At 61.4% G+C, this 445,338-nt stretch carries 441 protein-coding genes, 3 tRNA genes, 1 pseudogene and 3 riboswitches (2 of these 448 running past the window's edge); of the genes and pseudogenes, 239 read left to right on the top strand and 206 right to left on the bottom strand.

Annotated features, from left to right (window positions below; all coding sequences use genetic code 11):
- The 3 genes from ACQ4MS_RS02475 to ACQ4MS_RS02465 all read right to left on the bottom strand — a co-directional run.
- Window positions 1-110: the beginning of a thymidylate synthase gene (locus ACQ4MS_RS02475; RefSeq protein ID WP_431097514.1), read on the bottom strand. The gene continues 721 nt to the left of window position 1, outside the view; 110 of the gene's 831 nt are visible here — the first part of the coding sequence; its start codon is at window positions 108-110; its stop codon lies off the left edge, out of view.
- 71 nt (window positions 111-181) lie between these two features.
- Complete coding sequence (locus tag ACQ4MS_RS02470; RefSeq protein ID WP_431097513.1) at window positions 182-1,603, bottom strand: FAD-binding oxidoreductase; 1,422 nt, start codon at window positions 1,601-1,603, stop codon at window positions 182-184.
- A gap of 15 nt (window positions 1,604-1,618) precedes the next feature.
- Window positions 1,619-2,002: a DUF2069 domain-containing protein gene (locus tag ACQ4MS_RS02465; RefSeq protein WP_431097512.1), complete on the bottom strand. Its 384-nt coding sequence runs from the start codon at window positions 2,000-2,002 to the stop codon at window positions 1,619-1,621.
- A gap of 63 nt (window positions 2,003-2,065) precedes the next feature.
- Here ACQ4MS_RS02465 and ACQ4MS_RS02460 point away from each other — a divergent pair, with 63 nt between their 5' ends.
- From ACQ4MS_RS02460 to ACQ4MS_RS02440, 5 genes are all read left to right on the top strand, one after another.
- Window positions 2,066-3,280 (top strand): YihY family inner membrane protein, encoded by a 1,215-nt coding sequence (locus ACQ4MS_RS02460; protein WP_431097510.1) that lies wholly within the window; start codon window positions 2,066-2,068, stop codon window positions 3,278-3,280.
- Between the two features lie 129 nt (window positions 3,281-3,409).
- A complete protein-coding gene (locus ACQ4MS_RS02455) occupies window positions 3,410-3,646 on the top strand; it encodes a hypothetical protein (RefSeq protein ID WP_431097509.1) in 237 nt (78 codons plus the stop codon).
- A 162-nt stretch (window positions 3,647-3,808) separates the two neighbouring features.
- Window positions 3,809-3,964 (top strand): hypothetical protein, encoded by a 156-nt coding sequence (locus ACQ4MS_RS02450; protein ID WP_431097508.1) that lies wholly within the window; start codon window positions 3,809-3,811, stop codon window positions 3,962-3,964.
- Window positions 3,965-4,183: 219 nt separating this feature from the next.
- Window positions 4,184-4,372 (top strand): DUF3606 domain-containing protein, encoded by a 189-nt coding sequence (locus tag ACQ4MS_RS02445; protein WP_431097506.1) that lies wholly within the window; start codon window positions 4,184-4,186, stop codon window positions 4,370-4,372.
- A complete protein-coding gene (locus ACQ4MS_RS02440) occupies window positions 4,369-4,599 on the top strand; it encodes a hypothetical protein (RefSeq protein ID WP_431097504.1) in 231 nt (76 codons plus the stop codon). Before ACQ4MS_RS02445 ends, ACQ4MS_RS02440 begins: the two co-directional genes overlap by 4 nt.
- 64 nt (window positions 4,600-4,663) lie before the next feature.
- On the opposite strand, the gene ACQ4MS_RS02435 is transcribed toward ACQ4MS_RS02440, so the two are convergent.
- Entirely contained in the window at window positions 4,664-5,032 is a 369-nt protein-coding gene (locus ACQ4MS_RS02435; protein WP_431097503.1) for an Mpo1-like protein, read from the bottom strand.
- Between the two features lie 103 nt (window positions 5,033-5,135).
- On the opposite strand from ACQ4MS_RS02435, the gene ACQ4MS_RS02430 reads away from it, so the two are divergent.
- The gene (locus ACQ4MS_RS02430; protein WP_431097502.1) at window positions 5,136-5,546 is read left to right on the top strand and encodes a thioredoxin family protein; all 411 of its coding nucleotides are present in this window, start codon (window positions 5,136-5,138) and stop codon (window positions 5,544-5,546) included.
- Window positions 5,547-5,553: 7 nt separating this feature from the next.
- Here ACQ4MS_RS02430 and ACQ4MS_RS02425 read toward each other — a convergent pair whose 3' ends face one another.
- Genes ACQ4MS_RS02425 through ACQ4MS_RS02415 form a run of 3 tightly spaced genes read right to left on the bottom strand, consistent with a single transcriptional unit; the run spans window position 5,554 to window position 8,966 of the window.
- A complete protein-coding gene (locus ACQ4MS_RS02425) occupies window positions 5,554-6,846 on the bottom strand; it encodes a cytochrome P450 (protein ID WP_431097501.1) in 1,293 nt (430 codons plus the stop codon).
- Window positions 6,843-7,649, bottom strand: a complete 807-nt coding sequence (locus tag ACQ4MS_RS02420; protein WP_431097500.1) for an alpha/beta fold hydrolase — start codon at window positions 7,647-7,649, stop codon at window positions 6,843-6,845. The genes ACQ4MS_RS02425 and ACQ4MS_RS02420 overlap by 4 nt, the downstream gene beginning before the upstream one ends.
- A gap of 3 nt (window positions 7,650-7,652) precedes the next feature.
- A complete protein-coding gene (locus ACQ4MS_RS02415; RefSeq protein ID WP_431097499.1) occupies window positions 7,653-8,966 on the bottom strand; it encodes an O-acetylhomoserine aminocarboxypropyltransferase in 1,314 nt (437 codons plus the stop codon).
- 170 nt (window positions 8,967-9,136) lie between these two features.
- Between ACQ4MS_RS02415 and ACQ4MS_RS02410 the strand changes: the two genes are divergently transcribed.
- The 6 genes from ACQ4MS_RS02410 to ACQ4MS_RS02385 all read left to right on the top strand — a co-directional run bounded on the left by ACQ4MS_RS02410 (window position 9,137) and on the right by ACQ4MS_RS02385 (window position 13,004).
- Complete coding sequence (locus ACQ4MS_RS02410) at window positions 9,137-9,592, top strand: CBS domain-containing protein (RefSeq protein ID WP_431097498.1); 456 nt, start codon at window positions 9,137-9,139, stop codon at window positions 9,590-9,592.
- Window positions 9,593-9,766: 174 nt separating this feature from the next.
- Window positions 9,767-10,963 (top strand): MFS transporter, encoded by a 1,197-nt coding sequence (locus tag ACQ4MS_RS02405; RefSeq protein ID WP_431099517.1) that lies wholly within the window; start codon window positions 9,767-9,769, stop codon window positions 10,961-10,963.
- A gap of 10 nt (window positions 10,964-10,973) precedes the next feature.
- Window positions 10,974-11,351 (top strand): hypothetical protein, encoded by a 378-nt coding sequence (locus ACQ4MS_RS02400; protein WP_431097496.1) that lies wholly within the window; start codon window positions 10,974-10,976, stop codon window positions 11,349-11,351.
- Between the two features lie 14 nt (window positions 11,352-11,365).
- Window positions 11,366-12,133: a hypothetical protein gene (locus ACQ4MS_RS02395; protein ID WP_431097494.1), complete on the top strand. Its 768-nt coding sequence runs from the start codon at window positions 11,366-11,368 to the stop codon at window positions 12,131-12,133.
- 39 nt (window positions 12,134-12,172) lie between these two features.
- Window positions 12,173-12,562: a hypothetical protein gene (locus ACQ4MS_RS02390; RefSeq protein ID WP_431097493.1), complete on the top strand. Its 390-nt coding sequence runs from the start codon at window positions 12,173-12,175 to the stop codon at window positions 12,560-12,562.
- A gap of 31 nt (window positions 12,563-12,593) precedes the next feature.
- A complete protein-coding gene (locus tag ACQ4MS_RS02385) occupies window positions 12,594-13,004 on the top strand; it encodes a hypothetical protein (RefSeq protein ID WP_431097492.1) in 411 nt (136 codons plus the stop codon).
- 152 nt (window positions 13,005-13,156) lie between these two features.
- On the opposite strand, the gene ACQ4MS_RS02380 is transcribed toward ACQ4MS_RS02385, so the two are convergent.
- A complete protein-coding gene (locus ACQ4MS_RS02380; protein WP_431097491.1) occupies window positions 13,157-14,377 on the bottom strand; it encodes a polyhydroxyalkanoate depolymerase in 1,221 nt (406 codons plus the stop codon).
- A gap of 168 nt (window positions 14,378-14,545) precedes the next feature.
- Between ACQ4MS_RS02380 and ACQ4MS_RS02375 the strand changes: the two genes are divergently transcribed.
- On the top strand, window positions 14,546-15,202 hold the full coding sequence (locus tag ACQ4MS_RS02375) for a glutathione S-transferase (RefSeq protein ID WP_431097490.1): 657 nt from the start codon (window positions 14,546-14,548) through the stop codon (window positions 15,200-15,202).
- Window positions 15,203-15,442: 240 nt separating this feature from the next.
- On the opposite strand, the gene ACQ4MS_RS02370 is transcribed toward ACQ4MS_RS02375, so the two are convergent.
- The gene (locus ACQ4MS_RS02370; protein ID WP_092130677.1) at window positions 15,443-15,865 is read right to left on the bottom strand and encodes a cupin domain-containing protein; all 423 of its coding nucleotides are present in this window, start codon (window positions 15,863-15,865) and stop codon (window positions 15,443-15,445) included.
- 183 nt (window positions 15,866-16,048) lie between these two features.
- On the opposite strand from ACQ4MS_RS02370, the gene ACQ4MS_RS02365 reads away from it, so the two are divergent.
- The 3 genes from ACQ4MS_RS02365 to aroC all read left to right on the top strand — a co-directional run bounded on the left by ACQ4MS_RS02365 (window position 16,049) and on the right by aroC (window position 18,441).
- Window positions 16,049-16,603, top strand: coding sequence for a hypothetical protein (locus ACQ4MS_RS02365; protein ID WP_431097489.1), 555 nt, complete (start codon window positions 16,049-16,051; stop codon window positions 16,601-16,603).
- Between the two features lie 33 nt (window positions 16,604-16,636).
- Window positions 16,637-17,239, top strand: coding sequence for a hypothetical protein (locus tag ACQ4MS_RS02360; protein WP_431097488.1), 603 nt, complete (start codon window positions 16,637-16,639; stop codon window positions 17,237-17,239).
- Window positions 17,240-17,343: 104 nt separating this feature from the next.
- Window positions 17,344-18,441, top strand: coding sequence for a chorismate synthase (gene aroC, locus ACQ4MS_RS02355; RefSeq protein WP_431097486.1), 1,098 nt, complete (start codon window positions 17,344-17,346; stop codon window positions 18,439-18,441).
- A 129-nt stretch (window positions 18,442-18,570) separates the two neighbouring features.
- Here the strand turns inward: aroC and ACQ4MS_RS02350 are convergent, their stop codons facing one another.
- Entirely contained in the window at window positions 18,571-19,455 is an 885-nt protein-coding gene (locus tag ACQ4MS_RS02350) for a DMT family transporter (RefSeq protein ID WP_431097485.1), read from the bottom strand.
- A gap of 179 nt (window positions 19,456-19,634) precedes the next feature.
- Here ACQ4MS_RS02350 and ACQ4MS_RS02345 point away from each other — a divergent pair, with 179 nt between their 5' ends.
- Window positions 19,635-20,681 (top strand): SDR family oxidoreductase, encoded by a 1,047-nt coding sequence (locus tag ACQ4MS_RS02345; RefSeq protein WP_431097484.1) that lies wholly within the window; start codon window positions 19,635-19,637, stop codon window positions 20,679-20,681.
- 757 nt (window positions 20,682-21,438) lie between these two features.
- Here the strand turns inward: ACQ4MS_RS02345 and ACQ4MS_RS02340 are convergent.
- The gene (locus tag ACQ4MS_RS02340) at window positions 21,439-22,251 is read right to left on the bottom strand and encodes an IclR family transcriptional regulator domain-containing protein (RefSeq protein ID WP_431097482.1); all 813 of its coding nucleotides are present in this window, start codon (window positions 22,249-22,251) and stop codon (window positions 21,439-21,441) included.
- A 192-nt stretch (window positions 22,252-22,443) separates the two neighbouring features.
- On the opposite strand from ACQ4MS_RS02340, the gene ACQ4MS_RS02335 reads away from it, so the two are divergent.
- The 13 genes from ACQ4MS_RS02335 to ACQ4MS_RS02275 all read left to right on the top strand — a co-directional run bounded on the left by ACQ4MS_RS02335 (window position 22,444) and on the right by ACQ4MS_RS02275 (window position 33,810).
- Complete coding sequence (locus ACQ4MS_RS02335; protein ID WP_431097481.1) at window positions 22,444-23,406, top strand: shikimate dehydrogenase family protein; 963 nt, start codon at window positions 22,444-22,446, stop codon at window positions 23,404-23,406.
- Window positions 23,407-23,432: 26 nt separating this feature from the next.
- Window positions 23,433-24,644 (top strand): ABC transporter substrate-binding protein, encoded by a 1,212-nt coding sequence (locus ACQ4MS_RS02330; protein WP_431097480.1) that lies wholly within the window; start codon window positions 23,433-23,435, stop codon window positions 24,642-24,644.
- A 108-nt stretch (window positions 24,645-24,752) separates the two neighbouring features.
- Window positions 24,753-25,628: a branched-chain amino acid ABC transporter permease gene (locus tag ACQ4MS_RS02325; RefSeq protein WP_431097479.1), complete on the top strand. Its 876-nt coding sequence runs from the start codon at window positions 24,753-24,755 to the stop codon at window positions 25,626-25,628.
- The gene (locus tag ACQ4MS_RS02320; protein WP_431097478.1) at window positions 25,625-26,632 is read left to right on the top strand and encodes a branched-chain amino acid ABC transporter permease; all 1,008 of its coding nucleotides are present in this window, start codon (window positions 25,625-25,627) and stop codon (window positions 26,630-26,632) included. The genes ACQ4MS_RS02325 and ACQ4MS_RS02320 overlap by 4 nt, the downstream gene beginning before the upstream one ends.
- On the top strand, window positions 26,629-27,387 hold the full coding sequence (locus ACQ4MS_RS02315; protein WP_431097476.1) for an ABC transporter ATP-binding protein: 759 nt from the start codon (window positions 26,629-26,631) through the stop codon (window positions 27,385-27,387). Before ACQ4MS_RS02320 ends, ACQ4MS_RS02315 begins: the two co-directional genes overlap by 4 nt.
- A gap of 125 nt (window positions 27,388-27,512) precedes the next feature.
- The gene (locus tag ACQ4MS_RS02310) at window positions 27,513-28,274 is read left to right on the top strand and encodes an ABC transporter ATP-binding protein (protein WP_431097475.1); all 762 of its coding nucleotides are present in this window, start codon (window positions 27,513-27,515) and stop codon (window positions 28,272-28,274) included.
- A gap of 31 nt (window positions 28,275-28,305) precedes the next feature.
- Entirely contained in the window at window positions 28,306-29,208 is a 903-nt protein-coding gene (locus ACQ4MS_RS02305; protein WP_431097473.1) for a VOC family protein, read from the top strand.
- Window positions 29,209-29,224: 16 nt separating this feature from the next.
- Entirely contained in the window at window positions 29,225-30,118 is an 894-nt protein-coding gene (locus tag ACQ4MS_RS02300; RefSeq protein WP_431099516.1) for a sugar phosphate isomerase/epimerase family protein, read from the top strand.
- A 128-nt stretch (window positions 30,119-30,246) separates the two neighbouring features.
- On the top strand, window positions 30,247-31,449 hold the full coding sequence (pcaB, locus tag ACQ4MS_RS02295) for a 3-carboxy-cis,cis-muconate cycloisomerase (protein ID WP_431097471.1): 1,203 nt from the start codon (window positions 30,247-30,249) through the stop codon (window positions 31,447-31,449).
- 36 nt (window positions 31,450-31,485) lie between these two features.
- The gene (locus tag ACQ4MS_RS02290; protein ID WP_431097470.1) at window positions 31,486-31,878 is read left to right on the top strand and encodes a carboxymuconolactone decarboxylase family protein; all 393 of its coding nucleotides are present in this window, start codon (window positions 31,486-31,488) and stop codon (window positions 31,876-31,878) included.
- Window positions 31,879-31,926: 48 nt separating this feature from the next.
- The gene (locus ACQ4MS_RS02285; protein WP_431097469.1) at window positions 31,927-32,709 is read left to right on the top strand and encodes an alpha/beta fold hydrolase; all 783 of its coding nucleotides are present in this window, start codon (window positions 31,927-31,929) and stop codon (window positions 32,707-32,709) included.
- A 143-nt stretch (window positions 32,710-32,852) separates the two neighbouring features.
- Complete coding sequence (gene aroQ, locus ACQ4MS_RS02280) at window positions 32,853-33,302, top strand: type II 3-dehydroquinate dehydratase (RefSeq protein WP_431097468.1); 450 nt, start codon at window positions 32,853-32,855, stop codon at window positions 33,300-33,302.
- Between the two features lie 19 nt (window positions 33,303-33,321).
- Window positions 33,322-33,810: an aminoacyl-tRNA hydrolase gene (locus tag ACQ4MS_RS02275; RefSeq protein ID WP_431097467.1), complete on the top strand. Its 489-nt coding sequence runs from the start codon at window positions 33,322-33,324 to the stop codon at window positions 33,808-33,810.
- 36 nt (window positions 33,811-33,846) lie between these two features.
- On the opposite strand, the gene ACQ4MS_RS02270 is transcribed toward ACQ4MS_RS02275, so the two are convergent.
- Together ACQ4MS_RS02270 and ACQ4MS_RS02265 are read right to left on the bottom strand one after the other, a co-directional pair.
- Window positions 33,847-34,458, bottom strand: a complete 612-nt coding sequence (locus ACQ4MS_RS02270) for a YitT family protein (RefSeq protein ID WP_431097466.1) — start codon at window positions 34,456-34,458, stop codon at window positions 33,847-33,849.
- 207 nt (window positions 34,459-34,665) lie between these two features.
- On the bottom strand, window positions 34,666-35,679 hold the full coding sequence (locus tag ACQ4MS_RS02265; protein WP_431097465.1) for an LLM class flavin-dependent oxidoreductase: 1,014 nt from the start codon (window positions 35,677-35,679) through the stop codon (window positions 34,666-34,668).
- A 108-nt stretch (window positions 35,680-35,787) separates the two neighbouring features.
- Between ACQ4MS_RS02265 and ACQ4MS_RS02260 the strand changes: the two genes are divergently transcribed.
- Complete coding sequence (locus ACQ4MS_RS02260) at window positions 35,788-36,663, top strand: alpha/beta fold hydrolase (RefSeq protein WP_431097464.1); 876 nt, start codon at window positions 35,788-35,790, stop codon at window positions 36,661-36,663.
- Between the two features lie 3 nt (window positions 36,664-36,666).
- Here ACQ4MS_RS02260 and ACQ4MS_RS02255 read toward each other — a convergent pair whose 3' ends face one another.
- The gene (locus ACQ4MS_RS02255; RefSeq protein ID WP_431097462.1) at window positions 36,667-37,077 is read right to left on the bottom strand and encodes an FKBP-type peptidyl-prolyl cis-trans isomerase; all 411 of its coding nucleotides are present in this window, start codon (window positions 37,075-37,077) and stop codon (window positions 36,667-36,669) included.
- A 283-nt stretch (window positions 37,078-37,360) separates the two neighbouring features.
- Between ACQ4MS_RS02255 and ACQ4MS_RS02250 the strand changes: the two genes are divergently transcribed.
- The 7 genes from ACQ4MS_RS02250 (at window position 37,361) to ACQ4MS_RS02220 (ending at window position 45,117) form a co-directional block, all read left to right on the top strand.
- Window positions 37,361-38,068 (top strand): FadR/GntR family transcriptional regulator, encoded by a 708-nt coding sequence (locus tag ACQ4MS_RS02250; protein ID WP_431097461.1) that lies wholly within the window; start codon window positions 37,361-37,363, stop codon window positions 38,066-38,068.
- Window positions 38,069-38,281: 213 nt separating this feature from the next.
- Window positions 38,282-39,841 (top strand): sugar ABC transporter ATP-binding protein, encoded by a 1,560-nt coding sequence (locus ACQ4MS_RS02245; RefSeq protein WP_431097459.1) that lies wholly within the window; start codon window positions 38,282-38,284, stop codon window positions 39,839-39,841.
- 30 nt (window positions 39,842-39,871) lie between these two features.
- A complete protein-coding gene (locus tag ACQ4MS_RS02240; protein ID WP_431097457.1) occupies window positions 39,872-40,855 on the top strand; it encodes an ABC transporter permease in 984 nt (327 codons plus the stop codon).
- A 69-nt stretch (window positions 40,856-40,924) separates the two neighbouring features.
- Window positions 40,925-41,869 (top strand): ABC transporter substrate-binding protein, encoded by a 945-nt coding sequence (locus ACQ4MS_RS02235; protein ID WP_431097456.1) that lies wholly within the window; start codon window positions 40,925-40,927, stop codon window positions 41,867-41,869.
- A gap of 114 nt (window positions 41,870-41,983) precedes the next feature.
- Window positions 41,984-42,994, top strand: coding sequence for a zinc-binding alcohol dehydrogenase family protein (locus ACQ4MS_RS02230; protein ID WP_431097455.1), 1,011 nt, complete (start codon window positions 41,984-41,986; stop codon window positions 42,992-42,994).
- Between the two features lie 13 nt (window positions 42,995-43,007).
- Window positions 43,008-44,126 (top strand): mannitol dehydrogenase family protein, encoded by a 1,119-nt coding sequence (locus ACQ4MS_RS02225; RefSeq protein WP_431097454.1) that lies wholly within the window; start codon window positions 43,008-43,010, stop codon window positions 44,124-44,126.
- Window positions 44,127-44,346: 220 nt separating this feature from the next.
- A complete protein-coding gene (locus tag ACQ4MS_RS02220; RefSeq protein WP_431097453.1) occupies window positions 44,347-45,117 on the top strand; it encodes a transglutaminase domain-containing protein in 771 nt (256 codons plus the stop codon).
- Window positions 45,118-45,131: 14 nt separating this feature from the next.
- Here the strand turns inward: ACQ4MS_RS02220 and ACQ4MS_RS02215 are convergent, their stop codons facing one another.
- The 10 genes from ACQ4MS_RS02215 to ACQ4MS_RS02170 all read right to left on the bottom strand — a co-directional run bounded on the left by ACQ4MS_RS02215 (window position 45,132) and on the right by ACQ4MS_RS02170 (window position 56,822).
- Complete coding sequence (locus ACQ4MS_RS02215; protein WP_431097451.1) at window positions 45,132-45,896, bottom strand: sulfite exporter TauE/SafE family protein; 765 nt, start codon at window positions 45,894-45,896, stop codon at window positions 45,132-45,134.
- A 254-nt stretch (window positions 45,897-46,150) separates the two neighbouring features.
- The gene (gcvP, locus tag ACQ4MS_RS02210; RefSeq protein ID WP_431097450.1) at window positions 46,151-49,045 is read right to left on the bottom strand and encodes an aminomethyl-transferring glycine dehydrogenase; all 2,895 of its coding nucleotides are present in this window, start codon (window positions 49,043-49,045) and stop codon (window positions 46,151-46,153) included.
- A 63-nt stretch (window positions 49,046-49,108) separates the two neighbouring features.
- Window positions 49,109-49,474 (bottom strand): glycine cleavage system protein GcvH, encoded by a 366-nt coding sequence (gene gcvH, locus ACQ4MS_RS02205; RefSeq protein WP_431097449.1) that lies wholly within the window; start codon window positions 49,472-49,474, stop codon window positions 49,109-49,111.
- A 38-nt stretch (window positions 49,475-49,512) separates the two neighbouring features.
- Window positions 49,513-50,586: a glycine cleavage system aminomethyltransferase GcvT gene (gcvT, locus tag ACQ4MS_RS02200; protein WP_431099515.1), complete on the bottom strand. Its 1,074-nt coding sequence runs from the start codon at window positions 50,584-50,586 to the stop codon at window positions 49,513-49,515.
- Between the two features lie 158 nt (window positions 50,587-50,744).
- Window positions 50,745-50,846: riboswitch (glycine riboswitch) on the bottom strand.
- A gap of 21 nt (window positions 50,847-50,867) precedes the next feature.
- Window positions 50,868-50,981: riboswitch (glycine riboswitch) on the bottom strand.
- A 28-nt stretch (window positions 50,982-51,009) separates the two neighbouring features.
- Window positions 51,010-51,567 carry a hypothetical protein gene (locus ACQ4MS_RS02195; RefSeq protein ID WP_431097448.1) on the bottom strand — a complete coding sequence of 186 codons (558 nt, stop codon included), beginning with the start codon at window positions 51,565-51,567 and terminating at the stop codon, window positions 51,010-51,012.
- Between the two features lie 75 nt (window positions 51,568-51,642).
- Window positions 51,643-52,920: a TRAP transporter large permease gene (locus ACQ4MS_RS02190; protein ID WP_431097447.1), complete on the bottom strand. Its 1,278-nt coding sequence runs from the start codon at window positions 52,918-52,920 to the stop codon at window positions 51,643-51,645.
- Window positions 52,917-53,411, bottom strand: coding sequence for a TRAP transporter small permease (locus tag ACQ4MS_RS02185; protein WP_431097446.1), 495 nt, complete (start codon window positions 53,409-53,411; stop codon window positions 52,917-52,919). The genes ACQ4MS_RS02190 and ACQ4MS_RS02185 overlap by 4 nt, the downstream gene beginning before the upstream one ends.
- Window positions 53,412-53,516: 105 nt before the next feature.
- Window positions 53,517-54,488 (bottom strand): TRAP transporter substrate-binding protein, encoded by a 972-nt coding sequence (locus ACQ4MS_RS02180; protein ID WP_431097445.1) that lies wholly within the window; start codon window positions 54,486-54,488, stop codon window positions 53,517-53,519.
- 65 nt (window positions 54,489-54,553) lie between these two features.
- Window positions 54,554-55,579 (bottom strand): D-erythronate dehydrogenase, encoded by a 1,026-nt coding sequence (denD, locus tag ACQ4MS_RS02175; RefSeq protein WP_431097444.1) that lies wholly within the window; start codon window positions 55,577-55,579, stop codon window positions 54,554-54,556.
- Window positions 55,580-55,811: 232 nt separating this feature from the next.
- On the bottom strand, window positions 55,812-56,822 hold the full coding sequence (locus ACQ4MS_RS02170) for an acyltransferase family protein (protein WP_431097443.1): 1,011 nt from the start codon (window positions 56,820-56,822) through the stop codon (window positions 55,812-55,814).
- A 361-nt stretch (window positions 56,823-57,183) separates the two neighbouring features.
- On the opposite strand from ACQ4MS_RS02170, the gene epsA reads away from it, so the two are divergent.
- The 6 genes from epsA (at window position 57,184) to epsG (ending at window position 63,894) form a co-directional block, all read left to right on the top strand.
- Window positions 57,184-57,966 carry an XrtB/PEP-CTERM-associated transcriptional regulator EpsA gene (gene epsA / locus ACQ4MS_RS02165; RefSeq protein WP_431097442.1) on the top strand — a complete coding sequence of 261 codons (783 nt, stop codon included), beginning with the start codon at window positions 57,184-57,186 and terminating at the stop codon, window positions 57,964-57,966.
- Complete coding sequence (locus tag ACQ4MS_RS02160; protein WP_431097441.1) at window positions 57,959-59,386, top strand: undecaprenyl-phosphate glucose phosphotransferase; 1,428 nt, start codon at window positions 57,959-57,961, stop codon at window positions 59,384-59,386. Before epsA ends, ACQ4MS_RS02160 begins: the two co-directional genes overlap by 8 nt.
- Before the next feature lie 19 nt (window positions 59,387-59,405).
- A complete protein-coding gene (gene epsL / locus ACQ4MS_RS02155; RefSeq protein WP_431097440.1) occupies window positions 59,406-60,605 on the top strand; it encodes an XrtB/PEP-CTERM-associated polysaccharide biosynthesis outer membrane protein EpsL in 1,200 nt (399 codons plus the stop codon).
- Window positions 60,606-60,700: 95 nt separating this feature from the next.
- Complete coding sequence (gene epsE / locus ACQ4MS_RS02150) at window positions 60,701-61,594, top strand: polysaccharide export protein EpsE (RefSeq protein ID WP_431097439.1); 894 nt, start codon at window positions 60,701-60,703, stop codon at window positions 61,592-61,594.
- 6 nt (window positions 61,595-61,600) lie between these two features.
- Window positions 61,601-62,998: a chain length determinant protein EpsF gene (gene epsF, locus ACQ4MS_RS02145; RefSeq protein ID WP_431097438.1), complete on the top strand. Its 1,398-nt coding sequence runs from the start codon at window positions 61,601-61,603 to the stop codon at window positions 62,996-62,998.
- Window positions 62,995-63,894, top strand: a complete 900-nt coding sequence (gene epsG, locus ACQ4MS_RS02140) for a chain length determinant protein tyrosine kinase EpsG (protein ID WP_431097437.1) — start codon at window positions 62,995-62,997, stop codon at window positions 63,892-63,894. Before epsF ends, epsG begins: the two co-directional genes overlap by 4 nt.
- Here the strand turns inward: epsG and ACQ4MS_RS02135 are convergent.
- A complete protein-coding gene (locus ACQ4MS_RS02135; RefSeq protein WP_431097435.1) occupies window positions 63,881-64,282 on the bottom strand; it encodes a VanZ family protein in 402 nt (133 codons plus the stop codon). The two genes, epsG and ACQ4MS_RS02135, sit on opposite strands and share 14 nt — an antisense overlap.
- Window positions 64,283-64,323: 41 nt before the next feature.
- Here ACQ4MS_RS02135 and ACQ4MS_RS02130 point away from each other — a divergent pair, with 41 nt between their 5' ends.
- A complete protein-coding gene (locus ACQ4MS_RS02130) occupies window positions 64,324-65,091 on the top strand; it encodes a WecB/TagA/CpsF family glycosyltransferase (protein WP_431097433.1) in 768 nt (255 codons plus the stop codon).
- A 9-nt stretch (window positions 65,092-65,100) separates the two neighbouring features.
- Here the strand turns inward: ACQ4MS_RS02130 and ACQ4MS_RS02125 are convergent, their stop codons facing one another.
- From ACQ4MS_RS02125 to ACQ4MS_RS02070, 12 genes are all read right to left on the bottom strand, one after another.
- Complete coding sequence (locus ACQ4MS_RS02125) at window positions 65,101-65,730, bottom strand: serine O-acetyltransferase (RefSeq protein ID WP_431097432.1); 630 nt, start codon at window positions 65,728-65,730, stop codon at window positions 65,101-65,103.
- The gene (locus ACQ4MS_RS02120; protein WP_431097430.1) at window positions 65,711-66,745 is read right to left on the bottom strand and encodes an NAD-dependent epimerase/dehydratase family protein; all 1,035 of its coding nucleotides are present in this window, start codon (window positions 66,743-66,745) and stop codon (window positions 65,711-65,713) included. Before ACQ4MS_RS02120 ends, ACQ4MS_RS02125 begins: the two co-directional genes overlap by 20 nt.
- The gene (locus ACQ4MS_RS02115; protein ID WP_431097428.1) at window positions 66,742-68,433 is read right to left on the bottom strand and encodes an FAD-dependent oxidoreductase; all 1,692 of its coding nucleotides are present in this window, start codon (window positions 68,431-68,433) and stop codon (window positions 66,742-66,744) included. Before ACQ4MS_RS02115 ends, ACQ4MS_RS02120 begins: the two co-directional genes overlap by 4 nt.
- Complete coding sequence (locus ACQ4MS_RS02110) at window positions 68,430-69,605, bottom strand: glycosyltransferase family 4 protein (RefSeq protein WP_431097427.1); 1,176 nt, start codon at window positions 69,603-69,605, stop codon at window positions 68,430-68,432. Before ACQ4MS_RS02110 ends, ACQ4MS_RS02115 begins: the two co-directional genes overlap by 4 nt.
- A gap of 2 nt (window positions 69,606-69,607) precedes the next feature.
- Window positions 69,608-70,708: an acyltransferase family protein gene (locus tag ACQ4MS_RS02105; RefSeq protein WP_431097426.1), complete on the bottom strand. Its 1,101-nt coding sequence runs from the start codon at window positions 70,706-70,708 to the stop codon at window positions 69,608-69,610.
- Complete coding sequence (locus ACQ4MS_RS02100; RefSeq protein ID WP_431097425.1) at window positions 70,708-71,787, bottom strand: glycosyltransferase family 2 protein; 1,080 nt, start codon at window positions 71,785-71,787, stop codon at window positions 70,708-70,710. The genes ACQ4MS_RS02105 and ACQ4MS_RS02100 overlap by 1 nt, the downstream gene beginning before the upstream one ends.
- 3 nt (window positions 71,788-71,790) lie before the next feature.
- A complete protein-coding gene (locus ACQ4MS_RS02095; protein ID WP_431097424.1) occupies window positions 71,791-72,759 on the bottom strand; it encodes a glycosyltransferase family 2 protein in 969 nt (322 codons plus the stop codon).
- Window positions 72,756-74,240, bottom strand: coding sequence for an O-antigen ligase family protein (locus ACQ4MS_RS02090; protein WP_431097423.1), 1,485 nt, complete (start codon window positions 74,238-74,240; stop codon window positions 72,756-72,758). The genes ACQ4MS_RS02095 and ACQ4MS_RS02090 overlap by 4 nt, the downstream gene beginning before the upstream one ends.
- A gap of 9 nt (window positions 74,241-74,249) precedes the next feature.
- On the bottom strand, window positions 74,250-75,773 hold the full coding sequence (locus ACQ4MS_RS02085) for a lipopolysaccharide biosynthesis protein (protein ID WP_431097422.1): 1,524 nt from the start codon (window positions 75,771-75,773) through the stop codon (window positions 74,250-74,252).
- Window positions 75,774-75,775: 2 nt separating this feature from the next.
- The gene (locus ACQ4MS_RS02080) at window positions 75,776-76,108 is read right to left on the bottom strand and encodes a hypothetical protein (protein ID WP_431097420.1); all 333 of its coding nucleotides are present in this window, start codon (window positions 76,106-76,108) and stop codon (window positions 75,776-75,778) included.
- Window positions 76,109-76,260: 152 nt separating this feature from the next.
- A complete protein-coding gene (gene galE / locus ACQ4MS_RS02075) occupies window positions 76,261-77,376 on the bottom strand; it encodes a UDP-glucose 4-epimerase GalE (protein WP_431097419.1) in 1,116 nt (371 codons plus the stop codon).
- Window positions 77,377-77,855: 479 nt separating this feature from the next.
- Window positions 77,856-79,541, bottom strand: a complete 1,686-nt coding sequence (locus ACQ4MS_RS02070) for an electron transfer flavoprotein-ubiquinone oxidoreductase (RefSeq protein ID WP_431097418.1) — start codon at window positions 79,539-79,541, stop codon at window positions 77,856-77,858.
- Between the two features lie 123 nt (window positions 79,542-79,664).
- Here ACQ4MS_RS02070 and ACQ4MS_RS02065 point away from each other — a divergent pair, with 123 nt between their 5' ends.
- From ACQ4MS_RS02065 to ACQ4MS_RS02050, 4 genes are all read left to right on the top strand, one after another.
- On the top strand, window positions 79,665-80,447 hold the full coding sequence (locus tag ACQ4MS_RS02065) for an SDR family oxidoreductase (protein WP_431097417.1): 783 nt from the start codon (window positions 79,665-79,667) through the stop codon (window positions 80,445-80,447).
- Between the two features lie 133 nt (window positions 80,448-80,580).
- Complete coding sequence (locus tag ACQ4MS_RS02060; RefSeq protein WP_431097416.1) at window positions 80,581-81,231, top strand: LysE family translocator; 651 nt, start codon at window positions 80,581-80,583, stop codon at window positions 81,229-81,231.
- 3 nt (window positions 81,232-81,234) lie between these two features.
- Window positions 81,235-82,137 carry a DMT family transporter gene (locus ACQ4MS_RS02055; protein ID WP_431097415.1) on the top strand — a complete coding sequence of 301 codons (903 nt, stop codon included), beginning with the start codon at window positions 81,235-81,237 and terminating at the stop codon, window positions 82,135-82,137.
- A 14-nt stretch (window positions 82,138-82,151) separates the two neighbouring features.
- Window positions 82,152-82,574 (top strand): acyl-CoA thioesterase, encoded by a 423-nt coding sequence (locus tag ACQ4MS_RS02050; RefSeq protein ID WP_431097414.1) that lies wholly within the window; start codon window positions 82,152-82,154, stop codon window positions 82,572-82,574.
- 99 nt (window positions 82,575-82,673) lie between these two features.
- On the opposite strand, the gene ACQ4MS_RS02045 is transcribed toward ACQ4MS_RS02050, so the two are convergent.
- Together ACQ4MS_RS02045 and ACQ4MS_RS02040 are read right to left on the bottom strand one after the other, a co-directional pair.
- Entirely contained in the window at window positions 82,674-83,585 is a 912-nt protein-coding gene (locus ACQ4MS_RS02045; RefSeq protein WP_431097412.1) for a metal-dependent hydrolase, read from the bottom strand.
- A gap of 39 nt (window positions 83,586-83,624) precedes the next feature.
- Complete coding sequence (locus ACQ4MS_RS02040; protein WP_431097410.1) at window positions 83,625-84,248, bottom strand: peroxidase-related enzyme; 624 nt, start codon at window positions 84,246-84,248, stop codon at window positions 83,625-83,627.
- Between the two features lie 272 nt (window positions 84,249-84,520).
- Here ACQ4MS_RS02040 and katG point away from each other — a divergent pair, with 272 nt between their 5' ends.
- The 3 genes from katG to ACQ4MS_RS02025 all read left to right on the top strand — a co-directional run bounded on the left by katG (window position 84,521) and on the right by ACQ4MS_RS02025 (window position 87,718).
- On the top strand, window positions 84,521-86,731 hold the full coding sequence (katG, locus tag ACQ4MS_RS02035; RefSeq protein WP_431097408.1) for a catalase/peroxidase HPI: 2,211 nt from the start codon (window positions 84,521-84,523) through the stop codon (window positions 86,729-86,731).
- A gap of 103 nt (window positions 86,732-86,834) precedes the next feature.
- Window positions 86,835-87,221 (top strand): carboxymuconolactone decarboxylase family protein, encoded by a 387-nt coding sequence (locus tag ACQ4MS_RS02030; protein WP_431097406.1) that lies wholly within the window; start codon window positions 86,835-86,837, stop codon window positions 87,219-87,221.
- The gene (locus ACQ4MS_RS02025) at window positions 87,218-87,718 is read left to right on the top strand and encodes a GNAT family N-acetyltransferase (protein WP_431097404.1); all 501 of its coding nucleotides are present in this window, start codon (window positions 87,218-87,220) and stop codon (window positions 87,716-87,718) included. Before ACQ4MS_RS02030 ends, ACQ4MS_RS02025 begins: the two co-directional genes overlap by 4 nt.
- Window positions 87,719-87,828: 110 nt before the next feature.
- Here ACQ4MS_RS02025 and ACQ4MS_RS02020 read toward each other — a convergent pair whose 3' ends face one another.
- Complete coding sequence (locus tag ACQ4MS_RS02020) at window positions 87,829-88,008, bottom strand: hypothetical protein (protein ID WP_431097402.1); 180 nt, start codon at window positions 88,006-88,008, stop codon at window positions 87,829-87,831.
- A gap of 301 nt (window positions 88,009-88,309) precedes the next feature.
- Between ACQ4MS_RS02020 and ACQ4MS_RS02015 the strand changes: the two genes are divergently transcribed.
- Window positions 88,310-88,645, top strand: coding sequence for a DUF883 family protein (locus ACQ4MS_RS02015; protein WP_431097400.1), 336 nt, complete (start codon window positions 88,310-88,312; stop codon window positions 88,643-88,645).
- A gap of 161 nt (window positions 88,646-88,806) precedes the next feature.
- A complete protein-coding gene (locus ACQ4MS_RS02010) occupies window positions 88,807-89,748 on the top strand; it encodes a DUF808 domain-containing protein (RefSeq protein ID WP_431097398.1) in 942 nt (313 codons plus the stop codon).
- Between the two features lie 9 nt (window positions 89,749-89,757).
- On the opposite strand, the gene ACQ4MS_RS02005 is transcribed toward ACQ4MS_RS02010, so the two are convergent.
- Together ACQ4MS_RS02005 and ACQ4MS_RS02000 are read right to left on the bottom strand one after the other, a co-directional pair.
- Window positions 89,758-89,961, bottom strand: a complete 204-nt coding sequence (locus ACQ4MS_RS02005) for a hypothetical protein (protein ID WP_431097396.1) — start codon at window positions 89,959-89,961, stop codon at window positions 89,758-89,760.
- Window positions 89,962-90,161: 200 nt separating this feature from the next.
- On the bottom strand, window positions 90,162-91,124 hold the full coding sequence (locus ACQ4MS_RS02000) for a LysR substrate-binding domain-containing protein (protein WP_431097394.1): 963 nt from the start codon (window positions 91,122-91,124) through the stop codon (window positions 90,162-90,164).
- A 459-nt stretch (window positions 91,125-91,583) separates the two neighbouring features.
- Here ACQ4MS_RS02000 and ACQ4MS_RS01995 point away from each other — a divergent pair, with 459 nt between their 5' ends.
- From ACQ4MS_RS01995 to ACQ4MS_RS01980, 4 genes are read left to right on the top strand one after another with little or no spacing between them, the layout of a single operon-like run.
- On the top strand, window positions 91,584-92,468 hold the full coding sequence (locus tag ACQ4MS_RS01995; RefSeq protein WP_431097392.1) for an alpha/beta hydrolase: 885 nt from the start codon (window positions 91,584-91,586) through the stop codon (window positions 92,466-92,468).
- 53 nt (window positions 92,469-92,521) lie between these two features.
- Complete coding sequence (locus ACQ4MS_RS01990; RefSeq protein WP_431097390.1) at window positions 92,522-93,760, top strand: efflux RND transporter periplasmic adaptor subunit; 1,239 nt, start codon at window positions 92,522-92,524, stop codon at window positions 93,758-93,760.
- A gap of 35 nt (window positions 93,761-93,795) precedes the next feature.
- A complete protein-coding gene (locus ACQ4MS_RS01985; RefSeq protein WP_431097389.1) occupies window positions 93,796-97,029 on the top strand; it encodes an efflux RND transporter permease subunit in 3,234 nt (1,077 codons plus the stop codon).
- A 30-nt stretch (window positions 97,030-97,059) separates the two neighbouring features.
- On the top strand, window positions 97,060-98,463 hold the full coding sequence (locus tag ACQ4MS_RS01980; protein WP_431097387.1) for an efflux transporter outer membrane subunit: 1,404 nt from the start codon (window positions 97,060-97,062) through the stop codon (window positions 98,461-98,463).
- Between the two features lie 167 nt (window positions 98,464-98,630).
- Here ACQ4MS_RS01980 and ACQ4MS_RS01975 read toward each other — a convergent pair whose 3' ends face one another.
- The 6 genes from ACQ4MS_RS01975 to ACQ4MS_RS01950 all read right to left on the bottom strand — a co-directional run bounded on the left by ACQ4MS_RS01975 (window position 98,631) and on the right by ACQ4MS_RS01950 (window position 104,335).
- Window positions 98,631-99,455 (bottom strand): SDR family NAD(P)-dependent oxidoreductase, encoded by an 825-nt coding sequence (locus tag ACQ4MS_RS01975; protein ID WP_431097386.1) that lies wholly within the window; start codon window positions 99,453-99,455, stop codon window positions 98,631-98,633.
- A gap of 19 nt (window positions 99,456-99,474) precedes the next feature.
- Window positions 99,475-100,464, bottom strand: a complete 990-nt coding sequence (locus tag ACQ4MS_RS01970) for an alpha/beta fold hydrolase (protein WP_431097385.1) — start codon at window positions 100,462-100,464, stop codon at window positions 99,475-99,477.
- Between the two features lie 40 nt (window positions 100,465-100,504).
- A complete protein-coding gene (locus tag ACQ4MS_RS01965) occupies window positions 100,505-101,209 on the bottom strand; it encodes an SDR family oxidoreductase (protein ID WP_431097383.1) in 705 nt (234 codons plus the stop codon).
- A 95-nt stretch (window positions 101,210-101,304) separates the two neighbouring features.
- Entirely contained in the window at window positions 101,305-102,306 is a 1,002-nt protein-coding gene (locus tag ACQ4MS_RS01960; protein ID WP_431097382.1) for an NADP-dependent oxidoreductase, read from the bottom strand.
- Between the two features lie 50 nt (window positions 102,307-102,356).
- Complete coding sequence (locus tag ACQ4MS_RS01955) at window positions 102,357-103,433, bottom strand: alkene reductase (protein WP_431097381.1); 1,077 nt, start codon at window positions 103,431-103,433, stop codon at window positions 102,357-102,359.
- Between the two features lie 101 nt (window positions 103,434-103,534).
- A complete protein-coding gene (locus ACQ4MS_RS01950) occupies window positions 103,535-104,335 on the bottom strand; it encodes an SDR family NAD(P)-dependent oxidoreductase (RefSeq protein ID WP_431097379.1) in 801 nt (266 codons plus the stop codon).
- 110 nt (window positions 104,336-104,445) lie between these two features.
- Here ACQ4MS_RS01950 and ACQ4MS_RS01945 point away from each other — a divergent pair, with 110 nt between their 5' ends.
- The 4 genes from ACQ4MS_RS01945 (at window position 104,446) to ACQ4MS_RS01930 (ending at window position 108,343) form a co-directional block, all read left to right on the top strand.
- Entirely contained in the window at window positions 104,446-105,033 is a 588-nt protein-coding gene (locus tag ACQ4MS_RS01945; protein WP_431097377.1) for a MarR family winged helix-turn-helix transcriptional regulator, read from the top strand.
- A 391-nt stretch (window positions 105,034-105,424) separates the two neighbouring features.
- Window positions 105,425-106,693, top strand: coding sequence for a methyltransferase (locus tag ACQ4MS_RS01940; RefSeq protein ID WP_431097376.1), 1,269 nt, complete (start codon window positions 105,425-105,427; stop codon window positions 106,691-106,693).
- A 12-nt stretch (window positions 106,694-106,705) separates the two neighbouring features.
- Complete coding sequence (locus ACQ4MS_RS01935) at window positions 106,706-107,740, top strand: tRNA dihydrouridine synthase (RefSeq protein ID WP_431097374.1); 1,035 nt, start codon at window positions 106,706-106,708, stop codon at window positions 107,738-107,740.
- 135 nt (window positions 107,741-107,875) lie between these two features.
- Window positions 107,876-108,343 (top strand): RcnB family protein, encoded by a 468-nt coding sequence (locus ACQ4MS_RS01930; RefSeq protein WP_431097372.1) that lies wholly within the window; start codon window positions 107,876-107,878, stop codon window positions 108,341-108,343.
- A 126-nt stretch (window positions 108,344-108,469) separates the two neighbouring features.
- Here the strand turns inward: ACQ4MS_RS01930 and ACQ4MS_RS01925 are convergent.
- A pseudogene (locus ACQ4MS_RS01925) lies at window positions 108,470-109,171 on the bottom strand (GNAT family N-acetyltransferase); the annotation flags it as partial.
- Window positions 109,172-109,302: 131 nt separating this feature from the next.
- Between ACQ4MS_RS01925 and ACQ4MS_RS01920 the strand changes: the two are divergent.
- Both ACQ4MS_RS01920 and ACQ4MS_RS01915 read left to right on the top strand, forming a co-directional pair.
- Window positions 109,303-110,784, top strand: coding sequence for a PLP-dependent aminotransferase family protein (locus tag ACQ4MS_RS01920; RefSeq protein ID WP_431097371.1), 1,482 nt, complete (start codon window positions 109,303-109,305; stop codon window positions 110,782-110,784).
- A 20-nt stretch (window positions 110,785-110,804) separates the two neighbouring features.
- Window positions 110,805-111,659: a PA4780 family RIO1-like protein kinase gene (locus ACQ4MS_RS01915; protein ID WP_431097369.1), complete on the top strand. Its 855-nt coding sequence runs from the start codon at window positions 110,805-110,807 to the stop codon at window positions 111,657-111,659.
- Window positions 111,660-111,666: 7 nt separating this feature from the next.
- On the opposite strand, the gene ACQ4MS_RS01910 is transcribed toward ACQ4MS_RS01915, so the two are convergent.
- Complete coding sequence (locus ACQ4MS_RS01910; RefSeq protein WP_431097368.1) at window positions 111,667-112,866, bottom strand: multidrug effflux MFS transporter; 1,200 nt, start codon at window positions 112,864-112,866, stop codon at window positions 111,667-111,669.
- Between the two features lie 302 nt (window positions 112,867-113,168).
- Between ACQ4MS_RS01910 and ACQ4MS_RS01905 the strand changes: the two genes are divergently transcribed.
- Window positions 113,169-115,598: a cellulase family glycosylhydrolase gene (locus ACQ4MS_RS01905; RefSeq protein ID WP_431097366.1), complete on the top strand. Its 2,430-nt coding sequence runs from the start codon at window positions 113,169-113,171 to the stop codon at window positions 115,596-115,598.
- Window positions 115,599-115,618: 20 nt separating this feature from the next.
- Here ACQ4MS_RS01905 and ACQ4MS_RS01900 read toward each other — a convergent pair whose 3' ends face one another.
- Both ACQ4MS_RS01900 and argE read right to left on the bottom strand, forming a co-directional pair.
- Window positions 115,619-116,578 carry a tripartite tricarboxylate transporter substrate binding protein gene (locus tag ACQ4MS_RS01900; protein ID WP_431097365.1) on the bottom strand — a complete coding sequence of 320 codons (960 nt, stop codon included), beginning with the start codon at window positions 116,576-116,578 and terminating at the stop codon, window positions 115,619-115,621.
- Window positions 116,579-116,636: 58 nt separating this feature from the next.
- Entirely contained in the window at window positions 116,637-117,863 is a 1,227-nt protein-coding gene (gene argE, locus ACQ4MS_RS01895; protein ID WP_431097364.1) for an acetylornithine deacetylase, read from the bottom strand.
- A 261-nt stretch (window positions 117,864-118,124) separates the two neighbouring features.
- On the opposite strand from argE, the gene ACQ4MS_RS01890 reads away from it, so the two are divergent.
- Window positions 118,125-118,634, top strand: a complete 510-nt coding sequence (locus ACQ4MS_RS01890) for a DUF1993 domain-containing protein (RefSeq protein WP_431097363.1) — start codon at window positions 118,125-118,127, stop codon at window positions 118,632-118,634.
- Between the two features lie 44 nt (window positions 118,635-118,678).
- On the opposite strand, the gene ACQ4MS_RS01885 is transcribed toward ACQ4MS_RS01890, so the two are convergent.
- The 7 genes from ACQ4MS_RS01885 to ACQ4MS_RS01855 all read right to left on the bottom strand — a co-directional run bounded on the left by ACQ4MS_RS01885 (window position 118,679) and on the right by ACQ4MS_RS01855 (window position 124,456).
- Window positions 118,679-119,182 carry a hypothetical protein gene (locus ACQ4MS_RS01885; protein ID WP_431097362.1) on the bottom strand — a complete coding sequence of 168 codons (504 nt, stop codon included), beginning with the start codon at window positions 119,180-119,182 and terminating at the stop codon, window positions 118,679-118,681.
- Window positions 119,183-119,902: 720 nt separating this feature from the next.
- Window positions 119,903-120,613, bottom strand: coding sequence for a hypothetical protein (locus tag ACQ4MS_RS01880; RefSeq protein WP_431097360.1), 711 nt, complete (start codon window positions 120,611-120,613; stop codon window positions 119,903-119,905).
- Window positions 120,614-120,758: 145 nt separating this feature from the next.
- Window positions 120,759-121,625, bottom strand: a complete 867-nt coding sequence (locus ACQ4MS_RS01875) for a class I SAM-dependent methyltransferase (protein WP_431097358.1) — start codon at window positions 121,623-121,625, stop codon at window positions 120,759-120,761.
- Window positions 121,626-122,023: 398 nt separating this feature from the next.
- Complete coding sequence (locus ACQ4MS_RS01870) at window positions 122,024-122,503, bottom strand: DUF4864 domain-containing protein (RefSeq protein WP_431097357.1); 480 nt, start codon at window positions 122,501-122,503, stop codon at window positions 122,024-122,026.
- Between the two features lie 30 nt (window positions 122,504-122,533).
- The gene (locus tag ACQ4MS_RS01865) at window positions 122,534-123,424 is read right to left on the bottom strand and encodes a PhzF family phenazine biosynthesis protein (RefSeq protein ID WP_431097355.1); all 891 of its coding nucleotides are present in this window, start codon (window positions 123,422-123,424) and stop codon (window positions 122,534-122,536) included.
- 120 nt (window positions 123,425-123,544) lie between these two features.
- The gene (locus ACQ4MS_RS01860) at window positions 123,545-123,781 is read right to left on the bottom strand and encodes a hypothetical protein (RefSeq protein WP_431097354.1); all 237 of its coding nucleotides are present in this window, start codon (window positions 123,779-123,781) and stop codon (window positions 123,545-123,547) included.
- A 222-nt stretch (window positions 123,782-124,003) separates the two neighbouring features.
- Window positions 124,004-124,456, bottom strand: coding sequence for a carboxypeptidase regulatory-like domain-containing protein (locus ACQ4MS_RS01855; protein WP_431097352.1), 453 nt, complete (start codon window positions 124,454-124,456; stop codon window positions 124,004-124,006).
- Window positions 124,457-124,715: 259 nt separating this feature from the next.
- Between ACQ4MS_RS01855 and ACQ4MS_RS01850 the strand changes: the two genes are divergently transcribed.
- Window positions 124,716-125,378 carry an alpha/beta hydrolase gene (locus ACQ4MS_RS01850; protein WP_431097351.1) on the top strand — a complete coding sequence of 221 codons (663 nt, stop codon included), beginning with the start codon at window positions 124,716-124,718 and terminating at the stop codon, window positions 125,376-125,378.
- 85 nt (window positions 125,379-125,463) lie between these two features.
- Here the strand turns inward: ACQ4MS_RS01850 and ACQ4MS_RS01845 are convergent, their stop codons facing one another.
- Window positions 125,464-126,753 carry an MFS transporter gene (locus ACQ4MS_RS01845; RefSeq protein WP_431097350.1) on the bottom strand — a complete coding sequence of 430 codons (1,290 nt, stop codon included), beginning with the start codon at window positions 126,751-126,753 and terminating at the stop codon, window positions 125,464-125,466.
- Between the two features lie 62 nt (window positions 126,754-126,815).
- On the bottom strand, window positions 126,816-127,541 hold the full coding sequence (locus ACQ4MS_RS01840) for a hypothetical protein (protein ID WP_431097349.1): 726 nt from the start codon (window positions 127,539-127,541) through the stop codon (window positions 126,816-126,818).
- A gap of 358 nt (window positions 127,542-127,899) precedes the next feature.
- On the opposite strand from ACQ4MS_RS01840, the gene gshA reads away from it, so the two are divergent.
- Window positions 127,900-129,492, top strand: coding sequence for a glutamate--cysteine ligase (gene gshA, locus ACQ4MS_RS01835; protein WP_431097348.1), 1,593 nt, complete (start codon window positions 127,900-127,902; stop codon window positions 129,490-129,492).
- A 242-nt stretch (window positions 129,493-129,734) separates the two neighbouring features.
- On the opposite strand, the gene ACQ4MS_RS01830 is transcribed toward gshA, so the two are convergent.
- Together ACQ4MS_RS01830 and ACQ4MS_RS01825 are read right to left on the bottom strand one after the other, a co-directional pair.
- Window positions 129,735-129,959, bottom strand: coding sequence for an oxidoreductase-like domain-containing protein (locus ACQ4MS_RS01830; RefSeq protein ID WP_431097347.1), 225 nt, complete (start codon window positions 129,957-129,959; stop codon window positions 129,735-129,737).
- A 23-nt stretch (window positions 129,960-129,982) separates the two neighbouring features.
- On the bottom strand, window positions 129,983-130,258 hold the full coding sequence (locus ACQ4MS_RS01825; protein ID WP_431097346.1) for a hypothetical protein: 276 nt from the start codon (window positions 130,256-130,258) through the stop codon (window positions 129,983-129,985).
- A gap of 419 nt (window positions 130,259-130,677) precedes the next feature.
- Between ACQ4MS_RS01825 and ACQ4MS_RS01820 the strand changes: the two genes are divergently transcribed.
- Genes ACQ4MS_RS01820 through ACQ4MS_RS01810 form a run of 3 tightly spaced genes read left to right on the top strand, consistent with a single transcriptional unit; the run spans window position 130,678 to window position 132,837 of the window.
- Window positions 130,678-131,556 carry a MipA/OmpV family protein gene (locus tag ACQ4MS_RS01820; protein ID WP_431097345.1) on the top strand — a complete coding sequence of 293 codons (879 nt, stop codon included), beginning with the start codon at window positions 130,678-130,680 and terminating at the stop codon, window positions 131,554-131,556.
- The gene (locus ACQ4MS_RS01815) at window positions 131,556-132,713 is read left to right on the top strand and encodes an alpha/beta fold hydrolase (RefSeq protein ID WP_431097344.1); all 1,158 of its coding nucleotides are present in this window, start codon (window positions 131,556-131,558) and stop codon (window positions 132,711-132,713) included. Before ACQ4MS_RS01820 ends, ACQ4MS_RS01815 begins: the two co-directional genes overlap by 1 nt.
- Window positions 132,694-132,837 carry a hypothetical protein gene (locus ACQ4MS_RS01810; protein WP_431097343.1) on the top strand — a complete coding sequence of 48 codons (144 nt, stop codon included), beginning with the start codon at window positions 132,694-132,696 and terminating at the stop codon, window positions 132,835-132,837. The genes ACQ4MS_RS01815 and ACQ4MS_RS01810 overlap by 20 nt, the downstream gene beginning before the upstream one ends.
- On the opposite strand, the gene ACQ4MS_RS01805 is transcribed toward ACQ4MS_RS01810, so the two are convergent.
- Window positions 132,802-134,262, bottom strand: coding sequence for an ATP-binding protein (locus ACQ4MS_RS01805; RefSeq protein WP_431097342.1), 1,461 nt, complete (start codon window positions 134,260-134,262; stop codon window positions 132,802-132,804). The genes ACQ4MS_RS01810 and ACQ4MS_RS01805 overlap by 36 nt on opposite strands.
- Window positions 134,259-134,924 carry a response regulator transcription factor gene (locus ACQ4MS_RS01800; RefSeq protein WP_431097341.1) on the bottom strand — a complete coding sequence of 222 codons (666 nt, stop codon included), beginning with the start codon at window positions 134,922-134,924 and terminating at the stop codon, window positions 134,259-134,261. The genes ACQ4MS_RS01805 and ACQ4MS_RS01800 overlap by 4 nt, the downstream gene beginning before the upstream one ends.
- A 238-nt stretch (window positions 134,925-135,162) precedes the next feature.
- Here ACQ4MS_RS01800 and ylqF point away from each other — a divergent pair, with 238 nt between their 5' ends.
- Together ylqF and ACQ4MS_RS01790 are read left to right on the top strand one after the other, a co-directional pair.
- Window positions 135,163-136,110: a ribosome biogenesis GTPase YlqF gene (gene ylqF / locus ACQ4MS_RS01795; protein WP_431097340.1), complete on the top strand. Its 948-nt coding sequence runs from the start codon at window positions 135,163-135,165 to the stop codon at window positions 136,108-136,110.
- Window positions 136,111-136,274: 164 nt separating this feature from the next.
- Entirely contained in the window at window positions 136,275-136,967 is a 693-nt protein-coding gene (locus ACQ4MS_RS01790) for a response regulator transcription factor (RefSeq protein ID WP_431097338.1), read from the top strand.
- A 176-nt stretch (window positions 136,968-137,143) separates the two neighbouring features.
- Here ACQ4MS_RS01790 and ACQ4MS_RS01785 read toward each other — a convergent pair whose 3' ends face one another.
- On the bottom strand, window positions 137,144-137,410 hold the full coding sequence (locus ACQ4MS_RS01785) for a KGG domain-containing protein (RefSeq protein ID WP_431097337.1): 267 nt from the start codon (window positions 137,408-137,410) through the stop codon (window positions 137,144-137,146).
- 483 nt (window positions 137,411-137,893) lie between these two features.
- Here ACQ4MS_RS01785 and ACQ4MS_RS01780 point away from each other — a divergent pair, with 483 nt between their 5' ends.
- The gene (locus ACQ4MS_RS01780) at window positions 137,894-138,640 is read left to right on the top strand and encodes a DUF2243 domain-containing protein (RefSeq protein WP_431097336.1); all 747 of its coding nucleotides are present in this window, start codon (window positions 137,894-137,896) and stop codon (window positions 138,638-138,640) included.
- Between the two features lie 134 nt (window positions 138,641-138,774).
- Window positions 138,775-139,404 carry a hemerythrin domain-containing protein gene (locus ACQ4MS_RS01775; RefSeq protein WP_431099514.1) on the top strand — a complete coding sequence of 210 codons (630 nt, stop codon included), beginning with the start codon at window positions 138,775-138,777 and terminating at the stop codon, window positions 139,402-139,404.
- Window positions 139,405-139,433: 29 nt separating this feature from the next.
- Here the strand turns inward: ACQ4MS_RS01775 and ACQ4MS_RS01770 are convergent, their stop codons facing one another.
- Both ACQ4MS_RS01770 and ACQ4MS_RS01765 read right to left on the bottom strand, forming a co-directional pair.
- Entirely contained in the window at window positions 139,434-139,901 is a 468-nt protein-coding gene (locus tag ACQ4MS_RS01770) for a TerB family tellurite resistance protein (RefSeq protein ID WP_431097335.1), read from the bottom strand.
- Between the two features lie 15 nt (window positions 139,902-139,916).
- Window positions 139,917-140,573 carry a GDSL-type esterase/lipase family protein gene (locus ACQ4MS_RS01765; RefSeq protein WP_431097334.1) on the bottom strand — a complete coding sequence of 219 codons (657 nt, stop codon included), beginning with the start codon at window positions 140,571-140,573 and terminating at the stop codon, window positions 139,917-139,919.
- A gap of 435 nt (window positions 140,574-141,008) precedes the next feature.
- Between ACQ4MS_RS01765 and ACQ4MS_RS01760 the strand changes: the two genes are divergently transcribed.
- From ACQ4MS_RS01760 to ACQ4MS_RS01745, 4 genes are all read left to right on the top strand, one after another.
- Entirely contained in the window at window positions 141,009-141,614 is a 606-nt protein-coding gene (locus tag ACQ4MS_RS01760; RefSeq protein WP_431097333.1) for a hypothetical protein, read from the top strand.
- Window positions 141,615-141,813: 199 nt separating this feature from the next.
- Window positions 141,814-142,608, top strand: coding sequence for an MBL fold metallo-hydrolase (locus tag ACQ4MS_RS01755; protein ID WP_431097332.1), 795 nt, complete (start codon window positions 141,814-141,816; stop codon window positions 142,606-142,608).
- Window positions 142,609-142,701: 93 nt separating this feature from the next.
- Window positions 142,702-143,268, top strand: a complete 567-nt coding sequence (locus tag ACQ4MS_RS01750) for a hypothetical protein (RefSeq protein WP_431097331.1) — start codon at window positions 142,702-142,704, stop codon at window positions 143,266-143,268.
- A 251-nt stretch (window positions 143,269-143,519) separates the two neighbouring features.
- Complete coding sequence (locus tag ACQ4MS_RS01745) at window positions 143,520-144,008, top strand: DUF2242 domain-containing protein (RefSeq protein WP_431099513.1); 489 nt, start codon at window positions 143,520-143,522, stop codon at window positions 144,006-144,008.
- Between the two features lie 187 nt (window positions 144,009-144,195).
- Here ACQ4MS_RS01745 and trxC read toward each other — a convergent pair whose 3' ends face one another.
- The 4 genes from trxC to ACQ4MS_RS01725 form a co-directional block, all read right to left on the bottom strand.
- The gene (gene trxC, locus ACQ4MS_RS01740) at window positions 144,196-144,633 is read right to left on the bottom strand and encodes a thioredoxin TrxC (RefSeq protein ID WP_431097330.1); all 438 of its coding nucleotides are present in this window, start codon (window positions 144,631-144,633) and stop codon (window positions 144,196-144,198) included.
- A 241-nt stretch (window positions 144,634-144,874) separates the two neighbouring features.
- Window positions 144,875-145,396, bottom strand: a complete 522-nt coding sequence (locus ACQ4MS_RS01735) for a hypothetical protein (RefSeq protein WP_431097329.1) — start codon at window positions 145,394-145,396, stop codon at window positions 144,875-144,877.
- 216 nt (window positions 145,397-145,612) lie between these two features.
- Window positions 145,613-146,521 (bottom strand): peptidoglycan DD-metalloendopeptidase family protein, encoded by a 909-nt coding sequence (locus tag ACQ4MS_RS01730; RefSeq protein ID WP_431097328.1) that lies wholly within the window; start codon window positions 146,519-146,521, stop codon window positions 145,613-145,615.
- 29 nt (window positions 146,522-146,550) lie between these two features.
- Entirely contained in the window at window positions 146,551-146,778 is a 228-nt protein-coding gene (locus ACQ4MS_RS01725; RefSeq protein WP_431097327.1) for a hypothetical protein, read from the bottom strand.
- A gap of 306 nt (window positions 146,779-147,084) precedes the next feature.
- Here ACQ4MS_RS01725 and ACQ4MS_RS01720 point away from each other — a divergent pair, with 306 nt between their 5' ends.
- From ACQ4MS_RS01720 to ACQ4MS_RS01710, 3 genes are read left to right on the top strand one after another with little or no spacing between them, the layout of a single operon-like run.
- Window positions 147,085-147,576, top strand: coding sequence for an SRPBCC family protein (locus ACQ4MS_RS01720; RefSeq protein ID WP_431097326.1), 492 nt, complete (start codon window positions 147,085-147,087; stop codon window positions 147,574-147,576).
- 37 nt (window positions 147,577-147,613) lie between these two features.
- Window positions 147,614-147,946, top strand: coding sequence for an ArsR/SmtB family transcription factor (locus ACQ4MS_RS01715; RefSeq protein WP_431097325.1), 333 nt, complete (start codon window positions 147,614-147,616; stop codon window positions 147,944-147,946).
- A gap of 54 nt (window positions 147,947-148,000) precedes the next feature.
- The gene (locus ACQ4MS_RS01710; RefSeq protein WP_431097324.1) at window positions 148,001-148,327 is read left to right on the top strand and encodes a DUF2200 domain-containing protein; all 327 of its coding nucleotides are present in this window, start codon (window positions 148,001-148,003) and stop codon (window positions 148,325-148,327) included.
- Between the two features lie 35 nt (window positions 148,328-148,362).
- On the opposite strand, the gene ACQ4MS_RS01705 is transcribed toward ACQ4MS_RS01710, so the two are convergent.
- From ACQ4MS_RS01705 to ACQ4MS_RS01680, 6 genes are all read right to left on the bottom strand, one after another.
- Window positions 148,363-148,956, bottom strand: coding sequence for a pseudouridine synthase (locus ACQ4MS_RS01705; RefSeq protein ID WP_431097322.1), 594 nt, complete (start codon window positions 148,954-148,956; stop codon window positions 148,363-148,365).
- A gap of 32 nt (window positions 148,957-148,988) precedes the next feature.
- A complete protein-coding gene (locus ACQ4MS_RS01700) occupies window positions 148,989-149,612 on the bottom strand; it encodes a DUF938 domain-containing protein (protein WP_431097321.1) in 624 nt (207 codons plus the stop codon).
- 18 nt (window positions 149,613-149,630) lie between these two features.
- A complete protein-coding gene (locus ACQ4MS_RS01695) occupies window positions 149,631-150,152 on the bottom strand; it encodes a DUF3592 domain-containing protein (RefSeq protein WP_431097320.1) in 522 nt (173 codons plus the stop codon).
- On the bottom strand, window positions 150,149-151,135 hold the full coding sequence (locus tag ACQ4MS_RS01690) for an alpha/beta hydrolase family protein (protein WP_431097319.1): 987 nt from the start codon (window positions 151,133-151,135) through the stop codon (window positions 150,149-150,151). The genes ACQ4MS_RS01695 and ACQ4MS_RS01690 overlap by 4 nt, the downstream gene beginning before the upstream one ends.
- 37 nt (window positions 151,136-151,172) lie before the next feature.
- Complete coding sequence (locus ACQ4MS_RS01685) at window positions 151,173-151,766, bottom strand: hypothetical protein (protein ID WP_431097318.1); 594 nt, start codon at window positions 151,764-151,766, stop codon at window positions 151,173-151,175.
- 79 nt (window positions 151,767-151,845) lie between these two features.
- Window positions 151,846-153,711, bottom strand: coding sequence for a glutamine--tRNA ligase/YqeY domain fusion protein (locus ACQ4MS_RS01680; RefSeq protein WP_431097316.1), 1,866 nt, complete (start codon window positions 153,709-153,711; stop codon window positions 151,846-151,848).
- 128 nt (window positions 153,712-153,839) lie between these two features.
- Between ACQ4MS_RS01680 and ACQ4MS_RS01675 the strand changes: the two genes are divergently transcribed.
- Window positions 153,840-154,238 carry a hypothetical protein gene (locus ACQ4MS_RS01675; protein WP_431097315.1) on the top strand — a complete coding sequence of 133 codons (399 nt, stop codon included), beginning with the start codon at window positions 153,840-153,842 and terminating at the stop codon, window positions 154,236-154,238.
- A gap of 158 nt (window positions 154,239-154,396) precedes the next feature.
- Here the strand turns inward: ACQ4MS_RS01675 and ACQ4MS_RS01670 are convergent, their stop codons facing one another.
- The 6 genes from ACQ4MS_RS01670 to ACQ4MS_RS01645 form a co-directional block, all read right to left on the bottom strand.
- Entirely contained in the window at window positions 154,397-154,972 is a 576-nt protein-coding gene (locus ACQ4MS_RS01670) for a DUF3455 domain-containing protein (protein ID WP_431097314.1), read from the bottom strand.
- A gap of 186 nt (window positions 154,973-155,158) precedes the next feature.
- Window positions 155,159-155,749, bottom strand: a complete 591-nt coding sequence (locus ACQ4MS_RS01665) for a DUF3455 domain-containing protein (protein ID WP_431097313.1) — start codon at window positions 155,747-155,749, stop codon at window positions 155,159-155,161.
- A gap of 321 nt (window positions 155,750-156,070) precedes the next feature.
- Window positions 156,071-156,625, bottom strand: a complete 555-nt coding sequence (locus tag ACQ4MS_RS01660) for a DUF3455 domain-containing protein (protein ID WP_431097312.1) — start codon at window positions 156,623-156,625, stop codon at window positions 156,071-156,073.
- Between the two features lie 429 nt (window positions 156,626-157,054).
- The gene (locus tag ACQ4MS_RS01655) at window positions 157,055-157,726 is read right to left on the bottom strand and encodes a DUF924 family protein (RefSeq protein ID WP_431097311.1); all 672 of its coding nucleotides are present in this window, start codon (window positions 157,724-157,726) and stop codon (window positions 157,055-157,057) included.
- 18 nt (window positions 157,727-157,744) lie between these two features.
- Window positions 157,745-158,905 (bottom strand): branched-chain amino acid ABC transporter substrate-binding protein, encoded by a 1,161-nt coding sequence (locus tag ACQ4MS_RS01650; RefSeq protein WP_431097309.1) that lies wholly within the window; start codon window positions 158,903-158,905, stop codon window positions 157,745-157,747.
- A gap of 231 nt (window positions 158,906-159,136) precedes the next feature.
- Window positions 159,137-160,162 (bottom strand): alpha/beta hydrolase family protein, encoded by a 1,026-nt coding sequence (locus ACQ4MS_RS01645; protein WP_431097308.1) that lies wholly within the window; start codon window positions 160,160-160,162, stop codon window positions 159,137-159,139.
- A 257-nt stretch (window positions 160,163-160,419) separates the two neighbouring features.
- Between ACQ4MS_RS01645 and ACQ4MS_RS01640 the strand changes: the two genes are divergently transcribed.
- The 3 genes from ACQ4MS_RS01640 (at window position 160,420) to ACQ4MS_RS01630 (ending at window position 162,975) form a co-directional block, all read left to right on the top strand.
- Window positions 160,420-161,253: an undecaprenyl-diphosphate phosphatase gene (locus tag ACQ4MS_RS01640; protein WP_431097307.1), complete on the top strand. Its 834-nt coding sequence runs from the start codon at window positions 160,420-160,422 to the stop codon at window positions 161,251-161,253.
- A gap of 34 nt (window positions 161,254-161,287) precedes the next feature.
- Window positions 161,288-162,493: a dienelactone hydrolase family protein gene (locus ACQ4MS_RS01635; protein ID WP_431097305.1), complete on the top strand. Its 1,206-nt coding sequence runs from the start codon at window positions 161,288-161,290 to the stop codon at window positions 162,491-162,493.
- A gap of 98 nt (window positions 162,494-162,591) precedes the next feature.
- Complete coding sequence (locus ACQ4MS_RS01630; protein WP_431099512.1) at window positions 162,592-162,975, top strand: DUF3597 domain-containing protein; 384 nt, start codon at window positions 162,592-162,594, stop codon at window positions 162,973-162,975.
- An 815-nt stretch (window positions 162,976-163,790) separates the two neighbouring features.
- Here the strand turns inward: ACQ4MS_RS01630 and ACQ4MS_RS01625 are convergent.
- The 4 genes from ACQ4MS_RS01625 to ACQ4MS_RS01610 all read right to left on the bottom strand — a co-directional run bounded on the left by ACQ4MS_RS01625 (window position 163,791) and on the right by ACQ4MS_RS01610 (window position 169,252).
- On the bottom strand, window positions 163,791-164,633 hold the full coding sequence (locus tag ACQ4MS_RS01625; RefSeq protein WP_431097304.1) for an alpha/beta hydrolase: 843 nt from the start codon (window positions 164,631-164,633) through the stop codon (window positions 163,791-163,793).
- A gap of 17 nt (window positions 164,634-164,650) precedes the next feature.
- The gene (locus ACQ4MS_RS01620) at window positions 164,651-165,478 is read right to left on the bottom strand and encodes a peptidase (RefSeq protein ID WP_431097302.1); all 828 of its coding nucleotides are present in this window, start codon (window positions 165,476-165,478) and stop codon (window positions 164,651-164,653) included.
- A gap of 59 nt (window positions 165,479-165,537) precedes the next feature.
- On the bottom strand, window positions 165,538-168,117 hold the full coding sequence (gene mutS, locus ACQ4MS_RS01615; protein ID WP_431099511.1) for a DNA mismatch repair protein MutS: 2,580 nt from the start codon (window positions 168,115-168,117) through the stop codon (window positions 165,538-165,540).
- A 145-nt stretch (window positions 168,118-168,262) separates the two neighbouring features.
- Window positions 168,263-169,252: an inositol monophosphatase family protein gene (locus ACQ4MS_RS01610; RefSeq protein WP_431097301.1), complete on the bottom strand. Its 990-nt coding sequence runs from the start codon at window positions 169,250-169,252 to the stop codon at window positions 168,263-168,265.
- Between the two features lie 138 nt (window positions 169,253-169,390).
- Here ACQ4MS_RS01610 and ACQ4MS_RS01605 point away from each other — a divergent pair, with 138 nt between their 5' ends.
- Both ACQ4MS_RS01605 and cysE read left to right on the top strand, forming a co-directional pair.
- Window positions 169,391-170,206, top strand: a complete 816-nt coding sequence (locus ACQ4MS_RS01605) for an RNA methyltransferase (protein ID WP_431097300.1) — start codon at window positions 169,391-169,393, stop codon at window positions 170,204-170,206.
- 9 nt (window positions 170,207-170,215) lie between these two features.
- Complete coding sequence (cysE, locus tag ACQ4MS_RS01600) at window positions 170,216-170,992, top strand: serine O-acetyltransferase (RefSeq protein ID WP_431097299.1); 777 nt, start codon at window positions 170,216-170,218, stop codon at window positions 170,990-170,992.
- Between the two features lie 88 nt (window positions 170,993-171,080).
- Here the strand turns inward: cysE and ACQ4MS_RS01595 are convergent, their stop codons facing one another.
- The 3 genes from ACQ4MS_RS01595 to yjgA all read right to left on the bottom strand — a co-directional run bounded on the left by ACQ4MS_RS01595 (window position 171,081) and on the right by yjgA (window position 172,719).
- Window positions 171,081-171,419, bottom strand: coding sequence for a DUF4870 domain-containing protein (locus ACQ4MS_RS01595; protein ID WP_431097298.1), 339 nt, complete (start codon window positions 171,417-171,419; stop codon window positions 171,081-171,083).
- Window positions 171,420-171,490: 71 nt separating this feature from the next.
- On the bottom strand, window positions 171,491-172,093 hold the full coding sequence (gene mog, locus ACQ4MS_RS01590) for a molybdopterin adenylyltransferase (protein WP_431097296.1): 603 nt from the start codon (window positions 172,091-172,093) through the stop codon (window positions 171,491-171,493).
- Window positions 172,090-172,719 (bottom strand): ribosome biogenesis factor YjgA, encoded by a 630-nt coding sequence (gene yjgA / locus ACQ4MS_RS01585; protein ID WP_431097295.1) that lies wholly within the window; start codon window positions 172,717-172,719, stop codon window positions 172,090-172,092. Before yjgA ends, mog begins: the two co-directional genes overlap by 4 nt.
- Before the next feature lie 25 nt (window positions 172,720-172,744).
- Between yjgA and pmbA the strand changes: the two genes are divergently transcribed.
- A complete protein-coding gene (gene pmbA, locus ACQ4MS_RS01580; RefSeq protein WP_431097294.1) occupies window positions 172,745-174,160 on the top strand; it encodes a metalloprotease PmbA in 1,416 nt (471 codons plus the stop codon).
- Between the two features lie 86 nt (window positions 174,161-174,246).
- On the opposite strand, the gene ACQ4MS_RS01575 is transcribed toward pmbA, so the two are convergent.
- Complete coding sequence (locus ACQ4MS_RS01575) at window positions 174,247-174,696, bottom strand: GatB/YqeY domain-containing protein (RefSeq protein WP_431097292.1); 450 nt, start codon at window positions 174,694-174,696, stop codon at window positions 174,247-174,249.
- On the opposite strand from ACQ4MS_RS01575, the gene ACQ4MS_RS01570 reads away from it, so the two are divergent.
- Window positions 174,687-174,875: a hypothetical protein gene (locus ACQ4MS_RS01570; protein WP_431097290.1), complete on the top strand. Its 189-nt coding sequence runs from the start codon at window positions 174,687-174,689 to the stop codon at window positions 174,873-174,875. The genes ACQ4MS_RS01575 and ACQ4MS_RS01570 overlap by 10 nt on opposite strands.
- Here the strand turns inward: ACQ4MS_RS01570 and rpsU are convergent.
- Complete coding sequence (rpsU, locus tag ACQ4MS_RS01565; RefSeq protein ID WP_007872347.1) at window positions 174,820-175,032, bottom strand: 30S ribosomal protein S21; 213 nt, start codon at window positions 175,030-175,032, stop codon at window positions 174,820-174,822. The genes ACQ4MS_RS01570 and rpsU overlap by 56 nt on opposite strands.
- A 325-nt stretch (window positions 175,033-175,357) precedes the next feature.
- Complete coding sequence (locus tag ACQ4MS_RS01560; RefSeq protein ID WP_431097288.1) at window positions 175,358-176,305, bottom strand: alpha/beta fold hydrolase; 948 nt, start codon at window positions 176,303-176,305, stop codon at window positions 175,358-175,360.
- Between the two features lie 112 nt (window positions 176,306-176,417).
- Between ACQ4MS_RS01560 and ACQ4MS_RS01555 the strand changes: the two genes are divergently transcribed.
- Entirely contained in the window at window positions 176,418-177,254 is an 837-nt protein-coding gene (locus ACQ4MS_RS01555; RefSeq protein ID WP_431097286.1) for a cupin domain-containing protein, read from the top strand.
- On the opposite strand, the gene ACQ4MS_RS01550 is transcribed toward ACQ4MS_RS01555, so the two are convergent.
- From ACQ4MS_RS01550 to nirB, 7 genes are all read right to left on the bottom strand, one after another.
- Window positions 177,251-178,540 (bottom strand): NAD(P)/FAD-dependent oxidoreductase, encoded by a 1,290-nt coding sequence (locus tag ACQ4MS_RS01550; RefSeq protein WP_431097285.1) that lies wholly within the window; start codon window positions 178,538-178,540, stop codon window positions 177,251-177,253. The genes ACQ4MS_RS01555 and ACQ4MS_RS01550 overlap by 4 nt on opposite strands.
- A gap of 92 nt (window positions 178,541-178,632) precedes the next feature.
- Entirely contained in the window at window positions 178,633-179,757 is a 1,125-nt protein-coding gene (locus ACQ4MS_RS01545; protein WP_431097284.1) for a sterol desaturase family protein, read from the bottom strand.
- Window positions 179,758-179,843: 86 nt separating this feature from the next.
- Complete coding sequence (gene cobA / locus ACQ4MS_RS01540; protein WP_431097283.1) at window positions 179,844-180,611, bottom strand: uroporphyrinogen-III C-methyltransferase; 768 nt, start codon at window positions 180,609-180,611, stop codon at window positions 179,844-179,846.
- Complete coding sequence (gene ybiB / locus ACQ4MS_RS01535) at window positions 180,608-181,525, bottom strand: DNA-binding protein YbiB (RefSeq protein ID WP_431097282.1); 918 nt, start codon at window positions 181,523-181,525, stop codon at window positions 180,608-180,610. The genes cobA and ybiB overlap by 4 nt, the downstream gene beginning before the upstream one ends.
- 163 nt (window positions 181,526-181,688) lie before the next feature.
- The gene (locus ACQ4MS_RS01530) at window positions 181,689-184,577 is read right to left on the bottom strand and encodes a molybdopterin-dependent oxidoreductase (protein ID WP_431097281.1); all 2,889 of its coding nucleotides are present in this window, start codon (window positions 184,575-184,577) and stop codon (window positions 181,689-181,691) included.
- A gap of 156 nt (window positions 184,578-184,733) precedes the next feature.
- Complete coding sequence (gene nirD, locus ACQ4MS_RS01525) at window positions 184,734-185,156, bottom strand: nitrite reductase small subunit NirD (RefSeq protein ID WP_431097280.1); 423 nt, start codon at window positions 185,154-185,156, stop codon at window positions 184,734-184,736.
- A 23-nt stretch (window positions 185,157-185,179) separates the two neighbouring features.
- Window positions 185,180-187,615, bottom strand: coding sequence for a nitrite reductase large subunit NirB (gene nirB / locus ACQ4MS_RS01520; protein ID WP_431097279.1), 2,436 nt, complete (start codon window positions 187,613-187,615; stop codon window positions 185,180-185,182).
- Window positions 187,616-188,065: 450 nt separating this feature from the next.
- On the opposite strand from nirB, the gene ACQ4MS_RS01515 reads away from it, so the two are divergent.
- A complete protein-coding gene (locus ACQ4MS_RS01515) occupies window positions 188,066-189,352 on the top strand; it encodes a type IV pili methyl-accepting chemotaxis transducer N-terminal domain-containing protein (RefSeq protein WP_431097278.1) in 1,287 nt (428 codons plus the stop codon).
- A gap of 72 nt (window positions 189,353-189,424) precedes the next feature.
- Window positions 189,425-191,173, top strand: coding sequence for a protein kinase domain-containing protein (locus ACQ4MS_RS01510; protein WP_431097277.1), 1,749 nt, complete (start codon window positions 189,425-189,427; stop codon window positions 191,171-191,173).
- A 747-nt stretch (window positions 191,174-191,920) separates the two neighbouring features.
- Here the strand turns inward: ACQ4MS_RS01510 and ACQ4MS_RS01505 are convergent.
- From ACQ4MS_RS01505 to ACQ4MS_RS01470, 8 genes are all read right to left on the bottom strand, one after another.
- Complete coding sequence (locus ACQ4MS_RS01505; RefSeq protein WP_431097275.1) at window positions 191,921-193,135, bottom strand: MFS transporter; 1,215 nt, start codon at window positions 193,133-193,135, stop codon at window positions 191,921-191,923.
- A gap of 198 nt (window positions 193,136-193,333) precedes the next feature.
- Complete coding sequence (locus ACQ4MS_RS01500) at window positions 193,334-193,792, bottom strand: chemotaxis protein CheX (RefSeq protein WP_431097274.1); 459 nt, start codon at window positions 193,790-193,792, stop codon at window positions 193,334-193,336.
- An 8-nt stretch (window positions 193,793-193,800) separates the two neighbouring features.
- Entirely contained in the window at window positions 193,801-194,172 is a 372-nt protein-coding gene (locus ACQ4MS_RS01495) for a response regulator (protein WP_431097273.1), read from the bottom strand.
- Between the two features lie 56 nt (window positions 194,173-194,228).
- Complete coding sequence (locus ACQ4MS_RS01490; RefSeq protein WP_431097271.1) at window positions 194,229-196,370, bottom strand: ATP-binding protein; 2,142 nt, start codon at window positions 196,368-196,370, stop codon at window positions 194,229-194,231.
- Window positions 196,371-196,491: 121 nt separating this feature from the next.
- A complete protein-coding gene (locus tag ACQ4MS_RS01485) occupies window positions 196,492-197,301 on the bottom strand; it encodes an ABC transporter ATP-binding protein (RefSeq protein WP_431097269.1) in 810 nt (269 codons plus the stop codon).
- A gap of 16 nt (window positions 197,302-197,317) precedes the next feature.
- Window positions 197,318-198,283, bottom strand: coding sequence for a nitrate ABC transporter permease (gene ntrB / locus ACQ4MS_RS01480; protein WP_431097267.1), 966 nt, complete (start codon window positions 198,281-198,283; stop codon window positions 197,318-197,320).
- A 59-nt stretch (window positions 198,284-198,342) separates the two neighbouring features.
- Window positions 198,343-199,587, bottom strand: a complete 1,245-nt coding sequence (locus ACQ4MS_RS01475) for an ABC transporter substrate-binding protein (protein ID WP_431097265.1) — start codon at window positions 199,585-199,587, stop codon at window positions 198,343-198,345.
- A gap of 373 nt (window positions 199,588-199,960) precedes the next feature.
- On the bottom strand, window positions 199,961-200,593 hold the full coding sequence (locus ACQ4MS_RS01470; protein WP_431097263.1) for an ANTAR domain-containing response regulator: 633 nt from the start codon (window positions 200,591-200,593) through the stop codon (window positions 199,961-199,963).
- Between the two features lie 194 nt (window positions 200,594-200,787).
- Between ACQ4MS_RS01470 and tsaD the strand changes: the two genes are divergently transcribed.
- A complete protein-coding gene (tsaD, locus tag ACQ4MS_RS01465; RefSeq protein WP_431097261.1) occupies window positions 200,788-201,831 on the top strand; it encodes a tRNA (adenosine(37)-N6)-threonylcarbamoyltransferase complex transferase subunit TsaD in 1,044 nt (347 codons plus the stop codon).
- Between the two features lie 30 nt (window positions 201,832-201,861).
- On the opposite strand, the gene ACQ4MS_RS01460 is transcribed toward tsaD, so the two are convergent.
- A complete protein-coding gene (locus ACQ4MS_RS01460) occupies window positions 201,862-202,263 on the bottom strand; it encodes an Hsp20/alpha crystallin family protein (RefSeq protein WP_431097260.1) in 402 nt (133 codons plus the stop codon).
- A 167-nt stretch (window positions 202,264-202,430) separates the two neighbouring features.
- On the opposite strand from ACQ4MS_RS01460, the gene ACQ4MS_RS01455 reads away from it, so the two are divergent.
- The 25 genes from ACQ4MS_RS01455 to ACQ4MS_RS01335 all read left to right on the top strand — a co-directional run bounded on the left by ACQ4MS_RS01455 (window position 202,431) and on the right by ACQ4MS_RS01335 (window position 226,528).
- Window positions 202,431-203,669 (top strand): branched-chain amino acid ABC transporter substrate-binding protein, encoded by a 1,239-nt coding sequence (locus ACQ4MS_RS01455; RefSeq protein ID WP_431097259.1) that lies wholly within the window; start codon window positions 202,431-202,433, stop codon window positions 203,667-203,669.
- Window positions 203,670-203,729: 60 nt separating this feature from the next.
- Complete coding sequence (locus ACQ4MS_RS01450) at window positions 203,730-204,917, top strand: pyridoxal phosphate-dependent aminotransferase (RefSeq protein WP_431097258.1); 1,188 nt, start codon at window positions 203,730-203,732, stop codon at window positions 204,915-204,917.
- Window positions 204,918-205,081: 164 nt separating this feature from the next.
- A complete protein-coding gene (gene rpsO, locus ACQ4MS_RS01445; RefSeq protein WP_431097257.1) occupies window positions 205,082-205,348 on the top strand; it encodes a 30S ribosomal protein S15 in 267 nt (88 codons plus the stop codon).
- Between the two features lie 219 nt (window positions 205,349-205,567).
- Complete coding sequence (gene pnp / locus ACQ4MS_RS01440; protein ID WP_431097255.1) at window positions 205,568-207,685, top strand: polyribonucleotide nucleotidyltransferase; 2,118 nt, start codon at window positions 205,568-205,570, stop codon at window positions 207,683-207,685.
- A 74-nt stretch (window positions 207,686-207,759) separates the two neighbouring features.
- The gene (locus tag ACQ4MS_RS01435; RefSeq protein WP_431097254.1) at window positions 207,760-208,746 is read left to right on the top strand and encodes an NAD(P)H-quinone oxidoreductase; all 987 of its coding nucleotides are present in this window, start codon (window positions 207,760-207,762) and stop codon (window positions 208,744-208,746) included.
- Window positions 208,747-208,769: 23 nt separating this feature from the next.
- The gene (gene tpiA / locus ACQ4MS_RS01430) at window positions 208,770-209,528 is read left to right on the top strand and encodes a triose-phosphate isomerase (protein ID WP_431097252.1); all 759 of its coding nucleotides are present in this window, start codon (window positions 208,770-208,772) and stop codon (window positions 209,526-209,528) included.
- A 33-nt stretch (window positions 209,529-209,561) separates the two neighbouring features.
- Window positions 209,562-209,978, top strand: coding sequence for a preprotein translocase subunit SecG (gene secG, locus ACQ4MS_RS01425; RefSeq protein ID WP_431097251.1), 417 nt, complete (start codon window positions 209,562-209,564; stop codon window positions 209,976-209,978).
- Window positions 209,979-210,093: 115 nt separating this feature from the next.
- Window positions 210,094-210,178, top strand: a tRNA-Leu gene (locus ACQ4MS_RS01420).
- A 96-nt stretch (window positions 210,179-210,274) separates the two neighbouring features.
- The gene (locus tag ACQ4MS_RS01415) at window positions 210,275-210,634 is read left to right on the top strand and encodes an NADH-quinone oxidoreductase subunit A (protein ID WP_431097250.1); all 360 of its coding nucleotides are present in this window, start codon (window positions 210,275-210,277) and stop codon (window positions 210,632-210,634) included.
- A gap of 54 nt (window positions 210,635-210,688) precedes the next feature.
- Window positions 210,689-211,168, top strand: a complete 480-nt coding sequence (locus ACQ4MS_RS01410) for a NuoB/complex I 20 kDa subunit family protein (protein WP_007864469.1) — start codon at window positions 210,689-210,691, stop codon at window positions 211,166-211,168.
- Window positions 211,169-211,171: 3 nt separating this feature from the next.
- Window positions 211,172-211,780 carry an NADH-quinone oxidoreductase subunit C gene (locus tag ACQ4MS_RS01405; RefSeq protein WP_431097248.1) on the top strand — a complete coding sequence of 203 codons (609 nt, stop codon included), beginning with the start codon at window positions 211,172-211,174 and terminating at the stop codon, window positions 211,778-211,780.
- Between the two features lie 25 nt (window positions 211,781-211,805).
- Window positions 211,806-213,059, top strand: coding sequence for an NADH-quinone oxidoreductase subunit D (locus ACQ4MS_RS01400; RefSeq protein ID WP_431097247.1), 1,254 nt, complete (start codon window positions 211,806-211,808; stop codon window positions 213,057-213,059).
- A 5-nt stretch (window positions 213,060-213,064) separates the two neighbouring features.
- Entirely contained in the window at window positions 213,065-213,553 is a 489-nt protein-coding gene (gene nuoE / locus ACQ4MS_RS01395) for an NADH-quinone oxidoreductase subunit NuoE (RefSeq protein WP_431097245.1), read from the top strand.
- 2 nt (window positions 213,554-213,555) lie between these two features.
- On the top strand, window positions 213,556-214,959 hold the full coding sequence (gene nuoF / locus ACQ4MS_RS01390; protein WP_431097243.1) for an NADH-quinone oxidoreductase subunit NuoF: 1,404 nt from the start codon (window positions 213,556-213,558) through the stop codon (window positions 214,957-214,959).
- An 18-nt stretch (window positions 214,960-214,977) separates the two neighbouring features.
- On the top strand, window positions 214,978-217,134 hold the full coding sequence (gene nuoG, locus ACQ4MS_RS01385; protein WP_431097241.1) for an NADH-quinone oxidoreductase subunit NuoG: 2,157 nt from the start codon (window positions 214,978-214,980) through the stop codon (window positions 217,132-217,134).
- Window positions 217,131-218,204 (top strand): NADH-quinone oxidoreductase subunit NuoH, encoded by a 1,074-nt coding sequence (gene nuoH, locus ACQ4MS_RS01380; RefSeq protein ID WP_431097240.1) that lies wholly within the window; start codon window positions 217,131-217,133, stop codon window positions 218,202-218,204. Before nuoG ends, nuoH begins: the two co-directional genes overlap by 4 nt.
- Before the next feature lie 145 nt (window positions 218,205-218,349).
- Window positions 218,350-218,847 (top strand): NADH-quinone oxidoreductase subunit NuoI, encoded by a 498-nt coding sequence (gene nuoI / locus ACQ4MS_RS01375; RefSeq protein WP_431097238.1) that lies wholly within the window; start codon window positions 218,350-218,352, stop codon window positions 218,845-218,847.
- Between the two features lie 49 nt (window positions 218,848-218,896).
- Window positions 218,897-219,550: an NADH-quinone oxidoreductase subunit J gene (locus tag ACQ4MS_RS01370; protein ID WP_431097237.1), complete on the top strand. Its 654-nt coding sequence runs from the start codon at window positions 218,897-218,899 to the stop codon at window positions 219,548-219,550.
- The gene (nuoK, locus tag ACQ4MS_RS01365) at window positions 219,547-219,855 is read left to right on the top strand and encodes an NADH-quinone oxidoreductase subunit NuoK (RefSeq protein ID WP_007864437.1); all 309 of its coding nucleotides are present in this window, start codon (window positions 219,547-219,549) and stop codon (window positions 219,853-219,855) included. Before ACQ4MS_RS01370 ends, nuoK begins: the two co-directional genes overlap by 4 nt.
- Before the next feature lie 144 nt (window positions 219,856-219,999).
- Window positions 220,000-222,024: an NADH-quinone oxidoreductase subunit L gene (nuoL, locus tag ACQ4MS_RS01360; RefSeq protein ID WP_431097236.1), complete on the top strand. Its 2,025-nt coding sequence runs from the start codon at window positions 220,000-220,002 to the stop codon at window positions 222,022-222,024.
- Between the two features lie 30 nt (window positions 222,025-222,054).
- Complete coding sequence (locus tag ACQ4MS_RS01355; RefSeq protein WP_431097235.1) at window positions 222,055-223,530, top strand: NADH-quinone oxidoreductase subunit M; 1,476 nt, start codon at window positions 222,055-222,057, stop codon at window positions 223,528-223,530.
- A 30-nt stretch (window positions 223,531-223,560) separates the two neighbouring features.
- Entirely contained in the window at window positions 223,561-225,063 is a 1,503-nt protein-coding gene (gene nuoN / locus ACQ4MS_RS01350) for an NADH-quinone oxidoreductase subunit NuoN (protein WP_431097234.1), read from the top strand.
- Between the two features lie 8 nt (window positions 225,064-225,071).
- Window positions 225,072-225,374 carry a DUF2818 family protein gene (locus ACQ4MS_RS01345; RefSeq protein WP_431097233.1) on the top strand — a complete coding sequence of 101 codons (303 nt, stop codon included), beginning with the start codon at window positions 225,072-225,074 and terminating at the stop codon, window positions 225,372-225,374.
- Complete coding sequence (locus tag ACQ4MS_RS01340; protein ID WP_431097231.1) at window positions 225,371-225,985, top strand: NUDIX domain-containing protein; 615 nt, start codon at window positions 225,371-225,373, stop codon at window positions 225,983-225,985. The genes ACQ4MS_RS01345 and ACQ4MS_RS01340 overlap by 4 nt, the downstream gene beginning before the upstream one ends.
- A 21-nt stretch (window positions 225,986-226,006) precedes the next feature.
- Window positions 226,007-226,528: a DUF1178 family protein gene (locus ACQ4MS_RS01335; protein WP_431097229.1), complete on the top strand. Its 522-nt coding sequence runs from the start codon at window positions 226,007-226,009 to the stop codon at window positions 226,526-226,528.
- 19 nt (window positions 226,529-226,547) lie between these two features.
- Here ACQ4MS_RS01335 and ACQ4MS_RS01330 read toward each other — a convergent pair whose 3' ends face one another.
- The 3 genes from ACQ4MS_RS01330 to ACQ4MS_RS01320 all read right to left on the bottom strand — a co-directional run bounded on the left by ACQ4MS_RS01330 (window position 226,548) and on the right by ACQ4MS_RS01320 (window position 230,422).
- Entirely contained in the window at window positions 226,548-226,874 is a 327-nt protein-coding gene (locus tag ACQ4MS_RS01330; RefSeq protein ID WP_431097228.1) for a hypothetical protein, read from the bottom strand.
- 192 nt (window positions 226,875-227,066) lie between these two features.
- Window positions 227,067-228,377, bottom strand: a complete 1,311-nt coding sequence (locus tag ACQ4MS_RS01325; RefSeq protein WP_431097227.1) for a Glu/Leu/Phe/Val family dehydrogenase — start codon at window positions 228,375-228,377, stop codon at window positions 227,067-227,069.
- 188 nt (window positions 228,378-228,565) lie between these two features.
- A complete protein-coding gene (locus ACQ4MS_RS01320) occupies window positions 228,566-230,422 on the bottom strand; it encodes an ABC transporter transmembrane domain-containing protein (protein ID WP_431097226.1) in 1,857 nt (618 codons plus the stop codon).
- A gap of 120 nt (window positions 230,423-230,542) precedes the next feature.
- On the opposite strand from ACQ4MS_RS01320, the gene ACQ4MS_RS01315 reads away from it, so the two are divergent.
- The 5 genes from ACQ4MS_RS01315 to ACQ4MS_RS01295 all read left to right on the top strand — a co-directional run bounded on the left by ACQ4MS_RS01315 (window position 230,543) and on the right by ACQ4MS_RS01295 (window position 236,533).
- Window positions 230,543-231,097 (top strand): MarR family winged helix-turn-helix transcriptional regulator, encoded by a 555-nt coding sequence (locus ACQ4MS_RS01315; protein WP_431097225.1) that lies wholly within the window; start codon window positions 230,543-230,545, stop codon window positions 231,095-231,097.
- A 100-nt stretch (window positions 231,098-231,197) separates the two neighbouring features.
- Entirely contained in the window at window positions 231,198-232,739 is a 1,542-nt protein-coding gene (locus ACQ4MS_RS01310; protein WP_431099510.1) for an efflux transporter outer membrane subunit, read from the top strand.
- An 86-nt stretch (window positions 232,740-232,825) separates the two neighbouring features.
- Window positions 232,826-234,208 (top strand): HlyD family efflux transporter periplasmic adaptor subunit, encoded by a 1,383-nt coding sequence (locus ACQ4MS_RS01305; protein ID WP_431097224.1) that lies wholly within the window; start codon window positions 232,826-232,828, stop codon window positions 234,206-234,208.
- 129 nt (window positions 234,209-234,337) lie between these two features.
- Window positions 234,338-235,912, top strand: coding sequence for a DHA2 family efflux MFS transporter permease subunit (locus ACQ4MS_RS01300; protein ID WP_431097223.1), 1,575 nt, complete (start codon window positions 234,338-234,340; stop codon window positions 235,910-235,912).
- A gap of 102 nt (window positions 235,913-236,014) precedes the next feature.
- A complete protein-coding gene (locus tag ACQ4MS_RS01295; RefSeq protein ID WP_431097222.1) occupies window positions 236,015-236,533 on the top strand; it encodes a hypothetical protein in 519 nt (172 codons plus the stop codon).
- Window positions 236,534-236,664: 131 nt separating this feature from the next.
- On the opposite strand, the gene ACQ4MS_RS01290 is transcribed toward ACQ4MS_RS01295, so the two are convergent.
- Complete coding sequence (locus ACQ4MS_RS01290; protein ID WP_431097221.1) at window positions 236,665-236,850, bottom strand: phage integrase N-terminal SAM-like domain-containing protein; 186 nt, start codon at window positions 236,848-236,850, stop codon at window positions 236,665-236,667.
- Between the two features lie 1,866 nt (window positions 236,851-238,716).
- Between ACQ4MS_RS01290 and ACQ4MS_RS01285 the strand changes: the two genes are divergently transcribed.
- The 5 genes from ACQ4MS_RS01285 to ACQ4MS_RS01265 all read left to right on the top strand — a co-directional run bounded on the left by ACQ4MS_RS01285 (window position 238,717) and on the right by ACQ4MS_RS01265 (window position 241,097).
- Window positions 238,717-239,100, top strand: coding sequence for a hypothetical protein (locus ACQ4MS_RS01285; protein WP_431097219.1), 384 nt, complete (start codon window positions 238,717-238,719; stop codon window positions 239,098-239,100).
- 95 nt (window positions 239,101-239,195) lie between these two features.
- The gene (locus ACQ4MS_RS01280; RefSeq protein WP_431097218.1) at window positions 239,196-239,645 is read left to right on the top strand and encodes a hypothetical protein; all 450 of its coding nucleotides are present in this window, start codon (window positions 239,196-239,198) and stop codon (window positions 239,643-239,645) included.
- 109 nt (window positions 239,646-239,754) lie between these two features.
- Window positions 239,755-240,168 carry an ankyrin repeat domain-containing protein gene (locus ACQ4MS_RS01275; RefSeq protein ID WP_431097216.1) on the top strand — a complete coding sequence of 138 codons (414 nt, stop codon included), beginning with the start codon at window positions 239,755-239,757 and terminating at the stop codon, window positions 240,166-240,168.
- A 222-nt stretch (window positions 240,169-240,390) separates the two neighbouring features.
- Entirely contained in the window at window positions 240,391-240,639 is a 249-nt protein-coding gene (locus ACQ4MS_RS01270; protein ID WP_431097214.1) for a hypothetical protein, read from the top strand.
- Between the two features lie 125 nt (window positions 240,640-240,764).
- Window positions 240,765-241,097 carry a hypothetical protein gene (locus tag ACQ4MS_RS01265; protein WP_431097212.1) on the top strand — a complete coding sequence of 111 codons (333 nt, stop codon included), beginning with the start codon at window positions 240,765-240,767 and terminating at the stop codon, window positions 241,095-241,097.
- Between the two features lie 224 nt (window positions 241,098-241,321).
- Here ACQ4MS_RS01265 and ACQ4MS_RS01260 read toward each other — a convergent pair whose 3' ends face one another.
- Window positions 241,322-241,468: a hypothetical protein gene (locus ACQ4MS_RS01260; RefSeq protein ID WP_431097211.1), complete on the bottom strand. Its 147-nt coding sequence runs from the start codon at window positions 241,466-241,468 to the stop codon at window positions 241,322-241,324.
- A gap of 517 nt (window positions 241,469-241,985) precedes the next feature.
- Between ACQ4MS_RS01260 and ACQ4MS_RS01255 the strand changes: the two genes are divergently transcribed.
- The 13 genes from ACQ4MS_RS01255 to ACQ4MS_RS01195 all read left to right on the top strand — a co-directional run bounded on the left by ACQ4MS_RS01255 (window position 241,986) and on the right by ACQ4MS_RS01195 (window position 250,894).
- The gene (locus ACQ4MS_RS01255) at window positions 241,986-242,267 is read left to right on the top strand and encodes a hypothetical protein (RefSeq protein WP_431097210.1); all 282 of its coding nucleotides are present in this window, start codon (window positions 241,986-241,988) and stop codon (window positions 242,265-242,267) included.
- Window positions 242,268-243,201: 934 nt separating this feature from the next.
- A complete protein-coding gene (locus ACQ4MS_RS01250; protein ID WP_431097208.1) occupies window positions 243,202-243,678 on the top strand; it encodes a hypothetical protein in 477 nt (158 codons plus the stop codon).
- Window positions 243,679-243,749: 71 nt separating this feature from the next.
- Entirely contained in the window at window positions 243,750-244,274 is a 525-nt protein-coding gene (locus ACQ4MS_RS01245) for an Imm26 family immunity protein (protein ID WP_431097207.1), read from the top strand.
- A 127-nt stretch (window positions 244,275-244,401) separates the two neighbouring features.
- Complete coding sequence (locus tag ACQ4MS_RS01240; RefSeq protein ID WP_431097205.1) at window positions 244,402-244,629, top strand: hypothetical protein; 228 nt, start codon at window positions 244,402-244,404, stop codon at window positions 244,627-244,629.
- Window positions 244,630-244,981: 352 nt separating this feature from the next.
- Window positions 244,982-245,410 carry an ACT domain-containing protein gene (locus tag ACQ4MS_RS01235; RefSeq protein WP_431097203.1) on the top strand — a complete coding sequence of 143 codons (429 nt, stop codon included), beginning with the start codon at window positions 244,982-244,984 and terminating at the stop codon, window positions 245,408-245,410.
- A gap of 101 nt (window positions 245,411-245,511) precedes the next feature.
- Window positions 245,512-245,946, top strand: a complete 435-nt coding sequence (locus ACQ4MS_RS01230; RefSeq protein WP_431097201.1) for a GNAT family N-acetyltransferase — start codon at window positions 245,512-245,514, stop codon at window positions 245,944-245,946.
- A gap of 91 nt (window positions 245,947-246,037) precedes the next feature.
- Window positions 246,038-246,565 carry a hypothetical protein gene (locus tag ACQ4MS_RS01225; RefSeq protein WP_431097199.1) on the top strand — a complete coding sequence of 176 codons (528 nt, stop codon included), beginning with the start codon at window positions 246,038-246,040 and terminating at the stop codon, window positions 246,563-246,565.
- A 987-nt stretch (window positions 246,566-247,552) separates the two neighbouring features.
- Window positions 247,553-248,011: an SMI1/KNR4 family protein gene (locus ACQ4MS_RS01220; RefSeq protein ID WP_431097197.1), complete on the top strand. Its 459-nt coding sequence runs from the start codon at window positions 247,553-247,555 to the stop codon at window positions 248,009-248,011.
- A 111-nt stretch (window positions 248,012-248,122) separates the two neighbouring features.
- On the top strand, window positions 248,123-248,890 hold the full coding sequence (locus tag ACQ4MS_RS01215) for a transglycosylase domain-containing protein (protein ID WP_431097195.1): 768 nt from the start codon (window positions 248,123-248,125) through the stop codon (window positions 248,888-248,890).
- A 103-nt stretch (window positions 248,891-248,993) separates the two neighbouring features.
- Entirely contained in the window at window positions 248,994-249,341 is a 348-nt protein-coding gene (locus ACQ4MS_RS01210) for an iron chaperone (protein WP_431097193.1), read from the top strand.
- Between the two features lie 251 nt (window positions 249,342-249,592).
- On the top strand, window positions 249,593-249,901 hold the full coding sequence (locus tag ACQ4MS_RS01205; RefSeq protein ID WP_431097191.1) for a putative quinol monooxygenase: 309 nt from the start codon (window positions 249,593-249,595) through the stop codon (window positions 249,899-249,901).
- A 128-nt stretch (window positions 249,902-250,029) separates the two neighbouring features.
- Window positions 250,030-250,431: a hypothetical protein gene (locus ACQ4MS_RS01200; RefSeq protein ID WP_431097190.1), complete on the top strand. Its 402-nt coding sequence runs from the start codon at window positions 250,030-250,032 to the stop codon at window positions 250,429-250,431.
- A gap of 85 nt (window positions 250,432-250,516) precedes the next feature.
- Window positions 250,517-250,894: a hypothetical protein gene (locus ACQ4MS_RS01195; RefSeq protein ID WP_431097188.1), complete on the top strand. Its 378-nt coding sequence runs from the start codon at window positions 250,517-250,519 to the stop codon at window positions 250,892-250,894.
- Between the two features lie 200 nt (window positions 250,895-251,094).
- Here ACQ4MS_RS01195 and ACQ4MS_RS01190 read toward each other — a convergent pair whose 3' ends face one another.
- Window positions 251,095-251,706: a hypothetical protein gene (locus ACQ4MS_RS01190; protein ID WP_431097186.1), complete on the bottom strand. Its 612-nt coding sequence runs from the start codon at window positions 251,704-251,706 to the stop codon at window positions 251,095-251,097.
- Window positions 251,707-251,894: 188 nt separating this feature from the next.
- Window positions 251,895-252,794 carry a LysR family transcriptional regulator gene (locus ACQ4MS_RS01185; protein ID WP_431097185.1) on the bottom strand — a complete coding sequence of 300 codons (900 nt, stop codon included), beginning with the start codon at window positions 252,792-252,794 and terminating at the stop codon, window positions 251,895-251,897.
- 168 nt (window positions 252,795-252,962) lie between these two features.
- On the opposite strand from ACQ4MS_RS01185, the gene ACQ4MS_RS01180 reads away from it, so the two are divergent.
- Window positions 252,963-253,202: a hypothetical protein gene (locus ACQ4MS_RS01180; protein WP_431097184.1), complete on the top strand. Its 240-nt coding sequence runs from the start codon at window positions 252,963-252,965 to the stop codon at window positions 253,200-253,202.
- Window positions 253,203-253,267: 65 nt separating this feature from the next.
- Here the strand turns inward: ACQ4MS_RS01180 and ACQ4MS_RS01175 are convergent, their stop codons facing one another.
- Genes ACQ4MS_RS01175 through ACQ4MS_RS01165 form a run of 3 tightly spaced genes read right to left on the bottom strand, consistent with a single transcriptional unit; the run spans window position 253,268 to window position 255,798 of the window.
- Entirely contained in the window at window positions 253,268-254,392 is a 1,125-nt protein-coding gene (locus tag ACQ4MS_RS01175) for a lipocalin-like domain-containing protein (RefSeq protein ID WP_431097183.1), read from the bottom strand.
- 17 nt (window positions 254,393-254,409) lie between these two features.
- Window positions 254,410-255,489 (bottom strand): PLP-dependent cysteine synthase family protein, encoded by a 1,080-nt coding sequence (locus ACQ4MS_RS01170; RefSeq protein WP_431097182.1) that lies wholly within the window; start codon window positions 255,487-255,489, stop codon window positions 254,410-254,412.
- 42 nt (window positions 255,490-255,531) lie between these two features.
- Window positions 255,532-255,798: a DUF1127 domain-containing protein gene (locus ACQ4MS_RS01165; RefSeq protein ID WP_431097181.1), complete on the bottom strand. Its 267-nt coding sequence runs from the start codon at window positions 255,796-255,798 to the stop codon at window positions 255,532-255,534.
- 156 nt (window positions 255,799-255,954) lie between these two features.
- Between ACQ4MS_RS01165 and ACQ4MS_RS01160 the strand changes: the two genes are divergently transcribed.
- Window positions 255,955-256,848 carry a LysR family transcriptional regulator gene (locus ACQ4MS_RS01160; RefSeq protein WP_431097180.1) on the top strand — a complete coding sequence of 298 codons (894 nt, stop codon included), beginning with the start codon at window positions 255,955-255,957 and terminating at the stop codon, window positions 256,846-256,848.
- Window positions 256,849-256,869: 21 nt separating this feature from the next.
- Here the strand turns inward: ACQ4MS_RS01160 and ACQ4MS_RS01155 are convergent, their stop codons facing one another.
- Window positions 256,870-258,129: an alpha-hydroxy acid oxidase gene (locus ACQ4MS_RS01155; protein WP_431097179.1), complete on the bottom strand. Its 1,260-nt coding sequence runs from the start codon at window positions 258,127-258,129 to the stop codon at window positions 256,870-256,872.
- Between the two features lie 7 nt (window positions 258,130-258,136).
- On the bottom strand, window positions 258,137-258,943 hold the full coding sequence (locus ACQ4MS_RS01150) for a Bug family tripartite tricarboxylate transporter substrate binding protein (protein WP_431097178.1): 807 nt from the start codon (window positions 258,941-258,943) through the stop codon (window positions 258,137-258,139).
- Between the two features lie 271 nt (window positions 258,944-259,214).
- On the opposite strand from ACQ4MS_RS01150, the gene ACQ4MS_RS01145 reads away from it, so the two are divergent.
- Both ACQ4MS_RS01145 and ACQ4MS_RS01140 read left to right on the top strand, forming a co-directional pair.
- Entirely contained in the window at window positions 259,215-260,015 is an 801-nt protein-coding gene (locus ACQ4MS_RS01145; protein WP_431097177.1) for an IclR family transcriptional regulator, read from the top strand.
- A 225-nt stretch (window positions 260,016-260,240) separates the two neighbouring features.
- The gene (locus ACQ4MS_RS01140; protein ID WP_431097176.1) at window positions 260,241-260,897 is read left to right on the top strand and encodes a glutathione S-transferase family protein; all 657 of its coding nucleotides are present in this window, start codon (window positions 260,241-260,243) and stop codon (window positions 260,895-260,897) included.
- Window positions 260,898-260,940: 43 nt separating this feature from the next.
- Here the strand turns inward: ACQ4MS_RS01140 and ACQ4MS_RS01135 are convergent, their stop codons facing one another.
- From ACQ4MS_RS01135 to ACQ4MS_RS01125, 3 genes are all read right to left on the bottom strand, one after another.
- Complete coding sequence (locus ACQ4MS_RS01135) at window positions 260,941-261,837, bottom strand: tetratricopeptide repeat protein (protein WP_431097175.1); 897 nt, start codon at window positions 261,835-261,837, stop codon at window positions 260,941-260,943.
- A gap of 131 nt (window positions 261,838-261,968) precedes the next feature.
- Window positions 261,969-262,664 (bottom strand): glutathione S-transferase family protein, encoded by a 696-nt coding sequence (locus ACQ4MS_RS01130; RefSeq protein WP_431097173.1) that lies wholly within the window; start codon window positions 262,662-262,664, stop codon window positions 261,969-261,971.
- A 19-nt stretch (window positions 262,665-262,683) separates the two neighbouring features.
- Entirely contained in the window at window positions 262,684-263,106 is a 423-nt protein-coding gene (locus ACQ4MS_RS01125; protein WP_431097172.1) for a DoxX family protein, read from the bottom strand.
- Window positions 263,107-263,186: 80 nt separating this feature from the next.
- Between ACQ4MS_RS01125 and ACQ4MS_RS01120 the strand changes: the two genes are divergently transcribed.
- Complete coding sequence (locus ACQ4MS_RS01120; RefSeq protein WP_431097170.1) at window positions 263,187-264,095, top strand: LysR family transcriptional regulator; 909 nt, start codon at window positions 263,187-263,189, stop codon at window positions 264,093-264,095.
- 17 nt (window positions 264,096-264,112) lie between these two features.
- Here ACQ4MS_RS01120 and ACQ4MS_RS01115 read toward each other — a convergent pair whose 3' ends face one another.
- The 3 genes from ACQ4MS_RS01115 to ACQ4MS_RS01105 all read right to left on the bottom strand — a co-directional run bounded on the left by ACQ4MS_RS01115 (window position 264,113) and on the right by ACQ4MS_RS01105 (window position 267,855).
- Entirely contained in the window at window positions 264,113-264,328 is a 216-nt protein-coding gene (locus ACQ4MS_RS01115; RefSeq protein WP_431097169.1) for a hypothetical protein, read from the bottom strand.
- Window positions 264,329-264,616: 288 nt separating this feature from the next.
- A complete protein-coding gene (locus ACQ4MS_RS01110) occupies window positions 264,617-265,066 on the bottom strand; it encodes a hypothetical protein (protein ID WP_431097168.1) in 450 nt (149 codons plus the stop codon).
- A gap of 188 nt (window positions 265,067-265,254) precedes the next feature.
- Window positions 265,255-267,855, bottom strand: coding sequence for an ABC transporter permease (locus ACQ4MS_RS01105; RefSeq protein WP_431099509.1), 2,601 nt, complete (start codon window positions 267,853-267,855; stop codon window positions 265,255-265,257).
- Between the two features lie 184 nt (window positions 267,856-268,039).
- Between ACQ4MS_RS01105 and ACQ4MS_RS01100 the strand changes: the two genes are divergently transcribed.
- Window positions 268,040-269,011 (top strand): threo-3-hydroxy-L-aspartate ammonia-lyase, encoded by a 972-nt coding sequence (locus tag ACQ4MS_RS01100; RefSeq protein WP_431097167.1) that lies wholly within the window; start codon window positions 268,040-268,042, stop codon window positions 269,009-269,011.
- Between the two features lie 14 nt (window positions 269,012-269,025).
- Here ACQ4MS_RS01100 and ACQ4MS_RS01095 read toward each other — a convergent pair whose 3' ends face one another.
- The 4 genes from ACQ4MS_RS01095 to nudK all read right to left on the bottom strand — a co-directional run bounded on the left by ACQ4MS_RS01095 (window position 269,026) and on the right by nudK (window position 272,572).
- Window positions 269,026-269,673: an ABC transporter ATP-binding protein gene (locus ACQ4MS_RS01095; protein ID WP_431097166.1), complete on the bottom strand. Its 648-nt coding sequence runs from the start codon at window positions 269,671-269,673 to the stop codon at window positions 269,026-269,028.
- Complete coding sequence (miaA, locus tag ACQ4MS_RS01090; RefSeq protein ID WP_431097164.1) at window positions 269,670-270,644, bottom strand: tRNA (adenosine(37)-N6)-dimethylallyltransferase MiaA; 975 nt, start codon at window positions 270,642-270,644, stop codon at window positions 269,670-269,672. Before miaA ends, ACQ4MS_RS01095 begins: the two co-directional genes overlap by 4 nt.
- Window positions 270,622-271,863, bottom strand: a complete 1,242-nt coding sequence (locus ACQ4MS_RS01085; protein ID WP_431097163.1) for a multidrug effflux MFS transporter — start codon at window positions 271,861-271,863, stop codon at window positions 270,622-270,624. The genes miaA and ACQ4MS_RS01085 overlap by 23 nt, the downstream gene beginning before the upstream one ends.
- Window positions 271,864-271,924: 61 nt before the next feature.
- On the bottom strand, window positions 271,925-272,572 hold the full coding sequence (gene nudK / locus ACQ4MS_RS01080) for a GDP-mannose pyrophosphatase NudK (protein WP_431097161.1): 648 nt from the start codon (window positions 272,570-272,572) through the stop codon (window positions 271,925-271,927).
- Between the two features lie 96 nt (window positions 272,573-272,668).
- Here nudK and ACQ4MS_RS01075 point away from each other — a divergent pair, with 96 nt between their 5' ends.
- Entirely contained in the window at window positions 272,669-273,427 is a 759-nt protein-coding gene (locus ACQ4MS_RS01075; protein WP_431097160.1) for a DeoR/GlpR family DNA-binding transcription regulator, read from the top strand.
- 79 nt (window positions 273,428-273,506) lie between these two features.
- Here the strand turns inward: ACQ4MS_RS01075 and ACQ4MS_RS01070 are convergent, their stop codons facing one another.
- From ACQ4MS_RS01070 to mutL, 4 genes are all read right to left on the bottom strand, one after another.
- The gene (locus ACQ4MS_RS01070) at window positions 273,507-273,860 is read right to left on the bottom strand and encodes a hypothetical protein (protein WP_431097158.1); all 354 of its coding nucleotides are present in this window, start codon (window positions 273,858-273,860) and stop codon (window positions 273,507-273,509) included.
- Window positions 273,861-273,890: 30 nt separating this feature from the next.
- Window positions 273,891-275,222 (bottom strand): ammonium transporter, encoded by a 1,332-nt coding sequence (locus ACQ4MS_RS01065; RefSeq protein ID WP_431097157.1) that lies wholly within the window; start codon window positions 275,220-275,222, stop codon window positions 273,891-273,893.
- Window positions 275,223-275,412: 190 nt separating this feature from the next.
- The gene (locus tag ACQ4MS_RS01060) at window positions 275,413-276,261 is read right to left on the bottom strand and encodes an alpha/beta hydrolase (protein WP_431097156.1); all 849 of its coding nucleotides are present in this window, start codon (window positions 276,259-276,261) and stop codon (window positions 275,413-275,415) included.
- A gap of 171 nt (window positions 276,262-276,432) precedes the next feature.
- Window positions 276,433-278,367 (bottom strand): DNA mismatch repair endonuclease MutL, encoded by a 1,935-nt coding sequence (mutL, locus tag ACQ4MS_RS01055; RefSeq protein WP_431097154.1) that lies wholly within the window; start codon window positions 278,365-278,367, stop codon window positions 276,433-276,435.
- 163 nt (window positions 278,368-278,530) lie between these two features.
- Between mutL and ACQ4MS_RS01050 the strand changes: the two genes are divergently transcribed.
- The 3 genes from ACQ4MS_RS01050 (at window position 278,531) to ACQ4MS_RS01040 (ending at window position 280,608) form a co-directional block, all read left to right on the top strand.
- Window positions 278,531-279,169 carry a hypothetical protein gene (locus ACQ4MS_RS01050; RefSeq protein WP_431097153.1) on the top strand — a complete coding sequence of 213 codons (639 nt, stop codon included), beginning with the start codon at window positions 278,531-278,533 and terminating at the stop codon, window positions 279,167-279,169.
- A gap of 28 nt (window positions 279,170-279,197) precedes the next feature.
- The gene (locus tag ACQ4MS_RS01045) at window positions 279,198-279,866 is read left to right on the top strand and encodes a hypothetical protein (RefSeq protein WP_431097152.1); all 669 of its coding nucleotides are present in this window, start codon (window positions 279,198-279,200) and stop codon (window positions 279,864-279,866) included.
- Window positions 279,867-279,936: 70 nt separating this feature from the next.
- The gene (locus ACQ4MS_RS01040) at window positions 279,937-280,608 is read left to right on the top strand and encodes a DedA family protein (protein ID WP_431097150.1); all 672 of its coding nucleotides are present in this window, start codon (window positions 279,937-279,939) and stop codon (window positions 280,606-280,608) included.
- Here ACQ4MS_RS01040 and ACQ4MS_RS01035 read toward each other — a convergent pair.
- From ACQ4MS_RS01035 to ACQ4MS_RS01015, 5 genes are all read right to left on the bottom strand, one after another.
- The gene (locus tag ACQ4MS_RS01035) at window positions 280,592-281,848 is read right to left on the bottom strand and encodes an ROK family protein (RefSeq protein WP_431097148.1); all 1,257 of its coding nucleotides are present in this window, start codon (window positions 281,846-281,848) and stop codon (window positions 280,592-280,594) included. The two genes, ACQ4MS_RS01040 and ACQ4MS_RS01035, sit on opposite strands and share 17 nt — an antisense overlap.
- Window positions 281,845-282,297 (bottom strand): RbsD/FucU family protein, encoded by a 453-nt coding sequence (locus ACQ4MS_RS01030; protein ID WP_431097147.1) that lies wholly within the window; start codon window positions 282,295-282,297, stop codon window positions 281,845-281,847. The genes ACQ4MS_RS01035 and ACQ4MS_RS01030 overlap by 4 nt, the downstream gene beginning before the upstream one ends.
- 211 nt (window positions 282,298-282,508) lie before the next feature.
- Window positions 282,509-283,318 (bottom strand): ATP-binding cassette domain-containing protein, encoded by an 810-nt coding sequence (locus tag ACQ4MS_RS01025; RefSeq protein ID WP_431097146.1) that lies wholly within the window; start codon window positions 283,316-283,318, stop codon window positions 282,509-282,511.
- Window positions 283,318-284,274 carry an ABC transporter permease gene (locus ACQ4MS_RS01020; protein ID WP_431097144.1) on the bottom strand — a complete coding sequence of 319 codons (957 nt, stop codon included), beginning with the start codon at window positions 284,272-284,274 and terminating at the stop codon, window positions 283,318-283,320. Before ACQ4MS_RS01020 ends, ACQ4MS_RS01025 begins: the two co-directional genes overlap by 1 nt.
- A 91-nt stretch (window positions 284,275-284,365) precedes the next feature.
- Window positions 284,366-285,355, bottom strand: a complete 990-nt coding sequence (locus ACQ4MS_RS01015; RefSeq protein WP_431097143.1) for a substrate-binding domain-containing protein — start codon at window positions 285,353-285,355, stop codon at window positions 284,366-284,368.
- A 171-nt stretch (window positions 285,356-285,526) separates the two neighbouring features.
- On the opposite strand from ACQ4MS_RS01015, the gene ACQ4MS_RS01010 reads away from it, so the two are divergent.
- From ACQ4MS_RS01010 to ACQ4MS_RS01000, 3 genes are all read left to right on the top strand, one after another.
- Entirely contained in the window at window positions 285,527-286,507 is a 981-nt protein-coding gene (locus ACQ4MS_RS01010) for a PfkB family carbohydrate kinase (protein WP_431097142.1), read from the top strand.
- A 115-nt stretch (window positions 286,508-286,622) separates the two neighbouring features.
- Entirely contained in the window at window positions 286,623-287,945 is a 1,323-nt protein-coding gene (locus ACQ4MS_RS01005) for an aromatic ring-hydroxylating dioxygenase subunit alpha (RefSeq protein ID WP_431097141.1), read from the top strand.
- A gap of 29 nt (window positions 287,946-287,974) precedes the next feature.
- Window positions 287,975-288,448: an aromatic-ring-hydroxylating dioxygenase subunit beta gene (locus tag ACQ4MS_RS01000; RefSeq protein ID WP_431099508.1), complete on the top strand. Its 474-nt coding sequence runs from the start codon at window positions 287,975-287,977 to the stop codon at window positions 288,446-288,448.
- A 26-nt stretch (window positions 288,449-288,474) separates the two neighbouring features.
- On the opposite strand, the gene ACQ4MS_RS00995 is transcribed toward ACQ4MS_RS01000, so the two are convergent.
- From ACQ4MS_RS00995 to tsaE, 3 genes are all read right to left on the bottom strand, one after another.
- The gene (locus tag ACQ4MS_RS00995) at window positions 288,475-288,693 is read right to left on the bottom strand and encodes a glycine zipper 2TM domain-containing protein (RefSeq protein ID WP_431097140.1); all 219 of its coding nucleotides are present in this window, start codon (window positions 288,691-288,693) and stop codon (window positions 288,475-288,477) included.
- Between the two features lie 203 nt (window positions 288,694-288,896).
- Window positions 288,897-290,288: an N-acetylmuramoyl-L-alanine amidase gene (locus ACQ4MS_RS00990; RefSeq protein ID WP_431097139.1), complete on the bottom strand. Its 1,392-nt coding sequence runs from the start codon at window positions 290,286-290,288 to the stop codon at window positions 288,897-288,899.
- Window positions 290,285-290,788 (bottom strand): tRNA (adenosine(37)-N6)-threonylcarbamoyltransferase complex ATPase subunit type 1 TsaE, encoded by a 504-nt coding sequence (gene tsaE / locus ACQ4MS_RS00985; RefSeq protein WP_431097137.1) that lies wholly within the window; start codon window positions 290,786-290,788, stop codon window positions 290,285-290,287. Before tsaE ends, ACQ4MS_RS00990 begins: the two co-directional genes overlap by 4 nt.
- Before the next feature lie 15 nt (window positions 290,789-290,803).
- On the opposite strand from tsaE, the gene queG reads away from it, so the two are divergent.
- Window positions 290,804-291,856, top strand: coding sequence for a tRNA epoxyqueuosine(34) reductase QueG (queG, locus tag ACQ4MS_RS00980; RefSeq protein ID WP_431099507.1), 1,053 nt, complete (start codon window positions 290,804-290,806; stop codon window positions 291,854-291,856).
- Between the two features lie 112 nt (window positions 291,857-291,968).
- On the opposite strand, the gene ACQ4MS_RS00975 is transcribed toward queG, so the two are convergent.
- Window positions 291,969-292,874 (bottom strand): AEC family transporter, encoded by a 906-nt coding sequence (locus ACQ4MS_RS00975; RefSeq protein WP_431099506.1) that lies wholly within the window; start codon window positions 292,872-292,874, stop codon window positions 291,969-291,971.
- 111 nt (window positions 292,875-292,985) lie between these two features.
- Between ACQ4MS_RS00975 and ACQ4MS_RS00970 the strand changes: the two genes are divergently transcribed.
- Both ACQ4MS_RS00970 and xerD read left to right on the top strand, forming a co-directional pair.
- Window positions 292,986-293,966, top strand: a complete 981-nt coding sequence (locus tag ACQ4MS_RS00970; RefSeq protein WP_431097136.1) for a tripartite tricarboxylate transporter substrate binding protein BugE — start codon at window positions 292,986-292,988, stop codon at window positions 293,964-293,966.
- An 88-nt stretch (window positions 293,967-294,054) separates the two neighbouring features.
- A complete protein-coding gene (gene xerD / locus ACQ4MS_RS00965) occupies window positions 294,055-294,957 on the top strand; it encodes a site-specific tyrosine recombinase XerD (RefSeq protein ID WP_431097135.1) in 903 nt (300 codons plus the stop codon).
- A 205-nt stretch (window positions 294,958-295,162) separates the two neighbouring features.
- On the opposite strand, the gene ACQ4MS_RS00960 is transcribed toward xerD, so the two are convergent.
- Window positions 295,163-296,443, bottom strand: coding sequence for a class I SAM-dependent methyltransferase (locus ACQ4MS_RS00960; protein ID WP_431097133.1), 1,281 nt, complete (start codon window positions 296,441-296,443; stop codon window positions 295,163-295,165).
- Window positions 296,444-296,541: 98 nt separating this feature from the next.
- On the bottom strand, window positions 296,542-297,357 hold the full coding sequence (locus ACQ4MS_RS00955) for a ferritin-like domain-containing protein (protein WP_431099505.1): 816 nt from the start codon (window positions 297,355-297,357) through the stop codon (window positions 296,542-296,544).
- A 128-nt stretch (window positions 297,358-297,485) separates the two neighbouring features.
- Between ACQ4MS_RS00955 and ACQ4MS_RS00950 the strand changes: the two genes are divergently transcribed.
- Window positions 297,486-298,010: a gamma carbonic anhydrase family protein gene (locus ACQ4MS_RS00950; RefSeq protein WP_431097131.1), complete on the top strand. Its 525-nt coding sequence runs from the start codon at window positions 297,486-297,488 to the stop codon at window positions 298,008-298,010.
- Between the two features lie 157 nt (window positions 298,011-298,167).
- Window positions 298,168-299,136, top strand: a complete 969-nt coding sequence (locus ACQ4MS_RS00945; protein WP_431097129.1) for an Hsp33 family molecular chaperone HslO — start codon at window positions 298,168-298,170, stop codon at window positions 299,134-299,136.
- Window positions 299,137-299,180: 44 nt separating this feature from the next.
- Here ACQ4MS_RS00945 and ACQ4MS_RS00940 read toward each other — a convergent pair whose 3' ends face one another.
- The 6 genes from ACQ4MS_RS00940 to ACQ4MS_RS00915 all read right to left on the bottom strand — a co-directional run bounded on the left by ACQ4MS_RS00940 (window position 299,181) and on the right by ACQ4MS_RS00915 (window position 304,485).
- On the bottom strand, window positions 299,181-299,690 hold the full coding sequence (locus ACQ4MS_RS00940) for a hypothetical protein (protein WP_431097128.1): 510 nt from the start codon (window positions 299,688-299,690) through the stop codon (window positions 299,181-299,183).
- 35 nt (window positions 299,691-299,725) lie between these two features.
- Window positions 299,726-300,001: a septum formation initiator family protein gene (locus tag ACQ4MS_RS00935; RefSeq protein ID WP_431097126.1), complete on the bottom strand. Its 276-nt coding sequence runs from the start codon at window positions 299,999-300,001 to the stop codon at window positions 299,726-299,728.
- Between the two features lie 284 nt (window positions 300,002-300,285).
- On the bottom strand, window positions 300,286-301,569 hold the full coding sequence (eno, locus tag ACQ4MS_RS00930) for a phosphopyruvate hydratase (RefSeq protein ID WP_431097124.1): 1,284 nt from the start codon (window positions 301,567-301,569) through the stop codon (window positions 300,286-300,288).
- Window positions 301,570-301,595: 26 nt separating this feature from the next.
- A complete protein-coding gene (locus ACQ4MS_RS00925) occupies window positions 301,596-301,901 on the bottom strand; it encodes a DUF1330 domain-containing protein (protein WP_431097123.1) in 306 nt (101 codons plus the stop codon).
- Between the two features lie 32 nt (window positions 301,902-301,933).
- Complete coding sequence (gene kdsA, locus ACQ4MS_RS00920) at window positions 301,934-302,791, bottom strand: 3-deoxy-8-phosphooctulonate synthase (RefSeq protein WP_431097122.1); 858 nt, start codon at window positions 302,789-302,791, stop codon at window positions 301,934-301,936.
- 2 nt (window positions 302,792-302,793) lie between these two features.
- Window positions 302,794-304,485 (bottom strand): CTP synthase, encoded by a 1,692-nt coding sequence (locus ACQ4MS_RS00915; RefSeq protein ID WP_431097120.1) that lies wholly within the window; start codon window positions 304,483-304,485, stop codon window positions 302,794-302,796.
- A 270-nt stretch (window positions 304,486-304,755) separates the two neighbouring features.
- On the opposite strand from ACQ4MS_RS00915, the gene coaBC reads away from it, so the two are divergent.
- The 4 genes from coaBC (at window position 304,756) to ACQ4MS_RS00895 (ending at window position 307,669) form a co-directional block, all read left to right on the top strand.
- Complete coding sequence (coaBC, locus tag ACQ4MS_RS00910) at window positions 304,756-306,048, top strand: bifunctional phosphopantothenoylcysteine decarboxylase/phosphopantothenate--cysteine ligase CoaBC (protein WP_431097119.1); 1,293 nt, start codon at window positions 304,756-304,758, stop codon at window positions 306,046-306,048.
- Window positions 306,045-306,488: a hypothetical protein gene (locus tag ACQ4MS_RS00905; protein WP_431097117.1), complete on the top strand. Its 444-nt coding sequence runs from the start codon at window positions 306,045-306,047 to the stop codon at window positions 306,486-306,488. Before coaBC ends, ACQ4MS_RS00905 begins: the two co-directional genes overlap by 4 nt.
- Window positions 306,489-306,491: 3 nt before the next feature.
- The gene (gene dut / locus ACQ4MS_RS00900) at window positions 306,492-306,938 is read left to right on the top strand and encodes a dUTP diphosphatase (RefSeq protein ID WP_431097116.1); all 447 of its coding nucleotides are present in this window, start codon (window positions 306,492-306,494) and stop codon (window positions 306,936-306,938) included.
- Between the two features lie 221 nt (window positions 306,939-307,159).
- Entirely contained in the window at window positions 307,160-307,669 is a 510-nt protein-coding gene (locus ACQ4MS_RS00895; protein ID WP_431097115.1) for a glycine zipper 2TM domain-containing protein, read from the top strand.
- Window positions 307,670-307,749: 80 nt separating this feature from the next.
- Here ACQ4MS_RS00895 and ACQ4MS_RS00890 read toward each other — a convergent pair whose 3' ends face one another.
- Window positions 307,750-308,274 (bottom strand): FKBP-type peptidyl-prolyl cis-trans isomerase, encoded by a 525-nt coding sequence (locus ACQ4MS_RS00890; protein ID WP_431097113.1) that lies wholly within the window; start codon window positions 308,272-308,274, stop codon window positions 307,750-307,752.
- A gap of 14 nt (window positions 308,275-308,288) precedes the next feature.
- Between ACQ4MS_RS00890 and ACQ4MS_RS00885 the strand changes: the two genes are divergently transcribed.
- The 3 genes from ACQ4MS_RS00885 (at window position 308,289) to ACQ4MS_RS00875 (ending at window position 310,525) form a co-directional block, all read left to right on the top strand.
- Window positions 308,289-309,533 carry a JmjC domain-containing protein gene (locus tag ACQ4MS_RS00885; RefSeq protein ID WP_431097111.1) on the top strand — a complete coding sequence of 415 codons (1,245 nt, stop codon included), beginning with the start codon at window positions 308,289-308,291 and terminating at the stop codon, window positions 309,531-309,533.
- Window positions 309,534-309,562: 29 nt separating this feature from the next.
- Window positions 309,563-310,075 carry a hypothetical protein gene (locus ACQ4MS_RS00880; RefSeq protein ID WP_431097109.1) on the top strand — a complete coding sequence of 171 codons (513 nt, stop codon included), beginning with the start codon at window positions 309,563-309,565 and terminating at the stop codon, window positions 310,073-310,075.
- A 204-nt stretch (window positions 310,076-310,279) separates the two neighbouring features.
- Window positions 310,280-310,525 (top strand): hypothetical protein, encoded by a 246-nt coding sequence (locus ACQ4MS_RS00875; protein WP_431097107.1) that lies wholly within the window; start codon window positions 310,280-310,282, stop codon window positions 310,523-310,525.
- A 98-nt stretch (window positions 310,526-310,623) separates the two neighbouring features.
- On the opposite strand, the gene ACQ4MS_RS00870 is transcribed toward ACQ4MS_RS00875, so the two are convergent.
- The 6 genes from ACQ4MS_RS00870 to ACQ4MS_RS00845 form a co-directional block, all read right to left on the bottom strand.
- Window positions 310,624-311,397 carry an MBL fold metallo-hydrolase gene (locus tag ACQ4MS_RS00870; RefSeq protein ID WP_431097105.1) on the bottom strand — a complete coding sequence of 258 codons (774 nt, stop codon included), beginning with the start codon at window positions 311,395-311,397 and terminating at the stop codon, window positions 310,624-310,626.
- Window positions 311,398-311,446: 49 nt separating this feature from the next.
- Window positions 311,447-312,541, bottom strand: a complete 1,095-nt coding sequence (gene bamC, locus ACQ4MS_RS00865; protein ID WP_431097104.1) for an outer membrane protein assembly factor BamC — start codon at window positions 312,539-312,541, stop codon at window positions 311,447-311,449.
- Between the two features lie 84 nt (window positions 312,542-312,625).
- Complete coding sequence (gene dapA, locus ACQ4MS_RS00860; RefSeq protein ID WP_431097102.1) at window positions 312,626-313,510, bottom strand: 4-hydroxy-tetrahydrodipicolinate synthase; 885 nt, start codon at window positions 313,508-313,510, stop codon at window positions 312,626-312,628.
- Window positions 313,511-313,603: 93 nt separating this feature from the next.
- Window positions 313,604-314,191, bottom strand: a complete 588-nt coding sequence (locus tag ACQ4MS_RS00855; RefSeq protein ID WP_431097101.1) for a class I SAM-dependent methyltransferase — start codon at window positions 314,189-314,191, stop codon at window positions 313,604-313,606.
- Entirely contained in the window at window positions 314,188-315,000 is an 813-nt protein-coding gene (locus ACQ4MS_RS00850) for an SDR family oxidoreductase (RefSeq protein WP_431097099.1), read from the bottom strand. Before ACQ4MS_RS00850 ends, ACQ4MS_RS00855 begins: the two co-directional genes overlap by 4 nt.
- A 209-nt stretch (window positions 315,001-315,209) precedes the next feature.
- Entirely contained in the window at window positions 315,210-316,439 is a 1,230-nt protein-coding gene (locus ACQ4MS_RS00845) for an MFS transporter (RefSeq protein WP_431097098.1), read from the bottom strand.
- Between the two features lie 190 nt (window positions 316,440-316,629).
- On the opposite strand from ACQ4MS_RS00845, the gene ACQ4MS_RS00840 reads away from it, so the two are divergent.
- From ACQ4MS_RS00840 to parC, 4 genes are all read left to right on the top strand, one after another.
- Window positions 316,630-318,600 (top strand): DNA topoisomerase IV subunit B, encoded by a 1,971-nt coding sequence (locus tag ACQ4MS_RS00840; RefSeq protein ID WP_431097097.1) that lies wholly within the window; start codon window positions 316,630-316,632, stop codon window positions 318,598-318,600.
- A complete protein-coding gene (locus ACQ4MS_RS00835) occupies window positions 318,597-319,706 on the top strand; it encodes a hypothetical protein (protein WP_431097095.1) in 1,110 nt (369 codons plus the stop codon). The genes ACQ4MS_RS00840 and ACQ4MS_RS00835 overlap by 4 nt, the downstream gene beginning before the upstream one ends.
- 116 nt (window positions 319,707-319,822) lie before the next feature.
- Window positions 319,823-320,668: a lytic transglycosylase domain-containing protein gene (locus ACQ4MS_RS00830; RefSeq protein WP_431097094.1), complete on the top strand. Its 846-nt coding sequence runs from the start codon at window positions 319,823-319,825 to the stop codon at window positions 320,666-320,668.
- 134 nt (window positions 320,669-320,802) lie between these two features.
- Complete coding sequence (gene parC, locus ACQ4MS_RS00825; protein ID WP_431097093.1) at window positions 320,803-323,163, top strand: DNA topoisomerase IV subunit A; 2,361 nt, start codon at window positions 320,803-320,805, stop codon at window positions 323,161-323,163.
- Between the two features lie 86 nt (window positions 323,164-323,249).
- Here the strand turns inward: parC and ACQ4MS_RS00820 are convergent, their stop codons facing one another.
- From ACQ4MS_RS00820 to ACQ4MS_RS00805, 4 genes are all read right to left on the bottom strand, one after another.
- The gene (locus ACQ4MS_RS00820) at window positions 323,250-323,762 is read right to left on the bottom strand and encodes a 6,7-dimethyl-8-ribityllumazine synthase (protein ID WP_431097092.1); all 513 of its coding nucleotides are present in this window, start codon (window positions 323,760-323,762) and stop codon (window positions 323,250-323,252) included.
- A gap of 125 nt (window positions 323,763-323,887) precedes the next feature.
- A riboswitch (FMN riboswitch) is annotated at window positions 323,888-324,044 on the bottom strand.
- Window positions 324,045-324,155: 111 nt separating this feature from the next.
- The gene (locus tag ACQ4MS_RS00815) at window positions 324,156-324,608 is read right to left on the bottom strand and encodes a RidA family protein (RefSeq protein ID WP_431097090.1); all 453 of its coding nucleotides are present in this window, start codon (window positions 324,606-324,608) and stop codon (window positions 324,156-324,158) included.
- 211 nt (window positions 324,609-324,819) lie between these two features.
- Entirely contained in the window at window positions 324,820-325,797 is a 978-nt protein-coding gene (locus ACQ4MS_RS00810) for a Bug family tripartite tricarboxylate transporter substrate binding protein (RefSeq protein WP_431097089.1), read from the bottom strand.
- A 36-nt stretch (window positions 325,798-325,833) separates the two neighbouring features.
- A complete protein-coding gene (locus tag ACQ4MS_RS00805; protein ID WP_431097087.1) occupies window positions 325,834-327,021 on the bottom strand; it encodes a pyridoxal-phosphate dependent enzyme in 1,188 nt (395 codons plus the stop codon).
- 81 nt (window positions 327,022-327,102) lie between these two features.
- Here ACQ4MS_RS00805 and ACQ4MS_RS00800 point away from each other — a divergent pair, with 81 nt between their 5' ends.
- Window positions 327,103-328,035, top strand: coding sequence for a LysR substrate-binding domain-containing protein (locus ACQ4MS_RS00800; RefSeq protein WP_431097085.1), 933 nt, complete (start codon window positions 327,103-327,105; stop codon window positions 328,033-328,035).
- Here ACQ4MS_RS00800 and ACQ4MS_RS00795 read toward each other — a convergent pair.
- From ACQ4MS_RS00795 to ACQ4MS_RS00785, 3 genes are all read right to left on the bottom strand, one after another.
- Window positions 328,025-328,951, bottom strand: coding sequence for a transglutaminase family protein (locus tag ACQ4MS_RS00795; protein ID WP_431097084.1), 927 nt, complete (start codon window positions 328,949-328,951; stop codon window positions 328,025-328,027). The genes ACQ4MS_RS00800 and ACQ4MS_RS00795 overlap by 11 nt on opposite strands.
- A gap of 23 nt (window positions 328,952-328,974) precedes the next feature.
- The gene (locus ACQ4MS_RS00790; RefSeq protein ID WP_431097082.1) at window positions 328,975-331,770 is read right to left on the bottom strand and encodes a circularly permuted type 2 ATP-grasp protein; all 2,796 of its coding nucleotides are present in this window, start codon (window positions 331,768-331,770) and stop codon (window positions 328,975-328,977) included.
- A 185-nt stretch (window positions 331,771-331,955) separates the two neighbouring features.
- On the bottom strand, window positions 331,956-335,564 hold the full coding sequence (locus ACQ4MS_RS00785) for a DUF2126 domain-containing protein (RefSeq protein WP_431097080.1): 3,609 nt from the start codon (window positions 335,562-335,564) through the stop codon (window positions 331,956-331,958).
- A 289-nt stretch (window positions 335,565-335,853) separates the two neighbouring features.
- Here ACQ4MS_RS00785 and ACQ4MS_RS00780 point away from each other — a divergent pair, with 289 nt between their 5' ends.
- From ACQ4MS_RS00780 to ACQ4MS_RS00725, 12 genes are all read left to right on the top strand, one after another.
- Window positions 335,854-338,385, top strand: coding sequence for a DNA internalization-related competence protein ComEC/Rec2 (locus ACQ4MS_RS00780; RefSeq protein ID WP_431099650.1), 2,532 nt, complete (start codon window positions 335,854-335,856; stop codon window positions 338,383-338,385).
- 90 nt (window positions 338,386-338,475) lie between these two features.
- A complete protein-coding gene (locus ACQ4MS_RS00775) occupies window positions 338,476-339,981 on the top strand; it encodes a circularly permuted type 2 ATP-grasp protein (protein ID WP_431097079.1) in 1,506 nt (501 codons plus the stop codon).
- A gap of 2 nt (window positions 339,982-339,983) precedes the next feature.
- Window positions 339,984-340,946 carry an alpha-E domain-containing protein gene (locus ACQ4MS_RS00770; RefSeq protein WP_431097077.1) on the top strand — a complete coding sequence of 321 codons (963 nt, stop codon included), beginning with the start codon at window positions 339,984-339,986 and terminating at the stop codon, window positions 340,944-340,946.
- A gap of 58 nt (window positions 340,947-341,004) precedes the next feature.
- Window positions 341,005-341,823 carry a transglutaminase family protein gene (locus ACQ4MS_RS00765; protein ID WP_431097075.1) on the top strand — a complete coding sequence of 273 codons (819 nt, stop codon included), beginning with the start codon at window positions 341,005-341,007 and terminating at the stop codon, window positions 341,821-341,823.
- A 507-nt stretch (window positions 341,824-342,330) separates the two neighbouring features.
- On the top strand, window positions 342,331-342,786 hold the full coding sequence (locus ACQ4MS_RS00760) for an SRPBCC domain-containing protein (protein ID WP_431097074.1): 456 nt from the start codon (window positions 342,331-342,333) through the stop codon (window positions 342,784-342,786).
- Window positions 342,787-342,814: 28 nt separating this feature from the next.
- Entirely contained in the window at window positions 342,815-343,339 is a 525-nt protein-coding gene (locus tag ACQ4MS_RS00755) for a GNAT family N-acetyltransferase (protein ID WP_431097072.1), read from the top strand.
- Window positions 343,340-343,413: 74 nt separating this feature from the next.
- The gene (locus ACQ4MS_RS00750) at window positions 343,414-343,776 is read left to right on the top strand and encodes a hypothetical protein (protein ID WP_431097070.1); all 363 of its coding nucleotides are present in this window, start codon (window positions 343,414-343,416) and stop codon (window positions 343,774-343,776) included.
- A gap of 211 nt (window positions 343,777-343,987) precedes the next feature.
- Window positions 343,988-344,392, top strand: coding sequence for a hypothetical protein (locus ACQ4MS_RS00745; RefSeq protein WP_431097069.1), 405 nt, complete (start codon window positions 343,988-343,990; stop codon window positions 344,390-344,392).
- A gap of 45 nt (window positions 344,393-344,437) precedes the next feature.
- Window positions 344,438-344,836, top strand: a complete 399-nt coding sequence (locus tag ACQ4MS_RS00740) for a hypothetical protein (protein ID WP_431097068.1) — start codon at window positions 344,438-344,440, stop codon at window positions 344,834-344,836.
- 19 nt (window positions 344,837-344,855) lie between these two features.
- Complete coding sequence (locus ACQ4MS_RS00735) at window positions 344,856-345,383, top strand: GFA family protein (RefSeq protein ID WP_431097067.1); 528 nt, start codon at window positions 344,856-344,858, stop codon at window positions 345,381-345,383.
- Window positions 345,384-345,426: 43 nt separating this feature from the next.
- Window positions 345,427-345,969, top strand: a complete 543-nt coding sequence (locus ACQ4MS_RS00730; protein WP_431097066.1) for a cysteine hydrolase family protein — start codon at window positions 345,427-345,429, stop codon at window positions 345,967-345,969.
- 16 nt (window positions 345,970-345,985) lie between these two features.
- Window positions 345,986-346,426: a TIGR02594 family protein gene (locus tag ACQ4MS_RS00725; RefSeq protein WP_431097065.1), complete on the top strand. Its 441-nt coding sequence runs from the start codon at window positions 345,986-345,988 to the stop codon at window positions 346,424-346,426.
- Window positions 346,427-346,465: 39 nt separating this feature from the next.
- Here the strand turns inward: ACQ4MS_RS00725 and mltB are convergent, their stop codons facing one another.
- The 4 genes from mltB to ACQ4MS_RS00705 form a co-directional block, all read right to left on the bottom strand.
- Window positions 346,466-347,542 carry a lytic murein transglycosylase B gene (mltB, locus tag ACQ4MS_RS00720; RefSeq protein ID WP_431097063.1) on the bottom strand — a complete coding sequence of 359 codons (1,077 nt, stop codon included), beginning with the start codon at window positions 347,540-347,542 and terminating at the stop codon, window positions 346,466-346,468.
- A gap of 57 nt (window positions 347,543-347,599) precedes the next feature.
- Window positions 347,600-349,609: a transglutaminaseTgpA domain-containing protein gene (locus ACQ4MS_RS00715; RefSeq protein ID WP_431097061.1), complete on the bottom strand. Its 2,010-nt coding sequence runs from the start codon at window positions 349,607-349,609 to the stop codon at window positions 347,600-347,602.
- Between the two features lie 643 nt (window positions 349,610-350,252).
- A complete protein-coding gene (locus tag ACQ4MS_RS00710; protein ID WP_431097059.1) occupies window positions 350,253-351,278 on the bottom strand; it encodes a DUF58 domain-containing protein in 1,026 nt (341 codons plus the stop codon).
- A 29-nt stretch (window positions 351,279-351,307) separates the two neighbouring features.
- Window positions 351,308-352,228 carry an AAA family ATPase gene (locus ACQ4MS_RS00705; protein WP_431097057.1) on the bottom strand — a complete coding sequence of 307 codons (921 nt, stop codon included), beginning with the start codon at window positions 352,226-352,228 and terminating at the stop codon, window positions 351,308-351,310.
- 40 nt (window positions 352,229-352,268) lie between these two features.
- Between ACQ4MS_RS00705 and ACQ4MS_RS00700 the strand changes: the two genes are divergently transcribed.
- The 9 genes from ACQ4MS_RS00700 to ACQ4MS_RS00660 all read left to right on the top strand — a co-directional run bounded on the left by ACQ4MS_RS00700 (window position 352,269) and on the right by ACQ4MS_RS00660 (window position 362,189).
- A complete protein-coding gene (locus ACQ4MS_RS00700) occupies window positions 352,269-353,222 on the top strand; it encodes a histone deacetylase family protein (RefSeq protein ID WP_431097055.1) in 954 nt (317 codons plus the stop codon).
- An 8-nt stretch (window positions 353,223-353,230) separates the two neighbouring features.
- Window positions 353,231-354,034, top strand: a complete 804-nt coding sequence (locus tag ACQ4MS_RS00695) for an enoyl-CoA hydratase (RefSeq protein WP_431097054.1) — start codon at window positions 353,231-353,233, stop codon at window positions 354,032-354,034.
- On the top strand, window positions 354,016-355,377 hold the full coding sequence (locus ACQ4MS_RS00690; RefSeq protein WP_431097052.1) for a mechanosensitive ion channel family protein: 1,362 nt from the start codon (window positions 354,016-354,018) through the stop codon (window positions 355,375-355,377). The genes ACQ4MS_RS00695 and ACQ4MS_RS00690 overlap by 19 nt, the downstream gene beginning before the upstream one ends.
- Before the next feature lie 330 nt (window positions 355,378-355,707).
- Window positions 355,708-356,457 carry an electron transfer flavoprotein subunit beta/FixA family protein gene (locus ACQ4MS_RS00685; protein ID WP_431097051.1) on the top strand — a complete coding sequence of 250 codons (750 nt, stop codon included), beginning with the start codon at window positions 355,708-355,710 and terminating at the stop codon, window positions 356,455-356,457.
- Between the two features lie 11 nt (window positions 356,458-356,468).
- Window positions 356,469-357,401 carry an electron transfer flavoprotein subunit alpha/FixB family protein gene (locus tag ACQ4MS_RS00680; protein ID WP_431097050.1) on the top strand — a complete coding sequence of 311 codons (933 nt, stop codon included), beginning with the start codon at window positions 356,469-356,471 and terminating at the stop codon, window positions 357,399-357,401.
- A 31-nt stretch (window positions 357,402-357,432) separates the two neighbouring features.
- The gene (locus ACQ4MS_RS00675; RefSeq protein WP_431097049.1) at window positions 357,433-358,071 is read left to right on the top strand and encodes a hypothetical protein; all 639 of its coding nucleotides are present in this window, start codon (window positions 357,433-357,435) and stop codon (window positions 358,069-358,071) included.
- A gap of 127 nt (window positions 358,072-358,198) precedes the next feature.
- A complete protein-coding gene (locus ACQ4MS_RS00670; protein WP_431097047.1) occupies window positions 358,199-359,989 on the top strand; it encodes an acyl-CoA dehydrogenase in 1,791 nt (596 codons plus the stop codon).
- 98 nt (window positions 359,990-360,087) lie between these two features.
- On the top strand, window positions 360,088-361,050 hold the full coding sequence (locus ACQ4MS_RS00665; protein ID WP_431097046.1) for an NAD(P)H-dependent flavin oxidoreductase: 963 nt from the start codon (window positions 360,088-360,090) through the stop codon (window positions 361,048-361,050).
- Between the two features lie 11 nt (window positions 361,051-361,061).
- Window positions 361,062-362,189: an acyltransferase family protein gene (locus ACQ4MS_RS00660; RefSeq protein ID WP_431097044.1), complete on the top strand. Its 1,128-nt coding sequence runs from the start codon at window positions 361,062-361,064 to the stop codon at window positions 362,187-362,189.
- A gap of 80 nt (window positions 362,190-362,269) precedes the next feature.
- Here the strand turns inward: ACQ4MS_RS00660 and ACQ4MS_RS00655 are convergent, their stop codons facing one another.
- Window positions 362,270-362,617: a DOPA 4,5-dioxygenase family protein gene (locus ACQ4MS_RS00655; RefSeq protein ID WP_431097042.1), complete on the bottom strand. Its 348-nt coding sequence runs from the start codon at window positions 362,615-362,617 to the stop codon at window positions 362,270-362,272.
- Window positions 362,618-362,812: 195 nt separating this feature from the next.
- Between ACQ4MS_RS00655 and ACQ4MS_RS00650 the strand changes: the two genes are divergently transcribed.
- Together ACQ4MS_RS00650 and ACQ4MS_RS00645 are read left to right on the top strand one after the other, a co-directional pair.
- Window positions 362,813-363,901, top strand: a complete 1,089-nt coding sequence (locus ACQ4MS_RS00650; protein ID WP_431097040.1) for a PA0069 family radical SAM protein — start codon at window positions 362,813-362,815, stop codon at window positions 363,899-363,901.
- 126 nt (window positions 363,902-364,027) lie between these two features.
- Window positions 364,028-364,468: a GNAT family N-acetyltransferase gene (locus ACQ4MS_RS00645; protein WP_431097038.1), complete on the top strand. Its 441-nt coding sequence runs from the start codon at window positions 364,028-364,030 to the stop codon at window positions 364,466-364,468.
- Between the two features lie 28 nt (window positions 364,469-364,496).
- Here ACQ4MS_RS00645 and ACQ4MS_RS00640 read toward each other — a convergent pair whose 3' ends face one another.
- From ACQ4MS_RS00640 to ACQ4MS_RS00615, 6 genes are all read right to left on the bottom strand, one after another.
- Window positions 364,497-365,165: an amino acid ABC transporter permease gene (locus ACQ4MS_RS00640; protein WP_431097036.1), complete on the bottom strand. Its 669-nt coding sequence runs from the start codon at window positions 365,163-365,165 to the stop codon at window positions 364,497-364,499.
- A gap of 85 nt (window positions 365,166-365,250) precedes the next feature.
- The gene (locus ACQ4MS_RS00635; RefSeq protein WP_431097035.1) at window positions 365,251-366,045 is read right to left on the bottom strand and encodes a transporter substrate-binding domain-containing protein; all 795 of its coding nucleotides are present in this window, start codon (window positions 366,043-366,045) and stop codon (window positions 365,251-365,253) included.
- 287 nt (window positions 366,046-366,332) lie between these two features.
- Entirely contained in the window at window positions 366,333-367,205 is an 873-nt protein-coding gene (fghA, locus tag ACQ4MS_RS00630) for an S-formylglutathione hydrolase (protein WP_431097033.1), read from the bottom strand.
- The gene (locus tag ACQ4MS_RS00625) at window positions 367,202-368,116 is read right to left on the bottom strand and encodes an alpha/beta fold hydrolase (RefSeq protein ID WP_431097031.1); all 915 of its coding nucleotides are present in this window, start codon (window positions 368,114-368,116) and stop codon (window positions 367,202-367,204) included. Before ACQ4MS_RS00625 ends, fghA begins: the two co-directional genes overlap by 4 nt.
- Before the next feature lie 11 nt (window positions 368,117-368,127).
- On the bottom strand, window positions 368,128-369,234 hold the full coding sequence (locus tag ACQ4MS_RS00620) for an S-(hydroxymethyl)glutathione dehydrogenase/class III alcohol dehydrogenase (protein ID WP_431097029.1): 1,107 nt from the start codon (window positions 369,232-369,234) through the stop codon (window positions 368,128-368,130).
- Between the two features lie 270 nt (window positions 369,235-369,504).
- Window positions 369,505-370,728: a glycerophosphodiester phosphodiesterase gene (locus tag ACQ4MS_RS00615; RefSeq protein ID WP_431097027.1), complete on the bottom strand. Its 1,224-nt coding sequence runs from the start codon at window positions 370,726-370,728 to the stop codon at window positions 369,505-369,507.
- A 136-nt stretch (window positions 370,729-370,864) separates the two neighbouring features.
- Here ACQ4MS_RS00615 and ACQ4MS_RS00610 point away from each other — a divergent pair, with 136 nt between their 5' ends.
- Window positions 370,865-371,260, top strand: coding sequence for a YkvA family protein (locus ACQ4MS_RS00610; RefSeq protein ID WP_431097025.1), 396 nt, complete (start codon window positions 370,865-370,867; stop codon window positions 371,258-371,260).
- A gap of 68 nt (window positions 371,261-371,328) precedes the next feature.
- Here the strand turns inward: ACQ4MS_RS00610 and dnaJ are convergent, their stop codons facing one another.
- From dnaJ to grpE, 3 genes are all read right to left on the bottom strand, one after another.
- Complete coding sequence (gene dnaJ / locus ACQ4MS_RS00605) at window positions 371,329-372,471, bottom strand: molecular chaperone DnaJ (protein ID WP_431097023.1); 1,143 nt, start codon at window positions 372,469-372,471, stop codon at window positions 371,329-371,331.
- A gap of 183 nt (window positions 372,472-372,654) precedes the next feature.
- Complete coding sequence (dnaK, locus tag ACQ4MS_RS00600) at window positions 372,655-374,598, bottom strand: molecular chaperone DnaK (RefSeq protein ID WP_431097022.1); 1,944 nt, start codon at window positions 374,596-374,598, stop codon at window positions 372,655-372,657.
- 152 nt (window positions 374,599-374,750) lie between these two features.
- Window positions 374,751-375,311: a nucleotide exchange factor GrpE gene (gene grpE, locus ACQ4MS_RS00595; protein ID WP_431097021.1), complete on the bottom strand. Its 561-nt coding sequence runs from the start codon at window positions 375,309-375,311 to the stop codon at window positions 374,751-374,753.
- 549 nt (window positions 375,312-375,860) lie between these two features.
- Between grpE and ACQ4MS_RS00590 the strand changes: the two genes are divergently transcribed.
- On the top strand, window positions 375,861-376,877 hold the full coding sequence (locus ACQ4MS_RS00590; protein WP_431097020.1) for a Bug family tripartite tricarboxylate transporter substrate binding protein: 1,017 nt from the start codon (window positions 375,861-375,863) through the stop codon (window positions 376,875-376,877).
- 103 nt (window positions 376,878-376,980) lie between these two features.
- Here the strand turns inward: ACQ4MS_RS00590 and ACQ4MS_RS00585 are convergent, their stop codons facing one another.
- The 6 genes from ACQ4MS_RS00585 to ACQ4MS_RS00560 all read right to left on the bottom strand — a co-directional run bounded on the left by ACQ4MS_RS00585 (window position 376,981) and on the right by ACQ4MS_RS00560 (window position 382,451).
- Window positions 376,981-377,289, bottom strand: a complete 309-nt coding sequence (locus ACQ4MS_RS00585; RefSeq protein WP_431097018.1) for a winged helix-turn-helix transcriptional regulator — start codon at window positions 377,287-377,289, stop codon at window positions 376,981-376,983.
- A 465-nt stretch (window positions 377,290-377,754) separates the two neighbouring features.
- Window positions 377,755-378,816, bottom strand: coding sequence for a Gfo/Idh/MocA family protein (locus ACQ4MS_RS00580; RefSeq protein WP_431097017.1), 1,062 nt, complete (start codon window positions 378,814-378,816; stop codon window positions 377,755-377,757).
- Window positions 378,817-378,819: 3 nt separating this feature from the next.
- Complete coding sequence (locus ACQ4MS_RS00575; protein WP_431097016.1) at window positions 378,820-379,800, bottom strand: Bug family tripartite tricarboxylate transporter substrate binding protein; 981 nt, start codon at window positions 379,798-379,800, stop codon at window positions 378,820-378,822.
- A 58-nt stretch (window positions 379,801-379,858) separates the two neighbouring features.
- Window positions 379,859-380,020, bottom strand: a complete 162-nt coding sequence (locus tag ACQ4MS_RS00570) for a hypothetical protein (protein WP_431097015.1) — start codon at window positions 380,018-380,020, stop codon at window positions 379,859-379,861.
- 154 nt (window positions 380,021-380,174) lie between these two features.
- Entirely contained in the window at window positions 380,175-381,542 is a 1,368-nt protein-coding gene (gene gudD, locus ACQ4MS_RS00565; RefSeq protein WP_431097014.1) for a glucarate dehydratase, read from the bottom strand.
- Window positions 381,543-381,605: 63 nt separating this feature from the next.
- A complete protein-coding gene (locus ACQ4MS_RS00560; protein WP_431097013.1) occupies window positions 381,606-382,451 on the bottom strand; it encodes a FadR/GntR family transcriptional regulator in 846 nt (281 codons plus the stop codon).
- A gap of 143 nt (window positions 382,452-382,594) precedes the next feature.
- Between ACQ4MS_RS00560 and ACQ4MS_RS00555 the strand changes: the two genes are divergently transcribed.
- The 11 genes from ACQ4MS_RS00555 to ACQ4MS_RS00505 all read left to right on the top strand — a co-directional run bounded on the left by ACQ4MS_RS00555 (window position 382,595) and on the right by ACQ4MS_RS00505 (window position 394,237).
- Window positions 382,595-383,404: an NAD-dependent epimerase/dehydratase family protein gene (locus ACQ4MS_RS00555; protein ID WP_431097012.1), complete on the top strand. Its 810-nt coding sequence runs from the start codon at window positions 382,595-382,597 to the stop codon at window positions 383,402-383,404.
- Between the two features lie 88 nt (window positions 383,405-383,492).
- Window positions 383,493-384,476, top strand: a complete 984-nt coding sequence (locus tag ACQ4MS_RS00550) for a TRAP transporter substrate-binding protein (protein ID WP_431097011.1) — start codon at window positions 383,493-383,495, stop codon at window positions 384,474-384,476.
- Window positions 384,477-384,547: 71 nt separating this feature from the next.
- On the top strand, window positions 384,548-385,075 hold the full coding sequence (locus tag ACQ4MS_RS00545; protein ID WP_431097010.1) for a TRAP transporter small permease: 528 nt from the start codon (window positions 384,548-384,550) through the stop codon (window positions 385,073-385,075).
- The gene (locus ACQ4MS_RS00540) at window positions 385,075-386,358 is read left to right on the top strand and encodes a TRAP transporter large permease (protein ID WP_431097009.1); all 1,284 of its coding nucleotides are present in this window, start codon (window positions 385,075-385,077) and stop codon (window positions 386,356-386,358) included. The genes ACQ4MS_RS00545 and ACQ4MS_RS00540 overlap by 1 nt, the downstream gene beginning before the upstream one ends.
- Window positions 386,359-386,435: 77 nt before the next feature.
- Window positions 386,436-387,527, top strand: a complete 1,092-nt coding sequence (locus ACQ4MS_RS00535; RefSeq protein ID WP_431097007.1) for a lactonase family protein — start codon at window positions 386,436-386,438, stop codon at window positions 387,525-387,527.
- Entirely contained in the window at window positions 387,527-389,137 is a 1,611-nt protein-coding gene (garD, locus tag ACQ4MS_RS00530; protein ID WP_431097005.1) for a galactarate dehydratase, read from the top strand. The genes ACQ4MS_RS00535 and garD overlap by 1 nt, the downstream gene beginning before the upstream one ends.
- A gap of 67 nt (window positions 389,138-389,204) precedes the next feature.
- Window positions 389,205-389,987 carry a 2-dehydro-3-deoxyglucarate aldolase gene (gene garL, locus ACQ4MS_RS00525; protein ID WP_431097004.1) on the top strand — a complete coding sequence of 261 codons (783 nt, stop codon included), beginning with the start codon at window positions 389,205-389,207 and terminating at the stop codon, window positions 389,985-389,987.
- 98 nt (window positions 389,988-390,085) lie between these two features.
- Window positions 390,086-390,976 carry a 2-hydroxy-3-oxopropionate reductase gene (glxR, locus tag ACQ4MS_RS00520; RefSeq protein WP_431097003.1) on the top strand — a complete coding sequence of 297 codons (891 nt, stop codon included), beginning with the start codon at window positions 390,086-390,088 and terminating at the stop codon, window positions 390,974-390,976.
- A 79-nt stretch (window positions 390,977-391,055) separates the two neighbouring features.
- On the top strand, window positions 391,056-392,021 hold the full coding sequence (locus tag ACQ4MS_RS00515) for a Bug family tripartite tricarboxylate transporter substrate binding protein (RefSeq protein ID WP_431097002.1): 966 nt from the start codon (window positions 391,056-391,058) through the stop codon (window positions 392,019-392,021).
- Window positions 392,022-392,171: 150 nt separating this feature from the next.
- Complete coding sequence (locus tag ACQ4MS_RS00510; protein WP_431097001.1) at window positions 392,172-393,140, top strand: TRAP transporter substrate-binding protein; 969 nt, start codon at window positions 392,172-392,174, stop codon at window positions 393,138-393,140.
- A complete protein-coding gene (locus tag ACQ4MS_RS00505; protein ID WP_431097000.1) occupies window positions 393,137-394,237 on the top strand; it encodes an aldose epimerase family protein in 1,101 nt (366 codons plus the stop codon). Before ACQ4MS_RS00510 ends, ACQ4MS_RS00505 begins: the two co-directional genes overlap by 4 nt.
- A gap of 84 nt (window positions 394,238-394,321) precedes the next feature.
- Here ACQ4MS_RS00505 and rpoD read toward each other — a convergent pair whose 3' ends face one another.
- The gene (rpoD, locus tag ACQ4MS_RS00500; RefSeq protein WP_431096998.1) at window positions 394,322-396,535 is read right to left on the bottom strand and encodes an RNA polymerase sigma factor RpoD; all 2,214 of its coding nucleotides are present in this window, start codon (window positions 396,533-396,535) and stop codon (window positions 394,322-394,324) included.
- A gap of 16 nt (window positions 396,536-396,551) precedes the next feature.
- On the opposite strand from rpoD, the gene ACQ4MS_RS00495 reads away from it, so the two are divergent.
- Window positions 396,552-397,025, top strand: a complete 474-nt coding sequence (locus tag ACQ4MS_RS00495; protein ID WP_431096996.1) for a hypothetical protein — start codon at window positions 396,552-396,554, stop codon at window positions 397,023-397,025.
- 241 nt (window positions 397,026-397,266) lie between these two features.
- Here the strand turns inward: ACQ4MS_RS00495 and dnaG are convergent, their stop codons facing one another.
- The gene (gene dnaG / locus ACQ4MS_RS00490) at window positions 397,267-399,258 is read right to left on the bottom strand and encodes a DNA primase (RefSeq protein ID WP_431096995.1); all 1,992 of its coding nucleotides are present in this window, start codon (window positions 399,256-399,258) and stop codon (window positions 397,267-397,269) included.
- Between the two features lie 179 nt (window positions 399,259-399,437).
- On the opposite strand from dnaG, the gene ACQ4MS_RS00485 reads away from it, so the two are divergent.
- The 4 genes from ACQ4MS_RS00485 (at window position 399,438) to ACQ4MS_RS00470 (ending at window position 403,324) form a co-directional block, all read left to right on the top strand.
- On the top strand, window positions 399,438-400,334 hold the full coding sequence (locus tag ACQ4MS_RS00485; RefSeq protein WP_431096994.1) for a YihY/virulence factor BrkB family protein: 897 nt from the start codon (window positions 399,438-399,440) through the stop codon (window positions 400,332-400,334).
- A gap of 91 nt (window positions 400,335-400,425) precedes the next feature.
- Entirely contained in the window at window positions 400,426-400,761 is a 336-nt protein-coding gene (locus ACQ4MS_RS00480) for a hypothetical protein (RefSeq protein WP_431096993.1), read from the top strand.
- Between the two features lie 632 nt (window positions 400,762-401,393).
- Complete coding sequence (locus ACQ4MS_RS00475; protein WP_431096992.1) at window positions 401,394-402,482, top strand: class I SAM-dependent methyltransferase; 1,089 nt, start codon at window positions 401,394-401,396, stop codon at window positions 402,480-402,482.
- On the top strand, window positions 402,479-403,324 hold the full coding sequence (locus ACQ4MS_RS00470) for a carotenoid biosynthesis protein (RefSeq protein WP_431096991.1): 846 nt from the start codon (window positions 402,479-402,481) through the stop codon (window positions 403,322-403,324). The genes ACQ4MS_RS00475 and ACQ4MS_RS00470 overlap by 4 nt, the downstream gene beginning before the upstream one ends.
- Window positions 403,325-403,791: 467 nt before the next feature.
- Here the strand turns inward: ACQ4MS_RS00470 and ggt are convergent, their stop codons facing one another.
- From ggt to ACQ4MS_RS00455, 3 genes are all read right to left on the bottom strand, one after another.
- Window positions 403,792-405,657: a gamma-glutamyltransferase gene (ggt, locus tag ACQ4MS_RS00465; RefSeq protein WP_431096989.1), complete on the bottom strand. Its 1,866-nt coding sequence runs from the start codon at window positions 405,655-405,657 to the stop codon at window positions 403,792-403,794.
- A gap of 215 nt (window positions 405,658-405,872) precedes the next feature.
- The gene (locus ACQ4MS_RS00460) at window positions 405,873-406,640 is read right to left on the bottom strand and encodes a 3-hydroxyacyl-CoA dehydrogenase (RefSeq protein ID WP_431096987.1); all 768 of its coding nucleotides are present in this window, start codon (window positions 406,638-406,640) and stop codon (window positions 405,873-405,875) included.
- 278 nt (window positions 406,641-406,918) lie between these two features.
- Window positions 406,919-407,962, bottom strand: coding sequence for an extracellular solute-binding protein (locus tag ACQ4MS_RS00455; RefSeq protein ID WP_431096984.1), 1,044 nt, complete (start codon window positions 407,960-407,962; stop codon window positions 406,919-406,921).
- A 132-nt stretch (window positions 407,963-408,094) separates the two neighbouring features.
- On the opposite strand from ACQ4MS_RS00455, the gene ACQ4MS_RS00450 reads away from it, so the two are divergent.
- On the top strand, window positions 408,095-408,976 hold the full coding sequence (locus tag ACQ4MS_RS00450; RefSeq protein ID WP_431096981.1) for a patatin-like phospholipase family protein: 882 nt from the start codon (window positions 408,095-408,097) through the stop codon (window positions 408,974-408,976).
- A gap of 247 nt (window positions 408,977-409,223) precedes the next feature.
- Here the strand turns inward: ACQ4MS_RS00450 and ACQ4MS_RS00445 are convergent, their stop codons facing one another.
- Window positions 409,224-409,769, bottom strand: a complete 546-nt coding sequence (locus ACQ4MS_RS00445) for a phasin family protein (protein WP_431099649.1) — start codon at window positions 409,767-409,769, stop codon at window positions 409,224-409,226.
- 278 nt (window positions 409,770-410,047) lie between these two features.
- Here ACQ4MS_RS00445 and ACQ4MS_RS00440 point away from each other — a divergent pair, with 278 nt between their 5' ends.
- The 10 genes from ACQ4MS_RS00440 to ACQ4MS_RS00395 all read left to right on the top strand — a co-directional run bounded on the left by ACQ4MS_RS00440 (window position 410,048) and on the right by ACQ4MS_RS00395 (window position 420,316).
- Complete coding sequence (locus ACQ4MS_RS00440) at window positions 410,048-410,995, top strand: histone deacetylase family protein (RefSeq protein ID WP_431096979.1); 948 nt, start codon at window positions 410,048-410,050, stop codon at window positions 410,993-410,995.
- An 83-nt stretch (window positions 410,996-411,078) separates the two neighbouring features.
- The gene (locus ACQ4MS_RS00435; protein ID WP_431096978.1) at window positions 411,079-412,095 is read left to right on the top strand and encodes an NAD(P)H-binding protein; all 1,017 of its coding nucleotides are present in this window, start codon (window positions 411,079-411,081) and stop codon (window positions 412,093-412,095) included.
- Window positions 412,067-412,519 carry an acyl-CoA thioesterase gene (locus ACQ4MS_RS00430; RefSeq protein WP_431096976.1) on the top strand — a complete coding sequence of 151 codons (453 nt, stop codon included), beginning with the start codon at window positions 412,067-412,069 and terminating at the stop codon, window positions 412,517-412,519. The genes ACQ4MS_RS00435 and ACQ4MS_RS00430 overlap by 29 nt, the downstream gene beginning before the upstream one ends.
- Window positions 412,516-413,262 (top strand): nitroreductase, encoded by a 747-nt coding sequence (locus ACQ4MS_RS00425; protein WP_431096974.1) that lies wholly within the window; start codon window positions 412,516-412,518, stop codon window positions 413,260-413,262. The genes ACQ4MS_RS00430 and ACQ4MS_RS00425 overlap by 4 nt, the downstream gene beginning before the upstream one ends.
- 161 nt (window positions 413,263-413,423) lie before the next feature.
- Window positions 413,424-413,777 carry an FKBP-type peptidyl-prolyl cis-trans isomerase gene (locus ACQ4MS_RS00420; RefSeq protein ID WP_431096973.1) on the top strand — a complete coding sequence of 118 codons (354 nt, stop codon included), beginning with the start codon at window positions 413,424-413,426 and terminating at the stop codon, window positions 413,775-413,777.
- A 166-nt stretch (window positions 413,778-413,943) separates the two neighbouring features.
- Window positions 413,944-415,131 (top strand): nicotinate phosphoribosyltransferase, encoded by a 1,188-nt coding sequence (gene pncB, locus ACQ4MS_RS00415; RefSeq protein WP_431096972.1) that lies wholly within the window; start codon window positions 413,944-413,946, stop codon window positions 415,129-415,131.
- A 93-nt stretch (window positions 415,132-415,224) separates the two neighbouring features.
- Entirely contained in the window at window positions 415,225-416,637 is a 1,413-nt protein-coding gene (locus ACQ4MS_RS00410) for a sodium:proton antiporter (protein ID WP_431096971.1), read from the top strand.
- 43 nt (window positions 416,638-416,680) lie between these two features.
- The gene (locus ACQ4MS_RS00405; protein WP_431096969.1) at window positions 416,681-417,667 is read left to right on the top strand and encodes a 2-hydroxyacid dehydrogenase; all 987 of its coding nucleotides are present in this window, start codon (window positions 416,681-416,683) and stop codon (window positions 417,665-417,667) included.
- 75 nt (window positions 417,668-417,742) lie between these two features.
- The gene (rmuC, locus tag ACQ4MS_RS00400) at window positions 417,743-419,104 is read left to right on the top strand and encodes a DNA recombination protein RmuC (RefSeq protein ID WP_431096968.1); all 1,362 of its coding nucleotides are present in this window, start codon (window positions 417,743-417,745) and stop codon (window positions 419,102-419,104) included.
- Between the two features lie 24 nt (window positions 419,105-419,128).
- Window positions 419,129-420,316, top strand: coding sequence for an MFS transporter (locus tag ACQ4MS_RS00395; RefSeq protein ID WP_431096965.1), 1,188 nt, complete (start codon window positions 419,129-419,131; stop codon window positions 420,314-420,316).
- A gap of 29 nt (window positions 420,317-420,345) precedes the next feature.
- Here ACQ4MS_RS00395 and ACQ4MS_RS00390 read toward each other — a convergent pair whose 3' ends face one another.
- The 3 genes from ACQ4MS_RS00390 to earP form a co-directional block, all read right to left on the bottom strand.
- The gene (locus ACQ4MS_RS00390; RefSeq protein ID WP_431096964.1) at window positions 420,346-421,209 is read right to left on the bottom strand and encodes a TIGR00730 family Rossman fold protein; all 864 of its coding nucleotides are present in this window, start codon (window positions 421,207-421,209) and stop codon (window positions 420,346-420,348) included.
- A 107-nt stretch (window positions 421,210-421,316) separates the two neighbouring features.
- Window positions 421,317-421,871 (bottom strand): elongation factor P, encoded by a 555-nt coding sequence (efp, locus tag ACQ4MS_RS00385; RefSeq protein ID WP_411883615.1) that lies wholly within the window; start codon window positions 421,869-421,871, stop codon window positions 421,317-421,319.
- A 117-nt stretch (window positions 421,872-421,988) separates the two neighbouring features.
- Complete coding sequence (gene earP, locus ACQ4MS_RS00380; protein WP_431096962.1) at window positions 421,989-423,131, bottom strand: elongation factor P maturation arginine rhamnosyltransferase EarP; 1,143 nt, start codon at window positions 423,129-423,131, stop codon at window positions 421,989-421,991.
- Between the two features lie 139 nt (window positions 423,132-423,270).
- Here earP and ACQ4MS_RS00375 point away from each other — a divergent pair, with 139 nt between their 5' ends.
- From ACQ4MS_RS00375 to ACQ4MS_RS00360, 4 genes are all read left to right on the top strand, one after another.
- The gene (locus tag ACQ4MS_RS00375; RefSeq protein ID WP_431096961.1) at window positions 423,271-424,812 is read left to right on the top strand and encodes an esterase-like activity of phytase family protein; all 1,542 of its coding nucleotides are present in this window, start codon (window positions 423,271-423,273) and stop codon (window positions 424,810-424,812) included.
- Window positions 424,813-424,896: 84 nt separating this feature from the next.
- Window positions 424,897-426,912, top strand: coding sequence for an excinuclease ABC subunit UvrC (gene uvrC / locus ACQ4MS_RS00370; RefSeq protein WP_431096960.1), 2,016 nt, complete (start codon window positions 424,897-424,899; stop codon window positions 426,910-426,912).
- Between the two features lie 127 nt (window positions 426,913-427,039).
- The gene (pgsA, locus tag ACQ4MS_RS00365) at window positions 427,040-427,606 is read left to right on the top strand and encodes a CDP-diacylglycerol--glycerol-3-phosphate 3-phosphatidyltransferase (protein ID WP_431096958.1); all 567 of its coding nucleotides are present in this window, start codon (window positions 427,040-427,042) and stop codon (window positions 427,604-427,606) included.
- Between the two features lie 61 nt (window positions 427,607-427,667).
- Entirely contained in the window at window positions 427,668-428,543 is an 876-nt protein-coding gene (locus ACQ4MS_RS00360) for a DMT family transporter (RefSeq protein ID WP_431099648.1), read from the top strand.
- On the opposite strand, the gene ACQ4MS_RS00355 is transcribed toward ACQ4MS_RS00360, so the two are convergent.
- Entirely contained in the window at window positions 428,488-429,465 is a 978-nt protein-coding gene (locus ACQ4MS_RS00355) for a LysR family transcriptional regulator (protein ID WP_431096957.1), read from the bottom strand. The genes ACQ4MS_RS00360 and ACQ4MS_RS00355 overlap by 56 nt on opposite strands.
- 149 nt (window positions 429,466-429,614) lie before the next feature.
- Here ACQ4MS_RS00355 and ACQ4MS_RS00350 point away from each other — a divergent pair, with 149 nt between their 5' ends.
- From ACQ4MS_RS00350 to ACQ4MS_RS00325, 6 genes are all read left to right on the top strand, one after another.
- Window positions 429,615-430,493: an alpha/beta fold hydrolase gene (locus ACQ4MS_RS00350; RefSeq protein WP_431099647.1), complete on the top strand. Its 879-nt coding sequence runs from the start codon at window positions 429,615-429,617 to the stop codon at window positions 430,491-430,493.
- A gap of 23 nt (window positions 430,494-430,516) precedes the next feature.
- Complete coding sequence (locus ACQ4MS_RS00345; RefSeq protein ID WP_431096956.1) at window positions 430,517-431,623, top strand: tartrate dehydrogenase; 1,107 nt, start codon at window positions 430,517-430,519, stop codon at window positions 431,621-431,623.
- A gap of 268 nt (window positions 431,624-431,891) precedes the next feature.
- Window positions 431,892-432,164, top strand: coding sequence for an HU family DNA-binding protein (locus ACQ4MS_RS00340; RefSeq protein WP_007874140.1), 273 nt, complete (start codon window positions 431,892-431,894; stop codon window positions 432,162-432,164).
- 17 nt (window positions 432,165-432,181) lie between these two features.
- A tRNA-Val gene (locus ACQ4MS_RS00335) sits at window positions 432,182-432,257 on the top strand.
- An 87-nt stretch (window positions 432,258-432,344) separates the two neighbouring features.
- The gene (locus ACQ4MS_RS00330; RefSeq protein WP_431096954.1) at window positions 432,345-434,270 is read left to right on the top strand and encodes a SurA N-terminal domain-containing protein; all 1,926 of its coding nucleotides are present in this window, start codon (window positions 432,345-432,347) and stop codon (window positions 434,268-434,270) included.
- Between the two features lie 36 nt (window positions 434,271-434,306).
- Window positions 434,307-434,382, top strand: a tRNA-His gene (locus ACQ4MS_RS00325).
- 146 nt (window positions 434,383-434,528) lie between these two features.
- Here the strand turns inward: ACQ4MS_RS00325 and ACQ4MS_RS00320 are convergent.
- Window positions 434,529-435,503 carry an NADPH:quinone oxidoreductase family protein gene (locus ACQ4MS_RS00320; protein WP_431096952.1) on the bottom strand — a complete coding sequence of 325 codons (975 nt, stop codon included), beginning with the start codon at window positions 435,501-435,503 and terminating at the stop codon, window positions 434,529-434,531.
- 152 nt (window positions 435,504-435,655) lie between these two features.
- Here ACQ4MS_RS00320 and surE point away from each other — a divergent pair, with 152 nt between their 5' ends.
- From surE to ACQ4MS_RS00305, 3 genes are all read left to right on the top strand, one after another.
- Window positions 435,656-436,441 (top strand): 5'/3'-nucleotidase SurE, encoded by a 786-nt coding sequence (surE, locus tag ACQ4MS_RS00315; RefSeq protein ID WP_431096951.1) that lies wholly within the window; start codon window positions 435,656-435,658, stop codon window positions 436,439-436,441.
- 10 nt (window positions 436,442-436,451) lie between these two features.
- Window positions 436,452-437,309 carry a protein-L-isoaspartate(D-aspartate) O-methyltransferase gene (locus tag ACQ4MS_RS00310; RefSeq protein WP_431096949.1) on the top strand — a complete coding sequence of 286 codons (858 nt, stop codon included), beginning with the start codon at window positions 436,452-436,454 and terminating at the stop codon, window positions 437,307-437,309.
- Between the two features lie 81 nt (window positions 437,310-437,390).
- Window positions 437,391-438,308, top strand: coding sequence for a peptidoglycan DD-metalloendopeptidase family protein (locus ACQ4MS_RS00305; RefSeq protein ID WP_431096947.1), 918 nt, complete (start codon window positions 437,391-437,393; stop codon window positions 438,306-438,308).
- A gap of 196 nt (window positions 438,309-438,504) precedes the next feature.
- On the opposite strand, the gene ACQ4MS_RS00300 is transcribed toward ACQ4MS_RS00305, so the two are convergent.
- Window positions 438,505-438,924 (bottom strand): VOC family protein, encoded by a 420-nt coding sequence (locus ACQ4MS_RS00300; protein ID WP_431096946.1) that lies wholly within the window; start codon window positions 438,922-438,924, stop codon window positions 438,505-438,507.
- 58 nt (window positions 438,925-438,982) lie between these two features.
- On the opposite strand from ACQ4MS_RS00300, the gene rlmD reads away from it, so the two are divergent.
- The gene (gene rlmD / locus ACQ4MS_RS00295; RefSeq protein WP_431096945.1) at window positions 438,983-440,464 is read left to right on the top strand and encodes a 23S rRNA (uracil(1939)-C(5))-methyltransferase RlmD; all 1,482 of its coding nucleotides are present in this window, start codon (window positions 438,983-438,985) and stop codon (window positions 440,462-440,464) included.
- Window positions 440,465-440,626: 162 nt separating this feature from the next.
- On the opposite strand, the gene ACQ4MS_RS00290 is transcribed toward rlmD, so the two are convergent.
- Entirely contained in the window at window positions 440,627-441,316 is a 690-nt protein-coding gene (locus ACQ4MS_RS00290; RefSeq protein WP_431096944.1) for a Bax inhibitor-1/YccA family protein, read from the bottom strand.
- A gap of 193 nt (window positions 441,317-441,509) precedes the next feature.
- On the opposite strand from ACQ4MS_RS00290, the gene ACQ4MS_RS00285 reads away from it, so the two are divergent.
- Window positions 441,510-441,917, top strand: a complete 408-nt coding sequence (locus tag ACQ4MS_RS00285; RefSeq protein ID WP_431096943.1) for a GlcG/HbpS family heme-binding protein — start codon at window positions 441,510-441,512, stop codon at window positions 441,915-441,917.
- A 197-nt stretch (window positions 441,918-442,114) separates the two neighbouring features.
- Here the strand turns inward: ACQ4MS_RS00285 and hemP are convergent, their stop codons facing one another.
- From hemP to ACQ4MS_RS00255, 6 genes are all read right to left on the bottom strand, one after another.
- Window positions 442,115-442,333, bottom strand: coding sequence for a hemin uptake protein HemP (hemP, locus tag ACQ4MS_RS00280; protein WP_431096941.1), 219 nt, complete (start codon window positions 442,331-442,333; stop codon window positions 442,115-442,117).
- A gap of 144 nt (window positions 442,334-442,477) precedes the next feature.
- The gene (locus ACQ4MS_RS00275; RefSeq protein WP_431096940.1) at window positions 442,478-442,888 is read right to left on the bottom strand and encodes an ExbD/TolR family protein; all 411 of its coding nucleotides are present in this window, start codon (window positions 442,886-442,888) and stop codon (window positions 442,478-442,480) included.
- A 67-nt stretch (window positions 442,889-442,955) separates the two neighbouring features.
- Complete coding sequence (locus ACQ4MS_RS00270) at window positions 442,956-443,672, bottom strand: MotA/TolQ/ExbB proton channel family protein (RefSeq protein WP_431096939.1); 717 nt, start codon at window positions 443,670-443,672, stop codon at window positions 442,956-442,958.
- Window positions 443,673-443,692: 20 nt separating this feature from the next.
- On the bottom strand, window positions 443,693-444,394 hold the full coding sequence (locus ACQ4MS_RS00265) for an energy transducer TonB (RefSeq protein ID WP_431096938.1): 702 nt from the start codon (window positions 444,392-444,394) through the stop codon (window positions 443,693-443,695).
- Window positions 444,395-444,531: 137 nt separating this feature from the next.
- Window positions 444,532-444,777, bottom strand: a complete 246-nt coding sequence (locus tag ACQ4MS_RS00260) for a (2Fe-2S)-binding protein (protein WP_431096936.1) — start codon at window positions 444,775-444,777, stop codon at window positions 444,532-444,534.
- A gap of 275 nt (window positions 444,778-445,052) precedes the next feature.
- Window positions 445,053-445,338 carry the end of a Fe2+-dependent dioxygenase gene (locus ACQ4MS_RS00255; RefSeq protein ID WP_431096934.1) on the bottom strand. Its footprint extends 422 nt past the window's final position, so only the last 286 of its 708 coding nucleotides appear in the window; its start codon lies beyond the right edge, outside the window — the gene reads right to left on this strand; it ends in the stop codon at window positions 445,053-445,055.

Raw genomic sequence — 445,338 nt, 5'->3', positions numbered from 1 at the left:
TAGCCGAACACGCTTTTGGTGCCGGTTCCGGTGCGGTCAGCCTTGAAGGCGCCGTGGGTGTCCACATGGCGCATGAAATCTTCGTATTGGGAGCGGATGGGGCGGTTCATGGACAACCAGTCGGCTTGGGTTCAAGAGGGGAGTGCTGCAGGCCCGCAAGGCGGCCCCGGCAAGGGGTTAATTATGCCTTCAGCACCCGTCCCGGGTTCATCAGGTTATGGGGATCCAGCCCCTGCTTGATGGCCCGCATCATGCCCAGCGCCACAGGCGATTTGTGTTTGGGCAGCGTGTCGACCTTGACGCTTCCCACACCGTGTTCGGCCGAGATCGAACCCCGGTAGCGGTCCACCGCTTCATAGACCAGGGCGTTCATGGGCACCTCTTTTTCGTTGAGAAAAAGCGCCTGGTCTTCGTTCTCCGGCGCCTGCACGTTGTAGTGCAGGTTGCCGTCGCCCAGGTGGCCGTAGACGACCATGCGCGCACCGGGAAATTGAGCGAGTAGCAGTGCGTTCGTTTCAGCCACGAACTCGGGAATGCGCGAGACATTGATCGAGATGTCATGCTTGATGTTCAGGCCTTCTTCAGCCTGCGCCATTGGGATGCTTTCACGGATGTGCCAGAGCGCGTGGGCCTGCGCCATGCTCTCGGCAACCACGGCATCGGCGACGCAGCCGGCTTCCATGGCGGCTTCCAGCAAGCGTTCAAAGCATTCACGCGCATGGGCTTCTGATTCGTTGTCCGAGTTCTCCAGCACCACGCACCACTCAGACTCCTGCCAGAACGGCACGCGTTGTTGCGGAAAATGTTTGGCGACCAAGCCCAGTGCGAACTGGCCCATGACTTCGAAACCAGTCAGGCCCGAACCCAGGTGCTGATGCGCCAGGCCCAGCAGTTGCACGGCGGCCTCAAGCGAAGGCACGGCGGCAAAGGCGGTGAGCTGGGACTTTGGCATGGGATACAGCTTCATGATGGCGCCGGTGATCACGCCCAGCGTGCCTTCGCTGCCGATGAACAGGTGGCGCAGGTCGTAGCCGGTATTGTCTTTTCGCAAACCCGACAGGCCGTCCCAGATTTCACCCTGCGGGGTCACGACTTCCAGCCCCAGGCAGAGGTCACGTGTGTTCCCGTAGCGCACAACCTGCGTGCCGCCGGCGTTCGTGCCGAGGTTGCCACCGATGGTGCAGCTGCCCTCCGAGGCGAGGCTCAGGGGAAACAGGAAACCGGCTTTTTCGCAGGCTTCCTGCAGGTTTTGCAGCACGCAGCCGGCATCGACCGTAATCGTCAGGTTGCCGGCATCGAGCGTGCGCACCTTGTTCATGCGCGTCAGGCTCAGCACAACCTGCGTGCCGCTGGCATCCGGTGTGGAGCCGACCACCATGCCGGTATTGCCGCCTTGCGGCACGATGCTCACGCGGGCTGCGGCGCAGGCTTTGACCACGGCCGCGACTTCTGCTGTGGAGCCGGGGCGCACCACGGCCAGGGCCTTGCCGGTTTCGCGCTTACGCCAGTCCTGCACCCAGGGGGTGAGGTCGCCGTCGGTCAGGACGTTGCCTGCGCCGACGATCTGGCGCAAAGATTCGATCAATGGGTTGTACGTGCTCACGATGTTCGGCTCGGTTTAGGGGGTGGATGGGGTAACGGGGGCCTTGGCGTTCTTCAGGCGCACACGCACATGCATTGCGCAGGCTGCAAAGAGCGTGAGGCATAAGAGCACTTCGATCAGGGCCAGGTAGTTGCCGGGCGCGCGGTCGCTCCAGGCCCGCACCACGCCTTCGGTGAAATACAGCCACACCAGGAGGCTGACCCATCGGTAGGTGTACATGCGGTTTTTCATGATGCCGGCCAGCGGGATGCACAGCGGCAAAACCTTGAGCGCCAGCAGCGAGCCGCCCGGACGAATGGGCGCCAGCCACATTTCCCAGGCCAGGCCCAGCACGATGAGGCCCAGCAGGCTGGCCAGTGCGAGCCGGCGGGTGAAGTCGATTTGATGTGTTTTGTTCATGTTGATAAGAACCCGCCTGGATCAGGGCCAGGTTCCGAGGGTGTCGGTGGCATGATACCGGGGATGAAATTTGAGCAATACCTGCAGGACCTCCTGGAAGGCCTGTCCCGTTTTCCGTGGCGCCACACCGCGCTTACGCTGCGCGACCGTTTTCGCGAAGACCACATGGGCCTGACCGCCAGCAGCCTGACCTTCACCACCTCGATCGCGCTGGTGCCTTTTTTCACCGTGGCGCTGGCCATTTTTACGGCCTTCCCAATGTTCTCGAAACTCCAGGGCGCGCTCCAGGCCTGGCTGATCCAGAGCCTCATACCCGACAACATCGCCCGGCAGGTGCTGGGTTACCTCACGCAGTTCAGCCGCCAGGCCAACAAGCTGGGCATTGCGGGCCTGGCCGTGCTGCTGGTCACGGCCATAGCGCTGATCCTCACCATTGACCGCACCTTGAATGGCATCTGGCGCGTCAGGAAAGCACGGCCGCTCACGCAGCGCGTGCTGATCTACTGGGCCGCCATCACCCTGGGGCCGCTGTTGCTGGCGGCCAGCCTGGCGGTCACCTCCTATGTGCTGTCGGCCTCAGGGGGGCTGGTGGGTGCCCTGCCTGTCAGCCTGCGGTTCCTGCTCAGCATCCTGCAGTTTTCCATGGTGGCGGGTGGTATGGCAGCGCTGTACCGGTATGTGCCCAACACCTATGTGAAATGGTCGCATGCCTGGGTGGGTGGTTTGTTCGTGGCCGCGGGTATCGAGGTGGCCAAACGCCTGCTGAGCCTTTATCTGGGCGCCGTGCCGACGTACTCCCTTGTGTATGGCGCATTTGCCACCTTGCCGATTTTGCTGGTGTGGATTTATGTGTCGTGGGTCATCGTACTGATGGGGGCCGTGATCGCCGCCTACCTGCCCAGCCTGCTGGCTGGGGTCGCGCGACGGGGGAGTGCGCACGGCTGGCACTTCCAGCTGGCCATTGAAGTACTGCAGAAATTGCATCAGGCGCTGGCCTCCCCGCGCAGGGGCATGAGCGCTTCGCAGCTTGCCGAATTGCTCCAGGTGGACGGGCTGCAGCTGGAGCCGGTACTGGAAACATTGGTGGCGCTGGACTGGGTGGGCCAGCTCAACGAGGCTGAAGGCGAGGTGGAAGCCCGTTATCTGTTGCTGGCGGACCCTGACGCGACGCCGCTGGAGCCGCTGATGCAGCAGCTCCTGCTGGACAAGGCCGAGGCGGTGCAGAACTTGTGGGAAAAAGCCCGCTGGCCCGCCATACGCCTGCGGGATGCCCTCTGAAAAGAAGAGCTTCCCCGGAATCGGGGTGACGGGTCAGGCGCAAAAAAACCGGCATCGCCTTAGGGATATTTTTTCTCGCCCGGGCTTTATAACAAAATCAAGGTTTTCATTTTTTTCCAACGCACAGCAATGTCATCAAAAACACCAGCCAGGGAAAAGTTGGATGGCGCCATTGCCAGTGAAAGGCGGGCGCACCTCGAAGCCAGGAAAATTTACGATGAGCTGACAGCCAAAATGTGGGCCTACCAGACCGGCAAGGGCCCGGCGCCCACGAATGAAGACTTCGAAATGTGGAGTCAGGCTGTTGAGCAGCGTGTCAAGGTGAAGCAACTGGGAATTCGGGTCGAGGGCGAACCAGGCCTTTAGCAGCCGGTGCCATCCCCGAGCCACGGGTAAGAAAATCCGTACAGCCTTCAGCGGAGCTGGCGCACGCCAGCACCATTTCTCTCTCCCTACGATTGATTTGCAGGCCACAGCAAGCCGTCTGGTTTTGCGCAGGCCGCTCCAAATCAACCCAAGGAGATTCTCATGCTGAAAAAATTGCTGGTGTTTGCCATCACTTCTGGTCTTGCTGCAAAGCTGTACAAATCCCATGTGAGTAAACAGAAGACGGATAAACCGGCTGCTGCCGCCGGCAAGCAAGACCCTGTTTCGCGCAACCCCCCGGTAAGCAAGCCGTCCTGAGGCCTGTTGGCAGTCTTTCGCGTCCCTTGAGCGTCTGCACACGGAAATCCGCACAGGGCGTAACGCTTGTAAGGATTTTTATGGTGCACCGCACAAATTTTCACCCGTTAGGCCTTCAGGCGTGCGGGAGAAATTCTTACAAGACCGCCTTTACGCTTACGCCACGATTCTCCTCGTCTGCTGCAATCACCTCAGTTCATAACCAAGCTGGAGAAAATCGTGACATCACCCTCGAACCTGATCGCTGACCCGGCCCTTCAAAACGAACCCATCAACATCAACGAGGAAGCCTCCCTGCAATACTGGGTCAGCGCACTCGACTGCAGTGAGCTGGAACTGCGCGTTGCCATCGCGGAAGTGGGCCCCACCGCCAAAGATGTGTGCACCGAGCTCGGGCGGTCCTTATGAGTGCCGTGTTTCCGGAGGTTCCCGGCCCGTTGGCTGTACGGGTGAAAGAGCCTTCTGCCGGCCTTTTTTACTGGGTCGTCACGCAGCTGTCGGCCGAGGAGCACACCGCAGACCTGCGCATCGACGGCTCGGATCACCCCTATCCCACCCATGAAGCTGCACTGCAGGCTGGCGCTGCATGTCTGAAGGCTTTGAGAACGGATCCCCTGAAGTCTCTTGAGTCCTGACGATGGCGACCGGGTAAGAGGCTGAACAGCCCGGATGTCGCCAGACCCGTGCGAGCCTGGGGGTTTAGTCGCCTTTGAGGCGCCGGAATGCCTGGACCCACATGTCCCGGTACATCACCCAGTCTCCCATGAAGCTGTAAAGCGGGCGCTTGAAGGATGCCGGCCGGTTCTTCTCAAACACAAAGTGCCCCACCCATGCAAATCCGTAGCCGCACAGCAGGCCGGCCAGCAGCCACCATGGGTTTCGCGTGGCCAGCAAGGCTGCCAGGCACAGCAGCGTGAGGCTTGATCCTGCAAAATGCAGGCGGCGGCAGGTCGCATTGCGATGTTCGCCGAGGTAGAAGGGGTAAAAATCCGCGAAAGACGCAAAGCTGCGGGGATCAACGGGCGTTGTGACGCCGGTTTCCGCCGCCTCGGGGCTGATCGCACTCATGGTTTGTCTCCTGCGCCGGATGTCCGGTGGCGCTCTTTATTTTGAGCCGCTGGCCATAATAGTCAACTCCGCGCTCAGCCGCCTTCATATCCTTTCCATCTGCATGCCAGGCGCTTCACTTCCAGAAACTCCCCAAAATGCCCTGCGGGCGGTGTCTGCAGGTACACGCTGGGTGATCTGCCTTTGCGCCGACTGGTGCGGCCTTTGCCGGGATTACAGCCTTGTGTTCAGGGAACTGGCATTGCGCTATCCGGACAGCCGGTTTGTCTGGCTGGACATTGAAGATGAAGCTGACCTGGTCGGAGACCTGGAAGTGGAGACCTTTCCCACACTGCTGATTGCTGATGTGGCCGGTACGCGATTCTTCGGTCCCTTGACGCCGCATGCGCAAACCCTCTCGCGCCTGCTTGATTCCCTGGAGCATTCCGACACCATGACCGTGCCCCATTTGCCTTCAACGCGGGCGCTGCTGAGAGCCCTGGAGGCTGCACCCCAGCATCGTGCCGGCGCGTAACGCCAGGTCAGTTAGCCGTTATTGAGAACGGTGCCTTGAGAAAACCCCTGAAACGCGCGCGGCCGCCCCGTGTGGGGCTGGTGGTCAAGCGGTAATGCGGAAAGCGCTGCAGAAAGCGACTGATGGCGATGCGCCCTTCGAGCCGCGCCAGGCTAAGCCCCGCGCACTGGTGAATGCCGAAGCCGAACGCCAGGTGGCGGTTGTCCTGCCGTGTCAGGTCCAGCTGCTCCGGATGGGGAAACTGCGCCGGGTCCCGGTTTGCCGCGCCAATGCACAACGTCAGCAACGCGCCTTCGGGCAAGTCGACGCCGCTGATCCGGCAGGCCTTGGGCGTGCGCCGGTTGCCGAGCTGGTTGGACGATTCAAAACGCAGAAATTCATCGATTTCAAGTGCCAAATCGGCCTCTAGCCCTTTATTTTTCTGCGCGAGTAGCTCTAATTTTGATAGCAACTGCTGCTTCGCCTGTGGCCATTCCTGCAACAGAACCAGCGCGTTGCCGATGAGGTTGGTCGTGGTTTCGTGGCCGGCATTGAGGATGAACACGCAGTTTTGCAGCAGCTCGGTTTCGCTCAGCGTGTCGCCCGCTGCCTCATGGCCGATCAGGCGCGTGAGCACGTCGTGCTCCGGGTCACCGGGGTGCTTGCGCCGGTCGGCCACCAGGTCCTTGAGGTAGGCGGTGAACTCCCGCACACTGCTGTTGCCCAAGGCCTCCTGTTCAGGCGTCAACCTGGGCTCCAGCGCCCCGAGTATCGCCAGCGACCAGCCGCGAAGCGGCGCCCGGCCGGCATGCGGCACGCCCAGCAGGTTGCCGATGATCTCCACGGGGATCGCCGAAGCAAAATCCTCAATCAAATCACCGCCGCCCCGGCGCTCGATGGCGTCCAGCAAGCCATCGACCAGCGTGATGAGACCAGGCTCCATGTCGGCGATGGCGCGCCGTGTAAGGGCGCCCATGATCAGCTTGCGAACGCGCGTGTGCAGCGGCGGGTCGTTGAACACCAGGCGGGTGGTGTGGTGTTCAAACAGGGCCGAGGCCGCTCCGTATTTGGGCTCGAACTCCACCTTCTTGTCCGAGCTGAAGGTCTGCGCGTCACGGTACACCGCCACCAGGTCGGCATAGCGCGTGAGAAACCAGGAGCCGTCCGGCATGCGTTTGACCGGCTCGGTTTCGCGCAGCAGCGCATACACCGGATAGGGGTTGGCGTAAAAATCCGGCGGCAGCGCCCGCAGGTCGAAGCTGGCGGCGATTTCCTGCGCACGCTCCCGCGTCATCGCCGGCGTAGCCGTCAGCACGCTCATGGCTTGATGAAGTCCTTCAGCGCAAACAAAACCCCTTCGGGTGCTTCGGTCATCATCTGGTGGCCGGCCTGCAGCATGACCGTCCTGGCATTTTTGGCTTTGGCCTGCAGGGGCGCCGCCATTTTGGGCAAGGTCATGGAATCGTTCCTGCCCAGGATGAACAGCACCGGGCACGACACTTTTTCGATGGCCGCTTCGCCGCCGGTGTAGTCGTCGCAGGCCTTGAAGCCCCGGTGAAACAGGTTGATTTTGGTATTGCTGGCCAGCACCCGTTTCATCAGCGCCTTCGACCCTCCATACAGCCAGGTGCCCGGGCCCACCGACGAGGGTGGCGGCGCCAGCATGGAGTGTGAGAAGGTGTTGACCATGTCGATGGCCTTCATGGGCTGGTTCAGTGCGTTGTCCAGCAGTGCGGGCGACACCTTCATCGGTGCGGCGGTTCCCAGCAGCGCCAGGTGCGTCACCCGCTGCGGTGCGATGGACGCCGCGTGCAGCGCCGTGAGGGAGCCGAAGCTGTGGCCCACCAGCGCGGCAGTTTTGACGCCGGCCGCATCGAGCAGCGCGATGATGAACCCGGCAGCCTCTTCGACCGATTGCGGCGGCTCGCCTTCGCTTTTGCAGTGGCCCGGCAAGTCCGGCGCCAGCACGTTGAAGCCGTGGTGTGCGAAGTAGCGCGTCTGCAAAATCCAGATGCTGTGGTCGTTGAGCACGCCATGAACAAACACGACAGTGGGTTTGGCCGCATCAAAAGGCTTGCCGCCGGTGTAGCAATACGTTTTATGGCCGTTGACGTCGAGGTACATGCTTCAGGCCCCCGCTTTCACGCCGGCTTTTTCTGCCGCCTTGAGGGCGCGCTTGAGGTCGTCCAGCAGGTCGTCCGGATCCTCCAGGCCGATGGACAGCCGGATCGTGCCCTGCGTGATGCCGCCGGCTGCCAGCGCTTCGTCGCTCATGCGGAAATGCGTGGTGCTGGCCGGGTGAATCACCAGGCTGCGGCAGTCACCCACATTGGCCAGGTGGCTGAAGACCTTGAGCGCCTCGATGAAGGCCTTGCCCTGCTCACGGTTGCCCTTGATGTCAAAGCTGAAGACAGAGCCGGCGCCGCGCGGCAGCAGTTTTTTGGCGAGCGCATGGCTGGTGTGCGATTCGAGCATCGGATGGCCTACGCGCGACACCAGCGGGTGGCTGGCGAGAAACTGCACCACCTTTTCGGTGTTGCCCATGTGCCGCGCCATGCGCAGCGGCAGGGTTTCAATGCCCTGCAAAATCAGCCAGGCCGTGTGCGGGCTCATGCAGGCGCCGAAGTCGCGCAGGCCTTCGCGCCGCGCGCGCAGCAAAAAGGCGCCCACGGTGCTTTCCTCACTGAACACCATGTTGTGAAAGCCCTCGTAGGCCTCTGTCAGCCCGGCAAATTTGCCGGACTTCTCCCAGTCAAAGCTGCCGCCGTCCACCACGATCCCGCCGATGACAGTGCCGTGGCCGCTCAGGAACTTGGTCGCCGAGTGGTAGATCAGGTCCGCGCCGTGCTCAAAAGGCTTGATCAGCCAGGGCGAGGTCAGCGTGGAGTCCACCAGTAGCGGCACACCGGCTTCATGGGCAATGCCGGACACCGCTTCGATGTCCAGCACGTCCAGTCCCGGGTTGCCCACGGTTTCACCGAAAAACAGTTTGGTGTTGGGCCGTACGGCGGCGCGCCAACCGTCCAGGTCGCCGGGCTTGACGAAGGTGGTGTCAATGCCGAAGCGGCGCAAGGTGTAGTGCAGCAGGTTCTGGCTGCCGCCGTAAAGCGCGGTGCTCGCCACGATATGGGAGCCGGCACCCATCAAGGTGGCAATCGCCAGGTGCAGTGCGGCCTGTCCGCTGGCGGTGGCAATCGCTCCTATCCCGCCTTCCAGGGCCGACACGCGCTGCTCCAGCACCGCATTGGTCGGGTTGCTGATGCGTGAATAGACGTGGCCCGCGCGTTCGAGGTTGAAGAGGCTGGCGGCGTGGTCGCTGGATTCAAAGACAAAAGAAGTGGTCAGGTGGATCGGCACGGCGCGCGCGCCGGTGGTTGGGTCGGGCGCGGCACCTGCGTGCAGCGCCAGGGTGTCGAAGCCGGGGTCTGAGTAACCGGGCATGGGTTTGTCTCCAGTCAGAAAAAAGTAGCGGTGCATTCGAATCGCCTGCACCTGAACAGATTCTTGCAACCTGCCGTTTGATTGTGGGCTATATTTAAACTGAATTCCCTGTTGCCGCGCCGCGGTGGGACAATGAGGGGCAAGCTGGCAGCACAACCGAGGAGACGGCCATGAAGGTTCTAGACATACTGCGCGTGAAGGGCAACACGCTTTACACCGTCCAGCCTGACGAACCCCTTGCCAAGGCGGCCCAGATCATGGCCGAAAAAGACATCGGCTCGCTGGTTGTCATGGAGCACGGCGACCTGGTCGGCATGCTGACCTTCCGCGAAGTGCTCGTCTGCATCGTCAAGAATGGTGGCGAGATCGGCAGCACGCTGGTGCGCACCGCCATGGACGACCACCCGCTCACCTGCACCTCTGAAACCGAGCTCGACGAAGTCCGCCGCATGATGCTGGAACGCCACGCGCGCTACATGCCCGTGATGAACCAGAAAGTCATGATGGGTGTCATCAGCCTTTACGACGTGGCCAAAGCCGTGGTGGACAGCCAGAACTTCGAAAACAAGATGCTCAAGGCCTACATCCGAGACTGGCCGGAAGAAGACGCGGCTGATCGCGGTTGAAGAGGGTATTCCGGCTGGCTGGTGGGGTTTATGCATAAAAACGGCCGGTAGCCCAGGCAAGACATGCGCAAGCAGCTATCAAAAAGGTAGCGTCCAGAATAATAGTCAGGTGCGCGATACACCTGCCCCGCCTACAGACGGGACGCCATGGGAGCAGGGGTGAGCGATCAGGACATGGGCAGCGACAACATCAACGCCAGTGCCAGGGGCCAGCTGTTTTACGCCTCCCTGTTTTTCTCCAGGCTTGCCGACCAGATCCTTTTGTTCCTGGTGCCCCTGGTGGTGTTTGAAACCACCGGAAGCGTCGCCTGGTCGGGCATCGCCTTCACGCTGGAGACACTTCCGCGCTTTTTGTCTTTTCCCATCTGCGGCGCGCTGTGCGACAGGGTATCCCCACTCAAGCTGCTGCGCATCAGCCAGCTTTTCCGCGCGCTGGTGTGCCTTGCCGGTGTGGTGGCCTTTCAGTGGGCGGGTGGCGTCGGCTGGCTGATTGCGCTGTCGGCCGTGTGCGGTGTGCTGACGACGCAGGGACTGATGGCCCGCGAAGTCATGTTGCCGCAGATCTTCAGGCAGCACCGCTTTGAAAAAGTACTGGCCCATGCGCAGATTGCCGACCAGCTCGGCATGGTGCTCGGCCCCTTGCTGGCTTCGCTGCTGCTGCGCTGGATGCCCTGGCCCATGGTTGTGGGTGCGACGGCGGGCCTCTTTCTGATTGCCGACGGGGCAATCACTCTGTGGCAACGGCAGAACGTCGTCATCCTGGCGGCGCCCGAGCCGGCGTCCGGCCACTGGACCGCGCCCGTTCGCATCGCATTTGCGCAGGTGCTGCACCTGCCGGGTCTGAAACAGGTGATTGCGCTGGCAGCCGGCGTCAACCTCGTCATCGGTGTCACGCTGGCCACCTCGGCCGCCATGGTGACCGGCCTGCTGCAGCGCACGGCGGGCGACTACGCCATGCTGCAAACTGCCGGCGCCATCGCCACAGTCGTCATCCTGCTGTTTATCGCCCGCACGGTGTTGTCGCTGCGCACCTTGGGCTTGGTGTCTTACAGCGTGATGCTGGCCGGCGGGCTGCTCACCGGGCTGGCTGGCAGCTTCTGGGTCTACACCGTCGGGTTTTTGCTGGTGATCGGCTTTGACAAGATGTTTAACGTTTACATCCGCAGCCTGCGCCAAAAACTGATTCCGCCACGTGATTTAGGCAAGACCACTGGTGTGATCGTGATGCTGAACAATTTGTCGCAACCGCTGGCGGGGATGCTGGTGGGGGTGTTTGCGGGGGTGATGGAAGGGCGCGGGGTGATTTTGGGTTTGGTGGGTGTGATGGGCGTGATTGGAGTGGTGGTGGCCTGGATAGGCCGAAGCGATTAAATTGGAGCCCATGCGCAAATTCTGGCCCTACGCCGCACTTGTTCCTCCAGTGATTGCTTTACTGGCAGGCTATTATTTTTATTCCCAAACACCTGGAGGCATGCTGCTCTATACGCCTGCAGCTAATGCGCCGGCACATTACACACCCTCGTTCCAGGTCGGGTTCTTTGCGGCTGCATTGGCTCAAATGGCTCTATACGTATTGGTCAGCCTGATTGCATGGCTGCTTCGCAAGCGTGAAGTGATGTACAAGGGACTTTCTCTCTTGGCTGCTTCCGGTGTTTTGCTGGGTTTCTCGGCATTGCCGCAAAGCTGGTGGGCTTTCGCATCGCCTCATGGACAACCGCCAAAAGCCGCGCTTTTGACGTCCGCCGCCGTCAAAGGTTAAGTATGGGCAGCACCATGCGCATTGTTGTCACCATCATCGCCTTCGCAGGTATTGCGTTGTTCGGGACCGCCTTCGTCGCCTCTTATGTCAACCCAGGCCTTGTCGAGACCGTGGCGCGCGATGCCATCCGGCTGGAGGTGGAGCGCAGGGTGGGTGAGCGAATCGAAGCACTGGATGGCGGCAGGCTCGCGGAGATCGCAAAAGGCCTTTCTGGCAAGAATTCATCGGAGCTCGCTGAGCTCAAGCGCAAGCTCGCGGAAGGTCTTCCTCAGAAGGTCGCCGCCGTGGCCGCGCAAATGAGAAATATCGATTGCGAGTGCCGCAAGGCGATTGAAAAGTCCATGACCGGGATTCTTGAACGCAGAACCGCCGATCTGTCGCGTGTCAATGAGCGGCTCGAACTTCTCATTCGCACCCAATACATGGGTGTGGCGGAATCATTGACACGAGAATTCCGGATTTTTACCGGGGCAAACGCGCTTGTCTTTTTGTTGCTCGCCTTTGCCGCAGCTCTTCGCAAGCGCGCCGGACTGCAACTGGTATTGCCAGCGATGGTGCTTCTCGGCGCCGCAGGATTGGTTGGGTATCTGTATCTCTTCCAGCAAAACTGGCTGCACACAGTCCTTTTCTCGGACTATGTGGGTTTTGGGTACTTTATCTACCTGGGGCTTGCAATCGCGTTGCTTACGGACATTGTCTTCAACAGGGCTCGCCTCACGACCCGGTTGCTCAATGCTGCGTTCAGTGCCGCCGGGTCTTCATTGCAGGCCATGCCATGCTGAGTTACCTGCCTCAAGCGTCAGGTGTCAGGCGCCGTTGACATGGTGGAGAAATACTACGTCTGGGAAATCATCTCGTATGCATGGACCGAGATCGGCATCGAAGACGACGAATGCCGGCAACTTGTACAGAAGGGCAATATTTCGGTGCATGACCTCAAGCTCGTGGACCGTATCATCTTCAGGGATGTCTGCGCCTCGTTTGCCTTCGACACATTCCTGATTTTCCCGCTCATGTTGTGGATGATCATGCCGGACTGGGGGTATGACGAAAGCTATCTCAAGAAGCGAATGGAGCGTTGGTACGCCCGTCCGTATTGGCTTCACTTTCTGAACCCGATGCGATGCCTGGCTTATCCGCTGGCTGTTCTCATGGCACTCAAATACCGATCGATGCTACGCAGAGTTGTGCTCGGTAGCGCCGAAACTTAGGATATGCCTTTCCTCTTTCGGTACCAGCTCAATGTTTCACCGATTCTTCATACCGGCTGATCTCTACTCGCCGCATATTCCTTTAGGCAGCCCACTGACGGAAGGTCTCAGCCTTCTTCGCGCCACCGGGCTTGAGGTTGTTGAAGTCAAGTCTGAAGAGCATTCGTTCAGGATAGACGGCGCCAAATACCGCGCTGCGGTCTACACAGATGGCGACCGCGTCAAGTCGGCTTGGTACGACGACCCGGCCGGGCGCGGAACGGCCCGTGGGCGGGCGAGAAAGATTGAGCTTTACCTGTCGCGATACGGCCAGCTCTCGAACTGGGAGCAAAGAATGGAGAACGGCTGGATGCGCTACTGGTACAACCCGGTCGAAGGCGTTTCAATGAAGTATGGAATCCACATGGATGTGATCAGGTTCAATGAATACCACGGTGCCTAGGCCAACATGGGCATCGGCTCCGGCTGGCAAACCTTTTCCGGAGAATCGGTTTTAACGAGTCGGTTGAACGAACCGGCAAAAAGTAACTGCTACAAATTCAGGAGCTGCTTGCGCCCGTATTCATTGGGATAGAGGGCGATCTCTTATGAATTTCACCCCATGCTCGCATGGATCATCTCCCGAACCCGTGGATAAATCTGCTGATTCCACTTGCGCCCGCTGAATACCCCATAGTGGCCCACACCCGTCTGCACGTGATGGGTTTTCATGTAAGGCCGTATGCCAGTGCACAGATCCTGCGCCGCTACGGTTTGCCCTACGGCGCAGATGTCGTCGCGCTCTCCTTCTACAGTCATGAGCGCCGTACGGCGAATGGCGGCAGGTTTGACGAGGCGGCCGCGATAGCTGAGTTTGCCGAGCGGCAGGTCGTAGGTCTGGAAGACTTTTTCAACTGTCTCCAGGTAAAACTCGGCGGGCAAGTCGTTCACGGCCAGGTACTCGTCATAAAACACGCGGATGATGTTGGCTTTTTCCACATCGCCGTCCACCAGATGCTGATACATGTCCTGGAAGGATTTTTTGTGCCGGTCCAGGTTCATGCTCAGAAATGCGCTGAGCTGCACAAAGCCCGGGTACACGCGGCGCATGTAGCCGGCATGCGGCAGCGGGACATGGCTGATCAGGTTTTTCTCAAACCACTCAATCGGTTTGCTCGTGGCCAGCGTGTTGACGCCTGTAGGGTTCACGCGGCAGTCTACGGGGCCGGCCATCAAGGTCAGGCTGCGTGGCTGGGCCGGGTCGCCGTCTTCGGCCATGATGGCGGTGGCTGCCAGTGCCGCCACGCAAGGTTGGCACACGGCCACCACATGTGTGCCCGGGCCAATGGCCTGGGTGAAGCGGATCATGTGGTCGATATAGTCGTCCAGCGCAAACGGGCCGTGGCTTAGGGACACATCGCGCGCGTTGTGCCAGTCGGTGATGTACACGTCGTGGTCCTGCAGCAAGGTACGCACGGTTTCGCGCAGCAGCGTGGCAAAGTGGCCCGACAGCGGCGCCACCAGCAGCACCGGCGGCTGGAAAGGCAGGCCAGCAGGCGTTTCCTTGCGAAAGCGCAGCAGGGTGCCAAAGGGCATGGACAGAACGGTTTCTTCCGTCACGGCAAGTTCGCGCTCGCCCACCTTCACTGAGCTGATGCCATAGGCCGGCCGTGTATGCGTCAGCCGCAGGCGTGAAAACACCTCCATGGACGCCGAAATCTTGCGCAGCAGGCTGCCTTCGGTTTTACCCAGCCAGAATGCCGCGCTACCGCTTTGGGCGAACAGGCGAAACGGCGACAGCAGGTCGGACTGGGTTTGGTAGGCCTGGTAAAGCATGGTTGTCCTGACATGAATCGGAATTCGTTGTCCCTTTGTCCCTGGTACTTCATGCAGGCAAGTTACGGGCCAGTCGGAGCCGAAAAGCGCAGGCTGGCATAAGCCTTGCGGGAGTTCATGCATCCATCCTGCCGCCAGCGGGACCTTTCCGGTTCAAGGAGCATGAGCATGGCCAAAGCCATCCTGACAATCAGCAGCAAGAACTACGGAGCGTGGGCCCTGCGCGGCTGGCTGCTGGCGAAGTTCGCGGGGCTGGAATTCACCGAGAAAGTGATTTCGCCAGATGACCCGGCGATGAAGGCCGAAATGCTGCTGCTCTCGTCCAGCATGCTGGTGCCGTCGCTGCAGCACGGCAACGTCAAGGTGTGGGACACCCTGGCGATTGCGGAATACCTCAATGAAATCAAGCCCAAAGCCCAGTTGCTGCCCGCGGACGTCAAGGTGCGGGCGCATTGCCGCGCGGTGTGCGGCGAAATGCATTCAGGCTTTGCCTCCATGCGCGCTGCGCTGCCGATGAACATCAAGGCGCATTTTTCGGGCTTCAAGATCTGGTCCCGCGCGCAGGCCGACATTGACCGCGTGCTGGAAATCTGGAAGGAGTGCCTGGCCACCTATGGCGGCCCCTACCTGTTCGGCAAGCAACTGTCGGTGGCCGACGCCATGTACGCGCCGGTGGTCACCCGGTTTTTGACTTACGACGTGCCGCTGGACAAGGCTTGTACGGCGTATTGCAAACGCGTCATGGAGCTGCCGGCGATGAAGGAGTGGGTGGCTGAGGCGAAGAAGGAGCCGGATGATATCGATGAGCTCGACGCGGAGTTTTGAACATCCCCGTCCAGCCTCACTGCAGAAATAGGCCCACCCCCTTTCAGACTCACTTCGTGTAGCCTGCTCCCCCCACGGGGCAGCGCCTGGGGCCGGCGAAGCCGGACCCGCGGCCCCTGCTGATAGTGCCCAAAGAATTCTTCAACCAAGCAGGAGCCGTGGAACCGGCTTTGCCGGGCCACAGGCGGGCGGCCCCCTCGGGGGGCAGGGAGCTACACGAAGTGAGCGACCGTGGGGGCGCTATTTCCAGGGTGTCGGTGGCGGGATTTCGCAAACGGGGTCCACGTCAATCGACTTGAAGTCCGCTGGCCCGACGATTTCCAGGTATTCCATGTCGGGGGAGTAGTCGAACAGGAAATGCTTGATGCCTGGTCGCTGGTGCACCACGTCACCGGCCTCGACCAGGGTTTCCTTGTCTTCATACATAAAGCGGGCCCAGCCCTTGGTCATGATGACGATCTGGAAATCCGCCTCATGACGGTGCCATCCCGTGCCTGTTTCTGGTGCCATATTGGCCTTCACGAGGTGCGCGATGACTTTGCCGTTGGTCGCGTCGGCAATGCCGAGGTCGCGGTACAGGAAAAAGTCACGCAAACCACCGGAGACAAACTGCGTGTCGCCAGGCTTGACGTGGGAAAACTTGGTCGCGGTGCGGTCCAGCATGGGGTGCTCCTGTTCAATCAAGACATCCAATTGAGGATTGGTGCGGTGCAGCAAGCATGAAGTGTTCCAGAGTGGGGGTGGCATGCGCTACAACGTTGGCTGCACAGCCAGGGCGACAAAACAGGGGCCGGTGCAACGCTATAGTTCAGGAACGTTTAAACCACCGCTCAAGGTGTTTGACATGTGGCTCAAGCTCATCCGTTCCCCAAGGCGAGCAGAGGCCTGACCCTTGTTCAAGCGGGTGCCGGCTTGGTTGGTTTTGTTGACACTTTCCCTTGGAAGACACTGTCCATGCGTCCATCGTTGAAGACCCGAAAGCCCATTGACGAACTCAAGCCGGCAGACCTCATTGCTTTTCCCATCTGGGAGTTCGCAGACGACGAGGAAGGGGATGAAGAGCAGGACGAAACCTGGGTTCGTCCTCATCCTGCGAAGATGATGGGTCCTGACCTTTATGCCTTGTCTGTTGCTGCCGATTTCCTGGCTTCCTCAGGCCAGACGTTCACCGGCTTTGTTGGCGTGACCACGGCTGGCGATCTCGAGTTTGGGCATGGGGTGCTGCTGCATGAAAACGAGCATGTCTTCGTCCCGTCGGCCGAGTACCCGCAAGCAAAAAAGGACCGCAAGGCGGTTGCGGCCGCGCTGCGCATGAAAGAGTCCCAGGTTTTCCCGCTCAGGTTCACATTACGTGTTCTTTTGCAGGGCGAAGTTGCTCTGCGCCACGGAGAGTTCGCGTAGTCGCAATGCCGGCAAGCAACAAACGTTCGCACCATGTCTGTTCTGGATCGACCGTTCTTCAATCTGTCTGTGATCAAGGCACCGGTGGCCGAGGTTGCTCAGGCGTTTGACCGCTATCCGCCAATGCGGGTCCATAGCAGCCCAACCTCGTTTGTCTTGCCAGAACAGCCGTACACGGAAGAGCAAGGCGCGCCGCCGCTCATTCTCTGGTCACCGGTTAACGCACCTGGGTTAACAGTTTTTATGCCTCACTTGTCTGCGGGAGAGGGTTACGTGCCAACCTATGCGCAGTCGACGTTTCGCTTCGATGTAATTTCAATTCGAAGTACTGCTGATGATTGCAAGAAGGACTCACTCAATGAATTTTCCGCTTATTCCCAAGGCGCTTTGTTGCGCTTTGTACGCGTAATGAGTGACAACCCAGGTTGGGATTTCTATCAGAAAGGAGATCCGTTGTTTTTCGAAAACCTGGAAAAGTATCAGTTGCGATTAAAGCGAAAACGATTGCAGCGAGGCGATGTGCTTGCCTACGCTGAATCATGGGGCGCTCCAATAACATCGGCGATGTTCTGGCGCAGCGATTTTCCCGCTGTTACCTTCCTGCCGAAAGGATCGGCCTCTTCGGCATCAGTTTGATATAGCCCCGAGAACCAGCGCTACCTGCACTCTGGGGTTTTTTGTCAACGTGAGGCCTGAATCAGCCTGTCCGTGACCCTCAGCCCCTCTGGGATAATCCCTCCATGAGCGGAAATACCTTCGGAACCCTATTCGCAGTCACCAACTTCGGTGAATCCCACGGCCCGGCCATTGGCTGCGTGATTGACGGTTGCCCGCCCGGCATGGATTTGAGTGAGGCCGACATCCAGGGCGACCTGGATCGCCGCCGGCCCGGCACCAGCCGGCATGTGACCCAGCGCAACGAGCCCGATGCCGTCGAGATCCTTTCTGGGGTGTATGAAGGCAAGACCACGGGTACTCCCATCTGCCTCCTGATCAAAAATACCGACCAGCGCAGCAAGGACTACGGCAACATCCTTGAAACCTTCCGCCCAGGCCATGCCGACTACACCTACCTGCACAAATACGGCCGGCGCGACCCGCGTGGCGGCGGCCGTGCCTCTGCCCGCCTGACGGCGCCCATGGTGGCGGCAGGTGCTGTGGCCAAGAAATGGCTGGCCGAAAAATACGGCACGACGTTTCGCGGTTGCATGACGCAGATCGGCGACATCGCGATTCCGTTTGAGTCGTGGGAGCACGTGCCGGCCAACCCGTTCTTCGCGCCGGTCGCCGATGTCTCGAAACTGGAAGACTACATGGACGCGCTGCGCAAGGCGGGTGACTCCTGCGGCGCGCGCATTCGTGTTACGGCGTCGAACGTGCCGGTGGGCCTGGGTGATCCACTGTTTGACAAGCTGGACGCTGACATCGCTTTTGCCATGATGGGCATCAACGCTGTCAAGGGCGTGGAAATCGGCGCCGGCTTTGCCAGCGTGACGCAGCGCGGCACCACCCATGGCGATGGTCTCTCGCCCGAGGGTTTTCAATCAAACAACGCCGGGGGTGTGCTGGGCGGCATCAGCACCGGCCAGGACCTGGAAGTGTCCATTGCCATCAAGCCGACGAGTTCGATCATCACGCCGCGCCAGTCGATCGACACCGCGGGCAAGCCCGCCGAGGTGGTAACCAAGGGCCGCCACGACCCATGTGTCGGCATTCGCGCCACACCGATTGCCGAGGCCATGCTGGCCCTGGTGGTGATGGAGCATGCGCTGCGCCAGCGTGCGCAGAATGCGGATGTGGTGGTCGCCACTCCCGACATCATGCGAAGCCGCAAATAAATCTACTGCGCAGCCCGATCTCGCATCTGCGGTACTCACCGTACGGGTGTACGGTTCCGGTCCTCGACGCGACCTCGGGCCGCTCGCTACGATTTCTTTACGACTTCGCGCCGGTGTGTGCCTTAAGCTTTATGGCTCGGGCGGCGCACCGCGAAACGGGTTAAAGCCCGTAACCAGTGCAGTGGCTGCCAGCACCAGCAAGCAACCCGGCAGCATGCTGACCGTGACCGGCTCGCCCAGAAAGAGCCCTCCCCAAGTCACACCGAAGAGGGGAATCATGAAGGCGGCGGAGGTCGCAGCGCTTGCGGGGATCTCGCGCATCAGCCGCATGCTGATCCAGTACATGAAACCCGAAGTCACCATGCCCAAAACCGTGACGGCTACCAGGGCTGCTGGTGTGACATTCATCGCCGGTACCGCTACCGCAGTGGGTACGAGCAGGATGAAGGCTGCCGCAATATGCACCGCAGCGGAAGCGGGCAGGGGTGAATGGGTCATCGTGGCCCGCTTCATCAAAATGGCGCCTACTCCGTAGCTGGCGGAGGCCGCGACGCAGGCCAGGGCGGCCAACACCACCCGTGGCGTGACGGCCACAGGACCTAGTTGCACCAGCAAGGCCACGCCCGCAAAGCCCACGGCACAACCCAGGAGGCGGCGGGAAGTAAGCTTTTCCTCACCCATCACGGCAGCCGCGAGCACGCCGAAAAGCGGCACCGTGGCATTCAGCACGGCGGAATAACCCGAGGGAATTACCAGCGCAGCCCAGTTGAACAGCATGAAAGGGACCACCACGGTCAACGTGCTGAGCAGGGCAAGACTGGGCCAGGCTCGGCGGGCCGGCCAGCGTTCACGCAGCCCGTACATCAGTGCCGATAACACCATGGCCGCCAGCACGCAGCGTACGCCGGCAACGACCGAAGGGCCCAGCGCGGGGCTGGCGATGCGTAAAAGGGGAAATGATGCGCCCCAGAGGGCGGACATCGCGATGAGTTGAAAGAAGTGTCGGTTATGCATGAAGCGCGCGTCAGGGCGGCAATGAAAAGCGGCGGTGAATGGTGGCGTTGATTGTGCAAGATTCCGGCGCAGGCGTCCTCGCAGGGCGAGGCTGGGTTGAAACCGGGAATATTTCCTACAACACGCGGGCAAGGTCACGCCTAGATTGGGGTTTCCACGCCATTATCCAGGAGCCACCCATGCCTAAAGCCAAAGCCTCTTCAAGGCCGTCTGCCTCGTCTTCCCGCCCCGCTGCACGCGCAGATGTGAGTTCAGTGAGCGGCAAGCAGCAAAAAATCCAGCGTGAACAGGACAGCAAGGACCAGGAAAAAAAAGCCGGGCGGCAGGCCTCGGCTACCCAGGGGAAAAAGGCAGTGCAGGCCGGCAAGCGGGATTACCCCGAGCCACCGCTGCCCACGCAGCATTTGCGCAAACCGGGGCTGGAAGCCGAGATGGAACTCAAGCCCCAGTTCCTGGCCCCCGACTACAAGGGCAGCGGCAAGCTGGAGGGGCTGACGGCATTGATCACGGGCGGGGATTCCGGCATTGGCCGCGCCGTTGCCGTGCTGTTTGCACGTGAAGGCGCAGATGTGGCGGTCGCGTATCTTGACTCCGAGGAGGATGCGAAAGAGACAAAACGCTGCGTTGAAGGAGAAGGCCGACGCTGTGTGTTGATCGCCGGTGATGTGAAAGATGCCGGGTTTTGCCGTGAGGCCGTGAAGAAAACGGTCAAGTCGCTGGGCAAGCTCGACATCCTGGTGAACAACGCTGCTTTCCAGGAGCATGCCGATTCGCTCGAAGACCTCACGGAAGAGCGTTTTGATGAGACCCTGCGCACCAATGTATACGGTTACTTTCACATGGCCAAGGCAGCGTTGCCGTATCTGAAAGAGGGCTCCTGCATCATCAATACCGGCTCGGTGACCGGGCTGGAAGGCAGTGCCAGGCTACTGGACTACTCAGCGACCAAAGGGGCCATCCACGCCTTCACCAAGGCGCTGGCCAGCAACCTCCTGGACAAGGGCATACGCGTGAATGCCGTGGCGCCCGGCCCCGTGTGGACGCCGCTCAATCCGGCCGATTCACCGCCTGATGTCATCAAGGACTTCGGCAAGAAGACCGACATGAGGCGGCCGGCGCAACCGGAGGAGCTGTCCCCTGCCTATGTATTTCTGGCTTCTCCTGTCTGTTCGGGGTATGTCACGGGGATTGTTTTACCGGTGACCGGGAGTGTGGGAGCGATGTAATTTTGGTTTAAAAGTGATCTTTGGCCAATAAAAACGGGCGCAGGCAGCTATTGAATTGATAGCGTTTCTTTGCGCCGGTTTTTATTCCGGCTTGGGAATTTTCTGCGGAGGGCTGCTGGCCGGGGGTTGCCCGGCGGCCACTCACTTTTCTTTGCTTCGCCAAAGAAAAGTAAGCAAAAGAAAGGTGACCCTGCTGTCTGCGTCCCTTCGCTTCGCTACGGGCAACCTGCGGTGCTCAGTCCAGCCGGGGTCAAAAACAACTCGCCTGCGGCTCAAACAAGTTTTTGCCCTGATCCGTCTGGCCCTCCGCTCCTCGGCGCATACAGAAGGGGGTGGGGAAGGACCAAAAGCCAAAGACAAAACTCCGCACACCTGAAGAAACAAGGACACGCCACGGCGTGTCCTTGTTGGTATTGGTTTTCGGTATTCGAATTCGGACTTCCCCGTCCTGGCTGGGCCGAGCAGCACAGACGGAGGCGGAAGGTCGGGCCGCAGTTGTTTGAGCGAAGTGCAACGTAGCGAGTTCTGCGGAACGCCGCCGTAGTCGAGCAGCGCAGGTTGCCTGAAGCGAAGCGTAAGGACCCAGACTGCGGGTCGCCTTTGGGTATTCGCATAACTTCGCTTCGCGAAGTGAGCGAATCCCCACTACGTGACCTTTGGTGACTTTCTTTTGGCGAAGCAAAAGAAAGTCACTTGCCGCCGGACAACCCCCGGCCAGCAATTCTTAGAGGGGTGCAACCCTTTCGAAGCAATAACCTCAAATCAGGTTCTTCATCGCCTGCGCAGTCTCCCGCAAAACAGACAAAACCCTCCCCGCCGCATCCTCACTCGACTCATGCCCCATCGGCATGGTCACACTTAACGCCCCGGCTACCTTCCCATGCCGGTCACGCAGGGGTACCGCGATACCGCGGTAATTGAGTTCCAGCTGCTGCTCAGAAATTGCCCAGCCTTGCGCGCGCACGCGTGCCAGTTCGATCCGCAGGCGGTCCTTGCTGGCGATGGTGTAGGAGGTGTACGCCTTGAGCTCATGATTGGCCAGCCACGTTTCGAGCCAGGCCGGGTCGCGCATCGACAGCATCAGAAGGCCCGCGGCCGTCACCTGTGCCTGTACGCGTGAGCCCAGCACATAGCCGGTGTTCATGGCGCGGCTGGAGCCATTGCGGGCGATGTAGACGATGTCGTCACCGTCCATTACGCTGACATACGCGCTTTCCTGCGTTCCCGCAGTGACGCGCTGCAAAAAAGGCTGCACGATACGCGGCAGCCGTGCCGATTCAAGATAGGACTGCCCCAGCCGCAGCACCCGCGGCGTCAGCCAGAAGAGCTTGCCGTCGCTGGCGATGTATCCCAGGTGTTCCAGTGTCAGCAAATAGCGCCGGGCAGCAGTGCGTGTCATGCCGCAGCGCACACCGGCCTGGCTGGCGGTCAGGCGCGGATTGGCGTCGTCAAAGCACTCGATGATGGACAGGCCTTTTTCCAGCCCTGCGATCCAGTCGCGCTTGTCCAGGGTGGGTGTGCTGGGGGCCTGCAATACGGCGGCGGCGTGGGTGGGGGCAGGCGTTTTCATGGCCAAAGTATTGACACCGGGGAGGGGGTGTAGACGTAGGTCAAACCCTCGTTTCGTTCGATCATCGATCTTTAATGCGCGATCAACGATCAATTCGGGGAATAAACCTGTTGGGCTTCCCGGGGCTAGCTACTAAAGTTCACACCGAATCTTCCAGTTTCAACCGATTATCGAACGTTTTGGCAATTCAGCATGATTTCCACCATTCAGGGCAACACCGACGTTTATCTGATCCCCGGCGATCCGGTCGGACAGGTACGTGCACCGGAAGTGTTCAACCTGATTTTCAAGGTACTGGGCATAGACGCCGTCCTTGTCCCCGTGCATGTGGTTGCCGCAAACGTCCGGGCGTTTGTGGAAGCTGCCTTTCTTGCCAGGAACATCAAGGGTATGCTGCTGACCATTCCGCACAAAGCCGGGGTGGTGAGTCTGCTTTCGCACTGCAACGACGCGGGCCGGGTAGCCGGTGCAGTGAACGGCATACGCCGTACTGCCGGGGGTGAACTCGAGGGCGCCCTGTTTGACGGCAAGGGTTTTGTCCTGTCGCTGGATTATTTCGGCGTAGCCTACGCGGGCAAGCGCGTGTTGATACTTGGCGCCGGCGGCGCCGCTGCCGCGATCACCGCTTCGCTCGCGATGGCGGGCATTTTGTCGCCAGCCACGATTTCCCTTTATGACCCGGCACCCGGGAAAGCGCAAATGCTGGCGGACCAGATTACCGTCGCGGCGGCACTGACCACCGAAAGCATCATGGCTGTTGGCAGCAGTGACCCTTCGAACTATGACGTGGTCGTGAATGCTTCACCGCTGGGACTCAGGGCCGATGACCCCCTGCCGTGCGATGTATCCCGCATGGAGCCGCATGCGGCCGTCATGGACATCCTCATGAAGAACCAGCCGACACCGCTGGTTCGGGCCGCTCGCGCTCGTGGCCTGGTCGCGCAGCCCGGGTTTGAAATGCTGATCCAGCAGTTGCCGGACTACCTGGATTTTTTTGGCCATGCCGCGGCGGCGCAAGCTGTTCGCCGTGATGCCACATTTATCCGCGAGCATCTGTATCCCGCCGCTATGGCGGGTGAAATCAGGCGCTCCTTTCAGAGCACCGCCAATGTTCCCATCCCAGGAGTCGGGGAAGCACGACTTGCATCACCTTGATTTTTTAACCCCAAGAGGAGACAACCATGAAAAAACGATTCGCTCTTAAATTGATAGCTGCCTGTACCCTTGCAGTAAGCGCCAGCGCCGGCTTCGCGCAAGACGTCATCAAGATCGCCAACATTGTCGAGCTGTCTGGCGGTGGTGCCACGGCAGGCACCAACTTCAAGAACGGCGTCGAGCTGGCCGTCAGGGAAATCAACGCCAACGGCGGCATCCTGGGGAAAAAGATCCAGACCACCACGGCCGATACGCAGAGCAATGCCGGTGTGGCAAAGGGATTGACGCAAAAAGCTATCGATGACAATGTGTTTGCCATCTTTGGCCCGGTATTCTCCGGCTCAATCATGGTGAGCATGGCCGAATCGCGGCGTGCCGAAGTGCCCAACTTCACCGGCGGTGAAGCGGCCAGCATCACCGAACAGGGCAACCCCTACGTATTTCGCACCAGCTTCACACAGGCCACCGCCATGCCAAAAGTGGCGCGTTACATCAGTGACCAGGCCAAGCTCAAGAGCATTGTTGTCATTTACGTAAACAACGATTTCGGCAAGGGCGGTCTGGATTCGATCAGGAAGGCGCTGGCCAATTCGCCGACCAAAATCCTGAGCGAAATTTCCACCGAACCCGGCCAGGTCGACTTCTCGGCCGCGGTGCTGCGCGCCAAGCAAAGCAATGCGGATGGCGTGTTCGCCTATTCAAACGAAGAAGAATCGGCACGCTTGCTGCGCGAGTTGCGCAAGCAGGGCTGGACCAAACCCATCATTGGTGAAACCACCCTGACCGGCCAGAAAGTCATTGAGCTGGCCGGCGAGGCTTCCAACGGCGCGATTGCCCATGTGGGTTTGACGGTGGACGCCCCGGTGCCCGCCATCCGCGCCTTCAAGGCCAAGTTTGAAAAGGACTACAAGTACATCTCCGACCACAACGGCATGAAGGGCTACTCCGGCGTCTACGTGCTCAAGGCCGCGATCGAAAAGGCTGGCAAGCTGGACCGCAAAGCCGTGGCTGCGGCCATGAAGGGCCTGAAAGTCAACACCGACAAATACCCCGGCGCGCTGATGTATACCGAGTTCGACAACAAGGGCGACCTCGACCGGATGAGCTTCATGGTGGAAGTCAAGAACGGCAAGCAGGAAGTCATTGACATGGTTCCTCCGCTGGGCCTGGCTACCCGCGATGTGAGCAAGGCCATTCCCGCGGCGCCTGCCGCTGCCAAGCCGGCCGCGAAGAAGTAAAGCAACTTCGGCCGGCCATGCGGGGCCGGCCGCTCATGGGAAAGGGCGCAAGCCCTTCCCAGTGAAAACTCCGCTGAATGCAACCGACTTTCTCCATCGGACCTTCCCATGACAGACTTTCTCCAACTTTTTTTCTCGGGCCTGGCCACCGGCAGCATTTATGCGCTGGCAGCCCTGGGCTTCACCTTGCTGTGGCAGGCCTCGGGAACGATCAACTTTGCGCAGGGTGAATTTGTCATGCTGCCGGCCTTCATGATGCTGGCCTTCATCTCGCTGGGCGCGCCCATGCTGGTGAGCTTTGTGCTGACGGTGCTGCTGGCCGTGCTGCTGCTGGGCTGGATCTTCAAACGCGGTGTGGTGGACCCACTCTTCAAATACGGCATGATGCCCATCGTCGTGGCGACCATCGGGCTTTCCATCGCCATGCGCAACGGCGTGCGCGCTGGCTACAGTGCCGAAGCCCATCCTTTCCCGAGCCTGTTTGCCGACAAGCTGTTCAACATTGCCGGCGTCACCATAACGCTTCAGGATATTGGTACTTTTGCGCTGGCCATGGCCATCGTGATGGCGACGCAGGCCTTCCTGGCCAAAACCGTGACGGGCCGTGCCATGCAGGCGGTGGCGCAGAACACCGAAAGTGCTTCAGTGCTGGGCATCAACGTGCCACGCATGATTTTCTACACCTTCGCCATCAATGCCGTGCTGGCGGTGGCGGCGGCCCTGCTCGTCACGCCAACCTACCTCGCCAAGTTCGACATGGGTGAAGGCTTGGGTACCAAGGCTTTTTTCGCCGCCATCATCGGCGGTTTCAACAACTCGCGCGGCGCGTTGCTGGGCGGGTTGATCGTGGGTGTATGCGAAAACCTGGCCGCCGCCTACATTTCCCCTGCCTACAAGGACGCCGTGGCGCTGGTTATTTTTATGGTCGTGATTCTCTTCAAGCCGCAGGGCCTGCTGGGTAAAAAAGAGGAGCGCAAGGTATGAAGCTCGCCAACAACAAACTTGCCCTGGCATTGACGGTCCTGACAGCTTTGCTGGTGCTGGTAGTGCCGCAATTCCTGAAGAACTACGGTATTTACCTGCTGACTTACTGGCTGGTTTTTATCATCGCCACCATGGGCTTGAACCTCACCATCGGCTATGCGGGCCAGAAGTCGCTGGGTCATGCGGCTTTCTTCGGTATTGGCGCCTACACAGTCGCCATCCTGATGAAAGCGGGCGTCAGCTTCTGGCTCGGGTTGCCGGCTGCCGCACTGATCTGTTTTGCTGTCGGGTTGATCCTGGGTTTTCCGGCGTTGCGCGTGCAGGCCATTTACCTGGCGTTCGCCACGCTGGGCTTCAATACCGCCATCTGGCTGGTCATGCGCAACGAGGAGTGGCTCACCGGAGGAACCTTCGGTATCAACAACATTGCACGGCCATCCCTCTTTGGCTATTCGCTCGACGGCAACCTGCCTTACTACTACTTTGTGCTGGCGATGACAGTCATCCTTTCGGGACTGCTGTGGGGCCTGCTGCGCTCGCCCTGGGGAAAGGCCTTCACGGCCTTGCGCGACAACCCGATACGGGCTGAAAGCCTGGGTGTGAATATCCGCAACTACACGCTGCTGAGTTTTGCCATCGGTGCGGCTTACGCCGGTATCGCCGGAGCGTTGTTTGCCTCGCTGGTGCAATTCATCGAGCCGGGACCCTTCACCGTGGCCGCGTCCATCATGATGTATCTGATGGTGGTGGTCGGCGGCGCGGGCTATTTCCTGGGCCCCATCGTGGGCGCCGCCGTAGGTGTGGTGCTGCCGGAATGGCTGCGCGATGTGCCGCTGGTGTCCAACTGGTATCTGCCAATGTTCGGCACAGCGGTGGTGGTGCTTATGGTATGGCTGCCCGATGGACTGCTCAGTATTCCCGACCGTATACGGGCCAAACGCGCAGCGCGCGAGGCATCGCAGGCGCGGGCGGCTGCCGCGGGCCGGATCGGAGCGACATCATGACAAACGCATTGCTGAAAGTCACGGGGCTCAAAAAGGCCTACGGCGCCATCCAGGCCGTGGGCGGTGTCTCCTTCGACGTCATGCCCGGGGAAATCTTCGGTGTCATTGGCCCCAATGGCTCGGGTAAAACCACCATGTTCAACAGCGTCCTGGGGCAGATCAGCCCGGATGCCGGATCCATCGAACTCAATGGGAAAACCATCACTGGTTTGTCCCCGCTGGAGCTCAGCCGCCGCGGCGTAGGCCGTACCTTCCAGACGCTGCAGGTGTTTGGAAAAATGACGGTGCGGGACAACCTGATCGTCGCGGCGCAAGAGCACAAGGGCAGCATGTTGGGCCGCATGTTCGCACCCAGCGATTCCGGGCTTGGTGAAAAAGCCGATGCGCTCATCGACCAGTTCCGCATTCGTCATGTGGCCGACAAGCTCGCCGGTACCTTGAGTTATGGCCAGCAAAAACTGGTGGATATCGCCATGGCTTTCATGGCCGAGCCGGATCTTGTACTGCTTGATGAACCGTGTGCGGGCGTCAATCCCAGCCTGGTGGGCGGAATTTCGTCGCTGCTGAAAGATCTGAACCAGAATCCCAAATTTGGCCGCAAGGCTTCGTTTGTGGTGATTGAACACAACATGGATTTTGTGATGGGCCTGTGCCACCGCATCATGGTGATGGTGGAAGGAAAGGTGCTGGCCATTGGCACCCCTGCGGAAATCCGGGCCAATAAAGAGGTGCTGGACGCGTATCTTGGGAATTAGAGCCCCCTGGCTCGGCTCACTTCGTGTAGCCGGACTCCCCCTCAGGGGGACAACCGCTGCGGCCCGGCGAAGCCGGTTCCGCGCCGTTGCTTGGAAACAGGTCGATTGAGGCCATGGAGATTGATATGACAAGTGATATCTGTATTGAATTTGACGATGTGGTGGCGGGTTACAAGGACTTCATGATCCTGAACAACCTGTCGTTCAAGGTCAGGGCTGGTTCCATCACGCTGCTGCTGGGCCCCAATGGCGCGGGCAAGTCCACCGTGTTGAAGGCATTGTTTGGGCTGCTCAAGCCGCGCCAGGGCCGCATCCTGTTGAATGGTGAAGACATTTCGGGTGCGAGCCAGAAAGAACTGCTGGCCAAAGGCATTGTGTTTGTGCCCCAGGGGCGCAACCTGTTTGGCCAGCTTACCGTGTGGCAGAACCTGGAACTGGGCGGCATCACGCTGGGCAGCAAAACCACGCACGAGCGTATTCCCGAGGTTCTGGAGTTCTTCCCGCGCGTCAAGGAACGCCTGCACTCCCAGGCCTCCGCGCTGTCGGGTGGCGAGCAGAAGCAGCTTGAAATTGGCCGGGCGCTGTTGCTGCGCCCCAAGGTTATTCTGATTGACGAGCCTTCAATCGGCCTTTCGCCCATGGTGGTGCAGGATGTGTTCAAGCTGCTGCAGAAGCTCGCGGCGCAAGGCACGACGGTATTGATGGTGGAGCAAAACGTCAAAAGCGCCTTGAAAATTTCCGACGATGCCATCGCGCTTGAATCGGGCCAGCTGGTGCTGCACAAACCAGCGGCGGAACTGCTGGCGGATCCCAACATCGAACGCCTTTTCCTCGGCGGCGGTCATGTGCCGGGCGCAACCGTGGCGCCGGCCATGGCAACTTCCTGAATCTGCTGCACCTCTCACCGGAGACTTCACCATGAGTACCTTTGCACAGGCACCAGCCGCAACCCGGGAAGCCATTCCCGAAGTTGCCAACCCCTTGGGGCTGGATGGCATTGAGTTCATTGAATACACCACCTCCAAGCCGCAGGCACTGGGCCAGGTGCTGGAAACGATGGGTTTCCGTCCGGTCGCCCGGCATCGTTCGCGCGAGGTGCTGCTCTACCGGCAGGGCGGCATGAATGTGATCGTCAATGCCCATATTCCCGCCATGCCCGATGGTGCTGCACCGACCGACAAGCCGGTGATTGCCGCTGTGGCCCTGCGCGTGCGGGACGCTGCCGATGCTTACCACCGGGCGCTGGAGCGTGGGGCCTGGGCCGTGCCGTCACGCGTCGAAGTAATGGAGCTGAACATCCCGGCCATCCATGGCGTTGGAAAAAGCCGCATTTACTTTGTAGACCGTTACGACAAGTTCTCTATCTACGATGTGGACTTCGTGCCCATTCCCACGGTGGACCAGCACCCGCCGGCGGTAGCTGGCTTGCACTTCTTTGGCGTCGTGCAATACATCGGGAATGACCGCACTGAAGACTGGGCGGAGTTTTATCGCGAGTTGTTTGGATTTACCGACCTGCCGGACGAACAGCGCTTCGGCATCCTGCCCAAGGGGCGCATCCTTCGCAGTCCGTGCCCGCCGTCTTCGCGCTTTTACCTCCAGCTGATTGAACCCGAAGCCAGCGTGCTCGATGTGGAGGGGGATGAAAGCCTGCAGCGCATCGGCCTGGGCAGTGCGGACGTGCTGGCCACTGTCGGTGAGTTGCGCAAGCGCGGCGTGGAATTTCTCGAATCGCCCGGGGTCCATACCGAAGACCGTGGTGCGCTGACCAGGAGCTGGATGGGCAGCGTGAGTTTTGAGTTGGTCCATGACGTACGCTAAACAAGCGCCAGACATCATGAGCCACTACAGCGGCAACATCGACGATTTCGGGATGGATACCATCTCGCTGGCAGGCCCGCTGGAGGCCAAGCTCAAGGCCGTGCGTGAGGCCGGTTTCACCCAGATCATGCTCGCCGCCAAGGACCTGGTGGGCCATCCCGACGGCATGGAAGCCGCCGTCGCTGCAGTGCGTGCCAGCGGTTTGCGTGTCACCGGTTTCCAGGTACTGCGTGATTTTGAAGGGCTGTCCGGGCACCTGCATGACTACAAGATGGACATCGCCAAATCGATGCTGGAGATGTGCCATGCGCTGGGCTGCCGCCTGCTGCTGATCTGTTCGTCCACCTCGGTGCATGCCACGGGAGAGACCCAGGCGCTTGTGAAGGACTTGCGCAAGCTGGCCATGCTGGCGATTCCGATGAACATCAAGATTGCCTACGAAGCCTTGTCATGGGGGCGCACCGTCAACGAGTTCCCCCAGGCCTGGGACATTATTTGTGAAGCCGACATGCCCAACCTGGGTTTGGGCTTTGACTCTTTTCACATGTTCGCGACCAAGACCTCGCTGGATGAGCTTGACATCCTGGATCCGGACAAAATTTTCCTGGTGCAGCTGGCCGATTTCATGTGGACCGAAATCAAGTCCGTCGAAGAGCGCATTGCCACTGCCCGGCATTTCCGTGTGTTTCCGGGAGAGGGCGTGCACAGCGAAGCACTGGCCACGCTGGTGACCAAGCTGCACGGCCTGGGCTATCGCGGCGACTACAGCTTTGAAGTGTTTAACGACGACTACCAGCAAATGCCTTTGCCGACAGTAGCCCAGCGGGCCTGGCGCTCGGCCTTGTGGCTGGGGGAGGATGTGCTGCGGCGTTCTGTACCGCTGCCTAACCAGATCCGCTTGAAAAAATGAAGCCGCGCTCGCCGCTTCATGGGAATTGCTGGCCCCGAAAGGGTGCGCATTTCCCCATCGGGGCGGTTCGGCAAAAAGCAGTGTCTTTGAGAAATACGGGTCTTTGATTTTTCGGGAAAATTCGCCACATGAGCAGCATTTTTGAAGGGTTTTTGTCTACGCCGGAAATTCTGGAAGCCTTCAGTGAGCGTAATTTCCTGGATGCCATGCTGCGCTTTGAGGCTTCGCTGGCACAGGCGCAGGCAGACGCCGGCCTGATCCCGGAGGCGGCGGCACGCTCCATCGTGGGCACCTGCAAGATCGATTTGTTCGATGTGGCAAAGATTGTTCGTGAAAGCGGCCGCGCCGGCAGCATCGCCATTCCACTGGTGAAGGCGCTGAGGGAAACCGTGGGCCTTTTCAACAAGGAAGCCGCCGGTTTTGTCCATTTCGGCTCGACCTCCCAGGACGTGATCGATACCGCGCTGTCCCTGGTGACCCGCAAAGCGCTTAATTTCATTGAGGCTGACATCCGCAAGGCAGTAACCGCATTGCTGGCATTGTCCCGACAGCATGCTGCCGTTCCGGTGTTGGCGCGAACGCTCATGCAGCCGGCTTCGGTCACCAGTTTTGGCTTCAAGTGCGCGGGTTGGGCCGCGCCGTTGGCGCGCAGCCTGCAACGCCTGCAGGCGGCCGGCAACAATGCGCTGGCGGTGCAACTGGGCGGCGCCGTGGGGACACTTGCACAGATGAATGGCAAGGGCCCGCAGATCATGGCGCGCATGGCAGCGGACCTGAAGCTCAGACCTTCCGCATTTGCGTGGCACACCCAGCGTGACGAGTGGGTGGCGCTGGGCTGCGAGCTGGGCCTGCTGGTGGGTAGCCTCGGGAAAATCGCCAAGGACATCTCCTTGATGGGTCAGTACGAAGTGGGCGAACTGGCGGAGCCGGCTGAGCCAGGCCGCGGCGGTTCATCCGCCATGCCGCACAAGCGCAACCCTGTCGCCTGCATGGTGGCACTGGCTGCGGCGCAGCGCGCACCGCAGCGTGTAGCCGCCTTGCTGTCCACCATGGCACAGGAACATGAGCGCGCCCTGGGAAGCTGGCAAGCCGAATTGGCTGAATGGCCGGGGCTGCTGATGTCCGCGCATGGGTCCGTCCGATCCATGGCCCAGGCGCTGCCGGGATTGCAGGTAGATACCTCCCGGATGCATGCCAACCTGGAGGCGTTGCGTTCCGTGTTGCCCGCTGACGCCGCCGACGAATGGTTTAATCCGGCGCTGGCTCAGCACGCCTCGGCACTCGCACATGCCCAGGCCGATGTTGTTGAAGCGCTGCTGGGGCAAACCTGACGGATGTCGCACCAAGACCGGAAAAAGGGATAAACCATGAACGACCATGACAAGGGGATGATCAACCGCCGCCGCGTGCTCGGTGATGCGTGGGTTGACCGCTCAATCGCCAAAAGCAATGCTTTCAATGGCGAGTTTCAGGACTTGATCACGCGCTATGCGTGGAATGAGGTCTGGGGCCGGCCGGCGTTCGGGGACAAAACACGCCGCCTGATGGTGCTGTCGACCATGATTGCGCTGAAGGCGTACGAGGAATTTGCCATGCATGTGCGCGCCGCACTCGACGGTCCACCGGAATCGCGTCTTACGCCGGACGATATCAAGGAAGTGATCCTGCAGGCTGCCATTTACTGCGGCGTTCCTGCTGCCAACCATGCGTTCTCGGTGGCGGGCGATATCCTGCGCGAAAAAGGCCTGCTCGTTGACTGACAGGGTTTGTATCTGCGGCCTCCCAAGCACCTCATCATTAAAAGAAGCATGAAAAAACCTCACTTGCATTGCATCAGTGAAGGCCAGGGGCCTGTCGTGGTGCTCAGCCATGCGCTGGGCTGTGACCTGACGATGTGGGACGGCGTGACGGCCATCCTGAAGAACCGCTACACCGTGCTGCGCTACGACCATCGCGGCCATGGCCAGTCGGAAGCGTTGCCGGGCCCTTACACACTCGACTTGCTGGCCGGTGATGTGGCGGGCATTATCAACGGGCAGGGCGAAGGCCCGGTGCATTTTGTCGGGCTCAGCATGGGCGGCATGACGGCCCAGGCGCTGGCGGCGCGGTATCCGCAACTGCTCAAGAGCATTGTCATTGCCAACTCCGCCATGTTTTACGACGATGCTGCGCGTGCCATGTGGCAGGCGCGTGTCCGGACTGTGCAGGCCCAGGGCGTGGCGGCGATATCGGAGGGGGCGATGCAGCGGTGGTTTACGCCGGAATTCAGGGCAGACGAGGCGGATGGTGGCGCGCGCAAGGTAGCGGCGCTGCGCAGGGTGCTTGAGTCCACTGATGCCGCAGCTTATGCCGCCAGCTGCGAAGCGGTTTCCCGTATCGATTTCCGCACCAGCAACGGCGCAGTTCAGTGCCCGGCCCTGGTGATTGCCGGGGCGCGTGACGAGGCGACGCCCGTCGCCATGTCCGAAGCCATTTGCGCCAGCATCAAGGGCGCGCAACTGCGCACCTTGCCAGCGGCCCATTTAAGCGCGGTGGAGCAGCCAGATTCATTTGCCGATCTGCTGGAACGCTTTTTTGAAAGCCTGCGCTAGGGCGCTATCGCCGGACTGATTGGGCAAGTGCGGGAGCATGGTACAGGGTGCTTCGGTGATGGGATGGCGGCGGCAGCGTCGATAATCGGGCCCTGGCCAATCGCCAAAACCCACCCACCCGAACATCCGGAAAGCCCCGCTCCATGAAAACAGTCCTTGTCCTGAATGGCCCCAACCTCAACCTGCTGGGAACGCGTGAGCCGGCGGTGTACGGCTCACAGACCCTGGCCGATGTGGAGGCACTGTGCACCAAGGCCTGCGCGGCCCACGGTTTCAAGCTCGACTTTCGCCAGAGCAACCACGAAGGCGTGATGATTGACGCGATCCATGAAGCCGGGCGCGCACAGGCCGCGGGCGCGTTGGCGGGTATCGTGCTGAATGCCGGCGCCTATACCCACACCAGCGTCGCCTTGCACGATGCCATCAAGGGCACGGGCGTCACGGTGATCGAGCTGCACATCAGCAACGTGCATGCGCGCGAGGCTTTCCGCCATCATTCCTATATTTCGCCGGCTGCCAAGGCGGTGATGGCCGGCTTCGGCGTCAAGGGTTACGCCTTTGCCATCGCGGGCCTGGCCGAGCTGGCAGCCTGACCCGCCTGCGGCGCCTACCATGGCTGCGCCACCGAAATTTCCGGTTGACGAGCGCGAGGTGGAGTTCAGCGCCATCCGCGCGCAAGGCGCTGGTGGGCAAAACGTCAACAAGGTGTCGAGTGCGATTCACCTGCGGTTTGACATTGCGGCTTCGTCACTACCGGACGAAATCAAAGCCCGCCTGCTTGCCCGCCGGGCCGCCCCAAGGGTAAGCGACCCCCTCGGGGGGCAGCGTAGTACGCAAAGCGACAAGCGTGGGGGCTCATCAGACAGTCGCATCACGCAGGACGGCGTCCTGGTGCTCAAAGCCCAGCAACACCGCACCCAGGAGATGAACCGCAGCGATGCCATGGCACGCCTGCAGGAGATTGTTGACAGCGTCTCCACGCCGCCCCGGGCGCGGCGTGCCACCAAACCCACCTACGGCTCGAAACAGCGCCGCCTGGCCGGCAAAAGCCAGCGCTCGGAAATCAAGTCATCACGGGGCAAGGTGGGCGGCGGCGACTAAGACCCGTTCCAGGCCCTGCCGGCATCTGGATGTCCTTCAGGTCACCGTGTAGCGTCCCGGTTTGTGGTTGACCCAGAGGAAAAGGCTCATCAGCACGGCGGCCATGACGGAATACGCCACGCGCTCAGGGGGCACGACGGCCAGCGCCATCAACACCACAACCGAATCAATGGCCATCTGTATCTTGCCGGCGCGCCAGCCGTGCTTTTCCTGAAGATAGAGCGTCACGATGGTGGCGCCGCCCAGGCTGGCCCGGTGCCGGGCCAGGAAAAGGCAGCCGGTTCCCAGCAGCAGGCCACCCACCAGTGCGGCGTACAAGGGATGGATGTCTGCGATGTCAAACACCTTGGGCGACCAGTCTGCCAGCAGCGACAGCAAGGCAATGGACAGAAATGTCTTGATGGTGAACTCGCGCCCCATGCGGGTCCAGGAGAACCAGTAAAAGGGCAGGTTGACCAGAAAAAACAGCTTGCCGAAACTCACGCCCGTGGCGTAGTGCAGCACAAAGGCCACGCCGGCCGTACCGCCCGTCAACAGGCCTGCCTGATTGAAGATCACCATCGCCAGTGACACAAACAGCGTGCCGGTGAAGATGCCTTGTGCGTCGTCAAAAAGGGTGTGGCGCTCGGGCGGTGTAAGTTGAGCCATGGGACGCTGGAGTGTTGCCAGGAGGCGGGTCCTTCAGCTTTGCATGATCTGTGCCAGGGGTGCCTGCGTTTCAGCGGCTACAGGATCCGCGTGGCGCTGGTACCGGCGCAGCTGATTTCGCGTGGGCAGGAAAGGTTGGCAAAAAAGAAGTCATTTAAGGCCTGAGCCCAATCAAATTGGGCGCATTATGCTATCAAATTAATAGCGTCAGACGCGATGTTGATTTCTTTCCTTCAACCTGTCTCGCACCTCTGCAGTGATCTCCAGGGAGCGCCTGGCGATGGCTGGGTCGTAAATGTGGGTGGTCACCATCAGCTCATCGGCGCGGGTGTCCTCGATGAAGCGCTGAAGCTGGCCTTCAACCGTCGTGGGCGAACCCGCCACGGCGTATCGCAGCATGCGCTGGGCGCCGGCTTTCTCGGCTGGTGACCAATAGCTTTCCATGTCGTCGATCGGCGGCGGCATGAGCCCAGGCGTGCCACGCAACAGGTTGGTCATCGCTTGTTGCACAGACGTGAGTTGATAACGTGCGGCTTCATCGGTCTCCGCGGCGACGACATTGGCCACCACCATGGCGTAAGGTTTGGCGAGCTGCGCAGAAGGCCTGAAGCCGCTGCGGTACAGGTCCAGCGCCTGCATCAGCATGTCGGGTGCGAAATGCGATGCGAAGGCGAAGGGCAGGCCCAGCACGGCAGCGAGCTGGGCGCCAAAGAGGCTGGAGCCCAGCAGCCACAGCGGCACCTTGAGACCTGCGCCTGGAACCGCCCTGATCTTCTGGCCGGGTTCCACCGGTTCAAAGTAGGCCTGCAGTTCTTCAACGTCCCGGGGGAAGGTGTCGGCATTGTTGGCTCCATCGCGACGCAGCGCGCGGGCTGTCAACTGGTCGGTGCCAGGTGCGCGACCCAGCCCGAGGTCTATGCGGCCGGGATACAGCGAAGCCAGCGTGCCGAACTGCTCGGCGATCACCAGCGGTGAGTGGTTGGGCAGCATGACGCCGCCGGAGCCCACACGAATGGTCTGGGTGCCGCCTGCCACATGGCCAATGACCACCGCGGTAGCGGCGCTGGCGATGCCGGGGTTGTTGTGATGCTCGGCCAGCCAGAAGCGGTGGTAGCCCAGTTGCTCCGCATGACGTGCCAGCGCGAGGGTGTTTCGAAAGGCATCAGCAGCGGTTGCACCCTTGACGATGGGAGACAAGTCGAGGACGGAAAAAGGAATCATGGAAGGTAGGGTGTAGGAGGCTGGTGCCTCCGGTGCGCTCCGGCATGGGCAGCGGACCAGTTTAGGAGCTTCCCGATGGCCGCACGGAGGGCAGGGTATAAATCCTCCATGACAGATTTGGCAAACATTGAGCTGCCTCCCGAAGCGCTCGCGATGCTGCACACGGCCAGCCGTGTTGACACGCCTTGCGGCGACGGCGCCATGCTCTGGCACACCTGGGGCCAGGCCACGCGCAGGCCCGGACTCGCGCCGCTTGTGCTGCTGCATGGCGGCAGCGGCAGCTGGATGCACTGGCTGCGCAACATCCCCGCGCTGGCCGCGTCGGGCCGCTGGGTGCTGGTGCCCGATCTTCCGGGTTTTGGCGATTCGGCCGCACCCTTGCGGGGAACCGATGCTGATGTGCTGCCCGAACCGGTCGAGCAGGGGCTGGCCCTGCTGGTGGGCGAGGCGGCCTGCGACCTCGTGGGATTTTCCTTTGGCGGCATGGTGGCCGGCTTCCTGGCGGAGCGTTTCCCCGCCCGCGCGGCGCGTGTGGTGTTGGTGGGTGCGCCCGGCCTGGGTGTGGCGCCCGAAAAAGCGATACGGTTGCGCGCCTGGCGGCATATCACCGATGCGGCCCAGCGTGATGACATTCATCGTCACAACCTTGCTGCGCTGATGCTCTACCGCGAGGATGCGATCGACGAACTGGCCCTGCGCCTGCACGTCGCCAATGTGCTGCGCGACCGCATGAAGGGCCGCAGCCTGGCGCGCACCGGTGCGCTGGCGCAGTCATTGGCGCGGCTTCGTTGCCCGGTGTGGGCGATTTACGGGAAGGAAGATGCGCTGTACCGCGGCAAGCTTGATGGGCTTCGGACCGCCTTGGCGCAGGCTGTGCATTTCAGGGGCCTCGCCCTGGTCGAGGGCGCCGGCCACTGGCTGCAGTTCGAACGCGCGGAGGCCTTTGACGAAGCCCTCCTCACGGCGCTCGAAGCGGCTCTCTAGCGTTTACTTCTCAATCGCGAGCAGTTCGATGTCGAAGGTCAACGTGGCATTGGGCGGCACCACGCCGCCGGCGCCGCGGTCGCCATAGGCCGTGGCGGGGGGGCAGGTCAGTGTGGCTTTGCCGCCGACCTTGATCTTTTGTACGCCTTCGGTCCAGCAGGGCACCACGCGGTTCAGCGGGAAAGTGGCGGGCGCGCCGCGCTTGTAGGAGCTGTCAAATTCCTTGCCGTCGGCCAGCGTGCCGCGGTAGTGCACCTTGACAGTGTCCGTCGCTTTCGGCTGCGGGCCGGTTCCGTCGGTGCTGTGCACGACCTTCACGCCGCTGGGCAGGGTCTCGGCCGGGGCGGCGGCAAGGGCGGTGCTGGAGAGGGCAAGGGAGGCCAGGGCGGTAAGGGCGGCGGTCAATGTCTTCATGGAGGTCATGCTTTCATGGCAAGGGTAATCGGAAAGGCTGGCCTGGATTATCGCCCCGGCTCTCGCCTTGCCCTGCGGCGCCGGCTCGCCTGTCTCACGCTGTCAAGGTCGCTGAGCTGGATCATGAGGGGAGGGAGGGTATGAGTAACTCCAGATAATCAGAACTGGCTCCAAAATTGATAAGACCTGCGTAAAAAGGTCTTGAATTGGCCTTACCTTTTTCAAGTCATAAGCCAATAGCAAAACCCGCCCTCGCATAAACTGCACTTCACGCGGAGGACTCATGCTGGACCAAGTCAAACAGGTCGACAACCGTCGGCTCTACCAACAAATTGCCGAGCAGATTCGTGCCTTCATTGACAAGGGCAACTACACCGCGGGTGCACGGTTGCCACCGGAGCGCGATCTGGCCTTGCAACTGGGCGTCTCACGACCCTCGGTGCGCGAGGCGCTGATTGCACTGGAAATTGAGGGCAGCGTGGAAGTGCGCATGGGCGCTGGGGTGTATGCCTGCAGCGCGGCCCAACGCAAGCCGCAGGCCCTGGCCACCATGGGCGAAAGCCCGATCGAATTGATGCAGGCACGCGCCGCTATCGAGGGTACCGTCGTGCTGCAGGCCTGCGCCAAAGCCACACCCGAAGCACTGTTGGCGCTGCGCCAGATTCTGAAGAATATGCAGTCCGCCATGACACAGAACCGCTCGCCCCTGGCCTTTGACCGGCAGTTTCACCAAACGATTGCAGCCATGACAGGCAACTCCGTGCTGGAGCGGGTGGTGGGCGAGCTGTTTGATGAGCGCCACAGCCCGATTGCCGCGCGCCTGAGCGCGCATTCCGAATCCGGCCAAACCTGGGCCACTGCGCTGCAGGAGCACGAAGCCATCTTGCGGGCCCTCGAGAACCGGGACGTCCTGGGTGCACAAAGCGCCATGCGCATGCATCTGCAAGCCTCCGAACAGCGCTGGGTCGAGAACCGCCACGAGTGGTCATGAGCTGAGTTCCGCGCCGTGGTCAGGCCTGTGCAATTGCACAGGCCTTTCTTTCGTCTTTCAGACGGGTTTGATCCCGGATCACGGGTAAGCACTAATACACACGCACTTTTTGGTAAGGCCAAATATGCGAAATTGTGTCAGGTGGCCTTACCAATTTGCAAACAGCAAATTCACCCCTCCACGGTCCCCCTGACCCACCAAGAGGAGTTCGCATTGCTGTCATCCGTGTCTGATCCCGTCCGTCCCGACGCGTCCAGCCCTGCCGGGGATGGCGCACTGTTGCGCCTGGAAGGGATTACCAAACGCTTTCCGGGGGTGCTGGCACTGGATGGTGTGAGCTTTGAGGTGCGAAGTGGCGAGGTGCACGCGGTGTGCGGCGAAAACGGCGCGGGCAAATCGACGCTGATGAAGGTGATCAGCGGTCAGTACCAGCCTGATGCGGGGGCCCTGTACTACCGCGGCGAGGTTTGCCAGTTCCAATCCACCGCCGAATCCGAGGCTGTTGGCATTGCCATCATTCACCAGGAGCTGAACCTGGCTCCGCACCTGACGGTGGCCGAAAACATTTACCTGGCCCGCGAGCCATGCAAAGGCTGGCTGATTGACCGGGCGGCGCTACGCCGCCAGGCACGGCAATGCCTGGACCGGTTGGGGCTCGACATTGCGCCGGACGCTCTGGTCAAAACCCTGTCCGTAGCCCAGCAGCAGATGGTGGAAATTGCCAAGGCGCTGTCGCTCAACGCCCAGGTGCTCATCATGGACGAACCCACCTCGTCCCTCACGGAGTCGGAGACCGAGAGGCTGTTTGCCATCATCCACGAGCTCAAGCGTACGGGGGTGGGCATTGTCTACATCTCCCACCGCCTCGACGAACTGGCGCTCATCGTGGACCGGGTCACTGTCTTGCGCGACGGACGCTACGTGTCCACTGAACGCCTGGCCGACACCAGTGTGGAGGAGATCGTGGCCAGGATGGTGGGGCGCTCGCTGGACGATGTATTCCCCAAGAGAACCTCCGTGCCCACCACCGACGTGTTGTTGCGCGTGCAGGGCCTGACACGCCAGGGCGTGTTTCACGACGTGAACTTTGAGTTGCGTCGTGGCGAAATCCTGGGCTTTGCGGGGCTCATGGGGGCTGGTCGCACCGAAGTGGCCCGCGGCATTTTTGGTGCCGACCCCATCGACGCCGGCGAGGTGTTCCTGGCCGGGCAGCGCCTCACCATTCACTCGCCGCGAGATGCCGTGCGCCAGGGGCTGGCTTACCTGTCAGAAGACCGCAAGCACGACGGGCTGGCATTGAAGATGAATGTGGCAGAGAACATCACGCTGGCCAACATGGAAGCCGTGTCCAACTGTGCGGGAATGATCCAGTTTGCCAAAGAGCAGGATGCCGCACGCCACTACATCGGCGCACTCGACATCCGTACGCCCAGCAGCAGCCAGATCGTGCGTCTGCTTTCGGGCGGCAACCAGCAGAAACTCGTGATCAGCAAATGGCTGTTCCGTGAATCACGCGTACTGTTTTTTGACGAACCCACGCGCGGCATTGATGTGGGCGCCAAGTACGCGATCTACCAGTTGCTGGACCAGCTCGCAGGGCAGGGAATCGGCGTCGTGATGATCAGTTCGGAGCTGCCCGAAATCATGGGGATGACCGACCGCGTCGCTGTCTTCCATGAAGGCCGCCTGGTCACCATCCTTCCTACTCGCGAGACCCATCAGGAGGAGGTCATGCACTACGCCTCCGGCCGCAACGTTCCGCCCGCTAGCTGAGCCCTCCAGGATCCTTTCCCCGAACCAACCATGACCGAACACCAACAAGACCTGTTCCAAAAATTTGCCGCGCTGGCCAGCCTGCTGGGACTCATCGCCATCTTCTCATTCACCAGCAACGCCTTTTTCAGCGTGGGCAATGGCATGACCGTGGCGCTCCAGGTGACGTCCATTGCCTACCTGGGCATCGCAGCGACCTGCGTGATCATCACGGGCGGTATTGACCTCTCGGTAGGCGCCATCCTGGCACTGGCCGGCGTTGTGGCAGCCATGCTGGTCAAGGCGGGCGCGCCCGTGCCGCTGGGCATGTTTGCCGGCCTGCTGGTCGGTGCCCTGTGCGGGCTGATCAACGGCCTGTGCGTGACGGTGCTCAAACTGCCGCCCTTTATTGCCACCCTGGGCATGATGCTGGTGGCGCGCGGCGTGGCCCTGCAGCTGACCGATGCCCGCGCCATCAGCGGCCTGGGCGACAGCTTTGCGGAACTGGGCAACGGATCCTTGTTCCGCATCGTCAATATCGGTGCGGACGGCTTCCCCGATGTGGTGTTCGTCGGCATCCCCTATCCCGTGGTGCTCATGGTCGTGCTGGCGCTGGCCGTCTCCATCCTGCTGAACCGTGCCACGCTGGGGCGCCATCTCTATGCCATTGGCTCCAACCTGGAAGCTGCCCGGCTCTCGGGCGTGAACGTCAACGGCGTGACGTTGTTTGCCTATGTGCTTTCCGGTCTGCTGGCCGGGCTGACCGGCTGCGTGCTGATGTCCCGCCTGGTCACGGCCCAGCCCAGTGAGGGCCTGATGTACGAACTGGATGCCATTGCCGCCGCGGTGATAGGCGGCACCTCGCTCACGGGCGGCGTGGGCACGGTGTCGGGCACCATCATTGGCGCGTTCGTGATTGGCATCCTGCGCAACGGTTTGAACATGAGCGGCGTGTCCGCTTTCACCCAACAAATTCTGATCGGCGTCGTCATCCTGCTGGCCGTATGGATCGACCAGATGCGCCATCGCAAGTGATCCCTACCGGCAGGGCTTACCGGGACTTCGAGAGACAACCTCTACCACCACTCACCCATGAGGAAAGAAATGAAAAAATTTGTCCACACCCTGATCGCAGCCGCCCTGGTGGCTGCGTCGTCAATGGCTATGGCCGCCGACAAGGAAATTGCCGTCATCGTGAAGACCGCCAATTCGGACTTCTGGCAAAACGTGAAGAAAGGCGCCAACGCTGCCGTGGGCGGTCTCAAGGGCTACACCGCCACCTTCCAGGGCGCGGCATCCGACACCGACCTGGCCGGACAGGTGGCCCTGGTGGAAAACGCCGTGAACCGCAAAGTCGCCGGCATCGTGCTGGCCCCTTCGGATCCGGATGCCCTGATCCCCGCCATCAAAAAGGCCTGGGAAGCCAAGATTCCTGTGGTGCTGATTGACTCCGCCGCATCGGATTCCGGCAAGGCTTATTACCAATCCTTCCTGGCCACCGACAACAAGGCTGCCGGGGAAATGTCCGCCAAGACGCTGATCGACAAGATCGGTACCACCGGCAAGATCGCCATCATGTCTTACACCGCGGGCTCGGGCTCGGAAATCGGCCGCGTGGGAGGTTTCACCGACTACATCAAGAAGCATTCCAAGCTGCAGATCGTAGGCCCCTTCTACTCCAACTCGCAGATGGGTACCGCCCTGAACCAGACCACCGACGTGCTGGCTGCCAATCCCGACCTCAAGGGCATCTTCGGCGCCAACGAACCCACCGCCATCGGCATGGGCCGCGCACTGGTTCAGTCGGGCAAAGCCGGCAAAGTGGTCGCCATTGGCTTTGACGGCAACTCCGACCTGCAAGGCTTCGTGAAAGACGGCACCATCGAGGCGATTGCCGTGCAAAGCGCCTTCGAGATGGGCAACCTGGGCGTGAAGACCGTGGCGGAAATCGTGGGAGGCAAGAAAGTTCCGGCCTTCCGTGATACCGGTGTGTTGATGGTGACCAAGAAAAACATCGACACGCCCGCTGCCAAAAACGTTCTCTACTAAATCGCTCCGACCCCAAGGACCCTCCGGCACCAGTTGCCGGAGGAGGGGCCTATGCACACCGCGGATTTAAAACTCCTTCCCCGCGTGGACTAACCGCTCCACTCAAGGATATCTATGCTGACAGTCATTTGCGAAACCCCCGGCGTGCTGCGCATGGTCGAAGGGGTCATGCCCATCCGCAATGAAGGCGATGTGCTGCTGCGCATCCGCCGCGTGGGGGTATGCGGCACCGATCTGCACATCTTCACCGGCAAACAACCCTTCCTGGCCTATCCACGTGTCATGGGCCACGAGATCGCGGGTACCGTCGAGGAAGCGCCAGCGGACAGCTCCCTTCAGCCCGGCGACGCCGTCTTTGTCATGCCCTACCTGTCGTGCGGCCGGTGTGTAGCCTGCCGTCAGGGCAAGACCAACTGCTGCGTCAACATCCAGGTGCTGGGCGTGCACCGCGACGGCGCCTTCACCGAGTATCTCAACGTACCTGCGCAGTTTGTGCGCAGGGCAGACGGTGTTTCACTGGACCAGGCCGCCATGCTGGAATTTCTGGCGATTGGTGCCCACGCCGTACGCCGTGCCGACGTGCAGCCAGGCCAACGCGTACTGGTGGTGGGGACGGGCCCCATCGGCATGGCCGCCTTGCTGTTCGCCGGGCTGCGTGGTGGTCAGGTCACAGCCCTGGACACGCGAAAGGAGCGGGTGGAGTTCTGCAGGCAACACCTGGGTGCGCACGCGGGTGTTGTGATAGGTAGCGGCGACCTGGACGAGCTGCGCGCGCTGACCGGTGGCGATTTTTACGATGTCGTTTTTGACGCCACGGGCAATGCAAAGGCCATGGAGCGCGGCTTCCAGTTCATTGCCCATGGCGGCAAGTATGTGCTGGTGTCGATCGTGCTGGACAACATTACCTTCGCCGATCCGGAGTTTCACAAACGCGAGGCGACGCTGCTGGGTAGCCGCAATGCCACCATGGAAGACTTCGAAACGGTGCTTGAGGCGATGCGGGGCGGCAAAATCCCCACCGCGGCACTCAACACCCATCGCATGGCCCTGGCCGACGTACCAGCCCAGTTCGCAACCCTGCTGGACCCCACGCAGGGCGTGGTCAAGGCGCTGATCGAATGCTGACAGGAGCCTCCACGTGAGCACGCCCATCCTCCAGTTCGGCACCGGGCGCTTTCTGCAGGCGCATGCAGACCTGTTTGTGTCCGAGGCCCTAGCCCTGGCCCAAGGCCAGGCACTGGGCGGCATTACCGTCGTGCAAAGCACAGACAGCCCGCAGAGCAGTGCACGCGCCGCGGCATTGGCACATGGCTACCGCGTCGAATTGCGCGGCATGCAACATGGCCAGCGTATCGAGGAAACTGTGCACGTGAACGCAGTACAGGCCGTCTGGCATGCCCGCCGCGACTGGACACAATTGCGCGATGCTATGGCCACCACCGTGCAGGTCATCATCTCCAACACCGCGGACATGGGCTATGTGCTGGACGACGCCGACACCGCGGCGCTGCTGGATAACCCGACGACGACGCCGCGCAGCTACCCTGCCAAGCTGGTGGCGCTTCTGCACCACCGCTGGCAGCAGCAGCCGGAGGCGTCCCTGACGCTGTACCCCTGCGAACTGGTCAGCCGCAACGGCGACACACTGCGCGACCTGGTATCCACACTGGCGCAAAGCTGGGGCGCTACGCCTGCCTTCCTTCGTTATGTGCGGGAGCACTGCGTGTGGGTCAATTCACTGGTGGACCGCATCGTGTCATCTCCGCTGGAACCTGCCGGCGCGGTGGCCGAGCCCTATGCGTTGTGGGCTATCGAACGCCAGCCGGGCATGGTGCTTCCTTGCAGCCACCCGGCCATGGTGGTGACGGATGCACTGGCCCCCTTCGAGCAACGCAAGCTCTGGCTGCTGAACCTGGGGCACACGGTATTGGCCGAACGCTGGCAGCTGCAGGGCGGTGCTGCGGACATGACCGTGGTGCAGGCCATGCACACCCCGGCGCTGCGCACCGCACTGGAGGCCGCATGGGCCGACGAGGTGCTGCCGGTATTTGACGCCGAGGGCGCAGGCGCCGAGGCCCGCGCCTATCTGGTGGAATTGCGCGATCGTCTGCTCAACCCGTTTCTGGAACACCGCCTGGCTGATATCGCCAAGGACCACGCGCAGAAGAAGCTGCGCCGCCTGGCACCCGTGGTGGAGCGCGCTGTGGCGCTGCGACTGCCCATCGCACAGACCCAGCTGCGCAATGCGTTAGCCTGAGATGTTGTTGCTTCTTCCCCCTCTGGGAGAAGGTTGAGGTGATGGTCAGCGGCTTTTGAATGCATGCTGCAGTGCAGCATTCAACGCTGTAAACCCTACTGCCTGCTTCTGCAGAAGAATTGGGGGCCAGTTCCTCCGCGCCCGAATGTGGGGCCAAAATTCGCCACAACTGCGCCTCCGGAGTTACGATGCGTGAACCATTCACTCCGTTGGTGGTTCCATGGTGGCACTTGCACTACAACTCGATTCGCCCCGCCGGCTGCCTAAAAGAGTCAGTGACCGGCCGCAGGACTGGCTAGGCTCAACGCCCCTGCTGGACCTGGACGACTCCAAGCTGCGCTTGAAGGCCCGCGCGTTGGTACAGCTGTGCCGTACTGACCGGGACAAGGCCCTGGCCGTCTATCGCTTCGTCAAGCGCATGCCTTATACCAAGCGGATCAAGCTGCACTACCCGACGGCCCGCGACGTGCTCGAGGCGCGTGGAGGTGACGGCGACGACAAGGCGACCTTGCTGATCGCACTGATGCGCTCCGTCGGCATCCCGGCGCGGTTGCGCTACATGGAGATGCGCGGCGAGATGCTGCGCGGCCTGATCCCGAGGGCCACGCCGGCGGCGCGCCCGCTGGCAGAGTTCTGGCTGGGCCATTGGGTACGCACCGATACCTATATTTTTGATGCCGAATACGTGGCTGCCGCCCTCGAACGCCTGAAAGCGAACGGCTGGGCATGCGGCTGGGGCATCCACATCAATGCCCAGCTTCTGTGGGATGGAAAGAACGACGCCTTTCTCGGCGGTGTGCCTACCGACCAGGACCCCATGCTCACGCGGCTTCTCTGCGTGGTGAGTGACCCCCTGGAACTGGTCGCGGCGTCGCTGCGGGCCAATGGGATGCGTTACCGCCGATCGCTGCGGGCGTTGCAATGGAATATGCTGGCGCCGACCATGATGCAGGCCATCCGCGAGCTAAGGGCTGGCTCCCGTTTCTATTGAAATGCACTTCGCCTCTACCCCATCCGTCCCAATAATTCCGGCACCGAAGAGGCCAGCAGGGCTACTCCGGTACATGTCAGCAAACCCAGCACCAGCTTGCGGAAAGTTGCCTCGCTGATGCCGATGTACAGCCGCGCGCCTAACAGGGAAGGAATCAGCAGCGCTGGTGCGACGATGGCGAGATAGGGCAAGGTAGCGGTGGTGATGATGCCGGTGGCGAGGTAGCTGCCGAAGGTGACCAGCAGCATGGACAGGTTGAAGTTTTGCACGATGGCGCGTTGGGCGTCTTTGTCCATGCCTCGCAGTGTGCACCACAGCGTGGGCAGCACGCCGGTGAATCCGCCCAGGCCGCCCATCACCCCGCCTGCTGCGCCTATCAGGCCATCGGCGATGGGGCCTGCGCGCGTGATGCGTGGCAGTTGTGCGCTGAGCAACATGACAGGGCACCAGATCACCAGCAGCGTGCCCAGAAACGCCTTGAACACGATCACGTCCAGCCGGGGCAACAGCAGCAGTCCGAGCGGCAAGCCCAGCAGGCCGCCGACAACAAAAGGTGCGAGTGTCTTCAGATGAAAGCCGCGCCGCATGGTGACGGCTGCAATGATCTGGCCCACCAGGGCGCCAAACACCGCCATCGCCGCCGCCAGCCGTGGGTCAATCGACCACGCCCAGAAGGACATGGCCACCAGGCCGAAACCAAAACCTGTGAGGCCCTGTACAAAGCCCGCGGCAACGGCGCCGGCGATGATCAGGACGATTTGAGCGTCAGGACCTGCCAACACTGTGTTTGCAAATGCGAATGGGGTGAAAACAGCACCAATCAAGGCGCGCGACGACGCCCAGACCGGGCGTCTGCGCTAGGAGCGCAACGCGGAGTGGGGCTGTTTTCACCCCATTCCCTCCGGGTTGCGATCACAAAGGCCTTGCGCGGCGTTGCAAAGCCTTGACGGAGGCCTACCTCGCCTGCGTTTTGCGCCTTGCTCAAGGCCTTTTTGACTCGCAACGCATCTTGCAAACACAGTGTTGACAGGTCCTAGGCGTAGTCGCTCACCGGCACGCAGCTGCAGAACAGGTTGCGGTCGCCGTAGACGTTGTCGACCCGGCCCACGGGCGGCCAGTATTTCACCAGCTTGAGCGAAGCCAGTGGGAAGGCGCCGGTCTCGCGCGAGTAAGGCCTGTCCCAGTCGGCGCCCAGCAGGCTGGCCGCGGTGTGCGGGGCGTGCTTGAGCGGGTTGTTGTCCTGCGGCCACTCGCCGGCTTCGATCTTGCGGATCTCGTCGCGTATGGCAATCATCGCGTCGATGAAACGGTCCAACTCGGCCAGGGTCTCGCTTTCGGTGGGTTCGACCATCAGCGTGCCCGGCACTGGAAAGCTCAGCGTGGGTGCATGGAAACCGTAATCCATCAGGCGCTTGGCCACGTCCTCGGCGCTGACGCCGCTGGTTTCCTTGAGCGGGCGCAAATCGAGAATGCACTCGTGGGCCACATGGCCGTTTTCGCTGGCGTAGAGCGTCGGGTAGTGGTCCTTCAGGCGGGAGCTGATGTAGTTGGCACTCAGGATGGCAACTTCGGTGGCTTGTGTCAGACCCTCGGGGCCCATCATGCGGCAGTACATCCAGCTGATAGGCAAAACAGCCGCATTGCCCAAGGGTGCCGCAGAAACCGCACCCACGCCATTGACAGGAATACCTGCCGTGGCATGGCCGGGCAGGTAAGGCACCAGGTCGGCCACCACACACACCGGGCCCACGCCCGGGCCGCCGCCGCCGTGCGGAATGCAGAAAGTCTTGTGCAGGTTCAGGTGACTGACGTCGCCGCCAAACTCGCCCGGCGCGGCCACGCCCACCAGTGCGTTCATGTTGGCGCCGTCCACGTAGACGCGGCCGCCGTGGCTGTGCACCATCGCGCAAAGTTCCTTGACCTGCGTTTCAAACACGCCGTGCGTGCTGGGGTAGGTGATCATCACGCAGGCCAGGTTGGCGCTGTGCTTTTCGCACTTGGCCTTGAGGTCGGTCATGTCGACGTTGCCCTGCGCGTCGCAGGCGGTCACGACAACGGTCATGCCGACCATCTGCGCGCTGGCCGGGTTGGTGCCGTGGGCCGAGGAAGGGATCAGGCAAATATTGCGGTGGCCCTGGCCTTTGGCTTCGTGGAAGGCCTTGATGACCAGCAGGCCGGCGTACTCACCTTGCGAGCCGGCGTTGGGCTGCAGGCTGATGCCCGCATAACCGGTGGCCTGGCACAGCCAGTCGCGTAGCTGCTTGTCGAGTTCGGCATAGCCCTGCAGTTGCTCGGCGGGCGCAAACGGGTGGATGTTGGCGAATTCGGGCCAGGTGATGGGGATCATCTCGCTGGTCGCGTTGAGTTTCATGGTGCAACTGCCCAGCGGGATCATGCTGCGGTCCAGTGCCAGGTCCTTGTCGCTGAGCATGCGGATGTAGCGCAGCATGCCGGTTTCTGAATGGTGGGTGTTGAACACCGGGTGCGTGAGGAAAGCCGTGGTGCGGCGCAGGTCGGCGGGAATCAGCGACTCCACGCCCTTTTCGAAGGCGCTGACCACCGGCACCGTCTGGCCGGGCTTGGCGAAGAAGGACCAGAGCAGTTCGATGTCCTTGCGGCTGGTGGTTTCGTCCAGCGACACGCCCAGATGATTATTCAGGCGAAATCGCAGGTTAGCCCCTGCCGAACGGGCGCGTTCAGCTATCAAATTGGTAGCATCCCCGGTTTTCACCGTGACGGAATCAAAAGCACCGGTGTTGGTGATCTCATAGCCGAGTTCCTGAAGGCCGCGCACAAAGACGGCCGTGTAGGCCGCCACGCGTTCGGCGATGCGCTTGAGGCCTTGCGGGCCGTGGTAGACCGCGTACATGCTGGCGATGACGGCCGGCAGCACCTGCGCGGTGCAGATGTTGGAGGTGGCTTTTTCGCGGCGTATGTGCTGCTCGCGTGTCTGCAGCGCGAGGCGGTAGGTCGGGTTGCCGTGGCTGTCAACGCTGACGCCGACCAGGCGGCCCGGCAGCGAGCGCTTGAACTCGTCGCGGCAGGCGAGGTAGGCCGCGTGCGGCCCGCCATTGCCCATGGGCATGCCGAAGCGCTGGGTGTTGCCCAGCACGATGTCGGCGTCCCATTCGCCGGGCGGGGCCAGCAGCGTGAGCGCCAGCAGGTCGGCCGCGACGCACAGGGCCGCACCGTCGACGTGGGCCTGGCCCGCGAGCGGGCGCAGGTCGTGGATGCTGCCGGTGGTGGCCGGGTACTGGGCCAGCACGCCGAAGTAGTCGCCCTCGGCCATGAGCAGGGGCAGGGTGGCCGAGGCCGTGCTGACCTTGACTTCAATGCCCAGCGGTTTGGCGCGGGTCTGGATCACTTCGATAGTCTGAGGATGGCAGTCGCCCGCCACGATGAAGACGTTGCTTTTGCTTTTCACGCTGCGCTTGGCCAGGGTCATGGCTTCGGCGGCGGCGGTGGCTTCGTCGAGCATGGAGGCATTGGCGATCGGCATGCCGGTCAGGTCGCAGACCATGGTCTGGAAGTTGATCAGCGCCTCCATGCGGCCCTGCGAAATCTCGGCCTGGTAGGGCGTGTAGGCCGTGTACCAGGCGGGGTTCTCGAGGATATTGCGCAGGATCACGCCCGGCGTGCAGGTGCCGTAGTAGCCCTGGCCGATGAAGTTCTTGAACACCTGGTTCTTGGCCGCGATGGCCTTGAGCTGCTTCAGCGCGGCGGCTTCCGTGACCGGGGCCGGGATGGCCATGGGCGTGCTGCGCGCGATCGAGCGCGGAACGATGCCTTCTACCAGCTCGCGGCGCGAGGCCGAGCCCACGACGCCGAGCATGTGGACTTCGTCGGTCTCGTCAATGCCGATGTGGCGCGCGATGAATTCGGAAGGGTTTTCAAGGTCGCCCAAGGGCTTGGCGGTTTGCATCAACATGTCGGGTCCCGTGTCAGGCTTGGCAGCCAGGAGTCAGAAAACAGAAAAAAAATCGGAAAAAAATCAGGCCGAGAAAGCCGTGTAGCGGGTCTCGTCCATCAGCGCGTTGAGCTGCGAAGGGTCAGACAGCTTGATCTTGAAGAACCAGCCGGCACCCATGGGGTCGCTGTTGGCCAGGGACGGGTCGTCCTTCAGGGCTTCATTGATGGCGGTCACTTCGCCGCTTACCGGCATGTAGACGTCGGCGGCGGCTTTCACCGACTCGACGACACCGGCGGTTTCCTTCTGCGCGAAGGTCGTGCCCACGGCGGGCAAGTCCACAAACACCACGTCGCCCAACGCATCTTGCGCATGCACGGTGATGCCGACGGTGGCCACGTCGCCTTCAATCTTGAGCCATTCGTGGTCTTCGGTGTATTTGACAGTCATGAGAATCTCCAGGGGTTAAGGGGTGGGGACGGCAGGGTTCAGCCGCGGAAGTAACGGTTAGGGACAAAAGGCATGGCCGCGACTTCCATGGGCACGGGCTTGCCGCGCACGATGGCGTTGACGCGCGTGCCCAGGGCGGCGAATTCGGGTTTCACATAGCCCATGGCGACCGGTTGGTTGATCGTGGGACCCAGCAAGCCGCTGGTGACTTCGCCGATCACCGTGCCGTCGACGGCTTGCAGTTCGGTGTGGTCGCGCACGGGCACGCGCTCCAGCGCCACCAGGCCCACACGTTTGCGGGCCAGCGCGGCGGGGTCGGCCAGTTGCGCCAGGATTTTGTCCGCGCCCGGAAAACCGCCGGCGCGCGCGCCGCCTGTGCGCCGCACTTTTTGCATGGCCCAGTTGAGGTTGGCTTCGACCGGCGTAGTCGTTGTGTCGATGTCGTTGCCGTAGAGGCAGAGGCCGGCTTCCAGGCGCAGCGAGTTGCGCGCGCCCAGGCCTATGGGCTTGACCTCGGGCTGCGCCAGCAGGGCGCGCGCCAGCGTCTCGGCCTGCGACGCATGCACGGAAATTTCAAAGCCGTCTTCGCCGGTGTAGCCGCTGCGCGTGAGAAAGCAGTCGCAGCCGGCGACGCTGAAGCGCCCGCCAGTCATGAACACGAGTTTTTCAACACCGGGGGCCAGGCGCTGCAGCGCGTTGACGGCCTGCGGGCCTTGCAACGCCAGCAGTGCCATCTCGGGCATGGGGATGACGTCGCAACGCGAACCGATTTTGCCCTGGATATGTGCGATGTCGCCCACCTTGCACGCGCCGTTAACGATGACGAAGAGGTCGCCGCCGTTGGCGTAGTCGCGGTTGAAGAACATCAGGTCGTCGATGACGCCGCCTTCGTCATTGAGCAACAGGCCGTAGCGCTGCTTGCCGGCGGGCAGGTCGATCACGTCGACCGGAATCAGCGATTCGAGCGCCGCTGCGGCATCGGCGCCCACCAGGCGCAACTGGCCCATGTGGGACACGTCGAAGAGGCCGGCGGCCTGGCGCGTGTGGTGGTGTTCGGCCATCAGGCCCGCAGGGTATTGCACCGGCATGGAATAGCCCGCGAAAGGCACCATGCGCGCGCCGAGTTCCACATGCAGGTCGTGCAGCGGCGTTTTCAGCAGGGTTTCCGGGGCAGCAGAAGAAGCGGAAGAGGTGGACGAATCGGACAAGGCATTCTCCGGGGGGCAAACAGGTTCATGGACCGAGAACCTGAACAGGTTCCAAACCATGGGCTGCCCCTGCTGTCCACTTTACCTGAGAGATTCACCCGGCGATGCAGGTTTGCTCCTTCGGTGGACCGTCTTGAAAACGGCCTCTCTCCAGTAGGGAACGCCTTGCCGCGTGGTGCGCCGCAGGGCGGTTGCCAGTCCTTTTGCCTGAGCGTTCAGTGCACCAAAAAGGGTTGCCCCGGGGTGTACGTGCGCCTTCGGCGGTTTTCGCTGGGAAAACTCTCTCCTGACCCCGTCGAGTGTAACGGATGCCGCCGTCAGCCCGGCTCAAGCCCCCTGGTACTGCGGCAGCAGCATGGCGATGCGCTCGCTGATGGAATCGGCGCGTTCATGGCCCGCGATCTTTTCGATTTCTTCGATCATTTCGCGCGAGGCCGCCAGCATGGTGTCGCGATCCTTGGCATTGCGCAGCGCTTCGCGAAAGCGTTCGGCCATCACCGGGTCGCGGCGGGCGAACATGCGCTCGCAGATGTCGAACAGGAACATGCGGGTGGTGGCCAGCGAGCGCTTTCCTTCAAACTGGTCGGCTGAAACCTGGATGGCCTGCGTCGTTTCGGGGCTCGGGAAGTTCTGCAACTGGGCCGGCGTGGGTTTGGATGCTGGCGCCGATGCGGGCGCTGACGTTTTTCCCGGATGCGCTTCCAGAAAACCATCGCGCAAAAGGCGCAGGGCGATGGCCTCGCCGTCGCCGTCAAACAGCGGGCGGAAGTCCTGGGCCGACTTGCTGCCGTCGGCCATCAACAGCAGGGTGCGCTCGCGCTGGCCTAGCGTTCTCACGCCGGGCTTGAGCTCGGCGCGGGCACGGTCGGTTTTGTGGAGCTGCATGGGATTTCATCCTGAAATTAATGCCGAGCATTACCTGTCCAGATGACAACGGCGTGAAACCCCGACTGGAAAAAGCTATTTGGCGTAGACCAGGTCGCGCAGGCCCAGCGAAAGTTGCGGTACGTAAGTGATCACCATCAGGCAGGCCAGTATGACCAGTACAAAAGGGATCAGGTGGGTGACGATGCGGTCCAGCGATATCCTGGCGACGGTGCAGGCCGCGAACAGGTTCACGCCGAAAGGCGGTGTGATCATGCCGAGCGCGAGGTTCACCACCATCACCAGACCGAAGTGCACCGGGTCTATGCCGAAATGCACCGCCACCGGCGCCAGGATGGGCGCCAGCACGATGATGGCGGCGCTGGTCTCGATGAACATCCCGATGATGAACAGCGCCGCGTTGACACCCAGCAGGAAGAGGGCAGGTGATTGCAGCACCGCCTCCAGCCAGCGGCCTATGGCGTCCGGCACGCCGGCGCGGGTGATCAGGAAGGCGAACAGCCCGGCGTTGGCGATGATGAACATGATCACTGCGCTGGAAATCACCGACTTGCGCAGGATGACGTAGAGGTCGGCGAGCTTGATCTCGCGGTAGATCACGATGCCGACGACCAGCGCGTAGAACACCGCCACTGCCGAGGCCTCCGTTGGCGTGAAAATTCCGCCGTAAATGCCGCCCAGGATGATCACCGGCATCAGCAGCGCCCAGCCGGCTTGCCAGATCGCCTTGCCGAAACCCAGGCGACCGTCGCCGTCCTGTTTGCCCCAACCCTTCCAGCGGCAGTACAGGTGCACGAACAGCATCAGCGCGCAGCCGATCAGGAGTCCTGGGCCGAAGCCGGCGATGAAAAGTTCGCCGATCGAGACCTCGGCGCTCACGCCGTAGAGAATCATGGGAATCGACGGCGGGATAATCACGCCCAGCTCTGCGCTGGTGGCCTGCAGGGCCGCGGCGTAAGCCGTGGGGTAGCCGTGCTTGATGAGCGCCGGTATCAGGATGGCGCCTATGGCAAAGGTGGTGGCCACCGACGATCCGGACACTGCCGCGAAGATCATGCAGGTCAGCACACAGGTCATGGGCAGGCCGCCCTGGACGCCGCCCACGATGCTTTTGGCGAATTCGACCAGCCGGCGCGAAATGCCGCCGGTTTCCATCAGGTTGCCCGCCAGGATAAAGAAGGGGATCGCGGCCAGCGGAAACTTGTTGATCGAGGAAAACATCTCCTTGACGGAGATCAGCATGTTGGCGTTGGATGCCTGGATGCCGAAGATGGAGGCCAGCCCGATGGATACAGCCACCGAGACGGTGAGGGCAAAGCACAGCACCATGGTGGAGATCATCACTGCAGTCATTGCGCCGTCTCCAGTTCGTTGCGCTGGGGATCCAGCAGGTTACCGATGATGCCGATCACGCAGAACATGCCGCCCACAGGCATGGCCACATAGCCCCAGAACATTGAGACCGATTCCAGTCCTGCCATCGACTGCACCTGGCCGCGCAGCGAATAGTCCCAGCCCCACCACACGATGACGGCGATCAGCGCCAGGGCGGCCAGGCAAACCAGCCAGTCCAGCACGCGCCGGATGCGCGGCGGGCTCCAGCGGTAGAGCACGTCCACGCTGACCATGGCGCCCTGCCGGAAGGCCATGGGGATGCCCATGAACACCATCCAGATCAGGCTCAGGCGGATCAGGATTTCGGTCCATTCGGCGGGCTGCTCAAGGATGAAGCGCGTGACGATCTGGAACATGCCGAGCGCCGATGCGATGACCAGCATCAGGCAGGCCACCCCCATGGAGAACCCGGTGGTCCATTGTTCAAGTTTGAGGAAGGCTTGTTTCATGGCGTATCCCGGTGGTCCAGGAGAAATTGCAAAGAAAACGCCCGCAAGCCCAGTGTTTGCGGGCGCAAGTAGCTATAAAAAGTGTAGCTACTACAGATGGCTTGCTTACTTGTAGTTCCGGATCGCGTCGATATTCGCCTTGCCGAACTGCTTCTCGAACTCGGCATTGACGGGTGCCAGCGTGGCTACGAACTTCGCCTTGTCGACGTTTTCGATCACTGTCATGCCTTTACCACGCAGCTCGGCCACACCATTCGCATCATCCTGGTCGACGCGCGCGCGGTTGGCCTTGGTGGCCTCCTTGGCCGCATCGACGAAGGCCGTCTTGTCGGCGGCGCTGAGCTTGTCGAAGGCCGCTTTGTTCATCAAGAAAATGCAAGGCGAGTAAACGTGACCGGTCAGCGACAGGTGTTTTTGCACCTGGTCGAACTTGGCGGACATGATGACGGACAGCGGGTTTTCCTGGCCGTCGACCGTGCCCTGCTGCAGCGCGGTGAACACCTCAGGAAACGCCATCGGCGTGGTGATGATGCCCAGGCCCTTGTAGGCCGCGATGTGCACCGGGTTTTCCATGGTGCGCATCTTCAGGCCCTTGAGGTCCTCCGGCGCCTTCACGTCACGCTTGCTGTTGGTCATATGGCGAAACCCGTTTTCAGCCCAGGCCAGTGCCTTGAAGCCCTTGGCGTCGAACTTGGTCAGCAAGTTCTGACCGATAGGGCCGTCGAGCACTGCGCGTGCATGCGCCTTGTCGCGAAACAGGAAAGGCACGTCGAGGATTTTGGTCTCTGGCACGAAGTTGGGTACCGGGCCGGTGGAAGAAAAGGCCAGCTCCTGGGTGCCCAGCTGCACGGCCTCTATCGATTCGCGCTCGCCGCCCAGTGCGCCGTTGTAGAAGGCCTGGACCTTGTAGCGACCGGCCGTGCGTTTTTCGACCTCCTTGGCGAAGGTGTCGATGGCAACGCCCTGGTGCGAGTTCTGGGCCGTGGAGATGCTGATCCGCATGGTGGTCTGCGCGCTCGACGCAGCGATGAAACCCAGGCCCAAGGCCATGCCGGCCAGCAGTTTTGAAATTTTCATGGTGTCTCCAGAATAATCGTTGTTCAGAAATCCGCGACTACGGCATGCGGCCGTGTGCACACCTATTATTGCGTCCCCGCCCCAGGCGCAGTGCGCGGGTTTTCGTTTAAATAGGCCGCAATAATGCTGTCAAAGTCGGGGTCGGGCAAGAGTCCCAGGCCCCGGGCGCGGGCGGCGTCGATGACCGCCGGCCAACTGGTCACGATGTTGGCAATCGCCGGATCAGGCGTCCAGTCGATGAGGCGAATAGCCTCCTTGCCGGCCACGCGCTCCAGTGCCGCCGCCATCTCGCCCACGGTGGTTTTTAATGCCGGCAGGTTGACCGCCGTGCGTGCGCCCCATTCGGCATCGCCGGCTTCGGCTGCGCGTATCAACCCTTCAATCGTTCGCGCGGGGGAGGACAAAGCCACGGCCGTTTCGCGCGGCACAGGGCAGGTGCCGCGCAGGCCCGTCAGCGGCTCGCGGATCATGCCGCTTAAAAAGCTGGAGGCCGCGCCGTTGGGCTTGCCGGGCCGCACGCTGACGGTCATCAGCCGTACGTTGCGCCCACGTATGAAACCCTTGCGCGCGTAGTCGGCCACCAGCTGTTCCCCGATGAACTTCTGGATGCCGTAGCTGTTCTGCGGCGTCGGCAGCGTCCTGTCGTTGATCACCGGGGGCAAGGGCTGCGCGGGTGAATTGCCGAACACCGCGAGCGAGCTGGCGAACACCACGGTGGGCGAGCTGCCCAGCGTGCGGCAGCTCTGCAGAAGCGCGCGCGTGGCGTCGACATTGCTGCGCATACCAAGGTCGAAATCCGCTTCGCATTCGCCGCTGACGGCCGCTGCCAGGTGAAAGACCAGCGTGTTTTTCTCCGTCACCACCGGCGTCGTTGGATGGCGCTCCTCCAGCAACTCGTTCAAGTCGCCGGTGATTGCTCTTATGCGATTGTCTGCGGTCAGCGTTGCCGGGGGCGCCATCCTGTCAATCAGCGTTATCGTCCGGATCGTTTGCGGTGTGCCGCCCGCGAGCGCCAACTGTCCAGCATCCAGAAGTTGCCGTGCCAGTCTCGCCCCTAGAAACCCGGCGCCGCCGGTAATGACGATATCCATGGGCATGTCTCTCCATTTTTTGTGAACTGTCCGCTTGTGCGTTCGCACCGTTCCGGCTGCTTTCGCTACGTGAGGCAGTTTAGTTCGAACGAGGCAGCCACGGCACAATGCACGGCCCGACAGCCGAGCCTTTCGTAATTCGCTATGGGCGTGGCCGGCTGGGACGCCGGAACCCATCATGGATGGCTGGCGTAGCGCGGCGTGGACTGCCGGGTCAGTCCAAACTCGGGTATTAGGCCGTTACTGGCTTTGGAGCTGTCTTGGGTTTACCCGACACCGTGCCAAGGAGCCACAAGTTAAGGCCTGCGTGCCGGCTGATGAGCAGTGCGGATACAACCGGACCGGCAATGCCGGCGGCGAGTCCCAGTGTCATCAAGGCATAAGTATCGGTGATACCCAGTTCTCTGAAAATGATGCGGCTCGCGGCTGTAAAAAAGACATGCAGCAGGTAAATCGCAAATGAAAAAGAGCCAATATAGGCAAGCGGTGAAAAACTCCAGCCGCTCCGCAAAAGAAGAAAAGCGCTTGAAACACCGAGTGCCAGCGCGACGATAGAGCTTCCTTGATCGGAATACTGCGGAAAAAGCATGGCCGCGGTGGCTGCACAAATGAACACTGCCACAGCGAAAAACCGGGCTTTTGGTGTTTCGATGTCAAATCGTTTACAGGCGAGCCCTGCCAGGAAAAATGGCAAAAGGTACACAGCACCACGGGCGGCAAAGTAGTTGGGTGGGTTGAAGTAATCGAACAGCACGGCGCTGAATGCCCAGGCAAGTGCAAACCCGGTCGGTGTAGAGATCGCCTTGAAATGCTCCAGTAACAAGACAACCAGAAAAACGATAAAAAGCGCCTCAAGAAACCAGAAATGACCCACAGGCTCAATGTGCAGCAACCACCATTCGTTTACCGATGAGTTGGAGCCGGGCGTAACTGCCTGCACTACTGCAAACAGGGTCCCGACCGTGATGAGCGGCAGCAGCAGCCGACGCACTTTTCCTTTTATGAATTCCGGGGCATCTCCCTGGTAGGGACGGAATCCATACACATAGCCCGAGAGGAAAGAGAAGAGCGGCATGCGTACATAAGCAAGCACTTCATTGAACATCTGCAGCCAGTGTCCCTCCGGAACTTTCAGGCCCACTGCAGGCGTGTCTCCAACGACGTGAAAAAGAACCAGCAAGATGCATGCGATGCCCCTTACCGTATCCACCCCCAAATTGCGCTTCATTTTCTTGCCGGTCATCAGCCTTGGGTCCTCTTCTGCTCTTGTTCATCGCATCGTCACATGCACAAATTGAGAGCACAGCGTAATCAATCGATGGGGCAATTGCGCACCAAAAAAAAGCAACCTGTTGCAAGCCGTATCGTTTCGCGATGCTATCCAAAGGAACTGCACAGCTGTTACTTAGTTGCAACGAATCAGGGCATGCCGTGTCTTATGAATTAAACCGGACGAACCTACACTGAGTCGTCTTACTCCTACAGCAAGTGTGCCTTCTTTGGCATTGCTACTTTCCCCGAGTTGTTTGATTCTCTATGGGCCGTTGCTGTTGTGTCGCATACAGACGACCCCGGCACGCAAACACAGGAAGTGATCTCCAGGCATGAAATTTCAAGCGCCGCTTTTCAGCGAAGATTCCACGCCGTATGCAGGGCTGATAGGGCAAGCCACGGCCATTGCACGGCACTCCGATCTGCTCGAATGGCTACGCGGTGATGTTCAGCGCTACCTCCCTCATGACATCCTCATGGCGGGTTGGGGCGATTTTCAGGAGGGAATCATCCAGCACGACATCCTGTCCGAACTGCCAGGGGCGCGTTCCTACGGTGATGGTACGGATGGTGTTCCGTTTCTATTGGGCAGGTTCCATGACCATTGGGTTGCCGGCGGGCGGCAGCCATGCCTGCTTAAGTTCAGCCAGTTTGAGTATCTGCTGGGCAGTACACGCCTGCCTGGCTCTTTTAATTGCACTCTGGGCGGTATGCACTCCGTGCTGGTCCATGCAATGTATGACGAGAGGGCGCGCCAGGATTGCATGTACGCGTTCCTGAGTGCGGGTGAATTTCCGGTCGAGCCTGCACAGACGGCTATCCGGATGCTGATGCCATGTATCGACAACGTATTGAGGCAGATAGCGCCCCTGCCGCAGCAGCAATCCGTACCCGCCCAGCGCCAGATACCTGAGGATACGTGCGGTCTGAGCGAACGGGAAGCCCAGATCATGGCGTGGGTGGCTATGGGGAAAACCAACTCTGAAATTGGAACCATCTTGAATATCAGCGGGTACACCGTGAAAAATCACATGCAACGCATATTCCAGAAGCTCAATGTATTTAACCGCGCTCAGGCGGTCTCCAGGATTACGCGGGTGAGCTTGCATGGCTGATGTCAACCAGCTCAATTCGGCATCCGCCTGGCTCAATCGGCGCGAACCCCGGTCCATGGGGCTGGGCCGTAGCCACCTTTTTACCGCTGTCGAAGCCGGGCTTGACCCGTTGGTGCTGGTGTTCTCGCTCTGGGCGCTGGCGTTTTACTTCGAAGGGTCGGTACGTCCCGCTTACCTGATCCTGTCTGTCATCGTGTTTTCACTGACATTTCCGGGAACGTCCCAATTGCGCTTGCCTGTATGGAAAGTGATATCGAAAATTGCTTTTCATTGGCTCTGGATTGCAGGCCTGCTGTTGCTGACGGGTTTTGCGACGGAGTATTTCTATAAATTCTCCATGACCGTATTGGGTCACTGGCTTTGGGTCGCTCCGGTTGCTCAAGCGGGTGCTCACCTGGCGCTGCGGGCTGCCGCGCCTCAATTGTTAAAACTGCAGGGCCCTGCGCGCGGAGCGGTGATCGTCGGCATGAACGAACAGGGCGTTTCCCTTGCCAGGCACATCACGGGGTCTGCCTACTCGGGCATTGATCTGCGGGGCTTCTTTGACGATCGGGGTGAAGAGCGCAGGGAAACCCAGGGCGAATACAAGCTGGTGGGAAAAATTGATGACCTCCCCGCATACGTGAAGCAACATCGGATCCAGTTCATTTACTTATCTTTGCCTATGGCGTCGCGGCCGCGCATATTGCAGGTTCTTGACGGGCTCAAAGACACCACCGCCTCTATTTACTTCGTTCCCGACATGTTTATTACCGACCTGATTCAGGGGCGCAGTGACTCGGTTTGTGGGGTCACCGTGATTTCGGTTTGCGACACGCCTTTCCGCGGTGTCAACGGTGTGCTGAAGCGGGCGAGCGACATTGTGCTGTCGCTGTTCATTCTGTTGTTGATCTTCCCGGTCATGGCCGTGATCGCCTTGATGGTGAAGCTCGACTCTCCCGGTCCGATCATCTTCAAGCAGCGGCGTTACGGACTGGATGGCGAACAGATCCTGGTCTACAAGTTCCGGTCCATGGCTGTGACTGAAGACGGTGGAACGATCCAGCAGGCTCGCAAGAACGATATGCGGATTACGCGTTTGGGCGCGTTCCTGCGCAAGACCTCGCTGGACGAATTGCCCCAATTTATCAATGTGTTGCAAGGGCGCATGAGCATTGTCGGCCCGCGTCCTCACGCCGTGGCGCATAACGAAATGTATCGTTCGCTTATCAAGGGTTATATGGTTCGCCACAAGGTCAGGCCCGGCATCACCGGGTGGGCCCAGGTCAACGGGCAGCGCGGCGAAACCGACACGCTCGACAAGATGCAGTCGCGAATCGATTGCGATCTGGATTACCTGCGCAACTGGTCGCTGCAGCTGGATTTTTTCATCATTTTTAAAACGATCCGCCTGGTCTTCAAGGACAGCGCGGCTTACTAAAAACAAAAAAGGACAGCTGATGCCCCATCGCGATCTTCTTCCCATTCCGCTCCTGCTGCTGGGCCTGTTCCCCTTGGCAACACATGCCGACGAGCTTGATACCCTTCAGTTCAAAGCGGGGCAGTCTGTAACGCACGACAGCAACATCTTCCGGTTGTCGGATACGGCGAATACCCAGGCGCTGTTAGGGACACCGGACCGCGCGGACACAGTTTCGGTGACGACAGCAGGTTTCAAGATAAACAAGCCTTTGGGGCTTCAGAGATTTGAATTCGACGCTGCAATCGAAGATCACCATTACAGTCGCTTTTCCAATCTTGATTTCACCGCGGTGAACTACGCGGCTGCGTGGCGCTGGAGTTTTACGCCGGCCCTGCACGGCAACCTGACTACCGACCGGCGGGAGTACGTGGATAACACGGCGGACGTGCAAGGCGCAGGGCAGCTCAACCGCCGGACCAACCGTTCGACCGTGTTTGACGCGGAATACGAGCTCGATGGGGCGTGGAGACTGGTCGGTGGGCTTTTTGAGCGCACCAGCACCAGCAGCCAGCCTTTCACCTTTGAAGGTGACTCAAGAATTCGTGGCGCCGAAGGTGGTGTCCGTTACGTCTTCCCGTCGGCTACTTCTATGGCTTATCGCTACAAGCGGGGTGATGGCGACTATCCAGGCAGGGTGCCATCCCCGACATTTGCGGGCAGCTTCACCGATACTGAACATGAGTTCAGGTTGGACTGGGCACCGACGGCAAAAACCACCCTGCGGGCGCGCGTATCTCACCTTGACCGCGAACACGATGGACTGGCCGCACGGGATTTTTCAGGTTTTACCGGCCAGCTCGACGCGAATTGGGCCATCACGGCAAAGACAAGCCTTGCCGGAGGCGTGGTGCGTGAGCTGGGCAGCTATCAGACATCCGTAGCCAGCTATTACCAGGGCTACCGCTTCTTTGTCGCGCCGACCTGGAAGCCCAGCGAGAAAACTGCCGTGCGCCTGCGCTACGACCACGGCGAACGCAGTTTCAAGGGGCCTTTGCCGGGTTTTGCCGCAACCGGGCGCCGCGACACCACCAATCTCGTTTCCCTGGCGCTTGAGTGGCAGGCGCTGCGAGCCCTCAAGTTAATCGCATCAGTGCAGCGTGACAGGCGCAAGTCCACTGAGCCGGGTTTTGACTACAGCAGCAATGCCGTTGGTCTTTCAGCGCTAGCGAGCTTTTGATGAAATCCTTCACCCACCCCCGCTCCTAGGCGTCGTTAAGGCCTCGGCCTGAGGTGTATTTGGCAGATATTTGCTTTCCGAAAAGGCGATAACAGATGAAATTCATGATTCCTAACCTTCCCATAGTTTTATGGGCCTTGTTTTTAGCGATGGCGACTCCCGCGTTCGCCCAGCCCGCAGCATCGGGCCAGCCGCAGGCGGTAGCAGCCCCGGTTGGGGCCGTCGCGTCGGCCGTAGCAGGGGCCCCGGCTGTGCCAACCAACCAGGACTATCGTCTGGGTGCCGGTGATTCGATTGGCGTGCAGGTTTATCAAAGTCCGGACCTCTCGGTCGACGCGCGGGTATCTGAAAGTGGTGTCATCAGCTATCCGTTGGTGGGGAGTGTTCAGCTTGGCGGACTGACGATCGCTGAGGCAGAGAAGAAGATTGCCGATGCTTTGCGCACTGGCGGTTTTGTCAAGGTGCCGCAGGTCAATATCGTCTTGCGGCAGGTGCGGGGCAATCAGGTCGCGGTGTTGGGGCAGGTAAGCCGTCCAGGCCGCTTCCCCCTCGAAACCTTCAACACCCGCGTCAGTGACATGCTTGCGGCAGCCGGCGGCGTCACGCCTACGGGTGATGACGTGCTGATCGTGACGGGTCAGCGTGATGGCAAGCCATTTCGCAAGGTGATTGATATTCCGGCACTTTTTCTGAACGAAAAATCAGAGGAAGATATTGTGTTGGCGGGTGGAGACACTCTGTATGTGAACAAGGCACCGGTCTTCTATATCTACGGCGAGGCACAGCGCCCCGGGCCGTACCGTATCGAACGGGGCATGACGGTGATGCAGGCGCTTGCCCAAGGCGGCGGGCCGACAGTGCGCGGCAGTGAAAACCGCCTGCGGTTGCACCGCCGTGATGCCTCCGGGAAAGTTGTTGAAACAACCCCGCGGCTGACTGATCAGGTTCGCCCCGAGGACGTGCTCTACGTTCGTGAAAGCCTCTTTTAAATCACCATGACACTTCACCAATTTCTGTTGATTCTGCGCGCCCGGTATGGCGTCGCCGTCTTGATCATCCTGCTGTCGATCCTTGCGGCGCTGACGGTCAGCCTGATGCTACCGAAAAAATACACGGCCCAAACCGCCGTGCTCGTCGATGTGCGCTCGCCCGACCCGGTGGCCGGCGGCGCCCCCCTCCAGGGCTTGGTGGCCCCAAGTTATATGGCGACGCAAGTTGACATCATTGGCGGAGACCGGGTGGCCCAACGCGTTGTGAAAATGCTCAAACTCGATGAGAACCCGAACACCAAAGCCCGCTGGCTGGAAGCAACGGAAGGCCGGGGAGCCCTTGACTCATGGCTTGCCGACTCTTTGCAAAAGGGCCTGGACGTGCGGCCCGCACGCGAAAGTAATGTGATCAACATCACCTACAAAGGCAGTGACCCGGACGCCGCTGCGAATATTGCCAACGCCTTTGCCCAGGCCTATCTGGATATCAATCTGGCGCTGAAAACGGAGCCTGCCCGCATCTACGCGGAATGGTTTGATGACCAAACCAAGACATCGCGCGCCAAGCTTGAAGAAGCCCAGGCTCGCTTGTCGGAGTATCAGCAGAAGGCCGGCATCGTCAGCAGCGATGAACGCGTGGACTATGAGACCGCGAAGCTTGGGGAAATATCATCCCAGCTCACGGCAGTACAGGGGGAGACCACCGACAGCCAGAGTAAACGAAGCTCTCGCGGTGATACTGTCGCGGAGGTCATGCAAAGCCCGCTGATCAACGGCCTGAAAGCCGATGTTTCCCGGCTGGAGGCAAAAGCGCAGGAACTCAGCGTGCGGCTTGGGGACAATCACCCAGAACGGCAGCGTGCCGAATCTGAGCTGGCTTCTGTCAAGCGCAGGCTCGCAACCGAAACGTCGCGCATTACTGCCTCTATCGAAACAACGTACCGGGTCGGCAAAGACCGGGAGCGTGAACTGCAGGCTGCAGTGAGCGCACAAAAAGCTCGGGTTCTTGAGCTGAACAAGCAGCGGGACGAACTCAACGTCTATCGCCGGGATGTTGAGTCGGCCCAGCGTGCCTATGAGGCCGTCAGCCAGAGTGCATCGCAAACACGTTTGCAGAGCCTGAGTAACCAGACCAATGTTGTGCGGTTGAACACGGCCACAGCCCCGGTGAGCCCTTCAAGTCCGAAACTCCTGGTGAACCTGCTGGTCGCCGCTTTTGGCGGGACTTTGCTAGGCATCGCATGCGCGTTGCTGCTGGAGCTGACCAACCGTCGTGTGCGCTCCGCAGAAGATCTGGTACAGCTACTGGGCCTGCCTGTATTGGCAAGCATTTCTTCAGATGGAGGACGCGCCAGGCTTCCTGGTCCGCGCCGCCTGATGCTAGGCAATGGAGGGACAGCATGAATAGAAATAGCGCTCCGACGATACGGTCGGTTCCCCTGACACTTCCCAGTAAACCGGCCACAGGTGCCGGCCGTTCCATGGGAACAATCCTGGTGGACGCCGGTCGGCTGTCGCCTCCCGATGCCGAGCGCATTTTGCATTTCCAGCGGGACCGCGGTTTGCGCTTCGGTGATTCCGGAAAGGCCTTGGGCCTGCTGACCGATGACGATGTGCGTTTTGCCCTTTCGGTTCAGTTTGATTATCCGTACCTGGCTCATGAAACCAAACTCAGCCGGGAGCTCGTAGCTGCTTACCAGCCGGGCAGCCAGCCGGTTGAGCAATTGCGTGCCCTGCGCAGCCAGTTGATGCTGCGCTGGTTCGACACCGGGGCTGACCGCCGGGGTCTTGCTGTTGTCAGTGCCGGGGCCAAGGAAGGGCGTAGTTATATTGCGGCGAATCTGGCCATCGTATTCTCACAGCTCGGTGAACGTACCTTGCTGATCGATGCAGACATGCGAACACCCCGGCAACATCAGCTTTTCAACCTTGGTGCAACCGCAGGGCTGTCTGACATGCTTGCCGGCCGGGCCGGGCCGGAAGCGGTTATCAGCATTGCGGCCCTGCAGGATCTGTCGGTATTGCCTGCGGGTGTTATTCCTCCGAATCCGCAAGAGTTGCTTGGCCGGCAGGAGTTTTCGAAGCTGCTGCAATCGCTTGGCGAAGAATTCGACGTCATCATCATTGACACCCCCCCCGCCAGCGAATGTGCGGATGCCCACACGGTGGCCGTCCGGGCAGGAGCGGCGCTGGTGGTGGCGAGGCAAAATATAAGTTCAATGCCGCAAATGACTCGTTTCACCCATAGCCTGCGGGAATTTGGCGTGGCTCTGGTGGGCTCTGTGCTTAACGATGCTTGACGCGATTGCCTGCAAACCGGTGGACGGCATGGACTGCCCCGGCTCCCAGGAGGCCGCCTATCAGGTCGGCAGCGAGGTCAGACCAGCTCGCTGCCCGGCCAGGCAGGAACGCTTGATGCAATTCATCCATCGTGCCCACCATCGTGGCTCCCGCCACGCAGTAAAGCGCCATGCGCCATCCGCGCTTGCCGCTCGCCACACCGGCAGCTGCGCCAACCATGCCAAAGACGAGCAGGTGCGCCAGCTTGTCCCACGGCGAAGGAATCAGCCCGACGGCAACTGGCTGGGCACCGAGAATGTAGAGCGCCCCCGCAGCCAGGGCGACACTCAGCGCAGCCAGAATGCGCAGGGCGCGCTGGAAATTTTCTGGAGTTGCAGTGTTCACCATGGCTGCGATTTTGTCATGCTTCGGACTCCAGGGGCTGGATCATGTTAAGTGCCTCTTTCGACAGCCCTGCTGACTGGCGCCAGCGCTGGTCACTGGTGGTGGAAAAAATTGAGCGAGTGCAGAGCCCGGTCGACAGCCAGGCACTATTGGCATCACTCAGCCATCCCGTGCGCCCATTCGTGCTGGCTTTTGCGAATGCCCATGCGATGAATTCCATGGTGAGGTCTGTTTCATTTTTCGAGGCAATGCGCTCGGCCGATCTGGTGCTCAGGGATGGCTCCGGCATGGCAACACTTTTTAAATTACTGCGGATGCAACCCGGCCTCAATCTCAACGGGACAGACTTCATCCCGCAACTGATCCGGGCGTTCGATGGCCGCAGGATTGCCTTGTTTGGCACGCGTGATCCTTACCTGAGCAGGGGCAAGTTGCGCGTCCAGCAGGAGCTGGCCCCTCACAGCCAGCTCATCGTCGCCGATGGTTTCCTGGCGGTTGAGGCGTATGCCTTGCTGGCAGTTGAGCATCAGCCGCCGTTGATTGTGCTTGGCATGGGAATGCCCCGCCAGGAAGAAGTTGCGGCCCAATTGCGGGCATTGCTGGACTTTCCCTGCCTGATCGTTTGCGGCGGGGCGATCATTGATTTTCTCGGTGGAAAAACACCGCGCGCGCCGCTGTGGATGCAGAAGTCCGGTCTTGAGTGGCTGTTTCGCCTGGCATTGGAGCCGCGCCGGCTGTTTCAGCGGTACGTCATAGGCAACCCGCTATTTTTAACGAGGGCCCTGCGTCTGGCCTCGCTGAGCCGACGTTGAATCCGGCATTCACCGCGGGCATGAACGTTGCGGTTGCATGTGCTGGTTTTCTGCATCCTGCGATGCCGGCACGTAGCGGTTGTCCACATCCGGCACGCAGTTGGTTTTCACAATCTGCCCGGGGTTTCCCATCACGACGCAGTAGGGAGGAACGTTTTGGTAGACATAGGCTCCGCCGGCAATCCTGCTGCCTTGTCCCACTGTCACACCGCCCACCACAATCGCATGAGGGCCGATCCACACGTCGTCTTCAATTACCGGGTACTCGGTACTCCGCCGTCCGTCACCGTCAATGTAATCCCTCTGCCCGATCGTGACGCCATGAAATAGGGTGACGTTGCTGCCGATACGGGCACCCACGTTAACGACACTGCCGCGACCATGGGTGAGTGCGAGCCCGGGGGCAATGGTGACTCGCGAGGGTATTTCGATCCCTGCCAGCTGGCTCGCCAGGCGGTGCAGCAACTTTGCGGGAATCACCGCCAGCCATCGCCATGCCGGTGAAAGTCGCTGGACTGCCTGGCAAAGACGCAAGGTGATCACGACACGGAAAGCCGGGTCCAGAAGAGCGCCTTGCAGCGCGAGATGCCCGTCAGACCGTCCAAATTTTCGGTGAATATCAGCTGTCAGGAAACGCATATATTTTTTCCATGGTGGGGTTGCTGGCTGAAGCTCCGGTGCAAAACCATCGGGCCGAGTCATGCAAACCTCTGGTATAGGGTGTCCAGGTCAGTCCCAGTTTTTCTGTCGCTGCCTGCGAATCGAGTCGAATGTGCTGCGCCCATAGACGGAGCAATCCAGGTGGTAGCGCATCGGGAATCCGTCTGCTGCTGCTACCCAGATATTTCAGCGCCCGTTCGGCAGCTTTCAGCGGCGGGCCTCCCACCCAGGAATCCACTTGTAATTGCCGCCGGCTGATGCGCCGCACTGGCGTTGCCTTGAGCTCAAGGGCCAGATCAACAAAGTAGCCATTCCAGCGAGGGCTGTCCGGTGCCGCCAGATTGAAAACGGGCAACTCGCCCGGAGCCACCGGCAACTGCAGCGCAACCAGCAGCGCCTGGCAAACGTCATCCACGTGAACAAGATTGGACCAGCCGTCGCCTGCAACACCAAGGTCGCCCAGACGCCCGGACCGAAGCCATCGGCCGATACGGCCGACCCAGAGCTCGCTTCCAGGGCCAAAAACACAGCCCGGCCGCAGCATCACGGCCTCTCCGCCGCGGCGTACAAATTCCTGCAGGCTGGCTTCCGCCTCGCACTTGGCACGGCCGTACCAGCCCAGACCAGGGTCACGCGGCGCATCCTCGTTGATCAGGCCTTCTGCCGGTCCGTAGACCGACATGGTGCTCAGGTGAACAATGCGTGGACAATTTGCCTTGAGCGCGGCATCGACCAGTGCGTGCATGCCTTCGGAAATCGAAGCCCCGTCACCGGCCACACAATTAACGACCGCATCGAAGTTCTTCAATGCACTTGCAAGCTGTCCGGCGTCGCGGGAGTCGAGTTCCAGCCAGCCAGTCTGCAGGGCTTCTTCGTCCTTCGCATGCCTTTTTCGCCTGGAGGCGCCTGTAGCAACCGCCCACGACGTGTTGTGCAACATTTTCAGCAGGTGGCCGCCGATATGGCCAGAACCTCCTAAAACCAGTACTCTCATGCGGCCTCCTTGAGCTCTACGGGCGCCCGCTCTGCACGCAGCCGGCGCGACAGCGTGTCAGCCAGCCGGAGGGACATTGCAATCAGGGTCAAGGTCGGATTGGCCTGGCTCGACGTGGGGAAAACAGCGCTCCCGGCGACAAACAGGTTGCGCACCGAGTGAACCTGGCAGTCGGCGTTGACCACGCTGGTACGCACGTCCTTGCCCATCCGCGCAGTGCCGATGTGATGCCCTCCGTAGGCGCCAAAGCGTACAAGGTCGTCCTCCAGGGTCTGGCGGTTGTACTCGAGGCGGGCTTTTCCACTGCGAGCGAATTCCTCCGCCATCACGTCCAGGGTTCCGCGGACGGAGTCGATATCAGCCTGGCTGTAGCGCCAGTCCACCCTCAGGCGAGGCATACCCAGCGCATCGACAGTCCCGGCAAGCGTGACCCGGCTATGGGCTTGGGGAATTTGTTCACCGTGAACTTCAAGGCTGAAGCGGTTGGTGCGGTTGCGCAGGATGACCGACGGGAACTTGCGTTCCGCGAAAGAGCGCCTGGCCAGCCAATGTGTCAGAAAAGCCGTGGTGTCGAGGGGGTCGGTCACCACATTGAGGAGATGGCGGGCGTAAGTGCCTGCACCGGCGTTGCTGCCGTCGTTGAGTCGCTTGCCGTATTCATAGCTGATCAGCTTGCGGGCCAGGAACAGTCCCGACAGCACTCCATTGCGGTGCGTAGGGTCGGTAATGCGCGGGAAGTGCAGCCGGGCAACCGCATTGGCAAGGCCCAGGCGCTTCTGCTCGTGCGCAGCCACGGACAACCTGCGCCTGCAGTAGATGCCTTCCGGTGAAATTTCGTAACCGTGCCGCACATTGCCGACGGGCCCATGAACTGTCAGGGTGCCAACGTTCCCGGCAATGTGGCACATGTAATAGCGCCCCACCACATCGTGCTGGTTGCCGACGCCCTGCGCAATGACGTCCTGTGATGCCAATAGCAAACGGGCCGTTTCGAGCCCTCCCATGGCCAGCACCGTGGTATTCGGCGTCACACGGAAGTGTGTTCCTGCCAGTGTGCGTACCTCGAGCTCGCGTACGGCTCTCCCGTCAGCCTGCAGCCGCACCGCGGTGCAATTGGCTCCCAGCAGTACCTGGACGTTGGGTGCAATTTCAAGCTGCCGTGCATAGCGATTGCCGAAATGCGTGGGGCAGGAAAACCGTTCCAGCCCATTCGTCAGAACGCGCGAACTGTCGAATCCCGCAATCATCGGACCGGCTTCCGGAGCCAGCGCGTCACTGGCGTCATACATGAACCGTCCGGCCTCTGCCAGGGAATTGGCGCGAGGGTAGTAGGGAAGCAGATCTTCATAGGACAGCGGCCACCCGCTGTACGGAATGTAGCTGCGGGTTTCGAAGTCAATCGGATCGAACGGCATGCAGCGACCGCCCCAGATCGCGGTGGAGCCACCCAGGCGCCTCTGGCGGTATTTTCCGGGCGGGCTGTGCAGCCGCTCATCCGCGACTTCTCCTTCGCAGAGCGCCTGGGTAGGTGCATGCGCCTGAAGCTGCCCCGACTCCAGCAGGAGCACGGAATGCCCCTGCTCCGACAAGGTAAGAGCCAATGCAATACCCGCTGGGCCTCCGCCAACGATGCATACGTCGGCCTGAAGGCGGCTGCCTCCCTGGATGTCGTCGGCCTGCGAGATCATGCGGACGAACCCTGGATGGATTTGACGGCGCGCAGCGGCTGGGCTGCTACACCGAAATTGCGCTGGTGGATACGCGCAACGCTGGTAAAAAAGCGTGCAAGAGAAAAATGCTGCTCATAAAGCGCCCGCCCGTTGCGTTCCAGCGAGGTTCGAAAGGCTGGCTCGTTGAGTACACGCTGCAAACCCTGGGCAATGCCGGCCGCGTCACCGGCCTGCACAAAACAGGCATTGACGCCATCGGTTAACACCGAAGGAATTTCGCCAACGGGGCTGCAGACCACCGCAACCCCGTTGGCCATGGCTTCCAGGATGACCAGCGGCAAGCCTTCGTCATAGGAAGGCAAGACCAGTACATCTGCGCGCGCCATCAGGCGCGCGACTTGCTGCTGGTCGGACCAGCCCGCAAAATCAAGCAGCTCTTCAACGCCCAGCTGCCTTGCTTTGAGCCGGTAGGCCTCGATATCGCCGCCACCTGCGAGGATCACCTCGGTTCGTGAGACATCAAATCCAGGGAGCGCGAGTGCCTGCAAAAGATCAGATACCCCTTTGCGCTCCGAAAGGTTTCCCAGAAAGAGGACGCGCTGCACGGCTTGTTCCGAGGCGATGCGCCTGGCATGCGTGGGTTCGGGAACACCGTTGATAACGATCTCCACGCGATTGGGCTGCACACCAAGCTCTTCGATCACAAAGCGCCGTGCCGAGGATCCCAGCACCACACAACTGGAGGGTAATGAAAATACCCAGCGCGTCAGCATCTGCAGTGGACGGGGCAGCGACCTGTAGAAATGGTGCAACTGTGCGGCGTGCAAGTGGAGCACCACCGGGATACCGAGGGCGCGGCAGGCAATGATGATGGTGCTCTTACGAAAGAGGCTCAGGCGCTCGGCCATATTGACGTGGACACCTGCGAGCCGGCCGTTGAGTTTTCCGCGCACAACGCGGGCCAGGGCGGTTGCCAGCACCCAGAATGAATACAAGGCGTTGGACCCGCCGCGTGTATCGAGGGGACGAAGCTCCGCTGCATCGGCAGGGGCTGAAAACACCTGGGCCTGGATCAGGTAATCGGCTACCTTGAACATGCCTCCGCCCTTGGGTGTCCAGGGACAGGCAAGGTAGATATAGCGCCCTTCACGCGCTTGTGCGGCCGAATGCGGCAGCGATTCACTTCTCATGACTATTTTCCTGTACCTTGATAAGAAAGACCCGGATTTTTAAAGAATGCGCGTTTGAAGAAGGCGGTCATGGGCCGTTCCAGCCACACATACGAGATGCAGCCGGCAACCACCACGGCCATGCCTACGGCAAGCACGATGGCGAGGCTGTCCTGCATGCCCATCTTTTTGAGCGCCAGTACCCCTGCGGGCACCACGAAGGTGTGTGAGAGGTAGATGGAATAGGACGCATCACCGAGAAAAGACAGACGGGAAGCCAGCGGCGCACGCGAGGTCCACGGCTCCAGCCAGAGTGACCCCAGGACGACCAGCGCAGCACCGCAGCCCCATGTGGCAAAACGGTCAGCGGAGCGTCCCCAATCGGGGACAAACATGAACGCTACGCCAATCACCATGACGATCAAGCCGACTCCAGGCGACACATGCCGGAGACGCAAAAAAGCGTAGGCAACGCAAATGCCAAGAATGAACTCAAACACAATGGTCTGGGCATAAAAATCCAGTACGACCGAGCCCGGTATATAACGCCCTGCCGTGTAAATGAGCAAAAAGATCAACAGGCAAAACCGGATGCGCGGTGCCCCCAAGGCAATAGCCGCTGCAAAAATCGCATAAAAAAGCATTTCGAAATTCAATGTCCAGCCGACGGGAAGGGTGGGTAATACAAGGCCCCACGGGCTCACGGCCGGGATGAATAAAAGAGACGCTGTCAGGTGTCCAGGCTCCACGGACGCGCGGGATGCGAGGGTAGGCAAGGCCAGCAGGAGGGCGACCTTCAACAACGTGTAGAACCAGTAGAGCGGAGCGATCCGCAGCAGGCGCCTTCGCATGAAAATCCAGGCGGCACCCATTCGGGCCGCAGCGTCTGAAGGCAACGCGGAGGTCGACATGGCCATGACAAAACCGCTGATGACAAAGAAGATGTCCACCCCTGCAGAGCCGTCTGTCCAATAGCGGGTGGGACCGGTTCCGCTCACATGGATGGAAATAGCCTGGGTGATATGCATGACCACGACAAGCATGGCTGCGGCAAACCTCAGGATCTGTACGCCGGTAAATTGCTGGGTCGCCTGCTGCCTTTGCAGGCCTCCATCGGAACTCATCAATTGGCGGCCCCCTGGATTGCATGGTGATATGTCATTGCCGAGTCCTTGACAATCCGGCTTGCGATGGCCTCGCGAGCCGGCCGTTGCCGGCGAAGCAGGCCGCGTATGAGACCTGCGGCGTTGAAGCACCAGGAAATCACCGAGTAAAGCGCCTTGGTTGCGGACCGTTTTCGCCAGGTCATCAGCAACACCGGTGCCGTGGCGATGATGCAGAAGAATGCCAGGCGCAGGGATGCAGAAACCGGCCAGAACACCAGGCTCGCCATGACAGCCCACCAGCCGAGCACTGCCATATACAGGCGCAATTCCCGCAATCCCTCCAAAGCCAGATGCAGGCGCGGCTTGCCCGCTGCCGCGCGGACAAGTTCACCCAGTCCGCAGATATACCGGGTGCGCCAGCGCCGCATCAAAAGGCGATAGGGTGGTGCGTCGTGCCCGAAGTGATTGACAGCATCCACCGGCAAGCGCCAGAGGCGCCAGCCGAGGGCGCGCAGCCTTATGGCCAGGTCAAATTCTTCGTAGCTGTGAAGGTTTCGGTCGGAAAGATAGCCTGCCGCCTCGATGGCGCTGCGGCGGTAAAGCCCACCGCCGTCGAGTCTGTCCACTTTGCCCGGCCGCAGGTGCGGGGAGTCCCGTTCTCCACGCGCCATGTACTCGAGGCTCTCGGTGTTTTGCTCCACTACGCGTCCGCCCACGCCTGCAACATCCTCATGCGCCTCCAGGAAGGCTAGCGCTTTCTCAAGAAAGCCCTCCTGCATCTGCATGTCGCCATCGAGGATATAGATGAAGTCGCCATGCGAATGCTGGTAGCCGAGCTGCGGACCGACGCCGCAGCAGCGCTCATTGGGATTAGCCAGCTGGACGATGCGTATGGGATACGTGCAGGCCAGTTCCACCGTGCGGTCCGTCGAGCAGGAGTCGGCCAGGATGACTTCTCCGCCAACGGCTGAGACGGCGCGCAGTGCGCTCTCGATGGTCGCCCGAATGCGTTGCTCCTCGTTCAGGGCCTTGATGACCACGGAGACCCGGCACGAATGCCAGAGGGGTGTAATTTTGCGGGGTAATTTCTGGTTCATTTTTTATCCTGCTTCAACCGGACTGCCGGCGTGAATGGTCCGGCGCGTACGCCAGAGTTGCCAGTTTTTTACCCACTGGCCAGGCATGAAAAGCATGGCCGCGGTAAGCCACCAGCGTCTCCCGGTTGCCGCGCGATGCGCGCGAACAAGCCAGCCGAAACCTTCATGGCGGTTTCCGGATGCCAGTGCCTGCCGTGCGAGCGTCAACTCGCATTGCGCCACCAGCCACAATGCGGACCGGCGTTGCCTGATGGTCATGGTCCCTGAAAGCGCGCGGGCGCGCATGCGTTCCAGAAACGGCGGCATGGCAAGCTTGGGATGATGTGCGGTCAGGCCGCCTTCCACGGCCAGCCGATAGGCCATCAGGGGAGACCGCACCAGCGCAACAGGCGTTTTCTCTGCAAGGCGAAACCACAGATCCAGGTCTTCGCCGTGCGATTCTCCCGGGGGAAAGCAGGGCTGCATCTGCCGCAGGCGCGCGCTTCGTACGGACACCGCGCTGGTGCACAGGGACGGCGCAACCATCCAGCGCCGCGGAAGGTCGGTGATGAGTTCAACCTCCGGCTGGTCTGGCAGCACCGGCCAGCGTGGCGGCCACATGGTGGGAGTGTCGGGAACGGGCAGGAAGTCGGTAGCGACCGTATCCACGTGCGGGAAATTCGCTTGCGTTGCCAGGAGGGCTGCCAGGTATTGCGGGTGATGCCAGTCATCGGCATCGAGAAAAACCACCCATTCGCCCTGTGCCAGTGAAATCCCCAGATTCCGCGCTGCAGAAACGCCCGCATTGGCTTGGCGTACCAGGCGCAGCCGCGGGTCGGGTATGAACGTCACAAGTTCCGCACCACCATCAGTGGAGCCGTCGTCCACCACAATGATTTCGAAATCAGGAAAGGTTTGCGCCAGCACCGACGCGATGGTGTCGTTGATGTATGGCGCCTTGTTATAAAGCGGGATGACGACAGAAAATTTCATGGTCGGACTCGAGAGGTAACCGGCGAGGGATGGAAATTCCCGGCAAAGCGGGGTTCAGCACTTTCCGAAAAACTTGCCGGCTGCTTTTTTCGGGCATGCGCTTCATGCGCTGCAGCTGCCAGCGTCATCAGCAAAAGCACATGGGTGGTGAGCTCCGGGCCATAACCGAACAGCAGCAGCGGCACTTCACTGATGGAACGCAACGCGAGCGCCACAAACAGCGCCAGTGAAAGGCCGCCACTGGCACGTGCATAGCGGATGGAAAGGACCAGCAGGACCAACGCATACAACACCAGTGCAGCCGCACCCACCGCCCCGGAGCGGGACAGTGTGTCCATAAACTGGTTATGCGCATGGGTCGCGTTGGGCATGCCGATGCTGTCGCGGAAGCTGACATCCCACAGGGTGGGACCGTAGCCGAACACCGGGTTGCGCTGCCATTCGTCATAGGCAATTGCCCAAATCTGGTCCCGACCCGTCATGGATGCAAGCTGCGCGCCCTGGGCGCTGTCAAAGAAGCTGGACAAACGTGCATCGATGTCACCAAACATCAGTGCCAGCGCGATGCCAGCCACGGCAACCATGAATCCCAATAGTGAAACGATGCCAAATTCAGGCCTCACGGGGTCGCTGGCGCGGCGCAAAAATGCGGGGCCCCGGCGTACGACAAGAATGCAGGCGGAGCACAGCGTAAATGAAATCCAGGCTGTCTTGGATTGCGCCAGGAAAAGCACGACCAACCCCATTCCCCAAGCCAGGCGGTTAAGCCAGATGTTCCGCAGAGGGCGTGCGAGAAGGCACAGCAAGCCCAACTGGGCCAGCATGCCAAGTGAAACCGCATGCGCTGCGAGCCCGGACAGCCGGGGTAGGCCGGGCAACAGGCCTTGTGTATAGGAAAGGTCCAGTACCAGCGTCGGCTTGAAGGGAATCAGCAGCAACCCCGCCGCCATGAAGAGCAGCAAGGCATTGCGTGCAGCCTTGAATGCGAGGTCCCGTTCGATGCTGGTCGCCAGCACTGCCGCGGTACCGATGAGCAACGGGTATACGTAGTCGTGCGACACATGCGGATGCTGGCCCAGAAGTGCCGGGGCTGCGACCGTACCCGCCCAAAAAAGAATGAAGGCCATCAACATCGCCGATGGCGCTTGTGCCGTCTTGTCGCGCTGTAGCCAGTGCGTGATGATTCGCTCCCCTGCAAGCGTGAGCAGCAAGAGGGAAACCAGGGGCTGTGCCAAGGCGACCAGCGGATGGCGAACCACCACGGCGGCTTCCTCAAGTTTCACCGCGCTGCTGGAGATATCGCGTCCCGAGAGAAAATTGTTCATGGCCACTATCACCAAAATGGCGTAGAAAATGAGATGCATGTAGCCGTGAGCCCGGCGCGACGTAACATGAACCGCACCCGCCATACCCAGCGTGGCCAAAAGCGCCGCCAAAATTGCGCCGGCAACCAGAACGGAAATAACAACGGTTTGTTCCAAGATGGTTCCTCAGAGGGGCTGCTCGAGGGTTTGAGGAAGATCGGTATGCGGCGCTGAAACACCACGGCGCAGGAACTTCGCCAAAGCAGGGACAAACCGGATCACCATCTCGGATGCTTCCCGCCCCAATATCTGCGGTCTCAGTGCCAGTAGTAGCGCGGGCAATGCGGCCGCTGAAAAGCTGCCGGCGATCAGGGACAACAGGGGAATATCAAATCGTTCCACTGCGTGCTGTCCTGCCATCGCACCCAAAACGCAGGCAACGCACAGCAGCAGGCCGCGCAGCAGGTCGGGCAACAAGGCCGTCCAGCCGATCTTCAATGCGCGGAATGCTGCAGCACCGACAACGGCCGCGCGCAATACCAGCAACAGGCCTGCAACGGCAGCAGCCATGTGAATGCCCTCACCTGCGAACAGGTAAAACCCGAGCACTCCCAAAAAGACAAGCGGAAGCTGCAAAGCGAATTCGTAGTGCTTGCGTCCGGTGTTCCACAGCACGGGCGTCGATAGTCCCCAGATGACATATGCCGGCATGCAGAGGAAGAGGATGGCGAGCACCCACGCTGCACCGCTCCAGGCCGGGCCATACAGTACATGCACGATGTCCGGCGACAAAAAAGCAAGTGTCGCAAAGGCAGGAAACCCCAGCACCACAACGGTTGCCAGCATCTGGAGGTATGCGCGGCCCAACCGTGGATGATCGTCCTGCAGGCGGGCACCTGCCGCCAAAAATGCGGGTTGCAACGCGCCAAGCAGCAAGGTGTTGGGCATGGTGGCCAGGTTGTATGCCACGTTATAAAGACCCAGGGACTGCGCGTTAAGCAAGCGGCCTATCAATACCCGGTCAAGATTGTTAAGCAACCAGTTGACGATGTTGGTGAAGAACACCGTGCGTCCGGTGCCAACAGCGGACTTCGCGTCGGCATACCAAAAAAGGGGGCGCAGCGCATGCGGCTTGAGGACATAACTTGCAATAAACACCACCGCCGCTTGTACCAGCCATGCCGCCACCAGTGAGGCCTCACCCTGACCAAGCAATGCCATCGGTACACCGACGGCCACATACCCTGCGGCGTAGCTGCCGACCTGGATCAGGCCCACTGCACGGAAGTTCAGGTCACGTTGCAGCAGGTAGGTGGCGGGTGCAGCGGCAGCACCCAGGAGGCATGCCAACGACAACCATTCAATGACGAATTGCGCGCGCGGTTCCCTGAAATACGCCGACAGTAACGGCGCCAGGAAATATAAAGCGAGCATGGTGAGGATGCCAACGATCAATTGCCAGGTCCAGGCAAATCGGACATCCTCCTCGCACAGGTTCGTGCGCTGCAACAGGCTCCAGCTGAAGCCGAAGCCGGAGACAAAGGTAGCGAAAGTCAGCACCACCATGCCGATGGCAAAGACGCCAAAAATATCGGGTCCCAGCGTGCGGGCCAGCACCACCTGAGCCACCAACTGCAGCGCAAAGCGGGCCGCGGTGGAAACTGCGCTCCATTTGACTGCTGTCACACCCGGCCGGCCGAGTCCGCCCATGTTCAGGGCCTTCCTGCCTTGTAGCGCCGCACGGCGATCACACCCATGAGCACCAGTGTGGCCAGCAGCATGCCATAGGAACGCCAACCGGACTCGCCGGCGTTGGGCTCATTGATGGAAGTGGAAGAGTTGGGTCGGACATCGGGACTGTAGACGGCGCGGACCTTGACGGTGTCGGCGTCGGTGTCGGCGTGCAGTTTCGTGCGCGTGTTCTTTTCGGCAAGCACCGATTTCGCGGCGGGGACCGGCCGCGGATGATCAGAAGAGTCGGAATAGGCAAATGCCGAGGCCATCCAGGCAGCAGCTAAAGCAGCGGTAACGAGGGCTTTAAGCATGAATTTCTCCTCTGTCAAAGCAGGAGACAAGTTTGTTGTGCAGTGCAGCAATTGACAATAGTCCAAACGGCTCATGGCACATTTCATGCTCTTATTTATGTTGAAAATAAGAACGTGCTTTCATCTGTGGGACTAACGACCATCAGGGCTGGCTAAATGCCGATTGGAGACAGTAAGGGGTCGTTTGGCTTCGGTTGCGCAAGATCCCCGGACTGCTGATTCAAGGAAATTCCGGAGGAATTTCTGTAGCCGTCAGGATTGCGCTGCTGCCAATGCCATGAATCACGGCACATGTCGTCAATGTTGCATGTAGCGCGCCAGCCCAGCAGGCTGTCAGCGAGGGAAACATCGGCAAAATACTGCGCCACGTCGCCGGCTCGCCGGGGGCCAAATTCAAACGGGATGGTCCGACCGCTTGCCCGTTCAAAAGCCCGCACAACGCCCAGTACGCTGGTTCCTTCGCCGGTTCCAAGATTCACGGTAAAGCTCTGGGCATTGGCCAGCAAAGCGTCCACCGCGGCCACATGGCCCGCGGCCAGATCGGTCACATGCAGATAGTCCCGCACGCCGGTTCCATCCGGTGTTGGGTAGTCATTGCCGAACACATTCAGGCTGGATCGCTTGCCCACGGCTACCTGGGTGACGTACGGCATCAGATTGTTGGGGATTCCGCTAGGGTCTTCGCCGATCAGGCCGCTCGGATGTGCCCCCACCGGATTGAAATAGCGCAGGACGCCGACACGCCAGGAGGGATCCGATGTGCGCAGGGAAGCCAGAATGTTTTCACACATCAGCTTGGTGTGTGCGTAAGGGCTTTCCGGTGCACATGGGAACTGTTCAGTGATGGGGACGGTGGCCGGGTCGCCGTAGACCGTCGCACTTGAAGAGAAAACCACTGTCCGGCAGTCCGTTGTTTCCATGGCCTGCAGCAAACTCAAGAGGCCGCCCACGTTGTTGCTGTAGTACATGAGGGGGCGCTGAACGCTTTCCCCAACCGCCTTGAATCCGGCAAAGTGAATAGCGGCAACGCAGCGGTGTCGCCGCAGCACCCCGGCTACAAAGCTTGTGTCCAATACATTGCCTCGCTCACACAGGACGTCGCGGTCCGTCAACTGCTGCAGCCGTTGCAGGACCACCGGGTGACTGTTGGAAAAGTCATCCAGGATCACCGGCTGGTAGCCGGCCTCAACCAGCGCCACAAAGGTGTGGCTGCCGATATATCCGGCACCACCAGTTAAGAGCACGCCAGGTTCGATTTTTTTGGTCATTGTATGAGGTTGCATTGCAGCAGATTGGTTCGATATAGGTCACGACGCCGACATGGACGTTTCTCGAATACTACCCATATCACAAGAGGACCATACGATGGACGAGACAGCATCCTGACACATCCGCATTCTGCCGAATTGCACCCGTTGTTATCGGTTAGTCATGAGTGTCTTCAGTGTGTGAAGAAAGGATGTCAGCGTAAGCCGCGTGTATGCGTCGGAAGGTGTCACGCGGGGGGCAAAGCGTTTCGAATCGTTCGGTAAGCAGTTGTGAATGGAACGCCGAGCCCGCGTATTCGTGCGCTGATTTGCCGCGCACTCACTGTCAGTGTTCAAACCGGGGGCGACAAAAAGTCACAAAGATTCAAGGCAGTCGTAACCATATGCTTGTTTCTTTAGGTGCCTTCCGGCGACATTGCTCATGCAGGCAAAAAAAAGCCCGGAACGAAATCCAGGCTTTTTTGCGAAAGAAGAGCGCCTTACATGCTGCTGTAGTTGGGCCCACCGCCGCCTTCAGGTGTGACCCACACAATGTTCTGAGTCGGATCCTTGATATCGCAGGTTTTGCAATGCACGCAGTTCTGCGCATTGATCTGCAGGCGGTCTGAATTGTCGGGGCTCTTCACGAACTCATAGACGCCGGCTGGGCAGTAGCGGCTTTCGGGGCCGGCGTATTTGGCCAGGTTGATGTTGACCGGCACGCTTGCGTCCTTGAGCGTCAGGTGTGCGGGCTGGTGCTCTTCATGGTTGGTGTTGGAGACAAACACCGAACTCAGGCGGTCGAAGGTGATCTTGTTGTCAGGCTTGGGATAAACAATCGGCGCGCATTCGGCCGCCGGCTTGAGTTTGGCGTAATCGGGCGTGCTGTTGTGAATCGTCCAGGGCGGCGACTTGAAGCCCAGCTTGGGCAACAGCCAGTGTTCGATGCCGGTCATGAAGGCGCCAACATACAGGCCCTTCTTGAACCAGGACTTGAAGTTGCGCGACTGATTCAATTCTGCGGCCAGCCAGCTCTTTGCATAAGCCTCGGGGTAGGCGGCCAGCTCGTCGTGCTGGCGGCCGGCGGTGACGGCGTCATACGCGGCCCCAGCGGCCAGCATGCCGCTCTTGATGGCTGCATGGCTGCCCTTGATGCGTGCGGCATTGAGGTAGCCGGCTTCGCAGCCGATCAGCGCGCCGCCCGGGAAGACTGTCTTGGGCAGGCTGAGCGCGCCGCCGGCGGTGATGGCGCGCGCGCCATAGCTGATGCGTTTGCCGCCTTCGAGGTAAGCCTTGATGCTGGGGTGCGTCTTCCAGTGCTGCATTTCTTCAAACGGGCTGAGGTAGGGATTGCTGTAGTCCAGTCCGGTGACCATGCCCAGCGTGACCTTGTTGTCTTCCAGGTGGTACATGAAGCCGCCGCCATAGGTTTGGGTGTCCATGGGCCAGCCGGCGGTGTGGATGACAAGGCCCGGCTTGTGTTTGGCGGGGTCGATTTCCCAGAGCTCTTTCACGCCCAGCGCATAACCTTGCGGGTCGCGGCCTTCGTCGAGCTTGAAGCGGTTGATCAGTTGTCGGCCCAGGTGGCCGCGCGCGCCTTCGGCAAACACGGTGTACTTGCCGTGCAGCTCCATGCCCAGCTGGAAGTTGTCGGTGGGCTGGCCGTCTTTGCCGATGCCGAGGTTGCCGGTGGCCACGCCTTTGACCGAGCCGTCGTCGTTGTAGAGCACTTCGGCCGCCGCGAAACCAGGGAAGATTTCAACGCCGATGTTTTCGGCCTGCTGCGCCAACCAGCGCACCACATTGCCCAGGCTGATAACGTAGTTGCCTTCGTTGTGAAAGCAGTCAGGCACAAAAAAGCCCGGTGTCTTGACGGCGCCTTTCTCGGTCAGGAAAAGCACTTCATCGGCGGTGACGGGTTGATTTAACGGCGCGCCTTGGGCTTTCCAGTCGGGCAGCAGTTCGGTTAATGCCTTCGGGTCCATCACAGCGCCCGAAAGAATATGCGCGCCGGGCTCGGAGCCTTTTTCAAGAACCACGACAGAAATGTCCGTGCCCTTTTCGGCGGCGAGTTGCTTCAAGCGAATGGCGGTGGCCAAGCCACCCGGGCCTCCACCCACTACGACCACGTCATATTCCATCGCTTCGCGGGGGCCGAACTGGGCCAGAATCTCTTGGGTATTCATCGGGGGACTCGCTGATAATGATTTTCAGGAAGGATTGCTGTCTCGCGCTGGATTTTATGCCGCGAATGCAGCGATGCGAACGGTCGTTCTCTTTTGTGCAGCTTTAATTGAGAGGAGCCTCTAATGGCTTACAGCATTGATCTGTCGGGGCGTGTCGCCCTGGTGACCGGCGCATCGGGCGGGTTAGGTGCGCAGTTTGCCAAAACGCTGAGCAGCGCGGGTGCTGCTGTGGTGCTGGCCAGCCGCAGGCTCGACAAGCTCAAGGATTTGCGCGCGCAGATTGAAGCGGCCGGCGGCGATGCGCATGTGGTGGAACTCGACGTGACCGACCACGCGAGCATCAAGGCCGGCGTGGCCCATGCCGAAACCGAAGTCGGCCCCATCGACATCCTGGTCAACAACTCGGGCGTGAGCACCACGCAGCGTATCCAGGATGTGGGCGAAGAAGATTACGACTTCATCTTCAACACCAATGTGAAGGGTGCCTTCTTTGTCGCGCAGGAAGTCGGTAAGCGCATGCTGGCCCGTTCGCGCGGTGCCGGGCTCGCCAACTATGCCGGCGGGCGCATCATCAACATCGCCTCCATGGCCGGGCTGCGTGTGCTGCCGCAGATCGGCGTGTACTGCATGAGCAAGGCCGCCGTGGTGCAAATGACCAAGGCCATGGCGCTGGAGTGGGGCAAGTTCGGCATCAACGTCAACGCGATCTGCCCCGGCTACATCGACACCGAGATCAATCACCATCATTGGGAGACCGAGCAAGGCAAGAAGCTTGTGCAGATGCTGCCGCGCAAGCGCATCGGCAAGCCGGAAGACCTGGATGCGCTGCTGGTCATGCTGGCCAGCGGTGAAAGCCACTTTGTCAATGGCGCGGTGATTGCAGCCGACGACGGCTTTGGCGCCTGAATAGATTCACTGCCTGCAAAAAAGCAGGGCGCGTGGCAAAGTGGACCTTCGCGTCTTTTCCGGTTTTCCAAGCTCTCAAGCTCTCAAGCTCTCAATCTCGTCAATTTAACTTCCTGATCTCTGGAGCCTGCGCATGTTCGACTCTGTATTGCCCTACCTCGGCCCGATAGGCCTGATTTTCCTGGCGCTGCTTGCCGGAGTTGTGAGCCCCGGCCCCAGTTTTGTGCAGGTGGCGCGCATTGCCGTGTCACGCTCGCGTGCCGATGGTTTGGCCGCCGCGGTCGGCATGGGCCTGGGGGCTCTTGTGTTTGCTGCGCTGGCGCTGGCCGGCTTGCAGGCTTTGCTGGCCGCGTTGCCGGGCGTTTACATGGCACTGAAGGTGGTGGGTGGGCTCTATTTGATGTGGATTGCTTTGAACATCTGGCGCGGCGCCCGCCAGCCGCTGGAGATGGCGGGCGCTGAAAGTGCCGTCTCGCGCCGTACGGTGATCCAGTCCTTTCGCCAGGGGCTGGTCACGCAGCTGAGCAATCCCAAAATCGTGGTTGTCTACAGCAGCGTGTTTGCCGCCTTGCTGCCTGCGCAGTTTCCGCTACCGGCGGCCGTGCTGGTGCTGGTGGGCGTGTTGATCATGGAAACCGGTTGGTATGCGGTGGTGGCGCTAGTGCTGTCGTCCACTATGCCGCGCGCGGCCTACCTGCGCAGCAAGGCTTTGGTAGACCGCGTGGCCGCGGGCGCCATGGGCCTGCTTGGCTTGCGCCTGGTGGCTACTGCGCATGTTGCCTGACGCATGCTGACTGGCATTCTGGCCGGGCTCGCGGCGGGAGCGCTGTGGGGCCTGGTGTTTGTCGCGCCGCGCATGGTCGCGATGGGCACGGGCGGTTATTCGTCGATTGACCTCACTGCGGGACGCTTTGCCGTCTATGGCGTACTGGCTGCGCTGGTAATGCTGATCGGCATGCGCAGCCGCCGCTTGCCGACGCTGCGCCAAGCTTGGGCTGCGCTGGTGATGAGCGTCCTGGGCTTCAGCGGCTACTACCTGTTGCTGGTGCTGGCTATACGCGACGCGGGCACCGAAGTGCCTTCACTCGTCATCGGCACCATCCCGATCTGGGTCATGCTGCTGGGCAAGCCGCAAGGCCTGCGCTGGGCCTCACTGCTGCCGGGGCTGGCGCTGACGCTGGCGGGGCTGGCGCTCATGATGGGCTCCACGCACGAAGGACCCGCGGGCACTGCCACCCATTTCTGGCGCGGCATGCTGTTTGTGTCGGCCTCGCTGGTGTGCTGGACGGCCTTTGCGATCCTTAACTCCGCCTGGCTCAAGCGCCACCCGGAAGTCAACGCCACCGACTGGGCCAACTGGCTGGGGGTGGCCACTGGCTTGGGCGCACTGCTGATGTGGCTGGTCGCCGGTTCCGACATCAACGTACTGGCAGGCCGTGAAGACCGCTGGATGTTTGTGCTGCTCTGTGTGATCGCAGGCGTGGGTTCGACCTGGCTGGCCACCATCTTGTGGAACGTGGCCAGCCAGCGGCTCAGCGCCAGCCTGTGCGGGCAGCTCATCGTCAGTGAAACGATTTTTGCGCTGCTGTATTCCTTTGCGTGGGACGGCCGCTGGCCCACCCTGGTTCAGCTCACCGCCTGCGTGCTGTTCACGCTGGGCATTCTTGCTTCCATACGGGCGCACCGCTAGGTGTGATGGCCACCATGAAGATTGAAATCCCCGAAAAGAAAAAACTGGTCCGTGAAATGATCATCCCCATCCGCTGGGGCGACATGGACGCGATGGGCCACCTCAACAACGGCAGCTACTTCCGTTTCCTGGAAACCATACGGATAGACTGGATGTACGCGATTGGCTGCCGGCCCGACCCGCGGGGCGAAGGCCCGGTCATCGTCAATGCCTTCTGCAACTTCTACAAGCAGCTCGAATACCCGGGCGACGTGCTGATGAAGATGTATGTGAGTGACCCGGGCCGCAGCACCTTTGAAAGCTGGGCCACCATGGAGCGCACCGATGCACCGGGCGTAATCTGCGCCGCGGGCGGCGCCACCACCATCTGGGTGGATTTTCCGGCGCAAAAATCCCGGCAGCTGCCCGACTGGATGCGCAAGCTGATTGAGGATTGATTTTTAAGAGAAATAGGACTCTGGTCCAGGTGATTACTTGGCTATTAGCTATTAAATACATAGCAAATAGCGGAGAGCGAAACAAACCAGGCCGCAGCCTTAGCGCACCGTGCGAAAGCTTTTCTCGTTGTCCTTGAGCCAGCGCTGCGCAAGGGCGCGTGTGTGTTCTTCAGCCACCGCAGAGGCTTCCTGGTCCGGATGGAAGTCGCGCCTGAAGTACGCCAGCAGCGGCCCGGCGGTGTGCCAGATGGCGCCGTTGCGCCCCCAGAAGAATTTCGCAGCGCTCCACCAGGTGCCGGGCTTGAACAGAGTGCCGTCGTGCCACAGGTTGAGCGCCGTCTGCCGCCCTGAATCGAAGCAGAACAGCAGGACCGCGTAGATGTACCAGCGTATGCGCCAGCCATAGTTGCCCTGCAGCGCCTGGTAAAGGTCGTAGGCGACGGCGCGGTGCTCGGTTTCCTCGGCTGCATGCCAGCGCCAGAGGGTCTGCATTTTCGGGTCGGCACTGTCGAGCGTGGTGTCGTGGCGCAGCATGAAATCCGCCAGCACGGCCGTGAGGTGTTCATACGCTGCCGTCACCGCAAGGAAGTGGCGCGGTTCCACGCCTCTTTTTTTCGCGAAGTCGATGCGCGCCGTGGCCCAGTGTTGCCAGCGATTTACAAGGCCCTGCGTTTCCAGGTGCGCGTTGTAGAGCGCGTGGATATGGCGGTGCGTGGCTTCCTGGCCTATGAACTGCGCCGTAGCTTCGTGCAGCAGGGCATACTCGGGCGTCTCGGGCAACTGCTTCGCGCAGTCGCGCACTGCATCGATGAAGGACTGCTCGCCCACCGGAAAACTCATCGACAAGGCATTGTGGTACTGGCTCAGGAAGGCGTCGCCGCCATACCAGTGGCGGTCAAAGCCCTGGTCGAGGTCGATTTCGAGCTTGCGCACGGTCAGGCCGGAGGGGTTGGCCGATGCGGGGTTGGGCGCGGCCGGCGCGACGAGGGAAGCGGTGGTGGTCGAAGTCATGAATTCCTTGTTCCAGATCAAACCCTGCACAAATAATTCTCAGGCCGGCTTGGGCGGCTTGGGCACGCGGCCCATCAAGTAGAACTCGGGATTGGGCTGCATGTCGCTGAAGCTTGCCATGCGGTTCGAGAGGCCGAAGAAGGCCGTAATCGCCGCGATGTCCCAGGCATCTTCGTCATCAAAGCCGTGGCCGTACAGCGCCTCGAAGTCGGCGTCTTCAATCCGGTCGGCCTGCAGGCAGACATTCATCGCGAAATCCAGCATGGCGCGTTGGCGCGGCGTGATGTCGGCCTTGCGGTAGTTGACCGCCACCTGGTCGGCCACCAGCGGTTTCTTTTCATAAATCCGCAGGATGGCGCCGTGCGCGACCACGCAGTACAGGCAGTTGTTGGCCGCGCTGGTGGCGGTGACGATCATCTCGCGCTCGCCCTTGGTCAGCGTGCCATTGGGATTGGACCCTTCTTCCTTGAGCATCAGAGCATCGTGGTACGCGAAGAAAGCGCGCCATTCGGCGGGGCGGCGCGCCAGCGCGAGGAAAACATTGGGCACAAAACCGGCCTTTTGCTGGACTTCGAGGATTTTGGCCTGTATGTCTTGCGGCAGGTCTTTCAGTTCGGGCGCGGGATAGCGGGGTGCCGCGCCGGAAGTTTTGGGACTGGTCATAAGGGTTTCCTCAACGGACTTTATAAGCGACTCGGTTCAAGCGTAAAGCGTAAAGCAAAGAGGGCCGCCCCGATCACGCGGGAGCTTGGTGAAAGATACGTGCAATTAATAAAAACTATTAGATAAATACTTTTTATTGGCTTTGCTTATTTTGCCGTGAAACCTAGACTGTGCTTCACAGGCCAAGAGCCTGGCAAGTCCAGGCCTCCAAGCCCTCCAAGCCCTCCAAGCCCTTACACGGCACCACTTATTCATCAAAGGTAAACCACATCATGGCTGATCACAACACGCAAGGCGAAGCCTCCTGCCCATTCTCGGGCGGCGCCCGCAAACACGCACTGGCTGGCGTCGCAACGAATGCCGCCTGGTGGCCCAATCAGCTCAACCTCAAGATTCTTCACCAGAATTCCCCGCTGTCCGATCCCATGGGCCTGGCATTCAACTATGCCGAGGAATTCAAGACCCTGGACCTGCATGCCGTCGTCAAGGACCTCCATGCGCTGATGACGGACTCGCAGGACTGGTGGCCAGCGGACTACGGCCACTACGGCCCATTCTTCATCCGCATGGCCTGGCACAGCGCGGGCACTTACCGCATCGCCGACGGCCGCGGCGGCGCGGGCTCCGGAACGCAGCGCTTCGCGCCGCTGAACAGCTGGCCCGACAACGGAAACCTCGACAAGGCGCGGCGCCTCTTGTGGCCGGTCAAGCAGAAGTACGGCCGGAAAATCTCCTGGGCCGACCTGATGGTCCTGGCCGGCACCGTGGCCATGGAGTCGATGGGATTGAAGACTTTCGGTTTTGCCGGCGGGCGTCCCGACGTCTGGGAGCCGGAAGAAATTTACTGGGGACCCGAGTCCGAATGGATGGGCGACAAGCGTTACAGCGGCGACCGCGAGCTCGAAAATCCTCTCGGCGCAGTCCAGATGGGCCTGATCTACGTGAACCCCGAAGGCCCGAGCGGCAAGCCGGACCCGCTGGCCTCGGCACGCGACATCCGCGAGACCTTTGCCCGCATGGCCATGAACGACGAGGAAACCGTTGCGCTGACCGCCGGCGGGCACACTTTCGGAAAATCCCATGGTGCTGCCAATCCGGGTGAGCATGTCGGCCCCGAGCCCGAGGGCGGCAGCATCGAGGACCAGGGCTTCGGCTGGGTCAACAAGTTCGGCGGCGGCCATGGCGTCCATACGATTACCAGCGGTATCGAAGGGGCCTGGACCAAGAACCCGACCAGGTGGGATAACGGCTATTTCGAGAACCTGTTCGGCTATGAGTGGGAGCTGACGAAAAGCCCGGCCGGCGCGCACCAGTGGACGCCGAAGGATCCGGCAGCCGCAAGCACCGTGCCGGATGCCCATGATCCCGCGCTGCGCCATGCCCCGATGATGACCACGGCCGACATGGCCCTGCGCATGGACCCGGCCTATGAAAAGATCTCGCGGCGTTTCATGGCCAACCCGCAGGAATTCGCGGATGCCTTCGCACGCGCCTGGTACAAGCTGACGCACCGCGACATGGGTCCGGCCGCGCGCTACCTGGGCCCGCTGGTGCCGAAGGAAGCGCTGATCTGGCAGGATCCGGTTCCCGCCATCGACCATCCGCTGATCGATGAGCAGGATATTGCCGGCCTCAAAGCCAGGATCCTGGCCTCTGAGCTTTCCATTTCGCAGCTTGTCACAACGGCATGGGCATCTGCATCAACCTTCCGTGGCAGCGACAAGCGCGGCGGCGCGAACGGTGCGCGCATCCGTCTTGCGCCGCAAAAGGATTGGGAAGTCAATCAGCCGGCGGAACTGGCGAAGGTTCTGAAAGTGCTGGAAGCAATCCAGGGTGAATTCAATGGTGCGCAGCCTGGCCGCAAGAAGGTCTCGCTGGCGGACCTGATCGTTCTTGGCGGCTGTGCGGCCGTCGAGGCCGCCGCCAAGAAGGCGGGTCATGACGTGAAGGTGCCGTTCTCGGCGGGCCGTACGGACGCTTCGCAGGAGCAGACTGACGTGGAATCGTTCGCCGTTCTCGAGCCTGCCGCGGATGGTTTTCGTAACTACACCCGCAAAGGCCAAGACCAGCGGGCGGCGGAGCAGCTGGTGGATCGCGCGAACCTGATGACGCTGAGCGCTCCCGAGATGACCGTGCTGCTTGGCGGTATGCGCGCCCTGAATGCCAACGTCGGGCAGGCCAGGCACGGCATTTTCACCAAGCGACCCGGGACATTGAGCAACGACTTTTTTGTAAACCTGCTGGACATGCGCACGAAGTGGCAGAAATCTGCCGCCAGTGAGGGTGTGCTGGAGGGGCGTGACCGCAAGACGGGCGAGCTCAAGTGGACGGGTACGGTGGCCGATCTGGTCTTCGGGTCGAACTCCCAGCTGCGGGCCCTTGCAGAAGTTTATGCGTGCAGCGATTCGCAGCAGGTCTTCGTGCGTGACTTTGTGGCCGCCTGGAACAAGGTGATGAACCTGGATCGCTATGACCTTGCCTGATCAGGCAGACCCTCACAGGCCCTGATGGAGGCCAAGCCCGCTCCGGCGAAAACCGGAGCGGGCTTTTTTCCTTTCTATTACGCTTCGTCTTTTAGGAGCCTCCATGAAGCAGCCCACAGACAAGGATTTCGACAAAGGCCTCGCCACCCGCAAGCAGGTGATGGGTGAGGACTTTGTGGCCAACGCCTTCGACAAGGCCACTGATTTTTCCCTGCCGATCCAGCACTTCATCACCCGCAATGCCTGGGGCGATGTATGGCAGCGGCCGGGACTCGACCTCAAAACGCGCAGCCTGGTCACCGTGGCCATGCTGACCGCCCTGGGCAAACAACATGAACTTAAAGGTCATGTGCGCGGCGCACTCAACAACGGCGTGACGCCGGAGCAATTGCAGGAGGTGTTGCTGCACGCCAGCATTTACTGCGGCTTGCCCGCCGCCGTAGAGGCTTTCAGGACGGCGGCTGAAGTCGTGGATGCTTCCACATCATGACGGTGATCCGCCTCTGCGAAGAAACCGACTGGCCGGCCGTGTGGCCCTTGCTGCGCGCGACCTTTGAAACGGGCGATACCTACGCTTTTTCGCCACAAAGCACCGAAGCCGAAATTCATGCGGCCTGGATGGAGGCGCCGCGGGCCACTTATGTCGTGCGTGAAGGTGGCACGGACGACGGACGTGTGCTTGGAACCTATTTCATCAAACCCAACCAGCCCGGCCTGGGCTCGCATGTCTGCAACTGTGGTTACGTGGTGGCCCCCGAAGCGCAAGGCCAGGGACTGGCCTCCGCCATGTGCGAGCACTCACAGCGCGAAGCAATAACCATGGGTTTTCTGGCGATGCAGTTCAATCTCGTGGTGTCGACGAATGAGCGGGCGGTGAGGCTCTGGAAAAAGCTGGGGTTTGAAGTGGTGGCTACTTTGCCCGGGGCTTTTCGCCACCAGCGGTTGGGGTTGGTGGATGCGTTTGTGATGTTCAAGACGCTGGGTTAAGAGAGGTATTTGCTTCTGAGCCCAAAAGGGATGAGCGCAACCTGCTATTTAATTAATAGCGGATGGATTGAATTCGCTTGAAGGCAGCTCTCAGCAGAGCTCGGGCAATCTCAAGACGGCACATTCACCACACGCTCATCGTCATCTGGGATTAGCGGCATTCCTTCGTCGGGCTCTACCGGCAATTCCAGTGCATCGTCTTCATCCAAACCCTCCTCAGGTGGGCCGTTGCGTGGCTGGCCGTTGTCGGCGGCGCCGGTTTTGAGGGCGGGTCGTCCGGTCCTGGGCATCTTGCTTCTCCTTGGGTTTAAGCGTATTAACAAAACGCAAAAGCGTTACGGCTTCAGGATGAATGATGCGGGCGCATTCGTCCTGACCGGCAAGCCAAGTGGCTCTTTTCCTGTCAGAGCGGGCCGACAAACACGCGCCCGCATAAACACTCTCTTGTCCTACACATTGCATGTATGGCTGCGCACAGGGTACTCGCCTGCCGCTGTTTAGAGTCATCAAACCCGAATGCGCCCCTCGGCCCCGACGCCGCTGGGGTGGTCAGGTATTTTGATTGTGCGGAATTTTTTTGAAAGAAGCATCATGGACAAAACCACAGCATCTCCCGGGACCGACAACCCCATCCAGCACGGCGTCCAATCCGCCGAAGCAGCGCTTCACAGCGGCATTGACAAGGTGGCTGACCCGGCGCGGAGCGCGGTGGACCGGGTGTCTTCCGTAGCCCACGAAAGCGTCGACAAGCTGGCCAGCGGAGCCAGCAGCGTGGCGGACCGTTTTGCGGACCAGACCCGCCGGGTGAGCGAGGCACCGGCACGGGCTCTGGGTGTTTCGAAATCGTGGGTCCAGGAAAATCCTTTGGAGGCCGTGGGCGCAGCCCTCGCCTTGGGGTTCATCTTTGGGCGGTTGACGGCGCGTTGAGCGCTTGCGTCCGCACTTTGCCAAAGCCGCCTGCGGGCGGCTTTTTGCTGCGCTGAATCCGGGTGCCGCTGAATTGGGTACAGTAGGCCGCCAGCCCTAGCCCGCGTTGTCATTCTTTTCTACAAACATTCCGGCCTTGCGCCGTCACACGGAACTTCTTTATGGCCAGCAGTCTGCTTGCATTGATTGACGATATCGCCACCGTCCTCGACGACGTTGCCCTGCTTTCCAAGGTAGCGGCCAAAAAAACCGCCGGTGTGCTGGGTGATGACCTGGCGCTCAATGCCCAGCAGGTATCCGGTGTCAAGGCGGAGCGCGAGCTACCCGTTGTCTGGGCTGTGGCGAAAGGTTCCTTCATCAACAAAGCCATCCTGGTGCCGGCGGCGCTGGCCATCAGCGCGTTCGCGCCATGGGCGGTGACGCCGTTGCTGATGGTGGGTGGTGCTTTCCTCTGTTACGAAGGGTTCGAAAAGCTGGTGCACAAGTTCATGCACAGCGAGAGCGAACAGGCTGCCGAACACGAGGCGCTGACGGCTGCGCTGGTCAATCCCGCTGTGGACCTGGTGGCGCTGGAGAAAGACAAGATCAAGGGCGCGGTGCGCACCGATTTCATCCTGTCGGCCGAGATCATCGCGATCACGCTGGGTACCGTGCAAGCCAGCCCCTTTGGGACGCAGGTCGCGGTGCTCTGCGGCATCGCCCTGCTCATGACGGTGGGGGTCTACGGCCTGGTGGCCGGCATCGTCAAACTGGACGACGGCGGGCTTTATTTGAGCCGCCGCGCCGGCACGGGCACCGGGCAGCGCCTGCAGCGAAGCGTCGGACAGGCCATTCTGTGGGCCGCGCCGTGGCTCATGAAGGGCCTGTCGGTAGCGGGCACCATCGCAATGTTCCTGGTGGGCGGCGGCATCCTCACGCACGGCTTTGCGCCGCTGCACCACGTCATTGAAACGCTCACGCAGCAGGCAGCGGCGGTAGGCGGTGTGGGCGGCGTGCTGGGAGCTTTCACGCCGCTATTGATGGATGCCATCACCGGACTGGTTGCCGGCGCGCTGGTGCTGCTGGCCGTTACGCTGATCAAGCGGGCGGTGCCGCGCCGCTAGACGGTCGATCTAACTGCCGGCTTTTGCAGGACGCGTGGGTTTGCCTGGGTCTTCACTGTTGTCCTCGGCCTTGCTGGAGGGCTGATCATCGGTGACGGGAAATGGCCAACGGGCTTTTTCCCGGGGCTTGGCAGGCATGGTCGCCTCCCGCGCGCGCTGCTCCAGAGCCTTTCGGCTTTCTGCATCGGGCGCGGGTGCTTTAAGTCTTGGCATCGGTGGTTCTTTCGCAGGAAAGGTGGCATGGGGCGGGAGGCGGAGCGTGTGTGGCTGTGTGCAACCATGCAACGCAAAGGGCAAACTCCACAAACTCCACAAACGCCGTACAGGAATAACCTTAATCCTCCACGCTGCCATGCGATGTAGGCTGGTGATGACGCAGGGTGTAGGAAAGCCCGGGAGAGGGCGCTCGTGCGTTACACCTGCTCGGCTCGTGCGCTGCTTGCCGCCGTTACCCGCAAGGTGCTCTTGCGCTGTATCAGGTCATGCTTGGCGAACAGGTCGGCGATCCAGTCGACAAACACACGCACCTTGTTGCTCAGGTGGCGGTTGGGCGGGTAGACCACATGGATGGGCTTGGCTTCAGAGCACCAGCCGTTGAACAAGGGCTCAAGTGCGCCGCTGCTGATGTGGTGCTGCACCAGGAAAGTAAGTGTCTGCAGGATGCCCAGACCGGCCAGCGCCGCCGCCACACCCGCATTCGAATCATTGACCGACAGCTGGTGATAGCCATCGAGTTCCACCTTCTCTCCATCCTTGTGCAGCGTGACGGTGTAGAGCTTGCCGTCACGGGGCGAAAAATAGCGGATCAGCTTGTGCGATTGCTCCAGTTCGCGCGGGTGTTCGGGCACACCGTGGCGCTTCAGATATGCAGGCGAAGCGCAGGACATCAGGTAAAACTCGCCGATGCGTCGCGCAACCAGTGACTGGTCAGTGATCTCGCCGCCGCGGATCACGCAGTCCACATTTTCGGCAAGAATGTCGATCGGCCGGTCGCTCACGCCAAGCTCCAGCTGGATGTCCGGGTAGCGCGCATAAAAGTCCGGCAGGGCCGGGATCACCACCGCCAGACCAAGGGAGGAGGGGATGTCCACCTTGAGCCTGCCCCGCGGGCTTGCCTTGGCACGTGACATGCTCGACTCCAGTTCTTCCATTTCACCCAGAAGGCGGCCGGCGCGCTCGTAATAGGCAGCGCCGTCGGCTGTCACCGTAACCTTGCGCGTGGTGCGGTTCAGCAGTTTGGTCTCCAGCGATTGTTCCAGTGTCTGGATCAGGCGTGTCACCGTAGGCTTGGGCATGCCCATTGAGTCCGCCGCTTTGGTGAAGGTGCCTGCCTCCACTACCCGTACAAAGGCCTGCATTGCGGAAAATTTATCCATGAAAGAGTCCTGTTCTGGTAAAGGCCGTCAGCGTGCGGTTTGCCTGGCGGGACGGGTAAACAACCGACCGGCACGGAAAAAGGAAGACGGATCGGCTTTAGGAAGGGATGAAAAGAGGAGGGCGGTTACCGGGTAGAGGACACCTCCCGGCAAAAGCCCATCGGCAAGACAGCGAGGGGCGATTGTGACCATCCCAGCCGGTTCAGGTGCCGAATGCGAAATAGCCCTGAAAATTTTCCGGAATTGTCCACTCCCGGTTGACCTTGCCACGGAGGAAAGGATGAAACTCCGCGCTCGTATGGTCATGGGAGGATTCATGGGGCAGCGTGATTTTCAGAGGAGAGAGCGGTTTGCCACCCCTCATTGTTGCACTGGTGAAATAAAGTATAAACAAAACGGCTATTTATTAAGCGGCTTGCCGCGCGTATCTTCTGCTGCATCGCAACAAAGAGGAGCCGCGTGCGGCTCGCCATGATGAACAGCCCACAGCCCGTCCCCGCAGGCGCCGACAAAACCGCTCCCCCCTGGGTGGAAAAGCAGATCCAGCTGGCACTGAAAAAGCCGCTGGACGTGCGCTTTTACGGCCGCCGCGGCAGCACGGGCGTTTCTCCCCTGGTAGTGCATTTCCATGCCGGCGCGTTTGTGGGCGGATCCCTGGAAGGTGGCTCCTGCGTAGCCGGGCTGCTGGCTCAGGCTGGCGCAGTGGTGATGTCACTGGATTACCCGCTGGCACCCGAGCACCCTTTCCCCAATGCTGTCGAAATAGGTTATGCCGCGCTGGTCTGGGCCGCCAAGGCTCGCCACAAACTGGCCGGCGCCGGTGCCCCGGTTTTTGTAGCGGGCGAGGAGGCCGGCGGCAATATCGCCGCCGCGGTGGCGCTGATGGCGCGCGACCAGCACGAGCCGGCACTGGCAGGCCAGATTTTGATGTCGCCTATGCTGGACCCGTGCCTTGCCACCGCGTCGCTGCGCGACGCCGAGGCCGGTCCCGTAGGTTGCACTTGGGCCGATGGCTGGCACAAGTACCTGCCTCGCGCTGAAGACGCAAGCCATCCCTATGCCGCACCAGGCGCGGCGTTTCGCCTGACTGGCCTTTCTCCCACGCTACTCATCACCGCGCAGGACGATCCGCTGCGCGATGAAACCCTGGCCTATGCGGCGCGACTGCGCGCCGCAGGCCTGGTGGCACACGACACCGTATTGCCGGTGCCTACCGGCTGGCCCTGCAGTTATCTGCAGCCTTGCGACTACAAGACCGCCTGGGCGCCCATCTTGCACGAACAGTACACCCGCTTTTTCGCGGAAGCGCTGGCCGCCCGGGCTGCACCCGTCGCCCATTCCTGACCACCCGTTTCTGAGTTTCACAGTTCTTTTTTTCTTTTTTTGAGGAAGTTCACATGTCATCGATTCATCTGCAAACCAACAAGCGCCGTCTGCTGGCAACCGTCGTGGCCGTGCTGGCGTTGACAGGCGTGACCGCCGTCATCTTTGGCGTATCGGGCACCCGTGCTCAATCAGGCGCACCCGCCGACCCACAGGCAACCCCCGTATCCGTTGCCACCGTCGTGCAAAGTGACGTATCCGCCTGGGACGAGTTTTCAGGCCGGCTGGAGGCCGTCGAGCGCGTGGATATCCGCTCGCGCGTGGCCGGCACCATCCAGGCCGTGCATTTCCGTGAAGGCGCGCTGGTCAAAAAGGGCGACCTGCTGCTGACGATTGACCCGGCGCCGTATGCCGCCGAGGTGGCACGCGCTGAAGCCCAGGTAGCCGCAGCGCAGGCCCGTGTGGCCCAGGCCAAGGGTGAGCATGAGCGTTCACAGCGGCTGTGGGGCGAGCAGGCCATTTCCAAACGCGAATTTGACGAGCGCACCAACGGCAAGGGTGAGGCCGAGGCCAACCTGCGCGCCGCGCAGGCAGCGCTTCAAACGGCGCAGCTGAGCCTGGGGTATTCGCAGGTCCGCGCGCCGGTGGCCGGGCGCGTCGGCAAGCTTGAGGTGACGGTGGGCAACCTGGTGGCCGCAGGCCCGGGCGCACCTGTGCTGACCACGCTGGTGTCCGTGAGCCCGATTTATGCGAGTTTCGATGCCGACGAGCAAGTCGTGCTCAAGGCGCTCAAGGACGTGCAAGGTACCAATCCCGGCATCGCGGGTGGCCGTAACCTGGACCGCATTCCGGTGCAGATGGGCACCGCCGCCAGCGCCGACACGCCGTTTGAAGGCAAGCTGCAACTGGTCGACAACCAGGTGGACGCCCGAAGCGGCACCGTGCGCGCACGCGCTGTCTTCGACAACAAGGACGGCCAGCTGATTCCCGGCCAGTTCGCGCGCATCCGCATGGGCCAGGCCACCAAAGGCAAGGCATTGCTGATCAACGAACGCGCCGTCGGCACCGACCAGAACAAGAAGTTTGTGCTGGTGGTGGGCGCCGACAACAAGGCGATGTACCGCGAAGTCACGCTGGGCGCTTCGGTCGATGGCCTGCGTGTCGTCAAAAGCGGCCTGGCTGCCAACGAACGCATCGTCGTCAACGGCCTGCAGCGCATCCGTCCCGGTGCGCTGATCACACCGCAGCCGGTCGAGATGACCGCCAAGTCGGAACTCACCGCCAAGCCCGTCCAGGTCGCGGCCAAGTCATAAGCCTGGCCCCTGACATTTGAACCAGAAGAATTGCCATGAATCTTTCCAAATTTTTTATTGACAGGCCGATCTTTGCCGGCGTGCTGTCGCTGCTGATGTTCATTGCCGGACTGATCGCGCTGCGCTCGCTGCCGATCGCCGAATACCCGGACGTCGTGCCGCCTACCGTGGTGGTGCGCGCCAACTACCCCGGCGCCAATCCCAAGGTGATTGCCGAAACCGTCGCCACGCCGCTGGAGGAATCCATCAACGGCGTGGACGGCATGCTCTACATGAGCAGCCAGGCCACGACCGACGGCATCATGACGCTGAACGTCACCTTCAAGCTGGGCACTGATCCCGACAAGGCGCAGCAACTCGTGCAAAACCGCGTCTCGCAAGCCGAACCGCGCCTGCCCGAAGAAGTGCGCCGCCTCGGCATCACCACCATCAAGAGCTCACCCGACCTCACGATGGTGGTGCATTTGCTCTCCCCCAATGACCGCTACGACATGACCTACCTGCGCAATTACGCGGTGCTTAATGTCAAGGACCGCCTCGCGCGTATCAACGGCGTGGGCCAGGTGCAGCTGTTCGGCTCGGGCGACTATTCGATGCGCGTCTGGCTTGATCCGCAAAAAGTGGCCGAACGCGGCTTGTCCGCCGGCGACGTGGTGCGCGCCATTCGCGAGCAGAACATCCAGGCCGCCGCCGGCGTCGTGGGCGCATCCCCCGGCCTGCCCGGCGTGGACATGCAACTGTCCATCAATGCCCAAGGGCGCTTGCAAAGCGAAGAAGAGTTCGGCGACATCATCGTCAAGACCGACAAGGGCGGCGCCGTGACGCGCCTGCGCGACATCTCGCGCCTGGAGCTCGGTGCTTCTGACTACGCCCTGCGCTCGCTGCTGGACAACAAGCAGGCTGTGGCCGTGCCGGTGTTTGCCGCACCGGGCTCCAACGCCATCCAGATCTCCGACGACGTGCAGGCCGTGATGAAGGACCTGAAAAAGAGCATGCCTGAAGGCGTGGACTACGAAATCGTCTATGACACCACGCAGTTTGTGCGCTCGTCCATCGAGGCCGTGGTGCACACGTTGCTCGAAGCCGTGGCACTGGTCGTGCTGGTCGTGATCATCTTCCTGCAGACGTGGCGTGCTTCCATCATCCCATTGCTGGCTGTGCCTATTTCCGTCATCGGCACGTTTGCGGTGATGCACCTGTTCGGCTTTTCGATCAACGCGCTCAGCCTGTTCGGGCTGGTGCTGGCCATCGGCATTGTGGTGGACGACGCCATCGTGGTGGTGGAGAACGTCGAACGCAACATCGAGGCGGGACTGAGTCCGCGCGACGCCACTTACCGCGCCATGCGAGAGGTGTCGGGGCCCATCATCGCCATTGCGCTGGTGCTGATCGCCGTGTTTGTGCCGCTGGCTTTCATCACCGGCCTCTCGGGGCAGTTCTACAAGCAGTTTGCGCTGACCATCGCGATCTCGACCGTGATCTCCGCTATCAACTCGCTGACCCTGTCGCCGGCGCTCGCCGCCTTGCTGCTCAAGAGCCATGACGCACCGAAAGACGCGCTGACCCGCGGCATGGACAAGGTGTTCGGCCGCTTCTTCGCGGGCTTTAACCGCCTGTTCAGCCGCGGTTCCGAAAACTACAGCCGTGGTGTGAAGGGTGCGATCTCGCGCAAGGCCATCATGCTGGGTGTGTACCTGGTGCTGGTGCTGGCCACGGCCGGCCTCTTCAAGGCAGTGCCCAGCGGATTTGTACCCGGACAGGACAAGCAATACCTGATCGGTTTTGCCCAGTTGCCCGACGGCGCCACGCTGGACCGTACTGAAGACGTGATCCGCAAGATCAGCGACATCGCCATGAAACAACCCGGCGTGGAACACGCGATTGCTTTCCCCGGCCTGTCGATCAACGGCTTTACCAACAGCTCCAATTCGGGCATTGTGTTTCTTTCGCTCAAGCCGTTTGACCAGCGCACCACCGCCGACCTGAGCGCAGGCGCCATCGCCGGCCAGCTCAACGGCAAGTTCGGCGGCATCCAGGAGGCGTTCATTGCGATGTTCCCGCCGCCTCCGGTGCAAGGTTTAGGCACCACCGGCGGCTTCAAGCTGCAGCTGGAAGACCGCGGCTCGCTCGGTTATGCCGCGCTGGACGCCGCAACAAAGGCCTTCATGGCCAAGGCGTACCAGACGCCCGAGCTGGCCGGCATGTTCTCGAGCTTCCAGGTCAACGTGCCGCAGCTGTATGCCGACATCGACCGCACCAAGGCGCGCCAGCTCGGCGTACCGGTGACTGACGTGTTCGACACCATGCAGATCTACCTGGGGAGCCTGTACGCCAACGACTTCAACAAGTTCGGCCGCACGTATTCCGTGCGGGTGCAGGCTGATGCACCTTACCGCGCGCGCGCTGAGGACATCGGCCTCTTGAAGGTACGCTCGGCCACAGGTGAAATGGTGCCGCTGTCGGCGCTGATGAAAGTCACGCCGAGCTTTGGCCCCGAACGTGCCATGCGCTACAACGGCTTCCTGTCGGCCGACATCAACGGCGGCGCCGCACCCGGTTATTCGTCGGGCCAGGCGCAGGATGCGGTCGCCCGCATTGCGGCCGAGACGCTGCCGCCCGGCATCAGCTACGAGTGGACCGACCTCACGTACCAGGAAATCATTGCCGGCAATTCGGCCATGTGGGTGTTCCCGCTGGCGCTGCTGCTGGTCTTCCTGGTGCTCGCCGCGCAGTATGAAAGCCTGACCCTGCCGATCGCCATTGTGCTGATCGTTCCCATGGGCCTGCTGGCCGCCATGCTGGGCGTGAAGCTGACCGGCGGCGACAACAACATCTTCACGCAGATCGGCTTGATCGTGCTGGTGGGGCTGTCGGCGAAGAACGCCATTTTGATTGTGGAGTTTGCACGCGAGCTGGAGTTTGCCGGGCGCACGCCGCTGCAGGCCGCGATTGAAGCGAGCCGCCTGCGTCTGCGCCCCATCCTGATGACTTCGCTGGCTTTCATCATGGGCGTGCTGCCCCTGGTGCTGTCCTCCGGTGCCGGTGCCGAAATGCGCCACGCCATGGGTGTGGCCGTGTTCTCGGGAATGATTGGTGTGACGGCTTTCGGTCTCTTCCTCACGCCGGTGTTCTATGTCACGCTGCGTGCCCTCACGGGCAACCGCCCGCTCAAGCTGCACGGTGAAGTGCCGCACATCGAGGCCTTTGCAGGCGCCGGTGGTGCAGGAACGCACGCACAACCCGCAGCGCCCCTCAAGCTTCACGAATAACAACAAGCATCAAAGGTACAGGAGTTCATCATGAACCACACAACGTCCAAACTGCGCACCGCGCTGCTGCCTTTGCTGGCCGCCCTGGTGCTGGCCGGTTGCGCCACCAGCGCATCGGTTGATCCGGCCAGCATTCCCGCCACGCCTGCGGCTTACAAGGAAAATGCAGGGGCCGCCGTGGTTGCGGCAACAGCCCCGCAGTCGCAAGGCACCTGGTGGAAAGTGTTTGCCGATCCGGTGCTCGACCAATTGGTCGAACAAGCCGGCAATAACAACAACAGCGTCAAGGTGGCCGCGGGCCGGCTGGCCCAGGCACGTGCCATCCTGCGCACCACCGATGCGGATCGCCTGCCGCAAGTTGGGTTGAGCGGCGGCGCGGTTCGCCAGAGGAACATCACGACCAACCGCGTGGCGCAGACCACGGTCACGGCCGCCGCCAATTTTTCATATGAGGTTGATTTGATCGGCAAGCTGTCGCTCAACTCGGACGCCGCGTCGCTGGATGCGAGATCACGCGAGGCCCTGCTGCGCAGCACCCAGCTGCTCGTGCAGGCCGACGTGGCGCAGACCTACCTCAACCTGCGCTCACTCGACACCGAACGCACGCTGGTGCGCGATACGCTGCAGGCTTACCGCAACACACTGCGCCTGACGGAAATCCGCTTCAAGGAAGGCGATGTGGCCGAGCTGGACGTGGCCCGTGTGCGTACTGAAGTCGCTGCAACCGAATCGGAAGCGCTGGCGCTGGACCGCCGCCGCGCTGAGCTCGAACATGCGCTGGCCGTGCTGGTTGGCGAGGTAGCTTCCGGCTTTGCCGTGGCGCCCACCGAATGGTCGACGGCGCTGCCTGTTATCCCGGCCGGTGTACCCAGCACCGTGCTGGAGCGCCGCCCCGACGTGTCGGCTGCGCAAAGCACCATGCAGGCCGCGCAGGCCCGTGTGGGTGTCGCCGATGCGGCCTGGTTCCCGACCTTTTCGTTGACGGGCAACGCCGGTTATGCCGCGCCCGAGATCAGTGACCTGTTCAAGGCGTCAACCCGGGCCTGGGGCGTGGGCGCCTTGCTGTCGCTGCCGATCTTTGACGGCGGCCGCCGCCGCGCCGGTGTGCAGAACGCCAATGCCGAACTCGATATCGCCCTGGCCAACTACCGCGAGCAGATCCTCGTCGCCTTCAAGGACGTGGAAGACCAGCTTTCAGCCCTGCGCCTTTTAGCAGAGCAGTCGGAAGCGCAGTCGCGCTCGGTGGCTTCAGCTACGCGCGCCACGGTGCTGTCGGACTCACGCTACCGCAACGGCTTTGTCAGCCAGCTTGAACTGCTGGATGCACAGCGCAGCGAGCTGCGCAACCGCCGTCAGGCATTGCAGGTGAAGACCGCGCAGTATCTGGCGACGGTGGGGCTGATCCGGGCGTTGGGTGGCGGCTGGAACACTTGAACACCCCTGTCGGCGTTCACTGTTGTACGCCATCTCCCCTTGCAGGGAAAGCCGGCCCACAGGCCCTGCTGGTGAAGAAAGGCACATCTGAGTCCGTCGGATGAGGTGAGTGGCAAAGCCGGCCAGCCCGGCAATGTCAAAGGCTTCCTTTGCCTGCTCAAACGAGTTTAAGTCACTCTTCGCGCTGGCAGCGTCAACCGCGGTTTTCCGAGCACTTGAGTCGCCACCCGTGACGCGAACCGCCGCGTCAGGAAGCGCACGCCAAAGCATGTCAGCTTGTTGAACAGGCCGGGCACCACCGTGCGCTTGCCAGCCAGCATCGCACGAATCGCGGCGTGCGCCACGAACTCCGCGCTTTTCGTCGACGCGTTCGCGATCCACGAGTAATCGCCCCCGCCGGACGTGGCGTGGAACGCAGTTTCTGTCCCGCCAGGGCAGATACAGGTCACTGAGAGTGGGGTTCCGCGGTGCTCGTCATGGAGACCCTCGCTGAAGTTGCGCACGAACGCCTTCGACGCAGCGTACAGCGCCATGTTTGGCACGGACTGGTAGGCGCCGGTCGAAGCGATGTTCACCATGTGCGCGGGTCCGGTGCTGGCCTTGTGCGCGTCAACGAAGCACCGTGCGAGCGCGACGAGCGAGGTCATGTTGAGTTGGACCAACTCCGCATCGCGCGACCAGTCAACCTCGTCGAAGCGGCGAAGATAGCCGAACCCGGCGTTGTTGATCAGGATGTCGATCGTGCCGACGGCAGTGGCGGCGGCCCACAGCTCGCGCGCGGCATCGGGCTTGCCAAGATCTGCCGTGACGATCTCGACCTTCACACCCTTGCAGGTCGCGGCGACTGCGTCGAGTGCATCGCGGCGCCGCGCCGTCAACACGAGATCAACACCAAGGGCCGCGAGCTCGCACGCGATGGCCGCGCCAATGCCGCTGGATGCGCCGGTCACCAGTGCGCGCTTGCCAATGAGGTCCGCTGCGTATGTACTCATATTGTTCTCCTTATTCTGTTCAGCGGGCAAGGAACTCAAGCGTGCTGGCCACGAAATCAGCATGGAACTGGAATATGCCGCCATGACCGGCATCGGGATAGATGATCAAGGTGCTGTTCGGAAGCCGTCGCGCCAAGTCGTGCGTGTTCGGCGTGGGAACCATGCGGTCCGCATCGCCGTTGACCACGAGCGCTGGCTGCTTCACGACGGAGAGGTCGGCGGGTGTCTTCTGGCCCCAGGCGCGCAGGGCCTGCAACTGGGCCAGGAAGGCGCTCACGGAGATGTCCTTGTCACGATTTTCAGTGCGCTCCTTCAGCCTCTCCAGGAATGCCTTGCCTGCCTCGATGCCATTGGGTGTGCGGGTGAAGAACAGGTACTGTTTTGCATCCTGGCCCGTCAAGAAACCCCGGAGCATGTCGTAGAAGGTCACGCCTGCCACTGAACTGATGCCTTTGCCGCCGGCCGGGCCGGTGCCCGCGAGGACCATCTTGCGCACGAGTTGCGGCTCCTTCAGAACCATTTCCTGGGCAATCATGCCGCCCATCGAAAACCCCAGAAGATCAACCTGCCTGAATTCCATCGCCTTGACGAAGGTGATGGCATCGTCGGCCATCTGCTCCATCGAATTCGACGGCGAGCCACTGGAAGACCCGATGCCGCGGTTGTCAAAGGCGATCACATGGTGCTTCGCTGCAATGCCGTCCATGATCCGGGAATCCCAGTTGTCCAGAACAGCGGCCAAGTGGACGAGGAACACGACGGGCGTGCCGCCATGGTTTTCCCCAAGCTCCCGGTACGCAAAGTCAACGCCGCCAGCCGTGATGGTTTTTGTTGGCACATCCTTCCAGGAAGTCGTCAACGCCGGGCCAGTCACCTTCGAGCTTGGGATAGCCTCCGTCGCCTCCACGGCGGTGGAATGTAGGCTTGCGGCCAGGGTGAGTCCGAAGGTGGCAGTTTTTAGCAAATGACGCATTGGGTTGATCTGGACTGCGGGCGTTTTAAGCAACATGTTTGTGCCTCTCAGGTTGAGCGAGCTGAATGCTCCGCGCTCAGTTGGTCTGGGGCAGGTAAACCGGGCGCGGCGCTGCCAGCCCTTGCCTGACCTGCTGGGTCAGCGTGTCGGCCAACACTTCGTCGGCGCCTGCCTCCAGCCCGTCAAGCGCGCGCTTGACGATTTCTTCGGCGCTGCTTTTCTGTACATCGAAACCCCGCGTGAGGTCGGTGTCAACATAGCCCATGTGCAGGCCCAGCACCTGGGTTTTTTGCCCTGCCAGCTCATGGCGCAGTGCGTTGGTCAGCGACCACGCGGCCGACTTGCTGGCGGAATAAGCCGCCAACTCGCCACCGTTGATCCACGACGCGGCTGAGAGCACATTGAGCAACGCACCGCCGCCATTGGTTTTGAGCACCGTCGCAAAGGCCTTGCTCATGTTCAGAACGCCGAAAAAGTTGGTTTCAAAAATGCGGCGTGCAAGCGCTTCGCTGTCCTGCGCCAGAAAGCCGCCGGGTTGGGCGATGCCCGCGTTGTTGATAAGCAGGGTCACGTCCGTAGCCTGTGCGGCGGCGGCTGCGATTTCTTCGGGTTTGGTCACATCAAGCTGCAAAGGCTCAACGCCTGGCAAAGTGACAGTCGAAGGATCTCGCGCGGCAGCGTAGACCTTGCGGGCGCCACGGGCCAGCAGCTCGCGCGCAAAAGCCAGGCCGATTCCGCGGTTGGCACCAGTGACGAGGACTACAGCGTTTTCAATTTTCATTTGAGGCTCCAGAGGAGAAAAGTGAGAGAGAAATATGATTTCCACCGTATGGGTGGACGGGTGTGCATTAAGGATCTGGCGTTGAATACGATGACTCACCGCACCTTGATGACAACTTTTCCTTTGGCTCGCCCGCCTTCGACATAAGCCAATGCTTCGTTGGTTGACGCGAATGGAAAGACCTTGTCTACCACCGGGCGTATGGCCCCCGATTCGATCAGCGGTGTGATTTGTCGCAACTGGCTTCCACTGGCTTTCATGAAGAGGAATGAGAAGCCGACGCTCAGGCGCTTCGCTTGTCTTCGGGCTCCGAAGCTCAGCAGGCGCATGACCTGTTTCACAAACCAGGGGGTCTTGATTTCTTCTGCAAACTCGGGGTCAGGCGGCCCGGAGATGGAGATGAGCGTGCCGCCGGGCTTGAGGATGCGAAGGGACTTTTCCAACGTCTTGCCGTCCTGGCTGTTCAGGACCATGTCGTAGCCCCGCAGGGCGTCTTCAAAATCCTGCGTCTTGTAGTCGACGACGACATCTGCGCCCAGACTCTTCACGAGCGCAACATTGCCTGCGCTCGTTGTCGTGGCGACGGTTGCGCCCAGGTGTTTGGCCAGCTGGATGGCAAATGTGCCCACACCACCGGAGCCGGCCTGGATGAAGACCTTTTGCCCTTTTTTCAGTTTTGCTTTTTCGACCAGCGCCTGCCAGGCCGTCAGGCCAACCAGGGGCAGGGAGGAGGCTTCTTCCATGGTGATGTTTTTGGGCTTGATCGCCAGCGAGCCCTCTTTGACGGCAACAAATTCCGCGAACGTGCCGATCCGGAAATCATCGGGCCTGGAATAGACCTCATCGCCCAGCTTGAACTGACGCACGCGTGGGCCGACTTTGACGACCACCCCTGCTACGTCATGGCCCAGGATGAGCGGCATCTGATAAGGCAGGATGAGCTTGAACTCTCCGCTCCGGATCTTGGCGTCCAGCAGGTTCACGCCGGCGGCGTGGACCTGGACCAGAACTTCATCGTCGCGCAGCTCCGGCGTCGGCATGTCTGCCAAGCGCAACGCGCGCTTTTTCCCATATCGCTCAAGAACAAATGCTTTCATGTTTTTTCCTTATTCCTGTGCTTTACGCGCGTACGTCCCCACTGCCAAGCTCAGCCGGCGAGCGCCGGATAGTCCGTGTAGCCTTTGGCGCCGGGTGTGTAAAACGTCTCTGGGGAAGGCGCGTTCAAGGGGGCGTCCTTGCGCAGGCGCTCGACCAGGTCAGGGTTGGCGATGAAGGGCCTGCCCATGGCAATCAGGTCCGCGCGGCCTTCGCTCAGCGCCTGTTGTGCGCTGGCTTTGTCCTGTCCGCCGGCGAGGATAAAGGGGCCGTCGAACGCAGCCCTCAAATCGGTCTTCAGCTTGGCGGGTACGGGCGGGGCGCCCATAGCCGAGTGGTCCAGGACGTGAACGTACATGAGGCCGAGCGCGGAGAGTCCCTTCACCAGCGCCAGGTACTGTTCGTCCACGCCTTCGAATGCGCCGGCGGCATTGAACACGCCGTAGGGCGACAGGCGGATGCCGACGCGCTCAGCGCCGATCTCCTTCACGGCAGCACGGGCGACCTCGAGCACCAGCCGGTTGCGCCCCTGGGGTGTGCCGCCGTAGCTATCCGTGCGGCGGTTGATGTTGGCGTTCAGGAACTGCTCGAGCAAGTAACCGTTGGCCGCGTGCAGCTCGATGCCGTCAAAGCCGGCCTGGACGGCAAGGCGCGCGGCCGTCGCATATTCGCCGATCACAGTCTGGATGTCGGCCTCGGTCATGGCGCGTGGCGGCGTGTGCGGCTGGCTGCCTTGCGTATCGGTCCACATCTCGCCAGGGCAGGTCTCGGGTGAAGGCCCCAGCACTTCGGCGCCCGCCGGCAGGTTGGCCTGGTGGCTCACGCGTCCGGTATGCATCAGCTGCACGACGATCTTGCCGCCTTTGGCATGGACGGCGTCGGTCACCAGCTTCCAGCCTTGCACCTGGGCATCGTTGAACAGCCCCGGAATCCGGGCGTAACCCAGGCCGTTGGGCGACGGCGAGGTTCCTTCCGTGATGATGAGGCCGGCGCTTGCACGCTGGGCGTAGTAGGTGGCCATCAGACTGTTGGGCGTGTTGTTGTTGCTGGCACGGCTGCGTGTGAGTGGCGACATCACAGCGCGGTTGCTGAGCTGGGTGGCACGCAGGGAAAAAGCGTCGAAAAGCATGGACTGTCCTTGGGGAAATGGGAAATGGGAAATGGGAAATGAGAGAGGTAAGAGTCGAAAGAGAGCGAAAGGGAAGGGCAGCAGCGGTCGGTTAGCTGGAGTCAACCGATCTTGTAACGGGGGGCCGGCATTCCAGCCTGGGTGCCCGCGAATAGTTCGGAGCGGGCTGCCTCGTACTTTTCCCACAGGCTTGCATCGGCGACTGAGGGCCATGTGATCGTTTCGCCCTGGTCCAGGCCCGCGAGCGCTGCATCGACCATGTGCTCTGTCGTCATCAAGGTCTCCTGGTTGAGGGCCGCCAACGGAACGCCCGACAAGTCCCAGATCTCCGTGGCAGTCGATGCTGGCAGGACCAGCTGAACCTTCACGCCAGTTTCAGCGAGTTCTTGCTGCAGGCCTCTGGTGAACTGCAAAACGAAAGCTTTAGTCCCGCTATAGATGGCGCTGATTGGCAGCGAGTGAACGGCCAGGGCGGATGCGATGTTGATGATCAGGCCCTGGTTCCTCGCCACGAAGGTGGGCACCGCAGCTTGCGTCAGGCGCGTCAGTGCTGTGATGTTCAGGGTGATCTGGGTGACCACGTCGTTCACAGGCATCTGGGCAGCCGGTGCCAGGCGCGCAAGACCGGCATTGTTCACCAGGACGCGCACATCCTTGTTGGTGGACAGGACCGTCTCGATCCGTGCCACATCCTGGTCTTTGGTCAGATCGGCCATGATCGGCTCGGCTTTGATTCCGTGCGCTTTTGAGAGCTGTGCGCAGAGGGCTTCGAGGCGGTCAGCGCGCCGGGCGACAAGGATAAGATCGTATCCACGCGCGGCCAGGCGAGCCGCATAGACGGCGCCGATGCCGGAAGAAGCCCCTGTGATGAGCGCGACTTTCCTGGAACTGTTGTTGGTCATGGCTGATTTTCCAATAAAATTGAGGGCTCAACTAAAACAGTTGAGGGCTCAAATATAAGGCCTATCGTGCGAATGCCGCCGATAGTTCAGTACTCAACCATTCTGAAAGTATGGGAATTACCGCGAATCCTGTTGATGTGAACGGCAGCCCTGATGACTCCATCGCCTCTGTGATGGCCATCCTGGGGGAGCGGGCCTGCACGATCACACCGCTGCGCCTTGCGACTCGCAGACTTGAGCAGTTGTATGACGAAGCGCTGGCGCCGCTGAACCTCAAGGCCACGCAGCTCGCGCTCATCGCAGGAATACACCGGCTCACGGGCGCCGACCAACAAGGACCGGCGCTACAGGACCTGGCAGCCTTGCTCGCCATTCAACTTTCTGCCTTGACCCATGCGCTAAGGCCTCTGGTGCGCGACGGCATTGTTGAGTTGCGTCAGGACGCCCAGGACCGCCGGACCAAGCACAGCGTTCTCACTTCGCTCGGCAAGACCCGGCTTTCAGAAGGCGTGGTGCGCTGGGCGGCAACAAACGATCAAGTGGAAGTCGTGCTGGGCCCTGACGCAGCTGCGACCTTGAGGACTCTGGCCGGTCAGGTGGCTTCCGACGGGTTTCTGGTTGCCTTTAGGGGGGGAGACCAACCGCCGGCCGCTGGTACTGAGCACAAAGAAGAAAGTTCTGATCACCGCGGAGAATGAGCCCAGCTCAGCGTACCGGCTCATCTCATCCCGTGGGACGGTCGGTTTCGGCGGACCCATTTCTCTATCGCTCCTTCCGTGATTGTGCTATCTAATTGATAGCTGGTGGCGCTGGTTCTTATTGGGCTAGAGGCCTGAATCGTTCCAAAAACGGCCTGAAAAATGCTCCGGAAGCCGTTTTGGCGCTTGCCGGGCACCCATCACAGCCGTCCAATCCTCGAAAATGGCTCTTTTTAACGGCCAAAAGTGCCTCAGAGGCAATCAGGTCGGCGCAGGCAGCTATTAAATTGATAGTGATTAGGTAGCACTTGCAGCCGGTTGGAGCTGCCCATCTGTTAAAACACTTGGCCTTCTTCTTTGTTTTCTTTGTCCTTCTTAGTGTCTGCCCCTGATGCCCGCTTCACCTGCTGTTCCCGTTATTTCTTCCGCCGCCTCCGCTACTGAGCCCGCCACCATCCACTGGACGGAGGGCGGCGAGGCGCGTTCTGCGCGCTGGCGTTCCGAGCGCGGCGCGCCGCCGCCCAAGCGCGTGGTGATCGCCGACGACACCCTCGCGGCCGACGCTGCTTACCGCCTGGCATGCGAAGGCACGGGGCTGCTCTGGCGCGGGGACTTCCAGAATGCCCGGCTGCTGCTGCAGGCGCTGGCGCGCCGTGTCGACAAACCGGCCAAACCCAAACGTGAGAAACGCGTGAAGGACCGGAAGGCTGGAGAGGCTGGTAGTGCCGGCGCCCCGGTTGCATCACCGGCGCCGGTGTTCCCGGAGGCGTTTCACCTGCACCGCCAGGCGCAGGCGCAGCGTGCCCGCGTGCTGGGCATGGTGTTGATCCCGTTTGACGCGGACTACAGCATCCCTTTACGCCGTGCGCCCGATGCGAAGAAGGCTTGCGCCGAGGCCTGGGGGCCATCCAGGGATGGCGCGGTGCCCTCCGTGGCATCGCTGCGTGAGCTGATGGGTTTCATCAGCTCCCACGAATGGCGCCGAAAAGGCGTACCCATTCCCGCCCTGGGTGAAGAGGGGCCGCATAACCGCATCCACCCGCACTACGGCGTTTTCTCGCCAGTGCGCGGTGAATACATCGACCTGGTGGCCCAAGCGCCCGTGCCTGAAGGCACCGAAGACCTGCTGGGCTTTGACATCGGGACTGGCACCGGTGTGCTGGCCGCCGTGCTGGCCCTGCGCAGCGGTGTGCAGCGCGTGATTGCGACGGACCAGGACCCGCGTGCATTGGCGTGTGCGCGTGACAACCTCAAACGGTTGGGCTTCCCGCAAGTCGAAGTACGCGAGGCCAATCTCTTTCCCGAAGGGAAGGCTCACATCATTGTGTGCAACCCACCCTGGTTACCGGCGCGCCCGGGTTCGCCAATTGAGCACGCGGTGTATGACGAGGACAGCCGCATGTTGCTGGGTTTCCTCAATGGCTTGGCCGCGCACCTGGAGCCCAAGGGCGAGGGCTGGCTGATCCTGTCGGACTTTGCTGAGCACCTGGGCCTGCGCTCTCGTGCCTGGTTGCTGGCGGCAATTGATGCGGCGGGCCTCAAAGTGGTGGACCGGCTGGACGCGCAGCCGCATCACCCCAAAGCCTCGGATGCCAGCGATGCGCTGCATGCGGCGCGCGCGGCGGAAGTCACGTCGCTGTGGCGGTTGGCCGCCAAATAAAAGCCGCATGCGATGAAAGCGCAAGCGCACGCTACCGTCCTGTTGGCCCCGATGGAGGGTCTGCTGGACTTTGTGTTGCGCGACATCCTCACGCGGGTGGGCGGCATTGACCGCTGCGTTTCTGAATTCATCCGCATCACCGACCAGTTACTGCCTGAGCGAGTGTTCTATCGCATCGTGCCTGAGCTGCACAACGGCGGCCGTACGCTGGCCGGCGTTCCGGTGCGCGCGCAGTTGCTGGGCTCTGACCCAGGCTGCATGGGCGAGAACGCCGCGCGGCTCGCAAGCCTCGGGCCGGCAGGCATAGATCTCAACTTCGGCTGCCCGGCCGCAGTCGTGAATCGCCACGGCGGTGGGGCATCCCTGCTGAGAGAACCCGAAACGCTCACGGCCGTTGTTGGCGCGGTGCGCCGCGCCGTGCCAGCGGACATGCCGGTGTCGGCCAAAATGCGGCTGGGTTATAACGATGATGCGCTTGCCGTCGAATGTGCGCTGGCGATCGAGGCGGGCGGGGCGGGTGAGCTGGTGGTACATGCGCGCACCAAGGCGCAGGCTTACAAACCACCCGCCTTCTGGGAACGCATCGCCGACATCCGTGCGGCCGTCAGGATTCCTGTCGTCGCCAACGGCGAGATATGGACAGTGGAAGATGCGCGGCGCTGCCGGGAGGCTTCGGGTTGCGACGTGCTGATGATTGGCCGCGGCGCGGTCCGTGATCCTGGCCTGGGCCTGGCGATCCAGGCGGACGGATCGGGCATGCAAACGGCCGCCGGCATTGTGGATGCCGTGAGCTGGCCGGACCTGCTGCCGTTGATTGCCGAGTTCTGGCGCATTGTCTGCTCGCGGCTTGAGACACGTGCCAGGGCGGGGCGGCTCAAGCAGTGGCTCAACTTTTTGCGCCGGCGCTTTCCGGAGGCCGAGATCGCCTACCAGTCCATCAAGACGATCAACGATCCGGTACTGATCGACGAATGGCTGGCACAGCTGCTGCAAGGCTCCGGGAGCGCGCAGCCTTCCGTGCGCTTGCTTCTGCCCGCGGCGGTTTGACCTGCGCAAGCCTGGGCTCCCTGGCCTGAGTGCCGCACAGATTGCAACCAGGCTTTACACAATCACTCCAGCGGCTTTGCTCTGCCGACACGTCGGCAAAACATCATGAAGACTCACCAACCAAAGGAGTCGATGATGAAATCAAAAGCCATTGTGTGTGCCGTTGCCGCAGCGTCGCTGGGCTTTGCCTCGCTGTCGTTCGCACAGGACTACGAACGTCGTGGCTCGCGGGGTGAGCCTTCGCATGCTGAACAACACCGCTCCTTTGGCGGCCCTGGCTATGCGCCAGGATATGCGCCAGGATATGTCCGGATTGATGGCCGGGGTGACGCACGGGGCGGCGGGCGAATGTATGGCCCAGGCCCGCGCAGCTTCCATCACCGCGACGTCCGGAACGACCGCCATTTCGATAGACACGGACGCCAGCTTCACCGCGGCGGCCATATCCCGAACGAATACCGCGGCCGGCAGTATGTGGTGAATGACTGGCGCGGCCGTCACCTTCATGCACCGCAGCGCGGGCAGCAATGGGTGCAGGTGGGTACTGATTACGCCCTGATCGCCATCGCCACCGGTGTGATCGCGCAGCTGGTGCTGAACTGATTTATGGGGCGGCGACGGGGAAACGGGTTCCGGCGCCGACCCTGAAGCCCGTTGCAAAAGGAGACTCCTTGTCTGGCGCCGCCGCTATGCCACCGTCGTTGCCGGTACATCGTGCATCAGGCGGCGGCGGATTTCGGCCAGCGGCAGGACCTGCGCACCCTGCACATCAAAGTTATCCGGTGAGAGCCAGCTGTCGAAGGCTTTCTTCAGGAGCGGCCATTCACCGTCGATGATGGAAAACCAGGCGGTGTCACGGGTCCTGTTCTTGTAGACAAGCAACTGCCGGAAAATGCCTTCAAAACTGAAGCCGAGCCTGGCGGCCGCACTGCGCGACGGCGCATTGAGGCTGTCGCATTTCCATTCATAGCGCCGGTAGCCGAGCGTCTCGAACACCAGCTTCATCAGCAGGTACTGGGCTTCGGTGGAAGCGCGGGTGCGCTGCAGCAGCGGCGAGTAGATGACGTGCCCGACCTCGATGACGCCGTTGGAGGTGTCCATGCGCATCAAGGCCAGCGTTCCGACCGCGCGCTGGGTGTCCGTATCCACGACCGTGTAATGCAAAGGGTCGGGACTGGCCGCATTGCGTTCGAGGTAGGTGTCGAAGTCGCTGCGCGCTGTAAACGGCTCAGGGCCGAGGTAGGTCCAGGCCCGCCCGTCGCGTGCGCAGGCGTAGGCGGCGAACAGGTCGTCGCCGTGCTGCCTGGCATCCAGTGGCTCGAGGCGGCAGTACCGGCCTTCGAGTGTGATGCGCGGCGGTCTTTGCCTTTCCGACCAGCCCTGAATAGGTTGACCAATCGGTTGGCCGTAGGAATTTGTGCGTGGGGTCATCGGTCTTCCTGTGAGTGTTGAAGGCCGAGGTTAAGATCCTCGTGGCACTTCATAAAGTGCCATTGACTTATCATTTAATGGTGCCACGATCTTTCGACGAAGTTCGAAGATTCATACAACCCGCTCGCGCGATGTCCTTCACCCAGTCCGTTTCAACGCATTCCGCCCGGCAGGATTTCCTCGAAGCCCCGCTGGACAGGGCCCATGCCGAGTCTCTGCAGCGCCAGCTTTACCAAAGGCTCAAGGAGGGAATCCTCAAAGGTCAGCTTGCCGCGGGCAGCCGCCTGCCTGGTTCGCGTGCGCTGGCGGAAACACTGTCGGTCTCACGGAACACCGTGACGATTGCCTATGAACACCTGATTTCCGAGGGCTATGTCCGCGCCGACCGGAAGGGAAGCACCGTAGCCGCCCTGATGCGTCCGGTCCAGCGGGAGGCGCAGGCCGAAAACAACGCGCCGTCCCGCGTGGCATTGCGCCTTTCCCGCATTCGCTCGAGCCCTGCGCGCTCGGACACCAGCACTGCCTTGCGGCCAGGTGTGCCGTCCCTGTCCCACTTTCCGTTGGCCGTCTGGCGCAGGATGCTGGATCGTGCGGTGCGAGAGGCCTCGCCGGCGGAACTCAACTACGGTGACCCCTTCGGTCAGGCCGAACTGCGCGCCGCCATTGCGGCCCATGTGGCACGCACACGCGGTGTGCACTGCGAGCCGTCGCAGGTCATCGTGACGGAAGGTGCGCAGGAGGCCTTGATGCTGTGCGTACGCCTGTTGACCAACCCGGGCGACACGGCCTGGGTGGAAGACCCGGGTTACCGCGGCGCCAAGGCGGCCATGCATGCGGGGGACCTGCGCATCGTGCCGAAACGCATGGACGAAGAGGGCCTGCACGTTGGTGCAGCGGACTGGCGTTCGCGCACACCGCGGCTCATCTACACCACGCCTTCGCACCAGTACCCCACCGGCGCGGTGATGTCGGTGGCGCGGCGCCTGGCGCTGATTTCTGACGCACGCAAGCACGGCACCTGGATCATTGAGGACGATTACGACAGCGAATTCCGTCACTCCGGTGAACCCATAGGCGCGATGCAGGGCCTGGTGGCCGATGCGCCGGTGCTCTACGTCGGCACATTTTCCAAGACCATGTTTGCTTCGCTGCGGTTGGGCTTCCTGGTGATGCCCCCGCGCCTGCTGGTCTCGGCACAGGATGCCTTGCGCGAGATGCTTCGCGGTGGCCACAGCCATGAGCAGCTCGCCATGGCCGGCTTCATCGAGTCCGGGCAGTTTGCACGGCACCTGGGCCGGATGCGACGGCTGTACCGTGAGCGCCAGCACGCCCTGCGGGGCGCGCTGACGCGGCACCTGCGCGTTCCCCACATCATCGAAGGTGGGCAGGGCGGCCTTCACCTGGCTGTGCGGTTGCCGCGAGACTTCCCGGACGCACGCATTGCGGAAGCTGCCCGGCAGTACGGGATGGCGCCCATGCCGCTTTCCTCGTTTGCCATGGCGCCGGCGCTTGAGGACAACGGCCTTGTGCTGGGCTACGGCAACACTGCGACGGAGCTGCTGGATCCACTTGTCAAACGCCTGTCGCAGCTGGTGCTGACGGCGGGAGGCTGAACCCGGCGCACAATGGCAGCATGAAAACACCCAAGAGGCTGCAATCGCTGCTTGAAGAAGGCCTGATCGATACCGTGGTTCGGCAACTGATGAGCGGCAAGGAAGCCATGGTGTACGTGGTGCGCTGCGGCGACGAAACCCGTTGCGCCAAGGTTTACAAGGATGCCACCGAACGCAGCTTTCGCCAGGCAGTTGATTACACCGAGAACCGCAAGGTCAAGAACTCACGTCAGGCGCGCGCCATGGCCAAGGGCACGCGGTTCGGCCGGCAAGCAACCGAAGCGGCCTGGCAGAGCGCCGAGGTGGATGCGTTGTACCGGCTGGCTGCAGCTGGCGTACGCGTGCCCACACCGCATAACTTCTGCGATGGTGTGCTGCTGATGGAGCTGGTGACCGACGAGCACGGTGACGCCGCACCGCGCTTGAATGACGTGGAATTCACGCCCGAAGATGCGCGCCTGCACCACGCCACGCTGCTCACGGAAGTGGTGCGCATGCTGTGCGCCGGCGTTGTGCACGGCGATTTGTCCGAATTCAATATCCTGCTTGGCCTGACGGATGGCCGGCCCGGTCCGGTCATCATCGACCTTCCGCAGGCGGTGGACGCCGCCGGCAACAACCACGCGGGCCGCATGCTGTTGCGCGACGTAGGCAACCTGCGCGGCTTCTTCGGCCGTTTCGCGCCGGAGTTGCTGCAAACCGACTACGGGAGCGAGATCTGGGACCTGTACCAGCGCGGTGTGCTGCAGCCGGAGTCGGTGCTGACCGGCCGCTTTGCCCACAAGACCGGGCCGGTCAACCTCGGCGCCGTGATGGGCGAAATCGACGATGCCCGGGCCGAGGAATCAGCCCGGCGGCTGCGCATGCAGGGTTAGAGCGCTCTTAGTGTGCCGGAGCGGCGACGTGCTTGCCGCCCAGGGTGCCACGTGCCGTGACATAAGCCAGCAAGGCGCATCCAGCGATGCCGGCCACCATGGGTCGGGCGCTGCCGTCCACGAAAAGGCCCACCACGGCCATCACCACCGCTCCGGTGACAAACTGCAGGGTGCCCATGAGGGCAGAGGCCGTGCCGGCAATGGCGCCATGTTCTTCCAGTGCCAGTACGGCGGTTGTGGGCACCACCAGGCCCAGAAATCCATAGCCCACCAGCATCAGCGCGATCATCACGTCCAGCCGTTCGATGCCCGCCATGTTGAGCACCAGCAGCAGGGTCATCACGGCGGCATAGCCCGTCACGGCCACCTTGACGATGGGCACGAGCCCGAAACGTGCCGCCAGCTTTCCGGTGAACTGCGAGACCCCGATGAAGGACGCCGCGTTGACGGCAAAGGCGATGCTGTATTGCCGTGGCGTGAGGCCGTAATGGTTGATCAGTACGAAGGACGAGTTGGCAAGGTAGGCAAAAAAGCTTGAGATGCCGAAAGCGCCGATGAACACCAGGCCCATGAAATGGCGGTCGCGCAGCAGCACGCCGTAAGCCGACAATGCGCTGCCAAAGCTGCTGTCCACGCGTTGCTCTGGCGGCCGCGTTTCCGGCAGGGTGCAGGCTACCAGCACCAGCCCCGCAGCGGCGGCCACCGTGACAGCCCAGAACACGCTGCGCCAGCCAAAGGCCTCAATGAGGAAGCTGCCCACCAGCGGCGCCAGGATGGGCGAGACGCTGAAGACCAGCATCAGCAGGGACATGAGGCGCGCGGCGTCATGGCCGGTATGCAGGTCGCGTACCACCGCGCGGGGCACCACCATGCCGGCGCAGGCGCCCAGGCCCTGGATGAAGCGCAGCACGACCAGCGTCTCGACGTCCGGGGCCAGCGCACAGCCAATGCTGCCGGCGGCAAATAGCAGCAGGCCGAAGTACAGCGGCGGCTTGCGGCCCACCATGTCGGAGATGGGGCCGTAAATGATCTGCCCGATGCCGAGAGAGATGAAAAACGCCATCAGGCTGGCCTGCACCGCACCCATGGAGGCACTCAGGCTTTGCCCGATGGACGGCAACGCGGGAAGGTACATGTCGATGGCGAAAGGGCCGATGGCGGACAGCAAACCCAGTACCAGGGCTGCCTGGAAGAAACTTTTTGTCATGAATGAAATGAAATAGAACCGCTTGTGTATTGGTAACAAGGAGAAGGGCCTTGCACCAAACGGCACTGTTAAAAACGCCATTGCAAACGCACCATGACGGAGCGCAGTGGTGGAGCGCAATGACGGTAGGGAATTACTTGCGATTGTCGCTGACCTCGCCGCCTTTTGCTTGAACGTCGCCAACAACCTGTCAGGACTTACAGGCGTGAAATGTAAGCGGGGCGCTGTGTTGATTCAAACTGTAATGAAGCCGCGATACGGGGTTTAACCTGAGGTCTTTGCACGAACAGGAGCCCATTCCGATGCATAGACGTGAATTTTCCCAAGCCGCTGTGGCGGCGGGCGCACTGGCCGCCTTTGGCCCTTTCATGGCGGCCCGGCTTGCCGGCGCCGCGACGCCTCTCGCAGCGGCCGGTACACCTGCGATGGGGACCAACCTTTCCGGTATGGAATGGGCCAAGCCAGGCCTGCGTCGCAACACGAGTTCTGCCCCCAACATCCATTTCACCGTACCGCGCAAAGTCGATGTGGCTTATCTGGCGTCCTGCGGCTTCACCAAAAACAGGCTGCCCATTCAATGGGAACTGCTGCAGCCCATGCTGCATGACACGGTCGCCAACACTGCGGTCAAGGCGGCAATCGGCAATCCGGGCGTTTTCCATGCCGCGTATGAGAGCTATATCACCGGTGTGCTCGATGCCCATGCAGCGGTGGGCATGAAGTGCATCATCGACAATCACAATTACGGACGCTACCAGGACTTCAGGTTTCAGGCTGACGGCTCCGTGCTCGGCTTGGTTGTGCCGTCAGACCCGCTGGTGCGGCCCTACACCAGCGATGCCAGCCAGGTGCAGGTGAGGATCTTTTCACTGGCACCGGGCGCTACGCTCAAGCAATCCCAGTTTGCGGATTTCTGGGCGCGTGCCGCCACAAAATGGAAGAGCCACCCCGGCTTCGGGGGCTATGGCCTCATGAACGAGCCGCACGATTTACCCAAGCCGGGCGGCCTGATCGCCTCGAATGAAGAAACCGTGACGGGCGGCGAAGACCTGGCGATCGTGGCGGCGTATTCGCAGGCCGCCATTAACGCGATCCGGGCCATCGACCCCGTCAACCCCATTTATGTGGGCGGTAACCAGTACAGCGCGGCCATATCGCTCGGCACCAAGAACCCGGGCTTTCCACTGACGGGCGCCAACCTGGTGTATGAAGTGCATGTCTACCTTGATGCTTTCGGCAGCGGTGCCTCCTTCGATTACGACACGGAAGTCGCCAAAAACTACAGCGCAGGTTTCGGTGTTGGGCCCATCAAGGCGTCGACGGGCATGGACCGCCTCAAGATTGCGGCTGACTGGGTACAGGCCAGGGGCGCGAAGCTGGCGCTCACCGAGATCGGCATGCCGATTGACGACCTGCGGTGGCAGGTGATGTTTACCCAGGCCGTCAACTATGCGCGCCAGGTCAACTGCGAGGTTTATAGCTGGATGGGCGGCAACCACTGGCCCATCCACAACTACGCCATCAACCATGTGCCGGGCTGGCACCAGAACCGCACGCTCGAGCCGCTGGTGTCGGGGCCGATGAAGGCTGCAGTGGGAATTGTGCAGGCCACTCTTTACGACGACGGACCCGGCTATTCGCCCGCCGGCGCGCCGCTGACGTTCACGGTCTATGCCCGTGGCAACCTGGCGCAATCCGTGAGGCTCACGGTGGCTTCAAACAATGGCGGCACGCTGAGCAAGACCAGCCTTGTCATTCCCGCGGGGGCCAACGGCCAGGACACCTTCACCTTCACACCGGCAGCCAATCGCGTGACGACACTTACCTATACCAGCGACGGGCAACTGTCTGGCCAGGTACCGCCTCCACGCAAGGTGTTCTCGCTCACCGATCCGGTGGCCCACGCCGCCTCCAACCTGGCCGACGCGGCCCTCGCCATCATCGCGAAATACAGCGCCTGCAAGTGGGACATGACCCAAGGCTACACCGACTACATGCTCGGCACGGTTGCGGCCGCTGGGCAGGCGGTGCGAGCGGTGTCGGACTCGGGCTACGGCTCCAGCGCAGGCAATGCCATGGAGATGATCAACTGGATCAACCGAGACGGTCCTAACATGGGCACGATGGCGCCGCCAGTCATGCGTATCAACGCCGGCGGCAAAAAGTATTCGGACCACAGTGTTTATGACACGGCTGGCTTCTGGTGCAAAAAGTCAACGCCCATGGCTGGAATCCAGCCCAATCCGAAAAACCGCGTGCCCTACAACATCGAGGATCCTCATTTCGCCCTTGCCGCGGTGAGTATCCCGGGGACAACCAACACCGGCGTGGTGTTCCAGGCTTCGAAGACCGAGGAGTTGTACACCTCGGACCTGGGTTTCACCAACAGCCAGCCGCACGCCAAATGGGTGGATTCCAGGGGGCAGACCGTACAGCTGATCAGCGCCGCGAAACTGGCGGCGGGTGTTCCAGCCGTCATGGCACTCACGTCCGCGCCGGGTGCCCAGAGGCTGCGGGTCAATTCAGTGCAGGTGGGTGCGGCCAGCGCCACGCTGGCGCCGGGTGTGTGCAGCCAGATGCTGATCGGCTGGGGTTACCTCAGCTACTATCCGCGCGGCAGCTTCAGGGGACATATTTATGCTGTCATCGCAGGCAAGGGCGCCCCTACCGTGGCCGAGCTCGCCGTGCTGGAAAAATACCTGGCCTCTGTGGCAGGCGTCACCCTGACATAGACCGGCAGGAGGCGCGGTACCTATTCGACCCTGGCGCCCGATGCCTTCACCACCTCGGCCATGCGCTTGTAGTCTACGGCCAGCAGTTTGGTGAAGTCGGCATTGTTCAGGGCCAGGGGCTCGATGCCCTGCTTGTCCAGGCGCTCAAGGATGACGGGGTCCTTGAGCAATCTGGCCATGGCGGCGTTGACGCGGCTGACTTCTGCTGACGGTGTGCCCGCAGGGCCCAGCAGGCCAAACCACGAGTCAAACTGGTAGCCCGGCAAACCGCTTTCGGCAATGGTGGGTATCTCCGGCAGGTATCTGGAACGCTTGGGTGAAGTGACCCCGATCAACCGGATGCGGCTGTCCCTGGCAAAAGCCAGAGCGCCTATGCTGGCAGCAATCACGGCTTGCGCGCGGCCCGAGATTACTTCATTGATGGCTTCTCCCGTGGCCTTCAGCGGCACGTGCACCACATCGATGCCTGCCAGGCCGTTGAAATAAGCCATGGACAAATGTGTGGCGCTGCCGACACCGGCGGTGGCGTAGTTGAGCTTGCCCGGGTTAGCTTTGGCGTAGCGGATGTATTCGGCCGCGGTTTTGGCGGGCACATCGGGGTGGATCATCAGCACGTAATCGGCTGTGCCGATATGTGCCATGGGGGCGAAGTCTTTTTGCGGGTCGTAGGCAAGCCTGGTGTAGAGCGTGCCGGCAATGTTGTGGCTGGCGGCGGCCAGGACCATGGCGCCGCTGTCAGGCGGCAACTTGGCGACATAGCCGGTGCCCACTGTGCCGCCTGCGCCGGGCCGGTTTTCAACAATCACCGTTTGTCCCAGTGCCACACCCAGTTCGGCGGACATCGAGCGGGCCAGAATGTCCTGTACCCCACCCGGTGCAAACGGCACTACGATGCGCGCAATTTTGGGATTGGCCTGTGCGAAAACGCTGCCCGCCGTAACTGCCAAGCCGGTGCCCAGGAAATCTCTGCGTTGCATCATGTTTGTTCTTTCGGGTGAGCTGAAGTGGTTTCGGTTGCGGTTTCGGTTCAGTGCGGGTTCACGATGGATTTACGCAGAGTTCATCGGCCAGGCGGCGCATGAAGCGCTCGCACCAGGCAAGTTGTTCGAGTGTGACCCATTCGTTCGGCTGGTGTGCCTGCGCAATATGGCCGGGGCCGCACACGATGGTTGGCACACCGGCCTGGTGGAACAATGCAGCTTCCGTGCCAAAGGAAACCTTGCCCGCTCCGGAACTGGCATCCACGTCCGCGCACTTGAAGCACAGCTGTGCGATTTCGCTGTCTGCTTCAGTCGCAAAGCCGGGCAGCACGGAATTGAGCTTGTGGGTGATGCCAGTATCGGCTGCCACGGCTTGCATGGCCGGTACCAGGCTGTCGGCAAAGGATTTGGCTTCATTGAATAGATCCACCGGTGAATTCATGTGGTGGTGGCGGATCTCCCAGGTCACGTCGCAGTCGCGCGGAATGATGTTGAGCGCGGTGCCGCCGGCAATCACTCCGGTGTGAATGGTGGTGTGGGGCACGTCGTAAATGGGATCGAACGGACCTTCTTTCGCCAGCCTGCGGTGCATGGTCTTGAGGTGGGCGACGAACTCGCAGGCGATCTCCACCGCATTCACGCCCAGCGGCGTGAGCGATGAATGTGCTTCAAAGCCGCGCACCGAGGTTTTGTAGGCATGCTTGCCTTTGTGTGCAATCACCACCTGCATGCCGGTCGGCTCGCCGACGATGCATCCCGCGGGCTTGTTGCCCTGGTCCACCATGTCGGCGATCAGCCGGCGCACGCCGATGCAGCCGACTTCCTCGTCATAGCTGAAGGCCAGGTGAACCGGTCGCTTGAGTTTGCGCTTGAGTAGCTCGGGCACCATCATCAGCGCCGTGGCGCCATAGCTTTTCATGTCGGTCACGCCGCGGCCATAGAGCTTGTCGCCAATGACTTGCGCGGCGAAAGGGTCAGTGTTCCAGGGCTGGCCGTCCACCGGCACCACATCGGTATGACCCGACAGCACGATGCCGCCCAGTCTGGTTTCGCCATCCTCAGCCGGCAAGGTCGCCCACAGGTTGGCCTTCTTGCCACTGTCGTCGTAGGTGCGCCGGCATTCAATGCCGAGCGCTTCCAGCCGCGCCTGCGTCCAGTCGAGCAGGGGCAGGTTGCTGTCACGTGAGACGGAAGCAAAGGAGATCCATTTTTCGATGAGGGGCAGGGCGGTGAGGTCGGCGGCCTGGACGGCACTGTGGGTGGCGTTGGGGAGAGGGGCATTCATGGAGGGCCTTTGTGGGACACGATACCGGCTTTCGAACGGAGCCGGGCCGGGCAAAGCGGCAGACGGGGGCGAAAATTGTATGACAGCTTACTATTTTTTCGCCCGCGGCGCGGCGCGTGGCTTGACGGGCCATTGGCAGGTTACCAAACGTTCTGGCGGCAACCCGGCGAGAATGCACCCGGGCCGCGTGCGCGGCACCGCAACCGGCATCCTGGTTTGCGTATGGCACTTTCCCTTTGACTCCTTCACCCGAAAGCACTTATGAGCAGCAGCATTTACACCACGTCCATCCCCGTTTTCAAGCAGATGCTGGGCGGCCTCAAGGGCGTCCTGGCCAAGGCTGAAGCCCACGTGGCTGCCAAAAACATTGACCCCAATGCCTTGCTGCAGGCGCGCCTCTTTCCCGATATGTTCCCTCTGTTGCGCCAGGTGCAGGTAGCCAGCGACTTCGCCAAGAGCGTGTCGGCCAGGTTGGCCGGCGTGGAAGTACCGAAAATGGAAGACAAGGAAGCGACGTTTGCCGAACTGCAGTCGCGTATTGATACCGTGCTGGCATTTATCGGCGGGCTGGATGCCGCAAAGTTTGATGAGGCGGCTACCCGTGAAATCATCACGCAGGCTGGGACGCCCAAGGAAAAGCGCTTCACCGGTCAGTCCTATTTGCTGAACTACGGTTTGCCGCATTTCTTTTTCCATACCACCACGGCGTATGCCATCCTGCGCCACAACGGCGTGGAGGTCGGTAAAAAAGATTACATCGGCACGTACTGAGCCCGTCAGCAGGCGCTTGCTGTTCCCGCTAGTGGCGTGCCGGACTATGCCTGCGCAAGCGCGGGCGTAGCCGGTCCGGCGGGAGCGCGTGGCGCATAGCCGCTGCGCGGCCGTGTGGCGCTTTGCATCCAGATGGTCGGGTCCGGCAGATCCTGGTGAGGGCAACTGTCGCCGCCATCAAGCTGCCAGGAAATGCCGTGGAGCCATTCATTGGCACGCGGCTCAAAACGCATGATGTCCGCCATCAATACTTTCTGGAATGCCGCCGCATAGGTCAACAGGCGCAAGTCCCAGTGTTTCATGATGATCCGCAGATACATGCCTTCACCATGTGTGGGGTTGGCGGTCAGCAACATCTGGCAGTCGAGCCAGTGCGACGGAATGCCCGCCCGGCGGGCGGTATCCCGTAACAACACCTGAATGAGCTGCTGACGCACCGCGATGGTGGATTGCTCATCGCCGGGGACAGAGATACCTGATTCATGAGAGGTGGCGCCTGACGCCGTTTTAGCCTGGTTTTTCAATCCAAAGAGCTGGTGAAGTTTCATGAGGTGCCTGCTATCGCGTTGCGGCGCCAGCCGTTTTGGGAAGACGCATTTTTCGCCTTGGCCCTTGACTGACACCGTGTGTTACAAAGTGTTAACACTGTCGACGACTGGAGCTTACAAGTCAAGTACCCGGCTTTTTAAAACCGGAAATTTTTCATGAAAATGTGGCCAGAATGCCTTCTGCTGTGGGCTTCGGGTGGTGGCTTTACAGGCGGAAACCCACTTTAGACGGGCTTTTTTGACCACATGGTAGTTGGGGCAGCCTCGAAAACCCACAACAGCTCGCGCTTGAGACGATCAGGATATAAATGTTTTTTTGTGTAACTTTTTGATGATTTTTTTGACCAGAAAACGACGCGCCGGCCTCGTGCAAACGGTTGGGATATTGGGGGCAGGCCAGCCGTTCAGTGCGTGTACGCGCCAGATGGCATACAGCGCTGAAGCCCGCCGGCTGATGATGGAGGTGGTATTACCCGCCTCTACGCCGACGTGAGGGGCAGCCGGGCCGTCGGCACAACGAGGCCCGGCTGTTCAAAACCAGGCAGCGCCCGGTCGGTTCACTCGCCTGTTTGGCGGAGGCCATTTTTATGTGAAAAGAGCCCTTCGGCCGGTAAAAACGGGCGCAATCAGCTATTAAATCGATAGCGATTTTTGCTGCCGTACGCCGCCGTTCAGCATGGAATGAAGGGCGAATGGCAGGCGCTGGTATGAACGCTGGCGTTATTTTCCGTTGCCGCCGCCGCCGCCATTGCCACCACCATTACCGCCGCCATTGCCACCACCGTTTCCGCCGCCGTTCCCGCCGCCATTGCCGTTGTTGTTATTCTGGCTGCCACTGCCGCTCTTGCCCGATTCTTTTCCGGAACCCAAGGCTTTACCGGAGGCATGGGCCGTGGCAACTTTGTTGGCGTGAATACCGTCATTGGCTTTCTTGTCGTTCTTTGCGGTGTGGGAAGCGCTCACGACGGAGCCCAGCTTCACGCCCATGCCTTGGGCGATCTGGCCCCAGCCAAGCCCTTCAGCCCTTTGCGAGAGCACGCCGCCCAGTGCGGCTGAGAGCTGGGAGGGCGTAGGGTTGGTAATGCCTTGTTGGGCCAGGGAAGTTTTGGACAGCGCAAGTGCGATGTTGATGTTGCCGTAGCCCATTTTTCCGGTCGCCGGTGAAAGGCTTGCCGCCGGTGCGGTGGGGTTGGCGGGGCTGGGGCTCAGTGAAATCGTTTTGCCCGTGCGCAATCCCTCTACCAGCGCCGCGGCATTTTGGGGTGAGCCGGCAAATGCGCTGTAGCTACTCGCCAGCCTGTCGCCCTGTGGATTGCCTGTCGTGGTGCTGACACTGGTGCCGGTTGTTTGCGCGGCGACAAGTCCGCCGGCCAGAAGCATGGCGGTGGCCGTTGCGGCGATGGTCATGGTGGTAATTTTTTTGATCAGCATGGGGTGTCTCTCTTTCTGAATAACCTGAAGCCGGCCGGACCGCGACATGCGGAGCGACCTTTTGTGATCTTAAGGGCTGCGCGGCGCTGCCCGGCGGGTTTCCGGCGTTGTCCTACGGCAAGGCCCGCCAAATGAACCTTGAGCACTAGGCGCGCACAAAATAGATGAAAGTGGTGCCCGGAAAAATATGCCGGTAAACAGGCCGGGTAACCACCCTGGCCAGGTTTTTGGGCTGGAGCAGGCCCGAGGCGCTGTTGTACAGCCGATAGAGATTGGGGCGCAACGGCTTCAGGCCGAACTCTTTCCCGAAAGCGACCAGCGATTCGTGGCTGAACGCGTTGATGTGCTCAAGCGGGGCGATGGGCATCTGGTCTTCCGGCGAAAGGGCGCCGAAGTTTTTTGACTGGCTGATCTTTTTCAATGCGGCGGCCGCATTGGGAACACTGATCTTGATAACCCCATCGCCGGACAACGCGTCCCGCAGTTTTTCAAGGACAACCCTGGGGTCCGTCAGGTGTTCAAAGACCTGCTCCGTGTTGATGAACCTGAATCTCCTGGCCGGCAAGTCGGCCAGGCTGACAACCCGAATTCCCACCGACCGGCCGTGCCGGGCGCGTTCTTCAGAGAGTTCCACACCCCAGACATTGCAGCCAAATCCCATGGCCATTTTTGACCAGTGCGCCCAGCCGAACCCGAAGTCCAGGGCATCCAGCTCGGCGGGCGGAAGCCCGAAATACTGAATGATGAACTGGACCTGCTCGGCCAGATAACGGTATTCGTCCAGGCTGTAGTTGCGGTGTTCGCGGTCCAGTTCGGTGCCGGGAACCCAGCCGTTGTAGATCTCGCCCAGCAACGGGTCACCAGGGACTTGTTGTTGAAAGACCAGGCTGCACCTGTTGCAGCGGGCAAGTGTATAGACGCCTTCATCCGCTGTATGGGACGCGTGGCCTTCGTAGTGCCTTGAGAGGTAGGCCTGTATGCCTTTGCCGGAGTACGGCTCTTCATAGACCACGGACAGTGAATCCGAAAGGCAACCCGGACAGTGCGTCCTGAACTTCAGGGCCGATTCGTGTGGGGTGGTGCGCTGGGGTGGTTGTCTCCGGGGTGGCGTCAGAATGTCTTCCCCCGGATGTCTGGACCCAGTAGGGAGGTGCAGGAATTCAAGCGAGCTGGCAGGCATATTCATGGAGTGGATCCGCAATGCCACAAATGCAGCAGTAGCTGGCCACCTTAGCCGTCAGCGGGAGGGGCCGGGTAACCCTCTGTAAATCGCGTATCGGCGCTGTTGCCTTTAACGGGACTGCCTGTGGCAGGAATTTCCGGTGCATGTGACAGCGCTTCACCCGCCCTGGCACAAACTTCTGCCCTCTGGAGGCGGGCTTGCCTGCCTTTAAAAGAGGGGCTGGTGTGTCATGCCATCCGGCCCTTGTTTTCGACCACCACGCAGCCGGTAATACGCCACGCTTTGTTTCTTTGCCGTTCCAGGCTGTAGACCGCCAGCCATGATGTGCCGCTGGTATCGGCCATCTGCACGCGCTGGATCACCTGGTCATCCTTGCCGTCGGATTTGAGGAATGCCACCGATGCCGGCCGGTACACCACAGGGTAGTCACGCCGCACCATCGCCATGAACGCCTGGGCTGACCCAACCGCCTTGCGCACATTGGGTGCCGCAAAAGAAAACGCCTTGTCGGCGTCGTCTTTTGCGAAGGCAGCCAGCTGGGCTTGCACGACGGCGCGCACGTTCCTTTCGTCTGCCGCGGTAAAGGGCGCCGCGCCTGCCGGTATTGCCATGCAGAGCATTGCCAGCATCGCGCCAATGGCAGCGACCCGCCGTGCATGCCGGGTCAGGAAGGCCGGGAGAGTCAAGCGTGTCAGGCAGATTTTCATGATCTATCTCCTTGAGCCAGCGGATGCAACCTAGAGGAGCTGGCCGCGCGCCAGCACTACGACGCCACCGCTGACCAGCATCTCACCGGCCGCATTGGCTTGCACCGTGATGCGGCTGGGGCGTCCGGCAAACCGCCCCTGCCTGAGAGTGATGACCTCGTTCGCCTTTGCCGCGCCATGATGCAGCAGGTAGGCGCCTGCCGGCCCGGCCGCGCTTCCCGTGGCAATGTCTTCTACCAGGCCGGCGTTGTCCCAGGTACGGCCTTCGCGCGCCGACACGTCCAGAACATAGGCAAATTTGGCGCCTGCCGTGGCGAGCAGGGTCTCAAAGTCGGGGTGCACAATTTTTGCGCGCTCCAGGCCGCCGACCACGGGCACCAGCAGATAGGGAAGGCCGGTGGATACCACCTGCAGTGGAAAACGCACGTCAAGCTGCGCAGCGCCCAGCCCGAGTGCCGCAAGAAAAGGCAAGCTGTCGGCATGGCCGAGTGCGGCCCCGACGCTGGCCACACCCTGGTTCATGCTGGCGTTGTAAGTGCCCTGCGGGCCCTCCTTGCGCGTGGTATTGATGGCCACTGCCCGCGTGCCCAGCATCAGTGTCCAGTCGGCAGCAGGCTGGTCGGCCGCATGCAGGTGATGCAGCAAGCCCGCCGCGCCCAGCAGGGGATGGCCTGCGAAGTCGAGCTCCTCATCCATCGTGAAGATGCGCGCTTCAAACCGGTTCCCGGGTCCGTCGGGCGTGATGAAGATGCTTTCGAATTGCCGCATCTCGATCGCCAGCCGCTGCATCAGGCGCGCCGGCAAAGGGCTCTCTGGCAGGAACACGGACAAGCCATTGCCGGCCATGGCTTCGTGGGTGAAAACGTCCACCTGGTAGTACTGCAACCCTGTCACGGGCGGCATGGTTGTCATCGCTGTCATGGGGCGATTGTCCTGCAGGAAATTATGGGTTGCAGGTGATTGCGGCGGCACCCGGCGATGCGGGCTACCGCTTCTTGGGCGCCTTGTTCAACGGTCTTGCACCGTCAGGCCGTCAGCGGCTTAAATCCCGAGCAGCTTCTTGGCGCCGCCCAGAGCCTTCATGGAGTCGTCGTGCTTGCCTTCTTTGTGAAACTTTTCGCCGTCGGCGCGAAGTTCTTTTACCTTGGACAGGTCGGCGGGCGAGAGCTTGGGGCTGGTTGCGAGCTTGGCGTCAATCGCCTTCATCTCGTTGGGGCAGTTGTGGGCAAACGCCAGGGACGAACTGGCCAGGGCGATGGCGGCAATGATGAGCTTCATGTGAATCTCCAACCTGCGTCAGAAAATGCTGACGCCAGATGCTAGCAAAGCCTCCGGGATGGCACAAGCTGCAGGCAAGGCCGGCTCAGACTGCCTGGCCGATCTGCAGCCTGTCCGCATCGATGAAGCGTCCGGAAGGGTGCCCTCGTCTATTGCGTGAATCAGTTCGGCGACGGTGCGCATGGTGGATGGGCCTGGTGGAGGCAGGCGGGCCCGGTGTGGTCAGGATCCAGTCTTGTCTGCGCTCGTGGCCCAGAGGAACACCGCCCTGGAGGATTTTCCTGCCTTCACGTCAACCCTTCTGTGCAGGGTCTGCCCGGCCAGCGTCGCGTCCACCGCATAGCTGCCTGGCGCCAGCCGGGCCAGCAGGAAGGGACCTTCCGACACGGCTTGAAGAACTTCATTCCCCCGGGCATCGCGTATACGTACTGTCACGTCGGCAGCGAAGCTGGCGCGCTGCTTGTCCTTGATGGCGAATTCCAGCGCCAGCGGCCACTGCCCGGTAGCCTTGCGGATCGCTGCGGATTCGTCGGCGCCGATGCCGCCGCTCAGGTATTGAACTTGACCGCTGGTGCGCACTGCGGGCAAGGGCGCGTCAGCCTGGGCCAGTGCGCCGCCTGCCAGCAGCGCGCTCCCTACGGCCACCCAGGCGGTCTTGCGGATCAGGGTTTTCATTTCAACATGCTCCTTTCTGGTCGATGGCCTGTCGATATCCGCCAAGGCCCGGCCAGGTGGCCTTGTCGTCACACCGTATCAGCCTTGCGCGCCAGGTGTACGGTGCGCCTGCAAAGCATTGTTCGCGGGTCGGCTTAGGCCGGTCTTAAGCCAGGGAAATGGACGCAAGACACCGCCTAAAATCCCTGACGGTCCGCCTTGCAGCTGCAAGCCCGCAGCATTCGACCTTGCCTTGCCACTCCAACCATCGGATTCCTCCATGTCCCTCGAAGTTATTGAAGCCCAGACGGGCGACAAGCCCGTCGCCACCGTTCTCATCATGCATGGCCTGGGAGCCGACGGCCGGGACTTCCTCCCCATTGCAGAGCAGATGAATCTATCCAGTGTGGGTGATGTGCGCTTCCTGTTTCCGAGCGCGCCCAGCATTCCGGTCACCATCAATGGAGGCTATGTCATGCCGGCCTGGTATGACCTGCTGGGGGCCGATCTGGTCAGCCGGCAGGATGAAGCCGGTTTGCGCAAGTCCCAGGGCGCCATCGAAGCATTGATCGCCCGGGAAAAGTCGCGTGGCATTCCCGCCAGCCGCATCGTGGTGGCGGGCTTTTCCCAAGGCTGTGCCATGGCGCTGATGACGGGCCTGCGCCACGGCGAACGGCTGGCCGGTATTGCGGGCCTGTCGGGTTATTTGCCACTGGCTGACAAAACCGCCGCCGAGCGCAGCGCCGCGAACCAGGATGTGCCTGTGTTTTTGGCGCACGGCACGCGCGACGGCGTGGTGGTGCTGCCGCGCGCCACCGCCACACGCGACGCGCTCACGGCCATGGGCTATCCCGTCGAGTGGCATGAGTACATGATGGAGCACTCGGTATGCCCGCAGGAAATCACAGACCTGGAACGGTGGTTGTGCCGGGTTTTGGCCTGATTTTTACCGAAACTTCAAGCGAAAACCGGCTGTAGCCCTTGCAATATGGGCGCAGTAAGCTATCAAAAATATAGCAATCTGCCGCTCAAACCTGTCCCGCCAACGGCGTTGTCCCGGCGGCCCGCGCCATCTGCCGTATCCGCCACAGCAGGAAGAACGCAATACTGAAGTTCAGCAGGTTCCACGCAATGCCGTTGAGGAAGGCCGCCTGGTAAGACCCAGTCAGGTCAAACACCTTGCCCGACATCCAGCCGCCCAGCGCCATGCCCAGCAGCGTCGCCATGATGACTGTGCCTACGCGTGCGCCGGCTTCAGCGGGCTCAAAGTATTCCCGCACGATGATGGCGTAAGACGGCACGATGCCGCCCTGGAACAGGCCGAACAGCGCGGCAATGACATACAGCGACACCAATCCGTCGAACGGCAGGAACAGCAGCAATGCGACGCCCTGCAATATGGAGCCGAGCATCAGCGTGCGCAGCCCGCCGATGCGGTCGCAGATCACGCCTGAAACCAGGCGGCTCACCACACCGCAGGCCAGCATCAGCGACAGCATTTCAGCGCCGCGCGCCGCACCGTAGCCCAGGTCGGTGCAGTACGACACGATATGCACCTGCGGCATGGCCATGGCCACGCAGCAAGCAACGCCGGCAATGCACAACAGCAGCTGCGCCTTGCCGACGGGCAGGCCAAAGGGCGTGCTGCTGGTGGTCGCCGTGATGCCGCTGCTGCCCACCGTGGACGCGACGGCCACCGGCGGGCGCCTTCGCATCAACAGCGCCAGCGCCGTCATGGTGACAAAGCTGAAAAGGCCCAGCCACAGGTAGGTCTGGCGCCAGCCCACCGCCTCGACAAAGTGCTGCACGATGGGTGGCCAGATCGCGCCGCCCACGTAATTGCCGCTGGCGCACACCGCCACGGCAAAGCCCCGCCGGCGTACAAACCAGAGCGAGGTGTCAGCCAGCAACGGTGCAAAGGTGGCGGCAGAGCCCAGAAACCCGACCAACAGGCCGTGCGCCAGTGAGAACACCCAGATGTTGCCGGCCATGGCGGCCAGCGCAAAACCCAGGCCCAAGGCGGCCGCGCCAATCAGCAGCGGCACCATGACACCAAAACGATCGGCCAGCCGGCCCATCAGCACGCCGCCGATGCCAAAACCGATCATCAGGAAGGTGTAGGGCAGGGACGCGTCCGCCCGCGACACGCCGAATTCAGCCTGCACCGCGGGCAGCACCACGGCCACTACATACATGCCGCAGGCTCCCACAGTCATCAGGGCCAGCGTCACCATCAGGCGCATCACGGCGTAGCGCGAATCAACGAGAAGGGCGGAATCTTGCGCGGCCGCTGCCGCAGGAGTGAGGGGAGGGCTCATCGGGCGAGCGTACACCAGCGTCCGCCGCGCTGCAGGCCGCCCTGGGGCTTTTAAGCACGCATTTACAGGGGGGAAGGGCGCGTAGGTTCGTAACCCGCAGCGGGGCTGTCAGCCTGCTGACCCAGTTCCCGGTCGCGGATGCGGAAAAGGCGTTCCAGGTCTTTCATGGCCTCTGCGTCGGGCGCATTGGCCGGGAGCTCTGCCTGCGCATGCGATGCTGCCGGCTGTACCCCGGGGTTGGGTGCGATGGGGGCGGTTGGCTGCGGCGCAACAGCGGCCGCCGCCGTGGCGGGAAGCGGGGCCAGGGGTGCACTACGGGAAGGCCGGCCCGTGGAGGCAGGGGTCTGCCGGGCTGGTTCGGCCCAGTAGGACTTGTCGGGCATGGCCTGGTCGGGGCAGGTATCTCCCACGTCCAGCTGCCATGAAATGCCGTGCAGCCATTGGGCAGCCTGGGGCTCGAAGTGCGTGATCTCAACCATCAGGGCATTCTGGAAGGCAAAGGCGTACTTCATCAGCCGGTCATCCCATTGCCGCACGACCAGCCGCACCAACATGCCCGGCCCGCGGCTGCGGCTGGACACCAGCAGCATCTGGCAGTCAATCCAGCGCGGCGGAATGCCGTACTTGCGCATTGCGTCGCGCAGGAGCACCTGCACCAGGTGGCGGCGTGTGGCGTTATCCGAGCCGTCCTCAATGGTGAGCGGGTTGTCACGGCTGGGCGGGCCCCCGCTTTTGGATGGCGCCGTACGGGCAGATCCCCCGAACATGCTGGCTATCAGTTTTTTCATTTTGGGTAAGGCTAAATAGCCCTTCAGGCTGCAACCCGCTAAAACAAAGGGCTTACAGGGAGGGAAGGCAGGAGAGGGGGTGTGTTACGGAGTGTTTTTCATCGTCGTTCAGCTTGTCCTGCAAGTCAAGGGGAAGTTCAGCAAGTTGATATTCCGGCGTCGCTCGCTTTCCACACCCGATTCGCCCATGGGGGTGATTTTTGCCGGAAACGGTGATGCATGGCCCAAATCGTGCCAACGTGCACAGTCCCCGTGTCAGACCCCACCCGGGTTGTGCTGGCAAGCCCGAATGCGCCAGCGCAAAGCGCCGTGCTGTGATAACTTCCACGCCAATTCAAGATTCTGGGGGAATGACGATATGACCAAGTTGCTGGCGCCTGCGGGCGCGCTACAGGACCGCCTGAAAGCGCTGACCCCGGCCCGGCTCAAGGGCATGCGCCGCGGTATCGAAAAGGAAAGCCTGCGCGCCAAGCCCGGCGGCGGCCTGGCCTTGACTCCGCACCCCGCAGCCTTGGGATCGGCCCTCACCCATCCGGGTATCACCACGGACTTCAGTGAATCACAGGTGGAGCTTGTCACGGGCGCGCACGCCAGCCCTGAAGCCACCCTGCAGGAGCTGACGGAACTGCACCAGTTCACCTACCGCACCATGAAAGAGCTGGGCGACGAAATGCTCTGGGTGTCCAGCATGCCCTGCGGCCTGCCAACTGACGAAACCATTCCCATCGCGCGTTTTGGTTCGTCCAACGTGGGGCGTGCCAAGAGCGTTTACCGCATGGGCTTGTCCCACCGTTACGGCCGGCGCATGCAAACCATCTCGGGCATCCACTACAACTGGTCCCTGCCCGGAGTGAGCAGCGAGGAATATTTCGCGCTGATCCGCAACTTCCGCCGCCACGCGTTTTTGCTGCTGTATCTGTTTGGCGCCTCGCCGGCCGTCTGCTCCACATTTGTGGAGGGCCGCCAGCATGAACTGCAAACCCTGAGCGGCAGCACCATGTACATGCCTTACGGCACATCGCTGCGCATGGGGCGGCTGGGCTACCAGAGCGATGCGCAGGCATCACTGGCCGTGAGCTACAACAGCCTGGATGGTTACGGCGCGTCACTGCAGGATGCGCTCACCCGGCCTTATCCAGCCTACGAAGCGGTGGGCATCCGCAACCCTGGCGGCGACTACAACCAGCTGGCCACCACCTTGCTGCAGATTGAAAACGAGTTCTACGGCACCATCCGGCCCAAGCGCGTGATTTACCCCGGCGAGCGGCCTTTGCATGCGCTGCGCGAACGCGGCGTCGAATACATCGAAGTACGACTGATGGACCTGGATCCTTTCGAGCCCGTCGGCATCAACGCACAGACGATGCGCTTCCTCGATGTGTTCCTGCTGCATTGCCTGCTGTCGGACAGCCCCAACGACACGCCCCAGGAAATCGCCGAGCTCAAGCACAACCAGCACCAGACGGCGGCACGTGGGCGCGAGCCGGGCCTGAAGCTCAAGCGTGGGGGTCGTGAGATCGCGCTGACGGCCTGGGGCGCCGAAGTGGTGGCGCAGTGCGCGCCTATCGCTGCCGTGCTGGACGCAGCGCATGGCGGCACGCCCTACAGTGACGCCCTGACCATGGCCAGCGCCGCGCTGCTGGACGCCAGCACCTTGCCCTCGGCCCGAGTGCTGGCCGCGATGGCTGGCAGCCACGACAACTCCTTCATCAAATTCATCCGCGCGCAGTCCGAGAAGACCCAAGGCATTCTGCAGGCCCAGTTGCTGTCGCCTGACCAGCTTGCCCGCTTCGCGGCATTGACCGAGGCATCCCTTCAGGAACAGAAGAAAATCGAAGCCACTGACACCATGCCGTTTGAGCTGTACCGGCAACAGTATGTCTCGGCTGAACGCCTGGGCATGCCCGGCCGCCAATCTCGGCACACCCCTGTTGGGGCTCACTTCGTGTAGCCCCCTCTCCCCTTGCAGGGGACAGGCGCCTCGGGGCCGGCGAAGCCGGACCCCGGCCCCCACTGGTGAATTGGTATCCCCTATCGGCATTCACTTCGTGTAATGCCTTTTCCCCTTGCAGGGGACGGCGCCTGCGGCCTGGCAAAGCCAGTTCCGCGGCCCCTACTGGTGAGTAGGCGCACCCCATCGACACTACTTGGGCACTATCAATTCAGTAGCTGGCGGCGCAGAGTTCTATTGGGCTATAGCCCGATTTGGTGCTTGAAAATCGCTTCTTCGGCGTCTTCCCGCCAGTACGCTGCGGCTGCGTACCAGCCTTCCCACACGCAGCCGTTGCAGCCGCGCCCGCAGCAGCTGTCGGGCTCAGGTGGCGGCGCGCGCAGGGTGATGCCAGTGGCGGCAGCGCGTTGTTGCAATCCGCTGAACATCACCAGCGCGGCGTCTCGGTCACTTGGGCTTTCTGGCATGGGCCTTGGGGGAAAAGCCGGCGTCAGGGTTTGGCGGGTGCCGTCATGCGCCGGCGGGCATAGAGGCCGACGAATGCACAGCCCAGGACCAGCGCAAACCAGCCCACCAGTGACGATTTGGCGACGATGTTCTGCATGCCTGGCGAGGTGATGAAGTAAGGCGACACCAGCACGCCTAGCCCGATCAGCACGCACAGGATGCCTTTGATCAGCAGTTCGTTGTTGGCCTTCAGGAGTGACGCGGCCAGTCGCCTGGCGGGAACGTTGGGTTTGCGGTCGGGAGCGGCGGGTAGTGGCATGAGGGTCTCGGTGGTTGGGGGCGCGGGCAGCCGGCGGGGCCGTTCTGTTGCCGCGCCGCGGGTTTGTGGCGGGCATGGGGCCGCTGTGACCCCGCCGTGCCCTCGTCCTGAAGGTGGACGGGGCGGTGAGGCCATTACCCCTGATTGTCCTACATCACAGTCCTGCCGCTTGCCGCCTGAAAACGGCTGTTCCGGGCGCGCACTGCAGGCGCTTGCAGAGGTGGCGGACGCGGGCTTAATGATTTCTTAATACCGCTAAAAACTCCTTAAATTCGCGCCGGCACCATTGGCTGCAATCCATGGCGAATGTCTTCGCCATGCAAGCCGCGAAAGGGCCCTCATGCCGGACCGGAAAAAACGCCAGGCTATTCCCCAGCGTCTTTCGCGCTTGCCCATTTTTTAACCTGGAGAACCTGAAGATGACACATCCGCAACCGCGCCGCACTGCCAAGCCGAATGCGCGCGTCACCACACGCGCCACACAACCAGCGACAAACCCCGGGGAAAAGCCTGCTGAAAAAACTCCCGGCCGCGCATCGCTTCCGCTCTTTTCGCTTTTCCTGCTGGCGGCTTTTTCGCAGCAACCGGCCCGTGCGCAAGCACAGGAGCCCATGCCCGTGGAGGGAACGTCGCAGTGGGGACTGGGACTGGCTGCGGGTGTTGACCGCAAGCCCTACCGCGATTTCGACAACAAGACGAGGTTGCTCCCGCTCGTCACCTATGAAAACAAATGGGTGAGTGTTTTCGGCCCAGGCATCGACCTGAAGTTGCCGTCGGCCGGACCAGTGTCCTTCCGTTTGCGTGCCCGGTATGCGGACGACGGCTACGACGCATCCGATTCACCCTTCCTTGCCGGCATGGAAGAGCGCAAGGACGGCTTCTGGCTGGGCGGCGCAGCCATCTGGCGCAACAGCATTGCCAATGTGTCGGCCGAGTTGCTGGGTGACGCATCAAGCAACAGCGGGGGTACCAAGTTCAGGCTGACGGTGGACCGCCGCTTCCAGGCGGGCAACTTCGACATCACACCGCGCCTCGCCGCCATCCGGCTGGACGACAAATACGTGTCTTACTACTACGGCGTGAACGCTTCGGAAGTGCGCGCCGGCCGTGCCGCGTACCAGGGTGGCTCCGCCGTCAACATGGAAGCCGGGGTGCGCGTGGGTTATGCGCTGGCGCCGCGGCAAAGTGTCTTTCTTGACCTGAGTACCACCCGGTTGGGCAGCAGCATCAAGGACAGCCCGCTGGTGGACCGTTCCAGCCAGAGCGCTGTGCGCGTCGGTTATCTCTACCGCTTCTGATGCGTGCCTATCCCGCAATGATGATGTTGGCGCTGCTGGCCGGTTGCTCCGCACCCGCACCCCTGCGCTACCCCATGGGGCAGACGAGTTTTGAGGACTACCAGCGTGAAACCCGCCAGTGGCTGTCGCAGAGGCGGGCCTTCCAGACCAGCGACCACGACAGTGAACTGGCGTGGAATTCCCCTGCCGAATGGCGTCCCGCCAAGCCGCCGGTCAAAGGCATTTTGCTGTTTCACGGGCTGGGCGACTCGCCCTGGTCGTTTGCCGATATCGGGAAGTCGCTGGCAGCCCAGGGTTACCTGGTGCGCACCGCGCTGTTGCCCGGCCACGGCACGCAACCTGCGGACCTGCTGGGTGTGGATGTGGATGACTGGCGGCAACTGGTGCGCGAACAGGTTGCCGTGATGAGCCGTGAAGTGCCGCAAGTGATGCTGGGCGGGTTTTCAACGGGCGCCAACCTGGCGCTGGAGTACGCGCTTGACCACCCCGAGGTGGCTGGCTTGATGCTGTTTTCGCCGGCCTTGAAAGCCAGCGTCCCCGGTGACTGGACACTTCCCCTGCTGGCACAGTTCAAGCCCTGGCTGCGCCAGCCCGGCAGCAGCCAGTCCCAGCAGACGCCGGTGCGCTACCTCAATGTGCCCACCAATGGCTTTGCCCAGTTCTACCGAGGCAGTGCGGCGGTGCGCAGCAAGATCAGCGGAAAGACATTTGACAGGCCCGCACTGCTGGTGGTGGCGCAGCACGACTCGGTGGTGGACGTGGACTATGTGCTGCGCATCTTCAAGCAGCGTTTCACGCACCCCGCCAGCCGCATGGTCTGGTATGGCGACTTGCCCGGCGGAAAGGCCGCACCACCGCGCGTGCTCGTTCGAACCGACCGCATTCCTGATGCACGCATCAGCCAGTTTTCCCACATGGGCGTGCTGTTTTCACCCGGCAACCCGCTGTACGGAAACGAAGGCAGCCAGCGTTACTGCTGGAACGGGCAAAGCGACATCGACCAGCGCAAATGCACGGAGGGTGCTCCCGTCTGGTACTCGGACTGGGGCTATACCGAGCCCGGGAAAATCCACGCCCGGCTGACCTTCAACCCCTACTTTGAGTGGCAGGCCGGCATCATGAAGGAGGTCATGGACCATGCACCAGAGAACCCATGATCGCGCCAGCGATCCAACTCACGCGGCCCACCCGGCCGATCCGATCTACCTGGTGAAGAAAATTGCCTGGCGCAGCTGGATCCGCTTTTTAAGCTGGCGCCGCCGCAACGCCATCCGCACCTGAGCCGCGGCCTGAATCCGGGCCTGCAGGCGGCGCAGGCAGCGGGAACAGGACGCGTACGCTGAACCCCTTGCCGTCCAGCCCGCCTCCGGTCTTGATGGCGGCCTCATGCAGCTGCGCAATGCCCGCCACCAGGGAAAGCCCGATGCCGCTGCCACGCCCGCCGTTGCCCGGGATGCGGTGAAAGCGCCGGAAGATGGCTTCATGCTCGGCCTCAGGCACGCCCGGCCCGTCGTCGGCCACCTCCAGGCAGACGCGGCGCTGGTTGCCTTCTTCGGCGGCTTCTTTGCTGGCTTCTTCGTGGTAGCCGCAACTGATTTTGACGCGGCCACCCTCCGGCGTATAGCGCAGCGCGTTGTCCAGCAGGTTGCGCAGCAGGATGCCGATTTCGTCAACGTCGCATTCGATGGGGCAGGGCGTGAGCGCCAGGATGATGCTGCGGCGCTGCTGCTGCGCCTGCATGTCGAACTCCTGGCTCACATGCATGATGAGCTCGCTCAGGTCGGCCAGGCTTTTTTGCGGCGCATGCACGCCCGCGTCCATGCGCGCCAGGTCGAGCAACTGGTCGGACAGCCGCGTGCTGCGCTCCACAACCGCCAGCAACTTGACGAGGGCGGCGTCCTTGTCAGCGACCGTGGTAGCGCGCAAAGCTACCTGGGCCTGGGCCTGCAAGGCCGACAAGGGCGTGCGCAGCTCGTGGGCCGCGTCGCCGATGAAGCGCCGCTCGCCCTGCATGGCTTGGTCCAGCTGCTCCAGCAGGTGGTTGAAGGACTCGACCAGCGGCCGGATTTCCGTGGGCAATTGCACAACCGGCAGCGGTGTGAGGTCGAACTTGCGGCGGCTGCGCACGGTGGCCTCCAGCGTTGTCAGCGGCCGCAAAGACCTGCCCACCGCAAACCACATCAGCAGCCCTGCCACGAGCAGCAGCGTCGTTGTCAGGCCCAGCGCGACGAAGGTTTTTTGCCGGACTTCCTGGTCAATTACGCCGTGCCGCATGGCCACCTGCACGCTGACCTCGCCGGTGCTGTCGGACACCGCGAAAACACGCCAGCGCTCGCCGTGGATGGTGGAATCGGTAAAACCGTCGTTGAAGGCCGGCAGCAGCGGCGTGGCCGGCGAATCCGGTGCGCGCACGACCAGGTTTTTGCGTTCGGTCCACACCTGGAAGGTCAGGTTGACGTCGCGCGGAATGTTTGCGTCACGCAATTGCAGGCTGTGGCCGAAGGAGGGCTTCAGTGTCGCGCCGCTGGGGATGGCCATCAGGATCTTGGTGCCGATGGCCTGCAGCTTGCTATCCCAATGGCTGCTCTGGCCGCGCAAGGTGTACACCGTCAGCACAGCGAGCGCGCCCGCCCAGCACAGCGTGATCGCGATGCCCAGCACCAGCAGCACACGCCCTTTGAGCGATCTGATGGGCAGGCACGTCACGCCTGCGCCTCACCGATCATGTAGCCTTGGCCGTGCACGGTGGTGATCAGGTGGTCGCCGAGCTTTCGGCGCAGCTGGTGGATGAACACGGCAATCGTGTTGCTTTCGATTGCCGTGGTGTTGCCGTACACCACGTCTTCGAGGTGATCGCGCGTCACCACATGGCCGGGGCGCTCTAGCAAGGCCAGCAGCGTGCGGTATTCGTGCGCGCTCAGCGCCACCCGTACACCGCCGCGCGTGACCGCGCGTTTGCTGCGGTCCAGGCTGATGTCGCCATAGGTGTGCACCGGCACCACCTTGCCCTTGCTGCGGCGTATGACGGCGCGCACACGCGCCCAGAGTTCATCCAGCTGGAAGGGCTTGACGAGGTAGTCGTCCGCACCGGCGTCCAGGCCCGTGATGCGTTCACTCAGCTGGCCGCGCGCGGTCAGTATGAGCACCGGTGTGACGTCATAGCGGTTGCGCAGCGTGCGCAGCACAGCCAGTCCCGAATCACCGGGCAGGCCCAGATCCAGCAGCACAGCTTCATAGACGTGGTCGATCAGCGCGAGCTTGGCGGCCGCGGCATCGCCGACATGGTCCACCGTCCAGGCGATCTGGCGCGCGGCATCGCACACCGCTTCGGCCAGCATGGCGTCGTCTTCTACCAGGAGCAGATGCACGGATTTGTCTCTTTCGGGTCGCTGTGGGGAAGACTGATCGTGCCCTGGGCCGATTAATCATTTATTAATACAAACCAGAGGCAATGCCATGTATTTTGCGGCATGGCGGCCAGGCAGAACCCCAAAAGGCTGCCCCGCATTCCCCCTTGGAGCCAGGTCGTCCGCAGCGGCGACAATTGGGGTATCGCGGGGTTTTCGCCCTTGCCCCAGTACCCGAACCCAGAAAGAAAAGATCCAGATGGCCATCCAGTGGTTTCCCGGTCACATGCACCTGACCAAAAAAGCCATCAGCGAGCGCATCAAGGAAATTGATGTCGTCATTGAGCTGCTTGACGCGCGCCTGCCCGGCTCCAGCGCCAATCCCATGCTGGCCGAGCTCACCAGCGGCAAGCCCGCGCTGAAGGTCCTGAACAAGCGCGACCTGGCCGACCCCACGCGCACGCCGCTCTGGCTCGACCACTACAACAGCCTGCCTGCCACCCGCGCCATCGAGCTCGACGCCAGCGAGACCGCGCCCGCGCGCCGCCTCATCGACGCCTGCCATGCGCTGGCGCCCACACGCGGCACCATGGTCAAGCCCATGCGCGTACTGATCTGCGGCATTCCCAACGTCGGCAAATCCACCCTCATCAACACCCTTACCGGCAAGCGCGCCACCAAAACCGGCGATGAAGCGGGCATCACCAAGGTCGAGCAGCGGCTGGTACTGGCCGACGGTTTTTATTTGTGGGACACGCCGGGCATGCTGTGGCCGCGCATCATCGTGGCCAAGAGCGGCTACAACCTGGCCGCCAGCGGTGCGATAGGCCGCAATGCCTTCAATGAAGAAGAAGTCGCGCTCGAGCTGCTGGACTACCTCATCAAGCACTACCCCGGGCTGCTGCAAGCGCGCTACAAGGTGGATGTCACGCCCGGCATCACCGACGAGCAGTTGCTTGAAGAAATCGGACGCAAGCGCGGTGCGGTGTTAGCCAAAGGCCGGGTGAACCTGCAAAAGGCCGCCGAGATCGTTATCTATGAATTCCGCTCGGCCACGCTGGGCCGCGTGACGCTGGAAACCCCCGAAGAGTTTGCCGAATGGCTATCCGCCGGCCGGCTGATGGACGCGGAACGGCAAGTCAAGAAAGACAAGATCGAGACCAACCGCTTGATCAAGTTCAAGAAGATTCCGCGGCCACCCGCCTGAGCTGCGCGCCGGGCGAATCAGCCCATCGGTGCCTGCGTTACACATTCCGGACGCGTCCTACGCCGGTGCAGGCACGCTGCTGATGAGCATGCCCTGTGAACATCCCAAGATGGAAGCATGAGGTGCGGGCCATTGATTTTTGGGCCCGGTTTTCATGGACGGGTATGCAGAAATCGGCTGAACAATACCAGGAGACCCACGGCGCATTGGCCGCCGAAGCTTCCGCGCGCAAGAGGATCGCCATCGTCGACGACCACAGCATGGTCCGGGCCGGAATGGAGGCGCTGTTTCTGGGCTGCCCGGACCTGTGCGTGGTGGCCACAGGCGGCAACCCGCATGATGCGCTGGCCCTGGCCAGCTCCCAAGAGCTCGATGTCATGGTGCTGGACATCGTCATGCGGCAGGAAAGCGCTGTCGATGTGCTCGGGAAAATAGCCTCCGCGGCACCGCACATGGGCACTGTCATCTACAGCGGTTATCCCGAGCAGCAGTTTGCCTTGCCGCTGATCCGGCTGGGCGCGCGTGCTTATGTTGACAAGTCCGCACCGCTGCATGAGCTGGTGGACGCGGTTCGCGCTGTCGCCTATGGGTCGACCTATTTCTCAAAGCGCGTGCAGTCCATGCTGTGGGCGGCCCTCGACACGGCAACCCCATCGGGAACTGCAGGCCTCACCCCCCGGGAGTTCCAGATATTCCTGCGGCTTGCCAGTGGGCAGACCGTCACGGAAATCGCAGCTGCCCTGCGGCTGACCGATGTCACCGTGAGTTCACACCGTGCGCGCGTCCTGCAAAAACTCAAGCTCAGCAGCAATTCGCACCTCACCCGCTACGCGATGGATCACCATTTCCTCAACTGACGCGGCATGTCGTACGCACAGTTCCTCAGTGCTTTCCTACGCGCGGAAAGGTGAACGGCCCCATGAGGCGGGTACGACCATTGCAAATACCAGCCATATTTCTCCATATCTCTTGCGGCCATGAAGGCCATAAAAAAAGGGCAGATGACACTGCCCTTTTTTTTTAAGCGGCGATCTCAACGATTGCCGCCGGAGCCGCCCTGGTTACCGCCCTGGTTTCCACCGCTGGCCTGGCCACCTTTGCGGCCTGCTTCGCGCGCTTCTTCCGAGGTGAACTCATTGGCATTGCCGCTCTGATGAGCTGCCTTGCCACCCTCGCTGGCGATTTCACGCTGGCGGTCTTTGTCCATGGATGCGAAACCGCGGTTGGAGGTGTCACCCTGGTTGCCCCGCTGGTTTCCACTTTGATTGCCGCCCTGGTTTCCGCCTTGATTGTTTGCCATCTGATATCTCCTTGGTTGAAAAAGCCCCATGCGGGGCCGGTTGGACAGTGGGAGCAGAATTGCCCGCCACACCTTCATGATGCGCAAACACTTTTGTTCCGGATGTCGGTTGCAAATTTAAGCGCCTGTAGGAAAAGTTAAAGCCTGGCGTTGCATCGTGTGGCGGTCTTCGTACTTGTTGCGCAAGTTGTTCACAGCCGTGAGGCATGCCTGGAGCAGACGATAAAAAACCGCTAATCGCATTGCGCACTGGAGCCTGTGCCTCTGCCTCAACCAGGCCATGACAAGCGCAGGCGGTGCCTGGCTATTCACAAAATAATCCACAGCACCCACGGCCGATGTGTCGCCGCCGAAGCTGCGGGCCCTGTACGAATTGTCTGACGCGTAGCTACGGTGCTGCTTTGCATGCGGTGTAAAACGCACGCCGTATCGTGGGTTCGACATTTAAAAAAATCGCAACGAAATACAAGACCAAAACTTCTTATGACTTCCGCCATCAACCAGCCCGACGTGGATCGCCAGCAAAGCGCGTCCAACGCTATACCGCCACGCTTTCCGCTTGGCGCCGGCATTTTGCTGGGCCTGGGCCTGGGCGGTTTTTTTGACGGCATCGTGTTGCACCAGATCCTGCAATGGCACCACATGCTCTCCAGCGCGGGTTTCCCCGCCAACAATGTGCGCGACCTGCAAATCAACACATTGGCAGATGGCCTGTTTCACGCCAGCACCTACATCTTCGTGGTGTGGGGCTTGTTCTGGCTGTGGCGCGCGGCACGCCGGCCACACTTTTTGTGGTCCGCCCCATTGCTGCTTGCCGGCATGTTGATGGGCTTCGGGATTTTTAATGTGGTGGAAGGCCTGGTCAATCACCAGTTGCTCGGCATCCATCATGTGAACGAGACAGTCCCGCAAGACCAGTGGATTTACTGGGATGTCGGCTTTCTTGTGTGGGGCCTCGCAATGCTGGCGGGCGGCTGGTTCTGGGTGCACCGCCTGCGCGCCGTCGTGCCCTTGCCTCCGGCTACGACCTCGGCCATCCGGGCGCGGGGCGCACAGCCGGTCGCCACCCAGGGTACGGTGCTGGAGCCTGGGGATGAGGCACCCGAGGGCACGGCAGGCACCGGTGAAGCAATCTGCCGTGAATGCGGCGGCACAGGCCGCAACGCGGCAGGCCTTTGTCCTTCCTGCGGCGGTGATGGCAGGGTCACCGTAGCGCTGGCTGGTGGCTGATACTTTCTTTCGGCTCTTTCGGCTCTTTCGCCTTTTTCTGGCCATCAGCCGGGCACCAAGAAAAACAGGACGAAACATGCAAGGCGGATGCGCTCCGCTTGATCTTCATCAAAGCCGGCGGCGGTGTTTGCGGCATGCTTGGCGCAACCAAACACCGACAACCGCCGGAGGCCGCCATTCACAAACATGCCAGCGTGCAGATCATCCTCGATGAGCACGCCTCCCTTTCCGCCATGTTGCGGTCCATGCTGCTCATGGTGGCGCGTGGTCCGGGTGACCATGCACAGCGTTTCTTTGATGTCTTTCGGGCCATGCTGTTTTATATCGATGAGTTTCCCGAGCGCTTGCACCACCCGAAGGAATCGGACCTGCTGTTTCCGCGTGTGGTGCGCTCCGTGCCGTCGGTGATGGCCACGGTGCAGCAGCTGGAGCGTGACCACATGAGCGGCGAGAAGGCCGTGCGTGAACTGCAGCACCTGTTGTTGGCCTGGGAGCTGCTGGGCGAGCAGCGAAAGCCCGAGTTTGAGGCGCAGTGCAAACGTTATGTCACGTTCTACCTGGAGCACATGCGGCTGGAAGAAACGGTCATCCTGCCGGAGGCTGAAAAAGTGCTCACCGAAGCCGACTGGAAAGAGCTGGACGAGGCCTTCCAGCAAAACCGCGATCCGCTCACGGGCAAGCACCCGGCCGACCCTGTGTATGACCGCCTCTTCACACGCATCGTGATGGAGGCGCCGGCGCCTATAGGGCTGGGCGACGCCTGACACCAGCGCCTGGCGCGGGCCGCGGCGGTCTATGCCTGCCCGGCAGCCTCTTTGGCCCGCATCTTGGCTGCGATGTATTCCCCATGCGTGACGTGCAGGAGGCCGGCCACCTTGCTGATCAAGTGGTTCTCGTGCGCATCAAGGTGGGCGTCCGAATACGCCACCTGCCACATGTATTCAACGATGCGGATTTTCTGCGCCTGCGAAAAATGCGTGTTGAGGTCCGAGGTGAAGCGGTGGTAGTCATAAAGATTTTGGGCTTCCTGCTCGGCCAGGCTCACCAGTTGCTGCAACTCGTCTTCACCGAGGCTGAACTTTTCGCGCAGGGCTGCCAGCATCGCGCTGCGTTCAGCGGGGGCCATCGCCGGGTCGGCGCGCATCACTTCCACCAGCAACACTGCCGTGGCCAGTTGCAGCGTGTGCTCGAGCTGGCCCGCTGACGGCGCGCCAACAGGCGCCGTGAAACTGTCAAACAGGTCTTTGAGGGTTTTCAGCATGAGAGGCCTCCAGACTTAGCCAACAAACTTCATGTCGCGCAGCCAGGCGGCCAAGCGTTCGGCAAACACCTTGTAGCCTTCCGCATTGGCGTGGATCTGGTCCGACCGCAGTTCGCTGCGTGACAGTACATAAGACCATCCGCCTGGGAACAGCGGTGTGCTGGTTTCAGCGGCCACGTCGGCATACACCTCATGGTCGTTCAGGGAGCCCATGGCCGCTGACAGCATCACGGGTTTGGGCTGCGCGATCAGCACCACCTGCGTACTGGCAGCGGCGGTTTGCACAATGCTTTTGAGCGCGGCGCGTGTCTGGTCCAGCGGCATGTTGCGCAGGAAGTCATTGCCGCCGATGGACGCCAGCACCAGGCCGGGCGTGTTTTCCTGCAGCAGTGCGGGCAGCCGCGCCAGGGCGCCGGCGGCCGTGTCGCCGTTGATGCCTGCGTTCTGCGTGACGTGGCCCGTCAGCAGCTCCAGCTGCTGCGGGTAGCTTGTGCCCGGCGCGGCACCATAGCCAAAGGTCAGCGAATCCCCCAGGCACAACAGCGTGGCCTCCTTGGGCAGTGTCCTGCCTTTGGGTTTGGCTGAGCGGGAGCAGCCCGCAGCCACCAGCAGCGTAGAGGCGGCACCGCCCAGCAACAGTCGGCGGCGAAATGGTTGGGTGGGCGGGTTCACGTGTTGGTGCCTGAGTGTGCAGGATGGTGGATGGAGATTGCAAAGAAGATTGCAAAGAGACTGCCCGACACTTTACCCGCCGGAAAAAGCGCGCGTGAAGAGTCCAGGTGAAAGCCCGGTGGCGCAGGCCGGATTTAACCCCAGACGACGCATTGCGAGCCAAAGCGCATCTCGACACCATTGCAAGCGCGAGGTAATGCTGGGTAATGCCTGGGTAAGCAACGGGTAATGACGGGGTAAAGCTTCGTTTGCCTTACACAGCGTTCACACAGCCGGGCCAACAATGGTTTCACTGAAGCGCACAGGGCTTTTGAAAAGCAGCGCTTCAGGAGCAGCCCCAACAGTTGCTTGCCGAACCGGAGACTTATCTCCGCCACCGCAAGTTGCCCACCGGGTTGCTGGCAATCCAACGCACAAGCACTCCAGGAGAACCTCATGAAATCGAAATTCTTGACTGTCTCGTTGTTGGCCTCGGCACTGTTTGCCGGCTTGGGGCTGGCCCCCGCCATGGCGCAGAGCACTTACACCCCCGGCATTGACCAGGCGCAGCAAGCCATCAGCGCGCGCATCCAGCAGGGCCTCGCATCGGGCCACATCACTCCGTCTGAAGCGCAGGTGCTGTACCGCCGTGACCGGGAGATCGCGGTGCGCGAGGCGCGCTTCAAATCCAACGGCGTCGCTACACCGCAGGAGCGCCAGCAACTGCGCGCCGACCTGGACGGCCTCGGTGCCGAAGTGGAGCGCATGATGGCCAACCGCGATGTGGCGGGCCGCCCCGGTTACAACGCCGGCTACACGTCCGGCATCGACCACCGTGAGCGGGAGATCAGCCAGCGCATTGACGAAGGCATCCGCACAGGCCGCATCACACGGGACGAAGCCGCCAGGCTGCGCCAGCATGAGCGCCGCATTGACCGCCAGGAGGCGCAATTCAGGTCAGACGGCGTGGTGACCCAGCAAGAGCGCCGCCAGCTGCGCTATGAGCTGGCAGCACTGCGCGACGAGGTCGAGCGCATGATGCACAATCGCCGCCGCGGTTAAGCAGGCGCGAAGAGGCACGAGAAGGCGCGCCAGGCTCATTGAAGAGCGCTGGCGCGTTTTTTTGTTCGCAGGCGTATTCCGCTTCACCGGCATGGATGGCGCACAGGTAGCAAGCCTGTCGTTGACCTGTATCAATACGCCAAGGGCCGGCCGCTTATAAAGTTGCCTTTTTTTCATGCGTCGCCCACGCACTCCAGCCATGCCCATTGAACTTTACCGTGACGACAGGCATGCCTGCCTGATGTTCACCGACCTGATCGAAGAAGACGGCCAGGCCGTCCAGTCCAACCAGTTCCTGATCGTTGACAGCGGTACCGGCGCCGTCATTGATCCGGGCGGCAACCTTGCGTTCAACGAACTGTTCCTGGGGATGTCGCAGCACTTCAGCCCGCAAAAACTGTCTTACATCATTGCGTCCCACGCCGACCCGGACATCATCGCCTCGCTGGACCGCTGGCTCACATCCACCCCGGCACAACTGGTGATCTCGCGCGTGTGGGAGCGTTTCGTGCCGCACTTCACCAAGGTCGGGAAAACCGAGCAGCGCCTGATTGGTGTGCCCGACGGCGGCGGGCGGCTGCCCTTGGGGCGCAGCGAGCTGTGGTTGCTGCCCGCGCACTTTTTGCACTCGGAAGGCAACTTCCATTTTTACGATCCCGTCAGCCGCATCCTTTTTACCGGCGACCTCGGCGTGTCGATGATGTCCGGCCGTACGGCGCAGGTGCCCGTCACCGACCTGAAACCCCACCTGCCGCTGATGGAGGGCTTCCACAAACGCTACATGGTGTCGAACAAGGTCCTGCGCCTTTGGGTGGCCATGGCGCGCCAGCTTGATATTTCCATGCTGGTGCCGCAGCACGGCGCGCCGCTCAAAGGCCCCGCCATTGGCCAGTTTTTCGACTGGGCGGAATCGCTGAAGTGCGGCATCGACCTGTTCGACGACCGCAACTACCAGGTGCCCACGGTGCAGATCAATGGGCGGACCATGGTCTGAACCGAGAGAGTGGATTTGCGATAGCCGGATGCGCCCCCGGCCGCCGTATATGCTCCGCAGTGAAAGATCAGAAATACACAACGGAGGCAGATCATGGGCGCAGTCGAAGAGAAGTGGGAGAAGTGGGCCAAGTGGGGAGTACTCGCCGTGCTGTGCCTGGCCGCTGTGGTGGGAATCCTGAACCGCGATCGCCTGCCGGTCTATATCGATTACCTGCGCGACCCCTTGCCGGAGGTGACGATGCGCTACGCACAGCTGTCAGGCCAGATGGACGAGGCCGCCGTGCACAAACATTTTCAGGGTATTGCGCTGAACTGCCGTACCCATCCAGGCGGGCCTGCGGGAACCGACCGGTTTTGCCATTCAGGCCTGAGCAAGGCTGACGGGGAAGCTGCGCTGACGCTTGTGGCTTTTTTCAGTAAGGGCCGTTTGACGTCCGTCGTCGTGCATGTTCCCTGGTGGGTGCACGGCAGGTCGCTTGACCGCCTGGTAGCGCAATATGGAAAAGCTGAACGCGCAGGCGTTGTTTCACTGATAGGCGGGCCGGTTATGCGCTGGAACTTGCCCAATGGCACGCTGGAGCACAACCGTGATCGCAGCCTCAACCCGCTGGAATGGAGCGCCATCTTCTGGTCGGCGGGCCAGGACCAGAAAAAATAACCGGCTGGCGGAGCAACGGCCGCGTGTGGCGCCGGCATCCGCCGCGTAAACGATTTGCTACAACTGCGATCCACCCGAGGCGTGAGCCTGTGTCCTGAAAGGATGTATGGTGGCGGCTTGTGCATGGGGCATTTTTCCTTGTTCCTCGTGCTTGCCCCGTGCTTATCCGTGGAGATGCGCCTTTGATGCTGTTATGGAAATCCTGCCGGCTCAGCGCCGCACTGCTGGCCGTTTGCAGCCTGTCGCCCCTGATGACCGGCTGTGCCACCGGAGCCAAAGCCTTCCCCCTGCAGGAAAACTTTGGGTCCACCCAAACCTATTCACGCCTGTTTGACGCCCCGCCCGCCCGAACCTGTGAGGCTTCGCGGCGTGCGCTGCTGAGCCAGGGCTACATCATCAACATGGCCACAGCCGACCTGGTGGAAGGGCAAAAGGCTTTCCAGCCGGAGCCGGACGCACACCTGCAAATGGTGATTCGTGTGGTCTGCGCACCCGAGACGCCCGACGGCAAGGTGAGCCTGGGATTTGTCACGGCCCTGCAGGACAGCTACGCCATGAAGAAAAGCAACAACTCCGCCAGCCTGGGCGTGGGTGCCATTGGTTCTGTGTCGTTGCCCTTCTCGTCGGGCAATGAGTCCATGGTCAAGGTGGGCAGCGAGACCATCACCTCCGATGCGTTTTACGACCGTTTTTTTGACCTGGTGCGGCGCTACCTGGTGGCGGACGCTGCACTCGACTGATGTGCGGAATTGCTTGCCTGGACGGGTAGCTTTGAGCGTGTTTTCAAGAAAAAAATGCCTGTAGCCCAGGTATAACGAGCGCGAGCAGCTATTAAAATCATAGCGGTTGCGATGTGCCTGAGTCCACACAGGGCGCGCAGGCCCGCCGCGGTGAGGACACCAAGCCAACGGAGCCGGGTGGCCGCTTTCAGCGCAGGTTGGCCTGCACCCAGCGCACGATGTCCGCCGCCCCCATGGCACCGGCCTGGCGCGCCACTTCACGGCCGCCCTTGAACAGCGCCAGCGTGGGAATGCTGCGGATGTTAAAACGCGCGCCCAGGTTGGGCACCGCTTCGGTATCTACCTTGGCCACACGCACTTGCGGCTCCAGCTGCGCTGCGGCCTGCTCATAGGCTGGCGCCATCTGCCGGCAAGGCCCGCACCACGGCGCCCAGAAGTCCACCAGCACCGGGATCTGGTTGCGGGTGATGTGTTTGTCAAAAGCCGCTTCGTCCAGCGCGGTGGAATGGGCGGCAAACAGCGCCTTCTTGCAGCTGCCGCAGGTCGGCTCGCTGCCAAGCTGGTCGGCGCGTACGCGGTTGGTGGTATGGCAGTGCGGGCAGACGATGTGGAGCGGGTCAGTCATCACGCGCAGCTGGGGGCCGGCGCCGGTATTTCAAGCGCAAGGGTGGCCGGGCTGCGGTGCCGGAACAGCAAATTGGTGGAGTGCGCTCGTGAAAAAGCCGCCTCAAAGGGCGGCTTTTCCTTTGGACGCTTGGGTAGCTTGTGCTGCAGGCGCAATGCGTCAGGTCAGATGGCTACCAATTTGATAGCGGCTTGCGCCCGTCAGACAAGGGCTAAGGCCCTGTTTTCTTCAAGAACCTGGATCAGGCTGCCTTGGCGGTGCGGCGCTGGCTGAAAGCCGTCTTGCGCTTGGCGGCGGTCGCCTGGTCACCGGCAATCTTGCTGGCCAGCTCAGCCGTCTTCTGTTCAATCTGTGCGGCCAGCTTGCTCAGGGCCAATGCGCCGGGTGCGGTGGCCTGGGCCAGCGTGTTCAGCGTGGTCACGCCGGTTTTTTCTTCAAACAGGCTGGCGTTGGCGGAGGCGCGTTCCACGCCGGCTTCAGCCACCTTGACCAGCTGGCTCACCACGTGCTGTGCACCGTTGGTCGTGAGCATCAGGCCCTTGGTGTAGTACACGCTGAAAGCCACTTGCGCTGCCGATGCGTTTTTGGCGGTTTCAGCCGTCAGCTCGGTGCGTGACTGCTTCAGGGCGCGGTTCCAGCGCTGCTCCAGCAGGCTGACCACACGTTCGCCGCCGGCGCGGTAAGCGTTGATGACGTGTTTTGCGGTGTTGCCGTAAGACTCGATCAGGTCAGTGGCGACGGTGGAGAGGTTTTTGGCGCTCATGGCGTGTCTTTCAGTGTTGGTTAAACAGTGGATTCATCATCAAGGTTTTCCCTAGTGAGGGCGACCTACTGGGCTAGAGGGGCATGTCCAGATTTGTCTGGGGCCCGCCGGCACTGGGTAAGTTGCTATTTTTTTAATAGCTGGTAGTCCATGCTTTTATTGGGCTAGGGCCGTTTTTCATGCTGAAAACGGTTGTTAAACGCGCCTTGCGCCTGCTCAGGCCGCCAAAAACAGTGCCGGGTCCACCATCGTGCGGTTCAGCATCACCCCCCAGTGCAGGTGCGGGCCCGTCACCCGGCCCGTGGCACCCACGGCGCCCAGGCGCTCACCGGTCTTCAGCATGTCGCCGGGCTGCACGTTGGTGGCGCTCAGGTGGCAATACATGCTGAGCAGTCCGCCACCGTGGTCCAGCCACACCGTGTTGCCGTTAAAGAAATAGTCGCCCGTGTCTATGACCCGGCCGGGCAGCGGCGCCACCACCGGCGTGCCTGTGGCCGCGGCGATGTCCATGCCGCTGTGCGGGTTGCGCGCCTGCCCGTTGAACACGCGGCGCAGCCCGAAGGAGCTGGAGCGCCGCCCCGGCACCGGCACCTGCATGCGCAGCGGCGCCTCGGGCACCGGCTGGCTGAAGGTGGCCATCACCACCGCCTGGTGTGCGCGCTCGCGCTCGTAGCGCGCCTGGTCTTCGGGCGACAAATCCACCGTGCGCGGTTCTACCTTCAGGTGTTGCTCGCGGTACTGCTTGGCGGCTACTGTGTAGGCCAGCTGCCGTTGTGTGCCGTCAGCGGCCTGCACGGTAATGCTGGCTTCGCCGGGCTCGGCAGACAGTGCAATGCCCAGCAGCGCCGTCCACTCTGCCGCATCACCCAGCACCAGCACAGGCACATCGCCCGCAAAGGCCACGGGCCGCTCCGCCGCAGGGCCCAGCGGCAGCCGGGCAATGCCACCGGGCACCTCCAGCGCTTTGGGCCAGACACCCGAGGGCGCCGTTGCCGCCGCAAGGTGTGAGGCAGGAAAGGTCAGCAAGCTCATGCCCGCCAGCAGGGCCGAGCGGCGAGTAACGACCGGAGAAACGGAAGAGGGTGGAGGCGAAAGCGGCGTAGGGTGTGAAAAGCTGGCAGGCATGGCGCCAATTATTGCGGCACGGCGGGTTGCTATGACGCTGCAGACGGTGTCATGGTGATTTTGCCTTCCTGCACATAGTCATCAAACTGGGTCCGTGGAATGGCCGTCACGGCGGCAACGCCGTCTCCGGCATCCCAGCTGAGTGTGGCGCTGTCGGGCTCCAGCGCAACTTCCACACGCACGCGGGGGATTTGAATGGGCGCACCGTCACCCGGTGTGTAAGTCACGTCACCGGTAATCATGGCGAACTGGGGCATGGCTGTCTCCTGCAGGGTTGGACGAGGTGGGCGGTAAAGGGCGGTAAACCCGTACCGCCTTATTTGACACGCTGCCCCAGGGAAACCGTGTAGGCGAACACCACTTTGAAGAGTGTTTCGGGTCGTGCGGGTGAGGCATGGCACTTGAAGCTTTCACCATACGGTTGAGAGGGACTTGCACCTGCAGGGCTCGCGGCCCGCTTGCAATTGATTGCCCGGAATTTCAAACGGTTTCAAATTCATGCAACCAAAATGTTGCATGAGAGAACTGGCCGGTGCATAATTCATGCAACAAGGAGATTGCATATGACTTCATCGTCCACTTCGTCCATTTCATCAACCTCATCCACAGACCGCATTGAACGCAGCACCTTGATCAACGCGCCCGTATCGCGGGTCTGGCGCGCGCTGGCCAATGCCGAAGAATTCGGCGGCTGGTTTGGCGTGGCGCTCAAGGGCAAATCCTTTGTCGCCGGCCAGCAGGTGCAGGGCCGCATCACCATTCCGGGCTATGAGCATGTGGTGTTCGACGTGTTCATTGAACGCGTCGAGCCCGAGAAACTGTTTTCCTACCGCTGGCATCCGTATGCGGTAGACCCGGCCGTCGACTATTCAAAAGAGCCGACCACGCTGGTCGAGTTCACGCTCAAGGACACCGGCAAGGGCACGCTGCTGAGCGTGGTGGAATCAGGGTTTGACAAAATCCCCGTGGCCCGGCGCTCAGAAGCCATCCGCATGAACACCGGCGGCTGGGAAGGCCAGATGGAAAATATCAAGAAATATGTCACCACGCAGTAATTCCTCCAGACCCTCCAAGTCCTCCAAGCCCTCCGAAATGCCAGCACCCCAGCCCGGCCCCGCGGGCGTCTTCGCCGCCCTGGGCGACGAAACCCGCCTGCGCCTGGTGGCTGTGCTGTGCGTGGGCGGTGCCGTATCAATAGCGCAGCTCACTTCCACCACCGACATCACCCGCCAGGCCGTGACCAGGCACCTGCAGGTGCTGGCCGAAGCGGGGCTGGTGCATGACATCAAGGTAGGGCGGGAGCGGCTGTGGCAATTTGACCCGCAGCAACTCGACGAAGCCCGCCGCTCGCTGGATTTGATTGCCCAGCAGTGGGACCAGGCGCTGGGCCGGTTGAAGGCTTCGCTGGAGGCGGAGCAAAGTTAGCGCGCTGACGACAAGCTGCAAGGAATGACCATGGCCCAGCACAAGATTTTCACGATGGCGTTTGCCAAGGTCTACCCGATGCTGGTTCAAAAAGCCGAACGCAAAGGCCGCACCAAAGAAGAAGTCGACCAGATCATCCGCTGGCTGACGGGCTACGACCAAAAGGGGCTGGACAAACAAATCAGGCAGCAAACCGATTTCGAAACATTCTTCGCCCAGGCGCCCGCAATGCATCCGAACGCGCCGCTGATCAAAGGCGTCGTCTGCGGCATCCGTGTAGAAGAAGTCGAAGACCCGCTGATGCAAAAAATCCGCTGGCTGGACAAGCTGGTCGATGAGCTTGCCAAAGGAAAAGCGATGGAGAAGATTCTGCGGGCATGACTCCGTGGCAGTGCACGAGAAGGTTTGTTGCTTGCTTACGCTTCCGCCTTTTCTTCCGCTTCACGCCAGACGCCCTGCGCCAGGCCTTGCAGCGAATAGGGGCCGATGGAAGCGCGAATCAGGCGCAAGGTCGGGTAACCCACCGCCGCCGTCATGCGGCGCACCTGCCGGTTGCGCCCCTCACGAATGCCCAGTTCCAGCCACGTGGTGGGGATGGCTTTGCGCACGCGCACGGGCGGTTCGCGCTCCCACAGGTCCGGCGGTGTGTCGATCAGCCGCGCGTTGGCAGGGCGCGTCATGCCATCGTTGAGCTGCACGCCCTGGCGCAGTGCAGCCAGCGCAGCTTCGTCGGGTACACCTTCAACCTGCACCCAGTAGATTTTTTCCATCTTGAAGCGCGGGTCACTGATGCGTGCCTGCAGCGCGCCGTCGCTCGTCAGCAGCAGCAAGCCCTCGCTGTCCGCATCTAGCCGGCCGGCCACATACACATCCGGCACGGCGATGAAGTCCTTGAGCCCGCGCCAGCGGCCTTCGGGCGTGAACTGGCTCAGCACGCCGTAGGGCTTGTTGAAGCAGATCAGGCGCGGCGGCATGCCGGTTAAGGGCTGGTTGGAATCGGCAAGAGGCATGGGCCGATGGTACCGGCCCACGAACTGCGCCGTTAATGGTTTGACGGCTGCTGTGACCGGCCCCAGACCAGCAGCAGGTTGTTGGCAGGCATGGCATGCCGTGCTTGCAGCTGCAGGCCGGCGCGTGCGGCTTGCTGCTCTACATCTACCCTGCGCCTGATGCCCCAGCCGGGGTCTTGCGCACGCAGGCTTTGGTCAAAGCTGAGGTTGCCTTCCGAAGTGGGTACGCCGTCTTCCAGATACGGCCCGTAAGTCACCAGCATTCCGCCCGGCGCCAGATGGCGTGCGCTGCCCTGCATCAACGCCGCGCAAGTCGCCCAGGGAGAGATGTGCAGCATGTTGGCGCAGTAGATCAGGTCGAATTGTTCGATGCCTGGCAGCCATTCGGCCGCCATCACGTCGAGCACAAGGGGTGGGCGCACATTGCGCAAGCCCTGTTCAGCTACCCAGGCAGAGATGGAGTCCATCGCAACAGGCATCGTATCGGTGGGCTGCCATGTCCATTGGGGGAGGGCGGCGGCAAACCAGGCGACGTGTTGGCCTGTGCCTGAGGCGATTTCTAACGCGTTGCCGCGTTCCGGCAAAACCTCGCGCAGGGCATCAAGGATGGGTTGCTTGTTGCGGTCTGCTGCTGGACTGAAGTTGGAGTAAGACATGATGGTTTGGACAGGGGATCAAGGGATTTTTTTTGATGTGCCCGCACGCGGCCATATCACACTGGCGCAGTAAAGTACAAACACAGAAACGGCAGAACACAACAGGAACACCATCCAGGTACTGCCCGACAGGCGATCCGGCCACTGAACGATCCGGGCCTTTTCCGGCTGGTCCGGCAAATAAACTACTGCAACTTTTTGACCGATCAGCTCCCGCTGCTGGTGCTCTGCGAATGGCGAGCCTGCACTGGCCTTTAGCGTTACCGGACCAGTGGGGGTGGTGAACAAAACGTCAGGGTAAAAACCGGTAAATCGCTCCGCGCCCTTCCCGGTTGTCTGGAAGTGTCGAAAGCTGATGATCACACCTTCCACATGAATGCCTTCGCGCTCGTACCGCTTGTCCAGCCAGTATTCCTCAAAAAGGATGCTTCCGAAGATATATGCCAGGAACAGAATGACACATGCTCCTGAGGCCATGAACGCGGCATACCCTTTACGAGCCAAAGGACTGAGTTTGGCGATGGCATCTTTATTAATCATCCCTTAAGCCCCTTACCCGCCCGCGCCACCATCTCCTCAGTCCCTAAATCCCTCGCACACCACCCCGCCACAATGCGCGAAGAGTTGGACAAGCCATGCGCATCCGGCCCGGTACCTTCGCCATGCAGCACCTGAACCGGAATCTGCGCTTTTTGCAGGGCATCGGCCATCACAGTTTGTGAGGCCCAGAAGACGTTTTTGTCATTCGGATTGCCCAGTACAAACACGCGCAGCTTGGGGTTAACTTTTTCCTTGGTGACAAACTTCCACGGCTCGTAGGAGTCGGCGGAGTTGGTGGTGTCTTTGGTGCGGCCCATCATTTCCCAGCGGATGCGGGGCGAGGAGGGCGCTGAGGTGGGGATGGCGCAGATGATGTCTGCGCGTTGGGTGATGAGTGCTGAGGTGACGTGGCCGCCGCCGCTTTGTCCGGCGATGACCCACTCTTCAATGCCGTGGCGTTTTTTGATTTCGTCGAGTGCGGCCGAGATGATGACGGACTCATCAATGCGCCTGCGCTGCATGTGGTTGCCTGATGAGCCGTGGGTGCCGGGGCGGCCGACGAAGATGTAGGGCATGCCTAGCCATCGGGCCCAGTCTTCGGCATTCTTTTGCAGCCGGGCATTGCTCAGGTCAAGATAGGTCTGGCTGGTCTTGCTCACGCCTACAAAGATGTCGCCGTGAAAGAACACGATGGCGCGTTTGACGGGCTGGTCGCCAAAACCGGCCTTCCAGTATTTGATGCATTCGGCGCCCGAGCTGGCTGTGGCGGCCCAGGCGGTGTTGGCGGCGGCCGCGCATTGCGCCTGTGTGGCCGTGACGCCGCGCATGATGGCTGATTCTGAGAAATCGCCGGCGTCGCTGAACTCGGCGCGGCCGAATTGCGCGTGGCTGGCGGCCGGTGTGAATAGTGCGCCCGCCATACCCCACATGACCCCCTTCATCAGAACTTTGTTGAAACCCTTGGGGTAAAGGATCTGATGCATGTGCGGGGCTTCGCCGGGCTTGACTGCAACCTGCTTACTACTGCTTCAAGCCCGACTTTTGCCACTGCCTCACTACAGTGCCAACGTAGTTCTGTTGACATTCGTCCTTGTTGGGAAATGTATTTGGCATGAAGCATCGCGGGCCATCTGCTTCATATTCCGATCGGAAGACCGCCTTGAACTTTTCCGCCGCCGGTGCCGTTGGCCGCCACTGGATGATGGTGGCTTTCCATATGCGACCTGAGACGGATGAGCCGGCGCTACTCGTCGTGTGGACAAATCTGTCGAGCTTCTGAATCCAGACGTGTGAATAGCCTACGGGGATCACAAGCGTCGCGTTTGTCGTGTGCAGCTGATAGTCAGCGTCGGCTCCCGATTTTTTTACTTCGGCGGTCATTGCCTGACCCAAGGGGTCATACATTTTTTTTGCGTTGTCTGCCTTTGAGAATGCAAAGCCGCTGGGCAATTTGTCATATTCCAGGCCGATATCGATGACGACCAGTACCTTCTTCACAGGCTCAGGCGTAAAGGTTTCTTTTTTCTCTGAAAATATTGTCGGATCTTTGATGGTTGCACACCCACTCAGTCCGGCAACTAACGTGATGAGCAGCGTCTTGATGATGGTTTCCATGCTTTTTCCTCCCTCGATATTGTTTGTATTTGGCGCGCTATAGGGTCTTTAGCTCCGGGCTTTTAGAAATGGCCCGGCTTCACTTGGCCCAACTGTCTTTCATACCTGTCACCCGGTTGAACACGACTTTGCCGGTTGCGTGATCAACAATGTCTGTGACAAAGTACCCATGCCGCTCAAACTGAAAGCGCGTACCGCCGGGTACATTCGTCAGCGATGGCTCGACATACGCGGTCACGGTCTTCAGGCTGTCAACATTCAACTCATCCAGGAAGTCCTTGTCACCGGTGCCGGGGTGCTCGACGCTGAACAGGCGGTCATAGAGGCGCACTTCAGCCTCAACTGCGTCATTCACACCGACCCAGGTGATCACGCCCTTGACCTTGATGGCGTCGGAACCAGGGGTGCCGCTCTTGGTGTCGGGAATCAGGATGGCGTGCACTTCGGTGACCTTGCCGTTGGCGTCTTTCACTGCGCCTGTGCATTCGATGACGTGGCCGTACTTGAGGCGCACCTTGCTGCCGGCAATGGCTTGTTTGCTGGCGTTGATGTGCGGCGGGAACAGGCGGAAGAAACCTTTGGGGGGCGTCTCTTCGTAGTCGGTGCGTTCAATCCAGACTTCCTTGCCGATCTTGAACTGGCGTTTGCCCATGTCTTCGTGGTGCGGGTGTACGGGTGCGGAGCAGTCGTCGAGTTTGCCTGCGCCCATGAGCTCGTCCCAGTTGGTCAGCACCAGCTTGACGGGGTCAAGCACGGCCATCGCGCGTGGAGCGATCGGGTCGAGTGTGTCGCGCAGCGAGCCTTCGAGCGTGCTGTAGTCGATCCAGCTGTCGCTCTTGGTGACACCAATGCGTTCGGCAAAGAGTTGAATGGCTTCGGGCGTGTAGCCGCGGCGGCGCAGGCCGACGATGGTGGGCATGCGCGGGTCGTCCCAGCCGCTGACGCGCTGCTCCGTCACCAGCTGGGCCAGCTTGCGTTTGCTGGTAAGCACGTAGGTGAGGTTCAGGCGCGCAAACTCATACTGGCGCGGGTGCGGTGTGGCGATCAGCTTGCCTTCGGCCAAGCGGTCGAGCAGCCAGTCGTAAAACGGGCGCTGGTCTTCAAACTCCAGCGTGCAGATGCTGTGGGTGATTTGCTCGAGTGCGTCTTCCACCGGATGGGCGAAGGTGTACATCGGGTAGATGCACCATTTGTCGCCGGTGTTGTGGTGATGGGCGCGGCGTATGCGGTAGATGGCCGGGTCGCGCATGTTGATGTTGGGCGAGGCCATGTCAATTTTTGCGCGCAGCACGGCGGCGCCGTCGGCGAGTTTGCCGTCACGCATTTCACGAAAGCGCGCCAGGTTTTCGGCGGGCGTGCGGCCGCGGAAGGGGCTATTGGTGCCGGGGTGGCCGAAGTCACCGCGGTTGTGGCGCATTTCTTCAGCGCTTTGTTCATCGACGTAGGCGTTGCCGCTTTCGATCAGGTACTCGGCTGCGCGGTACATGAAGTCGAAGTAGTCGCTGGCCTGGTAAGGTTTGTCACCGCCTTTTGGGTTGCCGATTTGTGCCCAGTCAAAGCCCAGCCACTTGACGGCTTCGATGATGCTGTCGACGTATTCGGTGTCTTCTTTTTCGGGGTTGGTGTCGTCAAAGCGCAGGTGGCACACGCCGCCGTAGTCGCGCGCCAGGCCGAAGTTGAGGCAAATGCTTTTGGCATGACCCACATGTAAGTAACCGTTGGGCTCGGGCGGAAAGCGCAAGCGCACCTTTGCCGGGTCGGGCTGGCCGGCGGCGTGGTGGGCGGCGTCCCCGGGGCTGCCACCCCAGCGGCGGCTGGCATACGTGCCCTCGGCCAGGTCTTTCTCGATGATCTGGCGCAGGAAGTTGCTGGGCTTGTGGATTTCTTTGTCGGCAGGGGCGGAAACAGCAGACGGGGCAGCTTTGGAGGGAACGGGGGTGGTCATTGGCTGATTTTAGGGGGTTACGTTTGGCTACGCTCTTCACTGTGCGTGCGGTATGCCGTTACGAGGGTGCCGCGTTTAATAAGCACATGGGCATTTCCTGCCCGCCCTCTACCTCACAAGGAGATCATATGAAGACAGCAATCAAGGCAAACCGCTCCGTCGCCATGGCTGGCGCCGCAGCCGCGCTGGCTCTGGCCGCCTTCGGCTTTGCCGGTGCTGCCCAGGCCCGCGACAACGTGACTTTCTCTGTGGGCATTGCCACCCCCGGTGTGCACGTAGGCGTGACCAACGCCTACCCGGTGTACCAGCAGCCGGTGTACGTGCAACCTGCACCCGTGTATTACCAGCCTGCGCCGGTGTACTACGCGCCGCGCCCCGTGTATGTCAGGCCTGCGCCTGTGTACTATGCGCCAGCACCGGTGTATTACGGCCCAAGGCACGGCTACTACGGCCCGCGCCCGGTGTATTACGAGCGGCATGGCCATGGGCACGGCCGCGGTCATGGCCATGGTCACGGACATCGCTAGGAACGGTTAAGGGGGTGAAAGGCTCTTGCCAATCATTCCCCAAAATCACTCCCAAAAAATCATTCCCGAAAGTCCCCAGCAAAAAGCCCGCTTCGTGCGGGCTTTTTCTTTCTCTTTCTCTTTCTCTTTCTCTTTTTTCCTTGGCGATGAGAGGTGTCTCAAGCAGCCGGCCGCCAGAACACATGGGCTGCTTCATAAGGCACGGACACCCGCATGCCCAGGCTTGCGGATGTGCAGGGGGTGGGGACTACCCCGCCCACGGTTCTGCGGGCCTGGATGTAGCTGATGGTGGCCAGCGCCCCTTTGGTGTCTGAAGGGGCAACCATCGCGCGCAGCAATGGCATGTTCTGCTTGCCACCGGAGATTTCAACCAGTTCCCGTGCGGTGGCCCTGGAGCCGTCGCTGTGTTCCCAGCGTGAACGCGTGTCGGGGTAATACACGATGGTGTTGCCACTGCCGTCTTGCAGCCTCAAACCGGCGGACCGAAGCAGCCAGGCGTATTCGTAGGGTGCGCGCTTGATGGCCTGGCATTCGTAAAGCAGGTCACCGCGGCCCTGTGCTTCGAACACGGCAACGTGGCCCGCAGGCACGCGCACGGACTCCGGCAATATCTGCTGAGCCTGGTGGAGGATAGGCTGGCGCAGGCTGCAGGCCCCGAGTGCACCCACCGCGCCGGCGACCAGGAGCACACGCCCGAGCAAGCCGGCGGAAAAACGGAAGGCGTTGAGGTTCACGATGGTTTCCAGGTAAGGAACAGGAGGCTAGCCTTCAGTAGACCAGCTTGCTCCATCGCCGTCTGTAGGTAACCGCAGGGACCTGATGCGGGGAAACACCTGTATGAAAGTCGGCGGCGGGCTGAAACGGAAAAGCCCGATGGGACACGCCGTGAGAGCGCCGCGTGAACAGCCGCCTTGCCCGCGTCAAGCAGCTTTCCAGAAAATATAGTCAGCCTGGTAGGACGTTGTCAGCTTGTCGCCAATGTCGGCCTGTGTGCAGCTCTTGCTCAGGTCCTGGCCGCCTTTGGTCTTGACGCGCTGGATGTAGGTGACGTTTTGCAGGACACCAGGTGTGGCACCCGGTGCGCCGGTAGAAAGCTGCTGCGGCAGGTTGGTGGCGCCTACGCGGGGCGCCAGCGCCACTTGCGTGCCGACGACGCTGGAGCCATCAATATGCGTCCAGGTCGCGGGTGGGCCTGAATATTTCGCGACGGTTTTGCCGGTGCGGTCCAGCAGGTCGGCTTCGGGACGCACCAGGACCCAGCCTATGGTGCCGGCCGTGTCGGCGTTGGCCTTGCACTCGTAGTGAAGAAGGCCGCTGGCGGTGGTTTCAAGCACTACAACATGGCCGGACGGCACCATGACCGAAGCATCCAGCTGGTCCTGTGTGTATTCCCTGGGAAGCGGCGCGACGCCCGCGCAGGCTGTTATCAGCGCGGCGGTGCCGGTGACCATGGCCAGCGTGACGGCAGCGCTCTTGCTGTACGCCCAGAGGATGTTATGCGTGCTTTTCATGAAGGCTCCTCGCTTTTTTTGCTTGATTGTTTTTTGTCCCTTTTGCAGTAAATCCTGGCGGACATCAAACATCTGTAGGACGCCGCGCAGGCCGGCTGCCAGCGCGTTTCCGTACCGGTTGCGGGTAAAAACGGGGGGTACAGCCATTTCCAGGCGCCTGCGCCGGGTGCCCGCAAAAAAGCCCGCCGGGCCTGCCCAGAAGCAAGCCTTGCGGGCCGGAAAACAGCCCCGCCTGGTTTCAGAGCTGGCAGCGCATCCTGGCGCAAAAAGCGTTGGGGTCGCGCCGAAACGCGGCGGGCAAGGGCGCCGTCTTGGCTGGCCTTACATCGCCTTGTAGAAGATGTAGTCGGCCTGGTACTTCACGATTTGTTTGGCGCCCATGGTGGCTGCGGCACAAGGCATGGCTGGTGCAACGCCGCCTTTGGTGTCCACGCGCTGGATGAAGGTCACACCGCTCATGGCGCCGCTGCCCGTGGCCGGGTTCGCCTTCACGAGTTGCGAGGGAATGTTGCCTGTCCCGTTGGGAGCGACGGCGATCTGCGTGGCGGTCAGCCTGGAGCCGTCCATGCTTTCCCAGGTGGCGGGCGGGCCGTAGTATTTGCCGACCTGCATGCCGCTGCGGTTGTTGAGCTTTGCGTCGGGGCCGACGAAGACCCATTCAAACTGGCCGGCCATGTCTTTTTTGGCGCTGCACTGGTAGGTGATTTCGCCCACGCCTACCGTCTCCATCGCAACCTTGTTGCCGGCCGGAACCTGGATGGCGGCGGGCAGCCCGGCCTGCGAATACATCGGCTGCATGGGCGTCATGCTGCCGCAGGCGGCGAGCAGGGATACGAACAGAACTGAAGCTGAGGCGGTGGCAGTACGTAGCATCATTTTTAAACTCCTGGGTTTTATGAACCGGCCAGGCAGGCCGGCGTAGGCTGGCGGCCGCTCGTTTTATTGCGCGTGGCGCGGCCGTCCGCTACTGATACGCCGCAGGATGGATGCTGGATTCGAAAAGGCCCCTGTGCTTTCCGTTTTGTGCAGATCGCTCGCCTGTGGTTGGCAAAGCCGGTTCCACGGTTCATGCTGGCCCTGGTACGGCTCGCTTCGCATCGTGTTCTATGCCGATTGCTATCAAATTGGTAGCTGCTCGCGCCCGTTTTGCAAGGACTCGAGGTCGATTTGATGCATAACTTCCGCAGCGCCGGCTCCACGGGGTATTCACCAGTGGGTGCCGCGGGACTGGCTTTGCCAGACCGCAGGCGCCGCCCCCTGAGGGGGAGCAGGCTACACGAAGTGAGACTGAAAGGGGGTGGGCTCTCACTGCCCGAAGCGCGGACCCTTTAGCAGGAAGTCGGCTTCTTCCGCCGTATCCGTCCGTCCCAGTGACGCGTTGCGGTAGGGAAAGCGGCCAAACCGGGCAATGATGTCCCGGTGCTGGTGAGCGAAGTCAAGGTTGCCCTGAAAGCGTTGCTTGAGTGAGGCTGGCGCATCGGCCTGCAAACGAGTAAAGCGCGCGACGCATTCATCCTGCAGCGTCAGGTTTTCGGCATGCATCAGCGGCATGTACATAAAGATCCGGCCGGCCCAGGGCAGCCGCAGGTCGTCACCCGCGGCCAGCGCCTCCAGTACCAGCTGTTGCGCCCGTGCATCCCCGGCGAAGGCCTTGCCCTGGCCGCGAAAGACGTTGCGGGTGAACTGGTCCAGCAGGATGACGAGCGCCAGGCGATGCAGGGGAGGTTGGTCCCAGTCTTGCAGGCCGCCGTTGACGGCTGTTGTGACCTCGTTGCCAAAACGCGCCCGGATGTCCGCGTCGAGTTCGGCGCCGCCGCCAAACCAGCGTTTGCCGAGGTCTTGTGTCGGCCATTCCTTTTCCACGCCGTCGCCCAGCCAGAAGTCCAGGACTTCGGCGGGCGCGGCGTGTTGCCGGGAAGGCGATGCGCTGGAGAGCGCGGAGGGAGCGGCTGTTGGTGGGAGTGTGGGCTCGGTCATGGCGACCGAAAGCTTAGCCTACCAGCGGTCGGAGCGCAGCTGCAGATCCCAAACACCCTTGCGGACTGAGTACACACCCACGACGCCGTAGCGCTGCTCACCCACGGCATCCCATTTCATGGAGCCGGTGATGGGCGCGTAGCCGTCAAAGGTGCGCAGGGTTTCGGTGATTTTCTCGGGCTTGACCGAGTTGGCGCGCTTCATGGCGCCGGCCAGGATGTACATGGCGTCATAGGTGTAGTGGCCGCCGTAGGCCGGCTCCATCTTGTAGGTGTCCTGGTACTTGCTGAGGAAGGCCTTGCCGTTGACGAACTCCTTGGCGTCAAGAATGGGAGAGGTGGCGTACAGGCCCTTGACGATGTCGCTGCCCTTGAGCATGGCGGTGGTCTTGATGGTGTCGCCGCCCAGGATGCTGACCTGCTGCGTGTAGTCGATTTTCTTGAGCGCTTCCATCAGGGCGAGGACCTGGAAGTCGCCTTGCGTGGACACGATCACTTCGACGTTGCCAGCCTTGATCTTGGCGGCCAGGTCGTCGAATGCGGTGGTCTTGTCGTCCGATGAATGGGCGACAACCACTTCCTTGCCGGCCTTCTTCAATTCTGCAGTCGCGCCTGCGGCCAGGCCCTTGCCGTAGGTGGTGCCGTCGTCGACTACCGCAAACTTGCCGGCGCTGAGCTGGTTGGCGGCAAAAGAGCCAATGGCACGGGCCTGCAGGTTGTCGTTGGCGACCAGGCGGAAGGTGGTGGCCAGGCCGAGCTCGGTGAACTTTGGGTTGGTCGAAATGGCCAGCTGGGCGACATTCTTTGCGGCATAGACCGGTGCGGCCGGAATGCTGACGCCTGAATTGAGGTTGCCGATGACGGCGACCACGCCAGCGTCTACAAGCTGCTGGGCGACTTCGACACCGGCTTTGGGATCGGAACGGTCGTCCATGGCCACGATCTCGATCTTGACGGTCTTGCCCTTGATCTGGAAGCCTTCCTTGTTGAGCTCGTCCACGGCGAGCTTCACGCCGTTGTGCAAGTCCTGGCCGAGCGCGGCAAGGTTGCCCGAAAGGGGCTGTGCAACGCCGATCTTGATCGTGTCAGGCGGGTTGTCACACCCTGCAAGCAGGGCGGCTGTGACAACAGTGGCGGTGAGGGCAACCAGAGAATGGCGGCGGGAAGCGAGGCTGTTCATCGTGAGAACCTTGGTGTTAATAGTGATGTAACCGAATGTATATTTCACTTTCACGAAGCGGTAGTAGGGTTCGCCCATCCGGGAACGAATGTACGAGGAGATAAGTTTTACTAATGCTTCGAATTGGTTCGTTATGAAGGCAAAAATTGCACCGAAAGGGCTCATTTCCGTCCGTTTTGACGCGATTTCGCCTGGGAGCGTATTACCCCTGCTTCCGGCCGTTGCGGAAGGTCAGGGGATCAAGTGCTTGCGCAGGAAGGCGCTGATTTTGCGGTCCACGGCAGGGAGCTGACTGCGGTCGAAGCCGGGTGGGTCCAGCAGCAGATCCTTGGCGAGGGCCGACATCGCATTGCCTGGCGGAGGGGGCGACAGCAGCGCACCATGCCCACCGCCAGGCAGGTCGGCCACGTGTTCGCAGCTCTTGCAGGCTTGGAGAACCGCGCCGCTGTGAAAACGCGGCACCAGCCATTGGTCTTGCTGGGCGGTCACCAGCCCAAGCGGCACGGGCGGTGAGGCCAGCGACGCCAGATCGAAATCCGCTGCCAGCGGCACGCCCGCGACAACCGCCCGGATACGGGGATCGGCATGGGTTTGCCAGGCCGCATCGTTGAATCTCTGGCGGATCACTGCCAGGGCCACCGTTTTTTTGACGCCATCGAGCATGCCGCCTGTCAGCCGGGTGGTCAGCCCGACGCAGGTGTGAAAGTCCTCGGCGATGTGTGCCTCGCAATGGCGGCCAAGCATGGCTGGCGACCAGCGGCCGCCGGCCAGTGTCAGGGCGGTGTGGCCGCCAGCCGACATGCCGTACATGCCCACCTTGTCCAGCGACAGCAGCGGTGCGAAGCGCGGGTCATGCGCGACGGCATCAATGGCACGGGATACCTCGGCAGGGCGCTGCTTCCAGCTGTCGGGCCCGGGCTTGGAAGGATCCATGGTGTTGTCGCCCCGGTGCTGTGGAAATGCGACGATGAAGCCGTCTTCGACCAGGCGGCGGGACAGGTCGGTGTACGTCCAGGGCAAACCACCGGACCCATGCGAAATGACAACCAGGCGCGTATTGCCGCGCACCGGTTGGCCGCCACGGTCCAGCTTGAGCGAGTACGGCCCGAACTGGGCCTGCTGCTCTTCACCGGCAGAAGGGTAAAACACCCTGACAGGACCGTCGCCCTGCAGGCCCGGCAGCTCTATAAAACCCATGCCGGCTTGGGCGCAGGTGGCGGCGAGCAGCAACAGGCAGCTCAGGACATAACGGTGCATGGTGTTTCCTCTTCTTTTGGGCGCTCGGGCTACCGCCCGATCGGGGCATTGTGTGGTTTGAAGGATTTTCACCGAACGTGCACGGTGCGGCGGCTGACGCTGAGGCTCTTAAACCCAGCATGAGCCGCGGGACTGGCTTTGCCAGACCGCAGGCGGGCGGCCCCTTTCTCTGTGCAAGGGGCAGGGAGCTACACGCAGTGAGCGACCGTGGGGGGCGACGTCGGCGGCGATAATCTCCGCTACTTTTTGGAGACCGCGTGGATATTGCACTGTTGATCAAAGCCGCCATCATGGGCATCGTCGAAGGACTGACCGAATTCCTCCCGATCTCCTCGACAGGACACCTCATATTGGCCGGCGCCCTGCTGGGATTTGACGATGAAAAGGCCAAGGTATTCGACATCGCGATCCAGACCGGCGCCATCTTTGCAGTGATCCTTGTGTACTGGCAGAAGATCCGCGCCACGGTTGTGGCCCTGCCGACGGAGAAAAAAGCGCAACAGTTTGTGATCAATGTGCTCGTCGCATTTGTGCCGGCGGTGCTGCTGGGTCTGCTGTTCGGCAAGGCGATCAAGGAGAATCTTTTTACGCCGGTGGTGGTGGCCAGCACTTTTATCATTGGCGGCTTCATCATCTTGTGGGCTGAAAAGCGCCAGCAAAACAATCCGGCGGTTGCGCGTATTCAAGAGGTCGACGACATGAGCGTGGTCGACGCTATCAAGGTCGGCCTGGTGCAATGCCTTGCCATGATTCCCGGCACCAGCCGCAGCGGCGCCACCATCATTGGCGGCATGCTGCTCGGGTTGTCCCGCAAGGCCGCAACTGACTTTTCGTTCTTCCTGGCCATGCCCACGCTGATCGGCGCCGGTGCATACAGCCTTTACAAGGAGCGCGCGTTGCTGTCGATGGCGGACGCACCCATGTTTGCGGTGGGGCTGGTGTTTTCTTTCATCAGTGCCTGGCTGTGTGTGCGCTGGCTGCTGCGCTATATCTCGACCAATAGTTTTGTACCCTTCGCCTGGTACCGCATCGCCTTTGGCATTGTGGTGCTGGCAACGGCATGGAGCGGCCTGGTGGTCTGGGCAGAATAGGAAACCGCGCATCCACAAAGAAGGGAAGGTAGCCATGACCTGGTTGCGGCATTTTTTTGCGCTTCTTTTCATCCTGTTGCCGGTGCCGCCGTCATACGCGAGCGGCCCGGTGTCCATCCCGTCGCAGGATGGCAAGCTGCAGATTCCCGGTTACTGGTTCGACGCTGGGGGCAAGTCCCCGCAGCCGGTTGTCATTGGCCTGCACGGCTGCGGCGGCGGGCTCGACAGCAAAGGCAATTTTGCCGACCGCCTTTTCCGGTATGGCGGGTACTTCAATGCGGAGCGTATGCATTTCCTGGCGCTGGACAGTTTCACGCCGCGCGGGCAAAAGTCGATCTGCGAAATTCCCAACAGGCTCCGGACGATCAATGAAAGCGACCGCCGCGAAGATGTGTTTGCTGCCATCGACTGGCTGGTGAAGCAGCCGTCTGTTGACGCGTCGCGCATTGTGGTGCTGGGTTGGTCGCATGGCGCGCAGACGGTACTGCGCACCATCGACGCCACAGACAAATATGTGCAGGCGCAGAAGGTGCAGCCGCGCGCCGCCGTCGCTTTTTACCCCGGTTGCCTGCTGAGCAACAAGATGTGGAGTTATGAAGTTCATATGCCGCTGCTCATCATGAGTGGCGAACTCGATGACTGGACGCCGGCCAGGGAATGTGTCTCCCTGCAGCAGCGCCTGCAAAAGGACAAAGCCAATGCGCCGGTGGACCTGGTCGTCTACCCCGGCAGTTACCATGGTTTCGACGGCCCAGGTCCCGTCAGGCAAATGGAAGGGCTGGGCAACACCAAAACCGGCAAGGCCATGGTGGGTGGCAACCCCGCGGCACGGGAGGCCTCCCATGCGCGCATGTTTGAGTTTTTGTCTGCGCAGCTTGGACAACCCTTGCTGCTTTCGCATGCCCAGCGCTTCAAGGGCCATCACTATGAAGTGCCGCCCGCATCAGGTTTCGCGGCCGTCGATGACACGGCGGCAGTGCCCCTCAGTGATGCCGGCAAGGCGCGTTATGCCCACTTTCGCACCTTGCCAAATCCCAAAGCCTTTGCCGTGACCGAAAAAGGCGGCTGGTACTTCAATGCCGGCGAACCTGAAGCGATGGCGACGACCTTCCGGTTGTGTGCCAAAGCGAAGTCCAGGTGCTGGTTGTATGCGGTGGACGACCAGGTGGTGTGGCAGGTGGATGTGACGGCCAGGGCGGGTGAGGGCGGTTTGCGGCGCGTGGGTGCGGCATCGCAATGAGCTGAGGTGTCACGGTGCCTGCGGTTGGCGTGACGTCTGACAGGAAACGTCACATGGTGGTGTTAGGCTGGATTTTTAACTTCACCCTGAGGCGCACCATGAGCATTCTTGGCAAGATTTTCGGCAAGATTTTTCCCTCGCTGCGTGATGACGAGGCGCCAACGTCGGCACAGGCGCCTGCAACAACCCCTGCAGCGACGGCTCCCGCACCGGCACTCCTGCAGCAGGTCGATGTGGCAGCTCTGCTCAATGACCTCGCAAGCAAGAATTCCCAAAAACTCAACTGGAAAACTTCGATCGTCGACCTCATGAAACTGCTGGACCTGGACAGCAGCCTGGCCGAGCGCAAGGAACTGGCCAAGGAACTGGGCTACACCGGCGACATGAACGACAGCGCTTCGATGAATATCTGGCTGCACAAGCAGGTCATGAACAAACTTGCGGCCAATGGCGGCAAGGTGCCGGCCGAACTCAGGGACTGAGTTCGGGGGCCTCACAAACTACCTTGGCCGGATGGGGACTTACCCTTGCTGGCGGCTTGCCGGGTTGGCTGGGCGGGTTGTGGAGATGCCTTCGTTGTGCAGCGGAGGTTTTTTAGGTGATTTTGGCCTTTTGGCCAAGGAATGCTGGGGTAATATGCTATTGAATTGATAGCATCTTCGTTGAGGCTGCCGTTGATTTGATGGGCGCGCTCTTTGCTGGTACAGCTGGCCGGGGGTTGCCCGGCGGCAAGTAACTTTCTTTTGCTTCGCCAAAAGAAAGTCACCAAAGAAAAGGCGACCCGCAGTCTGGGTCCTTACGCTTCGCTCCAGGCAACCTGCGGTGCTCGAGGCAAGCGGGGTCTCGCTCGAACTCGCCTTCGGCTCAGACAATCGCGATCCCTGATCCGCTTGCCTCTGCGCTCCTCGGCCCAGCCAGGACGGGGAAGTCCGAAGAGAAGCAAACCAATACCAAGACAAACAAGGACACGCCTTGGCGTGTCCTTGTTTCTTCAGGTGTTCGGTTTTGGCATTCGGCTGTTGGATTTCTTCCCCCACCCCCTTCTGTATGCGCCGAGGAGCGCAGGGCCAGACGGATCAGGGCAAAAACTTGTCTGAGCCGCAGGCGAGTTGTTTTTGACCCCGGCTGGACCGAGCACCGCAGGTTTCCCCGGAGCGCAGCGCAGGGGACGCAGACAGCAGGGTCGCCTTTTCTTTGCTTACTTTCTTTTGGCGAAGCAAAAGAAAGTGAGTTGCATGCCGGGCAACCCCGGCCAACAAGCCTCAGCAGAGCGAGCGTCCGCCGGAACCACACCAAGCTAGTCGAGGAAATTCCTCAAAGCCGCTTCAATCGCAGCCGCCGCTGCCAAAGGCTTCTCCATGGGAAACAAATGACTCCCATCGAGCATCATGATTCGTCCCTTGGTCACCTTCTCGGTCATCGCCATCCCGACCTGCTTCATCTCCACAGACTGCCGCCCGCCGATAAAGGTGACGGGGCATTTCAGCGGATGGCGTTTAAGCAGGCCCTCCAGGTTGTGGGGCAGGGTGTTGTAGATCGCGGTTTCAACGTCGCGATCGAAGCTCAGCAACCGCTGGCCTTCGCCTTCATCGGCGCCGTCGTGCGTGCCGTGCTCGATGTAGTCGCGCAGCACCTGTTCGTCCCAGGCGGCAAAGGCCTTTTTGCTGCGAAAGTGTTCGAACACCTCCTCTTTGCCCAGCCACTGGTTCTTGCGCTTGCGGCTGATGGCGCCGGGTGAAATGGAGCCGACCAGCTGTGCGCGCTTGGCCACGCTCAGCGCTGCGGCGCGCCAGCCGCCCAGGATGGGCGAATCGACCAGTACCACGCCCTTGACGGACTGGCCACCCAGCACCGGATTGCGAGCGGCGCACATCAGGCTTAAAAACCCGCCCAGTGAGTGGCCGACGAGGAAGGCCGGCTGGCCGGACTTTTCAACTTCGCGGGCTGTGAAGTCGGCGAGCTGCTGAACCAGATGCGGCCAGTTGCTGGTAACGGGGTAGCGCGGATCGTGGCCGAATTTTTCAATCGCCTTGAGCTGGAAGCCGCGCGCCTTCAGGCTCTGGAATACCGCGCTGTAGGTGCTCGCCGGGAAGCTGTTGCCGTGGGAAAAGATGACCAGCGGTTTTGCGGAATTGGGCACGGTAACGTTTACCGGGCCTAGATCAGTTTCTCGTCGGGCGTGCTGATTTTTTTCAATGGCTCGTGGCGCGTGGCCGGCATCTTCAGCGGGATGTCGGTGTGCGCGTCGTCCCACACCGGATCTTCAATGCTGTCGAACACCTGGCGCAGCTTTTGGCCCCAGCTGCTGTGCATCATGCGGTAGTAGGGATTGTCGTTGTCGATGCAGACGATCTTGTCGCTCTTGTAGGTGTCGGCTTCATAGACCACCAGGTCCAGCGGCAGGCCGACGGAGAGGTTGGATTTCATGGTCGAGTCCATGGACACCAGCACGCACTTCGCGGCCTCGGCCAGCGGGGTGGCCGGGGTGAGCACGCGGTCCAGCACGGGTTTGCCGTATTTGGACTCGCCGACCTGGAAGTAGGGTGTCTCGTCGGTGGCTTCAATGAAGTTGCCGGCTGAGTACATCTGGAAGAGGCGCATGTTCTCGCCGCGGATCTGCCCGCCGAAGACCAGCGACACGTTGAAGTCCACATCGGCGTTTTTCAGCGCTTCGGCGTCGCGGTTGTAAACGCGGCGGATCGCCGAACCCAGCACGCGCGCGGCGTCAAACATGCTTTTGGCGTTCCAGATCGTGATGGGCTCGCCGCCTTCGTGGTCCTTGAGCTGCTCGACCTGCAAAATCTCCCGGACGGATTGGGAGATCGACAGGTTCCCTGCTGACAGCAGCACCATGAAACGGTCGTCCGGCTTTTCATAGACGATCATCTTGCGGAAGGTACTGATATGGTCCAGGCCGGCGTTGGTACGCGAATCGGACAGGAACACCAGCCCGGCGTTGAGTTTGGCGGCGACGCAGTAAGTCATGAGGTGGTCTGGGGTTTGTGGGGTCGTAGAAGGCGTGGGGGGTGTCGGGCTGCGCTGGATCACGGTGTGACGGAAATCTTCTTCAGGCGGTACAGGGCATCGAGCGCTTCCCGCGGGCTCAGTGCATCAGGGTCTATGGTACCCAATGCCTTTTCCACGGCGCTTTGCTCGGGTGCGGCCGCTTCGGGCGGGGCGGCAAACAGGTCCACCTGGGCGCGGGTTTCGGTCTGCTGGGTTTCCAGCGCAGTGAGGGCGTGGCGGGCGTGGTTGACGACCGCGGCAGGCACGCCCGCCAGCTTGGCCACGGCGATACCGTAGCTCTTGCTGGCGGGGCCAGGCTCGATGTGGTGCATGAACACAATGTCGGCGCCGGACTCAACCGCGCTTACGTGCACATTGATCGCGCCGTGGTGTTGCGCCGGGAATTCGGTGAGTTCAAAGTAATGGGTGGCAAACAGCGTGAAGGCCTGCGTCTTGTTGTGCAGGTAGGCCGCGATGCCGCCGGCCAGCGCCAGGCCATCGAAGGTCGAGGTGCCTCGGCCGATTTCGTCCATCAGCACCAGGGAATGCGGCGTGGCGGCGTGCAGGATCTGCGCGGCCTCGGTCATTTCGAGCATGAAGGTCGATTGCGCATTGGCCACGTCGTCGGCCGCGCCTATGCGGGTATGGATGGCATCGATGGGCCCGAGCTTGCAGCCGGCCGCCGGCACGTAAGAGCCGACGCTGGCCAGCAGCACGATGAGCGCCACCTGGCGCATGTAAGTCGATTTACCGCCCATGTTGGGGCCGGTAATGACCTGCATGCGGTGCTTGCCGCTCATGCGCGTGTCGTTGGCGATGAAGGAGCCGCCGCCTGTTTCGGCCAGGCGCGCTTCGACCACCGGGTGGCGGCCTTGCGCAATGTCGATGCAGGGCTCCCGCACAAACACGGGCGCGGCCCAGTTGAGCGTGAGCGAGCGCTCAGCCAGCGCGCACAGCGCGTCAAGCGATGCAAGGGCGCGCGCCAGGCGGCACAGCGCGGGGATGAAGTCCTGCAATTGGTCGAGCAACTGTTCGTACAGCCATTTTTCGCGTGCCAGCGCGCGCTCCTGCGCCGACAGCGCTTTGTCTTCAAACGCTTTCAGCTCCGGCGTGATGTAGCGTTCGGCGTTCTTCAGCGTCTGGCGGCGGCGATAGTCGTCGGGCACCTTGTCGAGTTGGCCCTGCGTCACTTCGATGTAGAAACCGTGCACCTTGTTGAACTGCACGCGCAGGTTAGCGATGCCGGTGCGGGCTTTTTCGCGGACTTCGAGATCCAGCAAAAAGCCATCGCAGTTGGTCTGGATGGCGCGCAGCTCGTCAAGGTCGGCGTCGCAGCCGTGGTTGATGACGCCACCGTCGCGGACCAGCGCGGCGGGCTCGTCCAGCACATAACGGCCCAGCAGAGCGCTGCAACCTGCGGGCGGTTGCAAGTCTTCGAAAATGTTGACCAAAAGTGCCGGGAGCCCGCTATCGACGGGCGCCACCAGCTCCGCTTTTTGTAGCGTGTCTTTCAGCGCCACGAGCTCACGCGGGCGCACCTGGCGCAGCGCGATGCGGGCGGTGATGCGTTCGACGTCGCTGCAGCCCTTGAGCCTGGCACGCAGCGTTTGCTGGGCACCGCCGCGCAGATGCGTGATGGCTTCGAGCCGCGCGGCGGCTTGGGCGCGGTCACGGCGCGGGGTGAGCAGCCAGCTCTTGAGCGCGCGGCTGCCCATGCCGGTGGTGCAGGTGTCCAGCAGTGAAAACAGCGTGGGGGAGTCTTCGCCGCGCAGTGTCTGCGTGAGCTCCAGGTTGCGGCGTGTGGTTTGCGGCAACTCGATCAGCTCGCCCGAGCGCACCACCTGCAGGCCCTGTACATGCGAGAGCGCGCGGCCCTGTGTGTGCTCGGCATAGCCCAGCAGGGCGGATGCGGCCGCATGTGCTTCGTTCAATGCCTCGGCGTTCCACGAGGCGAGCGAGGCGACCTTGAGCTGGTCGAGCAGCCGGCGCGCGCCGAGCGCCGCATCGAACTGCCAGGCAGGGCGGGCAGACGATGCGCAACGCTGGCTTTTCAGGCGCTGTTCAAAGGCCGGCGTCACATCGACGTTGTAGAGCAGCTCGCTGGGCGCCACGCGCGCCAGCCAGGCTTCGAGTTCGTCGTTGGCGCAATGCGCCAGGTGGATTTCGCCCTGTGTCACGCTGAGCCAGGCCAAGCCGCAGGTGTTGCGCGCGCCCTGGTGCACGGCGAGCAAGATGGATTCGTTTTTGTCGTTCAGCAGCTCGGTGTCAGTCAGCGTGCCGGGCGTGACGACGCGCACAACCTTGCGCTCGACCGGGCCCTTGCTGGTGGCGACGTCACCGACCTGCTCGGCGATGGCCACGGATTCACCGAGCTTGATGAGCTTGGCCAGATAGCCTTCCAGCGCATGAAAGGGCACACCTGCCATCACCACAGGCTCGCCGGCCGACTGGCCACGCCGTGTCAGCGTGATGTCGAGCAGGCGCGCGGCTTTTTCGGCATCGGCAAAAAAGACTTCATAAAAGTCGCCCATGCGGTAGAAAACCAGCGTGTCGGGGTACTCGGCCTTGATGCCGAGGTACTGGGCCATCATCGGCGTGTGGGCTGCCAGTGGCGGCATGGTGGTGCCGGCGGGCGTGATGGGGCTGGCGTTGTCGGGTCTCACCTGGGCGTTCTCACTCATGCGGGTTGGGGGCTGGGACGGCGCGCGTGGCGCCATGTCATTTCCGCATTATCAGCGTGCGGCGACCTGCACCGCAGTGTGCCTAAAAGGGAGCGTCGGGCGCCTTGGCGGCGGAGTTGTCGCCGGCCTTGATGCGCTTGGCCTTCAGCGTGGGCTTTTCAGCCGCAGCTGGGGCCGGGGCAGGTTCTGCGCCGTCTTCAGCTTCAGCCGGCTCGGCAGGAATGTCCTTGAGCGCCTGGCGCACCGCGGCTTTGTCGCCGGCGCCGGCGAACTTGCTGTATTTGCCCAGCGTTGCCACCAGCTGGCCATAAATGCGCGGGTTGCCGGCCACGCATTCGCCGAGATCCATGAAGTCGGCTTCCCCGGTGAAGTTGCCGATCAGGCCGCCGGCTTCGGTCACCAGCAGCGAGCCGGCCGCCACGTCCCAGGGCTTGAGGTTGGCCTCAAAAAAGCCGTCGCTGAAACCGGCGGCCACATAGGCCAGGTCCAGCGCGGCGGCGCCCGGGCGGCGCACACCGGCGCACTGGCTCATCACTTCGCCGAGCATGTTGAGGTAAGTCTTGAGCTTGTCGCCGGGGCGGTAGGGGAAACCGGTGGAGATCAGGCCCTCCTGCAGGCGGGTGCGCTTGGCCACGCGGATGCGGCGGTCGTTCAGGTAGGCGCCGCGGCCTTTGGTGGCGCAAAAAATGTCGTTACGGGTGGGGTCGTAAACCACGGCCTGCTCGACCTTGCCTTTGACGGCCAGCGCAATGCTGACGCAATAGACCGGGAAGCCGTGAATGAAGTTGGTGGTGCCGTCCAGCGGATCGATGATCCAGACGAAATCGGAGTCTTTGGCGCCATGCTCGCTGCCGGATTCTTCGGCCAGGATGCCGTGGCCGGGGTAGGCGGTCAGAAGGGTTTCGATGATCGCGGCTTCGGCCGCCTGGTCGATCTCGGTGACGAAATCGTTGGTCTGCTTGACCGAGACGCGGACCGCTTCGACGTCAAGCGCGGCGCGGTTGATGATGGCGCCGGCAGCGCGCGCAGCCTTGATGGCCACGTTGAGCATGGGATGGAGGTTGCTGGACATAATTTGTAGGGAAGAACGGGAAAAACCGGCGCTGACGATGCGGGCGGCGGGCAATGGGGGTATTTTCCCATAAACGGGATTCGCCCTCGTTTTTGGCCGCCGAGCCACCCGGAATGCGGTTCTAGGACAATCCAGCCCATGCGAACCCGATTTGTCCTGATCAACACGAGCCATGCCGGTAATGTGGGCGCCACCGCCCGTGCCATGAAAACCATGGGTTTTGACGACCTGGTGCTGGTGGCACCGCGCTGGGCCAATGTGCTCAACCGCGAGGAAACCATCCAGCGGGCCAGCGGCGCACTCGACGTGCTCAAAAACGCCCGCATCGTCGCCACCCTGGACGAGGCGCTGGACGGTATGGCCCACCTTTGCGCCACCGCCATGACGCCGCGCGACTTCGGCCCGCCCACGCGGGCACCGCGCGAGCACTTTGCCGGTTTGCTGGGGCAAGCTGGTTTGCTATCAAAAGAGGAGCTGGTAGCGCCCGTTTCTGCTGGGCAGAAGCCCGATTCGGTTGCTTTTTTATTCGGTTCCGAACGGTTTGGCATGCAAAACGAAGATGTCTACCGCTGCCATGTGGCGCTGAGCATTCCGACCGATCCAAAGTTTGGCTCGCTCAACCTGGGCGCCGCCGTGCAGCTGATCGCTTATGACTGGCGCCAGGCGTTGGGCGGCTTCAGCGTCCAGCCGGCCACGGCCGAGCCTGTGCTGGCCGATGCAGCGGCGGTGGCCGGCATGCTCAAACACTGGGAAGAGGCCCTGACCGGCATTGGCTTTCTGGACCCGGCTTCGCCCAAAAAGCTGATGCCGCGGTTGAACCAGCTGTTCAACCGCGCCCAGCTCAGCCCCGAGGAAATCCACATCCTGCGGGGGGTTGCCAAGGCCATGTTGTCCAAAACCACCCAAATGCCACCCAAAGACAGCACGCCAGCGCAGTCTGCGGGCGGCCACTAAACTCCCACCATGTTTTCCCGACTCCGCTCCGACATCCAGTGCATCCTCGACCGCGACCCTGCCGCCCGCACGGCCTGGGAAGCGTTGACCTGCTACCCCGGCCTGCATGCCCTTGTCCTGCATCGCCGCGCGCACTGGTGCTGGAACCACGGCTTCAAGTGGCTGGGCCGGTTTATCTCGCATGTTTCGCGCTGGGCAACAGGCATTGAGATCCACCCCGGCGCCAAAATTGGCGAACGGGTGTTCTTTGACCATGCCATGGGTGTCGTCGTCGGCGAAACCGCCGAGATCGGCGACGGCTGCACGATTTACCAGGGTGTGACGCTGGGCGGCACCTCGCTTTACAAGGGCGCCAAACGCCACCCGACGTTGGGGCGCGACGTGGTGGTGAGCGCCGGGGCCAAGGTGCTGGGCGGTTTTGTCGTCGGTGACGGCGCCAAGATCGGCAGCAATGCGGTGGTGATCAAGCCGGTGCCGGCGGGGGCCACGGCAGTGGGCATTCCGGCCCGCATCATCCCGTCCAAGATGGGCGAAAGCGCCGACGTCACCACATCGCCCAAGTTCTCTGCCTACGGCATTACCCTGGACGACGACCCGATCGGGCAGGCCATGAAGGGACTGATCGACAACGCGTCGTCCCAGGAGCACCAGATTGCCCTGCTGTGGCAGGCGATTGAAAAGCTTTCGGGCTCGCAAACTGCCATGAACAAGGACTGCGTGCCCAAAGATGCGGCGCTGACGGAAACGTTTGAGGCCGACAAGCTCAACCAACTGGTCGGAAAATAACACCGGCAAGGGCTGCTGAAGGTAAAAAAAAGGAAGGGCGAACCCTTCCTGTGCCATTTTGCCTTTGGGCGATCAGCTGATCAGCTGATCAATTGATCAATCGAAGCGCGAACGGCACGCGAAAGGCCTTGCCGTTCGATGCGCCCATCGCGCCCATGACGCAGAACACCAGATGGCAGATGCCCAGGGCCGCGAACGCCAGAAAGCCGATCAGCACAAAGGTGAGGATGATCGCCGCTACATAGCCGATGGCAGCCGTGATGGACCAGTTCAATGCTTCCTTGGACTGGTCCAGGATATAGGGGTCATCCTTTTTCACCAGATAAACGATCAGGCTTGGGATAAACCCCAGGAACAGGGTCCCAATCCAGATCAGCACCGCGGTATTTTTTGATTCCTTGCCTGGTGTTTCGATCAGCTCATCCATCTCGGCTCCTCAAGGTTGAAAGCCCAGATACTACGTGAGAAAACAAGGCGGCCGCACGGTGGCGGCAAGGCTCAGCGAGGCGGGCGTTGGGCGCTCTTGGGCCTGAACACCTGGCACAGCGCCGCATCGGTTTCCAGATAGGGGCCACCGATCAGGTCGATGCAATACGGGACAGCTGCGAAGATGCCCGCCACGGCCTGCGAACCGTCGGGATTCTTCAGCCCTTCGAGCGTTTCGGCGATCGACTTGGGCTGGCCGGGCAGGTTGAGGATCAGGCTTTTGTCGCGAATGACCGCGCACTGGCGTGACAAAATCGCCGTGGGCACAAATTTCAGGCTGATCTGCCGCATCTGCTCGCCAAAGCCGGGCATTTCCTTGTGGGCCACAGCCAGCGTGGCTTCGGGCGTCACGTCGCGCAGCGCCGGGCCGGTGCCGCCGGTGGTCAGAACCAGCGAGCAGCCGGCGTCGACCAGCTCGATCAGCGTGGTGCTGATGTGTGCCTGCTCGTCGGGAATCAGGCGTTCTTCAAAGGTGATGGGGTTGCGCAGGGCACGTGTGAGCCAGTCTTTCAGGGCCGGCAGGCCTTTGTCGACGTACACACCAGCCGAGGCGCGGTCGCTGACGGAGACGATTCCGATCTTGACGGCTTCGAACGCTTCCGGGGCTTCGCTCATTCCTCAGGTTCCTCGGGTTCTTCACCGCCGTCAGGGCCCTTGGCCAGAGCCTGCCGCACCAGCTGGAAAATCTCGCGATAAGACTTGCCGTGGCGCGCGGCTTCGCCGGGTTTTTCGGGCTTGGCGTCTTTGCGGGCCTGGCGGATCAGCGCGCGCAGTTGCTGCGAATCGGTATCAGGATGTTCGCTGAGCCAGGTACCCAGGGCGGCGTCGTCGGCAATCAGCTTGTCGCGCCACTGCTCGGCCACGTGCAGCGCCAACGTCAGGTCGGCCGAGCCGTTGAGCTGTTCGTTGATCGCTTCGCGGATGGGTTCCGGGTCCAGGGGGCGCATCAGCTTGCCGATGAATTGCATCTGGCGGCGTTTGCCCTCGAAATTGGTGATCTTTTTGGCGTCGGCGATCGCGTCGCGCAGCTTGTCGGGCAGGTCCAGGCGCGCCATCAGGTCGGCGCGCAGGGTCAGCAGCGCTTCACCGAGGGCCTGCTTCTCGTCGGCCTCGGCCTTGAGCTGGGTTTTGCTGGGCGGGCCGACTTCCTCCAGCGCGATTTCCTCGGGCTTGACGAAGCGGCCGTTGGACCAGTAGCCCTTGATGGCTTTGGGAATCGCCTTGGTAGTCTTGGTATTCATAGCAGTCAGTATCATAGCTACCCATATGACCCAAAAAGCTTCCTCACGCGCCGGCGGCGCAACCCGCAGCGCTTCACGTCCCGCTAATTCGCCCGAAAGCGGCTTCAGCTATCACCGCGATTTTTTCGAGGAACTTGTCGACACCTCGCTGGCTCATGCCAAGAAACTGGGCGCCACGGATGCCGCGGCCGAGGCTTCCGAAGGCTGCGGCCTGTCGGTCAGCGTGCGCAAGGGCGAGCTGGAAAACGTGGAGCGCAACCGGGACAAGTCGCTGGGCATCACCGTCTATATCGGCAAAAAGCGCGGCAATGCCGCCACCAGCGATTTCTCCAAAGCCGCCATCGAGCAGACCGTGAAAGCGGCCTACGACATCGCACGCTTCACGGCAGAAGATGAAACTTCGGGCCTGCCCGACGACCGCGACATCGCGCGCCAGCACCCGACGCTGGATCTCTTTCATCCCTGGTCCATTGACTCGGAGCAGGCCGCTCAACTCGCCTTGCGGTGCGAGGCCGCAGCCCTCGCTACCTCCCGCCTCATTACCAATAGCGAAGGCGCCGGTGTGTCGGCGCAGCAGAGTCATTTTTTCAGTGCCCATACCCGGGGCTTTCGCGGTGGCTATGCCAGCTCGCGCCACAGCATTTCGGTGGCGCCGATTGCCGGCAAGGGCGACCAGATGCAGCGCGATGCCTGGTACAGCTCCATGCGCGACGCGAGCGAACTGGCCGCGCCCGAGGCCGTGGGCCGCTACGCCGCCGAGCGCGCGCTGGCGCGCCTCAAAGCCCGCAAGATTCCGACCACACAGTGCCCGGTGCTTTTTGAGTCACCATTGGCCGCAGGCTTGTTGGGCGGCTTTGTGCAAGCCGTGAGCGGCGGCGCGCTGTACCGCAAAAGCACCTTCCTGGCCGACAGCCTGGGCAAGCCGGCTTTCCCCAAACACATTGACATCGCCGAAGACCCGCACCTGCGCAAAGGCAAAGGCAGCGCGCCGTTTGATGAAGAGGGTGTGAAAACCAAGGCGCGCCAGGTGGTGGAAGGCGGCCGCGTCGAGGGCTATTTTCTGAGCACCTACTCGGCACGCAAGCTGGGCATGCGCACCACTGGCAACGCCGGCGGCTCGCACAACCTCACACTCACCAGCCGCCACACCCGTCCGGGCGACGACCTGGACGCCATGCTGCGCAAGCTGGGCCGCGGCCTCTTCGTGACCGAACTGATGGGCCAGGGCGTGAATTACGTGACGGGCGACTACTCGCGCGGCGCCTCGGGCTTCTGGGTTGAAAACGGCCGCATCGCGTTTCCGGTCGAAGAAATCACCATCGCCGGCAACCTGCGCGACATGCTCATGGGTATTGACGCCGTGGGTGCCGACACCTACAACTACGGCGCCAAAACGGTCGGCTCCATCCTCGTCAACCGGATGAAGGTCGCCGGGAGCTGAAGCCCCCACGGTCGCTCACTTCGTGTAGCTCCCTGCCCTCCGAGGGGGCCGCCCGCCTGTGGCCCGGCAAAGCCGGTTCCGCGGCTTCAGCCGGCTAGCGCTGCCTTCACTGCGGCAGACACTTGGCCCATGTCGGCCTTGCCGGCGAGCTTGGCCTTGACCGCGCCCATGACCTTGCCCATGTCGCCGGGGCCGCTGGCGCCCAGTTCGGCCACGATGGCTTTGATGGCGGCGGCGACTTCGTCGGCGCTGAGGCGTGCGGGCAGGTAGGCCTGCAGCACCACCAGCTCGGCAGCTTCCTTGTCGGCCAGGTCCTTGCGCTCGGCTTTGATGAAGGCTTCGAGCGAGTCCTTGCGTTGCTTGATCAGCTTGTCGACGATGGCGATGACGGCCGCGTCGTCCAGCACCACGCGTTCATCGACCTCTTTTTGCTTCAGGGCGGCCAGCAGCAGGCGGATGGTGCCCAGGCGCTCGCTGTCCTTGGCGCGCATGGCGGTCTTCATGTCTTCGGTGATCTGGTCTTTGAGTGCTGACATTGGTGAGGCTCCTGAAGCGAATGGGGTGGGCGGAATCAACTGGATTGGGGAGGCGCCAAAAACACAAAAGCCCGCAGAGCGTCCTCGTGCGGGCTTTTATTTGCCGTGAGGCGGTACTAAAAATTAGTACAACTTTTTCGGCAGTTGCATCGAGCGGATACGCTTGTAGTTGCGCTTGACGGCGGCTGCCTTCTTGCGCTTGCGTTCAGCCGTTGGCTTTTCGTAAAACTCGCGGGCGCGCAGGTCGGTCAGCAGGCCGAGTTTTTCAATGGTGCGCTTGAAACGGCGCAGAGCCACGTCGAAGGGCTCATTGTCTTTTACACGGATGGTGGTCATTGTTCAGTTGATCCAAAAGGTGCGCCCTAATTGATCTGATCAGGATCAGGCCAGGCGCGGGTTTGCTAGCAAAGCCTTGGATTATATACCACCCCCACGGTCGTTCACTTCGTGTAACTCCCTGCCCCCAGAGGGGGCCGCCCGCCTGCGGCCCGGCAAGCCGGTTCCGCGGCTCATGCTGGCCTTTGGCGGCTCGCTTCGCATCGCCATGGGGCTGTCGGCTGTCCACCCAGTGGGGGCCGCGGGACTGGCTCTGCCAGACCGCAGGCGCCGCCCCCTTGAGGGGGGAACAGGCTACACGCAGTGAGCCTGGACGGGGGTGGACTCACTCTCTGATGAAAGTCAGCAAATCCTGGTTGAGCCGCTCTTTGTGGGTATCGGCCAGGCCGTGCGGCGCACCGGGGTAGACAACCAGCCTGGCGTTTTTCACGAGTTTCGCGGCGGCGCGGCCGGAGGCGTCGATGGGCACGATCTGGTCGTCGTCGCTGTGGATCACCAGGGTCGGCACATTAAAGCGCTTGAGGTCCTCTGTGAAGTCGGTGGCCGAGAAAGCCGCGATCGAATCATAGGTGTTCTTGTGCCCCGCCTGCATGCCCTGCACCCAGAACGACTGGATCGAGCCCTGCGAGACCTTGGCGCCGGGGCGGTTGAAGCCGAAAAACGGGCCCGAGGCGATGTCCAGGTAAAGCTGCGAACGGTTGGCCAGTTCGCCCTGGCGAATGCCGTCAAACACTTCGATCGGCAGGCCGCCCGGGTTGGCCGCCGTCTTCAGCATCAGGGGCGGCACGGCGCTGACCAGCACGGCTTTTTTGACCTTCGCGGTGCCGTAACGGCCGATGTAACGCGCCACCTCACCGCCGCCGGTCGAAAAACCCACCAGCGTCACGTCTTTCACGCCCAGCGTGTCGATTACCGCGGCGAGGTCAGCGGCGTAGTGGTCCATGTCATTGCCATCCCAGGGCTGGCTGGAGCGGCCGTGACCGCGCCGGTCATGGGCGATGACGCGGTAACCTTTTGAGGCCAGGAAGATCATCTGCGATTCCCAGCTGTCCGAGTTGAGCGGCCAGCCGTGGCTGAAGCTCACCACGGGGCCATTTTTCGGGCCCCAGTCCTTGTAATAGATTTGCACGCCGTCCGGGGTGGTGACGTAGCTGGCGCTGCGTACGGCGGAAGCCACTGGTTGCGGCGCGGCGGCGTTTGCGGCCATCGCGGGGCTGGTGGCGGCTGCGGCGGCCAGTGCGGTGGCGGCGGCGATACGGGTAAGAGCGTTCATGGCTGTTTCCTTTGAGAGGGTTGCAACAAGTCGGAATCGACAGAACGAACTTTACGCTTCACAAAATACGATAAGTATTCAATAATCCTGAAAAATTGATCTGGAGTATTTTATGGGCGACCGGCTTGAAGCGCTGCTGCGGCATTTCTCGGTGAGCGCGAATGTGTTCCATTCGGGCGCACTGTGCGGGGTGAACGAGCTGGACGAGGAGGCGGGCACCGGCCAGCTTCACCTTGTGCGCAGCGGCGAAGTCGGCATCAGCCATGGCGGCGCCGAAGTGATGCGTGTCAGTGGCCCCTGCCTGCTGCTTTATCCAAGGCCTATGGCGCACCGCTTCATCACCGACACCCGGCGTGGCGCCGACTTTGTGTGTGCGCACCTGCGCTTTGAGGGCGGCGCGGCCAACCCGATCGCCGCGGCGCTGCCGTCCTTTGTGTGCCTGCCCTTGGCGAAGGTCGAGGGCGCCGCCGGTGTCCTGCAGCTGTTGTTCGAAGAGGCTTTTGAGCAGCGCTGCGGCCGGCAGGCGCTGCTGGACCGTCTTTTTGATGTGGTGCTGATCCAGGTGCTGCGGCACCTGATGGAAAGCGGCGAAACCCGTTCCGGCATGTTGGCGGGGCTGTCGCACCCGCGCCTGCGCCATGCGGTGGTCGCGATGCACCAGAGCCCCGGGCAAGAGTGGAGCCTTGAAGCGCTCGCCGATCATGCGGGCATGTCGCGCAGTGTGTTCGCCAACCAGTTCCGCGATACGGTCGGTTGCACGCCCGGCGTGTACTTGCAGCGCTGGCGGGTGGGTCTGGCGCAGCAGGCGCTGCGTCGTGGGCGGCCGCTCAAGCTGATTGCCGCTGAGGTTGGTTATGGCAGCGAGGCGGCACTGTCGCGCGCTTTCAGGGCGCAAAGCGGCCAGTCACCGCGCGAGTGGAAGCTGGCCCGGCAGGCCCAGCAGGCTTAGACCGCCGGGGTCAGCGCTTGCGCGCAGGCGTGCGCAGAGGCCCAGGCCCACTGGAAGTTGTACCCGCCCAGCCAGCCCGTCACATCCACCACTTCACCGATGAAGTACAGCCCCGGCTGCTTCGATTCCATGGTTTGCGACGACAAGTCGCGCGTGTCCACACCGCCAACGGTTACCTCGGCCTTGCGGTAACCCTCGGAGCCGTTCGGCGTCAGTTGCCAGTCTGACAGGCGCGCGGCCAGGCCCAGCAGCGCTTTATCGGTCGCCTCGCTGATGGGTTTTTGCAGTGCCGGGTCGGTGCTGGCCCAGGCGTCGGCCAGGCGGCTGGGCACCAGGCTGGCGAGTTCGTTGGCGATGAGTTTTTTGGAGCTGGCCTTGGCGCGCAGCAGCAGGGCGGGCAAATCAATGCCGGGGGCCAGGTTGATGCGGATGGGCTGGCCTTCTCGCCAGAAGCTGGAGATTTGCAGCACAGCCGGGCCGCTCAGGCCGCGGTGGGTGAAGAGCAGGTCTTCCGAAAACACCACGGCTTTCTTGCGCTGTTTGGGGCTGGCGTCTGCGGGGCTGGTTTCGATCAGCACCGGCAGCGCCAGGCCCGCCAGCTGGGCATAGGGCGCCCACCCTTCGCCGTCAAAGGTCAGCGGCACCAGTGCGGCGCGGGGCTCGACCAGGCGCAGGCCGAACTGTTTGGCAATGCGGTAGCCGAAATCGGTTGCGCCTATCTTCGGGATCGACAGCCCGCCGGTGGCGATGACGACCTGCGGCGCTTCGATCAGCCCGCGGTCGCTCTCAATTTGATAGCTTCTGACGCCCAGATCATCTGGGTTGGAGGCATATCTGATGCTTTTTATGGCGCAAGGCTGCCAGCGCGTCACCTGACCAGCATCGCACTCTGCCAACAGCATGTTGATGATGTCTTCGGCCGAGCGGTCGCAGAACAGCTGGCCTTTGTGCTTTTCGTGAAACGGGATGTTGTGGCGCTGCAGCAGTTCGATGAAGTCTTGCGGGGTGTAGCGCGACAGGGCCGAGCGGCAGAAGTGCGGGTTCTCGCCCAGGAACTGCGCAGGCGTTGCGTCGCGGTTGGTGAAGTTGCAGCGGCCGCCGCCCGATATGCGGATTTTCTCGGCGACTTTTTCGCTGTGGTCGACTAGCAGCACCTTCAGGCCGCGCTGGCCTGCCTGGGCGGCGCAAAACAGGCCGGCAGCACCTGCGCCTATCACCACGACGTCGAATGGATGGGTGGGCACGCTCAAATCGCCGCTCGCCTTTCTGCGAGTTTTAGCCAGCATGAGCCGCGGAACCGGCTTTGCCGGGCCGCAGGGCGGGCGGCCCCCTCGGGGGGCAGCGCATTACGCGAAGCGAAAAGCGTGGGGGCCAAGTCCTAGCCTTTCCAGGTAAACGGAAACTTCAGCTGCTTGAGGAAGCCGTTGGGTACGTAGTCGCCCAGCACGCCATAACGTTCAGGCCAGAGCTTCGTGCTTTTCACGGCGGTGCCGAAGAGGTAGTCGATAAAGGCGTAATGCGCCGAGTAGTTGCGGTCCAGCGCTTCCTGGTCCTGGCTGTGGTGCCAGTGGTGGAAGTTGGGCGTGACGATGACATAACGCAGCGGGCCAAGGCGCACGCTCACGTTCGAATGATTGAACACGGCCTGGAAGCCGACGATCACGATGTAGGCGTCGATCACTTCCTTGGAAAAGCCCAGCACATAGATGGGCGCAAGAATCAGCGTGCGCGTGATCAGCAGTTCAAGAATGTGCTGGCGCGAGCCGGCCAGCCAGTCCATGCTTTTGGCGCTGTGGTGCACCGCGTGCAGGCGCCACAGCACCGGCACCTCGTGGTAGGCCCGGTGCGTCCAGTACTGCACCAGGTCGGCCACCAGCACGATCAGCAGCACGCCGCCCCAGAAAGGCAGGCCCTGCACCCAGCCGCGAATGCCGTCGTTGGCGGCCCAGCCGAAGAACTTGTGCACCAGCAGGTTGGTTGCCAGCAGAACAAAACCCACGATCATGTGGTTGACGATGAAATGATGGAGGTCGGTCTGCCATTCGGCGCGAAAGACGGGTTGCTCCTTGCGCAGCGCAAACAGCTTTTCAATGAAGATGAAGATGAGCGACGAGCCCAGCAGGTCGAGGATGAACCAGTCGAGGCCGATGTAGGGTGTGTTGTCGGCGAAGTCGTTGACTGGCACCTTGTGACCGCCCAGCAGCGCGGTGGCGACCACCAGCAAAAAGGCGGCGCCGGCCAGCCAGCGCGAACGGTTGAAGATGATGTTGACCAGTGAGATGCCGCCGGCAATGACCAGCGATACGAACATCACGATGCGGATCACGTCGACGTTATAGCTCTTGCGCAGCTCGGGCGTGGTGAGGTATTCGGGAAAGTGAAAAGCCAGCACCCCCAGAAAACACAGGATGCCCAGGCTGAGGGCGATCACGCCGCTCATGATGCCCTTGCCGCGGCGCAGCTCGCCGTGGCTTTCCGTCAGTTCATTGAGTTTTTCAAGCATCGTGTCGTTCCCTGTGCTGTTGTTTTTGACTTCGGGAGTGTAGCTGCGGCAGGCCGGTTAAAAGGCCTGCGCAGACATGGCGCGGGTCAGGCTACCCGCACAGCGTCTGGATGCGCGGCGGCCAGCGCTACGCCGCTGATCACGTCGCCCACCACGATCACGGCCGGGCTCGCCAGGCCGGCTTTGCGGATGGCACCGGCCATTTGGCCCAGCGTGGTGGTGATATGGCGCTGCGCGGGCAGCGAAGCACTCTGGATCACGGCCACCGGTGTGGCAGCCGGCAGGCCCGACAGCAGCTCGTCCTGGATGCGCTCTGAGCCGCTGACGCCCATGTAGATCACCAGTGTCAGCCGCGCGCTGTGCGCCGTGGCGGCCAGCGTTTTCCAGTCGGTGCCGGTATCGCCCGGCTTGGCGTGGCCGGTGACAAACACCACGCCGTGCGCATGCTCGCGGTGTGTGAGCGGCACGCCCAATGAGGTAACAGCGGCCAGCCCGGCGGTGATGCCGTTGATGATGTCTACCTCGATGCCCGCTGCGCGCAAGTGCTCGACCTCTTCACCGCCGCGGCCAAAAATAAATGGGTCACCGCCCTTGAGGCGCACCACGTCTTCGCCTTCGCGGGCGGCCATCAGCATGAGCTTTTCGATGAAGGCCTGCGGTGTGGATTTGCAACCGCCGCGTTTGCCCACGTAGACGATGCGCGCCTCGGGCCGCGCGAAAGCCACGATCTCGTCGCTGACCAGGTCGTCCACCAGCAGCACGGTGGCGCGCTGGATAGCCTTCAGGGCCTTGAGGGTCAGCAGTTCCGGATCGCCGGGGCCTGCGCCTACGAGAGTGACTTTTCCGTTGTTCATGGTCGTGAGGTGATTAGAGGTAGCAAACGCAAGATATGTTCCACCTGCCGCGCAATCGAAGGCGGCACGGGAATATTGCCTGCGAGCACGGCGCGAATGTAGTCCGCCGTAGCGGCTGCGTCCACTGTTTTGGGAAAGTCGGGGATGGAAGCCAGCGTGCCGGCCTGGGTTTCCTGCAAAAGTGAGCGCTGCCCGCCGATAAAGGCTTCCATTTGCGGCATGCGGCGCGCGTCAGCCACCACTTCGCCTTCGGTGCCGCGCAGCAGCAGCGCATTGGCACCCGTCAGCTCAAACGTTTGCGCCATTGACACCGCGTATTCGGGGTGCGTGTAGCTGCTCACCACCAGGCTCTTGCCCAGGCAGGGGCTCATGATCTTGACCAGGCTGTGCGCCGGGTTGCGTAAGCCTACGGCGCGGCGTACGTCCAGCAGGCGCTTCAGTGCCGGCAACAGCAACTCGGTCGGGGCAAACGCCACTTCGCCGTTTGCTATCTTTTTAATAGCTATTTGCGCCGGTATATCAAGGGCCAGAAGCACTTCTGATGCAAAAACCCGGCTTGACTCAGTGGGCGTGCCGTGTACCAGCACCGGAACGCCTTCACGTGCCAGCAGCAGCGCCAGCAGCGGTGTGAGCACCGGCAGCTTGCGCGCCCCGTTGTAGCTTGGCAGCACCACCGTGGCGCTGTCGCTGGCTGGCAGGTGATTGAGGCGCTGGTGCACGGCATCGAGGAAACCCGCCATCTCTTCGGGCGTCTCGCCCTTGATGCGCATGGCCAGGCAAAAGCCACCAATCTCCAGGTCGGTCACGGTACCGTCGAGCACCTGGCCCATAAGGTCGGCGGCCTGCTCGCGTGACAAGGGGCGTGCGCCGTCCTTGCCGCGGCCGATCTCCTTGATGTACTGGCTAATACCCATAAACCTGATTGTCCGCCAATGCAGATAACTTCTTGTTATGAGCTTAATTAAATGACCCCCACGCTTTTTACTGCGTGTAAGGCGCTGCCCCCGATGGGGCCGTTTTTTTCCTTGGGGAGGCCCGACGGAAAAATGATTTGCTTTTTGCAGAAACCGCGTGTCATCACGCCACCTGACGTATTGGAATCACGGTGCGCGGCGCCGAAGCCACAGCGTCATTGCGCGCCGAGCGCACTCTGCGTTTGAGTTCTGGAACACAGGAACCGCAGTTGGTGCCGCATTTGAGCGTACCCTGCAATGAAGCCAGTCGTTCTTCATCCGTGCCCAGGTGACCGTTCGCGCCACCGCCAGCCGCCAGCAGCGACAGGTGTTCATCAATCGCCATGTCGCTCACGTTAAAGCAGGTGCATACCGGCTTGCCGCGTGATTGCACCGCCACCGGCGGCTTGGCGCCCGGGAGCAGCAACAGGCGGCCGTAAGACTGCGCGGCCAGCTCGTCCTGCAGCAGGGTTTTGATCCAGGCCTGGGCGCTGGTGTCGCCCGCCAGCACAAAGCCCACGAGTTGGGCATCGCTTCCGTTGCGTACCAGCCGCACCGTGCGGCGCTGGCCTTTTTTGCGATCAGCGTAGCGCAGCACATCGGCGGCATCCAGGCCCAGGATGCGCTCAAGCAAGGCCAGTGTTTCGTCAGGCGGCGCTTCGTGGCTGGCAGCGCGAAACAGCACGCCGGTGCGTTCCCGGCCGCGGTCGGCCAGCGGCGTGTTGTTGGAAAAGGGCACGCAGCTGGTGAAAGGAAGCTGCGCCATCAGGGGCTTGAGCTGTTCGCGCGCCGCCAGCGCGTCGCCTTCTGGCAACCAGGCCATGGCCAGCAGTGTCCACGGCATTTCGGCCTTGAGAATCTTGACCGCCGCGTGCTTGAGTTCGGGCTGCTTGGAGCTGGGGCAATAGGCTGAGGTGGTCAGTGCATTTACGCCGGCCAGCGGCGTGCCGCCGGTGGACTGGCCGCTCAAATACTCTTCACCCCAATGCATGGCGATAAAGGCCTGACTTACCGCCACTTCAGGGGAGGCTTGCAGCGGCACCACGATGGAGCCGCGTTTGGAAGTGACGTGCACCAGGTCGCCGTCTTTCAGCAGGCGACGCGCCATGTCCTGTGCGTTCATCTGCACAGAAGGCTCGGCCACGTGGCCAAACAAGCGCCCGAGCGTGCCGGTACGGCTCATGCCGTGCCAGTGGTCGCGCAGCCGGCCGGTGGTCAGGGAAAAAGGGTAGCGTGACTCGCGCGGCTCGGCCACCGGCTTGTAGACGGTGTTGACGAAGCGGGCCTTGCCGTCGGCGGTGGGGAACACGCCGTCTTCATACAACCGCACTTTGCCGGCCGTGTCGCCAGTCCTGAAGGGCCACTGCTGTGGGCTTTCGTCGAGCAAGGCATAGCTCAGGCCTGTGATGTCGAGGTCGCGGCCCCTGGTGGATTCGCGGTGCTCGTTCCAGATGGTTTCTGCGCCCGATGCTTCGTCAGCCATCGGGTAGGGAAAGAGGGTGGAACCCACCGCCGCACGGCTGGGCAGCAGCTTCTCAAGCCGCTGCGCAAAGTCCACCGCAATCGACCAGTCATGCCGCGTCTGTCCGGGCGCCGCCACGGCCGGCCGCACGCGGCTGATGCGGCGTTCGCTGTTGGTGACAGTACCGATCTTTTCGCCCCAGGTGGTGGCCGGCAGCAGCAGGTCGGCATAGTCGCAACTCGATGTGGTGGAAAAAGCCTCTTGCACGATCACCAGTTCGGCGCGCTCCATCGCGCGCCGCACGGTGGCCTGGTCGGGCATGGACTGGGCCGGGTTGGTGCAGGCAATCCACAGTGCCTTGATCTCGCCGTCGGCCGCGGCCTGGAACATCTCGACAGCGGTCTTGCCCGGTGTCTCCGGCACAGAGGGGATGCCCCACAGCGCTGCGACCTCGGCGCGGTGATCGGCGTTGGCCAGGTCGCGGTGCGCGCTCAGGAGGTTGGCCAGGCCGCCCACTTCGCGACCGCCCATGGCATTGGGCTGGCCGGTCAATGAAAAGGGCCCTGCACCGGCTTTGCCGATCTGGCCGGTGGCCAGGTGCAGGTTGATGAGCGCGGCGTTCTTGGCGGTGCCGCTGCTCGACTGGTTCAGGCCCTGGCAATAAAGGCTCAGCGTGGCGGCTGAGGTGGCGAATAGTTTGGCCGCGGCCAGCAAGTCTTCTTTTTTGATGCCGCAGGTTTCGGCCACGAGGTCGGGCGTGTAGTCGCGCACCGTGGCCTTAAGCGCGTCAAAGCCCGTGGTGTGCGCCGCGATGTAAGCCGCGTCTGTCCAGCCTTCCCACAGCATGATGTGCAGCATGCCGTTAAAGAGCGACACATCGGTGCCCGGCTGTATGCCCAGGTAGAGGTCGGCGATCTCGGCCGTGTCGGTGCGGCGTGGGTCGCAAAAAATGATCTTCATCGCCGGGTTGGCGGCCCTGGCGTCTTCAATGCGGCGAAAGAGGATGGGATGTGCGTACGCCGTATTGCTGCCGACGATGAAAATGCACTGCGCATGGTTCACGTCGTCGTAGCAGGCAGGTGGTGCGTCGGCGCCCAGCGTCTGCTTGTAGCCCGCCACCGCGCTGCTCATGCACAGGCGCGAGTTGGTGTCGACGTTGTTGGTGCCGATCAGGCCCTTGGCCAGCTTGTTGAAGACGTAATAGTCTTCCGTCAGCAACTGGCCTGAAATGTAGAAACCCACCGCATCGGGCCCATGCTCGCGAATGATCTGCGCGAAGCTTTCGCTGGCAAAACCCAGCGCCTCATCCCATGACACAGGCCTGGGCGCCTCATGCCGGTGCTCGCGCCGCATCGGCTGCAAGAGGCGTGTCTGCCGCGTGACAGATGCCGTCGCAGTGAGCGCCAGCGTCGAGCCCTTGGTGCACAGCCGGCCGAAGTTGGCCGGGTGCTCCGGGTCTCCGCGAACGCCCGTGATTTCATTGCCTTGCGACTCGATGATGACACCGCAGCCGACACCGCAATACGGGCAAGTTGACCGCGTTTCAACCATGGTGAACAAAGCTGCGGCTGCGGTATTCACAGTTCATCGCAAAGCGATCAACAGCGCAAGCTGTTAGATCGCAGCCGACACCGCAGCAGGGACACGTTGATCGGGTATCAGTCATGAATGTTCAAGGAGCCTTCGCGTCTATTGCGTTGATGTCGCTTACGCCGTATGAGGCGCCTGCACGCCGAAGCTTTCATCGCCCAATGCGCCGCTGGTGGCGCCCGGGCCGGCGCGTGGCGGCTGCAAATCCAGCGCCAGCGTGGCCAGCTCGGTGGCGTCCAGAAACACCTCGCCCGTTTCCACCTTGCAGCTGAACTTCGGCGTGCAACCTTCGTCGGGTTGTCTGGCGCAGCCATCGGTCAGGCCAATGGTCCAGTTGTGCAGAGGGCAGGCCACGCTCGTGCCGAACACAATGCCCTGCGACAGAGGGCCGCCTTTGTGCGGGCAGCGGTCGAGCAGCGCAAACACCTGGTCCTGGTCGTTGCGGAACACCGCCACATCAATACCTTTCGCGCGCGAAACGCGCCGCGAGCCGAGCACCGGAATGTCGGTGACCAGGCAGATTTTTTTCCATTCAGACATAGTGATCTCTCAATTCGGGCCGGTCAGGCGGGTGTGAGTTTTTCGAACTGGCGGGCATCCACAGAGGCTTCTTTCAGGTCAAACCAGGGATCCGGCTCGCCGTCCAGCGCAAACTGCAGTTGCTCCCACAGGGCCTTGCGGCCTTCGTGGTCTTCCAGGATTTTTTTCTTCACATAGTCCAGGCCGACGCGGTTGACGTAATGCACCGTGCGCTCCAGATACCAGCCTTCCTGGCGGTAGAGCTCGCAGAAGGCGCCGGTGTATTCGAGCACTTCCGCGGCCGTCTTGAGCTTGGTGAAGAAGTGGGCCACTTCCGTCTTGATGCCGCCGTTGCCGGCGATGTACATCTCCCAGCCTGAATCGACGCCGATGATGCCGACGTCCTTGATGCCGGACTCGGCGCAGTTGCGGGGACAGCCGCTCACGGCAAACTTGACCTTGTGCGGCGCATACATGCGCCACATCGCGCGCTCCAGGTCCTTGCCCATCTGCGTGCTGTCTTGCGTGCCCATGCGGCACCATTCGCTGCCCACGCAGGTCTTCACCGTGCGCAAGGCCTTGGCGTAGGCGTGGCCTGATGGCATGCCGATGTCTTTCCAGACGTTCTGCAGGTCTTCTTTCTTCACGCCCAGCAAGTCGATGCGCTGCCCGCCGGTGACTTTCACGGTCGGGATCTTGTATTTATCGACTGCATCGGCGATGCGGCGCAACTCGCTCGCGGTGGTCTCTCCACCCCACATGCGCGGAATGACGCTGTAGGTTCCGTCTTTCTGGATGTTGGCGTGGCTGCGTTCGTTGATGAAGCGGCTTTGCGGGTCGTCTTTCGCCTGCTTGGGCCAGGTGCTGATCAGGTAATAGTTGACGGCAGGGCGGCAGGTGGCGCAGCCGTTGGGCGTCTTCCAGTCCATGAACTTGAAGGTGTCCGAAATGCTGAGCAGCTTATTGGCGCGGATGGCGTCGCGCACGGCCTGGTGGCCGTGGTCGGTACAGGCGCACATGGCCTTGAGCTTGGGCGTGGCCGAGTAGTCGCCCCCGGCGGTGAACATGAGGATCTGCTCGACCAGCCCGGTGCAGGAACCGCACGAGGCACTGGCCTTGGTGTGCTTGCGCACTTCGTCCAGCGTGAACAGGCCTTTTTCCTTGATAGCCTTGCAGATGGTGCCCTTGTTGACGCCGTTGCAGCCGCAGACTTCGGCGTCGTCGGCCATCAGCGCGGCCTTGTTCTGGCCTTCGTGTCCGGCGTCGCCGAGGTTGGACTCGCCGAAGATCAGCTTGTCGCGGATGTCGGCCACGCTGCGGCCGTCGCGCAGCAGTTTGAAGTAATAGCTGCCGTCCACGGTGTCGCCGTAAAGGCAGGCGCCGATGAGTTTGTCGTCCTTGATGACAAGCTTTTTGTAGACGCCGCCGAAGGGGTCGCTCATCACGATTTCTTCGGCGCCGTTGCCGCCCATGAATTCGCCGGCGCTGAAGAGGTCGATGCCGGTGACTTTCAATTTGGTGGACGTGAGCGAGCCGGAGTAACGGCCTATGCCGAATTGCGCCAGGTGGTTGGCCGCCACCTTGGCTTGTTCGAATAGCGGAGCCACCAACCCGTAGGCAATGCCGCGATGCGCCGCGCACTCGCCGACCGAGTAGATGCGCGCATCGGTGACGGTCTGCATGGTGTCGTTGACCACAATGCCTTTGTTGCAATGCAGGCGCATGGACTCCGCGAGCTGTGTATTCGGCCGGATGCCGACAGCCATCACCACGAGGTCAGTGGCCACTTCCGTGCCGTCCTTGAATTTGATCGCGGTCACGCGGCCGTCTTCGCCGCCCACCAGTTCCTGTGTCTGCGCACCGATCATGAACTTCAGGCCACGGTCTTCCAGCGATTTTTGCAGGAGCTTGCCTGCCACGTCGTCAAGCTGGCGCTCCATCAGCCATGGCATGACGTGGATCACCGTGACTTCCATGCCGCGCAGCATCAGGCCGTTGGCTGCTTCCAGGCCCAACAGCCCGCCGCCGATGACCACGGCTTTTTTGTACTTCTGTGCCGTAGCGATCATCTCGTTCGTATCGGCGATGTCGCGGTAGGCGATCACGCCCTTCAGATCCTTGCCAGGTACAGGCAGGATGAAGGGATTGGACCCGGTGCACATCAGCAGGCGGTCGTATTCTTCCTCGGTGCCGTCGTCGGCGCGCACCACGCGCTTGATGCGGTCCACTTCAACCACTTTTTTGCCGGCATGCAGCGTGATGTGGTTGTCCTTGTACCAGTCCCACGAGTTCAGGACGATCTCGTCCAGCGTCTGCTCGCCGGCCAGCACGGGGCTGAGCAGGATGCGGTTGTAGTTAGGGTGCGGCTCGGCGCCGAAGACGGTAATGTCGTACAGGTCGGGCGCGACCTTGAGCAGCTCCTCAAGGGTGCGCACGCCGGCCATGCCATTGCCGACCATCACCAGTTTTGATTTTTTCATGGGGCTACTCCAGATTGATTCGGTGTCATGTTCAAGGTCCAATGTGCAAGCGTCATGCCACGGCGGACGTGGCATGCAATGGTTGGCAGACGGGCAGGGCGGGCGTGAGCGGCCTCAGCGCCGGGATGATGCGCAGCAATGGGGTGGCAGTTCGACAGGGCCAGGGACCCGTATGATTTGTCAAAAATTGAGTGGAAATCATGATGCTCTCTCCCAAAAACAGGGATCCGGGCTGTCAACCCGGTATGAGGCACACCATTACGTACGTCGTTGTACGCAGGACCCGCAGTGCATTCGCTAAGGTCGGGCGCGTCGTTACGCCCGCTGCAAATGACGCAAGACTTGTGCCATATCATTGAGACTGCGGCTTGCCTGGGCCTCCATGAGGGTGGCCATGGTCCGCGACTTGCGGTCTGAGCAGCTGTTTACCGCCTTAACTCCTTGATTTGTATGACCTCCGCATTGGTAAATCTGAATGGCCCCGGTGGCGCACATCCCCTGGTTTCCGACCTGGAGGCCGCCGGCATCCAGGTGCTGGGGCCTGTCGGTGAGCGCAGCAAACTGGTGCAGGAGGTGCTTAGGCAAGCACCCGATGTGGTGATTTGCCAGGATCCGCTTCCTGGTGATGAGCTCTTCAAGGCGCTGCAACTGGTAACCGAAACCGCGCCATGCCCCATCATTGTTTTCACCAGCGACACGGACGCGGGGAAAATCACGCGGGCCACGGAGGTAGGGGTGCATGCCTACGTGGTCAACGGCTATGGCGCGCAGCGCCTGCGGCCCCTCATCCACCTCGCGCAAGCACGGTTTGTCCGTGAGCAGTCCTTGCGCGCCCAGGTGCAGGAGGCCTCCAGCCGGCTTGAAGAGCGCAAGGTGGTTGACCGGGCCAAAGGCATCCTGATGCGGGCCCGGCAGATGTCGGACGATGACGCTTTCCATATCTTGCGGACCGCGTCCATGCATACCAACCAGCGCTTGGGGCAGGTCTCGCAGCACATCATCCATTCGGCGCGCTTCGCGGAAGACGTTAACCGCTCAGGCCAGTTGCGCATGCTGTCGCAGCGACTGGTCAAGCTGGCCCTTCTGCAACTGGCCGGGGTGCAGGCCGCGCGCGCCAAAGACCTGCTGAAGGAGTCGGTGCTGCGCATCGACACCAACCTGGTTTCGTTGGGGAAAAGCCTTTCCCAGCCTACATTTGGGGATCTGCTGGGGCAAGTTTCCATCAGTTGGGGCCGGCTCAAACTCGCCCTGCAGGACTCCCCGGATGCAGGTGATATGGCCCACCTTGATGAGCTGGCCGAGCTGTTTTTGCAGGATGCCGAGCGCATGACCAGCAGCCTGGAGAGCGCCGGTGCAATGCCGCCCTTGCAGATGCTGAACCTGGCGGGGCGGCAGCGCATGCTGAGCCAGCGTTTTGCCAAATACGCCTTGCTCCATGCCATGGGTGGAACCGCCACCTCGCAGCGCAGCGAGTCGGGCATGGCCGAGTCACAGGCCGCATTTGAAAAAGCGCTGCAGTACCTCAACGAGATTCCGCTGAGCAGCAAAGAGATCCGCGCCTCCCTGGACAAGGCCGCTGTCGGCTGGGCACAGATGTGCGCCGGGGTTTCAGGTATTTCCAAAGGCAAAGACCCCAAGCGTCTGGAAGGCCTGGCCACCGCCAGCGAAGAGCTGCTAGATGTCTTTGAGCAACTTTCCGTGCAGTACGAACGCAGCATGCAAATGCTGGTGGGCTGACTTCTCACGCCTGTCTTCCTGGTAATGTTGCAATGCACCAATATCGGGCATTGAACTTGCGTACATTGGTGCATGGCATTTGACCTGGACATTGGCTTTGCAACGCTTGCAGGCCGCAAACACACCAACGAAGATTTCTGCGCCGCGATGTTGCCCGAGCCCGGGCGCGAGGGCATGGGCTCCATCGTGGCGATTGCCGATGGCGTGAGCACGGGCGGCATGGGCCGTGAAGCGGCCCAGACTACCGTCACCAGCCTGGTTCGCGACTACTACGGCACGCCCGAAACCTGGGACACCACGGTCGCGCTGGACCGCATCATCGGCGCGCAAAACGCCTGGCTGTCAGGCATCAACCGCAGGCGGCAGCCCGCCGTGGGCCTGACCACGCTGACGGCATTGGTGCTGCGCGGGCAGTCCTATACCCTGGCGCATGTGGGCGATTCACGGGCTTATTTGCTGCGCGCGGCCAAGCTCCAGCAGCTCACACACGACCATGCGGTCAATCACCCCGACTTCCGGCACCAGCTGCTGCGCTCGGTGGGCGCGGAAGACCACGTGGTGGTCGATTACATGCAGGGTGACCTGCAGGTCGGTGATGTGTTCGTGCTTGTCACCGACGGCGTGCACGGTGTGCTGCGCGATGCACAGCTGCAGGGTTTTGCCGGTCTCCAGGATGCCGGCGACGCCCAGGCCGCAAGCCAGGGCCTGGTGGACGCGGCACTTGCCGCCGGCAGCAACGACAACGTGACGGCCGTGGTAGTGCGCGTGCGCGGCTTGCTCGACGCGACCCTGCAGGACGTGACCCGCATCGCGCAGACCCTGCCCATCCCGCCTCGCCTGAAGGTCGGCGACGTGATCGACGGCCTGAGCGTGACGGCGCCGGTGGCTGATAACGGGATCAATGTGCTCTACCAGGTGCGCGACCCTGCCACACGCGTGCTGTATGCCCTCAAGACGCTGAACCCCGCCCGGTCGCACGACGAAGAAGAGCGCGCCATGCTGGCCCACGAAGCCTGGCTGGCCCTGCGCATGCAGTCGGGCAGGGCGGCGGCGCATCTGGTCAATCTCCATGAGCGCCTGCCCAGCGGCCATGAGCGCAGCGCGTTTTACCTGCTGTATGACTGGCATAGCGGTGAGACGCTGCAGCAGCAACTGGACCGCCGCCACAAACACAGCGTCGAACAAGTGCTGGGCGTGGCCACTCAGGCCGCGCGCGCGCTGGGTCGGCTGCACCGCCAGTGTGTGATCCATCGCGACATCAAGCCCGCCAACCTGCATCAGGGTGAAGACGGCGTGCTGCGGCTGCTGGACCTGGGCGTGGCATTGAGTGGGAGGGAACCGGAGGCCATGCGCAAACTGCACGCCGGCACGCCCAGCTTCATCAACCCGGAGCAGTGGGGCTTCAGCACAGGCAGCGCAGACGGCCCTGAGGAACTGCCCGATGCCCAAAGTGACTTGTTCGCGCTGGGAGTGACGATGTACCAGCTACTGACTGCCCGGCTCCCATACGGCGAAGTCCTGCCTTACCAGGCCGGCCGCTATTACCGCGACCCGACGGCGCCCAGCCGCATCAACCCCGAAGTGCCGATCTGGCTGGATCACATCGTGCTTAAGGCGGTGGCACGCGACAAGCGCAGGCGCTTTGAAACCGCTGAAGAGCTGCTGCTGGCGCTGGAACGCGGCGCCTCCCGGCCGCTGACTGCGCCACAGGCCACGCCACTGATCCAACGGGATCCTGTGGTGTTGTGGAAGCTGCTGCTGGGTGTGAGTGTGCTGGTCAATGTGTTGTTGATTTACTGGTTGCTGTTTTTGCCTCGGTAGGGTGGTTGGGTATCGAATTGGGCTCTGGGGCAATGGGGATGAGCGCGGGCAGCTATTGAATTGATAGCGATTCTCTTGGGGTCGTTGTTGATTTGATGGGGGCGCTCTTTGCTGAGGGTTGCCGGCCGGGGGGTGCCCGGCGGCAAGTAACTTTCTTTTGCTTCGCCAAAAGAAAGTCACCAAAGAAAAGGCGACCCGCAGTCTGGGTCCCTGCGCTGCGCTTCGGGCAACCTGCGGTGCTCGAGGCAAGCGGGGTCTCGCTCGAACTCGCCTTCGGCTCAGACAATCGCGATCCCTGATCCGCTTGCCTCTGCGCTCCTCGGCCCAGCCAGGACGGGGAAGTCCGAAGAGAAGCAAACCAATACCAAGACAAACAAGGACACGCCACGGCGTGTCCTTGTTTCTTTGGTGTTCGGGTTTTGTCTTCGGCTGTTGGCGGTCCGGTATTCCTCCCCCACCCCTTCTGTATGCGCCGAGGAGCACAGGGCCAGACGGATCAGGGCAAAAACTTGTTTGAGCGAAGCGAGTTGTTTTTGACCCCGGCTGGACCGAGCACCGCAGGTTGCCCGCAGCGAAGCGGAGGGACGCAGACAGCAGGGTCGCCTTTTCTTTGCTTACTTTCTTTTGGCGAAGCAAAAGAAAGTGAGTTGCATGCCGGGCAACCCCCGGCCAGCAGCTCTTCGAGGTACGCACCTAGACTGGAGCAAGACCAGATTCAGCACGACCGGCAGGCCCGCGTCCGGCTCCTTACGCGCTTCGTGCGCGACCACCCTTTTCAGCCCAGGTCCGCGTCCACCGAATCTGCATAACCCGCAGCATCACCAACATCCCCAGGGACATGGCGGCAAAAAAGAAGAACCCCCACATATAGGTGCCAGCGTATTGCTTGGACAAGCCCATGGCATTGGGCACCAGACCGCCGCCCAGTGCGCCGATCTCCCCAATCATGGAGCCAGCCACCGCAGTTGCCAGGGGCCAGCGCAGGGGCACCAGCTGAAAGAGCGCACCGTTCCCTGCGCCCAGAGCGGCAAAGCACAGCATCACCAGCAGTGTGGTGGCGACCAGAGATCCGCCGGCCAGTCCGCAGGCAACGAGAGTGAGGGAGATGGTGAGCAGTACCACGCTCAGGGTGTTGACACCGCCCCAGCGGTCGGAAATCCAGCCGCCGAAGATGCGCAGCGCAGCGCCCATGAAAGCCGCCAGCATGGACAACTGGCCGGCTTCGACCTTGCTGACGCCGAACTGGTCGTAGTAGTAGGAAGGCAAAAAGGTCGCCAGGCCGATGAAGCCTCCGAAACTCACGGCGTAAATCAGGCTGAAGGCCCAGCCGTCTTTTTCAAACAGGCAGGCGACGTGCTCGCGCAAGGTGGCGTGGCTGTCCACGTCGTCGGGCTCTTTGGCAAACAGGATCATGGCGATCAGGGGCAGCAGCATGGCGATGGCGGCAATGCCGTACACCGATTGCCAGCCGAAGCGCTGGGCCAGCGCGGGTGCGATCAGCACCGAAACTGCGGTGCCTACGTTACCAGCGCCGACCAGGCCCATGGCCAGGCCTTTGTAACGGGGCGGGAAGGAGCCCGAGCCCAGGCTGAGCGCCACGCCGAAGCTGGCGCCGGCAATACCCAGCAGCACGCCCATGGCCAGCAGGCTGCTGTAGGAGTCGACCACGAAGTAGCCGAACAGCAGGGCGACCATGATCAGGCCCATTTCGACCAGCGTGGCATTTTTGCGGCCGATGTACTGGGCCAGTACCCCCAGCGGAAAGCGCATCAGCGCGCCGGCAAAAATGGGCACCGAGAGCATCACGCCTTTTTGTGTGGGCGACAGGTTGTAGGTTTCGGAGATGAACGGTGCCATGGCGCCGTTCATGACCCAGATGCAGCAGGAAAAAGCGAAGTAGAAAAACGCCGCACCCAGTGTGGGCGCGTGACCAGCCTTGAGAAAATTACGGAACCCCGCCATGGTGCAAGCTCTTTCTGTGAAGATGGTTGATTCACAGAATCAGTGCAAAAAAGGTGCCACCTTGGGGCATGCGAAACGCACCCTTGCAGCGCAATTCCGGACCGGTGGCCTGATTATTTTGGTGCGCCGCACAAATAGCGTGCACGCCGCCTCAGGGCATTGTGTTCAGCCCTTCAGTACGCAGCCCGGTACGCAGCTTTAGTTTTTGCGGTCCATATCGACGCAGACCATGGCCGCATAGTGGTTCCAGCGCAGGGTGATGACGTAGGGGCGTTTGCGCACCCGGGCTTTCATGCCTTGCGCGCCTTGCAGCTTGATCGGCACAGAAATCTGCAGTTCGGAGCCCAAGGCTTTGCGCGCATTGCCAGCCAGCGTGTTGGCGATTTCGCCCACGGCGTCGAGCAGGTTGCCGTCACTCAGGTCGGTTTCATGCTGGAGCAGCAAGATCTCACGCACCAGTTTCCCCGGCATGGAGACCACCACATGTCCGTTATGGCTTCCGGAAAAGGTGACGATGCCGTTGAACTCAAAGGCTTCGATATCTCCGGTACCCAGATAGGCCGAGGTGATCTGCGGTTCCTGCCGGGTGGTGATCTTGAGGTAATGCCGGATGGAGTCGACAAAAAGCTTGAGGTCGTTTTCGTTCAGTGTGGCCATAGCAATCCTTAGCGCACGTCTGCAACGTCGAGCAGCGCAATCTGCAGCTCTTCGTCGGTGAAGGGTTTGGCGACGAAGCCACGGGCGCCCAGCTTGAGTGCCTGGATGGCTGTTGACTTGTCGCTGAGGGCGCTGACCACCAGTATCTTGATGGACGGGTCGAACTTCAGCAATGCGGTGATGCATTCGATGCCATCCATCTCGGGCATGGTCAGGTCCATGGTGACGACTTCGGGGCGGGTTGCCCGGGCCAGCCGTACGGCTTCAACGCCGTTTTTGGCCAGGCCCGCAAGCACCACGCCCTTGATGCCGCCGTTTTGCACCACACGCGAAATCCGGGTCCGGATCATGTTGGAGTCGTCAACAATCAGCAGTCGCATGGAGAGGCTCCTGTGTGAGGTATGTGATGGCCATTGCGGGATCGCTTCAGAAAAATTCAGGAAAAAGAAACCTTGAATTCGGTGTGCTGGCCGGGCGTGCTGGAGAGCAGCAGGCGCGCGCCGAGACTCCGCACGTTGGACTGCACCAGGTCCAGGCCTACGCCGCGGCCCGCATGCCGGGATGTGTTACCGGCCGTGGAGAAACCCGGCTTGAAAATATGCGAAACGATCTGCTGCTCGTTGAAGCTTTGCAGCTGTTCTGCCGTGTACCAACCCAGCTCCAGCAGCCGGCGGCGAACGTCGGAGGCGTTAAGGCCTGCTCCGTCATCGCGAACGCTGAGCTGCCACTGGCCCTCCTCATTGCGGTTGAGGTTGACGGCGATTCGCCCGGCCTCCGCCTTGCCCGCGGCGAGCCGTACGGCGGGAGTCTCCACGCCATGCACCACGGCGTTGCGCAACAACTGGATGGCGATTTCACGCAGCAGGTTCATTTTGTCGGCCGGCATGTCCTGGGCACTGCCCATACGTACCTCAGCATTCACGCGTTTGCCGCAGTCGGTGCTGACCTCGTTCGCCAGCTGGGTCAGCGCCGCGTTCAGTCCTTGTGCTGCGGAGCCCTCGGGGGTGGGTGATGTGTCGCCACCTGTGCGCTTCTGGCCCAGTGCCTTGAAGGCCCCGACCTTGGCCAGCAGGTCTTCGAGCGGCAGGGGCAGGGCCAGCAGGGCGTCACCGGTGGCGGCGCCGTTGTCCTTGAGCTTTTGCAGTTCGCTTTCGAATTGATGGGCCAGCGTGGCCAGGATTTCCAGGCCCAGCGATGCTGCGTCGCCCTTGAAGGCGTGAATGCGGCGGTAGGCGCCGTCAACGGCTTTGAACACCTGGACTTCCGAGGCAGCCGATGAAGTGCTTCGCAACAGGTCATTGACTTCCAGCAGAGACGCTTCGGCGCGCTCGACGAAGGCGCGCATCATGGCCGGTTCCGTCTCGAAGGCCTTGAGCATCATGGACAGCTCTTTTTGCGAGCGCTGGCGTTCGCCGGTCAGCCGGGCCTGCAGTTCCACCTTTTGCGTGATGTCCTGCACAGTGACCAGCAGGTGCCGCACGGTGGCGCCGTCCTGCACCCGGTTGAAATGGAAAGAAAGGTAGCGCTTGGTGTCTTGGCCCAGCCGGTTCCTGACGGTGAGTTCCACCTCCGACAGCGGGTTGATGCCCTGGATGAGTTGTTCCTTCACGTGCGGGGAGAACAGCAACTCGACATAGTCCCGTGCATCGGTCAATGCCTTGTCGGATACCAGGGTGGACAGCTGGTAGAAGAAATTTTGTCCTGGTGCCAGTGTCTTGCCGAACAGCGCGTGGGTTGAGCGGGACAACTGGGAGCCGAGCTGGTGTTGGGGCGTCAGCAGGAACAGGCCTTCGCGTACGCTGGCGAGAATCTCGCGGTTTTCTTCGGTAGCTGCCTCAATGGCCGCGTCCGAGGTTTTGAGGCGGCGCAGGAACTTGAACAGGATGAAGGCGAAATTCAGCAATGCCAGCACGATGCCGCCGGTTTGCACCATGCGCAGCACACTGGCGCGCGAGGCACCGATCTGCTGCGTTTCAGTCACGAAGTCGTTGGCCGCGCCCAGCAGCTGGATGTTGTGGGCCTGGCTGTAGGCCAGTGCGGTGGCCAGTTCCTGTTGCGTGAAGTTGTCGCTTGCCAGCAGCGGCTGGAGCAGGGCGAAGTAGGGCTTCCAGATTTGCTCCACCTTTTCCTCGAGTTCACGGCCGCGGCTGGACACTACGGGCTCCAGGTAGACCGGCTTGCCGTCGCCGCCGGGAATGGTGCCGCCCTCGCGAAACGCCAGCTGTGACACCTGGAAGATTTTTGCGCCCGCGCGCAATTCCGCGAGGGTGTCGGCCCTGTAGGGCACGCCCGAGACGCGCATGGCGTCAAGCTCCAGCAGGGTGCGCGCGACGCGTTGCGAGACGACGCGCTGGCGTCCCGAGAGATTGATGGCCACGGTGTCCTGGTCGATCTTGAACGAGGTGTAGAAGTTCAGGACCAGCACCCCCAGGTCGAACAGCAGAAAGAGTGCCACCGCGATGATGATTTCACGGTACTTGCCGAGTGAGGAGAGGCCGCGCAATGCCGGCGGCCGTGTGCCGACCGGTGCGCCACGGGCGATTCTGTCGGCACCGGAAACGGGCAGAACTGCAGACATTAAAAAAACCTCCTGCTTGGTTGTTTAGTCGCGGGCCACCATAGAACCGGCTTTGCCGGGCTGCTGGTGGCGCCCCCTCGAGGGGGCGACGCCGAAGGCGCTCCGGGGGCGAGCCATTACTTCAGGCTGCTTTTTCGACGTGGCCCTGGCGGGTGTAAAGGAAATCGATCACGGCCTTGCGGTAACCCAGGTAGCGGATGTCCTCGGCCAGCGCCACGCGGGAACGCGGGCGGGAAAGTTCCACTGGCAATACCTCGCCAATAGTGGCGGCAGGACCGTTGGTCATCATCACAATGCGGTCACTCAGGAGCACCGCCTCGTCCACATCGTGGGTCACCATGACCACCGTGCTTTGTGTGGTGGCGACGATTTGCAGCAGCTCGTCCTGCAGCTTGGCGCGGGTCAGTGCGTCGAGGGCGCCGAACGGCTCGTCCAGCAGCAACACCTTGGGCTCCATCGACAGTGCGCGTGCAATGCCGACGCGCTGCTTCATGCCGCCTGAAATCTCACCGGGGCGTTTTTGCGCCGCGGGCGTCAGTCCGACCATGGCCAGTGCGGCGTCGGTGCGGGCTTTCAGCTGGGCTTTGTTTTCCGTGGCTGAAAAAACCCGCTCAACCGCAAGGTAGACGTTCTCAAAGCAGGTGAGCCATGGCAATAGTGAATGGTTCTGGAACACGACGGCCCGCTCGGGGCCGGGTCCGGCAATCTCGCGGTTGGCGCACAGCAGGCTGCCCTGGGTTGGTGTGGTCAACCCGGCAATCAGGTTAAGCAGCGTGGATTTGCCGCACCCCGAGTGGCCGATGAGTGTGACGAACTCGCCTTTGGCAACCGTGAGGTTGATGTTTTGCAGTGCGCAGAACGGCCCCTTTTTGGTCTTGAAGGTTTGCTCGACGCCCTGGATCTCGATGTACTTGGTGGTGAAAGAGGTCATGGTGGGTTCCTCGTGTTCAGTTCTTGACTTCTTCAAACGTGAAGGCCGTGGCCAGCTTGATCAGGGCGAACTCCAGCACCAGGCCGACGATGCCGATGACAAAAATTGCAATGATGATGTTCTTGACGTTGAGGTTGTTCCACTCGTCCCAGACCCAGAAGCCGATGCCGACGCCGCCGGTCAGCATCTCTGCCGCGACGATCACCAGCCAGGCGGTGCCGACGGCCAGACGCACGCCGGTCAGCATGTAGGGCAGCACCGCGGGGAAGAGGATCTTGGTGACGATCTTCCATTCGCTGAGGTTGAGTACGCGGGCGACATTCATGTAGTCCTGCGGAACGCGTTGCACGCCGACGGCGGTGTTGATGATCATGGGCCAGATTGAGCAGATGAAGATGGTCCAGATGGCGGCCGGGTTGGCGCCCTTGAAGACCAGCAGGCCGATGGGCAGCCAGGCCAGCGGCGAGACTGGGCGCAAGAGGCTTATCAGCGGGTTGAACATGCGGCTCAAAAAGTTGAAGCGACCGATCATGAAGCCGACCGGGATGCCGACGACCGCCGCCATGCCGAAGCCCATGGCCACGCGCTTGAGGGAGGACAGCACGTTCCAGCCCACGCCCTGGTCGTTGGGGCCCTTGCTGTAGAAAGGATCGCTGAAGATCTGCACCGCCTGCACAAAGGTGTCTTTGGGCGAGGGGATGCTGCCGGCCGTGCCCATAAAAACAAGCTCCCAGATCAGCACCAGCAAACCCAGGCCCAACACAGGGGGCAGGATGGTGAGCCAGAGCCAGGAGGCGTCGCCGGATGGCTTGGTGGTTGGGGCGGGTTTTGTTGAAACGTTCATGCTGTTTTGGGCTGCGGCGCCAGTTGAATCAGCGCCACCAGCTATCGAATTGATAGCGGTGGCCTCCCTGGGCCTTTCGCTGCCGCGGCTTGCCGGTGCGGCCGCCTCCAGCGGGTTGTGAAATACGGCACTGACCATGGCGTCACCTCTTTACGTGGAAGGTTGAGTGGGGTGTGGCGTGGAGATAGCGTGGGTGTTCAGGCGCGAACCTTGAAGCTGTCGGCGTACTTTTTCGGGTCCTTGCCGTCCCACACCGTGCCGTCCAACAGCTTGCTGCTGCGCATGACGTCCTTGGGGACACTGGCCTTGGCGGCTGTGGCCGCCTGCTTGTAGACGTCGATGTGGTTGATCTGCTTGGCGATGCCCAGGTAGTCCGGGTGGTCCTTGATCAGTCCCCAGCGCTTGTGCTGCGTGAGGAACCACATGCCGTCGGAGAGGTAAGGGAAGCTCACCGCGCCGTCGTTGTAGAACTTCATGTAGTTGGGGTCGTCCCAGGTCTTGCCCATGCCGTTCTGGTAGCGGCCCAGGATGCGCTGGTTGATGGCGTCCACGCTGGTGTTGACGTAGCTCTTGTCGGCCACGGTCTCGGCCATCTTGTTCTTGTTGGAGAGGCTGGCGTCAATCCATTTGCCGGCCTCGATGATGGCGGCGGTCACGGCGCGCGCTGTATTGGGATATTTTTTGACGAAGTCGGCCGTGGTGCCCAGCACTTTTTCGGGGTGGTCCTTCCAGACGTCCTGGGTGGTCACGGCGGTCACGCCGATGCCGTCGATGATGGCGCGGTGGCCCCAGGGCTCGCCTACGCAGAAGCCGTCCATGTTGCCCACGCGCATGTTGGCCACCATTTGCGGAGGCGGCACGGTGATGACCTTGGCGTCCTTCATCGGGTTGATGCCGTTGGCGGCCAGCCAGTAGTAGAGCCACATGGCGTGCGTGCCGGTGGGGAAGGTCTGGGCGAAGGTGTATTCGCGCTTTTCGCCGGCCATGAGTTTGGCAAGACCCGCACCGTCCACCGCGCCCTTGTCGGCGAGCTTCTTGGACAGCGTAATGGCCTGCCCGTTATTGTTGAGCGTCATCAGCACGGCCATGTCCTTCTTGGGGCCGGCCGTGCCCATGTGTACGCCGTAGACCAGGCCATAGAGCACGTGGGCGAAGTCCAGCTCGCCGTTCACCAGCTTGTCGCGCACGCCTGCCCAGCTGGCTTCCTTGGTCGGGATGATCTTGACGCCGTATTTCTGGTCGATGCCTAGCACCGAGGCCATCACCACCGAGGCGCAGTCGGTCAGGGGGATGAAGCCGATCTTGACTTCCTTTTTCTCTGGTGCGTCGGAGCCTTGTGCGTATACGGCGGCGCGCAGGGCAGGGTTGATGCCCACGGCGCCTACGGCCGCGGCCTGCAGCACGGTGCGGCGTGTCAGCGAAGATTTCAGCAGTTCAGTCATGTGTCGGCTCCTGGTAAATAAAAGCAAAAGACAAAAACAAAAAAGGCGCTCGACCCGGGCAATCACGTTGAACGTGGTGCAGGGTGCGAACGCCTTTGTTCCTTGGGGCACTACACACTTCGCCGTTGAAGTGCTGTGCCGGATGGCCATCTTTGACCAGTGCCTAGGGCATTGCAAAAGCTGTGCCAGTGTTAGCGAATGTCACCAAAGAAGACGTCCTTCAGAGGGAAGGGCGGGCCAAATGCTCCGTTTGTGCGACGGGGTTTTTGGCTTGACGAGGTGCTCGCAGAGACAGGAGTTCCGCGTAGGTATGGCTGGTACTGCACCTTATTTGTGCGCCGCACCAATTGAGTGTCCTGCGTTGCTGGTGCGATTAGCCCAGCAGGTCCAAGGCATCCAGCATGCGTTGGGCCACATCGCCCAGCCGCAGGCCCTTGTCCATGGCGGCCTTGCGCAGCTTTTCATAAGCGGCTTGCTCGGTCAGGCCTTGGCGCTGCATGAGCATGCCTTTAGCCCTGTCAATGACCTTGCGGTCATGCAACTCTGTTTTGGCGTGCGCCAGTTCCTTACGCAGGCCCTGCTCGTGTTCAAAGCGCGCCATCGCCACGTCCAGGATCGGGCGAATACGGTCCGGGGAGAGGCCCGCCACCACATAGGCGGAGACGCCAGCCGCAACGGCGTCCTTGACGTGGCTGGTGTCGTTGTCGTTCGTGAACAGCACGATGGGCCGCCGGGCGTCCCGCGTTGCCATCACCACATGCTCCAGCGAGTCGCGCGCTTCGCTTTCAGCGTCCACGATGATCATGTCGGGCTGCAACTGCGCCAGGCGTTCGTCCAGGAAGGTGTCCGCCGGCAGCACCGCGACGATGTTGTAACCGTTTTCCAGCAGGCCGATGCGCAGCTGGCGCGAACGCTCGGCCAGTTCCCGCGCATGGGCGTCATCGGACACGGACTCCAGCAGGTCCGGGGCGATGATGACAAGGCGCAGGGATTGGGACGGTGTCATGGAGCCGTAAGTGCAAGAAACGTGCCCCCACGGTCGTTCACTTCGTGTAACTCCCTGCCCCCCGAGGGGGCCGCCCGCTTGCGGTCTGGCGCAGCCAGTCCCGCGGCTCATGCTTGGTTGAAGAGTTCCCACGAACCACAAGCTGTGAGGGCTAAGTATCCGGGGGCGCGCTGCCTAAACCTTACACTTGGACGATGCTAGTTCTTGGAATCGAATCGAGTTGTGATGAAACCGGTGTGGCGCTGGTGGATGCCAGTGGCAGCGGTGTGCCGCGTCTGCTGTCGCACGCGCTGTTCAGCCAGATCGACATGCATCAGGCTTATGGCGGCGTGGTGCCGGAGCTGGCGAGCCGGGACCATATCCGGCGCGTCTTGCCTCTGACGCACCAGGTCATGGCGGAGGCGGGCAGCAGCCTCGCACAGGTCGACGTGGTGGCTTATACGCGCGGCCCCGGGCTGGCTGGAGCGCTGCTGGTAGGCGCCGGCGTGGCTTGTTCGCTGGCTGCCGCGCTGGGCAAGCCGGCCATGGGCGTGCATCACCTTGAAGGGCACTTGCTATCGCCTTTCCTGAGTGCCGATCCGCCTGAGTTTCCCTTTGTGGCGCTGCTGGTATCTGGTGGCCACACGCAGCTGATGCGGGTGGACCGTGTGGGCAGTTACGAATTGCTCGGCGAAACCATTGATGACGCGGCCGGCGAGGCCTTTGACAAGTCGGCCAAGCTCATGGGCCTGCCTTATCCAGGTGGGCCGCATCTGTCGAAACTCGCGGATGGCGGCGACGGGGCGGCTTTTAAACTGCCGCGGCCCCTGCTGCACAGCGGTGACCTGGATTTTTCCTTTGCCGGGCTCAAGACCGCTGTGCTGACGCAGGCCAAAAAACTGGGGCCGGACCTGGAAAGCCGCAAGGCCGACCTGGCGGCCGCGACGCAGGCGGCCATCGTTGAAGTGCTGGTAAAAAAATCCCTTGCCGCGATGAAGCAAGCCGGCTTGAAGCGCCTGGTGGTGGCCGGTGGCGTGGGTGCCAATGCCTTGCTACGCGACCAGCTCAATGCCGAATGCAAGCAGCGCGGCATTCGCGTGCATTACCCCGAACTGCATTTGTGTACTGACAACGGCGCCATGATCGCCTTGGCCGCCGGTATGCGGCTGCAAGCAGGGCTGGAAATACTGCAACGCGGCTACACCTTTGATGTGAAGCCGCGCTGGAACCTGGCCGAATTACAGGCGGAACCGGCCTGAGCCGTTCCGCCTGAGCTTCGAACGATCCAGTTACTGAATATCGAGATGCGTCACGTTGCTGACAGGGACCTTTTTGCCCAAAGTCAGGGTCAGTACGCCGTTTTCAAGCTTGGCTGTGCTGTTGGCGGTATCGATTTCGAGAGGGAAGCGCCATGCGGCCTTGACTTGACGGGCCGCACCTTCCTTGCTGGATACGCGGACCACGTCGCCTTCGATGCCGATGTCCAGTTGTTCGCGGGCCAGGCCGGGAACGTCAAGCTGCAGGCTGTAGGCTTTCTCAAGGTCTTCCACGCTGGCGGCTTTGGCGGCGCTGGTGTCGGAGAGCGAGCTGAAGGTATCGTTGAGGAATTTTTCGAGGGCGCCGTTGCTCACGACAGGCGCATAGTGACGATGAAGGGCGCGAGCGGGGCGATTGGCGAGAGAGTAAAACATGGCTGTTCCTTGATGGGTTGACAAGGGGCGTTTCCCCTTACACTGCGCGGCGTTCACCGTGATTGCCGCATGCACATCAGTTAGGTGTGCAGCCGGTTTATTCAAGCTAAAGCAAACAAAAGGCAAGGGTCTATTTTTTTATGCGTCAACACTTGAAACGCCTCCTCATGGCCCTATGTCTCGGCGCCTCGTTGGCCGCGTCCGCGCAGACCACGAGCCAGCCTCCGGTGCGCATCGCACTGATCGAAAGCCTGTCGGGCGCATTCGCCAACACTGGCGAAGCGGTGTTCCGAAACCTGGTTTGGGCCACCGAGCGCGTCAACGCGCGCGGCGGCGTCAACCTGGCCGGAGGCCCGCGCAACCTCGTGGTCGAGCGCTATGACAACAAGGGCCAGAACGAAGAGGCATTGGCGGCCTTACGCTCGGCGATCGACGACGGCGTGACCATCATTGCGCAGGGCAACTCCTCCGCGATTGCGGCTGTGCTCATCGACGCCATCAACAAGCACAACGAACGCGAACCGAACAAACGCGTGCTGTTTCTCAACTATTCGGCAGTCGACCCGATCCTGACGAATGAAAAATGCAGCTATTGGCATTTCCGCTTTGATGCCCATGCCGACATGCGCATGGCTGCGCTCATGGATGTGCTCAGGGACGACAAGGCACTTAAAAGCATTTACCTGATTGGGCAGGACTACAGCTTCGGCCAAGCGGTGCTGCGCGAGGCGCGCAAGCAGCTGGGCGCGCAACGGCCTGACGTGCAGATCGTGGGTGACGAATTGCATGCGCTGGGCCGCGTCAAGGACTTCATTCCCTATGCGGCGAAGATCAAGGCCAGTGGTGCGCAAGCGGTGCTCACGGGCAATTGGGGCAATGACTTGACGCTGCTGATCAAGGCGGCCAAAGAGGTCGGCTACGAAGGCAAGTTCTACACCTTCTACGGCAATGCGCTGGGCGTGCCGGGTGCGCTGGGCGACGCCGGCGTGGGCAAGGTGATCGCGGTGGCTGACTGGTTTCCGAACGAAGCGGGCGCGCAGTCCGAGGCCTTTTACCAGTCCTTCCGCCAGCGTTTCCCCAAGCCGCAGGACGACTATGTGCACATGCGCATGCAACTCATGGTCGAAGCCCTGGCCCAAGGCATTGACAAGGCGGGCAGCGCTGACGCAGGCGCCGTGGCGGCGCAACTGGAGCGAAGTGCTGTCACCTTTGCGGGTCACAAAGGCGTGATGCGTTCAGCTGATCACCAGTTTCAGCAGCCGCTGCTGGTGGCGCTGATGGGCAAGCAGGGATCGCCGGGTGTGAAGTTCGATGTGGAAGGCTCGGGCTACGGCTTTCGTGTCATCAAGACGATTTCACCCGAAAAGGCCGAGCAGCCCAGCAGCTGCAAGATGGTCCGGCCCTGAGTTCCAGGCCCTTTTATTTCCCCCATTGACCGACGCCGGCAGGCAGATCGAAACATTCCCATGAGACAGGCTGTTTTAAACCTTGAAGAATCCATGATCCGCCAGGTCGCCAATGCCGGTATGGGGCACAGCGACGTGCTCAAGTTCTGGTTTGGCGAGAGCGACGAGGTTACGCCGGCTTTTATCCGCGACGCGGCGGCTGCATCGCTACAGCAGGGCGAGACTTTTTATGCGCAAAACCTGGGCTTGCCCGAGCTGCGGGAGGCCATTGCCGCTTACGCGACGGGCCTGCGTTGTGCAGGCGCCGCGCCGGTCACGGCCGAGCGCATCGCGGTCACTTCGGGCGGCGTCAATGCCCTGATGCTGGCGGTGCAGGCGTTGGTGGACGCGGGCGACGAGGTGGTGGTTGTGACGCCGGTTTGGCCCAATTTGACGGCCCAGCCGGCCATTATGGGAGCGCATGTGAAATGCATCAGCCTCAAGCCTGTGGCGGGTGAGTGGCGGCTTGATGTGGATGGGTTGCTGGCGGCCATCACGCCGAAAACCAAACTTCTGATCGTCAACGCGCCAAACAACCCCACGGGCTGGACCCTCTCGCGTGCCGAGCAGGAAGCCATCCTGGCGCACTGCCGGAAAACCGGGACGTGGATACTGGCCGACGAAGTCTATGAGCGGCTGTATTACGAGCCCACCCCGAATGGCTGCGCGCCCAGTTTTCTCGATATCGCGGCGCCTGAAGATCGTCTGGTGGTAGTTCACAGTTTTTCCAAGAGCTTTTTGATGACAGGCTGGCGCCTGGGCTGGCTGGTGATGCCGGCCGCCATGACGCCGCACATGGGCAAGCTGGTGGAGTTCAATACCTCCTGTGCGCCTGTGTTCGTGCAGCGTGCCGGCCTGGTAGCCATTAAACGCACGGCTGAAATCACGCCGCGCGTGGTGGCACACCTCAAAACCTGCCGCGACACCCTGGTGCCGCTGCTGCAGGCCGTGCCCGGCTTACAACTGGCCCCGGCCAAGGGCGGCATGTACGCGTTTTTCCGGCTGGAAGACCAGGCGCGCTTTAGCGACTCACTGGAGACGGCCAAACGGTTGGTCGTAGAGGCCGGGTTGGGCCTGGCGCCCGGCAACGCCTTCATGGTCAACCCGGGGCCTGAGGCTCAGGGCTGGCTGCGCTGGTGTTTCGCCAGCCAGGACACCGCCCGGCTGGGGCAGGGCGTGGATCGGCTGAGGCGCTGGCTTGGAACCTGAACAGGTTCTCAGGCTATAATCCAAGGCTCTGTGCGGTTTGAGGCCTTAAATACAGGTTTTTGGCCTTTTTCATGCCGGAACACGACGAAAGCGGTTTATTCAAGTCCCATGTCGGGGCCGCTGCTTCGCTCGCAAGCGCACCTCGGTGCAAGAAAGAGAAAACCATGATTGCAAAATCAGTCAAGGCCGAAATCGTACAGGCCAACGCACGTGCCGCCGGTGACACCGGTAGCCCTGAAGTTCAAGTGGCGCTGCTGACCGGCCGCATCAACGAGCTGACGCCCCATTTCAAGGCTAACGCCAAGGATCACCACGGCCGCCGCGGCCTGCTGCGCATGGTGAGCCGCCGCCGCAAGCTGCTGGACTACCTGAAGTCCAAAGATGCCGAACGTTACACCGCGCTGATCGCCAAGCTTGGCCTGCGCAAGTAATCGGTAAAAACGATTTGAAAGCGCCTGAGTTAGTTCACTAGCTCAGGCGCTTTTTACTTCGGAGCAAGGCAAAACGAGCACGCGCTGTGTCATTCCACAAGAAAGCCCTGGTCAAGCCATGGATTTCAGGCGTTTTGTGGAATGGCATCGTGTTCAGCCAGCCGCCCCTCCGGGCCTCCCGCACTGCCTCAAGTGCGTGAATTTAGTGGAGAAAAGAACATGAGCATTTTTAACAAAGTCACCAAATCCTTCCAATGGGGCCAGCACAAGGTCACGATGGAAACCGGCGAAGTCGCACGCCAGTCCAGCGGCGCCGTCATCGTTGACATGGACGGCACCGTCGTGCTGGCCACCGTGGTCGCCAAGACCGATGCCAAGCCCGGCCAGGACTTCTTCCCCCTGACCGTCGACTACCTCGAGAAAACCTACGCCGCCGGCCGCATTCCCGGCAGCTTCTTCAAGCGTGAAGGCCGTCCCAGCGAATTCGAAACGCTGACGTCCCGTCTGATCGACCGCCCGATCCGTCCGCTGTTCCCCGAAGGCTTCTTCAACGAAGTGCAGGTCGTGATCCACGTGCTGTCGCTGAACCCTGAAGTCGAAGGCGACATCCCCGCGCTGATTGCCTCGAGCGCAGCCCTGTCGATCTCCGGCATCCCGTTCAACGGCCCCATCGGCGCCGCACGCGTGGCCTACATCGACGGCCAGTACGTACTGAACCCCGGCAAGACCCAGCTCAAGGATTCGAAGATGGACCTGGTTGTGGCCGGCACCGAAGCCGCTGTGCTGATGGTCGAGTCCGAAGCCCAGCAGCTGTCCGAAGAAATCATGCTCGGTGCCGTGGTGTTCGGCCATGAGCAGGGCAACATCGCCATCAACGCGATCCATGAACTCGTGCGCGATGCCGGCAAGCCGGTCTGGGACTGGAAAGCTCCCGCCAAGAACGAGCCGTTGATCGCCAAGGTCAACGAACTCGCTGCCGCCAAGCTGCAAGCTGCTTACCAGATCCGCGCCAAGCAAGCCCGTACGCAAGCCTGCCGCGTTGTGACCTCTGAAGTCATGGCGTCGCTCAAGGCCGACGGCGTGGAATTCGACGGCGTGGCCGTTGAAGGCATGCTGTTCGACATCGAAGCCAAGATCGTCCGCAGCCAGATCCTGGCCGGCGAGCCGCGCATCGACGGCCGCGACACGCGCACCGTTCGCGCCATTGAAATCCGCAACAGCGTGCTGCCCCGTACCCACGGCTCGGCGCTGTTCACGCGTGGCGAAACCCAGGCGCTGGTCGTGACCACGCTGGGCACCGAGCGTGACGCGCAGCGCATCGACGCACTGTCGGGCGACTACGAAGACCGCTTCATGCTGCACTACAACATGCCTCCGTTCGCCACCGGCGAAACCGGCCGTGTTGGCTCGCCAAAGCGCCGCGAGATTGGTCATGGGCGGCTCGCGAAGCGCGCGCTGATCGCCGTTCTGCCTACGAAGGAAGAATTCCCGTACACGATGCGCGTGGTGTCTGAAATCACCGAGTCCAACGGTTCTTCGTCGATGGCTTCGGTCTGCGGCGGCTGCCTGTCGCTGATGGACGCCGGCGTGCCGATGAAAGCCCACGTGGCCGGTATCGCCATGGGCCTGATCAAGGAAGACAACCGCTTCGCCGTGCTGACCGACATCCTGGGTGACGAAGATCATCTGGGCGACATGGACTTCAAGGTTGCGGGTACCACCTTCGGTATCACCGCGCTGCAGATGGACATCAAGATTCAGGGCATCACCAAGGAAATCATGCAGGTCGCGCTGGCCCAAGCCAAGGAAGCCCGCATGCACATCCTGGGCAAGATGCAGGAAGCCATGGGCGAAGCCAAGGCTGAAGTGTCCGACTTCGCACCGCGCCTCTATGTCATGAAGATCAACCCTGAGAAGATCCGCGACGTGATCGGCAAGGGCGGCGCTGTCATCCGTGCGCTGACCGAAGAGACCGGCACGCAGATCAACATCGAGGAAGACGGCACCATCACGATCGCGTCGAACGACAGCGCCAAGGCTGACGAAGCCAAGCGCCGCATCGCCGAGATCACCGCTGAAGTCGAAATCGGCAAGGTCTATGAAGGCCCGGTCACCAAGATCCTGGACTTCGGCGCACTGATCAACCTGCTGCCTGGCAAGGACGGTCTGCTGCACATCAGCCAGATCGCCCACGAGCGAGTCGAGAAGGTCACCGACTACCTGAGCGAAGGCCAGATCGTCAAGGTCAAGGTACTCGAGACCGACGAGAAGGGTCGCGTCAAGCTGTCCATGAAGGCCTTGCTGGACCGTCCAGCCCAGGACCAGGACCGCGGCTGATCGATCTGCTATTGATTTTGTAGCTGCTAGCGCCCGAATACCGGGTGCTGGCGGCGCAGATGATCTGATTATTCATGAACGCTGTTGAAATTACGTCCTACGGTGCCCCCGAGGTATTGCGCATGGGCACGCGCCCAGCGGCCGTTGAGGGAGCTGGTGAGGTCCTGATCCGTGTGAATGCCAGCGGAGTGAACCGCCCTGATGTGTTGCAGCGCATGGGCCACTACCCGGTGCCACCGGGTGCATCGGACATTCCGGGGCTTGAAGTGGCGGGTGTCGTCGTGTCCGGCGATGCCCAGGCCATGGCCGATGCCGGTTTGAAAATCGGCGACCGTGTCTGCGCGCTGGTAGCGGGCGGTGGCTACGCCGAGTTGTGCGTTGCTCCCGTCGCGCAGTGTCTGCCTGTGCCTGCCGGCCTCAGCGATCTCGAAGCGGCTTCGCTCCCCGAGACCTTTTTTACGGTTTGGAGCAATGTGTTTGAACGCGCTCATTTGCGGCCGGGCGAAACCCTGTTGATCCAGGGCGGCTCCAGCGGCATCGGTGTGACGGCCATCCAGATTGCCAAGGCGCTCGGTGCCACGGTGCTGGTCACGGCCGGCAACGCCGATAAATGCGCCGCTTGCGTGGCTTTGGGCGCCGACCATGCCATCAACTACAAAACCAATGACTTTGCCGAAGAGGCCAAGAGGCTGACCAACGGGAAGGGCGTCGACGTCATTCTTGATATGGTCGCCGGCGGCTATGTGGCGCGTGAAGTCGACTGCATGGCCGAAGACGGCCGTCTGGTCATCATCGCGCTGCAAGGCGGCACCAAGGCTGAATTCAATGCCGGGCTCGTGCTGCGCAAACGCCTGACCATCACTGGCTCGACCTTGCGCCCGCGCTCCGTTGAGTTCAAGGCTGGCATCGCAAAGGCGCTGAAAGAAAAAGTCTGGCCTTTGATCGCCAGCGGCGCCGTCAAGCCGGTGATTCACAGCACGTTTGCCGCGGCGGATGCGGCCAAGGCGCACGCGTTGATGGAGTCCAATCAGCATGTCGGCAAGATCGTTTTAACCTGGTAGGCCTGCAAGCGGGCCAGAGCAACATGAAAAAGCTGATCGCAGGAAACTGGAAGATGAACGGCAGCCTAGCGTCCAATGCTGCCCTGTTGGACGCACTGGCGCAAGGCCTGGCCACCCCCTGCGCGTGTGAGGTGGCAGTCTGTGTGCCCGCACCTTACCTGGCGCAGGTGCGGACCCTGCGTTCCGAGCAAGCCGGCCTTGCTGCCGTCGACTTGGGCGCGCAAGATGTTTCGGCGCATGCTTCTGGTGCCTATACGGGCGAAATGAGTGCTGCCATGCTCAAGGAGTTTGGCTGCCGTTTTGCCATCGTCGGTCATTCGGAGCGGCGTCAGTACCATGGTGAAACAGATCAACTGGTAGCCGACAAGGCGAAGGCCGCGCTCGCCGCCGGCATCACGCCCATCGTCTGTATCGGTGAAACGTTGGCTGAGCGCGAAGCCGGACATACGGAAGAAGTCGTCAAGCGCCAATTGGCCGCAGTGATCCACACCAACGGCCATTGCATCAGCGAAATCGTGATCGCCTACGAACCCGTGTGGGCTATCGGCACTGGCAAGACCGCTTCGCCGCAAGAAGCCCAAGCGGTGCATGCGGTGCTGCGGAGTCAATTGAAGGCGGCCACCGACCAGTTTGCACGCGTGAAAATTCTCTACGGCGGCAGCATGAACGCGGCCAATGCGGCATCGCTGCTGGCCCAGCCCGACATTGATGGGGGGTTGATTGGCGGCGCCTCTCTGAAAGCCCCGGATTTTTTAACAATTGTTGCCGCAGCCAACAACTGACGTGCGCAAAACGCTATTAATTTAGGAGTAGATATGAACGTTGTATTGACCATTGTCCTCGCCGTGCAAATGCTTTCGGCAGTCGGCATGATCGGCCTGATTCTGGTGCAGCATGGCAAGGGTGCCGACATGGGAGCGGCATTTGGCAGCGGCGGCTCGGGCAGCCTGTTCGGTGCCAGCGGTAGTGCCAACTTTCTGTCACGTACCACCGGTGTCCTGGCCGCGCTGTTCTTTGCCTGCACCTTGCTGCTCGCTTACTTCGGCAACACGCAGTCGCGTACCGGTTCCAGCGTTCTTGAAGGTGCTGCAGTCACCGCTCCGGCCCCTGCGCCGGCAGCTTCTGGCGCTGCTCAGATCCCTGGAACCACGGTGCCAGCAAATACAGGTACAGCAGTCCCTGCGAGCCCCGCCCCAGCGGCATCGGGCGCTGCGCAAATCCCGACGAAATAAAGAGTTTTGCTGTCGCTTCCTCATGGGAGAGGCAGAATTTCGGGGTAAACTCTAAGACTGTCTGGAAAGCCCAAAACCGCAAGGTTTCCTCATGCCATCCAGGCAGTTAAATACCGCGGACGTGGTGAAATTGGTAGACACGCTATCTTGAGGGGGTAGTGCCGAAAGGTGTGCGAGTTCGAGTCTCGCCGTCCGCACCAGTACAAGCATCGGCAGCAGCGCTCCGGCGATGCTGTCGCCTCAAATGGCAAGCTGAAACAAACCGCGCTGGTGGCTTTTCAGAAGTTGAATCCACGATGAACCTCGATCAATACCTTCCTGTTCTCCTGTTCATTCTGGTCGGTGTGGGTGTCGGCGTGGTGCCCCAGGTCCTGGGGCGGTTGTTGGGCCCCGTGCGCCCCGACAGCGAAAAAAATTCCCCTTACGAATGCGGCTTCGAGGCTTTCGAAGATGCCCGCATGAAATTCGATGTGCGCTACTACCTGGTCGCCATCCTCTTCATTCTGTTTGACCTCGAAATCGCCTTCCTTTTTCCATGGGCCGTGGCGCTCAAGGAAATCGGCCCCATCGGTTTCTGGTCGGTCATGATTTTCCTGGGCATTCTGGTCGTGGGTTTCGTCTACGAGTGGAAAAAGGGTGCGCTGGACTGGGAATAAGAAGCTAAGAATCCCGAGGGTTCTCTAGGCGGATCTCGCCACAAAGGTACGGGTATGTCACTTGAAGGTGTTTTCAACGAAGGCTTCATGACCACGAGTTACGACTCGGTGGTGAACTGGGCCAAGACGGGTTCGCTCTGGCCCATGACATTCGGCCTGGCCTGCTGCGCCGTCGAAATGATGCATGCCGGTGCTGCCCGTTACGACCTCGACCGCTTCGGCATGTTGTTCCGTCCCAGCCCGCGCCAGTCCGACCTGATGATCGTGGCCGGCACGCTGTGCAACAAGATGGGCCCGGCATTGCGCAAGGTGTACGACCAGATGTCCGAGCCGCGCTGGGTGCTGTCCATGGGCTCCTGTGCCAACGGCGGCGGTTATTACCACTACAGTTATTCCGTGGTTCGCGGCTGCGACCGCATCGTGCCGGTCGACGTCTATGTGCCCGGCTGCCCGCCCACGGCGGAAGCGCTGATGTACGGCATCATCCAGTTGCAGCAGAAAATCCGCCGCACCAACACGATTGCGAGGGCATAAGGCATGTCCTCTTCTCCCGTGTCCATGGAGCAACTCGCCGAAACGATTCATGCCGTCCTCGGCGACAAGGTCAAAAGCCTGGTGACCGCGCTTGGTGAAATCACCCTCACGGTTTCCGCCGCCGATTACCTTGCGGCCGCCACCGCGCTGCGCGACGCACCCGGTTGCCGCTTCGAGCAACTCATCGACCTCTGCGGTGTTGATTATTCCGAATACCGGGACGGCCAGTACGATGGCCTGCGCTACTGCGTGGTCTCGCACCTGCTGTCGGTCAGCCTCAACCAGCGCGTGCGCCTCAAGGTGTTCTGCCCCGACGATGATTTCCCCGTGGTGGATTCGCTCAATGGCATCTGGAATTCTGCCAACTGGTTTGAGCGCGAGGCCTTCGACCTTTACGGCATCATCTTCGAGGGCCACAACGACTTGCGCCGCATCCTGACAGACTACGGTTTTATCGGCCATCCGTTCCGCAAGGACTTCCCGACCTCGGGCCACGTCGAGATGCGTTACGACCCCGAGCAGAAGCGCGTGATTTACCAGCCGGTCACGATAGAGCCGCGTGAAATCATTCCCCGTGTGATTCGCGAAGACAACTACGGCGGCCTGCAGTAAGCGGCGCTTGCAAGAGATACCCCACATGGCTGAAATCAAAAACTACACGCTTAACTTTGGACCGCAGCATCCGGCGGCGCACGGCGTGCTGCGCCTGGTACTGGAGCTTGATGGCGAAGTGATCCAGCGCGCCGACCCGCACATCGGCCTGCTGCACCGTGCCACCGAAAAACTCGCCGAAAGCAGGACCTACATCCAGTCGCTGCCCTACATGGACCGGCTGGACTACGTCTCCATGATGTCCAACGAGCAGGCCTACTGCCTGGCCATCGAGAAGCTGCTCGGCGTCGACGTGCCAGTGCGCGCGCAATACATCCGCGTGATGTACGCCGAAATCACGCGCCTGCTCAACCACTTGTTGTGGCTGGGCGCGCACGGTTTCGACTGCGGTGCGATGAACATCCTGATTTACTGCTTCCGCGAGCGCGAGGCGCTGTTCGACATGTACGAGGCTGTCTCCGGCGCGCGCATGCACGCGGCCTACTTCCGTCCGGGCGGCGTCTACCGCGACCTGCCCGACAGCATGCCGCAATACCGCGTCAGTAAGGTCAAGAACGCCAAGGCCATTGCCGCGCTCAATGAAAACCGCCAGGGCTCGCTGCTCGACTTCATCGAAGACTTCACCAACAGGTTCCCCGGCTACGTCGACGAATACGAAACCCTGCTGACCGACAACCGCATCTGGAAGCAGCGCACAGTCGGCGTCGGTGTCGTCTCGCCCGAGCGGGCCCTGAACCTCGGCTTCACCGGTCCCATGCTTCGTGGTTCGGGCTTCGCCTGGGACCTGCGCAAGCAGCAGCCCTACGACGTCTACGACAAGATGGACTTCGACATCCCGGTCGGCAAGACCGGTGACTGCTACGACCGCTACCTGGTCCGCGTCGAGGAAATGCGCCAGTCCAACCGCATCATCAAGCAGTGCGTCGACTGGCTGCGCGTGAACCCCGGCCCTGTGATCACCAGCAACCACAAGGTCGCCGCGCCGGACCGCGAATCCATGAAGTCCAACATGGAAGAGCTGATCCACCACTTCAAGCTCTTCACTGAAGGCTTCCATGTGCCCGAAGGCGAAGCCTATGCGGCGGTCGAGCACCCCAAGGGGGAGTTCGGCATCTACATCGTCAGCGACGGCGCCAACAAGCCCTATCGCCTGAAGATCCGTCCGCCGGGTTTTCCGCACCTCGCGGCCATGGATGAAATGTCGCGCGGCCACATGATTGCCGATGCCGTCGCCGTGATCGGCACCATGGATATTGTGTTCGGTGAAATTGACCGGTAGTCCCCATGATTTCTGAACAAACCAGAGCGCGTTTCGACCGCGAAGTCGCCAAATATCCCGCGGACCAGAAGCAGTCGGCCGTCATGGCCTGCCTGACCATCCTGCAGGAAGAGCACGGCTATGTCAGCGCCGAGAGCGAGAGGGTCGTGGCCGAATACCTCGGCATGGCGCCGATCGCCGTGCATGAAGTCACCACCTTCTACAACATGTACAACCAGCGCCCCGTTGGCAAGTACAAACTCAACGTCTGTACCAACCTGCCTTGCCAGTTGCGCGACGGCGCCAAGGCGCTCAAGCACCTGGAGCACAAGCTCGGCATCGCCATGGGCGAGACCAGCGCCGACGGCCTTTTCACGCTGCAGCAGTCCGAATGCCTGGGCGCCTGCGCGGATTCGCCGGTGATGCTTGTCAACGACCTCACCATGTGCAGTTTTATGAGCAACGAGAAGCTGGACCAGCTGATCGAGGGTCTCAAATCCGCCGAGGCAAAGTAATCATGACGCTCGCATCCTCGTCTCCCACCAGCGCGGCAGCGCAAAGCGTGTTGTCGCAGTTCGCTGCCACCGGCGTGCAGACCTGCTTCCACGGCCGGCACATCAGTCCGCAAATCCTGGCCGATCTCGACGGCAGCAACTGGCGCATCAAGGACTACGAAGCGCGCGGCGGCTACCAGGCCTTGCGCAAGATTCTCAAGCAGGACGGCGGAGAGGGCATGACGCCTGACCAGGTGATTGCTGAAGTCAAGGCCGGCAGCCTGCGCGGCCGCGGCGGCGCGGGTTTCCCGACCGGGCTCAAGTGGAGTTTCATGCCGCGCCAGTTCCCGGGCCAGAAATACCTGGTCTGCAACTCGGATGAGGGCGAGCCGGGCACCTGCAAAGACCGCGACATCATGCAGTACAACCCGCACAGCGTGATCGAGGGCATGGCGATTGCCGCCTACGCCATGGGCATCAGTGTGGGCTACAACTACATCCACGGCGAAATCTTCGCGACCTACCAGCGTTTTGAAGAAGCGCTCGAAGAGGCGCGCGCCGCCGGTCTGCTCGGCAACAATATTCTCGGCAGCGGCTTCAGCTTCCAGCTCCATGCCTCGCACGGCTTCGGTGCCTACATCTGCGGCGAAGAAACCGCGCTGCTCGAATCGCTCGAAGGCAAAAAAGGCCAGCCGCGCTTCAAGCCGCCATTCCCGGCCAGCTTCGGCCTCTACGGCAAGCCCACCACCATCAACAACACCGAGACCTTCGCGGCCGTGCCCTGGATCATCCGCAACGGCGGCCAGGCCTACCTCGAATGCGGCAAGCCCAACAACGGCGGCACCAAGATCTATTCGGTCTCGGGCGACGTCGAACTGCCCGGCAACTATGAAGTGCCCATGGGCACGCCGTTTTCCAAGCTGCTGGAACTCGCCGGTGGCGTGCGCAAGGGCCGCACGCTCAAGGCTGTGATTCCCGGCGGGTCTTCGGCGCCCGTGCTGCCGGCTGCCATCATGATGGAATGCACCATGGACTACGACTCCATTGCCAAGGCCGGATCCATGCTGGGTTCCGGCGCGGTGATCGTCATGGACGACAGCCGCTGCATGGTCGAGTCGCTCAAGCGTCTGTCCTACTTTTACATGCACGAATCCTGCGGGCAATGCACGCCTTGCCGCGAAGGCACGGGCTGGCTCTGGCGCGTCGTGGACCGCATCCACAACGGTCACGGCAAGCAGACCGACATGGACCTGCTCAACTCGGTGGCCGACAACATCCAGGGCCGCACCATCTGTGCACTCGGCGATGCCGCGGCCATGCCGGTGCGGGCCATGATCAAGCATTTCCGCCATGAGTTTGAAGCCATGATCAAGACGCCAGCCCTCCAGGCTCCCGCATCCCAGGCTTCGGCCGCCGCGCAAGCCTGAGCCCCGGAAAGAAAAAATATGGTTGAAATAGAACTCGACGGCCAGAAGGTGGAAGTGCTCGAAGGCAGCACGGTGATGCATGCGGCTGAAAAGGCCGGCACCTACATTCCGCACTTCTGCTATCACAAGAAGCTCAGTATTGCTGCCAACTGCCGCATGTGCCTGGTCGACGTGGAGAAGGCACCCAAGCCCATGCCGGCCTGCGCCACGCCCGTCACCCAGGGCATGATCGTGCGCACCAAGAACGACAAAGCCATCAAGGCCCAGAAGGGCGTGATGGAGTTCCTGCTGATCAACCACCCGCTGGACTGCCCGATCTGTGACCAGGGCGGCGAGTGCCAGCTGCAGGACCTGGCCGTCGGCTATGGCGGCAGCGAATCGCGCTACGAAGAAGAAAAGCGCGTGGTCTTCCACAAGGACGTCGGCCCGCTGATCTCCATGCAGGAAATGAGTCGCTGCATCCATTGCACTCGCTGCGTGCGTTTCGGCCAGGAAGTGGCCGGCGTGATGGAGCTCGGCATGTCGCATCGCGGCGAGCACGCCGAAATCGAAACCTTCGTCGGCATGTCGGTGGACTCCGAACTGTCCGGCAACATGATCGACATCTGCCCGGTCGGCGCGCTGACCAGCAAGCCTTTCCGCTATAGCGCCCGCACCTGGGAGCTCTCGCGCCGCAAGTCGGTCAGCCCGCACGATTCGACCGGTGCCAACCTGATCGTCCAGGTCAAGAGCAACAAGGTCATGCGTGTCGTGCCTCTGGAGAACGAAGACGTCAACGAATGCTGGATCGCCGACCGCGACCGCTTCTCGTATGAAGCCCTCAACGGCGACGAGCGCCTGACCAGCCCCATGCTCAAGCAGGGTGGTGAGTGGAAGGCCGTCGATTGGCAGACCGCGCTCGAATATGTGGCCAACGGCCTCAAGCAGATCAAGGCCGACCACGGCGCCGGCAGCATAGGCACGCTGGCGAGCCCGCACAGCACGCTCGAAGAGATCTACCTGGCCGCCTCATTGATGCGCGGCCTGGGAAGCGAGAACGTCGATTACCGCCTGCGCAACGCCGAATTCACCGCGCCGTCGGCCATCCGCTGGCTGGGCACTTCCATCGCTTCGCTGTCGCAGCTGCAGCGCGTGCTGGTGGTCGGCTCCAACCTGCGCAAGGATCATCCGCTGTTCGCGCAGCGCATACGCCAGGCGATTCGAAAGGGTGGGGCGCTGAGCACCGTCAATTCCACCGCCGAGCTGGCAGGCGCCGAGGCCTGGGCCATGCCCATCGCCAACGCGCTGCTGGCCGCGCCTGAAGCCTGGGCCCAGGCCCTGGCCGATGTTGCTGCCGCGATTGCCGCCGACAAGGGCGTCACCGCGCCGGCAGCCGGCCAGGCAACCGACGCGGCCAAGGCGATCGCCAAGTCCCTGCTGGGTGGTGAGCGCAAAGCCATCCTGCTGGGCAATGCCGCGGCGCACCATGCCAAGGCCTCTAGCCTGCTGGCGCTTGCCAACTGGATCGGCGCGCAGACTGGTGCTACCGTGGGTTACCTGACGGAAGCCGCCAATACCGTGGGCGCCCAGCTGGCCGGCGCCTTGCCGGCAGGCAAGGGCCTCAACGCCAGCCAGATGCTGGATGGCCAACTCAAGGCGGTGATCCTGCTCAACAACGAACCCGAGTTTGACTCGGCCGCGGGCGTCAGGGCCAGGTCCGCGCTCAACGCCGCGCAAATGGTTGTGACGCTGAGCCCGTTCAAGGCCAACATGGGCTTCAGCGACGTGCTGCTGCCGATCGCGCCTTTCACCGAAACCCCCGGCACCTTTGTGAATGCCGAAGGCCGCGTGCAAGGTTTCCATGCCGTCGTCAAACCGCTGGGCGATACCCGTCCGGCCTGGAAGGTGCTGCGCGTGCTCGCTAACCTGCTGGGCTTGCCCGGTTTTGATTTTGAATCCTCGCAGGACGTGCTCAAGCAGGTCGCAGGCACCGACGCGGCGCAGCTTCCCGCGGCCAAGCTCGGCAATGGCACCGCGGCCGCTGTCGATTTGTCGGTCGCACCTGCCCACGTACCAGCCGTGGCCAGTATTTACCAGCTCGACGGGCTGGTCAGGCGCGCCACATCGCTGCAGCTGACGGTGGATGCTCGCCAGGCCGCCGGCCTCGAAGCCAGGCCCGAAGGAGTGACGGCATGATTGATGGAATCTTCACCTTCGGCCAGGGTTTGATGGGTGGCGTCTGGCCGGCCACGGTATGGCCTGTGCTGTGGACACTCATCAAGATCGTCTGTGTCCTGCTACCGCTGATGGGCCTTGTGGCCTACCTTACCTTGTGGGAACGCAAGGCCATCGGCTTCACCCAGATCCGCCTCGGCCCCAACCGCGTCGGCCCTTTCGGCCTGCTGCAGCCGATCGCTGATGCGCTCAAGCTGCTGACCAAGGAAATCATCATCCCCACGGCGGCCAGCAAGGGCCTGTTTGTGCTCGGCCCCATCATGACCATCATGCCTGCTCTGGCCGCCTGGGCCGTGATTCCCTTCGGGCCCGAGGTCGCGCTGGCCAACATCAATGCCGGCCTGCTGTTCCTGATGGCTATCACCTCGCTGGAGGTCTACGGCGTAATCATCGCGGGCTGGGCTTCCAACTCCAAATACGCCTTCCTGGGCGCCATGCGCGCCTCGGCGCAAATGGTCAGCTATGAAATCGCCATGGGCTTCTGCCTGGTGGTGGTGCTCATGGTGTCCGGCAGCCTCAACATGACCGACATCGTGATGAGCCAGGGCAAGGGCATGCTGGCAAGCAATGGCTGGACTTTCCTGTCCTGGAACTGGCTCCCGCTGCTGCCGATTTTTGTCGTGTACTTCATCTCCGGCCTTGCCGAGACCAACCGCCACCCCTTCGATGTCGTTGAAGGCGAGTCTGAAATCGTGGCCGGCCACATGGTCGAGTACTCGGGCATGGCCTTCGCGATGTTCTTCCTCGCTGAATACGCCAACATGTGGCTGGTCGCCATCCTGGCCGTGCTGCTGTTCCTGGGCGGCTGGTTGCCTCCGGTCGAAGCGTTGAGCTTCATCCCGGGCTGGATATGGCTGGGCGCCAAGACCTTTGTGGTGGTCACCATGTTCCTGTGGGTGCGCGCCACCTTCCCGCGTTTTCGTTATGACCAGATTATGCGTTTGGGCTGGAAGATTTTCATTCCCGTGACCCTGGTCTGGCTGGTGGTCGTGGGCGCCTGGATGCAGACTCCGTACAACATCTGGAAGTGACATGCGCCCCCACGTTCGCTCACTTCGTGTAGCTCTCTGCCCCCCGAGGGGGCCGCTGCGCCTGCGGCCCGGCAAAGCCGGTTCCGCGGCCCCTGTTGGCTTGAAGAGCATTTGTGCACGCCTTATTTCTGCAGGAATCTGACTTATGTCCGCCGTAGCTTCCATCAAAGACTTTGCGTCAAGCTTCATGCTCACCGAGCTGTTCAAGGGCATGGCCCTGACCGGCAAGTACATGTTCAGCCGCAAGATCACGGTCCAGTTTCCCGAGGAAAAAACCCCCCTGAGCCCGCGTTTTCGCGGCCTGCACGCGCTGCGCCGTTATGAGAACGGCGAAGAGCGCTGCATCGCCTGCAAGCTCTGCGAAGCGGTGTGCCCGGCGCTGGCGATCACCATCGAGTCCGATGTGCGTGAAGACGGCAGCCGCCGCACCTCACGCTACGACATCGACCTGACCAAATGCATCTTCTGCGGTTTCTGCGAAGAAAGTTGTCCGGTCGACTCCATCGTCGAGACCCACATCTTTGAATACCACGGCGAAAAGCGCGGTGACCTGTACTTCACCAAAGACATGCTGCTGGCAGTGGGCGATCGGTATGAATCCGAAATTGCCGCGAACCGCGCGGCAGACGCCAAGTACCGTTAAACCCGGCTGAACTTCCCCTCAGCTGGCTCAAGAAAGAATCCACAACAACATGGACGCTAAAACAGGTCTTTTTTATGTTTTCGCCGCGGTGCTGCTGTTTGCTGCGTTCAAGGTGATTACCGCGCGCAACCCGGTGCATGCGGCGCTCTACCTCGTGTTGGCGTTCTTCCAGGCGTCCGCAGTTTGGATCCTGCTCAAGGCCGAATTCCTGGCCATCACGCTGGTGCTTGTCTATGTGGGCGCCGTGATGGTGCTGTTCCTGTTCGTCGTGATGATGCTGGACATCAACATCGACAGTGTCCGCAAGGGCTTCTGGAAGCATTTCCCGCTGGCCGGTTCCGTCGGCGCCATCATCGCGCTGGAAATGTCTTACGTGCTGATGGGTGGTTTCCGTGAGCCACCCAAGGTGGCGACGGCGGCGGGCCAGATAGGCGCGCAGGTTTCCAACACCAAGGAGCTCGGCAAGCTGCTGTACTCCGAATACATCTATCCGCTGGAAGTCGCCGCAGTGATCCTGCTGGTGGCCATCATTGCCGCCATCGCGCTAACGCTTCGCGCGCGCAAGGACTCCAAGTACCAGAACCCTTCAGAGCAGATCCGGGTCAAGCGCGCGGACCGCGTGAGCCTCGTCAAGATGAAATCCGTCGTGGCTGCACCGGTGGTTGCCGCGGCCCCTGCAGCAGCCGAGGAGAAGAAGGCATGACGCTCACCCTGGGACATTTTCTTTCACTGGGCGCGATGCTGTTCGCGCTGTCGGTCATCGGCATCTTCCTGAACCGCAAAAACCTCATCGTCCTGCTGATGGCCATCGAGCTCATGCTGCTGGCCGTCAACATGAATTTTGTGGCCTTCTCCTATTACCTGAACGACATGGCCGGCCAGGTGTTCGTGTTCTTCATCCTGACTGTCGCCGCGGCCGAATCTGCCATAGGCCTAGCCATCCTGGTGCTGCTGTTCCGCAACAAGTCCAGCATCAACGTAGACGAACTCAACACGCTCCAGGGCTAAAGATGACGCTCCCCCCCGAAGCGGCCTCCGGCCGCCTCCCCCTCAAGGGGTCGCCGCTGACGGCCCGGCAAAGCCGGTTCCGTGGCGGCCCTGACATGGCTCCCCTGTTTGCCTGCGTAATTTGCATGGCGGAAAAAAACTGATATGGCATCCACCCTCAACGCTTCAACCCTGCTGGCCGTTCCGTTGGCACCCCTGGCCGGCGCCTTGGCGGCCGGTATCCTCGGCACTTCTTTCGGCGGCAACTGGATAGGCCGCCGCCTGTCGCACAGCCTGACTATCCTCGGCGTGCTGGTGGCCTTCATCATTTCGGCGATGACGCTCAAGAGCGTGGCCGTTGACGGGGCGCGTTTTAATGAGACGCTCTACACCTGGATGAACGTCGGCGGCCTGAAGATGGAGATCGGCTTCCTGGTCGACGGCCTTACCGCCATGATGATGTGCGTGGTGACCTTTGTGTCGCTCATGGTGCACATCTACACCATAGGCTATATGGAAGAAGACGAGGGCTACAACCGCTTCTTCGCCTACATCTCGTTGTTCACCTTCTCCATGCTGATGCTGGTGATGAGCAACAACATGCTGCAGCTGTTCTTCGGCTGGGAGGCTGTGGGCCTGGTGTCCTACCTGCTGATCGGCTTCTGGTTTAACAAGCCGACCGCCATCTTCGCGAACATGAAGGCCTTCCTGGTCAACCGCGTGGGTGACTTCGGTTTTATTCTCGGCATCGGCCTTATTGCCGCTTATGCGGGGACGCTCAATTACGGCGAAGCATTTGCCAAAGCCGATGAGCTCTCCAAACTGACCCTCCCGGGAACGGGCTGGATGCTGGTAACTGTGATCTGCATCTGCCTCTTCATCGGCGCCATGGGCAAGTCGGCGCAGTTTCCGTTGCACGTCTGGCTGCCAGATTCCATGGAAGGCCCGACCCCGATTTCCGCGCTGATCCATGCGGCGACCATGGTGACGGCTGGCATCTTCATGGTGGCGCGCATGTCGCCGCTGTTTGAACTCAGCGACACCGCGCTCAGTTTCATCATGGTGATTGGTGCCATCACGGCCTTGTTCATGGGCTTTCTCGGCATCATCCAGAACGACATCAAGCGCGTGGTCGCGTATTCCACGCTGTCGCAGCTCGGTTATATGACGGTGGCGCTGGGCGCCTCGGCCTATTCCGTCGCGGTGTTCCACCTGATGACGCACGCCTTCTTCAAGGCGCTGCTGTTCCTGGCCGCGGGTTCGGTCATCATCGGCATGCACCACAACCAGGACATCCGCTGGATGGGCGGCGTGCGCAAGTACATGCCCATCACCTGGATCACCTCGCTGCTGGGCACGCTGGCATTGATTGGTACGCCTCTGTTCTCCGGGTTTTATTCCAAAGACAGCATCATTGAGGCTGTGCATGAAAGCCACCTGGCGGGTGCCGGCTTCGCGTACTTCGCTGTGCTGGCAGGCGTCTTCGTGACGGCCTTTTACTCCTTCCGCCTGTACTTCCTGGTGTTCCACGGCAAGGAGCGCTACGACCAGAACCCCGACGCGCATCACCATGGCCACGACGACCATGGCCACCATGGCGAGCACCACGATCCGCACGAATCCCCGTGGGTGGTGACGGTGCCGCTGATCCTGCTGGCGATTCCGTCCGTGGTCATTGGCTTCATGACGATTGAACCGATGCTGTATGGCGAGTTCTTCAAGGATTCCATCCTGGTGAACCTCGAAAAACATCACGCCATGGCAGAGCTCAAGCAGCTGTTCCACGGTCCGGCCCAGATGGCCTTGCATGGGCTGATGACGCCGCCGTTCTGGCTGGCCCTGGGTGGCTCAGTAGCGGCCTGGTATATGTACATGATCAACCCGGCGCTGCCTGCCGCGATCAAACGCATGTTCATGCCAGTCTTCACGCTGCTCGAAAACAAGTACTACCTCGACTGGTTCAATGAAAACGTTCTGGCGCGCGGCACACGGCTGCTCGGCACCGCCCTCTGGAAGGGCGGCGACCAGAAGCTGATCGACGGCGCGCTGGTCAACGGTTCGTGGAAGGTGATCGGCTGGGTCTCCGGCATGGTCCGCCGGTTGCAGTCCGGCTATATCTACCACTATGCCTTCGGCATGATCATTGGCGTGTTTGTGTTGATGACGTATTTCGTCTGGCTCAATCGCTGATCAGTTCAACAAAATCAAGGAAGAACAAGAATGGGTTTGTTGAGTCTTGCGATCTGGACACCGATTGTTTTCGGTGTGGTGCTGCTGGCGCTGGGCCGTGACGAGCAGGCGCGCAGCGTTCGCTGGATCGCGCTGATAGGCGCGGTCGTCAGTTTCCTGGTGACGTTGCCTTTGTACAGTGGCTTTGCGCTCGATACGTCGGCCATGCAATTCGTGGAGAAAGGCAGCTGGATCCAGCGCTTCAATGTCAATTACCACCTGGGCGTAGACGGTATCTCGTTGTGGTTTGTATTGCTGACGGCCTTCATCAATGTTGTCGTCATCATCGCCAGCTGGGAAGCCATCACGACGCGCGTGAACCAGTACATGGCCTCGTTCCTGATTTTGAGTGGGTTGATGATCGGCGTTTTCACCGCGCTCGACGGAATTCTGTTTTACGTCTTCTTTGAAGCCACGCTGATCCCGATGTACCTGATCATCGGCATCTGGGGTGGTCCCAACAAGATTTATGCGGCGTTCAAGTTCTTCCTGTACACGCTGCTTGGATCGCTGTTGATGCTGGTGGCGCTCGTCTTTCTATACAACAAGTCGGGCGGTAGCTTCGATATCCTGACCTGGCACAAGTTGCCTCTGGGCAGCACGGTGCAAACGCTGTTGTTCTTCGCTTTCTTTGCCGCCTTCGCGGTGAAGGTGCCGATGTGGCCGGTGCACACGTGGTTGCCCGATGTGCACGTCGAAGCACCTACCGGTGGTTCCGCCGTCCTGGCAGCCATCATGCTCAAGCTGGGTGCATACGGTTTCCTGCGTTTCTCGATGCCGATTGCGCCCGACGCCTCGCATGAGTGGGCATGGTTGATGATCTCCCTGTCCCTGATTGCCGTCGTCTACGTGGGCCTGGTGGCCCTTGTGCAGCAGGACATGAAAAAGCTGGTGGCTTATTCGTCCGTGGCGCACATGGGTTTTGTCACCCTCGGCTTCTTTATTTTCAATGACCTTGGCGTTTCTGGCGGTCTTGTGCAGATGATTGCCCACGGTTTTGTTTCGGGTGCCATGTTCCTTTGTATCGGCGTACTGTATGACCGCGTTCATTCGCGTGAGATTGCCAGTTACGGCGGCGTGGTGAACACCATGCCCAAGTTCGCCGCTTTTGCACTGCTGTTTGCCATGGCCAACTGCGGCCTGCCGGCCACGGCCGGTTTCGTCGGTGAATGGATGGTGATTCTGGGTGCCGTCAAATACAACTTCTGGATTGGCGGTGCGGCGGCGACTGCGCTTATTTTCGGCGCGGCCTACACCTTGTGGATGTACAAGCGTGTTTACCTTGGTCCGGTGGCCAACGAGGATGTGAAGGGGCTCACCGATATCAACAGCCGCGAGTTCCTGATGCTCGCGCTGCTGGCCATTGCCGTACTGTATATGGGCATCTATCCCAAACCGTTCACGGACGTGATGAACACTTCAGTGGCAGACCTGCTCAAGCATGTCGCAACCTCCAAACTGAACTGAAGCTGAACTGCGCAACTACAAAGAATTCAGATGATTGACAAACTCTCCTGGATCACGGTTTATCCCGAAATCGTTCTCCTTACCATGGCTTGCGTGATCGCGTTGGTGGACCTGGGCGTCAAGACGCCGCAGCGTACCCTGACCTACGTGCTGACCCTGCTGACGCTGGCCGTGGTGGCTGGGCTGGAAGCGGCTTACGCCATGGGCGGGCAAACCTTCTACGGTTTCGGCAACATGGTGGTCAGCGACCCCATGGGTGGCTGGCTCAAGTGCTTTGCCTGCGTCGCGGTGATGATCACGCTGGTGTACGGTCGGCCTTACGCGGCGGAACGAGACATGCTGCGCGGCGGTGAGTTTTTCACGCTCAGCCTGTTCGCCCTGCTCGGCATGTTTGTGATGATCTCGGGCCACAACTTCCTGGTGATCTACATGGGCCTGGAGCTGCTGACGTTGTCCAGCTATGCGCTGGTGGCCCTGCGCCGCGACAATGCCATCGCCACCGAAGCGGCCATGAAGTATTTTGTGCTGGGCGCGCTGGCCTCGGGCTTCCTGCTTTACGGTTTGTCGATGTTGTACGGCGCGACAGGTTCCCTGGATCTGAACGAAGTGTTCAACGCCATCGCCAGCCGGCAGGTCAAGCATCAGGTGCTGGTTTTCGGTCTGGTGTTTATTGTGGCTGGCCTGGCCTTCAAGCTGGGTGCCGTGCCTTTCCACATGTGGCTGCCTGACGTTTACCAGGGCGCGCCTACGGCCGTGACCCTGCTGATCGGTGGTGCACCCCAGCTTGCGGCATTTGCCATCTGTATCCGCCTGCTGGTGGAGGGCTTGCTGCCACTGGCGATCGACTGGCAGCAAATGCTGGGCTTGATGGCCATAGGCTCCTTGCTGGTCGGCAACCTGGCGGCTATCGCCCAGTCCAACCTCAAGCGCATGCTGGCGTTCTCGACCATTTCGCAGATGGGTTTTCTGCTGCTCGGCCTGCTGGCGGGTGTGGTCAACGGCAACCAGCTCAACACCGAGTCCGCCTACAGCGCTGCGATGTTCTATGCCGTGACCTATGTGCTCACCACCTTGGGCGCTTTCGGCATCATCATGCTGCTGGCTCGTGCGGGGCACGAGTCTGAAGAAATTGTCGACCTGGCCGGCCTGAACCAGCGCAGTCCGCTGTACGCTGGCGTGATGGCCATCAGCATGTTCTCGCTGGCAGGTCTGCCGCCGCTAGTGGGTTTTTACGCGAAGCTGTCCGTCTTGCAGGCCCTGATCTCGTCGCAGCACACCAGCTATGTCGTGCTCGCGGTTTTTGCCGTGCTCATGTCGCTGGTGGGTGCGTTTTATTACCTGCGCGTAGTCAAGGTCATGTACTTTGACGCGCCCCTTGCCCACAACGCGCAGCCGGTCTCCGCACCGACGGATGCCAAGGTGGTGCTGGCGATTAATGGTGCAATGATCCTGATCCTGGGCATGCTCCCGGGTGGCTTGATGACTCTCTGTGCGCAATCGATCAACGGCATCATCAAGTCCTTGGGTAGCTGATCCTCTTCATGACTCAAACCGCTTCCGTCTGGCTGGTTGTGCTGCTGGCCATACTGGCAGCCAATTTACCCTTCATCAGCAACCGCCTGTTCGCGGTCTATGCGCTCAAAGCACCAAAGAACCTGGCCGTCAGGTTGGGCGAGCTGGTTGTCTGGTACTTTCTCGTTGGCGCCCTGGGTCTTTATCTTGAGCAGCGGGCGGGTCAGATCGCGCCGCAGGGCTGGGAGTTTTACGCCATCACGGGCACACTCTTCATCACCTTTGCGTTTCCCGGGTTTACCTGGCGCTACCTCTTCAAGCACCGCACATGAAAGCGGATTCCGATCCGGATCAAGCAGGTGCGGTACCTGCCGGGCACCTTGTCGAAACCCTGGTTGATTCGGTCGAGATTTTGAAGGGGAGATTCCTGCATGCCATGCGCGACACCGTCAGGTTGCCCGACGGCACCCGGGCGACGCGTGAGTATGTGATCCACCCCGGTGCAGTGATGATCGTGGCGTTGCTCGATGACGGGCGCCTCGTGCTGGAACGCCAATACCGTTACCCGGTGCAGGCCGTCATGCTGGAATTCCCCGCAGGCAAACTTGATCCTGGTGAGGCGTCTCTTGCATGCGCGCAGCGTGAACTACTGGAAGAAACCGGTTACACCGCGAGAGAGTGGGCCCGTGCCGGAGTGCTGCACCCGGTGATCTCCTACTCGACGGAATTCATCGACATCTGGTTTGCACGCGGGCTGACCCCTGGGCAGCGCAAGCTGGATGCCGGGGAGTTCCTGGATGTGTTCACGGCCACGCCCGGTGAACTGTTGGCCTGGTGCGCAAGCGGCAAGGTCACCGATGCAAAAACATTGACCGGCGCGCTCTGGTTGCAAAACGTGCTGTCCGGCGCGTGGGCTTTGGACTGGCAAGCTGCGGCGCCCTAAGCCCGCGGCGATAATCCGGCCATGAAGGTCCTGAATCTCCAATGTACGCACCAGCATTCATTTGAAGGCTGGTTTGCATCCGAAGACGATTTTCAGAATCAGCTGTCGCGCGGCATGATTGAATGCCCCATGTGCGCAGACAAAAGCGTCCAGAAATTACCCAGCGCACCACGCCTGAATCTGGGTGGCCACCCGTCTGGCCAGGATTTGGCCGATCAAGGCAAGCAGGCCTCCTCTTCTCGGGCAGTCGCTTTGAGTTCCGCACAGGGTTCCCACGATGTGGCTGCTGTAACAGGTGCCCCATCGGGAAGAAGCCCTGCTGAGCAGGCGGCATTCCTGAAGGCCTTGCGCCACGTGATGGCGCATACCGAAGATGTCGGAGGGCGTTTTGCCGAAGAGGCCCGCCGCATGCACTATGGTGAGCAGGAAGCGCGCAGCATTCGCGGTCAGACCAGCGCGCGCGAAGCCGTGGAATTGATCGAGGAGGGCATAGACGTGATGCCTTTGCCTTTGCCGGCGGCAGTCAAGGACACACTTCAATAAAGCAATTTCCAGCGGCGTGTCAGGGATTCAACTCTTCAACAGAGATTTCTCCATGCAGGCTCAGAAGTCGCTGATCGCCCAGAATGTAGTCACGCATACGCTGTACGGCCAGGCTTTTCCACTCCGCAAACCATGGGATGGTTGTCACGCCTTTAAATTCATTGGGTAGCAAAGCCTTATAAGTGAGGCGGCCATTTTCACCGGCTTGCTCCTTAACGTAGAAGTACGTTTCTCTCTTGAAATAGACATCGGCTCCAGCTTCTTTGTAAATGAGGCAGAAGTCATTCGAGTCGTTTCGTATCATTCCTGGTGAAGCGTACTCGATGGAGAATTCGGTGCTTTGCATGGATTACCTGATTCATGAACGGGTGAGCCGAGCTTCCTGGCGCCGGCCAGGCGCTGGAAGGTCATGGTGTGCGGGTCATGGCAACTGAGGTCACCTAAACGCGTGGCCGCTTGGAAAAAAAGCAGCGGCACTCGGGAGTACCGCCGCTTCATGACCCTCGTTGCTTCTGACGGCTCCCGGGGCAGCACCAGATCAGGGGTACAGACCGCGCAGCTCGCGCGTGTGCAGGATGCGTTTGCAGGCCACGATGAAGGTGGCGGTGCGCAAGCTGACTTTTTGGTCCTGTGAGACGGCCCATACTGCGGCAAAAGCATCTTTCATGATCTTGACCAGGCGCTTGTTGATCTCTTCTTCGTCCCAGAAGAAGCTTGAGAAATCCTGCACCCATTCGAAGTAGCTCACCGTCACGCCTCCAGCGTTGGCGATCACGTCCGGCAGCACCAGCACATTGCGATCGTGCAGGATGTCGTCTGCCGCCGGGGTGGTCGGGCCGTTCGCGCCTTCGATGATCATGCGTGCCTTGATGCGGCCGGCGTTAGCTTCGGTGATCTGCTGCTCCAGCGCGGCCGGGATCAGGATGTCGCACTCCACGTCCCAGAATTTGTCATTGGCGATGACTTCCGCCTGGGCAAACCCGCCCACGCTGCCGGTGGCTTCCACATGCTTGAGGAGCGCCGGCACATCCAGGCCTGCTTCGCGGTAAATCGTGCCGCCGTGGTCCTGTACAGCCACCACGCGCGCGCCGGCCTCGGCAAACAATTTGCCCGCCACGCCGCCCACATTGCCAAAACCCTGTACGGCCACCCGCGCGGTACTGATGTCCAGGCCAGTATGCTTGGCCGCTTCCACGCCCACGGTGAACACGCCGCGTCCCGTGGCTTCACGACGGCCCAGTGAGCCGCCCAGGTCAACGGGTTTGCCGGTGACCACGCCTGTCGACGTGGAGCCTGTATTCATCGAATACGTGTCCATCATCCACGCCATGATCTGGTCGTTGGTATTGACGTCCGGTGCAGGGATGTCCTTGTTGGGGCCGATGATGATGCCGATCTCGCTGGTGTAGCGGCGTGTCATGCGCTCAAGTTCGCCACGCGACAGCTTCTTCGGGTCGACACGGATGCCGCCCTTGGCGCCGCCGTACGGGACGTTCACCGCCGCGTTTTTTACCGACATCCAGGCCGACAAGGCCATGACTTCAGACAGGGTGACGTCCTGGTGAAAACGCACGCCGCCCTTGCCGGGACCGCGAGAGACGTTGTGCTGCACGCGGTAGCCTTCAAAGTGCGCCACCGTGCCGTCGTCCATATGAATCGGCACATCCACAATCAGCACGCGCTTGGGCCGCTTCAATGTTTCAGCCCAGCGCGCCAGGCTGCCCAGGTGCGGAATGACACGATCAACCTGCTGCAGGTAGTTGCCCCAAGGACCGAGGTTGTCTGCCTGAAGATAGGAGGGGAGTGGATGTGCTCCTGCGGGAATGGAGGGCGCTGCTGGGTGTGACATTAAAAGCTCCTTGTGGGATTTCTTGAGGGAAAGGTCAATGCACGGAGCTTAAAAGCCTGCCTCCAAATAGTCCAAGGCATTGTGTATCAATACTTATGCAAATAATGCATAGTCACCGATTTTGATCGGCAGCAAATTGCCAGGGCAGTGGCGAAAAGCAAATCACCGCCTGAACGTTGTCCACAGCATCACACCGTGAATTGCAGAGCCGCCAGCCGCGCGTAAACACCGCCGCGGTTCACCAGCTCGGCGTGCGTGCCTTGCTCCACCAGCCGGCCATGGTCCAGCACCAGGATGCGATCAGCCTGCTGCACGGTGGCCAGGCGGTGGGCAATCACCAGTGTGGTGCGGTCTTTCATCGCAGATTCGAGTGCGGCCTGAACCATCCGCTCGCTTTCGGCATCCAGCGCGCTGGTGGCTTCGTCCAGAAGCAGCAGCGGAGAATTTTTCAGCATCGCGCGCGCAATCGCAATCCGCTGCCGCTGGCCACCCGAAAGCCGCACGCCTCGCTCGCCCAGGAAGGTGTCATAACCCTCCGGCAGCGCAGTGATGAACTCATGTGCAAAGGCTGCCTTTGCCGCGGCTTTGGTTTCGTCATCTGTGGCTTCGGGTTTGCCGTAGCGGATGTTCTCCAGCGCGCTGGTCGAGAAGATGACCGCATCCTGCGGCACGATGCCGATGCGCTGCCGCAAATCGTGCAGCGCCATATCGGCGGTGCGCACGCCATCCAGCTCAATGCGGCCCGAAAGCGGATCGTAAAACCGCAGCAGCAACTGGAACACCGTGCTTTTGCCGGCACCACTCGGCCCCACGATGGCCACAGTCTCCCCAGGCGCCACGCTCAGGCTGAAATCACTCAAGGAGGCTTGCGCCGGACGCGACGGGTAATGAAAGGTCACTGCTTCAAATTTCATAGCGCTTCCGCCTTGTTTTTCCTGGGCTGGAAGCGGATTTGATGGTGAAGTAACGGGCGAACGCGACGTCAGCAGCTCCATCAGCCGTTCGGTGGCGCCGGCCGCGCGCAGCAGGTCGCCATAGACCTCGCCCAGCACCGCCGTGGCGCTGGCCAGGATGATCACATACACCACGGTTTGGCCCAGGTGGCCCGCCGTAATGTCGCCCCGCATCACCGCCTGAGTCCCCTGGTACAGGCCCCACAGCAGCGCTGCGGACGTGGCGATGATGATGAAGGCCACCAGCACCGACCGCGCCCTGGTGCGGCGAATCGCGGTGTTGAAGGCATTGGTGGTGGATGCATCAAAACGCGCGGATTCGCGGCCTTCAGCGGTGTAGCTTTGCACCACCGGAATCGCATTAAGTACCTCGGCCGCGATCGCGCTGGAGTCGGCCACGCGGTCCTGGCTGGCGCGAGACAGCTTGCGCACGCGCCGCCCAAACCAGACCGAGGGCGCCACGATCAGCACCAGCACCATCAGCACCTGCACCATGAGGTAGGGGTTGGTATAGACCAGCATGCCTAGCGCACCCACGCCCATCACCGCGTTGCGCAGGCCCATGCTGAGTGACGACCCCACGACGGTTTGCACCAGCGTTGTGTCACCTGTCAGGCGCGACAGCACTTCGCCGGTTTGGGTCGTTTCAAAAAACTCCGGGCTTTGCCGAACCACATGCGCATAGACCGCATTGCGCAGGTCAGCGGTGACGCGCTCGCCCAGCCAGCTCACCATGTAAAAGCGGCCCGCTGAAAAAAAGCCCAGCGCGGCAGCGACACCAAACAGTTCAAAGAAATGCGTACGCAAGGCCATCAGCTGCTGGCCTTTGTCGGCCGCGCTCAGACCGCCGTCGATCAGGCTGCGCAAAGCCAACGGGAACACCAAGGTGGCGACCGCGGCCATGACCAGGAAGAACATGGCCAGCGCAATGCGGCCCCGGTAAGGCCGCAAAAACGGCAACAGCCCGGATAGCGAACGGGGCGAGCCCTTGGCGCCCGGGGCGCTGGCAGGGGCGAGGACAGGAGCGATGGAAGAAGAAGTCGAAGGGGGAGGGGGAGGAGTCACAGAGGGGGAAACATAGGAGGTAGCCATGCCGCAAGTTTAGTCACAAAGCCAGGCAACCCATTGCCTCAACAAAGGTATTCAGGGCAAAGGAAGCCCAAACAAACACAGCCTTGACATTAATTGTCTAGACATGTATTATCTGCGGCCATGAAATCCAAAACCACCAGCGCGCAACCCGGCTCAAAAATGCCAAAAAGTCCGGCGACCCCTCTGTGCGGGTTGCCGGCCGAGTTCTATTGCGCGGCTGATTACGACGCAGGTCAAAGCACCGGTTACCTGATGCGGCAGATCCTCAACAGCGTCTCCCAGCAAGTCACACGCGAACTGGAGCCCCAAGGCCTGACGAACGCGCAATGGGTTCCCATGCTCAAGCTCTTCCTGGGAAAAGCTTCCACCGTGGCCGAGCTGGCCCGTGAATGCCAGCTCGACGCCGGCTCCATGACTCGCCTGCTGGACCGTCTCGAAGCCAAGGGCTTTTGCCGCCGTATCCGCTCCAGCGACGACAGGCGCGTCGTCAACATCGAACTGACACCCGAAGGCCGCAAGGCCGCGAAAGAAATTCCCGCCGTGCTCAGCCGTGTGCAGAACGCCCACCTGGCCGGCTTCACAGTGGATGAGTGGCAGAACCTCAAAGGCTATCTCCGCCGCATTCTCGAAACAGCGCAAGGCCTGCAGGCCGCGTATGAAAAAGATGACAAATAACAGCAACTCCCTCTGCACCGCCAGCGCCTCCGGTTGCGCTGCCGCAAACCAGCCAGAACAGGTGGGGCAGCAGCTACCGGTATGGCGCGCGTCCTTTCGCATGGCGCTTGTGGCAGCCGCCAGCGTGGCGGCGGTCGCACTGATGGCGACCGGCCTCACCGGTTGTGCCGACATGTCCGGCATCGCGCCGCAGGCCAGGCTGCGCGACGCACCTTCGCTGGGCCTGAATGATGTTCAAGGCGCTGAAGCTACAGCCGCCCAGGCGCCGGTAGCGACCGAGTGGTGGCGCGAGTTTGGCGACGAGCAGCTCAACACCCTGGTGGCCCAGGCCCTGCAGACCAGCCCGACACTCAAGCTCGCGCAGGCCCGTTTAGCACGCGCGCAAGCCGTCACGGAAGTGGCCGACGCCGCCACCCTGCCGCAACTCACCGGCCAGCTTGACGCGACACGCCAGCGCTACAGCGCCAATGGCGCGGTGCCGCCGCCGCTGGCAGGTTCCATCCGCGAAAGCGGCACGGCCCAGCTCAATGCCAGCTGGGAGCTGGACTTTTTCGGCAAAAACCGTGCGGCACTCGACGCCGCACTGGGTAGCGCCAACGCCGCCGAAGCGGACGCCCAGGCCGCACGCGTGCTGTTGGCCAGCAATGTCGCCCGCACCTACTTTCAGCTGGTGCGCCTGAACGAGCAAACCAATGTGGCGCGCCGCACACTGGCCCAGCGTGAAGAAACACTCAAGCTGGTGCGCGACCGCGTCGACGCCGGCCTGGATACTCGCCTTGAACTGCGCCAGAGCGAAGGTGGCCTGCCCGAAGCGCGGCTGCAGCTCGAAACCCTGCAAGAACAGATGGCGCTCACACGCAATGCGATGGATGCCCTCATTGGTAAGCAAAATGGTACTGCAGCCCTTTCACTGCCGGCGCAAGCAGCTATCAAAAACGTAGCAGCTGCAGCCACCATTCCGGCCGACTTGCTGGGCCGCCGCGCCGACATTGCCGCCGCGCGCTGGCGTGTCGAGGCCTCGTCCAAAGACGTGGTCAACGCCAAGACCCAGTTCTATCCCAATATCAACCTCGTCGCCTTTGCCGGCTTTTCCAGTATCGGCCTGGGCCAACTGACGGATTCGGGCAGCCGGCAGTGGGGCGTGGGCCCCGCGCTGCGCCTGCCGATTTTTGACGCCGGCCGGCTGCGCGCCAACCTGCGCAGCAAGACGGCCGATCTCGATGCCGCGGTGGAAAGTTACAACGCCGCCGTGATCGATGCGGTGCGCGACGTGGCCGACCAGATCGCCTCGTCGCAAGCTATTGTTCGCCAGCAAACCGAGCAACGCGCCGCGCAGGAAGCCGCAGAAGGCGCGTATGAAATCGCCGTGCAGCGCTACAAGGCCGGGCTGGGGAATTACCTCAATGTACTCACCGCCGAAAGCAGCGTGCTCGCACAGCGGCGACAAGCCGTGGACCTGGCCGCCCGCGCGCTGGACACGCAGGTTGCGCTGATCCGCGCGCTTGGCGGCGGCTACACAACTGCCCAAGCGCCCGCGTCAACACCGGTTTCAAATGCCACGCCGGATGCCTTGCACGGTGCTACAAAAAACGTAGCAAACTATACGGATAAAAGTTGGGCTAGAGGCACATTTCATCAATAAATTTCTGCAAACCTGCCGCACCATCAGACAGCCATTACGCAGACAGGCAACGCACAACAAACACGTCACAACGGATTGCAAACATCATGAGCACACCTGAACCCTCCAACGCATCCAATGCAATAGCCCAGCCGGCAGGTAACCCCAAACGCAAAAAAGCACTCACAGCGCTCGCCGCCGTGGTGGTCGTGGCCGGCCTGGGTTGGTCCGCGTATGAATATCTCGTGGCCAGCCACTATGAGTCCACCGACAACGCGTACGTGCAAGGCAACGTGATCCAGATCACGCCGCAAATCAGCGGCACCGTGATGGCCATCATGGCCGATGACACCGACTTCGTGAAAGCCGGCCAGACGCTGGTACAGCTCGACCCGGCCGACGGCAGGGTGGCATTGGAGCAGGCCGAAGCCGCACTGGCCCAGGCGGTGCGCCAGGTGCGCACGCTCTACGCCAACAATGGCACGCTGGCGGCGCAGATCGCGCTGCGTGATGCTGACGTGGCCAAGGCGCAGAGCGACATCGCCCGCGCCAGCGACGACCTGAACCGCCGCCAGTCGCTCACCGGCAACGGCGCGGTGTCCAAAGAAGAGCTCAACCACGCACAGACGCAACTGGCCAACGCCAAAAGCGCGCTGGCCGCAGCGCAGGCCGGTGTGGTCGCTGCACGGGAGCAACTCACCAGCAACCAGGCCCTGACCGAAGGCACCAGCATCGAACAGCACCCCAGCGTGCAGGTGGCGGCTGCCAGAGTGCGCGAAGCCTACCTGGCAACGCAGCGCGCCGGCCTGCTCGCGCCGGTCGACGGCTATGTCGCCAAGCGCACCGTACAGCTCGGCCAGCGCGTGGCCGCCGGCACACCGATGATGTCCATCATCCCGCTCAACCAGGTCTGGGTCGACGCCAACTTCAAGGAAGTCCAGCTGCGCAACATCCGCATTGGCCAGCCCGTGACGCTGGTGGCCGACCTCTATGGCAAGAAGGTTGAATACAAAGGCAAGGTAGCCGGCCTGGGCGTCGGCACCGGCGCGGCGTTCTCACTGCTGCCTGCACAGAACGCCACCGGCAACTGGATCAAGGTGGTGCAGCGTGTGCCTGTGCGCATCGCACTGGATGCCAAACAGCTGGCCGACAATCCGCTGCGCGTGGGTTTGTCGATGGACGCCGAAGTTGACGTGAGCAACAAGGACGGCAAGACCCTGGCCGACGCGCCGCGCGACGCCGTCCTGGCCCACACCCAGACTTACGGCACGCAGGACGACGCTGCTGACAGGGACGTGCAGCGCGTCATCGCCGCCAACACCGGCAAGCTGGCGGGCAAACTGGTGAACAAGCCGATAAAGGCTGCCAGCGCTGCACCGCGTGCCCCCGCGCCGGGCGGCGCTGCATTGCCGGCCAAGGCCGGCAGCGAGCCGCAGCACCTGGCGTTCAGCCACACCTTGTCGCTGGCGGGCAGCCGTGCTGCGCAGTAATGACGCAAAGCCCGTGGCGGCCAGCAGTGGCTGCATCGCGGCGCAGCGCTGCATGGGCGGCATGTAGCGGCCTGGCGTTTATAGCGGCCAATACATTCCCTTTTTTGTACCTGATTCCCCAAGGCTTTCATGGCTTCCGCACCTGCTCCTGCCTCCGCCTATGTCCAGCCGCCCCCGCTGACGGGCTCCGCCCGCCTGTGGGGCACGCTGGCCCTGTCGGCCGCGACCTTCATGAATGTGCTCGACACGTCCATCGCCAACGTATCGCTGCCCGCGATCGCCGGCGACCTGGGTGTCAGCCCGAACCAGGGTACCTGGGTCATCACCAGCTTTGGCGTGGCCAACGCGATCGCCGTGCCGCTCACCGGCTGGCTGTCGCAGCGCTTCGGCCAGGTTCGGCTTTTCACCACCAGCGTCATCCTGTTTGTCATCACCTCGTGGCTGTGCGGCCTGGCGCCCAACATGACCACGCTGATTTTTCTGCGTGTGCTGCAGGGCCTGGTGGCTGGGCCCATGATCCCGCTGTCGCAGGCGCTGCTGCTGTCGAGCTACCCGAAAGCACTGGCGGGGCTGGCCATGGCGCTGTGGTCCATGACCACGCTGATCGCGCCCGTCATGGGGCCGCTGCTGGGCGGCTGGATTACCGACAACATCTCCTGGCCCTGGATTTTTTACATCAACATCCCGGTCGGCTTTGCTGCCGCCTTCATCACCTGGAGCATCTTCAGGAAGCGTGAAAGCGTCACCCGAAAACTCCCCATCGACTCGGTGGGGCTGGCGCTGCTGGTCATCTGGGTCGGTGCGCTGCAGATCATGCTCGACAAAGGCCAGGAGCTCGACTGGTTCCATTCCGGTGAAGTCATCGCGCTGGGCATCATCGCCCTGGTCGGCCTGATCGCCTTCGTGATCTGGGAACTGACCGAAGAACATCCGGTGGTTGACCTCACGCTTTTCAAAAAACGCAACTTCTGGGCAGGCGCGCTCGCGCTGTCGGTGGGCTACGGCCTTTTCTTCGGCAACGTGGTGCTGTTGCCGCTGTGGCTGCAGCAATACATGGGCTACACCGCCACCCAGGCCGGCATGGTGCTGGCGCCTGTCGGCATTTTTGCCTTGCTGCTGTCGCCTGTGGTCGGCAAGAACATCGCGAAAGTGGATCCGCGCCGCTTCGCCGCGTTTGCCTTCATGGTGTTTGCGCTGGTGCTGTGGATGCGGTCCAACTTCAATACCCAGGCCGACTTCCGCACCATCATGATCCCGACCATCATCCAGGGCGTGGCCATGGCCTTCTTCTTCATCCCGCTGGTCACCATCACGCTGTCGGGCATCTCGCCCGACAAGATCCCCGCAGCATCAGGCCTGTCGAACTTCGTGCGCATCACGGCAGGCTCCTTCGGCACGTCGATTGCCACCACCATCTGGCAAGACCGCGCCGCCATGCACCACGCACAAATCAGCGAATACGTGAACCAGGGCAGCACCGCCACCAACAGCACCCTCACAGGCCTGGCCGGCGCCGGCCTCACGCCCGACCAGGCGCTGGGCACCATCAACCGCCTGGTCGACCAGCAGGCCTACATGCTGGCTGCCAACGACGTGTTCTATGTGTCGGCGCTGATCTTTCTGCTGCTGATTCCGCTGGTGTTCCTGACGCGGCATACCAGGGCGGGGGCGGGGAGTGCGGATGCCGCGGCTGGGGCGCACTGAGGCGGCTGTGGGCTGGTGAAAAAAAACGGCGCCATATCGGGTGCTGTTTACACTTGTTCCGATTGACTTTCCGGTCAATTATTTCCCCAATCTGACAAGAACATGAACAAAAAACTCATCACAGCCCTGCTGTTTGCCCCAATCATTCTTTTGGGGTGTGCCAGTTACAACTACACAGACGCTCCGCCCACGCTGGGCATGATGTACTCAAAATATGCCTACCTTGGCTATGAGGGCGAACCAAAATCCATCGAGGATGTGGGCATCGTGACAACAGACGGGTTGATCAAAATCAGTTCAGTGGATGGTTATCCGGTCTCCGGCTACAAAGTACTCAAGACTTCGGGCATGTACTCCGGCGGGCGTTACCAACTGCATTTACTTCCTGGTGTACACACGCTGACCATGGGGTTCAGGGATGACCGTGGTGGTGGCTCGCGCTCCTGGTCGACTTCCGACATTACCAAAACCATTTCATTGCGCAAAGGGCAGGTTATCCACTTGTCCCTGTATGGCGATGGAAAATTATGGACAGCGAAAGAGTCTGACGGGAGCAGCGCGTTGGCAGTGATCACCAGTGATTTCAAAGAGCTGGCTGAGAAAGCAGTGACGCCAAAGTGAGGTATTGAATTGCCGGCGATGGACAGGCGCCCGGAGCGGCTGAACCTGCTCATGGTTCTAGCGGGATCTTTCGAATCAAATTCCGATAGCCTTTTATCAATCACGCGCATTGATCGGCATAGTGAGGAGACCTACCTTGCGTGCCCCATGTCGCGAGGATGCGTCATGTGGCCGTTGCGGCCATGCCATCGGACAAAAAAACGGACCCAATACAAGTAAGTTTTCTCAGTGCTAAGGCTATAGTGCAAATACCGAACCCGCTCCCGGACCTGATCCAGCAAGCGGGCAGACTGCAAGGGAGGGTTGCGGGGTTTCACGGAATTTTTATACCTGTATAAATATACGGTACATTGCCTTGAAACTCAGCAAGCAAGCGGTTTACAGGAGTTTTTGATGTCCAGATTAGATTGCAAGCGCCAGGTTATACCGCAGGTTTTGCGGCATACATTACGTTAGGACTCAGAAATGGGGTTCGAATACTCGCTGAGATTCGCTGGTCCAAACCGTGACTCGGTCGAAGAGGTACTCGCGAAGTTTCCTGGGTCGATAAAGACGTCTTTCGAAGGGCAAACCCGCTTCGAATTCCGCGAGGCTTCGAACCATAGCGACATGCCCAATGCGACAACGTTCGCCGAAGAAGGTGGCGTGTACTTCTGTGACCACGGTGGCGGTAAGGCGTTCCTCGGCTCAGTAGTTGCCCGACTGGTAGAGCAACTCGGCCCACTGATGGTCGCCGAAAGGGAGTAGCCTTGAGTCCTAACAGGTTCGTCAACACGGACGCCCACGCGCGTCCGCGCCTACGGCGCATCTTTCCCGTGGTCGCCGGTTACGGCCAACGTTAGGCCTCATGAATCGCTGCCCAGACCCGTCAGACCTCGGATCCTTCTTTGGCGCCGCCGGCGTGCCTGAAGATGGGGCAGGCGGAGACTGGTTCTACGACCGACTCCGCTTTATTCACGTCGGAAGCGATGGCAAGACAACATGCACAATCTTGGCGGGTGAGGGTCAGTTTGCGGTTGAGCGTGTTCAAGGCGGAATCGTTCAATTGCATATAACTCTTCGCCACGTCGCGTCCCTCGATCTAGAGTGGAGCGCAGGCACTCAAGTGCTCGTTGGCCATGTCGCGGGTGGAGGAGTCGAGCAGTTGTTCAAGTTGCGGCTAACGCCGGAGTTTTCCTTTTCGCTCACAACGGCTCTCGAGGGCTAGGCATTCTGATGAGGCCTAACCCTTCCTTCGAGCGGACGCCTGATGGCGCCGCTCAAGTCAAACGTTAAATCGCATGAAGCGGCTGATCGTTTCATTGGCAGCGGCAGCGATTCTTCCAGTTGGAAGCGACCGTGCTTGGGCGTTGTCATATGGGATGACCCAAGCTATCGACGTTACCTTCTCCTGGTCCGGGGAGACACTTCCCGCGGAAGAACGAGAGAGGCTGCTTCACTTTGCTGGCAAGGTCATAAGCTCGGGCCACTGCATTACGCACGCAGCTGCTGTTGGCAGCGCAGACGCCCGCGAGGGAAGTGAGGCCGTGACCGAGGCATTGGCGCGCCGAAGGGCGCAGTACGTGGCGGGATTGTTGAGCAACGCGGGTCTCAATGACGTAATTCCAACCACGCCTCCACGTGCAGTTCTGCCAAATTGCGGCAGCGCATTCAATGCATGCGTCGTAGTCGAAGTGTTCATGATGCGGAGAGGAGCTCCAAGTTGTACCTAAAGAACGAAAAGCGACTTAACATGTCAATCGACACGGACCCACAACAGCAGGCTGCGACTTCGCCGCAAGTGTTGGTGGGCCGGTAATTTTCACGTTAAACCATGCGGAAAGACGGTCTGCCTCTACTCTCACTCCTTGCGAGTGTCGTTTTCCTCACGGTGCCATTGTGGGCGTTCTCAATGCTGGTATTCGTTCGAGATTACGCGGAGCTTTCCTTTCTTGGGGACAAAGGTTGGGAATGGGTTTTTCTTGCGCTTCCGGCATTCGGTTGCCTCGGGTTCCTCTTTCTTGCGCGTCTATCTGTTCTTTCCATGGTGTTCCTCGCGGCGGGCTACTATCCTGTCGCGCTTCTCGCGGAGCTTCTATGCGGTTTGATGCTATTGCCTGCGTTCAGCTGAGCAGGTTTAACAGGTCGGCCCAGAGGCGACGACCTGCGGCCGCGCCTGGCCTCCAACGTTAGGGCTCATCGAGATGACACCGATTGAACAAGTGATTCAGCTAGCGCGCGACGCCGATGCAAAGCTCAGCGTCTCGTTCGATGCACCAGATGTCCTTCCCTTCACGTCCGCGGCCATTGCAATCATTGAGAAAAATCCCTTGCTCCAACCGGAGTTCGAGGCAGCCTTTCTTGACATGCCGGGGTATGCGCCGCCAGAGTTCGTCGAGGTATGCATGCATGCTTTTCGTTGGCCGAACGTCAAGCACGAGTTCGAGGCGAGGTGTCGTGCTGCTGTAGCGAAGAATGACTGGCGTGCGGAGCCTGTTTACCGTCACTACCTCGAAGCCTTCGAACCGGAGTGGGAAGATGCAAAGGACTTCTATGCCAGCTATTTCAGCGCTCGGAATGAGCCCTAACAGGTCAGCCAACTCGGACACGCAGCAGCAGGAAGCCGCTTCGCGGCAGTTGCTGCGCGACGGTTACTTCCGACGTTAAACGGTCCCATTTCTCAATGCGAATCATCATTGACGGCCTAGACCCTAGCGACGAAAAACGCATCGGCTTTACGTCAATGCCGAGTTACACCGCTTCTTTCAGTAGTTCATTGGTTTCCGGTACCGCACGTTTTGTTCCCGCGTCAGACACGCCGATGCTTTGTGTTGGCGAAGTCTTTGATGTTGAAGTCAGTCAGGAAATGATTTCCGAGTTTGAAGTCCTTCAAAGTAGCGCTATCTTGGAGTCCGTGGCCATGAGACCGCAGGCAAACGGGTTCATGGTTCATGGCGTTGTTTCGTCCATTGAGCCGATTAGCGAACCTCCAGGTCAGCAGTGCATCGTTGTTGTTGCCGGTGAAGCGCATTTCCTTCTCAGTAGGACAGAAATTGGCGATATCGACCTATTGGTCGGAGACGCTGTGCGGTTCATCGCGCATGATGTGGCCCTGTGGGACGAAGCCATATGACGACGCTGGCGAACAACCCGTTTAACAGGTCGGCCCACGCGGACACACAGCCGCAGATTGCCGCTGCGCGGCAGTTGCTGCGTGCCGGTGGCCTCCAACGTTATCCCTCATGAAGTCGGGCGCTCTCACCGCGAACGATGGAGCGCCGGAATCAGCGCTCCACGCTGCGGCATGGGCAGGCGACCTCGCAGAAGCGAAGAAGCTGATTGCCGCCGGAGCGGAAGTGGATTGGACTGACTCTATTGGCGAGACGGCCCTTTTTGGGGCCGCGGCATGGGGCCACGCTGAAATAGTCGCCTTCCTTCTTTCCTGCGGCGCCGAGTGTAACCGGCGGGAGCGCAACGGCTACACGCCCCTGCACTGGGCGGCCAGCCACGGCAATGTCAGAACTATCGAGGTCCTTCTTGCTGCTGGTGCCGATCCAGACGCAGTAGATGCGCGTGGCAGACGCCCCATCGATGCAGCAAGCACGAGGGGTAAGGGCGAGCACGTGGTACTCCTCAAGGTGAAGGGTGGAGCATGAGGGATAACATGGCAAGCATGAGGGATAACATGGCAATCGACACCGACGTCCTATCGGCCGGCTTTCGCCAGCCTACTGTCCGCCGGTCATCTCTACGTTATGCCTCATAGAAGTGTGCCGGTCTGGCGACAGCTGAGCGCTTCTGGCAGGCGGCGACGAAGCGCGCCGGCGTCGCTGCAGATCTACAACCCTCTCAATCGCCGGCGTGCATATTGGAACGCTTTGGCGAAAGCCGAGTTGGCGTTGCTGATGCACGGGCTTGCCGATTGGGAAGAGCGTTCGCGAGGTGCTGTGAAGGCGCGGATCCGACGCAAGCGCCTGGAGGCCGTGGCGTTCTATTCTGAGAAGTTCGGCGGGGTCTCTGCCATGGGGTATGGGGTTGGCAAGCGAATGCACAAAAGCATCTACCAGCACGGCCAGCACAAGCCCAACAACGAGCATGTATGGGGGGTGTTGTGGCATGAGGCATAACATGTCAATCGACACGGACCCACAACAGAAGGCTGCGGCTTCGCCGCCCATGTTGGTGGTCCGGTCATTTTTACGTTAGACGGCACAGTAACATCGCGATTTCAAGCAGGGAAGGGAGGCAGAAAATGGAAGCTCAAGATCTTCAAAAGCGCGCCACGCTGATCAAGTGGTACATCGTTCTTGCATTGGTTCCACTAGCCGTCTTGATCGTGGGCTCCGTCCCGGTGATAGTCGCGGCGACGGGTCATCTCGTGCCGCAGTGGTTGTTGGACAAAGCACTATTCACGACCATGTTCTTCGTTCCCCTGATCGCCATTTTCTTGATGGCGCCTGTCATCAAATCTCTCGGCCGATCCCTGTTGCTGTGGGGCTTGGGCATAGTTCTTCTCCCGCTCGGGACCTACATTCTTGGCATCCGCCTCGTCTACTTGGTCCGCGGAGCCCGTGATGCCGTCTAACAGGTTGGTCAACACGGACGCGCAAGCGTGTCCGCGCCGCAAGCAGCGCTCTTATTGCTTGCGTGCCGGTTACCCCCGACGTTAGACCGCATCTCATGTTTCGCCCGGCCACTATCGCGGAAGTCACTGAACTTTTCGAGGACAGCCTTCGCAGGTTGCATCCGGAGCATCGGGCGGCTATAGAAAGTGCCCGTGTAGCACCGCGTGAGCTGCCGGTCGCGGATTCACCTGGTGAGTACGTGGTTGCAGTCGCTGCCTTTGGCGATATGCTGCTGTACTGGTCGGACGTAGAGGAAGGGTGGGAGCTCGAACGCCCAGACCACGAGGGCGGCATTGGGTCGCGTGGCTGCAACCAGTTTGAGCTGACTCATCTCATGTACCAAATGCTGGGAGATCCCAATGCTGTCTAACTGGTCGGTCAACTCGGACCCGCGACTGCAGGAAGCGCCTCCGCCGCAAATGTTGCGGTCCGGTCACCTTCAACGTTAGACCGCAAAGCTATGCCCGGTTACGCCGTCTACGTTCTCCTTGTCTGCGCTGGCTTCGGCGTGTGGGCACTGCTGTTCTGGTTTATGCGGACAAGCTCCGGGCCGAAGCGTACGGCGCTGGGTTGGAGCCTTGTTGGGCCGTTTCACGCGTACTTGGAGAAACGCGGGTACCGGCTGCGCCGGCGAGAGTTGTTCGGGTGGGCGCTGGTCGGCGCCGTCATGCTCCTTGCCCCTGTGCTGTCGTGGCTGCTTGAGCGATGATTGCGTGTATGCTGTCTAACAGGTCGTTCGACGCGGACACGCAGCGGCATTGCACTGCGAGCCGTGCGCGGGAGCATACGTCTCGCGGCGCAATGCCGTTGCGTGTCGGTCAACTCCAACGTTAGACGGCACTTACAGCATGCGTTACTTCAAGCGTAACTGGGGTGAGTCAAGAGGCGACGCACACGACGAGTGGGGCACTTCCACTTGGTACTTTGAAACTGCCGCTGACTTATGGCCAACGCGGCAGATGGAGGTCTATGCCAACGGCACAGTGCTTCAATACGACGCTGATCATGTCGAGGATGAGTATGGTGGACTATCAGAAGCAGCACTTGAAGTCGACGACTTCGCGCCATATGCCATCACACAGGCCGACTTTGAGCGCGCCTGGACATCTCATGTCCCGACCAACAAGTAGCGGCATGTGCCGTCTAACAAATCGCTGGAGCGGATGCGTGAAGGATAAAGTGCCAAGCTCAGACGTTGGCGTGCGCGCCGCTCAGCTCAACCGTTAGGCATCGCGAAATGACACTGTGGCGTGGCGTCCCTCTAGAAATGCAATCCCAGTGGCAAGCGGCCTTCGCTACTGCCAGCGATGGAATTGCCCTGCAGTGTCCATGTCCGATTTGCGGCAATCGCAGTCTTCGCCGTTTCTATGGAAGGAGCTCCCCTTCTCCAATAGTCCGAGAGGGCTTTGTAGGCCGTGGAGCGAGTTGGGAATGGTGTTCAGAATGCAAAGCCTATGAACACTCTTCGTGTCTCGTATCCTCTTGGTGGAAGCCAATAGAAATCCGGTCCGAAGCTGCCCTAACTGCCGAACCAGAGCAACTAGAGAAGCAGTTAAAGGAGGCCGGCTATGCCTAACCCTTCCATCGCGAGGGACGTCCAAGGGCTATCGCCCTCGGCCGCCCCTCATGTCAAACGTTAGACCTTATGAACTCAATCCTTGCGAGAGGCGAATTGCGAGCAGTGTTCGACGTCGCACGCCAGTACCCTACCTTGCGGGCGCTTCCTCCGTTCAAGAGCTGAATGGCGCAGTGAGCAATGCGCAGGATTGGGCGAGGAGCGCCAAGGTAAACCCTGCAATCTGCGAAGTAATGAACGACTGGAGTCACATGGTAAATCGACGCTGGAATGAGTGGGGAACAGAAAGATCGCCTCTGTCAGAGGCGGAGTTCCTTGCGTGGCTTCGGGAGCAGCTTGTGAATGCTGGTCATGAGGTCTAACAAGTCGTTCGACGCAGACAGGCAGCGGTATTACGCCGCTAACCCTGCGCGGGAGCATACGTCTTGCGGCGTAATACCGCTGCATACCGGTCAACTCCGACGTTAGGCGTCAACAAGGCTATCTCGATGACTCACTCGGTTACCGCAATCCTCGGTGAACACAAGGCTCTCTCGGCTTTTGCTGAGCGCGAATCCCTCCGTCCACCAGTCGAGTCAAAAGCTGGCGTCTGGGTGCTGGCGCTCGATGAACGCGCTCTTGACTCCGTGGCAGGCATTTCGGTTGGCGATCCAGTTGCCGGTTTCACCTATCTATTCCCGCGCCTTCTCTCAAAGCTCACGGAATTCTCATTGGAGGGGTGGTTCGTCTATGTTGAAACTGACTACTTCGGCGGAATCGGGGATCAAGGGGCGGTCGCGCTAAAGGAAGGAAAGGTTGCCTACGGTCCTGCACGAAGCCCGATTGGCAGCATCAACGCCGCTCTTGCAAGTGTCGGAATTAAGAAGGCCTCAGCAGCTACTGATGAGTTTGAGACAGTTGGTCTTGATACTAGGCGTCGCACCAGCGATTGGCTGCCGTATGACGAGGACGACGATGACGCCTAACCCTTCCATCGAGCTGACGTCCAACGGGCTACGCCCGCTGGCCGCAGCTCATGTCAAACGTTAGGCATCACATGCACAAGAAGTCTGCATTCAAACGATCTCGCTGGACACCGGGAATGGTTTACGCCGTGCCACTGAGTGACGGAACTTTCGGATATGTGCAGGCAATTTCCGAAGCAATGGTCAACGTCATTGACGTTGCAATCTCTAGCCATCGATCTGCGAATCTCGCAGCAACGCCCCCCAAGCTGGAGAAAGCGCAAGTCATTTCGCTCGATGCAACCTGGCGTCAAGATCTAAATTCCGGCCGCTGGGCTGCTTTGGGCGTGGTAGATCTAGTTATAGATCCGAGCGCGATGCCGAACCAAGTAATCATCGGTACCGGAACGACTGTGGGGGTAAAGCATTGCAACGCTGGAGGAATTGCTGGCCTTCTTGAAGCCTGGCATGGGCTAGCCCCTTGGAACGCAATGTTTGACGAAAGCTACTTCGACCTAAAACTTGCTCCTAATATCAGCCGCCCATCTACCGCCTTGGTACTAAACTCGGCTGAGCGAGAGGCGTACCGTACAAAAGAAGCCGCCAGTGACGCCTAACCTTCAATCGAGAGGACGGCACCCGGCAAGCCGGAGGCCGCTCATCTCAAACGTTAGAGCCTTTGGCAGACCCTCTCGGCTTCTTGTGTGATACCGCCAGTTTCACAACTTTTCTGTAGAAGGAATTATGAGAAATCAGATCGCCGGTGGAGGCGCAGTCCTAATTGGCATTGCTATCGTACTTGTCGTCCTGCTCGGTGACGGACCTGTACCGGTTAAACCTCTATTGGGAGGGCTTGCATTCATCGGTGTTGGAGCCTACTACCTCTTAGTGGGAAAAAAAGCCGCATCGCTGAAGGAGTTCGTAGTGGACGGAAAGATGGTGACCGATGAAGCCGACAGCAAGAAGGTCTAACTGGTCGCTCGACACGGAAACGCACCTGCAGAAGGCGGCTTCGCCGCAACGGTTGCGGTCCGGTCAGCTCCAACGTTAAACCTCACCGATGCGCTTCGCCTTTCCGCTTCAACGTCCTGCTACTGGGGAGGGGCGCTTTATCCGTCAACAGGGGTCACCTGGTCGATATGGACACGTTTTGCTGCTCGTGGAGCCAACGGAGGAGAGAGATCTTTCCACGCAAGCGCGTCATGCAGCGGAGAGCGGCATTGGCAGGGGGCGCGATGCGACTTAACTGGTCGATGGACGCGGACGTCCTATCGGCCGACTTTCGCCGGCCTACTGTCCGTCGGTGAACTTTACGTTAGCCATCATGAGCAACCCCGTCACCAATCTCGCTGAGCTTCTTCAGTCAATGCAGCCCACGCTGAACGAGGGGGTTTATGTTTTCGCCTCTATCTCACCGAGCACTGATATCAGCTCGCTTGAACCGATTGCCACGTTTCGAGAAGCAGAAGGCCTCACGCTCATCGTCGAGAAACAACGGGCCCGAAAGGCAGAGCTTCCGGTCTTGTTCCGCGCGGCATGGATCACACTCACCGTGCATTCCGATCTCCAGGCCGTGGGCCTCACTGCCGCATTCGCCGCCGCGTTGGCTCAAGCCAACATAAGCTGCAATGTCGTTGCCGCGGCGTTTCATGACCACATCTTTGTACCCGTCGAGTCCGCCAACGAAGCACTTGTCGTCCTACAGCAGCTTCAACACCGTAGCAGCCAGAGCATCGAGCCTTCGGTCAAATGACGCCCAACTCTTCAATCGAGAGAACCTGCCCCGGCAAGCCGGGTCATTCCTCTCATCTCAAACGTTAGAGATCACCAAGCTCAGTCCAGCTATTTGCACGCATGAAATACACACTCACAGTCACCGATGTCGCCGACGAAGAGATTCGCAAGTCAATCCTCGCACCGCTTGTTGCCTACAACGAAAGCCAGGCCGGCCCGAGCCAAGGTCGACCGCTTGTAATTCAGGTGAAAGACAACGCCGATTCAATCATTGGTGGCCTTTGGGGCTACACAGGCTACGGCTGGCTTTTTACGCAACTACTGGTCGTACCCGCCGGCTTGCGAGGCCAAGGAGTCGGCACAAAGCTGATGCAGCTTGCAGAGAATGAATCAATGGCTCGTGGATGTCATGGTGCGTGGCTTGATACTTTTGAGTTCCAAGCCCGGGCCTTCTATGAACGCATCGGCTACGTATGCTTTGGGGAAATTCCAAACTACCCCACAGGGTTCTCACGTTTCTTCATGAAGAAGGAATTCGGAGGGTCGGCACATTGAACCCTAACCCTTCCGTCGAGCTGACGTGCCCCGGCAGGCCGGGTCTCGCAGCTCATGTCAAACGTTAGACGGCTTTTTTGGAGGAATGAGAATGTTTGGCATATTCAAGAAGAAAGAACCGCCGAAGGAGCCACCGAAGCGCTTCCCTCCTGTACCCGATTGGCAACCGGGCGTGGTGCAACCCATAGATCGAATCTGCGAGCGTATTCGCTACTACACAGATGGGTCAAAAGACTTTGCGGTCTTTACACATGGCACTTGTGTACTGCTTGAAGATGGCCTCTCGGAAGAGCAAGCGGAACGATTTGCCAAAGATGTTTTGCACAAGATATTTCATGCCCATCCAGACATGAACCCGTTGAACATGGATGACGGGAACATTCTTGTTCGCTATAACCACCGTGCCGTGAATGTTGTGCTCAACGACATAGCTCAAGAAAACTGGCTGGAAATCGACAACCGGCATCAGCAAGCTCTTGCGACCGATGAAGTACTCATTACGCGACTTGGCAACAATCGATTCGATGAGTTCGGAAAGAAAGCCCTGTTTGGTCGGTGCTTCATGTTCATGGATGCTCAAAGTCCAAAGGTAGTTCGTGTTGAGCGACGGGCTGTCTAACCCTTCAAGAGGATATGCCTCGGCAAGCCGGGTCATGCCTCTCCTGTCAAACGTTATGCCGCAGGGCGGGCATCTTTGCCTTTTGAGGTAGTGCAATGAGCAATGACAAGGCGGACATTTATTGCCCGAAATGCGAATGGCGACCGGGTCCCCACGACGTCTGGAATTGCGTTCCCTCATGCGGCACCACCTGGAACACCTTTTGGACGCGTGGCGTCTGTCCCGGCTGTGGCGTGAAGTGGCCCAGTACTCAGTGTTATGGATGTGAGAAATTCTCTCCGCACGAGGCGTGGTACCACTATCGCGAGCCCGGCGAGCCAACCTGCAACGAGCACGATCTTGAGAAGCATGCGGTATAAAAGGGTGTGGCGCGCTATAACATGTCAATTGACACGGACCCCACAAAAGCAGAAGGTGGCTCCGCCGCAAAGTATTGTGGCCCGGTCATTTTCAGATTAGGACTCATGCGAAACGCCGCTGTTGGTATAGCTCTCGCCATCTTTGCCCTAAATGCGGCTGCGGGTGAATGCACGGCATCACGGGAAATCTCATACGAACCCACCGTCGTGGAATTGACGGGAAAGGTCAGGATGGCGCGAGGGCGTCATCCCAACGGCACGTGGATGACCTATCCGGTCATGCGCCTCACCCGACCAGTGTCGGTCAAAGCCGACGGCGTGAATTCAATCAATTCAACGGAACCTTGCATCTCTGAGGTGCAACTCATAACCAGCGATCCCAGCCTCAATAGGCGCCTGTCAGCAAGTCGGAAAGTGCGCATGGTTGTCCGCGGAACGGTCTTTCATGAGCACACTGCCTGGCACATGCGAAAACTAGTCATGACCGTTACCGAGGTCCGAACATGAGTTCGAACAAGGTGGTCGAGACTGACACACACCGGCTTGGCGCTACAAGCCGCGTCGAGAATGTTGCGCCTCGTGGTGTCTTGCCGTTGTGTGCGGCTCAACTCAAACGTTAGCCAGCAGAATGCGTGACCTCGTAGAACGCCTCCTCTCTGCGCGTCGTAAGGCTTGGTTCCGGTCTCGGCCGGTGTTCGAGGGGTGCGCTGCTGCATCGGATGCTGAGGTCGCGGCTATAGAAGCCCAGGTTGGGCGCCGGCTTTCTGAGGACATGCGGATTTGGCTCGTTACCGCGGGCTTCGGAGATATCGACGGGACCTTGAGCATCCGGAGGGAATGGTTTCAGCTGGTCGAAGAGGGCGAGTTGAAGGGCGGTTTTCGCTTCGCCCAAGACGAACTTGGAAATTTCTACGCGTGTGCCCCAGACGGACATCGTGTTGTCTTTTTCTCCCGATCAGAGCCAGCCTATGCAGTTATCGCCCCCTCATTCTGCTCGTTCGTGGAGGAACTGGAGCGGCGCGACTATAAGGTCATTGAGTGGATGGCGTCGATGAAGCTTGCTCCTTATTCGTGGGATGCTATCTGACATGGCAATCGATGCGGACGCACACCTGCACAAGACAGCTTCGCCGTAAAGGATGGTGGTTCGGCCATTGCTGCGTTGGGCATCACCAATTTCCCTCTCACATCGCTCCCTGTGATCAACCACGATATGAAAATCGGTCAAGCAATCATTCGCACGATGTTATGGCTCTCAGGTGCTGTTGCACTTGCCCTGGTTGTCGCTGCCGGCTATTACGCCAACGAAGTGCGGGCCGCCAGGGGCGCGACGCCATCCCTGGTTTCCGAAGCCGGGAAGCGCTTTGGGGCGCAGCTGAAACTCACCGACTTGTCCAAGGAGCGGCAAGCCATATTGTTGGCGGTCGAAGATCCGGCGTTCACCAGGCATCACGGCGTCGATCTTGAAACTTCCGGCGCAGGAATGACGACGATCACGCAAGCTCTGGTCAAGCTCATTTACTTCCCGGAGGGATTCAAGCAAGGCATTGCCAAAATCCGCCAAACGCTGATTGCACAGTACGCCCTGGATTCGCTGCTTTCCAAGAACGATCAAATGCAGCTGTTCCTGAATATCTGCTACCTTGGTAGCAAGAATGGTCAGCCTGTTCACGGTTATGCGGCCGGCGCGCAGGCATATTTTGGCAAGAACTTTGCGGAACTTACTGACGAAGAATTCCTGTCGCTCGTCGCAATGCACATAGCCCCTGATAGCCTGAAGCCTGGGACGCCTGAAAATACTCAACGCGTCCAGCGCATTCATGCATACCTCTCTGGCAAATACCAGCCTGCGAGCCTCCTGGATGTCGACTACAACGGAAAGCAACGCGGAACACTGGCAGAAGAAGCGCTGATGTCATTCTTGCGACTTATCACTGACGCGAGGCCTGGACACGCCGGCGGCTAACTCACTCGACATATCGTGACACTCAACCCTTCAATCGACAGGACGTTTCCCGCCAAGCGGGTCACGCCTCGCATCTCAAACGTCAGACATCAGGAAATACATCGTGGCTTTCGCTTCACATGAAGAATACTTCGCCAGCGTACCTGCTGATTCGCGCCTTCAGCTTCAATCTATTCAGGAAAAAGTTGAGGCGCAGGTTTCCGGTGCCTCGCGTTGCATAAGCTACAACATGCCCGCGTTCAAGCGGGACCGGGTTTTCTTCTACTTCGCAGCATTCAAGAAGCACATTGGCATCTATCCGCCGGTTACGCAAGATGCACGACTCATGCAGGAACTCGCGCCATATCGTGGCGAAAAGGGAAATTTGTCCTTTCCGCTGAAGGAGGCACTTCCAATCGAACTCATTGGCCGGGTTGCTCTGGCGTTGTCGCAAGAGTACGGTTGCAAGTGAGCGGTGAGCGCGGAGCAGCAACGAGACGTAGTTCGCGCCCCGCTCGCCCGAATCAATGTTCACGGCGAGCCGACGGAAGACGGATTCAGGATTTTTGGATACATTGAAGAGGGGCAACAGTTGAGTTCGTGCAAGCCGGCTAGCAGGCCTCGGCTGAAGGCCTATCCGGTCTTCTTTCCACAGCAAGGGGCTAACCTCTCCTGTCAAACATTAGGCCGTAGAAGGCATTCATTAGGGTAAAAGGAAAAATAATGAGTACAGCAGTAGCAGTATTGGGAATACTCCGGTTTTCGCCGGAAAAGATCACCGGGGTTCTGCCGCACCTGAAGGTGCTTGTGGAGGCCACGCGCAAGAACGATGGCTGTATCGCCTATGACGTGGCCGAAGATCCGTTTGATCCTGGTCTTATCCGGTTCTCGGAGCTATGGCCGGATCAGGAGAGTTTGGATCGGCATCTTCAGGCACCGCATATCGAACCATGGCGAGTTGCGGCCCAGAAGATTGGGATACTTGAGAAAAGCTTCACCGCTTACGACATCACGGAGTCACGCAAGATTTAACTGTGGCTGCGAGCTGACGGGGAAAACACAGTGCCTGGTCGTGGCCTGATCTTTTAGTCAACAGGACATGCTTCCGCAGGTCGGGTTGCGGCGACTGTCCCAAACCTGGACGCCCGTCCTCCCTTGCCATGAAAAAGACTCTCACCGCATTTTTATTTGGCATCTGTGCCATGGCTCAAGGCGCGGAGCCCGCGCCAAAATCATGGGATGGCAACTATCTATCGACCTTCGAGCTTGCGAAGGAGATGCGCGTTGAGTCTTTCGAGACACTTCTTGGGAGCTTCGTTCCATCACGGTTGATCGCGGAAGAGATGGCCCTGCAATACTGGTTTAAAAATCACGGGCTTCTCGCGGAAGAAGGCGTTGGTGCTACCGGCTTGTTTCGTATCGGGAGAGACATCCATGATTTCGCGGCGCGAGGAGAGTGGGTCTGGGAAATCCGCGTCATTCACCACGGTTTGAGTCTCGACGGGGTTATCTGGATTAACGCGCACACCAGGAAAATTCGTGCCCTTGGCCCCAAGTCGTAAGCCAAATTTCCTGTACGACTTCGTTCAAATTTTTTTATCCCGCGTGCAGTGGAAGTCTCACGTTTAGCTTCACAGGAAGTATTCAATGACGTCAACTTTTCAGCCGTTCTACATCTTTGAACATCCAAACTTCCAGGATGTCCAGGACGCCCAACGTCAGAGCCGGCTGTATGGCTTCCGGTATCGGGCTGCGCATGAAAAGTTCGAGGCCCTGAGCTTGAAATTAACGCAATCCCTGCCAGCCGGAATACTGGAGAGTGCACTTGCCAAGCCATTGGAGAAGGTGCCTGATAACACTGCGCTGTACATACTGAATATCACCCCGGAGGGACGCCAGTCGTTCCTTCCGGCCCTGCTGGCGGAAGCCCTGGCGCTTGGATTTTCCGTACTTGATGATTCCCTGGGCCAGTGTCATTGCCCCGAAGGACTGTGGACTCTGGAAGGACTCCAGCCACATGCGTAGCGAGGTTGGAGTAACCTTGCACGCCATCATGCGGTGGTGCTTCGAACCGCCGCTACGCGGGGGGCAAGCCCGGGAGGCCTCTGTTGAGCGGGCCTTTTTCCTTCGAGCTCAATTGACGGTCGCTTTGAAGTCGCCGTTCGTAAAGCGCCGCACGCGCTGAGGGGTAAGCATGCGCCGGGAGTCCGGAGCACCTCTGGTATTTATCTGCTGCTGCTTATCAACGCGCTGTATGCCTCACGCGTTTCAGGCGACACAGACTCTACCAATTGCGCATACGGTGTCTGGTGCCGCACCAACACACGGGCCGAAGCAACTGCCTTTGATTTGCAGAACCAGTGGCAGGTGTGCTGCATCAAAAAGAGTTCGGCGGACATCGTGAAAGCCTTGGCCTTGGGGCTGAGGCCGGCGGAATTTTGGGCCACGCGTGCGATGCCGGCTGCGTGAATCGTCAGGGCCTTGCGCATGTCAAAGCTCATGGCCGGCAGAGCCTGGGTGGCAAAGGGCAAGCCGATGGGCAGCCTGCTTATGCGGGCCTCGGGTTCGGGCACCTTGGCGAACTCTGCCGCGAATTTGCTGAACTGAGCGGCCAGCTGTGCCTCTGAGTTGGCGAGTTGCTGCCAGACTTGCTCGCGCCGCTCCGTCTCCTTTTCGCCCAGCGCCCGCAGGTAACCGTCGGCCAGGGTCTCCATGAGCTTTTCAATCTGGTAATTGCCCAGGTGGCTGCCCAGTAACACAATTCGCTTGCGCTCTTCCCTGGCCTTCAGGAGGTAGGTGCCGATGGCGACGAAAGCCACCAGAAGAAAAAAATCCATGTCAGTTCCGGTTGCGTCAGTGAAAAGGAGGCTGCCAAAATTTTGGCACCATCGGTCGAGTGTAGTCACGCAACCCTTGTCCGCGCTGACTGCCGTGAAGCACCCTTTGCAATCGATGCCCCTATTTGGGGGAACGGTGAGGTTGGTGCAACGATTCGTGGGAACCGCTTACCAAGTCATGGCAAAGGTTACCGGCTCTTGTCGAGTACTTTGGAGGGCTTGCTCGCGCGGGCCCTGCTGCCCTGGCTCCCCGCTGCGGATTGCCTGAACCCTGCCAGGGCGGGGTCCAACACTTTCATGTCTGCGTTGGCTGCATAGACGGCATAGGCGGGGTACAAAAACTCCGGCTTGCCGGGCACCCGGAACAGGCGGCCTTCCTTGATGTGGCTGCGGACCACGTTTTGCCGGAAGTAGCCGGCGCCTCCGACCGCCAGCAGGTATTCCAGCCCGAGCGGCCCCAAGCTCGATGAGACTCCTACGCTGGAAAGCTCGGGGAACGCCAGGCTGTGCTGTGCGGAGAATTCCCGCCCCCAGTCCACGTACACGTAATCGGCGGGCTTGGGCATTTCAAGCTTGGGAGAGGTGGTGACCAGCACCAGCTTTTCTTCGATGAGCAGTTCGACCCTGAGGCCGGGACGTTGCCGCGGGGCATAAGCAATGACGATGTCGAGTGTTCCGTGGGCCACACGTTCCAGCAGGTCTTCCGCAACGCCCACTTCCGTCCGCAGGGCGAGGTCGGGCGCGCTTTTTCGCATCCAGAACAGCCATTCGAGCATCAGTGGCTGCCACAGGCTGATTTCACAGCCCACGGTCACCAGCGCGCGGCGGCCGGGCGGCACCGCCATCTGGTGGCGGGCCCGCTCCCAGACCTGCACCAATGTCATCGCGTGGCGCACAAACTGCTCGCCCGCCGGCGTAAGCGATGCGCCGGCCTTGTTCCGGACGAAAAGCGTGCGCCCCAGCAGGTCCTCCAGGGTTTTTACACGGGCGCTGACCGCTGTCTGGGTGACGTGCAGCCTTTCGGCAGCCTGGACAAAGCTGTGGCAGGAGACGATTTCGAGAAAGGTGCGGGCGAGGTTGATATCCATGGCTTGTCTCCCATTTTTCGACTTTGGAGGCGATTCTCTAAATGCAATTTTTTTGCATTCAAACGCAATATAAGTCGTTTTACTTTTATACTCGTAAACCCTATATTTCTCGACATGACCTCTGTTTTGGCAACCGTTGCCACCCAAGTCACTTCGAAAGGACCTACCATGACACGCACCGCTTTTTTCACTGAGCCTGCACCCGCCAATGCATCCGTCGGCGGGCGCTCATTGCCTGCTTCCCCTGCTTCGTCGTCTTTTCTGAGCCGGGTGAAGAACACCGCGCAATTTCTGCTGGCACCATCCGCCGCTGCGGCAGCGGCTGACCAGCCTTACCCCTGGTTGCCGGCCCGCATCCGCCGCAACATGAGCCCGCGTGCCCAGCGCCTGATTCGCGCCGACTACTGATTCCCTGAGGCGTCAGGCCGCAGTTGCGGCCGGCGCCAGCCTTGCGCCAGCGCCATCCTTCGGCGCTATATCTTCAGGCGCTGGGCATAGCCCGTCATTTCCAGGTACCCCATCCCGACGCGCTTGCCGTTGCTGTCGATCAGCTCGCTCAAGCCTTCCCAGTAAATTGCGCCTGTTGACTGGCGGCTGTCCAGCTCCTGGTTGTCGATAACGGCCCTGACCGTATAAAAGTCAGCGGGCGTACGGACGATCCACTCGACCGGGTAAGTGGCTTGCGTGAGCGGGCTTTTCCAGTGGCGCACGGGCTTGAAAATCACCTCACCGCGGCTGAAGGTGTAAAGCCCTCCCTTGGCAGAGCGGAACGAGCCGCCATCCCACAACGTGCTGCCGTCCCTGGCGCGCAGCCTGAACGCGGTGAGAGCGCTGCCGTCCAGCAGGTTCATGCCGATCCAGTCCCAGCCCATGGCATCAGGGTGCAATATTTCTTCGCTCCATTCGTGGTCCAGCCAGGCTGTTCCGGTGACGGCAAAGTTTTTGCCCTCGACTTGCAGGCTGCCGCGCGTGGCAAGCTGCGGCTGGCTGTAGTAGTAGCTGGCCTGCTTTTCGTCAGGCCCTTTGCGTGACAGGCCCTTGTTGCCCTGCAACAGCACGCCCTGCGTTTCATCAAACTGCAGTTTCAGTCCAAAGTCGCCAGCCGGCAGGTCAGCGCTGTACCTTGTGCCTTCAGCTGTCAGCGACCAGTCGCGCAGCTTGACGGCCATGTCCTGCTCGCTCGCAGCGGCAATGCCGAAACCTTCACGTGCAATGCGCTGGTCGTGCCAGAGTTTGTTGCCCTGTACGTCCGTGATAGCGGCATGCGCAAAAATCAGCTGCCGGGCGGCGAACTTTGACGACATGTCCTGCGTTTCGTCCACGCGTGAACGAAAAAAAGTCAGCTGAAATCCAAACAGGCGGCTCCCCGCTGCACCATCCGCTGTGCCGGCCGTTGCGTAGCCGGTGATGTACCACCACTCGGTGCGAAAGCCGGGATGCGCGCCGCGGTCGCGCGGAAACACCAGGGCTTTGGCGGGCAGGGCATGGGCTTCATTCGGGCTTGTCAAGCCTGCCAGGCCAGCAAGGCTTGCCAGACCGGTAGCTCCACCCAGCAACAGCCGACGCCTTGGCAAGCCGAACAACGGGAGCGGGCGCATGCAGGCTCCGGCTTTCTTCAGGCCTGTGCAGGCCGCATCAGCCGATTCATCTGCCGGGTTGCTGCTGTGCAGTCACCCATCTTTGCATGGACCCAATCGGCGTTGTGGTACGTGGGCAGATAGCGTTCGCCGGAGTCGCACAGCAGTGACAGGATGGAGCCCTGTTCGCCGCGCGCCAGCATCTCGTGCGCCAGCGTGAGCATGCCCACCAGATTGGTACCGGTCGAAGGCCCGACCTTGCGACCCAGCAACTGCGACAAGGCCTGCATGGCGGCCAGTGAATCCACGTCGGCCACGTCCACCATGCGGTCTATCACGGTGCGGATAAAACTGGCTTCCACGCGTGGGCGGCCAATGCCTTCGATGCGCGAGCCTGCGCCCGTGAGGCTGACGTCGCCGGTGCGGTGATAGGCGCTGAAAACGGAACCGACCGGGTCAGCCACGCACAGCTGGCTGTTGTGGCGTTGGTAGCGTACGTAGCGCCCGATGGTGGCGCTGGTGCCGCCCGTGCCGGCGCCCACCACAATCCAGCGCGGCACGGGGTGCCGCTCGCGGGCCATCTGGCTGAACATGCTTTCGGCGATGTTGTTGTTGCCGCGCCAGTCGGTAGCCCGTTCCGCGTAAGTGAACTGGTCCATGTAGTGACCACCGGTTTCAAGCGCCACCTTGCGCGCTTCGTCGTATACCTGCACGGCGCTTTCCACCCAGTGGCAGCGCCCGCCGTAAAACTCGATCTGGGCCACTTTCTCGGGCGAAGTGCTGCGCGGCATCACCGCGACGAATGGCAGGCCCAGCAGCCGTGCAAAGTAGGCTTCGCTAACCGCGGTGGAGCCGCTGGAAGCCTCGACGATGGTGGAGCTTTCGTGGATAAGCCCGTTGCACAGTGCGTACAAAAACAATGAGCGTGCCAGACGGTGCTTGAGGCTGCCGGTGGGGTGGGTTGATTCATCCTTGAGGTAGAAGTCGATGCCGTGCGCCGCGAACTCCGGCAGCGGCAGCGGGATAAGGTGTGTATCGGCGCTACGCAGGTAGTCGGCTTCAATGCGGGCGATGGCGGTGCTGAGCCAGGGGCTGCTGGAGATTTGAAGGGCGGTCATAGCCCCGATTCTCGCAGCAAGCAAGCCCCTGGGAGCCGGCCGTCAATACCGGCTGGCGTTCCAGGAGGAGGGCTCACCAAACAGCGCCGGAATTTCGCTGCGGCCAATGCCCAGGTCCCTCAACTCATGCGTGCTCATGGACATCAGTTCGTCCCGCTGCAGGCGCGTAGGCTGCTGTTGCCCTGACTGCTCGCGAGGGTTCTTGAACCAGGCATTACCCAGTTTTCGGCCCAGCCGGTGCAGTGCCGCCATTGAGCCAGTGAATAGCCTGATGCCCGGTGTGACGGTGGGAATGGCGGCGGAAGGCATGCGGTGCTCCTTGGGTAATGTGAATGCCCTGAAGGCAATGAATGAAGCCAGGCGCCCATGGTGCAATTTATTCTGGTATTGTGGAAGTTGAGTTTCCTGATAAAAGTTATCAGAATTCCTGATGGCTAATCTTTCACGTCTTCTAAAGACATCACCATGCGCGAACTGAACCTGGACCAGCTACGCACCCTGGTCGCCATCACCGACCTGGGCACTTTCTCCGCCGCGGCCCAAGGCCTGCACCTGGCGCAACCTACCGTGAGCCTGCACGTGAGCGAGCTTGAAAGCCGGCTGGGTACGCCGCTGGTGGTGCGTGGCGGCCGGCGCGTAGAGCCCACGCCGGCGGGCGCCATGCTGGTCGAGCGGGCCCGCCGCCTGCTGCGCGATGCCGATGACGCGGTCGATGCGGTGAAGCGCCACGTTGAGGGACGCACCGGGCGCGTGCGCCTGGGCACGACTACCGGTGTGCTGGTGTATTTTTTGCCGCAAGTGCTCAAGGCCATGGAACAAGCCCATCCCGACATCGATGTCGAGGTCAGCATCCTGGGTTCTGCCGACACCATGCAGCGGCTGATGGACGGCACGCTCGATATCGGCCTGGTCGCCACACCCCCGCCCGCACAGCGCGGCATGGTGATCACCCACTGGCGCAGCGACCCGATGATGGCGTTTGTGCCCAAGCGCTGGAAGGCGCCCAAGCATGCTACCCCCGCATGGCTGGCCACGCGCCCGCTGATCTTCAATGAAACGCCGACCCACATGTACCGCATGACCATGGCCTGGTTTGCCGACGCGGGTTTCACACCGCGCGCGCGTATCGAGCTCAACTACTCCGAGGCCATCAAGAGCCTGGTTGCCGCCGGTTACGGCGCTGCGGTATTGCCGAGGGAGCAGTCGCTGGAAGAATCCAACGTGCGGCATGACGTGCAGCTGGTTCCGCTGAAGCCCGCGCTGACACGCCACACGGCCATGGTCCACAGGCCGCTGGATGCGCTCGACGGCGCTACCCGCAACCTGCTCAAGACGCTGGCGAAGTTTCGCCAGGCCTGAAGCCCGGAAGGATTTCTTCGTTCATGTCTGGAGGTGTGCTGGATGGTTGCGGCAGGCCAGGTCGCGCAGCTGAGTACGCTGCACCTCCGGGATGGATGTCAGGCCGAGCAGGCCCAGGTCGCGCTGGATCTCGTCGGCAAGGATGCGGATCGCATGCCGCACACCCTCTTCGCCGGCCACGGCGGCTGCATAGTTGAACGGACGCCCCACGAAGACGAACTTGGCACCGAGGGCGAGCGCCTTCAGGACGTCCGTCCCGCGCCGGATGCCGCTGTCCATCATCACCGGGAAGTCGGCGCCGACGGCCCGGACGATCTCGGGCAACACCCGCAGCGGCGACACCGTGCCATCGAGCTGCCGGCCGCCGTGGTTCGACACGACGAGGCCGTCAGCGTCCATGTCCCGCACCTTGCGAGCATCCTCGTAGTTCATGATGCCCTTGACCACCAGGGTGTGCTTCCACTGGCGGCGGATGAGGGCCAGGTGCTCCCAGTCCAGGTGGTCCTTGGCGCCGAAGTCACGCGCCACCCGCGACGACAGGATCGGAGCGCCACGACTCGCATACGAGTTCTCGAAGTGCGGCATCCCATGCGTTGCGAACGTCCGCAGCAAGGTACTGAGCGCCCAGCGCGGGTGGGTCAGCCCTTCCCAGGCAAGGCGCATGCCCGGTCGCAGCGGGGTTGAAAAGCCTGCGCGGACATTGTTCTCGCGGTTGGCGAGCACGGCGGTGTCCACGGTCAGCACGAGCGTCTTGACGCCCGCGCGGTCGACGCGGTCGATCAAGGCCTCGATCCTGGCGGTTTCGCCCGGCAGGTAAGCCTGGAACCATGTCTCCGGGGCCGCGGCCATCACTTCTTCGAGCGGAATGAGCGAGGAGCCGCTCATGATCATCGGCACGCCCTCGGCCGCCGCTGCGCGGGCCTGCACCAGATCGCCGCGGTACGCACTCAGCGCGCTGATGCCCATGGGGGCGATACCGAAGGGCGACGCGTAGCGCCGCCCGAGGAGGTCGACCGCCTGGCTGCGGCCCGACACGTTGCGCAGCACCCGCGTGACAAAGCCGAACTCGGAGAATGCGGCGCGATTGTCGTGCAGCGAGGCCGAGTCTTCCGCTCCACCAGAGATGTAGGCAAAGAGCGGCCGCGGCAAGTGACGGCGAGCGCCCCGCTCGAAATCCTGCAGCGACAGGTAATTCCGCAAGCCGGGTGGTGCGGCGGGGCGGGCACCTGGGGGCGGAAACGTGCCCATCAGGCTTGCCACGGAGGAAGTGAGTTGCGGCATGCGTCGCTCAGTTGACGTGGATGTTCGCTTCGCGGACGACCTTGTCCCACATCGCGGTCTCCTTGCGGATCATGTCGGTGAGCTCGGCGGTGTCCGCCAGTTCGATGTCGACGCCCTGCTCCTCGAAGCGCCTGGCCATCCCTGGGTCCACGGACGCCTGCTTCATTGCCGCGTAGAGCCGTGTGACGACCGGCGCGGGCGTACCGGCGGGCGCGAAGATCGCATTCCAGCTCTTGTAGCCGAAGCCCCGCACGGTGTTGGAGATCAGGGGAATCCCTTTGAGAGGGGCTGCGGCGCTTGGGGCCGTCAAGCCAATGACGTGGATGGCACCGCTCTGGGCCATGCTCGTGAACGACGGCATGGTGCCGAACATGGCATGAATCTGGCCCGCAGCAAGGTCGGTCGTGGCTGGCGAAGCCCCGCGGTACGGCACATGCTTGATGTCGATTTGTGCGGCGCGCGCAAAAAGCTCCGTGCCCAGGTGCGCCAGGCCCCCGACACCTGCGGACCCGAAGTTCAGCTGGCCCGGATGGGCCTTGGCGTAAGCGACCAGCTCCGCGACGGTCCTGAACGGCATCTTCCCCGTCACCACCAGCACGTGCGGCGCCGTGGCGATCATGCCGACCGGCGTCACCTGCGTGAGGATGTCCACCCGAGGCTTCTGCAGCAGGGGCTGGGCCGTGATGTTGCCGGAGGCGGCGAACAGCAGCGTGGTGCCATCCGCCCTGGCGCCAGTCACCTTGTTCATGGCCGGCACGCCGCCGCCGCCGCCCGCGTTCTCGATGACGAAAATCTGCCCCAGGGTCGCACTCATGGCCCTGGCCAGATCGCGGCCGAGGACGTCCGTCGCGCCTCCGGCGGCGAATGGAATCACCATTCGGGTCGGCGCTGAGGATGCGCCCTGGGCTCGGGCGCCGAACGCGGCGATCGCCGCCGCCGAAGCAAGAAAGGTACGGCGGCTGGTCTGCATATGTGTCATGGAACGTGTCTCCTGTAATTAGGCCCGCATGATCGGAAGAATGGCCTCGGCCGGCAATGCGTTACGCCTGACGTAACGGTGCGGTCGCCTGGAATATGATCGCCCCATGCCGCAGGAGTCCAGGACAGCGCCGCCGTTTGCCACGCCCAAGCGACTGCTCACGGATGAGCCGCCGGGGGAATTGGCACGCCCGGCCGACGAGAACGTCACGGCCGTCATGCGTGCCTTGTCCATCCTTACGGCCTTCGAAGGCGGCGAGCTCTACCTGCCGCTGGCGGAGCTGGCCCGCCGAACCAGCATGCATAAACCAACGGTGTTGCGGCTTGCGCGCACGCTTGCCGCAGCCCGATTCCTCGTCAGGCGCGAAGACGGGGCGTGGCGGCTCGGCCCTGCGGTCGGCTGGATGGGCTCCCGCTATCAGGCGCAGTTCGACCTCGACTCCGCCATTGAGCCGATCCTGCGGCAGCTCAGTGTTGCCACGGGAGAAAGCGCGTCGCTCTTCGTTTTCGAAGGCAACCTGCGCAGCTGCCTGATGCGTTGTGAGGGGAGGGCTGGTGTGCAGAGCCAGATTCGCTCCGGCGAGGTCTTCCCCCTGGACCGCGGATCCGCCGGCCGGGTGATCCTGGCCGCCCTGGGCGAACCGGGAGATCTCAATGAGCGAATCCGCCGGCGCGGTTTCCACATCACCCGCGGCGAACGGAACTCGAAGATCGCCAGCGTCTCCGCTGCCGTGCGAGGGCGGCACGGTGCCGTGCTGGGCTCTGTCAGCACGGCGGGGCCGGTAGAACGGCTGACGGCTGCGGTACTCGCGCGTTACGCGCCCGCCACGGTGATTGCTGCGAAGCAGCTCGGAGAGTTGCTCGGCGCCATGCCGTCAACGGCACTGCGGGCAACCTGGCATCCGTGATCCCGGCTGCAACCGCCAGTCCTGGCTGATCCGGGGGGGCGGGACGCGATGCCTCGGGGGTACCGATTTGCCCGATTTCGAGAGGCAGCAAAAAAACAGTTCAGAGATGTCGATTTAGACCCATCCCGAACGTCGTCTGATTGATGAACGGCAAATTGCGCAGCCGGCATCAACAAGCCGCCCACTGAGGAATTCAACGTAACACCCGGCAAAGGAGAAATCACCATGGCCCTTCCGACGACCCCTACCATTACGGCCTTTGAACGCTCACCCGACCGCGGCCGGGGACTGGCGCGTGACATGCGTGTTCGCTGGGCGCTTGAAGAAGTGGGCCAGCCATACGAGGTCCGACTTGTTTCGTTCGCGGCGATGAAAGAACCCGCACATCGCGTGCTTCATCCTTTCGGGCAGATTCCGACCTATGAAGAGGGTGATCTCGCGCTGTTCGAGTCAGGGGCGATCGTGTTCCATATTGCAGAGCGCCATCAAGGCCTGCTGCCAGACGATGCGAATGCTCGTGCACGCGCGATCGCATGGATGTTTGCCGCGCTCAACACGGTAGAGCCGCCCATCATTGATCGCTCAATGGCCGTGCTCTTCGAGCGTGACAAGCCCTGGTATGCGGATCGCCTGCCCGCGCTCGAGGACAGCGTCCATGTGCGGCTGGGCGAACTTTCCAGCCGGCTGGGCAATGCCGACTGGCTTGACGGTGCATTCAGCGCCGGCGACCTGCTGATGGTGACGGTGCTGCGCAGGGCCGCTGTATCGGGCCTGCTGGAGAAATACCCGAACCTCTCGGCCTATGTGGCCCGTGGTGAAGCGCGGCCTGCCTATCAGCGTGCTTTCGATGCGCAATTGGTGGTTTTCACTGGCAAGCCATAGATGGTTGATGAAGCTCGGCTCCTTGGTCGTATAAGGCGCATTTTCATGGCTCTGCACCTAACCGGCGAAGGTTGCGGTAGGCCTCTGGGTGGCCAGCTCCTCGGGCGATTCTGAAGTATTCAATTGCTTTTTCAGTGGATTGAGGTACCTCGTTCCCGACTTCGTAAACCCTTGCCAGTTCAAAAGCGGCCACCCAGGGGTCTAGTGCCAACAACTCATGCCACAAGGCAATAGCTGCAGCCAGATTGGGAGCGTGGGTGCCGACACCGTCGCGAAGTAACTCGCCCAAAAAAATCATTGAAGGAGCATGGCGTTGCTGAGTTCCTTTTCGGAGAACGGCTAGTCCATTTTCGATACTGGAGTCGTCACGTAACTCCTGGATGTAGACCTCGGCCAAACTCACATTTGCTTTTCCCAGCCCCGCTTCACTGGCTTGGTGATACCAGTAAATTGCATCCGCCTTGCTTTGTTGAGTTCCGGTGCCGTATCTGAAGCAGCTACCGACCTTATGCATTTCGGTTTTGCTTCCGGCCTTGGCGGCCGCAAGAGCCTCGACAAAAATCAGTTGATCTTCAGAGCCTTCCGCATTGGCAACTCGACGCTCCAGTTCCGCAGAATCTTCAGCCGACGGCTCGTTAATCTGGAAATCATAAAGGTGAAATCCGCATTCGCGGGCGATCTCCGAAATCGCCGCTAACTGCTGGTCTCCTGTCGGTCCATGTGTCAAGCCAAACCACGCTGACTGCCCGGTGATATGTGCTTCAAAAGGGAGTTCTTCAAACGGAGCGTTGAAAGTTTTCTCCAGGCGACGTATGGTCGCAGTTTTAGGAAAGCGGGCAACCTCTTTGCACTCCATCTCGTCACTTAATAACAGAGCAATCAATCCGTCGCTATCGCATTGCCCGCGCTTTGTTTTCCAAAGAACCACGTCGTAAGTCATGAACAACCTCTTAGCCGACTGCCTGATTTAATTTCTCACCAGTTACCGCCAACCTCATCGTTCCATGCTTATCGGTTGATGGCATGTCCTTGAGTTTCGAAGTCTGGTCTGCCCGAAAACAGCCATCCGCTTTATAGCATCAGGCTCTGCTTTTCCTGTCCCGCGATGCGGCGAGAGAGTTCGGAGCCTCGAGCCAGGAAGAAGCGATGCAGTTCCTGTGCATACCCGCTGCCAACAGCTCTTTGGACTGACGGGCGTGCGGTGAGGGCGGCGCGCCAGGCACGCACCTTTGGTAGGTCATCAAAGAACCCTGTTTCACCAGCGCTCTCCAATACATCGAAGTAACGAAACACGGGGCCGAACACGGCGTCAATCATGCTGAAAGATGCACCTGCGAAATAGGGTCCCTGGTCCGGTAGCACCGCCTCAAGCTGGCCAAACCGCCGCTGGATATCTTCACGTTGCCGCGCCAGCAACGCAGCATCGGCAGCGTTGTAGAACGCGCCGATGGTATTGAGCAGGGCAGAGCCGAACTCCATCCAGGCGCGGTGCTGTGCGCGCTTGAGGGCGTCTGCGGGATGCAGGCGCGGCAGCAGGGTGTCGTCCAGGTATTCGCAGATCACGGCTGATTCAAAAATCGCGTCGTTAGCTTCGTTACCTACCTGCAGCACCGGCGTCTTGCCCAGCGGTGAAATCGCCTTGAACCAGTCGGGCTTGTTGGCAAGATCGATGTCAATGCGTTCGAAGGCGACGCCTTTTTCGGCCAGCACGATGGCCGCGCGCTGCACGTAGGGGCACAGTGTGTGGCTGATGAGGGTGAGCTTCATGGTTGTTCTTTCTGAAAGCTCAACGAGGAACCAAGAGGCGGCTGCGGCGTGCGGCCCAGGCGCCGTCGCCCAGTAGCCATTGAGCGAGAGATGCGACGAGCAGGAAGAGCGGGTATTCCCATCCGCCTTTGGGGCTGGTAAATACCCAGCCGTTGGGCCAGTGCACCCAGACGACCACCAACAGCACCGGCGCAAGCAGCAGTGATGCCTGACGGCCATAAAACCCCAGCAGCAAGGCGGCACCGCCGGCCAGCTCGACCGCCACGACGACATAGGCCATGAAGCCGGGCAGGCCGACCGATTCAAAAAACTGTGCCGTGCCGGGCAGGGTGAAGACGAAGATTTTGAGCAGTGCGTGGGTAAGCCACATGGTGCCAAGGGCCAGGCGCAGCAGGGTGGCTCCGTGGCTGGCGCTGAAGTTTTCAGAGGTATCGGTGGTCATGATGTAAAGCCCGGTGAAGGACGTGGCGTTGAAGGAGCCGCTACTTTAAGATTGCAAAAATACAATGTAAATTGGCAATCATGAAAACATCAATTGCAAAAACGCAATACAACCTGACGGCTTCTGACCTGGAAATCTTGCTGGCCATGGTGCGCGGCATGACGCTGGGCGAGGCTGCGCGGCGGCTGGGCGCGGATGCGTCCACGGTGTTCCGCTCGGTGCAGCGCATCGAGAAAAACCTGGGCCAGCGCCTGTTCGAAAGGTCGCGCCTGGGTTATTTGCCGACAGAGCCCATGCTGGGCCTGGTGCCGCATGCGGAGCGCGTAGAGGCGGAGCTGGAAGCCGTGCGCGCGAGCATGCAGCGGCCGCATGAGGGCGTTTCAGGCCTGGTGCGGCTGACCACAACCGACGCGGTGTTACGCGGGCTGGTGCTGCCTTCCATCAAGCCGCTGCTGGTACAGCACCCATTGCTGCAGCTTGACATGCGCACCGGCAATGAACTGGTAAGCCTGAGCCGGCGTGATGCCGACCTGGCGCTGCGTGCAACGCGCAAACCACCCGACCATTTGGTGGGCCGAAAGCTCGGCACTGTGCGCTTTGTGCTGTGCGGATCCAAAGCGCAAGCGAAGGCGGTGTCGTCCAAAAAAATCTCCTTGCCTGACGCGCTCGCAAAATCTGACTGGATCGCGCCCGACGAATCGCTTCCGGAGCATCCCTCTGTGTTGTGGCGGCGCAAGCAGTTGCCCAAGGTGACGCCGCGGCATTATGCGGACGGCATTGTGGCGGTGATGGATGCGATCAAGGCGGGGTTGGGGATTGGGATTGTGCCGCGCTTCATGCTTGCGGGAGAACCCGGGCTGGTGCCGCTCGGGGACACCCTGGTCGACTGCGAGTCAGACCTGTGGCTGCTGGCGCACGCGGAGTCGCGCCACCTGCGGAGAATTTCCGTGGTGTATGACCACTTTGCAAACAGCATCAGGCTGGCCTGATGCGGCGGACCCCGGCGTCAAAACGCTGAAGTCCGGAAGACGACTTCCCCGCTGGGGATGTGTACGACACGCACCTCCTGCCGCGTGGGATCGGCGACACTTTTCACGGCCACCGCCACGGCCAGCGAATAGTCGGCGAAAAGATGGTTCGAGTTCGGCGGCAGCAGGCTGCCCTCTGCCGGGTCGATGTTTTCAATGCGGTAGTCGTGCGGCGGTGCTTTAGCAGATGCCATGATGCAAGCCCTCTCTGGTGAATGCCTCCATGGTAGGAGTTCATCCGGGCGCTGTGATGACAATTGCGCGTCAGGAACGTGACTTTGGGTAAGCAAACGAAAACGCCTCTGGATGCCGCTGTGGGCATTGGAGAAAGCTAAAGCTCAGGGGCGCGGGGAGGCGTGCCGTTCGTTTCGGGAGTGCGGCATACATCGGCCCACTCGCGTAGGCCTGGTATCAAGATGTACACCGCGATAAGCGGGTTGAAGCGACGGGCATGATGGGCTGCCATGGCGCCGCGGTAGTGCTCAGTGCAGGTCGCGCCGTGGATCGCGGTCGGAAAGCTCCAGGTTTTTCATCTCGACGGCTACCGACTTCAGCATATCGAGCGCGGTTTCAGGCGTTTGCACAATGCCCAGCCAGCCAAAAAGATGGTGCCGCAGGAACAGCAGGATCTTTCCGGTCAGCGGGTCGCAGGCGACCCAGTGCCGCGGGCTGTAGCTGGGCTCCAGGGCGCTCAGCGGCGGGCAGTCCAGCGGGTAGGGCGGATCCATATCGGCGCGCAGGCCCGCCAGGCTGGTGACGAGTTCTTCGAGTTCATCGGCTTGCAATGTCAGGGGCTGGTTGAGTGCCAGGGTCACGCTGCCGTTGTCGTTGCGGGTGAGCTGTAAGCCGTGGGACGGCCGGGAAGAGGCGTGCCCTGCGAACTTGCCCGTGTTCGCGCTGGCGCCGGTCAGTGGGCTGGTGTTGGTGGTCATCGCGTTCTCCGCTGGCATTGAAAGACAAAAAGAAAGGGCGTGGGAGACAAGCTTGGCGAAACACCTGCGCACTTGACAGCCACCGCATGAGTCACAGTGTGATGCCGCGTCCGGCCGGATGGCGTCGGAAACCGGCCTCCACGCCTGTAGGACGGTGCACGGACTGCCCCGTGCCTGCGGTGTGCGGCTTACCAGTCTTCCTTCACCGCCAGCACGGCATCCCGGCCTGCGGCCGCGCGGCCAGCCAGCCAGGCTGTCACGGTGCCGGCCACGACCACCGCAGCACACAGCAGGGCCAGGCGCAGCCAGGGCACCATGAGGTCCATGGTCCAGTGAAAGCTTTGCGGGTTAACCACGTACACCAGCACGGTTGACACCGCGAGCCCCAAGGCCAGCCCCGCGAGTGCGCCGATCAGCGTCCAGGCCGCGCCTTCGCCCGCCACCACGGCCAGGATTTGCCGCCGTGTCAGCCCCAGGTGCGCCAGCAGGCCGAACTCCTTGCGGCGCGCCAGCACCTGGGCGCTGAAGCTGGCGGCCACGCCGAAAAGCCCGATGGCGATTGCCACGCCCTGCAACCAGTAGGTGACCGCAAAGCTGCGGTCAAAAATGCGCAGTGATGTGGCGCGCAGCTGGCTGACGGAGGCCAGCTCCAGCAATGCGCCCTCGCCGGATTGCTGCCCGGCGAGGGCGCGTATGGCCTGCTGCACTTCGCTGTCGCTGGCGCCGTCCTTCAGCCACACAGCGAGGTCGTTGCTGCGCCTGTCGCCGGTCAGGCGTTCGAAGTCCGTTTGGGCCATGGCGATGGCGCCGAACTGGCGTGCGTAGTCGCGCCAGACGCCCGCCACATAGAACTCCGGCGAGGCCGTCGATGCAATCGGTTGCGTGGTATTTGCTATCAAATCAGGAGCTGATTGTCCCTGCATTGATTGGGCTAGGGCCATAAAAGCCTGTGAAAGCGGACGAAAAACGGTGCCCGGGTGGGCATCGTACAGGTCCACCATCGGCTCACTCACATAGATGCCGATGTGCCCGGGCGGCACTGGCAGCGCCTGGCCGACCAGCGGCAGTGTGGTGGCCGGGTTGTCGATAGGCCGGGCGATCAGGGTCACGCTGGGCCTGGTGGTGTCGAGCAATAACTGGGTGGTGCGCAGGCTGCCGACCCGCGCCACGCCGGGCAGGCGGCCCAGCGCGGCCACGAACTCCGGCGAGAAATACGCCGTGTCGCTGGCGGAAGTTCCCAGCGCCGTGCGCACATACAGGTCGGCGGGTAGCACTATGTCCAGCCAGTGCGTCACCGATTCGCGAAAGCTCGTCACCATCACCGTGAGCGCCACGGCCAGGCTGAGCGACGCCACCACGCCGCTCACGGCCACCGCGGCGCTTTCACGCACGCGGCGTGCGCGCTCCACGGCCAGCAGTGGCAGCAGCCGGTGCGCTACCTGCGGGCTGAGCCGGTTGTAGATCAGGGAGATCAGCCAGGGCAGGGCGGTGATGCCGCCCACCAGCAGCAGGCCTACCGACACGTACGCTGCCAGTGGAATGCCAAATATCGGTGGAACCATCGCCAACAGAGCGCCAGCAGCGATCAAAATAATACTGAACCAGTGCCCGCGGCCGCTGCCGGACGCAACGCCGAGGCCCTTGAGGGTTTGCGCTGGCGGCAGCTTCTGCGCTGCCCGCGCCGGCCACCAGCCGCCCACGCCGGCGGCGGCAATTCCGAGTGCGCCGTAAACAAGCGCCGCCCAGCCGTTCCATTGCAGCGCGGGAGCCACGCCGGAGAAGTAGCCGCCTCCCAGGTCACCACCCAGCAGCCGCAGCGCCAGCGCAGCCAGGCCGGTACCCAGCGCGATGCCCAGCACGCTGCCGGCCGCACCCAGCAGCAACGACTCGGCCAGGACCAGCTGAAGGCGTTCACGGCCCGTGAGGCCGAGCACGCCCAGCAGTGCGAACTGCTGCGCACGCTTGGCCACGCTCAGCGAAAGCACCGAGAACACCAGGAAGGCGCCGGTGAACAAGGCCACCAACGCCAGCACAGTCAGGTTGACCCGGTAGGCGCGCGACAGGTTGCTCACGCGCTCGGCCGCGTCGCCCGGCGCTGTTGCGGTGATGTTGGAGGGCAGTTCCAGCGACTCGATCACACGGCGTGCGTCGGCGCCGGCGCTGAGCCTGAGGTCGATGCGGGAGAGCTGCCCGGCCTTGCCGAAGAGATCCTGTGCGGCGGCGATGTCCATCACAGCCAGCGGCCCGCCGCCGGCGCTGACGCTGCCGGCCACAGTCACCTGGCGCAGTTCGAGGCCGCTTTGCAGGCGCAGCGTGAGACCTTTCAGGGCTTGCTGCGCCGCGGGGTTCAGAAAAACCTGCCCAGGCGCAAACAGTGCGAAGCGCCCGCTATCTGAGGATGGCACCGACATCAGCGACGGCGCAATGGCGGCCACTGCCAGCGCGTCCACACCGATGATGCGCAGCGGCAGGCGGCCGCCCGCGGGTGTGCCGTCCAGCGCATACGTGCTGATTTCAAGCACCGGGCTGGCCAGCGCGATTTGCGGATGGTTGGCCACGCGCGCGTACACCGCCTCGTCGAAGCTGCCCTGCACGGCGCGCAGCTCCAGGTCCGGCTGGCCGTTGACCGCACGCACCGCCTGCGAAAACTCACTGAGCGCTGAGGCATTGATGAGCTGCACCGAAAACGCCAGGGCCACGCCCAGCATCACAGCCACCACGGCGGCGGCGTTGCGCCAGGGGTGGTGTTGCAATTCCCGCCAGGAAAAACTTGAGAGCAGGGCGCGCATGCGCTTCATTGTGCCTTCAGCGCTGTGGCAGGATCAGTTCCCGGTCAATGAACGAGACCGCCATCTGTATCGGTACAGAATCGGGCTTTCTGGTTCTGTCGGAAAAACGCCATGTCATCTAATCTATCGGTCTTCCGGATGACCCGGATATCCTGATTCTTCCACCGGAATGAAAGCGATCACCATGCAACTCCCTAGCTACGACGACGTCATCGCCGCTGCCGCGCGGCTTGAAGGCCATGCGCACCGCACGCCCGTGCTACGGTCCGGCACCGCCGATGCGCGATGGGGCGCCAGCTTTTTTTTCAAATGCGAAAACTTCCAGCGCATGGGCGCTTTCAAGTTTCGCGGCGCCTTCAATGCACTCTCGAGGTTCGATGCCGCGCAACGCCGGGCCGGTGCCATCGCGTTTTCATCGGGCAATCATGCACAGGCAATGGCGCTTTCGGCGCGCTTGCTCGGCATGCCCGTGGTCATCGTGATGCCCAAAGACGCCCCCGCCGCCAAGCTGGCTGCAACGCGGGGCTACGGCGCGGAAGTGGTGCTGTACGACCGTTTCACCGAAGACCGCGAGGCGCTGACGAAACGGCTCGCCACTGAACGCGGCATGACCCTGGTCCCGCCTTATGACCACCCCGACGTGATTGCCGGCCAGGGGACGGCCGCGAAAGAGTTGATTGAGGAGACCGGCCCGCTGGACCGCCTCTACATATGCCTGGGTGGTGGCGGGCTCACCAGCGGCTCGGCGCTTGCAGCTCGCGCGCTGTCGCCGCAGTGCAAGGTCTATGGCGTCGAGCCAGAAGCCGGCAACGACGGCCAGCAGTCGCTGCGCGCGGGACGCATCGTGCATATTGAAACGCCAAAAACCATTGCCGACGGCGCGCAAACCCAGTACTTGGGCGAGTACACCTTCGGCATCATCCGGCGGGATGTGGATGACATCCTTACCGTGAGCGATGCGCAACTGGTTGAGTCCATGCGCTTTTTTGCCGAGCGCATGAAGATGGTGGTAGAGCCGACAGGCTGCCTGGCGTTTGCCGGCGCGTGCGCCGCGCTGCAGGAAAACCCGCCGGCCAGTGGTGAAAAGGTGGGCGTGATCATCAGCGGCGGCAATGTCGACTTGACGCGTTACGCGGAGTTGCTCGCCCAACCCTGAGCGCGGGAGTTAGCTTACGGAAGAATGCCGTCGGCGCTCAGGTGCAGCCGGCGGTCTGCGCGTGCAGCGGCGGCTTCGGAGTGGGTGACCAGTACCAGCGAGGCGCCGTGCTCGCGGGTCTGGGCAATCAACGCATCCATCACTTTCGCGGCGGTCGTGGGGTCCAGGTTGCCCGTGGGCTCGTCGGCCAGCAGCAGGCTGGGCCGGTGCACCAGGGCGCGGGCAATCGCCACGCGCTGCAGCTGGCCGCCGCTGAGCTGCTGGGGCAGACGCCCGCCCATGCCAGACAGCCCAACTGCTTCGAGCAGCGACTGCACGCGTGCGTCGTCAGGCGCACCAAGCAGCAGCAGGGGCAAGGCCACGTTTTGCGCGACATCCAGGTGCGGCAGCACGTGAAAGGCCTGGAACACAAAACCCACATGGCGGCGCCGCAGCAATGCGCGCTCGTCGTCGGTCATGGCGCCCAGGTCCTGGCCGTTCAGCAGGACTGTGCCTTCGTCCCAGGTGTCGAGGCCGGCCATGCAATTGAGCAGCGTTGATTTTCCGACGCCCGACTCGCCGATGATGGCGACGAATTCGCCGGGTTCAACATCCAGCGTAACGTGGCTGAACACGGCAGTTGTGCCGTAGCGCTTGGCGAGGTTCCTGAGTTGAAGGCTCACGTCATGTGCCCCACAGCGGCGTCAACCAGCGCAAGCACTTGCGGCAACGCGTCGGCCGCATCGCAGGCCACGACCTGGCGCTGCGGCATGGAACGCAGCCAGGTGATCTGGCGCTTGGCGAGCTGGCGCGTGGCAAAAATGCCTTTGTCGCGCAGCTCGGCCAGCGGGTAGCTTCCGTCAAGCGCCTCCCACGCCTGGCGGTAGCCGACGCAGCGCATCGAAGGCATATCGGGTGTGAGGTCGCCGCGTGCGCGCAAGGCTTTCACTTCGTCTATAAACCCGGCGGCCAGCATGGCGTCAAAGCGTTGGGCAATGCGCTCGTGCAGCCAGCCGCGGTCATGAGGTTCAAGAGAAATAAGACCTGTATCCCTTGATGATTGGGCGCTGGTAGCTATGGTTTTTGTAGCATTTTGCTGATGAAAAAACGACAGCGGCTGGCCTGATACGCGGAAAACCTCCAATGCGCGCGAGATGCGCTGCGAGTCGTTCGGTGCGAGTCGGGCAGCGGTGGCGGGGTCCACCCGGGCGAGTTCGGCATGCAGCGCCGGCCAGCCATTGGCGGCGGCTTCGTCGGCAATCTGGGCGCGAGTGGCCGGGTCGGCCTTGGGCATGTCGTCCAGCCCGTCGAACAGCGCCTTGAAGTACAGCATGGTGCCGCCCACCAGCAGCGGCAGCTTGCCGCGCCCGCGAATGTCTTCCATCAGCCGGCTGGCGTCTGCCACAAACTCGGCCGCACTGTAGGCGTGCAGCGGGTCGCGGATATCGATCAGGTGGTGCGGCACGGCGGCCAGCTCGGCGGGTGTGGGTTTGGCAGTGCCAATGTCCATGCCGCGATAGACCAGGGCGGAATCCACGCTGATGATTTCCACCGCGTGGCGCTGTGCAATCGCCATGGCGGCGGCGGTTTTGCCGGAGGCCGTCGGCCCGGCCAGCGCGATGCAGCGCATGTCAGGCCCTGGCCGCCGCCTCATGGGCGGGCTCTCCGTACTTCTGGATCACGGTCCAGGCCGTGGCGGCGATCAGAGCGCTCCAGAACCAGACACCATTGGTCAGCGGCCGCACCGTGCCGTCCATGTGGGTTCCCAGCCAGCCGCCCATGCCGAAGGCCACGACCATCATCAGAAAACCGTTCAGGGCCGAGGCGGCGCCCGCCGCCTGGGGGAAAGGGCCTACCGCGCCGCTCTGCCCGCAGGGCTGGTGCACACCGTGCCCCAGCATGAACAGGTAATAGGGCAGCATGATGGCCCAGACGTTCTGGATGCCGGCCCATGCCAGCACACCCATCAAAGTCCCACCGGCCAGTGTGAGGCAGGCGGCCACGGCCACCGAGCGCCGCACGCCAAAGCGTGGCAGCAGCCGCCGGCAGATGAAGGTGCCGGTGAGGTAGCAAAAGCACATCGAAAACATGATGAGGCCGTAATGCGTTTTGGTCAGGCCCAGCACCTTGATAAACACGAACGACGAGGTGGCCAGAAAGGTAAACAGGCCACCATAGGAGGCCGCGGTCAACACTGAAAATGCCAGGAATGTGGGGTTGCGAAGAATATGCGCCCAGGTGCGCAGCAGTGTGGCCGGCTGCAGCGCACGCGGGTTTTTCTGTGCGAGGGTTTCTTCAAACCGAAGTGAGATGAGGGCCAGCGTGGCCGCGCCGAACACGGCCAGCGCCATCAGGGCCATGCGCCAGCCGAAAAGCTCTGACAGCAAGCCGCCCAGCGGTGCACTGATGCAGGCCAGCACGCCCAGGCCGCTCAAGCCCTTGGACATGGCGCGGGCGCCTTCAAGCGGCTGGTACAGGTCGCGCACAATGGCGCGCGCGCACATCACTGCCGCGCCCATGGCGGCGCCCTGCACGATGCGCCAGGCGATCAGCAGCTCCATCGAGGATGCGAGTGTGCTGCCGACGGAGGCGAGGGTGTAGGCGCACAGACCCCAAAGCAGGATAGGTCGGCGGCCGAAGCGGTCCGACAGCGGGCCCCAGATCAGCTGGGATGTGCCGAAGGCCAGCAGCAGGGCGCTGAGTGTGAGCTGCGCCTGCGACATCGGCGCGCCGAAACCTTCAGTCAGGGCGGGCAGGGCAGGCAGGTAGAGGTCGGTCGTGACCGGCTGGATGCCCAGCAGCATCGATAGCACCAGCACTACCATGCCGGGCGACATGGCGCGCCCCGCGGTCTTCGAAACAGAAACATCCATTGAGCTGAGCGTATCAGACAAACGCCAGCGCCTCACGGTACTGGCAAGACCCGGAATGGGCTCAGGACCTGGAAGAAGGGAACAGAGGGCGCAGAGGGAGCAGGTGGTCCAGGCCGGTGATTTTTGCGTGCTGCAGCAGCATGATCGTCTTGGCGTCTTCAATGGCGCCGCTGCGCACCATGGCCAGTGCGTCTTCCAGCAACAGCTCGATCACCTCGATGTCTTCGCCCTCGTTGACGATGCCGCCGCCTTCTCCGGCCCGGTCTGTGCTTTCGTAGGAAGCCACAAAGAAATGCAGCTTTTCAGTGACCGAACCCGGGCTCATGTAGGCCTCGAAAACCTTGTGCGGTGCCTGGATGTTGAAGCCGGTTTCCTCGGCCGCTTCTCGCCGGATACAGGTTTCGGCATCGTCGCCATCAAGCAATCCGGCACAGGCTTCGATCAGCATGCCGTCGGCGCAACCGTTGACCCAGGCCGGCAACCGGAACTGCCGTGTCAGCACCACGGTCTGGCGCCGGGCATTGAACAGCAGCAGCGTTGCGCCGTTGCCGCGGTCGTAGACCTCGCGTGCCAGCTGCTGCCATGTGCCGCCGCGGCGGAGCAGCTCGATGGTGAGCTTGCGCAGCACATACCAGTTGTCGGACAGGCGTTCGTCGCCAATCACGCGTACGTGTTGCGCGGGTGGCGGGATCAGGAAGGAAGGGCGCATTGGGTTGGCTCGTTTCGTGTAATATCGTGCATTATCGTTAGTTTTCATGCAACTATTCAAGCCCCCCTCGACGCACCCCTAACCGCCAGAACCACAATGCTGACCAGCCAACGGAAACACCTGCTGCTGACGCGCCTTGACCGCGACGGGCAACTGGTGGCCAAAGCCATCAGCCAGGAGTTGGGCATCTCGGAAGACACGATCCGGCGCGACCTGCGCGAGCTGGCCCAAGCGGGCAAGCTTCAGCGTGTTCATGGCGGCGCCTTGCCTGCTTCGCCGGCCGTCGGCAACGTGGCGGCGCGCGAGCAGATCGCGTCTTTGGACAAACAGGCCATCGGCCGGGCGGCAGCGGCCATGGTCCAGCCAGGGCAGGTGGTGATCATTGACGGCGGCACCACCGCGCTGCAGATGGCGCGGCATCTGTCCGAAGACCTCCATGCAACAGTGCTCACCCACAGCCCGGCGGTTGCCATGGCACTGGCTCACTGCCCGCACGTCGTCATCCAGTTGCTCGGCGGGCGGTTGTTCCGGCACTCCATGGTGGCCATGGGGGCTGAATTGATGGAGCAACTTTCTCGTGTGCGGGCCGATGTATTTTTCCTGGGGGCGACGGGCGTGCATGCGTCAGCCGGCGTGACGACGGGTGATTCCGAGGAAGCCGCTGTCAAGCGGGCGTTGCACCGCTGCGCCGCCGAGACAGTGCTGCTGGCATCGGGCGAGAAGCTGGGCGCAGCCTCTGCGTACCGCATCATGGCGCTGGCCGATGTGTCGGCCGTGGTGGTTCACAAGGGTACGCCGGTGCCATGGATTCGCAGCGCCAGGCGTGCCGGCCTGCGTGTGGTGCAAGCCTTCTGAACCAGCTTCGGAATCAGGGCGCTGCGGAGGCGGCGAGGCTATTTAAGCTGAACAGCTGCGCCCGCACATGCGGGCCCTTTCAGCGCAGTCCCGACCTGTACCGGGCAATGGCTTTGGCCCGGAGGTCTTCGCTGATTTCCGTTTCGCTGGCCGCAGGGACAGCTGGCGAAAATGTGGGCGCTGCGGCAGGTTGTGCCACCGGCGGCTCGCTGCTGCGGGGCCCAAAAATCTTGGTTTGCGCATAGGCAGCGTAGCCGCGCAGCCGCTCGTCCTTGCTGTTGAGCGCCTCCTGGATCACTTCGGTGGCGTATGGCAGGTCGTGTAGAAATTGATGGACGTTCAGCACGCGGCCGAATTCCCGCTTCATGGGAATGACCATCCGCACCGCGTAGGTCATGAGGTCGGAGTCAGGCGGATTCATGGTTAACTGCATGGTGTGCAGGTCTTGCGCGGGCGGGGGACTTTACGCACCTGAAATCATTTCGCCATGCTGGGCAAGGTCAAGGCCCAACTGCTCCTCCTCCGCGGTGACGCGAAGGCCTGCCAGGGGCTTGACCACCAGCAAGATCAGCCAGGTCGCGACGCCTGCGTAAGCCGCAACAGCGCAGGCGCCCATCAGGTTGGTCAGCACGGTTGCGGTGACCGGCGCAATTTCCTTGAGCGCAAAGACCGGGGTCAGGACCGTGCCGATGATGCCGCCGACACCATGCAGCGCAAACACATCGAGCGAGTCATCGATTCCTGTGGCGCGCTTGAAGCGGGTCACGGCGAGGAAGCAGCCGATGCCGCCTGCGGCGCCCAGCGCCGACGCTCCGATCACGCCCACAAAGCCGGAGGCCGGCGTGATGGCTACCAGGCCGGCAATAGCGCCTGTGGCCATGCCCAGTACGCTGAATTTGCCGCGTTGGACATATTCGCAGATTCCCCACATGAAGGCGCCGACGCAGGCTGCCACCTGGGTGGCCAGCAAAGCACCAACGGCGCGTGAACTGGCCTCAAAGGCCGAACCCGCATTGAAGCCGAACCAGCCGGCCCACAACAGCCCGGCGCCGATGATCGTTACCAGCAGGTTGTGCGGCACCATGGGCTCAGTCCCGAATCCCCTGCGCGGCCCCACGACTTTGGCGGCCACCAGGCCACTGGCACCGGCGGCGATGTGCACTACCGTGCCGCCTGCAAAATCCATGTGCCCCATGCTGGCGAGCCAGCCGGTGGGCTGCCAGATCCAGTGCGCTACGGGTGCATAGACCAACAGGGTCCAGAAAGCTGCGAAGAAGATGGTCGCGCTCAGGCGCATGCGTTCCACAGTCGCGCCGATGATCAGCGCAAAGGTAATGATGGCGAATGCCAGCTGGAACATGAAAAAAGCGGATTCCGGCACGGTGGGTGCCGAAACGTGTGCACCGACCTTGCTGCCCAACAATCCGTCGCTCAGTGCCCGGCTCATATCCCCGATCCAGGGGTTGCCAGGGGTGAAAGCGAGCGAATAGGCAATGCCCGCCCATACCAGCGTGACGACCGTTGTGGCGGCAAAGGTATGCGCCACGATCGAGAGGGCATTTTTGGTCCGCATCATGCCGCTGTAAAACAGCATGATTCCGGGAATGGTCATCAGCAGCACCAGCACAGTCGAGATGAGCATCCAGGCAGTGTCCGCTCCATTGAATTTCGCGGCTGCGGGCAGCGCCGCGGTTGCCGCGGTTTGGGCGTGGAGGGGGGCTGAAGCCAGCAAAGCCAGCGCAGGAGCCAGCAAGCTGAAGACAGGCAACCTGCGGATAACCAGGACTTGGCTCATACATTCCCTCTCGATTGTTTTAGGTGTTGTGCGATAGAGGGATGTTACATCCGGCTACACGTATTGGGTAAGTAAAAAATACCTGTTTACAAGAAATTGTCCGCTGCGTTGCAGCAATATTTCTACTTTTTGGAGACGCATAGGCCTTGGCAACCCACTGCTGTAAGCGGGCCGCCTTTTTGCAGGACCTTTATTTCAGGTCAAAGAGCTGCGTCAACGCTTGCCTGTACTGGGGCTGTCCGACGATGTTGGTGTCGTGGTGCGAGCCGCCCTCGACCAACATGAAGAGCTTGGGCTGCGCTGCGGCGTTATAGAGCTTGCGCCCCAGGTCGGGCAGGATGAGCCGGTCTTCGCCGCCGTGTACCACCAGCAACGGTGAGCCGATCTTGTCCACCTTGCGCACAGCCTCAAAGCGCTGGGTGATCAGAAGCGACACCGGCATCCAGCCCCATTGCGGCGAGCTGCCCACCACATCGGCGATGGAGGTGAAGGTGCCTTCGACGATGGTGCCGCGCTCATCCGCCACTTCGGTCGCCAGGTGGATGGCGATGGGGCCGCCCAGCGAATGGCCAAAGATGTAGCGCGGCCGGCCCGGGTATTTTTGTGCCAGCCAGTTCCAGGCGGCGCGGGCGTCTTCGTAGGCGGATTTCTCGGAGGGAAGTTCGTTGGTGCTTTTGCCGAAACCCCGGTAGTCAATGGCCAGCACCGAAAAACCAAGCTCCTGCATGCGGCGCATGCGCGGTGCGGAGCCGGTAACGTTGTAGCGTGCGCCGTGCAGGTACAGCAGGATGGGCGCCTGGGCCGCCTCAGGCGCGTCGCTGGCCAGCCACAGGCCGTGCAGGCGCACCGGCTGGTTGCTGGCGGCGGAGGTGAAATCGATCCAGACGTCGTCCATGCCCACCGCGGCAGCGGTGCCACCGCTCCAGCTGCGGTCACTGGGCTGGAAGATCCAGGCACGCTGTTTTTCGTCGAGGGTGGCGCAGCCGGCCAGCAAAGCCAGCGCCATGCAAAAGGACGTGAAGAGGTGCCAGCGTTTCATGGTCTTGACTGAGTAAGTCCTGCTGAAAAAGTTCTCAGGTTTGGCGTTTTCCCCTAGCAGATCGGCCAAACTGTAACGCTTTGGCCATGCAATTCTTGCGCCGCCCCGCAGCCGAAATTGTGTCCGCGCGTGATAAAAGTCTGAAAGTCAGTCAGCTCTCCCAGCAGGCTCTCAGCGCCCGCGCATGAAGAGGGCGTCCAACTCCCGGATGCTTACCTGGCGCCACGTCGGCCGCCCGTGATTGCACTGGTCGGAACGCTCGGTGGCTTCCATCTGGCGCAGCAGGGCGTTCATTTCGTCGAGTGTGAGCTTGCGGTTGGCGCGTACGGCGCCGTGGCAGGCCATGGTAGAGAGCAACTCGTTCTGCGCGCGCTGAATGACGGTGCTGGCATCGTGCAGGGCCAGTTCGGCCAGCACGCTGCGGGCCAGTTCCACCGCGTCGCCTTGCGCCAGGCTGGTGGGTACGGCACGCACCGCCAGGGTTTTGGGCGAAAAAGGCGTGATCTCAAGGCCCAGCGTGGCCAGGGTCTGGGCGCTGGCCTCAGCCGTGGCTACTTCCTGGGGGCTGGCGGGAAAGGTGGCCGGGATCAGCAGGGGCTGCCTGGCAAGGCTGGCGCCTTCGCCGGCCTCCATCTGCGTTTTCAGGCGCTCGTAAACGATGCGCTCATGGGCGGCATGCATGTCCACGATGACCAGGCCGTGGGTATTCTCGGCGAGCACGTAAATGCCCTGCAACTGGGCAATGGCGCGGCCCAGCGGCCAGTCTCCGGCAGGCAGTGGGGTGAGGATAGGGTGGCCTGTGCTGACGGCGTCGTCGCTTGATCCATTGGCAATGGCAGGGATTGGTGCGGGCGAAAAGCCGGCGTCCACGGCAAAGCCGTCTGAATCGGCGGGTTGTGGCCGTGAAGGCCACATCGCCTCGAAGTCTGAAACCCGACTGCCGCTTGCTATAAAATTGATAGCTGGTTGCGCCCAATTTTGCTGGGAAAATGCCGGATTTGATTGTGAAAATCCCGTGGGAGCGCCGGCATGTGTGTCCGGGATGGCCGCGCCTGCGGCAAAGCGCGGGATGGCCAGCGCGTTTTCCGTGGCATGGCGCACCGCCTGGTGCACCTCGCGGCTGTCACGAAAGCGCACCTCGATCTTGGTGGGATGCACGTTCACGTCCACGCGGGACGGGTCGATTTCGACGTACAGCGCATAGACCGGCTGGCGGTGGCCATGCAGCACGTCCTCGTAGGCGCTGCGCGCCGCATGGGTCAGCACCTTGTCGCGCACATAACGGCCATTGACGTAGGCGAACTGCTGGTCGGCCCGCGAACGGGCCGCATCGGGGATGCCGGCCACGCCCCAGACGCGCACAGCCGGTTGGCCATCGGCGCGGCGGGCGGCGCTCTCGTAGCTGACGGCGACCGACTGCTCGACAAATTCGCTCCCCAGCACATCGGACAGGCGTTGCTGGTGGGCGTTATCGCCCGCCGCCGCGCGCCACTGCTCGACCAGCTTGCCTTCATGCCAGATGGCGAAGCCCACATCGGGCCGCACCAGCGCATGGCGGCGCACGGCCTCAATGCAGTGGGCCAGCTCGGTGGCATCGGTCTTCAGGAATTTGCGGCGTGCGGGCGTGGCATAAAACAGCTCACGCACCTCCACACTGGTGCCGCGGCTGCGCGCTGCCGGTTTCAGTTCGCCGGTGCGGCCATCGAGTTGCCAGGCATGTTCGTCCGCCGCGGTTCTGGATAGCAGGCTCATGTCCGCAATCGAATTGATCGCGGCCAGCGCTTCGCCCCGGAAACCCATTGTGCCCACGGCCTCGAGGTCCTGCAGTGAGGCGATCTTGCTGGTCGCATGGCGCCTCAGGGCAACCGGCAGTTCTTCACGTGGAATGCCGGAGCCGTCGTCTTCCACCAGTATCAACCGTACACCGCCAGCCAGCAGCCGCACCGTCACCTGGGTTGCACCGGCGTCCAGCGCGTTGTCCACCAGTTCGCGTACGACCGAAGCCGGCCGCTCGACCACCTCGCCCGCCGCAATCTGGCTGATCAATTCGTCGGGGAGTTCGCGTATGGGACGGCGGGCAGGAAAAGCGGTTGGAAGAGCGGTCATTGCCACAGATTTTACGGGGTGGACTTTGCGGGATGTGGATGCTGCGAGGTGCGGCAATTGCCCCACTTTCCTGGATCTTGTAATATTTTGTTGCGGGAACCGTCACGGTTCCGTTTATTTTTGCAAGGACCCCATGCGATTGAATGCCCGAGCTTCTTCATCCTTGACCTTCGTCCTTTTGCTTGCCGGTATGGCGCACGCGCAGGCGCAGACGCCCAAAGTACCCGTGTGCATTCAGGACGAGAGCGTCAAAGAGCGGTTTTTGCCGGTCGAACTTCTCACCGGCAATCCCATGACAGATAGCCGGGAACTGGTGTTTGGGGCCGTCGACCGGGTGTATCCGTTTGTCGATGAGTTACCCGATGGTTCTGTGGGCAAGGGGGATGTGACGCTCAAGGGGCCAATGCAGTGGGAAGGCCAGGGCGGTACCGTCTACGAAATTTACGAGCGCAAGGTTCCTCGTGCGCACGAGCGTTTTGCGCTGACGCCTGACCGTACCGCCATCGGCCGGGTCTATGACCAGCGTTTCGGCAACGCCAGCAATGAAGGGAAATTTCCGGTTGGCCTCTGGACCCAAGGCCAGGTACGCCGCTATAACACCACCTATTTTTCACCGAGAGGTACGCGCCATGAGGTGACGTCCGTTGAGATTGAAAAACTTTCCTGTGTCTACGAAGGCACGCCAGGCGCGGTGCAATATGGCTGGAAAACCGGTTCGGGAACGAGCTACGGGTATATCTATGCGCCCGGCAAGGGCCTGGTGCATGTCATGACACGGGTGGGCGGCAACAGTGGCCGCTGACCTGGCGGGCGTCTACCGGATGAAGGCTATGCCAGTGAAAGCCCTGATCCATACCGCCCTGATGGGGAGTCTTTTGCTTGCCGGTACGGCGCAAGCGCAAGCGCAGATGCAGATGCAAACCAAGGTGCCTGTCTGCGTGCATGATGAAAGTGTCAAAGAGCGATTCCTGCCGGTCGAACTTCTTACCGGCAACCCCATGACAGACAGCCGGGAGCTGGTATTGGCGCCGGTCGACCGGGTGTATCCGTATGTCAGTGAACAAGCCGATGGTTCTGTTGGCAAAGGTGATGTGACGCTTAAAGGGCCCATGCGCTGGGAAGGGCAGGGAGGCACTGTTCACGAAATTTACGAGCGCAAGGTACCCCGCGCGCATGAGCGTTTTGCGTTGACACCGGACCGCACTGCGATTGGCCGGGTGTATGACGAGCGCTTCGGCAATGCAAGCAACGAGGGGAAATTTCCCGTGGGCCTCTGGTCCCAAGGCCAGGTACGCCGCTACAACACTGTTTATTTTTCATCCAGGGGCATGCGCCACGACGTAACGTCCGTCGAGATTGAAAAGCTCTCTTGTGTGTATGAAGGTATATCCGGTGCTGTTCAGTACGGCTGGAAAACCGGTAACGGCCTGAGCTATGGATATATCTACGCGCCCGGCAAGGGCCTGGTTCAAGTGATGGTGCGGGCCGGCGGCCGTTGACCCTCTGCCGCGCTGGCCGGATGGGCCGGCGCCTGACGGGACCGGCTTCATACCTGTCAAAATCGCAGGCATGGAACTAGTCACCTTTCTCATCGATTTCATACTCCACGTCGACAAACACCTGGAGGCGTTTACGCAGACCTATGGCGCCTGGGTGTATGCGCTGCTCTTCATTATTATTTTTGTCGAAACCGGCGTGGTGGTCATGCCTTTCCTGCCTGGTGACTCGCTGCTGTTTGTGGTGGGAGCGCTTTGCGGTGCCGGTCTGCTCAGTCTGCCGATTGCCATGGGGGTGATGCTGGCGGCCGCCATCCTGGGCGACCAATGCAATTACTCGATAGGCCGCTACTTCGGCCCCAAGGTATTCCAGTGGGAGCAGTCGAGGTTTTTCAACAAGCGCGCCTTCAACCAGGCGCATGAGTTTTACGAACGTTACGGCGGCATCACCATCATCCTCGCGCGGTTCATGCCTTTCCTGCGCACCTTCGCGCCCTTTGTGGCGGGTGTGGCCGAGATGGGCCGCACCAAGTTCACGGCCTATAACGTGGTGGGCGCCCTGATCTGGGTGGTCGGTGTGAGCAGCGCCGGCTACTTCTTTGGCAACCTGCCGTGGGTGCAGGCCAACCTGAGCAAGATCATCTGGGCCATGATTCTCATTCCCGGGCTGTTTGTGTTGTATGGCGCCTGGAAGGCCAGCCGCAACAAGTCACCGGCTGCCGCCCGGGTCAGCGACCAGCCTTGAGAAACAGGTCGCGGTCGGGGGCGAAGTTGGCGTGCAGGGGAAGCATGGCACCGCCGAGAGCTCGGGCATCGGAGCCAATGCTGCCAGCCATCACCTGGGCAGGCCAGAGGCCTTCCCAGTTGTAGCGGCCCAGCGCTGTACCCGTGGCGTCAATCAGGCGCTGCAGCAGCGGGCGGCAAAAAGAGCCGTCCATCACCACGGCGTCGATATCCAGCACGGCTGTTGCGCTGACCACGCTGTGGGCCAGTGCATTGGCGGCGCTGGCGACCCAGGCCTGGGTGTCGGACTCGAACGGCGGCTGCATGGCGCGTTCGTCGTAGGCCGCAGCCGGGTCCAGCCCGCGCGCCTTGAAGCATTGCTCCAGTTCCCACAGCGAAGCCTGGCTGATCAGCTGTGGCGGTGCGTTGGGTCCGTGGGCCACCTGCAATGGCAGCGATGCGACGGCGCCGGCGTTGTTGTGGATGCCGGCGTGGAGTTGTGAGTTAATGACCAGGCCGCCGCCCACAAAGGTGTCGACAAACAGGTAAAGAAAGCTTTTGAGGTCACGCCCGCGCCCCGACACCAGTTCAGCCACACAGGCCGCCGAGGTGTCCTTGGCAAAACTCACGGGCAAGTCGGTCATGGCTTGCACTTCGGCGCTGAGGTCGATGTGGTTCCACCGGTCCGACTGCTGTGCCGACAGCCCCAGCATCCGGTGCCAGCCGCCGAGCTGGAAGGGCGCGGCCACTCCCACGCCGACCAGCCGCGGCGCCAGTGCACCGAGTTGTTCACGCAGGGCGAGGAGGTTCCGGCCGATCACGGGGAGCAGGGTGTCGGCATCGGGAAAAGCATAGGCCAGCGACAGGCGTTGGCGAACCTGGCCGGTGAAATCAACCAGCAGCCAGTCGGTGCTACGCCGGCCGATCTTGATGCCGACCGAAAAAGCACCGTCGGGGTTCAGTGCCAGCGGCACCGAGGGCTGGCCAATGCGCCCACGCACGCGGTCGTGCCGGATGAGCAGGTCGTCTTCTTCGAGCCGCGTGGTGATCAGCCCGATGGTCTGTGCGGTCAGGCCGGTCAGGCGAGCCAGCTCGGCCTTGGGCACACTGCCATGCAAACGAATCGCCTGCAGCACCACGCGCTCATTGAACTGGCGCATGCCCACGTGGTTCGAGCCGCGCTGGCGCAGCCACACGGGGGTGGCTGCTTCGGATTCAGCAGGGGCAGCTGCAGCAGCGGCGGTGGCAGAAGTTTCGGTCATGGACGCAGATTTTCACCGATGACCCCTTTGCGCAGGATGAAGTTGCCAAAAGGCTGCAACTCACCCGTCACCACAATGGCATAGGCCTGGCGTACCCGCTCATAAAACGCATAGCGCTCAACAGCCTCGGCTTGCTGGCGTGGCAGCCAGTTCGGGGCCAGCAGCCCCAGGACCTCGCGCTGCAGGTCCGAACGGTAGGGCGCATCGGTACCGCTGACCTGCATGTAGGCCACGGGATGATCCACATCTTCAGCCAGGGGCAGCAACGAAGCCACGGCCCGCACAGTCCGCGCCATGCCATGGCCAGGCAGGCGCAACACGGGTTTGCCCGCGCCCAGACTCATGGCCGTGAAGTTGGCGTCAGCCAGCAGCAGCGCGTCGTCATGGCCCATCTCGGCCAGCAGCTTGAGCAGGTCAGGCGTGAGCAGAGGGTCAATGCCTTTAAGCATGGAAGGGCCTCATGCGGTTCCCTCTTCACCAGCCGGGGCCGCGGATCTGGCTTTGCCAGTCCGCAGGCGCAGCGCCCCCGAGGGGCTGGAGCCCGCGGCTCCAAGCCTGCCTGCGCAGGCTTGGACGGGCGACAGAAGCGAAGCCTCCGGCGAGCGGCGGCCTGCAAGGCCTCGCGTAGTACACGCAGTGACAAGCGTGGGGGCTGATATTTCAGGCAAGCGCGGACTCCGGCAGTTCTTCGGCCGTCTTGGCGCCCGTCATCACGGCCACGGTGTCGCTCATGCTGATGGTCCTGGGATTGACGACCGCCGCACGGCGGCCCAGGCGCTGGATGTGGATGCGGTCGGCGATTTCAAACACGTGCGGCATGTTGTGGCTGATCAGGATGACGGGCAGGCCCTTGTCGCGCACCCGGCGAATCAGCTCCAGCACCATGTTGCCTTCTTTCACACCCAGGGCGGCCGTGGGTTCGTCCATGATGACCACATGCTGCGCAAAGGCGGCGGCGCGCGCCACGGCCACGCACTGGCGCTGGCCACCCGAAAGCGTTTCCACGGCTTGCGTCATCGAACGGATCCCGACCTTGAGTTCCTGCATGCGGGCAATCGCCTGCTCCAGCATCTTCTTCTTGTCGAGCAGGCGCAGGCATCGCCCCAGGGTCCCGGGCTTGAGGAGTTCGCGGCCCAGGAAGAGGTTCTCCGCAATGCTCATGGCAGGGGCTACGGCCAGGTCCTGGTAGACGGTCTCGATCCCGGCGCGGCGCGCATCGATGGGGGACTTGAAGCGTATCGGCTTGCCGTCAAGCAACAGCTCACCTTCGTCGGGCACGGTGGCACCGGACAAAGCCTTGATCAGCGAGGATTTTCCGGCGCCGTTGTCTCCGATCACGGCCAGGATCTCGCCGGCACGCAATTCGAAGTCAGTGCCGTCCAGCGCGGTGACCTGGCCGTAGCGCTTGACCAGTCCCCTGGCTTGCATGATCAAAGGTGCGGGTGTGTGGAGGGGCGTTGAGGTGTTCATCAGCGTGGCCCTTTACGCGACATCTGGTCGGCCGCGACCGCAAGAATCACCAGAATGCCGGTAATCAGAGTCTGGTAGACGGAGGCAACCCCCATCAGGGTCAGGCCATTGCGGAACACGCCTACAATCACCGCGCCCACGAGTGTGCCCAGAATGATGCCGCGTCCGCCAAACAGGCTGGTGCCGCCCAGCACCACGGCGGTGATGGCATCCAGGTTTTCGGTCTGCCCGGCATTCGGGTCACCGACGCCGGTGCGCGCCACCGACAGGAGCGCGGCGATGCCGTAAAAAAGGCCAGCCAGTGCATAGACAGCTACCAGCACGCGGTCAACCCGGATGCCGGTCAGCCGTGCGGCTTCGGCGTTATTGCCCACGGCATACAGGTGACGGCCCGGCGCAGTATCCCGCAAGACAAACCATGCCAGCAGGTACAGGCCAATCATGGCGACGGTTCCGAGGCTGACCTCCGTGCTGCCCAGATTGAAGGTGTTACCCAGCGCGGTCAATTCCGTCGGGAGGTTGGAAACGATTTGCGCGTTGGAGTAAATCTGGGTGATCGCAAATGCGATATTCAGTGTGCCCAGCGTCACGATGAAAGGAGGCAGTTTGATGCGGGTGACCAGCAAGCCGTTGAGGAGGCCGAAGCCGGTCGTGACGGCCAGGCCGCAGGCAATGGCCAGGTAGGGGTCGATGCCGTAATTCACGGCGACCTTGGTCATCACCATGCCGCCCAATGCCATCACCATGCCGCAGGACAGGTCAATGCCCGCCGTCAGGATGATCAGGGTCTGCCCAATGGCCAGCACGCCGACGACCATCACCTGCTGCAGCACCAGGGACAGGTTTTCACCGGTCAGGAAGCGGTCTGACTGGGTGGTAAAAAAAATGCAGGTGGCCAGCAAGGCCAGCCAGGGGCCGAGAGCCCCCCAGGGTATATGACGTGAAGACAGGTTCATCGGTAAAGGCCCAGGATGAAGAAATAATATTGTCATCCCGCAGCCGGTCCGGTGCGGGATGACGGGCGGCTAGCGGCAAGCGCCTGGCCGATTACTTCGCACCCCAGCAAAGGTCCAGGCCCGTCTTGGTGTCCTTGCTGTCTACGCCCGGGAGGGCTTTCGCCGAGACAAGGGTCACGCCGGTATCGGTGTAACCCGAAGCCTTTTTGCCGTCTTTGGCGTAGCTGACACCCGCTGCCACGCCGAGTGCCGCCATGGTCAGCGGGTATTGCTGCGACGTGGCGGTGATGATGCCGGCCGCAGTGTCCTTGATGCCCTGGCAGCCACCATCGACCGAGACAATGGTCACGCCTTTTTCCTTGCCGGCCTTTTTCAGCGCATTGAACGCACCTGCGGCCGCAGGTTCGTTGATGGTGTAGACCACATTGATGTCGGGATTTTTCTGCAGGCAGTTTTCCATGGCCGTCTGGCTCTTGGCCCGGTCACCAAAACCGTCGGCCATGCAGACCACGGCTGCGTCTTTGGACAACTCGTTGGATTTTGCGTCTGCTGCGGGCAGACCGAACCCCTTCATGAACCCGTTGTGGCGCTGAGCTCCCACCGGATGGCCTGGGAACAGGTCGATCGTGACAATCCTGGCGGGTTTGCCGGCCATAGCTGCCTTCGCGTACTGCCCGATCAAAACACCGGCTTTGTAATTGTCGGTGGCGAACAGGGCATCGGCGCCTTCAAAAGGGCTGTCCAGTGCAATCACCTGCACGCCTTTGGCCTGGAGTTTTTTGACGGTAGGGCTGATGGCATCGCCGCTGGCGGTGATCAAGATGGTTTTGGCGCCGCCGGCCGCCATGTTTTCCAGCGCGGTGATCTGCCCTGCGGTATCACCGTCCGATTTGCCGGCGGCGGTCAGCAGCTTGGCGCCGAGCTTTTTGGCCTCGGCTTCAGCGCCTTCCTTCATCTTGACGAAGAAGGGGTTGGTCTCGGTTTTGGTGATCAAGCCGATCACAGGCTCGCCCGCTGCAAAGGCCGATGTTGCGGCCAGCGCAAGGCCGGACAACGCCAAGAGGGTGGTGGTCTTTTTCATCAAAATTGTCTCCTTGTTGAATCGACGTTCCAGGCTGGTAGGGCGCTGGGGAATCGCGGGAAAGTACCCATGAACGATGGGCTCTGGTGAACTATAGTGGGGCTTGACTTATTAAATCAAGTTGTTTTAGTTATGGATTACCCTGAGATTATGGAAAACCCTGGGAAAAAGGTGCAAGTTGCAACCGCCGGTGAAGCCTTGATTGACCTGATTGCTCAATCAGATGGACGTTATGAGCCTTGTCCAGGCGGCGCTGTGTTCAATCTGACACGTGCACTGGCACGACAGGGTGTCGATACCTTGTATCTCAATCCCCTGTCGCGGGATCGCTTTGGCCGCCAGCTAGCGGCAGCATTGACCGGTGACGGTGTGCGGCTGGCCTGTCCACAGCCGGTGGCGCAAAGCACCTCGCTGGCGGTGGTGGGACTGGATGACGCAGGCCATCCCGACTATGTTTTTTACCGGCAGGACGTGGCGGACCGTGCGGTCACGGCGGACAGCCTGATCGAGTCGTGCAATCGTGTTCCCGCGCTGGAGATGGTGTACACCGGCGCGCTGGCCCTCGCACCGGAAGATGCCGGCCGTTACCTTCCGTGGTTGCGTGCCCGGCATCAGGCCGGCAGCGTGGTGGTGGTCGATGCTAACCTGCGGCCGTCGGTCATGCCGGACCTGCAGGCCTACAGGCACAACGTGCACGCCGCACTGCAGCATGCGGATGTGGTCAAGGTCAGCGATGAAGACCTGGAAAACCTGGAGATACCTGGCACTGATGTTTTTGCGCGGGCGCAGCATCTGCTCGGCGCGAGCGGTGCCAGTTTGCTGGTTCTGACCTTGGGGCCGCATGGAGCTTGCCTGCTGACAAGCGATGGGCGGCAGTGGCGCGCACGCGAATCCCGGTCATTGGCGGTGGTGGATACCGTGGGGGCGGGCGACTGTTTCCTCGCCGGCTTCATGGCAGCCTTGCTGGCGCAAAAAAGCAGTGTTGCCCGCACCGGCGCTCTGCCGGCGCTGCCGGACGATGCCGCAGGGCGCAACTTGCTGGTCCACGCGGTGGCCAGCGCCAGCCTGTGTGTCATGCGGCGCGGCTGTGTGCCTCCGACCGGGGCAGAAGTGCAGGCCAGGATTGGGCAGGCAACCTGCGTATTTGACTGACGGGTGGGGACGCCGCCGCGGTGAAAAGCAGGGAAAGAAGCCGGAGATCGTAAGTAAGCGTATTATCTGTCCAAAGCCTGTGCGCAGGTGCGCTGCGGGCCCCGGAGACATTGAGATGAACGCACCCCAAACCCTGTCACGTTGGAGCAATCCCGGCTCCAGCCGCGTGCCCTTCTGGGCCTACACCGATGCGCAGCTCTACCAGCGTGAGCTGGAAAGAATCTTTTACGGCGCGCACTGGTGTTACGTCGGTCTTGAGGCCGAGGTTCCCAATGTGGGCGACTACAAGCTGAGCTACGTCGGCGAACGCCAGGTGCTGATGGTGCGGGATCGCGTTGCCCCTAAAGACCGGGCGACTGACCATGGCATGCGTGTGGTGGAAAACCGTTGTGCCCACCGCGGCGTGCGCTTTTGTCAGAACCCGCAAGGCAACGCGCGCAGCTTTGTGTGCCCTTATCACCAGTGGACCTACAAGCTCAACGGCGACCTGGCGGGACTGCCTTTCAAGGACGGCGTGAAAGAGGATGATTGCGTCAATGGCGGCATGCCCGAAGGGTTCGACCTCAAGGATCACGGGCTCACCAAGCTGCGTGTGGCGGTGCTGCATGGCCTGGTGTTTGCGACGTTCAGCGACGCCACCGAGCCGCTGGAAGACTACCTCGGCCCGCAGCTCATGCCGTGGATAGACCGTATTTTCAAAGGCCCGGAAGGGGCACGCAAACTGACGCTGCTGGGCTACAACCGCCAGCGCATTCCAGGCAACTGGAAGTTGATGATGGAAAACATCAAGGATCCCTATCACCCCGGTCTGCTGCACACCTGGTTTGTCACCTTCGGCCTCTGGCGGGCCGACCAGAAAAGCCGCATGGTGATGGACGGGCAGGGCCGTCATGCCGTGATGATCTCGCGCCGCAACGAGGGCGGAGAGAACGCTGCCGTGACCGAAGGCGTGACCTCCTTTAAGGCCAACATGGCCCTGCATGACGACCGCTTGCTGGACGTGGTGCCCGAGCCGTGGTGGAAGGTGCCCGACCCGTCCAATCCCGGCAGCGACATCACGCCCACGGTCACCATGATCACACTGTTTCCCAGCCTGATCATCCAGCAGCAGGTTAATTCGCTCAGCACCCGCCACATCGTGCCGCGCGGACAGGGTGAGTTTGATTTCATCTGGACGCACTTCGGCTTTGCCGACGACACGCCCGAAATGACGCAGCGCCGCCTGCGCCAGGCCAACCTGTTCGGCCCGGCCGGTTTTGTCAGTGCGGACGACGGGGAAGTGATCGAGTTCAGCCAGGCCGGCTTCGCCCAGGCCGGTGACAGCGGGTCGACCTTGTGCGAACTGGGCGGTACCGGCACCGAGATGACGGAGCACATGGTGACTGAAACCCTGATCCGCAGCATGTACGCCTACTGGAAGAAAGTCATGGGCCTATGACATCGAACGAACAAGGGCTGCAGCGCCTGATGCTGCAACTTGAGGTGGACCAGCTCAATGCGGCCTATGCGGCGGCGCTGGACGGCAAACATTTTGAAGAGTGGCCGGAATTTTTCGTGGAGGAAGGGCGATACAAGGTCCAGGCCCGCGAGAATTTTGACCGCGGCCTGCCGCTGGCCCTGATGGCACTGGAAAGCCGGGGCATGATGAAAGACCGGGTGTACGGCGTTACCCAGACGATTTACCACGGCCCTTATTACATGCGCCACATCGTCAGCCCGGCGCGCATTGTGTCGCAGGTTGATTCGGCGGAAGGGCAACTTATCAACGCCGAGGCGAACTATGCGGTTTTTCGCACCAAGCCGGGCAGCGTGAGCGAGGTTTATAACGTCGGCCGTTATATCGACGAACTCATCAAAAAAGACGGCCTCCTGAAATTCAGGAGCCGTCTTTGTGTGTACGACAGCGAGATGATCCTCAACTCGCTGATCTATCCCGTCTGAGTGAGCTGGCGTAGGCCAGCCTTCGGTCAGCGTTTTTTGCCGACTTCATTTCCGATCAGTGCGCCAGCGGCTGCGCCCCCCACAGTGCCGAGGGTAGTGCCGAACACGGCATTGCCCATCACACCGCCAGCGACAGCGCCAACACCTGTCCCGATTTGCGCATTGGTAGGGCTGGTGCTGCAGCCGGTCAAGCCTATCAATGCTGCTGCTGCTGCTGCCGTTGACATCAAAAGTTTCGTGTTCATATTGTTTACCTTTGCTAGGAATCCAGGCTTTTGCTCCTGACATCCACACCGGGATGCCTTGAGTTGCCTGTGATCACAATGTAGGGGGATGAGCCGCCGCGGGGGTGTAGGAGAAAGCCACCGGGAACTGTCGTCTCGCTGCGGCCATGGCAGTGGGCATTCGGCCGTACACGCATTGACAGCGTGAGCCGATGAGCCGCAAATTACACGGCCCGGTTGCGCGCCAACGGAGGGTTTTTGGCGAAGTACCGTGTGATACCGCGCATCAACGCGTCAGCCAGCTGTATCTGGTAGTCGTCACTGCGCAGCCTGGCTTCTTCATCCGGGTTGCTGATGAAAGCCGTTTCTACCAGCACGCTGGGAATGTCGGGTGCTTTTAATACCGCAAAACCGGCTTGCTCCACCTTCGGTTTGTGCAGCTTGCCGACGTTGCCGATCTCGCCCAGCATGGCGCTGCCGAGTTTCAGGCTGTCATTGATTTGCGCTGTGGTGCTCATGTCCAACAGCGCTTTCTGCACCTGTGCGTCTTTGGCTTTGACGTTGACGCCCCCGACCAGGTCGGCCGAGTTTTCCTTGTCGGCGATCCAGCGCGCAGCGCTGCTGGAGGCGCCTTTTTCGCTGAGCGCGAAGACGCTCGCCCCCTGCGGCCGGGCGGTGAAGAATGCGTCGGCATGAATGCTGATGAAAAGGTCGGCCTGTACGCGCCGCGCCTTCTGCACGCGGATGTGCAGAGGGACAAAAAAATCAGCATCCCGCGTGAGGTAGGCGCGCATGTTGGGCTGCTGGTTGATGCGGTCGCGCAGGCGGTGGGCAATTTGCAGCACCACGTCTTTTTCGCGCGTGCCGCCGGGGCCGACGGCGCCTGGGTCTTCACCGCCATGGCCTGGGTCCAGCGCCACGATGACAAGCCGGTCGGTCTTGTTTTTTGCGGTGGCCGCTGCTTCCGGCGCGGTTTTGCCGCTCGCCGCGCCGGGTAGTTTGCTGTCGGCCTGTTTGCCAGTGCCAGGGGCACCTGAAGCGGCATGCGACGGCGGTTTTTCCGATTGCCGTGCGATCAGGTCGCCGAGGGGGTCGTTGCCAGAAGCCGTTCCGGAACTCGCGGGCGGGCTGCTTCCGGGTTGCCTGTCCGCAAGCTTTTCCGCGATCAGGGCTTCCAGCGGATCGGCGACTTGAGTCGGGTACAGGTCAAATACCAGGCGGTACTGGTAAGCCGCCACCGGGGGGAGGGTGAACACCTGCGGAAGAATGGGTTGCTTGAGGTCTATCACCAGCCGCACCACGCCGGGTGCGTTTTGCCCGACCCGGATGCCGGAGATATTCGGGTCGTCGGACTTCACCTTGGCGACCAGCTCGCGCAGGGCCGGGATCAGGTCAATGCCTTCGATGTCAACCGCCAGGCGAGGTGGCTCGGCGATAAAAAATTGGCGCGCCTTGATTTCACCGTCGGACTCGATGGTGAGCCGCGTGTAGTCCTTGGACGGCCAGACGCGCACCGCCACGATGGTGGCGCCGCGTGCGATGTGCTGCACGCCCAGCAGCAGCACTACGCTGCCCAGCTGCAGGGCGCTTCGGCGGTTCAAGGGCTGGCGGCTCATACCAGCAATTCCGCGCCTGCAGGCGTGTGGGCTGTCAGGGTGACGGTACGGGCATCGTCCGGCAGGACTTCCAGGCGCAGGAGCAGGTCGGGTTGCGGCAGATGCGGACCGGCCTTTTCCGGCCACTCGACAAGCTTGAGGCCTGTGCTGGCAAAGATGTCGCGGAACCCGGCTTCTTCCCACTCGCGCGGGTCGTTGAATCGGTAAAAGTCAAAGTGCCAGATGTTCATGCCGGCATTCCGGCCAGCCTCCAGGGTGTAGGGCTCCACCACCGCGTAGGTGGGACTTTTGATCCGGCCCTCCACGCCCAGGCTCTTGAGCAGGTGGCGTACAAAAGTGGTTTTGCCGGCGCCAAGATCGCCCTGCAACTCAATGAGCACGCGGCCGATGGCGGGATGGTTCGCCAAGGCCTGCGCGAACATTGCCGTGGCGGCCTCATCAGGCCAGGCAATGTTTTTTACAATCAGCGGGTGTCCGCCGGCAACTCTTTGAACAGTCATCAATTCGTTTCTCAAATTCAAACTTGGGCGCGCGAGCTTGGATTTTCGCAAATTGGCATTGCCGGTGTCGATTTATCGTCGGCTGAGCCCGGATTATCGGCCTGGCTGGCGGCAGGCTTTCATGGTGACATGCATTACATGGCCGCGCATGGACTCAAACGGGCCCGTCCGGCCGAGCTGATACCGGGCACTGTGAGCGTCATCACAGCCCGGATGGATTACCTGCCGGCCTCGACTGCCGCCGCACCGGGAGAATGGCAGGCTATTGAGTTCAGCCGCCTCGAGCGCCCGGCCGAAGGAATTGTGTCGGTGTACGCGCGTGGCCGCGACTATCACAAGATCCTGCGCGGCCGGCTGCAAAAACTCAGTGAGCGCATTTCCAGCCATGTAGGCCAGCTGGGCCACCGCGCCTTCACTGATTCCGCACCCGTGCTGGAAGCTGAGCTCGCCGCCCGCAGCGGCCAGGGATGGCGCGGCAAGCACACCTTGCTGCTCAATCGCGAAGCGGGGTCCATGTTCTTCCTCGGCGAAATCTATGTCGATATTTCTCTGCCGCCCAGTGAACCCGTGACGCCGCATTGCGGCTCCTGCCAGGCCTGCATTGACGTATGCCCGACGCAGGCGATCATCGCGCCCCACAAGCTGGATGCCCGGCGTTGCATCTCTTACCTCACCATCGAGCATGCAGGCCCGATTCCGCTGGAATTCCGCCCCCTGATGGGCAACCGTATCTATGGCTGCGACGACTGCCAGCTGATATGCCCCTGGAACAAATTCGCCCAACGCAGTGCCTTGCCTGATTTTGATGAGCGCAGCGGTTTGACCGGCATGCAGCTGGTCACCCTGTTTGACTGGACGGAGGAAGCGTTTCTGCGATTCACCGAAGGAAGCCCGATCCGGCGCATTGGCCATGAACGCTGGCTGCGTAACGTTGCCGTGGCAATGGGCAATGCCCTGCATGCCCTGGATCCGGCGGCAGGAATGCCTCTGCGCGAGGCTTTGGCGAGGCGTGCCGACTGTTCCAGCGAACTGGTCAGGGAGCACGTGGCATGGGCTTTAGGGCAATAACTTTGAATGAAATTGGCCTTCAGCCCTTTTTAAATGGGCGCAAGTAGCTATTAAATTAATAGCAAATCCTGATTCACCGGAATCGGCGAGGTAACCGCTGGCTGATGCCCTCTCACCGCAGCAAGCCCAGCGCAAAGGGCAGGCTGACGACGCCGAGCATCGTCGACAGCGTCACCAAACCCGCCACGTAGCCGCCGTTGTAGCCCATGCGCGCCGCCAGCACATAGGCACTGGATGCGGTGGGCAGCGCGGAAAACGCCAGCAGGATGGTGGTTTGCGTCATTGACAACCCAAAGGCTTTGGAAAGGCCAAGCGCGACGAGGGGCAGCAGCAAGTGGCGTATTGACAGCACTGCCACCGCCAGCGTTTTGGCCTGTGTCAGGTGGCCGAACTGCATGCCGGCGCCAGCAGCCATCAGGCCCAGGGCCAGTGAGGCGGCGCCAATGCGGGTCACGGTAGGTTCCAGCCAGACGGGCATGGTAAAGCCCAGCAGGTTGGCTGCGAGGCCCGTGGCGGTGGCCAGGATCAGCGGGTTGCGCACCAGCTCCCCAACGAACCCGCGCTGCGCGTGCCGGGCCATGGGCCACACGGCAGCCACGTTGAAAAGAGGCACGCATACGCCAATCAGTACCGCGATCAGCTGCACCCCCTGGCTTCCGCCCAGCCGCTCGGCCAGCGCCAGGGCGATGAATGAGTTGAAGCGAAAGGCCACCTGCGCGCTGGCGGCGTGTTCGCGCGCATCAATATACCTGCCGATCCAGGGCAGGTACGGCAGGCTATAGGCCATGAGGATGCCCGCCATCCCCATGAGGATGCCGGCGCCTATCAGGCTGGAGGTAGCGCCCAGGTCCAGCGGGCTTTTCACGATGGAGTGAAACAGCAGCACTGGAAATAAAAAGTAATAAACCAGGCTTTCAACCTGCTCCCATACCGTGCGGTTGAGGGCGGTGTATCGGCAGACCAGATAGCCGCAGACGATGAGGGAGAAATCGGGGAAAAGAAGCTGCGCGTAGTTCACCCCGGCGAGAATAACCGTAATCCCTTGGGGTTTGCCCTTATGCGTAATCCACAACTGCGGGGCATAGCTCTTGCGATTACCATTTCTGCTGTTTTTATTGAAGGACTGAACATGCAACGTCGTCATCTGTTTGCCTATTCCGTGGTGTCCGCGCTTGCGCTAGGCGCTGCCGCGGGCCCCGCTCTGGCGCAGGGCTATCCCAACAAGGTGGTCAAGCTGGTGGTGCCCTTCGCGCCAGGCGGCACCACTGATATCGTCGCCCGTGTCATCTCCGAGCCTCTGGGCAAGGCGCTGGGCCAGAACGTGATCGTCGAGAACCGCGCCGGCGGCGGTGGCGTCGTGGGCGCGCTCGAGACATCCCGCGCCGCTCCTGACGGGTATGCGCTGGGCGTGGCCACGGTCTCCACCACCGCAGCCAATCCGGCCATCAACGCCAAGATCCCGTACAACACGCTGACGGACTTCACGCCCATCATCAATATCGCGGCAACGCCCAACATCATTGCGGTACACCCGAGCTTTCCAGCGCGCAACTACAAGGAATTTGTGGCTGAGCTCAAGAAAAATCCGGGCAAGTATTCCTACTCGTCTTCAGGCACGGGCGGCATTGGCCACCTGCAGATGGAGCTCTTCAAGAGCATGTCGGGCACCTTCATAACGCACATTCCCTACCGCGGTGCGGGTCCCGCCCTGAACGACACGGTGGCGGGCCAGGTACCCATGATTTTCGACAACCTGCCATCGGCACTGCCATTCATCCAGCAAAAGCGCCTGATTCCCATTGTGGTGGCAGCGCCGCAGCGCCTGGCCGTGCTGCCGGATATTCCGACCTTCAAGGAAGTGGGCATGGAGCCTGCGAACCGCATGGCCTACTACGGCATCATCGGCCCCAAGGGGCTGCCGAAGGAGGTGATCGACAAGGTCAGTGCCGGCGTGAAGAAGTCGCTGGAGGATCCGGCGATACGCAAGCGCATCGAAGATACCGGTTCCCTGATCATCGCCAACACGCCCGAGCAATTCACGGCGCAGATCAAGGCCGAATTCGAGGTTTATAAAAAGGTGGTTGATTCCGCCAAACTCAAACTGGAGTAAGTCCGGTCCCGGTTCGCCCGGAGCGGGGCTTCCCGGCCAAGCCGTCGTGCGGTTGAATGCACGGCGGCTTTTTTGTTATGGTCATCCCATGCAACCAGAAAGCCAGTCCAGTATTGATGGGTTTATCGACGCCTTGTGGCTGGAGGATGGGCTGTCCAAAAATACGCTGGCAGCCTACCGCCGTGACCTGTCCTTGTACGCCGTCTGGCTCGCTGCCCGGGAGCAGGGGGCGCGCAAACTTGATGAGACCGTCGAAAACGATCTCAACCGCTATTTTTCCGCCAGGCATGCGGCGACCAAGGCCACCTCGGCCAACCGCCGCCTGACGGTGTTCAAACGCTATTTTCGCTGGGCGCTGCGTGAACGTTTCATCACGGCCGACCCAACGCTCAAGCTCCAATCGGCCAAGCAGGCATTGCGCGTTCCCAAGACCATGAGCGAAGCCCAGGTTGAGTCCCTGCTGGCTGCGCCCGATGTCCAAACCCCGCTGGGCCAGCGCGACCGCGCCATGCTGGAGCTGCTGTACGCCAGCGGCCTGCGCGTGAGTGAGCTCGTGGGGCTCAAGACCTTTCATGTCAGCCTCAATGAAGGCGTGCTGCGCATCATGGGCAAAGGCAGCAAGGAGCGCCTGGTGCCTTTCGGCCAGGTGGCGCGCGAATGGATCGTGCAGTACCTCGCTGATGCACGCTCCGCCATCCTGGGCGGGCAGCAGACCGACGACCTGTTTGTCACCGGCCACGGCAAGGGCATGAGCCGCGTGATGTTCTGGATGCTGGTGAAAAAGTATGCCCGGCTTGCGGGCATCAATTCGCCGCTGTCACCCCACACCTTGCGTCATGCGTTTGCCACGCACTTGCTGAATCACGGCGCCGATTTGCGCGCGGTGCAGATGCTGCTGGGGCATTCCGATATTTCCACCACCACGATTTATACCCATGTGGCACGTGAGCGGCTCAAAGCCTTGCACGCGCAGCATCATCCTCGGGGATAGTAGAGCCCCACGGTCGTTCGCTGCGCGTAACTCCCTGCCCCCGAGGGGCCGCCCGCCCTACGGCCCGGCAAAGCCGGTTCCGGGGCTCATGCTGGGTTTAAGAGGGGCACAACCAAGGGTGCCGCGGGACTGGCTTTGCCAGACCGCAGGCGCCGTCCCCTGCAAGGGGAAAAGGGCTACACGAAGTGAGCCCGATAGGGGTGTACTAATCCACCTGGGCAGCGGTGTACATGTAGTTTCTGTTGAAGGGGTAGCTGGACTGGGCGCCGGGGACAGATGTGTTGTGCACGTCGCCTGACGGCCGCGCGGCCAGCATCTGGTGCAGCGAGATCCAGCCCTGCTCGAAGCTCATCGCGCTGCCTGCCAGGTAGAGACGGTAGGCACGCAGTGTTTTCTCGGCGCGATCGGCTCCGCCGTCTCTGGCCAGCACCTGCCGTGCGTCGTCCAGCTTTGCTTCCAGCGCGTCAGACCAGTTCCACAGCGTACGTGCATAGTGGGGCCGCAGGTTTTCGGTGTCCACCATCTCCAGGCCGGCGCGCGACATGTGCTCCAGCACTGCGCTGATGTGCATCAGTTCGCCGCCCGGGAAGATGTATTTTTCGATGAAATCGCCCATACCCGCACCGAGCTGGCGGTTTTCCAGGCCGCCGGCGGTGATGCCATGGTTCATGACCAGGCCACCGGGCGCGAGCAGGCGCATGATCTTGCGGAAGTAGGCGGTCATGTTGGCATGGCCCACGTGCTCGAACATGCCCACTGAAGAGATTTTGTCGAAAGGCTGGTCTTCCGGCATGTCGCGGTAGTCGCGCAGCTCCATGCGCACGCGTCCGCTCAGGCCTTTTTCTTCGATCAGGCGCTGCACATGCGCGTGCTGGTTTTTCGACAGCGTGATGCCGGTGGCGTCGACGCCATAGTGCTCGGCAGCCCACAGAAGCAGCCCGCCCCAGCCCGCGCCTACGTCGAGGAAGCGTTCACCAGGCTTGAGCATGAGCTTGCGGCAGATGTGGTCCAGCTTGGCCTCCTGCGCCTGGGCCAGCGTCATCGAAGCATCGCGATAGTAGGCGCACGAATAAACCCGACGGGGATCGAGCCAGAGCGCATAGAAGGCGTCTGAGACGTCGTAGTGAAACTGGATTTGCGCCGCATCCCGCGCATGGGTGTGCGCGGCCATGGACTTGGCGCGGTGCAGCAGGGCAGACCACCAGCCGGTGTCGCTTTGTACGGGGTTGCCCGGCAACAGCTTGGTGACGGCACGCATCACGTCGCGCATGGCGCCTTCGAGCTGAAGCTTGCCCTCGACGTATTCCTCTGCCAGGGCACCGATCTGGCCGGCCTTGAGGCGGGCGATGCTGGACCAGTGGGAGAACGCGAGTTTGACGGGCGCGTTGGGTGCTCCCAGGCGCTGGCCTTGAGGCAGTTGAAGGGCGATGTCCGCGGGCAGGCGCGGCATTTGCGGCGGGACGTCTGGAACCAGGTGCCTGATCATGCGCAAACTCCTTTTTCAAGTGCTTACACAGTCTAGCGATCTTCGAAAAACCCTGCCGTCACAGAATGTAGGAAATCGCCCTGTTCTCCGCCCCCGGCCTAGGAGCCCAGGAGGGCCAGCTCGGCGTCATCAAAACCCGCCTGCCGCCTGGCGCCCAGGTTCAGGGGGCCTTTCAGCCGAGGGGCGCCATACTGCCGGGCCAACACCGCGTAGCTCGCCACCGGATCCAGCCCGCGCTGGGTGCAGAGGTGCCGGTACCACTGGTTGCCGATGGCGACATGGCCGATCTCGTCGCGCAAGATGATGTCCAGGATATCGACCGCCCGAAGCGCCTCGGGCGTGCCGACCTTGCGCAGCTTGGCCTGCATGGGCGGGGTAGCGTCCAGGCCCCTGGCTTCCAGGGTGCGCGGCACCAGCGCCATGCGCGCCAGCACGTCGCCCGCGGTTTTGGCGGTCATGTCCCACAGGCCCGTGTGCGCGGGAAAGTCGCCGTAGTCGTAGCCCATGGCCTGCAGGTGGGCGCGCAGCAGGCTGAAGTGATGGGCTTCCTCGGCCGCTACCTTGAGCCAGTCCAGGTAGTAGGCGCGCGGCATGCCGGCAAACCGCCATATCGCGTCCAGGGCCAGGTTGATGGCATTAAATTCAATATGGATCACCGCATGGAGCAGTGCTGCCAGGCCTTCATGCGTGAAGGGCGAGCGTTTCGGGACGTCGAGGTGGGAGCGCAGCTCGGGTCGGTCCGGGCAGCCGGGTAGGCCGGTGGGCGCCGGAAGTGGCTCGTCAATTGCTATCAAAAGAGTAGCTGCTTGCGCCCATAGTGCTTGGGTTAGAAGCACTTTTTCGCCTGAATCTCGCTCCAGCAGTGCGCGCAGCGCGTACTGGCGCAGTTCCGGGGGAGTCGGCGTAGGCTTCATAAGGGAATTGTCGGCGATACCGGTGGGCAAGGCGATGCAGGCGGGCACGCATGAAGTGGGCTCCTTACAATCGGGGCCAGGTCCGGACTTCTTTGTGGCCTTTGCTCCAACATCTTTCTACCAAACCCATGGCCATTTACCAACTCGATACGCTGACTCCCACCGTTCCAGCGTCCGCCTGGGTGGCCGACAATGCCCAGGTGATTGGCGACGTGCGGCTGGGCGAAGACTGCAGCGTCTGGTTTGGCGTAGTGATCCGCGGCGACACCGAAACGATTACCGTGGGCCGCGGCACCAATGTCCAGGACAACAGCGTGCTGCATGCCGACATGGGTGTTCCGCTTGTCATTGGCGAAGACGTCACTGTCGGCCACCAGGTCATGCTGCATGGCTGCACCATCGGCGACGGCTCGCTGATCGGCATCCAGGCGGTGGTACTCAATCACGCGAAAATCGGCAAAAACTGCCTGGTAGGTGCGGGCTCGGTAGTCACCGAAGGCAAGGAATTCCCGGACGGCTCCCTGATCATCGGGAGTCCGGCCAAGGCGGTGCGGCAGCTTTCCCCGGAGCAGATCGCGGGTTTAAAGATGATCGCGCAGCACTATATAGAAAATGCCCAGCGCTACAAGGCCGGGCTCAAGAAAATCGCCTGAACATCCAAGATGACTAAACCAAAACACTACGAGCAGAGCGCCAAAGCCGGCGCTCTTATGCAAGCAGGAGCCGCAGAACCGGCTTTGCCGGGCTGCAGGCGGAGCGGCCCCCTCGGGGGGCAGGAAGCTACACGCAGTGAGCGACCGTGGGGGCCCAATGTCTGAACTGCATAAATTCATCTTTGACGGCTTACCGGTACGCGGAATGCTGGTGCGCCTGACCGATTCCTGGCAGGAAATCCTCAAGCGCAGGCAGGCGGCAGGCGGCTACCCTGCAGAAGTCATGCAGCTCCTGGGCGAAATGACGGCCGCCGGTGCGCTGATGCAGAGCAACATCAAGTTCAACGGCGCGCTCATTCTCCAGATCTTTGGTGACGGCCCGGTCAAGCTGGCTGTGGCCGAGGTGCAGCCCGACCTGAGCTTGCGCGCCACGGCCACGGTGACGGGTACGGTCGATGCTGGCAGTTCGCTGAGCCAGCTGGTCAACGTGAGCAATCAGGGGCGCTGCGCCATCACGCTGGACCCCAAGGACAAACAGCCGGGGCAACAGGCCTACCAGGGCGTGGTGCCTCTGTTTGGCGACCAGCGCGAGAAGATTGAAAACCTGGCGGAGGTGCTTGAACATTACATGCTGCAAAGTGAGCAGCTCGATACCAGGCTGATCCTGGCGGCCGACGGGAATGTGGCGGCGGGACTGTTGATCCAGCGCCTGCCGGTCAAAGGCCAGGGCAACCTGGAAGGCCAGATCGACCGGGACGCCAATGAAGACCAGATTGGCGTGAACGAAGATTACAAACGCATTGCCATGCTGGCAGGCACGCTCAAGCGCGAAGAACTTTTAACGCTGGATGTCGACACGATCCTGCGCCGCCTTTTCTGGGAGGAACAGGTCACACGGTTCGAACCCGCCGCCCCCAGTTTTGCCTGCAGCTGTTCGCGGGACCGTGTAGGCAGCATGTTGCGAAGCCTGGGTACAGGCGAAATCGAAAGCATCATTTCGGAGCGCGGCAAGGTTGCGGTTGGCTGCGAATTTTGCGGCGCGCAATACGAGTTTGACCCGGTGGACGCGGCGCAGCTTTTCACCAGTCAAACCAACCAGCAACCACCCACTTCAACGGTGCAATAAGCGGATACCGATACCGCCAGGGCGCAGCGAAGTTTTGCTGCGTATCAAGGTGCGGAAGCCCGCTGGGTCAGGAGGTCGCTGAGCAGGCGGTGCTCGCATCCGGGATCGCTGCATTTTTCGCACGCCCAGACCCAGGCTTTGTGGCTGCCCCTGGTCTGTGGTGCCGCATCAAGGGCATTGTGCGGAAGCGCCACGGCGACCTGCCGGAGACGAAGATGCTGTGCTGCCTCGAGCGCCTGGGCCACACGTTGCTCCGCAGTCCCGTATATGACCCGATAGGAAACGCCTTCGTGCGTCAACGCCTCGCGAATCAACGCGTCTGCGGCGCGTTGAAGTCGCCAACTTTCGTTCGCTGCGTTATCTGCTGAGGGTGAAAGCTCTTCCAGTCCCATGAGCAGCGTCAGCTCACAACGGGCCAGATCGGCTGGGAAGGGCAGGGCTCCGGCAACCACTATTCTGGCTTCGCACCCCGAATCTTTCAGGGAACGGCTTAACGCAGCCGCGAGCTGGGTTTTCCCGGTAAATGGAGCGCCGGTAACGGCAATTTGCAGCACGGTCGGTTCAACAGGGCAACGACACCCATCGGGGCTTACTTGGTCACCTGTACGAAGATTTCATTGGGCTTGACCATGCCCAGCTCGATTCGGGCCTTTTCTTCGACCATTTCGAGGCCTTCCTTCAAGTCCCTGACCTCTGCCGCGAGCAGGTCATTGGCGGCACGGGACTGTGTGTTTTTTTCGAGCTGCTCAGTCAACCGGTGCTGCATCTCGCGCACGCTGGGAATGCTGCCCCGGCCAATCCAGAGTTGCGCATGGAATATCACCAGCAGCGCAATCAGGATGGCGGGGACGAGGCGGTTTCCCATGCCTATGCGGAAATGTGACGGTTAGAGGCCGAGCTTTTTTCGCCGGGCCGCCCCAAGAAAAAACGCGCCCCCTCGGGGGGCAGCGAAGTACGCGAAGCGACGAGCGTGGGGGCCAAAGGCTTTTCGCCGGGCCGCCCCAAGAAAAAATGCGCCCCCTCGGGGGGCAGCGAAGTACGCGAAGCGACGAGCGTGGGGGCCAAAGGCTTTTCGCCGGGCCGCCCCAAGAAAAAACGCGCCCCCTCGGGGGGCAGCGAAGTACGCGAAGCGACGAGCGTGGGGGCCATTTACTTGAGGTTGTAAAAGGCATCGCGGCCAGGGTAGGACGCGATGTCACCCAGGTCTTCTTCGATGCGCAGAAGCTGGTTGTACTTGGCCATGCGGTCCGAGCGCGAGAGCGAACCGGTCTTGATCTGGCCAGCATTCGTGCCGACGGCGATGTCGGCGATCGTGGAGTCTTCAGTCTCACCCGAGCGATGGCTTATGACGGCGGTGTAGCCGGCGCGCTTGGCCATCTCGATGGCGGCGAAGGTTTCCGTAAGGGTGCCGATCTGGTTGATCTTGATCAGGATCGAGTTGGCGATCTGTTTGTCGATGCCTTCCTTGAGGATCTTGGTGTTGGTGACGAACAGGTCATCGCCAACCAGCTGCACTTTTTTACCCAAGCGCTCGGTAAGAGTTTTCCAGCCGTCCCAGTCGCCTTCGGCCATGCCGTCCTCGATGCTGATGATGGGGTATTTGTCGACCCAGGTTGCGAGGATGTTGGTCCATTCGGTGGCGTCCAGGCTCAGGCCTTCGGCGCCCAAAACATATTTGCCATCCTTGTAGAACTCTGAAGCCGCGCAATCCAGGCCCAGGGCAATTTGCTCGCCTGCAACGTAACCGGCCGCGTCGATGGCTTCCAGGATCATCTGGATGGCTGCTTCATGGTTGGCCACATTGGGGGCAAAACCGCCTTCGTCGCCGACGGCCACACTCATGCCCTTGTCGTGCAGGATTTTCTTGAGAGCATGGAAGACTTCAGCGCCGTAACGCACGGCTTCGCGAAAGCTTGGTGCGCCCACCGGGATGATCATCAGTTCCTGCAGGTCCAGGTTGTTGTTGGCGTGTGCGCCGCCATTGACCACGTTCATCATGGGCACGGGCATTTGCATGGCGCCGCTGCCGCCGAAATAACGGTACAGGGGCAGGCCGGCTTCTTCGGCGGCTGCGCGTGCCACGGCCATGCTGACAGCCAGCGTCGCGTTGGCACCCAGGCGGGATTTGTTGTCGGTGCCATCCAGGTCGATCAGCGTGCGGTCCAGGAAGGCCTGCTCGCTGGCGTCCAGGCCCAGCACGGCCTCGGAGATTTCGGTGTTGATGTGCTCGACGGCCTTGAGCACGCCCTTGCCCAGGTAGCGCGACTTGTCGCCGTCACGCAGTTCGATGGCTTCACGCGAACCGGTGGAGGCGCCTGAAGGCACTGCTGCGCGGCCCATGACGCCGGACTCCAGCAACACATCGCACTCAACGGTAGGGTTGCCACGGCTGTCGAGAATTTCGCGGCCGACGATATCAACAATTGCGCTCATTTAGTTCCTTTTTTAAAGAGAGGGGATCAGACCGGGGCGGCAACGCCTTCGACCAGCACCATATTGAAAAACTCGGTGGCGCCAGCACGCTTGGCGCGTACGGCACGGTACATCTCGTCGTCGTAAAAGGCCTTGGCCTTCTCGTAGCTGGGGAAGCGCAGCATTGCGATGCGTGCCGGTTGCCAGTTGCCTTCCAGCGTCTCAAATTTACCCCCGCGCACCAGGTATTCGCCCCCAGCGGCCGCTACTGTGGCGGGCGCGGCAGCCATGTACTGCTTGTACTGCTCGGGGTCGGTGATTTTCATGTCGACGATGATGTAGGCGGGTGTCATGGCTTGTCTGGTGTCCGTGGTTGGGTGTGGGTTCAGGCGGTGAAGCTGTTTTCGAGGAAGCCGTTTTTCTTGGTCACGCGGTCCAGCTCAAGCAAGGTCTCCAGCAGCGCCTTCATGTGCTTGAGCGGCACGGCATTGGGACCGTCGCACAAGGCCTTGGCCGGGTCCGGATGCGTTTCCATGAACAGGCCGGAGACGCCGACGGCCACCGCTGCGCGCGCCAGCACCGGCACCATCTCGCGTACGCCACCGCTGCTGGTGCCTTGGCCGCCGGGCAGCTGCACCGAGTGGGTCGCGTCAAACACGACTGGCGCGTTGGTCTCGCGCATGATCGCCAAGCTGCGCATGTCGCTGACCAGGTTGTTGTAGCCAAAGCTGGCGCCGCGTTCGCAGGCCATGAAGTTGTCTTCCGGCAGACCGGCCGCCTTGACGGCCGCACGTGCCTTGATGATGACGTTCTTCATGTCGCCCGGGGCCATGAACTGGCCCTTCTTGATATTCACCGGCAGGCCAGACAGCGCGACGGCGTGGATGAAGTCAGTCTGGCGGCACAGCAGCGCCGGTGTTTGCAGCACGTCAACGACCTTGGCGACCTGGGCGATCTGGTCTTCTGAGTGGATGTCGGTCAGCACCGGCACGCCGATTTCTTTTTTGACCTTGGCCAGAATCTCCAGCCCTTTTTCCGTGCCCAGTCCGCGAAAAGCCGTTTCGCTGGTGCGATTGGCCTTGTCGAAACTGCTTTTGAAGATAAAGGGAATGCCCAGCGAGGACGTGATTTCCTTGAGTGTGCCGGCGGCATCCATCTGCAATTGCTCGGACTCCACTACGCAAGGGCCTGCTATCAGGAAAAACGGCTGGTTCAGGCCAATGTCGAATCCGCAGAGTTTCATGGTCAGGCTACCGCCTTCAGGGGCTTGGTGGCAGCTTTTGGATCCTGGCCTGCCGTGGCGCGCTGTTTGAGTACGGCCGCGATATAGGCGTTGAACAGCGGATGGCCGTCCCAGGGCGTGGACTTGAATTCGGGGTGGAACTGCACGCCGACAAACCAGGGGTGAACGTCTTGTGGCAGCTCGACAATTTCAGTGAGTTGCTCACGCTGTGTCAGCGCAGAGATCACCAGGCCCGATGCGCGCAGGGCGTCGAGATAGTTGACGTTGGCTTCATAGCGGTGGCGGTGGCGCTCTGTGACGACATCGCCATAAATCTTGTGCGCCAGCGTGCCTTTGGCAACGTCCGAGCTTTGCGCGCCCAGCCGCATGGTGCCGCCCAGGTCGGACTTGGCGTCACGCGTCTTGATCGTGCCGTCGGCGTCTTTCCACTCGGTGATCAGCGCGATGACGGGATGCGGGGTAGCGGCATCGAACTCGGTGCTGTTGGCATCCTTCAGGCCTGCAACATGGCGTGCGAACTCGATGGTGGCTACCTGCATGCCCAGGCAGATTCCGAGGTAAGGCATTTTTTGCTCACGGGCGAAACGGGCTGCGCAAATCTTGCCTTCGACACCGCGAACACCGAAACCGCCGGGAACCAGGATGCCATCGAAGCGCGCCAGGCGCGAGACGTTGTCCGGTGTGATGGTTTCGGAGTCGACGTATTCAATGACGACCTTGGCATGGTTCTTCATGCCGGCATGGCGCAGCGCTTCGTTGAGCGACTTGTAGCTGTCGGAGAGGTCGACATACTTGCCGACCATGGCGATGTGGACTTCGGTCTGCGGGTGCTCGGTTTCATAGACCAGGTCGTCCCAGCGCCTGAGGTTGGCCGGCGGTGTGTTGAGGCGCAGCTTGTCGCAGATCAGGCCGTCCAGGCCCTGCTCGTGCAGCATGCGCGGTACCTTGTAAATCGTGTCAACGTCCCACATGGAGATCACGCCCCACTCGGGGACATTGGAGAACAGCGAGATTTTTTCGCGCTCTTCGTCGGGGATGCGGCGGTCTGCGCGGCACAGCAGTACGTCTGCCTGGATACCGATTTCGCGCAGTTGCTTGGCCGTGTGCTGGGTTGGCTTGGTTTTGAGCTCGCCGGCGGCGGCGATCCAGGGCACGTAGCTCAGGTGCACAAACGCGGTGTTGTTGGCGCCCAGCCGCAGGCTCATCTGCCGTACGGCTTCGAGGAAGGGAAGGGACTCGATGTCACCGACCGTACCGCCGATTTCCACGATGGCGACGTCAACTGCGTCGGGGGTTTCGTAGCCGGCGCCGCGCTTGACGAATTCCTGGATTTCATTCGTGACGTGCGGGATGACCTGTACGGTCTTGCCCAGGTAGTCACCGCGGCGTTCTTTTTCAAGCACGCTTTTGTAGATCTGGCCGGTGGTGAAGTTGTTAGCCTTGCGCATGCGCGTTTCGATGAAACGTTCATAGTGGCCAAGGTCCAGGTCAGTTTCGGCGCCGTCGTCGGTCACAAAAACTTCACCGTGCTGAAAAGGCGACATCGTGCCCGGATCCACGTTGAGGTAGGGATCAAGCTTGATAAGAGTGACTTTGAGGCCTCGCGATTCGAGGATCGCAGCTAAGGAGGCTGAGGCGATTCCCTTGCCCAGGGAAGACACCACACCGCCGGTGACGAAGACAAATTTGGTCATGTCAGGTACGAACCGCAAGTTCGTAGAGGTGGTAAACGGAGATTATACGGGTTGCGTGTCGTGATACCCCTTGAGAGCTGCTGAATTTCGGCCGAAAGCCGTTTCGGGCTTGCATGGCGCAGCCCACGAATAACAGGCTGTGGCCACAACAAGCCAGCAGCGGCCGCGGAACCGGCTTTGCCGGGCCGCAGGCGCAGCGCCCCCTCGGGGGGCAGCGTATTACGCGAAGCGAAAAGCGTGGGGGCCCTTCCAACTGCTACATTGCGGAACATGACGAATCAAGAGAACCTTCCGGGGAATGGCGCTGCTGACGATGGGCCCCTCGACCTGTCTGGCAAACACATCGTGCTGGGCTTGTCGGGCGGAATAGCCTGTTACAAGGCGGCAGAGTTGTGCCGGGCCCTGATCAAGGCAGGTGCTACCGTGCAGGTGGTCATGACCGAGGCGGCCGAGCAGTTCATCACGCCCGTCACCATGCAGGCCCTCAGCGGCCGGCCGGTCTACACCAGCCAGTGGGACAGCCGCGAGGCGAACAACATGGCGCACATCAACCTGTCGCGAGAATCGGATGCCATCCTGATTGCTCCCATGAGCGCCGACTTCATGGCCAAGTTGCTCCATGGCCGTGCCGATGACCTGCTGAGCCTGATGTGCCTGGCCCGCCCCATCGACAAGGTTCCGCTGCTGGTGGCGCCAGCGATGAACCGCGAGATGTACGCGCATCCGGCCACGCAACGCAACTTTGTGCAGCTGAACGCCGACGGTGCCACCGTCCTGGGCGTGGGCAGCGGCTTCCAGGCTTGCGGGGAAACCGGTGACGGGCGCATGCTGGAACCCGAGCAGATTCTCGAAGACGTGGTCGCTTTCTTTGCGCCCAAAGTGCTTGCCGGCCAACACGTACTGGTGACTGCGGGCCCTACCTACGAGGCCATCGACCCCGTGCGCGGAATTACCAACCTGTCGAGTGGCAAGATGGGTTTTGCCATAGCGCGCGCGGCCAGGGAGGCGGGCGCCGAGGTCACATTGGTGGCTGGCCCTGTGGGCCTTCCGACACCGCGTGGTGTGGCCCGTATTGACGTCAGATCTGCACAAAATATGCTCGAAGCCGTGGTTGGGAGAGCGCAGGCAGCTACTGTTTTTATAGCAACGGCGGCTGTCGCCGACTGGCGGCCAGCCGCGCCTTCAGCGCAAAAAATCAAGAAAGACGGCTCCGGCCAGACGCCGCAACTGGTCTTTACCGAGAACACGGACATTCTGGCTACAGTTGCGCAGTCGCCAGCCGCCCAGGCCGGCAGGCTGTTTTGCGTGGGCTTTGCGGCTGAAAGCCAGGACCTGGCTGAAAATGCAGAGGCCAAGCGCCTGCGCAAAAAAGTGCCACTTCTGGTGGGCAATATTGGCCCTGATACTTTTGGGCAGGACCACAACGCGCTGCTGCTGGTGGATGCGCGGGGGCGTACCGAGCTGCCCAAGGCATCCAAGCTTTCGCTCGCGCGCCGGTTGGTGCAGGAAATTGCGAGCCGGATCGCGTTGGCGCAGTCAGGCAAGAAAGTGGGAACCTCATGATTCACCCGTCGGATACACCGCCTGATGGCGACTTTGCGAGTTATGTGGAGCGCCTGACTGGTGCCAATGCGGCACCTGGGGCCCGAGAGGATTTGCTAGGGCCTCAGAGTCAAAAGAGTGCGGCTGTTCAACCTTCTTCATCCCGTTTTTCCGCGAGTTCTGGCACCCCTTCCCTGAAACTGGACGTTGCGCCCATGGCAGGGATGTCGCTCCTCACGCATATCAAGTGGGTGGTGGGCTTGTGGATCGTCACCCAGGCATTGGCCAGGTTCGTACCGGGAACCGGATTTTTGTTCTTTCCCGCGCTGCTGGCTTATGCGGCATGGGTGATATTCAAGGTCAACCGCAGCTCTTCAGGTGCGCTAGTCCGGCGCTTGCGAGAGTTGGCCCGGCAAGCTGCTGAAGAGGCAAAAAAGAATCAACAAACCCGGCAAAAATAACCCATGCAAATCGACGTCAAAATTCTCGATCCGCGGCTTCAGGGAAATCTTCCCGCTTATGCAACACCCGGCAGTGCCGGCCTTGATTTGCGCGCCTGTCTTGACGCTCCGCTCACGCTGGCTGCCAATGCCTGGCAGCTGGTCCCGACCGGCATTGCGATTTACCTGCACAACCCCGGCTATGCTGCGCTGATCCTGCCGCGCTCAGGGCTGGGTCACAAGCACGGCATCGTGCTGGGTAATCTTGTCGGGCTGATCGACAGCGATTACCAGGGGCAGCTGATGGTCAGCGCCTGGAACCGCAGCGATGTGCCCTTCACCATCGAGCCCATGGAGCGGATTGCGCAACTGATGATCGTGCCTGTCGTGCAGGCGCAATTCAATGTGGTGGCGGAATTTCCCGCCAGCGAACGTGGTGAAGGTGGGTACGGTTCCACTGGCAAGGCCTGAACGTTCACCATCGGGGGTAACGCCTGCCGGGAGGGGCGTTTTCCTACAACCCCTGCGACAACGCTCCCACGTAGGAGCAGCTTTAAACCCCACCCGGCATTTGTAGCGTCATGTCCTTAATGAGTCATGGGAGTCTCCACGCTCCTGGTACCAGCTTTCTTGCACAAATGAGCCGGTAGCAGGTGCCGGGGCACTCATGAACTTATTAACAGGAGCGACTCATGCAAAACACCTTCCGCTTTATTTCCTCGGTTTCTGCTGTGCTGGCACTGGCGGGTTTGACCGCCTGTGCGCCCATGCCCCAGAGCGGTGGCGATTCGAACTATCCAGCAACCACTTCAACCTATCCGGTTTCGTCTTACCCCGCCAATCAGCAAAACAACTATGTTGAGTATGGACGGGTCATCAATGTGGAAGCCATCCAGACCTCAGAAAAAGGCCGCGGCTCAGGTGTAGGGGCGGTCTTGGGTGGTGTGGCGGGTGCCGTGGTGGGCCACCAGATTGGCGGCGGTAGCGGCAGGGACGCTGCCACAGTGGCGGGGGCCGTCGGCGGGGCAGTCGCCGGCAACGCTATCGAGAAAAACCGTAACGCAACCGTTCGTGAGAGCTACCGCGTGTCCGTGCAACTCGACAACGGCAGCTCGCGCGCCTATGACGTTCCCAGCTATGGCAACCTTCGCGTGGGAGACCGTGTGAAGATTGAAAACGGCCAGATCAACCGGCTGATGTAAAAACACGGTTTATTCGCACCTGAGAACCGACCATTCCCTACGGAGATGATCGGTTTTCTCAGGTCCGGAACCCCGGAATTTCAGTGCAGCGTGCCGCTTCCGGGGGTGATCGGTTCAAGTTTAAAAAAACCGGTGCCAAGTGACCCCTGGCCGATTTCTTTTTCGCTAGCCTCTCGCACGGCTTCAACCTTGAGGCTTAACCGGATGGCGATGCCTGCGAGAGGGTGGTTGCCGTCGAGCACCACGTGTTCGGGGTAGATTTCAGTGACCGTATAGATGTGGTCATGTGGCGCTTGTCCGCTGTTTCCTTGCGGAAGGGCCATGCCGTCGAAAGTCATGCCTTCTTCCAGTTCGGCTGGGAAGATCGTGCGCGGTTCGAGGAAGACCAGGTTTTCGTCGTAATCACCAAAAGCGTTCTCGGGCTCAAGGTGAAGCTCCAGCTTCTCTCCGGCTTCATGGCCCTGTAACGCCTCTTCGATTTTTGCGAGGAGGTCATCGCCGCCGAGCAGAAATTCGACCGGCTCATCCAGTTCGTCAAGCACATCGCCCAGGGTGTCTTTCAGCGTCCATGTCAGGGCTACGACGCATTGCGGGGTGATTTTCATCCGACAATTGTCCCATGGATGTAAATCAATCTCTAGAGCTCCTTGCCGGCCTGAGCCCGGCGCAATTCATGCGCCGGCACTGGCAGAAAAAACCGCTTCTTGTTCGCCAGGCAATACCCGGAATGCAGCCCGTGCTCAGCCGCGCAGAGCTGTTCAAGCTGGCGGCTCGTGAGCACGTGGAGTCCCGCCTGATCGCCCAGCAAGCCAAGGGATGGCGGATGAAGCAGGGCCCGTTTGCCGCGCGAAGCCTGCCGCCGTTGAGCCAGCAAGCCTGGACCTTGCTGGTGCAGGGTGTTGACCTGCATGACGCAGGCGCGCATGCGCTCTTGCAGAAGTTCCGCTTTGTGCCCGATGCAAGGCTCGACGACCTGATGATTTCGTTTGCCACGCCCGGAGGCGGTGTAGGGCCGCACTTTGACAGCTATGACGTGTTTCTGCTGCAGGCCAGCGGCAGACGGCGCTGGAAGATCGGACGGCAGAAAGACCTGACCCTGCAAGAGGGCATGCCGCTGAAGATTTTGCAAAACTTCGAGCCCGAGGAGGAATTTGTGCTGGAGGCCGGCGACATGCTGTACCTGCCTCCTCGTTACGCACATGACGGGATTGCCGAGGCGCCGGACCGAGGCGGCGGGAGCGGCGGGAAGGCCGCTGATTGCATGACCTACTCCATCGGGTTCAGGGCGCCGGGGCGAAGCGAGATTGCTGCGGAACTGCTCCATCGCCTTGCGGAATTCAGCGAAGACCGAAGCCGGGACGACAGCGAGGCCGATCCTTCCGCCGGCGTCCGCAGCCCGTCAAGACCGGCATCCCTTTACCGTGATCCTGACCAGGTGGCAACAGCGGCTCCGGCCGCCTTGCCCCCGGGCCTTGCTGCCTTTGCCGGTCAGGCGGTTCTGGATGCGCTGAAAGACCCGTTGGCGGTGGCCTGCGCGCTGGGGGAATACATGACTGAGCCTAAATCGTCTGTCTGGTTCGACGAAGCCGTGCATGGGTGGGACGCGGACGCCGCACGGGCGGGACAGGCCGGCGTCCAGCTTGATGTGCGCACCAAGATGATGTATGACACCAATCATGTGTTCATCAATGGTGAGAGTTACCGTGCCAAAGGCTCCGATGCTGTCCTCATGCATCGGTTGGCTGACCAGCGTTGCCTTTCGCCGCGCGAGCTGCGAAAAGCCAGCGTCTCCGCGATGACCCTGTTGGGCGACTGGCATGACGCCGGCTGGCTGCAGCAAGAGCCGGTGTCCACTGATTCCTGACCTGTTTGTGCCTGCCTGGGAGAAAGCTTATGGACCTTGAAAAACCAGACACTTTGCCGCTCGCATTGCCGGAAGGCCGTTTCACAGGGCTCTCCGGATTCACCGCCCTGATCCGTCAATCCTTTTCGGTGGCTGCTGCGCAGGGCTGGCGCGAGATCATCGTGTGTGATCCGGATTTTGGCGATTGGCCGCTGGGTGAGCGCGCGGTGATCCAGTCGTTGAACGATTGGTCAATGACCGGCCGCAAGTTCACGATGCTGGCCAAAACCTACGATGAGATTTTGCGAAAGCACGCGCGATTTGTCACCTGGCGGCGCACGTGGGCACACATCGTGGAATGCCGTGCCAACGCCTCGACCGCGGCCGATGAGATGCCCAGCGCCTTGCTGGGTCCCGGCTGGGTATTTGAGCGGCTGGATGCGCAGCGCTGCACTGGAGTTGGCGGCTCCGAAGTTGCCCGACGGGTGGCGCTGAGAGAGCGGATCAATGAGCGTCTGCTGAAAAGCTCGCCGTCATTTCCTGCAACTACGCTGGGGCTTTAGGACGTTCGTTTGGTTAGAAGGCCCGCAGGGTGCCGCTCGGTCAAGTAAGGGTTTCCCGGGTTTGTAATATCCAGCATATAATTTAAAGCTGGGTAGAAAGAGCTCGAGTCCTTTCCCCGGTCAAAATAACTTGAATTCCGGTTTGAGTTTCTTTTGGCAATTTCCGGAAATTGTTTTCTTAAATATCATCAAGGATCGTAAAAAATGAACAAGTCACTCGTTTTGGCAGCCATCGTTGCCGCTGTTGCTCTGGCTGCTTGCGGCAAGAAAGAAGAAGCTCCAGCACCGGCACCTGCACCAGTTGCCGCACCAGCACCAGCGCCTGCTGCTGACGCATCGGCTCCCGCTGCTGCCGCATCTGCACCTGCTGCTGACGCATCTGCCCCAGCCGCTGCAATGCCTCCAGCTGCTGATGCCGCTGCTGCTGCTGCCAGCGCTGCGAAGAAGTAATTCTTCAGCGAGTCGAAAAAGCCGCCGCAAGGCGGCTTTTTTTATGGGCGTGCGGTTTGCGCGTCATGTCTCTTGTGCGCGCACCTCGGTGCTCTTTCTCAGATATGGATCCAGCGTGTGCCGACATCGGGCCGGGCCACAATGATGTCTTCGGTGCTGCACCCCAGAGCATCGGCCATCAGGCTTTGAACCAGTTCCGGGCGATTGTTTTGCACACTAAGGTGGGCCGCTACCAGATGCTGTAGTCCCCGATGCATGACTGCGCGCGCTACTTCTGCGGCAGCCATGTTTGAGAGATGCCCGTACTGGCCACCCACCCGGCGCTTCAGGAAAGCCGGATAGGAGGATTGCGCAAGCAGGTCAATATCATGGTTGCATTCCAGCACCAAGGCATCGCAGGCGGCAAGATGCTCCGTGACATGAGAGGTGGCGTGCCCCAGGTCCGTCACAATGCCCAGCTTTGACGCGCCATCGGTGCAGCTTAGTTGCAGGGGTTCCCGCGCATCGTGCGGTACCGTGAAAGGCGTCAGCTGCATGCCGCCCAGGTCAATGGTTCTCCCATCGCGCGCCTTGTGCAGCAGCCCATCAAAATCCGGTGCCCCAATGGCCGCATGAGTGCCATGACTCATCCAGACCGGGATTCGGTAACGAAGTGACAGGGACCGTGCGCAACCAATGTGGTCGCCGTGTTCGTGGGTGATGAACACGGCGTGGATGTCTTCGGGTTGCAGGCCCGCCTCACCGAGCCGGTAAATCAGGTGCTTGAGTCCAAGGCCGCAATCAACGAGAACGCGCAGAGGCGTGATTCCCGGCGCCTCAACCACCGTTGCATTGCCTGAACTGCCGCTGCCCAGGCTTTTGAACCTCAACACAGCGGTATGAAATCGTCAGTTGGGTTGCGAGTGGAGCTGCGAACTGCGATTACCTCAGATCGTCGGCAATCACCTGGACGATGCGCTGGGCATTGGCCGATGCTTCAGGCGCCCCTTGTGCGTTGAGGACCGACACCGTGGTGCTTTCGCCCTGGCTCTTGACGGCGATGCGGTATTTCAGGGGCGGCGTGGCGGCTGGAGTGCCGCTGAACAGCTTGCTGAAGAAGCCGGGTTCGGTTTTGTTCGTCACGGGTTCGACGTAGCGCACAAAGTAGGTGCCCTGGCTGCGGTCACGATCTTCAACGGTAAATCCCGTGCGGTCCAGCGCCAAGCCGACGCGGCGCCAGGCGCGCTCAAAACCTTCATCGATCTGCACGACGGGCTGGTTATTGACCGTCGTGATGCGTGATGTTTTCTGGGGAGCGCCCGCAGCGACCAGGGCCTTGGATTGTTCCTGCGTGACGCCCAGTTTGACCATCAGGCGGCGCAGGAATTCGGCTTCGAGTTCAGGGTCGGCGGGACGGGGCTGCCAGACCGTGCTGTCGCCCGAGGCGGTGTTGCCGGTCTTTCCGCCGGTGATCACTTCGATCATGCCGCGGTGGCTCACGTAAATCTCGGTACCGCCGTCCGGGCGGCGCTCCAGGCGCGTGCGGAATTTGTCGCGCTCGCCAGTGGAGTAAAGGCTGTCGAAGACTTTGCCAATGGCGCTACGGATGAAGTCCTGCGGCAGTTTGGCTCGGTTCTCGGCGTAGTCGGTTTCCATGATGCCGAGGTTTTCCTGGTCCTGGGCCAGCAAAAAGCCGCTCTCCAGCCAGAAATCGCGAACCGGCGTCCAGAGCTTGTCAGCGGGCCTGTTCACCACAAGCCAGCGTTGGCTGCCCGCGCGTTCAATGCGCACGTCACCCACGCTCACGGCTGCAGTTTGTACGGCCTGGGTGGGTTGGCCCACCTGGTAGCTGCTGGCGGACACGGCTGTGCCGGGCACCACATAACGGGTTTCCCGGCTGAGTTGTGTCAGATCGGGAGGAATCGCCAGGGAAGGGGCTTTGGCGCCGCTGCTTTTGTAGTCGACGCGTTCGCCTTCCATCGCATCCTTGATGGTGGAGCAGCCGGCGAGCAGGCCGAGTGCAACCAGTGCAGACACGGTTGCGGCGCTCCGGGCTTTGGTAAATGCAGGACGTGTTGACGATATCTTCACTTGGGTTCCCTTAAAAATCGGATCAGGCAATCAAATCAGGCCACAGGCTCGCAGAGCGGTTTCCACGGCGGCTTCGTTCGATGTTTCCAGCGGCGTCATCGGCAGGCGCAGCGTGCCACCACAAAGACCCATACGGGCCATCGCCCATTTGACGGGAATAGGGTTGGCTTCGACAAACAGGTTTCGATGCAGCGGCAGCAGTTTTAGTTGCAGTTCCATGGCGCGCCGGGTGTCGCCAGCCACAGCGGCAACACACAGTTCATGCATGAGGCGCGGCGCGACGTTGGCCGTCACGCTGACATTGCCCTGGCCGCCGCAGAGCATCAGCGCCACCGCGGTCGGGTCATCGCCTGAATACACCGCAAAGCCCTTGGGCACTTCCTTGATCAGCCACTGCGCGCGCTCGATGTTGCCAGTGGCTTCCTTGATGCCGACAATGCCGGGCACCTGGGCCAGGCGCAGTACGGTGGCATGGGCCATATCGGCCACGGTGCGGCCGGGCACGTTGTAAAGCACGGTCGGCAGGTCGCCGACTGCCTCGGCAATCGCCTTGAAGTGGCGGTACTGGCCTTCCTGGGTGGGCTTGTTGTAGTAGGGCACGACCTGCAACTGGCAGTCGGCACCGACGCCTTTGGCGAATTTGGCGAGTTCGATCGCTTCGGCGGTCGAGTTGGCGCCGCAGCCGGCCATGATGGGCACGCGCTTTTTGGCCTGCTCGACCGAAACCCGGATGATTTCGCAATGTTCTTCGACGTTGACGGTGGGCGATTCGCCGGTGGTGCCCACCACGCCGATGCAGTCGGTTCCCTCTGCGATGTGCCAGTCAACCAGCTTGCGGAGTGTGGGGTAATCTACGCTGCCGTCTTCGTGCAAGGGCGTTGCCAGTGCAACGATGCTGCCAGTAATGGGTTTCATGCTTTGCTTGTAAACGTTCGCGGCCTGGGGAATGGTCTGGCGGCGATGCTGCCGGCCGGCTCCAAAAAGCCAATCCTGCATTCTACCCAGAGCCTAAGGCAGTAAATACCGCGGCGGGGCGGGCAAACCCGCAGTCGAGGCAGCTTCGCGAACCGCGGCAATGCGCTGGATGAAGCGCGGCGGGCTCTCATGGAAACCCTCTTCAAACGCCACCACCCGCATGCCTTGGCAAACTTCCAGCAGTTCCCCCGGCCACAGCAAAAAGTCGGGCCGCGAAGGCTTGCCCACCGTTTCATTGCCCTGCGTAAAAGTTTCGTAAATCAGCACGCCGCCAGGCGCCACACTGGCCAAAAGCGTGGGCAGCAGTGGGCGCCAGAGGTAGTTGGTGACGACGACGGCGTCAAATTGGCGGTCCGGAAAAGGCCAGGGACCTTCTTCAATATCGGCCACCACCGCTTCAACGGTCCGATCCGGAAGGGCTGGAAGCGAGGTTGCTATGAATTCGATAGCTGCTTGTGAGCGATCTACAAGGGCTAGAGGGTGATTTCGCTCATAAAACCAGCGGGCGTGGCGCCCGTGGCCGCAAGCGACGTCCAGCACAGCACCGCGCTTGGGCACCAAATGCGACCAGCGTTGCACCCAAGTGGAGGGCGCCTCCGTTCCGTGCAAAGCCCCCTTCATGTTGGCTTGACGTCGTCTTTGAGCGCAGCCAGCGCCATCGCCTCCACCCGACCGGGCGCAATCAGCTTGAGCCAGCGGCCCAGCTTGCCCTTGGCCGTCATGACGACTTCGCGGTCGCGGCGCGCCATGCCTTGCAGGATGAGGCGCGCGCATTCCTCCACGCTCATGGCGTCGTCTTCTTTCAGCCCGCTGGAGCCCGCTGGCATGCCGGCCGCGTTGAAACCGCGATGGCGGATGTTGGTGGCGACCACGCCCGGGTAAGCCGTGGTTACGCTGACGCCGGCGCCTTTCATTTCAGCGCGCAGCGCCTCAAAAAACCCCACCATGGCGAATTTGGTGGCGCTGTAGGCCGTGCGTCCCGGCACGCCAATCAGCCCGGCCAGGCTGGAGATGGCGACGATGCTGCCGCGGCGTGCTTTCAGATGGGGCAACGCTGCATGGGTGCACCACACGCTGCCCCACAGGTTGATGCGCATCAGCTGCTCATACCAGGCCAGGTCTTCGGCCTTGACATCTTCCAGCAGGGCCTGCGCCGACATGCCGGCGTTGTTGATCAGGGCGTCGATGTGGCTAAACCGCCCGACGGCGGCGTCTATCAGATGGCGGCATTGCGCTTCGATGGAGACGTCGGTCTTGACGGCCAGCGTTTGCGCGCCATGGGCGGCACATTGGCCTGCGACTTGATCCAGCAAGGATTCATTGCGCGCCGCCAGCACCAGCGCCACGCCGGCGCCGTGGGTTTTGGCCAGTTGCCGCGCCATCTCGGCGCCTATGCCGTCGGAAGCTCCGGTGATTACTATTGTTTTCATAGCTGCTTGCGCCCGTTTTTACTGGGCTGGAGCCCAGAATCGCTTTAAAAGGGAGCAGGCTTCGCGCAGATTGCAGGAATGCAGAAAGCTAGAAGCAAGCCCAGATCTGGTTGGCGAGTGTGACCAGAAAATCAGGCCGTGTGTAGAGGGCAAATACCCCCAGCGATGCGATGATCACGAGCGCCCACAGACCGATTTTCTGTGCCATGTCAGGCCCCTTGCGGCAGCTTGCCGAGCCCGCCGCGAACAATCGGCGTCTCGCGTACCGGCAGGTTTATCAGCGCGGCAAAAACCCCCAGCGCGATGGCGATGTACCAGACGATGTCGTAGCTGCCGGTGCGGTCATATAAATAGCCGCCCAGCCAGACACCCATGAAGGAGCCGATCTGGTGGCTGAAGAAGATAAACCCGCCCAGCATCGACAAATGCTGTATGCCAAAGATCTGCGCCACGACCGCGTTGGTCGGCGGAACGGTCGACAGCCAGAGCAGGCCCATCAGGCTGGCAAAGATGTACACGCTCAGCGGGCTGAGCGGTGCGGCCAGAAACACGGCGATCACGATGGCGCGCGAGAAGTAGATCGTCGCCAGGATTTTCCGCTTGGCCATCTTCTGGCCCAGCGAGCCAGCGATGTAGGTGCCGAACACATTAAAGAGGCCGATCAGCGCCAGCGCGTAGCTCGCAACCTGCGGTGACAGGCCTTTATCTTTCAGGTAGCTGGGCATGTGTACGCCGATAAACACCACCTGGAAGCCGCAGACAAAGTAGCCCGCCATCAGCAATTGAAAGCTCGGGTATTTGAAAGCTTCGCGCAGCGCCTGGGCAATGGTCTGCTCGCGCTTGGGCGCTTGCCCACCGCCAAAGCCGCCTTCGCGCAGGCCCAGCGCCAGCGGCGCGATCAGCAGCACGGCGCCGCTCAGCACCAGCAGTGCCTCCTTCCAGCCCAGGCCGCTGATCAGGAAGCCCTCGACCGGCACCATCAGGAACTGGCCGAAAGAGCCCGCCGCCGCGGCCACGCCCATGGCCCAGGAGCGCTTGTCGGCCGAGATATTGCGCCCGATGACACCGTAAATCACCGCGTAAGTCGTTCCGGCCTGCGCCGCGCCGATGAGCACGCCGGCTGTCAGGGTGAACAGCAGGCCGGTCGGGGACAAGGCCATGCCCACCAGGCCCAGCGCATACAGCAGGGCGCCAACCACGATCACGCGGAAGGCACCAAAGCGGTCGGCCGCCATGCCGGCAAAGATGCCGAAGACGCCCCAGGAGAGGTTCTGAACCGCCAGCGCAAAGGCAAAAGTCTCGCGTGTCCAGCCTTGGGCCTGGGTGATGGGCTGCAGCCAGAGGCCAAAACCATGGCGAATGCCCATGGACAGCGTGACGATGGTGGCGCCGCAGATCAGCACCTGCAGCATGGAGAGTTTTTTGGTGTCGGTAGTCATGGGCGAACCGCCGCAAGCGGCGAAAAAAGGAAAGGCCTGGGGCGGCAGGAAGCTCTGCGCCGACTGTAACGAAAATGGCAAAACACTGCCGGGGCTATCCTTCGTTCCCATCCTTGAATCAGGTTGGCTGTATGTTTATACAGTGACTTTGCCCAGCCCGACTACAATTGCGGCAATTCTTTCATCTGCCATGGCTGACAAACTACCCACTGAATATTCCGAAGGTTCGATCCGCGTGCTCAAGGGCCTGGAGCCCGTCAAGCAGCGTCCGGGCATGTACACGCGCACCGACAATCCCCTGCACATCGTCCAGGAGGTGCTGGACAACTCCGCCGACGAGGCGCTGGCCGGTTACGGCAAGAAGATCAAGGTCACGTTGCATACCGACGGCTCGGTCAGTGTGGAAGACGATGGCCGCGGCGTCCCCTTCGGCCTGCACCCGGAAGAAAAGGCACCCGTGATCGAACTGGTCTATACCCGGCTTCACGCCGGCGGCAAGTTCGACAAGGGCAAGGGCGGTGCCTACAGCTTTTCGGGCGGCCTGCACGGTGTGGGCGTGAGCGTGACCAACGCACTGTCCAAACGCCTGGAAGTCACCTCCTATCGGGAAGGCATGGTCGCTCGCCTGGTGTTCTCGGGCGGCGATGTCATTGAGAAGCTGCACCTGCGCAAAAACGGGGAGGGCGACCGCAAGACCGGAACCACCGTCCGCGCCTGGCCCGATGCCAAATACTTCGAGTCGGCCGCGCTGCCCATGGCCGAGCTCACGCACCTGCTGCGCAGCAAGGCGGTGCTGATGCCCGGCGTCACGGTGACGCTGACCAACGAGAAAACCAAAGACATCCAGACCTGGCTCTACAAGGGTGGCCTGCGCGACTACCTGATGCAGACCCTGACGGGCGACCCGGTGATCCCGATGTTTGAGGGCGAAGGCTTTGCCGACGCGTCGCACGAGAGCTTTGCCGAGGGCGAAGGCGCGCAGTGGTGCGTGGCCTTTACCGAAGAAGGCCAGCCGGTGCGCGAAAGCTACGTCAACCTGATCCCGACCAGCGCCGGCGGCACCCATGAAAGTGGCCTGCGAGACGGCCTTTTTAACGCCGTCAAGAGCTTTGTCGACCTGCATTCGCTGCTGCCTAAAGGCGTGAAGCTCTTGCCCGAAGACGTTTTTGCCCGCGCCAGCTATGTTCTGAGCGCGAAGGTGCTGGACCCACAGTTCCAGGGCCAGATCAAGGAGCGCCTCAATTCACGCGATGCGGTGCGGCTGGTGTCCAGCTTTGTGCGGCCCACGCTGGAGCTCTGGCTCAACCAGCACGTCGATTACGGCCGCAAGTTGGCCGAACTTGCCATCAAGGCCGCCCAAACCCGCCAGAGAGCGGGTCAGAAGGTCGAAAAGCGCAAGGGCTCGGGTGTGGCGGTGCTGCCCGGCAAGTTGACTGATTGCGAAAGCCGGGACCTGGCGCACAACGAAGTCTTCCTGGTCGAGGGCGATTCGGCAGGCGGCAGCGCCAAGATGGGCCGCGACAAGGAAAGCCAGGCCATTCTGCCGTTGCGCGGCAAGGTGCTCAACACCTGGGAGGTCGAGCGCGACCGCCTGTTTGCCAACACCGAAATCCACGACATCGCGGTCGCCATCGGGGTTGATCCGCACGGCCCGAACGACACGCCCGACCTCTCCGGCCTGCGCTACGGCAAGGTTTGCATCCTGAGTGACGCCGATGTGGACGGCTCGCACATCCAGGTGCTGCTTTTGACCCTCTTTTTCCGCCACTTCCCCAAATTGATCGAATCGGGTAATGTCTATGTCGCCCGGCCGCCGCTGTTCCGGGTGGACGCGCCGGCGCGGGGAAAAAAGCCAGCATCCAAGGTGTATGCCCTGGATGAAGGTGAATTGATCGCCATATTGGACAAGTTACGCAAAGACGGTGTGAAAGAAGGCGCCTGGAGCATCAGCCGCTTCAAGGGCCTGGGCGAAATGAGCGCGGAACAATTGTGGGAAACCACGCTCAATCCTGACACGCGCCGCCTGTTGCCCGTGCAGTTGGGCAACCAGGGTTTCCTGCAAACCGAGACGCTCATCACCAAGCTGATGGGAAAAGGCGAAGCTGCCGCACGGCGCGAGCTGATGGAGCTGCACGGCGACAGCGTCGAGGTGGACGTTTGAGGCTTCTCCTGTCGTTTGTGCGTGTGATGGGCATCGTGGTACTGGTGCTTGCCGCATTCTGGGCGACGGTGGCACTTGCGCGCCACGAATTCATGGCCTCCGGCTTTGCTTTCGCTCTTGCCGCAGGGGGTTTGTGTTTGTCGATTTTTTCAGAGAAGACCATCGCCAGAAAGAAGCAGCAGGCGGAGAAGGATGTCAAGTTGGAGGCGCTACGGTTCAGCGACAGTGCGCTGGACGTGCCTTTCCGCTGGTTTCGCTGGCTCTGTTTTGTCGTTGCGCTGTTGCTGATTTTGGGGGTGACGGGTTTGCTGGCCAGGGCGACCTGGCTGGAAGGGAAGTTGGTTCCCGTGGCCTTGCTGGGCAGTTTTGGTGTTTTATTGCTTGTGTATGTCGCAAGCTTGCTTGTTTCAGGTTATGCCGCATGGCAATCCGGCAGCGCGTTGAGGGCAGATTTGCTCGGCTTGAAGCTCAGCGGTTTGCCCGCTATTGCCTGGAAGCACATTCGCGGTATCGATCTGAAACAGTTTGAAGTCAAGGGGCAAAAGAAGGCGATCTTGATGCTGGCGCTGGACCCAGTGACGTTTAACGGGCTGAAATCTGCTTTGATGCCGGGATGGCTTCATTGGACGGCTCCCAAATTGAAGCAGCAGTCAGCCGTAGTGGAGGTCGGTTGCGATTTTCTGGGAAGGGACCCGGAACTCGTCGTCCGGGCCGTCCAGTTCATCGCGGACAAATCAGGTGGGCGAAGGGTCAAGGGCTGGAACTACCTTGAAGCAATTGACGTGGCGGAGCAGCGAGAGCAAGCTGCGGAACTCCGCAGAGAGGCAAACCGCAAGAGTGACCTGCTGTTTGCCGAGTTGCAGCGAATGAACCGGACCGGACCTGTTGATGAAAAAAGACTGGCGGAAATTGACCGTCAAATGCAGGTTGAACTTGAACGGATGAGTTCGGCAGCCGATGCAGAAGTAGATGCTTTCAAGCGCAACGTGGGCGCACTCGATGAGCGCCGGAAGCCGCTGAAATGGTTTTATCGGGGAATGGTGGTTTTGCTGATCGTCATGATTGGCGGGGCCGTTTTAAGAATTGTGCTCACACTGAAGTCCTGACTCGTAACGATGAATAACTTGATGTTTTGCCGTTCCTGTAAACCGTCTTCTCGGCTTCCATGGCCCGAGGCCGACAGGTTTACCTGGATGGTTGGGCGATCAACAATGGATTTCATATGAAAATTATTCAAGGCAAACCTGGGCTCTGGCTGGGATTTCTTTTGAGCCTGCTAATGCTGCTGTCGCAGCAATCTGCCCATGCCGACATCTGGGGCTACGTCGACAAGGACGGCATCGCGCATTTTTCGGCCGTGCGGCTGGATGACCGTTATGAGCTTTTCTTTCGCGGCTCTGAGAGCTTCAGCGCGGGCAACAACGTTGCCAAAAGCGGCAAGGCAGTCGGCAACGGGGCCAACCAAGCCACCGGTATAGCCAATGCACCGCCCAAGCTGCTGGCCTACTTTGATGTGTCGCCCAACTACAAGGCCGTCAAACACCTGCTGCGCGAGGCTTCCGCCAAGCACGGCATCGACTACGAGCTGCTGCAGGCCCTGATCGCCACCGAATCCGGATTCAATGCCCAGGCCGTTTCACCCAAGGGCGCGGTCGGGCTGATGCAGCTGATCCCGCCGACGGCGGAGCGTTACGGCGTGCGGGCCACCAAGGATTCCACCATCCACAAAAGGCTCACCGATCCCAAGACCAACATCCGGGCCGGCTCCAGCTACCTCAGCGACCTGATCGCGATGTTTCCCGGCCAGCTGGAGCTGGCCATCGCTGCGTACAACGCCGGTGAGGGCGCGGTGCAGCGCGCCGGCAACAAGATTCCCAACTACCCCGAAACCAAAAACTACGTCAAAACCGTGATGCAGCTTTATAACCACCTCAAACCCCCCAGCATGATGGCGTCCGGCGGGCGCGTTCGCATGGAAATGATGGGCGGGGTCACGGGCCGCGGCAACATGGTGTCGCCCACGGTGGTGTCTACTGCCACGGCAGAGGCCCAGCCTGAGCCGTACTGAGGCCATGCACCTGGCGTTCTGCCCCAAACCCGGCTGCCTGAAGCGACTCCCTCTTTTCTTTTCATAATCCTGTACCGGCCGCGCCTGTGCGCACCGGACCGGCATAACTTGACCTAGCCCAGACCAAATTCACGATGGATGACGATCTCTTCACACCGGACGCAGTAGCCCCGATCCCCGAACCCGCAGACCAGGATTCGCTGGCCGCGTACGCGCAGCGGGCTTATCTCGAATACGCGCTGAGCGTCGTCAAAGGCCGCGCTTTGCCCGACGTCTGCGATGGCCAGAAGCCGGTGCAGCGCCGCATTCTCTTCAGCATGTCGCGCATGGGCCTGGGTTTTGGCGGGGCCAACGGCGCGAGCGGTGCCAAGCCGGTCAAAAGCGCCCGCGTGGTCGGCGACGTGCTCGGCAAATACCATCCGCATGGCGACCAGGCGGCGTACGACGCGATGGTGCGCATGGCGCAGGATTTCAGCCAGCGCTATCCGCTCATCGATGGACAGGGCAATTTCGGCAGCCGCGACGGCGACGGCGCTGCTGCGATGCGATACACCGAAGCGCGACTGGCCCGCATCACGACGCTGCTGCTCGACGAGCTTGACGAAGGCACGGTCGACTTTGTGCCCAACTACGATGGCTCGTTCGAAGAGCCGCGCCAGTTGCCGGCGCGCCTGCCGTTCACGCTGCTCAACGGCGCCAGCGGAATTGCTGTGGGCCTGGCTACCGAGATTCCCAGCCATAACCTGCGTGAAGTGGCTGATGCATGTGTGGCCCTCATCAAGACGCCCAAGCTCGCCGACGAGGAGCTGTTCGCACTGATCAGCGGACCCGACTATCCGGGTGGCGGGCAGATCATTTCCAGCAGCGCGGAGATCAGGGCGGCCTACAGCACCGGCCGCGGCTCGCTCAAGGTTCGCGCCCGCTGGAAGATTGAAGAACTCGCGCGCGGCCAGTGGCAGCTGGTGGTGCAGGAACTGCCGCCCGGCGTCAGCACGCAGCGCGTGCTCGAAGAAATCGAGGAACTCACCAACCCCAAAATCAGGGCCGGCAAGAAAGCCCTCAGCCAGGAGCAGGTCCAGCTCAAGCAGACCATCCTGGCCGTGCTCGACGTGGTGCGTGACGAATCCAGCAAGGACGCTGCGGTGCGCCTGGTGTTCGAGCCCAAGACCAGCAAGATCAGCCAGTCCGAACTCATCAACACCTTGCTGGCCAACACCAGCCTGGAAAGCTCCTCATCCATCAACCTGACCATGGTGGGGCTGGACGGCAAGCCGACGCAGAAAAACCTGCGCCAGATGCTGGCGGAGTGGATCGAGTTTCGCCAGACCACGGTGCAAAAGCGCTCCCAGCACCGCCTGGACAAAGTGCTGGCCCGCATCCACATCTTGGAAGGCCGCCAGCTGGTGCTGCTCAACATCGACGAGGTGATCGCCATCATCCGCCAGTCGGAAGAGCCCAAGCTGGCGTTGATCGCGCGCTTCAAGCTCAGCGAAATCCAGGCCGAGGACATTCTTGAAATCCGCCTGCGCCAGCTCGCGCGGCTCGAAGCCATCAAGATTGAGCAGGACCTTAAAAACCTGCGCGAAGAGCAGGGCAGGCTTGAGGAAATCCTGGGCAGCCCGGCGGCGCTCCGCCGCCTGCTGGTCAAGGAAATCGAGGCCGACGCCAAGCAGTTTTCGGACGCACGCCGCACATTGATTCAAGCCGAGAAGAAAGCCGTGCTGGAAGTCAAGGTGATTGACGAGCCGGTGACCGTGGTCATCAGCGACAAGGGCTGGGTGCGCGCACGCAACGGGCATGGGCATGATCCGGCGGGCTTCGCTTTCAAGGCTGGCGACGGGCTGTACGGCACCTTTGAATGCCGCACCGTCGACACGCTGCTGGCGTTTGGTTCGCGCGGCCGCATTTATTCGGTGCCGGTGTCATTGCTGCCCGGCGCGCGTGGCGACGGCCAGCCGCTCACCACGCTGATCGACCTGGAGTCCGGCACGCAGCTGGTGCATTACTTTGCGGGGCCGGCCAACGCTGCGCTACTGCTCAGCGCCAGCAGCGGCTACGGCTTCCTTGCCACGGTCGAGAACATGACGTCACGCCTCAAGGCGGGCAAGGCCTTCATCAGCTGCGCCGAAGGCGAAACCATCTGCCGGCCGTCGCACGCCGCTTTCAACAGCGGCGCGGTGCCTTTGGTGCCTGCTACACATGTGGCCTGCGCCTCAACGGGCGGCCGTATTTTGACGTTTGAGATCGGCGAGCTGAAGATGCAGGCTGCCGGCGGACGCGGCCTGATGCTGATCGACCTCGAAGCCAAGGACACTCTGGCCGGTGCAGCCGCCTACACGCGCAGCGTGAAAATTGAAGGCATTGGCCGTGGCGGCAAGGCGCGCGAGGAAACGCTTGAAATCCGCTCGTTGAACAATGCGCGCGCTGCACGTGCCCGCAAAGGCAAGGCGGCAGACCTGGGTTTCAAGCCAAGCGGTATCACCCGGGTAGAGTAAGGAATGGGTCTGTAGCCCAGGTATTTTCTGGACTTTCTGCTATTAATTTCATAGCAAAAGAGCCGTCTGGCCCACTGTGAACGGCGTCAGGCCGCGAGCAGCGACTCCAGCTTCTTCAGGCCCGCCACCGTCTCCAGGCAGGCCTGCGCCACTTCCTTGCCCTTGGTCAGAAAATGCGCCGTGAAGAACTTGCGGTGTTCATCATGCTCATGAAAATGCTGCGGCGTCAGCACCGCTGAAAACACCGGCACGCCGGTTTCCAGCTGGATACCCATCAGCGCGCTGATCACGGCATCGGCCACAAATTCGTGGCGGTAGATGCCGCCGTCCACGACCAGTCCGCAGCAGACCACGCCCGCATAACAGCCCGATTGCGCGAGCTTTTTGGCATGCAAAGGGATCTCAAACGCACCCGGCACTTCAAACGTGTCGATGGACTCGGGGCTTACCCCTTGCCGGGCCATTTCGGCCAGAAAAGCACCGCGCCCCTGGTCCACGATGTCTTCGTGCCAGGACGACTGAATAAAGGCGAAACGCGCCTTGTGGGAAGAGCCGCCAGATTGGATGGCGGAAACGGGAGACTGGGTTGACTGACTCATGGATGGCCTCTGTTAGGTATTACCAGAATCAGGGCGCACGAGCCTGCGGCTTTGCATGTGGACGCGCGAACAGCCGCAGCGCAGAACGCGCCCCGTTGTAAACGCCCACGGCACAGCCGTTTGCATCGCGCTCTCTTTCATCCGGACTGTGACCGTCGGCTTTGGAGTTAAACCAAATCTGCTGACCCCGGCCTGCCGTGAGGGAGGCCGGGCGCTCGCGGGCTGATGCAGTTGCCTGCAAACACCGCCGGTGGGGAATTTCACCCCGCCCTGAGAACGCTGCCCCGGAAAATGCCGGGGCGTGTTGAGTTTAAGCGGCGACGCAGGCCGGCGCTTGTCGCCGGTGCGCTATCCCCACAATGATTGCGGATGCCCAGCGCCGCGGCGAAGGGCTTATTCGACCTCGGCGATCAGGTCGATCTCGACGCAAGCGCCCATGGGAACCTGGGCCACGCCAAAGGCGCTGCGTGCATGCTTGCCGGCGTCGCCGAAGACTTCGGCAAACAGCTCACTGGCGCCGTTGGTCACCAAGTGCTGCTCGGTGTAGTCCCCGGTCGAGTTGACCAGGCTCATGAGCTTGACGATGCGCTTGACCTTGCCCAGGCCGACGGCAGCTTCCAGCGTGCCCATCAGGTCGATGGCGACCGAGCGTGCGGCAGCTTTTCCTTCTTCGGTCGTCATGTTCTTGCCGAGCTGGCCGACGAGGGGCTTGCCGTCCTTCTTGGCGATATGGCCGCTCAGGAACACCAGGTTGCCGGTCTGCACAAAGGGCAGGTAGGCGGCTACGGGAATGGCTACAGGGGGCAGGGTGATGTTCAGGGCTTTCAGCTTGTCGTAGGCGTTCATGATGGTCCTTTTGATGAAGAAAGATGGTTCCAGCCCAGTGAAAACGAGCGCAAGCAGCTATTGTTTTGATAGCGAAAAAACTGCGCGGCCGGCTGGCAGTGCAGGGAATTGTAGGGTGGCGGCCGGGCTTGGGAAGCCTTTGCGGTCATGAAAGGAAATGATGGAACGCTGCGTAGCCCCCGCAGCCGTTCCGTCATTGCATGCCTTGGCGTTATTCAGGCTTAATGCCAGCTTTGCGCACCACTGTGCCCCAGCGCTCCACTTCGCTGCGCATGAAGGCGCGCAGTTCGTCGCGGGTGGAACCCTTGAGCTCAATCCCCAGCGTGGTGAGCCGTTCGCGGGTTGAGGGGTGGGCCAGCGCCGCCACGGCTTCGCTGCGCAGCCGCTCGACGATCTCGATTGGCGTGGTGGCGGGCGCCACCAGGGCCCACCACTGGTTGAATTGCATGCCCTCGATGCCGGCTTCCCGCGCCGTCGGCACGCCAGGCAGCCCAGGCAGTCGCGCGCTTCCCGTCACCATCAGCGCGGAAATTTTGTTTGCGCCCAGCAGTGAGCTGCCGCTGGCCAGGGTGGCGAAATGGGCGTCTACCTGGCCGGCCGCAACGTCGGTGAGCGCCGGGGCGGAGCCGCGATAGGGAATGGCGTTGACCTTCATCCCGGTGGCGCCGGCGATCAGTTCGCTCGACAGGTGGCTGATGGAGCCGTTGCCGCTGTGGGCCAGCGTCAGCGGGACTTTGCTGTTGCGATAGTTCTTCAGGAAGCCTTTGGCATCGCCGTTCTTGTACTGTGCGCCGTTGGCGAACAGCAGCAGCGGTGAAGTGCCGACCATGGAAATCGGTGTGAAGTCGCGCAGCAAGTCATACGGCATCTTGTTGAAGACCGCAGGCGCAATCGCGTGCGGCAATTCGACGATGGCAAAGGTGTAGCCGTCGGGCGGGGCCTTGGCTGCGGCTTCTGTGCCGATGCGGCCGGAGGCGCCGGAGCGGTTGTCCACCACCACGGTCTGGCCCATGGTTTCGCTCATGCGCTGCGCAATAGCGCGCGCAATCGCGTCTGTGCTGCCGCCCGGCGCCCAGGGCACGATCAGGCGCAGGGGTTTGTCGGGGTAGGCCGCATGGGCGCCGGCGGCCATCAAGCTGGCAGAGGCAAACAACAAGGCGGTAAGCAGTCGAATCTTTTTGGCGATCATGGGAAGTTCCTTTGCAGGCTGGAGGGATGAATGAAATCAGGCAAGGGCATCGAAGGCATCGCGGTCACCCTTGGCGGTGAGCAGCAGCAGGGCATGGTGTGAGGGCTCGATGTCGTTCTGCGCGCGCAGCCGCGCCAGCGCGGTGACGCAGGCGCCGGCGCACAGCTCTACCCACAGGCCTTGCGCGGCGAGTTTTGACAAGCCTTCAATCGCACCGGCATCGTCCACAACGACCGCGCCGCCGCCCGATTGCCGCACGGCGCGTTGTTGTTGCAGCGTGACGGTGCTGCCGGCTATGGAAAACTGCGCCGTCTGCCCGCTGAATTCGGACTGCAGCGGTGCGCCGTCCAGCACTTTGGAAAGGCGTGGGAAGGGCTCAACGGCCCAGAGGCGCGGCATGCGTTCAATCAGGCGGGCGTGCAACAGGTCGCGAAAGCTGCTGTAGAGGCCCCAGAGCAAATCGCCGCGCGCGGTGGGCACCAGCACGTGGTCGGGAATACAGCCGTCCGCCACGCACTCGAGCGCCACGGCGCGGTAGCCTTCCACGCCAAACACCGGGCTGCCGACGGCGGGCACGGTGTAGTTGGTCAGCGCGAAAGCACCATCTTGCTCGACGCGGCGGCGCACATGCTCCCAGCGGCCAAAGCCGCGGTCGAACACCACGCGCTGGGCGCCCAGGTAATACAGCGCCCGCGCATACGGTGCTGGCATGTCGTGGTAGGTGGCGATCTCGCAGCGCAGGCCGGCGGCCGCGCAATAGGCCGCCGCCGACACTGCCGCGTTGCCGCTGGAGGCCAGCACCACCATTTGCGCGCCTACGTCCAACGCGCGGCTGACGGCCTGCACCGACATGCGGTCCTTGTGGGAACCGGTGGGGTTCATGCCTTCGTGCTTGGCCGAAAGCTGACGGACGCCGAGCTCGCGTGCCAGGCGCGGCAGGTCCAGGCAGGGTGTGCTGCCTTCGCCGAGGGAGACGCCTTTTGTGTAGGGCAGCCAGTCGCCCCACTTATAACCCGTGCTGGCTGCATGGAGGGTTTTCGGCAATTGGGTGTAGACGGCCTCCAAGCTGGCGGATGTACCTCGATCGGCGCAGTGCAGGCAGCCGGCAGGCATGTCCTGGAGCGGGTATTCACGGGAGCAGTGGATGCAACGCAGCTGTGCGAGACGGGGATTTCGGCTTACCGTAGCTGGGCCATGGAAGGATTCGGAAGAAGCGGGATTCATGCACAGATGGTACGAAGAGCTGAGGCCGGCGTGCGCGGCCCGTTCGCGATTTAAAATAAGTAAAACTTATAGGAGATGGCCATGGCCGATGCGAGTGCACGCCAGATCGAGGTGTTCCGCATGGTGATGCGGCTGGGCACGGCCAACCGGGCGGCCGCAGCCCTGCACGTCAGCCAGCCGGCGGTAACGCAGCTGCTGCAACAGCTCGAAGCCCGCGCCGGGCTCAAGCTGTTTGACCGGCCCAAGGGAAAGCTCACGCCTACGCCAGAGGCCCACGCGCTGATGGAGGAGGTGGAGCGGGTGTATGAAGGCCTGGAGGCCGTGCAGCGAAAAATCGTGGCCCTGCAGTCGCATGAAGACACGGTGCTGCGCATCGGCTCGTTGCATGCCATGGCCGCCAGCGTCATGCCCTGGGCACTGGCCGAATTTCAGCGCAGCTATCCGCGCACGCGTTGCCTGCTGATGGTCGACAGCTCCAAGGTGCTGCGCGAGGCTTTGTTCCAGGGCGCGGTGGATCTGGCTTTCCTGGGTGATGAGGCGGATACCAGCGGCCTGGTGTCATCGATGTTCTACCAGGCGCCTGCTGTTTGCGTCATGCCGGCTGCCCATCCGCTGGCACGTAAACAGCTGCTGCACCCGCAGGATTTGCAGGAAGTGCCGCTGGTAGGCCTGTCAGCGTCCGACCCGGCGCAGCGGCGTCTCGAAGCGGCGTTGGCCCAGGCTGGCGTGCAGCCGCGTTTTGTGATCGAAACGCCTTACAGCGCGACGCAATGCGCGCTGGTGCTGGCCGGCGCCGGGCTGGCGGTCACCAACCCGTTGGTGGCCCGCGAATACCTGGCGCTGGGTTTGCGCAGCGTGCCGCTGGCGGCTGATGTGTGGTTTAGGGCTTTGCTGGCCTTCAAACCGCGGCAGGCGCAATCAGGGGCTGCGCAGGAGTTTGTAGGACTGTGCCGGCGTTGGCTGGTGCGCGGCCTGCCCGACGGCTCGGTACTGGGGGAGCCGGTCAGTTCGTAGCTGCGGCTGCCATGTCGGGCAAGGGCTCCACCGTCACGGCCACATCCAGAATGTGCTGGGCCCCGCCGCGGATCACGCCGCGCATGGGTGATACATCCAGGAAGTCGCGGCCAATGGCCAGCGTGACGTAATCTTCGCCCGGCGCGCGGTTGTTGGTCGGGTCAAAGTCGAGCCAGGCGCCCAGACCCGGGCAATACACCGAAGCCCAGGCGTGCGAAGCATCACTGCCTACCAGCCGCGGCTGGCCGGGCGGCGGACTGGTCAGCAAATAACCACTGACGTAGCGCGCCGGCAGACCCATCGCACGGCAGCAGGCCACCATGATGTGCGCGAAGTCCTGGCAAACGCCTTTGCCTTGCTGAAGTGCTTCAAGAGCCGGCGTGTTGACTTCGGTGCTTTCGCTTTCATAGGTCATGGTGCTGTGGATGCGCTCCATCAGGTCGCGCGCGGCTTCAGGCAAGGGCCTGCCAGGCAAAAAGCTGGGCCGTGCGAACTCCACAAAGGCTTCGTCGCGCGGCACATAGGGGGAGGGGAACAGGAATTCGGAAGCGCTGTCGTAAGCGGCGCCGGCGCGGTAGCGGAACTGCTCACGTACCTGTTCCCAGGGCGGCGATGCGGGCCTGCCGGTGGAGAGGGACGCTTCGGACTGCAGCGGGTTGAGGGCCGAGGTGGAAACAATGCTGTCGGCCACCACAGTGAGGCTTTCATGCGCGGCCTGCAGTGAAAAGTAGCTGCGTGAGTTGCCGTATACGTCGGTGGTTTCACGCAACTGAACGGGCGCCGGGTCCACGTGCAGCGCGTAGCTCAGCAGGCTCTGGCCGTTGCGGTTGGCGGGCTTGAGGTGCACCACGTGGTGCGCGTTCTCGACCGCCGGGGCATAGCGGTAACGGGTTTCGTGGACGACATGAAGCAGCATAAATAGCGTTAACAGGCCCTGGCTCAGGCGCCCAGACTCTGGCTGGCGGACGCAGCGTGACTGAAATAGCGGCGGCTCAGGGTGTCCGACAGGTCCAGCGCGGCGTCGCAGCATTGCTCCAGCAACTGGACCAGCTGCCCGTCATGTTGTTCGCCGCCTTCGTGCTCGCCGTCGCCGGCGTGCGCTTGCGCTTCCTGGCACAAATCAGCCAGCGCCCAGCTGCCGGGGTCTGGCAGTTCCATCGCGAGGTCAGGCATGTCGCCGGGTGCGCTGCCGGCCAGCTTGGCCAGGCGCCCGCGCAGGGTTTGTACCACCCAGCCAAGGGAGCGCGGGTTGTCGCGGTCCAGCACCAGCAAATCGAGCAGGGCCGGGATGTCGCGGCGCTGCTGGTATTGCGCGTGGAAGGTGATGGTGCTGTCAAACAGCGCCACCATGGCGTTGAAGCCGCCTTCCTCGAACACTGACCCGGTTTCGAAACCGCGCGCGAGCGCGCCGGCCAGGGTGTTGAGCCGCTCGATCAGCCGGCCCACACTCAGGAGGCGCCAGCCGTCGTCACGGGTCATGCGGTCGGTTTGCGCGCCCGTCATGGCTGAGAGGAAACCGCTGGCTGACTCCAGCGCCCGCAGCGCCTCGACAGAAGAATATTCGAGCAGGTACTGGCTCTGACTCTGACTCTGGCTTTGTCCGCCCTGGCTTTGCGTCTGGGTCGGGCTCACCGCACTGAACACAGAGCAGCGCTGGAAGAAGTCTGTCTCGGTACGCACGATCATGTGCCACTGCTCTTGCGACAGCCGCTCGCGCACGGCAGAGGCCGCGCTCTTGAGTGCCCGCAGGTTGTAGCCCACGCTGGCGGCCTGCTCGGTGTCGGCCAGGTTGGCGATCAGCGCGCGTTCAAAGACGCGGCGTGCGTGCGTGGCCGGTGGCACGGTGTCGAGCACCAGCGCGTTGCCGACGGCCATGCTGGTCAGCCAGGCTAACAGCGGCTCCGAAGTCTGGTCCTCGCCGCCCAGGCATTGCAGCGTGATCTGCGCCAGACGCGTGGAATTTTCGGCGCGCTCGGTATAGCGGCCCAGCCAGAAAAGGTTTTCGGCTGCGCGGCTGGTGACCGGAGGGCGGTGACGCAGCGGTGCAGCGGTCCAGGCGGCCGGTTGCTCGGCGCGTGGCGTGGCGCTGGCTTCGGCTGTTGCTCTGGCGGCAGACGAATTCCCCAAGACCCACACGTCTGCACTGCTGCCGCCGTGCTGCATCGATGACATGTTTTCGTTCTTGCCGGCCAGGCGCGCCAATCCACCGGGCAGCACCTGCCAGGAACCATTGCCGTCCGCCACCGCGAACACGCGCAGCATGGCCGAGCGCGGGGAAATCCGCTCGCCCTGCCAGGTGGGTGTTTGTGGCAGCGGCAGATAAGCCTGCACGGTGAAGTCTTCGCCGCGGCGCACGATGCGGCCCGCCCATTCGTCCAGGGCACGGCGCGACAGCGTATGGCCGATAACGGATTCCATCCCCGTGCCGGGGTAGGTTGGCTTGATCACGGCGTTCTTGAGCTGGCCCAGCACGTCCTGCATCACTGCCTGTTCGCCGCACCACCAGGTGGCTAGCGAAGGCAAAGCCAAGGTCTCGCCGAGCAGGTGTTCGGACAGTGCGGGCAAAAAGCCGAGCAGCGCGCTGGATTCGAGGAAGGCCGAGCCCGGTGTGTTGACCACCAGCACATTGCCTGCGCGTATCACCTGCAGCAGGCCGGGAACACCCAGGGTGGAGTCGGAGCGCAACTCCAGCGGGTCGAGGAATTCGTCGTCCAGGCGCTTGAGCAGCCCGTGCACGCGCTCCAGGCCGCGCAGGGTTTTCAGGTAAAGCTTGTCGTCCCGCACCAGCAGGTCGCTGCCCTCGACCAGCGTCAGGCCCAGGAAACGCGCGAGGTAGGCATGCTCGAAATAGGTTTCGTTGTAAGGTCCCGGCGTCAGCAGCACCACGCGGCTTTCCTCGTTGCTGTCCACCGGGCTCATGGCCTTGAGGCCGTCGACCAGCGCTTTGTACGACGCTGCCAGCCGTTCGACTTTCATCTCACGGAAGGCTTCGGGAAACAGCAGCGAAATGGTCAGGCGGTTTTCAAGCAGATAGCCCAGTCCCGAGGGCGCCTGGGTGCGCTGCGACACCACCGACCAGCGGCCATCGGGGCCGTGCGCGATATCGAACGCGGCAATGTGCAAATAAGTGCCACCGGCCGGCTGCACGCCCTGCATGCCGCGCAGGTAGCCGGGGTGGGCATGCACCAGCGCGCTGGGCAACAGCCCCTTGGACAACAACTCCTGCGGTCCGTAGATGTCGGCCATCACGCGGTCCAGCAGGCGTGCACGCTGCTGGATGCCTGTCTCGATCTGTGCCCAGTCAGCCGCCGAGACCATCATGGGGAACAGGTCCAGCGCCCAAGGCCGCTGCGGGCCGTTGGCGTCGGCGTAGACGTTATAGGTCACCCCGTTATCGCGAATCTGGCGGCGAAGGTTGGCGGTGCGATGGTTCAGGTCGTAAAAACCGTCAGTGCCGAGAAAATTGAAAAACCGCGTCCAGTCCGGCGAAAGCGTGTCGTCGGTAGCGGCCGGGCGCTCAGCTTGAGTGGCAGGGGGTTGCGCGGTGCTGCCGGCAGCGCGCAGTGCGGGTGGCTGTTGCGACGCGACTGCCTCTGCGGGCGCGGGGCCTTCGGACACACGGCCCCGCAACTCATCGAAATGTCCGGCTGCCGCATGGGGCGCCAGCGCGGCAGCCAGTGCGCAGGGGGATTCGAGCGACTGGGCGGCAAAAAGTGACTGGGTGTTATTTTCCACTGGGTGCAAGTATGCCTGTGGCCTATCGCCTGCAAGGCTCAAGACGGACTGAATGCGCGGCCAAAATGGCTATTTATGCCGCTTGTGCATGCAAATGTTGCAGCCGTAAGACAGGCCTTGACTGCACGGAAGGGGGCATTGTCGCCTGAGGGCCCTCCGGGCCCCAGGCGGCTGCCGGCACGGATTCAGCGCAAATCAAGCGTGAAGGGGAATTCCCTGCTTGGCTGCGCCGGCGCCACGCGCATCTTGCCGGGCGTGTGGCCCATGCGGAAAAAGCGCGTGAGGCGGCGGCTTTCAGCTTCGTACGAGTTGACCGGCAGCGTGTCGTAGCTGCGCCCACCTGGGTGCGCCACATGGTATTGGCAGCCGCCCAGCGAGCGCTCCATCCAGGTGTCGACAATGTCGAAGGTCAGCGGTGCGTGCACGCCTATCGACGGGTGCAGGGCCGAAGGAGGGTTCCAGGCCTTGTAGCGCACGCCCGCCACGTATTCGCCGACGCGGCCCGTGCTTTGCAGCGGCAGCGCCCGGCCGTTGACGGTGACCACATAGCGGTTGTCGTTCAGGCCCGTCACATGCACTTCGACGCGCTCGAGCGACGAATCCACATAACGCACCGTGCCGCCGGCCGAGCCTTCTTCGCCCATTACATGCCAGGGTTCCAGCGCGCTGCGCAATGTCAGCTCAATGCTGTTGGTTTTGACCTGCCCGATCAGTGGGAACCGGAACTCGAAATGTGGTTCAAACCAGGCCATGTCGAAGCCGTAGCCGGCTTCGCGCAACTCGGTCAGCACGTCCTCAAAATCCATGCGGATAAAGCCCGGCAGCAGGAAGCGGTCGTGCAGCTCGGTGCCCCAGCGCGTGACGCGGCCGTGGTAAGGCTTGTTCCAGAAGCGCGCCACCAGCGCGCGCAACAGCAGCTGCTGCGCGATGCTCATGCGCGCATGCGGCGGCATCTCGAAGGCGCGCAGCTCCAGCAGGCCCAGGCGCCCAGTGGCGGAGTCGGGCGAATACATCTTGTCGATGCAGAACTCGCTGCGGTGCGTATTGCCGGTGACGTCGACCAGGATGTTGCGCAAGGTGCGGTCCACAAGCCAGGGCGGCATGTCGGCGCCATACTTCTTGCGGTTGTTTTCGATTTCGCGCAAGGCGATCTCGAGTTCGTAGAGCTGGTCGTTGCGCGCTTCGTCCACACGCGGCGCCTGGCTGGTCGGACCTATGAACATGCCTGAGAACAGGTAGCTCAGCGATGGATGGTTGTGCCAATAGGCGATCAGGCTGCCGAGCACCTCGGGCTTGCGCAGGAAGGGGCTGTCGGCCGGCGTGGCGCCGCCCAGCACGAAGTGATTGCCGCCGCCGGTGCCGGTGTGCCGTCCGTCCGTCATGAACTTCTCGGCGGACAGGCGCGTTTCGTGCGCGATCTGGTAGAGGAACTCGGTGTGTTCCACCAGCTCACCCCAGTTGTAGGCCGGGTGGATGTTGACCTCGATAACACCCGGGTCGGGTGTGACCTGCAGCATCTTCAGGCGCGGATCGCGCGGTGGCGGGTAGCCTTCGAGCACGATGCGCACGCCCAGCGATTGCGCCGTGGCTTCCACCGCGGCCAGCAGGTCCAGGTAGTCCTCGAGCCGCTCCATGGGCGGCATGAAGACGTAGATCGCGCCGGTCTCGCCGCGGCCTGATTTGTTGGCCTTGCTGTCGGGGTCGGCCTTGGGTTTGTCCTTGGGGCCGTTGGCGCGCTGCGGGTCGCGCACTTCGACGCAGAGCGCGGTGCGCGTGAGCCAGGCGGCCGATTCAAAGGGCTTGGGTGCGCGGTCGTCTTGGGGTGCGGCTGTCTCCGGAGCAGCGGCGGGCTTGCCATCCGCGCCGTGAGTGCCGTTCGTGCCGTTGTTGCCGAGCGGACGGAACTGAAGGATGCGGCTGGCCTGCGACAGCGCGGTGTTGCCTGTCATGTAGCGCGCCATGTATTGCGCCAGCGAACTGGCGCTGCCCCCTGCGGAAGGGGTGACGGGCGTGGCACCACGGGCCGCGCTGAAGCTGCCGTTGTAACGCGCGGCCAGCGCGGAAGCGGCCGGCAGGTCCTGGCGTGGCGCGAACGGATCGGCCTCGATCATGTAGGGGTAGTCGGTCTTGGACACCCAAGGCACCGAATCCAGCGGCAGGCGATAACCCATGGGCGAATCGCCGGGCATCAGGTACATGCGCTCGTCGCGGAAGAACCACGGGCCGGTGGTCCATTTGGGCCCGCTCAGCGAGGGAGAGGCACCTGCGTTTCTTTGCTTGAGCTGCTCTTTGGTCTGCAGCGGCAGTACATAGCCCACCACCGAATCAAGACCTTGCATGAAGACGCGGCGCAGGCGTTCGCGCTCCATGGCATCGTCCAGGCGCGAATCAAACGGATCGACATTGACCGGCAGACGGCGCTCGCGCCACAAGTAGTACCAGGTGTCTTCATAGCCCGGCGTGATGTACGTTGTGGCCAGGCCCAGCTTGCCTGCCAGCGTCTGCACAAAGCGCTGCGCGTCGGCGCTGGTGTAGTTGCAGGGCTGGCGTTCGTCGGCAAACAGGTCCGGGTTTTGCCAGATGGGCTGGCCGTCCTTGCGCCAGAAAATGCTGAGTGCCCATCGCGGCAGCTGCTCGCCCGGATACCACTTGCCCTGGCCGAAATGTAGGAAACCGCCTTCGCCGTATTCGGCACGCAGCTTTTGCACGAGTTCGGTCGCATAGCCGCGCTTGGTTGGGCCCAGGGCGTCGATGTTCCATTCGGCCGCGTCGCGGTCGGTGGTGGCCACAAAAGTCGGCTCGCCGCCCATGGTCAGGCGCACGTCGCCGGCGGCCAGGTCCTGGTCGACCTTTTCGCCGAGCGCCAGCACCTCCTGCCATTGTTCCTCGGTATAGGGCTTGGTCACGCGCGGCGATTCGTAGATGCGCTGCACCGCCATGTGGTGTTCGAACTCGACCTCGGATTTGTCGACGCCGCCCTCAACCGGCGCGGCGCTCGAAGGCTCAGGCGTGCAAGCCAGCGGTATGTGGCCTTCGCCGGCCATCAAGCCCGAGGTTGGGTCCAGGCCTACCCAGCCGGCACCGGGCAAGAACACTTCGCACCAGGCGTGCAGGTCGGTGAAGTCGGCTTCTGCGCCGCTGGGGCCGTCGATGGATTTGACGTCGGCTTTGAGCTGTATCAGGTAGCCCGAGACAAAACGCGCCGCCAGGCCCATATGGCGCAGCAGCTGCACCAGCAGCCAGCCGGTGTCGCGGCAGGAGCCGCAAGCCAGGCGCAGGGTCTCTTCGGGCGTCTGTACACCGGGCTCCATGCGGATGGAGTACTTGATGTCGGACTGCAGGCCCTGGTTCAGGCCGACCAGGAAGTCGATGGTGCGTTTTGGCGTGCGGTCGATTTTTTCGAGGTAACGCTTGAGCAGCGGCGTCGCAGGCTGGGTGGCCAGGTAAGGCGCCAGTTCGCGGGCCTGCAACGCGTTGTAGGTGAAGGGGAATTCCTCGGCAGCGGGCTCCAGGAAGAAGTCAAACGGGTTGAACACCGCCATTTCCACGACCAGGTCCACCGTGACCTTGAACTCGCGCGTCGGCTCGGGAAACACCAGCCGTGCCTGGTAATTGGCAAACGGGTCCTGCTGCCAGTTGATGAAGTGCCCGGCGGGCTCGACCTTGAGCGAATACGACAGCACCTGCGTGCGGCTGTGCGGCGCGGGCCGCAGGCGGACGACCTGGGGGCCGAGTTTGACCAGACGGTCATATTTGTAATGGGTGATGTGGCTCAGGGCGACGTGGATGGACAAGGCAACCTCGCTTTAAAAATGACTGGCATGCAATACGCCGTTAGCAAAACATGCTCAAAAATACGCTGAAAGCAGACCGCCACATCATGCGATCTCTAGAAACACCATATGAACAGCTTACCCGGATTTGGTGATGTTTCTGAAAGCAAGAGCTGCGCCACGCAGACTTTGTTCGCCTTCTTCTGGTACTCCGTTAAGCTCAAAGCGCGAGAACGCATAAAAAAATAGTTCAGAAGGGGAGGCGGGTTTGAATCGACCTGTATCAGCCGGGTCAGCCGGGTCAGCCGGGGTGCGGCTGTATGCGGCAAGCCCGGGGCCGGTGTTTGCCGGTTTTGTCGCGGGCGTTGCCTTGCAGTTGCAGCAGCCTGCCTTGTGGCCGCAGCAAATTTACGCTGTCATGGTGCTGCTGGCCTGTGCTTTGGCCGGCTTGTACCTGTGGTTTTATGGCCAGCGCTTCCCTTCGTGGGGCGGGATGGTTTCGGCCTTTGCCCTTGCTGCCTTGCTCGGTGCGGGTCTCACAGGCTGGCGTGCTGGCGTCTTCCAGTCTGCGGCGCTCAATCCGGCTCTGGAGGGCCGCGACATTGAGGTGGTGGGCCAGGTGCAGGCCATGCCGCAACCCGGAGAAGACGGCGTGCGCTTTCGCTTGGCGGTGGAATCTGCCCGCTCCAATGGCAGCACGGTCACCTTGCCGCCGCACATCATGCTGGGCTGGTATTTGGGCTTTGCCGGGCGCGAGCCCGCCGCGGCGGCGCAGGACGCCGACCCGTTTGAGATAGCGCTGGCCCTGCAGCGCCAGCCGCAGACCCTGCGCGCCGGCGAACGCTGGCAAATGACGGTGCGGCTCAAGGCGCCACATGGCAACAGCAATCCATTCGGTTTTGACTACGAACTCTGGCTATGGGAGCAGGGCATACAAGCCACCGGCTACGTGCGCGCCGGCCCGCGCGATGCACCGCCGGCAAAACTCTCCAGCAGCTGGCAATACCCCATAGAGCAGGCCCGGCAAACTGTGCGCGAAGCAATTTTCCAGCGCATCGAAAACCGGCAGCTTGCAGGCGTGATTGCCGCGCTGGTGGTGGGCGACCAGGCGGCCATCGAACGCGTCGACTGGGAGGTGTTCCGCGCCACGGGTGTTGCCCACTTGATGAGTATTTCAGGCCTCCACATCACCATGTTTGCCTGGGCGGCGTCACTGCTTATCGGCTCGCTCTGGCGCAGGTCTGTACGTTTGACGCCGCGGCTGTGTCTGGCCTTGCCCGCAGCCAGCGCGGGCGCGCTGGGCGGTTTGCTTCTGGCCACCCTGTATGCGCTGTTTTCCGGCTGGGGCGTGCCCGCACAGCGAACCATCTGGATGTTGGCCACGGTAATCCTGCTGCGGCAGGGCGGCAGACAGTGGCCCTGGCTGCAGACCTGGTTGCTGGCCATGGTTGTGGTGGTGGCGCTGGACCCGTGGGCGTTGATGCAGGCCGGGTTCTGGCTGTCTTTTGTCGCGGTGAGTGTTTTGTTTGCTACAGATTCAGGAGCTGCTCGCGCCCATGGAGAAGGGGCTACAGGCCGATTTGATCTAAAAAATCAGCGAAGAAATGAGCGTTGGTGGCACCGGCCTGGATGGCTGGACAGCGTTGCCCGGGCTATGCGGGAGCAATGGGTCGTCACGTTGGCGCTGACGCCTTTGTCCTTGCTGCTTTTTAACCAGGTTTCATTGATAGGCCTGCTGGCCAATGCGGTGGCCATTCCCGTGGTAACGCTGGTCATCACGCCGCTGGCCTTGCTAGGCGTAGCGTGGGCCCAAGTGTGGTCGTTGGCGGCGTGGGTAGTTGGCGGGCTGGTGGTGTTTCTGCAATGGCTGGCCAGCTGGCCACTGGCCTCCATCAGCGTGGCTGCGGCGCCGCTGTGGTGTGCAGTGGCCGGTGTGGTGGGCGGCAGTTTGCTTGCCATGCGGCTGCCATTTTATTTTCGCGCGTTGGGCCTTCCCCTGTTGCTGCCCGTGCTGTTGTGGCAACCGGCCCGCCTGGCACCCGGGCAGTTCGAGCTGCTGGCCGCGGACGTCGGGCAGGGCAATGCGGTGCTGGTGCGTACGGCAAGCCATACGCTGCTGTATGACGCCGGCCCGCGCTTTTCGCGCGAGAGTGACGCCGGCCACCGTGTGCTGGTGCCGTTGCTGCGCGCGTTGGGTGAGCGGCTGGACATGCTCATGATCAGCCACCGCGACATCGATCACATCGGCGGTGCGCAAGCCGTGTTGGCCATGCAGCCTGAAGCCGGTCTGATGAGTTCGATCGAGGATTCGCATCCGCTGCAAACGCTGCGCAAGGCCATCCGCTGCACGGCCGGCCAGCGGTGGGAGTGGGACGGCGTGGCATTTGAGGTGCTGCACCCCGCTGCCGCTGATTACGACGCTGCCAACAAGTCGAATGCCATGAGCTGTGTGCTGCGCATCTCCAGCAGCAGATTCCCTGGCAGTCGTACAGCCCTGCTGGTCGGTGACATCGAATCGCCGCAGGAGCTCCGGCTGGCAACCGGCGTTCCGGCCAGCCTCAAGGCCGACTTTCTGCTGGTACCCCACCACGGCAGCAAAACATCCTCCAGTGCGGTGTTCCTCGATGCTGTCAAGCCGCAGTGGGCGGTGGTGCAGTCCGGTTACCGGAACCGTTTTGGCCATCCGGTGGAGTCCGTGGTGGCCCGCTATGAGGAGCGCGGCGTGCGTCTGGTGAAGTCGCCGCAGTGTGGGGCTGCCACCTGGCAAAGCCTCTACCCGGATGAAGTCCGGTGCCAGCGGGAGCAGGGCAAGCGTTACTGGCACCATGTGCCGGGGCGTTAAAAATGTTGTTGGACGCACCGCCTTGGCGCATAACTTGCTAAGCTACGTTAAAACAATTGCCATGCGCATAACTTGCTGGAGATCAAGCCAATGAGCCGACCGATGTTCGACGAAATGAACGCCACGGAGTCCAGCGTCCGTGAGCATTACCAGGGTTACCAGCGTTGGCTGGCCCGTCAGCCTGCCGACGTGATGCAGGCCCGCCGGGCCGAAGCTGAAATGATTTTCCGCCGCGTCGGCATCACTTTTGCCGTCTACGGCGCCAAGGACGAAGACGGCGCCGGCACCGAACGGCTGATTCCCTTTGACCTGATTCCCCGCATCATCCCCGCCCACGAATGGGCCAGTATGGAAAAAGGCCTGGTGCAGCGCGTCACCGCGCTCAACCGCTTCATCCACGACGTGTACCACGGCCAGGAAATCATCAAGGCCGGCGTGGTGCCGTCCGAACAGATTTTCCAGAACGCGCAGTTCCGCCCCGAAATGATGGGCGTTGATGTACCCGGCAACATCTATTCGCATATCAGCGGCATCGACATCGTCCGTGCGCCCGACGCCCAGGGCAACGGCGAGTACTACGTGCTTGAAGACAACCTGCGTGTGCCCAGCGGTGTGAGCTACATGCTGGAGGACCGCAAGATGATGATGCGGCTCTTCCCCGAACTCTTCAGCGAAAACCGGGTTGCGCCCGTGGCGCACTATCCCGACCTGTTGCTCGAAACCCTGCGCGGCATGGCGCCGCCAGCCACGGCCGAACCCACGGTGGTGGTGCTGACGCCCGGCATGTACAACTCGGCTTACTTTGAACACGCCTTCCTGGCGCAGCAGATGGGCGTGGAGCTGGTCGAAGGGCAGGACCTGTTCGTCAAGGATAACTTCGTTTACATGCGCACCACGCGCGGCCCCAAACGCGTCGACGTGATCTACCGCCGCGTGGACGACGACTTCCTGGACCCGCTGGCCTTCCGCCCCAATTCCACCCTGGGGTGCGCGGGCCTGCTCAATGTCTACCGCAGCGGCAATGTCTCGCTGTGCAACGCCATCGGCACCGGCGTGGCAGACGACAAGTCGATCTACCCCTACGTGCCCAAGATGATCGAGTTCTACCTCGGCGAAAAGCCCATCCTGAAAAACGTGCCGACTTACATGTGCCGCAACAACGATGACCTGCAGTACACCCTGGCCAACCTGAAAGACCTGGTCGTCAAGGAGGTGCACGGCGCCGGCGGCTACGGCATGCTGGTGGGGCCAGCTTCCACCAAGGCCGAAATCGAGGAATTCCGTGCAGCCCTGCTGGCCAACCCCTCCGGCTACATCGCCCAGCCCACGCTCAGCCTGTCGACTTGTCCCACGTATGTGGAAAGCGGCATTGCACCGCGCCACATTGACCTGCGGCCTTTTGTGCTGAGCGGCAAGGAAGTGCAGATGGTGCCCGGTGGCCTGACGCGCGTGGCGCTCAAAGATGGCTCGCTGGTGGTCAACTCGTCGCAAGGCGGCGGCACCAAGGACACCTGGATTCTGGAGGGGCCGTCAGCGCCGGTTGCTTCACAGTTTCAATCGCAGTCACAGTCATCGGCCAAAGTGGGGGGAGCGTAATCATGTTGTCTAGAACCGCTGACCACCTTTTCTGGATGTCGCGTTACACCGAACGCGCCGAAAACACCGCGCGCATGCTCGATGTGAACTACCAGACCTCGCTGCTGCCGCAATCCGATGCGCTGGTGCAGGCCGGCTGGCAGGGCCTGCTCAGCATCAGCGAGCTCAAGCCCTCGTTTGCGGCCAAGTACGGTGACACCATCAACCCCCGCGAGGTCATGGACTTCATGGTGCGCGACGAGAAAAATTCGTCCAGCATCATTTCCTGCCTGCAGAATGCCCGTGAAAACGCCCGCGCCGTGCGCGGAACGCTGACCACCGAGGTGTGGGAAACGCAAAACCAGACCTACCTTGAAGTCATCCGTATGCTGCGCAGCGGTGACTTCGAGCGCGACCCAGGCCAGTTCTTTGAATGGGTCAAGTTCCGTTCGCACCTGTCGCGCGGCGTTACGCTGGGCACCATGCTGCAGGACGAAGCCTTTCACTTCCTGCGGCTGGGCACCTTCCTGGAGCGCGCCGACAATACCGCGCGGCTGGTGGACGTGAAGTTTCACGCCGTGCAGAACGACTTCCTCGGCATGACTGCCGAGAAGGACCAGGAATACGACTTCTACCACTGGAGCGCCATCCTGCGCAGCGTTTCAGGCTTTGAGGTCTACCGCAAGGTCTACCGCGACGTCATCAAACCTGAGCGTGTGGCCGAGCTGCTGATCCTGCGCGCCGACATGCCGCGTTCCCTGCTGGCCTGCCTGAACGAAGTCATGAGCAACCTTGTCATGGTGACCAGCGACACCAGCAGCGAAACCCAGCGGCGTGCCGGCAAATTGCGCGCCGACCTGCAGTACGCACGCATCGACGAAATCCTGGCAACGGGCCTGCACGCTTTCCTCACGCAGTTCCTGGACCGGGTCAACGAGCTGGGCGCGCACATCAGCCGCGAGTTTTTGGTGCCGGCCACGACTTGAAAGACGTTTCAGTTTCCATCGCCGCAAGGGTTTGGCGCCGTCGTATGGCGAGGGCTTGATGAAACTGCACGTCAGGCACATTACCGACTACCGGTACACCGAGCCGCTGCGCTATGCGCTGCAGACGCTGTGGCTCACGCCGCAGTCCAGCCCGTCGCAGACGGTGCATTTCTGGAGCCTCGGCGCGCCTGAAAAGCTTTTTTCGCAGCGCGACGCTTTTGGCAACACCATCAGTTCCTACACCTTCGTTGGCAAAGATGCAGACAACGTGCGCTGGAGCCTGGTCAACGCGGCGGGTGACGTGGAAACCTTTGGTGTGGCCGAGTTCAACGATCCGGAAACCCTGCCGCATCCGTATTTCTTTCTGCGCGCCACCCACCTGGCCGAGCCGCACTGGGAGCTCGCCGAATTCGGCCGCCGCTTTATCCCGCAAAGCCTTGACGGCACCGCAAGTTTGCCGGCCCTGCTGGCCTTGAGCCAAGGTGTGGCGGGTGCGGTGAGTTACCTGAAAAACAGCACGAGCGTGACCACGACCGCGCTGGAAGCCTTCAAGTCCGGCGCGGGCGTCTGCCAGGACCAGGCCCATGTGATGGTCGCGATCTGCCGCAGTCTGGGCTACCCCGCGCGCTATGTCAGCGGCTATTTCTATGCTGCCAACGAGCCCGATCTTGCCAGCCACGCCTGGTGCGACGTATGCCTGGATGTGGCCACCCGCCGCTGGGTCAGCATCGACGTCACCCACAGTTGCCTGATCGACCAGCGCCATGTGCGCCTGGCCATGGGCACCGACTACAACGCCTGCCCGCCGATCAAGGGCGTGCGGCAGGGTGGCGGGGAAGAATCGATGACGGTGGAGATCACGATTCAGCCGGTGTGAGTCCGCATGGCGTGATGGCGGATCCGTACAGGCCTTAGCCTGCCTGATCCCTTCTGGCGCTATCAATTCAATAGCTGCCAGCGCCCAATTTATTGGACTGCAGGCCCAAATGGCTCATAAAAACAGGCGAAAACTGCCTGAGAAGGCTATTCAAAGCCCTCTAATGGCCGGGCGCACACACAAAAGAGGTCGGCGGCTACCCCGAAGTGGTCTTTTTCAGGCCAAAAAGTGGACTTTCCCCAATGGAGACGGGCGCAAGAAACTATTCAATTGACAGCATTGAGCGTGAGGGTGCCATCCATTGCGAATGGCAGGAAGCGGTCGGCGCATCGCAAGCGCTTCCGGACATCGGATGCGTTATCCGGCCGTTACAGCAGTTGCAAGCGCAGGCTTATGCCGCAGGTTCAAGCGGCATACATTTCGGTAAGTCGGGTAGCGCGCAACCGTATGTGCGGATTGGTTTGCTGCCACCCGCGCACCCCCGCATATTCCTTGAAGGAGGCTCCCATGGCTGAGTTAGTTGCCCGGTCGAAGATGCTCATTCGACGTTCCGCTGCAGAGGTGTTCAACGCGTTTGTACAACCTGATCTCATCACAAAGTTCTGGCTGAAAGGCACCACCGGCCCGCTCGCGCAGGGCGCCCAGGTCGAGTGGCAATTCATGGTCCCCGGCGCGACCGAAGGTGTGCACGTTACCGCATTCGATGCGCCGCACCACATTGCGTTCTCCTGGTCTGAAGGCGGGCTTGACGTCGACATGAAGTTCCTCGAGGAGAAAGGCTCCACTGTCGCCAGTGTTGAAGTCCGGGGCTTTGAAAGCGACGGCGGTACGGATCAGGTGGTCAACGCTACCGAGGGATTCAGCATTGTCTTGTGTGACCTGAAGGTCTTTCTTGAAACGGGGCGCTCGGCAAGCCTGGTGAAGGACAAGGCGGAGTTGATACACCGTTCTCGCGAGACCTGAGATCCCATCGAGAGTTGCCAGAAGGCGTGTGCTTCGGCGCGAGATGCGGTACGCTTTCGCCATGACCGAAATCAGGCCTGCGACCTTTCCCGACGATCTTGAACGTGTTATCGCCATCCTTCGGGAATACGTCGCCAGCCCGAGCGTCAGTCTTGCTTTCCAGAATTACGAGGCGGAATTCGCTGCGTTACCCGGAAAGTACGCGGCACCTGAAGGCCGGCTGCTTCTCGCGTGGAAAGGGCCACGTGTCGTAGGCTGTGCCGCGCTTCGCCGCGTTGACGGAACCACCTGTGAAATGAAGCGCGTCTACGTACAGCCGGATGCGAGAGGTGAAAACCTTGGCCGCCGGCTCATTGAACGAATCCTTGATGAAGCGCGGGCTGCGGGCTACTCCCGCATCTGCCTTGATGTCCTGCCTGAGTTCGCCGCCGCACAGCGCATCTACGAATCCCTGGGTTTTCAATCTTCCGCGCCCGTTACCTTCAATCCTGTTCCCGGTACCAGGTACCTGGCCCTTGAACTCCCACCGTCACGGCTTGCAAATGCGGCCTGACTCTTCCTCCGAGCGAGCGTCTTGCGGGGGGCTTTGCCTGCCTGCAGCCGCTACCCCAGCCAAAGATTGACCGTATGCGTCCTGCTTTTGCCATCGCCGTACTCGCTATCGCTGCAAGCGGTGGCGCACACGCCACCGGCTCTTTGTCGTTCGAAAGTGCCGGCTATGTTCTGGACTTCGAGGTCGGGCAGCAGGAGCGTCCCGTTCTGGCTGGTGTATCGTTTGCCGCGCTTGAGGCTGGCTCGAATCCGATGCTTCGACCGCCGCATCTGGTTGTTATGGCATTTGATACAAAGGCAAAACTCCTGCTCGTTCGCTACAAGAATCCTGGAGACAGCAAGCTACCGCCAGACTTCGAACTGTCAGTCCGCGGTAGCGAAGGTGTCTTGAAGTTGTCGAATCGCGCCGTTACCGGCAGGTTCAACTGGGAAATGTGAGCTGAGGATGCGCTCGCCGCATAACGCCAACGTTGAGTTCCGTAACGCGCATATGCTTCACCTTGACGATCGCGAAACTTCTGGCAATGCCTGCAAGGTCCGCCTGCTTGCGGGTCCTCCTGGGCATTCCGTATGATCGAACTCCCGTTCCCTTCACGTCGATCATTTCAGCCACCATCGGTGGCCTGTGTTTACTGAATATTGGACCATCATGAACAAACTGCTTGTCTTCCAGCTCACGGTTCAAAGCTCCTATGCCGGCAACGTTGAACAGGATGCTGAAGGTGATCACTTCGATACGGTTCAGTGGTGGTTCTCTGAAAACGAGACCTGGCGCATCAAAACGTTTGCAATAGACCAGGACATCCACACGCATCGTATTGCAGGCCCGATCGCTGAAGAAGTTGCAATGGAGAACACCATGAAGCACTATGAAGACGTGGTCGAGAGAGCGTTTGCCGTCGAGTTCGACGATCTGGGTGACGAGAGCGAGGTGTCGGAAGTCATGGAAGATTTAGGGGGAGCACCCGCGCTGGAGATTGCAAGAAACGGGAGCCAGTTTGCCTTCTGGAATCCGTCACGCCTGAAGTACACCTCCAAGAGTCAACCGGCCTGAAGCTCAACCACTTATGTCAAACACCTGCCCACAAGAACGAAATTCATGAAATTGGAATTTGGAGCACCGAAGGCGCTGGACGATATCTCGCTACAGGACGCCAAGGACCATCCCATCTGGTTGTGGGCCTGGGAGGCGGGACTGGAAGGGGAGGTGGAAGATGAGACGTGGCAGTGCCCGGTCTTGAACACCTCGGATGGCGCGGATGCAATGACGGAGCCGGTCATTACGCTGTGCATCGAGGGGGGCGATATGATCTGCTCTGCTCGGCCAGCTACAAGGAGCTTGATCAACTGGAAGCAATTTCCATTTGGAAGAACAGTGCCTGGGCGGGAATCCAGGAGACCATTAGCGACACCGATTGCATTCATTGCCGTCCCCAGCATTCGCGGCGTCACGGGTGTTCGGCCAGCCTGCTTTGCATGCTTGTTAGCCGCTGATTGATTTCAACGTCAGGTTAAGAATGCGCTATCCGGAATCAAAACCTCCATGGACCGGCAGTTGCCTTTGCGGAAAGGTGCAGTACCAGCTGACTGCGCATCCGCTGACGTTCTACGCGTGTCATTGCACAGACTGCCAGCGACGCTCCGGCAGTAGCATGCGACTGGCCATGTGGGTTGACCGCTCGGCGCTGGAGGTCACGCAAGGAAGCCCGCAGCTCCTGACGTTTGACATGGGAAACGGGCGCCAGCGCAGGGCGAAAGTATGTGTTGATTGTGATACCCGGTTGTGGGCGGAACCGGCCGACAAGCCGACCATGGCGGCGCTGCTGCCCGGCACACTGCACAACGCGCAGGAGTTTGAGCCTGTCGCGCACCTCTGGACAAAAAGCGCGCTTTCCTGGGTGGTAATTCCGCCGGGCGTTGCCGTGTACGACACTCACCCTGATCGCCCGGGGGAGCTCGCCAGGCTGTGGCAGGAGGCGATGCAACAGCGTAGCTCCGGCGATGCAAACCAAGCACGGGTCGAAGCTGAAAATTGCGGCAGCTGAATTCCCCCTTTCCTCCATCACATCAACATCAGTCCTTAATCCCATGACGACAACAGCCCTTCTTATCATCGACGTTCAGCAGGCCCTATGCTCCGGCGAGGGTGGCACTTTTGAAAGCCCGCGCGTCATCGACCGCATCAACCAGGTGTCCGCCAAGGCCCGCGCCGCAGGTGCCCCCGTAGTCCTGATCCAGCACGAGGCGCCGAATGATCCGCTGGAATATGGGACTGAGGGATGGCAACTCGCCGATGGCCTGGACACCCAGCCAACCGATATCCGTCTCCGGAAGAAAGCGAGCGACTCGTTCCACAACACGGAACTGCAGGACCTGCTGCAGGTGCGTGGAATCAAAAAACTGGTCATCTGCGGTATGCAAAGTGACTTTTGCGTAGACACCACGACCCGGCGTGCCCTCGCCCTCGGCTACCCGGTCACCCTGGTTTCGGATGGCCACTCCACCGTGGACAACGGAGTTCTCACTGCAGCACAGATTTCAACCCATCACACGGTCACGCTGGCAAATATCCAGAGCTTTGGACACCGGGTCACTCCGCAGCTTGCAGACGAGATCAAGTTTACGGTGTGAGCCAGCCTTGATTCCTATGCAAACACCCTGGATGCCCATCGCCTTTGCGGAAGCCGGTGTGCGCACCTTCCCCGTGGGCCAGAGCAACCCCCGCGTGACTGAGTACCACGCCCACACCAACATTCACGGTTATGACGACAAGGCGTCTTGGTGCTCTTCGTTTGTCAATTGGTCTTTGGCCCAGGTCGGCATCCCGGGGACGGGGTCTGCATTAGCGCGGTCATGGCTGGACTGGGGCGAGCCGCTCAGCGAACCTGTGCCTGGCTGTATTGCTGTGTTGTCGCGCGAAGATCCCAGTGGCTGGAAAGGCCATGTCGGATTTTTTCTCCGCGCGGATGAGGCGAACGTGTATTTGCTGGGTGGCAATCAGCTGGATCAGGTGTGTGAAAACGCCTACCCCCTGGCTGCGGTGCTGGGCTATCGCTGGCCCTCGTCTGACCATGGCAAGCGGCCTTGATTCCCCGGCGGCTGCGCGCCTGGCCTGATGCATGCAGGACTACTTCACCCGCGCCGCCACTTCCCGCCCCAGCTCAATCACCGCCATCGCGTAGTAGCTGCTCCAGTTGTAGCGGGTGATGGCATAGAAGTTCTCGGTGCCGGCGACGTATTGCGGCGCGTCCTGACCGTTGAGCAGCTCCACCAGCGCGAGCGGCCCGGTATGCTGCAGCGCCTGTCCTTCCAGTACCGCGCCTTTGGCCGTGAAGCTCTCCACGCTGAAGGTGGGCAGGATGTCCGGTGCCATCAGGGCATCCATGTCGAGCCGGCTTTTTTCGAAGCTTACGGGGTAGTGCGTGGGCATGCCGGGTTGCCAGTTGAACGCCCTGAAGTAGCTGGCAACCGAGCCGATGACATCGGCGGGGCTGCCCCACAGGTCAATGTTGCTGTCGCCGTCGAAGTCCACCGCGTACTTGTTCCAGCTTGACGGCATGAATTGCGGCATGCCCATGGCGCCGGCAAAGCTGCCGCGCGCATCGAAGGGGCTGGCTTCGCGCCGGCTTTGCAGCGTCAGGAATTGCTCGATCTCACCCTTGAAGAATTCGCTGCGTTCCCTGGCGCGGGGATGACTGGCGGGAAAATCGAAGGCCAGGGTGGTCAACGCGTCCATCACGCGAAAACTGCCGGTGTCGCGGCCGTAGATGGTTTCCACGCCGATGATGCCGACGATGATTTCGGCGGGCACGCCGTATTCCTTCTCGGCGCGCTCCAGGGTTTGCCGGTTTTCGAGCCAGAAGCGCCGGCCGGCTTCAATGCGCACCGGATCGATGAAGCGGCTACGGTAAACGCGCCAGTTTTTGACAAAGGTTTTGGCCGGCGGCTGCATCAGCCGCACCACGGTGGCGTTGTAGCGCGACTGGCCAATTGCATCGCGCACCCAATCAGGATCCAGGTCACGGCGTGCGGCGATGTCGTTGGCAAACTGCATGGCCTCTGGGCGGGTCGAATACAGCGGCCCTTGCGCGGGCCCCGATTTGGCAGCCACCCGCTTTTTGATATCGTTTACCTCACCAGGCCAAGCCAAACCTGCACAAGCAGCTATCAAAAAGAGAGCGAATCCGAAGCGATGAAGGCGCATGAATGGGAAAAGGATGACGGATGACGGGAGCGTGAGCGGGGAGGACTGGCCCCGATTTTAAGCGGGCCAGGCGAGCCGATCGAACTCCTGCCTGAGGGCATGAAGCTGCTTCTTGTCGCCGCTTGGGGGCATGGCCGCGTAGCGCAGATGCTCGAGCCGCATCAGCGAATCATGCAAGGCCTGCCCCTGCTGGCCGTAACGGCGTATCACTTCCAGCGCCAGCTGGCGGGGTGAGGTGGCAGGCGTGCTGTGAATGCCGGCTTTGTCCAGCCGCTTGCGCACCCGTGCCAGCAGGCGCAGCCAGGGGTCGTGCTGTGCACGGTCCCACAGTGTCCAGGCTGCGCCTACCAGGGCGGCCAGCACCACAATGGCGATCAGCACGTAACTCAGGTCCTCCCAGCTGGGGGATTCAAAACCTATATCTTTCAGGAAGTTGAGTTGCTTGCCCTGGGTGTAGTTCAGCACCCACTGGTTCCAGCCGTTGTTCACGGCCTCCCAGGTAGCGCGCAGCTGTGCCGTCAGGGTCGGGCTGAAATTACCCAGGGCCTGTGCCACCACGCCTTGCGGTGCCGCCAGCCGCTGGAAGGCGCCTGTGCGTCCCGGTGCCACCGCCGAAGTCGGGTCTACGCGCACCCAGCCTTCCCCGGCCTGCCAGACTTCGGCCCAGGCATGCGCGTCGCTCTGCCGCACCACCCAATAGCCGTCAATGTTATTGGCCTCGCCGCCCTGATAGCCGGTGACGATGCGCGCCGGAATGTCGAGGGCACGCATCAGGACGACAAAGGCCGAGGCGATGTGTTCGCAAAAACCTTCCTTGCGGTCAAACCAGAATTCGTCGGCGGTGTGCTGGCCATATACGCCGGGCTCCAGCGTGTAGACATAGCCTCCGGTGCGCAGCCGCTCCAGTGCCACCTGCACCAGCGTGCGGGTATTGGCCGTTGTGTAACGCGGGTCGCGGCGGATCTCGGCTGCCAGCGCTAATGTGCGTGGGTTAAAACCCGGTGGCAGGGCCACATATTCCTGCAAACCGATCACCTGCTGGCGCGGCCCGTGCCGGAAGATCGGGTAACTCTGGGCCTTGTAGCGCACCAGGTCTGTGATCGGCCGGTTGGTGAACCACTGGAGGTCGGGGTCCATGCTGCTGCGAAAACCTGGCAAGTCCGGAGTTTGCGTGGCTGCCTCCATCACGAAGATCCATGGATGGTTGTTGGGTGCCAGGGTCACCTCATAGTTGACTGGCGCACCGGCCACCTCAAGGTTGGCTGGCAAGGCAAAACGTGAGGGCAGGAATGCTCGCAGGGGCTGCCAGTTGCGACCGTCGAAATTTGTGAGCACGGGTCCCCGGAAATACAGGTCTTGTTGAGGTGGTGGTTTGCCGCCCTCAAACCGGATGCGCATGGCCACGCTGTCGTCCAGCGCGAGGGTCGCGATGTTGCCCACCTGCATGCTGGAACTCAGGCCGCTGCGGCCAGTCATGGCATCAGCCGGAACTCCCCACAAGGGGGCTATGCGCGGAAACAGCAAAAACAGCACCAGCATGATGGGCGCGCCCAGCAGGGCCATCCAGCCGGCTGTTTTGGCGCTTTGCAGCAGCGGCGGTTTGCCCACCGGCAAATGGGCGTTGACCAGCACGGTCAACAAACCCATCAGCCCCAGCAGCATGCTGAAGGCAGTGAGCAGGGATTGCGAATAAAAGAAGTTGCTCAACATGCAGAAGAAGCCGAGAAAAAACACCACGAAGGCGTCGCGGCGGGCCCGCAGTTCCAGAGTCTTGAGCGTCAGAAGCACTACCAGCATGGTCACGCCCGCATCACGGCCCAGCAGGGTCCTGTGCGTCATCAGCGTGGCGCCAATGGTGAGGGCCAGAAGCGCCAGCAGCCACCATTTGCCTGGCAGCGGACGGGCCTCCACGGCGAGCCAGCCGCGCCAGATCAGCACGGTGCCGGCCAAGGTGCTGCACCACAGCGGCAGGTTGCCCACCTGGGGCAGCAATACCCAGGCAATGACCAGCAACAGGAACAGGGTGTCGCGGGCGTCGCGGGGAAGGGTTTTGAGACGGGTCAGCATTTTTGCTCCTGCTGACTGTCAGTACTGCAGGCCGGGTTTTGCTCCAGCGTGGCGCTTTTTGATAAGAACTGCTGGCCGGGGGTTGCCCGGCAGCAAGTAACTTTCTTTTGCTTCGCCAAAAGAAAGTCACCAAAGAAAAGGCGACCCGCAGTCTGGGTCCCCTGCGCTGCGCTACGGGGCAACCTGCGCTGCTCGACTCCGGCGGCGGTCCGCAGAACTCGCCTTCGGCTCAAACAACTGCGGCCCGACCTTCCGCCTCCGTCTGCGCTGCTCGGCCCAGCCTGGACGGGGAAGTCCGAATACAAAGACCAATACCAACAAGGACACGCCGTGGCGTGCCCTTGTTTCTTCAGGTATTTGGTATTTCTTCCCCACCCCCTTCTGTATGCGCCGAGGAGCGCAGGGCCAGACGGATCAGGGCAAAAACTTGTCTGAGCCGCAGGCGAGTTGTTTTTGACCCCTGCTGGACCGAGCACCGCAGGTTGCCCGCAGCGAAGCGCAGGGACGCAGACAGCAGGGTCGCCTTTTCTTTTGCTTACTTTGCTTTTGGCGAAGCAAAAGAAAAGTAAGTTGCCGCCGGGCAACCCCCGGCCAGCAGAACCAGGCAAAAAGCACCCCCGTCGGACAAAAAATCCAGAAACCATCAACATACCGCCAACGCCTCCAGGCAAAGCCGTTTATGCGCCTCCCCACTGGCAGGCTTGATCTCCAGCGAAGGCAGCCTCAAGCCATAGTCCAGCGCAAGCTTGTCCGCCATCAGCACCCATGCACACAGCCGCGAAAGTTTTTGCTCGACACCCGCAGATCCCGCATTCATGAAGTCCAGCCAGAGTTCATGCCGCTGGGCTTGCTGCGTGTCGCGCACGACCAGACCGTTACCTTGCTCGTCGGCTTTGGCCGCTTTTTTCCAGACGATCAGCTTCATAGGGTCGCCGCGGCGGTACCCCCGCACGCCATCGAACTCACCTGTACTCTGGGTCCGTGAGGCTGCCGCGGCGCCCCCGGAGCGGGGTTCCCCGGGCGGCAGTGGCGGTGGGTTGGCCTCGGGGTTCGGATAAACCAGTATCTGGGCCGCTGGCCGCCACACCGTCCAGACGCGGAAAGTGCCCAGTGGGAATCGCGTTTCAGCGGTCAGCGTGGGCAGCCGGTGCAACCCGCGCTGCGGTGGTGTGAAGGCCACTTGCACCACGCTGCTGCCCTGCGCTGGCACGTCGGTCCAGACCCAGTGCCGCTCGCTGCCTTTTCTGGCGTCATTTTTTGCATCCACGTCGTGCGGATCCAGAACGCTGAGGCCAATGCCATGGCGCGCAGTGCGCCTGGCGTTCATGAGTTTCACGTCAAATGCGGCTGTGGCGCCTGCGTAATGAGCAGGAGGCGCTACTAAATTCATAGCTAGCCCGCGCAGCGTGCCGTGGCAGACGTGCATGCCGATCAAGGCACTGCCGGCCAACAGAAACGTCAGCAGGTAGCCCAGGTTGAGCTGGTAGTTGATGGAGGCGACCAGCAGCACCAGCAATGTCACGCCCAGCATCAGGCCTGGCCGCGTGGGCAGGATATACACATTGCGCTGGGTCAGCGTCACACTGTCGGTGAACGGTAGCTTGCTTTGCCACCACTTCTGGAAGCGTCCCCGGATGAATGCCAGGGGATTGGGAAGGGATGCCGTCATGGCCATGCGTGGTCTGGCTGCTCGGGCCGTCAGGGAAGGGGGACGGCGTCAAGCATGGCGCGCACCTGCTCCACAGGGCCGCGCCCGGCGTCGCTGACGGGGATGAGCCGGTGCGCGGCGGTTTGCGGCAGTACTGCAGCAATGTCATCAGGCGCCACGTAGTCCCGCTTGTTCAGGAAAGCTTGTGCTTTTGCGGCCCGCATGATGGCAATGCCGGCGCGAGGGCTAAGGCCCTGCAGGAACCAGCGGCCCGAGCGGGTTGCCGTGACCAGATCCTGCAGGTAGTTCAGCAGCGGCTCCGACGCGTGCACTTTCGCCACCATCTGCTGCAACTCAAGCAGGTCGTGCGGTGTCAGCAAGGCCGGCAGTTTTTCGACCATGTCGCGCCGGTCGGCGCCGCGTAGCAGTTCACGTTCAGCGGCGCGGTCGGGGTAGCCCAGCGAGATCCTCATGTGAAAGCGGTCCAGCTGCGATTCAGGCAGTGCGTAGGTGCCGAGCTGGTCGTGCGGGTTTTGCGTGGCGATGACAAAAAATGGCAGGGGCAGGGGCCGGGTTTCGCCTTCGACCGTAACCTGCTTTTCTTCCATGGCCTCGAGCAGGGCGCTTTGGGTTTTCGGGCTGGCCCGGTTGATCTCGTCGGCCAGCAGCACCTGTGCGAACACCGGCCCGGGATGAAACACAAAGCTTTCCTTCTGGCGCTCGTAAATCGAGACGCCCGACAGGTCACTGGGCATCAGGTCGGCGGTGAACTGCACCCGCGAAAATTGCAGGCCGAAGGAGCGGGACAGCGCGTGGGCCAATGTGGTTTTCCCCACGCCGGGGACATCCTCAATCAGCAGGTGCCCCCCGGCCAGCAGGCAGGCTACGCAATCCTGCACCTGCGCCGGCTTGCCGACGATGACCGTGTTAAGCTGATTCAGGAGCGCTTGGAGTTTTTCTGTGACGTTCATGGCGCCAACCATACCGTAATTTTTTACAAATTATTTCCCGATGAGCACGACAGGTTATTTCAGCCACCCTGATTGCCATAAACACGAGATGGGTCCCGGTCATCCGGAATGCCCTGAGCGGTTGGATGCCATCGAAGACTGGCTTCTGGCCACCGGCGTCAAGGACGCGCTGGACGCCCGCGAGGCGCCGCTGGCGTCGCTGGGCGACATCGAGCTGGGCCATGACCGCATGATGGTGGCGGCGATCCGCGGCCTGAGTGACAGCCTTGGCGATGACATCAATGCGGGCGGTCCGGCATACGCCCAGATCGACCCCGACACCGCCCTCAATGTGCATAGCTGGAACGCCGCCGTGCGCGCGGTAGGCGCTGTGCTGGCGGCGACCGACGCCGTGATGGCCGGTGAGCTTGAAAACGCGTTTTGCGCCGTGCGCCCGCCGGGGCACCACGCCTGCCACAGCCGCTCCATGGGTTTTTGCATCTTCAACAGTGTGGCCATTGCCGCCAAATACGCACTGGAGCGCCACGGCCTCAAGCGCGTGGCGATCGTCGACTTCGATGTGCACCATGGCAACGGCACCGAAGATATCCTGAGCGGTGACGAGCGGGCCTTGATGGTGAGTTTTTTCCAGCACCCGTTTTACCCCTACACCGGCACTGAAAGCCACGCCGGCAACATGCTCAACCTGCCCGTGCCGGCTTACACCAAGGGCATGGCTGTGCGTGAGCTGATCGAGGCGTCGTGGATTCCGCGGCTCGAAGAGTTCAAGCCGGAGATGATTTTTATCAGTGCCGGTTTCGATGCCCACCGCGATGACGACCTGGGCCAGATGGGCTTGGTCGAACAGGACTACGCCTGGATCACCCAGCGCCTGAAAGACGTCGCCAGGCGCCATTCGCAAGGCCGCATTGTTTCGTCGCTGGAAGGCGGCTACAACCTGAACGCGCTGGCGCGCAGCGTGGAAGCCCACATTCGCGTCCTGGCCGACCTGTAGGACTTGCGATGAGTGCCGCGACTGCCGACGCTTCGGCTCCCGTGCTTCATACGCAAGATGCGCGTGGTGTGCACCGCCTGGTGCTGAACCAGCCGGCTACTTTCAACACCCTGAGCGAAGACGTGCTGGCAGCGCTTCAGGCCGCGCTGGACGCGATTGCGGCCAACCCCTCGGCGCGTGCCGTCGTCATCTCGGCGCAAGGCAAGGCTTTTTGCGCCGGCCATAACCTCAAAGACATGCGCGCCCGGCCCGAGCTGGCCTACTACCAGAAGCTTTTTTCCCAATGCACGCGCATGATGCTGGGTATCCAGAAACTGCCGGTGCCGGTGATTGCGCAGGTGCAGGGCCTGGCCACTGCGGCCGGGTGCCAGCTGGTTGCGCAATGTGACCTGGCGGTGGCCTCCAGCAATGCAACCTTTGGCGTGAACGGCATCGATGTGGGCCTGTTTTGCGCCACGCCCAGTGTGCCCCTGGTGCGCAACATGCCCGCCAAACAGGCCATGGAAATGCTGCTTACCGGCGACTTCATCACGGCCGACGAAGCGCGCATGCGCGGGCTTGTTAACCGGGTCGTGCCGCTGGAGGCGCTGGACGCCGAAGTGGAAAAACTTCTGCAGTCGCTGCTGTCCAAACCCCGCGAAGCGCTGGCGATGGGCAAGGCACTGTTCTACCAACAACGCGAAACAGGCATCGAGGCCGCCTACCAGCTGGCGGGCCAGTCCATGGCCTGCAACATGGCCCATGCCGTTGCGCAAGAGGGCGTGCAGGCCTTCATCGAAAAAAGGAAACCCCAATGGCCGCCGGCGCCCTGACAACCCGTTCTGCTCCTCCCGCCCGTATAGACACCCTGGATGGCTGGTTTGCGGCGCTGACCCAGCCCACCGTACTGACAGAGCTGGGTGTCCTGGTCGGCTGCGTACTGCTGGCCTGGTTGGTGGTGCGGGTAGCGGGACGCGCGCGCATGGCGGTCGACGGGACTTCCATTCTCTTCGGGCGGCGCGTGATCGACGGCGTGCTTTTTCCGCTGCTGCTGCTTTTCTTTGCCTATGCGGCGCAGGCCCTGCTGGCTCGGGTCTTTCCGGTGGCGTTGTTCAAGGTAGCCATTCCGGTACTGCTGTCACTGGCGCTTATTCGCCTCGGGGTCAAGGTGCTGCAGGTGGCTTTCAAGGACGCGCCGCTGGTGCGCGCACTGGAGCGGACCATCTCCTGGCTCGCCTGGATCGCCTTGGTGCTGTGGGTCAGCGGCTTGCTGCCCGTTGTGCTGGAGGAGTTGGACAGCATCAAATGGAAGGTTGGCAACTCGAACCTGTCGGTGCGCACCCTGCTTGAAGGTGCGGTGACGGCGGGCGTTGTATTGCTGATCACCTTGTGGATTTCTTCGGCGATCGAGGCACGCCTGCTGCGCAAGGCTACCGGCAATGAGTTGTCCCTGCGCAAGGCGGTTGCCAATGCAGTGCGTGCCGTGCTGATGTTTGTCGGTTTGCTGATGGCACTGTCCTCCGTGGGCATAGACCTCACAGCCTTGTCGGTGCTGGGCGGTGCCATAGGCGTGGGTGTAGGTTTTGGCTTGCAGAAGCTTGCCGCCAACTATGTGAGCGGCTTTGTCATGCTGGCCGAGCGCAGCGTGCGCATCGGCGACAACGTGCGGGTCGATACCTTTGAAGGGCGCATTACCGACATCAACGCACGCTATACCGTGGTGCGTGCACCGTCGGGACGCGAGTCCATCGTGCCCAACGAAATGTTCATCAGCACCCGCATCGAAAACCTTTCGCTGACGGACACCCAGGTGCTGCAGGCCACTGTGATAACGGTGGGCTATGACAGCGACGTCGAGCTGGTCATGCGACTGCTCAATGAAGCGGCGCTCAAGCAGGACCGCGTAATGCGCGACCCGGGCCCAGGCGTCAATCTGACCAATTTCGGCCCCGACGGGCTGGAGTTCACGCTCAATTACTGGATGACAGATCCTGAAAATGGCCAGCAAAACCTGCGCTCGCAGGTCAACCTGGCCATCCTGGCATCCTTGCGGGCGCATGGCATCGACATCCCTTATCCGCAGCGCGTGGTGCACACCCGAGTGAGCATTGCCGAAGAAGCAAAAGGAAAAGTCACCAGTGTTGCCCATGGCGGCCCAGACACCAAACCTTCCTGAACAGGCGTCATGAGGACGTGCGGCACGCGTGTTTTGGCCTGTTTGGCCGTTACTTTGTTTCAATTGGCGCCTGAAAGACACCTTTAGGACAGTGGTTGGGCAGGATGCTCTAATTCCTCCTGTTCTGACCTCTATAATAAAAAATAGAACGACCGTTCTTTTTCTGCCTGGTCCTCCGGATACCCTCCGGTAACCAGCTCCGCAGCCTGTATCAAGGCCGCTGCAGCATAGAATGCAAGGCTTACGTTTACGTCAACGTCAATTCGGTCCTATTCCGTTTTCGATCTCAATCTGAATTCGTACTCAATCCATCAACTCTGGAGTCCTCTCATGAAGGTCTTGGTTCCCGTCAAACGCGTTGTGGACTACAACGTCAAAGTCCGCGTCAAATCCGATGGCACCGGTGTCGACATTGCCAACGTCAAGATGAGCATGAACCCGTTTGACGAGATCGCCGTCGAAGAAGCGACCCGCCTGAAAGAAAAGGGCGTTGTGACCGAGGTCATCGCCGTCAGCTGCGGCGTGCTGCAGTGCCAGGAAACCCTGCGCACCGCCATGGCCATCGGCGCCGACCGCGCCATCCTGGTCGAAACCGCTGAAGAACTGCAGCCGCTGGCCGTCGCCAAGCTGCTCAAGGCGCTGGTTGACAAAGAGCAACCGCAGCTCGTCATCCTCGGCAAGCAGGCGATTGACGATGACTGCAACCAGACCGGCCAGATGCTGGCCGCGCTGCTGGGCTGGCCCCAGGCTACCTTTGCTTCCAAGGTCGAGGTTGAAGGCACCACCGCCAAGGTCACACGCGAAGTCGATGGCGGCCTGGAAACCCTCTCGCTCACGCTGCCCGCCATCATCACGACCGACCTGCGCCTCAATGAGCCGCGCTACGTCACCTTGCCCAACATCATGAAGGCCAAGAAAAAGCAGCTCGACAACGTCAAGCCTGAAGACCTTGGCGTCGATGTCAAGCCGCGCATCAAGACCCTGAAGGTCAGCGAGCCGCCCAAGCGCAGCGCCGGCATCAAGGTGGCCGACGTGGCCGCCCTGGTGGACAAGCTCAAGAACGAAGCCAAAGTAATTTAAGGACTGATGACATGACCGCACTCGTTATTGCAGAACACGACAACGCCAGCATCAAGCCCGCGACCCTCAACACCGTGACGGCTGCCGCCCAGTGCGGCGGCGACGTGCACGTGCTGGTGGCCGGCAAGGGCGCAGAAGCCGCCGCCAAGGCCGCCGCCGCCATTGCCGGCGTGGCCAAAGTCATCCACGTTGAAGGCGAGCACTTCGCCCACGGCCTGGCCGAGAACATGGCCGCGCAGGTTGTCGCCATCGCTTCCGCCTATTCGCACATCCTGTTTCCCGCCACCGCGTCGGGCAAGAACATCGCTCCCCGCGTGGCCGCGATGCTGGATGTCGGCCAGATTTCAGACATCACCAAGGTCGATGCCGCCGACACCTTTGAGCGCCCCATCTACGCCGGCAACGCGATCGCCATCGTGCAGAGCCTGGACGCGACCAAAGTCATCACCGTGCGCACCACTGGCTTTGACGCCGCGGCTGCCACCGGTGGCTCCGCAGCCATTGAGTCGCCCGCTGGCGTGGCCGACAGCGGCAAGTCGAGCTTCCTGGGTTCCGAGATCGCCAAGAGTGACCGTCCTGAATTGACCGCCGCCAAGATCATTGTCTCGGGTGGCCGCGCAATGGGTTCCAGCGAAAAGTTCAACGAGGTGCTGACGCCGCTGGCCGACAAGCTGGGTGCGGCACTGGGCGCTTCGCGCGCCGCCGTTGATGCAGGCTACGCCCCCAACGACTGGCAGGTGGGCCAGACCGGCAAGATCGTGGCGCCCCAGCTGTACATCGCTGCCGGCATCTCTGGCGCGATCCAGCACCTGGCCGGCATGAAGGACAGCAAGGTCATCGTCGCGATCAACAAAGACCCTGAGGCACCAATTTTCAGCGTGGCTGACTACGGCCTGGAAGCCGACCTGTTCACCGCTGTGCCAGAGCTGGTGGCGGCCCTGTAATCCGGGTCCCGGCCAGCCCCGAGTGAATGCGATGCTGCAACCCGGTCAACTCGGTGTGAGGCGAGGCGCGTGCATCGCCTTGATGCTGGCCAGCTTGCTCCTGACCGCTTGCGCGGGGCTTGATCGCAAGGTCGAGCAGGTAAGCGTCAAGTCGGAGATCAAGGAGCCGGTGACCTCGTTGGCCTTCGTTTTTGTGACGCCCGAGTGGGCCAACCAAAATCCGGATCTTGTCAAAGGCTATCGACTCTCGGGGGTTCTTGACAACCGCCTGATGAACCAGAGCGTCGGGCATGCCGCGGAATTCATGCAGATCAATGGTGTCCCCGCAAAGTACGCGGGGACCTTCGGTCAGCGCTCCAACATTCGGGGAACGCTGGGCGAATGGTCGGGCCAGGGTTACAACACGCTGCTGTTTGTGCCGATGGGCTCCAGCGTCACGTCTCAGGGCCATGAAGCCTTGAGGGGCTCTACCCGCTACCGCGTGACGCTTTACAGCAAGAAGCTTGTGCCCATGCTGGAGTTTCAGGATGTGTTCTACGCTTCGGCTCCGGATTCCGGCCATGTAGACCTGATGGCGGCGGGCTGGCTCAATGCCTTGATGGACAACGGTTATGTACCGCGGAAATCCGGCAAGCTGTTGGAGCCGCCGCTTCGTGATTTTTCGCGTTAGGTTTGAAGGGCCCCGTGTGGCTGTTGAGGCCCTGACTTCGCCTGGTGCATGCCAGACCGGCAGCCCTTGACGGTGCATCGTTTTACCTGCCTTCGCCGGGCAATAGATTATTTTTCGGAGACAAAACATGACTTACAAAGCCCCTCTCAAGGACATGCTGTTTGACATCCAGCATCTGGCCAACATTGAGCAGATCGCGCAAATCCCCGGCTTTGAAGAAGCCGGCTTCGACACCGCGCAGGCCGTGCTGGAAGAGTGCGCCAAGTTCAATGAAGGCGTGCTTGCGCCGCTGAACCGCGATGGCGACATCAATCCGTCCAGCTGGAAAAACGGTGAAGTCACCACCACGCCAGGTTTCAAGGACGCATTCCGCCAATACGTCGAAGGCGGCTGGCAGGGCCTGCAGCACCCGGCAGATTTTGGCGGCCAGGGCCTGCCCAAAACCATAAGCGCGGCCTGCGGTGAAATGCTCAACTCCGCCAACATGAGCTTTGCGCTGTGCCCGCTGCTGAGCGACGGTGCCATCGAAGCGCTGCTTACGGCCGGCTCCGACGAGCTCAAGGCTGTCTACCTTGAAAAACTGGTCAGCGGCCAATGGACCGGTACCATGAACCTGACCGAGCCGCAAGCCGGTTCCGACCTCGCCATGGTGCGCAGCCGTGCCGAGCCGCAGCCCGATGGCAGCTACAAAATCTTCGGCACCAAGATCTTCATCACCTATGGTGAGCACGACATGGCCGAGAACATCGTGCACCTTGTTCTTGCCCGCGTCACCGGCGCACCTGAAGGCGTCAAAGGCATCAGCCTGTTTGTCGTGCCCAAATTCATGGTCGGCAAAGACGGCGCACTCGGCGCGCGCAACGACGTGCACTGCGTGAGCATCGAACACAAGATGGGTATCAAGGCATCGCCCACCGCGGTATTGCAATACGGCGACCACGGCGGCGCCGTGGGCTCCATCGTCGGCGAAGAGAATCGCGGCCTCGAATACATGTTCATCATGATGAACTCCGCCCGCTACGCCGTCGGCATGCAGGGCATCGCGATTGCCGAGCGGGCTTACCAGAAGGCCGTGGCCTTTTCGAAAGACCGCGTGCAAAGCCGCCCGGTCGACGGCTCCATCAAGGCCAGCGCGCCCATCATCCACCACCCCGATGTCAAACGCATGCTGATGACCATGCGCGCCTACATTGAAGGCTGCCGCGCCATGGCCTCGGTGGCAGCTGCCGCCTACGACGCGACTCACCACCACCCCGATGCGGACGTGCGCAAACAGAACCAGGCCTTCTACGAATTCATGGTGCCGCTGGTCAAAGGCTACAGCACCGAGATGAGCCTGGAAGTCACATCGCTGGGCGTGCAGGTGCACGGCGGCATGGGCTTTATTGAAGAGACCGGTGCGGCCCAGTACTACCGCGACGCCAAGATCCTCACGATCTATGAAGGCACCACAGCCATCCAGGCCAACGACCTGATCGGCCGCAAGACTTCACGCGATGGCGGCCAGACGGCCAAGGCCATTGCCGCGCAGATCGAAAAAACCGAGGGCGAACTGCTCAAGCAGGGCAGCGCTGACGCCGTGGCTGTGGCCAAGCGCCTGAAGGCCGCGCGTATTGCCTTCGTTGATGTGGTCGACTTTGTCGCGGGCAACACCAAGGCCAGCCCCAACGCCGTGTTTGCTGGCAGCGTGCCTTACCTCATGCTCGCGGGCAATGTGGTGGCCGGTTGGCAGATGGCGCGTTCGCTGCTGGTGGCGCAAGAGCAAATCGCGCAAGGTGTTGATGTCGTCTTCATGCAGTCCAAAGTCACCACCGCACGCTTTTACGCGGACCATCTGCTGACCAAGGCGCCCGGTGTGCGCGACAGCATTGTCGAAGGCGCAGACAGCGTGACCGCGCTGGCGCTTGAGGCGTTCTAATCTCAAGTTGCCATTTTGCTATTAATCGATAGCTGCAAGCCCATTATTTATTGGGCTAGAGCACGTTTTACTAAAATTCAGAGACACACGGAGCCACCATGTCCAGACTGCCCGGCGCATTGAACAAGCTGCCTTTGCCCATCATCGGCTCGCCGCTTTTTATCATCAGCAACCCGAAACTGGTGATTGCGCAGTGCAAGGCCGGCGTGGTCGGCGCCATGCCCGCGCTCAACGCGCGCCCTGCGTCGCAGCTCGACGAATGGCTCGCTGAAATCACCGAGGCGCTGGCCGCACACAACAAGGCCAACCCCGACAAACCCGCGGCGCCGTTTGCCATCAACCAGATCGTGCACAAGTCCAACGACCGGCTCGAGCACGACATGGAAATGTGCGTGAAATACAAGGTGCCCATCTACATCACCAGCCTGGGCGCGCGCGAAGACATCAATGCCGCCGCACACAGCTACGGCGGCGTGGTGCTGCACGACATCATCAACAACAAGTTCGCGCGCAAGGCGATTGAAAAGGGCGCCGACGGTCTGGTGGCCGTGGCAGCCGGTGCGGGCGGCCACGCGGGCGTGAAGAGCCCGTTCGCCCTGATCCAGGAAATCCGCCAGTGGTTTGATGGGCCGCTGGCGCTGTCCGGCGCCATTTCTACCGGCGGCGCAGTGCTGGCCGCGCAAGCCATGGGCGCCGACTTTGCCTACATCGGCTCGGCCTTCATCGCGACCGAGGAGGCGCGCGCCGCCGACGCCTACAAGCAGGCCATCGTCGACGGCAATTCCGACGACATCATCTACAGCAGCCTTTTTACCGGCGTGCACGGCAACTACCTGGCGCCGTCGATTCGCGCCGCCGGCATGGACCCGGAGAATCTGCCCGAAGGCGATGTCAAGACCATGAACTTCGGCGGCGGCGAGGGTAGCAAGTCCAAAGCCTGGAAAGACATCTGGGGTTGCGGGCAGGGCATTGGCAGCGTCAGCAAGGTGCAACCTGCTGCGGACTACATTGCCCAGCTCGGCCGCGAGTATGAGCAGGCGCGCCTGCGGGTCTGCGCTTAAGCCCCGCATCGATGGCCTCACCACCACGCCTTCCGGGCATTGACGCCCTCAAGGGGCTGGCGTGCGTGATGATCGTTTGGCACCACCTGGCCTTTTACGGCCCGATGTCGGATGTGGTTCACCCTTTCGCGCCTGCCCTCATGGAATGGCTGTACGACTACGGCCGTATGGCCGTGCAGGTCTTCCTCGTTGTGAGCGGTTTCCTGGTGGCGGCTTCACTAGCACCGCAGGGTGTGGCGGTGTTTGATTCGCCCGCCCGGCTGATCTTTCGCCGCTATTGGAGGCTGGTGAAACCTTACCTGGTGGCGTTGGCTGTCAGCGTGCTGGTCGCTGCGCTGATCAGGCCCTGGTTTGTGCATGCATCTGTGCCGGCAGCGCCCACCCTGTTGCAACTTATGGCGCATATGTTTTTGCTGCAAGACGTGCTCGGGCAAGAGGCGCTTTCCGCCGGCGTCTGGTATGTGGCTATCGACGTTCAGCTGTATGCGATGGTGGTGTTGGTCTTTGCCTTTGCCCGGCGGTTCCAGTTTCAGCAGGGCGAGAGTGGCGATGCGGCGCACGCCACTTCGGCATCGTCAACGGTTGCAGCCCCGCTGGGCATAAGCCTCGTTCTGTTGTTCGCCCTGGCCTCACTGCTGTTCTTCAATCGCCAATCGGCGTTTGACATCACCGCCCTGTATTTTTGCGGCTCCTATGCGCTGGGCATGCTGGCCTTCTGGGCATCCAGCAACCTCGGCGCCCGGCGCAGCTTCTGGCTCATCGCGATGGCGCTCATGGGCGGGCTGGCCCTGACGCTGGACTTCAGGGGGCGGCTGGTGGTGGCGCTGGTCACCGCCTTCGGGCTGGTCGGGCTGGCCTGGCTGAGCCCCAACGCGTGGCCGGTGCGTTGGCTGCAGCAGCCGCAGCTGGTACAACTGGGCCGCATTTCGTACTCAGTGTTTCTCATCCACTTCCCGGTGTGCCTGCTGGTCAATGCCATCGTCAGCTACTTCTGGCCGACGCAGCTGGTTGCCAATGTGACGGGCTTGCTGCTGGCCTTCGTGCTGTCGCTGCTGGCCGGCAGCGCGCTTTACCGCTGGGTAGAGTGTCGGCCGGTGCTGGAAGGGAATGGCTGGCTGCGCCGAATGTTTGCGAACTAAAATCGGCTCTAGCCCAGGTATCCATTTGGCCTATAGCTATCAAATTGGTAGCGAACCCGGTGACAATCCACCACACCAGCTCAGCGCTTGAACATCTCCAGCTTCAACTCCGCAGGCTCCCCCAGCCATGAGGCATGCGTCGTGTGATCCGCCAGGTCGTCGCCTGTCAGGCCATGCACAAACACATCAAGCCCCTTGCGTTCGCTCTCCAGCCAGGGAATGAGGCGGTCGAACAACTCACTGCCAAACGCCAGCTGACAACTCCACCGCGGATGCGGTCCAACCTCACGCTCATGCACCCGGCCCACAGCCACACCAAAAAGCTCGCCCGCCTCTTCGCAGAGAGCGCGCGCCTGCTCAACTGTGTCGGGCCCGAAATAAACATGGGCGTGATAGTGGGCGTAGAGGTTTTCGGGGCGTTTGATCATGTATTGGATTGGTGAAATGCTCGGCAGGATGATGGTTTTGGCTTAAGGCAAAAGGCATTATTCGCACCCTTTGCGAGGACGTGTTGCGAAAGGGGATTTGATTGCATATACTGTATTTTCATACAGTATCTTAAGCGACCATTTCCCATCCAAGACGCCTATTCACGGTCTGCTTCCAGGCCAGGTTAAGCCATCATGTCCGACGCCACCATCCCCATCCACGCCATCAAGGGCCGCGGCACCGCCACGCGCATGCCGCACCGGTTTGAAAAAGACGTGCGCGCTGCCTGGGACGATGGCTGGGGCACGCTGGAAGAGGCGGCTTCAGGCGAAACGCCGCCACTGCAAACCGAGGTCACGTTTGAAACCGCGCGCAGTGCCATCAGCAAGAACGACTCGCCGGACATCCACTTTGATTATTCGGTGAACCCCTACCGTGGCTGCGAGCATGGCTGCGTCTATTGCTACGCGCGGCCCACGCACAGCTACCTCAACCTGTCTCCGGGCCTGGACTTTGAAACGAGGTTGATTGCCAAGCGCAACATCGTGGAGGTGCTGCGTGCCGACATGGGCAAGCGCAGCTACGTTCCCAAACTCATCAACATCGGATCAGCGACCGACTGCTATCAGCCCATAGAGCGCGAGCTTAAGCTGACTCGCAGCGTGATTGAGTTGATGCAGGAAGTGGGGCAGCCGTTCTCCCTGGTGACAAAGTCCAGCGGCGTTGAGCGCGACCTGGACCTGATCGCGCCTATGGCCGCGCGCAAGCTCGCTGCGATTTACGTCACCATCACGTCGCTGGACGGCGAGGTGGCGCGCAAGCTGGAGCCGCGCGCGGCTGCGCCGCACAGGCGCTTGCGCACCATACGCACGCTGGCTGAGCATGGCGTGCCCGTGGGTGTGAGCCTGGCGCCGCACATTCCTTTCGTCACCGAAGACATGGAACAGGTGCTGGAAGCCGCGTGGGAGGCCGGCGCCCGCTCCGCGTTCTACCACGTCATTCGCCTGCCATGGGAGGTTGCACCGCTGTTCAAGGAATGGCTTGAGTTGCACTACCCGCAGCGTGCCGCGCGCATCATGGCGCATATCCACGAGATGCGCGGCGGCAAGGACTACGACAGTAATTTCGCCACGCGCATGAAGGGTGCGGGCCTGTGGGCGGATCTGGTGCGCCAGCGTTTTCAGAAGGCCACCAGCAGGCTGGGCTTTAACCGCGAGCGCGTGGAGCTGGACTTGACGCAGTTTCGGCCACCGGGCGTGGCGGGGCAGGGGAGCCTGTTTTAAGATGTGCGCCGCCGATGCCGGTCATTCAGCGCGAGGGCTATAGTCCAAAAGAGCGAGTATTGCGCCCCCAGGCGTTTGGAGTGGGACCGTCGCACCTCGTACCGTTCGAAATAAAAGGAGCTCACCTTGGCACTTGAGTGGAAATATTCATCGGAACACATGGCTGTTGCAGACTGGGAAGAGTTGTCGAATCTCTACCGAATTGCCCCACTGGGCGACAAGAAACCGGCCGACCTTCAAGTAGTTTTCTCCAACAGCATGTTCAAGTGTTTTGTGTATGACGGCGGCAAGCTGGTTGCTGCCGGCCGCGCGGTGGCGGACGGCAGGGATTGCTCTTACATCTGCGACATCGCGGTGGCGCCTGAACGGCAGGGTTCGGGCATGGGCAAGGAAATGGTCGCGGCGCTGGTGAAGCTGTCCAGCGGCCACAAAAAAATCATCCTCTATGCGGTGGCAGGCAAGGAGCCCTTTTACCGCAAGCTGGGCTTCAGGCGCATGTTGACCGCGATGGCGATTTTTGCGAACCAGGAGCAGGCGCTTCAGAGTGGCTTGATCAGCGACAACTGAGGCTGTATCTCTGCGCCCGGGCTCTTCGCTAGCGCAGGTAGCTGCGGTTCAGCCGCGTCTCAAGTTTCTTTTGCAGCGTCTCAAACGAAGCGCTCATGGCCCAGTAAATTCCCGCTGCCGCCAGGTAGAGCGGAAAAGGCTGGAAGGTGGTGGCAATCACTTCCTTGGTCGCCAGCATCAACTCACCTACCGCAATCACCGACACCAGCGAGGTGTCCTTGATCAGGCTGATCAGGCTGTTTGAAAGGCTGGGAACTGCCAGGCGCAGTGCCTGCGGGCCGATCACATAGCGCAATGTTTGTGCTTGCGTGAGGCCCAGGCTGCGAGACGCATTCCACTGACCGTGCTCGACGCCGTTGATGGCGCCGCGAATCGTCTCCGACAGATACGCGCCCACGTTCAGGCTCAGACCCAAAATGCCCGCAGTGATCGGGTCGAACTGGATACCGATGCTGGGCAAGCCGAAGTAAATGACGAAGAGTTGCACCAGCAGCGGCGTGCCGCGCATGCAGCTGACATAGAGCGTGGCAAATTGCGAAAGTCCGGGTACCTTTGCCAGCCGCGTCACGGCTACAACGGTTCCGATGATGGCGCCGAAGAAAACAGACGCCACTGCCAGTAGCAGCGTCCACGCCGCGCCTTTGAGCATCAGCGGCAAGGCGTCGCGCAGCAACTGGGTCAAGCCAGACAGGTCCATAGGAGTCTCCACAAATAAAAACCCCGGCTTGCGAGCCGGGGTGCTTCAAGCGCCTGCCGAAAGACGGCGCGCGGCTGATGGGATATTACTTTGCCACAGGCGGCTTGCTCACGTCGCGGTCAAACCACTTGGTGGAGATCTTCGCGAAGCTGCCGTCGGCCTGCAAATCGGCCAGGGCCTTGTCGATGGCTGCTTTGAACTTGGGGTTGTTTTTCACAAAGGGAATGCCTGACTTTTCCAGGTCGCCCACAGGTGCACCGGGTTTCAGCGGCAGTTTGGTCTGTTTGACGATGTAGGGGATCAAGAGGCTGTCGTTCAGCGCGGCGTCGATGCGGCCCAGTGCCAGGTCCTGCAAATACTCTTGCGCGCCGGGGTAGGTTTTTACGTCGATACCGCCCACTTTCTTGGCGATGTCGGCGTAGTTGGTACCCTGGCCGAGGCCGAGCTTTTTGCCCTTCAGGTCGGCCAGTGTTTTGAACTCGCGCTTTTCGTCTTTGCGGATGATCAGCTGCGGGGCAGAGATGGTGTAGGGCTCGGAGAAGTCAAAGGTCTCCTTGCGCTTGTCGGTGATGCCGACCTGGTTGATCACCACATCGTATTTTCCGGCCTGCAGGCCTGCGAGGATGGCGCTCCATTCGCTGGTGGAGAACTCGGCCTTCACGCCCAGCTTTTGCGCCAGCGCAGTGGCCAGCTCCACCTCAAAACCGGCGAGTTGTCCGCCTTCTTTGTAATTGAAGGGCGGGTAGGTACCTTCCAGCGCGACTTTGAGTGTGCCGCGCTGCTTGACGGTGTCCAGCAGGTCGGCCGCACTGGCTCCCAGTGCGAGGGTGAAAAGGAATGTGGAGGCGATGGAGGAGACGACGGTTTTGCGGATATTCATATTCAGTCCTTGAATAAGGAAATTATTATTGAGATGAAAATAAATATTAAATCGGCTCCGGTTTTAATGCGTCCGGCATTCAAAAATCCCTACAGGACATCCGGATGATCGGAAGGCCTCAACGGCTTGGCACGAGGCTCAGGTGTTCAAACCCGGATAAGTTCCGATGGTCGGTGAGCGGTCTGTCGCGAGCCGGTTTTTCTCGCGCTGACAGAACCACATTCTGAATCTCGCCAAGGGGGCGAATGAAAGACGTGGCGATTGTTCCAGACTCCACGAGCCTTCACTCAACTTGCAAGGGACAATCCCAGCTGCCGGGCATGGTGCCGCAAGTGTTCGGCCATGAAGGTCGCGATGAAGTAGTAGCCATGGTCATAGCCCGCGTGGCGATGCAGGGCCAGTGGTTGCTGCGCTTTGGCGCAGGCCGCTTCAAACAGTTCCGGGTACAGCTGCTCGGTGAGGAATTTGTCGGCAAGCCCCTGGTCTATGCGTATGCCGCCAGGGTAGGGTGCCGCAGGCATGGCGTTCATCAACGCGGTGGCGTCATGTTCGGCCCACTGCGATTCATCGCTTCCCAGGTAGCCTGTGAAAGCCTTGCGCCCCCACGGACACTGGCTGGGCGCGCAGATCGGTGCAAAAGCCGAAACTGAGTTGAACAGATCCGGATGGCGAAGCGCCAGCGTCAACGCGCCGTGCCCACCCATCGAATGGCCGAAGATACCGATGCGTCCTGCATCAATCGGCAGGGCGCCCGTCAGCAAGGGCAGCAGCTCCGCCGTGACATAGCTTTCCATGCGGTAATGCTGGGCCCACGGGGCCTGTGTCGCATCCAGGTAAAAACCGGCGCCCCGGCCGAAGTCCCAACTGTCGGTTTCTCCCGGAATTTTTGCGCCGCGCGGGCTGGTGTCGGGCGCGATCAGGGCCAGGCCCAGTTCGGCGGCCAGGCGCTGCGCTCCGGCCTTGATCATGAAGGTTTCTTCATTGCAGGTGAGGCCTGCCAGATAGACCAGGGCCGGTACTTTGTTCCCTTCGCCGGCTTGCGGCGGCAGGAACACCGAGAAGCGCATGGGCAGGCCAACCTCTTGCGAGTCGTGCTGGTAAAACCGCTGCACGCCGCCAAAGCAGGCATGTTCGCTGAGGAGTTCGGTTGGCGTGTTCATGCGGGAAGGTGCTTTTGCACCAGTTCAAGCACCGCGTCCGCAAACAATTGCGGCTTTTCCTGAGGCAGGTTGTGGCCTGCGCCGGGCACGATGCGATGAGACCGTGGGCCGGTAAAAAGGTGAGCGTGCTGCGAAGCAGCGGCCGGAGGACGAACCCCGTCGTCAGCTCCGTCGAAGGTGATGCTCGGCACAGTGATGGCTGGTTGTGTTGCCAGGCGTTGCTCGATGGAGGCCAGCGCCGGGTCACCCGCGACCAGCCCGAAACGGTGGCGGTAGGAGTGGATCACCACCTCGACAAAGTCCGGGTGGTCGAAAGCGGCAGCACTGCGTTCGAAAACGGCGGCATCGAATTGCCAGGTAGGCGACCATAACTTCCACAACAAGCGGCACAGTGCACGCCGGTCAGCTGTGAGGCCCGCGCGTCCGCGCTGGCTGTGAAAATAATACTGGTACCAGAGGCTGTGCTCGTTCTCGGGTGTGTCGGGCACCATGGCCTTGGCAATGTTCTGGATGTTGTAGCTGTTCAGCGACACCAGCCCGGCACAACGCTCGGGCCAAAGGGCCGCCACAACACAGGCCGCACGCCCACCCCAGTCATAGCCGGCCAGCACGGCACGCGGAACCGCGAGTGCATCCATCAGTGCCAGCAGGTCGGCTCCCAGCGCCGCCTGTTCCCCTGAACGTGGCGTGGCATCGCTCAGGAAACGTGTGGCCCCGTAGCCGCGCAGGTAGGGCACGTAAACATGGCAGCCCTGCGCTGCCAGCAGCGGCGCCACTTCAGCATAAGCATGAATGTCATAGGGAAAGCCGTGCATGAGGAAAACGGGCGAGCCATCGGCCGGTCCGGTTTCGTACAAGGCAACGTCCAGCATGCCGGCGCTTATCTGGCGCAGAGGTTGAAGCGTGTTCATGCCGCCTCCCCTCAGTACAGCACCACGCCGCGAATCGACTCACCGCTTTTCATCAGGTCGAAGCCCTTGTTGATGTCTTCGAGTGGCATGGTGTGCGTGATCAGGTCGTCAATATTGATCTTGCCTTCCATGTACCAGTCGACGATCTTCGGCACGTCGGTGCGGCCGCGCGCGCCGCCGAAGGCCGAGCCTTCCCATTTGCGGCCGGTGACGAGCTGGAAGGGCCGGGTGCTGATCTCCGCACCCGCTTCGGCCACACCGATGATGATGCTGCGGCCCCAGCCCTTGTGCGTGCATTCCAGCGCCTGGCGCATCACCTTGGTATTGCCAATGCATTCAAAGCTGTAATCGGCGCCGCCGTCTGTCAGCTGCACGATGGCATCGACCACGTTTTCAGTTTCCTTCGGATTGATGAAATGCGTCATGCCGAACTTGCGCGCCATCTCTTGCCGCGCGGGGTTGATGTCGACGCCGATGATCTTGTCGGCGCCCACCATCTTCGCACCCTGGATGACGTTGAGACCGATGCCACCCAGGCCGAACACCACCACATTGGCGCCGGCTTCGACCTTGGCGGTGAAAAGCACAGCGCCAATGCCGGTGGTCACGCCGCAGCCGATGTAGCAGACCTTGTCGAAGGGCGCGTCTTCACGGATTCTGGCCAGCGAGATTTCGGGTGCGACGGTGTAGTTGCTGAACGTGCTCGTGCCCATGTAATGGAAGATGGGCTTCCCGTCCAGGCTGAAGCGGCTGGTGGCGTCGGGCATCAGGCCTTTGCCTTGCGTGCCGCGGATCAGCTGGCACAGGTTGGTTTTGCGCGAAAGGCAAAACTTGCACTGCCTGCATTCGGGTGTGTAGAGCGGGATGACGTGGTCGCCCTTTTTTAGCGTCGTCACGCCAGGCCCGACGTCAACCACAATGCCCGCGCCTTCATGGCCCAGGATCGCCGGGAAGATGCCTTCCGGGTCGGCGCCCGAGAGCGTGTAATAGTCGGTGTGGCAGATGCCGGTGGCCTTGATCTCGACGAGCACCTCGCCGAATTTCGGTCCCTGCAGGTCCACGGTTTCAATGGTCAGGGGCTGGCCTGATTTCCAGGCGACTGCGGCTTTGGTTTTCATGGTGGTGGGGTTTGGCTTGAGTAGGAGGGACCGGTTTGGTGCGTAAAGCACTATAAGTCAGTCCCTGCTGCGAACGCCTTGCCCGCGCTGTATCTTCCTGTGTCCAGTGCTTCATTTTGAGAAAACCTGCATCCTGGCGTCTGTGCAGGGCCGACACGGTTTTAACAGCCTTCTCTGTAACAAAAATAGCTGCTCCGCCCATAAGAAACAGGCGCGAGCAGCTATCAATTTAGTAGCGAATGTATAGACGAGCGGACTCGCCCAAGGACGTCAGCGGCCGATTTCTTTCAGGTACTGCGCGCGCGCGGCAATGGCGGTGTCGGTGAAATCGGTGAACACGCCATCAACACCTGCACGGTAAAAAGCCAGGTATTCGGCCTTGGCGTCACCCTTGTAGTCGGCAGCCAGGCGCCGCGATTCATTGCGGAAGGTGAAAGGGTGCACGAAGAGGCCGGCCTTGTGCGCGTCGGCCACCAGGCTGGTAGCTTGCAATGAGGTGGCGTCCGCATCGTTGAGCTTGCCGTCGCGGTTGATGTCAACCTGCTTGCCGTCGGCGGCGATGGTGCCCTTGGTGCCGATGATGAAGCGCTTCCAGGGGCCGATGCCGTCGGCATAGGTCTTGATTTCGGCCAGGCCGGCGGGCGTGGTCATGGCGTCAAAAAGGCGTTTGTCGCCGGCTTTGGTCCAGTCATAAGGGCGATCACTCGGCACGGCAAAGGTCACGCTACCGGTTTTCGGGTCAACACCGTCGCCGTCGATCAGTTGGATCAGGCGCGTGTTCAGGCCCTTGCTCTTCATGTACTTCAAGCTGCCGGGTTCAAACGACTGCACATAGATGGGAGCGGTCTTGCTGTTCCAGCCGGCGGCGTTGATGATGGCGATCAGCTTGTCTTCCATCGGCAGGCCGAGCTCGCGGAAGTATGTCGGGTTCTTGGTTTCAGGGTAGATCGCAATCGTGCGGCCGGTCTTGATGGACTGGGCCTTGGCCATGTCGACCACTTCCTGGAAAGTCGGGACTTTGTATTGGCCGTTGAACTGCTGTGGGCGCTCGGCGTCTGTCGAGATCGCACCCAAGGTGCGAATTTCGGCCAGCGTGAAATCATTGCTGAACCAGCCGGTCTGTGTTTCGCCGTCGACCTTGATGGTTTTCTTGCGTGAAGCGAATTCAGGGCGCTTGGCCACGTCGGTGCTGATGGCCAGGTTAGGGTCGTGGCGGGTGATCAGCACGCCGTCCTTGGTCACCACCAGGTCCATCTCGATGACATCGGCGCCCAGTTCAATCGCGCGCACATAGGCTTCCATGGTTTCTTCGGGCACCTGGCCCGAAGCGCCGCGGTGGGCGATGACCAGCGGTGCCTTGCCGTCGAGCGTGGAGAGGCCGGCCTGCGATGTTGTGCCTGGGGAAGAGCAGGCGGCCAGCAGTACGCTGCTGCAGATAAGCGCGAGCAAGCCGCCTTGTTTCAAGGCCAAGGCTTTGCGGGTCGATACGGTCATGGGTGCATCTCTCAAGTTAAAAGACTGATCGTAGGCATGCAATGACGACAGGCATGTGACAGTGTGTGCGGTGCAGGCTTCCCTACAACAGCTGCGGAGCCGTGCGGCGCCGTTTGAGCGTTTGGCATACTGCGGCATGGGCATAGCCGACACTGTGAAAAACTGGGCAAAGCGAGTCAAACGCGACGGCGTGACGCTTTGGTTCGCGGGCAAACACCCTGCAACGCCCTGGTATGTCAAGGTCCTGGGACTCTTCGTCGTGGCCTATGCGCTCAGCCCCATCGACCTGATCCCGGACTTCATTCCCGTGCTCGGCTACCTGGACGATGTGCTGCTGCTGCCCGCGCTGATCTGGTTGACCATCAGGCTTTTACCGGCCGGGGTTCTCGCCGATTGCCGCAGCCAGGCAGATGCATGGATGGAGACTCAAGGGGCAAGACCGCGCAGCCGGGTTGGTGCGGTTCTGATCGTGTTGCTCTGGATCGGCGCCGGAGCCGTCATCTGGGTCTGGCTTGTTCAGCCGCGGTTATAGCGATCCATCAAGAAAAATGCCGGAACAAGTCCGGCATTTTTGGAGAGAGCGCAAAAGATCAAGGCCGCTCAGGCGCTGAAAAACCCTTTGAGTTTGTCGGCCCAGCCTTCTTCACTCGGTGAATGCTTGGCACCGCCTTTTTTCAGTGACTCATCGAGTTCCTTGAGCAACTTGCGCTGGTGTTCAGTGAGTTTTACCGGTGTTTCCACTGTGATGTGGCAATACAGGTCGCCTGGGTAGCTGGAGCGAACGCCCTTGATGCCCTTGCCGCGCAGGCGGAACTGCTTGTTTGCCTGGGTGCCTTCGGGAATGTCGATCGCAGCCTTGCCGGCCAGTGTCGGCACTTCAATCTCACCGCCCAGTGCGGCGGTGGTGAAGCTGATGGGCACCGCGCAGTGCAGGTCGTCGCCATCGCGCTCGAAGATGTCGTGCTTCTTCAGGCGGATTTCGATGTACAGGTCGCCCGGCGGGCCGCCATTGGTGCCCGGCTCGCCGTTGCCCGTTGAGCGAATGCGCATGCCGTCGTCAATACCTGCAGGAATCTTGACTTCCAGCGTTTTGTTGTTTTTGGTCTTGCCCACGCCGTGGCAGGTGATGCAGGGCTCGGGAATCAGCTTGCCGGTTCCCTTGCACTGCGGGCAGGTCTGCTGCACGCTGAAGAATCCCTGGCGCATCTGCACCACACCGTGGCCGTGGCAGGTGGTGCAGGTCACCACCTTGGTGCCGGGCTTGGCGCCGCTACCGTGGCAGGTGTTGCAGTCGTCCCAGCTCGGGATGCGGATTTGCGCTTCCTTGCCGTTGGCGGCTTCTTCGAGCGTGATTTCCATCGCATAGCTCAGGTCGCCGCCACGGTAGACCTGACGGCCACCGCGCTGGGCTCCGCCGCGCTGCCCGCCGAACACGTCGCCGAAGATGTCGCCGAAGGCTTCGGCAAAACCGCCAAAGCCTTCCGCACCCGCCCCGCCACGCATGTTCGGGTCCACACCCGCATGGCCATACTGGTCGTAGGCGGCGCGTTTGTCGGCGTCGGAAAGCATCTCGTAGGCTTCTTTAGCCTCCTTGAATTTTTCTTCGGCAACCTTGGACGCATCCCCCTGGTTGCGGTCAGGGTGGTGTTTCATCGCGAGTTTGCGATACGCCTTCTTGATGTCTTCATCACTGGCATTTTTCGGAACGCCCAGTGTGTCGTAGTAGTCTTTTTTGGTGGCCATGGCAGGTCGATCGGAAAATCTTCGTTATAGGTCTTGGCTGTCAACAAGCGGGTCAGTGGCCAGACATCCGGCTGGCCAGCAGGCGCGAAAAGAAATGCAAAAGCGGAAATCCGGGATCGCTCCTGGTTTCCGCCTTTTGCATGCAGTTATCACGCCAACACAGGGCGGTCAGTGAGGGGCCGCTCAGCCCTTTTTGACTTCCTTGACTTCAGCGTCCACGACATTGTCGTCTGCCGGCTTGGCTTCAGCCTGGGCGGCGCCTGCTGCGCCTGCGTCACCACCGGCAGCTGCCTGCGATGCCTGCATGTCGGCGTACATTTTTTCGCCGAGCTTCTGACTGGCTTCCATCAGGGCCGTGTTCTTGGCATCGATGGCGGCCTTGTCGTCGCCGGCGAGCGCTTCTTCCATGTCCTTGATGGCGGCTTCGATTTTTTCCTTCTCGCCGGCTTCGAGCTTGTCACCGTATTCGCCCAGCGATTTCTTCACGCTGTGTACCATGGCTTCAGCGTTGTTCTTCGCGGTGACGAATTCGACTTTCTTCTTGTCTTCTTCGGCGTTCATCTCGGCGTCTTTCACCATCTGCTGGATTTCAGCTTCAGACAAACCGGAGTTGGCCTTGATGGTGATCTTGTTTTCCTTGCCGGTGCCTTTGTCTTTCGCGCCGACGTGCAGGATGCCGTTGGCGTCGATGTCGAAGGACACTTCAATTTGCGGCGTGCCGCGTGCTGCAGGCGGAATGCCCTCGAGGTTGAACTCACCCAGCGCCTTGTTGCCGGAGGCGATTTCACGCTCACCCTGGAACACCTTGATCGTCACGGCCGGCTGGTTGTCTTCAGCGGTCGAGAAGGTCTGTGCGAACTTGGTCGGGATGGTCGTGTTCTTCTTGATCATCTTGGTCATCACGCCGCCCATGGTTTCGATACCGAGGGACAGTGGGGTCACGTCGAGCAGCAGCACGTCGGTGCGGTCGCCGGAGAGCACCTGGCCCTGAATCGCGGCGCCCACGGCCACGGCTTCGTCGGGGTTCACGTCCTTGCGGGGTTCCTTGCCGAAGAGCTCTTTGACCTTCTCTTGCACCTTGGGCATGCGGGTCTGGCCGCCGACCAGGATCACGTCATGGATGTCGGCCGCGCTGACGCCGGCGTCCTTCATGGCGATGCGGCAGGGCGCGATCGTGCGCTCGATGAGTTCGTCAACCAGGCTTTCGAGCTTGGCGCGGGTCAGCTTGACCAGCAAGTGTTTGGGTCCGGTGGCAGGGTCGTGCGCGATGTATGGAATGTTGACTTCAGTGGCCGGGCTGTTGGACAGCTCGATCTTGGCCTTTTCAGCCGAGTCCTTCAGGCGCTGCAGGGCCACCACGTCTTTGGACAGATCGATGCCGCTGTCTTTCTTGAACTCAGCCACGATGTAGTCGATCACGCGCTGGTCGAAGTCTTCACCGCCCAGGAAGGTGTCGCCGTTGGTGGACAGCACTTCAAATTGTTTCTCGCCGTCGACATCGGCGATCTCGATGATGGAGATGTCAAAAGTACCGCCGCCCAGGTCATACACGGCGATCTTGCGATCGCCCTTTTCCTGCTTGTCCAGGCCGAAGGCGAGAGCCGCTGCGGTAGGTTCGTTGATGATGCGCTTCACGTCGAGGCCGGCGATGCGGCCCGCGTCTTTGGTGGCCTGGCGCTGTGCGTCGTTGAAGTACGCAGGCACGGTGATCACCGCTTCAGTGACCGGCTCGCCGAGGTAGTCTTCGGCGGTTTTTTTCATCTTGCGCAGGATGTCGGCAGACACTTGCTGGGCCGACAGTTTTTTGCCGCGCACTTCCACCCAGGCGTCGCCGTTGTCGGCCGCCACGATGGAGTAGGGCATCAGCGCGATGTCCTTCTGGACTTCTTTTTCGGTGAACTTGCGGCCGATCAAACGCTTGACGGCGTACAGCGTGTTCTTGGGGTTGGTCACGGCCTGGCGCTTGGCGGACGCACCGACCAGCACTTCTCCATCTTCCTGGTAAGCCACGATGGAAGGGGTGGTGCGCACGCCTTCCGAGTTTTCAATCACGCGGGGCGTGTTGCCCTCCATGACGGCCACGCAGCTGTTGGTGGTGCCAAGGTCAATGCCAATGATTCTTCCCATGATGATTTACTCCTGCTTTTTTGATTCGTTAAAGATTGAAAGTGGGGTGGCCGGGGCATTAGGGGGCCGCTGGCCGCTGTATTGGTCAACTATGTTGATAACTTGTGGGTAAGTTGCGCTGCTTCAAGAGCTCAAACAGGTTTTAGATGTTATTACTTGGGAGCCGCCACCGTGACCAGGGCGGGGCGCAACACGCGCTCGGCAATCAGGTAGCCCTTTTGCAGCACGTTAACCACAGTGTTGGCTTCCTGGTCGGCGGGCACCATGCTGATGGCCTGGTGCTGGGTCGGGTCGAATTTTGTGCCAACGCCGGGATCGATGGCGACCACTTTGTTGCGCTCAAGTGCGCTTTTGAGCTGCTTGAGCGTGGCTTCGGCACCTTCGCGGACCTGCTCGACGGTAGCATCCTTGATGGACAACCCGGCTTCTAGGCTGTCGGCCACAGGCAGCAGGCTTTCGGCAAAGCTTTCCAGGGCATATTTGCGGGCTTTGGCGACTTCTTCGTCCGCACGGCGGCGGGCGTTTTCGGTCTCGGCCTTGGCGCGCAGGTAGCTGTCGGCCAGTTCGGTATTCTTGGCCTGCAACGTGGCGACTTCAGCCTGCGCGACGGTCAGCGCATCAAACTCGTTGGCCGCCTGCGCCGCTTCCAGTTCTTCAGGGCTGGGTTCACCGCTAAGTGGTTGATTTTGTTCGGGTTGTGTATTGTCAGACATGCTAGAAACAGGGTTGAAGCTGGTAATCGTCCCAGCTGGGGGTGGCAAAGCCCTTTTCAAGACAAGGGCTTAGTTTTAGGTCCAGAAAAATTTGGCAGCGGTGCCGCGGCCGGGGATGTTCAGCGCGACTGGGCCTTGGCCATTCCTGTGCGGATCGGTGTGCCCAGCCGTCAGTGCTGGTTCGTGGACCTGATTGTAGTGGCTGGCTACCCCTTGTTTCCTGCCGGTAGCGTGTTTCCGGGCTATGGACCCGAGGCGCTGAAGGGCGAGACAAGTGCTATGTTTTTGATAGCTGCTAGCGCAAAGTTTTATCGGGCTAGGGCCTGATTTTCATCAAATTTTGGCACAGTGACGAAGGCGTCAGATTGCTTTCCGCCTTGCATGCGCACCGTGGTCAATCCGGGAACGCATGCTGACTGACAAACTTTAATCAGGATGAATCAAATGATTAAGCTGATACTGCGCGCAATAAAATGAGAATGACTGGGGATTTATGTGTATTTGATGTCTCGATCTAGCCGGTGGGTTCCACATTTCACGGGAGACGCGATGCATTCGTCCTGTTCCAACGGGCTGTGGCTGGGTAGCCTGGTGAGCCGCCTGGTACTGGCATGCGCTACAGCGCTGGCCATGCTGGCGCCTGCCGCCCACGGCCAGCCTGCCGCAGCGTATCCCGTCAAACCCATCAAGCTGATCGTTCCATTTCCTGCCGGCGGCGGCGGAGACACGCTGGCACGGCTGGTCATGTCACGGGTGGCAAAGGAACTTGGCCAGCCCATCGTGGTGGAAAACCTGGGCGGTGCGGGTGGCAACTTGGGGAGTGCCACAGCCGCCAAGGCGCCGGCCGACGGCTATACCTTGCTGTACGGCACCAATGGCACGCACGCCATCAACCATGCGATCTACAAATCGCCGGGTTTTGATGCCGTACGCGACTTCGAGCCGGTGAGCCAGCTCACGCGCATCGCGGCCATGGTGGTGGTGAGGCCCACCCTGCAGGTCAATTCCATGGCCGAGCTCACCAAACTGCTCAAAGCCAATCCGGGTAAATACACCTTCGGTTCCGCCGGCAATGGCACCACTTCGCACCTTGCCGGTGAGATCTACGAGTCGCGCGCCGGCCTGGCCGTGGTGCACATTCCCTATCGCGGCGGCGCCCAGGCCATGGCGGATCTGATGGGTGGACAGGTCGACATGATGATTGAGGTGATGCCGAACGCCGCGCCTCAGGCCAGGGGCGGCCGAATTAAACCGCTGGCGGTGACGACTGCCGTGCGCGTGGCGGGCTGGCCTGACGTACCGACGATTGCGGAATCGGGCCTGCCGGGATTTGACGTCAGCGCGTGGGATGCGATTTTTGCTCCCGCAGGAACGCCGCAGCCCATCGTCAACCGGTTGAAGGAGGCGATCCACAAGGCGCTTGCCGATCCCGAACTGCGCGCGCAGCTTCAGTCGCGCGGCGCCGAGGTGGCGCCTGGCACGCCTGAGGCGCTGGCTAAACACATCGCCAGCAACATGACACTGTGGGGCGAGGCGGTGAAGCGTTCCGGTGCTGCGGTGGACTAGATCCAGGTCAGCCAGGCAACAAAAAAAGCGACCGTGAAGGTCGCTTTTTTCAGGGCAAGAGAAAGAGAAAGGGAGAGAAAGAAGCCCGGATATTTTTAGCGGCTTATTTTTTCTTGGTCTGGCTGAGAGTCCATTTTCCGGCAAATGCCTGCAGGTCGTTCAGGCGCTTGAGCAGATCGGCGCCCAGCGTCGTGACTGTGTAGCCGTCGCTGCCATGGCCCAGCAGGCCGGCGGCGCGCAATTCCTTGATGCGGGTGTTGAGGGTGTTGGGCGTGATGCTGCCGATGCTGTCTTGCAGGAGGCGAAAAGTTTGGGGGTGGCCGTCTTTCAGGGCCCACAGCACGCGAAGGGCGTAGCGTGCTTCCAGCAGTTCAAGCAGTTGGCCTACCGCTGCATTTTCTTTGGCGCTCATCAGGTTATCTCCTCGGTCACAGTTTGGTCACGGATGGTTGTTAAGCAAGAAGCTTCAAAAGCTTGGGGCCAAATATAACGCAAATTTCTGGCTGCTACGAGTTTTATAGCTACCCGTGCCCGCTGCATGTGGACTGGGGCCTACTGGTGCCTTATTTGCAAATGCGAATGGGTGAGAAAGCCGCCAATCAAGGCGCGCTCCTAGCCCAGACTTTCGTCTGGGCTAGGAGCGCAACGCCGAGTGGCGGCTCTCTCACCCCATTCCCTCCGGGTTGCGATCAAAAAGGCCTTGCGCGGCGTTGCAAAGCCTTGACGGGGGTCTACCCCGCCTGCGTTTTGCGCCTTGCTCAAGGCCTTTTTGACTCGCAACGCATCTTGCAAATAAGGCACTAGTAGGCCCTTAGCCCAAATCTCTTGGAAAACCCTGATGCAGCCGCCTGGTGTGCGTGCACCAAAACTGCGCCGGTTACATCACGGGAATCACCGCGGCAGGATGAAGCGACACGGGGCTGCCCGTTCTGGATGACGACATGATGGCGTCAATTACCTGCTGAACCCCGAGTGCCGAACGGCCTGTGACCGCAGGCGACGCGCCATTGTGCACTGCCCGGATGAAGTCTTCCAGCACCGCCCGATGGGCGGCGTGGTCAAACGCCATCGGGTCGGCGCCACCGCCGGAAGACTGTCTCGCGCCGGCAGCCGTGACCCGGCCGTCGTGAAAAGCAGCCCGCATTTCACCGCCTTCCAGCGTCGCTGTTCCGCGGGTGAAGTTCAGTTCGATGCGCTCCGGAAATCCAGGATAGGCCGCGGTGGTGGCCTGCACGACAGCTACGGCGCCGTTGCCGTAGTGCAGCAGCGCAGCAGCCGTGTCTTCCCCTTCCATGCGATGCACAGCGCTGGTGCCGGCAATCCCCGTCACTCGCTCCGGCATGCCGATCAGGCTGAGCATCAGATCCAGTGTGTGGATGGCCTGGGTGATCAGCACGCCGCCGCCGTCCCTGGCCAGCGTTCCGCGGCCCGGCTCGTCGTAATAACTTTGCGGCCGCCACCACCGCACGAAGGCCCCGGCGCTGACCAACTGTCCCAGCTCTCCTGAGACAATCAGCGCGCGCAAGCCCAATGCGGCTTCGCGCAGCCGGTGCTGCAGCATGACGGCCAATGTCACCCCGGCCGTGTCGCAGGCTTCCACCAACGCATTGGCGCGATTCAGGTCGATCTCCAGCGGCTTTTCGACGAGCACGTGTTTGCCAGCGCGGGCAGTGCGCTGCACCATCTCCAGGTGGGCATTGGGGGGCGTGAGCACCAGCACGGCCTTTATGCTGGCATCTTCCAGGATGTCTTCCAGGCGCGTGGTCCTGTGAGTGCCATCAGGCAGCTGCACGCTGGCAAGCCGCTCAGCGTTCCGTCCATACACACAAGCAAGCTCGGCGATGCCACTGAGCTCTTGCAGGCTGCGAAAGTGAGGCGCTGAACCCAGTCCGGCGCCGATAACGGCCAGGCGCAGCCGCCCGGGAGGAGAACTCCGCATCGCTTATTCGAGCTTGACGTTCGCAGCCTTGATGACCTGCGCCCATTTTTCGACTTCGGCTTTCTGGAAGGCCGCGACCTGTTCAGTCGTCATGGTGGAGGGCTGCATGCCCAGGTTCTTCAGGCGCTCCTGGATGTCCGGTTGCGCGATGATTTTCAGGATTTCGTCGTGCAGCCTGTCGATGATGGGCTTGGGCGTGCCAGTCGGAACAAAAATGGCCTGCCAAGATGTGACTTCGAAGCCCGGAACGCCGGATTCGGCCACAGTGGGCACGTTGGGCATGGACTCCAGGCGTTTGGCCGATGTGACAGCCAGCGCACGCACCTTGCCGCTCTGGATGTGCGGGCCCGCCACCACGGTGGTGTCGAACATCATGTCGACCTGCCCGCCAATCACGTCCTGGATGGCGGGACCGCTGCCCTTGTAAGGCACATGAATGAACTGGGTGCCGGACTTGAAGCCCAGCAGCTCCAGCGAGAGGTGTTGCGAGGTGCCGCTGCCGGCTGATGCCGAAGAAATGGTTTTGGGTTTGGCCTTGGCCGCAGCCAGCACGTCTTGCAGGGTTTTGTAGGGGCTGTTCGCGCCCACCACCAGCACGACCGGGTTGGAGCCGATCAGCACCACGGGTGAAAACGACTTGATCGGGTCGTAGCCCAGCTTGGGATAGAGGCTGACATTGATGGCGTGCGAACTGACCGTGCCGCCCAGCAGGGTGTATCCGTCGGCCGGCGCACGAGAGGCAACTTCGGAACCAACACCGCCGCCCGCGCCTCCCTTGTTGTCAATCACGATGGTGGTGCCCAGAACCGCCCCGAGCTTCTGGCCGATGAGTCGGCCCAGAATATCGGTGGTGCCGCCCGCGGGGAAAGGCACAACGTACGTGATCGGCTTGCTCGGCCATTTGTCTTGTGCCCAGGCGGGAAGTGCCAATGCTGACATGGCGGCGCCGGCAAAGGCGCTGTGGATGAGGGTGCGGCGTTTCATGATGTCTCCTGATCGTTGTGTGGAAGTGAAGGCGTCGTGTGGAATTGATGGCAGGGGATCAGCGGCCAAGCAAAGGCCAGGCAGAGGAAGGCCACCGGGGCCGGTGGTCAATTTTTTGTTTGATAGCCTGGATGCGTTTGTTCAGGCTCTTCGGCCAGGTCGCATCGGCCTGTGCTTGCAGCGTGGTGCCGGCAATGCTGCAAAGTGCTCTGCGTCGCATGTCTTGTCTCCTGTATTTTTTATGCGTGAAGTGGGTATCGTTGGGGGAAACAGCGCCGGGGTATACCGCCCCCGGGGCCTGACTGGGTCATAAAACCTGCCCAATTCAGGTAAGGCATCCGGGAGCCTCTAACTTCCCGGAAGGCCCGATGGACTTACCGAACCATGCAGGGCATCTTGTTATTGAATTTCCAGTCCGGAATAAGGTACTGCATAGCTATGGCATCGTCACGCGCGCCAAGCCCGTGTTTGAGGTAGAGCTGGTGCGCCTTCTCCACTTCCGCCATGTCCAGCTCAACGCCCAGGCCCGGTGTTTGCGGGACCGCGACCTGGCCGTCCACAATTTGCAGAGGCGCCTTGGTCAGGCGCTGGCCGTCCTGCCAGATCCAGTGCGTGTCGATCGCAGTGACCTTGCCCGGTGCGGCGGCCGCCACATGCGTGAACATGGCCAGGGAAATGTCGAAGTGGTTGTTCGAGTGCGAGCCCCAGGTCAGGCCCCAGGTCTGGCAGATCTGTGCGACACGCACCGAACCTTGCATGGTCCAGAAGTGCGGGTCGGCCAGCGGGATGTCGACCGACTGCAGGTGGATGGTGTGGGAGAGTTCGCGCCAGTCGGTGGCGATCATGTTGGTGGCCGTGGGCAAGCCGGTGGCACGGCGGAATTCCGCCATGACCTCGCGGCCCGAGAACACCCCTTCAGCACCGCAGGGGTCTTCCGCATAAGCCAGCACATCGCCTCTGCCCTGGCAGATGCGGATGGCATCTTTCAGCAACCAGCCGCCGTTCGGGTCCAGCGTGATGCGCGCGTCGGGAAACCGCTCTGACAGGGCGATGATGGCTTCCATCTCTTCCTCGCCACGCAGCACGCCACCCTTGAGTTTGAAATCCTTGAAACCGTAACGCTTGTAGGCTGCTTCGGCCAAGGCCACGATGCCGTCGGCATCCATGGCGGCCTCATGGCGCAGGCGCAGCCAGTCGTCTTTGGCATCCGGTGCACTGGTATACGCCAGGTCCGTCTGCTTGCGGTCGGCTACATAAAAGAGATAGCCCAGCATGGCCACTGAATCGCGTTGCTGGCCTTCACCCAACAACGCCGCCACGGGTACACCCAGAAATTGGCCCAGCAGGTCGAGCAGGGCGCTTTCGACTGCGGTGACAGCGTGGATTGCCACGCGGAGGTCGAAAGTCTGGTTGCCGCGGCCGCCGCTGTCGCGGTCGGCAAAGCGTGTGCGCAGGGTATTGAGTATCTGGTTCCAGGTACCAATCGATTGGCCTTCGATCAGTTCACGCGCATCTTCCAGAGTTTTGCGTATTTTCTCGCCGCCTGGTACTTCACCAACGCCGGTGCGGCTGGAGCTATCAGTCAGGATCAGCAGGTTCCGGGTGAAAAAGGGACCATGCGCACCACTGAGGTTGAGCAGCATGCTGTCCTTGCCAGCCACGGGAATCACCTGCACGCGGGTGATTCTGGGTGTTTGTGAGGGGGCTGAAAGGGCTGTTGCGGGAGCGTTGGAAGCAGGCATACCGGACGGGTTGTAGGAATGGTTGATAAAATATTATCAGTTATCGTACAACTCGCCGCTTGTTTATGCAACCAGATTTGTCCCTAGCGGGCGGCTCGCCGGGAGCTCTACGGCGTTCCCCGGAGGCTGCATGGTATGCACATTGTTGCCCCCGCGCAGGCGCTCACGGCTGTTCGAGAGGTGGGTGCGCATGGCGGCGCGGGCGGCCTCGGGGTCCTGGTTGCGGATGGCGTTGTAGATGCTTTCGTGCTCGCTGTTGACTCGCTGCAGATAATTCAAGCGGCCTTCGGGCGCGCTGTGCGCCGTGTTCACCCGGGTGCGCGGGATGATCATGGTGCCCAGGTAGGTCATCAGGTCGGCAAAGTGCCGGTTGCCGGTGGAACGCGCCACTTCCATATGGAACTGGAAGTCGGGCGGCACCGCGTCGGAGTCCAGGTTGATGGAGTCGTGGAAGGCGCGCAGGGCGGTTTCCATGGCCTTGAGGTTTTCCGGCGTCCTCCTCTGGGCGGCGAGGCCGGCGGCTTCAGTTTCCAGGCTGATGCGCAGCTCAAGCACCGAAATCACGTCGGCCACGGTGGCGAAGTCTTCTGCCGTGATCCTGAAGTTGCCGGCGTCTTGCGGCTGCAGCACAAATGTGCCGATACCGTGCCGCGTTTCGACGAGGCCCGAGGCCTGGAGCTTGGACAGGGACTCCCGCACCACCGTCCGGCTGACGTCGAAACGGGCCATGATTTCGGCCTCCGTGGGCAGCTTTTCGCCCGGCTGGAGGCGGCCTTCCCGAATGCTGCCGGCCAGGCTTTCGACGATCTCACCCACCAGCCCGCGTGGCCGGCGCATGCGCGGCGCTTCCTCGTGAAAGCCGACGGCAATGCCTGCTTCGGAGCGACTAGGGGTTTTCCTTGAGTCCATTAAAAAAACGTTGACAAGCCATGGGGCGAAACCGAGAATTCCGAGTCATCAGACAACCTATGACCTCGGTGTTTGTAGGTTGACTTTAACAAACTTCAAAAAAAAGTCCAGTGTTTGCAGTCACGCAGGGCTTCCCCGAAAAAATGACGATCAAAGTTCATAAAAAACTCCTGCTGACCGGCGCTGCCGGCGGCTTGGGCAAAGCCTTGCGCGAGCGCCTGAAGGCCAATTGCTCGGTGCTTCGTCTGTCTGACGTGCAGGCTTTCGGCGATGTTGCGGCCAACGAAGAGGTTGTTTTGGCCGACCTGGCTGATGCCGCCGCAGTGCACGCCATGGTCCAGGGCGTGGATGCCATCGTCCATCTGGGCGGTGTCTCGGTAGAAGGGCCTTTCGGTCCCATCCTGCAAGCCAACATCCTGGGTGTCTACAACCTTTATGAGGCCGCCCGCAAGCACGGCGTCAAGCGGGTGGTATTTGCCAGCTCCAACCACGTGACCGGCTACTACCGCCAGAGCGAAACCATCAGCGCCGACGCGCCACCCCGGCCGGATGGCCTGTACGGTGTCAGCAAGGCATTCGGGGAAGACCTGTCGCGTTTTTACTTTGACCGTTATGGCATTGAAACCGCTTGCGTACGTATTGGTTCTTCTTTTCCCGAACCCAAAGACCGCCGCATGCTCGCTACCTGGCTCAGCTTTGACGACCTGCATCGCCTGATCACCGCCTGCCTGACCACGCCGGTGCTGGGGCACAGCATTGTTTTCGGCGTGTCCGACAACGCAGTCACCTGGTGGGACAACAGCCGCGCCCGGCATATTGGTTATGCGCCCAAAGACAGTTCGGACATCTTCCGCGAGGCGGTGTACGCCCGCACACCCGAGCCTGATCTCACCGACCCTGTTGTGCAGTTCCAGGGCGGTGGTTTCGTCAAGGCCGGGCCCTTTGCCGATTGATGCAATGGGAATGAGCGCACACCCGAATTTTCCAGTTTTTTAATTTCTGTCAGTAGCTTTTAAAACCGTCCAACAAGGAGACAAAACCATGACTTTCCGCCGCCACTTCATTGCAGCCGCCGCGCTGGCTTCCCTTGCTTTTACCCTGTCCACGGCCGCGCAGGCGCAAATCGTGCTCAAGGCATCTGACACGCACCCTGCCGGTTACCCCACCGTGGTGGCTGTCGAGAGCATGGGCAAGAAGCTCGAAGCCCAGACAAATGGTCGCATCAAGATGCAGATGTTCCCTGGTGCCGTGCTGGGCCAGGAAAAAGAAACGGTCGAGCAGACCCAGATCGGCGCGCTGCAGATCAACCGCATCTCGCTGGGCGTGATCGGCCCCATCGTGCCGGAGGTTGACGTGTTCAACATGCCCTTCGTCTTCCGCGATATCGCGCACATGCGCAAGGTCATTGACGGCCCCATCGGCGACGAACTGCTGGCCAAGGTCACGGCCAGCCCGGCACGCCTGGTGGCCCTCGGCTGGATGGACGGCGGCGCGCGCAGCCTGTACACCAAGAAGCTGGTCAAATCCCCTGCCGATCTCAAGGGTGTGAAGGTCCGCATGATGGGCAATCCGCTGTTCGTCGACACCATGAACGCCATGGGCGGCAACGGCATTTCCATGGCCTATGGCGAAGTGTTCAGCGCGCTGCAGACCGGCGTAATCGACGGTGCGGAAAACAACCCGCCCAGCATGTTCACCTCCAACCACTATTCCGCTGGTGCCAAGTACTACGCACAGACCAACCACCTGATCATTCCCGAATTGCTGGTGATGTCCAAGGTGGCATGGGACAAGCTGCCGCCGGCCGACCAGGCCCTGGTCAAGAAGCTGGGCCGTGAGGCGCAGCTGGAACAGCGTGTGCTGTGGGACAAGAGCGTGGAAGACTATTCGGCCAAGCTCAAGGCCGCCGGTGTCGAGTTTGTGCCAGTGGACCAGAAGCTGTTCTTTGATGCCACGGCACCCGTGCGCGCCAAGTACGGCGTGAAGTTTGCTGACCTGATGAAGCGCATCGACGCAACCAAATAAGCGTTGCTACCGGGCCAGGCGCGCTGCCGATGCAGCACGCCTGGCCCATCCTGCCGTCTTGCGGAAATACCATGAAACACCACACCCTTCGCTTCAACGACTGGCTGTACCTTGCGTGCATCTGGATCTCGGGCCTGTCGATCTTTCTCATGTCGCTGATCATTCCCTGGGGCATCTTCACGCGTTACGTGCTGGGCACCGGCTCGCAGTGGCCTGAGCCCATTTCAATCTTGTTGATGGTGATCTTCACCTTCTTCGGTGCCGCTGCGGGCTACCGGGCTAACGCGCATATTTCTGTGGCCATGGTTACCGACCGCCTGCCCGAACAGATGCGCAGCGCCGTCGCCTGGATCATGGACATCCTGATGGCTGTGGTTTCCGTCTTCATGGCCTATTACGGCGCCAAGCTTTGCATGCAGACCTGGGGCCAGCACATCGGCGAAATCCCTTGGATGCCTGTGGGCGCCACTTACCTCCCGCTGCCGATAGGCGGCGTGATCACGCTCATCTTCGTGCTTGAACGCATGGCGCTGGGCCACCAGGGCGGCCGCGAAGTGGTCACCTACGACCACGAAAAAATTGAAGGCGAGGCACTCTGATGGATGCGTTTGTTCTGCTGGGGTCTTTTCTCCTGCTCATGATTCTTGGCCTGCCGGTGGCTTACGCCCTGGGCCTTTCGGCGCTGATCGGCGCCTGGTGGATAGACATTCCGCTGGACGCGGTGATGATCGCTATCTCCAGCGGCGTCAACAAGTTCTCCTTGCTCGCCATTCCGTTTTTTGTGCTGGCCGGCGCCATCATGGCCGAGGGTGGCATGTCCCGGCGGCTGGTGGCTTTTGCCGAGGTGTTGGTCGGTTTTGTGCGCGGCGGACTGTCGCTGGTCAATATCCTGGCTTCGACCTTCTTCGGCGCGATTTCAGGCTCGTCCATGGCCGATACCGCTTCCATCGGTTCGGTGCTGATTCCCGAAATGGAGAAAAAGGGCTACCCACGCGACTTCGCCACGGCCGTCACGGTCAGCGGCTCGGTGCAGGCCATCCTGATTCCGCCCAGCCATAACGCGGTGATCTATTCGTTGGCCGCCGGCGGCGGTGTGTCGATTGCGGCATTGTTTCTTGCAGGGGTGCTGCCGGGTCTGCTGCTTGGGCTTACGCTGGCCATCATGTGCCTGTTCATTGCCAGGAAGCGCGACTTCCCCAAAGGCCGCGTCATTCCGATGCGCGAAGCGCTCAAGATTTGCGTTGACGCGCTGTGGGGCCTGATGACCATGGTCATCATCCTGGGCGGCATCCTGTCGGGCATTTTCACGGCCACCGAGTCGGCAGCCATTGCGGTGATCTGGGCCTTCTTCGTCACCATGTGCATTTACCGCGACTACAAGTGGCGCGAGCTGCCCAAGCTGGTGCACCGCACGGTTAAGACCTTGTCCATCGTGATGATCCTGATCGCATTTGCCGCCAGCTTCGGCTACATCATGACTTTGATGCAGATCCCGCAGCAGATCACCGGCATGTTCACCAGCATCTCCAGTAACAAGTATGTGGTGCTGCTGATGATTAACGTGCTGCTGCTGATCCTGGGCACGCTGATGGACATGGCGCCGTTGATCCTGATCATGACGCCCATCCTGCTGCCGGTGGTCACACAACTCGGCGTGGATCCGGTGCATTTCGGCATGATCATGATGGTCAACCTCGGCATGGGCCTGATCACGCCGCCGGTTGGCGGGGTGTTGTTTGTCGGCGCGGCGGTGGCCAAACTTCCCATCGAAAAGGTGGTCAAGGCGCTGTACCCCTTCTTCGGCGCGCTGCTCCTGGTGTTGTTCCTGGTGACCTACGTGCCCGCGCTGTCGCTGTGGCTGCCCAATCTGCTGCTGAAATAACCGGCTTTGCCAGATCCCCGTTTCTTTCGTTCACGTATCCCCATGAGCCTGTTGTCATTCGTCCCAAGGAGCGTTTCATGTTCTGTATCCGCTTGCTGCAAAAGTACCTGCCCCTGCTTGTGGGTACAAGCATGATGGCCGCGACCGGTGCGGCTGCCTCTGCCACCTGGGTCTACATCTCCAATGCCGACAGCCAGGACATCTCGGTGTTCCAACTGGACCGCGCGGCAGGCGCCCTTAAGCCGGTGGTAACTGTCCCTGTGGGCGGAACCGCCATGCCCATGGTGGTCAGCAAAGACAAGAAATTCCTGTACGTGGCGCTGCGCTCGCAGCCGTTTCGCGTCGTCACCTTTGCCATCGACGGCGCCACTGGTGGGCTGAAAAAACTCGGCGAGGCCTCATTGGCCGACAGCATGGCCAATATCGATCTGGACGCCACGGGCCGCTGGCTTTTCGCAGCTTCCTATGGCGGCAACAAGATCACGGTGAACAGCGTGGGCGCGGACGGCCTTGTCGGGCCCGTTCAGCAGATCGTTCCGACAGCGCCCAACGCCCATGCCATCCATCAGGACCCGGCGGGCCGTTATGTATTTGCCACCAGCCTGGGCGGCGACAACCTCTCGAGCTGGCGTTTCGACCCAAAGACCGGCCAGCTGAGTGCCAACGATCCGGCGCTGGTGAACGTGTCGCCGGCCAAAACCGGCCCACGGCATTTCTTGTGGAACAAGACGCAGACACACGCTTACCTGCTCAATGAACTGGACGGCGGTGTGGACGTGTTTGCCTACGACGGCAGCAAGGGGGCCATGCGCCACCTGCAGCGAAGCACAGTCATGCCGGCCGGTTTCACTGGCAAGCCATGGGCGGCAGACCTTCAGCTGTCTGCCGACGGGCGCTATCTGTATGGCTCGGAGCGCACCTCCAGCACGCTGACCACCTTCAAGGTAGACCCCGCCACCGGCCTGCTGCAAACAGCGGGTACCACGCCCACAGAGAAAACACCTCGCGGCTTTGCGGTCGACTCGAGCGGCAAGTTCCTGATTTCTACCGGCCAGGGCTCCCATGCCGTGTCGCTGCATCCGATTGATGGAGCCACGGGTGTGCCGGTCGCCGGGGCAAGCCAGCCCGCAGGCAAAAATCCGAACTGGGTTGAGATAGTCGATTTCTGATGACTGTGGAAGCGCGCCAGCCCATCACCATCCGCATGCACGATGCGGACAACGTGGCCATCGTTGCCAACGACGGCGGCCTGCCGCCGGGCGCCGTGCTGGACAGCGGCCTGGTGCTGGTGGACCGCGTGCCGCAGGGCCACAAGGTGGCTTTGGTCGATCTGCCCCAGGGCACGGCGGTGCTGCGCTACAACGTGCCCATCGGTTACGCACTGAAAGACATTCCCGCCGGTAGCTGGGTGCATGAGCGCCTGCTGGAGATGCCCGCCGCGCGCGGGCTCGAGGGCCTCCCGATTTCCACCGTGAAGCCGCCAGTGGCGGCGCCGCTAGAAGGCTATACCTTTGAGGGTTACCGCAATGCCGACGGCTCGGTTGGCACCCGCAACATCCTGGCCATCACCACCACTGTGCAGTGTGTGGCCGGCGTGGTGGACTTCGCTGTCAAACGCATCAAGGCCGAGCTGCTACCGAAATTCCCCAACGTCGACGACGTGGTGGGCCTGGAGCACACCTACGGCTGCGGTGTCGCTATCGACGCGCCTGATGCCATCATCCCGATACGCACACTGCGCAACATCAGCCTGAACCCCAACTTTGGCGGTGAGGTAATGGTGGTCAGCCTGGGCTGCGAGAAACTGCAGCCAGAGCGCCTGCTGCCGCCCGGCACCATTCAGATCGTTGACGAGCGCAATGTTGCAAATGTCGGCGAAAAAAAGGATATGACACAAGGCGTCATGGCCGAAGCACCGCTGGACGTGGTCTGCCTGCAGTCGGAGAACCATGTCGGCTTCATGTCCATGATCGACTCCATCATGCAGGCCGCTGTGCTGCACCTGGAAAAACTCGATGCGCGCCGCCGTGAGACCGTGCCCGCCAGCGAGCTGGTGGTCGGCGTGCAATGCGGCGGCAGCGATGCGTTTTCCGGCGTCACCGCCAATCCGGCCGTGGGCTTCTGCACCGACCTGCTGGTGCGTGCCGGCGCCAGTGTGATGTTTTCCGAAACCACCGAGGTGCGCGACGGCATTGACCAGCTCACCTCGCGCGCCAGCACACCCGAAGTCGCGCAGGCAATGATTCGCGAGATGGCCTGGTACGACGCCTACCTGCAAAAAGGCCTGGTCGACCGCAGCGCCAACACCACGCCCGGCAACAAAAAGGGCGGCCTGTCCAACATCGTTGAAAAAGCGATGGGCTCCATCGTCAAGTCAGGCAGTTCGCCGATCAGCGGTGTGCTCGCCCCCGGTGAAAAGCTCAGGCAGAAAGGCCTGATCTACGCGGCCACGCCGGCCAGCGACTTCATCTGCGGCACCCTGCAGCTCGCCGCCGGCATGAACCTGCATGTCTTCACCACCGGCCGCGGCACGCCCTATGGCCTGGCCGAATGCCCGGTGATCAAGGTCGCCACACGCAGCGACCTGGCGCGCCGCTGGAACGATCTGATGGACATCAACGCAGGCCGCATCGCCGACGGCGAGGCCAGCATCGCCGACGTGGGCTGGGAAATGTTCCACTTGATGCTCGAGGTCGCCAGCGGCCGCAAGAAGACCTGGGCCGAACACTGGAAGCTGCACAACGCACTGGTGCTGTTCAACCCGGCGCCGGTCACATAAATCCGCGGGAGCCGCTGCGAGCGCAGCGTTCTTCCTTCACTGACTCAATATTTACAAGCGAGACCTCATGACACAAGCCACGCCTTACCAGTCCTTTCCCAACAGCTTCAAGCGCGACCTGCTGGCCGGTAAAAAGCTGATCGGCTGCTGGTCCTCGCTGTCCAACGCCATCACCACCGAGGTGCTGGGCGTGGCCGGCTTCGACTGGATCCTGCTCGACGGGGAACACTCACCCAATGACATGGCCACCTACATCCCGCAGCTGATGGCGCTCAAGGACAGCGTCAGCGCGCCGGTGGTGCGCCCGACCTCCAACAACGCGGTCGAGCTCAAGCGTTTGCTCGACGCCGGCTTCTACAACTTCCTGATCCCCTTTGTGGAAAGCGCCGAGCAGGCCGCCAGCGCGGTCTCGGCCACGCGGTATCCGCCGCAGGGCATTCGCGGCGTGTCGGTGTCCCAGCGCAGCAACAAGTACGGCACGGTGCCGGATTACCTCAAGTCCATCAATGACCACATCTGCGTGATGGTGCAGATCGAAAGCATTGCCGGCACCGCTGCCGCCGACGAGATCGCCGCCACCCCGGGTGTGGACTGCATGTTTGTTGGTCCATCCGACCTGGCCGCCGGCCTGGGCCACCTCGGCAATGCCAGCCACCCAGAGGTGCAGGCCGCCATGGTGAAGATTTTCGCCGCCGCCAAGGCGCACGGCAAACCGGTCGGCATCCTCGCGCCGGTGGAAGCCGACGCACGCCGCTACATGGAAATGGGCGCCACCTTTGTCGGTGTCGGCAGCGACCTCGGCGTGTTCCGCGGCGCCACCCAGGCCCTGCGCGACAAGTACCTGGCCTGATTCTTTTCTGTCATCCCGGGCTTGATCCGGGATCCATGCCCCGCTGGCTGAATGGGGGCATGGGCCACAGGTATTTTTAACGAACAAGGAGAATTTGAATGAGCAAGCTTGGTTTTATCGGTCTCGGCATCATGGGTGCGCCAATGGCGGGTCATCTGATCAAGGCCGGCCATGAGGTGTTTCTGGCCACCCGCAGCAAGGTGCCCGCCGATCTGCTGACCGGCAAGGCCGTCGCCTGCGCCTCGGCACAGGAAGTCGCCGAAAAGGCCGACATCATTTTCATGATGCTGCCCGATACACCTGACGTGCAGAAAGTGCTGTTCGGCGACAAGGGCGTCGCTGCCGGCCTCAAGAGCAGTGGCAAGGGCAAGACCGTGGTCGACATGAGCTCGATCTCGCCGATGGACACCAAGGAGTTTGCCAAACAGATCAACGCGCTCGGCGCCGACTATCTCGACGCACCCGTCTCGGGCGGTGAAGTCGGTGCCAAGGCCGCCAGCCTGACCATCATGATCGGTGGCCCCGATGCCGCGTTTGAACGCGTCAAGCCGCTGTTCGAGCTGATGGGCAAAAACATCACCCTGGTCGGCGGCAACGGTGACGGGCAGACCTGCAAGGTAGCCAACCAGATCATCGTGGCGCTGAACATCGCGGCCGTGGGCGAAGCCCTGCTGTTCGCCAGCAAGGCCGGCGCTGATCCGGCCAAGGTGCGGCAAGCCCTGATGGGTGGCTTTGCCTCTTCACGCATTCTGGAGGTGCATGGGGAGCGGATGATCAAGCGCACCTTCGCGCCGGGTTTCCGCATCGGCCTGCACCAGAAGGACCTGAACCTGGCGCTCAGCGGCGCCCGCACCCTGGGCCTGGCCCTGCCGCAAACAGCGGGCGCCGCCCAGTTGATGCAGGCCTGTGCCGCCAACGGCATGCAGGACCTGGATCACTCTGCACTGGTGCGCGCACTAGAACTGCTGGGTCACCACGAAGTCGCCTGACTCACCTGCATAAAGAGCCCGCAGAGGCTCCTGGCGCAGCCGGTGGAGGACGCCGCTTTCTAAACATCCGGAGATAAACATGCCTATCAATCGACGAGAGCTGATTGCCGCTTCCCTGGCTTTGGGGACTGGTGCCGTGAGCGCACAGGCCTCATGGCCTTCCAAACCGATCCGCCTGGTGGTGCCTTACCCGCCTGGCGGCTCTTCGGACATCATTGCGCGTGCCATTGCGCAGCCGCTGTCTGATGCACTCAAACAACCGGTCATCGTGGACAACAAGGCGGGCGCAAACGGAAATCTTGGCGCCGACATGGTTGCTAAATCTGCACCCGACGGTTACACGCTGCTGCTGTGCGACACCGGCGCTCTCGCCATCAGCCCTTCGGTCTATACCAAACTGGGGTTTGATCCGTCCAAGGATCTGCGCGGTGTCACCATGCTGGCGTATTCGCCGCACCTGCTGGTGGTGCATCCCTCGGTGCCTGCCAACAGCCTGAAGGAACTGGTGGCGTTGTCGCACAAATCCGATCTGAACTTTGCCGTGACGGCTATGGGCAGTGCTCCCCACCTTGCGGGTGTGTCCGTAGAGCGCGCCAGCAAGGCCAAATGGCAATACATCCCCTACAAAGGGGGCTCACAGGCTGTCAGCGACACCATTGCCGGGCAAACACAGATCCTCATGAACGGCATGCTGGCCACCTTGCCGCATGTGCAAAGCGGCAAGCTCAAGATCCTCGGTGTCTCCAAGAGCACGCGCATGCCATTGATCGGCAATGTGCCAACCCTGGCAGAACAAGGCCTTGCCAACTTCGAGTCCGGTACCTGGCAGGGGCTGCTGGTGGCCAATGGCACACCGGCCGCCGTCATCAACCGCCTCAACACCGAGATCATCAAGATCATCCGCAGCCCGGACATCCGGGCCAAGCTGGCGGGGCAGGGAGCCGAGGTGGTGACCATGACCCCGGCGCAGCAGGACGCATTCTTCAACCAGGAGCGCAGCCGCTGGGCCAAAGTGGTGGCAGATGCCAACATCAAGCTCGACTGACGCGCTACTGATTTGATAGCAAATGGCGAATGATTCATAAGGGCGGGTAGCGTTTTTTATGTGAGAGTTAACGTTATCCGCCAGTCATCGCCAGCCACCGAGCTCGCCCAAAGAGGCGGGCCGATACATTCCAGACCAGGAGACAAAATCATGCAAGCATCCCTCAAGGGGCTAGTAGCCCTTTCTTTCGCCCTGTGCGCCGCGACGGGCATGGCCCAGACCAAACTGCGCGCCTGGAACATCCATCCCGACGGCTACCCGGTTTCAGAAGCCATGAAAAGCTTCGTGGACCAGGTCGCCAAAAGCACCAGCGGGCGCTATTCGATTGAGCTCTTTAACAACGGCTCACTGGGTGACCAACCCAAGGCCGTGCAGATGCTTAAAAGCGGCGATATTGATGTGGCCGAGTTCAGCTCCGGTCCGCTGTCGGACGCCGTACCGGGTATCAAGGTGCTGAACCTGCCATTTCTGTTCACCGATTCCGCGCACATGTTTCGCCACCTGGATGGCAAGCTGGGTGAGCGCTTCGCGGCCAACCTGAAGTCCGCCGGCTTCGTCGTGCTGGGCTGGTACGACGGCGGCGGGCGCTCGTTCTACTGCGTCAAGCCTGTAAGCAATATCAGGGATCTTGCCGGCATGAACATCCGGGTACAGCAGTCCGAAATTTATATCGAGATGGTCAAGCACATGGAGGCCAAGCCGGTGGCATTGCCCTTCAAGGAGGTGCTCGGCGCCCTGGAGCAGGGCAAGGTCGACTGCGCCGAAAACAACCTGCCTTCGTATGAATCCACCGGCCACTACAAGGTCGCTAAAAACGTCTACATGACCAACCACGTGATTTCGCCCGAAGCCCTGGTGGTGTCGACGAAACTCTGGGACAAACTCGGCAAGGAAGACAAGGCCGCGTTTGCAGAAGCAGGAGCCAAGTCAGCCATCCTGATGCGCGAGCTGTGGAACAAGCGCGTGGCCGCAGCACTGGAAACCACGACAAAGCAGGGCGCGCAGTTCGTCAAGGTCAGGGACGCATCACCCATGGTCAGGCGCATGGGGCCGCTGTATGGAAAATACATGGCCGATCCGACCACGCGCGAAGAACTTCTGACTATTATTGCCAAGTGACTACTCCGGATATCGCCATCCCTGCAGACCTGCTGCTCAACCCCGTGCGTTTTGCACGTGACATCGACAGCAAGCCAGTGCGGCTGTTTATGCTGCGCAATCAGCAAGGCATGACTGTTGGCGTCACCAACTATGGTGCGAAGATCGAGCAGATATTGGTGCCCGGCCGTGATGGCCGGTTTGGCGATGTCGTGCTGGGCTACGACAGCATCGAAGGTGTGGTCGGTGGTTCGCCTTCTGTGGGCGCTTTTATCGGCCGCTATGCGGGGCGCATCGGCAATGCGCGCTTCATGCTGGCCGGCAAAGAGCATGTGCTGGCCGCCAATAACGGCCCGCACTGCCTGCACGGTGGTTTGAAAGGTTCACGCTTTCGGGTGTTTGACGCGGTACAGCGCGATGTCTCCAGTGTTGAGATGCGCTATGTGTTTGCCGATGGGGAAGAGGGCTTTCCGGGAACACTGGCGCTGCACCTGACCTATAGCGTGACCGAAGCGAACGAGCTGGTGCTGGACTACGAAGCCATTGCGCAGGATGCGCCCACGGTGGCCAATCTCACCACGCATGCGTTCTTTAACCTGGAAGGCCCGGAAAGCCGCAGCGCGCTGGCGCATGAAGTCTCGATTTACGCTAACCGCTATTTCGAGATGACGCCTGACCTGATTGCCACAGGCAAGCTCCTGCCGGTTGAGGGGACACCGCTTGATCTGCGCAAACCGGTATTGCTGAACACGCGAGTGAGAACTCCACAGGCTGTGAATGGCATTGCAGGGTACGACGATTGTTTTGAGGTCGACCGCTCTGCAGCCAGTGCCGGCGCGTTGGCGCTTTGCGCACGTGTCAGCGCACCCGCCAGCGGGCGCGTGATGGAAGTCTGGTCAACCGAGCCCACCATGCAGTTTTATACCGGCCTTATAGCGGGCGAGCCGCTGGCCGGCGGGCCGGGCAAGGGCGGCAGGCAGTATGTGCAGCAGCAAAGCCTCTGCTTTGAGCCGCAGGGTTATCCGAATGCACCGAATGTGCCGGCGTTTCCTTCGGCTGTGCATGAGCCGGGGCAAAGCCGCCACGGCCGTACGGTGTATCGCTTCTCGGTGACCTGACTTCAACCCGATTTGCACTTGCTTTGCGCATAAAAAAACCCGGCGCCTTGCGGGGCCGGGTTTTCAAGCTTAAGAAAAAGCCGTTTACAGCGTATCGATAAAGCTGCGCAGCTTGTCTGAACGTGAAGGGTGCTTCAGCTTGCGCAGTGCCTTGGCTTCGATCTGGCGGATGCGTTCGCGGGTCACGTCGAACTGCTTGCCGACTTCTTCCAGCGTGTGGTCGGTCGACATCTCGATACCGAAGCGCATGCGCAGCACCTTAGCTTCGCGGGGTGTCAGGCTGTCGAGGATGTCTTTCACCACATCGCGCAGGCCGGCCTGCATCGCGGCTTCCAGCGGTGCGGTGTTGGCGCTGTCTTCGATGAAGTCGCCCAGGTGCGAGTCGTCATCGTCGCCGATCGGCGTTTCCATCGAGATCGGCTCTTTGGCGATCTTCATGATCTTGCGGATCTTGTCTTCAGGAATCTCCATTTTGGCGGCCAGGATGCTGGCGTCCGGCTCGAAGCCGAACTCCTGCAAATGCTGGCGCGACAGGCGGTTCATCTTGTTGATGGTTTCGATCATGTGCACCGGGATACGGATGGTGCGTGCCTGGTCGGCGATAGAGCGCGTGATCGCCTGGCGGATCCACCAGGTGGCGTAGGTCGAGAACTTGTAGCCGCGGCGGTATTCGAACTTGTCGACGGCCTTCATCAGGCCGATGTTGCCTTCCTGGATCAAATCGAGGAACTGCAGGCCGCGGTTGGTGTACTTCTTCGCGATCGAAATCACCAGGCGCAGGTTGGCCTCGATCATTTCTTTCTTGGCGTCGCGCGAGTTGGACTCGCCTTCGTTCATGCGCTTGTTGATGTCCTTGAGCTGGGCCAGCGGCACTACCACGCGGGCCTGCAGTTCGGCCAGCTTGGTTTGCAGTTCCTGGATGGGCGGCACGTTACGGGCCATCACCACTGACCAGGGCTTGCCGGAGGCGACCTGCTTTTCAACCCATTTCAGGTTGAGCAGGTTGGGCGGGAAGTCCTTGATGAAGACTTCCTGCGGCATGCCGCACTTCTCGACGATGATGCGGCGCAATTCGCGCTCTTTCTTGCGAACGTCCAGCACCTGGCCGCGCAGCATATCGCAGAGCTTTTCAATAGTCTTGGCGGTGAAGCGAACGGTCATCAGCTCGTCGCTCAGGGCCTTTTGCGCCTTCACGTAAGTGGGCGTGCCGTAGCCTTCCTTGTCGTAGGTCTTGTGGACTTTTTCGAACAGGGTGGCGATCTTGTCGAAGCGGCTGAGCGCTTCTTTCTTGAGCTCTTCGAGCTTCTTGGTCAGGGCCTTGGAGCCGCCCTTGCCGTCGTCATCATCTTCTTCGTCGAATTCGTCGAAGTCTTCCTCGGCCACGTAGTCATCGGCCTCGTTGGGGTTAGAGAAACCGTCGACCACGGTAGAGATGACGATCTTGCCTTCGCGGATTTCCTCGCCCAGACGCATGATTTCAGCGATGGTGGCGGGGCTTTCCGAGATGGCTTCCATCATCTTCATGAGGCCGCCCTCGATGCGCTTGGCGATCTCAATTTCGCCTTCGCGCGTGAGCAGCTCGACCGTGCCCATTTCGCGCATGTACATGCGGACAGGGTCGGTGGTGCGGCCGAATTCACTGTCGACGGTCGACAGCGCGGCTTCGGCTTCTTCTTCGGCTTCTTCTTCAGTCGCAACCGTGGGGCCGGTGTTGTTCAGCAGCAGGGTTTCGGCGTCAGGTGCCTGCTCGTACACGGCCACGCCCATGTCGTTGAGCATGTTGACCACGACTTCCAGCGTTTCAGCATCGACCAGCTTGTCGGGAAGGTGGTCGGAGATTTCGCCGTGCGTGAGGTAGCCGCGCGTCTTGCCCAGCTTGATCAGGGTTTTCAGGCGCAGACGGCGCTTGAGCATGTCTTCTTCGGAGAGGACGGTTTCATCCAGGCCGAATTCCTTCATCAGGGCGCGTTCCTTCGCCTTGCTGATCTTCATGCGCAGTGGCTTGACCTTCTCGGTCGTTTCCGCGATGGGTTCGCCGACCAGATCGTCCTCAATGTCGGACATGTCGAGGTCTTCGCCAGGCTTGCTGGTGCTTGCCGCATTTTTGGGCTTGCGGCCGCGCTTGGCCCCGGTGGCAACGGGTGCGCTGCCGTCAGCGGCAGGGTTCTTGGGCGGGCGGCCCGGTTTCTTCTTTACGGGCACTTCGGCAACGGCTGCAACTGGCTTGGATTCGGGGCTGGACTTGGTCGGCACGGGTGGGGCTTTCTTCGGGGGCAAATCAAGAGTAGCGGATTTCACGGTTTTCGGAGAGGCCTTGTTCACCGGGGCACTTGATTTGCTGGCTTTAGCAGATGAGACAGATATGGCGTGTTTTCCGGGTTTTTCAACCTTGGCGCTCTTTGTGGCGCTTTTGGCCGCCGGCTTGGCGGAAGGCTTCACAGCAGCTTTGGCCACGGGTTTTGCCGCGGGTTTGGCTGCTGCCTTGACTGGAGGCTTGCTTGCGGGCCGCACTGCAGCTTTTGGGGCTGCTTTGGCTTTGGGCTTGGCGGCAGTTTTGGACTGCGCGCTTTGCGGCTTTTTGTTGCTCGGCTTCATGGGCTTGGCAGTAGGCATGGGACCTCCAGTTATCGGAAATTGTTTTAAATATCGATCAGCTACCAGTAAACAAAAATGCACCTTGGCGCCTGTGCAAAAACAAAGGCGCGGTCACAAGGATTCAGAGACAAAACGGAGAGATGAAAAACAGGCCCGGCACATCACTGGGGTAAAAAATCCCAGAGAAAAATGACGGTTCAGTTTTTCAGGCAAGCTGTTTGGGCGAACATTTGGTGTGCAGTCCTTGCGGAATTCCCTGAGGGAAGTGGCCGTCTCGCTTGTTGAGTCCCTGAGGTTTCAGGGTGGCCGGGGCCGGAGGTGCTGCTGTCGCGCTTGCCGTCGAAAATCGGATTATACCCTGCTGCCTGTTTTTTGGGCGGTTTTTGGGTGATTTTTTGCACCCCAAAAACAGGTGTTTTTGGGCCCGGGCAGGCTCAGCGGGCCGTATCGGCAGCGGGTTTGAGGCTGGCGGCCAGTTCCAGGTAACGCTGCCGGGCTGCAGGGTCGGTGGCGGCCCTGGTGGCCAGTTCGCTCATCTCTTGCTGGCGGCGTAGCCTCAGGAGTTGATCCAGGATGCTGCGCACTTCGGTCCAGTCGCTTTCAATGCCTTCCGGAATCTGAGCGATCTGCGTGGTGGCGTGCCTTTCGTGGGCATGGCCGCGCAGTCCTTCGCGCAGGGCTGCCCAGGGCTGGGGGCCATGTTCGTGCAGCTGGCTCTCGAGCCATACAAAAAGCGGGCCGTGCGGCTCGGGCAACTCCACCAGCAGGTGATGCTCTTCGGTAGTGAGCCGGTCCCAGGTCTCAGCCTCAGTCAGCAACAGCCGGAGCACGCGGTCTTCGCGGCTGGCCGGCAGCATGCGCCCGGCTACGCGGCGCGGCGAACGGCTGCTGCGGTCACCAAAACTGCGCCCTGATGTGGAAGGGGCCGGGAAATAACCGGAGGGCTCGGAAGCGCTGTAGTCGCGCTCGTCCGGGAAATGCGGCGGATAGTCCGCAGAATCGGGCATGTCGGCATGCTGGCCCGGATTTGATGATGATTTTGGCTTGTAGCCCGCGCCGCTCTTGCGCATATTGCTATTGTTTTTATAGTCCGCTTTGTAGCCCGTTGCAGCCGGCTGCCAGAGCTGCAGCAGCTCCCGGCTGTCGATCTGCACCTTGTCGGCGATCTCGGCCAGCAGCTGGCGTTTGAGGGCGCCGTCCGGCATCAAACTCCACAGCGGCCGGGCATTGCTGGCCATGTGGGCGCGGCCCTCGGCAGTGTCCAGGTCGCAGCCTTCCCCGGCGGCGTCCAGCATGAAGCGGCTGAGCGGCACGGCTTTCCTGACAGCGGCGGCAAAGCCTTCCTGGCCGTGTTCGCGGATATAGCTGTCGGGGTCGTGTTCTGCCGGCAAAAACAGGAATTTGACGGTGCGCACATCGGTGGCAAAGGGCAGGGCGGCATCCAGGGCTTTGCGTGCAGCGCGGCGGCCGGCGCTGTCGCCGTCAAAGCTGAACACCACCGAGTCGGTAAAGCGGAACAGCTTTTGCACATGGTCCGCCGTACAGGCGGTGCCCAGCGTGGCCACCGCATTGGCAAAACCCAGCTGGGCCAGCGCCACCACGTCCATATAGCCCTCGGTGACCAGTGCATAGCCATGTTCGCGCAGGGCGGTGCGGGCTTCAAACAGGCCGTACAGCTCACGTCCCTTGCTGAAAACGGGTGTTTCAGGTGAGTTGAGGTATTTGGGCTTTTCGTCGCTGAGCACGCGGCCACCGAAACCTATGCATTCGCCCTTGACGTTGCGGATGGGGAACATGACCCGATCGCGGAAGCGGTCATAGCGCTTGGCTTCGCCGGCCTGGTTTTCGTCGCCGGGTTCACCGGTGATGACCAGGCCGCTTTCGACCAGCAGCGGGTCGTTGTAATCGGGGAAGACGCTGGCCAGGCTGCGCCAGCCTTCGGGCGCGTAGCCCAGGCCGAAGGTCTTGGCGACTTCACCCGAGACGCCACGGCCCTTGAAGTAGTCGATGGCGCGCTCGGAGTTGCGCAGGGCCTTGATGTAGGCGACGCCGGCCTTTTCAAGCACGCTGGTGAGCGTGGCCTGCTGCTCGCGCATCTGGGCGGCGCGGGCCCGGTCCTGCGGCGAGACGTCGTCTTCAGGCACCTGCAGGCCGTACTGCTGGGCCAGGTCTTTCACCGCTTCGATGAAGGTCATGCCCGCGTGCTCCATCAAAAAGCTGATGGCATTGCCGTTTTTGCCGCAGCCAAAGCAGTGGTAGAACTGCTTGGAGGGGCTGACGCTGAAAGAGGGGGACTTTTCGCCGTGGAAAGGGCAGAGGCCCATGAAGTTGGCGCCGCCCTTTTTGAGCTGCACATGGCGGCCCACGATGTCCACCACGTCCGCACGCGCGAGCAACTCCTGGATGAATGTTTGAGGGATGGACATGGGGTGGAAAGAGGGGGGTCAATTTAGCACACGCGTCCCGGCGATGGGACGCCGACGCCATGGCCCGAGGGGGAATGGGCGCTGGGCTGACACGCATAGGCGGTATCCGGCGGCAGCGGGCGCCCCCGGTGCCTCCCACAATGGACTTTTCCTTGCCGCCCCGGGAGCGGGGCCTTTCCATGACGCTTTCCCCCAACCTTGCTTATGTTGCCAGCCACCCTGGCGCCTTCGCGCTGCGGGTGCTCAAGGGTTTTCGCGCCAATCAGGGCCTGCTGCTGGCCGGTGCGGTGGCTTATTACGCGCTGCTGTCCGTCGTTCCGCTGCTGATCCTGGTCGCGATCGCGCTGTCGCATGTGGTGGAGCAGCAGGCCTTGCTGCAGGCGCTGGGCCGTTATATCGGCTGGCTCGCGCCCGGCCAAGGCGGCTTCATCACGGCCGAGCTGGCCCATTTCCTGGCGCACCGGGAGCTGCTGGGCTGGGTCTTGTTGGCCACCATGCTGTTTTTCAGCTCCCTGGCTTTCACCGTACTGGAGAACACGATGTCGGTGATCTTTTTGCACCGCGTGGCAATTCGCCGCCGCCACCTGCTGGTGTCGGCCATCCTGCCTTATTGCTACATCGTGTTTGTGGGTCTGGGCTTGCTGCTGGTGACGCTGGTGTCGGGCAGCCTGCAGGCGCTCGGTGAAAAAAGCCTGGACTTCCTGGGCTGGGAATGGTCGCTCAGCGGATTTTCCGGCGTGTTGCTGTATTTGCTGGGCCTGGCGGGTGAAATCCTGCTGCTGACCTCGCTGTACATGGTGATGCCTGTGGGCAGGCTGCAGTGGCGGCATGCGCTACTGGGCGGGGTCACCGCCGCATTGCTATGGGAGCTGACGCGCCATCTTCTGGTGTGGTATTTCGCCACGCTGTCACAGGTCGGCCTGGTGTACGGCTCGCTGACAACGGCCATCGTGGTGCTGCTGAGCCTGGAAGTCGCGGCCGCTTTGCTGCTGCTGGGCGCTCAGGTGATCTCGGAGTATGAGCGCATTGGAACGGCGAAACAGGATGCGCCGGCCGAGCCGATGCGGACAGACTGACACCACTGCGCGATCGCGCCAGACCCGAGACCCATGAGCACGACGAGGTGTACATTCGACAGCCTCACTCCCAAGAGAGCCACTAGCCAAGATGCCTCCACACCGCAAGATAGCTGATGAGAACAACGATGAGGTGCCGCCGCGGACTGGGCTTGAGACCCCTCTGGCTATAGTCTTCCTGGTCACGGCGGCATTATTTTTCGTGAGCTCCATAGCGGCGACGCGAGCGTTAGGTGTCTTTATTGTTCTTCTAGCGCTGGTTCAATATCGACAGGGTCGCATTGCCTACGGCTGGGAAGGGCGCCCGCCTTCGGGCTACCTGACCGGGGTGCTCGTTACCGTTGTGAGCGCGATATTCTCCGTTGCGGGCTTGGCTCTGATCGTGTGGCCGGAAGTCGCAATAAGCATGTTTGATAACGGCAGCTGACTTCATAGCGCGAGCCGTATTCGCGCTGCGAGGCCGGATGCGCTGATGCTGACAGGTTAACCAGCGAAAAGGCGCCGGTCAGTCTGATCTGCTATGAAAAAAGTAGCTGCTTGCGCCCGTAAAATAAGGGCAGAAGCAGCTTTTTAATCTCCCAGTCTCCCATTGCCACACCCTCGCGGCGCGGACAATGGCCGCATTGACGATGCTGGCGTGATCGTTGTTGAAACGGGGCATGGTCATGGCACTTCCTTTCGTGTTGACGCCTTATCGGTGCGTGAGTCAAGCTTAGGAAGGCCGGCCTGGTTCGGATGTGCGACAAGGCACCGTTTTGTGCAAACACTCGCGGCAAAGGCGGGGCATGCGCGGATTTATGGGGGTTCTTCCCGGGTCAGGCCAGGCTGAGCAGATCGGATCGCGCAAGTGGTCCGGCACGCTGAAGCGCACATCACCTCCCCAGGCCTCGTGGATCAGCGCCCTGAAGAAGCGCGACAGGCGTGCGTGGGCCTGGCTGTCGGGCGCGGAGGCGTCCCAGGCTGAGGCACAATGCTTGCTCCCGCTGAAGGGTTCCCGCCCGCCGCGCCGCGCCGATCCAGGCCGATGCCGGGACGTGAGGCCGCGAGAAAGGAATGGCGATGTCATCGTCGACACTGGATAGACCTGCCAAGCTGCACGTCGTGGCGCACCTGCGCTTCGCCTGCACTTACCTCTACGCCTTGGCCCGGCTCGGGCTGTTCGGCTGCCAGGCGATCGCCATCGCGGCGCTCGATCTCATCGTGGCGGGCAAGCGCAAGAAGCTGCAGTCGAACCTGGTCCGGAACCTCTGGCGATCGAAGGCGCACCTCAATCACCTGTTCCTCGGCGACGCGCGCAACGTCCGCGACGGCGTCTACTCCCTCGCGCTGCTGCAGCTGGGGAACCCGGTGCGCCACCTGGCCCGCTTGCCAGTGATCGTCGGCGACACGGTCGCAGTGGCTGCTCGTCGCAAGCAGGGCGTCCACGACCGCTTCTCCGGCGCATCATCCGTCCACCACCACGACTTCCCTGCGTACTACACGCGCAACTTCCACTTCCAGACCGACGGCTATCTCTCTGGTGCCTCGGCCCGGAAGTACGACCACCAGGTCGAGATCGTTTTCGCCGGCACTGCGGCGACGATGCGCCGCCTGATCCTCAAGCCGCTGCGCGAGCGCTTCGGCGCCGACGGCGCGGGGTGCCACTTTCTCGAGGTTGCCGGCGGAACGGGAGCTCTGACCCGGATGGTCGCCACCGAATTTCCCAAGGCTCACATCACCTTGCTGGAGCTCTCGCCGGACTACGTGGAGGCCGCGAGGGAGAACCTTCGCGGCTGCCCGAACGTCTCGTTCGTCTGCGGCCAGGCCGAGAGCCTGCCGTTTCCCGACCAGCATTTCGACGCGGCCTATTCGTGCTACCTGCTGCATGAAGTGCCGCGCGACGTGCGCACGCGGATCCTCGCCGAACTCGCGCGCGTGCTGGTGGTGCAGGGCTGGATCGGCCACGTGGACTCGATCCAGCATGACGACGTGCCCGAGTTCAACTGGGTGCTGGAGCAGTTCCCCGAGGACTATCACGAGCCCTTCTACCGCGACTACACCACGCACGATCTGCAGACCGTCTACCGGGCGCACGGCGCCGGCAACCTGTGCGAGGAGATCGGCTTCTTCAGCAAGGCCGTCCACGGCACCAAGCTCCGCCACGCATGAAAACCTGGTTCCACCTCTTCGAGGTCTTCGTCTTCCTCGTTCTCCTCGCCTGCCTCTGGCACGCGCGGAAGGCGCGGTGCGGCGGCTTGGCGACCCTGTTCTGGGGCAGCGTCTACGGCATCTGCCTGGAGATCGCCACCATCTACCAGCTCAGTGCCTACCAGTACGGCCAGTTCGTGCTGATGGTGTTCGAGGTGCCGCTGTGCATCGGCATCGCCTGGGGCTGCATCATCTATTCGGCCCAGCAGGTCAGCGGGAAGCTGCGCCTGGGCTTGCTGTCGAAGTGCGCGTTCGACGGGCTGTTCGGCCTGGGCATCGACCTGGGCCTCGACGTCGTGGCCGTTCGCGTGGGCTTCTGGGACTGGGGCCGCGGCCTCGAGCACCAGTACTTCGGCGTGCCCTACGGCAACTTCTGGGCGTGGTTCTGGGTGATCTTCTTCTTCTCGCTGGTGCAGCGGACGACCGGCCGGGCGTGGCTCGCGATCTTTGGTGGACTGGTCGGCGTGCTGTGCACCAACGCGCTGATCAAGTTCGGTGTGCCCGAGCCGTGGCGCGGGGCGGTCGTCCTTGCCACGCTGTCCTGCGCGGTGGTGCTGCTGGCAAGGCAGCGGGCGCAGGTCTTCGCGCAGCCCTTCGACCGCTTCGGTGTGAGCATTTCGGTCGCCTTCCAGGCGGTGAGCCTGACGATTGGGCTGGTTTCCGGCGTCCTGTTCCAGAACATGTGGATGCTGCTCCTCAGCCTTGCCATCCACGCGGTTTTGATGCTGCTGCTGCACCACGACCGGTTGTCCACCCGCGGCCGTCACGCCCGGACGGCAGCGGCCGGCGTCGAAGCCGACTGAGCGCTGAGCGGCGGCGCCGACGGGTTCGGGCGGCAATTCGATGGCCAGCATCCCGGCCAGTGTTGCCAGCGTGGCCGGGCCGGTGGTGCCCACGCTTGCCAGCGTCGAGGCCAGCGCGGCGATGCGGGTCTCATGGCTGTCGGTGGGCGCGGCCCCGATGACGCGGGCCAGCAACTGGGCCAGGGGGGCGAAGGCGTGTTGACGCCATGGGCCTAGCAGCGCATCAGCCAGACATTGCTGCCGTTGCCGGCCACATGCGCCCGCAGCTCGCGGGCGCGGCCATGCAGGGGGGCTGCTCAACCGCGGCAGGATCGTCGTCACCATCTGCCTGCAGCAGTCATTGCCTGATGCGCCGGCCGACCCAATGCGGACAGACTAGTCAGCGCGAAGGCGCCGGCCAATCTGATCTGCTACAAAAAAGCGGCTGCTCACCCCCGTGGAATAAGGGCGCAAGCGGCTTTTTTCCTTCAGTCTCCCATCACCACACCTTCGCGGCGTGGGTCGGCGCCACCCAGCCACACGGGTGTGCCGTGCGCCTGGCCGCGCGTGAGGGCCTGCAGGCCGCTGGTCATGGGTACCTCGCGGACTTCGGCGCCACGGGCTTTCAGTGCTTCCACCGTGGCGGGTGCAAAGCGCTTTTCTTCAAGCAGCGACGGGCCGTTGAGCGAGCCAAAATTGGGCAGGTTGATGGCCTGCTGCGGCAGCATGCCCCAGTTGAGCACGCCGTAAATCATCTTGGCGGTGTAATGAATGATCAGCGCGCCGCCGGGGCTGCCGCCGCTCATCACCAGCTGGCCGGTGGCCTTGTCGAACACCAGCGTTGGCGCCATCGATGAGCGCGGGCGTTTGTTGGGTTGCACGCGGTTGGCGACCGGCTTGCCTTCGGCGTCGGTGGGTGCAAAGCTGAAGTCGGTCAGCTCGTTGTTCAGCAGAAAGCCCCTGACCATCTGGCGCGAACCAAATGCGTCTTCGATCGTGGTGGTCATGGCAATCGCGTTGCCGTAGGCATCAACGATGCTGATGTGCGAGGTGCCGTATTCGGGCTGGTCGGGCATGGGCGCATAGGCGCTTTTTATGCCGCCGGGCAGGCCGGGCTTGGCGACCTTCATGCTTTGCCCGCCGGGTTGGGCGGCGATCAGCTTCGCGCGGTCGGCCAGGTAGGCGGGGTCCAGCAGGCTCATCCAGTTGCCGCCCGGCGCCTGCACAAAGTCGGGGTCGCCCAGGTATTGCGCGCGATCGGCAAAAGCCAGGCGGGAGGCCTCGGTGTACAGGTGCAGCCAGTCGGCAGACGGCGTGGGTCCTGGGAGGCCCGCGATACCGCTGGTGCCGGTCACCAGCGGCTGGCTGGCGGCGGCGGTGTTGCCCAGAATGCCGAGAATTTGCCCGACGGCGATGGCGCCCGAGCTGGGCGGCGGCATGCCGCAGATGCGGTAGTCGCGCGCCTGGGCGCGGTAGTCGTGGCAGATCGGTTCGCGCTTCTTGACCTGGTAATCGGCCATGTCGGCCATGCTCAGTTTGCCGGGGTTGGTGGGGTGGCCCTGCACCTTGGCGACGATGGCCTGGGCCACGTCACCTTCCAGCAGGCCTTTGGAACCGGAGGATACGATTTTTTTCAGCACATCCGCCAGGGGCTGGTTGCGCAGCGTAGTTCCCACGTCCAGTGGCTCACCATTGGGCTTGTAGAAGTAGGCCGCGGCGACCGGGTCCTTTTTCAGGTGCTGCTCGGTCTTGAGCAGCGTGTTCAGCCGCGCACTGACTTTGAAGCCGCCCTCCGCCAAGGTGATGGCCGGCGTGAAAAGTTGCGCCCAGGGCAGCTTGCCGTGCTGCTTGTGTGCCATCTCCAGCATGCGCACCGTCCCCGGCACGCCGACGGAGCGGCCACCGACTACGCCGTCAATGAAGGCCAGCGGTTTGCCATCTGCACCCATGAAAAGTTTTTCATCAACACCCGCAGGTGCAGTCTCACGGCCGTCAAAGGCCTCCACTTTGCCGCCATTGGCATGCAGTAGAAATGCTCCTCCGCCTATGCCGCTCGATTGCGGCTCGACCAGTGTCAACACCATTTGCACGGCAATTGCCGCATCGACGGCAGAGCCGCCGGCTTTGAGCACCTGGTAGCCAGCATCGGTGGCCAGCGGATTGGCGGCGGCCACAGCGAATTTCTGGGTGGCCCAGCCGGGTTTTTCGGTATAGCCCGAGGTGCCTTCAGGCTGTTGGGGCACGCTGGGGGCAACCGGCGAGGGTGACGTGCAGCCCGCCATCAGCAGGGTCAGCAGGGTTGCGGCGGACCAAAGCTGGAAGGAGAAGAGCTTGCGTGCAGGAGTGGGAACCATGGCTGCTCCGTTGGTAATTCGTGCCATGTTAAATCCAGACTTGTACGGGCGCTGCACTGAAATACGCACGGCTGCCGCTGATTTGTAAGGAGCGGAAAAACAAAAACCAAAAGCCGATTCGACTGAGTTATCAGTGAAATCGGCCTCCAGCCCTTAGCGTTCGGGCGCAACCAGCTATCAATTAAATAGCGTAAAAGCCGTATGGCTCTCTGGTGTCAACGCGGAGCGAGCCGGATTGCGCCGTCCAGGCGGATTACCTCACCATTGAGCATGTCGTTTTCAATGATGTGTTTGGCCAGCTTGGCGTAGTCCTGGGGTGTGCCCAGACGGGAGGGGAAGGGAACACCCGCGGCCAGCGAATCCTGCACTTCCTGCGGCATGCCGAAGAGCATGGGCGTGCCGAAGATGCCGGGGGCGATGGTCATGTTACGGATGCCGTTGCGCGCCAGGTCGCGGGCAATCGGCAATGTCATGCCGACGATGCCGCCCTTCGATGCGCTGTAGGCGGCCTGGCCAATCTGGCCGTCGTAGGCCGCCACGGAGGCGGTGGAAATCAGCACGCCGCGCTCGCCGGTGGCTTCCGGGTCGTTCTTGCACATCGCGTCGGCCGCCAGGCGAATCATGTTGAAACTGCCGATCAGGTTGACGGTGACGGTCCGGCTGAAAGCGGCCAGGCTGTGCGCGCCGTTTTTGCCCACGGTTTTTTCGGCGGGCGCAATGCCGGCGCAGTTCACCAGGCCCATCAGCTTGCCCATGGCAACCGCCTTGGCCACCACGGCCTGGCCGTCGGCTTCCTGGCTCACGTCGCACTTGACGAAAGCGGCCTTGCCTTCGCCCAGCTCTTTGGCGATGGCTTCGCCCTTGTCGGCCTGCATGTCGGCGATGACGACCTTGGCGCCGTTTGCCACCAGCATGCGTGCCGTGCCTTCACCCAGGCCCGATGCGCCGCCGGTGACGATAAATACTTTGCCTGCGATTTCCATGGTGGTTCCTTGAATGAAAGATTGAGAAGTCTGAAGGGCGGTGCAACTGCCATGTCAGCTCCGTATGAGAGCACCATACGGAACACCATACGGAACACCATACGGTGTGGACATGACGTTAACGTAAACGTCAATTATGGCCCATGAAATTACCCCCACGCTCTTCACCTCCTGTGGTCGCGGCCCCCGAGAGGGGCTTTTCATCTTGGGGCGGCCCGGCAATGAAAAAAGCCCGGCGCCTTTCGGCGGCCGGGCTTTTCGCAAAACGAGGCGCTGGCTTATTTGTAGCCAACGCGGTCCAGCATCTGCTGTACCTTGAGCTGGTTATTGCCCACGGCGCTGATCGGGATGGTCTCGGACTTGAAGCTGCCATTGCCCGAAGGGGTCATGGCTTTAAGCGCGGGGTTGGTGACGCCCAGTCCGGCGACAGCAGGCCACTCGTTGTTGCCATTGGCGAAGTATTCCTGCGCACTTGGGCTGGCCATGTATTCCATGAACTTGACGGCATTGGCCGTGTTCTTGGCGTTCTTGGCGACGGCGGCGCCGGCGATATTCACATGCGTGCCCCAGCTGTCCTGGTTCGGGAAGACCACGCCGACGCGGTCAGCAATGACTTTGTCTTCTGGCGTAGTGGAGCGCATGATGCGCGCCAGATAGTAGGAGTTGGTCACTGCAATACCGCACTCGCCGCTGGCCACGGCCTTGATCTGGTCGGTGTCGCCGCCCTTGGGGTCGCGCGCCATGTTGGCCACCAGGCCCTTGAGCCACTGCTCGGCCTTGGCTTCACCCATGTGCTCGGTCACAGCGCCGAACAGCGAAAGGTTGTAGGGGTGGGCGCCCGAACGCGTGCACAGCAGGCCCTTGTTTTTCGGGTCAGCCAGTTTTTCGTAGGTGTCCACGTCGGTCTTTTTGACCTTGAGCTTGTCGAATACTACGACGCGTGCGCGGGTCGAAAAACCGAACCAGGTTGTGCCTTCGGCTGTTTCCTTGGCGCGCAGCTTGGCCGGAATGGCGGCTTCGAGGGCTGGCGACTTGATCGGCTTGAAGAGGCCGTCCACATCGCCCTTGTGCAGGCGGGCGGCATCCACCAGCAAAATCACGTCGGCGGGGGAGGCCGCGCCTTCGGCCTTCAGGCGCGCCAGGATGCCAGCGTCATCTGCGTCCACGCGGTTGACTTTGATGCCGGTCGCCTTGGTGAAGTCGCTGTAGAGCTTTTCGTCGGTCTGGTAATGGCGGGCAGAATACAGGTTGACCACCTGTTCCTGGGCAGAAGCCAAGCCGGCCAGAAGCATCAACGAAGAGAGAACCAATTTTTTGTACATAACTTTTCACTTCCTTGCAGTTATTTTCGAAGCCTGATGATGATAAAGCAAATAAGAATCATTCTTGGTCTAGCCCCTATATTTCACAAGATTTCGCGGGGTGCGGGCTGGCTGTCAGGGCTCGTCCTGGCGATGGCTTTGTCATTGCTGGCCGGTTGCACCACCCCTCCCGCTGGCCCTGGCCCCTCCGTTGTGGTGCCACCGGCAGAGGCCCCCGGAAAACCCGTGCGCATCGGCCTGGCCCTGGGCGGGGGCGCTGCGCGGGGTTTTGCCCATGTGGGCGTGATCGCCGTGCTGGAAGAGGCCGGGCTTAAGCCGCAGCTGGTCGTTGGTACGTCGGCTGGCAGCCTGGTGGCGGCGCTTTATGCCAGCGGAAAGACCAGCGCGCAACTGCAGCAAACCGCGCTGAACATGGAGGAGGTCGCCATCACCGACTGGATGTTGCCGATTATTGGCCGCGGCATGTTCCGCGGCGAAGCGCTGGGGCGCTACGTTAACGAGCTGGTAGCGGGCCGCCTGATGGAAAACATGGCGATTCCCCTGGGCATCGTGGCAACGGACCTCAACAGTGGACAGGCTGTGCTGTTCCAGCGCGGCGACACCGGCACGGCGGTGCGGGCCTCCAGCGCGGTGCCGGCTGTATTCGTGCCCGTGAAGATCAGCGGCCGCGAGTATGTTGACGGCGGTCTGGTCTCACCAGTGCCGGTGCGTTTTGCCAGGCAGATGGGTGCCGACGTGGTGATTGCGGTCGACATTTCCAGCCCGCCGGAGGCCAACCTGGCCAGCGACACCCTGCAAATTCTGCTGCAAACTTTTGCCATCATGGGCAAAAGCATCAACCAGTACGAGCTGAGGGATGCTGACGTGGTCATTCGCCCCTCACTGACGGGCCTGAAGAGTGCGGACTTTTCAGCGCGGCAGCGCGCCATCGACTCAGGCCGGGCAGCGATGTTGGCTGCGCTGCCCCAACTGAAGGCGAAGCTGGCAGCCGCCGGCATGGGCATGCCAAAGTAGGTGCTATCAATTTAATAGCTAGCTGCGCTTATTTCGCTTGGGCTAGGTGCCTGAATAATCCAGAACCGGGTCTGCCTCAGCCAAAAAAAAAGCCCAATCTTGCGATTGGGCTTAACTGGATCCGTGAAAATGAATTTCGAAAGGATCCGAGGAGACAAGGGGTCTGGAACCCTGCATTAGCAAGGTTCCTGTGTCAGGCTCCGGGGCCGTTTCCGTACACAGGATGTACGAAAACGGAGGTTAACAATTAACGCTTCTTGGTAGCGGTTTTCGTGGCGCTCGCTGCGGTGGCAGCCACGGTGTTGAAGTTGGCTTCAGCCATTTCGCTGGCTTGCTTGACAGCCTTTTGCATGGATTCGAAAGCGTTGTTCGCGGCGGCAACAGCACTCTTCATGACAGCAACTGCGGTTTCTGAACCGGCTGGTGCGTTTTTGGCGGCGTTGTCGACCAGGCCGACGAATTTCTTCTGCGCTTCTGCGGTTTGACCTTCAACGGTCTTGCCCAGTTCAGCGCCGGCGGCCGAAGCGATGTCATAGAGGTGGCGGCTGTAAGCGGCGGTTTTTTCAGCCAGGGGCTGGACCAGTCCGGCTTGCAGAGCCAGCAGCTCTTGTGCGTCTTTCACGTTCAGCACTGCCTGTGCATGATTGGCGGACTCAGCAAGGGCGGCCTTGGTGGCCTGGACGTTCAGTTCGACCAGTTTTTCAACGCCTTCGAAGGCTTTGTGGGTCAGACCAAACAGGGTTTCGATGTTGGCTTTGTGGGAGGCCATGATTTGTTCAGCGGTCAGCATAATTAATCTCCAGATATAAGTTAATGAGTCTTCGGGTCAATAGTTGCTTTGCGCTGAATTGCTGCACTGCAACATGTCCTTAAGTATAGGGATTAGCCGAGGCATTGCAAGCAGTTTTTGCTGCACTGCAGCATTTTAGGTGTCAAGCCCTATTTACGCCTGAAAACCGAGTGCAAAAGTATCCAAATTCAAAGGCCTGTGGTGCTCGGTATTACATGCTATTGGCTGTTGCTTCAGTCCACAATCGCTAAAACTCTTTGTTTCCTTTCTTTCCGCGCATCTTGCAAGCTTTCTACGCCGACAACTTTGTTTTACCGCTGCCGCCTGGGCACCGGTTTCCGATGGCGAAGTACCGCTTGTTGCGGGATCGCCTGATGAACGAACTGCCAACCGTTCGACTGGCACAGGCGCCGGCCGCTACTGATGGTGAACTCGCCCTCGTCCACATACCAGCTTATGTTGACGCCGTCAGCCATGGCACCTTGCCCCCGGCTGCCCAGAGGGAAATCGGATTTCCCTGGAGCCCGGGCATGGCGGAGCGGGCCCGGCGCTCGGCGGGTGCTACGGTGGCCGCCACGCGCGCGGCAATGGGGAGCCCGGGCCGGGCAGGCGAGGGTCTGGCCGCCAACCTGGCGGGCGGCACTCACCATGCCTATGCTGACAAGGGAGGAGGCTTTTGCGTCTTCAACGACGCGGCGGTGGCAGCCCGGTTGATGCAAGCAGAATGGATGCGCCTGCACCGCCATGCGCGCAAACCGCTACGGGTCGCCATCATCGACCTGGACGTGCACCAGGGCAACGGCACCGCCAGCATTTTCCGAAATGACGATAGTGTGTTCACGCTATCGCTGCATGGACAAAAGAATTTCCCGTTTCGGAAAGAAGCCAGCGATCTGGATGTGGATCTGCCGGATGGCTGTGGCGACGCGGCTTACCTGCAGGCACTGGAGCATGCGCTTGACGAACTGGACCGGCGCTTTGAGCCGGGACTGGTACTGTTTCTGGCCGGCGCTGATCCATACGAGGGCGACCGGCTGGGACGTCTGGCCTTGAGCTTCGACGGCCTGGAGGCGCGCGACCGGCACGTCTTTGACTGGGCCTGGCAACGCCGCATTCCACTGGCGTTTTCCATGGCAGGCGGCTACGGCGTAAATATCGACGAAACGGTGCAGGTGCAAGTGAACACCTACCGGGTCGCGCTCGAGTACTGGAAGCGCTGGAATCCTTAGCTTTTGGCGATTGCTGCTACATTGCCCAGGCCCGTTCGGGTGGCCCACCGCTGGAGCGCGGGAACAACAAGCAAAAAAAGAACATGCAGCCTGATCCCGAAAACTCCCCGACAAGCGTTGCCTCCGGCGTGCTTCGTGTATTGGTACTGGGAGGCACCGGTTTTATCGGCCGCCATGCCGTAGCGGCCTTGCATGGCGCGGGCGCGCAGCTTGCCATCGGCAGCCGCCATCCGGCGCGCCATGAAGGCACCTATCCCTTTGCCCCCTTGCACCTTGTGCGCTTTGAGCAACTGTTGCAGCCCGGTGCGTGGGCTCCCTTGCTGAAAGACGTCGATGTGGTCGTCAACTGCGTGGGCATCCTGCGCCAGCGGCCCAATGAATCCTATGACCACGTGCACCACCGCGCGCCGGCAGCGCTGGCCGTGGCCTGCGCGGGCGCGAACGTCCGCCTCATCCATACCTCGGCCCTGGGTTTGCACGAAGGCGCCAAAAGCCGCTTCCTGTCCAGCAAGCTGCTGGGCGAGCGCGCCATCGCCGCATCTGGCAGTGACTACGCCATCGTGCGGCCGTCTTTGCTTGACGGAGAGGGTGGTTTTGGCGCGCGCTGGCTGCGCGGGCTGTCGCGCTCGCCGGTCCAGTTTATTCCGCGTGGTGCGCGCGGCGGCATTGCGGCGATGGCCGCCACAGATCTCGGCACCGCATTTGCAGCGCTGGCGGCTTTGCCCTCGCTGGCGAGTCATCGAGAGGTCGAACTCGGCGGTACCCGCCGTTACGGCTACGCCGAGTACCTGCGTGAGCTTCGCGCCGACTACACCGGTACCCGGGCGCTACAGATACCGTTGCCCAACTGGGCGGCGCGTGTCGGCGCGCATGTGTGCGATGTGCTTCACTTCTCACCGTTCTCTTACGGGCATTGGATATTGCTGCAACGGGACAACATGCCCGTGCCTAACCGCTTGCCGGAACTGCTGGGCCATGAGCCTCTTCCGATCAGGGCAATCCTGAGCCCGGTCCTCCATCCAAATGCCCACCCTGAGCCCAGCCAGGTTCACGCTGGCAAAATAGGTCCTCATGACCTCCCCGACACGCCCGCAGGCTGAAGCCCGCAGCGCCTACAAAGCTTTCCGTGACATCGGCACCCGCTGGTCCGACAACGATGTGTACGGCCACGTCAACAACGTCGTCTACTACAGCTGGTTTGATACTGCCGTCAACGGCCTGCTGATCGAACGCGGCGCCATCGACATCCACACCGGCAGCGTGATCGGCCTGGTGATCGAAACCCAGTGCAATTACTTCGCGCCACTGGCCTTTCCCGAGCCTGTGGTCGCGGGCATCCGTGTGGCGCATGTGGGGTCGTCCAGCGTGCGCTACGAGGTGGCCCTCTTCCCTGGTGGTCCCGGCGATGAAAACCAGCCCTGCGCAGCCAGGGGCCACTTCATCCATGTCTATGTCGACCGCGCCACACGCCGGCCGGCGCCGCTGCCGCCTGAACTGCTTTCTGTACTGGAGACCCTCCGATGACCCAGGCACCTCCCGTGCTTTCCTATATTTCCCCGCGCCGCCCAGGTGACGCACGCAATGCCGTGGACGAAGCCATCGTCAGCCGCCAGTCGATACGCCAGTTTCTCCCCAGGGCGGTGCCGCGCGAGACCATTGCCCACGTCCTGGAAGTCGCGAGCCGTGCACCTTCGGGCACGAACACTCAGCCCTGGAAGGTCTATGTGTTGCAAGGTGCCAGCCGCGACGTGCTGGTCGAAAAAGTCTGCCAGGCGCACGACGCGTTGTATGCCAACCCCGCGCTGGCCGCCGAGTACAAAGAGGAATACGACTACTACCCGGAAAAGTGGGTGTCGCCCTATATCGACCGCCGTCGCGAGAACGGATGGGGCCTGTACGGTCTGCTGGGCATCACCAAGGGGGACAAGGACAAGATGCATGCGCAGCATCACCGCAATTTCCAGTTGTTCGATGCGCCTGTAGGCCTGATGTTCACGCTGGACCGGGTGATGGGCCGCGGCTCCCTGGTGGACTACGGCATGTTCATGCAGAACCTCATGGTGGCCGCACGCGGCCTGGGCCTGCACACTTGTCCGCAGGCGGCCTGGAACGGCTTTTCCCGGATCATCCTCCCGCACATCGGCGCAGGGGAGGGCGAGATGCTGGTGTGCGGCATGGCGCTGGGGTATGCCGACGAAACGGCGCTCGTGAACACCTTTCGTACGCCTCGGGTACCGGCTGCCGAATTCACCACATGGCTGGACTAGCAGTAGTGCTGCCGCGCATCCCGCGCTGCCATGCTGGTTTAGTTGTTGCGGGTAAAGTCAGGGGTTCCCGGAAGGGCTTGATCCCTGATCCCTGATCCCTGTTTGATCCCTTTCACTCCGGTTAATTTTTCTGTTTTCACCTGTTTTAGAAGGACCTCACCATGAATCTCACTACCACGCCTTCCGGCCTGCAATACGAGGACACCGTATTGGGGACTGGTGCCATCGCCAAGGCGGGACAGCATGTCAAGGTGCACTACACCGGCTGGCTTTATAACGGTGGTGTCCAGGGTGCGAAATTCGACTCGAGCAAGGACCGCGGCCAGCCCTTTGAGTTTTCCCTGGGCGCGGGCCAGGTCATCCGTGGCTGGGACGAAGGTGTGCAGGGCATGTCGGTTGGCGGTACACGCCGCCTCGTCATCCCGGCCGAGCTGGGTTATGGCGCGCGCGGTGCGGGCGGCGTGATTCCACCGAATGCCACCTTGCTGTTCGAGGTGGATTTTCTCGGCACGTGAACCAGCGCGTTTCGATGCGGCGCTGGGCACGTCCGGAAATTCAGCTTTTCGGGATGAAGTGCAAGGCGCACGAAGCGCAGCAACCGGAATGCACTTCGGTACATGAGGATTGCGAGCACCGTGCAACGCCGCAATTCGCCCGAAAAATGGATTTACGGACGTGCCCATGATCATCACCAGCCTGCTCGATACGGACCTGTACAAGTTCACCATGATGCAGGTGGTCTTGCACCAGTTTCCGGGTGCGGAGGTGGAGTACAGGTTTAAGTGCCGCAACGCCGGTGCGGCGGGAATCGGCGATCTCGCTCCCTATGTGATGGAGATACGCGAAGAAATTCGCGGACTCTGTAATCTGCGTTTCCAGGACGCCGAGCTGGCCTACCTCAAGGGCATGCGTTTCATCAAGAGTGATTTTGTCGACTTCCTCGGCATCTTCCGCCTCAACGAAAAATACGTCAGCGTCACGGCCTTGCCCTCGGGCGAGATCGATGTGTCCATCAAGGGGCCATGGCTGCACACCATCCTGTTTGAGATTCCGGTGCTGGCGATCATCAACGAGGTCTACTTTCGCAACACGCAAAAGAACGCAGACCTTGCTGAAGGGCGCAAGCGCCTGGAGACCAAGATCGGCGAGCTACAGACGCAAGGCTTGCGCACACTCAAGATTGCCGATTACGGCACACGCCGCCGCTTTGGCAAAGCCTGGCACGAAGAAGTGTTGCGCACCCTGGTGACACGCCTGGGCACCGGGGCAGGTGGCCAGTTGGCAGGCACCAGCAATGTACTTTTTGCCATGAAGCTGGGCCTGACACCGCTGGGCACCATGGCGCATGAGTACCTGCAGGCCTGCCAGGCACTCGGCCCGCGCCTGCGTGACAGCCAGGTTTTTGGCTTTGAGTCATGGGCCAAGGAATATCGAGGCGACCTGGGGATCGCACTGTCGGACGTCTATGGCATGAGCGCCTTCCTGCGCGACTTTGACATGTATTTCTGCAAGCTGTTTGACGGCGCCCGCCACGATAGCGGCGACCCCTTTGAATGGGGTGAGCGCATGCTGGCGCACTACACCAAGAACCGGGTTGACCCGCAGACCAAGACGCTGATCTTCAGCGACGGCCTGACGGTGCCGCGCACCATCGAGCTCTTCCAGCAGTTCCGGGGGCGCTGCCAGCTGGCCTTCGGCATCGGCACCAACCTCACCAACGACCTGGGCTACGAGCCGCTGCAGATCGTCATCAAGATGATTCGCTGCAACGGCCAGCCGGTGGCCAAGCTGTCCGACACGCCTTCGAAAAACATGTGTGACGATGAAAAGTACCTGGCCTATTTGCGGCAGGTATTCGAGATTGCCTGAATGCTGCCCAGGCGTTACAGGAAAAACAACAATTAGGGAAAAGGCTCCGGGCCGAGGCGGTACGGGCCTTTCCCGTCAATATGAGGAGATGCAATGAGATTTTCACGCGGCGCTGCCATGGTGGCTTTGGCTTTGATGTGTTTGCCGGGGCTGTCGATGGCGGCTGATATCGACGGCGGCAGCCTTTCATGGGCTTGGGGCATTCCCTTTGCCGGCATTCTTTTGTCGATCGCGCTGATGCCGCTGCTGACGCCATCTTTCTGGCATCACCATTTCGGCAAGGTGGCGGCTGCATGGACGCTGGCCTTCTTTTTACCGTTTGCCGCCGTGTTCGGCCCTGCCGTGGCAGGCAGCAGCCTGGTTCATGCGATGCTGGCTGAGTACATTCCCTTCATCATCCTGCTGGTGGCGCTCTACACCGTGGCCGGTGGCATCTTCATCCGGGGCAACCTTCATGGCAGCCCTGCCGTCAACGTCGCCATCCTCGCCATCGGTACCGCGCTGGCCAGCTTCATGGGAACTACCGGCGCGTCCATGCTGATGATCCGGCCGTTGATCCGTGCCAACGACAACCGCGCGCACAAGGCGCATGTGGTGGTGTTCTTCATCTTTCTGGTCTCCAACGCGGGCGGCTCGCTCACGCCGCTGGGTGACCCGCCCCTGTTCCTGGGCTTCCTCAAAGGCGTCGACTTCTTCTGGACGGTCAGGCACATCTTTCCGGAAACGCTGTTTCTGGTGGGCAGCCTGCTTGGAATCTTTTACCTGCTGGACCGTTGGTACTACGCCAAAGAGGGTGTGCTTCCTGTTGATCCGACTCCCGACACCCGCGGCATTGGTTTCGATGGCGCTGTCAACTTCTGGCTGTTGGCGGCGGTGGTGGGCCTGGTGCTGTTCAGCGGGTTCTGGAAGACCCCGCTGGGTATCACCATATTCGGCACGGAAGTCGGCTTGCCTGGGTTGGTGCGCGATGCCGGTCTGGTGGCAGTCACCTTCATCTCGCTGCGCCTGACGCCGGCGAGCGTGCACACGGATAACCAGTTTTCTTGGGGGCCGATGCAGGAGGTCGCCAAGCTGTTCGCTGGCATTTTCCTGACCATCATTCCTGTGATCGCCATGCTCAAGGCCGGTGCGGCGGGACCTTTCGGCGCCATCGTCTCGGCGGTCACGCGACCCGACGGCGAGCCTGATCCGGCGATGTATTTCTGGGCAACCGGCGCGCTGAGTTCCTTTCTGGACAACGCGCCGACCTACCTTGTATTTTTTAATACCGCTGGCGGAGACCCGGCTACGCTCATGACGACGCTGGCCCCGACACTGGCCGCGATTTCCGCAGGTGCGGTGTTCATGGGGGCCAACTCTTACATCGGCAATGCGCCCAACATGATGGTAAAGGCCGTGGCCGAAGAGCGCGGCGTGGCCATGCCCAGTTTCTTCGGCTACATGGCCTGGTCTGGCGCTGTGCTGATTCCCCTGTTCGTCATCATGACCTTCATCTGGTTCAGATAGTCATTCAGATAGTCTTTTCTTTGAAAGAAAGCAGACAGTCCCCATGAGCAAACCCAAAATCCTCGTTGCGCGCGCCGTATTCCCGGAAATCATCGCCCGCCTGGAACAGCATTTCGAGGTCGAGTCCAACCAGAGCGATGAGACCTGGTCCAAGGCCCAGTTGACCGAGCGCCTCAAAGGAAAAGACGGCGCCTTCACCACCGGCGGCGACCGCATCGACGGTGAAGTGCTGGCCGCTTGCCCGGGCCTGAAGATCTGCGCCAACATGGCCGTGGGTTACAACAATTTCGACATTGATGCGATGACCGCCGCTGGCGTACTGGCTACCAATGCACCTGACGTACTGACCGAAACCACCGCCGACTTCGGCTTTGCGCTGTTGATGGCCACCGCCCGCCGCGTCACCGAGAGCGAACACTATTTGCGCGCCGGCAAGTGGAGCAAGTGGAGCTACGACATGTTTGCCGGCTCCGACATCCACGGCGCCACGCTGGGCATCCTTGGCATGGGCCGCATCGGGCAGGGCATCGCCAAACGCGGCGCCCACGGCTTCGGCATGAAGGTGATTTACCACAACCGTTCACGGCTGGACGCGTCGCTGGAGGTCGAATGCAAGGCACGTTATGTCGGCAAGGAAGAATTGCTCAAGGCCGCAGACCACCTGGTGCTGGTACTGCCGTATTCGCCGGCCTCGCACCACACCATAGGCGCGGCCGAATTGGCGATGATGAAGCCAACCGCTACCTTGATCAACATCGCGCGCGGCGGCATTGTGGACGACGCGGCGCTGGCCGCGGCATTGAAAGACAAACGCATTTCCGCCGCCGGGCTCGACGTATTTGAGGGCGAGCCCAAGGTGCACCCAGACCTGCTGACCGTGCCCAATGTGGTGTTGACGCCGCACATCGCCAGCGCGACCATTCCCACGCGCCTGGCTATGGCCAGCCTGGCGGCCGACAACCTGATCGCATTCTTTGGCGGAAAACAGCCTTTGACCCCGTTGAATCCTGGAGTACTAGCTATCAAATAAATAGCAAACCGGCGGGCGCGGCACAATAGACCGTTCGTCGCAACATGACAATCCGCTTTTGAGACACGCACATCCATGGAACCCTGGTTAATCTTTGCCCTGGCCTTGCTGGTGGCTAACTTGCTGCTGTTGGTCTGGCTGCTGGTGCGCAAGCCCGCCGCACCTTCTGATGCGGGCCGGGTTGAGTTGCTGGCTGGCATGGCGGCGGGCCACGACAAGCTCGAACGCGAGTTGCGGCGCGAGATCGGCGACAACTCGCGCAGCAGCCGCCAGGAACTGGCCACCACTTTCGCGACCTTTCAGCAGACGCTGGTGCAGCAAAGTGCCGAGGCCATCCGCACGCAGAACACGCAGATCGATGCCTTCGCACAGCAACTCACCTTGCTGCAGAAAACACTGTCGGACACGCTGAGCACGCAGCTCCAGTCCGTGAGTGAGTCGAATGCGCGCCGTATGGTCGAAGTGCGCGAAACGCTGGAAAAGCAGCTCGCGCAACTGCAACAGACCAACTCGGCCAAGCTCGACGAAATGCGCAAGACGGTCGACGAAAAGCTGCAGACCACACTGGAGGCCCGGCTGGGCGAGAGCTTCAAGCAGGTGGCGGACCGGCTCGAGCAGGTGCACAAAGGCCTGGGCGAAATGCAGTCGCTCGCTCAAGGTGTGGGTGACCTCAAGCATTTGCTGACCAATGTTAAGACACGCGGTATCTTCGGCGAAGCCCAGCTGTCTGCCCTGTTGGAGCAGGTGTTCACGGTCGACCAGTACGCAGCCCAGGTCATCACGCGCCGCGGCGGAAAAAATCCGGTCGACTTCGCCATCAAGCTGCCCGGCCGGTCTGATTCGGGCGAACCGCTGTGGCTGCCGATTGACGCGAAATTCCCGAATGAAGACTATGAGCGGCTGCTCGATGCGCAGCAGCGCGCCGACGTGCTGGGCGCTGAGATTGCCGGTAAGGCGCTGGAAATGCGCATCCGCAGCGAAGCCAGGTCGATCTCTGAGAAATACATCGAACCGCCTTACACCACCGATTTTGCGATTCTCTTTTTGCCCACCGAAGGCCTGTATGCCGAAGTACTGCGCCGCCCGGGGCTGATGGAAAGCCTGCAGCGGGACCACCGCATCACGCTGGCCGGGCCCACCACCTTGCTGGCCATGCTCAATTCGCTGCAGATGGGCTTTCGCACGCTGGCGCTCGAGAAGCGCTCCAGCGAAGTCTGGCAGGTGCTGGGCGCGGTGAAGACGGAGTTCGGCAAGTTCGGGGACGTGCTGGCCAAGGTGAAGTCGCAAACCGAAACGGTGCTCAACACGCTGAGCAGCGCCGAGCAACGCAGCCGTGTGATGGGCAAGGCCTTGCGCAACGTGGAAGCATTGCCAGAGACCGATTCAGCCCGCCTGCTTCCCCTGGATCCTCTTGACAAAGACCTGGACAACCCTTGATGCACATAGCATGACCAGCGCCTCATGACGCCTGAACTTGCACGCCTTATCGTGGCGCAGATCTGCCTGCACGCGTGCATGGCGGGCACGCGCATGGCGGCGCCGCTGCTGGCACTGCGCGAAGGCTACAGCCCTGCCGCTGTCGGTGTGCTGCTGGCGCTTTTTGCGCTAACACAAGTCTTCCTTGCATTGCCCGCCGGCCGGTTTGCAGACCGGCACGGCTTGCGCCGGCCCATCAACTACAGCGTGTTTGCCGCCGTGCTGGGGGCCGGGGTTGCGGTGGCATTCCCGATTTTTCCGGTGCTGTGTTTCGCGGCCCTGATGACCGGCGGCGCTACTGGTGCGGCGGTGATCTCACTGCAGCGCCACGTGGGCCGGGCTGCCGTCGGTGCATTGCAGCTTCGGCAGGTGTTCAGCTGGCTGTCGATAGGGCCGGCGGTGTCCAATTTCATCGGGCCTTTTTCGGCCGGCCTGCTGATTGACCACGTGGGTGCCATGCCGGGCAGCACCTCGGGTTACCGCGCGGCGTTTTTTCTGATGGCCGTGCTGCCGCTGGCCAGCTGGTTCCTGGTGCGCAAGACCCGGGAGCTGCCGCCGGTGATCGCTGCCAGCGGTGGCCCGCAACCCAGGGCCTGGGATTTGCTGCGCCAGGCGACGTTTCGCCGCCTGATGCTGGTGAACTGGTTTTTGTCGTCCTGCTGGGACGTGCATACCTTTGTCGTGCCGGTGCTGGGCTTTGAAAGAGGCATCAGCGCGTCGGTGATCGGCACCATTCTCGGCGCTTTTGCGGTGGCGGCAGCGTTGATTCGCATGGTGATGCCGCTGGTGGCGGCGCATTTGCGCGAATGGAAGGTGCTGACAGCCTCCATGCTGACGACAGCGATGCTGTTCGGCATATATCCGCTCATGCATTCGGCAATCGGCATGGGGATATGTTCCGTCCTGCTCGGGCTGGCGCTGGGCATGGTGCAGCCCATGGTGATGAGCATGCTGCACCAGATCACCCCGGAGGCGCGCCACGGCGAGGCGCTGGGGCTGAGGCTGATGGCAATCAATGCCTCCAGCGTGGTGATGCCAATGCTCTTCGGCACGGCCGGCGCGCTGGTGGGAATTGCCGGCGTGTTCTGGACTACCGGCGCGGTGGTAGGGGCTGGGTCCCGTGCTGCCTGGCTGCTCAGGAACAGCATGCCCGCGCATGACACCAAGCCCTGACGGTCTGAAGGCCTGAAGGCCCTAAACCCCTAAAGACGGTAAAAGTTCTTGATCAGGTCCCAGGCGACCTGCGCGTCATCTACATACTGGAAGAGCTTCAGGTCATTGGGCGATATCACGCCTTCTTCCACCAGCATGTCGGTGTTGAGCAGGCGCTTCCAGTAGCTGCTGCCGAAAAGAATGATGGGCACCGGCTTGGCCTTGCGGGTCTGCACCAGCGTGATGACTTCAAAGAGCTCGTCCAGCGTGCCAAAGCCGCCCGGAAACACCACAAGTGCCTTGGCGCGCATCATGAAATGCATCTTGCGCAGCGCGAAGTAGTGAAACTTGAATGACAGCTCAGGCGGCACGTAAGGGTTGGCCGCTTCTTCCATGGGCAGGGCGATCGCCAGGCCCACGCTCAGGCCACCGGCCTCGTGCGCGCCGCGGTTGGCCGCCTGCATGATGCCGGGGCCGCCGCCTGTGCAGATGAACAGTTTTGTTTCTGGCGGCTTGTCCTCGCTGTACTGGGCGACCAGCTTGCCGAACGCGCGCGCCTTTTCGTAGTAGTGGGCGTTGCGCGCCAGCTTGCGCGCGCGGTCTATCACTTCGACGTCCCCGCTGGCTTCGGCCTCGGCCACCATGGTGACGGAGTCTTCCTCGCTGCGGAACCGGGCGCTGCCGAAGACAACCACCGTGTTTTCAATCCCGTGGGCTTGTTGTTCCAGGTCGGGTTTGAGCAGTTCCAGCTGGAACCGGATCCCCCGTGTTTCGCGCCGCAGCAAAAACTCCGGGTCGGCAAAGGCGAGCCGAGAGGCATCTGCTTCAAGCGGATTGCCTTCACTGGCATGGGCCTGCAGTTCAGCCCAGGCGTTGGCCAGGCGACTTACGGATAGGTCTTGTTTTTGTTCCATGAGCTATTGTGAACGATCAGGCCAGGAGTCTGCTTTCTTCAGGGAGCGTCCGTAGTAAAAGCAAAAAGGCTCCGAAAGGAGCCTTTTTTGAAGTGCCGAAGCAATGCTTAGACGCGCTTGCGGTATTCGCCGGTACGCGTGTCGATTTCGACCACATCGCCCTGCGCCACAAAAATGGGCACGCCGATTTCAAAACCGGTAGCGATCTTGGCAGGCTTCAGGACCTTGCCGGAGGTGTCGCCCTTGACGGCGGGTTCGGTCCAGGTGATTTCGCGCTGGACGCTGGTGGGCAGCTCAACCGAAATGGCCTTGCCGTCATAGAACACGACTTCCAGCTCCATGCCGTCCTGCAGGTAGTTAAGGGAGTCACCCATGTTTTCGGCTTCGACTTCGTACTGGTTGTACTCGGAGTCCATGCAGACATACAGCGGGTCGGCGAAATAGGAGTAGGTGCAATCCTTCTTGTCGAGGACGATCTGGTCAATCTTGTCGTCGGCCTTGAACACGACTTCGGTGTTGAAGTTGGCAACCAGGCTTTTGAGCTTCATGCGCACGGTGGCGGAATTGCGCCCACCGCGGCTGTATTCGGTCTTGAGCACCACCATCGGGTCTTTGCCGTTCATGATGACGTTGCCGGCGCGGATTTCTTGAGCGATTTTCATAGCAGTTTTACTGAGGTAGGCCGCTAAACGCTTGCACCCGTGTGCAGGTTCCGCGGCGGGTTGTGCGGGCCGCCCAGGTTGGGTCGATCTTCAGGTTGATCCGCAAAGCCTATGATTTTAACGTTTTTTTGCCACAAAGCCGAGCAGCCGGGTGCACAGGTCGTCTTGAGCCATCAGGCGTGTACGGACAGTCCCTGCTGCCGCTTGCCAGGACACCAGATCAACAGGCAGGGGGCCCGCGTCATCAATGACGGATGGTGGCGCTGGGTTGCTGTTCCAGGCAATGTGTACGGCCTGTAATGAAGGGGGGGCCTGCAGCATGTCCAGGAAAGCGTGCAATTTGGCGAGGTGAGCGTCGTCTTGCTGCGGATAGATATGCCATACAAATGGCTTGCCGGCCCAGAGCGCCCGCACCAACGAGTCTTCGCCGCGTACGAAATTCAGGTCGCAGGCCCAGAGCAGGTGGTCAAACTGGGTTTGCTCCAACAGTGGAAGGTATGAAATTGATAGCTGCTCGCGCCCGTCCTTATTGGGCTGTAGCCGGTTTTGACCATCAAAAGCGGCACGAACGGCGTTTGCGGCGCGGCCGGCAGCCACCAGCAGGTGCACCGGTTTGCCCTGCAGGCCATGCCCGGAAAATTGCGTCAGCAGGGCTTTGAGAACGGAGGGCTCGTAGCAGAACAGGGACACAAGCGTCTCGCCGCTCCAGTTGATTCCGTGGTTTCTCAGCCAGCTGGCGCGGTCAAAATGCGCCTGCCTGTCCTGCAGGTCCCGCTCTCGCAGCAGTCCACCGGTGTCAGCCGTGAAGCCTGGATAGAAAAACCACTTGGTCCAGCCGGCTGCAGGGCCAGCTTGCACCGGCGAAGGCATGCCGTGGTAGCGCTCGACATAGTCTTCTGCAGACAGGTATTCGAGGTTGATCCATACAGGTTTTTGGCCATCAGGCCAATGTACCTGGGCGCAAGCAGCTATGAATTCAGGAGCAACTTCACAGCCGAAAGCTTCGATCAGAACATCGCAGGGCTGCTGTGCGACCCCTGCGGCGTCCAGGTCCAGGCGTTCCCCGGGCAACCAGGGAAGGACATGCACGCCTTCGCGGCCTGCAGGCGCCATCCATGCCAGCGCGGATGCATCATCCACCCAAAGCCGAACTTTGTACCCCCGTGAGGCGAGGTCGGTAGCCAGGCGCCAGCACACGCCAATGTCTCCGAAGTTGTCAATGACTTTGCAAAAAATGTCCCAAACGCGTGCAGCGGCCATGGCGGTATTGTGATGCAGCCGTGATGCCTGCCTCGTGCCGCGGGACGGGGTGATTTCCCTCCTTTTCCCTCCTTATGTCATGGCCATGTCATTCGGGCTGGTTACAAACCGTCATCAACTTGAAAGGGAGCGCATCATCGTGGTTCTACACAAATCGGCGCCGTGCGCACGGCTTATCGGCGGTATCCTTGTGCTGGCTTTGAGTGCCGGCCTGGTCGCATGCGCCGGCAGTGGTGTTTCATCGGGGGTGCAAGCCAGCGTGGAAAAAGCAGAAACGTCTGTTGTTGATGGTGTGGTGCTGACCAGGCATGTGGTGCAGATTGAGCCCCGCTTTTATGTGCCATACCCCGGTGCGGACAAAGGCATCAAACAGCGTTTTCCCCACGGTTTTCCCATAGCGCCTGGCTCGGGCCTGACCTTGCGCAACAAGGATGCCGACGGTACTTTATGGTTTTATGCGCTGACTGATCGCGGCCCCAATGGCGATTCGCCCGACCTTGCCCCGGGCAACAGCAGCGCGGCTGTCGCCAGCAAGACCAAGAGCTTTCCGGCACCCGATTACGCGCCCAGGTTCGGCTTGATCCGCGTCAGGAATGGGGTGGCTGAACTGGTGTCGGTAACGGCCATCAAAACCGCAGAGGGGATGAACGTGAGCGGCCGTCCGGTGCGGGGTGGTATTGGCTCCTCGGGCGAGGTTCCCTTGACTGAAGCCCTGCAAGCCACCCCGGCCTTTGATGCCCATGGCATTGACCCGGAGGCCATCGCCATGGACCCGGATGGCAAACATGTATGGATCTGCGATGAATACGGCCCATATCTGATGAAGGTGGCCGTTGACAGTGGCCGCATTGCGGCCAAATTCGCCCCGGCTACCGGATTGCCTGAAGTGCTGAAATTCCGCCAGCCGAATCGCGGTTGCGAAGGCATGGCCATCACGCCCGGTGGCAGGCTTGTCATGGCCATTCAAAGTACGCTGGAAATGCCAGATCAGGGGAGCGGTTCGTCCGCCCGGCATACCGGAAAAGCGCCCTTTACCCGCCTGGTGGAGTTCAACCCCGCCAATGGCGCCACCCGCATGTTTGCCTATCCGCACGACGTGGCCAGGTACGGCAAGAGCAAGGATGCCAAGATCGGCGACATCGTTGCCTTGAGCGACACGCGTTTTGTGCTGATCGAGCAGGGCAAATTCAAGGCCGATGGTGAAGTCCACAACCTGCTGGTGGCTGTGGATGTGGCTCAGGCCACCGACTTGACCGGCAAAAAACTGGCGGGTGGTGTTGAGCTTGAATACGCAGAGACCCTGGGCGAACTGGCGGCCGCCGGGGTGGTCCCCGCGAAACGGCTGGAAATCCTCGACTTGCGCAAAAAAGGGTCGGATGGAAAGCTCCAGTTCGGGTGGCTTCCCGAGAAAGCTGAAGGCCTGGCCCTTGTCAGTGACGACACGCTGGCGCTGATCAATGACAACGACTTCGGCGTGTCCGCGCGAATCACGGATGCAGCTGGCAAAGCCTTCAAAATCGATGATTGCAGCGTGGATGCTGCTGGCGTTCTCGGCGGCAACAAATGCAAGGGCACAGCGCCGCTCAAATATGACATCGTCAACGGCAGCGATGACGAGAAGCCTACTCGCCTGTGGCTGATCAGGTTGCCGAAAAAGCTCATGGACTACCGGCCGGGCTAAACCGCCTTATCGAACATGCCGTGGGCGGGGTAGCAGCTCTGGCCGTGTTCTGCCTGAAGCGCCGGTACACGGCAAAATAGGGGCATGTCTGAACGTCCCCCCGCTGAAAAGTTACCCGCCGGCCATACGCCCGAGTTGCTGGCCGAAGTGGCTGCACTGCCCGCCTTGCCCGGCGTGTACCGCTACTTCGATGCGGAAGGCTGTGTGCTGTACGTCGGCAAGGCGCGCAACCTGAAGAAGCGGGTCTCCAACTACTTCCAGAAGAACCACGGAGGCACGCGTATCGGTCACATGGTGACCAGGATTGCCCGTATGGAAACCACGGTGGTGCGCTCGGAAGCCGAAGCGCTGCTGCTGGAAAACAACCTGATCAAGACGCTGAACCCAAAGTTCAACATCCTGTTTAGGGACGACAAGAGCTACCCTTACCTGAAGCTCACCGGCGCGCGTGCCGCTGAGGAAGGAGAAGCGCCTGTGGCGGCGGTGTTCCCGCGCATTGCCTATTACCGCGGTGCGGTCGAAAAAAAGCACCGCTACTTCGGCCCCTACCCCAGCGCCTGGGCGGTGAAGGACACCATCTTGCTGCTGCAGAAGGTGTTCAGGCTTCGCACCTGCGAAGACACGGTGTTCAACAACCGCACGCGGCCCTGCCTGCTGTATCAGATCAAGCGCTGCTCCGCACCCTGTGTAGGGCACATATCACCAGAGCAGTACGCGCTGGACACGGCCAATGCCGAACGCTTTTTACAGGGCCAAGCCCAGGACATCCTGACTGAGCTCGAAAATAAAATGCTGGCGCACGCCGACAAGCTGGAGTTCGAGCAGGCCGCTGAATTGCGCAACCAGATGTCGGCGCTGTCCAAGGTGTTGCATCAGCAGTCCATGGAGATTGGCGGCGACAAGGACGTCGACATCCTGGCCGTGAAAGTGCAGGGCGGCAAGGCCTGCGTCAACCTGGCCATGGTGCGCGGCGGCCGCCACTTGGGCGACAGGGCCTATTTCCCCAGCCACGTGGAAAACGCGACCGACGTGGCGGCGCTGGACGCCGAGATCGACGCGGATGCCCGGCAGGCCGCGCAAGCCGAAGCCGGCGGTGAGGGCGCTGTAAAGGCACCCGTGCTCCCGCCTGCAGGAAAATCACTGGAGGCCCTGGTGCTGGAAGCCTTCATCGCACAGCATTACATTGATGTGCCAGTTCCACCCACTCTCGTCTGCAGCGAAGCGGTGGACAAGGAACTGATGGAGGCGCTGAGCGCGCAAACCGGCACCAAGGTCACCGCCATCCACCAGCCGCGCGAACAGCGTCGCATCTGGCTGGAGATGGCGCAGAAAAATGCCGGCCTTCAGCTGGCCCGGCTATTGGCCGAGCAGGGCTCGCAGCAGGCACGCACGCGTGCGCTGGCCGAGGCGCTGGATTTGCCGCTCGACAGTCTCGATACCTTGCGCATCGAATGTTTTGACATTTCGCACACCGCGGGTGAGTCCACGCAGGCCTCATGCGTGGTCTTTCAGGAGCACAAGATGGTCAACAGCGAATACCGCCGCTACAACATTGAAGGAATCACGCCCGGAGATGACTACGCCGCCATGCGGCAGGTGCTCACGCGACGCTACACCCGCGTGGCCGAAGCCGCGCGCAACGGCGAGGCCAAGCTGCCCGACCTGGTGCTGGTCGATGGTGGCATAGGGCAGGTGTCGATGGCGCGCGAAGTGTTCGAAGAGCTGGGCCTGGACCTGGGTTTGATTGCCGGCGTTGAAAAAGGCGAGGGCCGCAAGGTCGGGCTGGAAGAGCTGGTGTTTGCAGACGGGCGCGACAAGGTTTATCTCGGGCGGGATTCTGCCGCGTTGATGCTGATTGCCCAGATCCGCGACGAGGCCCACCGCTTTGCCATCACCGGCATGCGCGCCAGGCGCGCGAAGGTGAGGGTGGGTGGCAGCAAGCTCGAAGACATCGCCGGCATTGGCCCCAAGCGGCGCGCCAGCTTGCTGCAGCGCTTCGGTGGCATTCGCGGTATTGCCTCGGCGAGCGCAGAAGACATCGCCACGGTAGACGGCATTTCGAAGGATCTGGCTGAGGAAATCTACCGCGCCTTGCACTGATCTGTCAGGTCGGGTCGTCGATACGTCATTGAATGGGCAGACGCATTTGAGCAACAGAAGCCACCGTTTTGGTGCGCTTTGACCAGACGTCCGCCAGACTTGGTGCGGCTCATGCCAAAATCGGGCCATGTTTCTGACCATTCCCACGCTGATGACCTGGACCCGCATTGTTGCGATTCCGCTGATCGTAGGGGTGTTCTACCTGAACATGGCCCCGGCTGAACGCAACCTGATAGCGACCGTGATGTTCGTTGTGTTCGCCGCAACCGACTGGCTGGACGGTTTCCTGGCACGCAAGCTGAACCAGACCTCTTCGTTCGGCGCCTTTCTCGATCCGGTGGCAGACAAGTTCCTCGTTTGCGCCTCTCTGCTGGTGCTGGTCCACTTGCAGCGAGCCGATGTGTTTGTCGCGCTCATCATCATCGGGCGTGAGATCGCCATCTCCGCGCTGCGCGAATGGATGGCGCTGATAGGCGCCACCAAGAGCGTGGCCGTGCACATGATCGGCAAGGTCAAGACCACCGTCCAGATGATCGCCATACCCTTCCTGTTGTTTGACGGTACGCTGTTCGGTGTGATCAACACGCATGTGTGGGGCACCTGGCTGATCTGGATCTCCGCCATCCTGACGGTCTGGTCCATGATTTACTACCTGAAAAAAGCCATCCCCGAAATCCGGGCGCGCGCCAAGTAGTCCTGCCTTTCAAAGCCGAGTCTTGAGTTCTCCATCCTCTCCCGGTGCGTTGATCCGGGCCATGCCCGCCGTGTTCGTCCTGATCTGGAGCACCGGCTTTATCGTTGCCAAGTACGGCCTGCCTTATGCACCCCCGCTGACCTTCCTGGCCATCCGCTATTTCCTGTCTATCGTCTGTTTCCTGGTCTGGATAGCGATCGCCCGTGCCGCCTGGCCGCGAAGCCGCCAGCAATGGCTGCACCTGGCCGTGACGGGTGTGCTGATGCACGCGGCTTATCTCGGCGGGGTCTGGGTAGCGGTCAAAGCCGGGATGGGATCGGGCCTGACGGCGCTCGTCGTGGGCCTTCAGCCGGTGCTTACCGCGCTGTGGGTATCCTGGATAGCGCAAGGCGGCGACGGAGCGGGTGCCAAAGTCAGCAAGCGCCAATGGGCAGGTCTGGCGCTGGGCCTGGGTGGCCTGCTGCTTGTGGTGTCGCGCAAATTCGGGACAGGCACGGAGGTCACTGCGTTGACATTGGCTTGTACCGTGTTTGCCCTGATCAGCATTACCGCTGGAACGCTTTACCAAAAACGTTTCATGCAACCCACCGACGTGCGTACGGCAAACGTGATCCAGCTGGCGGCCGCTTTTGTCGTGACGCTGCCGCTGGCACTGGTCGAAACCGAAGCGATCACCTGGAATGCCCATTTCCTGGGCGCGATGGTGTGGTCGGTGCTGGTACTCACGCTGGGGGGTAGCTCCCTGCTTTACCTGCTGATTCAGCGCGGTGCGGCGACTTCGGTGACCAGCCTGCTTTACCTGGTTCCGCCCACCACGGCCTTGATGGCATGGGTGCTGTTTGATGAACCCATTACCGTGACGACCATCATCGGCACGGCGCTCACGGCGTTGGGCGTGAGCCTCGTGGTGAGGCCCGCGAAGCCGCAGGCCGCGTAGTTTTCCAGGGCGTGCCCTGGAACCGGGCAACGAGGTGGTCGATCAGCAGCCGGATACGCCGCGGCTGGTCCGTGCGGTAGGGAGCCAGCCAGTGGATGTCGGCATCGGGCATCGAATAGGACGGCAGCACGCGCACCAGTTCCCCTGACGCAAGGTAGGGCGTAATGTCCCACAGGCTGCGCAGCATGATGCCGCGGCCCTCCAGGCACCAGTCGCGCACCAGCTCACCTGAATTGCTGGACAGCGGGCCGTGAACCCGCACGCGCGCCGGCGTCTTGTCGCGCTCCCTGTGCAGCGGCCAGATGTCAAAGCGTTGCCCTGCTGCATTGCCGTTTTCGCGCACTATCAGGCAGGTGTGATCCTGCAATGCCTCCAGCCTGTCGGGCTCCCCGTGCCGTTTGATGTAGCGGGGCGATGCCACCAGAACACGCTGGTTCCGTGCAAGGCGGCGCGATACCCACTGCGCCGCTTGCCGTCCCTGTACTGACCAAAGCCAGATGGCTCCGTCATAGCCTTCCAGTGCGAGATCGGGCAATTGTTCGGTGAGCTGCAGTTGTACTTCCACGCGTGGATAGCGCTCCTGGAAATGGGCCAGTGCAGGGCCCAGCCACAAACGGCCAAAACCAAAAGTGGCCGCCAGCCGGATCAACCCCGTGGGTTCCGCTTTTCGCTCCTGCAGTTCCGCCTCGAGCGCGTGAAACCCCTTGAGCAGGGCGCGTGCGCGTTCACAGACCGTTTCGCCTTCTGCCGTGGGGCTGACGCGCCGGGTGGTGCGCTGAAAAAGGCGTTGACCCAACTGGGCTTCCAGTGCGGCAAGCCGCTTGGTGACGACCGGCGGCGCCACATCAAGGCTCAACGCTGCGGCCGTCAGGCTGCCTTGGTCGCGAACGGCTAAAACCAGTTCAAGGTCACTGCGTTCCATTATTTCCTTTCAAGAAACAATTGATTTCCTGATTATTGCTTGTATCGGATCTTCCTGTTCTACACAATCAGGGCTGATTTGGAAAGAGGCAAGCGTGCGATTGATCAATCACAGGGATGAAATTAATCGCGAAAGAAGAAGGCCGATGGATGTTTGAGAGTTTCAAAACGTGCGACATTGACGGCCCGGCAGGCAGCTTGCGCACCTTGCGGGGCGGTAGCGGTGCGCCTTTGCTGCTGCTTCATGGGCACCCCCAAACCCATGCCATGTGGCACCTGGTGGCAGAGGAACTTTCGAAGAAATTCACTGTCGTGATGATGGACCTGCGCGGCTACGGCGACTCCGCACGGCTTCCCGGTGATGCGGCGCACAAGACTTATTCCAAACGGGCGATGGCGCTGGATGCCGTTGCAGTCATGCGTCATTACGGGTTTGAGCGGTTTCAGGTGCTGGCGCATGATCGCGGCGCTCGCGTCGCTCATCGTCTTGCGGCTGATCACCCCGCGCTGATTTCCCGTCTGATGCTGCTGGATGTCGCGCCGACGCTGGCGATGTACGGGAACACCTCGGATGCTTTTGCACGTGCTTACTGGCACTGGTTCTTCCTGATTCAGCCGCCGCCTCTGCCCGAAGCGCTGATTGAATCTGATCCGGTGCGTTATGTGCGCAGCGTGATGGGCAAGCGCCATGCCGGGCTGGCTGCATTTGCACCCGCGGCGCTGGCTGAATACGAGCGCTGCGTGCAGATTCCCGGCACGGCTACCAGTATTTGCGAAGACTACCGGGCATCTGCCACCCTCGATCTGGCGCATGACCAGGCCGACGTCACAGCGGGCCTGCGCCTGGCGCAGCCACTGCGCGTGCTATGGGGGGCGCACGGCACGGTAGGCCAATGTTTCGACGTGCTCGATCTCTGGCGGGAGCGGGCGGCGGATGTGTCAGGCCTGAGCCTGCCGTGCGGGCACTACATTGCGGAGGAGGCTCCAGCGCTGCTGCTGGCCGAAGCCCTGGAATTTTTCAAACCCTGAGTCAAGTAACCAGAAAGATCACCATGAACAAGCGCACCGGAAAGAAAAGAATCGCCGTTATCGCGGGCGACGGCATCGGCAAGGAAGTAATGCCTGAAGGGATCCGCGTTCTTGAAGCCGCGGCCGTCAAATACGGAATTGACCTGCAGTTTGATCACTTTGATTTTTCCAGCTGGGACTATTTTGAAAAGCATGGCCAGATGCTTCCCGACAACTGGAAGGACCAGATCGGAAGCCATGATGCCATTTACTTTGGCGCAGTGGGCTGGCCTGACAAGATTGCCGATCATGTGTCGTTGTGGGGTTCGCTGCTGCTGTTCAGGCGCGAGTTTGACCAGTACATCAACCTCAGGCCCGCACGGCTCATGCCCGGCATCATTGCACCGGTGGTCAGGCGCGACGGCAGCGCACGCCAGCCCGGTGAAATAGATTTTTACATCGTTCGCGAAAACACCGAAGGTGAATATTCCAGCATCGGCGGGAGGGCTTTTCCCGGCACGGAGCGCGAATTTGTCCTGCAGGAATCAGTGTTCACCCGCACGGGGGTAGACCGCGTCTTGAAGTTTGCGTTCGAGCTGGCGCAGTCACGACCCAAGAAACATTTGACCAGCGCAACCAAATCCAACGGAATCTCCATTTCCATGCCTTATTGGGATGAGCGCGTGGCCGAAATGGCAAAAAGCTATCCGGGCATTCAGCTGGATAAATTTCACATCGACATCCTGACTGCACACTTTGTGCAGCGGCCCGACTTTTTCGACGTGGTTGTTGCAAGCAACCTGTTTGGCGACATCCTGAGCGATCTCGGGCCTGCGTGCACGGGCACCATCGGGATTGCGCCCAGCGCCAACCTGAACCCCGAGCGCAAGTTTCCCTCGTTGTTCGAGCCGGTTCACGGCTCGGCGCCTGACATTGCGGGCCGCAACGTCGCCAATCCCATCGGGCAAATGTGGTGCGGCGCGATGATGCTGGAGTTCCTCGGATACAAGGATGCGCACGACGGCATCCTCGCCGCGATTGAAAAGGTACTGAGCCCCGGAAGCGGTGCGCCACGTACGCCGGACCTGGGTGGAAAGGCGGGCACGGTGGACCTCGGAAAGGCCGTGGCGGCCGCGGTCTCAAGCGCCTGAATCCGCCCTGAAGCCGCTTTTTGTCAAGTATGAAAATTACACATCATGCTTACTATTAAGTCGTGAAAGCGTTGAAAAACCGTCTAGAATCCGCCTCCGCACGTTGTAAAAACTTGCTGCTGTATTGACAGGTCTGGAGTCCATCGCTCTAATCTGAGTCAGCAGAAAACTGCACATGCCGCTCCCGCTGACACACACACCACATAGTGTCCCGGGAGATATTTTTTAGAGACAACCAGATTAACTTTTTATCAACGAGGGGCTCCTTGTGAACAAGACTGAACTGATCGAGCACATTGCCAAGCATGCTGATATTTCCAAAGCTGCCGCCACGCGCGCGCTGGAGTCAACCATTGGCGCTGTGAAAACAACCCTGAAAAAAGGAGGCTCCGTGTCTCTGGTGGGTTTCGGCACTTTTGCCGTGGGAAAACGTGCTGCACGCACCGGCCGCAATCCGCGTACCGGCGATGCGATTAAAATCAAGGCTGCCAAGGTTCCAAAGTTCCGTCCAGGCAAAGCTCTCAAGGACGCTTTGAACTGAAACGGAAACCCAACGTGGGGTGCTTAGCTCAGTTGGTAGAGCAGCGCCCTTACACGGCGTAGGTCGGCGGTTCGAGCCCGTCAGCACCCACCACCCACGAAAAAAGGCGAACATGGTTCGCCTTTTTTGTTGTTGGCCCCCGGTTTGTTCGTAAAGCTGTTGCAGCACAGGAAGTTCGAGATGTTTGATTTCATTCGCAAGCACACCAAGGTCACCATGGCGTTGCTGTTTTTGCTGATTGTTCCGTCCTTTATATTGGTGGGCATGAATAACAACGGTCCTTCCGGGAGTAACGGCGGGGTCGTTGCCGTGGTCGATGGAAAAGACATTACGCAGCCCGAATGGGATCAGGCCCACCAAAACGAGGTTCAGCGCATACGCGCTTCTATGCCGTCGATCGACGTCAAGCTGCTGGATACGCCGCAAGCACGGTATGCGACGTTGGAGCGGCTGGTGCGTGACCGCGTGGTGGCGGCTGCCTCCAACATCACGGACGACTATCTGGCACGCGAGCTGCAGAAGATCCCTGAAATTGCAGCCTTGAAAGGCCCGGATGGCAAGCTCGATATGGAGCGGTATCGCCAGTTGCTGGCATCGCAGGGTCTGACACCTGAAGTTTTTGAGGCGAATGTCAGGGCCGGGCTGCCGAGCCGCCAGGTACTGGGTGGTATTGGCGCAAGCGGCTTTTCTTCCAATGCGGCGGCTGACCTGTCGCTCAACGCCTACTTTGAGAAACGCGAAATCCAGCTGGCCCGTGTTGACGCAGCCGATCTGGTAGCCAAACTGGCGCCGACAGATGCTGACCTTGAGCAGTTCTACAAGGCAAATGAAAAACTTTTCCAGATGCCCGAACAGGCCAATATCGAATATGTCGTGCTCGACATCGATACCGTCAGAAAAGCCATCAGCGTCAATGAGGCAGATCTCAAAACCTACTACGAGCAGAATATCCAGCGCCTGAGTGGTACAGAGGAACGCAGAGCCAGCCACATCCTTATTACGGTTTCCAAAACCGCGTCAGCAGCAGATCGTGAAAAGGCGAAGGCCAAGGCAGAGGACTTGCTGGCACAAGTCAAAAAAGCACCTGATACGTTTGCTGAGGTTGCACGCAAGAACTCGCAAGACACCGGATCAGCACCTGCCGGTGGCGATCTCGACTTCTTCGCGCGCGGCTCGATGGTCAAGCCTTTTGAGGACGCAGCCTACGCCATGAAAAAAGGCGACATCAGCAATGTCGTGGAGTCGGAGTTCGGTTATCACATCATCAAGCTGACGGATGTCAAGGCGCCCAAGCGGCCGGCCTACGAAGAAATGAAACCGCAGCTGGAAGCCGACCTCAAAAAGCAGGAAGCCCAGAAGAAATTTGCCGAGATTGCCGACACCTTTACCAACGGTGTTTATGAGCAGCCCGACAGTTTGAAGCCTGTGGCAGACCGGTTGAAGCTTGAAGTCAAATCAGCCGCCAATGTGGTCCGGCAGCCCAAGGCTGGAGCTGCTGGCGTGCTGTCCAATCCCAAATTCCTGGCCGCGCTGTTTTCACCCGATGCGATTGAAAAGAAGCGCAATACCGAGGCCATAGAAACGGCGCCCAGCCAGCTGGTTTCGGGCCGAATCACCCAGTACACCCCGGCACGCACCCAGGCTTTTGCCGAAGTGAAAGATGCCGTGCGCCAGCGCTGGATCACCCAGCGTGCCGCGGAAGAAGCGCGCAAGGAAGGCGAGGCCAAGCTGGCTGCCTGGAAGGCCGCTCCCGCGTCTGCAGCGTCCCTGGCGGCGCCGATGGTGGTGTCGCGAGAGCAAATCCAGAAACTTCCCCCGCAGGTGATCGATGCTGCACTTCGGGCTGATGCCAGCGCTTTGCCGGCTTTTGTGGGGGTTGACCTCGGTGCTCAGGGCTACACCATTGTCAAGGTCAACAAGGTTGTGCCTCGCGACGCGCCTCTCGAGGCTGCCGCGGTGCAGGAGCGGAGCCAGTACACGCAATGGTGGACCGCTGCAGAAAATCTGGCGTATTACAACGGGCTGAAGGAGCGTTTCAAGACGAAAATCCTGGTGACAAAACCTCCTGTCGCCAAATTGGGCGCAGAAGAAACCGTCACCCAATAAACTGCCGCGGCTTTGCCGCTATAATGCAGGGCTCCGGTGGCTGTAGCTCAGTTGGTAGAGTCCAGGATTGTGATTCCTGTTGTCGTGGGTTCGAGCCCCATCAGCCACCCCAATATTTGAAGTCCCGCTTGCCGCAAGGCTTGCGGGATTTTCTTTTTGGGGCATGGGCGCGGCTTTCAGCGGGCTCAGCCGTGCGCGTCAACTAGTAGAAAAATGTCCAGCTTTCAGGCGCAGCTGAGCGTGCAGTGGTGCTGCGGCTTAGTTCACCATCACCAGCTTGCCCTTGACGCTGCGCGAGCCCATGTGGGCGTAGGCGCCTTTCAGTTCGGCCATTGGCATGGTGCGGTCAATGACCGGTTTGATCTTGCCTTTGGCATACCAGCCTGCCAGCTCGGCCATCATCGCCGCGTTGGCTTTGGGTTCGCGTCTGGCAAAGTCGCCCCAGAACACACCCACGATGGATGCACCCTTGAGCAGCGTCAGATTAAGCGGCAGGGATGGAATGGGCCCTGAGGCGAAGCCCACCACCAGGTAGCGGCCCCGCCATGCAATGGACCGGAATGCCGGCTCCGCAAAGTCTCCACCCACCGGGTCGTAGATCACGTCGGGGCCTTTGCCATCGGTCAGCGCCTTGATTTCATCGCGCAAGTTTTTGGTGCTGTAGTTGATGGTGGCATCCGCGCCAATGGACATGCAGAGACCGCATTTCTCATCGGTGGATGCGGCCGCGATCACGCGTGCTCCCGCAGCTTTGGCAATCTGTATGGCCGCGGTGCCAACGCCGCCTGCCGCACCCAATACCAGCACGGTTTCACCGGCCTTGAGTTGCGCGCGGTCCATCAGGGCGTGCCACGATGTCGCGTAAATCATGATGAAAGCGGCGGCGTCCACAAATGGGAAACCTGGTGGCAGTGGCATGCACAGGGCCGCTGGTGCGATGGTGTGTGTGCCAAACCCTCCCGTGCCGGAGAGGCAGGCCACGTGCTGGCCCACCTGGAGGTGCTTCACACCTTCGCCGACCGCCTGAACCACACCGGCGTATTCAGAGCCCGGCACAAAGGGCAGGGGCGGCTTCATCTGGTATTTGTTCTGCACGATCAGCAGATCGGGAAAATTCAGGCTGGCTGCTTTGATCTCAATCAGCACTTCGCCCGCCTTGGGTTGCGGCGTTGGCAGTTCTTTCCAGGTCAGGGCGTCCACGCCGATGGGGTTTTCACAAAGCCAGGCTTGCATGAGATGTCTCCGATAAAGGGAACGCAACGGTACGTAAAAGAGGCAATCCGCGGAAAAGGCCGGGCACCTTGCCAGCATCATAGGCAAAGTGAATGGTTTTTTGATGCCCGGAGGGGCGCAGGCTGTCGCAGCCGTGACCGTAAAATCGGCCCATGAAAATCCTCATTTGCAACGACGACGGTTACCAGGCCTCCGGCATCATTGCCCTCCATGAAGCGCTTAAAACCGTTGCCGATGTCGAGGTGGTGGCTCCCGAACACAACAACAGCGCCAAATCCAACGCGCTGACCCTGCATTCGCCGATGTACGTGCAGACGGCGGCCAACGGCTTTCGCTATATCAACGGCACGCCGGCGGACTGCGTGCACATTGCGCTGACGGGCTTGCTGGGCTACCGGCCCGACCTGGTGGTTTCAGGCATCAACAATGGTGCCAACATGGGCGATGACACGATTTATTCCGGGACCGTGGGTGCCGCCATGGAGGGCTATCTGTTTGGCATCCCGGCGATTGCGTTCTCGCAGACCGAAAAAGGCTGGGCGCATATCGACGTAGCCGCGCGGCGCGCGGCCGAGCTGGTGCGGCAATTGATCCCTTCCCTGGAGACCGTGGCCGAGGGCGCTGAGCCGACTGTGCCGCCATGGCTGCTCAACGTGAACATTCCCAACCTGCCTGACGATGAGATATCGGGTGTGAAGGTGACCCGTCTGGGACGTCGCCATGCGGCTGAGCGGGTCATCATGCAGACCAGTCCGCGCGGCGAAACCATGTACTGGATTGGCGGTGCCGGGCCGGCAAAAGAGGCCGGCGAGGGGACGGATTTTTATGCAACGAGCCAGAAATTTGTCTCTATCACCCCATTGCAGGTGGATTTGACCGATCATGAACGTCTGCCCTATTGGGCGCAAACTGCCGCCAGGCTGACCCAATCGCACTGAAAATCTTTTCATGAAATCCAGCCTCAAGCCGCCTTTTAATCCCACCGCAAAAGCACCTGCCGCCGCAGCGCGCCCGGCCTTCCCGGTCCGGCTGAAGCCCGATGCCGGTGTTCCGTCTGCTACAAAAATAATAGCTGGAAGCGCACGAACAACTGGCGCTGCAGGCCAAAATGGCTTAAAAAAATCCACCCCTCCTGCTGCACCGGCACCGCCGGGCGGTGTTGGGCTTGATTCCCATGCCGTGCGTGCGCGCATGGTGGGCAAGCTCGCCGCGCAAGGCGTCAGCGACGCGCAAGTGCTTGCCGCCATGGGCGCGGTGGAGCGTCACCGTTTTGTTGACACCGCACTGGTCAACCAGGCCTACGAAGACACCAGCCTGCCGATCGGCCTGGGACAAACTATCTCCAAGCCCAATGTGGTGGCCCGCATGCTGGAGTTGTTGCGCCACGGCTCGGCCGGCAAGCTGGGGCGGGTGCTTGAAATCGGTACTGGCTGCGGTTACCAGGCCGCAGTGCTCAGCCATCTCGCGGCGGAGGTCTACAGCATCGAGCGGCTGCGCGGCCTGCACGACAAAGCCAGAGAGAATTTGCGGACTTTACGCCTGCCCAATGTGCACCTGCTGTTTGGTGATGGCATGATGGGCTACGCCAAAGGCGCACCCTATGCGGCCATCATCGCGGCGGCCGGCGGGGAGGCTATTCCGCCCGCATGGATTGATCAACTGGCGATGGGGGGCCGGCTCGTGGCGCCGATGCAGGCTGCGGGAGGCGCTCAGGCGCTCGTGGTAGTCGATAAAACCCCCCAAGGCGTGAGGCAGACCCTGCTGGAAGCCGTTCATTTTGTACCTTTAAAATCAGGCACAAGCTGACGGCGGATCGCTTCAGGTCCTGAGCCGGCAAAAAAATCAACTTATCACCCCAACCAGTCAAGATTGAAGACGAAAGAACCAATGAATCAAACCATACGGTCGAACAGGGCAGTGTCTGTGGGTGCCACCGGCGCAGGTCATGGCGTCCGCTCACTCGGCAGGCTGGCTTTGCCGTGTGCCCTGGCAGCGTTGCTGCTTGCAGGCTGCGCTTCGCGCGCTCCCACTAACGCACCGGTTGAAGATCGCGGCACCGGAGTGTCCCGGCCCATGCCGGGTGCTGTGGATCCGGGTAATGTCAAACAGTTGCCCGGCTTTGAAAACGCCGGAAAACCGGGGTACTACACCGTTAAACCTGGTGACACGATGATCCGCATCGGTCTGGAAAACGGCCAGAACTGGCGCGATATCGTGCGCTGGAACAACCTTGAAAATCCCAATATCATTGAGGTGGGGCAGGTGCTGCGCGTAGTGCCGCCGTCCAGCGAAAACCCGTTGGTGGTGACTCGCCCTGTGACATCGGGATCGGTCACCACATCGACAGCCTCCACCACGCCGACCCAGGCTGCCAGCGCGGCACGTCCCGCGTCAGCACCTGCAAGTACCAACGCAGCACCTGCTGGAACGGGCGACGAAGACGTTGCATGGATATGGCCTGCGCAGGGAACAATGCTGGCGGGCTTTGATGAGGCGAAGAACAAGGGCCTGGACATTTCCGGCAAGGCCGGCGATCCCGTGATTGCTTCGGCTGATGGACGTGTGGTGTACGCCGGCGCGGGCCTGCGGGGTTACGGCAACCTGATCATCCTCAAGCACAACAACACCTTCCTGACGGCCTATGCGCACAACCAGACTTTGCTGGTCAAGGAAGACCAGACCGTCAAGAAGGGCCAGAAGATCGCCGAAATGGGCAACAGCGATGCGGACCGCGTGAAGCTGCATTTTGAGATTCGCCGTCAGGGGAAGCCGGTCGACCCCGCCAAATACCTGCCTGCGAGGTAACTCGACTCCAGAAAAAAGCCCGGCAAATGCCGGGCTTTTTTCCGCGATGTCATAGCCTTAAAGTCTTCTTGTTGCCACGCAATGAAGTGGTACTTACCAAGAAAAAGGCTTCTCATCCGCTCACAATGGGCGCAATAAGCTATTAATTTTGTAGCAAACTGCGCATGACAAGTTTGACCGCTGCCTTGGCCCATCTTCAGTGGGGCTGCAAGATCTCGTCGTAGCCACGGCCCTTGAATTCCAGCAGGTCAATGCCGTGGCCAAAGGGATCGGCCAGCCCCGCAATGCGGCCCCAGATCCGCTCGGTCACGGGCATCTCCAGAACGGCGCCATGGCGCTGCAGCCGGGCAACCGCTTCGTCAATGTCTTCCACCACAAAATCCAGATGAACGGGTGTCCAGTGGCGCTGGTAGCTGCGCACGCTCTCGCTACCGTAGCCCCTGGCGATCGGGTGCGTGCCCGCCTCATTGAAAAGGAGGTCGATCGGGCTGCCCGCACCAAGGATTTCCACGAAATCGCTTTTGAAGCGGCGGCCTGTGCGCAGCCCGAGCGCTTCGGTGTAGAACTCGACAGCACGTTCCATGTTGTCAACATCGATGCAAATACGAAGCTCCATGGTGGTGTTCCTTTTGGTGGGATCAGAAAATCGTACCGCAGCCTGAGACAATTGGTGCATGACAGAAGAAAGCCTGAACAAGCAGCCAGCCACCGCGACTGATTACCCGTCAGATGTGCTCGAGGTCGAATCGCTCGACATTGAAGCCCAGGGAATTGCCCACAGGGCGGATGGCAAGGTGGTTTTTATTGAAGGTGCCCTGCCTTTCGAGCGAGTGACCGCCAATGTGTACCGCAAAAAAAGCAGCTTTGAAAAAGCGATGGTGATGACGATTCAGCGCGAGTCGTCCCAGCGCGTACGTCCGGCCTGCCCGCATTTCGGCATGCACACAGGCGCGTGTGGCGGCTGCAAGATGCAGCACCTGCATGTGGGTGCCCAGGTGGCTGTGAAGCAGCGTGTGCTGGAAGACAACCTCTGGCACATCGGCAAGGTCAAGGCGGACAACCTGCTGCGGCCCATCGAAGGGCCGGCCTGGGGTTACCGCTACCGCGCACGGCTGTCGGTGCGCTATGTCCGCAAAAAGGGTACCGTGCTCGTGGGGTTTCACGAGCGCAAAAGTGGCTATGTAGCCGATATGACTGAATGCCATGTGGTGCCCCGCCATGTCAGCGACATGCTGGTGCCGCTGCGTGAGCTGATCAGCAGCATGGATGCGAAGGAAACGGTGCCGCAGATCGAATTGGCCTGCGGCGACGAGGTCACGGCCATGGTGCTGCGCCACATGGAGCCGCTAAGCCTGGATGACCTGGCGCGCTTGCGCGCTTTTGCTGCGCGGAATCCGGGCCTGCAGTGGTGGCTGCAACCAGGCGGGCTGGACACGGTAAAACTGCTGGACGCCGCCGTGCAGGAGCTGAGCTACGGCCTGCCTGAGTTCGATGTGCTCATGCCCTTCAAACCGACCGATTTCACGCAGGTCAATCCCCACATCAACCAGGTGCTGGTGTCACGTGCCCTGCGGATGCTGGCGGTGCAGCCGGACGAGCGCGTGATTGACTGGTTTTGCGGCCTGGGCAATTTCACCTTGCCGCTGGCCACACGCGCCCGCGAGGTGCTGGGCATTGAGGGCAGTGAGGTCCTGGTCGCCCGTTCGCGTGAGAATTTTGAAAGAAACAAGCCTACATCCGGCGTTCGTAGTGCGCTGGCAGCTACGAAATTTGTAGCGCGGAACCTGTTTGAAATGACGCCGGCAATGCTGGTGAAAGATGGCCGTGCCGATAAATGGCTGGTAGACCCGCCGCGTGAAGGCGCTTTTGAGCTGTTCAAGTCGCTTGCGGCGTTGCACCAGCAGATCGCAAGCGGCATCCCCTGCGACGACGGTGAGAACCAGCAGAGTCTGGCCCTGAACGGGTGGACGCCGCCGCAGCGCATCGTTTACGTGAGCTGTAATCCAGCCACTCTGGCGCGGGATGCGGGCGTGCTGGTGGACAGCGGCGCCTACCGCTGCACGGCGGCCGGTGTGGTCAACATGTTTCCGCACACGGCTCATGTGGAGTCCATTGCGGTGTTTGATTTGGCCCCCACGGTCTCTCACTGCGTGTAGCTCCCTGCCCCCGAGGGGGCCGCTGCGCCTGCGGACTGGCAGAGCCAGATCCGCGGCCCCGGCTTGAATTGGAGAGGCTCCAAGTCACCCTGCAGAGAATGACACGAGGTGCGCATGAAAAAAGGGCCCTGAGGCCCTTTTTGTTCTGTAGCGAAGCGGATATTAGTCCCGTTCGCCGCCAAAGATGCCCAGCAGGGCCAGCAGGCTCTGGAAGATGTTGAACAGGTCGAGGTAAATGGCTAGCGTGGCGCTGATGTAGTTAGTCTCGCCGCCGTCGATTACCTGTTTCAGGTCATAGAGCAGGTAGGCGCTGAAAATCGCGATGGCCAGCGTGCTGATGACCGCCATCATCATGGTCGAGCCAACAAACACGTTGATGATCGCTGCCACCATGATGACGAGTGCACCGGCGAAGAGCCATTTGCTCATGCCGCTCAGGTCGCGCTTGATGACAGTGGCCAGACTGGCCATCACGAACATCACACCGGCGGTTCCGGCAAAAGCCGTCATCACCAGCGAGGAGCCGTTGCTGAAGCCCAGCACCATGGCGATCATGCGCGAAAGCATGAGCCCCATGAAGAAGGTAAAGCCCAGCAGCACAGGCACGCCCGCGGCCGAGTTCTTGGTCTTTTCAATGGCGAAGATAAAGCCAAAGGCGCCGCCGAGGAACACAATCAGGCCCAACCCGCCGCTCAAGGAGCGGGTGATGCCGGTGGCGACGCCCAGCCAGGCACCCAGCACGGTGGGCAGCAGGCTCAGGGCCAGGAGCCAATAGGTGTTGCGCAGGACCTTGTTGCGTTGCTCGACCGTTGAGGCAACGCCGTAGTCGAGGGTTTGAACATTGTCATTCATGAAAGTCGTCTCCGAGGCGCCAGCAAATGCGGGCAAGATTATTTTAGGGCGCATTGCCGTTTTTCCAGCGCTCACCCCCTACTTTTTGTAAGGGTTCTATAAGCTAATTTGGCAGCAATGCAGGCTGGGGTAGCCCCAAAATTTGCGTATGCTCAATGACTTTGCCCATAAACCACTGGAAATCGCCAAGACCATGAAATCAAAAGCAGTACTTGAATTCGCCGACGTCAAACTCATCGCAGCCGCTGCTGAGGCAGAAGCCCTCAAGAACAACTGGGCCGTCACTATCGCCATCGTCGACGATGGCGGCCATTTGCTGCACCTGCAGCGCCTGGACGGCGCCGCGCCTATTTCTTCGCATATCGCACCCGCCAAGGCCAACACTGCTGCCATGGGCCGCCGTGAAAGCAAGGTGTACGAAGACGTCATCAATGGCGGCCGCACCTCCTTCCTGTCGGCTCCTTATATCCACGGCATGCTCGAAGGCGGTGTACCCGTCATCAAGGACGGCCAATGCATAGGCGCTGTGGGCGTCAGCGGGGTGAAATCCAGTGAAGACGCGCAGATTGCGCGTGCCGGTATCGCGGCGATCGGTCTGTAAATCTGCTGGCCTGAAAAGGCAATAAAAAAGCCGACCTCCAGGTCGGCTTTTTTGTTGGGGCAAACAGCATCATCAGAAAAAAAAGCCTGGCTAAACGACCCAAAGGATCTGTGGCTGGCTAAAAACGACCTTGGGAGCTTGGAAGCCCCGGATCGCCCCACGATGAAACTGTGTTGAGGAAGAGGGTTGGGCGCTGTTTACTTGGTCAGGATCAATTTACCCAGACGTGTGGCCTGGAGGCGGTAAGTTGAGCCGTTGTGGTTGATTTCCACGGCCTTTTGCCCGCGCAGGATTTCAGTGCTGTTGACGCAAGTGGCAGAGGCGCCCACGGCATGGCCGCCAGAAGCGGTCTCTGTGTGCGCTGGGGTGCGGGCAGGAAGGCTCAAGGTGTGGGAGGCGGACATGGAGAGGGACATGATGATTAAACCTGTGTGGGTTTCGATGAGTTAATGATAACCATTCTCATTTAAAAGTCAAGCGACTTTGGGCTGCGATGCATTTTTTTACGTCAAAAGGAAAAATCTGCCGGCGTTGCTACGGGCAGGCTTGGATTGCCTTGATCAGCTCTTCGGTTCAGTGATAAAGCCGATCTTGCGCAGCCCGGCTTGCTGCGCTGCTGCCATAGCCTGCGCCACACGTTCGTAACGCACCGACTTGTCGCCGCGAATATGCAGGTCGGGTTGCGGGTTTTGCGCCGCCGCCGCCTTGAGCTGGGTGGCCAGCGCTTCATCTGCGATCTTGGCTTCGTTGAGGAAGTAGCTGCCCTCGGCATCCACACTGAGGCGAATCGTTTCCGGCTTGATGTTCTGCGCTTCGTTGGAGGCACGCGGCAGGTCAATATTGACGGAATGCTTCATCACGGGCACCGTGATGATGAAGATGATGAGCAGCACCAGCATGATGTCCACCATGGGCGTCATGTTGATCTCGTTCATCACGTCATCGCTGTCGTCTTGGGTTCCAAAGGCCATGGTGTTTCTCGGTCACTAAATGGGGCTCCGCTGCTTTGCGAGGGCGGAGCCGGGTAGATGGACGGCCTCAGGCCTTTTTCATCGCGACAACATTGGCTTGCTGGCCACCGGCGCCTACGCGGGCACCGGTCACGAAATAGGCGTGCAAGTCATGCGCGAAGCGGTTGAGTTTTTGCAGAACCCCCTTGTTGCCACGCACAAGTGCGTTGTAGCCCAGCACTGCAGGGATGGCAACCGCCAGGCCCAATGCAGTCATGATCAGTGACTCGCCGATCGGACCTGCCACCTTGTCGATGGTTGCCTGGCCGGCTGCACCGATGGACAGCAGCGCATGGTAGATGCCCCACACGGTGCCGAACAGGCCGACGAAAGGCGCCGTCGAACCCACCGAAGCCAGAATGGCCAGGCCGGACTGCAGTTTGCCTGTGAATTCGTCGATGGCGTTGCGCAGCGTGCGCGTGACCCAGTCGCTCACGTCCAGCGCGTCATGCAGGTGTGCCTTGGTATTGCGGTGGTGCAGGGTGGCCTCACGCCCTTCCAGGGCCAGCTGGCGAAATGGATTGGTGGGATCGGCGCCGAGCTTGGTCAGGCCGGCGGCAAAGTCTTCACTGTGCCAAAAGTCTTCAGCGGCGCGGGCGATTTTCTTGTACTTGATGAGGTCGAGCGTCTTGATGATGATGACCATCCAGGAGGCCAGGGACATCACCAGCAGCAGCACGGCCACCGATTTGGTGACGATATCGCCCTGGCTCCAGACGTTGGCAAGGCCGAATTGGGAATTCATGAATCAATACTCCACGGTTTTTAAAAGTCATCCATAACGAAACTGATGGGCACTTCGGCCCACATTTCCTGGGGTACGCCGCCACGCTTGCCTGGCACAAAGCGCCAGCTCAAGACTCCTTTGGCGGCTGCCTGGTCGAGTCGGTCAAATCCGCTGGATTTGAGTATGTTGGCTTTTTTGACCTGTCCGTCAACGCCGACGAGCACCCTCACCATCACCGTGCCCTGCTCGCGCAGACGCTTGCTGAGGATCGGGTAGGGCGGTTTAGGGTTGTGTAGATAGTCGGCGTCACTGGAAGGCAACTGCACGGCCGGTGGGGCTGGCGGGGCTGGTGGCGCCGCAGGGGCCAAGGCAACGGGCGCTGGCGGAAGCGGCGGCGTGACCACGCCTGTCGGCGCGTTGGGCGACGGCGCCGGATCAGGAATGGCCAGCGGCCGAGGCTGCGGCATCACAGGCGCTTTGGGCACCACTTTCTTCGGCACGGCCGGCGTCGGTGGCGCCGGAGGCACAGGCTCGACTTTAGGGGCAGGCGGATTGACAAACTGTACGAGAATTTCTGCAGGAACAATGACTTCCGCAGCGCGCATCAAGAGCCCGCTTTGCAGGGCCCAGATAAACGCCACGTGCAGGCCCACCACCGCCAGGGCAATCATGGCATTGCGGCTTAAGGGTTGGCGCGGCGCGGGACGGCGTGAGGCGCTGGAGAAGACGGTGGCGGTCATCGGAAAATGGGTGGAAATGGGTAGGTATGTCGCCGCGTCCATGCCGCAGGCTCAATCAGAGTTGGAGCAGGATCAGCGGCGAAAGACCCACCAGGCACAGCCTATCACCAGGGCCAGGCTGACAGGAAGCGCTGCAATCAGGGCTGAGGAGAGGTTTGCGAAATGTTCCATGGGCTGCCTTCCAGTGTGTGGGTGGCGAGCTTGATGTTGGCGGTCGGGCAGCTTGCGCTGCACTGTGCCACCACGTCCCGGGCGCAGCCTTCGCACTGACCGCACTGGGTGGCAACGCCGAGTTCGAACTGGATCTCGTCAAAGCCCAGGCCTGCACGGGCATGGCGGGCAATTTCGCGGTCGGAGATTCGGCGGCAGACGCAAACGATCATGGATTGGCTTGGCTGGTGATTGATGTCAATCGGTGCGTTGATTATAAATGCGAATCTGTCGCATTTGCAATGCGCGCAAGGCAATTAATGAGCATCCCGTCATCTGCAAAGGGTTTTTTGACATGCTTTTTAAGCTAAAAATGCCAGTAGCCCATGCTGAATCTGCGCAAAAGCAGCTATGAATTTAGTAGCGGAAAAAGCTGTTCTCCGCGTGAAGGAAAAGGCCGATATTGAAGTCCGGCCTCTCAAATCCTTCGTTGCGCAGGGAAAACGCCTTAAACCTCAGCCCACATGCGCAGCAGGTTGTGATAGCAGCCCGTGAGCCGGACCACTTCGGCGCTTTCGGCCGCGCCTGGGGTTGAGCGTTCCAGGTCCTTTTGGCGCAGCGAGGTGATCGCCATGTCCATCTCATAAAGCAGCCGGCGCTGGGCGTCGGCGCGCACCATGCTCTCTATCCAGAAAAAGCAGGCCAGGCGTTCGCCGCGGGTGACGGGCTCCACGCGGTGTACTGAGGTACCCGGGTACATCACGAGGTCCCCCGCCTCGAACTTGATGCGTTGT

Source organism: Polaromonas aquatica (genome assembly GCF_050626995.1).
GTDB lineage: Bacteria > Pseudomonadota > Gammaproteobacteria > Burkholderiales > Burkholderiaceae_C > Polaromonas > Polaromonas aquatica_A.
The sequence above is the reverse complement of the archived record's forward strand: the minus strand, read 5'-3'. Positions and strand labels throughout refer to the sequence as shown.

Coding starts and splice junctions, on each gene's coding strand:
- ACQ4MS_RS00460 (WP_431096987.1), bottom strand. CDS start 406,640: ATGGAAATCGCAGGCAAAGTATTTATCGTCACCGGCGGCGCATCGGGC.
- gcvT (WP_431099515.1), bottom strand. CDS start 50,586: ATGGTGCCTTTCGCGGGCTATTCCATGCCGGTGCAATACCCTGCGGGC.
- ACQ4MS_RS01035 (WP_431097148.1), bottom strand. CDS start 281,848: ATGACCGAAACTTCTGCCACCGCCGCTGCTGCAGCTGCCCCTGCTGAA.
- ACQ4MS_RS00990 (WP_431097139.1), bottom strand. CDS start 290,288: ATGAGCCGCCAGCCCTTGAACCGCCGAAGCGCCCTGCAGCTGGGCAGC.
- pcaB (WP_431097471.1), top strand. CDS start 30,247: ATGAGCAGCATTTTTGAAGGGTTTTTGTCTACGCCGGAAATTCTGGAA.
- ACQ4MS_RS01900 (WP_431097365.1), bottom strand. CDS start 116,578: ATGATGCAACGCAGAGATTTCCTGGGCACCGGCTTGGCAGTTACGGCG.
- ACQ4MS_RS01205 (WP_431097191.1), top strand. CDS start 249,593: ATGAGTACAGCAGTAGCAGTATTGGGAATACTCCGGTTTTCGCCGGAA.
- ACQ4MS_RS01730 (WP_431097328.1), bottom strand. CDS start 146,521: ATGCCTGCCAGCTTTTCACACCCTACGCCGCTTTCGCCTCCACCCTCT.
- ACQ4MS_RS01310 (WP_431099510.1), top strand. CDS start 231,198: ATGGCGCTTGTGGCAGCCGCCAGCGTGGCGGCGGTCGCACTGATGGCG.
- ACQ4MS_RS00260 (WP_431096936.1), bottom strand. CDS start 444,777: ATGATCGTTTGCGTCTGCCGCCGAATCTCCGACCGCGAAATTGCCCGC.
- ACQ4MS_RS00350 (WP_431099647.1), top strand. CDS start 429,615: ATGTTTGAGAGTTTCAAAACGTGCGACATTGACGGCCCGGCAGGCAGC.
- ACQ4MS_RS01180 (WP_431097184.1), top strand. CDS start 252,963: ATGACACGCACCGCTTTTTTCACTGAGCCTGCACCCGCCAATGCATCC.
- ACQ4MS_RS02265 (WP_431097465.1), bottom strand. CDS start 35,679: ATGATTCCTTTTTCCGTCCTCGACTTGTCTCCCATCGTCAAGGGTGCA.
- ACQ4MS_RS01790 (WP_431097338.1), top strand. CDS start 136,275: ATGCAGAAATCGGCTGAACAATACCAGGAGACCCACGGCGCATTGGCC.
- ACQ4MS_RS02115 (WP_431097428.1), bottom strand. CDS start 68,433: ATGATCTCGCAGGCCGACGACATCCAGGGAGGCAGCCGCCTTCAGGCC.
- ACQ4MS_RS02310 (WP_431097475.1), top strand. CDS start 27,513: ATGACAAGTGATATCTGTATTGAATTTGACGATGTGGTGGCGGGTTAC.
- ACQ4MS_RS01650 (WP_431097309.1), bottom strand. CDS start 158,905: ATGAACAGCCTCGCTTCCCGCCGCCATTCTCTGGTTGCCCTCACCGCC.
- ACQ4MS_RS01610 (WP_431097301.1), bottom strand. CDS start 169,252: ATGTCCAGCAACCTCCATCCCATGCTCAACGTGGCCATCAAGGCTGCG.
- gcvP (WP_431097450.1), bottom strand. CDS start 49,045: ATGTTGATGCAAACCGCCAAGCCCTTGGGCGACCTTGAAAACCCTTCC.
- ybiB (WP_431097282.1), bottom strand. CDS start 181,525: ATGGGTATTAGCCAGTACATCAAGGAGATCGGCCGCGGCAAGGACGGC.
- ACQ4MS_RS00710 (WP_431097059.1), bottom strand. CDS start 351,278: ATGACGGCATCCCTTCCCAATCCCCTGGCATTCATCCGGGGACGCTTC.
- ACQ4MS_RS02125 (WP_431097432.1), bottom strand. CDS start 65,730: ATGCGTTTCCTGACAGCTGATATTCACCGAAAATTTGGACGGTCTGAC.
- ACQ4MS_RS01810 (WP_431097343.1), top strand. CDS start 132,694: ATGCACCAGAGAACCCATGATCGCGCCAGCGATCCAACTCACGCGGCC.
- ACQ4MS_RS00580 (WP_431097017.1), bottom strand. CDS start 378,816: ATGCGGAGTTCTCCTCCCGGGCGGCTGCGCCTGGCCGTTATCGGCGCC.
- rpsU (WP_007872347.1), bottom strand. CDS start 175,032: ATGACCACCATCCGTGTAAAAGACAATGAGCCCTTCGACGTGGCTCTG.
- ACQ4MS_RS02020 (WP_431097402.1), bottom strand. CDS start 88,008: ATGCCCAGGACCGGACGACCCGCCCTCAAAACCGGCGCCGCCGACAAC.
- ACQ4MS_RS02350 (WP_431097485.1), bottom strand. CDS start 19,455: ATGCATAACCGACACTTCTTTCAACTCATCGCGATGTCCGCCCTCTGG.
- ACQ4MS_RS00390 (WP_431096964.1), bottom strand. CDS start 421,209: ATGGAACAAAAACAAGACCTATCCGTAAGTCGCCTGGCCAACGCCTGG.
- ACQ4MS_RS00360 (WP_431099648.1), top strand. CDS start 427,668: ATGCCCGCCGTGTTCGTCCTGATCTGGAGCACCGGCTTTATCGTTGCC.
- ACQ4MS_RS01655 (WP_431097311.1), bottom strand. CDS start 157,726: ATGACCGAGCCCACACTCCCACCAACAGCCGCTCCCTCCGCGCTCTCC.
- dnaG (WP_431096995.1), bottom strand. CDS start 399,258: ATGTCCATCCCTCAAACATTCATCCAGGAGTTGCTCGCGCGTGCGGAC.
- ACQ4MS_RS01235 (WP_431097203.1), top strand. CDS start 244,982: ATGAGCAACCCCGTCACCAATCTCGCTGAGCTTCTTCAGTCAATGCAG.
- ACQ4MS_RS00685 (WP_431097051.1), top strand. CDS start 355,708: ATGAAGGTCTTGGTTCCCGTCAAACGCGTTGTGGACTACAACGTCAAA.
- nuoI (WP_431097238.1), top strand. CDS start 218,350: ATGTCCGCCGTAGCTTCCATCAAAGACTTTGCGTCAAGCTTCATGCTC.
- ACQ4MS_RS00925 (WP_431097123.1), bottom strand. CDS start 301,901: ATGACACCCGCCTACATCATCGTCGACATGAAAATCACCGACCCCGAG.
- ACQ4MS_RS01560 (WP_431097288.1), bottom strand. CDS start 176,305: ATGAACGCTCTTACCCGTATCGCCGCCGCCACCGCACTGGCCGCCGCA.
- ACQ4MS_RS02270 (WP_431097466.1), bottom strand. CDS start 34,458: ATGGCTCAACTTACACCGCCCGAGCGCCACACCCTTTTTGACGACGCA.
- ACQ4MS_RS01880 (WP_431097360.1), bottom strand. CDS start 120,613: ATGCTGATCAAAAAAATTACCACCATGACCATCGCCGCAACGGCCACC.
- tpiA (WP_431097252.1), top strand. CDS start 208,770: ATGAAAAAGCTGATCGCAGGAAACTGGAAGATGAACGGCAGCCTAGCG.
- hemP (WP_431096941.1), bottom strand. CDS start 442,333: ATGTCCCTCTCCATGTCCGCCTCCCACACCTTGAGCCTTCCTGCCCGC.
- ACQ4MS_RS01325 (WP_431097227.1), bottom strand. CDS start 228,377: ATGTCACACCCAGCAGCGCCCTCCATTCCCGCAGGAGCACATCCACTC.
- ACQ4MS_RS01750 (WP_431097331.1), top strand. CDS start 142,702: ATGGGCGCAGTCGAAGAGAAGTGGGAGAAGTGGGCCAAGTGGGGAGTA.
- trxC (WP_431097330.1), bottom strand. CDS start 144,633: ATGACTGACCCGCTCCACATCGTCTGCCCGCACTGCCATACCACCAAC.
- argE (WP_431097364.1), bottom strand. CDS start 117,863: ATGAATGCCCCTCTCCCCAACGCCACCCACAGTGCCGTCCAGGCCGCC.
- gcvH (WP_431097449.1), bottom strand. CDS start 49,474: ATGACTGTCAAATACACCGAAGACCACGAATGGCTCAAGATTGAAGGC.
- ACQ4MS_RS00550 (WP_431097011.1), top strand. CDS start 383,493: ATGACTTTCCGCCGCCACTTCATTGCAGCCGCCGCGCTGGCTTCCCTT.
- ACQ4MS_RS01785 (WP_431097337.1), bottom strand. CDS start 137,410: ATGGCAAACAATCAAGGCGGAAACCAGGGCGGCAATCAAAGTGGAAAC.
- ACQ4MS_RS01620 (WP_431097302.1), bottom strand. CDS start 165,478: ATGACTTACTGCGTCGCCGCCAAACTCAACGCCGGGCTGGTGTTCCTG.
- katG (WP_431097408.1), top strand. CDS start 84,521: ATGGCTGATCACAACACGCAAGGCGAAGCCTCCTGCCCATTCTCGGGC.
- ACQ4MS_RS00735 (WP_431097067.1), top strand. CDS start 344,856: ATGCGCTATCCGGAATCAAAACCTCCATGGACCGGCAGTTGCCTTTGC.
- kdsA (WP_431097122.1), bottom strand. CDS start 302,791: ATGAAACTCTGCGGATTCGACATTGGCCTGAACCAGCCGTTTTTCCTG.
- pmbA (WP_431097294.1), top strand. CDS start 172,745: ATGACCCAAAAAGCTTCCTCACGCGCCGGCGGCGCAACCCGCAGCGCT.
- coaBC (WP_431097119.1), top strand. CDS start 304,756: ATGACGAATCAAGAGAACCTTCCGGGGAATGGCGCTGCTGACGATGGG.
- ACQ4MS_RS00515 (WP_431097002.1), top strand. CDS start 391,056: ATGCCTATCAATCGACGAGAGCTGATTGCCGCTTCCCTGGCTTTGGGG.
- ACQ4MS_RS00895 (WP_431097115.1), top strand. CDS start 307,160: ATGCAAAACACCTTCCGCTTTATTTCCTCGGTTTCTGCTGTGCTGGCA.
- ACQ4MS_RS02085 (WP_431097422.1), bottom strand. CDS start 75,773: ATGGGCGGACTCGGCCGGCCGGGTGTGACAGCAGTCAAATGGAGCGCA.
- ACQ4MS_RS01165 (WP_431097181.1), bottom strand. CDS start 255,798: ATGCCTTCCGCCGCCATTCCCACCGTCACACCGGGCATCAGGCTATTC.
- ACQ4MS_RS01245 (WP_431097207.1), top strand. CDS start 243,750: ATGCACAAGAAGTCTGCATTCAAACGATCTCGCTGGACACCGGGAATG.
- denD (WP_431097444.1), bottom strand. CDS start 55,579: ATGGATATCGTCATTACCGGCGGCGCCGGGTTTCTAGGGGCGAGACTG.
- xerD (WP_431097135.1), top strand. CDS start 294,055: ATGCAACCAGAAAGCCAGTCCAGTATTGATGGGTTTATCGACGCCTTG.
- nuoG (WP_431097241.1), top strand. CDS start 214,978: ATGGTTGAAATAGAACTCGACGGCCAGAAGGTGGAAGTGCTCGAAGGC.
- ACQ4MS_RS01405 (WP_431097248.1), top strand. CDS start 211,172: ATGTCCTCTTCTCCCGTGTCCATGGAGCAACTCGCCGAAACGATTCAT.
- ACQ4MS_RS01335 (WP_431097229.1), top strand. CDS start 226,007: ATGAAGGTCCTGAATCTCCAATGTACGCACCAGCATTCATTTGAAGGC.
- ACQ4MS_RS01200 (WP_431097190.1), top strand. CDS start 250,030: ATGAAAAAGACTCTCACCGCATTTTTATTTGGCATCTGTGCCATGGCT.
- ACQ4MS_RS00320 (WP_431096952.1), bottom strand. CDS start 435,503: ATGCAAGCCTGGCTTTGTGAAAACCCCATCGGCGTGGACGCCCTGACC.
- ACQ4MS_RS02420 (WP_431097500.1), bottom strand. CDS start 7,649: ATGTACCTCGACGTCAACGGCCATAAAACGTATTGCTACACCGGCGGC.
- ACQ4MS_RS00875 (WP_431097107.1), top strand. CDS start 310,280: ATGAACAAGTCACTCGTTTTGGCAGCCATCGTTGCCGCTGTTGCTCTG.
- ACQ4MS_RS00935 (WP_431097126.1), bottom strand. CDS start 300,001: ATGGGAAACCGCCTCGTCCCCGCCATCCTGATTGCGCTGCTGGTGATA.
- ACQ4MS_RS00705 (WP_431097057.1), bottom strand. CDS start 352,228: ATGAACGTCACAGAAAAACTCCAAGCGCTCCTGAATCAGCTTAACACG.
- ACQ4MS_RS02430 (WP_431097502.1), top strand. CDS start 5,136: ATGCCAGGCGCTTCACTTCCAGAAACTCCCCAAAATGCCCTGCGGGCG.
- ACQ4MS_RS01865 (WP_431097355.1), bottom strand. CDS start 123,424: ATGACAGCGATGACAACCATGCCGCCCGTGACAGGGTTGCAGTACTAC.
- dnaJ (WP_431097023.1), bottom strand. CDS start 372,471: ATGGCCACCAAAAAAGACTACTACGACACACTGGGCGTTCCGAAAAAT.
- ACQ4MS_RS01635 (WP_431097305.1), top strand. CDS start 161,288: ATGACCTGGTTGCGGCATTTTTTTGCGCTTCTTTTCATCCTGTTGCCG.
- ACQ4MS_RS01025 (WP_431097146.1), bottom strand. CDS start 283,318: ATGAACACCTCAACGCCCCTCCACACACCCGCACCTTTGATCATGCAA.
- nuoN (WP_431097234.1), top strand. CDS start 223,561: ATGATTGACAAACTCTCCTGGATCACGGTTTATCCCGAAATCGTTCTC.
- tsaE (WP_431097137.1), bottom strand. CDS start 290,788: ATGACTGTTCAAAGAGTTGCCGGCGGACACCCGCTGATTGTAAAAAAC.
- ACQ4MS_RS01710 (WP_431097324.1), top strand. CDS start 148,001: ATGGCGTTTGCCAAGGTCTACCCGATGCTGGTTCAAAAAGCCGAACGC.
- ACQ4MS_RS02000 (WP_431097394.1), bottom strand. CDS start 91,124: ATGGATAAATTTTCCGCAATGCAGGCCTTTGTACGGGTAGTGGAGGCA.
- ACQ4MS_RS01075 (WP_431097160.1), top strand. CDS start 272,669: ATGCTGACCAGCCAACGGAAACACCTGCTGCTGACGCGCCTTGACCGC.
- ACQ4MS_RS00570 (WP_431097015.1), bottom strand. CDS start 380,020: ATGCGACGCAGAGCACTTTGCAGCATTGCCGGCACCACGCTGCAAGCA.
- ACQ4MS_RS01120 (WP_431097170.1), top strand. CDS start 263,187: ATGAAAACATCAATTGCAAAAACGCAATACAACCTGACGGCTTCTGAC.
- ACQ4MS_RS02005 (WP_431097396.1), bottom strand. CDS start 89,961: ATGCCAAGACTTAAAGCACCCGCGCCCGATGCAGAAAGCCGAAAGGCT.
- ACQ4MS_RS00770 (WP_431097077.1), top strand. CDS start 339,984: ATGTTGTCTAGAACCGCTGACCACCTTTTCTGGATGTCGCGTTACACC.
- ACQ4MS_RS00625 (WP_431097031.1), bottom strand. CDS start 368,116: ATGAACACGCTTCAACCTCTGCGCCAGATAAGCGCCGGCATGCTGGAC.
- pgsA (WP_431096958.1), top strand. CDS start 427,040: ATGTTTCTGACCATTCCCACGCTGATGACCTGGACCCGCATTGTTGCG.
- ACQ4MS_RS02385 (WP_431097492.1), top strand. CDS start 12,594: ATGTTTCACCGATTCTTCATACCGGCTGATCTCTACTCGCCGCATATT.
- ACQ4MS_RS02030 (WP_431097406.1), top strand. CDS start 86,835: ATGAAGCAGCCCACAGACAAGGATTTCGACAAAGGCCTCGCCACCCGC.
- ACQ4MS_RS01945 (WP_431097377.1), top strand. CDS start 104,446: ATGGGAATTACCGCGAATCCTGTTGATGTGAACGGCAGCCCTGATGAC.
- ACQ4MS_RS00845 (WP_431097098.1), bottom strand. CDS start 316,439: ATGACTACCGACACCAAAAAACTCTCCATGCTGCAGGTGCTGATCTGC.
- ACQ4MS_RS01545 (WP_431097284.1), bottom strand. CDS start 179,757: ATGCTTGAAAAACTCAATGAACTGACGGAAAGCCACGGCGAGCTGCGC.
- ACQ4MS_RS00950 (WP_431097131.1), top strand. CDS start 297,486: ATGGCCATTTACCAACTCGATACGCTGACTCCCACCGTTCCAGCGTCC.
- ACQ4MS_RS01475 (WP_431097265.1), bottom strand. CDS start 199,587: ATGACTGAACTGCTGAAATCTTCGCTGACACGCCGCACCGTGCTGCAG.
- ACQ4MS_RS00285 (WP_431096943.1), top strand. CDS start 441,510: ATGAAATCAAAAGCAGTACTTGAATTCGCCGACGTCAAACTCATCGCA.
- ACQ4MS_RS00480 (WP_431096993.1), top strand. CDS start 400,426: ATGCCTCCACACCGCAAGATAGCTGATGAGAACAACGATGAGGTGCCG.
- ACQ4MS_RS02435 (WP_431097503.1), bottom strand. CDS start 5,032: ATGAGTGCGATCAGCCCCGAGGCGGCGGAAACCGGCGTCACAACGCCC.
- fghA (WP_431097033.1), bottom strand. CDS start 367,205: ATGAACACGCCAACCGAACTCCTCAGCGAACATGCCTGCTTTGGCGGC.
- ACQ4MS_RS01700 (WP_431097321.1), bottom strand. CDS start 149,612: ATGTCTTACTCCAACTTCAGTCCAGCAGCAGACCGCAACAAGCAACCC.
- nuoH (WP_431097240.1), top strand. CDS start 217,131: ATGATTGATGGAATCTTCACCTTCGGCCAGGGTTTGATGGGTGGCGTC.
- ACQ4MS_RS00660 (WP_431097044.1), top strand. CDS start 361,062: ATGGCCTCACCACCACGCCTTCCGGGCATTGACGCCCTCAAGGGGCTG.
- ACQ4MS_RS02450 (WP_431097508.1), top strand. CDS start 3,809: ATGCTGAAAAAATTGCTGGTGTTTGCCATCACTTCTGGTCTTGCTGCA.
- ACQ4MS_RS02325 (WP_431097479.1), top strand. CDS start 24,753: ATGACAGACTTTCTCCAACTTTTTTTCTCGGGCCTGGCCACCGGCAGC.
- ACQ4MS_RS01285 (WP_431097219.1), top strand. CDS start 238,717: ATGACACCGATTGAACAAGTGATTCAGCTAGCGCGCGACGCCGATGCA.
- ACQ4MS_RS01985 (WP_431097389.1), top strand. CDS start 93,796: ATGAATCTTTCCAAATTTTTTATTGACAGGCCGATCTTTGCCGGCGTG.
- ACQ4MS_RS00345 (WP_431096956.1), top strand. CDS start 430,517: ATGAACAAGCGCACCGGAAAGAAAAGAATCGCCGTTATCGCGGGCGAC.
- nirD (WP_431097280.1), bottom strand. CDS start 185,156: ATGTCTGAATGGAAAAAAATCTGCCTGGTCACCGACATTCCGGTGCTC.
- ACQ4MS_RS00300 (WP_431096946.1), bottom strand. CDS start 438,924: ATGGAGCTTCGTATTTGCATCGATGTTGACAACATGGAACGTGCTGTC.
- rlmD (WP_431096945.1), top strand. CDS start 438,983: ATGACAGAAGAAAGCCTGAACAAGCAGCCAGCCACCGCGACTGATTAC.
- ACQ4MS_RS02360 (WP_431097488.1), top strand. CDS start 16,637: ATGTCTGTTCTGGATCGACCGTTCTTCAATCTGTCTGTGATCAAGGCA.
- ACQ4MS_RS01645 (WP_431097308.1), bottom strand. CDS start 160,162: ATGCACCGTTATGTCCTGAGCTGCCTGTTGCTGCTCGCCGCCACCTGC.
- ACQ4MS_RS01840 (WP_431097349.1), bottom strand. CDS start 127,541: ATGAAAAAACTGATAGCCAGCATGTTCGGGGGATCTGCCCGTACGGCG.
- epsE (WP_431097439.1), top strand. CDS start 60,701: ATGAAATTCATGATTCCTAACCTTCCCATAGTTTTATGGGCCTTGTTT.
- garL (WP_431097004.1), top strand. CDS start 389,205: ATGACACAAGCCACGCCTTACCAGTCCTTTCCCAACAGCTTCAAGCGC.
- ACQ4MS_RS00995 (WP_431097140.1), bottom strand. CDS start 288,693: ATGAACACGAAACTTTTGATGTCAACGGCAGCAGCAGCAGCAGCATTG.
- ACQ4MS_RS01000 (WP_431099508.1), top strand. CDS start 287,975: ATGCTGCAACTTGAGGTGGACCAGCTCAATGCGGCCTATGCGGCGGCG.
- ACQ4MS_RS00475 (WP_431096992.1), top strand. CDS start 401,394: ATGTCATCGTCGACACTGGATAGACCTGCCAAGCTGCACGTCGTGGCG.
- ACQ4MS_RS00275 (WP_431096940.1), bottom strand. CDS start 442,888: ATGGCCTTTGGAACCCAAGACGACAGCGATGACGTGATGAACGAGATC.
- ACQ4MS_RS00890 (WP_431097113.1), bottom strand. CDS start 308,274: ATGAAAATCACCCCGCAATGCGTCGTAGCCCTGACATGGACGCTGAAA.
- nuoL (WP_431097236.1), top strand. CDS start 220,000: ATGGCATCCACCCTCAACGCTTCAACCCTGCTGGCCGTTCCGTTGGCA.
- ACQ4MS_RS01695 (WP_431097320.1), bottom strand. CDS start 150,152: ATGATTAATAAAGATGCCATCGCCAAACTCAGTCCTTTGGCTCGTAAA.
- ACQ4MS_RS02080 (WP_431097420.1), bottom strand. CDS start 76,108: ATGCTTAAAGCCCTCGTTACCGCTGCTTTAGCTGCTGCCTGGATGGCC.
- ACQ4MS_RS02235 (WP_431097456.1), top strand. CDS start 40,925: ATGAAAAAATTTGTCCACACCCTGATCGCAGCCGCCCTGGTGGCTGCG.
- ACQ4MS_RS02340 (WP_431097482.1), bottom strand. CDS start 22,251: ATGAAAACGCCTGCCCCCACCCACGCCGCCGCCGTATTGCAGGCCCCC.
- ACQ4MS_RS01100 (WP_431097167.1), top strand. CDS start 268,040: ATGCAACTCCCTAGCTACGACGACGTCATCGCCGCTGCCGCGCGGCTT.
- ACQ4MS_RS01720 (WP_431097326.1), top strand. CDS start 147,085: ATGACTTCATCGTCCACTTCGTCCATTTCATCAACCTCATCCACAGAC.
- ACQ4MS_RS01160 (WP_431097180.1), top strand. CDS start 255,955: ATGCGCGAACTGAACCTGGACCAGCTACGCACCCTGGTCGCCATCACC.
- ACQ4MS_RS01230 (WP_431097201.1), top strand. CDS start 245,512: ATGAAATACACACTCACAGTCACCGATGTCGCCGACGAAGAGATTCGC.
- ACQ4MS_RS02260 (WP_431097464.1), top strand. CDS start 35,788: ATGACAGATTTGGCAAACATTGAGCTGCCTCCCGAAGCGCTCGCGATG.
- ACQ4MS_RS02065 (WP_431097417.1), top strand. CDS start 79,665: ATGGCTTACAGCATTGATCTGTCGGGGCGTGTCGCCCTGGTGACCGGC.
- ACQ4MS_RS01505 (WP_431097275.1), bottom strand. CDS start 193,135: ATGGCGGGGTTCCGTAATTTTCTCAAGGCTGGTCACGCGCCCACACTG.
- nirB (WP_431097279.1), bottom strand. CDS start 187,615: ATGAAAAAATCAAAACTGGTGATGGTCGGCAATGGCATGGCCGGCGTG.
- eno (WP_431097124.1), bottom strand. CDS start 301,569: ATGAGCGCAATTGTTGATATCGTCGGCCGCGAAATTCTCGACAGCCGT.
- ACQ4MS_RS02320 (WP_431097478.1), top strand. CDS start 25,625: ATGAAGCTCGCCAACAACAAACTTGCCCTGGCATTGACGGTCCTGACA.
- ACQ4MS_RS00855 (WP_431097101.1), bottom strand. CDS start 314,191: ATGAAGGGGGCTTTGCACGGAACGGAGGCGCCCTCCACTTGGGTGCAA.
- ACQ4MS_RS00430 (WP_431096976.1), top strand. CDS start 412,067: ATGACCTCCCCGACACGCCCGCAGGCTGAAGCCCGCAGCGCCTACAAA.
- ACQ4MS_RS01815 (WP_431097344.1), top strand. CDS start 131,556: ATGCGTGCCTATCCCGCAATGATGATGTTGGCGCTGCTGGCCGGTTGC.
- ACQ4MS_RS01870 (WP_431097357.1), bottom strand. CDS start 122,503: ATGAAAATCTGCCTGACACGCTTGACTCTCCCGGCCTTCCTGACCCGG.
- ACQ4MS_RS01110 (WP_431097168.1), bottom strand. CDS start 265,066: ATGACCACCAACACCAGCCCACTGACCGGCGCCAGCGCGAACACGGGC.
- ACQ4MS_RS02300 (WP_431099516.1), top strand. CDS start 29,225: ATGAGCCACTACAGCGGCAACATCGACGATTTCGGGATGGATACCATC.
- ACQ4MS_RS01510 (WP_431097277.1), top strand. CDS start 189,425: ATGGCATTTGACCTGGACATTGGCTTTGCAACGCTTGCAGGCCGCAAA.
- ACQ4MS_RS02180 (WP_431097445.1), bottom strand. CDS start 54,488: ATGAAAATTTCAAAACTGCTGGCCGGCATGGCCTTGGGCCTGGGTTTC.
- ACQ4MS_RS02370 (WP_092130677.1), bottom strand. CDS start 15,865: ATGCTGGACCGCACCGCGACCAAGTTTTCCCACGTCAAGCCTGGCGAC.
- ACQ4MS_RS01910 (WP_431097368.1), bottom strand. CDS start 112,866: ATGACAAAAAGTTTCTTCCAGGCAGCCCTGGTACTGGGTTTGCTGTCC.
- nudK (WP_431097161.1), bottom strand. CDS start 272,572: ATGCGCCCTTCCTTCCTGATCCCGCCACCCGCGCAACACGTACGCGTG.
- ACQ4MS_RS02335 (WP_431097481.1), top strand. CDS start 22,444: ATGATTTCCACCATTCAGGGCAACACCGACGTTTATCTGATCCCCGGC.
- ACQ4MS_RS01305 (WP_431097224.1), top strand. CDS start 232,826: ATGAGCACACCTGAACCCTCCAACGCATCCAATGCAATAGCCCAGCCG.
- ACQ4MS_RS00410 (WP_431096971.1), top strand. CDS start 415,225: ATGAGATTTTCACGCGGCGCTGCCATGGTGGCTTTGGCTTTGATGTGT.
- ACQ4MS_RS02170 (WP_431097443.1), bottom strand. CDS start 56,822: ATGACCGGCAAGAAAATGAAGCGCAATTTGGGGGTGGATACGGTAAGG.
- ACQ4MS_RS01240 (WP_431097205.1), top strand. CDS start 244,402: ATGAGAAATCAGATCGCCGGTGGAGGCGCAGTCCTAATTGGCATTGCT.
- ACQ4MS_RS01130 (WP_431097173.1), bottom strand. CDS start 262,664: ATGAAGCTCACCCTCATCAGCCACACACTGTGCCCCTACGTGCAGCGC.
- ACQ4MS_RS02040 (WP_431097410.1), bottom strand. CDS start 84,248: ATGACCAGTCCCAAAACTTCCGGCGCGGCACCCCGCTATCCCGCGCCC.
- pnp (WP_431097255.1), top strand. CDS start 205,568: ATGAGCATTTTTAACAAAGTCACCAAATCCTTCCAATGGGGCCAGCAC.
- ACQ4MS_RS00775 (WP_431097079.1), top strand. CDS start 338,476: ATGAGCCGACCGATGTTCGACGAAATGAACGCCACGGAGTCCAGCGTC.
- ACQ4MS_RS01065 (WP_431097157.1), bottom strand. CDS start 275,222: ATGAGCCAAGTCCTGGTTATCCGCAGGTTGCCTGTCTTCAGCTTGCTG.
- ACQ4MS_RS00265 (WP_431096938.1), bottom strand. CDS start 444,394: ATGACCGCCACCGTCTTCTCCAGCGCCTCACGCCGTCCCGCGCCGCGC.
- ACQ4MS_RS02010 (WP_431097398.1), top strand. CDS start 88,807: ATGGCCAGCAGTCTGCTTGCATTGATTGACGATATCGCCACCGTCCTC.
- ACQ4MS_RS01060 (WP_431097156.1), bottom strand. CDS start 276,261: ATGAAACGCTGGCACCTCTTCACGTCCTTTTGCATGGCGCTGGCTTTG.
- ACQ4MS_RS01155 (WP_431097179.1), bottom strand. CDS start 258,129: ATGCCGCAACTCACTTCCTCCGTGGCAAGCCTGATGGGCACGTTTCCG.
- ACQ4MS_RS01515 (WP_431097278.1), top strand. CDS start 188,066: ATGACCTCCGCATTGGTAAATCTGAATGGCCCCGGTGGCGCACATCCC.
- nuoF (WP_431097243.1), top strand. CDS start 213,556: ATGACGCTCGCATCCTCGTCTCCCACCAGCGCGGCAGCGCAAAGCGTG.
- ACQ4MS_RS02425 (WP_431097501.1), bottom strand. CDS start 6,846: ATGAGCGTGCTGACGGCTACGCCGGCGATGACGCGGGAGCGTGCGCAG.
- ACQ4MS_RS00450 (WP_431096981.1), top strand. CDS start 408,095: ATGGCTTTGTCATTGCTGGCCGGTTGCACCACCCCTCCCGCTGGCCCT.
- ACQ4MS_RS01225 (WP_431097199.1), top strand. CDS start 246,038: ATGTTTGGCATATTCAAGAAGAAAGAACCGCCGAAGGAGCCACCGAAG.
- ACQ4MS_RS02440 (WP_431097504.1), top strand. CDS start 4,369: ATGAGTGCCGTGTTTCCGGAGGTTCCCGGCCCGTTGGCTGTACGGGTG.
- ACQ4MS_RS00635 (WP_431097035.1), bottom strand. CDS start 366,045: ATGAATATCCGCAAAACCGTCGTCTCCTCCATCGCCTCCACATTCCTT.
- ylqF (WP_431097340.1), top strand. CDS start 135,163: ATGGCCATCCAGTGGTTTCCCGGTCACATGCACCTGACCAAAAAAGCC.
- ACQ4MS_RS00330 (WP_431096954.1), top strand. CDS start 432,345: ATGTTTGATTTCATTCGCAAGCACACCAAGGTCACCATGGCGTTGCTG.
- ACQ4MS_RS02395 (WP_431097494.1), top strand. CDS start 11,366: ATGCGCATTGTTGTCACCATCATCGCCTTCGCAGGTATTGCGTTGTTC.
- nuoE (WP_431097245.1), top strand. CDS start 213,065: ATGATTTCTGAACAAACCAGAGCGCGTTTCGACCGCGAAGTCGCCAAA.
- epsA (WP_431097442.1), top strand. CDS start 57,184: ATGAAATTTCAAGCGCCGCTTTTCAGCGAAGATTCCACGCCGTATGCA.
- ACQ4MS_RS01040 (WP_431097150.1), top strand. CDS start 279,937: ATGGAACTAGTCACCTTTCTCATCGATTTCATACTCCACGTCGACAAA.
- ACQ4MS_RS01820 (WP_431097345.1), top strand. CDS start 130,678: ATGACACATCCGCAACCGCGCCGCACTGCCAAGCCGAATGCGCGCGTC.
- ACQ4MS_RS01780 (WP_431097336.1), top strand. CDS start 137,894: ATGACTTCCGCCATCAACCAGCCCGACGTGGATCGCCAGCAAAGCGCG.
- ACQ4MS_RS01340 (WP_431097231.1), top strand. CDS start 225,371: ATGAAAGCGGATTCCGATCCGGATCAAGCAGGTGCGGTACCTGCCGGG.
- ACQ4MS_RS02315 (WP_431097476.1), top strand. CDS start 26,629: ATGACAAACGCATTGCTGAAAGTCACGGGGCTCAAAAAGGCCTACGGC.
- ACQ4MS_RS02390 (WP_431097493.1), top strand. CDS start 12,173: ATGGTGGAGAAATACTACGTCTGGGAAATCATCTCGTATGCATGGACC.
- ACQ4MS_RS02120 (WP_431097430.1), bottom strand. CDS start 66,745: ATGAGAGTACTGGTTTTAGGAGGTTCTGGCCATATCGGCGGCCACCTG.
- ACQ4MS_RS00650 (WP_431097040.1), top strand. CDS start 362,813: ATGTCCGACGCCACCATCCCCATCCACGCCATCAAGGGCCGCGGCACC.
- ACQ4MS_RS02060 (WP_431097416.1), top strand. CDS start 80,581: ATGTTCGACTCTGTATTGCCCTACCTCGGCCCGATAGGCCTGATTTTC.
- nuoK (WP_007864437.1), top strand. CDS start 219,547: ATGACGCTCACCCTGGGACATTTTCTTTCACTGGGCGCGATGCTGTTC.
- ACQ4MS_RS01970 (WP_431097385.1), bottom strand. CDS start 100,464: ATGTTGCTTAAAACGCCCGCAGTCCAGATCAACCCAATGCGTCATTTG.
- ACQ4MS_RS01490 (WP_431097271.1), bottom strand. CDS start 196,370: ATGTCTGCAGTTCTGCCCGTTTCCGGTGCCGACAGAATCGCCCGTGGC.
- ACQ4MS_RS01715 (WP_431097325.1), top strand. CDS start 147,614: ATGCCAGCACCCCAGCCCGGCCCCGCGGGCGTCTTCGCCGCCCTGGGC.
- dapA (WP_431097102.1), bottom strand. CDS start 313,510: ATGAAACCCATTACTGGCAGCATCGTTGCACTGGCAACGCCCTTGCAC.
- ACQ4MS_RS01990 (WP_431097390.1), top strand. CDS start 92,522: ATGTCATCGATTCATCTGCAAACCAACAAGCGCCGTCTGCTGGCAACC.
- ACQ4MS_RS01220 (WP_431097197.1), top strand. CDS start 247,553: ATGCGTGACCTCGTAGAACGCCTCCTCTCTGCGCGTCGTAAGGCTTGG.
- ACQ4MS_RS00395 (WP_431096965.1), top strand. CDS start 419,129: ATGACGCCTGAACTTGCACGCCTTATCGTGGCGCAGATCTGCCTGCAC.
- ACQ4MS_RS01085 (WP_431097163.1), bottom strand. CDS start 271,863: ATGGATGTTTCTGTTTCGAAGACCGCGGGGCGCGCCATGTCGCCCGGC.
- grpE (WP_431097021.1), bottom strand. CDS start 375,311: ATGTCTGACAATACACAACCCGAACAAAATCAACCACTTAGCGGTGAA.
- ACQ4MS_RS02410 (WP_431097498.1), top strand. CDS start 9,137: ATGAAGGTTCTAGACATACTGCGCGTGAAGGGCAACACGCTTTACACC.
- ACQ4MS_RS01975 (WP_431097386.1), bottom strand. CDS start 99,455: ATGAGTACATACGCAGCGGACCTCATTGGCAAGCGCGCACTGGTGACC.
- ACQ4MS_RS02230 (WP_431097455.1), top strand. CDS start 41,984: ATGCTGACAGTCATTTGCGAAACCCCCGGCGTGCTGCGCATGGTCGAA.
- epsL (WP_431097440.1), top strand. CDS start 59,406: ATGCCCCATCGCGATCTTCTTCCCATTCCGCTCCTGCTGCTGGGCCTG.
- ACQ4MS_RS01355 (WP_431097235.1), top strand. CDS start 222,055: ATGGGTTTGTTGAGTCTTGCGATCTGGACACCGATTGTTTTCGGTGTG.
- ACQ4MS_RS00850 (WP_431097099.1), bottom strand. CDS start 315,000: ATGAAAACAATAGTAATCACCGGAGCTTCCGACGGCATAGGCGCCGAG.
- ACQ4MS_RS00585 (WP_431097018.1), bottom strand. CDS start 377,289: ATGAGCGCCAAAGAAAATGCAGCGGTAGGCCAACTGCTTGAACTGCTG.
- ACQ4MS_RS00590 (WP_431097020.1), top strand. CDS start 375,861: ATGCATTCGTCCTGTTCCAACGGGCTGTGGCTGGGTAGCCTGGTGAGC.
- ACQ4MS_RS01415 (WP_431097250.1), top strand. CDS start 210,275: ATGAACCTCGATCAATACCTTCCTGTTCTCCTGTTCATTCTGGTCGGT.
- ACQ4MS_RS00555 (WP_431097012.1), top strand. CDS start 382,595: ATGACGATCAAAGTTCATAAAAAACTCCTGCTGACCGGCGCTGCCGGC.
- ACQ4MS_RS01250 (WP_431097208.1), top strand. CDS start 243,202: ATGACTCACTCGGTTACCGCAATCCTCGGTGAACACAAGGCTCTCTCG.
- ACQ4MS_RS02100 (WP_431097425.1), bottom strand. CDS start 71,787: ATGAACCAGAAATTACCCCGCAAAATTACACCCCTCTGGCATTCGTGC.
- ACQ4MS_RS01760 (WP_431097333.1), top strand. CDS start 141,009: ATGAAATCGAAATTCTTGACTGTCTCGTTGTTGGCCTCGGCACTGTTT.
- ACQ4MS_RS01680 (WP_431097316.1), bottom strand. CDS start 153,711: ATGACCACCCCCGTTCCCTCCAAAGCTGCCCCGTCTGCTGTTTCCGCC.
- ACQ4MS_RS01400 (WP_431097247.1), top strand. CDS start 211,806: ATGGCTGAAATCAAAAACTACACGCTTAACTTTGGACCGCAGCATCCG.
- ACQ4MS_RS01920 (WP_431097371.1), top strand. CDS start 109,303: ATGTCCTTCACCCAGTCCGTTTCAACGCATTCCGCCCGGCAGGATTTC.
- ACQ4MS_RS00800 (WP_431097085.1), top strand. CDS start 327,103: ATGGCCGATGCGAGTGCACGCCAGATCGAGGTGTTCCGCATGGTGATG.
- ACQ4MS_RS01485 (WP_431097269.1), bottom strand. CDS start 197,301: ATGACCTCTTTCACCACCAAGTACATCGAGATCCAGGGCGTCGAGCAA.
- miaA (WP_431097164.1), bottom strand. CDS start 270,644: ATGAGGCGGCGGCCAGGGCCTGACATGCGCTGCATCGCGCTGGCCGGG.
- ACQ4MS_RS01965 (WP_431097383.1), bottom strand. CDS start 101,209: ATGAAAATTGAAAACGCTGTAGTCCTCGTCACTGGTGCCAACCGCGGA.
- ACQ4MS_RS00545 (WP_431097010.1), top strand. CDS start 384,548: ATGAAACACCACACCCTTCGCTTCAACGACTGGCTGTACCTTGCGTGC.
- ACQ4MS_RS01555 (WP_431097286.1), top strand. CDS start 176,418: ATGGGCGACCGGCTTGAAGCGCTGCTGCGGCATTTCTCGGTGAGCGCG.
- ACQ4MS_RS01495 (WP_431097273.1), bottom strand. CDS start 194,172: ATGCGACTGCTGATTGTTGACGACTCCAACATGATCCGGACCCGGATT.
- ACQ4MS_RS01045 (WP_431097152.1), top strand. CDS start 279,198: ATGCCAGTGAAAGCCCTGATCCATACCGCCCTGATGGGGAGTCTTTTG.
- ACQ4MS_RS01280 (WP_431097218.1), top strand. CDS start 239,196: ATGCGAATCATCATTGACGGCCTAGACCCTAGCGACGAAAAACGCATC.
- ACQ4MS_RS01955 (WP_431097381.1), bottom strand. CDS start 103,433: ATGCTTTTCGACGCTTTTTCCCTGCGTGCCACCCAGCTCAGCAACCGC.
- efp (WP_411883615.1), bottom strand. CDS start 421,871: ATGAAAATCGCTCAAGAAATCCGCGCCGGCAACGTCATCATGAACGGC.
- ACQ4MS_RS01980 (WP_431097387.1), top strand. CDS start 97,060: ATGAACCACACAACGTCCAAACTGCGCACCGCGCTGCTGCCTTTGCTG.
- ACQ4MS_RS01685 (WP_431097318.1), bottom strand. CDS start 151,766: ATGGAAACCATCATCAAGACGCTGCTCATCACGTTAGTTGCCGGACTG.
- ACQ4MS_RS02045 (WP_431097412.1), bottom strand. CDS start 83,585: ATGACTTCGACCACCACCGCTTCCCTCGTCGCGCCGGCCGCGCCCAAC.
- ACQ4MS_RS00690 (WP_431097052.1), top strand. CDS start 354,016: ATGGCCGCCGGCGCCCTGACAACCCGTTCTGCTCCTCCCGCCCGTATA.
- ACQ4MS_RS00435 (WP_431096978.1), top strand. CDS start 411,079: ATGCAGCCTGATCCCGAAAACTCCCCGACAAGCGTTGCCTCCGGCGTG.
- ACQ4MS_RS00540 (WP_431097009.1), top strand. CDS start 385,075: ATGGATGCGTTTGTTCTGCTGGGGTCTTTTCTCCTGCTCATGATTCTT.
- ACQ4MS_RS00840 (WP_431097097.1), top strand. CDS start 316,630: ATGGCTGACAAACTACCCACTGAATATTCCGAAGGTTCGATCCGCGTG.
- ACQ4MS_RS02285 (WP_431097469.1), top strand. CDS start 31,927: ATGAAAAAACCTCACTTGCATTGCATCAGTGAAGGCCAGGGGCCTGTC.
- ACQ4MS_RS00510 (WP_431097001.1), top strand. CDS start 392,172: ATGCAAGCATCCCTCAAGGGGCTAGTAGCCCTTTCTTTCGCCCTGTGC.
- ACQ4MS_RS00730 (WP_431097066.1), top strand. CDS start 345,427: ATGACGACAACAGCCCTTCTTATCATCGACGTTCAGCAGGCCCTATGC.
- ACQ4MS_RS01775 (WP_431099514.1), top strand. CDS start 138,775: ATGCTTGGCGCAACCAAACACCGACAACCGCCGGAGGCCGCCATTCAC.
- ACQ4MS_RS01370 (WP_431097237.1), top strand. CDS start 218,897: ATGGACGCTAAAACAGGTCTTTTTTATGTTTTCGCCGCGGTGCTGCTG.
- ACQ4MS_RS00820 (WP_431097092.1), bottom strand. CDS start 323,762: ATGAGTCAGTCAACCCAGTCTCCCGTTTCCGCCATCCAATCTGGCGGC.
- ACQ4MS_RS00960 (WP_431097133.1), bottom strand. CDS start 296,443: ATGATCAGGCACCTGGTTCCAGACGTCCCGCCGCAAATGCCGCGCCTG.
- ACQ4MS_RS02330 (WP_431097480.1), top strand. CDS start 23,433: ATGAAAAAACGATTCGCTCTTAAATTGATAGCTGCCTGTACCCTTGCA.
- ACQ4MS_RS01170 (WP_431097182.1), bottom strand. CDS start 255,489: ATGACCGCCCTTCAAATCTCCAGCAGCCCCTGGCTCAGCACCGCCATC.
- mltB (WP_431097063.1), bottom strand. CDS start 347,542: ATGCGCCTTCATCGCTTCGGATTCGCTCTCTTTTTGATAGCTGCTTGT.
- ACQ4MS_RS00485 (WP_431096994.1), top strand. CDS start 399,438: ATGACGCTTTCCCCCAACCTTGCTTATGTTGCCAGCCACCCTGGCGCC.
- ACQ4MS_RS01115 (WP_431097169.1), bottom strand. CDS start 264,328: ATGGCATCTGCTAAAGCACCGCCGCACGACTACCGCATTGAAAACATC.
- ACQ4MS_RS00740 (WP_431097068.1), top strand. CDS start 344,438: ATGAAATTGGAATTTGGAGCACCGAAGGCGCTGGACGATATCTCGCTA.
- dnaK (WP_431097022.1), bottom strand. CDS start 374,598: ATGGGAAGAATCATTGGCATTGACCTTGGCACCACCAACAGCTGCGTG.
- ACQ4MS_RS01745 (WP_431099513.1), top strand. CDS start 143,520: ATGACCGGCTGTGCCACCGGAGCCAAAGCCTTCCCCCTGCAGGAAAAC.
- ACQ4MS_RS00715 (WP_431097061.1), bottom strand. CDS start 349,609: ATGCTGACCCGTCTCAAAACCCTTCCCCGCGACGCCCGCGACACCCTG.
- ACQ4MS_RS00610 (WP_431097025.1), top strand. CDS start 370,865: ATGGGCATAGCCGACACTGTGAAAAACTGGGCAAAGCGAGTCAAACGC.
- ACQ4MS_RS02135 (WP_431097435.1), bottom strand. CDS start 64,282: ATGGTGAACACTGCAACTCCAGAAAATTTCCAGCGCGCCCTGCGCATT.
- ACQ4MS_RS02015 (WP_431097400.1), top strand. CDS start 88,310: ATGGACAAAACCACAGCATCTCCCGGGACCGACAACCCCATCCAGCAC.
- ACQ4MS_RS01595 (WP_431097298.1), bottom strand. CDS start 171,419: ATGGATGAGCTGATCGAAACACCAGGCAAGGAATCAAAAAATACCGCG.
- ACQ4MS_RS00815 (WP_431097090.1), bottom strand. CDS start 324,608: ATGAACGCCTACGACAAGCTGAAAGCCCTGAACATCACCCTGCCCCCT.
- ACQ4MS_RS01550 (WP_431097285.1), bottom strand. CDS start 178,540: ATGCTGGCTAAAACTCGCAGAAAGGCGAGCGGCGATTTGAGCGTGCCC.
- ACQ4MS_RS01530 (WP_431097281.1), bottom strand. CDS start 184,577: ATGGTTGAAACGCGGTCAACTTGCCCGTATTGCGGTGTCGGCTGCGGT.
- ACQ4MS_RS02105 (WP_431097426.1), bottom strand. CDS start 70,708: ATGAGTTCCGATGGAGGCCTGCAAAGGCAGCAGGCGACCCAGCAATTT.
- ACQ4MS_RS02455 (WP_431097509.1), top strand. CDS start 3,410: ATGTCATCAAAAACACCAGCCAGGGAAAAGTTGGATGGCGCCATTGCC.
- ACQ4MS_RS01320 (WP_431097226.1), bottom strand. CDS start 230,422: ATGGCTACCTCCTATGTTTCCCCCTCTGTGACTCCTCCCCCTCCCCCT.
- ACQ4MS_RS00745 (WP_431097069.1), top strand. CDS start 343,988: ATGAACAAACTGCTTGTCTTCCAGCTCACGGTTCAAAGCTCCTATGCC.
- ACQ4MS_RS01005 (WP_431097141.1), top strand. CDS start 286,623: ATGAACGCACCCCAAACCCTGTCACGTTGGAGCAATCCCGGCTCCAGC.
- ACQ4MS_RS02250 (WP_431097461.1), top strand. CDS start 37,361: ATGCTGGACCAAGTCAAACAGGTCGACAACCGTCGGCTCTACCAACAA.
- cobA (WP_431097283.1), bottom strand. CDS start 180,611: ATGAACAACGGAAAAGTCACTCTCGTAGGCGCAGGCCCCGGCGATCCG.
- ACQ4MS_RS02400 (WP_431097496.1), top strand. CDS start 10,974: ATGCGCAAATTCTGGCCCTACGCCGCACTTGTTCCTCCAGTGATTGCT.
- mog (WP_431097296.1), bottom strand. CDS start 172,093: ATGAGCGAAGCCCCGGAAGCGTTCGAAGCCGTCAAGATCGGAATCGTC.
- ACQ4MS_RS00955 (WP_431099505.1), bottom strand. CDS start 297,357: ATGAAGCCTACGCCGACTCCCCCGGAACTGCGCCAGTACGCGCTGCGC.
- secG (WP_431097251.1), top strand. CDS start 209,562: ATGAACGTTGTATTGACCATTGTCCTCGCCGTGCAAATGCTTTCGGCA.
- ACQ4MS_RS02110 (WP_431097427.1), bottom strand. CDS start 69,605: ATGAGAAGTGAATCGCTGCCGCATTCGGCCGCACAAGCGCGTGAAGGG.
- ACQ4MS_RS01660 (WP_431097312.1), bottom strand. CDS start 156,625: ATGATGCTACGTACTGCCACCGCCTCAGCTTCAGTTCTGTTCGTATCC.
- ACQ4MS_RS01890 (WP_431097363.1), top strand. CDS start 118,125: ATGAGCAGCAGCATTTACACCACGTCCATCCCCGTTTTCAAGCAGATG.
- cysE (WP_431097299.1), top strand. CDS start 170,216: ATGTTTTCCCGACTCCGCTCCGACATCCAGTGCATCCTCGACCGCGAC.
- ACQ4MS_RS02220 (WP_431097453.1), top strand. CDS start 44,347: ATGGTGGCACTTGCACTACAACTCGATTCGCCCCGCCGGCTGCCTAAA.
- ACQ4MS_RS01575 (WP_431097292.1), bottom strand. CDS start 174,696: ATGTCAGCACTCAAAGACCAGATCACCGAAGACATGAAGACCGCCATG.
- ACQ4MS_RS00290 (WP_431096944.1), bottom strand. CDS start 441,316: ATGAATGACAATGTTCAAACCCTCGACTACGGCGTTGCCTCAACGGTC.
- ACQ4MS_RS02415 (WP_431097499.1), bottom strand. CDS start 8,966: ATGCCCGGTTACTCAGACCCCGGCTTCGACACCCTGGCGCTGCACGCA.
- ACQ4MS_RS00945 (WP_431097129.1), top strand. CDS start 298,168: ATGTCTGAACTGCATAAATTCATCTTTGACGGCTTACCGGTACGCGGA.
- ACQ4MS_RS01450 (WP_431097258.1), top strand. CDS start 203,730: ATGAGACAGGCTGTTTTAAACCTTGAAGAATCCATGATCCGCCAGGTC.
- rpsO (WP_431097257.1), top strand. CDS start 205,082: ATGATTGCAAAATCAGTCAAGGCCGAAATCGTACAGGCCAACGCACGT.
- ACQ4MS_RS01885 (WP_431097362.1), bottom strand. CDS start 119,182: ATGAAACTTCACCAGCTCTTTGGATTGAAAAACCAGGCTAAAACGGCG.
- glxR (WP_431097003.1), top strand. CDS start 390,086: ATGAGCAAGCTTGGTTTTATCGGTCTCGGCATCATGGGTGCGCCAATG.
- ACQ4MS_RS02190 (WP_431097447.1), bottom strand. CDS start 52,920: ATGACTGCAGTGATGATCTCCACCATGGTGCTGTGCTTTGCCCTCACC.
- ACQ4MS_RS00905 (WP_431097117.1), top strand. CDS start 306,045: ATGATTCACCCGTCGGATACACCGCCTGATGGCGACTTTGCGAGTTAT.
- ACQ4MS_RS01020 (WP_431097144.1), bottom strand. CDS start 284,274: ATGAACCTGTCTTCACGTCATATACCCTGGGGGGCTCTCGGCCCCTGG.
- ACQ4MS_RS02255 (WP_431097462.1), bottom strand. CDS start 37,077: ATGAAGACATTGACCGCCGCCCTTACCGCCCTGGCCTCCCTTGCCCTC.
- ACQ4MS_RS00655 (WP_431097042.1), bottom strand. CDS start 362,617: ATGATCAAACGCCCCGAAAACCTCTACGCCCACTATCACGCCCATGTT.
- ACQ4MS_RS02375 (WP_431097490.1), top strand. CDS start 14,546: ATGGCCAAAGCCATCCTGACAATCAGCAGCAAGAACTACGGAGCGTGG.
- ACQ4MS_RS01260 (WP_431097211.1), bottom strand. CDS start 241,468: ATGAGTCAGCTCAAACTGGTTGCAGCCACGCGACCCAATGCCGCCCTC.
- ACQ4MS_RS01140 (WP_431097176.1), top strand. CDS start 260,241: ATGGCCCTTCCGACGACCCCTACCATTACGGCCTTTGAACGCTCACCC.
- ACQ4MS_RS01275 (WP_431097216.1), top strand. CDS start 239,755: ATGAAGTCGGGCGCTCTCACCGCGAACGATGGAGCGCCGGAATCAGCG.
- ntrB (WP_431097267.1), bottom strand. CDS start 198,283: ATGGTCAGTGCCGTATTTCACAACCCGCTGGAGGCGGCCGCACCGGCA.
- ACQ4MS_RS00270 (WP_431096939.1), bottom strand. CDS start 443,672: ATGAATTCCCAATTCGGCCTTGCCAACGTCTGGAGCCAGGGCGATATC.
- ACQ4MS_RS01735 (WP_431097329.1), bottom strand. CDS start 145,396: ATGAGCGCCAAAAACCTCTCCACCGTCGCCACTGACCTGATCGAGTCT.
- ACQ4MS_RS00760 (WP_431097074.1), top strand. CDS start 342,331: ATGGCTGAGTTAGTTGCCCGGTCGAAGATGCTCATTCGACGTTCCGCT.
- ACQ4MS_RS00405 (WP_431096969.1), top strand. CDS start 416,681: ATGAGCAAACCCAAAATCCTCGTTGCGCGCGCCGTATTCCCGGAAATC.
- ACQ4MS_RS01125 (WP_431097172.1), bottom strand. CDS start 263,106: ATGACCACCGATACCTCTGAAAACTTCAGCGCCAGCCACGGAGCCACC.
- ACQ4MS_RS01145 (WP_431097177.1), top strand. CDS start 259,215: ATGCCGCAGGAGTCCAGGACAGCGCCGCCGTTTGCCACGCCCAAGCGA.
- ACQ4MS_RS02305 (WP_431097473.1), top strand. CDS start 28,306: ATGAGTACCTTTGCACAGGCACCAGCCGCAACCCGGGAAGCCATTCCC.
- ACQ4MS_RS00455 (WP_431096984.1), bottom strand. CDS start 407,962: ATGTACAAAAAATTGGTTCTCTCTTCGTTGATGCTTCTGGCCGGCTTG.
- ACQ4MS_RS01015 (WP_431097143.1), bottom strand. CDS start 285,355: ATGAAAAAGACCACCACCCTCTTGGCGTTGTCCGGCCTTGCGCTGGCC.
- ACQ4MS_RS01105 (WP_431099509.1), bottom strand. CDS start 267,855: ATGCGCGCCCTGCTCTCAAGTTTTTCCTGGCGGGAATTGCAACACCAC.
- epsG (WP_431097437.1), top strand. CDS start 62,995: ATGAATAGAAATAGCGCTCCGACGATACGGTCGGTTCCCCTGACACTT.
- ACQ4MS_RS01150 (WP_431097178.1), bottom strand. CDS start 258,943: ATGAGTGCGACCCTGGGGCAGATTTTCGTCATCGAGAACGCGGGCGGC.
- galE (WP_431097419.1), bottom strand. CDS start 77,376: ATGACCAAAAAAATCGAACCTGGCGTGCTCTTAACTGGTGGTGCCGGA.
- ACQ4MS_RS01345 (WP_431097233.1), top strand. CDS start 225,072: ATGACTCAAACCGCTTCCGTCTGGCTGGTTGTGCTGCTGGCCATACTG.
- ACQ4MS_RS00670 (WP_431097047.1), top strand. CDS start 358,199: ATGACTTACAAAGCCCCTCTCAAGGACATGCTGTTTGACATCCAGCAT.
- ACQ4MS_RS02025 (WP_431097404.1), top strand. CDS start 87,218: ATGACGGTGATCCGCCTCTGCGAAGAAACCGACTGGCCGGCCGTGTGG.
- ACQ4MS_RS01675 (WP_431097315.1), top strand. CDS start 153,840: ATGAAGACAGCAATCAAGGCAAACCGCTCCGTCGCCATGGCTGGCGCC.
- ACQ4MS_RS00885 (WP_431097111.1), top strand. CDS start 308,289: ATGGATGTAAATCAATCTCTAGAGCTCCTTGCCGGCCTGAGCCCGGCG.
- ACQ4MS_RS01845 (WP_431097350.1), bottom strand. CDS start 126,753: ATGAGCCCTCCCCTCACTCCTGCGGCAGCGGCCGCGCAAGATTCCGCC.
- yjgA (WP_431097295.1), bottom strand. CDS start 172,719: ATGAATACCAAGACTACCAAGGCGATTCCCAAAGCCATCAAGGGCTAC.
- ACQ4MS_RS02195 (WP_431097448.1), bottom strand. CDS start 51,567: ATGCAGCTCCACAAAACCGACCGTGCCCGCGCCGAGCTCAAGCCCGGC.
- ACQ4MS_RS00620 (WP_431097029.1), bottom strand. CDS start 369,234: ATGAAAACCAAAGCCGCAGTCGCCTGGAAATCAGGCCAGCCCCTGACC.
- ACQ4MS_RS00305 (WP_431096947.1), top strand. CDS start 437,391: ATGAATCAAACCATACGGTCGAACAGGGCAGTGTCTGTGGGTGCCACC.
- ACQ4MS_RS00675 (WP_431097049.1), top strand. CDS start 357,433: ATGCTGCAACCCGGTCAACTCGGTGTGAGGCGAGGCGCGTGCATCGCC.
- ACQ4MS_RS01135 (WP_431097175.1), bottom strand. CDS start 261,837: ATGACTTACGACGTGGTTCTTTGGAAAACAAAGCGCGGGCAATGCGAT.
- ACQ4MS_RS01960 (WP_431097382.1), bottom strand. CDS start 102,306: ATGAAAGCATTTGTTCTTGAGCGATATGGGAAAAAGCGCGCGTTGCGC.
- ACQ4MS_RS02405 (WP_431099517.1), top strand. CDS start 9,767: ATGGGCAGCGACAACATCAACGCCAGTGCCAGGGGCCAGCTGTTTTAC.
- ACQ4MS_RS01315 (WP_431097225.1), top strand. CDS start 230,543: ATGAAATCCAAAACCACCAGCGCGCAACCCGGCTCAAAAATGCCAAAA.
- ACQ4MS_RS01830 (WP_431097347.1), bottom strand. CDS start 129,959: ATGCCAGAAAGCCCAAGTGACCGAGACGCCGCGCTGGTGATGTTCAGC.
- aroQ (WP_431097468.1), top strand. CDS start 32,853: ATGAAAACAGTCCTTGTCCTGAATGGCCCCAACCTCAACCTGCTGGGA.
- ACQ4MS_RS00970 (WP_431097136.1), top strand. CDS start 292,986: ATGCAACGTCGTCATCTGTTTGCCTATTCCGTGGTGTCCGCGCTTGCG.
- ACQ4MS_RS02050 (WP_431097414.1), top strand. CDS start 82,152: ATGAAGATTGAAATCCCCGAAAAGAAAAAACTGGTCCGTGAAATGATC.
- earP (WP_431096962.1), bottom strand. CDS start 423,131: ATGGCCGCTGCACGCGTTTGGGACATTTTTTGCAAAGTCATTGACAAC.
- ACQ4MS_RS02130 (WP_431097433.1), top strand. CDS start 64,324: ATGTTAAGTGCCTCTTTCGACAGCCCTGCTGACTGGCGCCAGCGCTGG.
- ACQ4MS_RS01935 (WP_431097374.1), top strand. CDS start 106,706: ATGAAAGCGCAAGCGCACGCTACCGTCCTGTTGGCCCCGATGGAGGGT.
- ACQ4MS_RS02095 (WP_431097424.1), bottom strand. CDS start 72,759: ATGAAATTTTCTGTCGTCATCCCGCTTTATAACAAGGCGCCATACATC.
- ACQ4MS_RS00575 (WP_431097016.1), bottom strand. CDS start 379,800: ATGAAACGCCGCACCCTCATCCACAGCGCCTTTGCCGGCGCCGCCATG.
- ACQ4MS_RS01265 (WP_431097212.1), top strand. CDS start 240,765: ATGGAAGCTCAAGATCTTCAAAAGCGCGCCACGCTGATCAAGTGGTAC.
- ACQ4MS_RS01905 (WP_431097366.1), top strand. CDS start 113,169: ATGCATAGACGTGAATTTTCCCAAGCCGCTGTGGCGGCGGGCGCACTG.
- parC (WP_431097093.1), top strand. CDS start 320,803: ATGGATGACGATCTCTTCACACCGGACGCAGTAGCCCCGATCCCCGAA.
- ACQ4MS_RS01855 (WP_431097352.1), bottom strand. CDS start 124,456: ATGAAAACCCTGATCCGCAAGACCGCCTGGGTGGCCGTAGGGAGCGCG.
- ACQ4MS_RS01030 (WP_431097147.1), bottom strand. CDS start 282,297: ATGCTTAAAGGCATTGACCCTCTGCTCACGCCTGACCTGCTCAAGCTG.
- ACQ4MS_RS02465 (WP_431097512.1), bottom strand. CDS start 2,002: ATGAACAAAACACATCAAATCGACTTCACCCGCCGGCTCGCACTGGCC.
- uvrC (WP_431096960.1), top strand. CDS start 424,897: ATGTCTGAACGTCCCCCCGCTGAAAAGTTACCCGCCGGCCATACGCCC.
- garD (WP_431097005.1), top strand. CDS start 387,527: ATGACTGTGGAAGCGCGCCAGCCCATCACCATCCGCATGCACGATGCG.
- ACQ4MS_RS01940 (WP_431097376.1), top strand. CDS start 105,425: ATGCCCGCTTCACCTGCTGTTCCCGTTATTTCTTCCGCCGCCTCCGCT.
- ACQ4MS_RS01070 (WP_431097158.1), bottom strand. CDS start 273,860: ATGCAGTTAACCATGAATCCGCCTGACTCCGACCTCATGACCTACGCG.
- ACQ4MS_RS01755 (WP_431097332.1), top strand. CDS start 141,814: ATGCCCATTGAACTTTACCGTGACGACAGGCATGCCTGCCTGATGTTC.
- rmuC (WP_431096968.1), top strand. CDS start 417,743: ATGGAACCCTGGTTAATCTTTGCCCTGGCCTTGCTGGTGGCTAACTTG.
- gudD (WP_431097014.1), bottom strand. CDS start 381,542: ATGCCTGCTTCCAACGCTCCCGCAACAGCCCTTTCAGCCCCCTCACAA.
- ACQ4MS_RS00680 (WP_431097050.1), top strand. CDS start 356,469: ATGACCGCACTCGTTATTGCAGAACACGACAACGCCAGCATCAAGCCC.
- ACQ4MS_RS00750 (WP_431097070.1), top strand. CDS start 343,414: ATGCGTCCTGCTTTTGCCATCGCCGTACTCGCTATCGCTGCAAGCGGT.
- gshA (WP_431097348.1), top strand. CDS start 127,900: ATGACCAAGTTGCTGGCGCCTGCGGGCGCGCTACAGGACCGCCTGAAA.
- surE (WP_431096951.1), top strand. CDS start 435,656: ATGAAAATCCTCATTTGCAACGACGACGGTTACCAGGCCTCCGGCATC.
- epsF (WP_431097438.1), top strand. CDS start 61,601: ATGACACTTCACCAATTTCTGTTGATTCTGCGCGCCCGGTATGGCGTC.
- ACQ4MS_RS00535 (WP_431097007.1), top strand. CDS start 386,436: ATGTTCTGTATCCGCTTGCTGCAAAAGTACCTGCCCCTGCTTGTGGGT.
- ACQ4MS_RS00425 (WP_431096974.1), top strand. CDS start 412,516: ATGACCCAGGCACCTCCCGTGCTTTCCTATATTTCCCCGCGCCGCCCA.
- ACQ4MS_RS00420 (WP_431096973.1), top strand. CDS start 413,424: ATGAATCTCACTACCACGCCTTCCGGCCTGCAATACGAGGACACCGTA.
- ACQ4MS_RS01690 (WP_431097319.1), bottom strand. CDS start 151,135: ATGCATCAGATCCTTTACCCCAAGGGTTTCAACAAAGTTCTGATGAAG.
- ACQ4MS_RS02290 (WP_431097470.1), top strand. CDS start 31,486: ATGAACGACCATGACAAGGGGATGATCAACCGCCGCCGCGTGCTCGGT.
- ACQ4MS_RS00640 (WP_431097036.1), bottom strand. CDS start 365,165: ATGGACCTGTCTGGCTTGACCCAGTTGCTGCGCGACGCCTTGCCGCTG.
- ACQ4MS_RS02380 (WP_431097491.1), bottom strand. CDS start 14,377: ATGCTTTACCAGGCCTACCAAACCCAGTCCGACCTGCTGTCGCCGTTT.
- ACQ4MS_RS00665 (WP_431097046.1), top strand. CDS start 360,088: ATGTCCAGACTGCCCGGCGCATTGAACAAGCTGCCTTTGCCCATCATC.
- ACQ4MS_RS01605 (WP_431097300.1), top strand. CDS start 169,391: ATGCGAACCCGATTTGTCCTGATCAACACGAGCCATGCCGGTAATGTG.
- ACQ4MS_RS00810 (WP_431097089.1), bottom strand. CDS start 325,797: ATGATCGCCAAAAAGATTCGACTGCTTACCGCCTTGTTGTTTGCCTCT.
- ACQ4MS_RS00700 (WP_431097055.1), top strand. CDS start 352,269: ATGAGCACGACAGGTTATTTCAGCCACCCTGATTGCCATAAACACGAG.
- ACQ4MS_RS02345 (WP_431097484.1), top strand. CDS start 19,635: ATGCCTAAAGCCAAAGCCTCTTCAAGGCCGTCTGCCTCGTCTTCCCGC.
- ACQ4MS_RS01500 (WP_431097274.1), bottom strand. CDS start 193,792: ATGGCCACACTGAACGAAAACGACCTCAAGCTTTTTGTCGACTCCATC.
- ACQ4MS_RS00915 (WP_431097120.1), bottom strand. CDS start 304,485: ATGACCAAATTTGTCTTCGTCACCGGCGGTGTGGTGTCTTCCCTGGGC.
- ACQ4MS_RS00805 (WP_431097087.1), bottom strand. CDS start 327,021: ATGAATCCCGCTTCTTCCGAATCCTTCCATGGCCCAGCTACGGTAAGC.
- ACQ4MS_RS00355 (WP_431096957.1), bottom strand. CDS start 429,465: ATGGAACGCAGTGACCTTGAACTGGTTTTAGCCGTTCGCGACCAAGGC.
- ACQ4MS_RS01455 (WP_431097259.1), top strand. CDS start 202,431: ATGGCCCTATGTCTCGGCGCCTCGTTGGCCGCGTCCGCGCAGACCACG.
- ACQ4MS_RS01460 (WP_431097260.1), bottom strand. CDS start 202,263: ATGTTTTACTCTCTCGCCAATCGCCCCGCTCGCGCCCTTCATCGTCAC.
- ACQ4MS_RS02185 (WP_431097446.1), bottom strand. CDS start 53,411: ATGAAACAAGCCTTCCTCAAACTTGAACAATGGACCACCGGGTTCTCC.
- ACQ4MS_RS02070 (WP_431097418.1), bottom strand. CDS start 79,541: ATGAATACCCAAGAGATTCTGGCCCAGTTCGGCCCCCGCGAAGCGATG.
- ACQ4MS_RS01175 (WP_431097183.1), bottom strand. CDS start 254,392: ATGCGCCCGCTCCCGTTGTTCGGCTTGCCAAGGCGTCGGCTGTTGCTG.
- ACQ4MS_RS01300 (WP_431097223.1), top strand. CDS start 234,338: ATGGCTTCCGCACCTGCTCCTGCCTCCGCCTATGTCCAGCCGCCCCCG.
- ACQ4MS_RS02160 (WP_431097441.1), top strand. CDS start 57,959: ATGGCTGATGTCAACCAGCTCAATTCGGCATCCGCCTGGCTCAATCGG.
- ACQ4MS_RS01725 (WP_431097327.1), bottom strand. CDS start 146,778: ATGCCCCAGTTCGCCATGATTACCGGTGACGTGACTTACACACCGGGT.
- ACQ4MS_RS01190 (WP_431097186.1), bottom strand. CDS start 251,706: ATGGATTTTTTTCTTCTGGTGGCTTTCGTCGCCATCGGCACCTACCTC.
- aroC (WP_431097486.1), top strand. CDS start 17,344: ATGAGCGGAAATACCTTCGGAACCCTATTCGCAGTCACCAACTTCGGT.
- ACQ4MS_RS01470 (WP_431097263.1), bottom strand. CDS start 200,593: ATGACACCGTCCCAATCCCTGCGCCTTGTCATCATCGCCCCGGACCTG.
- ACQ4MS_RS02240 (WP_431097457.1), top strand. CDS start 39,872: ATGACCGAACACCAACAAGACCTGTTCCAAAAATTTGCCGCGCTGGCC.
- ACQ4MS_RS01330 (WP_431097228.1), bottom strand. CDS start 226,874: ATGCAAAGCACCGAATTCTCCATCGAGTACGCTTCACCAGGAATGATA.
- ACQ4MS_RS01630 (WP_431099512.1), top strand. CDS start 162,592: ATGAGCATTCTTGGCAAGATTTTCGGCAAGATTTTTCCCTCGCTGCGT.
- ggt (WP_431096989.1), bottom strand. CDS start 405,657: ATGGTTCCCACTCCTGCACGCAAGCTCTTCTCCTTCCAGCTTTGGTCC.
- pncB (WP_431096972.1), top strand. CDS start 413,944: ATGATCATCACCAGCCTGCTCGATACGGACCTGTACAAGTTCACCATG.
- ACQ4MS_RS01915 (WP_431097369.1), top strand. CDS start 110,805: ATGAAAACACCCAAGAGGCTGCAATCGCTGCTTGAAGAAGGCCTGATC.
- ACQ4MS_RS01930 (WP_431097372.1), top strand. CDS start 107,876: ATGAAATCAAAAGCCATTGTGTGTGCCGTTGCCGCAGCGTCGCTGGGC.
- ACQ4MS_RS00795 (WP_431097084.1), bottom strand. CDS start 328,951: ATGCTGCTTCATGTCGTCCACGAAACCCGTTACCGCTATGCCCCGGCG.
- tsaD (WP_431097261.1), top strand. CDS start 200,788: ATGCTAGTTCTTGGAATCGAATCGAGTTGTGATGAAACCGGTGTGGCG.
- ACQ4MS_RS02055 (WP_431097415.1), top strand. CDS start 81,235: ATGCTGACTGGCATTCTGGCCGGGCTCGCGGCGGGAGCGCTGTGGGGC.
- mutL (WP_431097154.1), bottom strand. CDS start 278,367: ATGACCGCTCTTCCAACCGCTTTTCCTGCCCGCCGTCCCATACGCGAA.
- ACQ4MS_RS00310 (WP_431096949.1), top strand. CDS start 436,452: ATGAAATCCAGCCTCAAGCCGCCTTTTAATCCCACCGCAAAAGCACCT.
- ACQ4MS_RS01435 (WP_431097254.1), top strand. CDS start 207,760: ATGAACGCTGTTGAAATTACGTCCTACGGTGCCCCCGAGGTATTGCGC.
- ACQ4MS_RS00695 (WP_431097054.1), top strand. CDS start 353,231: ATGAGTGCCGCGACTGCCGACGCTTCGGCTCCCGTGCTTCATACGCAA.
- ACQ4MS_RS00765 (WP_431097075.1), top strand. CDS start 341,005: ATGAAACTGCACGTCAGGCACATTACCGACTACCGGTACACCGAGCCG.
- ACQ4MS_RS01825 (WP_431097346.1), bottom strand. CDS start 130,258: ATGCCACTACCCGCCGCTCCCGACCGCAAACCCAACGTTCCCGCCAGG.
- ACQ4MS_RS00880 (WP_431097109.1), top strand. CDS start 309,563: ATGGACCTTGAAAAACCAGACACTTTGCCGCTCGCATTGCCGGAAGGC.
- ACQ4MS_RS00615 (WP_431097027.1), bottom strand. CDS start 370,728: ATGACCGTATCGACCCGCAAAGCCTTGGCCTTGAAACAAGGCGGCTTG.
- ACQ4MS_RS01950 (WP_431097379.1), bottom strand. CDS start 104,335: ATGACCAACAACAGTTCCAGGAAAGTCGCGCTCATCACAGGGGCTTCT.
- ACQ4MS_RS01295 (WP_431097222.1), top strand. CDS start 236,015: ATGAACAAAAAACTCATCACAGCCCTGCTGTTTGCCCCAATCATTCTT.
- ACQ4MS_RS01770 (WP_431097335.1), bottom strand. CDS start 139,901: ATGCTGAAAACCCTCAAAGACCTGTTTGACAGTTTCACGGCGCCTGTT.
- ACQ4MS_RS01185 (WP_431097185.1), bottom strand. CDS start 252,794: ATGGATATCAACCTCGCCCGCACCTTTCTCGAAATCGTCTCCTGCCAC.
- ACQ4MS_RS01410 (WP_007864469.1), top strand. CDS start 210,689: ATGTCACTTGAAGGTGTTTTCAACGAAGGCTTCATGACCACGAGTTAC.
- mutS (WP_431099511.1), bottom strand. CDS start 168,117: ATGCCGCCACTGGCAGCCCACACGCCGATGATGGCCCAGTACCTCGGC.
- ACQ4MS_RS01665 (WP_431097313.1), bottom strand. CDS start 155,749: ATGAAAAGCACGCATAACATCCTCTGGGCGTACAGCAAGAGCGCTGCC.
- ACQ4MS_RS01850 (WP_431097351.1), top strand. CDS start 124,716: ATGTCCCTCGAAGTTATTGAAGCCCAGACGGGCGACAAGCCCGTCGCC.
- dut (WP_431097116.1), top strand. CDS start 306,492: ATGCAAATCGACGTCAAAATTCTCGATCCGCGGCTTCAGGGAAATCTT.
- ACQ4MS_RS02275 (WP_431097467.1), top strand. CDS start 33,322: ATGGCTGCGCCACCGAAATTTCCGGTTGACGAGCGCGAGGTGGAGTTC.
- ACQ4MS_RS01195 (WP_431097188.1), top strand. CDS start 250,517: ATGACGTCAACTTTTCAGCCGTTCTACATCTTTGAACATCCAAACTTC.
- ACQ4MS_RS00830 (WP_431097094.1), top strand. CDS start 319,823: ATGAAAATTATTCAAGGCAAACCTGGGCTCTGGCTGGGATTTCTTTTG.
- ACQ4MS_RS00725 (WP_431097065.1), top strand. CDS start 345,986: ATGCAAACACCCTGGATGCCCATCGCCTTTGCGGAAGCCGGTGTGCGC.
- ACQ4MS_RS02460 (WP_431097510.1), top strand. CDS start 2,066: ATGAAATTTGAGCAATACCTGCAGGACCTCCTGGAAGGCCTGTCCCGT.
- ACQ4MS_RS00560 (WP_431097013.1), bottom strand. CDS start 382,451: ATGGACTCAAGGAAAACCCCTAGTCGCTCCGAAGCAGGCATTGCCGTC.
- ACQ4MS_RS01705 (WP_431097322.1), bottom strand. CDS start 148,956: ATGCCTCTTGCCGATTCCAACCAGCCCTTAACCGGCATGCCGCCGCGC.
- ACQ4MS_RS01255 (WP_431097210.1), top strand. CDS start 241,986: ATGCGTTACTTCAAGCGTAACTGGGGTGAGTCAAGAGGCGACGCACAC.
- ACQ4MS_RS00470 (WP_431096991.1), top strand. CDS start 402,479: ATGAAAACCTGGTTCCACCTCTTCGAGGTCTTCGTCTTCCTCGTTCTC.
- ACQ4MS_RS01860 (WP_431097354.1), bottom strand. CDS start 123,781: ATGAAGCTCATCATTGCCGCCATCGCCCTGGCCAGTTCGTCCCTGGCG.